Raw genomic sequence first — 352,605 nt, forward strand, 5'->3', positions numbered from 1 at the left:
GATCAGTCCGGATGAAGAATGCCGGCCACGTAGCCGGTAAGACGGTGTTGACACTGGCTATTGCAAGTTTGTGTTTCTGGGCTGTTGGCTTCGGTCTTGGCTTCGGTAACGGAAATAGCTTCTTTGGAACTACGGGCTTTTGGTACGGTGGGGATGCACAAGCTGCTTCATTCGATAATGCCCTCGGTTTCTCGGATGTAACCCTCAACGTTAAATTCCTGTTCCAAATGGCTTTTGCCGCAGTTTCCTTGGCCATCGTATCCGGTGGTATGGCTGAACGTGCTAAGCTGAGTGTATATATCATCTTCGGTATTCTCTTCTCGATCGTGATCTATCCTGTTGTAGCACACTGGGTATGGGGCGGAGGCTGGCTGGCTGAACTGAAAATGCAGGATTATGCAGGTTCGACAGTTGTCCATCTTACAGGTGCGACAGCAGCGGTTGTTGCAACTATCTTGCTTAAACCACGTCTTGGCAAGTTTAATAAAGAAGGTAAACCGGTTATTATTCCTGGTCATAACCAAGTATTCACTGTACTCGGTGTAATCATCCTCTGGTTCGGATGGTTCGGATTTAACCCGGGTAGCGCACTGTCTCCGATGGGCGGGTTCTTCGGACACGTAGCTCTGACAACTAACATTGCGGCTGCCGCCGGCGGTCTGGCTGCCTTGATCGCTTCCTGGCTGTACTTTGGTAAGTCTGATATTCCGGCAATGCTGAACGGGGTCCTGGCTGCGCTCGTTGCAATCACTGGTGCTTGCGCATATGTAGAGCCTTGGGCTGCTATTATCATCGGTTTGGTTGCAGGGGCATTCACGTTCATGACCTCGCAATGGCTGGAAAGAGCGGGTCTGGACGATCCGATCTATGCATTCTCCGTACACGGTATTGCAGGGATGTGGGGAGCGTTGTCCACGGGTCTGTTCGCAGCGCCTGATCTGATCACTAAGGGTGCCCTCGTCGGAGAAGCAGGTTTGTTCTACGGCGGCGGATTCCACCAGCTTGGTGTTCAAGCGCTTGGTGTAGCGGGAACCTTCGTATTCGTAGCGGTAGTTTCCTTCATCATCCTGTATGTAATGAAGCTGGTCATGGGTCTGCGTGTAACAGAAGAGGAAGAATTGATGGGTCTGGATATCAGTGAACATGGTACTTACGGATATCCTGAGCAAATGAAGCTGATCGCAGATTCGGAATCCAAAGCCCATAAACTATAAATTTCTCGTTGGGAGGCAGACCGAGTGGCTCAGGTGGAATCGGCAGACTGGAACGAAGATAAAAGATATTTGTCCATCACAACAGCCGGTTCGCCGCAGGAGCTGAAGGCAAGGCGCAGTGCCTGCCAAGATGTACTGCTGGAGCAGTTAAACGTTATCCCGATCGAGGAATGGCTGTCCCGGGTCAATGCCATGCATGACCGGATTGCCGGGACAGCAGTCGACATATGTGAGGCGCAGATGAAGAAGGCGGGCTACGGCCCGCCTCCCTGCGCCTATTCCTTTATTGTCTTCGGCAGTGCAGGAAGGCAGGAAGCTACGCTGTGGAGTGATCAGGATAATGGCCTAATTGTTGAAGGTGAACCGGATGGGCACAAAACAAGATATTTTGAGGCCTTCGGGGCAATGTTGTCCGATGTGCTTGAAGAAGTTGGCTATGAGAAATGTGAAGGTAAAGTGATGTGCTCAGAGCCGTTGTGGCGCAAAACAATGCCAGAATGGAAGCGGCAGCTGGAAGGCTGGATGAGCCAACTGGAGTGGGAGCCGATCCGATATCTCATTATTGCTTCCGATATGCGTCATGTAGCCGGAAGTGCGGCGTTGTCCACGGAGTGGCGTGAAGCTTTTCATGCCGGATTCGTAAATAATGCGAAGCTGTCTACGGCAGTGCTCCGCAATACGGTCCGTCATAAAGCAACGCTGAATCTGCTCGGGCAGGTGCTTACGGAACGTTTTGGCGATTATGCGGGCGGATTTGATGTTAAATATGGTGTCTATATCCCTCTGGTTAATATTGTAAGGCATTTATCGTTACTGCACGGTGTCTGGGACAGTTCGACACTGAAGAGGCTTGAATTGCTGGCTGGGCTGAATGAGTATCAGCATCTTGAGGATATCCGCCGCGCCTTTTTAACTGCTCTGCGCATGCGTGTAAATACACCCTATACCGTTCAGGACGGCTTGTTATCCAGCAGTGACTACATTGCTGAAAGTGATCTGAAGAATAAGCAGCTCTTGTCTGAGCTGCGGGAAAGTCTGCTGCTTGTCAGGCGTCTGCACAAGGCCCTGCAGCGTCAGCTCCGTTCAGCGGAAAGGAGGCAGTCATGAAGGAGCCGAACAAAGGCGGAGGATTCTGGAACAACCTGAGACAGGGCGGAATGCCATCGGCCATCGCTTCCATGAGGGGCGGGGAATCGGCGCAGCAAACCGCACAGCAAATGGCGTTTATTCGCTCCCTTATGCGGGAGAAGCGGCGTCCTGAAGTACTGCATACCCCGCTATCTGAACTTGAGACCGTTATTTTCGATCTGGAAACTACAGGTTTTTCCCATCAGCATGGGGATGAGATTATATCTTTTGGCGCCATTAAAGTGGTGGGAGAGCAGATCAAGGAAGAGGAATGCTTCTACACTCTGGTGAACTGCCAGACAGCAATTCCAGAGGATATTACGAAGCTTACGGGAATTTCGGAAGAAATGACAGCAACAGCGCCGTCCTTGATGGACGCACTGCATAATTTCATGTCATTTGTCGGCCAGCAGGTGCTGGTGGCACATGGCAGCAATCATGATAAGTCTTTCTTAAATGCGGCTCTGTGGAAAACCTCCAAGGTTCAGCTTACCCACAGAGTGCTGGATACAATCATGCTGGCCCGCTGGCTGGAGCCGCACCGCAGCAACTACACGCTGGATGAGCTGCTTGCCGTCCACGACATTCCTATTCATGGCCGGCACAACGCGCTTGAGGATGCCAAAATGACGGCTAAATTATGGGTATCCTACATGCGTGAGATTTCGCAGAAACGACAGATAGAGACCCTGGGGGACCTGTACGCTTATTTAAGCAGACCATAGATTGGCGCGTGCAGCAGTCTATGGTTGAGTTTTCCGTCAACACCTGGCTGCCGGTCGATATAGAACCCATTCAAGCGCAGAGGCTCCTTGCCATTTGATCCGGGAGAACCGATCAGATACACCTTGAATTCGGAGCCTAGGGAAGGTAGGCCCTGAATATCGGCGGTGGAGGGCCAGGGGGCTGAGTGCGGATGGGAATGAAACAAACCGATGGGAGCAGGATTGAGGTAGAGCGCTTTAACCCATTCCTGCGGATCGGGGACAAAGGCATGCAGCGGGTCAGGCGCTACGTTGCGCATAGGCACATAGTCGTCGATGCGCATGCCGCCCGCTGCGGCAGCACCCAGCAGTACTCCGCAGGCCTCCTGCGGATAACAGGATAGCAAGTGCTTCCCCAGCACAAGCTGTACGGAGGAACTCAGCACTATGGGCTGGATTTTTCCCTGGAATGCTGTCATTTGTTCACCCCTCTCTCTTCATAGGGTTTCGTCTTTGGCGAAATCCTCTTTTTTATTCTTTTTTTGCAGATAATGGATGGTTTGAAACAGGGGCCAATGAGGGTACAATAGGAGAAACCCATCCCATTTGCAAAGGATAAACCTCTATGAAAGCTGTGAATAAACGTAATTTAACGGTCCTGGCCGTTATTGTATTTTTGGTCTTTCTGGCGGTAGAGCATAGATTGAAGCCTGAGCCGGAGGCGGTTCCCGCAATTCAGCAGCAGCCGGCCCCGGAGCTTAAGAGCGGTACCGGTGAGGGTCTGCTGGCACCGGCGTTCTCTATGCAGGATAAAGACGGCCACAGCTATAAGGTAGGCGGGACCCGGGAAAAGGCAGTCTTGCTTAACTTTTGGGCTTCCTGGTGCGACCCTTGCCAGAAGGAGGCGCCGGCTCTCAATGCGCTGGCACTGAAATACAAAAATGTGCTCGATATTTATGGAATTAACGTGACCAGTCAGGATTACAAGCCGAATGCAGAACGTTTTGTCAGAAAGTATATGCTGGCGTTTCCGATCATGTATGATCTTAAAGGCGAGGTGTTTGATAAATATAAAGGCGTTGTATTCCCCACCAATGTGCTGGTTGACAAAAATGGGGTAGTCGCCGAAGTGATTCTCGGTTTTCTGTCCCCTGATGAGCTGGAAAAGAAAATTATTGCCCTTACAGGCTCCTGATAAGCAGCAATTAAGCAATTACTGAAGCAAAGCCCCTCTGCATCACGGGAAGTTCCGGCTGCAGGGGGGCTTTGTTTAGACTGGAAAAGGCGTGAGGCAGATTAGTGATTCACAAGTCCGCGGGGTTCACTACTCGCTTCCTTGTCGTTCTCCAGCGATATTTGTCCAAGCAGGGCATAACGCATACTGTCGACCAGAGCTTCCCAGCTGGCTTCGATAACGTTGCTGGATACACCGACGGTACTCCAGGTATCCTTGTAGTCTTTGGACTCAATTAATACGCGTACCTTCGCAGCGGTCTGATCCTTCTCATCTAGTACCCGCACCTTATAGTCGGAAAGATGCATATCCTTAAGCTGCGGAAAGTAGGTGAGCAGCGCCTTGCGCAGCGCGTTGTCGAGCGCGTTGACCGGGCCGTTGCCTTCAGCGGCGGTATACAGATTCTCTCCGCCGACTCTAAGCTTAACGAACGCCTCGGAAACTACGGGGTGACCGGCTGTTTTTTCTACAAGCATCTTGAAGGATTCGAAGGTGAACAGCTCGTTCATCTCTCCGGTTGCTTCGCGAAGCAGCAGCTCCAGGGAGGCATCGGCGCCTTCGAATTGATAACCCTGATGCTCCAGAGTTTTGATTTTGTCGATCACCTTGCGGGCCTGCTCGCTGCTTGGGTCAAGGCTGAGCCCCATGTCCTGCGCCTTGGACAGAACATTGCTCTGTCCGGCCAGCTCGGATACGAGCACCCTTTGCTTGTTCCCGACCAGTTCCGGGGCAATATGCTCATAGGTGCGGGAATCGCGCAGGATTGCGGATACATGAATCCCGCCTTTGTGCGCAAAAGCGGCATTTCCAACATATGGCTGATTCACCGGCAGGTTCACATTGGCGACCTCGCTGATGAAATGGGCCGTATTCGTAAGCTGAGGTAACGAATCGCCAGGGATGCAGTGATACCCCATTTTGAGCTGCAGGGTGGGGATGATTGAGCACAGGTTGGCGTTGCCGCAGCGTTCACCATAGCCGTTGATTGTGCCTTGTACCTGACGGACTCCAGCTCCGATTGCACTAAGCGCATTGGCGACCGCGAGCTCACAGTCGTTATGTGTATGAATGCCGAGTGAAGCTCCAGGGAGCTGCAGGGCAATGCCGGAGACAATCTCCTGAATTTCAAAAGGCAGAGTTCCGCCGTTGGTATCGCACATCACCAGCCAATCGGCACCCGCGTCGCGGGCTGTCGCCAGTACGGCAGCAGCGTATTCGGCATTGTTCTTATATCCGTCGAAGAAATGCTCAGCATCAAAAATGACTTCAAGTCCCTTGCGTTTGAGGTACGAGATGGATTCGCCGATCATGGCGAGATTTTCTTCAAGTGTAGTCTGCAGCGCAGTATGCACATGGAAGTCCCATGATTTGCCGACCAGTGTGGCTGCGGGAACACCGGCGTCGATTATTCTTTGCAGGTTGTCGTCATGCTCGGTAATGGAGTTCTTGCGCCGGGTGCTGCCGAATGCGGTGATTTTGGCATTCAGATGCAGCTCCTTGACTCTTTTAAAAAACTCAATGTCTTTGTTGTTGCTTCCCGGGATGCCACCTTCAATATAGTGAACACCCAGATCATCGAGTTTCTTGGCAATTTTCAGCTTGTCATCCGCTGACAGACTGATACCTTCACCTTGGGTGCCGTCACGCAGCGTCGTATCGAAGATGGAAATGGACTTAGACATGAGAGTCCTCCTAAAAGTTTGAATTTTTATATTATAGCATTTTTACGCGGGAATGTAACAAAGAACTTTACAGCAGGCCAAGATTTGTTGACCTCCCGCCGGAGGAAGAGGTATGCTGAAATCAACATTGGGAACCCTGAATATAAGAAGGTCGATATTGTGCAGAATGTGGATCAATATTATCCAACAAGCGGCAGGGTTATTTTGCATGTGGATATGAATGCTTTTTATTGCTCTGTGCATGAGGCGGAGGACCCTGATCAATACAAAGGTAAAGCAACAGCGGTTGCCGGCAGCGTGGAGCTGAGGCGCGGGATTATCGTTACCTGTTCCTATGCAGCGCGCAGGCAGGGGATTTCAACGGGAATGCAGGTGCAGAAGGCGCTGCGCCTTTGTCCTTCGCTTATTCTGATTAAGCCGAACTTTCATCTATACCGCAAGTATTCGAATGCGTTCATGCAAATTGCCTACAGCTATACGCCGCAGCTCGAAGCCGTCTCGATCGACGAATGTTATCTCGATATTACCGGCTCACGCCAATTCGGGACACCGCTGGAAATCGCCGAAGCCATTCAGCGCCGGATTATGGAGGAACTCGGACTGCCCTGCTCCATCGGTATTGCACCCAATAAGCTGCTGGCCAAGATCGCGTCTGATCTGAAGAAGCCGAACGGTATTACCGTACTGCGGCTGCGCGATGTGCCGGATGTCCTGTGGAACAAGCCCTGCAATGAAATGTTCGGTATTGGCGGCAAAACGGCGGAGAAGCTTCGAAGGCTGGGCATCTACAGTATCGGGCAGTTGGCCGCTGCGGAGGAGAGCATGCTGGTCGAGCATTTTGGCGTGATGGGCTCATGGCTGAAGCGGGCGGGCAACGGGATTGATCATGGTGAGGTGAACCCTGAACGGGAGCAGAGCAAGTCTATCGGGCATACAACGACACTGCCGCGCGATGTTATCGGCTTAGCCGAAGCCCGGCCGATTCTGCTGAATCTCAGTGACCAGGTAGCGCGGCGGCTGAGAAAGCAAGGATTGGTCGCAGCGGGAGTACAGCTCACGATACGCACACCTGAAATGAAGACCATCACCCGCTCACGCCAGCTTGACGCTCCAACGGAAAATGCGGATGACATCTACAAGGCGGTCTGCGACCAATTTGCGCGGCACTGGAAGGGTGACAAGCCCATTCGCCTGTTGGGTGTAACTCTGCAGGGGCTGACCCCCAAAGAGGATTCCGCGATTCAACTGGATCTGTTCGATTACGAACGCCAGCCTAAGAAGGAGTCGCTCACCAAAGCGATGGACCTGCTGCGCAATAAATTCGGCGAGAATGCGGTGCTGACAGCGGGGATGCTCAGTGACAGCCATTCGGCGCGTCTGCGCAACCATAAGGAGCGCGGGACCTCCCTGCAGAAGGACAACCTTCACGAAGTGGACCCTGCTGATGACTGAGTGGGACGTTTTAGAATACGGCAGCAGTGAAGCTGCATATTGCGTCAATATTGGAAACGAACTCAAAACTCATTGAAATTGTATTCTATTTATATTAATATGAGAAAAATAACAGGCTGCTATTGCAGTGCTGTATTGTTCAACGGGAGGCAGAGGAAAAATGGCTAAATACACTTGGGTCGAAAAAGATACCTGCATCGCATGCGGTGCTTGTGGAGCGACGGCCCCTGATATTTATGATTATGATGATGAAGGCTTGGCAGAAGTGATCTATGAGAATGACGGCAACCGTGGTGTAACCGCGATTCCTGATGACTTGTTCGATGATCTGCAGGATGCTGCCGATGGATGCCCAACTGACTCCATCAAAATTGCGGATGCTCCTTTTAACAAAGAGGGTTAAAACCCTAAGGTATTCGTATCTGCGCAAAATATAGGATTGAATGAAGGGTGGAATTTCCCTTTAGGTCCTTATATTTCCATAAAGACATCTCTTTGCTGCGATAAATGCGGCTAGGGATGTCTTTTTTTGATGATTCAGCCGATATAAACTAATAAAGATTAAAGTAATTCATAACCCGGAGGCCCCGATGAAAAACTCGCAGCATCTTAAAGCATATGTGCAGATGCACCCTGATAATAAGATGGCATGGTACTTGCTTGGTAAGGAATATTATAAGAACGGCCAGCATGGGAAGGCTAACTACTGCTTCAACCAGGCGGGCGGAGTATATGAAGCTTTCGAGCACAGCAAGGTTCCTGCGGAAATGCTGCGTGAGTATGAAGAAGGACTGCTCAATACAGCACGGCAGCGGCATGAGTCCAAGCTTAGAAGGCATAGGGTTATGCTCGCGCTTGTGCTGCTGTTGCTGCTGTTCATCCCCTCGGCGGTAGCCCCGGAAGGAAGTCCGGGTGAACCCGGCGAGGCGGCATCGGCGAATGCGGCCCTAGGGCTGGAAGACCCGGAGGCCCCGGTATCGGCACCGGAGTCGGCCCCGGCATCGGAAGAAGAGAAGTCTTCAAAGCCCGCGGCAATGGGATTCACGGCGACAGGTGAAGACGCGGCTTCGGTGGGCCAGGCCTTGGCCAAGACGGTGCAGAGCGGGCAGGATACCTCCAGAACGGCTATACTGACCATGAAGCGGTCGGGACAGTGGCTGCTCTGGAAGAAGAACCTGCCGCTTACAGCTACGATTGAGAAGGGCAAGGAAGGGAAGGTTGTATATCAGTCCTATGATCCGGTTGCCTGTGCCTGCGAGCCGCCGGAAGCAGGCGGACTGAAGAAGCAGGCCGGATCATGGCAGAGCAGCCAGGAGGAGCTGGCTGTGCTCTGGAGCGCTATCCGCTCTTACAAGAACAGGAAAGGCGCGTTGCCGGAGTCACTGCAGGAGCTGACCAAATCTTTTCCGGAGAATATTCTGGGCGGAACGACCCCGCTGATGAAAAAGAAGTTCGCTGCATTGCGCGCGGCGGCAGCTCCCCAGTCTCCAGAAGCTTCGGCAAAGCCTACTGGGCCTGCGGCATCGGATGTCCCGGCGGCGGGCCAGGGAAACGGCAGTGGGGCAGGTGCGTCCGGCGGCGGGAAATCAGCAGAGCAGCCCTTTTTTACAAGTCCGCTTAGGATTATTGTAGATAAACAAAAACACCGCCTGGCAGTGATCAGCGGCAACATCATTCTGCGGAACTATGAGGTTGGACTTGGAGCTGACAGGACACCGGAAGGGAAGTTCGAAATCTCTGATAAGGTGGTCAATCCGAACGGGCGCGATAACGGGGAATTTGGCAGCCGCGGCATGCAGCTATCGGATACCAACTATGCTATTCATGGTACGAATGAGCCGGACAGCATCGGCAAGGATGAATCCAAGGGCTGTATCCGGATGAAACGCGAGGATGTGGAGGAGCTGTTCGCGATGGCGCCGATGGGAACGAAGGTCGAAATTACAAAAGGGGTTCTGCCTGATGAGCCGCTGCTTCCAGAGGAACGATTCCCGTCCAGTGCACCGCAAAATCAGACCAACCCCCACAAAGTCTACCATTGGCTGGATTAATTTCCTGCTACTATAAATAAAACAAGAATCAGAAGAACCAGGAGCACCAGACTGACACTGATCCATAGGATTGCTTTGCGGTTGACTTCTTCTTTCTTTTGCTGCAATGTGGGTGGCTTGCGTTTTGTGGACATATCGTTCATCCCTCTTTCTCTCTTAATCAATGATTACCCTTACATTGTAATGCGTTTACAAGAAAAATACTATACTCGGCGTTTCGCTCCAGAGCACTGCAGGGTAAAAAACTTTTCTTTTCCCCCGGAAACGGCTAAAATTAAGAAGAAACCTACAGAATCGGGGAGTTACCTGCATCACTTAAGGGTTCCCTTAGAAGGAGCGAGAACGGTGCTGTATCGACATTTAGGCAAACCTATTTTCTTTAAAATGGACCCGGAGAAAGCGCACCATCTCGTTATCGGCGGACTGAACAAATCAAGTCTCGTGCCCGGCGGAAACGCGGCAATGCGACTGATGTACGGCGTTCCCGAAACGGCCGATTTGGCGGTGGACCTGTTCGGACTGCATTTCCCGACTCCGGTGGGACTGGCTGCTGGCCTGGATAAAAATGCTGAAGCGGTAGGAGGCTTCTCCTCTATCGGATTTGGATTTATGGAAGTGGGCACAGTGACGCCGAAGGGCCAGCCGGGCAACGACAGCCCGCGGTTATTCCGCCTTCTGCCTGACGAAGCGCTGATCAACCGGATGGGCTTCAATAATGAGGGCGCCGAGGCGATGGCGCAGCGGCTGAAGGCGCTGGGGAAACGCAGGATTCCGGTGGCGGTGAACATTGGCCGCAACAAAACGACGCCAAATGAATCGGCGCATGAGGATTACCGCCAGTGTATCCGTACGCTATATCCGTACGGTGATTTTTTTGTGGTCAATATCAGCTCGCCGAATACGCCGGATCTGCGCAGTCTGCAGCACGGCAGCGAGCTGTCGAATTTGCTTGCACAGGTTAAGGAAGAATTGGAGCTTCAGCGTGTGCAGAGCGGTACCGCCAAAAGCCTGCTGGTCAAAATTGCTCCCGATGTCAGCGACGCCGAGCTGGAGTATATGGTACATACGCTCTCTGAAGCCGGAATGGACGGCGTGATTGCCACGAACACTACGCTTAACCGTGAAGGGCTGAAGAGCGATAAGGCAGGCGAGACAGGGGGCCTCAGCGGCAAGCCGCTGCGTGACCGTTCGACTGAAATTATTCGCAGAATCTACCGCCAGACTGGCGGCAAGCTGCCGATCATTGGTTCAGGCGGTATTTTTACCGCTCAGGACGCATATGACAAGATCCGGGCAGGCGCAAGCCTGGTCGAAATTTATACAGCTCTCATCTATGAAGGACCGGAGGTTAACCGCAGAGTGCACGCCGGACTACGGCAACTGCTGCGGCGCGACGGATTCTCTCATATCCTGGAAGCGGTGGGTGCTGATCATCACTGAAGGATGAATGGACAGGAGGACTAAGGCGATGGACGTCAGGGACTGGGGAACATTTTTGCTTCCATATGAACAGACAGTGGAAGAATTGAAGGTTAAATTCAAAACAATGCGCGCGGAGCTTAAGAAAAGAGAAGAGTACACACCAATCGAGTTCGTGACAGGACGCGTAAAGCGGCTCTCAAGCATTCTTGAGAAGGCTAAGCGCTTGAATGTGAAGATGGAGGATCTGGAAACGGGCATTGAGGATATCGCCGGCATTCGCATTATGTGCCAGTTCGTCGAGGATATCCGCAGAGTCGCGGAATATATCCGTGCCCGCAAGGACCTTGAAGTCCTCTACGAGAAGGACTACATTACCAATTATAAGGAAAGCGGCTACCGCAGCTTCCATATGATTATTAAATACCCGGTACAGACAGCCCTGGGACAAAAGATCGTGCTCGCCGAAATTCAGATCCGCACCTTGGCAATGAACTTCTGGGCAACGATTGAGCATTCCCTGAACTATAAATACCGTGAGAGTCTCCCGGATGAAATGCGCCTGCGGCTGAAAACAGCAGCAGAAGCCGCTTCGATTCTGGACAGCGAGATGTCCAGCATCCGTGATGAAATTCTGGATGCGCAAAAAACATTCGAGGATAATTCGAACACTACAACGCAGGTGCTGAAGGCGATTCATCAATTGTATTTCTATCATCTGGTCAATGAAGCCATCGAAAGCCAGGAGCGCTTTAATCAAATCTGGCAGGCGCAGGATATGGAAGCAATGAAAGCACTGCTGGAGCATGTGCGGGAGCTGCTCTCGAACGCCAAGAAGGACAGTCTGCCGGATGGCTTATGAACCGCTGTACCTGGCTTACCTGGTCTACTTCAACCGGGACAGGGATTATTTTGAATGCCATGAGGTGCTTGAAGAGCTATGGCTGGCAAAGAACCGCGATCCGCTCTACAAAGCTCTGCTGCAAGTGGCGGTAGGGCTGTATCATTTCCGCAATAACAATGTGCGCGGCGGCAGAATCATGCTGAACCAGGCGCATGAAGTGCTGCAGCGCTATCCCGCAGACGCTCTCGGCATTGATCTTGCCAGGCTGGCAAGAGAGGCTCAGGACTATGCCCGGAGGCTGGAGACTTATGCGGAGCAGCCGTTCGATTATTATGATCTGACGATTGTGCTAGTGGACCAGGGTCTGACGGAGGCGGTTGCTGCTGCAGCGCTGAAGATCATACCCAGTAGTCCGCAGCGACGCGGTCCCCAGAGGCCGGCAGCATCCCACCGCAAGCAAGGCATTGAATAGCAAGGCTACCACAGGAGCACCCTCAGGGGTGTTCCTTGATTATTGGAGGAAAGCATCATGGCGGCACAACTGCCCGGCTCTTTCATGCAGCGTATGAAAGAAATGCTGGGAACGGAATATGAGCAATTTGCGGATTCGTATAAGGAAACTCCCTATGGCGGAATTCGCGCCAACTTACTAAAAATTTCGGTGGAGGAGCTGCTGGCTCTCTCCCCTTTTACACTTGCGCCTATTCCCTGGTGCCCGTCAGGGTTCTATACGGAGGAAGGAGCAAGACCGGGCAAACATCCTTACTACCATGCCGGCCTGTATTATATTCAGGAGCCAAGCGCAATGGCCCCGGTGGAGCTGCTGGACGTGCAGCCAGGCGACCGCGTGCTGGATTTATGTGCGGCTCCAGGCGGCAAATCGACGCAGATTGCGGCCAAGCTGCAGGGGAAGGGCCTTCTGGTCAGCAACGATCTTCACCCGGAACGCACCAAAGCTCTGGCCAAAAATCTGGAGCTGTACGGCGTACGCAACGGAATAGTGCTTAATGAGAACCCCGGGCGGATCGCGGCAGCTTTTCCCGGATTTTTTGACCGTATCCTGATCGACGCGCCTTGCTCAGGTGAAGGAATGTTCCGCAAGGATGAGGACATGGTGAAGCAGTGGGAGCCGGAAACGCCGCAGAAATATGCCGCCATGCAGCGTGAAATTCTGGAATCGGCTGTAGCAGCGCTCAAACCGGGCGGCACTGTGGTGTATTCGACCTGCACCTTTGCTACTGAGGAGAATGAAGGCATTATCGGCGGGTTCCTGGACAAGCATCCTGAGTTTTCGCTTGTTCCTGTGGGCGGCACCGGTTCTTTTGCGCCTGGACTTGGCGGGCTTCCAGGTGCGGCCCGGCTGTGGCCGCATAAGGTCAAAGGCGAAGGGCATTTTATGGCTGTACTCCGCCATGACGGCAGCTCTGACGAGGAGCATGCAGAGAGTCTGGAGCAGGCTGGTCAGGAACAAGCGCTGGCCATTTCCTCACGGAGCAAATCAGCCAAGGCTGCTTCAAAGTCAAATCCTGTGCGGGCAGAAGGCGGGCTCGGCGGCGGCAAAGGCAGCCGATCTTCCGGAAAATCCGGCGGGGGAGTCCACGGCCGCCAGTATCCGGGAGCAGGAGGAGAAGAAGCTGCAATGGCGGCGTATGCGGAATTCGCCAAGGGCCAGCTCGGCTGGCAGCCCTCGGGATATCCGGTGCTGTTCGGGGATCATTTGTATATTTCCCAGCTGCCCAAGGCGGCGCTGGACGGACTGAAGACCATCCGCCCAGGCTGGTATGTGGGACATGTCCGCAGCGGCAGATTTATTCCCGGACATCCGCTTGCTACCGCGCTGCATCCGGCAGAAAGCATCCGCAGCCTCTCGTTATCTAGCGCTGGCGGTGAAGCAGTCTCCTATCTCAAAGGGGAAACACTGTCCGTCCCTGAGGAGCGTCTGTCCATACAGCCGGGGCATCCCGCTAAGGGCTATGTACTGGTCTGTATTGACGGCTATAGTGCAGGCTGGGGCAAATGGCAGAACGGCATGCTGAAGAATGAATATCCCGCAGGCTGGAGGTGGACATAACATATGAGCGCATCAGGCAATTCTGCAAAAAAACAACGGATTGACAAGGTTTTGTCCCACATGGGCATAGGCTCCCGCAGCGATATCCGCAAACAGGCCAAGCAGGGGCTGATTACGGTGAACGGCGTTGTGGTCAAAGACAGCGGCTTTCATGTTGACCCCTATCTTGACAGGGTAGAGGTCAACGGCGAGCCTGTGCTATACCGTGAATATATCTACCTCATGATGAACAAGCCTCCTGGTGTATTGTCTGCTACGGAAGACAAGCGGGACCGTACGGTGCTTGACTTGCTTAAACGGGAATACGCACAGTTCGAGCCATTTCCGGTCGGAAGACTGGACAAGGATACAGTGGGCTTATTGCTGCTGACCAATGACGGGCAGCTTGCCCATGAGCTGCTCTCGCCGCGCAAGCATGTACCGAAGACCTACGAGGCTACTGTTGAAGGCGAAGTCGATGCCGCCGATGTGGCTGCTTTTGCTGCCGGTGTGGAGCTTGACGACGGATATGTGACTCTGCCCGCACAGCTAACCATCCTTGGCAGAGAACGGGGTACTGTGACCCTGTCGCAGATTTCGCTCACGATCACCGAAGGTAAATTCCATCAGGTGAAGCGGATGTTCCTGGCGGTGGGCAAGAAGGTGGTCTTTTTGAAGCGGGTAGCCATGGGTGGTCTAAAGCTGGATGAGAGCCTCGCACTGGGCGCTTGCCGGGAGCTGACTGCCGAGGAGCTGAAGCTGCTGGGCGGCGGGGGAACGGAAATTTAATACTGTAGGTTTGGGGAATAATTTCATACCGCTTTGATTAATGTAACAGCCTCAGTTTACGTTTTCTGTATAAAATGATCAAAGCTCATACAGATATAAGACAGACAAGGATGGTGGAGTATGAAATACAAGCTGATTGCACTGGATGTGGATGGGACGCTGCTGAACGACGATCACCAGCTAAGCTCTGAGAACAAGGAGGCTATTGCGGAGGTTACGCGGCAGGGCGGGCTAATCGTACTCTGCACAGGCCGCAGTCCGCAGAATTCGATTCCTTTTATGGAGGAGATGGGGCTGTCAGGGTATGTGCTGGGCCATAATGGAGCAGCTACGGTACGGGTGGAGGACCGCGAGGTGCTGCATATTTACGGACTGGATGCGCGCGGTTTGGACCCTTATATCGAGTACTGCCGTGAGCGGGATATTCATTATGATATCAATACGGCTTTTGACATGTATGTAGATAATGTGGAGAACCTGACTGAAGAAGCCCTCTTTATGTATGAGCATTTCCGGGTTATGCCGGCGTCGCTTCCTGCATGGGAGGATTTTCGCGAACCGGTTGTTAAGTTTACGGTATTTACTAAGTCGGATATTCTGGATGAAGCACAGCGCGAGTGGGCGACCTGGACGCAGCAGTATAATATTTTGCGCAGCGGCGAATTTTTCGTAGATTTCATGCATCCGGACGCCTCCAAGGGCAACGCGCTGATGAACCTGGCAACGCAGCTCGGAATCCCTCAGGAGGAGGTCCTGGCGATCGGGAATTATTATAACGATATTTCGATGCTCACCTATGCCGGTCTTGGCATTGCTATGGACAACTCCCCGCTTGAGGTCAAGGCGGCAGCGAACGTAATTACCGGCACTAATAACGACAATGGGGTGCGTGACGCGCTGGTTAAGTATTGCTTATCGTGATACGGACAAATGGATAATGCATTGGCTGCAAAAGCATAAAATAGAGTCCTTAACGGCTCTGTTTTATGCTTTTTTTGTGCTGAACGTCCAATGGACGGATTCGAGCTGCTGCTGATTGGGTGAACACTTGGGCGCAGGTGCCGCAGAAGGCGGAGCAGCAGAGCAGGCCCAGGAAGCGGGAGAGCCGCAACCGGAAGAGAAGCTTACCGCAGACGACATCGAAATGGAATCGGTTGAAGAGGGCGAAATGGACCCTGAGTTGGTCCGTGACATCAATCTAAAGGACGGCGAGACCAAGCAGCTTCCGGGCAGCATCGACCCGCATACGATGGATAGCATCATGGCCGATTTTGACACAGGAAAAGCAGACCAAAGCCTCGGAGGTAAAATTGCAGACGGCGTATCGCTACGCGCAAACAATGCCAAAATGGTGTTTGACCAGATAAAAACATATGTAATAAAATGGATGAAAGCCTATGGATTACAGCTCTTGGCCGCCATTGTAGGGATACTGGTCGGCGTTGTAGCCGCCATGGAAGCGCAGGCGATTGTATCCGTCGCACAGACCCTGGCGGAGACCTCCGTCCACATTGGTACCTACCTCAGCCAAGGCTGGCAGAAGCTGATCGAACCGGCGGCTAAGAGTTTTTGGAAGATATCAAAAAAATAATAGATGATGGAACTGTTAAGTACGAAGGCTTAGGAACATTAAATAAAACGATGACTGAGCCATCTCATATCTATAGAGGAAACGGAATGAGAAAGTATTACTTCGAATTGTTATAAATTATTAGAAGAGATTGATAATGAATTACAAGCGGCATTGGATTGGGCGATCATTCAAGATTAACTTTTAGTGCAGGACGAACACCGTAACAAGCTAAGTTGACACGTGCGTAGCTGCGGATACTGCTGCGTGGACCAATAAAAAACGAACGCGAAGAACCACCAAGAAGTTGAGTTCGCAGCCACCACCATGAGCAGGCCAATTCTTCACCATTCTCGGTGATATAGTCAGCTTTTACTTTTTTATCATATTGCTGCCGCACATACAGGTGACATCCATCGTTCTTTTTTATTTTGGAAAATTCCGTTCCTATTGCCCGGCGTTTCGCACTTAAAGAGACTTCATCCAGTTTAGAGGTCAGTTCGTTCACCTCCGAAACACTGAGCAAAAAAACCTTGTCCTCCGTGTCTGTGCTGCTTTCTCCGTTGTCTGTGCACATTGTAGGTTTGATGAACTTCTTCTCGGATTCAGTGAACGCTGTATTATAAAACTCATTGTTAAGCCACATGCGCAAATCCGAGTCATGCCATGTAATATCAGTAAAATCACGGTGGTATCGCTTGCAGTCCAAAATGTACTCACTCAAAATAAACAGTTCTTGATCTGAACTTTGCAGCACCCTCCACTTTATAGGCGTTTTGTCCGTACCGTCCGCCGTCTGAGGATAAGTGCCGAAAGTAATGACCTCTCCGGGCCTTACGCTCCAGTGGGGTGTGAAAGCAAGATTACCCGTCTCCAATAAGTTCTCCTCCTTATTTTTTCTTTCCATTTTTGATCATACAACATTCATGCAAGATTTCGTTTTATATACCAGGAGTCCTTGTGTGGACTGCCAGTGTTTCTTGTGATATTGTTGTCGGAGTTTAAGGTTTGACTTTAAGGAAGGGTGCCCGCCAATGGACAAAAACTATACGCCGAAGCAAATTGCCGAGAGACTTCATATTAGTACTACTACGCTGCGAAGATATGAGGATCTCGATTTGGTGCCCGATGTACCTCGGACAGCCAGTAATAGAAGATGCTATACACCGGTTCATGTTCAAGCATTCATTGCTTTACGTGCCTTAATGAAAGGGTTCGATATTCCTGTCGCCTACGATGTCATGAGCTTGTTAAAAAAAAGCCGCGTCGAACAGGCACTCTGGATCATCAATTTACATCAGTACAACATTCAAGTAGAGAAGCAACGAGTCGAAGAAATCATGAGCCTCATTCATCAAACGGATTTCTCCAAGTACAGGAATATACAGGTGACGGAAAAGATGAAAATCGGGGAGGTTGCGGCTATCGCTGGTGTTAACCCATCCGCTATTCGACATTGGGAAAAGGAGAGGCTTATTCGTTCTGAGCGGAATCCGGAAAACGGATATAGGACCTTTACGTCGCGGGAATTAAAAAAGATTATTGTACTAAGCAGTTTAAGGAAAACCGTCTACTTTATTGAAAACATGAAACAGTTGCTTGAAGCTTTGGAGACACATGATCTGACTGCAATTGAACGCTCCTTCAAGATAGCTCTGCAGAAGCTGAACGAGAAATTGGCAAATCAAATGAATGGCATATCAGAAATGATGAGATATATCGGCATCTGAACAAAAGAGAAGGTCCATTCTGGTTTCCTGGAAGGACCTTCAATTTATCCGTCCTTTTAAGGACGCACAGCCGTTTCCACTTGAATCCGCAGGCCTTTGGGCAGGTGATTCTTGAGCTGTCCCGCGCTGGCCTTGCCCCAACTGACCGGCAAGCCGTGGACGGTTACCAGCGTCCAGCCGTGCAGATGAGGGGGAACAGCCAGGCTTTCGCCACGCAGCCAGGCCTGGATGTCCAGACTGTCCGCCGCCAGATCATAGCTGCGTGCTGCCTGTTCGGGCTTAAGGGCCATGGCGAGGGCATGGGCCGGTTCGATCCGGTTTTTCTTCAGGTGAGCCACGTGCAGGCCCGCGCGCGGCACCTTCAGTCCTTCCAGCAGGCCGGTATGCAGACTGGTTCTAAATGTCTCCGGCAGCAGATACAGAGATTCACCGAAGAGCAGAGGCACGCCCTGGCCGGTAAATCCGGGCAGCTCTGCAGCTGCCCAGCTCATAAATTGCTGATAGGCATCTCGGACGGCGGAAAGCGGCTTGGAAGCATTTTTGCCACGTCCGCCCCCGCGTTTGCTGCGGCTCTGCACGGCTTCCTCTGAGTCTGCTTTGCGCAGCAGGGCAACAAAATGGCCTTCACCTTTTTCCAAATGAGGCCAAAGGCGTTTCTCCGCAACCAGCTCCATATCGGGATAGCTGTCCAAGAAACGTAGGATCGTTTCTTCATTTTCTGTACGGTTGAAGGTGCAGGTTGAGTAGGCGAGGCTGCCGCCCGGCTTCAGCATGAGGTAGGCATCCTGCAGAATGTCCCATTGTCTTGCCGCACACATCTTCACATGCTCAGGAGACCACTCGCCTATAGCTGCGGGGTCCTTGCGGAACATCCCTTCGCCAGAGCAAGGAGCATCCAGCATGATCCGGTCGAAGACCGCCGGGAACCGGCGTGATAAATCTCCTGGCGCCGCACTTGTAACAATCGCGTTAGAGATGCCGAGACGTTCCACGTTTTCCGCCAGTATTTTGGCACGCTCCGGGTGAATCTCATTGGAGACCAGCAAGCCTTGTCCCTTCATCAGGGCAGCGATGTGCGTCGTTTTGCCGCCTGGAGCGGCTGCAAGGTCTAGCACGGTTTCGCCGGGAAGCGGTGCCAGCAGCTCGGCTGCGGACATTGCCGACGGTTCCTGAATATAATATAGTCCGGCAGCATGAAAGGCGTGACGTCCGGGCCGGGCGGGTTCTTCATAGTAATATCCTGAGGGACACCAGGGCACAGGCGTAAGGCCGAACAGTGAGATTGCATGATCCGCCGCATCCTGTCCTGAAGCTGAGGCGCTTTTTAAAGTGTTGAACCGCAGACCCTGGGTCCGCCGTGCATTATAGCTCTCCAGAAAAGCGTCCGCCTCTTGCCCCAGCATCTCTCTAATTCGGGCAGTGTATGCGGCGGGCAGCCGTTCTTCATTCATATGTCATTCTCCTCTTGTCAAAATCTAAGATAGGTGTTAAGGCTCTTCTTAGTTGCTGTTTCAGGTGGATACCGATAAAATCAAGGTATGGGACCTAAACGTACCTGTTAATTTATATGTACATATATAACTATATCATAATTGCCGGGTCGTACCGTATACAGGGCAATTGTAAAGGGGATGTCCTTATGAACTTGCTGCAAGCGCTATTTTTCCCGCCGGAGCAGCCCGGTGGTGTATCTTCCATGATTCCGCATCTGCAGGAACGCTTTCGTTCGAGCCGCTGGGATATGGATTTGTTCTGGCTGCCCAAGCGGATTCGGGGCAAGGGACGTGAAGAGATCGTATTTGAAACCTTTGACTGGACCCTATATGGCGAAAGTCCCGTTGTGCAGAAATATATTCAAACCTACAGGGATTATATATGGTGGACAAAACTTCGGATGAGCAAAAATTATGACCTGATCCACGCCCACCATCCGATTGCGGGTCTTGCGATGAAAAAAATTTATCCCGAGGTTCCGCTTATTCAGACCCTGCATTCCAGCTATGAACGCGAGCTGATTCTCAATGGAGCGATTGTGGAGGGTGGTCCGGAGCATCAGTTCCTCGTGTCGATCTATCGTGAGCTGGAGCATGTCAGCGACCGTCTGATGACGGTATCGCGCTCTTTTGCCGAATATTTGGCTCCTTATATTGATCAGCCTTCGAGGATCGGAGTGATTCCGAACGGTTTTGATGAAAAAAGATTCAAGCCTGTGCCGCACGACAACGACATTCCGCAACTGGTTACAGTAACCCGTCTGGTTCCGGCTAAAGGTATCGACACGTTGTTCAAGGCATGTGCGGAGCTGAAAAAACGCAATCATGAATATGTGCTGCATATTATCGGAGATGGTCCTTCACGTGCGGAGCTGGAGCGGCTGGCACAGAATCTTGGCATATATAATGAAACGATTTTTTATGGCTATACCCTGCACCCGGAAGAGTTTATGCCGTTCTTTGATATTTTTGTGCTTCCGTCCCGGGCGGAAGCCTTCGGATCGGTGTTCGCGGAAGCGGCACTTAGCTGTCTGGCGCTGGTTGGCACCAATGTAGGCGGGATTCCCGAGCAGATTGAAGACGGTGTAAACGGTCTGCTGGTTGAACCCGATGATGAGCTGGCCCTGGCGGAAGCACTGGAGAAAGTGATCAGCGATCCCGGTTACCGCTACGAGCTGTCCCGTTCGGCCTGGGATAAAGCGAAAAGCCAGTATTCTCTGACGCGTGTAGCCAATGAGCTGAAAAAAACATATCTGCAATACCAGCAGGGAATGAAAGGGTGAGGTTATGATTCCTTTTCGTTTCCTGCATGCTGCGGATCTGCATCTGGACAGCCGTTTTGCCGGACTGGTGCAGCTTCCGCAGGCCATACGCTCCTATTTGCGGGAGTCTACCTTCGCCGCCCTCGGGCGGCTTGTTGGCGTAGCTGTCCAGGAAGAGGTGGATTTTGTCGTCATCAGCGGCGATGTGTATGATGTCTCCGATGCTTCCCTGCAAGGGCAGCTTCGTTTTCAGGAGGCGCTTCATGAGCTGGGAAGACACGGCATTGCGGTATATCTGATTCACGGCAATCATGATCCGCTGGATGGGCCGCGTCTGAATACCGAGCCTCCGGGGCATGTGACAGTATTCGGCAGCGGAGAGCCGGGACAGGCTGTCGCCTGCCGCCGCAATGGCGGCCAGGAGGTGGCTGTGGTCAGCGGCATCTCCTATCCAACGGCCAAAGTTACGGAGAATACAGCGCTGCTCTTCAACCGCAGACCGGGCAGCAGTCTGTTCCATATCGCCTTGCTCCACGGCAATGTGGACGGAGACCTCCAGCATGAGACCTATTCACCCTGCACCCGCAGAGACTTGATCGGGCGGGGCTATGACTACTGGGCGCTGGGACATATACATAAACGAAGTATTCTGCATGAGCGTCCGGCGATTGTATACCCGGGCAATATCCAGGGGCGCAGCGTCAAGGAAACAGGGCCGAAGGGCTGTTATATCGTGGATGTGGATGCCGAAGGCCGGACGGAGCTCCGGTTCCATGAGCTGGATTCTATCCGCTGGCAGGTTCGTGAGCTATCCATTGAAGGCTTGGAGGATGAAGCGCAGTGGACGCAGTCTGTAGAGCAGGCGATAGAAGAGATCAGGGATGAGCTTCCGCAGCTGATGTCCGTGGTGCGTTTCCGGCTTACCGGGCGCGGCGCACTGCACAAGGTGCTGGCAGAAAAAGGGGCGGCGGATGATCTGCTCGCCGAGCTGCAGCGGAGAGAGACGATTCGTGCAGAGCACTCAGACTATGCAGGTCTGGTCTGGACGGAAGGGTTCACGGTGGAAACAGGTCTCGCCATTGACCGGGAGCGGCTGCTGCAGGAGGACAGCTTCCTTGGAGAAATGCTCCGGCTGGCCGGGCGAAGCGGACAATCGGCAGAGGAGCTGGAGGAGCTGATCGGCAGTGCGCTGAAGCCGCTGATGGAGAACCGGGAGCTGCGCCGTTTGCTCTCTGCGGCGGGAGAAGAGGAGAAGCTGGGCTGGCTAAGAAGTGCCGCCGAGCTTGGCATTACACTGCTTGGCGGAATGGATGAAAATGATGGGCTTGCAGTTGGCATGCTGCCGTCCGAAGCCGGAGGCCAGGATGCAAACGCTGAGGCGGTAACACCGGAGCGGGGGAGATCTGAATGAGAATAGAGGAGCTGCAGATTGGCGGGTTTGGCCGTCTGCATAATCGGGAGCTGAAGCTGGGCGAAGGGGTCACCGTCCTCTACGGCCGGAATGAGGCCGGTAAAAGCACAACTCTGCAGTTCATCCGCGCCATGCTGTTCGGAATCTCCAGCAGAGCTAATCCTGCGGAACGTTATGAGCCGTCACAGGGCGGGCAGCATGGGGGCATGCTGGTTGCACGCGACCGGGAAGATGTGCTCTGGAGAATCCGCCGGTATGCGGCAGGCGGGGATACGCAGAGCAGAGGCGAACGGCTGCAGATCACCGTCAGCTATCCGGATGGAAGAACGGGGGAAGCGGATCAGGGCGAGATGGAGCGCCGTCTGCTGGGCGGTATTTCCCGCAGCATGTTCCGGCAGTTGTTTGCCGTATCGCTGGATGAGCTGCAGGAGCTTGGAACACTGCAGTCCGAGGAAATGAGCAGCTATCTGTTCCATGCGGGCATGGGCGGAGGCGGTGAAATTTTGCGGGCGGAGCGCCGCCTGCTTCAGGATGCCGAGAAGCTGTATAAGCCCCGTGGGAAGGTGCAGGAGGCGGCAAAAATTCTCCAGACGATTGAAAAGCTGGAGAGGGAGGTCGCTGAGAGCCGGTCCTATTTACCAAGATATAATCTGAACACGGCGGCTCTTGAAGCTGCGGAGCGTGAGCTTGCAGGGCTGGAGGAGCGGCGCCGGAGCGAAGGAGAGCGGCTGGTCAAGCTGCGCAAGGCACAGGATATTCGCGGGCTGTGGCTGAAATGGACGGAAGCCCGGCTGGAGCTGGAAGGGCTCCCTGTTATTGATTCTTTTCCAGAGGATGGCGCTGCCCGCTGGCAGTTGCTCGAAGGAGAAGTCCGCAGTGCCGAAGGCGCGGTACATCGTCTGAAGCGGCAATACAGCGAGCTTGCCGAAGGTCTGGCGCATAATCCGCCGAATAGGCTGCTGGAAGCGCAGGGGCCGCGGCTTGAAGCGCTGGACCGCCGCCGCAGCAGCTATGAGGATAAGCAGGCGGAACGTCAGCGGCTTATAGGAGAGCTGGCTGCACTGGATGGGCATCTTGAGCACGTGCTGCGGGGAATCGGCGCTGGCTGGGGAGCTGCCGAGCTTGCGGGCTTTTCCGGTACGGCGGCAGACCGTGAAGCCGCACGGCGTTTCGCTGCGGCCTTCGCCGGCTATGACCGCCGCATGGAGGCCCGTGAAGCGGAGCGGCAGAGCCTCCGCTCCCGCCTGGCCGCCACCGCCGCTGCGCTGCAGGCGGCGGAGCGGGCACTGGCGCGCGAGCACGCCGCCAGCGCCGAAGACTTCGCGGGCCTGGCTGCGCGCAGCCCGCGTGAACTGCTGCAGCTCTGGGACGAGCTGCAGCAGGCTGCCGAGCGCTGGCGCGAAGCGCAGCTCGGCACAGGGCCGCTGCGCGGCCGCGCAGCCGGCGGGGCCGGCAGCGACGGGCGCCGGGCGCAGCGCTACCGGCGCCTGCTGCTGGCAGGCGCAGCGCTTACGCTGCTGCTGCCGCCAGCGCTGTGGCTGACCGGCGCGCCGCCGGTCAGCGCCTGGGTCGCGCTCGGCCTGCTGGCCGCAGCCGACCTGGCCCTGTGGGCCGCCCTGGGCGTGGAGCACAGGGCGGACACTTCCCCGCCGGGGCACGGCGGGGAGGGCAGCGCGGCCGCAGCGGAGATGCTGCGGCTGCGCGGGCTGCTGCTCTCCGGCGCGGAGCCGGAGAGCGGGCTAAGCCGGCCGGGACGGAGGCCGGCGGGAGGCCCCGGCCCTGACGCAAGCGGGCTGGAGGCCGGGATGAAGGAGCTTCGCAGGCTCATGGAAGCCTGGAGCGCCTGGCGGCAGCGCGTGGAACGGCTGGAGGCCCAGCGGGATGCCTGCCGGATGGAGCTGGATGCGCTGACGGGACAGGAGCGGGCGCTGGCCGGGGAATTGGAACGCGCCGAGAGCGAGTTCACAGAGCTGAACGGGCGCTACGAGGAGTGGCTGCAGCAGCACAAGCTGCCGGAAGGCTTGTCGCCGGAAGGATTGCCGGATATTTTCGTCCGGGTCGAGCAGGGGAACGAGCTGCTGCGCCGCAAGCATAAGCTTGCTTCGCGGCTTGAAGAACTGGAAGCAGAGTGCTCCGCCTATGAACACGAAGTACTGGCATTGATGAATGAAGCCAGGGCGGAGCTGGAGGAAGCATCTGTTCTCCCGGCTTCAAGTGAATCCGCTGCAGCGAATCAGCCGCAATCGGGGGCGCAGATGAGCATTCGGGACGAGGTGTCCCTGCTTAGCTGGCTGGAGCAGAGCAAGCGGGAGTGGGATCTGCTGCAGATTGAACTGCTGCGCCGGGAAGGGACCTCAGCACGGCTGCTGGAAGTGGAGGCAGAGCTTGCTGAAAGCAGCCGGGTACTGGAGGAGCTGACTCAGCGCTGCCGCGAGCTGCTTGAGGAAGGTGGAGCAGAAGGCGGGGAGGAATTTCTGCGGCGATCCGCGGCTGTACAATTGCGGACGGAACTGACGAGAGCGATCCGCCAGTGGGAGCTGGCCATGTTCGGAGGCTGGGAACATACAGGCGTCTCCGAGCTGCTGGCATTGCTGGAGCATCATGATGCTTATGCGCTGGAACAGGAGCGGAACGCTGCGGAGAATGCTGCAGCAGGCATTGAGGAGGAGCGGAATGCCCTGCTGGAGCACCGGGGCAAGCTGCTTAAGGAACGGGAGCATCTGACGGAACGCTGCAAGGAGGATTCGGTGCTCCAGCAATTGGAGGAGCAGCGGGCAGCGCTGCGGATGATCGCGGGTCAGTATGCGGTAACCGCGCTGGCGGCGGAGCTTATGGGCAGAACGCGGCGCATTTACGAACAGGAGAAGCAGCCGCAGGTGCTGCTGCTGGCATCCAATTATTTTGCCAAGCTTACAGAAGGGGAATACCGGCGGGTAGTCATGACGCTTGGCCACAAAGAGCTTAAGGCGGAGCACAAGGATACAGGGCTGCTGGACAGCGGTCTGCTCAGCCGCGGGACGGCGGAGCAGCTCTACCTGGCGATCCGGCTGGCGCTCGCGGAGACAATGGCGCGGCAGGCCAAGCTGCCGCTGCTCTTTGACGATCTGTTCGTCAATTTCGATGAGCACCGTCTACATGCGGCGTTGTCCCTGCTTGGTGAACTGTCAGCCTCCCGGCAGATTGTGATGATGACCTGCCACAGACATGTAGCTGAAGCGGCGGCTCGAATTATTCCTGCAGCATCGGTCGTTTCCGTTTAAATTAGTCATCGCTGCCGCAGCAATCATCTCCGCGTAATCCGAATTACAGGCTTCACAGCAGCGATAGTGATGCCTTTGCCTCCGGAACCGGGAGGGTCGCCCTTGCGCGGAGGCGGCGACATTGGGGCACGAAGCAGCATTACTGCCCATACCAGCGACAGAGCGCCGAAGATTGGATAGAACACGCCCAGCAGCGAGCTGAAGCCGAACTGGCTGAAGAGATAGCAGATGAGCATCAGCAGCGGGGTTACGAGGACCGGAGCGATGGGCAGACGCTGCTGTAGCTGCACGCCGACACCATAAATATTCGCCACAAAGGTGCTGAAAATCTCCATAAATATCAGCATCAAATAGATGAGCTGCACAATGGGGCCCAGGCGAAACGCGATGCTGCCCATAGGGATTTCGAACTGCAAAATTCCCGGCATTTGTGAGCTCATGGCAAAATGCGCGGCCAGCAGCATGAACCCAATCCCCACTCCGCCCAGAATGCCGCCCAACCAAAGCGGCTGTTCATCATCCGTATGCCGGGCCAGCGGCACCAATACGGCTTGGGCCATCCCCAGGTTGAAGGCGGTATAGAGCAAAGGGGACATCCAGGCATCAAAGATGTTGTGATCTGTTCTTAAGAACAGAAAACGTTCCGCGCCCGGGACCCCGAGCGTATTAAAAGTAATAATTAGCGACAGAGTAAGCATTAAAGGGACGACAAGGCTGTTGATCTGCAGAATGCCGGAAATGCCGCGCTTCAGCAATAAGTAGGAGCCGAATATGGTCAGCAGCAATCCCGCCTGAAAGGGCAGCCTGAGACGCTCCTCAAAAATAGCACCGGCCCCTGCCAGCATAATGCTGGTGACGCCGATCAGGATAATCATCGTAAAGAGGCTGATGATGCTACCCGCACGTTCTCCAAAAAGATACCGGTTGAAATCCTCATAAGAATCCGCTTCAATGCGGCGGGCGATGACCATCATTTTCGTTCCCAGCCATATAAAAAGTACGCTTGAGAGCAGAATGGTCAGCACTGCCCAGTGCCCGTACCTGGTGAAGAAACGGAGGATTTCCTGGCCGGTGGCGAAACCGGCGCCTACTATGGTGCCAATATAGGTGAAGGCGATTTGCATAGTGCGGACATGGGATTTCATGACTCCCCTCCTAAAAGTGCTGCATTGATAAAAATGGCGATGCTCAAAGGATAGCCTTGTGCAGTCCATATAGTACAGGTTATGATGATGAGCAGAGGGACATGACTTCTGCCTAATGCTTAAGTGGGGTTATTATAGTAGAACGTCTGAAATATAAAGGGTAATGGAGGTTCATAGCCATGGAATTATTGAAACAACGGATTTTGCAGGAAGGGGTCGTCGTTTCCGATCAGGTGCTGAAGCTGGATGCACTGCTCAACCACCAGGTAGACCCTGAGCTGACGATGGAAATGGGACGGGAGTTTGCCGGGAGATTTGCTGATGCTGGAGTGACACGGGTAGTTACCGTGGAATCCTCGGGTATTGCCGTGGCATTTGCCACCGCTTACGAGATGAAAGTGCCGCTTGTTTTTGCCCGCCGCAAAAAAACGCTGCTTGCCGATCCCGACGCCTTGTGCGAGAGAGTGCCTTCATTTACGAAGGGTATCGTTACAGATATCATGCTGTCCCGCCAGTACATTTCTCCGGACGATAAAGTCCTCTTTATCGACGACATTATCGCCAATGGGGATGCTGCGCGCGGCTTGATCAAAATCATCCAGCGCTCGGGCGCTGAACTGGTCGGACTGGGTGTGGTTGTGGAGAAAAGTTTCCAGGCCGGGGCAAGAACGATCAGGGAGCAGGGCATCCGGCTGGAGTCGCTTGTCAGAATTACGTCTCTTAGCGAAGGAACAATTGTCTTTGACAATTAAACAGTGACAAATACAGGAACGCAGCCTAATTTTGCAACAACTGCTTTTCACCCTATAACTTTTCCTTTATAATGGGTATCAGACATGAGAGAGGAGGCGTCACAATGGGGAAAGAACCGGTGACAGAGCAATTTTTTATTGATAAATTAACCGAGGCCAAGGATCATTTCGAGCGTGCGCTGGATTGCAAACATACGGAGTTCGACGATCTGTACCCCTATATGATTGAACATCCTCAGTTTTTCTGGTATAAACGTTATGTTGCTTGGTCGGAGCTTCTGACCATCACAAGTTTGTGTGAAGAGCTGTCCTTCAACTGGAGACAGAATTTCACGGACCATCAGGTGGAATACTTGGAAGAACGTGTGATGTCCGCTAAAGTTCTTGACTTCTGGTTTGAGAAGAATGAAGCGCTGATATAGGAACTTCATAAGATATACATTGATGTGATTGGCAAGCAATTAGACCCGAATGGTTTATCATTTGGGTCTTTTTCATGAGTGGAAAGGGTAGATTAAGTGTAGAAAGGAGACTTTGGACCGCATGATCAGTGATGAACAACTGGATGCTTACCGGATATCCGGAGAGCGTATACGTGTTGTGCGTGACGGCTTGGAGAGCAATGATGTAAAAGGTATTGTCCTGGCCTGGGACGAGTCTCAGGTGATGATCCGCCGCCCCAATAAGCGGGTAGTGAAGCTGGACCGCAACTATATATACCAGCCTTATACCGAGCCCAGACAAAATCCTGAGAATTTATAAAAAGCACAAGCAGCCCCGTCCGGTTATGGACGGGGCTGCTGATCTATAGACGGCAACAGTTCTTAAATTGACAAAGCCATCTGTTCTGCTGTTTCTTCCCGGGGAATACCATGAATCTCCGGTGACAAGCCGAGATAGGCGCGCATGCGCTGCATCATTTCATTGCGGAAGCCGGGCCACGGGATATTTATCTCACCGGCATATCCCCGGCAGGAATACTGGGCTTCTACGCCGCGTTGATCCTGGCGGATAGTGGTGATCTTCAGATTATGCGCGTTAAGCTCACGGGTGATCTCCTGCAGCATCAGCGAAGTTTTCTTCGTTGCACCGGATACCAGCTCCATGTATAGCTGTGGAGTCTTGAACAACCCGCTTTTGCCGATCACCCGGCAATCGCGTTCAAATACTTTATGAATAAACGTTAGCAGCAGATAGCTTCTGACAAGGGACATTTCGCTATGGGTTATTTCTTCAGGGAGTGCTGCAGAGTGTAGTGGATTTCTCTTGGTAGTCGCCATATAAATCACCTCATTTATAGTATGCGAACCTTTGTTCTTATTATACCCTGTTTCCACAAATAAAAGCAATTATTATACAAAAAATTCATTTACATAAAATCATTATAAAAAGATTGACTTCACAATTTCATCGTGGTATGATCTATCTTGTGGCCGCGAAAATGGTCATTGAAATATGCGGTCGTGGCGGAATTGGCAGACGCGCACGGTTCAGGTCCGTGTGGTAGCAATACCGTGGAGGTTCGAGTCCTCTCGACCGCATCAGCTTTTCAATGAATAAGCTTCTGAATTTCCTTTGTTGGAGATTCAGAAGCTTTTTCGTTCTTATGGGATTATTCCCAGCAGGCGATTAGTTGATTGACAAAATCATCAAAGTGCTCCAGGGATGACAGCAGATTCACATTTTTGTCGTCCGTTAATATGGTGGCGTGTGCATCGAATACGTCGCGGAATATTTTTCGATCCTCTCCGCTGACGGTGATTAACAAAACAATTTTCACGGTAGAATGATCCCACTTGATGCCATTTGGATTCAAATAAATGAACATACCCGTTTTGCGGGATTCCATTTTGATCGCATGAGGAATAGCCACTTGTCCGAACGCGGTAGAGGACATCGCTTCCCGTTCCATAATTTTGGTGAAAAAATCTTCATCCGTATAACCGTCCCGGTTCATAATTTGACAGATAAACCGTAAAACCTCTTCTTTCCCGGACCTTGCCGTAGAGCTGCAGAAATGCCTTTCGTCCAAAAAAGATTTTAGATGGAGCTTAAATTGATTTTTCTTTTTTTGCTCTTTTAGCTCAAATATTTTGTTCGACACTTTCTCCCGGTCGCTTTCGACAAAAAACGGAGTAATCACGACATATGGGACTTCCGGAATTTTGTGCAATTGGGCGGAAGAAATAATAAAATCGCTGGATGCATGATTCAAATCGCTTTCGTCTGTGACAATCGAATGAATTGAAATATCGTCGCCAAAATACTGCTGCAATTTATTGATCATTTGCACATTCATGTTGTAGTAGAGCGGAAACAGCACTGTGCACGAAATTTTTATGTTCGATTGCCGCTGCAATTCTATGGCATACCCCAGGTGAAAAGCCAAATAAGCAATTTCATCGTCGCTGATCCTAAACCCGGTTTTTTCTGTAATTACATGGGAAGCGTGCACGGCACAATCGTAAATGAGCGGGCATTCCCTTTTGATCGTGTTCGTTAACGGATTTTTCGTTGAATGGTTGTTTTTTAAGCGCATCAACAGGTTTTTTACATGCAGCGTAAAACGGGTAATAAAATCGGCATCGGCAATACTGATATAGTAATACTTATCCAAGTTGGAGGCGATTTCGCTGACCAAATCAATACAGTCTTTCCCGGCAATCTCTTTTAGGTCGCTGACTTCAATTTGCGTAAAGTTGACGTTTGTCCCATTGCACGTTATCAGGAGCGCCAAATCGGCGATTTCCTCTTCCGAGTATGACACATGAAAATAGGCTTCCAGTTTAAAGGCGATTTCCTTGGCGATTACATACGCGGTGTTGTCGGCATTATAATTTAAGGTCTTATTTAAAAACTGAAAATCATGCTTCATTCTGTCTAGCGCAATGGTGATATGGATGATCACATTGGTTAAATAAAAATCATTGGTGAAAAAGTGATGGGAAGAAAAGGCTTCAATAACGACTTTCCGAATGTAATCTACATTCAATTCATCATAAAACCTTTTAATTTTATCTATGTCGATAAAGCTTCCGTCGGCCTCCTCGTACAAAATGCTGCTCATTAGTTTACGCTTGTCCTTTTCATTGCCGCTCAAACTTAAATGATCCTTAACTAAACTCAATTCCAGGTTATTTTTGGCAAGCTTTTCCTTAATCAGCTTTAAATCCAGCCTCAGCGTGGACTCGCTGATAAACAGGGCATCGCTTAAATCATAAATATATATAGGCTGATTGGTGTGCACCAGTTTTTTCAGAATATAAGCGATTCTTTCAGATTGCGTTTGCGGGATCGCTCTTTGTTCGTTGGTCAGAAAAGTGTTTACCTGATCCGTATCGACTTTATAGCCTGTATTCGACGACAGGATTAACCCGCGGTGAAGCTGATTAATTTCGCTGATATAAGATTTGATGGTACGTTTGGACACGCCATACTTATCCGCCAAACTTTGCGACGAAATCCAATGGTTGCAGGAGCTTAAATATTGAATTAAATCAATATACTGTGTTTTCATAGGCGTTTCCCCACTTTAAAATGTTGCACCTAAGGGGTGCAGTTTTTTATTTGAGACCGGTTTTGGATTTGTAATATAGTTTGGTTGTAGCAATGACAGCGCTGTCACACCACGATTATAAAGAAAAGCGAGGAGGATTACCATGGCAAATGCAGGCGAAGTGCTTAACGTGTTGCTAATCTGCGGGTCGGGAGCAAGCTCCGGCTTTATGGCTGCCAATATTCGCAAGGCCGCAAAAAAAAGAAACTTGAATATGGACATCAAAGCCAGAGGGGAAGCGGAAATCGAAAATTACATCCATGATATTGATGCTTTATTAGTCGGTCCCCACTTGGCATATATCATGGATGACATTAACGAGGTTACCAAGGATACCAATGTTAGAGTGCTCTTAATGAAGCCTTCTTATTATTCCACTTTGGATGGGGAAGCGGCCTTGGATGATTTGCTGAGTGAGTTGAAGAGCTAAAAAGGGGATGAAAAAATGAATAAATTAATGGAATGGCTCAAAAACGATTTCGCTCCGAAGATGAATAAAGTCAATAACAATGTATGGATCATCACGCTCAAGGATTCCGTTATGCAACTGTTGCCTTTCATTCTTCTGGGATCGGTATTTTGCCTGCTCACCATCCCCGGCGATGTCTATCATATCAAAAACTACCCTAATTTCTGGGTTCCGTTCGGATGGACGATGGGCATGCTTTCGCTGCTGATTTCTTTCCTGATTCCATTCAATTTGATGGAGAAAAAGAAGCTGAGAAAGCAGCGCTTTATCGCCGGCTGCACCAGTTTGATTGTTTTCCTGATTATCATTACTCCTCAGGTCGTCAAAGACGGTACGGTTGGCTTTTCCCATAGTTCTTTGGGAAGCGGAGGCATGTTCGTTGCTATCATCGCCGCTATTTTCACCGGATATATCATGAGTCTATTCGGAAAATTCTCTTTTTTCAAAGAAGATTCCGTCATTCCGGATTTTGTCAGAGCCTGGTTTGATTCCATGCTGCCCATCGGGATCACTTTGGTTGCGGCTTGGGTGTTGGTTGATATCGTTCATGTTGATATATACAACATCATTTTAAATATTTTTATGCCTTTGGCGGGCGTGGTAGAGACGCCTTGGGGATTCATCCTGATTATATTTTTATACTGTTTCTTATATTCCATGGGGATCTCCAGCTGGGTGTTAACCCCTGTCACCAAACCGATTTTTCTGGCGGCCATTACCGCAAACGCAACCATGGGGGCGCATAATCTCGTAACGTCTGAAACGATTTTTTCGGCATACCTGTTTGCAGGCGGTGTGGGCTGTACGTTGCCCCTGGTTATTATGCATATGTTCTCTAAAAGCACCAAGCTAAAAGCGCTGGGCCGGGCAAGCTTTATACCCGCCATCTTTAATATCAACGAGCCTTTGGTGTTCGGTTCTATCGTATGGAACCCCCTATTGATGCTGCCGATGTGGATCATCGGGATCATCTTGCCGGCGCTCGCTTGGATAGGGACGAAAGTCATTCCTTTCGGCTCCATCCCGAAAGTGCTCTTCGATCTGTGGTACGTTCCTTTTCCGATCTCCACGTGGATTACGACAGGGACGGTCACAGGCATTATTCTGATGCTGATCTGCGTCGCGGTAGCTACGCTGATTTGGTACCCATTTTTCAAAACCTACGAAAAACAAGAGCTTGAAAAAGAATCGCCGCAAACCAATTAATCTGTTAAGGGGACTTTATTATGACATCGGAACAAGTGGCTCAAGAGGCGATGCAAATCATTTTGCACGCCGGGGAAGCAAGAAAGCATTGCACGGATGCGCTAAAGGACATTGAGAATAGCGACTTTGCCGGAGCAAAGGAGAAGATGAAATTAGCCAACGACGAAATTGTAATCGCCCATCGTGTGCAAACGAACTGCATCCAAAAGGAAACGGAAGGCGAACAAGGAGAGTACTCGGTCTTATTCGCCCATGCGCAAGACACGCTTATGACGATTTATAGTGAAATTAATATTGCCAAGCGGTTAATCGACATTTTCGAGAGCTTTAATCAGAGGCTGACCCAATTAGAAATGAACAGTAAATAAAGGGAGGAAGTAATAATAATGAAAAATATTCCACCAGGATTTCCAGCCGATTTTTTATGGGGAGGAGCTATTGCTGCCAACCAAGCAGAAGGCGCTTACAATGTGGACGGAAAAGGGTTAAGCGTAGCAGATATTAATGAATATACGGCTGAAATTCCTTTAGATAAAAAGTACAATACAGAGCTGACTATGGACTATATTAAGGAAGCTATGCAGAATGAAGAGCGGATTTTTCCAAAACGTTGGGGAATCGATTTCTATCACACTTATAAAGAAGACTTGAAATTGCTCAGCGAGCTTGGACTAAAAACCTTTCGCACCTCGATCAATTGGACAAGAATTTTTCCGAACGGCGACGAAGAGCAGCCTAATGAAGAAGGCTTGAAATTTTATGATAACCTGATCGACGAAATCATAGCAAACGGGATGGAGCCGATGATCACCCTGTCCCATTACGAGATGCCGCTTCATTTAACACTGGCTTATAAAGGCTGGTACTCCAGAGAAATGATCGAATTTTTTGTCCGCTTTAGCCAAGTGATTCTTGACCGGTACCATAACAAGGTGAAATATTGGATTATTATTAATCAAATCAATTTAATTGTTCATGAATCCTTTAACCATCTGGGCATTGCGGAGGATGTAGTGGATGATTTAGCCTCCGCCAAATATCAGGGTGTGCATAATGAAATGGTAGCTTGCGGTTTAGTTACGAAGTATGCCAAAAGCCTGGGTTCCGACTTGCAAATCGGGATGATGCTCTGCGGTGGACCAGCCTATCCGGCTACCAGCAAACCGGAAGATGTATTCGCCACTGTTCGCAATAATCAAATGGAGTACTTTTTCTCCGATGTTTTAATGCGAGGATATTATCCTGGCTATGCTTTCCGTTATTTCCACGACAACAATATTACCGTTGAATTTGCGGAAGGCGACGAAGAAGCCTTGAGAAATACGGCTGACTTTATGTCATTTTCCTACTACTATACCCGCATTTTTGATGCAGAAAGCTTGAAAAACAAAACAGGACCTTACCGCAATTTTGAACTTCCGGCCAATTCGTGGGGATGGACGATTGATCCTACCGGTCTCCGCACCATGCTTAACCTGTTCTATGACCGGTATCAGTGCCCTATTTATATCACGGAAAACGGGGTTGGCTACCATGACAAATTAGAAGAGAATGATTCGGTCCATGATCCTTATCGGGTTGACTATTACCGGGCTCATATCGAGCAAATGAAAGAAGCCATTAAGGATGGGGTGGATCTAAGAGGCTATTATGCTTGGGGGCCTATTGATATCATTAGCTGTTCTTCTTCGGAAATGAGCAAACGCTACGGATTTATTTACGTAGATCAGGATGATTACGGCAAGGGCAGCAAGAAGCGCTTGCGTAAGGACAGCTTTTATTGGATGCAGAAAGTAATCGCTTCCAATGGAGAAAACTTGGACTAAAGGATGCGTAAATACCCGATACCTATGACATTTGGCGGACGATTGGTGATTGTTGCCGTTGCTATAGGGTTAACCGCGCTGGCAGTCAATTTGTTTATCGAATGCAATATAGGGTCCGATACATTAACGGTTTTATTGGATGGATTGCATAGAAGCACCGGAATGAGTGTAGGCTTGGCCAGCTTTTTAGTAAGTATTGTTTTTCTGGCAGCGGGTCTTTGGCTAGATCGCCGCTCAATCGGTTTTTCTTCCATCATGTATTCCTTTTTGGTAGGGCCCTTCATAAATTGGATTCATCCGTTCATTGCCAATATGGAGCTGGCGGATTTACCGCTATTCAACAAAATCGTCATCGTCATCCTGGCTAACCTTTGTTTCTCCATCAGTTATGTGTTGTTGATGAATTTCGGCGATGGTATGTATGCGATAGATGCGGTTTTGCGATATCTGGAGTCAAAATTCGGATTAAAGTATGCTTTTGCCAGAATCGGCGCAGATGCCGTCTTTTTAAGCAGCGGATTCCTGTTCGGCGGGATCGTGGGGATCGGAACAGTGATCGCTTTTGCATTAACGGGGCCGGGAACTGTAATGCTCCAAAAGATACTAATAAAGAGAAATTTTGCATAGAAGGGGAGATAGAAACTATGGTGAAAAAAACATTTACAGTCATTGACGAGGTAGGCATTCACACGCGTCCGGCTTCTATCCTGGTTCAAGCCGCAGGCAGGTACAATGCGGAGGTGAACATCGAATATAACGGCCGGACCGTTAACCTGAAATCAATTGTGGGCGTGCTGTCTTTGGGGGTTCCGCAAGGAGCTCAAATTCAAATTGATGCGGCTGGTTCCGATGAGGATAAGGCGATCCAAGGGATTGAAGAAGCATTGAAAAAGGAAGGGCTCGGCGAACCATGCGAAATCATCTGAAAGGAATCGGCGCTTCAGCCGGTATAGCGATCGCCAAAGCCTACCGCCTGGAGGAGCCGGAACTGCAAATCGTAAAAAAGAGCACCCGGGACAAGGATGCCGAAAAACGGCGACTGGAGCAGGCTATCAGCCGCTCCAAAGCGGAGCTTGAAAAAATTACGGATTACGTAAACCGCGAGCTTGGCGCGGATAAAGCGGAAATTCTCGCTGCCCAGTTATTAGTGTTAAATGACCCGGAGCTGTTAAATCCGGTGTTCGAGCGGATAGGCACGGAAGGCGTAAATGCTGAATTTGCCTTAAAAGAATCAGCCGACAGATTTGTTTCCATGCTGGAAGCGATGGAAAACGAATATATGCGGGAACGCGCCAAAGACATCCGCGATGTAACAAATCGGGTGACCGCTCATTTATTAGGCGTGCAAATTTCCGATCCCAGCTTGATTTCCGAAGAAGTTGTCATCATCGCCGGGGATTTAACACCTTCAGATACCGCGCAGTTAAATCGCCGATATGTGAAAGGGTTTACGACGGATATCGGCGGCCGCACCTCCCATTCGGCGATCATGGCCCGCACGATGGAAATCCCGGCCGTTGTCGGCACAAAAGAAGCTACGTCCAGGATTGAACACGGCGCTGTGGTAATTGTTGACGGATTAGAGGGCGAAGTCATCATCGACCCGTCACCAGAAACGATTGCCCGATATGAAGCGAAAAAAATAAAATACGAAACGCAAAAAGCGCAGTGGGCAAACCTGGTTCATGAGCCGACAGTAACGAAAGACGGCGTGCATGTCGAACTGGCCGCGAACATTGGTACACCGGCTGACCTTACAAGTGTGCTGGAAAACGGAGGGGAAGCGGTTGGGCTTTACCGTACGGAGTTCCTTTATATGGGGAAAGACCGGCTACCGACAGAGGAAGAGCAATTTAACGCCTATAGAATCGTGCTTGAAAAAATGCAAGGAAAGCCGGTGGTGGTCCGTACTTTGGACATCGGCGGCGATAAGGAGCTGGCTTGCCTGAAGCTGCCCAAAGAAATGAATCCGTTTTTAGGCTTCAGAGCGATTCGTTTATGTCTGAATGATCAGGCTATTTTCCGTACACAATTACGCGCCCTCTTGCGTGCCAGCGTCTATGGCAACTTGAAAATCATGTTTCCTATGATTGCGACACTTTCTGAGTTTAGAGAAGCTAAGGCAATTACATTAGAAGAAAAAGCAAAGCTTGCAATAGAAAATGTAAAAGTAGCGGAGCAAATTGAAATCGGTATGATGGTGGAAATACCGTCTACCGCTGTCATGGCCGATCAATTTGCCCAAGAAGTCGATTTCTTCAGCATCGGCACCAATGATTTGATCCAATATACCATGGCTGCCGATCGTATGAATGAACGCGTATCCTACTTATATCAACCCTTTAACCCGGCGGTTTTGCGGCTGATTTCAATGGTCGTTGACGCAGCGCATAAAGAAGGAAAATGGGTTGGCATGTGCGGGGAAATGGCCGGCGATCCTATGGCTATTCCTATATTGCTCGGCCTGGGGCTCGACGAGTTCTCCATGAGCGCAGCCTCGATCCTTCCGGCACGCGCGCAAATCAAAGAGTTAGCCAGTGAGCAGGCAAAAAGCGTTAAAGATGCCGTCCTGTCCTTGAAAACGTCTGAAGAGGTCGTTGAGCTTGTAAAAAAGACATTTTATATTCCATAACTCTTATATGAAGACAGCTCCTCGAAGCTATAAGCTCCGGGGAGCTTTTTTGGTAACATCGATTGTACTAAGCTTAGAAAAATAGTCAATAGCAAACTGACGAAACAATCGCGCTGCCTGTGGCAGATAGCGTTCTGCAGTATATGAGAGTGATAGGGTTCTTTCACAAACAGGTTCTTCAATATGTACAAGCTTCATAGAAGATCCCGTAGATCCTCCCCACGTGATTGCAGGTATAAATGCGATACCTTGTCCTGCTCTAATAAGACCACGAACAGTTGATGGATCGTCGCTTTCAAAAATAATATGAGGGAGAAATCCGGCATGCTGGCAAAATCTATCGGTGACTTCCCGAAGCCCCTGACCTGCTTTTAGGCTGATGAAATCCTCGCCTGCGGCCTCGCTTAGATGGATACTCGTACGTGTAGCTAGAGGATGCTCAACGGGAACTGCGAGAAAGATTTCTTCTTTTACAATAGGAATACTATTAGTACCTTCAAGCTTAATGGGGGATGAGGAGATACATAAGTCAAAATCCGGTTTGGTTATTGAACTGGGGAAATGCTGTATAAGGTTGAAGCTTATATGCGGGTACTGCTTACGAAAAGAACTTAAAAGTTCTGGCAATAGATTAGAAGCAGCCAGTACTGCCAGCTTCACGCCCCCAAATGTCTTTCCGGCTAAATCATTTAGTTCATTTTTGCCATCTTCTATGGCAGTCAATGCTTGTTCTACTTTTTTTAAGAACGCTTTACCATATTGATTTAGCTGTATATGCTTTCCGCGGCGGTCAAACAATAAAACTCCGAGTTCCTTTTCTAAAAGTGAAATAGTTTTACTAAGTGCCGGTTGAGGGATATGTAGTTCTTCGGCAGCCCGCGTTACGTGTTCATAACGGGCAACGGTTTGAAAATATTTAAGCTGTAATAGTTCCATAATTAATCCTTCCATACATTGAAATGTATATATATTATATACAATTATATATTAGACGCTATATATTTCGGGTTTATAATAAAAAATAAAGCAGTGAATATCAGGCTATTGAAACGGAGTGATGATTATTATGACAACAAATAGAATGGTGGAACTTTTACAAGATCCGGAAATTAAAGAAGCAATAGAACAAATGGAGTACAATAATTTCCTTGAATATAAGAAAGGTTTAATAAAGAAATATAAGATGCGTAATCAGTATATTAAAAAGGGGCAGATTTTATTTGTAGGCTCCTCCTTAATGGAGCATTTTCCTATTGATGAAATGCAGTCTGTTGTAGGCTTAGACCGTGTAATCTATAATCGTGGAATTGGCGGCATTACTACAAATGAACTGCTAACCATAATGGATGAGTGTATTTTTGATTTAGAACCATCGAAGATTTTTATAAATATTGGATCAAATGATATTGGTGGCGGTTTAGATGACGGTAAAAAAGAAATATTACTAGAAAACTATAATGAAATTTTGAATCAAATTAAAAAACGCTTGCCTAAATGTGAAGTATATGTGATGGCTTATTATCCGGTAAATTCAAAGGGGGATTTTGGGTTAGAGCCGGAAAGCCAGAAAAGCATGTTTGCTTCACGCAATAATGCCAATATTATGATGGTAAATGAAGAAGTAAAAGCATTAGCTATGAAACTAGGGCTCAACTTTATTAACGTTAACGAAGGTTTGACAGATGATGAGGGGAATTTGAAAGCAGAGTTTACTGTGGAAGGCGTTCATATGTGGCCAAACGCATATTATGTCATTCTTGAGAATATGAAAAGATATTTATAAGTAAAGGCGGTACAGGGGTTGCTTCTCCTGTCCGCCATTTCAAGGATTACCGGTTCCTGTATTTCTCTACCTATGCTATAGCCGGATTTCCCGTCCATGCTCGGCCGATTCGTAAATGGCCGTCGAACCGGATAAATCCAGCCGCGAGATCCTCCACATCGAAGATGCCTTGCGGCGGCTCGCCTTCCGGGTCGGCACGGTCCGCGAATTTGCGGTACGTGGCTCCCGAGACGGCGACCGGCCGCGGATTGCCGGCCAGCCATACCGCCAGATCGATCATGTGCACGCCAAGATCGATCAGCGGCCCGCCGCCCGACAGCGCCTTTGTCGTAAACCATCCGCCGCGCCCCGGAATGCCGCGGCGGCGCATCCAGCCGCAACGGCCCATATAGAGGTCGCCGAGGTTTCCGGCCTCAACGCAGCTCTTGGCGAACCGGGTCTGTTCGGTAAAACGGTTGTTCCGCATTGTCATGAGCTGTTTGCCGGAAGTCCGCGCGGCATCCGCCATCTTTCGGGCTTCCTCCACGCTAACGGCATCCGGTTTCTCGCAGAAAACATGCTTGCCTTGCTCCAGCGCCGCAATCGCCAACTGTGAATGGTACAGGTTCGGAGTACTGATATCGATGATATCAATCGACGGATCGGCAAGCAGTTCCCGGTAATCGCCGTAAATCCTCGCGCCCGGTATCTCTTTTGCCGCAGCTTCCGCTGAGGTGGGGGAGATGTCGCATAGTGCGACGATCTCGACCTCCGCATGCGACATCCACCCCGGCAGATGAGCCCCCCTGAAAATATTCCCGGTGCCGATGGCCCCCACTTTCAACGTCATTGGTGTTTCTCCGAAAGGGGCTCAAGCGGCGCGGTATGTTCGTAGCGCGGTTCGTCCCGTTTTACCGGAGCGGCCCAGGCTACGGCATTCGAAATCACTCTGCGCACCTCCGGATGATAATAAGTCGGATAGGTTTCATGTCCCGGGCGGAAATAGAAGATTTTGCCCGCGCCGCGGTAGTAGCAGCAGCCGCTGCGGAACACCTCGCCGCCTTCGAACCAACTGGCCAGGACAAGCTCGTCCGGTTGCGGGATATCGAAGTGCTCGCCGTACATTTCCTCCTGCGGCAGCTCGAAAAATTCGCCGATGCCCTCCACGATGGAATGGCCCGGGTTCACGACCCACAGCCGTTCCTTCTCGCCGGCATTCCGCCATTTCAGGTTGCAGGCGGTTCCCATCAGCCTTCTGAAAATCTTGGAATGATGACCGGAATGCAGGACGATCAGTCCCATGCCTTTGAGCACCCGCTGGTGCACTCTCTCGACGATAATATCTTGAACCTCGCCGTGAGCCGCATGGCCCCACCAGATAAGGACGTCCGTTGTGTCCAGTACTTCTGCGGACAAACCGTGCTCTGGTTCATCCAAAGCGGCGAAGCGAATCTCACCGCTGGTGTTGTCCAGCCCGGCGGATATGGCCTCATGCATGCCTTGCGGATAGATTGCCGCTACAGCTGGATTTTCCTTCTCATGACGATATTCGTTCCAGATGGTTATATTGATTGGACGGTTCATGTTTTTCCTCCCCATGTTCGAAAGAGCCGCGTGGTCTGTCTTAGGTCTGCCGTTTATCGCGCTTGAAATTCCCAAATTTGCAGTATGCCGACGCTTTCGCCGCTGTGCGCGCCGGACACTGCAAATTGCCGGGATTTTGCGGCAGTGCGGGATACGGCTGAAATTATTGTCCCGTCTTCTTGCGGCAGCAGGACGGGGGTGCTTAGGCCGCGGCCTCCGGCAAAGACCTTGCCTTGTACCGTAAGAGCAAAGGCGCCTTGCCCAAGGCAAACGAGCCGGGCCGTATCCGTCTGGCAAGGAGTCACCGGAATCGGGTAGCTCTGTGATTCAACCCCGTCGATTTCCACGGCATAATGATCTTTTTCCGCGATTAATACTGCGGTTTCTCCCTCCCAGGCATCCCAGGCGGAGACACGTTCCTTGATCACGGCAAATCCGGCTTCAGGATTCGTGAGCACGTAGAGTTTACCGGAACCTCCAACGGCCCAGATCTGATCGCCATCGGCAATCAGTTGCTTGCAAGGCTCATCGGGCAAGCGGGTTATGGCATTAACCCGAATCCGGGAACTACTCGCCGCTGCCTCCCATAGCCATCCGTTTGCTGCGGCTAATACCCTGCCGCCGGCAGTGGAGGCAAGAGCTTCGACTGCATGGTCAAAGGTATGAACGGCCTGCGGCCAAGCGCCGTCCTCCAGCCGTACGAAGCGCCATGGGTCTGAGAGGGAGGAGCAGCCAAGATGCTTGTCCCAGGAAATCCAAGCCCGATCTTCGCCTGTAGCGATCCCGGAGAGTGGCGGCCCGATATGCAATGTTCCCAATACGGCGCAGGTTTTGGGCTCCGCTTCCCAGGAGAACCCGTCCTCTGTGGCCACAAGATAGCGGTCCCGCTGCAGCGGGACCAGACCATAAGGCAAAGCGGCGGTTTCACCGACGAAGCTTTCCCCGACCAGAATAAGTTCATCCATTGTTGAAGGTCTAGTGAAGTGCTTTTGGGTTCCGGGAAGCAGGGGGGCTGTTTCCGCATTATGGCCTATGAGCTCGCCCGGACTTCTTTTCCACGCGAACGCGCCTTCCCTGGTAATCCGGCGTTCGATGTGGTCCAGCGTCCGGACGCTGATGCCCGCCGGATCGATATCAATAATCCGGGATTGCCGCTTGCCGTCTCGCGTGCAGGAGCTGTGAACCCCAGTCAGAAAGAAGTGGGTTCCGTGTACGAGCGTATGGGAGTTAACATACCCCTGACTAAGATGGTAGTGAGCGGAGAACCACATAACGATCTCCGGAAAGCCTCGGACAAGTTCCAGCCAGCGGTAAGGATCATGGTTCTGATCCAGGTATGCATTGGTGGACCGGACGTGAACACGGGGAACTGTCCGCAGTCCGCTTCCAATCGGCGGCGCATGGGTGAAGAAGATCACCGGCACTCCCGGCCGTTCCTTCAATTTGGCGACGAGCGCACCAAACTGGCGATCCGTCGTATAACATTCCTGCACATCGTAACAGGAATCGGCGGGTTGGGGTTCGGTCGAGGCGAAAAAGAGCCTCCATTCGGGAAATTCCAGGACGCCATAAGGCTCCGGCATGCCAAAAATATCCATGAACGCTTTTTCCATCGTTCCGCTTAGCTGCACGCCGCCGGATTCCCGCTCCAGATCATGATTGCCCATGATCGGGCGAAGAGGCGTCCCAATCCGGTCAAGATATTCCTTGGCTTCCCGCAAGCCTTCCGGACGGCCAATCCATCCGTTTCTTCCAAAGTCCCCCAGCGGAATGATCAAATCGGGGGCGATCATCGCCACATCCTCCATGGCTTTTATGGTTAATTCAAGGTGTTGTCCATCGATATGGAAATCACCAAGCACAACGATTCTCAACGAAAAGCCCTCCTAAACAAGTAAGCAACAAGTCAACCCTTGGTGCCGGTCAAGGCAATGCCTTGCACAAAGTATTTTTGTCCGATAAAGAAGAGAATGACGGTAGGCAGCATCGCCACGCAGGCGACCGCCATCAAATAGTTCCACTGCACGTCATATTGCCCATTAAAAAAGTTCATTCCCAGCGAAATCGTAAACAGTTCTTGTTTGTTCAAATAGATCAGAGGTTGAAGAAAGTCATTCCACGCCGCATCGAACTGGAAAATCGCCACGGTGATGAGCACCGGAACTGTAACGGGCAGCATCACATGCAATAAAATGCCGAATACACCGGCCCCGTCGATCTTGGCCGCCTCCTCCGTATCGGGAGGAATGGTGAGGAAAAATTGCCGCAGCAAAAAAACGTAAAAAGCACTTCCTAAAAAGGAGGGCACGGTCAGCGGCAAAAACGTGTTCACCCAGCCGATCTGCGTAAACAGGTAAAACTTCGGAATCATGACCACGGTCCAAGGAATCATCATCGTTGCGATCATGATCATAAACAGCACCGAACGCCCCGGCGCGCGGTAACGGGCAAAGCCATAAGCGGCAATCGTGCACGACAGAAGCGTTCCGCACACACTGAGCACCGTGATGATTGTCGTATTGCCAAACCAGAGGCCAAAGGGAAGCTTGGTGAACGCTTCGGCATAGTTCTCAAACTGCAGCGGCAGCGGCAGCCATATGGGCGGCCAAGCATATAATTGCACATCGCTCTTAAACGAGGTGGACAGCATCCACGCGAACGGGAACAGTATTGCAATGGAGCCGATACTGAGCAATAGATAGAGCAGTGAGCCAAGCAACGGATGTTTTTTCAATGTCATTTTTTCTCTCCTCCGTAATAAACCCAACGCCCGGAAGTGGAAAATACAAGCAAAGTCAAAGCCAGGATGATCACAAATAGCAGCCAGGCCAGGGCCGAGGCGTACCCCATCTCAAATTTGCTGAAGGCGTAATCATATAAATGATAGTTGAAGAAGCGGGTGGAGTTCAGCGGTCCGCCTTTTGTCATGACATAGGCCTCGCCGAATTTTTGCAAAGCGCCGATGATGCCGGTGATCAGATTGAAAAAAATCGTCGGCGTCAGCATTGGCAGCGTAATATATCGGAATCTTTTCCAGGCCCCGGCGCCGTCCAGCGTTGCCGATTCGTAAAGCGATTCGGGAATCCCTTTCAATCCCGCCAGCCAGATGATCGTCCCGCCGCCTACCGACCACAGGCTCATAAAGACGAGGGAAGGCAGCGCCCAGTTCGGATCAAAAATCCAGCCCGGTCCTTTAATGCCGAACACGCCAAGCACTGTATTCAACAGGCCCAGATCCGGGTTGAAAACGAAGACCCACATGACCATCACTGCAACACCGTTGATTTGCGAAGGCAAATAAAAGATGGTGCGAAACAGCCTGGTACCCGGCAAGGAGGTGTTAAGGAGCAGCGCCAACGCCAGGCCAGCGACCAAATTCAGCGGTATCGAGACAAGCGCGAAGCCGAACGTGATGGATAGCGATTTCCAAAACAAGGGGTCCTTCGTCAATGCAGCAGCGTAATTGCTGAAGCCGACCCATTCCGGAGCGGTCAGCATATTCCATTCCGTAAAGCTGAAATACAGTGAGGCGAGCATCGGACCCGCATCCAAGGCGATCAAATGAATCAGCCAAGGGGAAATGAGCAGGTAGAAGATCCAGGCTTCCTTTCGTCTTAAAGGATGTTTCCGTTTTTGTACTGCGGTTTTGGCCTCCTTAAGGAGAGGGAAAGATTCCATCGGGCAGCGTCCTCCATGAAAAGGGAAGCAGGCGGACCGGTTGGCCAGCCTGCGCCATTTTTACTTATTTTTTTGCGTTATCCGCTGCAGCCGCAGCCTCGTCCAGCACTTGCTTCACATCGCCTTCGGACAGCAATATCTTCTCCAAGGCTTCCGTGAAAGCGGGTTTTCCGCTCTTAGGATAGTCGACGTCCAGAGTATCCGGCATAATTTTCGTATTGGGGATATCGTCCGTAAACGCTTTGTAATTCGGATCTGTTGCATGCCCCTTTTCTTCAGCGACCGGTTTGTAGGCTACAAAGCCGAAGTCGCCGAACACTTCTGCGCCCGCCCGGGTGGTCATATATTTGATGACATCCCAAGCCGCTTCCTTGTTAGGCGATTTCGCGTAGATCGACCAACCGCCGTAGAACACGAAATTGTTGGCTCCGTTGGGGCCTACGGGAAGCGAAACCGTCCCGAACTTAAGATTCGGATCCTTAAGATAGTCTTCGATCGGCCACCGGCCGTTCAGCTCCATGGCTACCTTACCGGTTGCGAACATGTCGATGCCTTTAAAAGCATCGGTATCCGTTGAGCTTGGGGTAATTTGATCCTTATGGTAGGCGTCGCTGTACCACTGCATGGCCTTGACCATTCCCGGGCTGTTCATGTAACCTTCATAAGTGCTTCCGTCCGGGCTAACGACACCGTCGCTGTAGGAAAGCACCAGAGGTTGTACGCGGCGCTGATTCGCCCCCGGCAGCTTGAGGCCCCACTGAACGACCTTGTCCCCTTCGAATTTGGTCAATTGCTTTGCTGTTTTGTACATTTCCTCCCAAGTCCATCCTTCTTGCGGGTAAGGCAGCTTGGCTTCGTCAAACAGCTTTTTGTTGTAGATGATTGCCATATTTGTCCAATCCTTCGGCATTGCGTACAGCTTGTCTTGATACCTGCCGTACTTCACGATATCCTCATAAAATTCTCCAAGATCAACGCCGTTTGATCCTTCGACAAAGGGGGTTAAGTCGGCGAGCCCGCCATTCTGGCCGAAAATAGGAACCTGGGTGTCGCCAACCGTGATGATGTCGGGCGCATCGCCGATCGCAAATTGGGCGATGAGCTTGTCATCGTAGTTTTCCGGCACGGATTCAAAGGATATTTCTACATTGGGATGCTCTTTCATGTAGCTGTCGAGTACGGATTTCTGCATCTCGTAGCTGTCGGCGGTTGACCAGGTCGTCATGCGCAGCTTGATTTTTTCCGTTCCAGCCGTCGCTGATGGTGCATTTCCAGTTGCTGCGGGCTCGTTATTCGCCGCAGATCCGTTGTTTTGCTGGGCGCAGCCGGTCAAAGCAATCACACCTACAAGCAGGACGGGCAAGCTTTTTCGTAAAAATTTCGTTTTCATTGTTGTTCACCACTTTCTTTCAAATGAATGGTCTTTTAGAGCAGTACCGTTTGATCTTTCGCCGGCCACATCACCGGACCGGAATAGATCGCTTCCGCTGCTTTCACGCTGGCTTCATTGTTTTCAACTAAACCATGGATCAGGGCCAACTGCTCCACGTTCGCCGCTTTGGCAATCTCCGCCGCATCCATCGCGCTGGAGTGCAAACCGCCGTTCTTCTGCGGATTTGCCGGAGTAGCTCCATACGTTGCTTCATGGATGAGCAGTGAACTATCCCGGGCCAGTTCGATGATCGGTTCGTGGTAGGCGGTGTCGCCGGTAAAGGTAACGGTTTTACCGGTTAGCTTGTCCGTGTATTTGTAGCAAAGAGCTTGTACCGGGTGCAGGGAAGAGGTCGTTTCCAGCAAGAAGCGGTCTTCTTCGTACGTTTCTCCCGGCGAAAGCGGGATGATCGTCGGAGCTTTGCGGTCCGGATAAAACTTGCGGTTCAAAAACAGAAATTCCAGCGTATGATGCATGATCGGCTGCAAGTCTTCCTCGGGACCGAGGATTTTCAGACCGGACAAATCTTTGTTGGTGATCAGGAAGTAATAAAGCAAAGAGGGGAGCGAGATGTAGTGGTCATGATGCATGTGGGTGAACAACAGATAACGGATACTGCCGGGATCGATCCCTTGCCGGCGGAGATTGTCCACGATATTCCAACCCGTATCGACCATCACCTCGTCGTTGATCAGGAAGCTGGCCGTTTCACCTCCTAATTCCGGAATGGCCGCTTCCGTTCCGAAGAACGTAACCTTTGTCTTTTCTTGCATGTTAACTTTCCTCCTACTCATGATTTATTTCGATCAATTCATATTCATTTTAGGTGTGAAATATAAAAAAAATATTAAAATTAACGGTTTTGTGTGTAAATTTCGATCATTTTTTTGACGTATTATGATTGATATCAATCAAAATTTCCTGAATTTCTCTTTTTTCTCTTGCCTTTTTGATCATCTATCAGTAAAGTAGAAACAGTGAGAGAAATGAAGGAGAGAGTAGCCGGAGGAGGAAGAAGGTCAATGAAAGCCAGACACCGCGTCATCCTAGCTTATTTGAAAGAACATACTTTTTTGCACGTCAACACATTGGCCGAACTGCTGGAGGTATCACTTCCGACGATCCGCAGAGATCTGCTTGAAATAGAGCTTGAAGGTTATATTCAGCGGGTAAACGGAGGGGCGTTTCTCAAATCGGCAGGAGGAGAACCGGGGGAGGCTGCGGCGAAGATCGACGATCTGCTGGCGGCACATAAAAAGGCCATCGCGGCCGAGGCCGTCAAATGGATCGAGCCGGGGGACACCTTGTTCATCGATTCCGGCTCGACGACCGGCGATATAGCCGATTTGCTGGCAGAACTGAAGAACATTACGATTGTGACGAACAGCATCGATATTGCTTATAAATGCATGCGCAAGCCGGACCTCTCCGTGTTTGTTTGCGGCGGAACCGCGGAGGACGTCCAGTCAGAGTCCGGCATTGTCGGCCCGCTGGCCGAGCAAATGATCTCCCAATTTCGGGCCAATCTATGCATTATGGGTACCGCCGGGCTCGATCCGAAGCAGGGTATAACGGACCCTTATTTGTCTGTCGCCCGAATCAAAGAGAAGATGCTCAGCAATTCGACACGGCGGATTCTGGTTACCGATCACAGCAAGTTTGGCAAGATCCATAAAGCTTTTGTCGCCCCGATCGAATCGTTTGATTGTTTGATTACAGATTGGGAGGCGTCCGCAGAATATTTGGAAGACATTCGTCTCCGGGGAATTCAAGTCAATGTTGCTGCAAAACCGATTGACTAATCAAATGGGTATATAGTCACGATTCAAAGGCTCATGCAACAATTCTCCCGCGCCAGTTGTATATAAAGTGCAGAACCGATTGAACGGTTCAAGATGAAGGGAGAACTTGACTATGAAAAAACTATCTACTACCATTGTGGCTTGTGCGTTTACGGTTGCAATGCCCATGTCCGCCCTGGCGGCTGGAGCAGCGGAGAACATGCTGATTGCCTCCCATCATGTATCCCAAGCTGCTGTACAACAAAAAGAAATCAAGATGCAGGCTAAGGTTATAAATAAAGTAGTTATGGTACCTGCACGGGCTGTTTTTGAGGCTCTTGGCTTTACGGTTACCTGGAATGCAAAAGAGAAGAAATTACATGCGGAAAATGGAGAAAGAGAGACTGACGTAGTGCTTGGGGACGACAATTACTTCGCCTACAGCACCAAATCCATTGGCATGACGGCTCCCGGTCCCCTCGGCGCCGCTCCCGTTAAAATCGGAGGTTCCATCTACGTGCCTGTGAAGCTGTTCAGCATTGTGCTTGGTAATCAAGCAAATCCGGTAGTTGTAAAGGGAGGAAAGATCATCGTTAACAGCGGCAGCAAGATGGAGAATACACAGATTCCGAACCCTTTTGTGAGCTATGATAGCGTAGATGCTGCAAGAAAGGCTGCAGGTGCAAATTTTGCAGTTCCTACCGAACTCCCCGAAAACTACAAGCAGGACGAAATCTCTGTGCTGAGCAGTACCCGAATGGCACAGATCGTCTATACGAACGGAGAAAATACTCTGTTCTACCGTGTATCGCAGGAAACCGGGGATATTAGCGGTGATTATAATGTCTACGATAGTACAAAGACAGTTGCCATCGGGAAGCTTCAGGTTACCCTGAAAGGGAACAAAGGGCTTGTCTCCGTCGCTTCATGGGAAGCGGATGGCTTTAATTACTGTTTGATGGCTGACAGCGCCCTTACCGCTGAACAAATGCAGAAGACTATTCTCAGCATTAAATAATACTATGACGAATAGCTTTGTACGGCTGCGACCGCCCTTAAAATGCATTAACGTGCTAGAATTTGTTGTCCGCTTCATTTTATCTTTAAGGCGTCTTTTGCTTGTTCCTCTATTCACGCTTCGCTATGAGTCAAGGCTTGATTCGGATAGGATACCGTTACAAGACCAAGAGATGAATCAGCAGTGGGCGGAGGCTGTACTGAAAGAACACGGGAATGCCATCCTGCGGCTGGCCCATTCCTATCTTCATAATATGGCGGACGCTGAGGACATGCTGCAGGAAGTACTTTTGCAAATGCTCAGGAAAGCGCCGGCTTTTGATAGCTCAGACCACGAAAAGGCATGGCTGTTTCGGGTGACCATCAATCTTTGCAAAAACAAAATAAAATATAACCAGCGCCGCCGCTGGGAGGATCTGTCTGAATCCCTTGCTTGTGAGGTCCGTGAGGACCTCACATTTGTGTGGGAAGCTGTCAGCTCGCTGCCGGTTAAGTACCGTGAGGTAATACACCTGTTTTATCAAGAGGATCTGAGTACTGCCCAGATAGCCAGCCTGCTGAACAAGCAGGATTCTACCATCCGTTCCTTGTTGCACCGGGCCAGATTAATTTTGAAGGAGCAATTGATGGAGGTGTACGACTTTGAAGAATAAGTATCAGCAGGTGCAAAGCTTGATTTCTGTAACCCCTGAGATGGAACAACGGATTTTAGTCCGTCTGGCACAAGCGGATTACAATATGCCCCGGCAAAGGAAGCCTGCTTTCTTTCGCTTTTCACGTAAGACCGTGATTTCTATTGCTGCTTGCTTTGCTCTCGTGATTTGTATTGTAGTAGCAGTACCATCTCTAAAGACTCCAGAAATTTCGGCACCTCCTGTAGAGAATAGCTCTCCTTTTGTAGACTATAAGAACCTGGCTGACCTGTCCAACAGCCTGTCGTTCCCACTCTATGTGCCTGCTGATTTGCCCGAAGGCTATAAGCTGGAGGCCATCTCTGCTTTATTCGGAGACACCGCCCAACTGAGCTACACGGACGGAACCAGCAAGATTACGTTTCGGATGAGAGTGGGCAAGGAGGATGTGAGCGGAGATTATAACAAATATGCTCAAGTCGAGACTGTTCCTATGGACCGTGGAGAATTAACCCTGAAAGGCAGCAACGGACTCTTTTCAATCGTAACATGGGTAAAGGATGGCTATTCCTTCTCCATTTCAACCACCAAGCCCCTCTCAAGGGAGGCTATGCTTAAGCTGGCGGAAGGCGTCGCTCCATACTCTTCCAAGTAAAAACCTGATTTGGTGGGCTGATCGTTCCAAAAAGGCAATTTGATATACCAGATCATCCGCTCTGCACTGTGATATAATAAAAGCTTATGAGAACTAACAGGAAGGATGGAGAGCAGATGAGGATTGAAACGTTAAGCAGTGAGCGGAAGGGCGAGTTTTTGGATTTTTGCCGGAAGCACCGTGCGGGCCTTGATGATTCCTTTCTAAATGAAGAGGATCTTGCCGGTTTTGACCTGTCGGAGGAGAACCCCACTTATGTTGCAAGAGATGCCTCAGGCGCACTGATTGGAGCAGCTTCGCTGATTCTGAATGACTATAGCCGCCGAGGGCGGCAGGCAAGGTTCAGGATTTTTTATGCGGATACCGACGATCGTGCCATTTACCGGGAGCTCCTGCAGGCCATATTGCGGCATACGGAAGGCCTGGACAAGCTGAACATATTTGTTCCAACCGTAAATACAGCGGTAATGGGAATCAAGCCTGATCTCGGTTTTGAGGTGGAGCGCTATTCTTATTTGCTTGTAAGAGATGTACAGACATTGCCTGATTTCAGCCTGCCTGCCGGGTACGAGATAAGGCCCTTTCAGCCGGGAGCAGATGAGGGGGCCTGGTGCGAGATTAGGAATACCGGTTTTGCCAAGCTCATGGGGAGCGAAACACCGGTCACACCGGATATGGTTACTGGGATGATCTCAGGCCAGAGCTACATAGAAGGCGGGTTATTGATGCTGTACAACGGCGGTAAAGCCGTAGGCATCGTGAGGGGATCTGCGGATGAGTATGAAGGCTCCCCGATTATGAACATTGGGCCGCTGGCTCTTTTGCCGGAATATCAGGGAAAGGGTCTGGGAAGGATTCTGTTGAGGGCGGCACTGCGGTTCGCGAGCGACCATGCCTACAACCGGGTAATTCTATGTGTGAATGGGGAAAATGAGCGGGCCAAAGCGCTGTATATCGGAGAGGGCTTCAAGGAGTCCGAGGGGGCGGCCTGCTTCGCATACGATCTGACAGCTAAAGAGCGGTAATCATGAAGCGTCCGGGAAACCGGGCGCTTTTTCATGATCAATCCAACAGAAATTGCTATAGGAAGGAGAACATCTTTGTTTGTAGAAATTTTTGTAAGGAGGATATTTGGAAAGGAGCCACCTTATGAGAACACTGGTCATTGTGGACGATGAGCCGTCCGTACTTAACGGGCTGCGCAGCTATGTGGACTGGGCGGGGCAGGGGATTAAGCTGATTGGAACGGCGGATGACGGGGATACGGGACTTGAGCTGATCAAGGAACTGAAGCCGGATATTGTGCTTACGGATGTGCAGATGCCATCGTTGGACGGCATTCGGATGGCTGCGGAAGTGCGCGCGGTTCTGCCTTTCGTCAAAATCGTATTTATCAGCGGGCACAATGATGCCGATTATTTGCGGTCGGCGCTGCAGATCCATGCGGTGGATTACCTTCTGAAGCCCATCCGCCGCAAAGAGCTGACCGCTGTGATGGGCAAGGTAACCGAAGCTCTGGATGCCGAAGCGCGGGAACGCAGCCGGGTTAAGGAGATGCAGGTCAAGCTGGCGCAGAGCCTGCCGCTGCTGCGGGAAAGGTTCCTGCTGTCAATAGTCAGTGACAGTATCAATCCGGCGCACATTCGGGAGAAGCTGGAGTTTTTGGGTCTGCCGCTTTTATCTGTAAACGGTTACATCGTTATTGTAATTATGATTGACGATGTACCGCAGGTGCTGGATACCCGCAGCGAACAGGATAAGCAGCTGCTATCCTATACGGTGCTGAATATTATACAGGAATTAATCGACAAGCAGATGCGGGGAATTACTTTTGAGAAGCAGCCCGGAGAATATGTGGGCATTCTGCTGACCCGGCAACTGGAGGATGGAGACCCTGGTGAGGCTGAGGAGGCCCAGTCCCCGGAACAGGAGCTGCTTACGCTGGCGGAATCCATTCGGGATAATCTAAGGAAATGGTTGAAGCTCAGTGTAACCATTGGAGTGGGAGAAGGAGCGAGCAGCTTGCCGGAATTGCCGGCATCCTACAAGCAGGCGAGAGGGGCAGCAGACCAGAAATGGTATCTGGGCAAAAACCGCATTCTCACTATGGACAAACTGGAGACTGGAGAGCTTCTGCGGTACCGGTATGAAGCGGAGTGGGGGGAACGCGTGCTCTCTGCACTAAGGTCCGGGGACGGGGAGCGTGTGAGGCTTGAGCTGGGGCTGATTTTTGCACAACTGGAGCAGAACCGGGGACAAGGCTCCCGTTATGCCCAGAACGTCAGTCTCCATCTGATTCTGCAATCCGGGCAGGTCATGCTTGAGCTGAACGGGATGACAGAAGAGTGGGAGCGCAAAGAGCTGGAGGCCTGGAGGCAGGTGATGCGGCAGGAAACGATGCTTGATTTGCTGCAGTATACAGAGTCGTATCTGCTGCAGGTTTGCAGGTTTGCCCAAGTGAAGCGCAGTGGAAAGGCCAGTGAAGTCATTGAACGGGTGCGGTCACTCATTGAGCAGCGTTATTCCGAGAATTTGACCGCTTCAGACATCGCTGAAGGCGTATATCTCAGCCCCACCTACGTCAGATTGCTGTACAAGCAAGAAACCGGGGAAACCTTATTTGAGTATCTGACCAAAGTGAGAATCGAAAAGGCTAAAGACATGCTTAAAGATCCGCAGAATAAATTGTATGAGGTCTGTTATGCGGTAGGCTATACCGACCCCAGCCATTTCAGCAAGCTGTTCAAAAAAATAACCGGAAGTACACCAAGCGCCTACAGGGAGCAGCATAAATGAGCACTGTGCAAATGAGAAGGCTGCGGAATAAAGGTGAGGGAAACGAGGTGTCCGCACAATGAAAAATGCCTGGATTTATCTTACCGGATTGGGACAGGGCATCCTGGCCGCAAGAAACTGGCTGCTTGCCTATACACTGCTTATTTTGCTACCGGTGTCGATTATGCTGGCCTCCTTTTATGAGCGCACAAGTGACACTCTGGAGAAGGAAGTTACCCGCACGATGCAGCTTACGCTTAAGCAGGCGGGAATGAATCTGACCTATAAGCTTAACCATATCCGTGACAGCAGCAACTCTGTCTTCATGAACCAAATCCTATACGACAATCTGCTGCAAAAGAAAAAAATAACGGATCAGCTCAATCAAATTAAGGAGCTGCGCAATTTGGCCGAAACCGCCCAGGAGAATGAGGATATTTTCCGGCTGCGGTTTTTTGTCGATTCTTCCCGGATGTACGGCGGCGACCGGGTCAATCTATATCCGCTGGCAGATATGGAGAAATACCCTTGGTACGAGGCTGTGACGGAGGCTGGTGGAGGTATGGTCTGGACCGGAGTCTATCCGGAAATCTATAACGATATCGGGGAAAAAGAGATTTTTTCTGTAGCACGGCTGCTTCGCAACCCCCGGGAATATGAGGAAATCGTCGGTATTATGGTTATGGATGTGTCTGAATCATTAGTTGGAGAGGTTCTGTCAAAGCTGCAGTTCTCGGACAGATATGAACCTTATCTGCTGGATAGAAACGGTGTGCTTATTTACAGCGCAGAGCCGATGGACCAGAAGCAGGCGAAGAACGCCGGGGGAAGCCCTGAGCAAGAATTGACTGCCCTCCCGGAAGATCTGCTGGGTACGATCAGGCGATCTGAAGAAGGGATTCTGAAAAGAACTATAGGCCATGACGAGGTGAATGTGGTCTATACAACCGTCGGAACCACGGGCTGGAAGCTGGTGGCGCAGGTATCCGAAGCGGAGATCTCCCACCGGGCCACGGCGCTCGGCCAGTTCACCAGCATTGCTACTCTGGCGGGAATTACAGTCATGTTCCTTGTGCTCGTGTTTGTGCTGCTGATGTTCATGATCCAGGGTATGCAGCGCAGAGTACAGATGATTCTACGGATGATCCGCAAGGAGGGCATCGGGTGGCTGGAGGACCGCCGCTCCATGCCGGACGGGGACTTCCGGCTGCTGGAACGCAGCGTTGACCATCTGATCCATAAGGTCAATAATCTGATGGAAGAATCGTATAAGGCAAAGATGCAGGAGCGGGAGGCCCAGCTAAGGACCCTGCAGGCCCAGATCAATCCTCACTTCCTGTACAATGCCCTGGATATGATCAATTGGTCCGCCATTTCCCATGACGCGGAGGACACCAGCGAGATGATTGAGTCGCTTGCCCAGTATTTCCGTCTCAGCCTAAATAAAGGCCGTGACAATGTCAGCATTGCCGATGAATTGGAGTTGGCCCGGGTGTTCCTGGAGATTCAGCAGAACCGTTTCCCGTCCACCTTTACTTTTACCATCCGCGCAGAGCCTGGGCTTGAGCTATATATCATCCCCAAGCTGACGCTGCAGCCCCTGGTGGAGAATGCGCTGCTGCACGGCATCCGTAAGACCAAACGCAAGCAGGGAACCATCGAGATCTCAGCGTGCCTGGAAAAAGGGGATATCGTGCTTAGCGTTGCGGATGACGGTATCGGCATGGACCGGGAGCAAGCCCATCGTCTGCTGCTGGAGCCCTCCGCAGTGCTGAATACGGACGGTATGGACGGCTCGTTTGGAATCTATAACGTCAACGAAAGAATCCGCTATTTCGCAGGGAACCGCTATGGCCTGTCCATTGAGACGGAGCTGGGCAAAGGCACCACTGTAAGAGTCAGAATAAAAGCAGTTTTGGCGGATTGACCCGCTGCTTTCGTTTACAGTCGCCAGAGACCAGAAATAATCAGATTACCCTCTACAAGCCACTCCCGGTTCATCAGTATAATCAACTCACAAACTGTTGGGGGTGAGTGAACTTGGGCGCAGGTGCCACGGATTTGAAGCGGAAGAGCAAGATAGCTGCAACCAGAATCAGGTCCGCAAGCAAGTGGAGGCTGGCATGGAGGAACAGGGATTATTATCTTTTGCTGATCCCTGGACTATTGTTTCTGCTGCTCTTCAAATATACGCCTATGTACGGCGTGCTGATTGCATTTCAGGATTTCAATATTTTTGACGGCATCAGAGGCAGCGAGTGGGTGGGGCTGGAGCAGTTTCATAAGCTTATACAGTCCGAGGAGTTCGGGCAGGTATTTATCAATACGCTGCTGATCAGCGTGTATAAGATCGTATTGCTTTTTCCCGTACCTATCTTCATTGCACTGTTGCTGAACGAGGTCCGTCTCATGTTGTTCAAACGAACGATCCAGACAATTATCTATCTTCCGCACTTCCTGTCCTGGGTCATTATTTCCGGACTGTTCGTGACGATTCTCTCCACCTCAGGGGGGCTCGTCAATAACATTATCCAGTGGTTCGGCGGAGAGCCGGTCAGCTTTTTTGTCAGCAATGAGTATTTCCGCAGTCTGGTGGTCTTCACTGCCGGCTGGAAGGAGGTAGGCTGGAATGCCATTGTCTTCATCGCAGCCATAGCCGGAATTGACCAGGAGCAATATGAAGCCGCTGCCATTGATGGGGCGGGAAGAATCCGCAGAATGCTGCATATTTCGCTCCCGGGTATTCTGCCTACTGTGGTACTGATGTTCATTCTCCGCCTGGGCTCGGTGCTGGATGCCGGGACTGAGCAGATTCTCACAATGTACAATCCCGTGGTCTACCAGACGGCTGATGTCATCGGGACCTTTGTGTACCGGATCGGTCTTGGCAAAATGGACTACAGCTTCAGTACAGCGGTCGGACTGTTCAACTCAGTCGTAGGCTTTATTCTCATTATCTCCGGCAACTATATCAGCCGTAAGCTGCTGAAGCGCGGAATCTGGTGAGGAAGAAAGGAGCAGGACAACAATGACAAAACGGACCAAAGGCGATCTGCTGCTGGATACCGGTGTGTATCTTTTCCTGATTGCCTTGGGACTGATTATGCTGCTGCCGCTGGCCAGTGTCTTCTCTAAATCCGTGAGCGAGGAGTGGGCGATTACTTCCGGCAAAGTGGGCATCCTGCCCGTAGGTTTCCAGCTCGATACCCTGACGCAGGTGATTTCCTCCTCTATGTTCATCCGGGCTTTCTGCATTTCCGTTGGTGTTACTGTCATCGGAACTATTATTTCCATTCTAATGACAGCGCTTACGGCATATCCGTTATCCAAACGGAATCTGCCCGGCATTTCGTTCTTTATGGTGCTGTTTATTTTTACAATGCTGTTTAATGGCGGCTTGATTCCCAATTATCTGCTGATGCGCCAGCTGCATCTGATCAACAATCTCTGGGTGCTGATTCTGCCGGGGATGATCAGTGTTTTTAACATGCTGGTTATCAAAAGCTATTACGAGAGTCTGCCCGAAGCGCTGGAGGAATCGGCACGGATTGACGGAGCGAGGACCTACACTATTTTGTTCCGGATTATCCTGCCCCTCAGTATGCCGGTGATCGCAACTATTGCGCTGTTCTATGCCGTGGGTTATTGGAATGATTATTTTGGCCCGATGATTTACATTAACGACACCGCGCTCAAGACGCTCCAGCTCTATCTGCAGGATGTGGTAATGGACGCAAATGCTGCGAATCTCACGAACAAAAGCGTAGATGATCTGATGAACATGCCGCCTGAAGGCATCCGCGCAGCTACGGTCGTCGCGTCCACGGTACCGATTCTGCTCGTATATCCGTTTATGCAGAAGTATTTCATCAAAGGGGTGCTCATTGGCTCGGTGAAGGGCTGACCTGCAGATTTCAGAACTTATAGGGAGGTTTATTTCATATGATAAATAGAAAATGGCTGACGCTTTTTCTGTGTGCAGGGCTTGTGACATCGATAGCTGGCTGCAGTTCATCCGGCAATACGAACAAGGAGGGGGCAGCAGAAAATTCAGCAGAGCAAACGGCTGGTGCACAAACAGAGAGCGGTTCCAAGCCGGAGCTGAAAACGCTTAATTTATGGTCGAAGGATGACTACAATACGTACACACTGGCAAAGGTGGTGGAGGAGCAAACCGGCTACAAGGTTAAATACGAGATGCTGCCTGCCGACAAGGCCATGGATAAGCTGAATTTGCTGATCTCCTCCGCCGAGCCTTACGATGTCATTACCATCACGGGGGAGAAGGCAGTCTATACCGACTATGCCAAAATGGGTGCACTCGTCGATCTGACACCGCTAATTGACAAGTATGGCGAGAATATCAAAGCCTCCATCTCCCCCGAATCCTTCGAGGCCATGAAGGTGGATGGCAAAATTTACGCCATTCCGAACCGGGCGGGGGAGTTTGCCGGCAGCAGTCTGATGATCCGCACGGATTGGCTGGATAAGCTTGGCCTTAAGATGCCCGCAACACTGGATGAATTGACGGCAGTCCTGAAGGCCTTTAAGGAAAAAGACCCGGGCGGCAACGGCGATAAAGGCGCCCCCCTGTCGATTGACGGCGCACTCGCCACGATGGTGAATGTAACCGGCGCTTTCGGCATCGGTACGGGCTGGAATGTGATGGATGGCAAGCTGGTGGCGACGCCGCTGCATCCGGGGTTCAAGGAATACCTCAGCTATATGGCTGGCCTGTATAAGCAAGGACTGCTGGATAAGGAATTTGCTGTGAACAAGGACGCCACACTGAAGGAGAAGTTCACCAGCGGACGGGTCGGCGTGATCCCGCTGGCATGGTATGACATCCCGGGCATTGCCGATGCCCTGACCAAAAACTTCCCTGATGCCAAATATGCCTATGTTCCGGCCCTGAAGGGCAAAGACGGGCAGGCGGGCATCGGGATGAGCGGCGGATTCGACCGGCTGACCTTTATTCCCAAATCCTCGAAGCACCCGGAGGATGCAATCAAGTGGATCAATGCCAAGCTGGATAAAGATACCTTCAAGCTGATCGCTATTGGAGAGGAAGGCAAACACTTCACATACAAAGACGGCGTGTACAGCCCGATTCTGCCGCTCTTTACGGATGAACGCGGGCTGGCCAGCAACTATTTGACCGGGATCGACGAGAAAATGTATCCGGTCTACTGGCAGGCTCGTGTCCAGAAGGACCCGCGTTTGTTCGCAGGCTTCACCTTCCTGAACAAAGAAATTCCTGCGGAAGACCGAATTTCCGATCCGCTGGCCATGGCCCCGTCCTTGCCGGAGTACGCCAAGAACAACGCTTCGCTGAATCAGATGATCAATGATTTTGCCGTGAAGGTTATTGTGGGCGAGGAATCTACGGATGCTGTGGCAGCGTTCACCGAGAAATTTAATGCCGCCGGAGGAGAAGCCAGTGCCAAGGAGATCAACGAGTGGTATGCTTCGGTGAAGAAATAGTCTAGGGGAGGGAAGCGCATGGGCAGCTACAGGATGAGCAGGGAAATTCCGCTTCAGGCTTCGTGGGATGTCATTGTTGTCGGGGGAGGACCGGCCGGATGTACCGCCGCCGCTGCAGCGGCGCGGGAAGGCGCAAGAACACTGCTCATTGAAGCAACGGGCAGTCTGGGCGGAATGGGGACGTCGGGGCTTGTTCCGGCGTGGTGTCCTTTTTCCGATATGCAGACCATCATCTACAGAGGGCTGGCGGTGAAGGTATTTGAGGCCTTGAAGGCGCAGATGCCGCATGTCAGCAAGGAAGCGATGGACTGGGTGCCCATTGAACCGGAAAAGCTGAAGGTCGTCTACGATGAGCTGGTTCAGGAGGCAGGGGTTACGGTTCTGTTCATGACGCAGCTTGGAGCTGTAGATACGGATGAATCGGGTAATGTAACGGCACTCATCACAGCCAGTAAAAGCGGTCTCCAGGCTCTGCAGGCCAAGGTATATATTGATTGTACGGGGGATGCTGATGTTGCCGCATGGGCGGGCGCGGAATACCTCAAAGGGGACGCTGCCACCGGCGAGCTGATGCCTGCCACCCACTGCTTCACCTTGGGGAATGTGGATGAGTATGCGTATCATCATGGACCGATGCTGCATAACAACAATAAAACCAGTCCGATCTATGATATCCTCGCCTCTGGCCGCTATCCTCTGATCCCGGACTCGCATATTTGCAACAATATCGTTGCCCCCAGAACAGTAGGGTTCAATGCCGGACATTTATGGGACGTGGACAATACAGAGGTGTTATCCATATCTGAGGCTCTGATGCAGGGCCGCAAGCTGGCCGCAGCCTATAGGGATGCGCTTGCGGAATTTCTGCCCGCCGCCTACGGCAACTCATATGTTGCCAATACCGGGTCATTGATGGGGGTCAGGGAGACGAGGAGAATTATAGGGGATTATGTGCTTAGCGTTGATGATTATGTCAGCCGCCGCAGCTTCGAAGATGAAATCTGCCGCAACAGCTATTTTATTGATATCCACGGGACGGAGAAGGAAGAGAAGCAGGCTGGCGGGAAGCCTGAGGTGATTAAGCGTTACGGTCCGGGCGAATCGCATGGCATTCCTTACCGCTGTCTGACTCCCCGTACGCTGAAAAATGTGCTGGTTGCCGGGCGCTCCATTTCCTGCGTGCGCGAGGTGCAGGGCAGCGTCAGAGTCATGCCGGTCTGTCTGGCGATGGGCGAGGCTGCCGGAATAGCCGGAGCCATGGCCGCCGTGCTCCCGGATCATGATGTGCATGCCGTGGATATCCCCGCGCTGCGCAGACGCTTGAGGGAGGAAGGTGCATATTTGCCGGACACGGAGGCTAAGTGAGAATTACGGCCGCTTCCCTGAGCGCTTCATCAGGATGGCATTGATCTCGCCGCCTGCCAGGATGATGATGGAGCTGATGTACAGCCAGATCAGCAGAACCATGACGCCGCCGAGGCTGCCGTAGGTTTTGGTGAAATCGCTGAACTGATTAACGTACAGGGAGAAGAGAACGGAGGTTGTGATCCAGCCGATGGTTGCAAACATCGCGCCGGGCATGACCTCTTTTAGCGTCAGTCTGCGGCTCGGAGCAATCCAGTACAGCAGGGTAAAGACAACAAACAGGACAAGCAGAGGGACGGCATACTGCAGCAGGTTCCATATTTTCTGGAGCCCGTAGGGAAGATCGGCCAGCAGAAACACTTTCGTCTTCAGCCAGGTGCCAAGGACGAGCAGCAGAATGCTGAGCAGCACGACAAAACCGATGATCAGCGTAGCCAGGAAAGCTATGCCCCGCACCTTCCAGAACGCCCTGCTCTCCTCAATATCATAGGCACGGTTAAGGCCTTTGATAATCGCATTGATTCCTTTGGAAGCGGCCCAAAGTGTAGCCAGCATCCCGAAGGACAGCAAGGCCTGACTCCGGCCCTCGGAAACGTCTTTTAGAATTTCTTCAATAATGGAAATGGCTTCCGCCGGCATGATTTGCTCCAGATCACGAATCTTATCCTCCAGCGAAATATTGGCATACCCGATCAGCGTCATAATAAAGATCAGAAAAGGGAACAGGGAAAGGATTAAATAGTAGGTTAGCTGCGCACCGATTCCTTGTACATCATCGAGCTTGATTTTCAGGAACAATTGCTTCGAGAAGTCATACGTTTTCCTGAAGGCCGAATTCCTCATAAGTCCCTCCTCTGCTATTCTATAACCCCGTTACTCAATAGCTTATGTTAAGCAGCAGGTTAAATCAATCACAGCAATCCAGGGGAGAGTCCTTTTTAATAAAAGTTATAAAGAATATTAACCATTCCATACACGAGGAGAATGTTAATGAATGTATCGGAGCAGGATTTCAAAGCTATAAGAAACTGGGTTTATCGCAATGCCCGCCCGGTTGATCTGGCCAGATGGAAATTTCATTTCGAAGCAGGGCCGGTCTCTGCTGTGCTGGAAGCGTTAGCGGTGTATCAGAATGAGGATGGGGGATTCGCACATGCGCTGGAGGCCGATTCGTGGAACCCTTATTCTTCGCCGGTTCAGACAGCCAATGCCGTTGAGAAGCTGCTGGAGGTTCACTTTGAGGATGGAGCTCACCCAGTGGTTCAGGGGATTCTGAAATACTTGGATAGTGGAGCGGATATGGAAGGCGGCTCGTGGAAAAATGTTGTGGAATCAAGCAACGGATATCCCCATGCTCCCTGGTGGCATACAAGCTCGAACAGCTCTGCCCGCAGCATCTTCAATCCAACGGCGATTCTGGCCGGATTCATTCTGAAATTTGCTGACAGCAGCAGTAGACTCTATGAGCGCGGAATGAGTATAGCCAGGGAATTAAGTGAGCTATTTCTGGCAAATTCAAATATTGAAATGCATCCGCTAAAGTGTTTCATTACACTCTTGGATTGTATTGCGGAGACAGGCCTGCGGGAGACAATTCCTTATGTGGAGCTGCGAGAAGCTGCTACAAGCCAGATTACAGTGCTGATACACCGGGAAGCCGGGAATTGGAGCGGATATAGCTGCAGACCTTCGTTTTTTATCAAATCACCGGAAAGCCCGGGTTATGAGGATAACGCTGATTTACTCCACCAAGAGCTGGATTATCTTCTGGCGGGAAGGAACCCGGAGGGAATCTGGAATTTGACCTGGAGCTGGGAAGCCTATGAGCGGGAGTTCGCCATAAGCGAGAACTGGTGGAAGACCGAAATTATCATTGAGAAGCTGCTGCTGCTGCGCGCTTTTGGACGTGTGGAAGTGTGGAAGCGTGAACCGCAGCAAAGGTAAAAAAGGAGGAATTACCTATGACGCAAATCATCAGCTCACCGTCAAAATATATCCAGGGCGGCGGCGAGATTAAGAGGCTTGGATTATATTGTTCACAAATGGGGGCGCAGGGGGCTTATGCCCTTATAGATCCGTTTATTTTATCCCTCTACGGAGAGGAGATTACGCAGAGCTGTGAGCGATATTCCGCCCGGCTTGTGCAGCATGAATTCAGAGGAGAATGCTCCCTTGAGCAGGTGCGCAAAATTGTGGCTGATGTCGAAGCGGGCAGCATAGGCGTAATTGTGGGGATCGGCGGCGGCAAAACACTGGATACGGCCAAAGCCGTCAGCCACTTCGCGGACCTGCCGGTCGTTCTCGTTCCTACCGTTGCTTCCACGGATGCGCCATGCAGCGCCTTATCTGTGCTGTATACGGAGGACGGCAGATTAGACCGGTACCTTCCCTTGCGGCGCAGCCCGGATGTCGTGATTGCGGACGTCGATATTATTGCCAAGGCTCCGCCAAGACTGCTGGCTGCCGGGATGGGCGACGCCTTGTCCACGTATTATGAAGCCAGAGCCTGCCGCCGCTCCGGCGCGCTTACCCAGGCCGGGGGCAGCGGCTCCATCGCCGCCTTCGCCCTTGCCAAGGCTTGTCATGACACGCTGCTTGAGTACGGCGCAGAGGCGCTGCGGGATTGCCGGGAAGGCCGGGGTTCGGATGCTGTCGGGCGGATTGTCGAAGCCAATATTTATCTCAGCGGCATCGGTTTTGAGAGCGGAGGGCTGGCAGCGGCTCATGCGATTCATAACGGACTGACGCTGCTGGAGGAATGCCGCCATGTGCTGCACGGCGAGAAGGTCGCTTTCGCCACGCTGGCGCAGCTCATGCTGGAGCAAGCCCCGGCGGCGGAGATTGATACGGTTGTTGACTTTTGCCGGATGGCAGGACTGCCGGTAACCTTAAGTGAAATGGGCCTGTCCGGCATTCCGCAGGAGAAACTCGCGGAGGTTGCTTCGGCAAGCTGTGCGGAGGAGGGGCCGATGTCGTGCATGCCATTTACTGTCTCGCCGCAGCAGGTACTGGAAGCGATACTTGCCGCAGATAAGCGGGGGCGGCAGGGGGCCTGACGATTGTTAATTATTGCGTAGTCGCTGCCGTACATATTTATCCTTCGTGTTCCAAACAATGAGAACAATGGCTTACCAACACGAAGGAGGCGTTCCCTTTGAAGATTATTAAGAGAAATATACTTGTTGCAGCCGTGGTCGCCATCATGACCACGCTCGGCTTATCAACGCCGCCCGCACTTGGCGCAGATATTGCTGCGCAAGGCTCCTATGGCAGCGGGACGACGCTGCAAGCAGAGCCGGCTCCGGGCAGTGGCACGCGCGAGCAGCCGGAGGATAGCGTTGCCTCCCGCAGCCGGGTAGCACTCATTGTCGATGACTTCGGCAACGGCATGCGGGGCACGGAGGAGATGTTCGCACTGCCGGTCAAATTTACCGTTGCGGTGATGCCATTCCTGCCTACGTCGGAGAAGGATGCGCGGCGTGCCCACGAGCGGGGGCTAGATGTGCTGGTGCATCTGCCGATGGAGCCGCGCCAGGGTAAGCCGGAATGGCTGGGACCCGGAGCAATCCTGACCCGAATGAGCGATGCGGAGGTCCGCCAGCGGGTGGAGGCGGCGCTGGACAATGTTCCATTTGCCATCGGAATCAACAATCATATGGGCTCCAAGGTGACCGGAGACGAGCGGGTGATGGGCATTATTCTGGCCGTTTGCAAGGAGCGGGGGCTGTTCTTTGTGGACAGTCATACCAATTACCGCTCGATTGCCGGAAGAGTGGCCCGGGAGATGGGATTGCCTCCGGTCGAGAATCACATTTTCCTGGATGATGTTCATACGGCAAGCCATGTTGTGAAGCAAATGCGGCTGGTGAAGGAAAGAGCACTGAATCAAAAATACTGTGTAACGATTGGCCATGTCGGCATTCACGGCAAAGAGACCGCTGCAGGCATCCGCAGCGGCATTGCCGAACTAAAGAACAGCGTCGAATTTGTCGGAATCTCCGATTTGGTTAAAAACCAGTGGAAATGGAGCTCCCATGTCACACTTCCATAAGATACGCAGCAATGCCGCCCGCAATGGCTTCTGCGATCTCCTCCTGGCCCTTCGGACTGCACAGCTTTTCCCGGTCAGCCGGACTGCTGATGAATCCCGCCTCAACGATAACTGTTGTGGCGGTTATTTTGTTGAGCAGATAAAAGGGCTTGCCCGGCATGGAATCAGTCTTTACACCGTAAAGCTGATTGAGCTGGTCCTGAATCGAATGGGCAAGCAGGTAGCTGCGCCCTTCCTGGCGGTATAGGACTAGCGGTCCGTGTTTTGCCGGTGAACGGGCCCAATTCACATGAATGCTGACCACTACATTCGCAGGCAGCGTTTCCGCCAGCTCTTTGCGTTGGGCCAAGTCGCGCATATGACGTGAGGAGCTCCGCAGCCAGCGGTTATCGTCGCTTGGCGCATAGTCGCCGGTCCGGTTGAGGATGGCGTCAAAGCCGTCGCTGCGCAGCAGCAGGAACAAGCGGCGGGAGATGGCAAGCGTAATGTCCTTCTCCAGAATGGAGCCATGCGAGGTTCCGCCGTCAATTCCCCCATGTCCGGCATCTATAAGAATGATCCGCTGGTCATGGCCAAGCATTCGCTGGCGATCCGGCTTTGTGCTATGATGTGACGGCTCTGCAGAGGTCTGTGCACCCGCAGTGGTGCCGGTCAGCAGAGACAGCAGCAGCCCGGAGGCAGACAGGAGCAGCCATAAACGGCGAAGCGGCCTGTCAGCTCCTGCGGCCGTCTTTTTAGGGACGGCACAGATGTTTCTGCTTGAATGGATTAAGGTTCTCAAGTGAACGGCCTCCTTGTCCATGAATGGTCTTGCAGCTTGTCTTCATTGAATTCTTTGTTAGAATGTGCCGGAGCAGGCAATACTATGCGAATTGCAAATCCATAGTTTAGATCAAAGCGCAATGGAGCACACTAGAATCGTGGAGACTTAGAGGATAGCTGCGGGGATTTCTATTTGAGGGAACAGGAGGGACAAGGGATGGCTTCCGGTGGGGATGAACTGGTAAAATATATTACGGAGAAGGTAGTTGTCTATATGGAGGACCCGCGGGCCAGCCGGGAACGCAGGAAGGCCCGGAAGCAGCCGTGGGCAGAGAAATGGTTCGGCATGCTCCCGCTTAGCTGGTCCATCTGGCGCAGTCAGCGGACGCACAGCAACAAGAAATAGCTTCACGAAACAGCAAACAGCCTTCCCGGAGCCGTTAACACGGCAGTCCAGGAAGGCTGTTTGCATGTATGCATATATGTGGTGAGCTATTGCCGATTGGAACGGTCTGTCTTTGCTACATTTGTGCTGGGGGCTGAACTGCCGGAAGACGGCAGCTTGTGGAAAGTCCCATTCTCCAGCAGAGCCGCAAGAGGGAGATAACGCCTGCCCTCCGGCCCGGAAAGGGCGTACACGATAGCTGGGCGGCGGCTTTCGTCCTTGCTGCCGGATGAGGTTAACTGCCAGCTCTGATAGCCCGTTACCATAAAAGGCGCACCTAGGGTGTCATTGCGGCCGGCAGCTTGAAAGGCAAGACTGCCGCTTGCAGCCAGCAAAGCTGCAATGCTGTCTCCGCTCAAGGATTTCAGTGACGGTGCTGTGAGCCACAACAGGTCTGCATACGGATCATCCTGGCCTCCGCTCCGGTAAGCCGGAAGAGGTGAACGGCCTGTATCCAGGCTGGATAAGGATGAGGCTCCATCAAGCGTTTGCTTAAGGACCGCTTCCGCCTGGCTAGGGCTCCACGGCATAACCTGCAATACTGAAGCGTTGATATATAGTGTTGTCTGGTCCATTGTTAACTTCCATAGCGGCAGCAGCGGTGCGTAGAGCGCTGTCAATTCAAGCTTTCCAGAATAAGCTGATGGGATAAGTTCCTGCTGCACCAGAAACTGGCGCAGATCTTGCAGACTGTAAGGGAGACCGTAGCTTCCGGCCCCGTATTCGCTGAGCATATAACCGCCCTGTTCCGTAGCGGAGATGACGAGATACCCAATCCGCTGTTCCCCGTTTACCACATTAACCAGCCAGCCATGTGTTCCCGGACCCAAGGGGAAATATTCGGTTCCGGCATCCGCCCAGGCTGTAAAAGGAGCATCGGCCGAGAGCTTGCGGATGGTGCGGCGGGTAAAGTCCTGCAGGGATTCAGGTGAAGGAACGGACTTCAGTGTGAGAAGGGGCAAATGATCCTTGGATACCGCCTGGGTGACCGTAACCTTGCTTCCGGTAGCGGCCAGCGCCGGAGGGAAAGCTGAGACAGCCGAGAATCCGACCAGTCCAAGACACAGACAGAGGACGAGCCGCACACGCCGTCCGAAAACGTCCTTCTGCCTTGCTTTTATCTTCATGTGATCGCTCACCTTTCTTAATAATAGTACTGATGCTTATTGTAGAGGACAAGCCCTGAAAAGGCTGTTGCTTGCTGTCCGCCGCGGTGCGGGAAATTCACTGTTTTTTTGCCTGCTTTTAGCGAGCAGGGTCGCATCTTATGTGCTCCGCAGATGGAACAGGCCGTAGGTTACGGCAGAAACTGCAATCTGCGGCTCATACTGCCAGGTTGTCTCTTTGCGGCGGCGGTTGTACTGCTCCTCTATAGCCAGCCGTTTCTCCTCATCCTGCTCCTTGAGCAGCTCCGCGTAGTAAATGTCCACAATCCCCAGCTCCAGCTCCAGCCGTTCGCGGGCTTCCTCGGCCCAGGTGTAGTCCATTAGCGCCAGCTTCGAGGTCAGATAGCCCTCCAGCCTCTCTGCTCCGGCAGCAACAGTCAGCTCCGATGGCTGAATGTGAACATTCTCGGGCAGGCGGGGCGTCAACTCCCGTGAGGCCAGCCTGGCTTCAAAGTCAGGGACAATCAGCCCGGTGGTGAGTGAGACACCGATATAATGCAGCTCCTCACGCTTCAGATCGCAGGTCATCTCCACCTTGTAGCAGACGCCGAGCCACGGCTCGTAGGCTGCCGAGAACAAGGTCAGCCGCTGCCTGCGTCCCGGGTCCTCGAAGAGCTGCAGGCATTTGCCCTCCTCCCGGGCCGCAGCCCAGATTTGCCGCAGCCGCTTGCTGCCGTAAATGACATCCTCGCGCCTGATCATGCCCGGACCGATCCGCGGCAGCGCCGGAACGTTCCCGAAGTAACGGGCGAGGATGCTGTCCTGCGGATCAGCCGCGCCCCCTGGCGAAGCCGCGCCTGCTGGCGGCGCGCCGCCAGTCACACTGCCGCCAGGCACACCGCCGGCGGCCAGGCTGTCGTACTTCTCCGGCTCGAAGACGAACGTGAACGACAGCGTCTCAGGCTCTACGCCTGTACGCTCCACGAACCCCCAATAATAGGGCCGTTCGGTGAGCATCCGGTCAGCGCCCGGCGAGAGCTTCACCGTCACATGCAGCGGCGACGCCTCGATGATTGAGCATTCCGTCGCCTCCAGATAATCCATGACCTGCTTGCGTATCTCCTGCACAGATAGGCTCATTGCACAGCCCCGCCTTCCTGCTGAATGCTGTGGGTCAGCTCGCTGAGCGATTCGCCGATGTGGTCCAGCCCGCTGCGCAGCTCCTCGTCACTTCGGGCTTCGAGCATGATTTTGTACAGGCTTTTCTCCAGGGATTCCTTCTTCTCAAAACGCTCCAGAATCACATCCAGCCCGCCGATGACCATCTCGAACATGTTGATCTTCTCATGCAGCAGGTGGAGGATATGCTCTTCAATCGTGCCTTCCGTCGAGAGGTTGTAGATCACCACATCGTTCTCCTGGCCCAGACGGTGCACCCGGCCAATCCGCTGCTCGACCCGCATCGGGTTCCAGGGCAGATCGAAATTGATCATATGGTGGCAGAACTGCAGATTAATGCCCTCGCCGCCCGCTTCGGTGGCAATCATCACCTGGGCGCGTCCCCGGAAAAGGTCCATCATCCAGTCCTTTTTCCCCCGGTTCATCCCGCCGGAATAGGTGACGGACTGCAATCCGTGCTCACGGAAATACTGCAGCAGGTATTCCTGAGTGGCCCGGTATTCGGTAAAAACGATCACCTTTTCGTTCATTTCACGGATCAGCTCCATCGTTTTCGCCGCTTTGGTATTTGTCTTGACCGTGCGGATGCTCTGCAGCAGTCCCATCATCTTGTCACGCTTCGGAGAGTCATCGGGAAGCTTCTTAATGAGATTGACCAGGGTCACAAATACGGCATCCCGGCTGCTGCAGACCTCGCGCTGAAGCGTAACCAGGGAGAGCATGCTGCTGAGATTGCCGCCCGCTTCCTCATATTGGTCTTTGACAAAGGCGGTAACGCCGTCATATAATACTTTCTCCTCGGGTGAGAGCGTGAGCGGAATATTGCGCACTTTGCGCTTCGTGAAGCTGACCGGACCTTCGCCGCGCCGGTTGCGGATCATAACCTTGGATAGCTCATCCCGGAGCTGGACCTCGTTCTTCGGCTGGCGTTTGTCAACCACGAAATTGGCGGCAAAATCCCCCTGATTCCCGAGCTGGCCCGGCTTCAGCAGCGTGATCAGATTGAACAGCTCGCCAAGGTCGTTCTGCACGGGAGTAGCGGTGAGCAGCAGGCAGTATTTTTTGCGGAGCTGCTGAACGAATTGGTAGTTGGTCGATTTCTTGTTCTTAAGCTTATGGGCCTCGTCGATAATCAGCATGTCATACTCTTGGCTTAGCAGAGTTTCCTTGTGCGGATCACGTTTGGCGGTATCCATGGAGGCGACCACAATGTCGTTGTCCCAGGAATACGCTTTTTTTTGTGCAACGGCGGAAATGCCGAATTTGGTATTCAGCTCCCGCACCCATTGCAGCACAAGGGAGGCGGGAACGAGAATCAGCACCTTGGTCACAAGCCCGCGCACCAGATATTCCTTGAGCACCAGCCCGGCTTCGATGGTTTTGCCAAGTCCGACCTCGTCGGCAAGAATGGCGCGGCCTGACATTTGAAACAGTACCTTACGGGCGGTATCAAGCTGGTGGGGGAGCGGGGATAACCCGGACAGATGCTTCATGCACTGCAGCTCATCAAAGCTGGTGACCAGAGCCGAGGTTTCGCCTTGAACGGCCAGCCGGGATAAACGCCAGTCTCCCCAAGGTCCGCCCTTGTCCAGCCTTGACTCTAAATCATGCAGCCAGTTTCGTTCAAAAGACAGAGGAACAGGCAGCAGCGGGGCAGTAGGGATGCCTTCCTGCGGCAAGGAATTGCGGAATAATTGCGTCATGTAGCAGTCTCCTCCGGCGCTTGTTTCATATCGAAATACGTAGGAGTAGTATGCTCGTAAAAGAGAGAATTCATAACCTGCTATTTTCGGCCTCATGCTGTAAAATAACGAGCAAGAGGGAGTAAATGTGCCATCTTTTGCCGATATTTCGCCGAGATGCAGCATTTTTCGAAAAAGACCTTCCACACAATATGTGGTATAGTTGAAAAGCTGACTGACACAATATATTGTTACAAATGCTTGAAAACTTTGATTATACCGGGCATTTTCCGGTTGTTTTTTATTGACATTGAATACTTCAAGCGTACAAGGCAGCCAGCCTGTATTTCTTGAAAAGGAATTACATATCACAATACCGGGAGGTTTTTCTATTGAGTACAGAGGAACGCAAACAGCGTCTTGAAGGATTGAGCGAGAAAATATTCTTGGACCGCTACGCCTGGAAGGATGCCGACAGCAACAATGCGAAGGTTGGCGATGTGGTGCTTGTGCTGACGAAGGACGATCCTAAGTTTCCTACCAAGGAAGTAGGGGAGATCGTTGCGCGCAGCGGACGTACGGTTACGGTGAAGACACGCAGCGGGGAGCTTGTAGAATCGGATGTAGAAAAGCTTACGCTTAACATAGAGAAGACGCCGGAGGAAATGTGGGACCGTCTCGCTTCCGCTATGGCTTCGGTAGAGAAAACACCTGAGCTTCAGGAAGAATGGACAAGCAAATTCCGTTCGATTCTCGATGACTGGAAGCTCGTTCCGGGCGGACGGATCGCCGCAGGCGCCGGGGCGAGTGAAGAGCTGACCCTGTTCAACTGCTATGTTGTGCCTTCGCCAAAAGACAGCCGGGGCGGCATCATGCAGACCCTCTCGGAAATGACCGAGATCATGGCCCGCGGCGGCGGTGTCGGGATCAACCTGTCCTCGCTGCGTCCGCGCCGTGCCATCGTCAGAGGCGTCAACGGCTCGTCCAGCGGTTCTGTATCCTGGGGCGGACTGTTCAGCTACACAACCGGACTGATTGAGCAGGGTGGAAGCCGCCGTGGCGCGCTGATGCTGATGATTAACGACTGGCATCCTGATGTCGTCGATTTCATCACCGTGAAGCAGACGATGGGTCAGGTAACGAATGCCAACCTGTCGGTTTGCGTAAGCAATTCTTTTATGAAGGCTGTTAAGGAGGATCTGGACTGGGAGCTGGTATTCCCGGATACTACGGACCCTGATTACGATACAGTATGGGACGGAGACCTGGATAAATGGAAGGCGGCTGGCCGCGCAGTTATTCCGTACCGCACAGTCAAAGCCCGCGATGTCTGGCACACGATCATTGAATCGGCCTGGAAATCGGCTGAACCGGGCGTAGTGTTCATGGAATACTACAATCAAATGTCCAATAGCTGGTACTTCAATCCAATCATCTGCACGAATCCATGCGGTGAGCAGGGTCTGCCGGGCTGGGGCGTATGCAATCTGTCCGCCATCAACCTCTCCAAATTCTACGATGCGAAGAATCATGATGTGGATTGGGCCGATCTTGCCACAACCACCCGTTATTCTGTGCGGTTCCTGGACAATGTTATCGACAAGACGCCTTACCACTTCCCGGAAAATGAAGCCAATCAGCGCAAGGAGCGCCGCGTAGGTCTGGGTACAATGGGCCTGGCTGAGCTGATGATCAAGCTGAACATCCGTTATGGCAGCCCGGAATCACTGGAGTTCCTGGACAAGCTATACGGCTTCATGGCCCGCGAAGCGTATCTGGCCTCCTCTGAAATTGCCGGGGAGAAAGGCTCCTTCCAGGCGTTTGACACCGAGAAATACCTGCTGAGCGGATTCATGAAAAATATCGCCGATACCTACCCTGAGGTGGGCGAATCCATCCGCAAGCACGGCATGCGCAATGTTACCGTTATTACCCAGGCGCCTACAGGCAGCACGGGTACAATGGTCGGCACATCGACCGGCATCGAGCCTTATTTTGCCTTCAAATACTTCCGTCAGAGCCGTCTCGGCTACGATGAGCAGTTCGTGCCGATTGCCCAGGAATGGCTGGAGGCCCATCCGGGTCAAGAACTTCCCGAATATTTCGTCACCTCGATGGACCTGTCCGCCAAGGATCATATCCGTGTGCAGGCTGCGATCCAGCGCTGGGTGGACAGCTCAATTTCCAAGACCGCGAACTGCCCGTCCGACTTCACCGTCGAAGAGACGGCAGAGCTGTACGAAATGGCCTTCGATCTGGGCTGCAAAGGCGTAACGATCTACCGTGACGGCAGCCGCGATGTACAGGTGCTCGAAACGTCGAAGAAGGAAGACAAGAAAGACGCTGCAGCAGCGGAAGCCGCAGCTCCGGTTGCTGAGCCTGCTGCTCCTGCTGTAACAGCAAGCGCGGCAGCGCCTGCACCGCAAGCCATTGCCGCAGGCAGTGCAGACAAACAATACAAAAAACGCCCGCAGGTGTTGCGCGGCGCTACCTATAAGATCAATACACCATTCGGCATGGCGTATATCACCATCAATGATCTTGACGGCATTCCGGCCGAGATCTTCCTGAATGTCGGCAAGGCCGGCTCCGACGTCTTCGCTATGGCGGAAGCGCTGGGCCGCGTCTGCTCGCTGTTCCTCCGCTACGGCGATCACGGCGAGAAGGTTGAGCTGCTGATCAAGCATCTCAAGGGCATCGGCGGCTCCGGCGCCATCGGCTTCGGCGCGAACCGCGTCGAGTCCATCGCCGACGCAGTGGCGAAGGCCCTCGAAACCCATGTGCAGAACAATGCACATGACGACCATGTGGCCGCTCCAATCGCGGCCACCCTGGAGCTGGATTTGGGTGAGGCGCTGAGCGCCGAGCTGAAATCCAGCATCCCTGGCGCAGCGTCCACCGGCGACAGCCACGGCGGCCATGACGCACACAGCCACGCCACCGCCTCCCGCGACCTCTGCCCATCCTGCGGCAGCGCTTCGCTGGTCAACATCGAAGGCTGCAAGACCTGCAGTAACTGCGGGTATAGCCGGTGCGGGTAAGTAACGGCGGCGAAGCACTATAAATGATGAATGTGGTGGATTACCAAAGCTGCTAAAACGCCCATGAAAGCTGCGAAAAGTGGCTGATGAAAAGAGAAAAAATCATCTTATATTCGTAATCAAAACCACCCGTAGAACGGGTGGTTTTGATTTTCTCGGAGCTACTGGATGTTTCCTGGTGCGGCGACTGTGCAGCAGGGTCGGCGGAGCGGATCATACAGCGACAGGATAGTACTCCTAGGGGTTCCGGACATTGCAGGCACGCATTGTTACATTATAAAGAGCGTTCAATCATTTTCGTGACTTGTTTTAGTTGTTTTTTTTCAGAATGAGCTGCCATTTCTGTTTCGATTTGTTCCAAAGTGCGGCCTTTCGTTTCTACAACTATAAACCGTATAAAGAGTAATCCCAGAATGCAAATGACACCAAACGCTGAAAAAATAATCCCAAAACTGAACTTATCAGCAAGAAGAGGGAATACAAGTCCAATTACTAGTGAACCAGTCCAATTGAAGGCTGATGAGATTCCCCCTCCGATTCCGCGCACTGAGAGCGGGAAAATTTCTCCGACAATAATCCAGGTAAGCGGTGCCCAAGAAAATGCATAGCACAGAATGTAGCAGCAGAGGGCGATTAATGTAATCCAGTTGAGCATACCGTCATTGACTCCGAACTTGCCAAGAATAGCCGGTGTAAAGAAGGAAAGCGCCATACCTGCGCTGCCGATCGTAAGGATTGTGCGGCGGTTGAATTTATCGACAAATTGCAAAAAGATAAGAGTTGTTACCACAAAGATTACACCTACAACCACCGTAAATCCGGCAGCTAACTGCGATGACAAACCGACGTTACGCGCAATACTTGTGGCATAATATACGATTGAGTTAGCGCCTTGGATTTGCTGAAAAGTCGCCATGCCAACCCCTATGATTAACGCCATTCGAAACTTCTTATGGAATAATTGAGATATCCCCGTTTTTTCATGATCGGCAACGTTTTCAATTTCAGATATCTCTGCATTTATTTCGTCATCTGAACTGCGGAGAGAAGCTAGTACCTCGCGTGCTTGTTGGCTCATTCCGTTTTTAATTAAGTACCTTGGTGATTCCGGGAGTTTGAGCATACCCAAATATAAAATGATAGCAAAGAGTGCGGCACTACCGAGCATTAACCGCCAGCTGTTTGGTATTGGTTCGAAAATGAATGCCACAATATAACTTAACAACATTCCAATTACAATCATTAATTGGTTTAAACCGGACAACTTACCACGCATATTCGCCGGTGCGATTTCGGACATGTACGCAGGAACCAAAGAAGAAGCTGTACCGACTGCAACTCCTAAGAAGATACGCGCAATTGTCAAGGTGATTTCGTCCGGGGCAACTGCTGAACCGACGGCTCCGATAAAGAAAATCGTCGAGGAAATTAAAATCAGTTTCCTGCGTCCGAACTTATCCCCTAATAATCCGCTTAAAATAGAGCCGATAATCGCTCCACCCATTAAAGAAGAAACAACGATCCCTATCCATAGGGAACTTAAATTAAAGTCGCTTTTGATGTGTCCTTCTGCACCGGCAATAATACCGATATCGTAACCAAATAAAATGCCGGCAAACGAACCGAAGAAAAAGATAAACTTGCTTGATACTCTAGTCATTTACTCCCAACCCCTTCTTAATAACAGATCACATAAGATCTTCAAAAAGAAGTATAGCATGCGTCAGCTTAAGGGTGATTAGGAACCGTCTTCACTAATTTGTGCTATTTCCGCACTATTTCAACCTTCGCTATGATTAGAAGAAAGTTAAAGCCTGGAGTAGCATTTTCTTGTTTACTGATATCAAAAAAATCCATCCGTGCTATTTTTGATCCTTGTACGAAGTAGGTGCCAAGCCAGTGATTTTTTTAAAGACACGACTGAAATAGTTGGGATCTTTGTAACCAACTTCAAAGCTTATTTCCTTCAAGGATAATTGTCCAGCCTTAATCAAAGAGATGGCTTTTTCAATACGAAGGCGGGTAACATAGTCGATAAAGCTTTCACCGCATTGCTGTTTAAAAATCTTACTGAAATAATGGGGGTTCAAGTGAACGAAATCAGCCACAACTTCCAGAGACAATTCGTCCGATAACTTTTCCAAAATATATTGTCTGGCCCTATCTAGTACAGTTAGGGTTTGCTCCACGCGTTGCTCGCGCATCCGCTGCAAAGCGAATGTGACATAGGATTGTTGGGTTTGATTGTTTACTATATCGTCTGTACCGAAAGAATAAGGTTGGGAGTCACGTTGTTTTAAGTCGTCGAAATGACATGCCTTATCCAATTTATTCAACATAGTGGAGGCGAATACTGCTTCAAAATAGGATTTGCGGAACCCTTCGGTTCTGCTGTGTGTTGATCCAATCCCGATGGATACTTTCAGACCTAAGTGCTGCTCTATAATTCCGTACAGTTGCTCGGCCAGTTGCTTCGTCTTCTGGTACCAGTTAGTTTCACTGACGGAAGTAGGTTTGTGTAAAAAAATGACCATATGCTGGTTGATCAGTGAACTGACAATAGAGTCAGGACTGTGGGATTTGACAAAGCTCCGGAGATAATCATAGATCTTGTTTTTTTTCTGCATATAGGCTTCACCATGAAAAGCGGCGACTATTGCACAACCGCGGGTAAGGGGGATGTCGAGCCATTCCGACAGCTGATCAGCGTTTGTATCCACTGTTTGGTCAAGCATGAGCATTAATGCCAATTCATTTTCAGCAAGCGGAAGAAGCTGAGAAACTTTATGTCGCATTTCCAGTTCCTGCATTCTTAAGTGGTTTTCCTGCTCAATTTCATTCAGTAGCCGTTGAAAAACTTCGATGAGCTGTTCCCGTTTCGCGGGCTTTAAAAAGTACTCTTTTGCACCTAGAGAAAGAGCTTCTTGTGCATAAGTGAAATAGTCGTATGCGGTTAATACAATGAATTTTGTATTGGGGAGCCGGCGTTTCATCTCCCTTAAAGCCTCTAGCCCACCGATGCCGGGCATGTTGATATCCATTATGGCAATATGGGGACGATGCTCTTCAGCAAATTCGATTGCCATCCTGCCGTTAGAAGCATGTATAATGTGGAATATTCCAGGCATCGACCGTTCAACAATACATTCTAGGCCTTCCCGTTCAAGTGGTTCGTCATCAGCGATCAACAATCGGTACATTTGAGTACTCTCCTTCTGTTTTGGTTGGAATCCGTATGAGGATTGAAGTACCTCTACCGGGTCTGCTTTCAATTTCGATAAGATCATCTCTTTCATAGAAAAGCTGTAGTCTTCTGAATACATTGCTTGTACCAATACCAGTGGAGTTTTTATGGTCGGTTTCTGCTTCGAAATGTAGAAGCGAGAGCCGTGTCTCCTCCGGCATACCGGCTCCATTATCTGTCAAGACAATACACACTCCTTCGGAGGTGCTTTGGATTAAAAGACGGATAACAGCTCCATGTTCCATACTTGCAACACCATGAAGAAAAGCATTTTCGACCAGCGGCTGGAGCGTGAGAGCTGGAATTGCCACATGTAACGCAGAAGCATCAGTGTCAATTTCAAACGAGATGCGATCACGAAAACGGGTCATCTGAATTGTGATATATTCCTTAATATGAGCAATCTCTTCCTGCAAGGTAACTGGTTTATCTAGCTTTTGCAAGCTGTATCGCAGTAGATTGGAAAGGGAGATGATCAGATCACTTGTTTTCTCTGCTCCTTCCAGAAAAGCCAGCTTGGACAGCACATTTAAAGTATTGAACAAAAAGTGAGGGTTGATTTGGCTCTGAAGTGCCTGAAGTTCCAGTTCCTTCACAATGCGTTGCATTTCCAGGCTCTTTTTGTCTTTTTCGATCAAATCGTTTAGATCAGCAGACATTTGTTGGATGGCATAAGACAGCAGTCCTAACTCATCTTCTTTATGCGGTTCAGGCTCTATCCTGAGATCTCCTTTAGCTATTTTTTTTGCCATGCTGACCAGTCTGCTTACCGGACCAGTGATGCCCCGTGAAACCCAAACAGCAAGCAAAACGCCCATGAGTGTGCTCATTCCGAACAGTGCGATACCGCGCCGATTCATGCGCTCATTTTCAGCTCTGATATTTTCGATGATAGGACCATAAAAAGTAAGCTCCGAATGAACCAATTGTTGGCCGGTTTCACGAATATAACTAACTGTTTTTTCGGTCTCCATATAATAATCGAATGCAGATTGAAGCTCTCCGGACTGTGCTGCCGCAATCGCTGAATGTTTTTGTTCCAGCAATGTTGCCAGTAAATTAATGTAGCTCTCCGGGTCAAATGAATGAGTGGGGGAGGCAAGTTTGGGCATTTTTTCGATTTGATTGTGCAATGTTATTAATTGATTCCCGGCCGTATCAATCCCTTCAGTATCCGCAGAATTGACCAGATAAGCATAAAGCAGCCGGAGGTTGCTATCAGCCGACTCGGTGGTTCTTTCAATCAGCAGGACGCGTTCCATCATTTCATCATAACTTGCCTGTACTATTTTCCCGCTTTGAAACACAAAGTAAGCAACGGAATTAGCAAGGACAACGAGGAGAGGGATGAAGATTAACAGCTTCATGCGTATCGTCATTTTCCGATCACCCCAGTTTCACTACTAGATGAAGGGACACTAAGCACGGATGTTTCAGTAAAAGTTAGACTTGGGGGCTTGATCCCCTGCAAGTATTTATGAAGTAGTTCAACTGCTTTAAAGCCCATTTCCACAGGTTGCTGGACTATTGTTAATTTAATTTCCCCCGCTTGGACTGCTTCAACCGTTTCAGTTTTATCATCAAAAGCGAAAATCTCCAGCCCTGTTGGCCGGATCCTTTGTACCGCTTCCAGTATGCCAAGACCGTCAGAAGAACTGAACCCGACCATATACCCAATTTGCGGATAACGGGAAAGCATGTTTTGCGCCACTCGTGCAGCTTGGAGCATCGAAATGTTGGAGGATGCTACTTCAATGATCTGAAGTCCTGGGTACTGACTTATGACCGAGCGAAAGCCTTGAAGTCTTAACCTCTGATTCTCAACTTGTTCGTTACTAATCAGGACTCCGATGCGCCCCTGTTGCCCGGATGCTTTTACCACCAATTCGCCCATTTGTTTACCGGCGCCCAGATTGTCTGTTCCTACATAAGCCAACCTTTTCGAACCAGGCTCATCTGTATCCACGGTAACCACTGGTATACCCAAGTCTGTCGCTTTGCTGATTAATTGGCGGTATTTCGGATCATTAATTCCTTGAATCAGGATAGCATCGGCCTTGGCTGAGATAGCTTTATCTAGTAATCTGATTTGCTCGGCGGGATTTATGCGGTCTGGTCCGATATACTCCAGCTCCATTCCGTAAGCGATTGCAGCCTTGCGTGCCCCTTGCTCGATTGCTCGCCATGAATAATTCTCAAGTTCTTGAGAAATTAGCACGATGTGAATCGGGGCGGTTCCGGTCGATGAATGAGTCTGCAACGGTTTAACAAGATTATGAATCTTTAGCAACGAGCTGCTAAATTGCAGCAACAGCAACGTGAACATAACAATGATCAGGACAATAGCGAATGTCCATTTACGGGTTTTCATACAGTGCTCCTTCAATTAACAATAATAATATTGCTCATTATACATTAATAGACTGAAGCAGGAAATCGCGATGCTTTTAATTTATGTAAGCAATTGAGTGCTGATGCGGGAGAGCGAACATGACTTAAAACAACTGCGTACAGCATTTATTTATAGGATTGGGTCTATTAATGATATAGCTACGTATCTTTGACTATGGGCGATCCCGAGCTATATAGAACACGGGGGAGAAGCTATTATCGGGACGCTGCTTTCAATGGTGCATGGAATAAAAATATTAGGATCTTTGTTCAGTGAGATTTGCAGTTAATTGTCTCAAAATGAGGTGAGGAAAGGGAGGCGGCATAGTGAATGCGTTTATATTAGTCATCCCGGTCTTTCTCATAAGGTTTGGTCTATTGGGAAGGATGAACAGCTCCGCTTTTTTTGAAGGTACAAACAAAGCCGCCAAAGTTCTCGATGGGCTTGTTTATCTACGTCTTAGGCATTATTGTTCTTATAATTTCTACGATTGCCTTTGCAAAGCCTAACCGGAGCGGGTTAAATGCAAACGGCATATATAAGGTTTCTCGTAACCCAATGTATATAGGGTATTTCATATATTTTTTGGGCTGTGCCGTCTTAACGAATTCAATGCTGCTATTTATCACTCTACTTATTTTTCAAATTTCAGCACACTGGATTATACTTTCGGAAGAAAGATGGTGTATCAAAAATTTCGGGAGCGAGTATGTAAGCTACATGAATAGAGTAAGACGCTATTTTTAATTCGGCTTCTCTATATAATATAAAACCGCCGCGCGGTGGTAACGAGAGACAAGGCCACTGCGTAGTTGGTTTCAACTTACTTTTGTTTAAATGCTCCCTTCGTTTTCCATGATTTTGATGTAACAGGCGATGTCGTTCAATACTGTCTCCCGTTTAGTTCCACTTGATCGGCTGAAATATTATCGCATAATCTTGTCCAGGTGCAAAAACTCTGAACTGCTAAATCTGTATCCATCCCTTCTCAGTCATATTCAACGTGTGGAGGCTATATTTTTGTCTTATGATAAGACAAAAATAATCAGTTGGAATGATTGGTGCTACATCTTGATGAAAAATATGTATATTATACATTTTTCTGTTTGGAGAATTTCTCACTTTCTGTGAGCCATTATGGGTGTTGTTATACATTTTGGAACTTCTTTTTCAACTTTGGTGAGTCATGATCCTAATTAAATAAGGATTTTCAGCCTTGTTTTTTGCAGCTTTAATGTTTCATCACATGAGAAAATTGAATTTACAATATGTAAAAAGCCTGCAGCATACCGCTACAGGCTTTTTATTTTGTACGCCCAGCATTAGGTCGTGGAGCCCGGTTCGGGAAATCCGCACGACGGGTTCTGTGGAGGTTGGGTCACCAGTTGGGTGGCCCTTCTACCCGGAGACGGGAGGCCACTACCTTCTCCTACTCGATTTGCGTATCTGCTTCGGCGTACTTTTTTTTTCGAAAGGTTGTTGGCGTGATGCCATATGTCCGTTTAAATATGCGATTGAAATAGCTTGAGCTTTCAAAACCAACGGAGGCCGATATTTCTGATATTGTGCAGTCAGTGGTTAAGAGCTGTTTAGTAGCTCTATCCAAACGAAACTTCATTAGATAGTCCATTGGAGAAACTGCAATTTCTTCTCTAAAACAACGCAATGCTTCGTTCTTGCTTACATTTGCCGCGGATGCGATGTCGGCGAGGCTTAATTTCCGGGAATAGTTGCTGCCAATGAATATCAGCATAGACCTTAACCTGACCTGTGTGGAGATGCTTGTAGTTCGAGACGATTGAATGCAGTTAGAACGGTTCATAAAAAGAATCCGCCAAATAGAAGTTATGGTTTGCTGTACATCCAATTCTCTGGTTTCATTGTCAGATTGCATAAAACCAAAAACGTCATGAAGCTTTTTCAGCATTTCATTTTGCCAATCTACGTTTTCTGACAAGATCAGATAGGTGATTTTTGAACTTATAATCGGCTCCACGAATTTTTGGTAAACGACTTGATTCCTTCCTGAAACAATCTCCGGAGAGAAAACAATGTTGGGAATAATTGTCCTTCCAGTTGCTTCATATCCATGAATTGATTTTGAATTAATGAAAATTCCATTTCCTTGGCTAATTGGTATTAAATTGTTGTCTATTTGGAATATCGCTGTGCCTCTCTGAACGATTGCAAATTCAACTTCGCTATGCCAATGCTGATTTACTTTATTACTGCCGAATGTTTCTGTATCGTCCAAGTAATATTCTATAGAAAATTCATTTGATCCATGCGGTGTCATTTCACGGAGCTGATTATCTGTCTTAACGATATTTATCATTCTAGATGATCTCCGATTCGGGTGATATTGTGCAATAATTTCAGGCTATATTACAAGAAATATTAAGAGAAAACGTGATATTATGCAATAGCTCAATACTAAATAGAAATATGGTAATACTGGAGGACAACGTGTATGGCAACAATGTTATTAATTATTGTGTATATTGCATTCATCAGTCTGGGGCTGCCTGATTCGCTGTTTGGAACAGCGTGGCCAGCTATTTATGCAGAGTTTGGATTACAAGTATCTTCAGCAGGGTTTGTCACTTTTGCAATCTCCGGGTGTACAATCATCTCAAGTTTGTTTTCTGCAAAGATCATTAATAAGTTTGGAACTGGAATGGTTACAGCAGTTAGTGTTTCTATGACCGCTATAGCATTGTTTGGCTTTTCTGTTGCTCCAAATTTATTATGGCTTTGTATGTTTGCTCTCCCTCTAGGCTTTGGAGCAGGCAGCGTAGATTCAGCCCTTAATAATTATGTAGCTCTTAACTATAAAGCCGTTCACATGAACCTTCTACATTGCTTTTATGGTTTGGGTGTCTCTTTAAGTCCATATCTGATGTCAATAGCACTTTCTGGAGATAACGATTGGAGAGGCGGTTATCGTACAGTTTCCTTTATACAGGGCTTTATTGCATTAATCACTATAATTTCATTACCTATGTGGAAAAAGGTCAGACTTTATAACAATGAAACTGATAGTGAGAACTTCAAAACAGTAAGTATTGCTTTACTATTCAAGTTACCTGCAGCAAGGGCTGTCTGGTTATTTCTTATAAGCTCATGTGCAATTGAATATACGGCCGGAGTGTGGGGCAGCACTTTCCTTGTGAACGGAAAAGGCTTGGCGGCAGAAGATGCTGCAAAAATCATCACTATTTACTACAGCGGTATGGCGCTTGGAAGATTGATGTCGGGTATCTTTGCTAACAAATTATCAAGTTGGAGTTTAATCTGCACAGGACTAAGTATCGTTTTTGTAGCTATAATTTTACTTATGCTTCCATTCGCTTCATATGTTCCGGCATTTGCCTTGTTCTTTATAGGATTTGGTAATGGACCAATATTTCCAAACCTTCTCCATCTGACACCAATTAATTTCGGTAAAGATCTTTCTCACTCTATGATGGGCACGCAAATGGCTGCTTCATATATAGGCATAACTTTTATCCCGCCACTATTCGGCATTATGGCCCAACAAATAGGGGTATACGTTTTTCCCTATTTTATCTTGCTTTTATTTCTGATCATGATATTCTCCGCGTTTCGATTAAATGGCATACAGCGCACCTCTTAATTAATGGTCTTCCCAAACTTCGCTCCAAAGCTCTCCATCATCTCCAGGATGGGCAGAAATTCCCGTCCTTTTGGTGTCAGTGAATACTCCACTCTGGGAGGTACTTCTGCAAAAACATTCCTGTGTACCAGGCCATCCTGTTCTAACTCACGTAATTGCTTGGTCAGTGACCCTTGTGAAATATCATTGAGCAATGCTTTGATCTCACCAAAACGCAGTTCTTTTGTTTTTAAAAACCACAGAATAAGAAATTTCCAGCGTCCAGAGAGCACATGTTGAGTATACGACATACCAAATATTATAGGGTATTCTTCTATAAATTCTTTATGAAAGCCATCTTTGCATATTCTAGTCATATCAATAAGTCCTCTCTTGTCCATAGTACATAAAATGATACTTACTCCTCTTTTATTGCCTACTTTTAAATATGGGGGGTTAATTCTATTATATGAGATGTCAACAACTTGCTCAATTCATCCAAAAGAAACGAGGTTCTAATATGAATAATCGAATCACAAAGTTATTAAGTATTGACTATCCTGTAATTTCAGCAGCTATGAACTGGGTTACTTCCGCTGAATTTGTTGCTGCTGTTTCTAATGCCGGGGGGATGGGAGTACTAGGGCCAAACGCCGGACAAAACAAACCCTCTACCAGTCTTGAAGAATTCACTCAAAATCTTAAGACGGAAATCCAAAAAGTTAGAGAGTTAACAAATAATCCGTTCGCGGTGAATTACATCTTTCCTCGTAACGAGAATGAAAACTCACCTTTTACAGAAGCGTTATTCAATGTGCTTGTAGAAGAAAACGTAAAAACAGTTGTTGCAATCGGCTTTAAAATGATCGGAAGTGAAGTTAAGAAATTGAAAGAACATGGTTTTACAATTATTTATAGACCAATTAATCCAACTGTTCAGAGTTTGATTGAAGCAGACAAATTAGGAGTAGATGCCTTGATTGTAACGGGAAGAGAAGCAGGAGGGCATATTAGCAGCCACGATATTAGTACATTTTCTCTAGTATCCCAAGTTACGTCCGTTGTTAAAATCCCTGTTATTGCAGCAGGTGGGATTGTTGACGGAAAAGGTGCCAAAGCTGTATTTGCGATGGGAGCAGAAGGTGTTTACATGGGGACAAGATTTATAACTGCGCATGAGAATCCTGCCAGTATGGTTGCCAAGCAGGCTATTTTAAACGTAAATAGTGAAGATCTTCTGGAATTAGAGGGTGCAAATGAAAGAACGATTCCAACTGAAGCAGGAAAAAAAGCTTACGAGCTTCTAAAGAACGGTAAGAAAGATGAAGCCTTAAAATATTATAAAGATGGAATTAAATTAGGCATTTTAGAAGGTGATTTAGTTAATGGAACATTGAGCATCTCTCCCGCTGCGGGAGGAATCAAACAAATTAATACCTGCAAGGAAATTATTGATGAGATTGTTCAGTCTCTGCAATAATATACTATAGGCCCTCCAAACTAAGATGTAATATATGAGAATACCCGGAAAGAGAGGTTCTCATGGATATTGCATCTTTTTTGATTTATTGTGTGATTGCTACATTTACACCTGGGCCTACGAATATCGTCATATTGTCTACTGTGCATAATCTCGGAGCGAAAAAAGCGATGGAATATACGTATGGGGCAACGATTGGCTTTGGCTTGTTGCTGGTTATTTCCGCTATGTTGAATACGATCCTCATCTCGCTCATGCCGAAAATAATTATTGTGATGCAGATCATCGGAAGCTGTTATATGCTCTATCTTGCTTACCTGATTTACAAAATGGATGTATCAAACCCGGGTGATAAGCAAACAGCTACCTTTTTGTCTGGCTTCCTTATGCAGTTTCTTAATCCAAAGGTTGTTCTGTTTACATTAACTGTAATTCCGGCTTTTATTATGCCCGGCTATAACTCAAGCACTGCGATGACAGTAAGTATTATAGCTATTACATTAATTGGCTTTCTAGCATTTATTACATGGGTGCTATTCGGTACGATCTTCAAGGCGTTTTTACAGAAGCATAACAAGACGGTTAATGTATTAATGGCGCTATCTCTTGTTTACGCTGCTATCATGATTTGGATGTAGGGAAGCTTATGAAGAGGTGAATGGAATGAACAAATTTATATATAAAAAATCGGCCGGCATTACCGCATTGTCAGCAACTATGACTGATTTTACGTATAAAAAGCATTCTCATCAGGAGTATGCCATAGGAGTTACGTTACGCGGGATTCAAAAGTATAACCTGGCAGGCAGTTTACAATTATCCTATCAGAACGGTGTTATGCTCTTTAATCCGGAACAGGCCCATGATGGAATGGCATATGATATGACGGGGCTGGATTATGTCATGCTGTATATCGAGCCCCAATTGCTTACGGAAGTCATAGAAAAAAAGGATATCCCGCGGTTTTCAGCCCCAATTGTGTATGATGTCCGGCTTGAACAACGAATATTAAGCCTTTCCGAGGCAATTTTAAGCGGAAAAGACGAAGCATTGTGCAGTGAATTATTCCTGTCCCTTACAGAAAGCCTCGTTCAGACTAAGCTCTCGACTGATAATAAGAAGGAAGACGTGCTGATTCGCAGAGCAAAGGAAATGCTTCATGCCAACCTGGAGCATGTTCTTAAACTTGAAGAGATCAGCAGTGAGCTGCAGTTATCAAAATTTCAGTTTATCCGGTTATTTAAGGCACATACCGGTATTTCACCCTACCAATACTTTCTTAACTGCAAGGTTGAACGCGCCAAGAGCTTAATTGTAAAGAATAAAGATATTTATTCAGCAGTCGCTGCATGCGGTTTTGTTGACTTAACCCATTTGAACAAGCACTTTAAGGGTGTATATGGAACAACAGCATTTGAATATATGTCACATTTAAATTGAGAAGTTGAAGCAATTCATGCTTATACTGCTAGTGTGAGGAATTATCTGCATTTCATAGAATATATGAATTTAACCTATGAGGTAGACGCGTTTAGCGGTTGTCTGGCTCATAGGTTATTTTGTATACTAAGCCTTAGTTTCTTCATAACAGGAAATAGAGCTGTTTGAGCCGGAGGGTGGATATGACTAACAACAGGCGGGGGACGTTTAGAAGAACATTCAAGTTCAGCACGAAGCTGATTATTGCCTTATCGGCTGCCAGTATTCTTATTTCCTGCATAACTGGCATCATAACGTACCGCATCCATTTGTCGTTGTTCAATGAAGAGATCAGCCGCCAATATTATATGACCACAGAACAAATTCTTGCCCAACTGGATTCAAGAGTCAATGATATGTACCGGATAACAGATTATATCACCTTGAATCCGTCGGTCAGTCAGGCGGTCATGGAACAGGCTGAACAGTCCAGCTCCTATGAACGGATGAAGCTCGAGCAGATGCTGGATAAGGAGATTTATCAAGTCCGTCTGGATGCGCCGGAAATTATGGGCATCCGTATTTATGATTTAAAGGGGAATATACTTAACCTGGGTTCGTTTTCAGGCCGGTTCAATAGTTTTAGAAGTTCATTTCTGGACGATATGTTGTCGAGACTTGCACCAACCGGCGGGGAGTATGTATGGAGCCGGGCTGTTGAAAGCGATTTCCTGCAGGGTAGTACCGCCAATGTTGTATTGGCCGGCCGGCTTATGCGTACGCTTGATCTGGACACCTACGGGATCATGCTTATTTTATTCAACAATTCGCTGTTTGAATCCCATATGAAGGATTTGCGCATTCATGAGGATACAGAAGCTTATCTATTTGATGGAGAAGGCAGGCTTGTATATTCTTTAAACGGTTCAGACAATCCCGGGGTACCTAATCTGGCAGATATGCCGGCGGCGGGAAATATGGTGCGCAAAGAGCATGGCGTTTCCTACATGTATACAAGGCAGGAGTCTGAGAAAGTTGGCTTTACGCTGGTGAGCAAAGTGTCCCTGGCGCAAATTCAAAGCGGCAGCAGAGTGATTTTGCAGGTAGCTGTTGCTTCGGCACTGGCGAGCCTTGTCAGCCTCAGTATTATTATTACGGTGATAAGCCGCATGCTGCTGCGTCCGCTGGGCAATCTCGTGCGGGGAATGAGGCATGTGCGGGAAGGAAAGTTCGATACCCGGATTCAAATCCGGAGCAAGGATGAACTGGGTTATTTGGGAGAGAGCTTCAACAACATGACCGCCCATATCGAGAATTTGATCTATGAAATGTATGAGCGCAAGATTAATGAGAAAGAAGCCGAATTAAAGGCGATCCAGGCTCAGCTTAACCCGCATTTTCTTTATAACACTCTGGGTATGTTCTTCTGGAAATTCTATATGCTTGGAGATGAGAGGTCCGCCCGCCTTATTAACAGCCTTTCGGAAATGCTGCAATATACACTGGAGCCTGTTCAGCAGATGACTACACTGCGGGATGAGATCCGGCAGATTAACAATTATTTGGAGATTCAGAAGGAGCGTTACCCTGGTTCGCTTACCGCCGACATTCATATTCCCGAGGAGATCATGGGATGCCGCGTATTCAGGCTGCTTATTCAGCCCATTGTGGAAAATGCTTTCATTCATGCCTTCCGTAATAAAAAAACAGATCGCCGGCTGCGGATTACCGGCTGTGTTCAGTACATGGGGGAAGCTGCCGATCCGGTGCTTGTTCTGGAGATCAGCGATAATGGCAGCGGGATGACACCGGAAATGATCGAACGGATTCTGCATCCGTCGTCATCAGAGCCTGCAATTGATAAACGCAATCGTATTGGAACGGGGAGCGTCATCCGGCGTATTGAGTTGGCTTACGGCGCTCCGTATGGAGTCGAATTTGAGTCGGTGCCCGGCGAAGGAACGCTGGTACGTATGAAATTGCCATACCGGCTGCTGGAGAGTGAAGAGGCTTGATTGGTAAATTGCTTGTCGTGGATGATGAAATTTGGTTTCGTGAAGGTCTGGTACAATTGATCACCAGCAACCAGCTGGGCTGGGAAGTGGTCGGTGAAGCGTCTGATGGAGAAGAAGCCATGCGGGCGGCAGAGTTATACAAGCCGGACTTAATCATAACCGATATCAATATGCCGGTGATGGACGGGCTTCAATTTATGGAATGGCTATCCCGGTTCCATCCGGACATCAAAGTTATAATTTTGACGGGTTACCGCGATTTCGAATATGCCCAGCGTGCGCTGCGGTATGGGGCTGTGGAGTTTCTGCTTAAGCCCTTTTCGCTGGATGAAGCTTACCGTGTCTTCCAAAAAGCATATGAGGAGCTTCGGCTGAAGCAGCTGAGAATGAGGGTCGCAAAACGGGAGAAACAGACAGAGCTGTTCCGCGCAGCGTTATTCGGTCTGCCTTGTGAACGTGCGCTGAGAGAGAGTTGGGAGCAGCAATGGCGGGAAGCGGATTTTTGCATCCTGCAGATTCACGGCTATGATTTGCCGGGCAAAAATTATACTTCAAGCGATATCGACCTTCTCCATTATGCAGTAACGAATATTTTGCAGGAGCTGCTGCAGAGTCATCCTGTAGAGGGTCTTTATTTTCCTTTGCGCAAGGAAGCATTTGCTTTCATGTTGAAGCCCGGCACCGCGGGGGGGATATACCGCAAATCCGTGCAGGAATCTTTGCATCGGTTCATCGGACTTAAGACGAGTTGGCTTGAACTAGGTGTGGTACGGCGGTTCGAAGAACTGGCGAAGCAATACGAGGTTCATTCAGGACACGGGGATGGCAGAGCGGGAGATTTGGCAACCGTGGACGGCTTTGCCCTGCTCAAGGAGGAGCTGCTGTCTCTGCTGGTCACCAGTAATTTGCCTGCGGTAGAGATGAGGCTGACGGAATATGTGAATCAGGCGGCGTCATTAGAACTGCAGGCATGCAAAACGAGAATTTACACACTGATCACTGTTATTTCAAGTATTTTGCTGACAGACTTCAAACATGTAAACGCGGTCGCTTCCGGTGAGGAGCTTAACCCTTCCCGGATCCTCGAATTTCAGTCGGTGCAGGAGCTGTTGTCCTGGGCAAAAGATAAATGCTCGGAGTTTATAGACATTTTTAGGCATTGGCTGAATAAGCAGCAGGATAATGTAGTGCTTCAAGCTAAGCAATATATTCAAAGCCATTATCAAAGTGACTGTTCGCTGCAGACTGTTGCTGCGCATGTACATGTAACGCCTAATTATCTCAGTAATTTGTTCAAGAAAGAGACCGGAATCGGTCTTACGAATTACGTCGGGCAGCTGCGGATTGAGGAAGCGAAAATATTGCTGCAGCGCAGCCGCCTGAGAATGACGGAAATTGCCGAGCAGGTCGGATTCGATAATTCCAGCTATTTTACAGTTGTCTTTAAGCAAATGACGGGGGAATCACCGCGGGATTTTCGAAGAAAAACATCTTTAAAACCACCTAGCTCTTAAAGCCAGGTGGTTATTTTGTGTGTAGAATTTCAAAAAAACACTGTAGGATTTTAAATGTTCTGATTGTAAGCTGACGGTAAAATCAATGTATATCCAATATACAAAAGAGCAACACGATGAGAGAGGTGTAGGATGAAGATATTGAATGCGGCTGCAGCCGCGAACTCTAACAGGTTAGAAGCGAAGGGGAAACTGAGCGGGCCTAAATGGAAACGCTTCAAAATGAACATGCCCTTGTTGATTATGTTCACTCCGGTCATTTTGTTCTACCTTATATTCCGGTACGCACCCATTGGCGGGCTGGTGATTGCGTTCAAGGATTATAACTTTTATGACGGGATTATAAACAGTCCCTGGGTTGGTTTTCATTACTTTGAAATGTTGTTTCAGGATCCCCGAACCCTGGAGATTATTCGCAACACATTGATGCTCAGCCTGCTGAGTCTGGCGGTGGGTTTTCCAATTCCCATTATTTTAGCCATCATGCTCAATGAAGTGCGCAGCATGGCCTTTAAACGAACGGTCCAGACCATTGTCTATATGCCGCACTTCTTATCGTGGGTAATTATTGCCATGCTGGTTACTACGGCGTTTGCCATGGAGAATGGAATGGTCAATCGGATTGTCGAACAAATCGCCGGCGAAGCTTATCCATTTATGTATGAGAAGTTTTCCTGGATCGTCATTTTTGTCGGATCGGGCATTTGGAAGGATATGGGCTTTAACGCCATCATTTTTTTAGCTGCCCTATCTTCCATTGATCCCAGCTTGTATGAAGCGGCCGGAATGGATGGGGCCAGCAAGCTGCGGCAGATCTGGCACATTACACTCCCCGGCATCCGTCCAACCATTATTCTGTTGCTGATTTTGTCAATGGGCCGGGTAATGGAAGTCGGCTTTGATCAGGTGTTTATGCTTCAGAATTCAAATGTGAACCAGATTGCCGATGTGATCAGTACCTACATTTACCGGATCGGTCTGCAGGGTGCGCAGTTCAGTTTGACGACGGCAATGGGCTTATTCGAATCATTAGTGGCGTTTATCCTGGTATTCACAGCCAACTTTATCGCCCGCAAATTTGATCAAGGTCTATGGTAAGGAGGAAGCCCGATGCGGGACAGCAGAAGCGAAAAGCTATTTTACTTTATGAACTACGTTTTGTTGATCATTATTGCACTAAGCTGCATAACTCCGCTTCTTAACGTTGTTGCCGTATCTCTCAGTGGAGCAGATGCGGTTGCAAGCGGCCGGGTGACGTTATGGCCGGTAGAGTTCAGCTTTGTATCCTTTAAATCTTTGTTTACAGGGACTCCGATTATGCGTTCCTTCTGGAACAGTGTGCAAATTACTGTAATCGGGACAGCATTAAGCATGCTGGTTACGATCCTGGCTGCTTATCCCTTATCCAGAAAACAATTTTACAGCCGCCGCTTTTTTACCTTAGCCATGGTGTTTACGATGATTTTTAACGGCGGGCTTATTCCTACCTATCTGGTTGTACAGAATCTCGGCCTTGTGAACAACTACTGGGCACTGTGGCTGCCCGGTCTCGTCAGCACCTACAATATGCTGCTGATGCGTTCTGCTTTTGAGCAGCTGCCGGGCGAGGTGGACGAAGCGGCTAAAATTGACGGCTGCGGTGAAATGGGTATCCTGCTGCGGATTGTTCTGCCGCTGTCCAAGCCGATGCTGGCCACTTTAGCGCTGTTTTACGGGGTCGCTTATTGGAACTCCTTTATGAGCGTCATGATCTATATCAATGATACCGCCAAGTACAATATGACAGTGCTGGTGCAAAATATGATCAAATCTACAACAATGATTCAGGACTTCGCCGATCCTACGATGCTGGCCACTATGACACCGGAAGGGATACGTTCTGCCGCCGTAATTGTCATGATTGTCCCGATCCTGGCTGTGTATCCGCTGCTGCAAAAGTATTTCGTAAAGGGCGTTATGCTTGGCTCTATTAAAGGTTAACGGGCCGAACATTTCCATAATCACATTAATCACATTACAAGAAAGAGGGATTCATGATGAGCTGGTTCAATAAACTGCCTAAATTCATATTAATTGCAGGGTTGGGGGGAAGCATGCTGGCCGGATGCTCAAGCGATAAAGAGACGGCGGCAGGAAAAACAGATAACTCCGGATCTAAGGAACGGGCAAGCATTTCTTCCACCATCTATGACCGGGGATCGGTTCCGAATGGGATGGGAACCATCGAAGACAATATGTGGACCAAATGGATCAATGAACATGGCCCGGCCAATGTGAAATTTGTAGCGGTTCCGCGCTGGGAGTCACAGTCCAAGTTGAATGTGCTCCTGGCTTCGGGCAGCGCGCCCGATCTTATTTTCGAATTCGGCACCAGTATTCGCAATCAGTTGTTTGACCAAAAACAGCTGATGCCGCTTGATGATCTCATTGAGCAGCACAGTGTGGAGTACAAGGCACTGCTCAAGAAATATCCGCAGCTCAGGCAAGCGGGCATCAAATCGGACGGCAAGCTGTATGAATTCGGCCGCATGAATGAGGTTTACCCGCTCGTAAGCGTGTTCATCCGGCAGGATTGGCTGGAGAAGCTGGGACTGAAGGTTCCAACAACGGAGGAGGAATTCCTGGCTGTCGCCAAAGCCTTTACCGAGCAGGACCCGGATGGCAATGGTGTAGACGATACTTACGGGGTGGGCGGTTTTGAATTCGGCGACAATGCCGGGTTGTTCCGGTATATCTTCAATGCCAACTGGGTCAATCAGGATGAGAATGGCGAAATTCAGGTAGGTCCCGAACGTCTGAAGAAGGAAGCGGAGTTTAAACGGGCATTGTACGAAGCCGGCGTCGTAGACAAAGACTTTTTGAGTGATAAAGACGGGTCCAAATCGAAACAGGATTTCCTGAACGGTAAAATCGGGATTTATGCCTTTATGACGAACGATTATATGGGCTTCGCTTCCCGCGAACTGGATACTCTTATGAAAAATGTGCCGGAATCCAAGCTGAAGGTCATTCCTCTTCCCAAAACTTCCGCAGGGCAATTCACTACGGTCTGGAACAATCCGGTGCAAATGACTGCCGTTGTGAATGCCCGGGCCAAAAACCCTGAAGCCATTATGAAATACATTGATTTTCTGGTCAAACCGGAAACCGGACGCACGTTCCGGTACGGCATCGAAGGCGAGCATTATAAAGTGGAGGCGGACGGCAAGCCGGTTATTCTTGATCAGGAGAAATACAAAAATGAAGTGAGCTGGGCAAGCGATTTCTCCATGGTTTACAGCCGTCTGGAAGAAGGCAAATATGGATACGCCGAAACCCAGTTCGATGAAGCGATTCCTGCCCAGAAAGAAGCTCTGCGTCTGTTCCGGGAAGCGGTTGATACGTATATGACTGATCTGCCGGTAGGCGAAGGCTTGACCCACTCCGAGCATATGCCGCAGCTGCCGAAGGAACTTCAGGTGAAATTCAGCAATGTGACAACTGCTGTACATGATATTTATACAAGAGCAATTATCGGTGGAAGTAAGTATACTATAGAACAAGCTGCTCTTGACGCGGAAAAGCAATGGGAAACTGGCGGTGGTGCGGAAATTGTGAGCTGGTACAAGGAATGGTGGGGCAAGGAGAAGGACAATGTATTGACCTGGAGCGACTTCTACGATATTTATGAACAACAGCAGGCGGCGTTTAAAGCCGAATAATCAGAACAAAGGATAGCCGCCATGGGAGCAGCCTTGGCGGCTGTTCCATTAGCCTCACATAAGGGAAGGATGGAGACGTTGCATGGATGAACGGTTATGGGTAGAGGAAGCATGGAGAAAATCGGTGGAAAAGACTATGAGGAATCTGCGCCGAATCGGATCGGGGTTCCCCCATGCGAGTAAAGGAGGCGTGTATGAACTGGCGGGACCGGAGTGGTGGACCGCCGGGTTCTGGCCAGGCATCCTTTGGCTGCTGTACGGAGAGAGCGGCAGACTTGAGATGAAAGCGGCAGCTGAGGAATGCGAAGCAAGGCTGGATAAGGTTCTGGACGCCTACGTAAGGCTGGATCACGATCTGGGTTTCATGTGGACGCTGACGAGTGTAGCGAACTATAAGCTGACCGGCAGCGAGATTTCACGTATCCGGGCGATGAAGGCAGCCAATTACCTTGCTGCCCGCTTTAATATAAATGGCCGCTATATCCGGGCCTGGAATCCCTGGCAGGAAGGTGAGCGCAACGAAGGCATTGCCATTATCGACTGCTGTATGAATATACCGCTGCTGTTCTGGGCCGCACGAATAAGCGGCGATCCAAGGTTTGCGCATATCGCGAACGCACATATGGACACTGTGCTCCGGCACTTTATCCGGGAGGACGGCTCAGTCTGCCACATCATCCATTTTGATGCTGAAACAGGTGAGCGAATAGAAGCGCTGGGAGGCCAGGGATACGCTCCGGAGTCGGCATGGTCGCGCGGTTCGGCGTGGGCGATATACGGATTGGCGCTTGCCTATCATCATACTGGCCGGCAGGCGTATTTAACCGCTGCCCACCGGACAGCCAATTTCTTCTTAAGCCGCTTGCCGGACGATCAGGTGCCTCCCTGGGATTTCCGCGCACCGGAACCGCTGCAGAAGTTCAAAGACAGCTCCGCCAGCGCTTGCGCTGCCAGCGGCCTTATGCTGCTTGGGGATAAAACGGGCGGCCCGGAAGGAGCCTTCTACCGCACGCGCGGTGAACGGATAGTGAAGTCACTTTACGAAACGTATGGAGCTTGGAGCAATGACAAAGAAGAGGGGTTATTGTTGCATGGGACAAGCAATTATCCCCAGGGGGCCAATATTGATGTCCCGCTGATTTACGGAGACTATTTCTTTATCGAAGGTCTTGCCCGGCTTAAAGATTGCGGCCCGTTCTATTGGGAATAAAAAAGGGGGAAAGAGTGTCATGGTTATGAAGCAGCCGGTTAGTGAAAATGCGTTAAGGACAAAAGAGGATTTGCAGACAGCGTTCAAGCAGCTGACGGCTCCGCTGAAAGAATTGTACAGCAAAGGCGGAGCCCGTTTGGAAATCAGGGGCGCCGGTGCCGGACATGCGCAAAGCATTGCCGATATGGAGGGTTTTTCCCGTATATTGTGGGGGCTGGTTCCGCATCTGGCGGGCGGCGGAGAAGATGAGGAGCTATGGGAGATTTATCAACGGGGAATGATCAACGGGACGAACCCTGTCCATGAAGAGTACTGGGGAGAAGCCGGCGACTACGACCAGCGCCTTGTCGAAATGGCAGCGATGGGCTTGGCTTTGTGCCTTATACCGGAGAAAATCTGGAACCCGCTTGATGTTCAGCAGCGCCGCAATCTATACAACTGGCTCAATCAGATTAACGTACACCCCTGCCACGATTGCAACTGGCTTTTCTTTCAGGTCATGGTCAACCTTGGTTTTCGCCGGATCGGCGAGCCATACGATGCGGAGCAGGTGGAACGGAATTTACAGCGCATCGACGATTTCTACCTCGGAAACGGTTGGTACAGCGACGGCCTTGGCGGTCACAGTGACTATTATGTTCCGTTTGCGATTCATTTCTATTCTCTAATCTATCTGCAGCTGATGGAAGCGGAGGACCCTCAACGCTGCTCCAACTATAAGGAGCGGGCTTTGCTTTTTGCCGGGGATTTTGTGAACTGGTTTGATTCGGACGGCTCAGCATTGCCCTATGGGCGAAGCTTGTCTTACCGTTTTGCACAGTCCGCATTTTGGAGCGCCTTTGCCTATGCCGGTTTGAGTTCAGATACGCTGACGCCGGGTGTGGTGAAAGGACTTATCCTGCGTAATCTTCGCTGGTGGTTTAAACAGCCCATTTTTGACAGGACCGGCGTACTCACCGTAGGCTATGCCTATCCCAATCTGGTGATGGCGGAAAATTATAATGCACCAGGCTCGCCGTATTGGGCGCTTAAAACCTTTCTGGTGCTGGCGCTTGCGGAAGATTCCGTCTTCTGGAAGGCAGTAGAGGAAGATATGCCGCAGCGGCCCGTCCTCTCCGTACAGTCCGAGCCGCATCTTGTGGTCTGCCGGGATAAGGAGTCGGGTCATGTGGCGGCATTCAACAGCGGGCATTTATCGAGTAACGCACATACACATACTCCGGCCAAATATGAAAAGTTCGTCTACTCAACCCGATTCGGCTTCAGTGTGCCTAGGGCGGAATGGGGACTTGAGCAGGCTGCGGCCGATTCCATGCTGGCACTTAGCGAACAAGATCAGTTGTTCCGTGTACGGCGGCAAAATGAAGAAACCCGGATTTCCGGCAATGTGCTTTACGCCAAATGGCGTCCATGGCCTGATGTAGAGGTCCAAACATGGATTGTTGCCGGACTGCCGTGGCATGTCCGCATTCACCGGATTGAGACCAGACGGCCTCTTACCGCTGCCGAAGGTGGTTATTCCATTGAAGCCAGACAAGATCAGCACATTGAGAGATCTGGCGAACTGGGAATGTCGGTCAAGAATGCTCTTGGCCGAAGCAGTATCTATGGCTTGAAAGGGTATGCTAAGGCAGAGCTGGTATATCTGAATGTTAATACCAATGTTCTATATCCCCGAACGGTCCTGCCGACGCTGCTGGCTGATCTGGAGCCGGGAAGCCATCTGCTTTTATCCGCGATATGCGGGGAGACGGCAGATACCAGTGCTGTTCCTGCGCCGGAAGAAGCATTGAGCGGACTAGGTGTTTCGCTGACAAAAGAAGGGGTGTCTATCTCCCGCGAGGGAGGGGCTATCCCGCTTGGGATAACCCATATAGGATCATTGTAGCGTGGAGCCCCAGACGTAGGGATCGTTCTGGCCGTTGTAAATACCTTTGACGACGCGATAGGCAAGCTTTGGTTTGCGATATTCGTTGACCAGCCCCTTGTTGTTAAAGGAACGTGCGCGGTCCCTAAAGTGGGGGCGTTCACTCTGCAGGTCGGCTCTGGTATCTGCAAACTGCCAAACGTAAGTACCGCTAATCTTTGGGTCGGCCCGGAAGAGCTTCAGGGACTTGCTGAGCAAATCGGCTTGGTAGTCCTCGCTGAATAGACGGGGTTCCCAGCCGGAGTCTCCGCTTACGCCTGCTCCGCCAAATTCGGTCATAAGCACCGGGGTGTTCTCAGCTCCATATTCCTTGCAGCGCTCATGAAAGGTCTCAAGCATCTCCCCGAACTCGGCATGTCCGAAATACCATCCGCCATAATAGTTAATTCCGATGACGTCGAATAGTCCGAGGCAGATGTCTGTCATGGGGTGCATAGTGGCATAAGACACAAGCCTTGACTGGTCCTTGCTCCGAACGAGCTCTGTCATCTTGATGGACAATTCATAGGCCTGCTTGGAGCGTGTATCAATTTCATTATGAACAGACCAGAACAGGATCGAGGGATGGTGAAGATCCCGTTCAATCATCTCATCCATCATCGTTAACGCCCGTTGTACGAAGAGAGGATCATCTGTGGCCTCCGCCGGGAATGCGGCGCCCCAAATCGGAATCTCACTCCAGAAGAGCACGCCCCGCTCATCCAGCAGATCGAGCCAGTATTCGCTCTGGGGGTAATGCGACCCGCGTACGGTATTGCACCCCATCTGCAGGATAATATCAAGATCCTTGGTCATCAATTTGTTGGGAAAAGCGAAACCCCATTCCGGATGTTCCTCGTGGCGGTTAACTCCCTGAAGATACAGCTCCTTGCCATTCAGCAGAATTTTCTTGTTCCGGGTCTCCACGGTACGGAACCCAATGCGGTCTGCCCGGTCGTCTTGGCCGGCTACGGCTCTGATCAAGTAAAGAGCGGGATCCTCCGGTTCCCATCGCTGGAGTCCCGACCAGGGTTGCTCCACGCTCAGTTCCACGCTTTCCTTGGCAGGAAGGCAAACGGTTTGCATGTGGAATACTTCCCCGTTCCGATAGAGGGCTACGGGCACTTCGACAGGTGCATCCGACATGGAGCGGAGTTTCAGCTTGACCCGGATGTCAGCACTGGAATCTCCTGTCATGTCATAGGTGATACGCATACTCTCGATTGAGACATCAGGCAGGAGTTGAACCTCCACGGGCCGGATGATGCCACCGTAATGAAACCAGTCCACAATGTGGTATGGAATCGTATTGCTCTCCAGTGTACTGTCCGTGCGGACGATGAGTTCGTGAACCCCGTCAGTAACGTTAGGGATCGTAAAGTCAAAAGGGGTATATCCACCGTAATGGTATCCCAGATGGTTTCCGTCCCAGTACACATCGGCATGTCCCAGCACGGCGTGGAACAGGAGACGGAGATGGCTGCTCTCCTCGAGCGTTACCCAAGTGCGGTACCAAGCCACCCCTTCGTAGTTGAACTTGCCAAGCTCATTATTCCAGCAGGCCGGTACAGGCATACGATCGTGGCTGGAAGGGAACCTGGTGTGCCACCCTTCAGACAACCCGATATCATCCTTGTCAAAAACGAAATCCCATAATCCGTCAAGTAATTGGCATTCCCGAAGTCGATGCTGCTGAAACGTCCGGATCACAATCATCATCTCCAATGTTTTTTCTCATAGATCATCTATAATTCATGACCTTATGTTCGGAGTGTAGCATTGGTCGCAATATAGGGACAATAGCAAAAACAATCCTAATCATTTATCATAAATGATACAAAGGATTTATTGGAGGAAGACATATGGAATATACTTTGGGAAATATGGTGGTGCATATACATTGGGTACTCGCCAAGCCGGCACTGCCGGGCTGGGAGGATATACGGCAAATAGTATCCGGACATACCTTTTATTACATCTATAGCGGAAAGGGGATTTTCCGTTCCGAGGAGGGGGACCAGGAAGTCGAGGGAGGCACATTGGTGTACCTTTGGCCTGGATTGCATCTCTACATGAAGTCCTCCGAGTCGCAGCCCCTTCGAATGACGATGGTGCTCTTCGATTGTGCTTCGCTTAGGAAGAGTGAGCATGGATGGGATGCTCCGGAGCCCATTGAACGGCTGCGGTTACCATTTCTTTTGCCTTTACAGAGTGGGCGTATGGGAAAGATCGGGGGACTTTTCAGGGAAGCGGAGAGAGAATGGGTACCTGGGGATCTCATGCGCGAGGCACGCTTGAAATCTATTTGGTATCGCTTGGTGCAGGAGGTACACGAAGCAGCAGAAGCAGGGGGGCGGCACAGCGGCGAGGAAGGAATAATAGCAGCGCTTCGCAGGATCAAAGAGAAACTGGACACGGGATTTGCCGCTGAGCTTCGCATTTCCGAATTGGCGGAACAGACCGGGTTCTCTCTCGTCTATTTGCGCAGAACTTTCGCTGCCCAATACGGCTGCAGCCCCAAAGAGTACCTGGATCAGCTTCGCAATGAGCATGCCGTCCGCCGCCTGCGGTTCACGGGCGATTCCGTCACGGATATAGCGAAAGCCTGTGGTTACTCTGATGTTTACCAGTTCAGCAAGGCGTTCAAGAAGCGCAATGGTTTATCTCCGACCGAATACCGCAGAATGCAGGGAGGCTGATGTTGTTTCAATTGAGGATGAATTGCTTGTCGCTAATGAGATTCTTCAGAATCTGGAAGTGACCATTTGCTTCTTATTAAATCGCTTCTAGCAAAACAAAAGAGCAGCCAGCCCAGAATAACTTCTGAGCCGGCTGCTCTTTATTATGTTTGCTGAAGAAAGCCTCTTTTGGTGATGTCCAGTTAACTACGATCAGCGCTATTAAGAAGCCTGCTCGAATTGGCTGTTATATAGCTCGGCGTAGAAGCCGTTCTTGGCCAGCAGCTCGCTGTGGCTGCCGCTCTCCAGAATGTCGCCGTCCTTCAGCACGAGAATGACATCGGCATTCTTGATGGTCGAGAGCCGGTGGGCGATGACGAAGGAGGTTCGGCCTTCCATGAGCCGGTCCATCGCCTGCTGGATCAGCAGCTCTGTCCGGGTATCGACCGAGCTGGTCGCCTCGTCGAGAATGAGCATCGGCGCATTTTTGAGCATGGCGCGGGCAATGGTGAGCTGCTGCTTTTGTCCGGCTGACAAATTGACTTTGTCGTTCAATACTGTATCGTAGCCGGCGCTCAAGGTCTGGATGAAATGGTGCAGGCCCACCGACTTGCAGGCATCCTGAATCTCCTGTTCGGTAATACCGGTCTGATTATACACCAGATTCTCGCGGATTGTACCTTCAAACAGCCAGGTGTCCTGCAGCACCATACAGAACTGGTCATGGATGTTCTCCCGGGTCAGGCTGCTGATTGGAGTATCGTCGATGTAAATCTCGCCGCCGGTCAGTTCATTGAAACGGATGAGCAGATTGACGAGCGTAGTTTTGCCGGCGCCGGTAGGTCCGACAATGGCGATTTTTTGACCGGGCTGAACCTCGGTGGAGAAGTCCTTGATGACCGGTTTGTCCGTACCCTCATAGGTAAATTTCACGTGTTCGAATTTCACTCTGCCGGTTGCGGCTTCCAGCCGTACCGTCTTCTGGCTCTCATCGTCCATTTCCTCGGCTTCCAGGAATTCAAAGACGCGTTTGCCGGCCGCCGAAGCGGATTGCAGGCTCTGCGCAGCCTGGGCAATCTGCGAGAGCGGCTGCGTAAAGAACCGGACGTACATCATGAAAGCGACGATGACCCCGAAGGAAATGTCTCCGTTCGACGCCAGTATAGCACCAACCACACAGACGGCCACGAAGCCCAGATTCCCGATAAACATCATGATCGGCATCATCAGACCGGAGAGGAACTGGGCCTTGAATGCACTGTTTTTCAGGTTTCCGTTCAAATCTTCAAATGCGCCGCGCATCTGCGCTTCGGCATTGTAGGCTTTTACAACGGTGTGTCCAGTGTAGACTTCTTCTACATGACCGTTGATTTTACCCAAGTATTCTTGCTGGCTCTGAAAATACTTCTGGGATTGCTTCATAATAACCATCATCAGACCAAAGCCGATGACTGTTGCGACGATTGCTGTAACAGTCATGATCCAATTCGTCTTGAGCATCATGACGATCGACCCGATGAACAGCGAGATCGCGGTGACCAGCATACCTACGCTCTGATTCATCGCTTGCCCGATGGTATCCACATCATTGGTTACCCGGGAGAGAATATCGCCGGTCGTTGATTTATTGTAGTAGGAGATCGGGAGCCTGTTCATTTTGTGGGCCAGATCGGCTCTTAACCGTTTGGAGACTTTCTGTGTCACATTCGCCATAATGAGCCCCTGTGTTAGAGACAGTACAGCGCTGATCCCATAGATAATGATTAGGTAAAATCCGATAGAAGCCACTGCATCCAAGTCGATTCCGGTGGCGATGCCCTTGGTAATCAGGTCGGTCATCTCCGAGAGCTGATCCGGACCGAGCAGGGTAAGCACTGTCCCGATAGCTGCACTGATTACGGCAATGAGTACTACTGGAATATATTTGCGGCAATAGCGGAGAAGCTTGCTCCAGGTGCCGGGTTGTTTGTTGTTTGCAGACATTATGCCAACTCCTCCTTAGACAGCTGCGAATAAGCAATTTCTTGATAGACGCTGCAGTTGTCCATTAATTCCTCATGTGTGCCTATGCCGGCAATGCGGCCGTCTTCCAGCACGATGATCTTATCCGCATCCTTAATGGTACCGATCCGCTGGGCGACAATCAGCATCGTGGTTCCGTGGGATCCTTTTTTCAGCTCGCTGCGCAGTTTGCGGTCCGTCTTATAATCCAGCGCGGAGAAGGAATCGTCGAAGATCAGAATTTCCGGACGGCGGGCGACGGCCCGGGCAATGGACAGCCGCTGCTTCTGGCCGCCGGACAGATTGGAACCGCCCTGGGCAATGTGCGCATCATAGCTTCCATCCATTTTCTCTACGAAATCTGAAGCCTGGGAAGTATATACGGCGTCCACCACTTCAGCAGAAATGTCACTGCCGTTGTCGCCGAAGGCGATATTGGACGATACTGTGCCGCCGAACAGCACCGCTTTTTGTGAGACATAGCCCATCTTGTTGCGGAGTGCGCTCTGTTCGTACTGATTAACGTTCATCCCGTCGACGAGCACCTCACCTTCGGTTGCATCATAGAAGCGGGGGATCAAGTTGACAACGGTGCTTTTGCCGCAGCCGGTCGAGCCAATGAAAGCGACGGTTTCACCTTTTTTGGCGGTAAAGCTGATATCTTTAATGACATAATCATCCGCATCGGGATATTTAAAGCTGACATTTCTGAATTCCACCTCACCGGCAAGCTTGGAAGGCGAAGCAGTCAGCGATCCGTTCGTCAGTCTTGGCTTGGTATCCAGCACTTCGTTGATCCGTTTGGCCGCGACATGGGCGCGGGGCATCAGAATGAAGATCATAATCAGCATCATAAAGGCCATAACCACCTGAATCGCATAGGAGGAGAAAACGATCATATCGGAGAACGTGCCCATTTTGTCAGGCATATTGGCAGATTGGATCAGTCCCGCACCTACCCAATAAATAGCAAGGCTCAGACCGCTCATAATCATGGTAATACTCGGCATAAGTACCGCCAGTACACTGTTCGCGAACAGGTTCGTCCGGGTAAGCTCATCATTGGCTCCGCTGAACTTATCCTCCTGATAGCCTTCCGCATTATAAGCACGGATAACGCGCAGTCCGGTCAGATTCTCTCTGGATACCCGGTTCAGGTTATCGGTCAGCTGCTGCAGCTTCTGGAACTTCGGCAGCACGAGCACGACACAGATCCCGACGATCAGGATAAGCACTCCGACGGCAATACCGGTCGTCAGCGACCATTGCCAGCTCTTGCCGGTAATCTTAAGCATTGCCCACACTGCAAGGATCGGGGCTTTCACCAGCAACTGCAGACCGATAACAATCAGCATCTGCACCTGGGTAATATCGTTGGTCGAACGGGTAATCAGGCTGGCTGTTGAGAAGCTGTTGATCTCCTCCATGGAGAAGGACTGCACCTTATCGAACAGCTTGGAGCGCAGCCGGGCCGAGAAATTGGCCGCGATCCGGGCCGCGATGCCGGCAACAACAATCGAGGTCGCCAGACTGCCGAGCGCACACAGCAGCATCCAGCCGCCGGTAGCCATAATCTCGCTCATTTCGCTTCCCGGTGTCTGAACCAGCCGGGTAATTTCACTCATATAATCGGGTAATTCGAGATCGAGCCATACCTGGGCAACGATAAAAAGGATGCTGACGCCGAAGAGAGCCCATTCCTTCGGGTTTAAGTACTTGAGTATTTTGACCATAAGTCTGACTCCTTTGTGTGATGATATATGTATGGTACCGGAACAACATAAACTGAAAGTTAACTTTTCTGAAAAATAGAAAAAGCTTTGAAAAAACCTCGCGGTTCTTTCAAAGCTTTATGTTTCTGAGGTCCCCGCAAAGTACCTGACAAGGCTTCGAAGCTAAAGCCTCACTTTGTGGGGTTATTTTATACTCCAGACGGCAGTATGACGATAAATGCTGTTCCTTCGGAAGGTGTACTCTCGCAAGCAACCTTGCCGCCGTGCAGGCTAATGATTCGCTGTACGATGGTCAGGCCGAGTCCATTGCCGGCTGCCGAGTGGGACGTATCCGCCTGGTAGAATTTATCGAAGATTCTGGGGACGGCCTCCGGATCAATCCCGCTGCCGGTGTCACGGAACACCACCTCCAGCGATTCTGCCGTCCGCTTCATCCCGATTGTGATTGTTCCATGCTCCGGTGTGAACTTGACCGCATTATCCAGCAGATTAAGCCAGACCTGATTGAGCAGCTCTTTATTGCCGGATAGGGAATAATCATGCAGGGTGAGATCGAGCGATACATGTTTTTTTTCGATTTTGGCGGCCAGCAGCAGCACACACTGGCGGATCTGTTCTCCGATATTCACTTTTTGCTTATCTGTCAGAATAGTCTGTGTCTCAATCTTCGACAGCTCCAGCACATTTGAGGCCAAGGAGGCCAGTCTGGCGGATTCCTCAATGACGATATCCAGATATTCATTCCGTTCTTCTCTGGAGAGGTCGTCATGCTTCAGGATTTCGGCAAAGCCTTTGATTGAGACAATCGGTGTCTTGAATTCATGGGAGAAATTGTTCACGAAATCGGTACGCAATATCTCAATACCGCCGAGCTCCTCTGCCATCCGGTTAAAATTCTCAGACAGAATCCGGTACTCAGGAGGACTCTTCAAATACAGGCGCGTGGAGAAATCGCCGGCGGCCAGCCGCTTGGTTGCATCAATAAACTCCCGGATCGACTGAACCATTTTGCGGCTGGCTAAGCCGGAGATCGCGGTTCCGATAATGATGCAGGATAACAAAATCATGATGGGCAGCACAATTCCGCCCTGGGCGATTTCATTATTGAGCAGCCCGAAGAAATGGGCCAGAAAGAACAATATACCGGTGATCACAACGGTGATTAGGAAAATAACGCATACCATCAGTGAAAACAGGAACGGCAGGGTGATTTTCTCTTTGATTCTTGCACCCAGTCTGCTCATGGATTCCGCACCGCCTTATAGCCGAGGCCGCGGACAGACACCAATTCGAATTCGGGATACCCTTCGAACCGCTTCCGCAGACGGTTGATATGCACATTGACTGTGGTGTCCGTGCTCTCACTTTGCATCCCCCAGATTTCATCCATCAGCTGGATACGGGTGAAGATGCGGTCCGGATAGGACAGCAGCTTGTACAGCAGGTAGAACTCTTTTTGCGGAAGGGTCTGTTTCTCCTCGTCCCGTGTAACCGTCAAGGCATCATAATCCAGAATCACCTTGCCTACAACCAGCTTACGGGCATTTGCGATCTGGGAACGGCGGAGCAAGGCCTGAATCCGCAGCAGCATTTCCTCGGTATCAATCGGCTTCGTCATATAATCGTCGGTCCCGAGGCGGAAGCCCTTCTTTTTGTCCTCAGGAAGATGCTTGGCCGTAGCCATCAGAATGGGAATCTGGCTGCCGGCATCCCGGAGCTCCTTGGCGAACTCATACCCGTCCATATTCGGCATCATAATATCAAGAATGATCAGGTCGATATGCTGCTGTTCGAGCACTTCCATTGCCCGTGCCCCGTCTTCGGCGGTGGAAACCAGGTACCCTTCACGTTTCAGCACGGCCTCAAGCAGTCTTCTGGCATGCCGGTCATCTTCTGCAACCAGTATATGGATCATCGCTTTCACTCCAATGGTGTGGTCATTTGATGGTATAACTTCTAACCCTATCATAACCATCCTGAAAAGGAATGCAAGAAATGTACTGAGTTGTGCCAGCCAGTAAGAGTTAAAGGATAACTTAGTTAACCTTATAGAGAAAATTGTTTTGTGGAATTATACATAATATTTCTATAAAAAATAGTTATCAAACTAATTATTAGCGATAATATTCCTACCAATATTACATATTTTGTACCCAGCTCTGAAATAAATAACCCGCCTACAGATGCACCCAATGTTGTTCCGACGTTACAGGCTGATATGAATAATCCATTAGCAAAATCAGGTGCTTCTGGAGCAGAAGATGCAATCAAATATTGATTAATATTAGCCATTATCCCTCCAGCTAACACTCCCCAAATTAAAGTTGTAAATAACATTGGAACAGTAGATTGTCCTGTGAAGAATAAAATAACGTAAACAACAACCAAAAACAAAGGGAATAATATTATAGATTTAGCAGGACTATGGGTAAGTGCCTTTCCAGTGACGATGTTTCCAACAATATTAGCTCCACCGAAAATAAATAAAGTTAAACTTATGTTATTAGGAGGCATTTTCGTTACATCAATTAAATATTCAGTGATATAACTATAAACCCCAAATATGGACGCATTTAATAAAATGACAGTAACGATGGAGACCCAGATAATGGGCTTTTTTAGTACAGGAAATTGTGCATTAACTGGAACTCTTTCTTCAACAGGCATGGAGGGAATGAATACTATAGTAGCAATGAATACAATGGCGTTTACAATTGCAAAGAATGCCATCGCCATTTCATACGAAACAGCGCTATTAATAAAGCTTGCAATTGGCACACCAGCTACCATACCAGCAGATACTCCTATAAATACTTTAGACACAGCTCTAGGAGCTTCTTCTTTACTTACTGAGGTAGAGGCAACTGTAAATGCCAAAGAACAGTATACGGGATGAAAAAAGGCTGGAATAATACGAGCAATTAATAGAAAGGTAAAGTTAGGTGTAAATAAGGATACTATATTTGCAATAACAAAAACCCCTAGTACAAGCAGCATGACCTTTTTGCGATTTATCCCCGAAAATAATAACGGTAAGATTGGACCGGATATGGCAATACCAAGGGCGAAAAGGCTTACCAACAACCCTGCTTGAGTTATACTCACATTAAATTGCTCAGCAATTGAAGGTAATATACCGATTACACCCATTTCAGTATTTAGAATTCCAAATACTCCTATGGTTAATATGAAGATCAATAGATTATTACGTTTAGTCAAAAAAGCAACCCCCATTTTCCGAAAAAATCCAAATGGTTATTTAACATCAAAGCTCAAGTAAAATATATCCCGTCTCTTATAGAAAGAAACGGGATTATTGTGTTAGTTGGTTACTTCATATTCTCGCTAAAGAATGCTCCTATTTTTTCGAATGGAATTAAATCCGTATTGTCATACAAATCAACATGTCCAGCATTTGGAACAATGTAAAGCTCTTTTGGATCTGCTGCCAATTCGTAAGCATCTTCGCTAAAGTAACGTGAGTGAGCTTGCTCGCCAATGATGAACAAAATCGGCCGTGGTGAAATTGATTTAATGTATGTCAGCAAAGGGAAATTCATAAATGCCATGCCACTTGTCACGGTAAATTGAGTAATTGAATTCGGATGATATCCACGAGGTGCAGAATAGAATTCGCCAAACTCACGGCCAATAGGGTCTGTATTTTCGTCGAATCCAATAGGCGCTCCCCGATCGGTCAGTGCTGGCGGGTTGCCTTCAAAGTCCAGGTACCGTTGCTCGGCAATAGCATCGAGCATTTTATTCCGGTCTTCTTCAGTTAATGAGTCTTTAAACCCGTTGCGTGTAACACGGGACATATCGTACATACTTACGGTGGCAACTGCTTTAATGCGTCTATCTACTTGAGCTGCACTAATTGCAAAACCACCACTACCACACATCCCGACGGCACCAATTCGGTTTCTATCAACAAATGGACGTGTACCTACATAGTCTACGGCTGCACTGAAATCTTCTACGAACAGATCGGGCGAGGAGAGATGCCGTGGCTCACCGCCGCTGTATCCGTTGAAAGACGGGTCAAATGCAAGAGCAACAAAACCACGTACTGCTAGGTTTTGAGCATAGATACCCGAACCCTGCTCTTTAACCCCGCCATAGGGTGCGCCTACAATAATGGCGGCATGTTTTTTTGACTCATCGAAGTTTTTAGGCAAATAAAGATCGGCTGCTATTTGGATTCCAAATCTGTTTTTGTAGGAAACCGACTTTCTTGTTACCTTATCGCTTAGCTCAAAAATATAGTTAGGCATTTTAAATACCATCCTTTCAAAAATAATTAAAATACGACTGGTGCTTCTATAATTTATTGAAAAAATATCAGTAATACAATCGTTAATTTATTCGATTTTATTGATTAATCAACAAATCACGGGAATTTGTTAACTAAAACATAAATATAACGAGTTCATGCCATCTATGCTGATCTCAGTTTGAAGATATCCTGATGACAATATATTTCACATCTATTTCTGTACATAATGTTTGATTTTATCTATTAATCAACAAAATGCTGAAATATGACGATTGAATTCTTAGGGATTTTAAATATAATCATTTTAGATGTCATTATATATGACGTGAATTGGCGAAAAGGAGGATAGTCTCTTAAACAGATGTAAGATTTTTCAACATTAGAAAAGAGGGATTATATTGAAACGGAAAATTTTAAGTTTTATAACGATCATTGCAATTTTTACCGCGAGTTTTTCTTTGACATTTTCTAGTGTATATGCAGAGGATGCAGTGGTTGCCAAAAAGCTTCCTAATGTTGTTATTTTGGCTACTGGAGGAACGATTGCATCAACTGCTTCGTCTAACACAGATACTTCGAACTATCAAGTCACAAATGGTGTTACCGAGCTCATAAATGCAGTTCCTGAGGTTAAGCAAATTGCTAATGTAACCGGGGAACAGATTATTAACGTCAGCAGTACAGAAATCAATGACGACAATAGACTTGCTCTTGGCAAACGGATTAATCAAGTTCTTGCCCAAGATAATGTTGATGGAATCGTCGTAACACATGGAACAGAAACTTTAGAACAAACTGCCTATTTTCTTAACCTGGTTGTGAAAAGCGATAAGCCTGTAGTTGTGGTTGGATCCATGAGACCCGCTTCATCACTTAGTGCCGATGGTCCGATGAACCTTTACAATGCGATTAAAGTAGCTGGTGATCCAAATGCAAAGGGCAAAGGTGTTCTTATTGTAATGAATGACCGGATCGGCGCTGCAAGATTTATTAACAAGATCAGTTCTTGGGCAACTGAAACATTCAAATCTCTTGAACAAGGTTATTTGGGAGATATTGTGGCTGGCAAAGTTAGATTTTATCAGCAGCCAGTGATAAAGCATACGTATCAGACGGAGTTTGATATTTCGGAGCTTACTGCTTTGCCGAAAGTCGATGTATTGTATGAATCTTATGGCAGCAACGAGCTTGCCTTGGCGAAAGCTGCAATTGAATCCGGTGCACAAGGGATTGTCTTAGCAGGTTTCCCTGCCGGTTCCGCAAGTAATGAAATGCAAAAGATCGCAGCAAAGGGTCTTTCCGAAAACGAACAAAACGAAATTGAATATTTGACAAAATTAATAAATGCAAATGAACCAGGCGCCTCATGGGCGCAGGACCGGTTAAAGCAAATGGGGGCTGTCAGAGGAGCAGTGTTCGTCTCATCGTTTTTCCAACCGACGGGACAGGATCTTTATGATAGTGGTTCCTTTGTAGGGAGCAATTCACTCACCCCTTTAAAAGCCAGAATTCTTCTGCAGCTGGCGTTAACGAAAACAACAGATCCTAAAAAAATACAGGAATATTTCGATGAATATTAAATAATAGGTAATTTTCATTATTGAAGTACATCCGTAGCGCTTTTCTGTTTAAAGGGGCCAAGTACTTGTCATTTTCTCTGAACAAGTACTTGGCCCCTTTAGTCGGGTTGAGGAGACCGCTGAACAAACGCTTTTAACAGTAACCAGGGCTTACACATGGTGGAATTACTATAGGTTTCTCTCCAATAAGGCTCCGATCTGCTTTGCCATGATTTGCGGTGGATATGGCATGTCATTTTTAATCCACCATTCTGTGATATCCACATAAGCATTTGCTACAAACTCAACAACTACATCTTCAATTTGCCCCGAGTTTTTTCCTTGAATTAAATCGAGATCTTTTTTGAACTCGTCGATATTATGTTGAATAAATCTGCTGCGGAAAAACCGTGCCCCTTCACTTGTTAACACCGTAGAAAAAAATGCATAATTACTTTCTAAATATTCCATACAGTGAAAGATTCAATCCAATCCATTTCCCGCTCTGACTCACAAAAACTACTCATATTGTTAATATGCTCCTCCATGACTATATCCAATAAATCGTATTTATCAAAGTAAATACTCTTCGATCAACTTTGTTCATAATAACGTCAACAAGCTTTCTTGGGAATAAACACAATTTAGACTACATTGTCGTTAAATGAATTTCCTGTGAATTAAGTATTGTATACATTCAGTTTGTTTTATGATAATAAATACATGTTGCATTTGCAACTAATGATGATAAAAATGTTCACTGGTTTTCCTCTAATTAAATTAGTTTAGTAAGTTTAGTTTGGAAGTAGTATCTTTCTGTTCCTAGGGTTTTTGTCGTTAATATTACAACCGTATTGACGATATATTTAAGTTGATGTAGGATTTTATTGAGTAAAAAAGTGGTGAATAATTCATTAAAATTTAGTTTATGTTTAGCTTAATTATTGGTCTTTCATAATTCTAAAGAAAACTAGGAAGGAGCTTATATTGTGGCTTATACAACACAAGAAAATATCTCCGCTGTGATCCCAGAGAAGGTGTCTAAATGGGGAGTATATGAAATTGTACTGCAGGGAGGGCCTGCACAGGGCAATCCATTTGTGGACGTTTCATTGAACGCAGAATTTACTTTTGGAGAACGTTCCATTCAAACCTCCGGGTTCTATGATGGAGAAGGTGTGTATTGCATCAGATTCATGCCGGACAGCGAAGGAAAGTGGTTGTTCAAAACAAGCAGCACAGAACATTCTCTTCATGGAATCGAAGGCGTATTCGAATGTGTAGCTGCAAAGACAGGAAACCACGGACCGGTCCGGGTAAAAAATACTTTTCATTTTGCTTATGAGGACGGAACACGTTATCTGCCATTCGGCACAACTTGCTATGCATGGACCCATCAGGGAGAAGTCATGGAGCAGCAAACATTGGCAACCTTGAAAGCGAATCCATTTAACAAATTGAGAATGTGTGTATTCCCTAAGTCATATTCATATAACACCAATGAGCCGGTATACTTTCCGTTTGAAGGTTTGCTTGAGCAGGGCTGGGACTATAGCAGGTTTAATCCGGCGTTTTTTAGGCATTTGGAGGAAAGGATTGCCGATCTCGGCGGGCTTGGTATTGAAGCAGACCTGATTCTGTTCCATCCCTACGACCGCTGGGGATTCGCTGAAATGGGCAAGGATGCAGACGATCAATACCTTCGTTACATTGTGGCAAGACTCTCTGCGTATCGTCATATTTGGTGGTCTCTTGCTAATGAATACGATTTTATTAGGACCAAAAACCTTGATGACTGGGAGCGGTTCGCTCAAATTGTAACGGACAACGATCCTTATGGCCATCTGATATCTAACCACAATGGTTCAATATTTTACGATTTTCACAAACCATGGGTTACCCACTGCAGTATTCAACGTGTTGACGTATACAAGACGGCCGAGAATACAGACGAATGGAGAAAACAATGGAATAAGCCGGTAGTTATCGACGAATGTGCATATGAAGGGAATGTGGAGCACGGTTGGGGAAACATTACCGGGCAAGAAATGGTCCGGCGCTTCTGGGAAGGCTTCGTTCGCGGAGGATATGTCGGACATGGTGAAACTTATCTGCATCCAGAGGATAAAATATGGTGGGCCAAAGGCGGTCAGCTCTACGGAACCAGTCCTGCGCGTATTGCGTTTTTACGCCGTGTAATGGAAGAGGGACCGGCAGAGGGCTTGAACCCGTTGCCTTCCGATTGGGATTTGCCCTGTGCAGGAATTGAAGATGAATACTATCTGTTCTATTTCGGGTTCAATCAGCCAAAGTTCCGTGATTTCAAGATGAAACCAAACATCCGCTTTAAAGTTGAACTGCTCGATACCTGGAACATGACTGTGGAGAGGCTGGAGGATAGCTATGAAGGCACTTTCCAGATCGCTCTACCCGGGCGGACTTACATGGCGGTGCGAATGATAGCAATTCCTATATAAAGTCATCATGAACGAAAATAAGCTCTCCGTTTGCCGTAGGTTATCTTGGCGATACTGTCCAGTAAAGAAACCAAATCTAAGCTGGACTGCCTACAACAGAGCCACATTGCAAAGGAAAGCTATACAATGAAGTCTGTCACAAAATATGTGGGTTTAGACGTATCCAAAGAAAAAATTGCTGTTGCTGTCGCGAATGAGGGAGCGAGCCTGCCGCTCGATTAAGCCTGTGGTTTTCGGTTGGAAAAGCTTGCTCCCTGGTCAGCTTCATTACCGCTTGTATGCCGCGTCTATTCCAAATAAGCATCGTTCAGCCCCGTTCCATCCAAGACGAGGTTATTCGGTGTTCCTTCAATGCTTGAGATTGACCTCGGCGGACATTGAACATGCTTTGCGAAGAAATGCTTTTATCAGCGGATGAGTAATATTTTTCAGCGCCGAACGTTCAGGTTGAAATAAAGTCCCGATAAAAAAAGGATGCCGATCCAGTTCCATAATTCGAACTTCGCCATCAAGGTCTACTCCAGCAATGCTTAAACCTGCATTTTCTAACCTAGGGCGATACTCCGAATTCAAACCGTAATTACAAATTCCATATTGTTCAACAATTTCAGGAGAGCCATAAAAATCCATCGTTTTTGAGCCGGGGGTCAGCTTAAACGTATTCGTTTTTTCGCTAACCGAACAAGAGAGCGGAGCAACTAAAATCAACGAGGCGTCAGGATTTTCCTCGGCATGCTCTGCTTCAGCAAGTCCTGCTACATTCCTTGCAAACTCAATGATCATATGTTGAAATCCACCGCACGTACCTAAAAAGGGAATCTGTTGCTCACGGGCAAACCGGATACCGTTGAGAGCGCCTTGCATACTTCGGTAAGGACTGGCAGGGACGACCCAAATCGCATGATATTTAGATAACTTTTGTTCGAAATCCTGATCCAACGAAGGCGTTGGAACCCATTCGAAATTGACTTGAATACCCAGTTCATCTGCTGCCAATTGAATTGCTAGCGGTATAGCCACATGTGCTGCAACATCCGCATCGTAATCCCCGATTAAACCGATACAATACATATATAAACACCCTTTCCTTATTAATTAAAGTGAGCAATCCTTTGAAAATACTTGCAAAACCTCTGTCTTGGAGACAGGTGAAAATGCTTTAATTCTTCCTTCCAGCTTACGTAAGTCAGCTTCTATATAATCTGCTTCTATTCCCGGCGGCGCATAAATTGTAAATAATACATCGGTAGTGGATGCGGTGATACGGCTGTTAAAGTCCGGCCCCCGCATAATACTGGATATAACGCCTTTACCATCGCATACCATAAGGTCGTTTTCAACGGCAGTTACGTCTTTGCCCGATATGGATTGATATATCTCATTTCCAGAGGCCACTTTCAAATGTAAGGGTGAGTGTATTTTGGATAGGTCATGTCCAGCGGTCAATAACATACTTTCAAGCTCGGATAGGAACATTGCTTGCAGTAAACCAGATTCTGTGTGCAATGTCTTTTTGCCTTTTAGAACAGATTCCAGTTGTGCTAGAACATGATAACTGTGTCCAAATTTTTTATAATAGGTTATATAGGCCTTAATCGGGTATAGTTCCTTTATTTCCTTTCTGTCCAAGTGGCCGTATCTGCGCTGTATTTCATCAAAGCTATCAGAAATCTCCGATTCGTCAAGTGAGCAGGAAACGGAGAGGTTTTTCATTATCAGAATCCCCATTTTTGTCCCGGCAAGAGCTTCTCCAATTCCTTTATCAATCGCAAACATAGTATCCTCCCCGTAATTTTATTGATTGTATTTCAATAGTTAATCTATTAGATCAAATGAACTGCTTTAACTTTTCTTTTTGCTTTTCTTTTTCCTATCAGCGTCATGCTGAAAACAATGAGAAAACCCCCAATCCACTGTGCGTAACTTATTTTTTCTTTTAAGAGCAACAGGGATAAAAGCATCGAAGTCAGGGGTATCATTCCTGAAAAAGCGGCGGTTGTGTAGGCATCGCAACGCTTTACTCCTTCATAAAAGAACACAAATGCCAACGCGGTCACAACTAAGCCATACCAAAACAAAGCAAACCATTCTTTTCCTCCGAGTGCCGGTATTGAGGCTAAAGGGTGTTCACAAAGCGCTGGGACGATAGATAAAACAAGGGCGATAGCTGATACGAGCAGGGTTTGCACCATTGGATGAAGCTGTACCGCCGATTCATCATGTGTTGTTACCTTATGTTTTCTTGAAATAATATTGAAGGTAGACTCGCTTGCTGCGGCGCAGATAATAAGAACATTCCCTAAAATATGCGCAGCAGAGAACTGTGCTGAAAAAAGATTGATTCCCTGCAACAAAATAATGCCCGCGACAGTACAGCCGATTCCCAACGCCGTTGTACCTGAAAACCGCTCTTTCAAAAAGAAGAAAGCCAAGAGTGATGTGATAGCAGGTGTCGTACCTGTCAATATTCCGCCTTCCGCGGTACTGGTTAAATTTACACCGAAAAGCAAAAAAGTGCGAAACAAAAAAATCCCGAAAACGGCTTGGAACAAAATCATAATCCAGTCGTTTTTTGTCAACATGCGTATCGTCTGAACGGCTTTTGTTGCGTAAAACGGTAATAAACAAACAAGAACGATTCCCAGACTGATTGCCGTTATTGTAAAGCTGCTTAATTTCATCGCAAGAATGCGACCTGTAATTACGGATGTCCCTGCCAATGAAAAAGCGCCCAGCAAGTATAGTTTTCCTTTAATATTCCTCATTCCCGACCTTCTTTCAGCATTGCATTCATTCCAACTCCTGTTAAAATTGTATCGTGACAACTGGACTTCCGTAAGATCCAGTATTGTATCATTTATAGGGTGCCAGTTGGAAGGAGGGAGTTCGATGTGGGGAATCGTATTGCATGACAACAGCGAGGTTGGTTTGGCGCGGCAGATTTTTCTTTCGCTGAAGGAGCGTATTCTGACGGGCCGAATCCATCAGGGAGAAGCTTTACCATCTACAAGAGAGCTTGCGAAGGGCTTGGGAGTTTCCCGCAATACAGTTTGTGACGCATACGATATGCTTTGGACGGAAGGCTTTATCGTCAGGCGTCAAGGCGCGCCGTCCCGCGTGGCTGACGGACTTTATATACAATCCGTGCAGAGAAGCGAAAAGATACAGGAAACGGAAAAAGAACGGCCTGTTATCCTTTGGGATTTCAAAACCGGCCAACCAGATTTATCGGTTTTTCCGTGGCAGGCATGGAATAAATTTATAAGTGATGCGGCAGAGAGCCTACCGACCCGGCAACTGGAATATAGCGGGCCAAAAGGTTATGAACCACTTTGCGAGGAAATTGCCCTTTGGCTCCTGCGAAGCAGAAGTATGGAAGTCGATCCGAAGGATGTATTTATTACATCGGGAGCGACACAAGCGCTTCATCTGCTTGTAGTTATTCTTCATAAGGAGGGCCATGCCTTTGCACTGGAAAATCCATCCCATCCAGGAATCCGTACCGTTATTTCCGATAAAGGCTACCCCTTACACTGGCTACCCGTTGACAACCAGGGTGCGGATATAACCTCCCTTCATGACAAGAGTATTTCAGCGGTTTATGTTACACCCTCCCACCAGTTCCCGCTCGGAGGTATTCTTCCGGCGAACCGTCGTGCTGCGTTGATACGCTTGGCGATGGAGAAGGATTTCTATGTTATTGAGGATGATTACGACAGCGAATTCCGTTATAGCGGTTCTCCCGTCAGTCCCATTTATTCGATGGATTCCTCTCATGTCGTTTATGTAGGAACATTCAGCAAAGCGGTGTTTCCGGCCCTGCGATTGGGTTTCGCGGTGTTGCCAAAACCGTTGCAGGCCAAATGGAGACACTACCGTAACTACATGGATGTTCAAAATCCGATTCTGGAACAGGCGGCACTGGCCGAATTCCTGCGAAAGCGGAAAATGGACAAGCACGTCCAGCATATGCGCCGGTTATATGGCGAAAAGCGGAGTATCTTGTTAAAGTCTTTGGAAACGGCGTTTGGTAGTTCCGTATACCCTTGGGGGGATGCCTCCGGCTTGCATGTGGCACTTCAATTTCCGGGTTTTGAATTCGGAGAACAGTTCACTCATAGATGCAAAAATGCCGGCGTACGGGTATCTCCGCTGACTAAATATTGCCTTTTACCAACCGAACATCGGGACATGCTCCTTGTCGGCTATGGTCACCTTAGTTCTGAGCAAATTCAAGAGGGCATTAAGGCGCTGCACCGATTGATTTTAGATGAATCCTGAGGCCACAGTTGCAATGACCTGAATCTATTGGATATGTTCTTCAGATAAAGGCATCGACTTGTTAAAAATTCCCCTATATAATGACTGTGAATTTGCTTAGACATGCAGTTTTATTCTGAGTTTTTATGGGAGGAGCAAAGCAGAAGATGACATTATCTTTGGCAGGTACATTCCGTAGCGTTCCCGAAGGAATCAGAATTACAACATTTGCGGAGGATCATTTTCAGATGGAAACAACTCCAGAGGGGGGCTGCGCAGCTCTGGAGTTATCGCAGTATGCACCGGGTATTTGGAAGGACTACGAATATTTGACCGCAGATATTTACCATGAATGCCACGATGTACTGGTTATCATTTTCAATTTTCAGGATACTGCCGGGCGCTCTGTTTCGGTTCATTACGGGGTTCTTCCCCGTGTAACAACGCGATTGTGCTTGCCGCTGACGGCTTTAAACGGTGAAAAGCTATTTTTGGAGCGTTATCCCGGCGTGCTGCAATCACTACTCAGGGGAGATTCCTTTGTGGACCGCAGCCGGATTGAAGGACTCTCGATCTGTACGATTCCTTCGGTTGCCGATAGGCGGTTCGAAGTATCGGGGCTGCGGCTGACACGGGAAGAGCCGGAATTCAAGTATACTCCCAGCCAATATATTGATGAGCTGGGGCAGCTCTCCTGGAAGGAGTGGCAGGGTAAAACTAAGTCTGCCGGGGATATGATAGCTGCATTAAATGAGGAGCTTGCCAGAGCGCGGCAGGGGGGCGGGAATTCCGATGGGCCAACCGGAACCGGCAGCTATGGCAGCTGGAAAAACCTGCAATTTGCGGCTACCGGGTATTTTCGGACCGAGTTCGATGGAGCGAACTGGTGGTTTGTTGACCCCGATGGATACGCTTTATTCAGCGCCGGGATGGACTGCGTCGGGCCTTCTTCCGAGCTGCAGGTAACGGGAATGGAGCATTTGCTGCCCGTGCTTCCTGAGCGGGAAGGGCCGTTTAAGGATGCGTGGAGCAAGAGCGGATACTCGCCCTTTATCGCCAACATGATCCGCGCGTTCGGGGAGCGGTGGCGGGAATGCTGGAGGGAATTGACGGAGCAGCGATTGAAGGAGTGGGGAATCAACACGATTGGAAACTGGTCCGATCCGGATTTTATCTCCAGCTCCAAGCTGCCCTATGTTTATCCGATGCACAGCTTTCCTTCGACGGAAGAGGCAATCTATCGCGATTTCCCGGACGTCTTCAGCCCCGGATACGAGGAGAGTGCGGCGGAGTTCGCTAAGCAATTGGTTGCGCTTAAGGAAGACAAGAGACTGGTGGGCTATTTCATGCGGAACGAACCGCAGTGGGCTTTCGTTGACGGACTGAATTTGACGGAGGAGATGCTGCGAAGCGCTGTTCCATTTGTGTCCAAATACCGTCTGATTGCCTGGCTCGAAGACAAGTATGGATCAGTCGAGCGCTGGAACGCAGCTTGGGAATCCTCGTTTGATGATTTCCAGGACCTCTTGGACAGCCAAAAAGCATCGGCAGAAGGTAATGAGGAGCGGAGGAATGACTTTACGTTATTTAACCGGATGATGATCAGGCGTTATGTAGAAATTCCTGCAAGGGCTTGCAAAGCTGTTGATCCCCGGCATTTGAATCTGGGTATGCGCTACGCCTGGATTTCCAATGAAGATCTACTGGAAGGCTGCGAAGCCTTCGATGTATTCAGCATCAATTGCTATCAGTTTCAACCGGACCGGGAGCTTATCGAGCGTATCAGCAGCAGGCTTAATCGCCCGGTGATGATTGGGGAATTTCACTTCGGAGCCGCGGATTCCGGCTTGCCGGCTTATGGCATCCGGGCAGTGACTACCCAGCAGGACCGGGGGCTCGCTTACCGCTATTACGTAGAACAAGCTGCTGCAATACCAAGTCTGATCGGTGTTCATTATTTTCAGCTTAACGATCAGACGGTACTGGGGCGGTTTGACGGGGAGAATTATCAGATCGGGATAGTCGATGTCTGCCAGCGGCCATATCAGGCTTTGGTGGAACAGATGATCATCGCTCATCGGAACATGTATGAAGTCCGGTCCGGCCGGATGGAACCGATCGCTCAAGCGCCTGAGGAAATACCACGAACCGGTTTTTAGACCGGCTAAAAGAATAAACAGAAAAGCCGTCACTAGCGGACCAATGGCACGCTGGCGACGGCTTTCTCTTTTTCTTAGAGTGCACTCTATATTTCACCTTCCATGTAATTTCTTATAATCACTTGGAGTCTTACCGGTAAGTTTCTTGAATACCTCATTGAAATGTTTAATGTCTTTATAACCTACCTGCCCAGCGACGACAATAATTTTGTTGTCCGTATGTGTAAGCAAATTGCACGCCTCTTCAATTCTCAGCTTCTGAACATACTCTGAAACTGTCATGCCCGTATGATCCTTGAACAGCTTGCAGAAATAAGTAGGACTCAGGAACGAATGGGAGGCAAGCTCGTTAAGCTTTGTGCTTATTGTGTAATTTGCTTTCAGGTATTGGATGGATTTTTCTATAAGCTTGGCATGATGTGACATTCTGCTGTTATCGGTCTTGTACGATTTTTTTAAAGAACGGAAGATTGTAATAAGCAATTCCATAAGGTATGCTCTGAGAATTTCAATATATCCGTCCTCCTGGTTCGTGAATTCTACTAGCATTTTCTTATAAATTGCCTCTATAGCTGGATTTTCCCCGCCTAATATTTTTAGATCATCCATAGTATCAGACTCTAAAGAGAAAACAGAACGAAAGGACAGATAGTGGATCACGTCGCTGAAATCCTTATAATCATTAAGATTCACATCAATAAAATCCGGCTTGAATACGCAGTTATAGACTTGCAGAGGAGGGGCAGCAGGAGAGGCAAATGATCTGAATTCATGCGGGATATGGTAGTTGATCAGAAACAAATCACCCTTGCAAACCTCATACTTGTTATCCCCAAGAATATGTATACCTGATCCGGCGGCCACATATGAAATTTCGATAAAGTCATGGACATGTAAGTGCGGCTCCGGGCTCTCACTACATAAATTTAGAAATATAGAATTGCCGTTATTAAAAAATTGCTCGCCGGAATCATGGTAAATTGCTGCGTTATTCATAAAATTCACCCCATACAATTATAATATGCCCCCAAGAAATTGAAAATATGAAGCAGGTATACTCTGGATATGCGGTAAATTCTTTTTCAAAGAGGAGAGTTTAAATGAAAATAGCTTCTATGAAATGCAACCGTATCGTAAATCCAATAGGGTATGACCTGAACAAACCCCGTCTAAGCTGGGTGACAGAGGCTGAAGGGGCAACAATCCAAAAGGCTTGCCAAGTAGAAGTGGCATATGACGAGGCGTTCTTAAACATTCTGCATGACAGCGGCGTTCGGGAGGATATTGACAGTATCGGTTATACGCTGGAAATGAAATTAGAGGCTTGTACCAGATATTACTGGAGGGTGCGTGTATGGACGGACATCGGCGATATTATTAGTTCTGCTGCATGGTTTGAGACTTCTAAGCTGGATCAGCCCTGGTCAGGCCAATGGATCACCCCGGACTGGGAGGACAAAGCTGTCCATCCCCTTTTGAGAAAACGCTTCACTCTTAGCAGAGAGATAGCCCGGGCAAATCTTTATGTCTGCGGGTTAGGGGTATATGAGGTTGAAATTAATGGTGAGCGGGTCGGGGACGAATACTTAACGCCTTATTGCAACAGCTATAATCACTGGATTCAATACCAGACCTTTGATGTGACACCTCTGGTAGCCAAGGGGAACAATGCCGTAGGAGCTATGCTTGGTAATGGCTGGTACAAGGGACGTTTTGGCTTCCAAGGCGAAGAGGGGGGTCATTACGGGGACAGCTTTGCTTTTCTCTGTGAGCTTGTTGTCCGGTACACGGACGGGAGCATGGATATCATATCTACGGATGGAAGCTGGAAAGCTGCGCCATCCCATATTCTTGACAGTAATATTTATGATGGCGAGATTCAGGATGCTAATAAATATGATGAAGCTTGGTCAAGCGCTTTACTCAATGACTCCAACTGGACAGGAGTGCGTCCTGTTGATATTGATTTCAATCTTCTCGAAGCCCGCAGAAGTATTCCGGTACGGATCAAGGAAAAGCTGAAACCTGTTAACGTTATTCATACACCCAAAGGCGAGATTGTGCTTGATATGGGTCAGAATATGGTGGGCTGGGTTAGCTTTGACAATAACGCTCCTAAGGGCCACACCATAACTCTCCAGTACGGTGAAGAGATGCAGGAGGGCAGCTTTTACAGGGAGAATCTCCGTACAGCCAAAGCGGAATTCAAATATATTTCTAGTGGTCAGCCTTGTGAAGTGCAGCCTCATTTTACATTCTACGGTTTCAGGTACGTAAAGGTTGAGGGATGGCCTGGGAATGTAAGAGCGGAGGATTTCACCGGAAACGTTGTTTACTCCGACTTGGAACGGGCGGGGCATATAGAAACGTCTAATCCGATGGTGAACCGGCTGATTTTGAATGCGTTATGGGGACAAAAAGGGAATTTTCTTGACGTTCCAACTGATTGTCCGCAGCGCGATGAACGGATGGGGTGGACAGGGGATGCTCAGATGTTCTCGGGAACCGCGTGCTTTAACATGGATTCGGATGCTTTTTTTCACAAATATCTATATGATCTGGCCAAAGAACAGTCCGGCATGGGCGGGGTTGTACCACATGTGATCCCAAGCTTCGGAATGAGCAGCAAAGGGGAAAATAACTTTTTGTCCGGCGGCTCCAGCGCATGGTCTGAAGCAGCGACCGTTATTCCTTGGAATTTGTATCTTCATTATGGGGACAAAGCGATTTTGGAGCAGCAGCTAGACAGTATGAAGGATTATGTTGACTACATTAGGTCACAGGATGATGGCGGCAGGCTGTGGAATACGGGCTTCCACTTTGGGGATTGGCTGGCCTTGGATGGTAAAGGGGAATTTGATGTATTTGGCGGAACACCAACCGACATTATAGCAACTGCATATTACGCCTATTCATCGGAACTGGTAGCAAAAGCCGCCAAAGTTCTGGGCAAAGAAGCTATAGCCAATGAATATCAGCAGCTTTCAAATGAGGTGAAGGAAGCTTTTTGCGAGGAGTTTCTGACCACAAGAGGGCGTCTGGTGGCAGAGACCCAAACAGCCTGTATCCTTGCTCTGTTTATGGACCTCGTTCCTGAGAAGCACCGTGAAAGAATTGTAGAATCACTCAGGAAAAATCTGGAGAACAACAAGAATTATTTAAGCACGGGGTTTGTCGGAACGCCATACATTTGCCGGGTGCTGTCCGAGCATGGGCATAATGATCTGGCCTATCAACTGCTGCTTAATGAAGAATTTCCAAGCTGGTTATATGAGGTCAAATTAGGGGCTACAACGATATGGGAAAGATGGAACTCTCTGCTTCCGGACGGAAGGTTTGGCGAGCTTGGCATGAATTCGCTGAACCACTATACGTATGGCTCCATTGTTGAATGGATGTACCGGAATATGTGCGGACTAAATCCTTTAGAGGAATTTCCGGGCTTCAGAAAAATACGGCTGGCGCCGCAGCCCAACCGTCTTCTGAGTTACGCTAAGGCATCTCTCAATACGGCTGTTGGGCTGTATGAGAGCGGCTGGAGCTATGAAAAATATGGCCTGCGTTATCAGTTCCGCATACCATTCAACGCTCAGGCCGATCTGGTGATTCGGGATACGGACGTTAAGCGCGTTACGGTAAATGGCACAGCTCTTGAGTATTCGAGCCTGAATTATACGGAAGCGGATGCTCATGTTATGATCGTACTTAAGACTGGCTTCTACGAGATCATCTGTCAGGGAGATACGAAGGAGGACAGACAATGAAGGAAATAACGGCATCCAGAAAAATGCGGGAAGATGAATTTATGGAGTACCAGGAGACAATAGCCGTCCAATATGAGAAGGAGCTGGTACAGTCTGGAATAACTAATGCTGAGGAAGCAAGAAATCTGGCTCTGTTTGAAATAGCTAAATTATTGCCGGATGGAGTACACACCAAAGGTCATCATCTAGATATTATGGTCAATGCTGCGGATGAAGAGGTTGGATTCCTATGGTACGGAAAGAGAAGGATACTGGAGATGGATGTGTCATTCATTTATGACATCATAGTTTATGATTCCTTTCGCAGAGCAGGCTATGGTACAAAAATGATTAATTTCATGGGAGATCTGATGAAGAAAGAAGGAGTAAATAAAATTGTTTTGAATGTATTTTCGAATAATAAAGCAGCAAACGCTCTATATGAAAGCATGAACTTTGAGATTCTTGCCGAGGAAAGCGGCCAAAAAGTGATGATTAAAAATTTGTAGAGTACGACGTAAATAGCCGGCAAAGCAGCGAGTCCGTGGTCATTGGGAGCCTCGCTGCTTGCTGCTGTTGTTACTGCGGCTGATTACACAACACCCTTCTTTGCCTTCATGCACTTAAGATTGTAAGTCTGGCCGTAGACTTTGCCATATCTGACAATTCGGTCTAGCATACTGCGGTCCTTCAGCTTCGTAAACGGACAAGGGTCGGGGGCTGTATTCACTTCCAGAATCCAGGGCTTCAGGCGCTGGTCCAAGGCGATGTCTACACCGATTTCCTGAAGGCCCGGATAGGTGGCGCTTAACTGCTGGGCTGACTTTACACCGATTTCTTTTATTGCCGTGATCAAATCTTCGCGCTCCTCTGCGCTTGTGTAGGTGCTAAGCAATTCCTCAACCGGATAAATCGTCCCCCCTTGGCTTCCGTTGGTAACCACCTTCTGAGGATGCGCCACGCGTCCTGCAACTCCCGTAGCTTCCCATTGCTTCTTAGGATTGCGCTGCACCATCACCCGGATATCGGAGGGACGTCCATCGTAACCCAGAAGCCGGATACCCTTTTGGACTAAATACGATTTCCCCAGAGTTTCTCTCAAGATTGCACGATAAGCCGTGTCGTAATCGGAAAATTTGTGCACCTGCGTACCCGCCTGATAGCGGTATTGCATCCGCTTCTTTCGCGCCTTTTTTTCAACCCGAATCACGCCCTGTCCTAAAGATCCGCAGCATGGCTTAATGTACACTATTTTATATTTTTGCAGCATCTCATGCAGTACGCTCTTATTCATTCTTTTCGTTGCGGGGATATGCCTCTTCAGCTCCTGGCTTCCACCCAGCACCCTTGTTTTCGTCAGCTTATTGGATATGCGCCTGATCTGCTTCTTCACTTTATCCCTCCGTGCCAAAGGATCTATAGGCTATATTACGGGAATGGCCCAGTTTTTGATTGGGCAGCCGCCCAGTAATCGAACACACCGAAAGAATGTTACATATGCTTATTATGGGTGTTTATCTATAAAAGCCGCGTTAAGCGGCAGAGCAGGAGGCGGCAATGATGCTGCTGGACGAATTGCAGGATAAGGTGCTGGAAGTTATCGGGGGTTATCCTTGGTACAAGGGGCTGATCGGCGGTGAGAAAACGAGTTACAGCCTACAGGACCTGCCGCTTATGACGTCAAAAATACTGGAAACCTATTATTACACGAAGCCAGCCGACCCTTCATTGGCCGTATACAGGACGTCGGGTACAAGCTCGGGCCGCCGAAAATCCATATTCTACTCCGAGGAAGATGACAGGCATTACATTGATATCAAAACAAAGCTGTTCGGTGAGCTTCTGGCGGGAAGTGGCTGCACAAGAGCATTGGCGGACATGGGGACCGGACATGCAGCGAACACTGCGTTATCCATATTTGAACGGCTTGGCCTGGAAAATAGTTCAATCCCCTTTGAGCTGCCCATCGAACAGCACATTGAACGGTTGCAAGCCTTTCAGCCGGATCTGCTGTACACGATGCCTTCCATCCTTGACCATATCGTATACACTGCGGGTAACCCGCGTGCCTTCGGCATCCGCAAAATTATTCTGGTTGGGGAAATCGCCACGCCAGAGTGGCAGCGCAATATAGCCCGCCTGTTCGGTCTGGAGCTGCGCGATATCATCGACACGTACGGCTCCATTGAAATCGGCACGATTGCTTATTACTCGCATGAGCTTGGCAGGTATATTTTTGCCGATGGAATCTATGCGGAAGGGATCGGGACACAGGAGCTAGATGAGGATTTGCGGCCGCTGGGTACGGACGAAAGCATCCTGGTGCTTACCTCGAACGTCCGCAAGATGCTGCCTGCCATCCGTTTCGTAACCTATGACGTCGTGAGGGATTTCAGGCCCGTGATGATCGGCGGAGTAGAGAAGCAAAGCTTTGAGTCCATCGTCAAACGGGTAGGCCGGGAGCTGAAGCACGGGGAAAAGATCAGCCTGTACGATATCGAACAGGTTGTATACCGCCATCTTGAGGATGCGATCATCCGGGTTAAAGTAAGGAACAATACGCTGACTGTCTATATCAAAAGCAAATCTGTTGTAGACGCCACTGTTCAGGCAATCAGGCAGGAAATTAGGGAATGCATTCCGGAAATCGGGATGATGATCCAGAATCGTCTGCTGAATGATATTGAGGTCATTATCGCCGCCGAAGATGAGCCGCTGGACAGCGGGCAGGTGAAGAACAAAAAGCTATATTACCAGAAAGCTAAAGACAGGGTAGAGCTGAACCTGAATGAAGGCATTGTATCAACCATCGGAAATACGCCCTTAATCAAGCTGAGCAACCTGTTCCAGACGAGCGGGCTTGAGGTCTACGCCAAAATGGAGCTGCTGAACCCCGGGGGAAGCGCGAAGGACCGTCCTGCCCTGCGGATGATTGAGGAGGCTTGGAAGGAAGGAGCCATAGGGCCGGGTACGACTATCATTGAATCGAGTTCGGGAAATATGGCGATCAGCCTGGCTATGATTTGCAAATATGCGGGACTGCGTTTTATCAGCGTGGTTGACCCCAGAACAACGGAAACGAATCTGCAAATCCTGAAGGCTTTGGACGCAACAATCGACTATGTTGCAGATCCCGACCCGGACACCGGCGAGTTTTTGCCTGCCAGACTGAACCGCGTGCAGCAGCTCCTCACGGAAATACCGGGCAGCTTCTGGCCGAACCAATATGCGAACCCTAACAATTATCTGTCCCATTACCATACAACCATGAAGGAAATCGTGACTGAGCTTGGCCGGGTAGATTATTTGTTTTGCAGCGTCAGTACGTGCGGTACGATTCGAGGTCTGGCGGAATACGCAAGGGATCGCGGGCTGGGGACCAAGATCGTAGCCGTCGATGCGGAGGGAAGCGCCATTTTTGGTGGAAATAAGGGACAGCGGCGGTTCCCGGGACTGGGTGCCGGTATCGTGCCGCCCTTCTGCAGAAGAGATCTGATCGACCGTATCATACATGTCTCGGATTTAGATATCGTAAAAGGCTGCCAGGCGCTCTCGCGGAGCGAATCAATCCTGGCCGGCGCATCCTCCGGCGGGATTATTGCCGCAGTTAAGCATATGGAGCAGGAAATACCTCCGGGCTCTGTCTGCGCAGTCATTCTGCATGACAAGGGGGAGCGTTACCTCGATACGGTATATTCGGATTCATGGGTTCAGAGCCAGTTCGGCGGGGAGCTTGCGGCTGAAGGGCTTGCCTGACGACAAAAGGAGAGAGCGGCATGCTGTACTTAAACGACCGGGACATTCGGGCAGTGGGCTTTGATTGGCCTGCCCTTGTGGATTCGGTAGAATCTGCGGTGCGAATTCTTGATTCAGGTGATTACGCACAGCCGATAAAACCTTACTTAAGATATAAAAATCTTCAAAACCGCATTATTGCAATGCCTGCATATATCGGGGGAGACGTGAGCGCAGCCGGAATCAAGTGGATTTCCAGCTTCCCGGGCAATCTAAAGTCCGGACTTCCCCGCGCGCATAGCATCATCGTATTGAATGATCCCGTTACGGGCGAGCCTTCGGCCGTCCTGAATTCGCCCGTTCCCAGCATCGTCAGGACCGCTTCCATCAGCGGGCTGATGATCCGCCACTTTATGGAGGCCCGCCCGCTGGAGCGGATTCAGCTCGGCATTATCGGCTGGGGCCCGATTGGGCAGTATCATCTGCAAATGGCTGCGGCTCTGTATGGAGAGCGAATCGAACGTATTCGTATATTCGATATAAGGGGAGTTGATTTGTCAGAAGCCCCTCCTCTTTACCGGGACAGGATGGAAGCAGCAGAGACGTGGGCGGATGTATATCAGCATTCCAATATCTTTATTACGTGTACCGTATCGGATTACCGCTATATTGATCTCCCCCCTGCAAAAGGCAGTCTGCTGCTGAATGTTTCATTGCGTGATTTTAAGCCGGAGGCGCTGACTTCAGTGAAGGCCATCATCGTCGATGATTGGGATGAAGTGTGCCGCGAGAATACGGACATCGAGCGGCTCCATCTGGAACAGGGGCTTACCCGTGCCGGCACCCGAATGCTTACCGATGTCGTCTCCCGCCGCAGCCTGACTGAATTCACTGCGGATGAGCCGGTCTTTTTCTGCCCGATGGGGATGGCTGTCTTCGATATCGCTATTGCGGTATACTACGTGAAGATTGCAAGGGACAAAGGGATAGGAGCCGAGCTTACGTAACATTGAAAACCCGCCCAGGTGAGCGGGTTTTTCTTTGTGAAGGCTATTTCCCGTGGTGGCCGGGTTAGTCCGTGTGTGCGACGGCGCGGATTTCAATCAGTTGATGCGGGAACGCCAGACCCGACACGCCGATGAGGGTAGCAGCCGGCCGATGGTCCCCCGTATATTCCTTGTACAGAGCGATGCATTGCTCGAAATGCTCTTGCGGGTTTGTCAGAAAGACCTCCATCTCAGCGATGTTCGACCTAGTGACACCAAATCCCGCCAATACGCGATCGAGATTTTCCAGCGTCTGCCGGGTCTGTGCTTCGAAATCACCCTCGCCAATGAACGCGCCCTGCATATCGTGGGCAAATTGTCCCGAAATGTAGATGTTGCCGTTGACGCTGTAGCCTTGGGTGACGCCGAAGGCTTCTTCCCATGGAACACCATGATTGTAGATTTTAGTAGTAGTCATTTTTTTCTCTCCTTTTCTTCAAAGTAAGGCTAGTATAAAATGAACGTAAATAAATGAGTAGTACGCACTTTTTTGATAGGTACTACCCGAAAGGATAGTGTATCATGAGTATAGCTGACTATAAGAAAGCTAAAAGTATTCAAGAAACACCCTTTGGTTACACGTTGTCAGTGATTGGAGGTAAATGGAAAATGGTTATTCTGTACCTCCTGGCAGAAAACCAGCCGGTTCGCTTTAATGATCTGAAAAGACAAATAGGAGCGATTACTTTTAAAACACTCAGTTCACAACTAAAAGAATTGGAAGCGGATGGTCTGGTAAAGCGGAAAGAGTACCCTCAAGTTCCCCCTAAAGTCGAGTACAGTCTCACGGATAAAGCGGAAACACTATTGCCGGTTCTCGAGAAATTATGCGAGTGGGGCGAAAAAAACCAAAATAATTAAATCCAGTATGTTTAAACATAGAAAGGATCTGGGTAAGGATGATTGGAATTTTAGCAGGTATGGGACCTAAATCTACAGGGCCTTTTGTCGATATGGTGGTGGAGCAATGCCAGAAGATATATGGCGCCAAGCATGACATGGATTTTCCCCACATGATGATCTATTCATGTCCTACACCTTTTTACATGGACAGGCCAGTCGATCATGCGGCTATGGAAAAGGCTATTATTGACGGTGCCCAGAAGCTGGAGAGCACGGGTGTAGATTTTATCGCAATTCCTTGCAATACAGCACATTTGTATTATGACAATATAAAAAATTCCGTTTCTGTGCCTGTGTTAAATATAGTGGATGAGACCATTCTGAGGCTGCCGAAGACTGCTGAAAAGGTTGCGCTGTTAGCTACACCCGCCACGGTTCAATCCGGCATTTATCAAAGAAGCCTGGAAAACCTTGGTCTTAATTGTCTCAACCAGGATCACTGGCAACAATGGGTGAATGCCATTATTACCAACATAAAAACAGGTGAAATACCAGAAGCAATTGTGTTATGGCAACGTTTGTATTCGGAGCTGGTGAATAAGGCAGACGCAGCTATACTTGCATGTACTGACTTAAATGTAGTTGCAAAAGGTACTGCAGAAGAACTTGTCCTGATTGACTCGTCAGAGTGTCTGGCACAAGCTGTGGTGAAAAGGTATGTACATGCAAAAGAAGAGGGCGAATAACGTCCTCTTCTTTACTTTGGGTATTAAAAGAACTCATGAACTGTAAATCCGTTCCTCATCCTCATCTTCGAGCGTCCGCACCTCGATCAATTTCATAGCTGTAAAAGCCTTAATTCCATGCCGGTCTCCCCTGGCTATTGTAAATATTCCGCCTGTCTGTGCTGCGGCGGGCAGTCCGTTCAGAACGGCTTCTCCTTGACCGGACAAGATGATCCAGCTCTTGCCGGAATGCTCACAGAGCATCTCGGGCAAGTCATGGTTCGGCAGCAGGGACAATGAAATTGTAAGCACAAGCTTCGAACCGTCCAAGGTCCGGTCCAGGACGGTAAAACTTCCCCACTCGGGTTCCCCGTATCTCGGTTCCCCTGCAGCATTCTGCAGGATTTCTTTTATCGCGTTCGCTTCGCCTTTACCGGCAATCAGAATCCCCTCGGGACTCCCTACGGCAACTATGCCGGATACACCGATTACATGCAGCGGAATGTTCAATTCATTGACAATATGGGTATGCTGGCATGCTCCCCAAATTCCCCCGGCTCCAATCACCGGCTCTGGGAGCTGGGCGGTCAGGGTTTCCCAGCTACCCAGATCCAGCCACTCGCCTTCATGCCGCAGCACGACGGCTTTGCTGCTGCGCTCAGCCACTTCCTTGTCAAAGCTGCGGACCGGGAATTCGGGATACAGCTCTGTAAAGGCGGCGAGTTCAGCGGGCAGCCCCATTTGCTGCACATGCGACAGCATAAAGCTCAGCGGAAAAGCAAAAACTCCGCAGTTCCACAGCGCACGCTCACGGATCAATTCCTCAGCTCTGGAGATGTCTGGCTTCTCTTCAAAAGAAATGACCGGGGAATAGGCTTTGTCTGCACCCTTTCCCGGAACAATATAGCCGAACTGGTCCGATGGATGGGTGGGCCTTGTCCCAAGCAACACAAGCTCGGCCTGGGAGGCGGCCAAAATATCAGTGAATTGATGAAATAACCGGAAGAAGCCGTCATCTGCAAACATATCAGCCGGGGCTACACATATCGTGTCTTCCGGCTTCGCTTTCCCTGTGGAGTATAAATAGAGGGCACCCAGCGCTGCTGCGGTGAATGTGCCGCGCTTATGTGGCTCCCCAATCACTGGATATCCATTCCGGGTATGCCGCCGCGTCAGGCCTATTTGCTCCTGGTGTGTGACGAACAACGCGGATTCACCGAGACCGGCGTGATCGAGCTGGCGGCATACCCGTCCGATCATCGACTCCGTGCCTCCGCCCGGTGCAGGCAGCAGATTTAGAAACATCTTGGAACGGATACGTCCTGACAGCGGCCACAGCCGCTGGCCGGAACCGCCGCATAGAAGAATGGTATGCAAGGCTGTTGCCTCCTTATCGCTTGGCCGGAATGGAGTATCCCTTTCGCTGATGGAACGAAAGCGAGCGGTAGGTACGGGCCAGCTTTTGAATATGCTCTTTACCCAGGGCGGCCGCCGAGGTTTTCAGTGATTTATTATTGGCGTTTCTGAGCAGCACCGAGGCTCTGTTCCCGCTGTACACATAATTGGCATACGTCTCAAATTCGGAGAAGCCGAACTGCTTCCGCTTGTCGATGCTGCGGAGAATGGCGGAATGCCACGATACCCCGTGCCGGGCTTCGATTTTTCTTTTAAGTCCGGCCAGCTTTGCTTTTTCAAACAGCATGTAATGGGTGACAAAGGATTTGGGAGAAGGGGCGGCAGTACCCAGCAGCTTCCGGTAGGTGCGGAAATATTCCGGCTGGCTCCAGTTGCGGCAGTAAAAGATGCTTTTCCCCCCGGAACGGAACCGGTGAGGCTGAATCAGCACTGTGTCGGCATCAATGACGAGAAAAAAGCTCTCCCGGCAGATATGATCACCATTCATCTTAAGCAGCTGCTGATACAGCCAGCCGGAGCGGTTCCAGCGGGAGGAGGAATAGTGGATGTCTTTTTTGGTAAACGGCAGCACGTTGGTTTCATTGACAAAAACACAGCCTTTGCGTGAGCACAGATTTCTGATCCGGCTGCTGTTCGGCGAGACAATATAGATGTTGCTGATGGGATGGCGGACATGGCGGCGAAGACTGTCTATCACATGGGGGAGGGTGGCCAGATCTTTTTCAATAGCCGGGATAAGGATGTCTATGGGAGGTCCGCTGTTCGTTAAGCCTGCTGAAGTAGCTGACATAAGATCATCTCCGTGCACAAATTGACATATAGGGCGTCTGCATTAATGTATGTCGGGTAATCGCTTTATGACCGGGCAGAGGCCGCGGTAAAGCCAATCTTCCTGCTCTGACAGATGAACGTAAAAAAACTCCAATCCAATTGACATGGACGGAGTTAGCGACTAAAATATGTATGCTAAAACTAATTTAATAATTATAACATAAAATAAAGAAAAAGTCAAGGATTATTTTCTGCGTAAGTTGGACTAAAGAAATTATAAAAGGGTGGAAGTGAAGGAGGGGAAGTTTGGAACTGGAGGAGCGGTAGCGTCCGCCTTTATGTTTGGATTTCTACTGCGGCCGGCAGTTTAAATCAGGAAATCCAAACATAACAGCGGCCGGAAGTCCAAACATTCCCCGCAGTTACGACCAGACCCTATTATGAAAAAAATGAATGGGAGTGAATGCCTCATGTATTTGCCACGTTTGTTCAGCTCTTTGAACGTATCCATGAAGGAGCACTACATGACCGAATTGCTGGAATTGAACGAGAGGACCAGGGCATACGGACTGACTCTGACCCCGCAGGATATTGAGGTGATGATCGCGGCGAGGAACCAGGTCCTGTTAAGCTACGGTCGCGTGGAGCTTGGCATTGAAGTGACCAAGGGACTTATCGAGAGCTTCTCGGAGTCCGCGTTCATCCAGCAGGAGAATTATGCGGATACCCTGAATGAGCTGCATGAGATTTTTTATGTTCTGAAGAGTGAAACGGAAGACAGAATCAGCGATACGAAGCTTCTCTACAGGATGAAGGAATTGTTCGAGGAGGATTGCGAAGGCTCGCTCGACTTGCTCAAAGGCAACCTTGAAGAGGAGGCCGAAGGGTTCAGGAGAGAATTGCTGAAGAACGAGTCGGATTTTGAAGGAGAGGATGACAATTGAGATTGCAGCGGAATCAATATACAGTCTCTTTGATGAACGAAGGCTTGCGGATTGAACTGCTGACGACCCGGGAAGTGCTGCGCATTCAGAGCGGGTTTATGCAGATTTTGCAGGAGCTGATCCGGAAATACACCCGGGGCGAGAGCACTTCAGTTACCACGGAAACAGCGGAAAGCCTGCTGCATTCCATTATATATGCGGCAGATGCCTATCTGTTCAGCTTGGGGGAGGCAAAGCAGGCGATCACGTCTCTCCAGACGATGGATGTCCGTCAAATCTATGAACGGGGCGTAGACAAGGTAAGCCAATGTTTTGAAGAAACAAAGCAGCTCTATAAAGAAATCATGGCCCATAAGCCGGAGGTTCCAATTGATGCATATAACATGACTCTGGATGAGTCTCTGCCTGTCTTTTTCAGAAAATACGGTATCCTCTTCGATGCCCACAATTCAATGGCGAGTATTGATTACCCGCTGGCTGTCGATGATATGCGGTTGCAGGGAGTTTTCTATCTCAGGCAGTATCTGGAGCGGCTGAAGCTGGAGAACGGGTTTTGCGCGATGTTTGATCAAGGGGAGCTGCTTGAATTGCTGGCCTGCTTCGGAAAAGAATGCCGGTTCAACTACCGGATCGAGCTGTTCAATATGTTTGAGCTGGTGCTGAATAATGCGGTATTCTCGGTTTTATCAGGGGGAAAGTCAGACAGCGTCAGAATTTCCGGGAATCAGTTCAAGCGGCTGGAAGAGCAATTCATGAACCTTACTGCGCCGCAAATCAGCGCCGTCATTTCCGGGGCAATGGAAAGGCTTCAGCAAGAACTTCCGATTCAGCAGCAACTTAAGGAGTATATGGACCGATGCCGGGAAAACCTCGTTCAGCGTATAGCAAATGCCGCACAGCATGACAGCTTGCAGGCCGTCATTATTACGGAAAGGGAGATAGAGGCGAAGCCCGGTGTGATCTTCTTCAGCGAAGAAGACAGAATGAGCGATGTAGAGTTAAGAAGACTGCTTCACGAGATTCTGGCCTGCGAAGTGAAGGAGGACAAGATCAGGCTGATTCTGTCGAGCTTCTCTTCCTTTCATGACTTTCTCGATATGCTTGAAGTAGACTGCTTGTACGGGGAAGAATATGATGCCCTCTTCGATGCGTTTGGCGATCTGGAGCTGGCGATTCTGGCGAAAATCGTATTCTATGAAGAGCTGCGCAGCGAGTCTCTGGATTTGGCAGCCATACTGTTATTGGGAAATGAGTACCCCATGGAGTGGCAGATAGAGTTTGTCCGCTGTCTTCAGGGCATGAGCCGGGAGCGGCTGCAGACGGTCTGGAAGGTTATGGGGGAACAGGATTATGAGCAACTGACATTTTATTGATTGGAAAGGAGACCGGGTATGCAGGAAGCTCTAGCATCGGAATTATTGGCTGCTGCATTTGGGCGTTACGGATTGCTTGTTGTTAATGAACATCCTGATCTGCCAAGTGTGATTGGAGCAGGAGGAGACTGGCAAGCTTTAATGGGGCTGCTGGAAGCCCGTCAGGTGTTCTATAGTAAAATCTGCAAAAACAGAGTGACCTATCTGACCAAGGAGCTTTATTTTCATCTGAAGCCTTTTCGCCAGAAGAAGATTTTTACGGAGACCGAGAGAAGAATCTATGATTTTCTGGATGAGTCTGGCGAAGCTGAAAAAGATGAAATTCTCTCTGTTCTTATGCTGAACAAAGCCTCGTACAATGCCGCTATGGACGCATTAACAAAAAGTCTGGATGTTACTGCAACCCGGCCGGGAAGAACGCTGAATCCAACGTGGAGCACTTTAGTCTGGGGGACAAGCCGCCGCTGGGAAGAAGGACTTCGGGAAACCCCCAACTCTTATTCAAAAGAAGAGAGTGTTCATTATATACATGAACGGTTAAGGGGCATTTTGTCCGAAAAACAAATTGCACAAATACTGAAGTCATAGCTCTTGCAGAAGTGTAAAGTAGACTCCTTGAACGGCCGGGCTGTTCAGTCAGAAGCTGTATTTTAGCTGCTTAGCGCAAAATATAGCCGCCATCCGGGAACAGTGTGCTTCCGGTGGTGTAGCTGTTGGTCATCAAATAAATCGCTGTATGCGCAGCTTCATCTGCCTGCCCCACCCTGCGAAGAAGATTCATGTCAGTGTATTCGTCATATGATTTATCTCTGACTGCCTGGGCTGCCCCCTCCCAATTAAAGGAGGTGAGGATCGTGCCAGGTGAGATTACATTTACCCGAACGGGAGCCAATTCTACAGCTAATGCTTTACCCAGACTTTCAATAGCTCCATTGCAGGCAGCATAGGAAGCTCCATCAGCCAGAGGCCGTTGACCAAACGCGCCGGACATCAACACAATCGAGCCACTACGGTTAATAAAGGGAACGGCGTATTTTACAGCGTTATATTGAGGCCAGAACTTGGCATTAAAGCAGCTATGCGCAACTTCAGTACTGGATGTAATTGGACCTCTGACATAAGAGGCACCTGGTGTAAATAAATGATCGAATGCTCCTACACTCTCGAAAAAGGTCTTCAGTTCAAGTTCATTTTGATTATTGAGCGGATAAATTTGGACAGATTCGAAACCAAGGGAGCGCTGAGCCTTATCCAATTTATCCTTTGAACGACCGGCAAGAATGACCTGGGCCCCTTGTTGAACAGCCTGCTTGGCAGTAGCCAGCCCGATTCCTGAGCTTCCTCCAATAATGACGATACGCTGATTGTTTAAGGAAAGAGTAGCCATGATTCGATATCTCCTTTCGTGTTGAGGTTGGTCATCCTATTATCAGGGGAGTCTTGATGATTTGACCAGTACGCAGTTTGTTCGTACTAAGTCCGAAATTTCGTACCATCAAACGGGATAAGGCGTGAACTGCACCAACGTGCAAAGGATAAGATTAATAGGTAAAATGAGGTCAGGGGGGATACAGGTGATGCTTATGGATTTTAGAGAGCCAAGGCTTACAGGGGTTCTTGTAACGCTGCAAATGATCGGCGGGAAGTGGAAGCCGCTAATATTATTTATATTGCTGATTGACGGAACGAAAAGATTTGGTGAACTAAAGCGTCTTATACCGGATGTTTCACAGGGGACGCTGGCGAAGCAGTTACGCGAATTGGAGGAGGACCAGCTCATTAACCGTGTTGTCTTTCAGGAAATACCTCCCAAAGTGGAGTACAGCATTTCAGAGCATGGTAAAACACTGACTGCCGTTTTGGATAGCATGTGTGGCTGGGGCAGGCAGCATCTGGATTATCAAAAAGAACGGGAAAACTCCATTTAACCCGGAAAGAGCGGATTTCCAGTTGACCTGGACCCGCTCTTTCTTTGTCTGCTACCAAACGACCAGAAATAATAAATTACATACTGCAAGGGTGAAAACTGCATAATCACTGAAGCGAAAACGGTAAAGGCGGATCGGAGTTCTTCCTTCATCCCCTTGGTAGCAGCGGGATTCCATCGCTACGGCCAATTCCTTGGCTCTAAGAATGGACATCACAAATAGCGGCATTAACATGGGCAGTACTCCGCCGATTCTGGAGGCTATGCCTTTGCGGTGAAAACCGCCTCCCCGGGCAAGCTGAGCTTTGCGGATTTTATCAAATTCTTCAATGAGAATAGGGAGGAACCGTAGTGCGATAGAGAACATCAGCACCGCTTCGTGTACGGGCAAACGCCATTTTTTTAGTGGATTCAACAGAATTTCCATGCCCTCGGCTAAAATAACCGGTGAGGTTGTCCGCACCAGCAGCGACAGCAGCAGGACAATGCCTGCAATCTGTTCACACATCATCACTCCGTTAATCAGACCTTGGAGAGAGAAACGAAGCCAGCCCCAGGTAATTAATTCTTCGCCAGGAACAGATAAAAGAATGGCCTGATAGATCATTGTTGAGGCGAAAAAAAGCGTCAATGATAATAGAGTGAATGCAAGTACACGCCAGGACAGCTTGGCTACACCCCACAGAATCACCAAAACTAGCAGTTGTGCTGTTTTTATCTCCGGGCTATGGGTTAGAAGCATAGCTGCACCGAAGAATAGCACAACCAGAATTTTCATGCGCGGGTCCCAGCGTTCCAGCCACGAGTTCCGTTTTTGATACAGTAAAAAACTATTGCCGGACATATATTTTCCCTCATTTGTAGTTAACTAGTGTATGTTGTTCCTGCCAGCGGGCAATGATCGCATTAGCTGCTTCCTTGTAAGAAAGCGGCTTGGCCCCTTGAACGGCACCAAGCTCCCGCAGCAGCCGGTTTACGACAAGAGCCGGAGGCTCCTCCCATCCAAAAGACTCAAGGAGCTGAGACCGCGACAGCAATTCAGATGGCGCTCCGTCTGCCAGAAACCGCCCATCCTTAAGCGTAATCAACCGTGAAGCATGCTCCAGAATTTCATCAAGCTGATGGCTCACCCACATGATTGTTATCCCGCGTTCCCGGTTCAGCTTGTGCAGCAGTTCGAAGAGGGCGGTGCGGGACTGCAAATCTAACCCGGCAGTCGGTTCATCAAGGATTAGAACATCCGGTTCCAGTACAACGACTCCTGCAATGGCAACCCGCCGTTTTTCTCCGCCGCTCAGCTCAAAGGGACTGCGATCCTTGAACGCTTCGTAATTCAACTGGACGGATTCCATCGCCGCGCGTATTCTAGTCTCTTGAACTTCTGCTGGAAGCTTCGCGCTCTTAAGACCGAAGGCAATATCGTCGAAGACTGTAGTCGAGAAGAGCTGATGTTCCGGATACTGAAAAATAAACCCGATCCTGTCAAACAGCTCCGGCTGCTTCGAAGCATAGGGGTCAATGCCATCCAAAAGAACCGTGCCCTCCGAAGGGGAGAGGAAGCCCTTTAGCAGTTGGAGAAAGGTCGATTTGCCGGAGCCGGATTTACCGGCGATTGCCAGAAGCTCACCGCTCTCAATGCTAAGCTGAAGCTTCTCAAGCACCAGCGGGCCGGCTAATGGCTTGTTCTTGCGGCGTTTGCTGTAGGAAAAAGAAACATCATTTAGTTGGATCTGCATAATAGCCCTCGCAATTCCTGTTCATTGGTTACAGAGGATACAGGGATACCCTCCTTCCGTAAGATTCCGGCAAGCGCATGGTAGTAAGGCAGCTCCAGCCCGCATTCATGCAAAAGCTGGGTTTCCTTCTCCAATTCTGCAGGTGCTCCAGTTGTAACGATTTCGCCCTCCCGGAACAGCACCCAGCGGTTGGCTTCGATTACTTCCTCCAAATGATGCGTAATATAGATCAGCGTAAAGGGGAATTTCTCTCTTACCTGATGCAGAGTCTCTACGAACTGGCGTCTGGCAACCGGGTCCAGCATAGAGGTGGCTTCATCAAGGATGAGATAGCGGGGGGCGAGCGCTAATACGGAGGCTAGTGCAAGCTTTTGTTTTTCCCCGCCTGACAGCTGGGTGACTGGCCGTTCTTCGTCAGCTTCTAAACCAACGAGGCGGATAGCCCAGGTAATCCGGTTCTGTATATCGTTTTGCGGCCAGCCAATGTTGGACAGTCCAAAAGCGATATCCTCACCTACAGTGATCCCGACCTGCTGATTCTCCGGATTCTGAAACACGATTTGTACAGCTCGCCGGATAGCAGGAATAGAGCTGATCTCACTTGTGGGATGCCCTTCAACAGACACCTTTCCTTCGGTCGGAAGCTCTATTCCATTGAGCAAACGCGATAGTGAAGATTTGCCCGAGCCATTGCGTCCCAGAAAAGCTATAAATTCACCGGGAAGGAGCTCAAGGGTAATATTGGACAATGCCGGCTGTTGGCCGGCATTGTCTGTTTTTTCATCAGGTTCATTATAGTGAAAGGTCACGTCAGAAATATTAATCATGAAGTTATCTCTCCCTTGGGAAGATTCGCGGGACCAATCGGGCCGTACACACTTTTAGAGTCAGCAGGATCAAAGTTTCCGTCTGCGGTATTGGGAATTTGCCAGAAAAAATCAATGGTTACGCCTTCCTCAGCAGCGAGCTTCAAGAAATCACGGATGAACACCCCTTTGCCCGGATCGCAGGAGGGACTGCCTGAGATTCCGAGACCGCCTACGATAGAATAGCCGTGATCCTGATAGGTCTTCAATTGTTCTATGACGGGAAGCAGTATTTTACGGTTATGAGTGGTAAACTCCGGTGTATCATATTCCTCTACAGTCATCGGAGGACGTTCGGGCCCAAGAAAGGTGAATTCAGGGCAAGGCAGTTGAAACAGCCCATATCCCTGCTCGTAGCTCCAATCGACGGCCGCTTTCATTACGCCTGGACTACGAGCCTCACCTTCCACTACAGCATTCTGATTAATGACGCAGTGGGAGGCCACGATAATTTTTTTGCTACGCTGCATGAGATTCCTTCTTATTGATTGATGGACGTTTGATCAGGGATTGCGGCAGGTTTTTGACGATATAGTATACAAGCAGAGTGGATAAAGTTTTATCAATTAGATTCTCCCCAAGGCGCGGCAGGAAGGCGGCTGCGAACAGGCTGGTTCCTGCTTGCTTGAGCCATAATACGGCAACGTCCTGGACACCGCCGGTTAAGCCGCCGAACAGCCCTATGGCGATGACCGATCCAACTGCAGGGCAGAGAATACCAAGGATAATTCCGGAGAGAAGGGCGGTGGAGAAGCGGAGGCCGTTCTTACGGGCAGCATAACCGACGACCAAACCAACAATGATATTCACAAGAGCAAAAGGAATTGCGGTGTAACCCGAGGTAACGCCAAGCACCAGGTTGGTCAGAAGGCCGACTAGAGCTCCCCAAAGCGGGCCAAAAATAGCAGCGATGAATATGGTGCCTACTGTATCAAGAAAAAGGAAAGGGATTTTTAAATTACTGACAACTGTACCTGCAATAACATTAATGGCAATGGCGAGTGCTCCCAGTGTAATGATGAGCGTTTTTCGATTCACGATGGTGTTCCTCCTAAGGATTCATAATTTGTGATAGTCTGCTGAATGAAGCGTTCAACTGAAAAATATGAATCCGACTCCCCCTTTGTACATAACGAGCGATCACAAATAGAGCCTTTTATAGTTCCATGTGAATGCTACAGACGAATAAATAATAACCATAGTAATTACATTGGAATTATTGTTTATTATTGTAGCTGCATTTTGTTAGAAGTCAATAGCTTAAATATTCTTTTTTCATTTTCAAATTGTTGGTAGATAATCAATTCAGACTAAATTGGTGAGAATACTTGATTTTGGAGAGGTCGGCTATTATAATTCAGTTAATCATCAATGAGTAACAACGAAATCAAGGCATTTTTGTTGGAGGGATGAAGGAGATGGCGCTAGAGCATCCATTACAGCTGGATCTCGAATTATTACAGGAACTCCTGCAAGCAGATTCACCTGTTGGGGCTAGCACGCTGGTGTACACGCTGGGTAAGAAATACAATCTGAGCCAGGCGACAATAGGACGAAAGCTTATGGAATTTGATGTGGAGGGTCTTACGGTGCTGGAAGGCCGTAAAGGCCGAATCCTGACGGCAAAAGGAAAGGAGCATGTTGCTTATCTGGAAAAGGAGCTGCTGCAGAAGAATGTAAATTCACGGCTGCTGCAGGTGCTTAATCATGCCGGAGAGTCAGCGCTTCTTGATGTGCTGATTGCCCGGCGGGCGCTCGAAAGGGAAATTGCCTCACTGGCTGCTGAACGGGCATCGAAGGAGGATATAAAGCTGATGGAGGAATCCATCAAGCTCCAGCTCGAGATATTGTCCCGTGGTGAGATTCCTTATGAGGAGGACCGGAATTTTCACAAGCTGCTGGCGCTGGCAGCACGTAATCAGGTGCTGCTTCATGCGGTGGAGCTGGTATGGCAGACCAGCCGTGATTTTATCGAAACAGCCTTTATCCGGCGAACGGTTGGGAGTGTGCTTGTCGTGGATCATCAGCGTATTCTGGAGGCGGTGTCCAGCGGTTCTGCGGAGAAGGCGGAGGCCGAAATGGTTAACCACATCAATCAAATGATTGAAGATGTGAAGCGTTATTTTGCCATGCAGAAGGAATAGAAGCAAATATAAAATACGTCTGAAGAAGGGGGAGGAGCAGGGTGGACGCCATCTATCGGTTAGGAATTGACATCGGAGGAACCTTTACGGATGCCATCGTTACGGATCAACAGGGACACCTGGTAGCCACGCTAAAAACCCCCTCCGTTGCTGAAGCGCCCGAACAAGCGATCTTTCAAGCCTTGGAGCAGTTAAAGTCCGATTCCGTGGATACCAGCCGAATTCAAATGTTTGTCCATGGGACAACCCTGGGGGTGAACACACTGATTGAGCGGAACGGAGCAGTAACCGGGCTGATCGTTACCGAAGGTTTTCGGGATATTCTGGAAATCCGCCGCTTGCGGCTGGAGAATACCACCAATCTTTATGGAGACAAGGTGCTGCCGCTTGTCCCGCGCTATCTCGTTAAAGAAATTGATGAGCGTCTTCTGGCAAACGGGAGCATCTATAAACCGCTCAATGAAGAACAGCTGCTGCAGGCTGTGGAGGAGCTGGTGCTGGTAGGGGTAACGGCGCTGGCGGTCAGCTTCCTGCACGCATATGCCAATCCGGAGCATGAGCAGCTGGCGGAGCGGCTAATCCGCAGGCATTATCCCGATTTATTCGTCTGCACAAGCAGCGGAATCTGGCCGCAGCAGCGTGAGTATGAGCGTACACTGGCGACTGTGATGAATGCCTATGTAGGAGAACGAATGGGCTCGTATTTCGAACGGCTGGAAGCGGGGATCGGAGAGTATGGCGTGACGGCGAATATCCTTTCCACCATGTCAAACGGCGGGGTAATGACTGCAGCGAGAGCTGCGGTGGAGCCGGTCAAGACACTTCTGTCAGGACCAGCATCCGGTGTGATCGGTGCCACCTATATCGCGGAGCAGGCTGGAATCAGCCAGGTGGTCACCTTTGATATGGGCGGGACCAGTGTGGATGTTGCTTTAATTGACAAGGCCCCTGTGTATTCGACTGAAAACCAGGTGGGTGATTTTCCTATTATCATTCCCGCAGTTGATGTTACCGCTATAGGCGCAGGCGGCGGATCAATCGCCTGGGTCGATTCGGTCGGAGTGCTCAAGGTGGGTCCGCGCAGCGCGGGGGCCCAGCCGGGTCCGGCGTGCTACAACCGGGGAGGGAAGCAGGCAACGGTCACGGATGCCTATCTGCATCTTGGTATCCTGCAGGCTGACCGGTTCCTCGGAGGAAACATGCGGCTCTATCCTGAACTGGCGGAACAGGCGCTTAAGGAGCTGGGGGCGGAGCTCGGACTCAGCTCAAGGCAGACGGCCCAGGCGATTCTTGATGTTGCTACGGCTAACATGTATGCACAGTTTTCTCCGCTAATGGCACGCAAGGGTGTGGACCCGCGTGATTTCACCTTGCTTGCGTACGGCGGCGCTGGACCCATGCATGCTTTTCTGATGGCCAGGGAGGTAGGAATTCGAAAAGTGCTGATTCCCGCTTCTCCGGGAACTCTGTGTGCAATGGGCTGTATTGTTGCCGATTTACGTAATGATTTTGTCCATACGCTGAATAAAAGCGCTGATGAGCTGAACAGGGATGAACTACACACTGTGTTCGCTGCACTGGAGAATCAAGGCAAACGCTGGATAGAAAAAGAAGCCCGGGGAACGGTGAGGCTGGAGCGGGTTCAATTGCTCTTTAGTGCCGATATGCGATATGAAGGACAGGCTTTTGACCTGGAGGTCTCCTTAACCGGTCTGGAATTCAGCGATGCTGAAGCTGCCAAGCTTAAGTTCCACCATCAGTATGAGGCGGTCTTCGGTATCAGCCAGCCCGAGGCGGAAGTGATGTTCGTTAATTTGAGGGCTACAGTCATCGGGATTACCCCGAAAATAAATGCGGTGAGCAGAACTTTACCCAACAAACCCTGGGACGGCTTGGCCGAAACCCGCTGGATTGTGTTTGACGGCACTCAGCAATCCGCCAGGGTAATGGGGCGGGGCCAGCTGAGCATGGGAACCTTTATATCTGGACCCGTAATTATTGAGGAATACGATACAACGGTGTTCGTTCCTTCAGGTTATTCCGTCACACGGGACAAGAGCGGCAATATCGTTGGGGAGGCTGAGTCATGAGCATGGATAAAGTCTTCCTGGAAATTTTCAATAACCGCGTACAAGCGATTGTGGAAGAAATGGCCAATGTAGTGCTGAGAACGGGCTTTACAGCTTTTGTCAAAGAGACCGGTGATTTCGGAACCTATCTGCTCTCGCCTGCCGGCGAAACCTTTGGTTCGCCTCTGGATACCGGATATAATCTCTCACTGGGAATCCCGGCTTCGGCCACACTTGAGGCTATCGGGGATTGGCAGGAGGGGGATATTGCAATCTGCAATGACCCGTATACTACGGGAGGCATGGTTACCCATCTGCCGGACATTCACTTGATTAAGCCCTATTTCCATGATGGACGGATCATAGCCTTTGGGATGTGTTTTGTCCACTCTTCGGATGTTGGCGGGAAGGTTCCTGGAAGTGTATCTCCCACAGCGTACGACATCCATATGGAAGGCATTCGCATCGCTCCGGTCAAGCTCTACAATGCAGGCAGGCTGAACGGCCAGATATTGCGGCTGCTGCTGGATAACAGCCGTATTCCGGAGCAGAATCAGGGCGACCTTAATGCACTCATCGCTGCGTTGAACCGCGGCGAGAGCAGGCTGCAGGAGCTGATTGCCAGATACGGTGCGGCTCAGGTGGAGCAGGGCATCGTCAATCTGCTTGAATATGCCGAACTGAAGGGCAGAGCGATTGTCAGTGACATTCCCGACGGCGCTTATGATTTCTGGGACTATCTGGAGGAAGGTCCGGGGGGTTACCCAATCCGCTTGCGCTGCCGGATGACGGTTGCGGGTGACAACATCCATCTCGACTTCGAGGGGACGGACCCGCAGGTCAGAGCTTCATTTAATATTCCGACCCACAATCAGCAGGGGCATTATATGCTGGTGCCGGCGCTGATCCGCTATTTCCGGACGATTGATCCCACGATTCCATGGAACTCGGGAATGATCCGTATGGTCAGCAATCATGCGCCTGCCGCCACGATCCTTAATCCTGAGCCGCTGGCTGCTGTTGGTGCGCGGGCGGCAACCTTTATCCGGGTGATGGATGTGATAACCGGGGCGCTTAGCAAGGCGCAGAGCGATAAGCTGCCCGCAGCCGGAGCTGGCCAGGCCTGCATTGTGATGCTATCCATGACGGACCCGCTAAGCGGGAAGAAGAAGGTAGGGGTCATTCAGCCCATCTGCGGCGGATCGGGAGCAAGGCCCATGAAGGACGGAATTGATGGCATGGATTTCGCTGTCGGCCATCTGCGGAATATTCCCGCCGAAACAGTTGAGGCCGAGATGCCAATTCTGATTGACCGTTATTCGCTGAGAACGGATTCGGCGGGGCCGGGCAAATATCGGGGCGGGAGCGGAATTGATCTCCGGGTGAAAATTCTCAGCCCCGATACAGTGATGACAGCGCGGAACATGGAAAGAATGCAGTTACAGCCTTGGGGGCGTCTCGGAGGTGGGGTGGGCCAGCATGGCAGGGCCATTCTGAATGCCGGGCAGGCCGGAGAGAAGGAGCTGGGCCGCATCGACGAATTACTGCTGCAGCCCGGAGATACTGTAACATTCCTCTCACAAGGTGGCGGAGGCTATGGAGATCCGTATGCCCGGGAAATCGGAGAGGTGCGTATGGATGTCCGCAGCGGCCTGCTTTCGGAGCAGAAAGCCTCCGAAGCCTATGGCGTAGCTTTCAAGGATTCTGCTGTAGATGAAGAGTCAACCCTGCGTTTGCGAGCTGCACTTGCCAGGAAGCAGGAAGCTTTCAGCTTCGGCGAAGCCAGAGAGCGGTTTGAGCGCGTATGGACGGATGAGCTACTGAGTGCCGTGGGGCAGGCGCTGCGGAAATATCCGCTTGCCCTGCGTGATTATCTGAAGCGGCAGACGATGTCTGCCGCCGAACAGGCTCTTCAGTCCGGAAAAGCTGTTCAACCTGCGGGAATCCCCGCTCTGATGGAAGACGTGCGTGGTCGGATTGGATTAAACTAACTCTATTTTATATAAGGGAGTGTCAACAATGACTTTTACTAATCACAAACGTTCTTTTAATCTGCTTGCTCTTACAGCGGCTTCAATGGTTCTTCTGTCTGCCTGCGGTGGAGGAAATACTGTCAATAATTCAACTGCGTCTCCAACTAATAATACAAATGCGGCTGCAAGCCAACCGGGTGATGCGGGTGAGAATGAGAAGGTCAAGCTGACCATGTTCATCTGGGCGGGCTCCAATCAGGATGTTGTGCCGAAAGAGGTCGTGGCGAAATATGTTAAAGCCCACCCGAACGTCGAAGTTACGTTTGAAGAATCCTCCAATTCGGTCATGTATCCGAAGATGGTTGCAGGCAAACAGGCGGACCCCAACAATCCGGTGGTCAACTTCGGTTATTTCAATGCGGATGCCAGTGCCAAAGGAATCAACGATGATATGTGGGAGCCGCTCGATCCGTCTATTGTAACTAATCTCAAGGACATCCCCGAGTCGTACCATACTGCGGACAACAAAGGTATTGTCTGGGGAGTATCCAGCTTTGCACTGGTCTATAACAAGGATCTGGTCAAAACGCCGCCGACCAGCTGGAACGATCTCTGGAGCAGTGAGGAGTTCAAAGGCAAGACAGCGCTGTGGGACTACATGTTCTATTCGTACATCTCTCCACTGATTGCAGTCAAGGGCAAAGAGCTGGGGGCAACCTATGAAAATCCGGAACCTGCCTTCAAGTTCTGGGCGGAGCACAGTGATCAGATTGGCACGCTGGTTACCTCTAATGATCAATTGAAGGGACTGCTTGAATCCGGTGATGCGCTTATTGCCCCATTCTCCGCACAGGTGGCGCAGACATGGATTGACGGCGGTTCACCGCTTGCCGTGGCTTATCCATCTGAAGGTGCGATCTCGTTCCCGTATTCCCTGCAGATTGTTAAGGGCTCAACTCCGGCACAGCAAAAGGTAGCTAACGAAATCATTAATGAGCTGCTCAGCGCGGATGCACTCTCCCGTTATGCTGAGGCTACGGGCACACCGGTCACCAGTACGGCGGCTGCTATTCCTGACAAATACAAAGACGATCCATCCTTCTCGGTTGAGGTGCAGAGCAAAGGCATCAATCCAAATTGGGGCGCATTGGCCAAAGGAAGCTCCGACTGGAAGGAGCTTTGGGACCGCATCGTGAAGACCAAGCTGTAAATCATTCAATGAAGCAATCAGGAAGGAGGGCAGCACCATGAGCGACATTCAGGAGTCAACAGCAATTGAAACGCGGGCTGCTGTAAAACGCTATGCAGGCCAGACTGCGGTTGACAAGGTCTCCCTGCAGGTGAAACGCGGTGAATTTGTCTCCCTGCTGGGGCCAAGCGGCTGTGGCAAAACCACCCTGCTCCGGCTTCTGGGCGGACTGGAGCACCCGGATGAGGGCGCCGTGCTGTTGTCCGGCAAGGATGTTACCGGTATTCCGGCCTATGGACGGAATACCAACATGATCTTTCAGCAGCTCGCACTGTTTCCCCACATGGATGTCTATAACAACATTGCATACGGGCTGAAGGTGCAAAGAATGGGCAAGGCGGAGATCAAGCGCCGTGTGAATGAGATTCTGGAGCTTGTGCAGCTCGGCGATTACAGCCGCCGCGCTATTTCACAGCTCTCCGGCGGGCAGGCGCAGCGCGTGGCAATCGCACGCGCACTGGTGAACCGGCCGGAGGTGCTGCTGCTGGATGAACCGCTGTCCGCGCTGGACATGCAGCTGCGGCTGGATATGCAGCGGGAGCTGAAACGGATTCAGCGGGAATTCGGTGGAACCTTTATCTTTGTGACTCATGATCAAAGTGAAGCGATGAATATGTCTGACCGGATCGGAGTGATGCGGGCGGGACGGCTGCTTCAATACGGAACGCCCGCCGAAATCTACGAGCGTCCGGCAGACAGCTTTGTGGCTAAATTCATCGGCGACACCAATCTTCTCCCGGCAAGCGTAGAGGGCCATGATGGCAGCGGTCTTGTGGTGGACAGCTCCGGCTTGAAGCTCACCGCAAGCAGCCCCGGGGACAACCGAGATATACAGCAGGGTGCTAAGGGCCTGCTGTCCATACGGTACGAATATATTAGAGTAGGCCAAGCCGCCGAAGCCTGCAAGAACAGGCTGGCAGGCAAGGTGTTGGACAGCATCTACGGAGGCGCGAGCACCCGCTATACACTTGATATTGAAGGGCGCTTGAAACTGCAGGTTACTGTGCTGCATCAGCCGGGGGACCTCCGTTATACACCGGGAGAAGTGCTGCAGCTAGGCTTTAATCCAGAAGACGTGCTGTTCTTTGAGGATGCTGTACCCGGCAGCGGTGGAGAGGACATATGAACCGGAAGCCGAGCCGTTTCGTAGAATTGCTGTCCTCCAGGCAGCTTTCCTGGGCAGCCCAGTTGCTGCTGCTCTTGCCAGCCCTGCTGCTTATGGGAATTATCTATCTTGGTGGATTGTTGATTTTTGGCCGGTACAGCTTTGATCTGTACGAGCACGGCAGTCTTATGAGGGCTTGGAGCTGGGAGGCGTTCCGGACGTTTCTGACCGATCCCTACTACTGGACTCTGATCGGCACAACCTTCCGAATTTCGGTCAAGGTTACTTGCTGGAGCCTTCTTCTGGCTTATCCGCTGGCGTATTGCATTGCCGGATTGCGTAGTAGGGGCCTGAGGCAGGCCATGCTGCTGCTGACCTTTCTCCCGCTGCTGGTCAGCGCTGTTGTCCGCTCGTATGGCTGGCTGCTGCTGCTCTCCCGCCAGGGCTTGATGAACTGGCTGTTCATCAAGCTGGGAATCACAGACAGCGGCTTCGAAATGATGCATAACGAGACCGGAGTAGTTGTGGCTCTGGTACATATCTTCCTGCCGTTCATGGTCTTCCCGCTGCTGAATGTGCTGTCGCAAAGCGATGGTTCGCTGAAGGCTGCCGCCCATGATCTGGGAGCGGGCAAATGGCGTACCTTCTTCACGATTACGCTGCCTTTGTCCGCGCGGGGAATTGCCAGCGGCGTGCAGATTGTATTCACGCTCTGTCTTACAGCCTTCACCACTCCTCAGCTCATCGGGGGCGGGCGGGTGATGACCCTGCCCGTATTCATTTACCAGCGCACGCTGGATACGAACTGGCCGATGGCAGCGGTGGCGAGCATCTTTCTGTTCGCTTCTTCAATTGCGGTCTCGCTGCTGGTCAACAAGTCTGCGGAATGGCTGATGTTCCGGCGGACTTCGACGGGAGGGCGCTGACAAGATGAAAACAAGCCGTAATTTCAAATGGCTGCTGTATGCCGCCGCCGCCATTGTCTGCCTTTATCTGCTCTCCCCGCTGCTGCTGATTGGACTCACCTCCATCAGCGAGGGAAGCACCAGCAAGTTCCCGCCGGAGGGGCTTACACTGAAGTGGTATCAGAATCTTGGGGGGCAGTCCCAGTTTCTGGAGGCCTTCCGCAATAGCATGATCGCTTCATTCGGCGCTACTCTGCTGGCTTTGATTGCCGGAACGTTATCCGCGCTGGCAATTGTACAGTATTCCTTCCCAGGCAGGGGTCTGTTGCGCGCGTTCTTCATGTCTCCCATGGTCATTCCCAAAATTACGCTGGGGGTAGCCTATCTGATCCTTTTCTCAAAAATGCATATTGCGGGCGGGCTGTTCGCGCTTATTCTGGGTGAAGCGGTCATTATCTTTCCGTTCGTTTTATCCATTGTCGGTGGTGCGCTGGCCAGCCTAAGTCCGGTTCACCGGGAGGCTGCGGCGGATCTGGGAGCCAGTCCGCTGCGGATTTTTTTCACAGTGACCCTGCCGCAGCTGCGGCTCTCTCTGCTGCTTGCGGGCTCGATTTCATTCGTATTCACCTTCGACCAGGTGGAGACAGCGCTGCTTATCCTGCGGCAGGGAAGCTATACATTGCCGATACAGTTGTTCCTGTATATGGAGAAATGGCAGGACCCGACTATTGCCGTTGTCTCCGTAGTGCTGATTGCTTTTGCGCTGACCCTGTTCTTTGTAATGAAGCTGATTCTGCGCTCGGTTCCTGGCGTAGAGGCGCTTCTTGGCCATAAACCGAAAAAAGGGAGGAATTGAACATGAATTCGCCTATCCCAAGTCCGGCTCCGGCAGCCAACCGTGAGCGGGCTGCTGAGATCATGGCGGCGTCTGGACTGGCCGCATTGATTGCCACTACACCGGAGAATGTGACGTATACCCTGGGCTCCCCGCTGCGGGCCAGCAACTGGACCATGCAGATTTATGCTGTGCTGCCGAAGGACCCTTCGGCCCGCCCCTGCGTAATTATTCCGACCAACCGGCTTGGCGTTGTAGCCCAAATGGGGATTACTGGTGTGGATTTATATGTGTACAGCGACTTTTTTGTTGAGGGCTCGATTGAAGGTAAGGTATCCACGCCGGATATCGACCTGTTTTATTCCCTAATGCAAAGCACGAAAAGCTATGCCGGCCCCATTGAAGCGCTTGAAGCGGCACTCAGTGATCTATGCATCAAGGGCCAGCCCCTTGGAGTGGACGAGATGCGTATCGCTCCTGAGCTGCACCGGAAGCTGGAAGCGGGTCTTCCAAGCGGAAAATCGGTTCCGGCCTACAAGCTGTTCCGCGAGATCCGACAGATCAAGACGCCGCTGGAGATAGAGCGTCTGCGACGCGCGGCGGTACTGAATGAGCAGGCTGAACGCGAATTGATCGGGCTGATTGCGGCCGGTGTCCATGAAGCAGAACTAGCCGAACATTACCGGCTGACGGTGATGAAGGGCGGAGCAGCTCCGGCAATGACGGCGGTTGGCGCAGGTCCGCGAAGTGCCTTGCCGCTCATCGAGAACTATTTCCGTGTGATCGAATACGGGGATCAGGTCCGCTTCGACCTGTGCCTCCATCTAGACGGATACTGGGGAGACACAGGAAGAACTGCCGTGCTGGGCGAAGCCACACCGTGGCAGCAGCGGCATTTTCAGGCGGTTAAGCATGGCTGGGAAGAGGCGCTGGATCATGTGCGTCCGGGAATCAAGGCATCAGAGATCTTCCAGGCAGCAGTAACCCGGGTGCAGAAGGAAGGCATTCCGCATTACAGACGACAGCATGTGGGCCATGCGATCGGGCTTGAGCTGTATGACGATATCACCTTGTCTCCAGGGGACCACAGGGAGCTGAAAGCCGGTATGGTATTTTGTGTAGAGGTGCCTTATTATGAGCTCGGGGCGGGCGGCTTTCAGATCGAGGATACGGTTGTTGTGACAGAGAACGGCTTCGAATTCTTAACACACATGGAACGCAAGCTGTTCCTGCAATAAAATCAGGAGGGTTCCGGTCAACCGGTCCTATCCTGTCGTCCGGAGCGCTCTACGAAGAGAGTTGAATGAAATGAGGATTCAGCAAGGCACAAAGGCTTTCCGTAACACCAGTCTGGCACTATTTGCAGGCGGATTCAGCACATTTGCACTTCTTTACAGCCTGCAGCCTTTGATGCCTGAATTAACAGAAGCATTTGGAGTTACCCCGACAGAAGCAAGCCTTTCCCTGTCCGTAACGACCGTTTCCATGGCGCTGACGATGTTATTCGTCGGCACATTGTCCGATGCCTGGGGCCGCAAGTCGATCATGACGGCTTCGCTGGTTACCGCATCGGTGATCGCGATATTGTCAGCAGGCATTCCTTCCTTTAAAATGCTCCTGCTGCTGCGTATACTTCAAGGCATTGCCCTGGCTGGCCTGCCGGCGATTGCCATGACCTATCTGGTTGAGGAGATCGACACCGCAAGTCTTGGTTATGCTATGGGACTGTACATCAGCGGCAATTCCATAGGAGGGATGGCGGGGAGAATGATCAGCGGTCTGCTGACGGACTTGTGGGGCTGGCGCTATGCCGTGGGGGCGATCGGGCTTATGGGGGTTGCTGCGGCCCTAGTGTTCTGGCTGGTGATTCCATCCTCGCAGCATTTTGTCCGGCAAAAGGCACGGTTAAGCGGCGTTCTTCCGCTGCTATGGTCCCAGTGCCGAAATCCGCAGCTGCTGTGCCTGTATGCCCTGGGCTTTTTACTGATGGGGAGCTTTGTTACGGTGTTCAACTATATCGGCTTTGAGCTTACCGGTGAACCGTACAACTTGAGCCAGTCACTGGTAGGCAGTATTTTTATTGTTTATCTGATGGGGACCTTCAGCTCAACCTGGATGGGCAGAATGGCAGACCGTTACGGGCGCAGCAGGGTTATGGTTCTGGGCCTCGCCTTGATTCTGCTGGGTGCGTTGTTCACTCTGAATGGAAACCTGTGGCTGAAAATTATGGGTCTCGCGGTGTTTGCCTTCGGCTTCTTCGGAAGCCATTCAATTGCCAGCAGTTGGGTGGGACCCGTGGCCGACGAGCATAAATCACAGGCTAACGCACTGTATCTGTTCTTCTATTATGTGGGCTCCAGTGTCAGCGGCACCAGTGGCGGAATGCTGTTCAGCACGCTGGGCTGGCATGGTGTTGTGGGAATGGTCAGCTTCTATGTTGCGGTCAGTCTGCTCCTTTGCTACAGTCTGGCACGCCAAAGCCGCAGGCCCATTTGAGCATATGCATACCAAACCGCAAGCCTCGGATTCTACGGGGGTTGCGGTTTTTGTGCAAAAATAATCTGGGAAACGGATGCCGCCTCATCCAGAGGACGCGAAGCTGTTACGTACTGATAAATATAACTACCAAACGGGCCATATACTCTTCCATCTTCTGCTTGAGATCATAGCTGCCGTCATGCAGGCACCAGTTATAAATCACCCCGCGCGCTGCAATAAATAGATACTCCGTCATATCCTCCGCAGACATATCCCGAACTAATTGCCCGCTGGCCTGACCTTTTTCAAGCAAAGCCTGTAGGACATTCTGCATGTAACGCCCCTTGGCGATGAACAGCTTATTGTTGCAGGTATAGAGCTGCTTCATCGTTTCAATGCCAATGTTCAGATTGTACTCCGCATAAATTTTGAAGTAATCAATAATATCGCTACAAATCGAAGCCGAAGGCTCCAGATCCCTAAATTTCTGATCAAAATAACCGTCAGCCTGCTCGTACATTTCAACGAGGATGTCGCTTTTGGTGGAGAAATAGTTATAAAAAGAACCGACGGAAACTCCGGCTTCACTGCAAATCTCAGCAATTGTGATTTTTTCGAGGGATTGCTGCTTCATCAGCTTGACGGCACTCTCGAACAGGTTGCTTTTGGTCTGGATGCTCTGCAATTGACGTGAGGTTAACGCTTTTTTCTTGGGCATTTCAGTTACGCTCCATATGTACAATATCCTCTTAATTTAGGCGTTCGGATTCCTTTTGTCAATTGAAGAGAGCGTGCATTTCAGGGCAATCGCTTATGAAATGAACCACGAAATTGGATGAAGTGGAAAAAGGAAACCTAATCTGCGAATTTCACCGATTTTTTGGTGATTAGATGGAAAAAGTAGACTTAATTCTCTCCATTTCCATCCATTCAGTGATTATAGAAGGAAATAAGTGGAGTTTTTCCCACTAACCATCCGGGGGGAGGTCACCCAGCGGAATGAAGTGGAGAAATTCCACCTCAGTTATTTATTTCCAATTCCAAACTTCCCCTCCGCACTCCTACCCTTTTATGGGTTTCACAAGTTCAGCTTATATAAGAAGAGGGATGGAGTAATAGCAGGCTGCCTTTATGCAAAAAGGCAGCCTGCTGCTTTTAATTTATGCTTGCAATTGAATAGATGTCTATGTATAATGAGCTCATGCTTAATTATAACGCTTTATCATTGATCAGCAAGATTCGCACCGAGGCGCATAAGATGATCGTTTCCGAGCTTGAGAAACATGGAGTCGAAGGCATTGTTCCTTCACATGGCGATGTGCTGATCTTTCTTTATGAGCAGGATGGCCTGTCTGTCAAGGAGCTTGCGAGCAAGGTTCACCTTACACAGCCTACAGTGACTGTTCTGATCAACAAGCTGGAGAAGCTGGGGTATGTGTACAGAATAAAGAGCGGGGAGGATAGCAGAATTACTCTTGTAAAGCTTACGGATAAAGGTATTGCGCTGCAGCCGGCCTTTCGGGAAATATCGGATAAGCTGAATGATGCCATTTACGGCGGTCTGAATCCCGCACAGCGGGAGGATCTTGAATTTTTGTTGGAGCATATTTATAGAAGATTTTAAAAGAGCTTTTTAATTTTTTTTGTATAATTATATAGATATCTATTAATTATAAACAAGATGAGATTCAAACAAATTCGATATCGGAGGTAATAACAATGAAACATTTAATCGTGTATGCCCATCCTAGCGCTGAGAGCTTTAACCATGCCATTCTGGAGACAACGGTTCAAGCACTGAAGAAAAAAGGGCATGAAGTTGTAGTACGTGATTTGTACGCTCTTGATTTCCAGCCGGTGCTGAAGCCGGAGGATACGGCAGCAATGCGCAGCGGACAGACTCCCGCAGATATCCTTACGGAACAAAAGTTTATTTCTGATGCAGATGTCGTGACCTTTATTTACCCGATCTGGTGGACAGGGCTTCCTGCGATTCTCAAAGGTTATGTTGACCGGGTATTTGCTTACGGATTCGCATATGCCTATGGGGAAGCCGGGATTGACAAGCTGCTGAAGGGAAAAAAAGGATTTATCATCAATACACACGGAACTCCAAAAGAAATCTACGATCAGATCGGCATGAGCGCCGCGCTCAAAATGACATCCGATACCGGCATTTTTGACTTTACAGGAATTGAACCAGTGGATCATTTGCTGTTCGGCAATATTCCTTCAGTTGGACAGGCTGCTCTTGATGAAATTCTGGTCCAGGTTGAAGAAAAAGTGACAGCTTTATTCTAACCCAAAGCTTATTTTTTATCGGCCCTGCCGTTGTCTGAGAGACAGCGGCAGGGTTTTTAAATATAACTTAATTGATTTCCTGTTTTTCTCAATTAAATGGAATAAATAACCGATATAAAGGATAGCATCATTGTTTCTAAACTATACTTGGAGGAATCTACATGCCCTACACTATGGAAGTAAACGTTCCAAAGAATCAAGTAGTTGTCAAAGCCTTCGGCCTTACCGCAGAAGATGTTCCATCCTACATAGCTGATTTTGAAAATGCGATGAAAAAGCTGAAACCAGGGTTCACCGGAGTAACCGATGTTACCGGGTCCAAATCCATTCTTACGCCTGAGGTTGCCGCTATGCTTGCACCTACAGGAGAGGTAGCAGTTGCTCATGGAGTCGCCGGATGGGTTTATGTAGCAGATTCACCGGTATGGAAAATGCAGATGAAGAGACTGTTCGGCAATTTTGCAGTGCATTATCCAACTTATGAAGAAGCGGATGCCTATCTGCAAAGCCTGACTAAATAATTCATAATTCCTAAGTGAAGGTCCTGCGGGGCTTTCACTTTTTTTTTGCTGCGCACATATAAAATGGAATGTGTTGAATATGTTTTAAAATAGGTTGATAACCTATGTACTTTGTGCTTTAATGCAGTAGTAGCACGGATGCGGGCGGCTTTACTTTTTTTGAAAGGAAATGAATTGTTTCATGAAGAGATCATTGAAAGGCATTTTAAATAGGCCGATTTTATTGTTTAGTTTTGTGCTGCTGCTGAAAAGCGCTGTGGCCTGGTTTGTTGTTTTTAACGACGGCCCCAATTGGAGCATGCTGTACACGGAAATACCTTTTTTCATCATTGTGTTCAGCCTGATTGAATGGCTCTCCTCCAAGCGGAAGATTCTGTATTATATGATCGCCAACTTGTTTATTACGATTATTTATTTTTCCGTTCTGATGTATTACAAATACTATGGCGTTATTGCTACTTATCATGCTTTGCAGCAGGCGGATAAAGTTACGAAGGTAGGAGAGAGCACGTATTCCCTGATCACGCCGTATTATCTGTTTATTTTTGTGGATATTGTCTTCTTCCTGTTTCTTATGTTCCGTCCTAAATACATTGCCAAATGGAAGGAAAGGGGCTTGTACCGTATGAGCCGGCCGGTCCTGATTACCGTTGCCGTTGCTTCCTTCGCGCTGTGTATCTTCAACATCTGGCCCAATCGTGCGAGCATGAACGAAATCAAGAAGGCGGAGAGCATGGGGATCTTGAATTATGAGGTCTACACGCTGTTTGCGGACAGCACAGAGAAGGAAGAAATCATTGACAGCAAAGAGATTACGCAGCAGGCCGTGGATAAGCTCAAAGGCGTCCAAACCCGACAGTCACCGCAATACTTCGGAGTTGACCAAGGGAAAAATCTGATCGTAGTGCAGATGGAATCGTTCCAGAATTTCTTGATTGGACTGACGATAGACGGACAGGAGATTACCCCGAATATTAACAAGCTGGCCAAAAGCAATACGTATTTCAACAATTTCTATACCAATGCGGGCCAGGGCACTACCTCAGATGCTGAGTTTGTGGTGAATTCTTCTTTTTATGTGCCCAAAAACGAGCCGGCTACCTCTTCATCCTATATGAAAAAAGCTGTGCCCAGCCTGCCGAGACTGCTGAGTGAGAAGGGATATTTTACTGCTACTTTTCATACCAACAGTGTGGAATTCTGGAACCGCAGGGCGCTGTACAAGGCACTAGGCTTTGACAAATTTTATGACCAGTCATTCTATGGCGACGACGATCATATTGCGTTTGGCTCCTCGGATGAAGTGCTGTTCAAGAAGACGGTACCGGAGCTGTCCGCACTTGATGCCAAGGATAAGCCTTTCTATGCAATGGTGATTTCCATGAGTGCCCATCATCCGTTCCGGTTGCCGGAGGAGAAATTCAAGATGAAGCTGCCGGAGCGTTACGAAGGAACACTGCTTGGCGACTACATCCAGTCCCAGAATTATGCGGACTATGCAATGGGGCAATTTCTGGATGAGCTGAAAGAGAGCGGGCTATGGGATGACAGCCTGATTGTGTTCTACGGGGATCACCAGGGCGTGCCGATGTATACCCTTGGTAACGATGAGAAGGAATTGCTGAAAGAGCTGGTCGGGCATGAGTATGGCTACACCGACATGTTCAACATTCCGTTTATTGTCCATTCGCCAAGCGGGGCGCTGCCTGCCGTGATGGAGCGGACGGGCGGACAGATTGATATTCTGCCGACGGTAGCCAATTTGCTGGGAGTCCCGCTGCAGAATCAACTGCATTTCGGTGAGGATCTTATGAATACGCAGACGAATCTGATTCCCTTCAGACATTTTCTGCCGACAGGGTCCTTCGTGAACAACACAAGTATTTATTTGCCGGGGAATGATTACGAGGATGGCAGCAACTACAGACTGAGTGATAATGCGGAAGTCAAAGAAGGTTCCACTAAAACGCAGTTTGAAGCCGCCGAGCGGCTGCTGGGTATGTCGAACAGTTATCTGCTGCAGCTGCCGGAAGGGCAGTAATCTGAAACAGTAAGTATGGGGGAGACCCTATGCCTACTGTTTTTTTGTTAAAATTCATCCACCTGTCCGTTTAGCTCTTCGAAATAATGATAGACCCCGTTCAGAATTTCCACTAAAGCATCGCTCTGCTCCTTGCCGAGATAATCAATCATGCCCTTGAACGTATCGCGGATTCTGGCAACGGCTGTATCGGCAAAACGTTCTCCCTTGTCCGTTAATGTAATACCGCTGACTCTCTTATCCTGTGGATCGCTGGAGCGGATGACATAACCTTGCGCCAGCAGGCTGTTCACCATTTGGGTGATGGTGGGGGAAGTGACTTTGTGCATCTTGCTGATGTCCGAGACCGTGAGCACCTGCTTGCCTGACTTCTCCGTACCCATTCTGATCGTCACCAGCACGCGTATTTCACTGGGTTTTAGCGGGAAGGTATTTGGCTTTTGCCAGTTTATCTTGGAGAATTGCTGAAATACCTCCATTAAGTCGTCTACTTTCTCATATCTGTCTTCGTTCATGTGTACACCCCATAGGCTTATTTAGCCTAATTATAGTCCAGACCGTGAAATAAAAGAAAGGAAGGGACAGGAAGTGCCTGATAACTAAACCAAAAACAGTTGAGTAAGCGTATACAAAAAACTATTTACTAATCAAGCTTCTTGAATACAGCCCATACAAGCAGAATCAGGCATACGCCTAGCGCAATGAGAACGAACGGAAACCACACCGGTGCGGAAGCTGCGGTCAGATTGATCGAGCCCATCCTGGGATTCACCTCCTTTCTTGTACGGCATATGGCTTATTCTGCGGGATTGTAGAGAAGTGACGTCTGGTATTTATTCAAAAAAGTGATCCATTCCTCCGAAGGCTTCTCGTCCGTGACAATGTAATCAATCTCGTGAAAGCCGAACAGCCTGATAAAGGCGATCCGGTCAAACTTGGAATGGTCAGCCAGAAGGATGGCTTTGCTCGCCTGCTGGCGCATCAGAATCTTGAGCTCGCTTTCGGCTTCGTTGGAGTCGCTCAGCCCGCCCGTCATTGAGAGCGCCTTGCAGCTGAACAGCGCGACGTCTACATTGTATCTCTGAATGGTATGGGAAGCGCTCGGTCCGACAAAGGAGTTGGTCTCTGCTCCCAGCACTCCGCCGGTGGAAATCAGCTTATGCCCGGAATGCTGGAACTCGGACAGGACGACAAGGGAGTTCGTGATGATCGTCAGATTTTTTTTGGCTTCGGTGATTTTCTTCAGGGCTTCAAAGGCTGTAGAGCTGGTATCTGTCATCAGACTGTCCCCGTCATTGATCAGCTCCAGGACGTTCGCGGCAATCGCCCGTTTTCCTTCAATATGGATTGCATGTCTATGGGAGTAGGAGGGGTCTTCATTGGTGTGGACGTTCAAGACAGCGCCGCCGTAGCTTTTTTTGGCAATGCCTTCTTTGTCGAGCTTCTCCAGGTCTCTGCGGATGGTCTCCTCGGAAACGGCGAAATCCTGGGCCAAATTGGCGACATGGACTTTCTTGTTGCGGTACAGCTTGTTGATAATGAGCTCACGGCGTTCAAATGCTCTCACTGAGGCGGCCTCCTTGCTATAACATATCTGTGTTCTTATTCTACTATAACTTCAGAGATAAATAAAAGTACAATCCACAAATAAACCACATTATTTTTCGAAAACCACACTTTTTCACCATAATAGTGTGGATTTGTGTTGACACTGGATTCTTTTGATTTTATGATGAAATGTATGGAAACGCTTTTATTGTTCTTATCATACGGAGGAGGTTGTATGGCATGACAACTTATTATCCCAAAATCGGAATTCGCCCTACGATTGACGGGAGACGCCGCGGCGTGCGTGAATCGCTTGAAGTTCAAACGATGGGTATGGCTGAACGGGTCGCGGTCTTTCTGCAGTCAAATCTGCGTTACCCGGATGGTTCGCCCGTAGAATGTGTGATTGCAGATTCCACCATCGGCGGTGTGAAGGAAGCTTCGGCTGCGCAGGCCAAGTTCTCCGGCGCAGGTGTAGGCGTGTCGATCACTGTGACGCCTTGCTGGTGTTATGGCTCAGAGACGATGGATATGGATGCAACGATTCCCCATGCGGTGTGGGGATTTAATGGCACGGAAAGACCTGGCGCCGTGTATCTTGCCGCTGTGCTGTCGGCGTATGCCCAGAAGGGGATTCCGGCCTTTGGGATCTATGGGGAGGATGTGCAGGATTCGGGAAGTGAAGACATCCCAGCCGATGTTCAGACGAAGCTGCTGCGGTTCGCCAGATCGGCGCTGGCGGTTGCTCTGATGAAGGGAACCTCCTATCTGTCGATGGGTTCGGTATCCATGGGGATCGCCGGTTCGATTGTGAACGACCAGTTCTTTCAGGAGTACCTGGGCATGCGGAATGAGTATATTGATATGTCTGAGTTCGTCCGCCGCTTCGAAGAGGGGATCTACGATCAAGAAGAATTTAAGCGCGCGCTGAAATGGACGAAGGAGAACTGCCGGCTGGGACCCGACAATAATCCGGCGCATCTGCAGGTCAGTGATGAAGTGAAGGAATCCCAGTGGGAGACCTGTGTCAAGATGGCGCTTATCGGCCGTGACCTGATGGCTGGCAATCCGGTGCTGGCGGAGCTTGGATTTGAAGAAGAAGCCCAGGGCCACAACGCGCTTGCCGCAGGCTTCCAGGGGCAGCGCCAATGGACGGACCACTTCCCGAACGGTGATTTCATGGAGACGATCCTGAATTCCTCCTTCGATTGGAACGGAAAACGGGCTCCTTTTATTCTGGCTACAGAGAATGACAGCCTGAACGGCGTGACGATGCTGTTCAATTATCTGCTGACGAATACGGCGCAGATCTTTGCCGATGTCCGAACATACTGGAGTCCGGCTGCGGTGAAGCGTGTCACCGGCTACGAGCTTGAAGGCCAGGCGGCGGGCGGCCTGCTCCATCTGATCAACTCCGGCTCCGCCGCGCTGGATGGCGCCGGTGAACAGACGGTGGATGGCAAGCCTGCCATCAAGCCGTTCTGGGAGATTACGGACGATGAGGTGGAGGCCACCCTGAAGGCTGCCCAGTTCCGGCCGGCTTCACAGGAATATTTCCGTGGCGGCGGCTTCTCCACCGATTATCTGACCAAAGGCGGCATGCCTGTAACAATGGCCCGCCTCAATCTGGTCAAAGGACTGGGACCGGTCCTGCAGCTGGTAGAAGGCTACACGGTAGAACTGCCCGAAGCGGTGCACCGCACCTTGGACGAACGCACCGACCCTACCTGGCCGACAACCTGGTTCGCACCAAATCTTACCGGAGCCGGCTCGTTCAACTCAGTATATGACGTAATGAACAATTGGGGAGCCAATCACGGCGCTATCAGCTATGGGCATATCGGGGCCGATCTGATTACGCTGGCTTCGATGCTGCGCATCCCTGTAAGCATGCACAACATAGAGGAAGCGCAGATCTTTAGACCGCGCGTCTGGTCGCTGTTCGGCACGGAGAGTCTCGAAGCTGCCGATTACCGGGCCTGCCGCAATTTCGGACCGCTGTATTAATACTATTCTATGAAGCGGGCAGGTGCATGCAATGAGTAAGCTGATAAGGCTGCTCGCCGTCGATCTGGGGGCAAGCTCGGGAAGAGTGATGCTGGGAACCTATGACGGCAGCTCGATTGTGGCAGAAGAGCTTCACCGATTTGCCAATACTCCGGTCCAGGAGGGCGGACATTTGTACTGGAACGTCCCGGCGCTGCTGCAGGAGATCAAGCATGGCATGAGGCTGGCGCTCCAGGCTTACGGCGAAATTGCCAGCATTAGTGTGGACACCTGGGGTGTAGATTATGGCTATATTGATCATGCCGGACAACTGCTGAATGCTCCTCATCACTACAGGGATCAGAGAATGAGCACCCACCGGGCGGGGCTGGAAGAGCTGCTGCCGCCGGAAGAGCAATTCCGTCTGACGGGCAATCAGCCGGATATGATCAACACGGTATATCAGCTATTTGCGGATTTCCAGGAGAATAGCCGGCTTCAGCTACACGTAAATAAAATGCTGATGATGCCGGATTTGTTCCTCTACTTGTTATCGGGAACGGCTGCCGGCGAGCGAACCATTCTAAGCACGAGCGGTCTGCTTGACGCCGGTTCGGGTGAACCCTCCACCGAGGTATTCCGCAGGCTCGGAATTCCTCTCGGCTTGATCCCGGATCAGGTGCCGGCGGGAACTGTTATCGGCTCTTTGCTGCCGGAGCTTTGCGATGAGCTTGGCTGCGGACCGGTCCATGTGATCGCTGGAGCATCCCATGATACGGCTTCAGCCGTTGCCTCTATCCCATATACAGATAAGGGCAGTGCGGCATTTATCAGCTCCGGCACCTGGTCTTTGGTTGGGATGGAGACGAAGGCGCCGGTCCTGGACCGGCAATGCCTTGACTACGGCTTCACCAATGAGAGCTGCTATGGCGGCAGCAACCGGCTGCTGAAGAATATTACGGGTCTTTGGCTACTGCAGGAGACCCGCAGAGTGTGGGCTGAAGCCGGGGAGGCGTTCAGCTATGGAGAGCTGACTGCGCTGGCCGAGAATGAGGGACCGGCAAAGTCTTGCATTGATCCTGACGACCCGCTGTTCCGCACACCCGGAGATATGCCGGGACGCATTGCTGAATACTGCCGGAAGACAGGGCAGTGGGTGCCGGAATCCAAAGGGGAGATTGTCCGGGTTATTCTGGACAGTCTTGCGAAGTCCTATGCTGCGGCGCTTAAGGGGCTTGAAGACATTTCGGGCAAGAGGGTCCGCGTCGTCCATATGGTCGGAGGGGGCATTCAGAACAGGCTGCTCTGCCAACTGACGGCGGATGCTACAGGGAAGAAGGTTATTGCCGGTCCTGTCGAAGCGAGTGCGCTTGGCAATCTGCTGGTGCAGCTGGCAGCCTTGGGCGAGCTGGATCTCAGCCAGGCTGCAGCGGTAGTCGCCGCATCCGAAGCCTTAAGCCTGTATCGGCCGAATAAATGAAAACAGAGGAGAGTAAATCAATCATGGATGAGCTGGAAAAGAAGCTGCGTCTGCAAATTTGTGATATCGGCAGAAATCTGTTCAACAAGGATTATATCGCCGCGAACGACGGCAACATATCCGCCCGGTTGAGCGCAAATGAGGTGCTGGCCACCCCGACTGGAGTCAGCAAAGGTTATTTGGAGCCGCACATGCTGGTCAAAGTCAATCTTGAGGGAGAGATTCTGGAAGCCCATGAAGGCTACAGACCTTCAACAGAAGTGAAGATGCATCTGCGGATATACCGCGAGCTGCCGGAGATGAACGGGGTTGTCCATGCCCACCCGCCGTTTGGCACCGCCTTTGCTATTAAAGGGGAAGCGCTCGATAAAATGATGATGCCGGAATCCGTCATCGCGATGGGCGATATTCCGCTCGCGAAATACGGCACACCGTCAACGGAGGAGGTTCCCGATTCCATTATGCCGTTCCTGGGTAAGAAGACAGCCGTACTGCTGGAAAGTCATGGCGCGTTGTCCTGGGGCAAGGACGTCATGGGAGCTTATATGAATATGGAGCGGCTGGAGTACACGGCGAAGCTTACCTTCCTGACCCGCATGATTGACGGAGAGCGGGAGCTGCCGCCGAACCGGATCGAAGAGCTGGTTGCGCTGAGATCCTTCTACGGAATGTAAGGGAGGAAACCTGTCATGCTGAACAAAATCCCCAAGCTGCTCTCTCCCGAGCTGGTGAAGACGATGATGGAGATGGGCCACGGCGATGAGCTTGTGCTCGCTGATGCCAACTACCCGGGACATGCGCTGCACTCCAGAGTGCTCCGCTGTGACGGTATTGGGATTCCGGAGCTGCTGGATGCAATCCTGGAGCTGTTCCCGCTGGATCATTATGCGGAGCATCAGGCCGCTCTGATGAGCGTCGTTCCCGGAGATCCGGTAGTCCCCGTAATATGGGATACCTACACGGAAATCATCGCCGGACATGATCCGCAAGCGGTGGTAGCCCATGAAGCCCGCTTCGACTTCTATACCCGCTCCAAAAGCGCCTATGCAATCGTAGTCACTGGCGAAGAAGCGCTGTACGGCAATATTATTCTCAAAAAAGGTGTGATCACAAGCGGTTAACCGCTTTGAGCTTGAGGCTGAATTTAATCCTGCCGGTCATAGATTCTCGAAGTGAGGATAGATGACTGGCGGGATTTTTTTGCATGCCCCGAACGTAATACCCGCTGCCTGTTCACGAAAAATACAATTTTTGGCTTCGGGAACAGGGGGATTAATCCGCACCTTACTGTAAATATGTCTGCTGTATCGTCACATTTTCGTTCATCAATCAATAAGAAAACCTAAACAAAAACCAGTTGTAAGCGCTTAATGTTAGTTGTAGGTTACGAATGATTACATATTCAATGACAATATGCAGGAGTATGGGTTTCGAGATTGAACTATGTTTAGAATAAAAGTAATATAAATAGATATAATTGGCAGGATCGCAGAAGGAGGGATATGCAATGCCCAAAGGGATTCCGAACCTGTTCATTGAGCCTGATTGTGAGCACAACCGCGAGTTGAAAAAAGGCTGCGCCAAACCGGGTCCGGGCGACCTCGCAAAGGACTGTGTCTTCCAAGGCACTCAGGCTGTTCTGCTTCCTATCTCGGATGCCGCGCATTTGGTGCACGGAACCTCTGGCTGTCTGCAGAATAGCTGGGGCATGCTGGAGGCCGGAATGCCAGGCGGTCCGCTGTCGAAACTCAGCTTTTCCATGGGGCTGACGGAAACGGATATTGTTCTTGGCGGCCAGAAGAAGCTGCTTGAAGCGATCAACTACATCATAGAGCATTATCACCCTCCCTGTATATTTGTATATGCCACCTGTATCACCATCCTGACCGCGGAGGATTTGAACACGGTCTGCGGCAAGGCTGAGAGCCTGTGGAAAATTCCCGTCATTCCGCTGCATAATTCGGGCCTCATGGGCAGCGGAAATATGGGCAACCGGCAGGCGGGCGAAGCATTATTCGAGAAAGTCATCGGTACCAGTGATTCAGACCCCAGAAAACTCACCCCTTTTGATATCAACCTCATTGGCGATCATCATTTTTCCGCAGAAGGACAAGAAATTGAAGCCATGCTCTCCAAAATCGGGATACGCGTGATCTCGCGGATTGCCGGTGAATGCACCTTCCAGGAGCTGCGCTCCGCCCATCAGGCCAAGCTGAATATGCTGGTATGCAGCCGTTCGATGGTTACTTTGGCCCGGAGGCTGCGCGATTCGTTCGGCATTCCCTATTGTGAAGGCTCCTTTTGCGGCTCCCGGGAGATTCGTTTTTCTCTGCGGCAGATGTCCTTTCACTTTCAGAATGAGGCACTGGACAAAGGGCTGCACCGCTACATGCGCCGGGAGGAAGAACGCCTCCATAAAGACATTCAACGCTCCTATAAATCGCTCAAAGGCAAGAAGGTTGTGCTGTTCACCGACGGTATTGAGAGCTGGATTTATATTTCGCTGCTCTATGAGCTGGGAATTAAAATCGCCGCCATCGGCACAAACCATAACGCTAGGGAGGACCTGTCCCGGATCAAGGAGCGGATTCATGAGGATACCCTGCTGATTGTTAAGTGTGATGAAGCGCGAATTCTGGAGCTGTGCCGTCTGCGGAAGGCTGATCTGTTGATCGTAAGCGGACGCAGTGCGTTTGTCCCGCTGAAAGAGGGAATCCCTTTTATGAACATTGATGAAGAGCGGCGCGGGGGTTATGCCGGCTATGATGGAGTCAGAAGATTTGCCCAGGATGTGATGGATACGCTGGCGCAGCCCGTCTGGCAAATGATCCGCCGGCGTTCACCCTGGGAGGTGGACAGCTATGAACAAGGCTGACAGCACGCCCGGCAAACCGCTGTCTGTCAATCCGTTTCATTCCAGCCAGGTTGTTGGCGGCGTGCTTGCCCTGCAGGGAATTTATCGTGCGGTCCCGATTCTGCACGGGGCGCAGGGCTGTGCGGAATCGGTGAAAACAGTGCTGTCCCGCCATTTTCGTGAGCCGATTTCGATACAGAACATTGCCATCCATGAGCAGAATTTGATTTTTGGCGGGGAGGAAGCCATTCGCGAGATGATCCGGCTGGTCATGGACAAATATCACCCGGATGTTCTGGCGCTGATCGGCACATCGCTGACAGAGGTTGTGGGCGAGGATTTGCTGGGAACCGCCGAGGCCTATTACCGGCAGCATAAGCTGCTGTTCAGAGATAAGCTGATGTGCGGGCTGCACCTTCCTGACTATGAGGGCTCCCTGGAATCGGGTTATGCCAAAACCGTGTATGCGGTGATCCAAAAGGTTATTCAAAGCGGGGGCCGGACGGTGCGGAAGAAGAAGCGGAGCCGGCTCAATCTGCTGCCGGGAGCCCACCTGACGCCGGGGGATGTGATGGAACTAAAGGAAATAATCGCTTCCTTTGACATCGAGGTGATCGTCCTCCCGGACCTGTCCTCCTCGCTCACCGGGCATCTGATGATGGGCCACACGCCGCTCTCGCGGGGAGGGGTTCCGCTGGACTACTTGCGTGAGATGCTAACTTCCTCCTACACCGTTGCACTGGGCAGCTCGATGGAGCCATGTGCGAGACTGCTGCAGGAGGAGCTGCAGATTCCCTATCAGGTATTTAATGGTGTAACGGGATTGGCAGAAACCGATGAGTTCTTCCTGTTCCTCCGCCAGTTCAGCCAGAGCGACGGACAGAATAAATACCGCTGGCAGCGGCAGTTCCTGCTGGATTGTATGCTTGATACGCGTTCGGTGTTTAGGGGGAAAAGGATTCTTGCCGCTCTTGAGCCTGATCACCTGGTTTCGCTGTACCAATGCCTCTCGGAGCTTGGCATCAAGTCCTTCGGCTCGGTGAGCTCCACCTCTTCGCCAGCGGTTGCCGCCATTCCAGGTGCTATGCAAGCCGGTGATCTGGAGGATCTGGAGCGGATGGCTGCGGGCGGAGCCGACCTGTGGGTGAGCAATGCTTACGGAGAGCGGAATGCGCTTCAGTGCAATATTCCTTATTTTCCTTTGGGATTTCCGGTATTTAACCGCTTCGGTTCGCCGGCCAGCGTTAGCGTGGGTTACCGGGGGACGGCCGATCTGCTGAATAATATCGCGAGCATTATGCATAGCAAGGAGGGGAACCGCCGATGAAAATTGCCTTTGCGTCCAATGAGGGCAGAACGCTGGATTGCCATTTCGGGCAGTGCAATTCGTTTGTGATTTTTGAGTTCGGGGAAAAGGGGTACTGCTTGCTGGAATCAAGGGCCTTGCCCGCCTCCGGGGAGGAGACGGAGGAATGCGATAAATTCCAGCAGCGGGTCGAGCTGATCAAGGACTGCACGGTTTTGTTTGTAGTGAAGATCGGCGGCGATGCCACCAAAAAAGTATTGGCGGCAGGAATTATCCTCCTTCAGTCCGAGCAGGGAAGTGAGATTATACCGCAACTGGATCAGTTGCGGCAGATGCTGAAGGAGCGTCCGCCGCTGTGGCTGGTCAAAGCGCTGAACAGAGGCAATGATATAAGCTGAGCTTTAGGCGGCAGTATCAGATGCATCGGCTGCGCGTTTGCGCGGTGTCTTCAACTTCGGGAAGAACCCGGCGATGAATAAGGCGACATGCCAGGCGAAAACCCAGAGCATGGTGTTCTTCAGGCCGGCCGATAGTCCCAGAATGGTCCAGGAGTAAGAGGCCAGGAACAGCAGAGTACCGGTTGCCGTAAGCAGGACGACACGTATCCCGAGCCAGAGGAACGGCTGCCGGTTATGCTTGGTTATGAACACCCGTCTTCCTTTTAGTAGCCAGAGAACCCAGACAAGCACATATATACCAAGCAGTGCTGCAACAGCGTTTGCGATGTAGGCGTTAGTCTTGCGTGCAGCATTAAGCGCATCATACCCATCCGGTACGGAGCCGGTCAGCGACTGAACCCAAGCATGGTAAATGTCCTGCCGCAGGTCGATGCCATTTTCGCTGTTCGTCAGGATCACAAGGCCATCCCCGGTCTTCGGGACGAACCCGTAAAAGCTGTGAAACCCCCGGTTATCCCCCGGATGATACAGCATGATCTGGCCGCTGGACAGGGTTCTTGTGAAAATACCCAAACCGTTATCAGCTAGAACCGGTGTCTGCATCTCTTGAATAAGCGGTTCCGTGATCACACTGCTGCCAGGCATCGGTTCGTTTCTCTCATCCATGCTGGCTATAATCAATTTCATCAGATCAGCGGAAGTGGTAGAGAGGCCGGCGGCGGCTTTTTCAGTAAACTGATAATCCGGCAGCGCCTGCCCGAAGTAACCGTATCCTTTTGCCATCAGGGGGTTGGCGGTGGTGTCTCCAAAGGTACTGGCATTCATTCCTAACGGCTTTAGCACCTGCTGATCCATATACTCTTCAAAAGGCAGGCCGGTGACCTCCTCAATCACTAGCTGCAATAGCATATACCCCGCACCGGAATAGATTGCCTCCGTTCCGGGAGCAGCGGCCAGCTTTACGGGATCATTGGACCATCCGGCCCCTGATAAGGATTCTTCCAGCGTTGGCAGCGGCTCTCCCGGAGCGGAGCCAAGATAGCCTTTGTGTGCAGGCAGGCCGGCGGTATGGCTGAGCAATCTCCTGAGAGTGACTCCACTTTCATCAAATTCAGAGCTTGGCAGCTTCCAGCGCGTCAAATATTTTGCGGCGGGATCATCGAGCGATACCTGTCCTTCTTCAGCAAGATGAAGAATACCCCATGCGGTCAGGCTCTTGGAGATTGAGCCTGCCTGGAACAGCGTATCCTTGCTCACGGGCTCACCGCTCTTAGTGTCAGCTACCCCATAATTAAGCGAGTAAGCCACTTGCCCGTTATGTACCAAACCCACTGCCACTCCGGGAACATCATAGGTCTTCTGCCACTCGGGCACTTTGCGGTCCAGCAGCAGCTTGAATTCCCCGATATTTCCGACAGATGAAATTTCAGCAGACGCTGGATTCCCTGTCTCCGCACTCACACTACTGGATAGGCCTGAAACCGCCAAACCTGCAGCAATCGTACATAAGGCTATAATGCGGTAAAATACTGTTTTTTTACTGGGTTTCATGTGTTTAGACTCCTTTGGTATTCATTCGTATAAGCAACAAATACAGCGTAGTCCATATCAAGTTAATCTCCCATAGATTTAGCTTACGATAAGCTTTAAAGTTCCTTAAACGAATCTTACAGCGCTGTAAGGTAGCCAGGTCAGGAAAAAAGAAGAGGAGAATCCGTAGCCGCAAGGCCGGGAATCTCCTCTTTTTTTGTGAATTATGGAATATTGATCGTCAGGCAAAAGGTGCGGCGGCAAGCTGGATGCAGTGGGTTGGACAACTGTCGAAGGCCTCCTGCAATTCTTCCAGCATGTCCTCACCGATAGCTGTAACCCCCCGGTTATTGTCACCCTCATAGATCACGCCGGCGATTCCGTTGTTATCCAGATCGAAAATGTCCGGGGCTGCAGAGTTGCAAGCACCGCAAGCGATACAGGAATCCTGGTCGACACTGGCAAATTGACTCATGATTCTCTCTCCTTTCTGAATTTGATAAGTTACGAAAAATGATGATTTCATGATAGTTTATGCCTCTTACGGTGGGGAAATGCTTCTTCATGTATGTTTCTTCACATGTTATTTTACATCTCTCAAATGGACACTTACAACGGAAAAACGGCTGATTTAACAGTAGATTCATCTTTTGTGTAAGGAAAGATGACACATCATGCATGAAAACGTTCTTTTGATGCAGATGATTGCGCTTTTACAGCTGAGCTGTAGAGGTCCGTTCGGAATAAATCTGATATCTGCTGTGTCATGGCAATTAGATAGCGTTTTCAAATCGGTATTTACGAATGTTAAAAAGGTAAACATCGATTAAGGTTCGCTTATGTCGTTGACAGTTTTTTCAATTTTGTTATGATCTAGTCAAATCCAGAGCACCAACAGATTCAGAAAAATATTAAGCGGGAGTGTGGAAAAATGACTAGGAAAATTGCGATCTACGGCAAGGGCGGAATCGGAAAGTCTACTACACAACAGAACACAGCTGCGGCAATGGCTTATTACCATGACAAAAAGGTGTTTATCCACGGCTGTGACCCGAAGGCCGATTCTACACGGATGATTCTCGGCGGGATGAATCAGAAGACGCTGATGGATATGCTCCGTGATGACGGCGCCGAGAATATCACCACTGAAAAGGTTGTGAAGTCGGGTTATCTCGGCATCCAGTGTGTGGAATCGGGCGGACCTGAACCGGGGGTTGGCTGCGCCGGGCGTGGTGTCATTACAGCGATTGATCTGATGGAGAGCAACGGTGCCTATACCGACGATTTGGATTTTGTGTTCTTTGATGTGCTGGGTGACGTGGTGTGCGGGGGCTTCGCAATGCCGATCCGCGACGGCAAAGCCCAGGAGGTGTACATCGTGGCCTCGGGCGAGATGATGGCCATATACGCGGCGAACAATATCTGTAAAGGCCTTGTCAAATATGCCAAACAAAGCGGTGTCCGTCTTGGCGGAATCATCTGCAACAGCCGGAACGTGGACCGGGAAAGAGAGTTCCTGGAGGAATTCACCGCCTCAATTGGCACACAGATGATTCATTTCATGCCTCGTGACAATATCGTTCAGAAAGCGGAATTTAACAAAAAGACGGTCGTTGAATTCGACTCCGAGAGCAAGCAGGCAGGGGAATACGGCGAGCTGGGCCGCAAGATCATTGAGAATGAGAGCTTTGTAATTCCGAAGCCGCTGAGTATGGATGAGCTGGAAGCGATGGTCGTCAAATATGGGATTTCCGATTAATTAGGAAAAGGAGGAATAACCATGCCATATCATACATTTAAGTGCAGCGAGTGCATTCCAGAGCGGGCGAAGCATGCAGTGGTCAAAGGCCCCGGCGAGGATTTGACTTCGGCCCTTCCCGAAGGCTACCTCAACACTATTCCGGGAACCATCTCTGAACGGGGCTGCGCCTACTGCGGAGCCAAGCATGTTATCGGCACACCGATGAAGGATGTTATCCATCTGAGTCATGGTCCGGTCGGCTGCACCTACGATACCTGGCAGACCAAACGATATATCAGCGACAATGACAATTTCCAGATCAAGAACACCTTTGCCTCGGATGTAAAGGAGAAGCATATCGTCTTTGGAGCCGAAGGGCTGCTCAAGAAAAACATTATCGAAGCGTTCAAGGCTTTTCCCGAAATCAAACGGATGACGATCTACTCGACCTGTGCCACAGCGCTGATCGGCGATGATATTGACGCAGTTGCCCAAGAGGTTATGGATGAAATGCCGGATGTCGATATCTTCGTCTGCAACTCTCCCGGCTTCGCGGGACCAAGCCAATCCGGCGGCCACCACAAAATCAATATCGCCTGGATCAATTCCAAGGTGGGAACGGTCGAGCCGGAGATTACCAGCGATTATGTCATTAACTATGTCGGTGAATATAACATTCAGGGTGATCAGGAGGTTATGGTCGATTATTTTAAAAGCATGGGCATTCAGGTGTTATCCACCTTTACCGGCAACGGCTCATATGATGATCTCCGGGCGATGCACCGGGCGCATCTGAACGTTCTGGAGTGTGCGCGTTCCGCCGAGTACATCTGCAATGAGCTGCGGGTGAAATACGGGATTCCGCGCCTGGATATCGACGGTTTTGGCTTCGAGCCGCTGTCGGCCTCGCTCCGCAAGGTTGGCTTGTTCTTCGGCATTGAAGACCGGGCGCAGGCAATTATTGATGAGCAGACGGCTAGATGGAAGCCGGAGCTGGACTGGTACAAGGAACGCCTCCAAGGTAAAAAGGTATGTCTCTGGCCCGGCGGCTCCAAGCTCTGGCACTGGGCCAATGTCATCCATGAGGAAATGGGGGTTGAGGTTGTCTCCCTGTATACAAAGTTCGGCCACCAAGGCGACATGGAAAAGGGCATTGCCCGCTGCGAGCAGGGCGCTCTTGCCATCGACGATCCGAACGAACTGGAGGGGCTTGAAGCTATGGAGAAGCTGAAGCCGGACATTATTTTCACGGGTAAACGCCCTGGTGAGGTTGCGAAGAAGATCCGGGTTCCTTATCTCAATGCGCATGCCTATCACAATGGGCCTTATAAGGGCTATGAGGGTTGGGTCAGATTTGCCCGCGATATCTATAATGCCATTTATTCGCCGATTCATCAGTTGTCTGCACTGGATATCAGCAAGGATGAGATTCCAACGGATAAAGGCTTTGCGACCCAGCGGATGGTATCTGACGCGAAATTGAGCGAAGAGGTCAGAAATTCAACCACTCTGCGGCAATATACCGGCGGATATGACTCCGTCTCCAAATTGCGGACCAAAACATATCCGTATTTGCAAAATCAGCTCGCAGGCGTGTAGCGGAAGGAGGGGAAGCCTATGGAAGATGTGATGAAAGAGAGAGTTGCGGAGCTGGAAAACTATATTATGAAAAAATGCCTGTGGCAGTTCCACTCCCGTTCCTGGGACAGGGAAAAGCAAAACGAGGGCGTTCTCACGAAAACGATGCAGATTCTCTGCGGTGAACCGGTGGACAAAGGGACCCCAGCGGACCGCTGCTATTGGGTGGATGCCGTAGTCCTGGCGGAAGAGTACACCAAACGGTTCGAGTGGCTGGCCGAAATGGGCATCGCGGAGATTAAACAACTGATGCAGGCGCTGAAAGAGCGGATTGATTATGTAACCATTACCGGATCGCTGAACAAGGAGCTTACCGTCAAGCAATATTAATTCGCGCAAGTGAATAATCGGAGGGGGCCAGACTATGACTTGTGAAATCGTACAAAAGGAACGCAGCGGCGTTATTAATCCGATATTCACCTGCCAGCCTGCAGGGGCGCAGTATGCCAGTATCGGAATCAAGGATTGTATCGGAATTGTCCATGGCGGGCAGGGCTGCGTAATGTTCGTCCGTCTGCTGTTCTCCCAGCACTTCAAGGATAACTTCCTGCTCGCTTCCTCCTCTGTTCATGAGGATGGGGCGGTATTCGGCGCATTGAACCGTGTTGAAGAAGCAGTGGATGTGCTGCTCATGCGCTACCCGGATGTAAAGGTTGTGCCGATCATCACCACCTGCTCGACGGAAGTCATCGGCGACGATGTGGACGGTGTCATTCTGAAGCTGAACAACGGGCTGCTCAAGGAAAAATATGCCGACCGAGAGGTTCATCTGATCGCGGTGCATACGCCCAGCTTTGTGGGCAGCCAGGTGAGCGGTTATGATGTGGCCGTCGATGCTTTTGTGAGGCATTTTGCCCGCAAGGATCAGCCAAACGGCAAGCTGAATCTGATCACAGGCTGGGTTAATCCCGGAGATGTGACGGCGCTCAAGCACCTGCTGGCCGAAATGCAGGTGGATGCTACGGTGTTGTTTGAGATTGAAAGCTTCGATTCGCCCATTATGCCGGATAAAAGCGGGGAATCGCACGGCAGCACCACGATAGCAGATTTAACCGGAACAGCGAATGCGCTGGCCACCATCGCACTTAACAAGTACGAGGGAGGCAAGGCTGCGAAGTATCTGGAGGATGAATTCGGCATTCCTGCGGTTGTTGGTCCTACTCCGATTGGCATCCGCAACACCGATACCTTCCTTCAGAACGTTAAAAAGCTGACCGGGAAGCCCATCCCGGAATCCCTGGTTCGCGAGCGGGGGATTGCCATCGACGCTTTGGCGGATCTGGTGCACATGTTCCTTGCTGACAAGAAGGTGGCGATCTATGGACATCCGGATCTGGTTATCGGACTGGCCGAATTCTGCATTGATCTGGAGATGCAGCCGGTGCTTCTGCTGCTTGGTGACGATAATACCACCTACAAGAGCGATCCGCGTATCCAGGCGCTGCAGAACAATGTGGAATTCGGTATGGAAATTGTACTGAATGCGGATTTGATGGAGCTGGAACGCCGGATCAAAAACAAGGAAGTGGAGCTGGATCTGATTCTTGGCCACTCTAAAGGGCGTTTTACCGCCATCGACAACAATATCCCTATGGTCCGGGTAGGCTTCCCTACTTATGACCGTGCAGGATTATACCGCCATCCAACCGTTGGGTATGCCGGTGCGATCCGCCTGGCTGAAGAGATTGCCAACACCCTGTTCACCGATATGGAGTACAAGCGGAATAAGGAATGGATTCTGAGCGTGTGGTAGCATTTGGGCAGGCTGATGGAGTGACTATTTTATTTTATTCTTATAACAAGGTATAAACATCATGTTTGCAGGAGGTGTACAGCGCTATGCTGGCAACGGAAACGGATCTGGAGGCTTTTGAGGAAAACTATCGGGATGCTCTGGCGTATCATCGGAGAGCGGAGCAATTTTTGCGGCAAAAGCAGCGGCTCAGCCTGGTGTTCAATGTGGGTTCAGTAGCGCTGGAACGGTATCTTGTCGCCTTATGCCATCTTTATAGGGTAATCCCGCTGAATCATAATTATATCTGCCTCATGAATGCTGTAGAGACTATTGTGGATGTCCCCAAGGAGCTGAACAAAGAAATCAGATCGCTGGATTTCATCTTTGGCATCTGCTCGCTCGATGATTATTTTCATGGAACGCCGGAGCCTGAGGATTCAACCCGTGTGCTGAGCATGTGCGAGAAGGTGCGCGGGTTGTTCGATCCGGCCAGGATTTCCTTGGCGAGAGCGGCGGCTGGCACAAGTATGACTGGATGATGGAGTTTTTGAGCTGGCTCAGCGAACAGGAAAGGAGGAAACCGCAAGGATGGAGCATGTGAGCTATAAGCAAAGGGATTGCCGTGACCAGGAGCGGATCGGGGAATTTCTTAACACGGCGAGAATTGGTGTTATCGGCATCGGTGGGGATGCCTATCCCTATGCAGTTCCGGTCAATTATGTGTGGTATGAGGGCACTGTGTATTTCCATGGCATGGGCTCCGGCAAAAAGGTGCGTCTGCTCGCAGAACATCCTGCCGTCAGCTTCACGGTTTACCGGGAGGACAGTACGGTAACAGATCCGGTTCCCTGTAAGGCAGATACCGCATATTTCAGCGTAATGCTGTTCGGTGAAGCAACCAGAGTCACCGATATGGGGGAGGCAGCCGGAGTGCTGCAAAAAATTCTGGACAAATACACACCGGGCTTCTACAAGCAGGAAATGACTGCCCGGATGGTGGAGAAATACAGGTCTTCTATGGACGGGAACGGAGTAGCCGTCTACCGCCTGACGCCGGTTCACCTGACGGCCAAGGAGAATGCTGCCGTTTGAATAGGCGGCCCGTTAAGCAGCGAAAACAGCCTTCTGAATCACCGGAAGGCTGTTTTTGCTATAACAAATGTTATGATGCATAACATTAAAGTGTTATTTTTAGTCGGATGAACAAAAACAAACGATTCGCGATTGATTTTTATAGTAAAATGATATTAAAATACACGCAACAAGTTATATAATCTAACATATAATTCACTACCTATATGGAGTTTAGAGTGAGTGGAGAGGTGGAACGAACATGATAGAGGAAAAGAAGATACCAGCACAAGAGCTCGAGCTTCCCCGTGACTGCACGTTCTCCCCTGAGGACTGGCGCGTGCTGGCTCAATATTGGTACCCTGTAGCGATTGCAGACGAGGTACAGGACAAACCGCTTGCGGTGAAGCTGCTGGATATGAAGCTAGTGTGCTACCGCAGTGAAGGCAAAGTGGTTGTTGCACGTGATCTGTGTTTCCACCGGGGAGCGCCGCTGAGCAAAGGCTGGGTGGAGAATGGTGAAATCGTCTGCCCGTACCACGGCTTCCGCTATAACTGCGAAGGCAAGTGTACGGCTGTTCCAGCACATCCCAGCTCTAAAATTTCCCCCAAGTTGAAGCTGATTGTCTATCCTGCTGTTGAGCGTTATGGCCTGATCTGGACCTGCCTGGGGTCGGCACCGGAGCAAATTCCGGCCTTTCCAGGCTGGGATGATCCGGACTACATTAATATTTTGCCGCCGAGCTTCGATATTGCCGGTTCGTCCGGCCGCCAAATGGAAGGCTTCCTGGATGTCTCACATTTCGCTTATGTGCATACGGCGACCTTCGGCGACCGCAACAATACGGAGGTTCCGCAATACAAGGTAAGACGCGAGGGCGACGAGCTGGTGGCCGAATACTGGAGCACAGTCAGCAATTACGGCAAAGGCCAGGAGAATCCGGCGCCGGAAGGCTTCATGTGGCTGCGCGAGTTCCGCGTGTTCCCTCCGTTTGCGGCTTCGCTTACGGTATATTTTCCGCATGAGGGAAGGCTCAAAATTCTCAACTGCGCTTCTCCGGTCTCCGCCCGCTACACGCGGCTGTTCTGCCCGATCTCCAGAAACTTCGACAAAAGTGCGCCGGTGGAGGATACGATCAAGTTCAATCTGCAGGTCTTTGGGGAAGACGCTGAAATGGTGGAATCGCAGACTCCTGAGGATTTGCCGCTCGATCTGCAGGCCGAAGCCCATATTCCGGCAGACCGCACCTCCATTGCTTACCGCCAGCTTCTTACCGAACTGGGGCTGGGACGGTCTTACACTTCATAGAAGCTGGACTCATTTATAAGAGCTGCAGATATCATATTCCTTCTTGTGTTTGTTCCTACAGGAGCAGACGCAAGGAGGTTTTTTGCTTTTACCAATGGAGTAGAAGGCATGCTGTGGCGGAAAGTTGCATTTCACTGCTTTTTCTTCTACTTTTAATAGAAAGGGGATACAAGGAAGGAGTTTTACAGCTTGGGTAATGGAAAACTAACTATCTCTGTCATGAAGGAGCAGGAAGCACGGGAAATCGTGAAGTGGGAATATGATCCGCCTTATTCTATCTATAATATGACGGACGATTCAGAGAGCATTCAGGAATTAATGGATGGTTCATATTTTTCAGCAACAGCTCAGGAGGGGGAACTGATTGGATTTTTCTGTTACGGGAGGAATGCTCAGGTTCCGGGAGGAATCAGGCAAGGATTATACATAGGGGATGGTGTGCTTGATATCGGCGTGGGTCTCAGACCGGAGCTTACGGGAAAGGGGAGGGGCCTCGATTTTTTGCAGGCGGGATTGAAATTCGGTCAACAGAAGTATGCCCCGGCCACATTTAGATTGAGTGTTGCATCTTTTAATCACAGAGCCATTTCATTGTATCAAAAAGCAGGGTTCCGGCAAACGGCTGCCTTCATCAATAAGTATGGAGAAACTGAGCAGGAATTCTTCTTAATGGAGAAAAGCTGACTTATCTGCCCGACTGGAGAATATGGGTGCAACTCTGATAAAATAGGAATAAGAGAAGCACCAACAAAATCCAAGATTGATCCGGCAAAGGCGCTAAGCAGGGCGGGCATCATACCAAAGGAGACTTTATTGTGAATGAGAAACTGAAGCAAGCCTATGAAAGGTTAGGGCTTTCTGAAACCGTAACCCGAGAGGAACTCGACAAGCGTTTTGATCTGCTGCTGAAACGGCGCCGTTCGCTGAAGAGTGAAACGGAAGTAGCAGCCTATGAAGAAGAGTTCCAGGCAATCAAACTTATTCTGGATTCAAGAGATCAGCAGGAAATTCAGGAGGCAGAGGACCAGCGGCTGGCCAAATACGGTAGTCTTGCCGGTGGAGCACGGAAATGGGAGCGCTTTATGCGGCTCTACAAGACACATGTCATTATCGGCATCATCGCCGTCATTGTGCTCATTGCCGGCGGCAATGCGCTGTATAACAATTGGCAGCATAGAAAATACTTGGCTTCGTTGCCCCCGATAGACGCGAAGATCATGTTCATCGGCAATTTCGGGGTGAAGGACCCGAACGGCAAGACGGATGATCTGAACAAGGCGATTCTTGCAGAATACCCGCAGTGGAAACGGGTGGACAGCAGCATTGTCTACCTTCCCAAGACAGGGGCGGGCGCAGATACGCTCGATATGAACTATATGCAAAAGGCAGTCGTCGAGCTGGCAGCGAATTCGCCGGATATTATCATTTTGGATGAAGCGACCCTTGAATGGATCGGCGGACAGGACGGGTTTCAGAATCTCGAGCCGATTTTGAAGGATGGCAAGATTTCAAGCAGCGATGCCCGTTTGAAGTGGGGAACAGACGGTGAGAGCGGCCAGAAAGAGCTGTACGCCGTGGACATTACGGACTCGAAGTTTGTGTCTGGTTTGCCTATCAACCGTAATACTCAGTCTGTCGAGATCGGAGTTCTGGGCGGGGAAGAGCAGAAGGTTAAGATGTTTGATTTCGTAAAACATGTTGCCGAGGAGGCAGCAGGAAAGTAAAAAATGGCGGAACGGAGGGCAATGCCTCTTCGTCCCGCCATTTTTTGATAGTGCTTACTGCTCCAAGCGGTAGCCGCCGTGGAACACAGGGCCGACATATTGGTTGAAGGCATAGCCGCTGCGAATCGCTGCGGAGACAAAATCCTTCGCCTTGGCTACGGCTTCATGTACAGAAAGGCCATTAGCCAATCCGCCTGTGATGGCAGCGGCAAAGGTGCAGCCTGCTCCGTGGTTGTAGGCCGGTTCGATTTTGGCTGTTTCCAGAACGGTGTATTCGGAGCCGTCGAAGAACACGTCAATGGCCTTATCACCGCCGAGCGCTTTGCCGCCCTTTACGACAACATTTTGCGTGCCGAGCAGATGGATCAGTCGCGCGGCTTCCTTCATTTCTTCAATTGAGGAGAGCTTGCCCAGCCCGGAAAGCACGCCTGCTTCGAACAAGTTAGGGGTGACCACAGTGGCCAGCGGCAGCAGCAGATCGCGGATTGCATTGGCACTCTCGGGATTCAGTACTTCGTCTTCCCCTTTGCAGACCATGACCGGATCAATGACAACATTGGTCTGCTTATTGTCTTTAATCGCTTTTTCCGCGACATGGACGATATCTACGCTGCCCAGCATGCCGGTCTTCATAGCATCGACAGGTCCACCGGCGAACACGGTTTTCAGCTGCTCCGCTACAATCGCCGCATCAATCGGATAGACGTTATGATGCCAGCCGTTATCCGGGTCCATCGTTACGATAGTAGTTAAAGCGCTGAACCCATAGGTGCCATACTCTTCAAAAGTTTTCAGATCAGCCTGGATGCCGGCGCCTCCGCTGGAGTCACTTCCGGCAATCGTTAAGGTTTTGATGATTTTTGACAAAGTGAACGTCCCCTTCTTTGTATATAAATAGATATTGCCTGATTCGAAAGGAATCATTTTAAACACTACGATATTATAACAAAAATCACTGCCGCCGTCCGCAAAATAACCCCATAAAGTGAAGACATCGCTTAGACGGCTATTTGATTCCGCTGCATTTATCATGTGAATAGGCCTGCGCGCATCATTGGATATGCCGCAGGCCTTCAATATGTTCCTTCTGATTATCCCCGTTATTTCTGATTTCAGTGGCTATGTAGAGCCTGTCCTGGGCTGTCTAGCAGCAGATGGGGTTCGGTGCTGCGGAGGAAATCCAGCACTTTGTCAAAGATTATGCGGTGACCTTCCTTATTCGGGTGGATACCGTCACGGCAAATAAACTGCGTGTAGTCCGGATGCTGGAGAAATGCGCCCCGGACATCAATGATCTTGGTTCTGGTGGTCTCAGCGACCTTGATAATGGTGGAGTTATATCTTTCCTGCCACCAGTAAATTTTGGTCACACTGCCGAGAAACTTCATAATGTTGACTTCCGAGGCCGGATTATTTCCGCTGACCCACTTGAAATAGTTGTCCGCATTCAGCGGAGGAAGACTCATCAGAATAGGGGTTATCCCCTGGTTCTTCAGGAAATCAATCATATCGAGCAGCATGCGTTCGAATGCCGGAAACGCGGTCTTCGGATTATGCTCTGCCTCCGGGTCATTCGCAATCTCTTTCCAGTGGAAATCACAGTCATTTCCCCCGTATTCAATCAGCACCACATCCGGCTTCTCTTTCAGCACATCGCGCTTAAGATTGCCGAAGCCCTTGAGCAGTGTGTTGCCGAATCTTGCTGTGTTGCGCAGCGCCCCTTTCAGCTTCCCTTGCAGCAAAGAGACATAGTTATCCTCCAGAATGACATATTTGCTTCTGGCTTCGTCATAGACCACGCCTTTGGAAATGGAGTCGCCACTGACCATATATTTAAGCCCAAGCTCCGCATTTACCGAATGTTCTTCGTTCATATGCATTGCTTCACCTCCAATATCTGTATTGTACTTTATTTTAGTGTAAACCTTCACGATGGCATTGCCTATGTATAAATGTCACGGTTATATCTACTGTTTGTTCAGTAGATGGTTATATAAGTTAAACTATAGATTTTCATATGGGGGGGGTCGTAACTGCGGGGAATGTTTGGACTTCCGGCCGCTGTTATGTTTGGATTTCCTGATTTAAACTGCTGGTCGCAGTAGAAATCCAAACATAAAGGCGGACGCTATCGCTCCTCCAATTCCAAACTTCCCCTCCGCTACTTCTGCCCTTTTCATGTTTTTTTAAGTTCAAGTTATATTAAGTTGAACAAGAATGTGAGATATAACTAACAGCTTCGCAGTGATATTATGTAGGAATAGACACTCAAATATACAGGCAGAGGAGGAAATAGAATGAGTGAGATTATCACGGAATGTATGAGAAGACTGGATCAATCGCTGGGTTATTTGGAGCTGGCTGTCGGGAGGCTGCCGGAAGAGAAGGTGTGGTTTCGTCCCAGGGAGAAGATGAATGCAATCGGCAATCTGTGCCTGCATCTGGCCGGCAATGAATACCAGCATTTGGCCAGCGCCATTGGCAATCGGTCAGCAGAGAGGGATAGACCTGCGGAGTTCCTGACCAGGGGAGGGTATACGGCAGAGGAGCTGCTGGAACAGCTAAGACAGGTGAGAGCAGAGAGCTGGTCCGTAGTCCGTAACCTGACTGCAGGAGATTTGGAGCGGGTGGTTACTGTGCATTATCCGGAGAGTTCGGGCGTTGAAAGCTACAATTGGAGCATCCAAAAGATTCTGATCGGTACGGCAGAGCACTACTCTTACCATACCGGTCAGATTGTATATGCCGCTAAATGGCTGCAGGAAGAAGATGTTCATTTACTGAACTGGAAGCACTACAACTAATTGCTGCACAGGCTTTTCATCAGGGCAACTGTCTCTTTGACATCAGGACCGGTAATATCCTCAAGCGATACGTCGATCATCGGCTTGTGGGCTTGAAGCTTCTTCAGGAAGTCGGCGGTGTGGAACAGTCCCTGGCCGGCTTTACCGTGACGGAACCCGTTTCCTTCAGCATAGATGCCCTTAAGGTGTGCCAGAATGATCCGTTCACCGAACAGGCTGAAGGCATCGTCAACAATTTCGTCCTGTAAGTGAACCTGATCTCCGATCAAGTTGCATGGATCGAATACCACACCGATGGAGCTGGAAGGTACTTCATCCAGAATGCGGCGCATTTTTGCCGGGGTGGACAGAGTATGGGTGCTGACGCCCTCAAGACCCAGAAGAACGCCCCATTTCTCGGCTTCTTCAGCTAATTCCTCAACTGTGGCCCTGAGCGTGTCCCAACCGAGTTCTTCATACCGGGAAGGCTCAAGCTCTTTATAGGTAGTCAAATTCCCGGTCTCTGTTGCCACCATCGGCGCACCGAATTGCCGGGCATAACGCAAATGCTCCTTGAATCGCTTAATCTCCTGCCGGCGGACCGCCGGGTCGGGATGAATAGGATTGATGTAGCAGCCGAGCACACCGATGCGGATGCCTGCTTTGTCAAACTGCTCACCGATATAGTTAGCCAAGCCGGGACTGAGCTTGCCGGTTGAGGTGTCAATATCCTGTATAGCTTTGGACAAGGCGAGTTGTACGAAGTCAATTCCGTAGTCCTGAAGAGCGGCAGTCAGCTCTTTAAGCGGTAAACAGCCTGCGGTGTGTGCTAAGGTTCCGTAACGAATAATGAACATCTCCTTTTGAAATCTATGGATTTGTATTAATATTAATAGCGCTTACAATGATATGCAATGATAAAGAGCTTAAGACATAGGAGTGTGTGAGATGAATACGATTGAGCTGCGCAAGCAGGAGCTTCAGAACTGCCGTCCGGAACCCACATTGGATATGGAGACGGTCAACAATTACTGGGATAGCATTCTTGAGGAATATGGGAACAGACCCCTGGAATGGGTTTCTGTTCCCGAAGTTACGCCGTATCCGGGAATGCAGGTGAGCAAAATCAGCTTCAAGGGCTTTGATGAAACCACAGTCCATGCCTGGTATATCCAGCCCTCACTCCCTGCGTCCGGCGGAGAGCTGCGGCCTTGTATTGTGACCTTCCCTGGTTACACCGGAGACAGGGGATACCCTGAAAGATACGCCTCCTGGGTGCTGCTCGGGTATGCTGTTCTGGCTGTAGATGTGCGGGGACAGCTTGGCGAGACCGGCAACCGGCTGCCTCACGAAAGCGGTGTAACCCGGGGCTGGATTACCCAGGGGCTTCTGGACAAGGAACGTTCCTATTACATGGCTGTAGCGATAGATACTGTTCGGGCTATAGATACCGCTGCGGAGCTTCCGGGAGTGGACCCATCGCGTATCGCCGTCACCGGCGCCAGCCAGGGCGGGGGGCTTGCGCTGCTGGCCGGCGCACTGAATCCGCGTGTCGCAGTGGTTGCCGCCGATATCCCCAATCTCTGCCGGCTGGACTTTGGCGTGCTGAATTCAAACAGCTCGCTAACGGAGATCGCCGACTACGTGAAACGCTATCCGGAGCATCTGGAGCAGGTGCTGCATAATCTTGCCTATTTTGATATCGTGAATCTGGCCCCTCGTATTACAGTTCCTGTATTGATGTCTGTCGGCTGGAAGGATACGGTGTGTATGCCTGAAACGGTCTATGCCGCATATAACCGCATTGAGTCGCCCAAGCTGATGCTGGATTACCCTTTTTCCGGGCATGAGGTCAGTGAGTACCATCAGCGGCAGAAGGTGCTGTTCCTGCAGAGACATTTGGAATCAGCCGGGCACTAGCTTAGTGGCGGTCAAGTTGTGATTTTGGCATAAGCGGCAAAGAACAGCGCCAGCTCTCCAATGATGAGCACATTCGATACATGGACCACCATATTCAGAATGTAAAAGAAGGCCAGCACCGCTGTCAGCAGCGCTAAATGGAGGACTCCAAGTCTTTGCTGCTTGTGCCTGTAAATATGGAACACCCAGGTTGTGGAAGCAAAATAGAGTAGAACGGCACCGAAGATAAGATTGACCATCAGTTCATAGTGAAGCTGATTTAGAAACAACAGTTGGATCGCAGCGGCAAGCATGCAGAGTGACAAAAAGATGAACAGATGGCCGTAGATAATCGTCTGCCCGGCGGTTTGGATGTTTTTGTCCACCTTTTTCTCCAGGTTGTCATAATACTGCCACCACATCGCGATGATCAGGACGAAGGTTAGGGCTGCGAATCCCACAGACTGCCAGGTCCACGAGCTGGACTGCAGCACGGCAAGGATGCTGACAACGGATTCCCCAAGCAGAATCAGCGCGAACAAAGAGAAACGTTCCAGCAGATGGTGTGTATTAGTTGGAGATTTCACCAGGATTTTTCTGCCGGTCAGCGGAATCGTAATGTCCAAGGCAATCCCGGCGTACAGCACCGCATATCGGACCCAGGAATCAAAGAACAGGGAGCAAGCGGAGATCGCGAGGCCGATCCAGAAGCGTGTGCCTAGATAATGGGCGGTGGCCCGCATGTGTCCGGTTTCTTTGGCGTGCACGTAATGATATTGAACTGCAGTCATAGCCCGAAGCCCGAGATACCCGATCAGAAATGAATAATAATTGGCATCAAAATCCACAGACAGACTGGCGGTCATGATCAGCACAAAAAACAATTGGACGATCAGAAATATCCGGTGCGAAACAATATCCTGTCCAAAGCGGTTGACAAAAAGCGTCTGACCGACCCAGGCCCACCAAATGGGGATGAAAATCAGCACAAATTTGCCCAGTGTCTGGAGGGAAATGGCCCAGTCTTCCACGTGCAGCAGCACATGGCTTGCTTTGGAAACTGCGGCTACAAAGAGCAAATCATAAAAGAGCTCCAGCCAGGTTACTTTTTTTACAATCATATGCCATACCCCTTTGCCATTAGATGATTTCAAGCCTATAGTTTGTTTACCCAGAGCAGCCGGGGTTATATGATATAATAAAGGTTATTTTCTGTTTACCGCAAGACATTTATAAGTTTTTGGGGAGGGATTGCAGGGTGGAGAAGGGCGGAGAGAGTCTTCCGGCAGAAACCGTTGTAGAGAATTTTAAATACAGTAAACAGAATGAAGAGCTGGTGAAAAAGAGCTTCTGGAGCAAAACCAAGAAATTTGCCGGGAAAATACCTTTTACCAAAGATGCCGTGGCAATGTATTACTGTGCGGTTGACGCCAAAACCCCGCTCTGGGCGAAAGGCATTGCCTTCGGAGCGCTGGCCTATTTCATTTCTCCAATCGACGCCATTCCAGATGCGCTGATCGGCCTGGGGTTCACGGATGACGCGGCTATTATTGCCGCAGGCGTAAGAGCGATAGCCGGTCAGGTGACCGATGAGCACCGGCAGAAGTCGGAGGCATTTTTCGGGCAGGAGCAATAAGGATATCTATAAAAAAGGTGCAGCATGTGCTACACCATACATTTTCCGCTATAGGGCAGCTTTCCTTGGAAGGCTGTTTTTTTGTATATCTTATATTTGTGGGGACAAGGAGGCCGGCTCCTCCTGGGGCTGGCGAAGCTGGTTCTGCTTATATTCCTCCCCCCAGTCCCTCATCAGCTTAATGATGGGAATTAGCGTCTTGCCGAACTCGGTTAGTGAATATTCAACCTTTGGAGGGACCTGCTGGTAGACCTCGCGGTGGATCACCCCATCCTCTTCCAGCTCGCGGAGCTGCAAAGTCAGCATGCGCTGGGTAATTCCCGGACAGATCCGGCGGAATTCATTGAACCGTTTTTTGTCCTCCATCAAGTGGTATAAAAGCACACCCTTCCATTTGCCGCCGATCACGTCGAGCGTGAACTCTACGGGACATGCCGTTCCCATGCCCTCCGGGCATTCGCCAAATCCGCCTTTTCTATTACGCATAACAGCCAAACTCCTTCAGTATCAATTTGTATACTACATTACATTAATGTGCGTACTTCAAAATCCTGCATATATACTCTAATATTAAGCACGTAAGCACGGCACAGTCAAACCAAATGATGAGTGTGAATGAAAGGGAGTATGGATATGGAAACCACAGCAGCAAAAAATGAAATTTTGGCGGCTTATCAGTTCAGACATGCCACTAAAGAATTCGACGCCAGCCGCAAGATCAGCAGCGAGGACTTTCAGTTTATTCTGGAAACCGGACGGCTGTCACCAAGCTCCTTCGGGTTTGAGCCTTGGCGGTTTGTGGTGGTGCAGAATCCGCAGATCCGCGAGAAGCTGCGTCCGTTTGCCTGGGGAGCGCAAAAGCAACTGCCGACAGCAAGCCACTTCGTGCTGATTCTCTCCAGATTGCCTAAGGATATGGCCGCCGAATCGGAATACATTCAGGGGATGATGAAGGATGTGCAGGACCTGCCGACCGAGGTTGCCGAGGGTAGACGAAACATGTACGCTGCCTTCCTGAAATCGGATTTCGGACTGGATGGCAATGAGCGGGCGATGTTCGAGTGGGGCGCACGCCAGACTTATCTGGCTCTTGGCAATATGATGACTGCCGCCGCCCAGATTGGGATTGATTCCTGCCCGATTGAAGGCTTCAATAAACAGCAAATCGAAGAGATACTGGCTGCGGAAGGCATTATGGACCCTGAGCATTTCGGAATTGCCTGCATGGTGGCCTTCGGTTACCGTATCAATGAGCCGCGCGGCAAAACACGGCGCAGTGCTGATCAGGTTGTACAGTGGGTTTAAGGCAGCCAGAGATAACTGTATGATGAAGGAAGATTATTGAAAAAACGGCTCTGCTGGCAGCGGCGTTGTGGAAACACACCGAGCTTGCCGGCAGAGCCGTTTTTGTGTGAATGCAGAAAATACATAAAAGCTTCGAAAAAGAATTGAAAACTTGCTGAAAATTCTGCTAGTCTATATAAGATGAACTTAAAAAAATCATAAAAAGGTAGAAGTACGGAGGGGAAGTTTGGAACTGGAGGAGCGAACGCGTCCGCCTTTGTCTCCGGATTTCATCCGCTAAGAGCGGTATAAATCAAGAAATTTGGAGACAACAGCGGCCGGAAGTCCAAACATTCCCCGTAGTAACGACCAAACCCCAATATGAAAATCTAAAGTTCAACTTATCAATAGAAGAGTCAGTATTTTTACTAGAATTGTTATTTCAAGATTGAAGGGATTCCTGCAGCATGAAAATCATTCGTATCATTGCCGAAGTTGGCGTACTGTACGCATTCTATCTTGCCGGAGAATATCTGCAAAAGCTGCTGCATCTTCCGATTCCGGGCAGCATTGTCGGGCTTCTGCTGCTCTTTATTTTATTGCTGCTGAAGATTGTACCGGTGAAGCTGATTGAGAACGGCTCTAACTTCATTCTCGCTTATCTTCCAATGTTCTTCATTCCGGCGACCGCCGGAATTATGAATCACCTGGATATATTCAGCGGCAGAGGGCTGCTGCTGATTGGTATATTGGTGGTAAGCAGTGTGCTGACTATGGTTGTGACGGCCCATTCGAGTGAATGGATCGCCAGCCGCAGTGCAGGGCGCAATGCAGAACGCAGTGACCACGCCAAAGCAAACGTCCTGCCCGGGAAGGGGACCGAAGCATGAGAATCCTGCTTGCTGTAGGTTTCGTTCTGATGAATGTTGCCATCTATCTGTTCATGTCCATGCTGTACAGACGGTTTCGTCTGCCTGTGCTTTTGCCGGCGCTGACCGCGACCTTTACCGTAGTGGTTCTGCTGCTCGGCTTCGATATTTCTTATGACACCTACATGATCGGCGGCGAATGGATCAACCGTCTGCTGGGGCCGGCAGTGGTGTCGCTTGCGTATCCGCTGTACAAACAGCGCCATGTGCTGTGGCAGAACCTGCCCGCTATCCTCGGAGGCACGGTCACCGGGCTGCTCGTCGGGATGTTCAGCGGGCTGCTGCTGGCGGCCGGACTTGGTTTTTCTAAAATGTACGTGCTCTCGATATTGCCCAAATCCATTACCACTGCTGTGGCGATCCAGATTTCCAGCAACCTTGGGGGCAACTCGTCTCTGACTTCTGTATTCGTAATGGTTGCCGGATTCACTGGAGCGATTGGCGGGCCTTATATTATCAAGCTGTTCAGAATCCGCAGTGAATCCGGCATTGGCATTGGTCTGGGAACTGCCTCTCACGCCCTTGGCACAGCCAAAGCGCTGGAATACGGCGAACGGTCCGTCTCTATGAGCTCCGTGGCAATGACAGTCTGCGCCATCGTGGGTTCCATTGTCGGTCCAATCGTCGCCTGGATCATGTACCACTAAATCAGCTTAGTTCTCCACCCGCAGCCGGATAACATTCCAGGACGCTTTGGACAACAGAGCGGTGATGAGGCCACCCTCTGCTGAAGCTGTTCCGCGGTTGTGCGGGAGGACTGCCCCCGGGTTGGACTTAGTGTTTGCTGCCTGAAGATCTTCATGATCCATGACGGTATGCTGAATGACGGTAGTTTTCCCGAAGCTGCGCAGATCCAGGGAAAGCTCCATCCCTTCGCTTAAATGACGGTTTACCGCAAAGACGGTGATCTCGCTAAGCTCCTCGTTATATACGCTCACTGCTTCCAGGTAAGGAACATCGGTGAAATCCTTGGAATCATATTTCGGGCTGGAAATGAGTGGATGCAGCACTGTTCCCCGGCCATAAAGCGAAGCATGCATGTAAGGGTAGTAAGTGGTCTGGAGCCACAATGGACCGCCATTCTCAGTCATAATCGGCGCAATGGTGTTGATCAGCTGGGCAAGACAAGCCATCTTCACCCGGTCCGCGTGCTTCAGCAGGCTGATCAGGCAGCAGCCCACAACCAGCGCATCCTCCATATTGTAGACATCCTCGAATTCCGGCGGCGCAATCTGCCAATGTGTGTCCATACGGCTTGACCCCTGCGACTTCCACACATTCCACTCATCCAGAGACAGATAGATTTTCTTTTTGCTCTTCTTTTTGGCTTTGATATAATCGCAAATCGCTGCCACACTGTCGATGAACTGGTCCAAATCCAGTGATTTGGCTAGAAAGTTAGGAGTGTCTCCCACGTTGTTGTTGTAGTAGGTATGCAGAGACAGGAAATCTACATTGTCATAAGTCAAATCCAGTACGGTAGCTTCCCATTCGGCAAAAGTGCTCATGTCGCTGCCCGAGCTTCCGCATGCGACCAGCTCCAGTGACGGGTCAACCCAGCGCATCGCTTTGGCGGTTTCATTGGCAAGCCGTCCGTATTCTACAGCGGTTTTGGCTCCGATCTGCCACGGGCCGTCCATCTCATTGCCCAGGCACCAGGTCTTGAATTTATGCGGAGCCTCTACGCCGTGGGATCTCCGCAGGTCACTCCAGTAAGAGCCGGAGGGGTGGTTGCAATATTCGACCAGATTTCTGGCGGCATCAATGCCGCGTGTTCCAAGATTGACTGCCATCATAACCTCTGAACCGGCCAGCTTGGCCCATTCAGCGAACTCGTTCGTGCCTACCTGATTCGTTTCTGTCGTCCACCAGGCTAATTCCAGAGTGCGCTTGCGTTCCGACTGAGGGCCGACGCCGTCTTCCCAGTTATAGCCGGAGACAAAATTGCCGCCGGGATAGCGGATGATTGGAACATTCAGTGCCCGCACTGCTTCAAGAACGTCTTTGCGGAATCCGTTCTCATCAGCCGTAGGATGCCCGGGTTCATATATTCCACCATACACAGCCCGGCCCAAATGCTCAATGAATGAACCGTATAGTCGAGGGTCCACCTCGGCCAGCTTGAAGTCCTTGTCAACAATCATGGATGCTTTAATAGTCATAGAAGAGTCGCTCCTTTGATGAATTAATATATATCCTAATTGAACACTTCGTTTTCTGATTACATCATACGAATCATCTGCTATACTTAGCAATATAAAAATTGAGAATTAATATAATTACTAATTCTTATGAATCTGGAGGATGCAGATGTACTTAACAACGGATGCGGAGTCGCTTAAGGTGTATGAAGCTTTGGCCAGTGAGGTCAGGCTGAGGATAATTGATCTGCTTAGCGAGCGGGAGATGCATATTAAGGAGCTTGCCTCCAGCCTCTATCTGAGCAGCGCCATCGTCAGCTCTCATGTCGCCAAGCTGCAGAGGGCCGGTATCGTCAGCTCGCAAATGAGAAGAATTGATGGCGGAACCTATAAATACTGTTCGTTATCCGCCAATTTTTTGCAGATCAAGCTCTCAGGTTCACATGGCATTTCCAGAAAAGTAGTCGAGGTATCCGTGCCGGTCGGACAATATACGGACCTGCAGGCCTCACCTACCTGCGGGATAGCCACAACAGAGAAGCTGATCGGCTACTATGATGATCCGCGCTATTTTCTGGACCCGGAGCGGGTGGATGCCGGGATTCTCTGGTTTGCCAAAGGTTATGTTGAATACAAGGTGCCCAATTATCTTTTCAAGGATCAGACGGTTCAGGAGATCGAGGTCTCCATGGAGATTGGGTCGGAAGCCCCGAGTGTGAATGAGAAATGGCCTTCAGATATCGCGTTTACCTTGAACGGGGTCGAGTTGGGGAAGTGGACAAGCCCTGGTGACTTTGGCGTAATGAGAGGGCGCTTGACCCCGGCCTGGCTGGATTCAGATGTGAATCAGTACGGCCTGCTCAAGGTACTGCGGATTAACAGCGGCGGAACGTATATTGACGGACAGCAGATTTCAGCGGTAACTCTGGACGATGTGGGCTGGCAGCAGGACCAGTGGAGCTTCCGTTTCACAGCAGAGGACACCACCCGCAGACGGGGCGGATTGACCTTGTTCGGCCGCGGTTTTGGCAATTATGAGCAGGACATTGTTTTTAGGGTATATTATTGTTAAAAAATGATGTGATTATAAGCCGAAATCCATAACCTCTGCGAAGGATGTTTGCAAAGCAGGCTGGCGGGCAACTCTAACTATGTAACCTATAACCTGCATAGCGCGCAAAAAGGAGGATTTCACATGGCAGATCATATCGGGAACGAAGCGGACATCCGCAACAAGCCAAATAAAGCCGGAGATTCGCTCGCAGAACGCAAAAAGATGGAGAATGGCGTAGACGTTGAGCCGGAGGCTGACGACTGGGTATCCAAACCGGCGGAATCCGCCCATCCAGACCCGCTTCCCAAGAATTAGAGCTGTATTTGCAGGCTGGCAGACTATCCTTTGGGTAGTCTGTTTTTGCGTCTGGCAGCGTATCAGGAGCCTATTCAAAATTCCAATTAAACGTAAGAAATCTCTATTAGACAGCGTTTGGAATCGGGGATTAAAGTTAATAAAACCTGTTGCCCAAAGGCTTGAAAGGAGAATGCCGAATGAAATTTGCATTATTTAGTCTTATAGCGAATACTCCTAACGCAGTGACAGGAGAAGTGCTTACCACGCAGCAGAAGTTTCAAAATGTGCTGAATCAGGCTGTGCTGGCCGAGAAGCTTGCCTTTGACGCTTATGGCGTAGGCGAGAGGCATGGGGCTCCCTTCCTGTCCTCGTCGCCTCCGCTGGTGCTGACCGCCATCGCCGCCAGAACCTCCCGCATCCGCTTGATCACTACGGTAACCGTATTGAGTGTCCTTGATCCGGTACGGGTAGCCGAAGATTATGCGACACTTGACCATATTTCCGGGGGGCGGCTGGAGATGATCATCGGCAAAGGCAATGATCCCCGGCATTATCCGCTCTTTGGCATAACCGAGGAGGAACAATGGGAATCGCTGGCCGAGCGCTACCGGCTGCTTAAGCGGCTCTGGACAGAGGAAAATGTAACCTGGGAGGGACGCTACCGCCCGGCTCTGCACAACGTCACTACGCAGCCAAGACCTTTTCAGAGCTTCATTCCGGTATGGCACGGCAGCGCATCGAGTCTGCTGTCTACAGAGCTGGCTGCCAGATACGGCGAACCCCTTTTCTCCTCCAATAGCTTCCATCCACAGGCCAAATATAAGGCGCTAATTGATCATTATCGCGAGCGCTTAGCGTTCTACGGCCATGATCCGAAGAGTGCGGTTGTTGGCTCCGGAGCCGGCAGCTTGTATTTGGCGGATACCACCGAGGAGGCTGTGAGGCGTTATCGTCCCTACTACAATGCGTTTCAAGCAACGGATTCAGCCAAGCATAATCAATCGCCCTTCAGGGATCTGGAGGATAATATTGCAAATGGTCCTGCACTTGTCGGTAGCGCGGAGTCCGTGATTGAGAAAATATTGGATTACCACAAGGCCTTTGGCCATGAAGTGTTGAGCATCAGCGTGGACGGTCTGACAGAGGCGGAGCAGCGTGAGCAGTTGGAGCGTTTTGCGGCAGAGGTTATTCCGGTGCTTAAACGGGAAATTCCGAGCAGGGTCTGGGAGAGCAAGCCGCTGACCGTTCCTCAAATTGTGCATTAACTGATTCATTTCCATGGCTTTCCATGTTGAGAACGGTTTAGCAATTATTGTATACTTGAGCCACGTACAACCTGATCATGCCGTCATTTTCCAGTTCATTGCAGATTTCACAGGTCTCAAGCAATCCATATTGCGGGGAGGAATCCTAGATGCGAAGTCGGAATGAGAACGGCCGGTACCGGCACAAACGAGGTGACGCTCTGGTGGGCAACCTTGAGAAAAAGTACGGCTCGGACTTTGGCGTACGCAGCGACATGAAGCTGGAAACGCTGAGGAAGCAGCATGACGGCCAGTCGTTGACGCAACTGCTCAAGGAACAGCAGAATAAAAGCTAATATACGGGAAGCGCTGCTACAGGCTCCCAGGATTATGGCATAACCTGCGGGTTATGTTTTTTTTGCTGGTCAATAGAATTCATGTCCTGCACAAAGGGCAACCAATAATTTCCTTCATAGTTTCCGCCCAAACTAGACATACTAGCTCCCAATAATACCTGTTGTAAAAGATTAGCAGGAGGGGGCGGAACAAAATTTCAATCACAGGGTTGCTTTCGCTGGGACATCACACTGCTGTGGGTGTGGCGGGAGAATATTTCTTTTACTTTATGCTGTACTCTTTTCTTGGATGGGTGCTGGAGGGCAGCTACAACCTGTACAGCGTGGGAACCTTCCGGAAGGAAGGGTTTCTGAAAGGACCGTTCAAGCCGATGTACGGCTTCGCCCCGCTGCTGCTGCTGGGTGCCAAGGATCTGGGGCTTCCATTTCCGCTTATCGTGGCGCTTGCCTTAATCATTCCTTCCGCCGTTGAGTATGCCAGCGGATGGCTGCTGAAGGCGGCATTTCACAAGCAATGGTGGAATTATTCAGAGCTGCCTTATCAGATGCAGGGTCATATCTGCCTTAAGTTCTCTTTGTACTGGTGGGGACTGGCGCTTGTCTGCATTTATGGCCTGCATCCGTTCATAGAAATGCTGTATCAGCAGGTAGAGCCGTTGTGGCTGCTAATGCTGCCGCTGGTGGCGCTGATATTCACGGCCGACCTGCTCTGGACTTGCCGGACCCGGCGGCGGGGCCTGAAGGGGCTGGAGCTGCGGGAAGGTTAGGGCTAGAACGAGTACTTTAGAAGGCTAGAGCGAGTATTTTAGATGAAAGAGCATACGGTAGATCAAGGGACATCTTCAGGCCAATGAGCCGGGGATGTCTCTTTGTTATTTTTGGCGGACAAGGGATAGATGCTGATAATGTCAAATATAGTGAGAGGAGTTGACGCAAAGCAGGCATCCCGGGAGGAATTATGAGAGGGTTTTGGAAGAAAAGCACTGTTGTCATTATTCTGGAAGCATTCATTATTGGCCTATTGGCGGGTCTGCTGGTGCTGGCAGCCAATAAGGATGAAGCCAGGGATCAGCCGGATTTGATCACGCATTTCGATCAGACCGATTTGGAGAGAATCAAAGAAATGATTGCGAGATTTGGCGGCGGCAGAGGCGATAATCTAACCATACTTCAGTGGGGAGTTGACAGCGGGCCGTTCATTCATGACTTATACAGTGACGGCAGAGTGATCCGCTGGACGGTGGACAATACCAGAGACGGCATGTCCTCCAACACGGGAAAGACCGAATATGTCTGTAGGGCAATGATGCTTGATGAGACAGTAGAATTTTACAGTGTTGAGTTGTCCAATTGCGAAGGTTACGCGAAGGATGAGACAATCAGCTTGATTTCGTTCCGTAAGGACGCGCTATAAGATCGTTGAAAAGTGCTGCATTACTACAAAAAAACAGGAGGGTGTCATGCCAATATCCGAATATTACCGCGGGCTGCGGGAGAAGGTTGGTAGTGAGGTGCTGATGGTGCCGTCTGTGGCGGCGGTGATCAGGAATGAGGAGGGCGGGATTCTCCTGCTTCGCAATGCTGGGGAACAGCTATGGGGACTTCCCGCTGGCGCAATTGAACCGGGGGAGAAGCCGTCACGGGCGCTGCGCCGGGAGGTTTTTGAAGAGACAGGCCTGATGGTGAATCCGAAGCGGATTATCGGGGTGTTCGGCGGAGAGAAGTATGCTTACGAGTACAGCAATGGCGACCGGGTGCAATATACAGTTATTGTGTTTGCATGCACTATTGTCAAAGGAACCCCACGGAGCATGGACGGTGAGGCGGAGGAATTCAGGTTTTTTGACAAAGAGGAGCTGCCGGAGCTTACAATCCCGTATCCCCGGGAGATTTTTATGCAGGATTCCGATACGGACCCGGCGATCTTCGAGTAAACTTAACACCACGATATGGGAGCGACCAACATGAGAGCCAAAATGATATATTGCTGCGCTGTGCTCATAGCCATCGTCCTGGGTCTCAGCTCTAGAGCTTTCGGAGACCGGCTGCCGCCATTTGTCGCAAGCCATTTAGGGGACGCGCTATGGGCGGCGATGGTTTATTTTGCCTTCAGGGTGCTGCTCACCCGCCGGGCTTTGGGGCTGTCGCTTGTGCTGAGTCTGAGCTTCAGCTATGGCATTGAGTTCAGCCAACTCTATCAAGGGGACTGGATCAACGGGCTGCGCTCTACTGTAGCGGGAGGGCTGATCCTGGGAAAAGGTTTTTTGTGGATCGACCTGCTCCGCTATACAGTGGGGATAGAGCTTGCTTATGGTCTGGACCGCGGTTGCCTATCCAAAATAAGGAACTAATGGAGCTGGAATTGCTTAAAGGCATTAGGAATACACAATTCTATAAATCTTACAAAATTGCTTCTGGATTATACAGGTCAAAGAATATATATTAAGTGAGGTGATCTGCAGTTTGTAAGAAAATGGATGATTGAAGCTGCATATCTCAAATGCTGCCTGACTTGGAGATGAATGCGCTAATGACAATGACAAACAGTTTAATCGTAGTGTGCCTGCTGACGATGATTATTCATACGGCCGAGACGTTATCATATTCAGTACGTTTTGCCGGAGTGAGGCTGAACAAGATCGCTATTGCTTTATCGCTGACCGGAATTATCGTGCTGGTGTCGAGAACGGCAAATATGGTGCAGGCACCGCTGACGGCGAAATTTGTGGACTTTGCCAAAACAGACGCCAGCTTCCCGCTGCTCAACTATTTGCGGATCATTATGCTGTCCTCGTCCTTGGGGACTTTAATTGCCATTGCTGTGTTTCCCACCTTTGTAGGCCTGTTCGGAAGAATCATCTCCAAGCTGGAGATTGAAGGCTCCATACCCAAGCTGCTGACCAGCGTAACTATCGGCCAGCTTAAGAATACCCGCAAGTATATCCGTAAACCCAGATTGAAGCTGCACAGCTTCCGGTACCTGGGTATTCCGAAACGGTTCATTGTAATGAACATCTTCGTTACCGGGTTCTACACGGTAGGTGTATTGTCCTCGCTCTATGCGGCGCACTTAATGCCTCAGTTCAGCACGACCGCCTCACAGGCGTCAGGGATGATTAACGGGGTAGCTACGATACTGCTAACCGTCTTCATTGACCCGCAGCTTGGAGTGATTACTCACAAAGCCACTGAAAATGCGGAATACCGTGACCAGCTCGGCAAAATATATGTCCTGTTAATGGGTTCCCGTTTTTTGGGGACATTGCTGGGCCAGCTCGTGCTTGTCCCTGCAGCATATGCAATCTGCTGGCTGGTGCAGTTGATCTGAAGATTACATACATACAGAAGTTACCTGGATTGAAACGGGGTATCAAGCCATGGCAGCAGAAGCTTTATTTCGGTAGTTTGGATTCTGCCGCCCGGAGAGCCAGCGTGATCTTCTGCTCCCAGCTATAGCTCATCTGCCCCAGGGTGCGGATCTCGCCCATCTTGGCATATGACAATTTCATCGCGGCAGCCGCAGCAATGGCATCACCGGCTTGAACCGCAGCTTTATAGCGTTTGTCGGCCTTCGCACGTTCGGTCTGTGCAGCGCTGACCAGTTTGTTCTGGGCGGTTATCTGCTTCTTAAGACTCGTTATGGGAGCCAGCGCATCCTTGGCAGGTTTTGTCTTGGCTGCGGCTGCGGCGCGTGCTGCAGCCAGCAGGGTGTTCTTCGTCTTCACCTCGGCCCGGGCTGCGGCTGCAGCCGCCTTCAGTCTATTGCGCTTGATCTCCAGCAGGGTTGCGGATTTCAGATTACCCGCTTTGCGGGCAGCAGCAATCTGCTTGCCAAGCGACCCATATTCCTCAAGAAGCGGAGCATGCTTGTTCTTCATGGCTGCGGCCTCCGCCTTCAACCGGGTCAGCAGGGAAGCATCCGTTGCCTGCAGCTTCAGGTTGATTGCGGCAAGATCCGCATTGTTCTGCTTGCGGAGCGCCCCCGTCCGCAGGTTCTCGGACTTCAGGGTATTCTGCAGAACGGTATAATCGTTGTAAAGGGCATGGATATCATCCAGTGCGGAATCCCAGTCTGCTGCGGCTGCTGCTTGAGGTGCATGTCCTGCCCATAATGCCAGCAGAAGCAGCCACATTAGCCATCTGCTGTAAAAGCTTGTGCAACACAGCCTTGCTGAAATTTTTCTTACCCCTGTACGTTTATTCATTTCCTTCAGCTCCTGTCATAAAATTCGCCAACAGGCACAAAAAAAGCACCTCGAAGGAAGGCGTAAATGCCTGTCCTGCGAGGTGCTTCTCCCGCTTGGCGTGTGTAATTGTAAATCCAATATAGCTTGAAATTAATGGATAGTCAAGAAAAAAAGAACATTAGTTCTGTTTATGTGACAGTTTTTTCTTGTTTTAATGTAACTCTACTAAAAAATCTAGTAGAATAGTTCTATAGTTTACAATACAGGGAGATGACAGAAGTGCAGCTTAGACATGTGAAAATCATGGGTACAGGAAAATATTTGCCAAGCAGAAAGGTGACCGATGAGGAACTGGATGCTGTACTCGGCACATTTCCAGGATGGGTAAACAAAGTGACCGGTGTGGGTGTGCGTCATTATGCCGGAGAGCATGAGACCGCATCCTTCATGGGAGCGAGAGCGGCCGAAGCGGCGCTTGCCGCCGCAGGCCTGAGCTTTGCCGACATAGATTGTCTGGTCTGTACCAGCGGAACCAAGGAGCAGCCCTTGCCAAGCACAGCCGTATTTATTCAACAGGCTATGGGACAGGAGGATTCCGGGGTGCCTGCCTTCGATATCGACTCAACCTGCCTCAGCTTTCTGGTAGGCCTTGATGTTATGTCATATATGATAGAAGCCGGGAGATACCGCAATGTGCTGCTTGTAGCAACGGAAATTGCCTCGGTCGGACTGAACCTGCAGGATAAGGAAAGTACGGCACTGTTCGGCGACGGAGCCGCAGCGGTTATCATTGGCCCGTCAGCAGCCGGAGAAGCCTCCCGGATTGTGCATGCTTCCTTGAAAACATACAGCAGCGGCGCGCGGTACTCGGAAATTGCCGGCGGCGGCACAAGGCTTCATGCGAAGAATTTCAGCAAGGACAATGCTGTGCCTTATTTATTTCATATGGATGGACAAGCAATCTTCAGAAAGGCTTCGAAGCTACTTCCGGACTTCATTCATGAAATGCTGGAGCAGACAGGCACGGCAATGGAGGATTTCCAGCTTGTTGTGCCTCATCAGGGGAGCGCAATGGCGATGCGGCTGCTCCGCAACAAGCTGGGCATTGCCGAAGACAGGTTTCTTGATAATACGCCGGGCCACGGCAACACCATTGCTGCGTCGATCCCGATGGGACTTCATGAAGCCATTCTGCAGGGCAGGGTCCGCCGTGGGGACCGCGTACTGCTCATTGGCACGGCAGCAGGGCTCTCCCTGGGAGGCATGATTATTGACTATTGATCCAATAGCAATAGGCGTTCTGCAGGTCCAGAACATACTGATTACAGGCGGGAGGGCGCCTGTAGCCCTTGAGCTGTCGCGCATGCTTAAGGCAGAGGGCTGCCAAGTATTTGTGGCGGAAAGCGCGGAATATCATCTATGCCGTGTCTCCGCTGCGGTTGAGCGCAGCTTCCGGGTCCCGTCTCCGCGGCATAGCCCCGTAGCCTATATTGAGCAGTTAGCCAAGCTGGTTGAGGAACTGCGCATTGATATATTAATCCCTTTGTGCGAGGAGATTTTCTATATCGCAGCAGGAATTGACAGGCTTGGCGGCTGCCGGGTGCTGGCAGCAGGAGCGGAGCTGCTGGCCCGTTTGCATCACAAGGGGGAATTTATCGCCTGGGCCAGCGGGCTTGGATTTGCTGTCCCTGAGACAAAGCTGATCCGCAGTGCAGAGGAATGGAGGCTCATTGCGGAGGAAGCTGTCCGAAACGATGAGGCCCTGGTATTTAAACCGGCCTATTCCCGTTTTGCGTCCAGAGTGATCCTGCCCCGTAAGGCTTCAGGGGGAAAACCCGCAAGAACCTTCCCAATAAGCGAGGCGCCTGCCGGGCTCTCATTAGCCGCACCTTGGGTGGCGCAGCAATACATCCAAGGTGAAGCGGTATGCACCTATAGCATAGTGCATCAAGGCACAGTTGTCGCGCATGCGGCCTACGGCAGCCGGTACCGGACAGGCAAGGCGGGCGCCAGTGTATATTTCGAGCAATTGGAGCACCCGGATGCCTTCGCATGGGTAAGACATTTCACTGGCGCTATCGGCTTTAACGGCCAGATCGGATTCGACTTCATAGAAGCCGGGGATGGAACCTTGTACCCGATTGAATGCAATCCGCGCGCCACCAGCGGTATCCACTTGTTTGCCCCTGAGGATGGGCTTGTCCAGGCGCTGCTTCATCCCGAAGCTCTGGTGCGCTCCGGCACAGTGTGCATCCCCCGATCAGGACGAAAAGCGATGCTCATGCTCCCGATGCTCGCCTGCGGCCTGCAGCCTGGTCCGGGAGGGCTGCGCAAGTGGATACAGGCGCTGCGCGAGGCGGAGGATGTGATAACCCGTAAGGATGAGCCGTATCTTTTCCGCGAGCAGCTTCGTGTAGTATATAACGCCCACAGGCTTGCCCGGCGCAAACATATTTCAATTACTGAAGCTCTGACTGAAGATATAGAATGGAATGGTGAGCCATGACCAAGGCATTGGTAACGGGAGCGACCGGCTTTCTGGGCCGGCATACGGCGCGAAGGCTAGTGAAGCTGGGCTGGGAAGTATATGGGCTTGGGCGCAGTCTGGAGGCTGGAGTACAGCTCGAAAGGGAAGGCACGGTTTTTGTAGGGGCGGACTTGCGCAATGCTGAAGCGGTATCCCGTGCTTGCAAAGGAATGGATGTTGTATTCCACTGTGCGGCGCTCTCGTCTCCCTGGGGGAAATACAGTGAGTTCTACGGGTGCAATGTCGAAGGTACACGCCATATTGTGGAGGGCTGCTTGCAGCATGGCGTTGAACGGCTGATTCATATCTCCACCCCGAGCATCTATTCCGGCCGGTCTAGCCGAATAGACATTCGGGAAGCGGACCCGCTTCCTCTGAAGCCGGCTAATAGCTATGCTGCAACAAAGCTTCTGGCGGAGCGGGTGGTAGAGCAGGCGGCAAAGGCGGGCCTGACGGCATTTATGCTCCGTCCAAGAGCCATATTCGGCCCGATGGACAATGCGCTGTTTCCGCGGCTCCTTGAGGCCAATAAGGCCAAAGGTGTGCCGCTTCTGGATGGCGGAGGAGCGCTGATTGATCTCACCTGCGTGGATAATGTTGTCGATGCCATGCTGCTCTGCTGCACCGCTCCGCCCCAAGCGGCCGGGCGGGCCTATAATATCTCTAATGGCGAGCCGGTTATGTTCAAGGAGCTGCTTGCCCGGCTGTTTGCCAAGCTTAATATTCCACTGCGCACCAGGAGAATTCCTTACCGGACCGCCTATGCCGCAGCAGGACTATTGGAAGGGATACATAAGCTGTTTCCCTTCCTTGGGGAGCCGATGCTTACCCGCTATTCCGCGTCAGCGCTGGGTATTTCCCAGACGCTGGACATTTCGCTGGCGCGGGAAATGCTTGGCTATCGGCCCCGTGTAACTATAGACGAAGGTATTGAATCTTTTGCGGAGTGGTGGAGGGAACAGAGATGATTACTTCAATACCGGTATCAGTATCCATATTATCGGCAGGGTACTGCGTACACCCCGAGCTGCTGACGCTGCGCGGCGGCGCATATAGGCCTGTGGCTTTCCCGGCGGGATATGCCCTGCTGAGACATCCGCAGCATGGCCCGATTCTGTTCGATACAGGCTACAGTGTCCGCTTCTTCCAGGAGACAGCGCGGCTTCCGGCCTCACTCTACCGCCATATCACACCTGTGGTATTCAAGGATGAAGAAAGCGCCGTCAACTGTCTGCGTGAAGCCGGAATTGCGCCGGAGGAGGTCCGGTATATCATCCTGTCGCACTTTCATGCTGATCATATCGGCGGTGTACGGGATTTCCCGCAGGCGAAGTTCATCTATCTGCGGAAGTCTTATGATGCTGTGCGCGGGCTTGGGCCGATCAAAGCGGTGCGGGCAGGATTTCTGCCCGGGCTGCTGCCGGAGGACTTCACCTCCCGCTCTTTGCCTGTGGACGAACACTCGGCCATGAGGCCGCTGGCATCCGGCCTTCCGTTCGAGACGGCCTATGATCTGCTCGGAGACGGCAGTCTGCTCGCCGTGGAAATGTCCGGCCATGCTGCCGGGATGATCGGCCTGTTCGTATCCACCGGCGGGCATGACTATCTGCTGTGCGCGGATACGGTATGGTCCAGCCGGGCCTTCCGCGAGAACCGCAGGCCGCATCCCGCAGCAGGACTCATTATGTCTGATAGGAAGGAATACAGACTTAATTTTGAACGCCTGCGCCAGATTCATGAGAAGCTTCCAGAGCTGAGAATCGTACCAAGCCACTGCCGCGAGGCGCTTGCCGCTTGGGGAACCGGCGGTGTGAAATGAGCCGGATTATGCGAATCGTCTATTATTATTTCCTGACGAAATGGGGACACCGCTGGAAGAACCGGGCTGAGCTGGAGGAATGGCAGGAGCAGCGCATCCGCCGTCATGTGGAGCATATCCGCCAGAGGTCGCCGTTTTACCGGGAGCTGTGGACGGGAATTCCTGACGAGCAGTGGCGGCGTTTTCCGGTTATTGAGAAAGCGCTGATGATGGAGCATTTTGATACGCTGAACATCGCCGGAATTACCAAGGAGAAGGCATTTGCCGAAGCCTATGAGGCCGAGAACAGCCGGGATTTCAAGCCTACGCTTGAGGGCATTACTGTGGGCTTGTCCTCGGGAACATCGGGCAGCCGCGGCATATTTCTCGTAGATGAAGAGGAGCAGGCAGCCTGGACCGGAACGGTGCTGGCGAAGCTGCTGCCGGGAGGGCTGTGGAAGCGTGCGCGGATCGCTTTTTTTCTGCGGGCAAACAGCAACCTCTATGAGTCTGTCCGACAAGGACGGCTGCAATTTCAGTATTTCGACCTGCTGGAGCCGCTGGACCGGCTTGTGGCCCGAATGGAGCAGTATTGTCCGGATATCTGGATTGCTCCGCCCTCCATGCTCCGTCTGCTCGCTGAGGCCCGGCAATCGGGCAGCCTGACGGTGCAGCCGCGCCGGATTATTGCAGTCGCAGAGGTTTTGGACCCGCTGGACCGGCAGCAGATTGAGGACACTTTCTTACAGACCGTACACCAGGCTTATCAGTGCACAGAGGGTTTTCTCGGCTCCACCTGCAAACACGGCACACTGCATCTTAATGAGGATATCGTTCATATTGAAAAAGAAGTTCTCGACCAGTCATCGCGGCGTTTCGTGCCGATTGTGACTGATTTCTCCAGGTCAGTCCAGCCTATTGTCCGCTACCGGCTGAACGATATTTTGACCGAGGCGGCTGAGCCCTGTCCCTGCGGGTCCCTGTTTACGGCAATTGAACGGATCGAAGGCCGCTGCGATGATATCCTGTATGTGCCGCATGCCGGAGATGGCCGGCTGGTAACGCTGTTCCCTGATTTTATCACCCGTGCTGTGCTGGCGGCTTCACCTGATATGGAGCACTATCGCGTGATACAGCGCAGCCCGCTCGACATGGAGATTTCGTACCGCACACGGCAGGGCAGCACAGAGGATACAGAGTCCTTGATTGCGGCGGAGCTGTCGCGGCTGTTCAACCGGCTGGGCTGCATTCCGCCGAAGCTTACGTTCACCGCATACAGCTTCATACCCGGCACCACGAAGCTGCGCCGGGTGGAGAGGGGCTGGAAGCTGTGAAGATCAGGATCGTTCAATATGACCGGGAGCATATCGGAGAGCTGGAATGGCCTGATACGGAATACGGCCGCTATGCGCGGCAATATATTTTACCGCTGATGGAGCATCCGCCAGAACATTTCATTGCCAACGTGCGTACAACAGTCAAGGTGGTTGTGGTCGAGGGGATTCCTGTCCCCATTACAGTTAATGCTGCGGATTATGCCAATTCTTATGTATGCTCGCCGTATACGCACTATGTCAGCTATGCGCGACAGGAGCTGATCCTGCTGAACAACCGGCCGCTTCAGGCGGCGCTTTCCTGCTTGCTGTATGGAGTGGGCGCTCTGTTCAGAAGAGCACGGTTCAACCGGGTGGTACAGGTCAATAATTGGCTGTTATCTACGAATCTGCATCCTGCTGTAAGCCCTGGCCAGATGATGGAGGTACTGAATTTCCTTCAGCGCGAGTATCCAGGTTATACTATTCTATATCGGTCACTTAGTAGGGAGACATCCGGCCCTATGATAGAGGCGTTAAGAGAGTATGGCTGCAAGCTGGTGCCCAGCCGCCAGATTTATTTGCTGCAGCACCCCACCGGCTCCAAGGCCAGGTGGCTGGTAAAGCGTGACCGGGCTTTACTGGATAAGCATGGCTACACTGTTCAGGCCCCGGACGAAATCACAGCGGAGGATATTCCCCGGATTGTGGAGCTGTACGAGCTGCTGTATATACATAAATATTCGCTTCATAACCCGCAGTTTACAGAGGCTTTTATCCGGCTGGCGCTGGAGCAGCGGACACTGCACATATACGGGCTGCGCAAAAATGGCAGGCTCGACGCGGTGCTTGGCTTCTACAGCCGGGAAGGTGTGATGACAGCGCCGCTCTTTGGTTATGACACGGCGCTCCCGCAGTCGCTTGGCCTTTACCGGATGCTGTCCGCCGTACTGATTGATATCGCGGAAAGGGATGGGCTATTGCTGCACGAGAGCTCCGGTGTTGGACAATTCAAACGCAACCGTGGAGCCGTGACGGCTACCGAGCTGTCGGCTGTGTATGACAAAGGCACTTCCTGGCTGAACCGCAGCGGCTGGTCATTTCTGGAGCTGCTGCTGCGCCGGATCGGCATGCCTTTGATCCAAAAGCTGAAGCTGTAATTCAAAGGCAGCATGTATATAACCACAAAGCTAAAGTGTGCTCCATCCAATCTAATAGGAGGTGCAGCGTGAACACTGAACACGGGCAGAATGCTGATCGAATCGCCCTCATTACCGGAACCTCCAGCGGCTTCGGGCTGCTGACCGCGCTTGCTCTGGCAGGCAAAGGCTACAAGGTCGTAGCTACCATGCGGGATTTAAGCCGCCAAGGGGAGCTGATCCGCCAGGCCGAACAGGCTGGTGTCAGCGGACAGATTCAATTAATGACCCTGGATGTGACGGAGGCAGCTTCAATAGATTCTGCTGTGGCTTCAATCCTCGAGAGCTTTGGCAGAATTGATGTGCTGGTGAACAACGCCGGATTTGCCGTAGGCGGTTATGTGGAGGAAGTAAGCATGGACGAATGGCGGCGGCAGATGGAGACGAACTTTTTCGGACTGGTTGCGGTGACCAAGGCGGTGCTTCCTGTCATGCGCAGCCAGCGCGAGGGCTTGATCATCAACGTCAGCAGCGTCAGCGGGTTGAACGGGTTCCCCGGCTACGGTCCGTATGCGGCTTCCAAATTTGCGGTGGAGGGCTTCAGTGAAAGCCTGCGCCATGAGCTGCTGTCTTTTGGCATCCGTGTTGTGCTGGTGGAGCCGGCTTCCTTCCGCACGCCGATTTGGGGCAAAGGGCTGGAAGGGATGCATACGAGCGCAGATTCCCCGTATCGGGAAAAGCTGGAGGAAGTGCTTACGTATTCCCGGCGAAGCGCCGAGACCGCACCAGATCCTATCCGGGTTGCCGGGCTGATTGCACGGATTACGGAGATGAAGGCGCCCAAGCTGCGTTATCCCGTAGGCAAAGGCTCGCGTCTCTTAATGATCGGCAAAGCCCTGCTGCCCTGGAAGACGCTGGAGGGAATTATCGCCAGGTCGCTGAAAGGGATGAAATAGAATAAGGTGATTATTTTGAAATATAAGGATTTATATGTTTTACGCCATAAATCATCATTCTATTTCTCGCTGAAACGGCACCGTCCTTTTAAGGACGGCGTAACCGTTTCTACTTACCGAAAAGATGGGAGGTGTCCCTATGCCGGGTACGGTAGGACTGCATATTTGTTTTGATGAGCAAGGCCGCGAAATAGAGATTCTGGATGTGACTCCGGTTGCACAGGATAAATACCGCATTGAAGAAACGCCGATTTTTAACCCGGGCATTGCCCTTGGGGACATTATCAGGGTCAAAGAAAAGCAAGGGATTGCTTATTACGTGGAAACGGTGCAGAAATCGGGATATTTGAGATATGCCTGGCTCCTGAGCAAGGAAGCGGCAGGCTCGCAGGAGATTCAGGAGTTTAAGCAGCGCGTCAGTGAGCATGAAGGGAAATGTGAGCAGATTTTTGGCGGACTACTCGTCATCCATCTTCCCAAGCACTCCGCAGTGGATGCGGAAGCCGAAATGGCCCAGATTATTAAACGATTTGATATCTAATACTTGAATGACCGAGAGGTGGCAGAAGGATGAAAAAATTTCTGAAGCAATGGGTGCCAAGCATAGCAATCGGTATTATTTTGTCTTTGTTTATCCGCACATATGTGGCTGAAGCGATGAGAGTTCCAACCGGATCAATGATTCCGACCATACAGATCAACGACCGCCTGGTGGTGGAGAAGATGCTCTGGCTGACTACGCTGAAGCATGGCGACATCGTAGTGTTCAATCCCCCTGTAGCTGGAGAAGAGGAGAAAAGATATGTCAAACGCCTGATCGGGCTGCCGGGCGACACCGTTGAAATCAAAGACGGGGCCTTGTACAGAAACAATGAGAAGATTGATGAGCCTTACCTTCAGGAACCGATGAATTATACCTTCGGGCCGGTCACCGTTCCGGCAGACCATTATTTTTTTCTCGGCGATAACCGGAATACAAGCTATGACGCCCATTTGTGGAGCACTCCGTTTGTAGCCAAGGATAAGCTGATCGGCAAAGTTCTGCTCGACGTCAACGATCTTTTCTAAAAAATAGGATAGTCTATCGCTCTATCATTCCGATTTGTGAAAGGAATCTGCCATGCAGGACAATTTACCTGTATCCAGAATCAAGACGCCGCTCGCTGGCCGTACGATGCTAACAATCGTTTTTGTCATCATCATTCAAATTCTAACGTTAATGAATAGTTTCAAAAATCAGGCCCATCCACATACTCTGCTCAGATTATTTATGATATTTTGGATTGTTGTCTGCACTGCTATCCTGGCGTTCCTTCTCTCCAATGCTCTGCGGAAGGCAGCTGAAATCAAGTGGGGAGAAGGTTTACTGCTGATCCGCAATGAAAACATCCCGGCGAGTAAGATCAAATCCATCCACATAGACGGTTCGCTCGTGGGAGTTAGGCTCATAGGCAAACGAATTGTACCGCTCCGTCTCTGTTTCCGGTTCATAGATGATAGAGAGCAGTCAATGAAGCAGTTAGGCCGCTGGGCAGACGAGAATGGAATCAAGCTCGATTACGGATTGTTTATGAAATGGATGTAGAGAAACCGCATTGTAATACTCCAAAATACCTTTATCTGAAGCGCGGCCAATACTGTAAATTGCCTGTATGCAGTGAGGCGAGAGTCTAAAGTTGGAGATTCAATATACCTAGGTGCAGGCAGTGAATGTGACTTTAACCATATTGTGACTTTGCAGGCTTTTGGCTATGATCAAATAAAGCTAGAGGAAACATTATTTCTGTACATAAAAGGGGTGCTGATACTTGAAAGTACATGTCACTGATCTCAAACACGGCGACTGTCTTCTGACAGACACTTTCAATAGTGTAGGACTGCATGTTCTTCCTAAGAGAACAGTTGTGCAGCGCGAGGAAATCACCATCCTGATGCGGCACAAGATTGAATATGTGGATATCGAACCGCGTAAAGTGCTGCATGAAGATAACGGCAGTGGTCTGAGCCACAGTCTGAATGACAATTTTGACAATGCTATTCAGAACTACGAATCCATATTCCTGGAAGCCTTGGCCCAAGGCAGCTTTACCCAATCCATGGTGGATGACACGCTGGAGCCGCTGCTGGAATCGCTGGATGAGCAAAAGGATGTTGTGTCTTTGCTGCTCCTGCTGGAACGTGATGACATTGATACATACCACCACTCATTGCAAGTGGGTTTGCTGTCGTATTACATAGCTGCATGGCTCGGCCATTCCAAGGAAGACCGGTATCAGATCAGCCGTGCCGGCTACCTGCATGATATCGGCAAAAGCCAGGTTCCTGCGTCCATTTTGAACAAGAATGGAATCTTGACGGCTGACGAAGAGGAAGAAATGAAACGCCATACTTCTTACGGCTATGATATTATCCGTGGCTCGAAGATGGATGAGAATACGGCACTAGTAGCGCTCCAGCATCATGAATTTGAGGATGGAACCGGCTATCCGAACAAGATCGGCAAAAGTGACATTCATCCGTTCACCGAAATTGTGGCTGTAGCGAACATCTACATGGGACTGACAACCTCCAGACCGAATCAGCCGAAGCAAGGGTTGGTTTCCGTTCTGCGCAAGGTGCATGAAATGGGCTTTGGCAAGCTGAACGGGACAGTTGTCCAAGCGCTTACCGGACATCTGCTTCCTGGTTTTGTCGGTAAAAGCGTACAGCTCAGCAACGGGGAGATTGGCACTATTGTAATGAACAACCCGCTGGACATTTTCAAGCCGCTTGTTAAGGTAGACAATGTGTTCAGAGATTTATCCCGCGAGCGCGGCTTGTCCGTAGAAGAAGTGTTCATGTAAGCAAGGAACATTAATTTATTGATTTTATGATCAGGTTATCTCAGTTGTCCGGAAACGGACGGTGAGGTAACCTTTTTATTTATATGGGGAAATTTGAATTCCGATAGTAGATTGGCTATGATTAATGAGAGATTAGGATAGGAGAAATGAATATGAGCAGCGAAACCCAGATCGAGAAAATCAAGCAGATCAAATATGAACTCACCCGTTTTATGATGATTTATAAGTTCGCCCTTGAGGAAATGGAGACCAAGATCGAAATTCTGAAACAGGAATTTCAAATGCTCCATGATTATAGCCCTATAGAACATACGAAATCACGGATAAAGTCGCCTGAGAGCATTATGAATAAAATGCTGCGCAAGAACAGCGAGATTTCCCTGCCCGCCATCAGAGCGAGCATTAAGGATATCGCGGGGCTGCGGATTACCTGCTCTTTTATCTCGGATATCTACTATGTCAGTGCAATGCTGCAAAAGCAGGATGATCTGAAGATTCTCAGCGTGAAGGACTATATCAAGAATCCCAAGCCCAATGGCTATCAGAGCCTGCATTTGCTAGTGGAGGTTCCGGTATTTCTGTCCGACTGTCAGGAGCATGTATGCGTAGAAGTGCAAATCCGTACAATTGCTATGGATTTCTGGGCCAGCCTGGAGCATAAAATTTTCTATAAATACAGCCAGGCGGTTCCCGAGCATCTGACCCGGGAATTGAAAAATGCCGCCGACAGAGCCTATGAGCTGGACCTGCAGATGGAGCGCCTGCACCGTGAAATTAAGGAGATCAAGGATGCCCAGGAGGATGATTCCGATGAAGAGCTGCGCAGGATCATCATTAACAACCAGCAGTTTCACCTGCCGGCCAATTTCATTAAATTGCTTGGAGAGTAGAAAATAGGGAGAGATGGTGGATGAGCGTACATAATGCCCGGCAGATTGCTGTGAATCAGGTCGGCTACCCCACAGAAGGCACAAAGATCGCTTTGTTCAGCGGTGAAGGGCATGATTTTCGTGTTATTAACGAAAAGACCGGGGCTGTGGTCTATACTGGACAATCCGGAGCCGCTACTTTGGACAAGCCCAGCGGTGCCAGTGTACATGCCGCTGATTTCTCTGAGCTGAAGACAGCTGGAGGCTACCGCATTGAAGGAAACAATGGCGCAACGTCCGCTTCCTTTGTCATTGCCGACAAACCTTACGGGGAGCTGCAAAAGGGACTTTTGAAAGCCTTTTATTATTTCCGCTGCGGTGTTGAACTGACCGCGGAATTTGCCGGTCCCTGGGCGCACGGGGCGTGCCATACCGCAGAAGGAACCGTGTACGGACACCCGGAGCTGAAGCTGGATAGCTGCGGAGGCTGGCATGATGCAGGAGATTATGGTAAGTACTCCGGTCCCGGAGCGAAGGCTGTTGCGGATTTGCTGCTCGCCTATGAGCTGTATCCGGCGGCGTTTGCCGCCCCGGTTCCTCTGCCGGAAAGTGACGGGACAATCCCGGATGTTCTTCTGGAATGCAAGGTTGAGCTGGACTGGCTGTTCAAAATGCAGGAAGCGGGGACCGGCGGTGTATATCATAAGCTGACCACGCTGAATTTCCCGGGCCTTGATGTCATGCCGGAGGACGATACGGCTGAGCTGTATTTCTCGCCGGTATCTGCAGCCGCTACAGGGGATTTTGCCGGAGTTATGGCGATGGCGGCAAGAGTCTATGCGCCGTTTGACCCGGCGTATGCACAGAAATGTCTTGCTGCGGCGTCTGTTGCCTGGGGCTGGCTGGAGCGGCATCCTGGGGAGGCCGGATTCACCAATCCGCCGGGGATTACCACCGGTGAATACGGAGATGAGTGTGATCATGACGAACGCTTCTGGGCTGCTGCAGAGCTGTACCGGACCACGGGCGAAGAGATTTACCATCAGGCAGTTCAGTCGCTGGTTCAGCGGCCATTTCCGAAATACAGCTTTGGCTGGGCGGATATGGGGGGCTACGGAACACTGGCTTATCTGCTGACCGGGGAAGAACGGACAGAGCCAGCTTTGTATGCTTCACTGAAGCAGGGACTGCTGGCAGAAGCTGACCGTCTGGTCCGGCAGAGCCGGGAGGATAGGTACCGCATTTCTTTACTGGAAGAGGATTATATCTGGGGCAGCAATATGCTGGTACTTAACAATGCTATGCTGCTGCTGGCAGCGGAGCATTTCAGCGGGGAAGCAGCTTATGCCGCATGCGCCCTGGATCATTTGCATTACCTGATGGGCCGAAATGTGCTGGACATCAGTTATGTGACGGGGTTTGGCGACCGTTCGGTCATGCACCCGCATCACCGCCCATCCGTGGGCGACGGTGTGGCCGATCCGGTGCCGGGACTGGTATCCGGGGGACCTGACCGTGGGCTGCACGACGAATACGTCGTGGAGCATTTGCAGGGCAAGCCTGCCGCACAGTGCTTTGCCGACCATGATCTCAGCTATTCCACGAATGAGGTTACGATCTACTGGAATTCACCGGCTGTGTTCGTGGCAGCGAGGTTTAATGCGTAAATGAAGAACTATAAAGTGATCAGTCTGGATATGTTTCAGACACTGGTGAATGTTCAGGATCGGACAGGCCATGTATGGAGGCAGATTTTGCTGGAGGATTACAGCGATGAGCGGGCTTTGGAGCTTGGCGGACTGCTGCTGAGCCATTACCATACCCAGGCAGAAGCGATTCGCGATGCCGGTGGCTTTTGCACCAGTAATGAAATATTCCGCCGCGGGTTCGAGCAGGTTTTCAAGCAGCACGCGGTGAATTTCGACGACCTAACGGCTGTGGATATTTTATTCGCCGAGCACCGGCAGTCCGCTTTGTATGAAGAGACTGAGCGGTTCCTGCAGCGGATTACCGGGGGAGAATACGAGGTCTGCATTGTCAGCGATACGGATATGCTGATGCTGCCGGATTTTTACAAGGAATATCCTATTAGGCTGTTCTCCTCTGAAGAATACCAATCCTACAAAAATGACGGCCTGAACAGAATGTTCAGTGAGGTTATTGCTTTTTACGGCGTGAAGCCTGGAGAGATTATCCATATTGGCGACTCCGCCTCAGATGTGCTGGGAGCGGCCAGAGCGGGCATGAAGACCTGCTGGCTGAACCGCAGCGGAGCCGGATGGAAACATGAAGTTAAGCCGGATTATACGGTCAGCGACCTAGACGAATTCTACGCCATCCTGTAGAGACTGGAGCAGAACATGGAGCGGAAAATAGACAGCAGTACGGCTGAGAATAGTATCAAACAAGCAGCGGCAGAGGCGGAAATGTATCAATTACGCTATCCGATAGGTCCCTTCAAAAGCGCAGGAGCTCAGACGGCCGAGGAGCGGAAGATGAGCATTGAAGAATTGCGTGCGATGGCTGCACAGTTAAGAGGGATCGTTGAGCCGCTCACCGAGGAGCAGTTGAATACTCCCTACCGTCCAGGCGGCTGGAGCGTCAAGCAGGTGGTGCATCATCTCGCTGACAACAACATGAATGCCTATCTGCGTTTCAAACGCGGATTGACCGAAGAGGCGCCGGAAATCCCTTCCTACAGGGAGGATTTATGGGCTGAGCTGAGCGATTACAGCATTGAGCCGGTTGAAACCTCGCTTTTATTATTAGAGAACCTTAACCGGAGGTTCGCTGCTCTGCTCAGTTCAATGGAAGAAGTGCAATATACTAGAACCTTTGTGAGCCTGATGCTGGGAACGATGACTCTGGATACGGCGCTGCAAAGATACAACTGGCATAACCGGCATCATCTTGCCCAGATTACTTCACTGATTAAGCGCAGCGGCTGGTAAGTGTTACGGGCAATAAGAAGAGCAAGCGGATTCGGGACAGGTCCCGCCGTTTGCTCTTATTCATGTCCTGCTGTGCAAAGACCTTAGTCGCGGCCGGCCTGGACGATTTTATCGGCAACCTCTTGAGGGCGTGTATGAGGGGTTGTCATGTGATCGCCTGTGCCTTCAATGAACCGGTAAACACCTAAATGGCTTGATTGTCCGGGATGCCAGCCGTAAGGCGGGATTTGCGGCATTGCAATATCCTCTGTCAGATAAAGATAGCTCTTCGGCGTCGGCAGACTGTAAAATTTCTTCAGATCGAGCTTCTCGAACAGCGGTCCTCCCGGTTCAGGAATTACCTTCTTGTACAGCGCCTGCGCCTGCTCAAGTGTGGCTGTATTTACAAAGGTATCCCGGAAAAGATTAAAGGGGAGCATGATGGTATTGTTCCCGGAAGCCTTGAGCAACTGGGCGAACACCTCTTTTGCCGGAGCGGGGAACTGGTCTGCCGCACTTTGCCCGTCCGGCACGACGAAGGCGTCAAAAAACACCAGACGTTTCAGCCGGTCCGGTACCTGCTCAGCCGCTTTTTGAATCACCGTACCTCCAAAGCTGTGCCCAACCAGGATAATATCGTGCAGATCCTTCTGCTTGATGAAATCAACGACTGATTTTGTCTCCTGCGCGTGGGTGACCTTTTTGTTCTGATCCGCGCCGTGTCCGGCGTATTCAGGTGTGTACACGGTATGCCCCATTTTGCGGAGCTCGGCGGCAATTTCATCCCAGAAGCTGGCATCAACCCAGGCTCCATGCACCAGTACAAAGGTGAGCGCCCCGGGATTTGCCGGCTTGCCTTTTACAGCAGCTTCAACTCCTGACGCATGGACAGGCTGCCCCGCCCACAGAATCAACAGCGCCATGAGCATGGCGAGGGCCGGTATTGCTTTGTTTTTTATCCACATCATGTTCCAAATAAGCCTCCTGAGAATTGGGTTGGTTATGCCAATAGTTGAATTCTGCCCCAAAGAAGGATGAATGATGTGTGGATTCTGCATCTCAATCGTTTATAATTATAAATTAGATACACCTGTTGGCAGTTGCTGCCCAGTAACACGAGGAGGTTAAGTAATGCCTAGACCGGGAGGAGCAGGACTCTTATCCGAAAAGAAGAAGCTCAGTCTTACCGCGCTGCTGATCGGTCTGGTAACACTGGTGGTTCTCCTGACATCTACGATCCTGCTTACCGCTTCATATCAATCGAAAAAAAGATCATTGATCAAAACAACGCTGAATCTGAACCTTGTCAATGCCGAAAGAATGAGCCAAACGATGGATTCTCTCTTCCGCTCCATGCGCGGCTCCCTTGAATTCAGCGCGTATAGACTGTCGCATGGAGCGAAACCTGAAGAGATTAATAATTATCTTGAGTTAATGCGCAACAGCAGCAACTATTTTAATTCGATTCTCCTGGTAGGTGAAAATGGCGTTATCCGCAACACCTCACCAACTACGCTTGGACTAGCCGGCAGAAAAGTTGATTCTCCGTGGGCGCTCGAAGCGTTGCGCCTGAAGAGCCCCTATCTTTCCGAACCCTATACAGCCCCTTCTACTGGCAGAATGATTGTGTTCATGAGTGAACCGCTGTACGACAAAGACCAGCATTATCTGGGGCAGCTTGGCGGAACAATCTATCTGCAGAATCATAATATCCTGAATATGATTTTTGGCGGCAATAACGATGTTGATGCTGAAGGCTCCTATTATTACATTGTGAGCGCTGACGGGCATTTGCTGTTTCACCCTGATAAAGACCGCATTAATGAGGATGTCAGCGCAAACAAAGTTGTGCAAGAATTGATTAACGGAAAAAGCGGGCAAATGCAGGCGGTGAATGTGAGAGGCATCCCGATGCTGGCCGGTTATTCCAAAGTTACGTCTAATGGCTGGGGAGTTGTGGTGGTTTCGCCTGTGAGCGTCATCCAGGATGAATTACAGAGCCACCTCCGCATAACAATCGCCTATACCATAATTCCTTTTGTGATCCTGCTGCTGCTTGTGATTCTGCTGGCTCATCAATTGGCCAAGCCGTTCGTGATGCTTGCGGACCTGATGAGCAGGGTAGGGAAAGAAAAAATGGAGCTTCCTGAGCTGAAGCCGCATTGGAACCGGGAAGCAGACCTGCTGACCCAAGCGGTTGCCATTGCCTGGAGTGATGTTCAGAAGCAGACGAGCCAACTGACCCAGGAAGCGCTGACGGATCTACTGACCGGACTTGCGAACCGGAGATCGGTTGAAGCCACGATGAATCAATGGATCGCCGCACAGTTCCCCTTCTCTGTCATTGCGCTGGATGTGGACAAGTTCAAATTCGTGAATGACACTTACGGCCATCTGGCAGGGGATGAGGTATTGAAGCAGGTTGCCGGAATTCTGACGTCTAGCGTTCGCCCGGGCGATGTCTGCAGCCGTTATGGCGGGGAGGAGTTTGTTGTGCTGCTTCCGCGCACCAAAGCTGCGGATGCGTACTTGGTCGCGGAGCGAATCCGTAAAACGCTCGAAGCAAGCGCCACTCCCCTGGCAATGAAGGTTACTTCGTCGCAGGGAATTGCGCATTTTCCAACCCACGGGAAATCCCGCGAGGAGCTGCTGGAGCAGGCGGACCAGGCCATGTATATGGCCAAGGGCATGGGCAGGAACCGGACGGTCATTGCTGGTGAATAGGACTTAGGTGCATCTTCCCTTGTGGAAGATGCTTTTTTTTGGGACAAGGCCGGAAGAAAAAAATCATTCACCTGGGCATGAGCGGATACATATCCTATCGCAGAAGGAGAATACGGTTTATACAGAAGGGATGGATTGTCCGGTGACTTTATATATGGATTACAAATCACCCAATACACAGTTTGCTTTTGATGTGAACAGCAATACAACGTTTAGGAAGGATGCCTGCAATTATATCAATACGTTGTCGGTTAATGAGCTCAACACGCTGGAGAACACATCCCTGCTTGATATTTTTCTCAGCAAATCCAATGTGGTTGAACCGCATTATCATCAAAATGCTGCCGAACTGGTCTATTGCATCTCCGGTGAGGCTGTAGTTTCATTGATCAACCCTTTTACGAATGAGCTGCTGCATTTTCCCATTTGCCCCGGGCAAGTGGCGAATGTGCCGCAGGGCTGGTGGCATTACGAGGTTGCCACTGTAGACTGTACCCACTTGCTGGCGATCTTCGACGCCCCTGTTCCTGAGGTCATTCTGGGCTCAGATTTGCTGGCCCTTACGCCAACGAATGTTCTTGCGCATACCTATTGTCTGAATGAAGCCAAATTGAAGGATACGCTGGCTCCAGTGCAGGCCGGCACGTTTATTGGACCGCCTGCGGACTGCTGTGCACCCGGCATGGCTGCAGGGGCAAACGCCAAACATCCTAATTCCATACCTCCATATATGTATCCGCAGACGCCGCAAATGCTTCAGCCCTACGGTTACCAGCCTGCTGACCCCTCGCCGGGTTTTTATGGTCAACCGTATGTCCAGCAGTACCGGCAACAGCCTTATGTTCAGCCCTATCCCGGCACGCAGTCTTCAGTCGATCCCTCCGGTAATATATAGGAGTAAACCGTAACTACTATTACTTACAATTGCTTTGATCTAATGGTACAGGTTGCTTTCCATCAATGTCTGTGTAGCCATAATCAATGGCAATTTGTGCGGCAGTCATTTTGGAACCACTTTTGATCAAAATATTCTTATCAGAAGCCAATGCTACAATTGCCATACCTATGAATTCAGGAGATTCAGAATTGCTTAAATTAAAATATTCTGATGCTTTTAAAACAGACTCCGTTCTAACAAGTCCAGGGTAGATTGTTACTACACTGATATTATTTTCTTTCAATTCATATGCCATAGTTTCTGTTAATTTATTGGTTGCTGATTTCGCCATTCCATAAGAAACTCCCATATCATTTCTTTCTGCCGCCCAAAAAGAAATATTTACAATTAATCCAGTTTTATTTTTTATCATATGCGGAATAGAATAACAGCTTGTAACAAAATGTGCCCTAACACCAGATGTAAACATTTTATCAAAGCGACTTAATGGAGCAGTCCAAAACCCATTCTCTGTCCAAAATGGTGTTCCATCATTATAGTATTCATACCCACCCCATACATTATTTACAAGGATATCAATTTTCCCTTGTTCTGCAATTATCCTCTCTATCACAGCTTTGGTTTGTTCATCATTAGTGTGGTCGCATTTAATCCCATATCCAATACCATTATTATCTGGTATCTCTTTTTCAGTTGATGAAATACATCCACCGAGAGTGACTGCACCTTGGTATTCAAATTCTGTTCTTCCAGTAAAATAAACGATTGCACCAGCCTTCGCAAGAGCTATCACAATTCCTTTGCCTATACCTCTGGTTGCTCCTGTTACCAATACTACTTTTCCGTTAATCTTTTGCATAAGATTAAATCCCTCCTATTGAAATTCGAGTTTTCATTATGCGAAGGAACATATGTTCTATAGTAGTATAACATATCTTGTAAATAAACATCCTATTTACGAAAACCACTTTGATAAAAAATAGCCACCCAGGGATGCTCCTGGGTGGCTAAGTACTGATTAATAATTGTCGGGTGGAGTACTTAATCTTGTTTTAAGACAGACGGACAAGCACCCGTCCTCTTGTGCCCGACTTAAGAATATCCTCTAGCGCAGTTGGTAGTTCGGACAAGGGAATCTCGCGGTCTACAAGGGCTTCGAGTGAATCCGGCTTCAGATCCGTAGCCATCCGCTCCCAAATTTTCATCCGCAGCTCCATCGGACAGGAGACGGAATCAATGCCAAGCAGGCTTACGCCACGCAGAATAAAAGGAAGCACAGTCGTCGGAACCGCTGTTCCGGCGGTTAGACCGCTGGCTGCAACCGAACCGCCATAGGCGATTTTGCTCAGCACCGCCGCAAGCGGAGCTCCGCCCACAGAATCAACAGCCGCCTGCCAAAGCTGCTTGTCGAGCGGCTTGCCTGCACCTCCGCTAACGTCCTCGCGGGAGAGGACCTCGGCTGCGCCCAAAGCCTGCAAATAACCGGCTTCCTCTGTTCTGCCGGTGCTGGCCGCCACGTGGTAGCCTTTCTTGGCGAGCATTGCGACTGCCGAGCCGCCGACGCCGCCGGTCGCACCGGTAACGAGCACCTTGCCTTTATCCGGTGCGGCCCCGTGATCCTCCAGCGCCTGAATGGATAAGGCGGCGGTGAAGCCGGCTGTGCCGTAGATCATCGCCTCCCGCAGCGTAAGCCCTTCCGGCAGAGGGACGACCCATTCCGCAGGTATCCGTGCGTATTCGCTGAAGCCGCCGTAATGGGACACGCCGATGCCGTAGCTGGTGGCGATTACTGACTGTCCTTCGTGGAAGCGCGGATCGGCAGAGGATACAACGGTTCCCGACAAATCAATTCCCGGAATAAAGGGATAATTGCGCAGGATGTTTCCGTTCGGGATGCTCGCTAATCCGTCCTTATAGTTCACACTGGAATAGGCAACCTGGATTAATACTTCTCCGGCAGGCAATTCCGCTAACGTTACAGGCTTAACTGCAACGGAAAAGGTCTCGGATTTGTCCACGACCAAAGCTTGAAAATGTTCTGGCATAACAGATTCTCCTTTTAACGGCTATAATATTTGTAGCTAAGTTATATAATATTTATTCTGACCGGTCAACTTTTTATTGTCCGTGATATAATATACATTATTTCTTTAAAAAGTGGAGGCCTTATGGTTCGTTACAAGAAATCCGAGGAGAAACGCAAACAGATTCTATTCGCTGCTTTTCAGGCATTATCCGAGCTTGGATATGATTCCGTGACCCTGCAGACGATTGCTGATCATGCAGGAGTCAGCAAGGGGGTTGTGCATTATTATTTTGACAATAAAGAAGCGGTGCTTGTGGAGCTGCTGGAATGGCTGACCGGCAAAATATCTGCCAAAGAGCAGGCGGCGGTACAGGAGCAGCAGACAGCAGCCGGGAAGCTGACTGCGTACATCGACTCCGTTTTTGCCGGACCGGCGAAGAACCGTTCTTTTTACCGGGTGTACCTGGATTTCCTGTCCAGAGCGAGCCGGATTCCGGTGTACCGGGAGATTAACCAGCGTTTCTACGACAACTGCGCACGGATAAGCACGGAGGTGCTGATAGCGGGCCAGCAGGAGGGCATCTTCCCCAAAGAGCTGTCCCCGGACACCACTGCGCCCGTGATCCGCGCGATTATCGACGGCTGCCTGATACAGTGGCTGATGACCGACAATGACGATTTGCATGCTGTATTTAAGGAATCTTGTTTTGCCGCGGTTATGAAAGTGCTGAGTGTGCAGGTTGGCTGCTAGAGATACGATTATGTATAAATTGTGAACTGTAGTATATTGAACATAGAACGGTCTGATGAAAGGGGCTTGCTCTATGTCAATTGCGACAACGATGATTATCCGTCTGGAAATCCGCAAGTCGGTTGCGGCCTTTGGCGATGTGGTGTCGAAGCTGGCAGCCGTCGGAGGTGATATTGTGGCCATAGACGTGATCCGTGCAGGTAAGGATGTGACGACACGGGATATTACGGTTAATGTCCAGGATGCCGCAAACGAAAAGATTGTCACGGTACTCGCGGCTATGACGGGGATTAAGGTAATCAATGTATCGGACCGGACCTTTCTGGCGCACATCGGCGGGAAAATTGAAGTTACACCCAAGATGCCGATCAAAAACCGTGAGGACCTGTCACTGGTATACACGCCCGGTGTGGCCCGCGTATGTATGGCGATTGCCGAGGACCCGGGGAAAGCCTACTCGCTTACGATGAAAAGAAATACAGTGGCTGTTGTTACCGATGGAACCGCTGTGCTGGGTCTGGGTGATATCGGACCGGAGGCGGCAATGCCGGTGATGGAGGGCAAGGCAATGCTGTTCAAGCAATTGGCCGATATCGATGCTTTTCCCCTGTGTCTGAATACCAAAGATCCGGAGGAAATCATCCGTATTGTGAAAGCGGTTTCTGCTGGTTTTGGCGGGATTAATCTTGAAGATATCAGCTCACCACGCTGCTTTGAAATTGAGCGGCGGCTGTCTGCCGAGCTGGATATTCCAGTATTTCATGACGATCAGCACGGGACTGCGGTTGTCGCTTTGGCCGGTCTATTAAATGCCCTCAAAGTGGTGAACAAAGCTATAGAGACATGCCGAATCGTCGTTGTCGGCGTTGGAGCTGCGGGGGTTTCCATCTGCCGTTTGCTGCTGGCGGCGGGGGCGCGGAAGATTTATGCCGTTGACCGGGAGGGTATTCTCAGCAGTAGGCAAGCTTACGATAATGCCGAGTGGAGCTGGCTAGCCGGGGCAACCAACCCCGAAGGGCTGACAGGAGGGTTGACCGAAGCTATTCGGGAGGCAGATGTGTTCATTGGAGTTTCCAGCGGTGGCATATTGAGTATCAGTCAGCTCCAGAGCATGGCGAAGGGCAACATTGTGTTTGCCATGGCCAACCCCATCCCCGAGATTGAACCGGAGCTGGCTGAACCTTATGTCCGTGTGCTGGCAACCGGAAGAAGCGATTATATGAACCAGATCAATAATGTGCTGTGTTTTCCGGGTATTTTTCGCGGTGCACTGGATTGCCGGGCGAAGGAGGTAAATCTGGAAATGAAGCTGGCAGCAGCGCAAGCGATCGCCTCGGTTGTCCACCCGGACGAACTGAATGAGCAGTATATCATCCCGAGTATTTTTAACGAAAAGGTGGTTGAACAGGTGCGCAAGGCTGTCATTCATGCTGCAATTGCAACGGATGTGGCCCGGCGGATTCCACCGGATATATCCGAATGAACCTATAAACAGATAAGACAAATGAACCTGCGGCCACCCGGCTTGCGGGTCTTTGCTTTTCAATGCTTCCCGCTGACGGAACAGCAAAGTGAAAAGTGTCGCTGTACCTTTGGAACTTGAAAATATACAATGGGCTGTAACTATTGCATTCTAGGGGGTGGAGCCATGTACAGCAGAATTCATATACTGGGAGCTTCGGGAGCTGGAACAAGTACACTGGGTCGGGCTTTAGCGGACAGGCTGCCATATGCGCATTTGGATAGTGACGATTATTTTTGGAAGCATAAATATACGGAGCAAACGGAAATCTCAGAGAGGCTAAGCAGAATCAAGCATGATTTGGACACTCGGGAGCCGTGGATTTTGTCCGGTGCAGTTTGCGGATGGGGAGATGAGCTGCGTTCCAGATTTGACCTGGTGGTGTTTCTAGGGATTCCGCAGGAGATCCGCCTGGAGCGCTTGAGAGCAAGGGAGTACGGGCGGTATGGGAAGGAGATTCTGCCGGGTGGAAGCCAGTTTGAGGCTACGCAGGTTTTTATGGAATGGGCGGCTTTATATGAGACGGCAGGGCCAGAGGTGAGAAGCCGGGTGCTGCATGAGGAATGGATGTCCGGCCTTGAGTGTCCTGTGCTGAGGCTGGAAGAGGATTTGACCGTTGAGGAGCGCGTTCAGGCGGTGCTGAAGGAAATGACTGTCCCTTTGTAAACACAGTGCAATTTGAAGACACACAGTCGATAGGAGCTTAGTTATGAACACGAGTAGAATGATGGTTTCGGAAGGCATTGCCGAAGGAAAAGCACTGGCCGACATTGAAGACGTGCAAATCACTGCTGTGAATACAGGCGGGGCTTAAGCGGATGATTATCGGGCTGGTCAGACACTTCAGAGTAGCAGCCCCTCCGAAGCAGGCTTGGATGTCAGGTGCGCAGTTTAATGAGTGGGTTTCACAGTATGAAGCCGCGGAAATCCGGCAGGCAGTAGAGTATATGAGCAGCGAGCATGTATGGGCGCGTTGCCTATGCAGTGATCAGTCCAGGGCCATAAGCACCGCCCGTTTGATCTATGCAGGGGAGATTCTTTTCACATCGAAACTGAGAGAAGTCAGAATTGCCGCCGTACCATTGGGAGGGTGTAGGCTTCCCACAGCCTGCTGGTTGGTGCTAGGCCGCATAGTGTGGATCTTTGGACATCACTCACAGCCGGAGAACAGGCATTCTGTAATTGGCCGAGTCAAAGAGGTTGTCGACGCCCTCGAATCCGAGCAGGAACTGGGGAATGTGCTGGCCGTCAGCCATGGCGCTTTTATGAAACTGCTGGATCGGGAACTGCGCCGTAGAGGCTACAAGGGGAAGCGGATGATTAATCCGCGAAATGGACAGCTATATGTCTATGAGAAGAATGAGCCGAACCAGACCAACCAGAAAGCGAGACGAACATAAATGGTAAACATTAGAGAAATCGAAGCGGATTCACTAGCCGCATTGAACATGCTGTACGAAGAGCTTACGGGCAGACTTACAGATCCCCAGAAGCTGGAGACGGCGTTTCAGATGATCAAGGCGGACAGCCGTTACATATTGTTGGGCGCTTTTGTAGAGGGGGAACTGCTGGGTTCAATGATGGGCATTGTCTGTCAGGATCTCGTCGGCGATTGCCGGCCGTTTATGGTGATAGAAAATGTGGTCGTCTCCTCCCGGGCGCGCCGTCAGGGGCTAGGCAAAAAGCTGATGACCGCCCTTGAAGAGATCGCTCACGAAAGAGATTGCTATTATATCATCTTTGTTTCCGGTGAGAAACGGAAGGAAGCGCATGTCTTTTATGAGGCAATGGGCTACCGTGAGGAGAAAGTGGAGGGCTACCGCAAGCATTTAAGCTCACATTAACACGCCTGCAACTCGTATACTACGGACGGTGGTGTTTTACTTCTGGTATTATGGTGTCCGCACAAAATGTGTGTGTAATCACGGCTACCGGTTCCTTGTACAGGTTAGAATAATGGGGCATTCCCGGAGGGTTTTCAGGTGAAAATTGGAAGATATACATTTAGGCTGCGAACAACAATTACGTTGATGATCTGTGCAGTGCTTGTTTTAATGCTGCTGGTGGTCTATGTGCTATTTGGGATGAAGGTATCCTCGCAGACTCAAGCCGCGCTGGAGCAAAAGGCAGTCACCTTGTCCCGTACGCTGTCCCGCACACCGCTGATTATTGAAGCATTAACCAAATCGCATACCTCACCCGAATTGCAAAGCTACACTGAGGACATTCGGACTTTAAACCATGTGGAATTTGTGGTCGTCATGAATATGAAGGCAATCCGTTTGTCCCATCCGGACAAGGAGAAAATCGGGAAGCATTTCAGCGGCGGCGATGAAGCGGCAGTTCTGCAGGGACAGGAGAGCATATCTGAAGCCGAGGGATCTATGGGTGCGTCCGTGAGAGCGTTCTCGCCTGTATTCGCCGCAAGCGGGGAGCAGGTTGGGGCGGTGGCGGTAGGAATCTCACTGGGGAATGTTAAGCTTGCTGTAAAAGAGAATGAGAGTATCCTGTATTGGGGCATTCTTGTCGGCAGTGTGATCGGCGCTGCGGGAGCATTCCTGCTGGCCCGTACCATCAAAAAGATGATGTTCGGCATGGAGCCTGCGGCCATTGCCAAGCTTCTTGAGGAGCGCAGCTCCATGCTTCAATCCGTGCGGGAGGGAATCATTGCCGTTGATCAGAACTCACGCATCACCTTGATCAATACGGAAGCCAAGCGGTTGCTTGCTGCAATGGGCCTGCAGGAGGAACCGCTTAATCAGCCAGTGGAGAAATATTGGCCCCTGCTGCGGATGAATCATGTGCTTGAGACCGGTGAAGCCAGCCAGGATCTGGAGGTGGAGCATAACGGGGTCACTTTACTTGCAAACGTTGTGCCTATCCGCGTTAACGGGGCAGTAGAGGGTGCAATAGCCACGTTCCGCGACAAGACGGAAATCGGTCTGCTGATGGAACGGCTCACAGGCATCTCCCAGTATGCCGAAGCCTTGCGTGCACAGGCGCATGAGTTCATGAATAAGCTGCATGTCATCCTGGGATTAACACATATGCGCCGGTATGATCGTCTGGAGGAGTACATTACCAGTACGGTTACAACCACACAGACGGAGATGGGTGCCGTTGTCAGACAAATAAAAGACCCTGTAATGGCCGGATTCCTGCTGGGCAAGCTGAGCCGGGCCAGAGAAGCAGGCATTCGGCTGGTGCTGCTTGAGGATGGAGTACTGCCGGAGCCAAGCGACCCGGAAAGAACCCGCCAGCTTATCACGATTGTGGGCAATCTGCTGGATAACGCGATGGAAGCGCCCGAAGGGACAGGAAGCAAATGTATTCACGTCGGTTTTCAGTTTCAGGATAATACGCTTATTGTAACAGTCAGTGATAACGGTAGCGGCGTATCTCCTGAGAGTGAGCCATTTATATTTCATCAGGGCTATTCGACAAAAGGAAATGACCGGGGCATCGGCTTGTACCTGGTTGAGAGGAGTCTTAAAATATTGGGCGGAACGATTGTTTGCGAGACAGGCAAAGGAGAAGGAACCCGGTTCACAGTTAGTTTACCCTATCAAGCAAAGAGTGATGGACAATGATAAACGTACTGATCGTGGAAGACGATCCGATGGTAGCCGAGATGAACAAATTTTACGTAGAGCAAGTGGAGGGCTTCCGCTGTGCGGGCTGGGCCAAATCTGCGGATGAGGCCATGATTCAATTGGCGGAGCGGCCCTTTGAGCTGATCCTGCTGGATATTTACATGAAGGAGAGCAACGGGCTTGAGCTGCTGTCATCTATCCGCCGGAGCAGTATCCGAATAGATGTAATTGTCATTTCAGCCGCCAGCGATAAAAACAGCATCAGAGATGCGCTCCAGAACGGTGCTGTAGATTACCTGATCAAGCCGTTTGAGTTCGAACGCTTGCGTGCAGCGCTGTCGGCTTACAAGGAGCAGTATTTTCTGTTTCGCAGCCAGGATTCCCTGGACCAGTCTGAGCTGGATAAGCTGACCGGCTACAGGAAAGGGGATTTTGCGGCCCAGGAATTATCCAAGGGCTTTACCCGCAATACGCTTCGGGCCGTCTGGAAAGCAGTGGAGACCTGCAATACAGCAAGCTTCTCCACCGAAGAAATTGCGGCGCTATCCGGAATTTCGCGTGTTTCGGTCGGCAAATACCTTGCCGGACTGGTGGACATGGGGGCCCTTGATTGTGATGTGACCTATGGCACCGTAGGCAGACCCGTGCAGCGCTACCGGATATCTCCCCGGGGCAGCTCCGTCATTTCTAAATTCATATAGTCTTAGCGCCGCAGACCGTCAATTCCTGACTTTAGGGGATTGGCGGTTTTTCGTATTCATTTTTGGTAGCGCTTACTTTAATAATTTACATAATTCAATCAATATTTACTTAAAAACAAAAGCGCTTACATTTACGCTACTATAGGGCTGTAGACGAAATTAGGAGGTAATGCATAATGCAAAAAGTGGTTCAACCCCCTGCCGCGGAAAGGGACACAAGCACGTCCTTTGCGGCAAACGAAGGATTTCTGCAGAAGCTGAAACAACTAAAGGTAGGTGTCATTCCCCTTCCGCTTTACGTAATTATAGCTCTTATTATTTATGCATCAGCAGTAACAGGGAACCTTCCCAATGACATGATCGGCGGATTTGCAGTAATTATGGTTCTGGGAATCCTGCTGAGTGACCTGGGCTTCAAGCTTCCGATTCTCAAAAGCATCGGCGGCCCCGCTATCCTGGCTCTGATGGTTCCATCGTTTATGGTGTTCTGGAATGTAATCAGCCCGGACGCAATCGCCTCAGTCAAAACATTGATGAAAACCTCAAACTTCCTGTACCTGTACATCTCCTGTCTGGTAGCCGGCAGTATACTGGGCATGAATCGGAAGACCCTGATCAACGGTGTTGTGAGAATTTTCATTCCGATGGTGGTCGGGACCGTAGCTGCCATAGGAGCGGGTATCGCCGTTGGACTGATGTTCGGCTACAGTCTGCATCACACGATCTTTTACATTATTGTTCCAATCATCTGCGGGGGGATCGGCGAAGGCATTCTTCCGCTGTCCATTGCTTACTCCCAGATTATTGGAGGGGAATCGGGAGCTGTCGTTGCCCAAATGATTCCGGCTGCCATTATCGGGAATATTGTAGCGATCATTGGTGCCGGACTGCTTAAGAAGCTGGGTGAAAAGAAACCATCCTACTCAGGCAACGGCATGCTGGTGAAGGAGAAGGATGGAGAGAAGCTTGGCGGAGGAAGCTATGAGGATAAGCCGGTGGTATTCCCGCTCATGGGAGCCGGATTATTGGTGGCCTGCGGATTATTCATCTTTGGCAGCCTTGCTTCGAAGGTTGTAGGCATTCCCGGTCCTATCCTGATGATCTTCACTGCGGCGTTGATTAAATGCTTCAAGGCAATGCCGGAAAAAATTGAGCAAGGCGCGTTCCAAATGTACAAATTCGTCTCCACGAGTCTGACCTGGCCGCTGATGGTGGGGCTTGGCATGCTGTACGTACCGCTTAATGACGTGGCTGCCATCATTTCCATTCCATATATTCTGACCTGTGCGGCGGTTATTGTAGCGATGATTATCTCCGGTTTCTATGTCGGCAAGCTCATTCGCATGTATCCGGTTGAAGCTGCCATTGTGACAGGCTGCCGGGGTGGACTGGGCGGAACCGGTGACGTGGCAATCCTGTCTGCTGCCGGACGTATGGAGCTGATGCCTTTCGCCCAGATCTCCACACGCATTGGAGGAGCAGTTACGGTTATACTTGCGACGCTGCTGCTATCGGTGTGGCATTAACAATTATTAGCAGGAAAAAGTGCTTTTTACGGAGGATAAGAGGAGATGTTGTGTCCATTAATGATCTGAAGCACATCAGTATCCCGATTAGGATTTTATATCCTTGCTAGAGTACTTTTTTCAGTGATATGATTCAAATTATTGAAACGGAATGAAAGAAACGCATTTCAGTTAGCAGGAGGAAAAATGATGACAATTATGGATGAAGTTATGGATGAAGTTATGGGGCTGCATCTCGGAGGCAAACTTTCAACCGGGCTGAAAAACCCGATTCAGTCGATGGAGGATCTCTCCAAAGTGTATACGCCTGGTGTCGCCAGAGTATGCCAAGCCATCGCTGGAAATGAAGATTTGGCCTATGAATATACAATCAAGAAGAATATGGTTGCTGTTGTCAGCGATGGCACCGCCGTGCTTGGTCTCGGCGACATTGGTCCAAAGGCGGCCATGCCGGTTATGGAGGGCAAAGCTGCGCTGTTCAAACAATTCGCCGGCGTGGATGCTTTTCCAATCTGCCTGGACTCGAAGGACACGGAAGAGATTATTACCATTATCAAAGCGCTCGCGCCTACATTCGGCGGCATTAATCTGGAGGATATCTCCTCCCCGCGCTGCTTCGAGATCGAAGCAAGGTTGAAGAAGGAGCTGGATATTCCGGTCTTTCACGATGATCAGCACGGGACGGCAATCGTAGTGCTGGCGGGAATTCTGAATGCGCTCAAGGTCTGCAAGAAAGACATCAAAACCGCGAAGATCGTAGTGAACGGTATTGGAGCAGCCGGTATAGCCGTATCCAAGATGCTGCTGCATGCCGGAGCCGTGAATCTGATCGGTGTGGACCGTCAGGGGGCGATCAGCCGGACTGCCCGATACGACAAGACGCATTGGAGTGAATTTGCACAGATTACGAATCCGAATCTGGAAACGGGCCCGCTGTCTGAAGTTATAAAAGGCGCGGATGTCTTTATCGGAGTTTCTGCACCGGGAATCCTGAAGCTCAGCGATGTGCAAAGTATGGCCGCTGACCCGATTGTATTTGCGATGGCGAATCCTACACCTGAGATTGACCCTGAAATTGCTGCGCCTTACGTCAAGGTGATGGCAACCGGACGCTCCGATTATCCGAACCAGATTAATAACGTCCTTTGCTTTCCGGGAATATTCCGCGGAGCGCTTGACTGCGGGGCTACGGAGATCAATGAGGATATGAAGCTGGCGGCAGCCGAAGCAATCTCTTCAGTAATTCCTGCAAGCGAGCTGCGAACAGACTATATTATGCCCGATGCGTTCGACACACGTGTAGTAGAGCGTATCCGTGAAGCTGTGATCCGGGCTGCGGTCAATAGCGGTGTGGCGAGAATAATTAAATAGAGACTCCAGTCAGCTTAGATAAATAGAGAGAATACAAAAAATATAAAATGATGTCGGTGATTAAATAGGGGGCAAAGTATGAAGTCAGCGAAGAGTGTATACCGTTTTGATGAAGGTTCTTTATCGATGAAGGCTTTGCTTGGGGGAAAAGGGGCCAATTTGGCGGAGATGACCAGACTTGGCCTTCCCATCCCTGCCGGATTTACGGTTACTACGGAAGTCTGTGCAAGGTATCAGGCCAGCGGCAACCTGTCCGAAGAGACATTTGAGGAGATTTGCGCCGTACTCAGCGATTTGGAGAATAAGCAGTCGGCATGGTTTGGACACTCCGACAGTCCATTGCTGGTGTCTGTCCGTTCAGGCTCGGTAACGTCGATGCCGGGAATGATGGACACGATTCTGAACTTGGGTCTGAACGATTTCACGGTTCAAGGACTTGCCAAGCAAACAGGCAACGAAAGATTTGCATACGATTGCTACCGCAGGTTCATCCAAATGTTCGGAGAAGTGGTACTGGGCATCCCGGCCCTTCATTTTGAGCATGCCCTTGAGCAAATGAAGAAAGATGAGAACTGCACCAGTGATCAGGAGGTAAATGCGGAGCAATGGAAAAAGCTTGTTCTGCGTTACCACTGGCTGGTTGAAGCACAGACAGGCAAGGCGTTTCCGCAGGATGTATATGTGCAGCTCAGAATGGCGGTTGGCGCAGTATTCAAAAGCTGGAACAATGTCCGCGCCAAAGTGTACCGGAAATTATACAATATTCCTAATGAGCAGGGAACGGCTGTCACTGTACAGGCTATGGTGTTCGGCAACCGGGGCGATGACTCTGGGACAGGCGTGCTTTTCACAAGAAACCCTTCCACTGGCGACAAAGAAATATACGGTGAATATTTAATGAATGCCCAGGGAGAGGATGTAGTGGCCGGAGTCCGCACACCGCGCAGTATTATTGAGCTGAAGGAGGATTTGCCGGAGATCTATGCCCAGCTGGCTGCTGTTGCAGAACAATTGGAAGCGCATTATCTGGATATGCAGGATATTGAATTTACCGTCGAGAACCGACAATTGTATGTGCTGCAGACCCGCAGCGGCAAACGTACCGCACAAGCTGCGGTTAAAATCGCTGTCGCTTTGGTTGAAGAGGGACTTCTGACGAAGGAAGAGGCGGTTAGCCGGATTGAAGCGGGACATCTGGATCAGCTGCTGCACCGCTCAATTGACCGGCAGGCGCAGCTTCAGGTTATTGCCACAGGTCTGCCGGCTTCGCCTGGAGCGGCATCCGGTGTCATCGCGCTGGATGCGCAAACTGCGGAAAGCTTAGCGCGTGATGGGAAGAAAGCCCTTCTGGTCAGTCTGGAAACCTCCCCTGAGGACATTCAAGGCATTCTTGCTGCCCAGGGGATATTGACCGGAAGAGGAGGAATGACCAGCCACGCAGCGGTTGTAGCCAGAGGTATGGGCAAGCCTTGCGTCTGTGGCTGCGACGGCTTGTCCATAGATCTGGAGCATCGCTCAGTGACTGTAGGCGGTGTAACCTTCAATGAAGGAGACAGCCTTTCCATTGATGGAGCAACAGGCCAGGTTTTCTCAGGGATTGTATCCCTTACGGAGCCGGAGATTACACCGGAGCTGCTGACGCTGCTGGAATACGCCGACGAGATCCGTGAGCTGAAAATATACAGCAATGCCGATACACCCGCAGACGCCGCTAAAGCGCGTGAATGGGGTGCAGAAGGGATCGGTCTATGCCGGACGGAGCATATGTTTTTCTCGGATATCCGGCTGCCGGTTGTGCAAGCTATGATTCTTGCGGGCAGCAAGGAGGAGAGAATTCAAGAGCTGAGCAAAATCATGCCTATGCAGCAAGCGGACTTCGAGGCGATCTTCGAAGCGATGGCTGGATTGCCGGTGACAATCCGATTGCTGGACCCTCCACTGCATGAGTTTTTGCCTAATCAGGAGCATCTGGTGAAGCAGATCCGTGAATTGGAGACCGCAGGGGCAGGGGCTGATGATGAGCGCGAGCGGCTTAAGGCTACTCTGGCCAAAGTCCGTACTCTCCAGGAGCGCAATCCAATGCTGGGGCTTCGAGGCTGCCGTCTTGGCATTCTTTTTCCGGAAATATACGATATGCAGATTGAAGCGATCTTCAAAGCGGCCAAGGCGGTTCTTGGGAGAAGAATCGAGGTACGCCCGGACATTATGATTCCTTTGGTGGGGAATGCTAATGAGCTTCAGACCCTTAGAAAACTGGTGGATGATGTGGCAAGGCAAGTGCTTTTTGGAGAGCATAAGGACCTTCAGTATAAGGTTGGAACCATGATTGAAGTGCCAAGAGCGGCAATCGTTGCCGATAAAATTGCTGAACATGCGGATTTCTTCTCCTTCGGCACCAACGATCTGACCCAGATGACCTTCGGCTACAGCCGGGACGATGCGGAAGAGAAATTCTTGAACAGCTATCTGGAACAGCAGATTTTGCCGTCCAATCCGTTTCAAAGTCTGGATGAAGAAGGCGTAGGCGAGCTTATTAAATGGGCTGTAGCCAAGGGCAAGTCGAAGAAATCCTTCCTCAAGACCGGAATTTGCGGTGAGCATGGCGGAGATATGCAGTCCATCGTCTTTTGCCAGCAGGCCGGGCTTGATTATATCAGCTGCTCCCCGTATAGAGTTCCTTATGCCCGGATTGCGGCTGCGCAGGCAGTGCTTGCTTCCCGGAAAGCGGAAGTGCAATGATGACGCCGCAGGAGATTTATGTCTGCTCTGATTCTGTCGGGGAAACCGGGGATACGGTTGTAAAAGCGGCTTTGCGGCAGTTTGACATTCGGGCAGTGGGGATCAAGCATTTCCGGCGTATCTCAAGCGAGGAGGAAATCCGGGAAATTGTGGAGCTTGCCGCACTGTCGCAATCCATCATTGTGTACACCCTTGTGGAGACGTCACTGCGGGAGGCCATTCAGCTTCAGAGCGCGTATCATCATGTTCAAGCCGTAGACATTATGGGACCTGTCATTGAAGCCATCAGTGGCGCTTTTCATAATCCTCCGCTGCTTAGACCTGGCCGCCGCCATGAGCTGGATGCAGCGTATTACAGCAGAATTGAAGCGATAGAGTTCGCTGTAAAATATGATGACGGGCGTGACGCGCGCGGAATAGGGCTGGCAGATATTGTGCTCATTGGCGTGTCGAGAACCTCCAAAACACCGCTTAGCATGTATCTGGCATATAAAGGCTACAAGGTGGCCAACTGGCCGTTAACCCTGCATGCCCCGACGCCTCCAGAGATGATGAAGATCCCGCGGAATCGTATATTCGGGCTGACGATGGATATGGAAGCACTGATTAGAATCCGTACAGAGCGGCTGCGGGCGCTTGGCCTGGGTACGCATGCAGGCTATGCCTCCGAGCTGCAGGTACTTGAGGAATCTATCCATGCAGATAGCCTTATGAAGCAGCTCGGCTGCGCAGTAATTGATGTGACAAACAAATCCATTGAGGAATCGGCCGGACTGATCCTCGAATCCATTCAGTAATACACGCACTCTATATGCCAAAAGACAGCATTCGCCCGTGTGGAGCAGATGCTGTCTTTTGCTTTTCGTATGTTGTGTTCGATAGCTATTTCCGTTGAACTATAGATTTTCATATGGGGGGCTGGTTGTCACTGCGGGGAATGTTTGGACTTCCGGCCGCTGCCCGTCTTCAAATTTCTTGATTTATATCGCTCTTAGCGGATGAAATTTGAAGACAAAGGCGGACGCTAGCGCTCCGTAAGTATCCAAACTTCCCCTCCGTCACTTCGGCCCTTTTATATTTTCTTTAGTTCAACTGATATGACCATCTCGGCAGTAGAAGTCAGCTTCCCGTGCTTTTATAATGTCTGACGCCAATGCGCCAGATCAGCAGGGAAAAGCCCAAAAAAGCAGCTCCTGCAGGGAGCGCCATAAGCCCCAGCCATTTCGGATATCCCCAGCCGCAAATGGTGGCTGCGGGATAGAAGCTGATGAACAGGATAGGCAGCACGAAGCTGAACATGGACTTCAGCGCCTTCGGCATGTACGGCTCCGGGCAGCGGGTAATTTGATAGCTGGCATTGGTCAGGATATAGATCCAGTCCAGGCCTTTGATGGTAAAGAAGGCGAGCCCCGAGGTAAGCACGAACACTCCGCAGTACAAGAGGCAGCCTCCTGCCAGCGCCATAAGCAGAATTCCAATTTTCGCGGGAGTAAGGGAAACGCCAAGCTCCGCGAGCGCCCAGAAGACTGCGCAGATTCCTGTAATGGGGCGGACCGCACGGTGAAGATGAAACCGTGAGGCTGCAACCTGGACGAACAAAGAACGGGGGCGGAGCAGCAGCCTGTCGAAGTCACCCGAACGCAGCATCTGCCACGGGAAATAATCAAAGCCGCGGCAGAAGCTCTCCGCGAGTCCGAAGGAGGCTATCGCCAGGGCATAGACCAGAATAATATGCGCGACGGTCCACTCCCCGATGTTGCCAAAGCGGGAGAAGAGAAGCACTGTAGAGATTGGGTCCGAGATGACAACAACAAGCACCTGGATCAGCATCAGCCACCAGCCCTTGTATTCCATGCCAGACAGCAGATGCATCCGCAAATATTTGAAATAGATTTTGCCTTCGGCGATCATTTTTCCGCTCAACCTCCCTGCACGATGATGCTTTTTAATTTATGGTTCATGATGAACCGTCCAGCCACAATGAAGATGGCACTCCACAGCATTTGCATGCCAATTCCGGGCAGGGCCTCTGAGGGGGGAAGACTGCCCACGTATAACTGCAACGGGATATCGGCGAATCCGCCAAAAGGCTGGAGATAAAGAAAGGTCTGCATAAAATCGGGCCAAAGCCTGAGCGGAAGATATGTGCCGGATAAAATACCGCTGACCAGCAGCAGAATATACGTTGGTCCGTCGCCCCATGTTACATTTAGACGTATGGCGGTCACGAACATGGCAAAAGCGGAGCACAGAACAAAAGCCATCACAACCGATAAAAGGAAATATAAAAAGCCAAGGACAGAAGCAGGTCTGCCCAGTGCGTATCCGGCAGGCATCAATAGTCCGACAGCAATGGTTGCCAGGCTGCGGACCCAGGAGGTTCCAAGCTTGCCTGCCGAGCTTTTGACGAACCAGTGCGTATACAGATTCATCGGGCGGCACAGCTCCACGCCAACATCTCCGTTGTTGATTTTGCCCATAATCTCGCTGTCAATGCTCATCGTCTGCAGCACAAACAGCGCTTGGGCCAGCCACACATAGGATATTGTTTGCGTGAGGCTTAAGCCGTTGTTATTCCACGCCCCGTTGTCGCTGTATGTATAAAACACGGTAAACAGCACGCATTCCAGCAATCCCCAGAACACGCTGACGAACACACCTGATATCGCGGAGACACGGTACTGCAGCCCTTCGGCCATACGAATGCGGAAAAGCGAGCCGCAGGCCCTGCAGGTATTTCTGAAGTTCATTTCGTACCCACCTTCTAAAAGTATTGTGAGCCTCTGCTTATACCAGCGATAAGTCGTTGTACATAGCGGCAATCATGGCGTCGGTATTCACCTTCATGACTACTTCGGGGGCATATTTATCCTGCAGCCCGGCGAGTTGTCCGTCATACAGGAGCTTCCCGTGCCCAATGACCATCACCCGCTCGCAAAGCGCTTCAATGTCGTCCATATCATGGGTGGTCAGCACCATCGTGACACCGTATTTGCGGTTTTCCTCCTTAAGAAAATTGCGTAGCGCAAGCTTGGATACCGCATCGAGGCCGATGGTCGGTTCATCCAGGAATAGGATTTTCGGCCGGTGCAGCAGGGCGGCTACAAGCTCGCAGCGCATCCGCTGTCCCAGCGAAAGCTGCCGTACGGGTGTTTTTAAAAGCGCTTCCACCCCAAGGGTCGCCGTCAGTTCAGATAGCCTTGCTCTGTAATCTCCAGGGGGTATGGCATAAATATCTTTTAGCACATCAAAAGAATCCGACACCGGCACATCCCACCAAAGCTGTGAACGCTGTCCAAAGACAACGCCGATTTTTGACACATGCTCCACCCGGTTCTTCCACGGAACCTTGCCCATAATTGTGCATTCGCCGCTGTCCGGTGTGAGGATGCCGCTCATCACTTTGACCGTGGTGGATTTGCCGGCGCCGTTCGGGCCGATATAGCCCACAAGCTCGCCTTCGGCAATTTCAAAACCTATCCCGCCGAGCGCCTCCACCTGAGTCACGTTGCGCATAAAAGCGCCCTTCAGCAGACCCCATTTTCCTTCGGGCCGTTTGTACACCTTAAAGCTTTTTCGGATATCATGTAGTCTAATTTGCATCAACAGCACCTCCTTCGTGCAGAAGATCATAACACTAATCTGCAGAGTAGATAAAATGGCATTAAGCTTGCCCCTCATCCTTAAACGCTGCTTGAGAGGGACCGAACATTTATTTTCTTCATTTTCCATAAAAATGCTTGCTATCTTGACATTTCCGTGCTATATTAATTTTATAGTTAGCGCAAGTAAATAGGGATGTTATTTACATATGTTTCTCATAATTGACTTTAGGTACCGGTGAATATTTCATCGGTATTTTTGCGTTTATGATGTAACTACAAGAAATCAAGCTGGAGGTTAATACGTCTGTGAAAAAGACTGAAGAATTATATCAACTTATAGGAAATAAGCTCGTAGGAATAATTCCTGATGAGTGGGACAAGATTTATCTCTATGCAGAAGTATTGCCAGGTTCGAGTATTATCTATTTTTACTTCGAATCTGCTACAAAAAAAGAACTAATATATAGTCATGAGATCCCTGAAATTTATGGAGTAGATGAACGCGTATATGACCGGTTACGCGGGGAGTTGCAAGAATATTTTGTTGAACTGAACAAGGTTTCCAGAAATACTCTTGATCAACCTTGGACAAATCTGACGATGTATCTTGAGCAATCGGGTAAATTTAATATTGATTATAGTTATGATGAAGTTATTAACAATCCTTCTAAACAACTTACGATCTGGAGTTATGAAGTTCTTGGATTACTTCCTACAGATGGATTTCATCAAAAATATTTAGATGAATATTTAAAACAAAAGACTGATTAATCTCTCAGTGGTGTCCCGAAAAGCCATCTAATGGCAGTTCAGGGCACCTCTTGTTGTTTGTATAAGATTTATTTATGTAAGCATCTAGTGAAGGCAGCGCCCCGGGTTGACATGGGAGGGAATGACCCCTAATTTGTTTGAGAGGTGAATGTACGGGCTTATGAATGTAGTGGAATTTGTTGGCTGCATCAAAGCAAGTTTCCGTATGTGCCTTCGTGCCTGCTTCCCGCAAACCAAACTATAATCATCTTTTCCATCAACAGCGCCGCCTTGGTGTGATAAACTGGAAAAAAGTATGGTCAGTTTAGCATTTACCGTATGCTTTTTGACTCATAAACGTTAAGGAGGATTTCATGCAGACCTTATTTCGTTATAACTGGATGGTGCGTGAGGAATGGTACAAATGGTGTGAGGAACTGCCGGAGGAAGAGCTGCTGAAGCCGCGTGTGGGCGGGGTTAACGGAATTCTGAAGACACTTTTCCACATCGCCGATGTGGAGTGGAGCTGGATCATGGTGATGGAGGGCAAGCCTGATTTTCAGGAGGATTTCGCTGAGTTCAGCAGCCTGCAGAAGGTGAGAGAGCTGGATGCCCGCTTTCGGCCGGAGGTAGAGCAGTTCGTGCTGGCTTGGAATGGGGAGATGGAGCGGAATATATTGATGAACGAACGGAGAGATGGAACAGTGGTGGCCGATACCTGGGGCGAGATTATGCGCCATGTGATCGCCCACGAGATTCACCACGCGGGTCAGCTATCCGTCTGGGCCAGAGAAGCCGGCAAGCAGCCGCCTTCCGCCAATCTGATTGGCCGGGGGCTTGCGGATACTCAGCTATAAGTCTCTGCAGCCGGCCAGGCGCTAGTGCCGACCCCTCGCAGCGGGTTCTGACGAGTTCAGCCTGAGCCGCTACATACCGCGCGGAAACCACAGATGACGCAGGTCAACCCAGCCCTGGCTGTTGAAGGTGACGCCGCGCACGGAAGGCAGGTAAGCGGTCTCGGCCGGCTTCTCGTACAAAATATGCAACTGATGCTCCCGCGTCAGCCTGTCCTCAATACGCTTGAAGCCCTCAGCTCTTGCCAGGGGATCAGGCTCACGCGTGATAAGGTTCAGCATGCCCTCAATATCGGCCCGGGTGCGCGGCTCGATGTGCTGGGACAACGTCAGATACAGATCGAACAGCCGCAGCTGCTCATCCTGATCCCGGAGCAGGGAGAAGACGATAAGATCGGACTCCAGGCGAACGGGGCCTTTGAATTCCTCCGGTGAGACGGACCGGACATTGCAGGCATAACCATGCTGTACCAGCCGTTTCGCAATATAATCAGCATCGGCGGCATATTGCGGAATTGTGGCAAGTTGCAAGGTAACAGAGGAGCCGGCGGCAGCCCTTGGGTGAGGGCATATCGTTTCTTCCAGACATGACAGAATATCCGCCCGGAGCAGAGGATCGTTCAGCGGTCCTTTTTTCTTTGTATTGCAGGTGACAAATTTGCGGACAGAGGATTCGGAATGGATTCGGCTCCAGAGCGTTCCGTCTTCAAGCGAAGGATTCGGGATGACATGGAAGGCCGGGCCGGTATCCGGTAACGTGGAGTCCACTCCAAGCGGCACATGGAGGATTTCCACCCGGTCCAGGTGGGCCCGTCCCTGAAAATAATAAGGGAACACCTCCAGCACACAGAGCTCCTCATTCATCTCCACCACCTTGAAGGGACCGGTGCCTACCGGCCTGCGTCCAAAGGCAGCTTCGCCGATGGACTCCAGATCTCTCGGGACAATGGCCGCCCGGCTGGTGCACAGAAACGGGAGAAACAGCTCGTTCGGCTTCCGCAGCAGAATGCGGACAGTGGTAGGATTCAGTGCCTCTACCTCCGCGATTTCCTTAAAAATAGAGCTGTACAGCGTCCGCTGCGAGGTCAACATCAGCCGTTCGAACGAATAGACCACATCCTCCCCGGACAGCACCTTTCCATGATGGAACAAAACCTCCTTGCGCAGATGAAAGGTCCAGGCCGTGCGGCTGCTGTCTGTTTCCCAGGCGTGGGCGAGGCCGGGAACGATCCGGCCCCGTTCGCCGCTGCGTCCTACCAGTCCATCAAATACATGGCTTGATACAAACGATTCGGCCAGCAGATTCATATACAAAGGATCAAAGGTATGGAGCTGCTGAGTAACCGGAAGCCGGAGCGTATCAATCTGCTTGTCGCTGCGGATTTCGGAATGATGCCCGAAATAGGCTAGCAGCCAGCCCTGCAGCGTATCCTGGAGCGAGGAGGAGCGGGCGTGCCCGCGGATACCCTCTATGGCGCTGCTGATCTCCTTGCTGCTGATGGCCTGCATCATCGATTCGAGGGCGATGTCCTCCGCACTCGCCAGAAAGACCAGAGTCGAGCGCTTTCCCCGCCCCCGGTTGGGCGTCCAGGCGATCCAGCCCTGTGCGGCCATTTTATTGATAATATGCAGTGCATTGCGGTGGGTGCATTCCAGTGTCAGCGCCAGTTCATCCAGGGTAACCGAGATTTCGGCCGCCCCGCCATAATGTGAATGGAGCTTGAGAAATTGACTGTGCAGCTTCATTAGCTAAGGCCTCCTCATGCAAAATAGGAAATAATCCGCGTTTTCTTTCTCTTTTTTTTCTTATTTTATCAGCTAAAATCAGGATAAGATAGTAAGAAGATGGGGGTATTTACCATGAGTGATCAAGCGGTACCGAAACCGGAACGGGCTATCCAGGCTTTAGTGGCTGCCTTTCTGCTGGCAATCGTCCACCAGTACCTGTTCTATGGCAAGATGGCGGGAATTTCATTGCCAATCTTCGTGTGTCTGTTCTATGCTTATATGCTCTATTTTGCCAAAGACAAGCTGCGCAAGCCTACAGTATTCAGCTATGTCTGGCTGGGGGCGGTGTTTATGCTCTCCCTGACGTATGTACTGTTTGCCAACTGGATTTTCTTCGGGCTGAATTCGCTGGTTCTTCCGGCGCTAATCTTATTACATATGACCTACATGCTTAGCTACAAGCAGCCGTCCTGGAGCGGATTCGGGCTGATCGGCGCGGCGCTGGAGCATTTTTTTACCCAAGGCTTGCGGCACTGGGCTACCGTCTTCAAGATTACCCGCAGACCCGGCAGTAAGATGGAGGACGAACGCAAGCGGGTGCTTTTTAAAGTACTGATCGGGCTGGGGATCTCTTTTCCGCTGCTGGTTGTAGTAATGTCGCTGCTCTCCTCGGCGGATGGTGTATTCCATCAGATGCTGGCGGAGTTTCCGCAATATTTGGAACGGATTTCTTTTGGCGAAGGGTTTGCACGGGTGCTGTGGATTGTTCTCCTGGGCATGGGAATGTTCGGCTTTGTCTGGGGTTTCGTGGATTACAAGCTGTATGAGTGGAACCCGAAGCCGATGCTGAATATGGAAGGCGGGCTTGCGCCAGAGCCGGTTTCCGATCTGTTCCCTGACCCCTTGTCGCTGCGGGTAGATCCGGTAATCATCACTACGATCCTGACGGTAATCAATACGGTGTATGTGCTGTTCGTTAGCGTGCAATTCTCCTACCTGTTCGGTGCCTGGGAGGGGATTCTGCCGAAGGGGAGCACTTATGCCGATTATGCGCGGAGCGGTTTTGTGGAGCTGATTGTGGTGACCTCGATCAATTTCGCCATTCTGCTGCTATCGCTGCACTTGGTAGGGGAGAAGAAAGGCCTGCTGCCCAAAACAGTAAATTTCCTGCTCTATATCCTCGTGCTCTGTTCTATGGTCATGCTGTACTCCGCCTATTCCCGGCTGACGCTGTACGAAGAAGCCTATGGATACACGTATATTCGTTTCCTGGTGCATGCCTTTATGGTTTTCCTTGGGCTGTTACTCGTGATTGCCGCGGTGCGGATCAGTAAGGTAAGGTTCCCGCTCGCCAAATGTTACATTCTGCTTGGGCTGCTGTCCTATGTGCTGATCAACTTTATCGGGATGGATGCCATTATCGCGGAACAAAATATCCAGCGGTACGAGGCAAGCGGCAAACTGGATACGAGCTATTTGGAGAGGCTGTCACCGGACGTTATACCGAAGCTGATTGCCTTCAGCAAGCAGGAAAACGGCAAGCTGGACGCCATTCTGCACGATAAGCGCGAGAATTATGCGCAGGTCACTCGAAAGTGGCCTTCCTTCAATCTGGCAAAGTTTCGCGCTGAGCGGGCCCTGGATCAATATTTTGCAAAATAGCTGCTGTCATTAAATAAAACGAAGACCGTCAATTCCTGCTTTGGCCGGAAGGACGGTCTTTTTGGCGTGGTGTGGCCGGTTGCAGCAGGCTGCTCCTCCAGTTCAAATGCACACTTGTACTTTCAGCGAATGCTCAGTTTAACTTCAGATGGATTTAAGCCTTCTGCAGTAGGATGAAAGCACTAGAAGCACAGGAGTCACAGAATACATACAGATCTGGAGGAATACATATGTTTACAAAAATTCGCGCCAAAATTCTATTCGGCTTCGCCGCAGTTATTGTTGTGTTTATCGCTGCCATTGCCGGAAACACTCTCTTCCAGGGCAAGGCCACTATGCTGAGTGATCAGATTAACCGCAACTACAGCAAGCTGTCGCTGGTGCAGGGGCTGACAGACAAGATCCGCACGGCGGACGGGCTGGCTGCAAGATATGTGATGAGCAATACGGATGAGGAAAGAAAGACGTATCTCACCGGCTATGAGGCCAAGGTTCCCGGGATTACCGAGGCGATTGCGGAGCTTAAGAAGACCGGGCTTAATGACGCGGAGCTGTCCGGGCTTACCACGCTGGAGAGTGAATGGAGCAATTATCTGACGGTGCTGGAGAGTGCCTTCGCCAAGGCCAAAGCTGGAGAGTTCCCGAATGCGCAAAAAGAGTTCACCAATCTGTCTCTGGATAAAATAATAGAGTCCCAGCTCGTTTTTGAGAATGTGCTCAGTGCAGAAATTCAGAAGGAGCAGACTCAGGCGGCCGGTCACCGCAGCTCGGCAATGGCTATCAGCTTTGGCGTGACAGGACTGTCGGTGCTGCTGGCTATAGTTATAGCGCTGCTCTTGTCGGCGCGTATTGTGAAGCCGCTCCGCAGTGTGAATACGCAGCTGCAGGAAATTGCCGAAGGGGACGCGGATCTGACCCGCAAGCTTAATGTACGGACTAAGGATGAGATTGGCGAGCTAGCCCGTAACTTCAACAAGATGACCGATAACCTTGCCGCTCTGATCGGACAGGTGAACCAGTCGGCAAGCGGTCTCGCGGCTTCCTCCATCAAGCTTACCTCCGAGAGCGGCGTCACCGCCGAGGCTACGGAAAAGATTGCCGGCATTATGGGCGAGGTTGCTTCCGGCAATGACCGGCAGATGAATGATTTGCAGACGAATATGACAACGATTGTGGAGATGTCCATCGGCATCCAGCAGATTGCCTCCAGCGTGCAGGATATTTCGGAAGCTTCACTGCGTTCAAGTGAGTTCGCTGTTGCCGGTGATGTGTCCCTTCAGGCTGCAGTCAGCCAGATGGACTCGATCAACCGCTCGATTCAGTCTTTGTCCGGGCAGGTACTTGGCTTCGTGGACCGTTCACGTGAAATCGGAAGTATTGTTGATGTTATAAAAGGCATTGCTTCGCAGACCAACATGCTGGCGCTCAACGCAACAATCGAAGCGGCGCGGGCCGGAGAGCAGGGCCGGGGGTTTGCCGTGGTGGCCGATCAGGTCCGCAAGCTGGCGGAGCAATCCGGTGAATCGGCTAGTCTCATCGCCGTGATGGCAGCGGGCATTCAATCCGATGCTGATGATGCGGTGAAGATCATGAAGAACAGCATGAGCGAGGTGCAGGGCGGCACAAGGATCATTGAAGAAGCCGGACGTTCCTTCGGTGAGATTCGCATCTCCATAGATGCCCTGGCCGGTCAGGTGCAGGAGGTTTCAGGAGCGGTAGAAGAAATTACAGCGGCAACCGAAGAAATTGTGGAATCCATCCGCACCGTTACACAAATTTCTGAAACAACGGCATCGAGCACACAGCAGGTCGCCGCCGCTTCACAGGAGCAGATGGCCTCGGTGGAACAAATCGCTTCTTCGGCCGGCGCGCTGAGCTCACTAGCTCAAGGGCTGCAGGGGCTGGTAGCCAGATTTAACGTGTAGCCTAATAGGAAAATTTGCCCTGCCGGAGACGGCGGGGCTTTCTTTTGTAGATTGAAAGGACAAAGCTGCTGTGCTACAATGTGAATGAATTATAATGTATTCATTCACAAAGACGGGGTTGATAGCTGTGGAAGATAAAAAAACGGAGCTTTTCAAATGCGGGAAAGAGCTGTTCAGCTCCAAAGGCTTTAAGGAGACCAATGTCTCCGACATTACCAGGATGGCAGGGATGGCGGTAGGCACATTTTATAATTATTACGCCTCGAAAGAGAAGCTCTTTATGGAGATTTATTTGCAAGAAAATGAAAAGCTGAAGCAGCACATTATGGAGACGGTTAACCCTGACGAGGAGCCCCTGAAATTGCTCAAAGAAGTATTGGCGCTGAATTATAACGGCATGATTTCGAATCCCATATTGAAGGAATGGTATAACAGGGAGCTTTTCAGCAAGCTGGAGAAGGAATTTTATGAAAAAGGCGGTATCGAGAGCGTTGATGAATTTACGAATAGCTCTGCAGCCGAGCTGATCAAAAAATGGAAATCTGAAGGGAAAATCAGAAGGGATCTGGACGATGATCTTATCCTTGCCCTCTTAAATTCCATACCCTATATAGATATACATAAGGAGCAGATTGGCATTCAGCATTTCCCGCAGATCATGGATTATCTAGTGGAATTTGTGATGAAGGGCCTGACGGATATTCCGCAATAAAATGAATGCATGTTAAATACACTGAAAAAATGCGGGTGAGTACAATTTTGCTTCACGCGCATTATTTTTTTATCAAAATGAATGAATTTACTTATGTTCATTCATATGATGATTATATATTGAAGAGAGAGGTGCAATTATGAAAACATTGATTATTTACAAATCCGTCCACAAAATGAACACCGCAAAAATCGCAGAGGTTATGGCGTTGGCCATGAATGCTGACATCGCCAAGGTGGAGGACGTCCGGCCGGAGGTGCTTGCCAAATACGATTTGATCGGTTTTGGTTCAGGCATTTATGCCTCCAAGCTCCATAAGAAGATTTTCAAATTCATCCGGAAAATGCCTCCGACGGACAAGAAGGTATTCATTTTTTGCACATCAGGCTCAGGTGAATTTAAAAAGAAAGAGCTGATTACAGAGAAGCTTACGATGAAAGGCTGTACCATCATCGGTGAATTCTACTGTCCCGGTGAATTCAGCCCCTTCGGATTCAACATGGATAAAAAGGGACATCCCGATGAAAATGATCTGGAACGTGCGCGTGTGTTCGCGGAGAGTCTGCTGGAGAATCGACAAGAGCCGGTCCGCAGCGCTACAATGGATGTTAAGCTGCATAAGAAATGAGGAGGCTCTTTCCATGTCATCGCTAGTAGTCAACAACATTACGGAACTGATCGGCGATACGCCAGTGGTTCGTTTGAACCGTCTGACCGGCCCGCAGGATGCCGAGCTGTATGTGAAGCTGGAGATGTTCAACCCCAGCGGCAGCGTAAAAGACCGTGCGGCCTACAATCTGATCCGCCAAGCGGAGCTTGCAGGACTGCTCAAGCCCGGCGGGACCATTATTGAGCCTACGAGCGGAAATACCGGCATCGGGCTGGCCATGAATGCCGCAGCCAAGGGCTACAAGGCCATACTTGTTATGCCGGATAATATGACGAAGGAACGGATCAATATTTTGAAGGCGTACGGCGCTGAAGTGGTGCTTACTCCGGCGGCGGAGCGGATGCCTGGGGCGATTGCCAAGGCTCTGGAGCTTGGAAAGGAAATCGCGGGCAGCTTTATTCCCCAGCAGTTCGAGAATCCGGCCAACCCGGACATTCACCGGACAACAACGGCGCTGGAGATTCTGGCCCAGATGGATGGACGGCTGGATGTGTTCGTTGCGACTTCGGGAACCGGGGGAACCATTACGGGAACCGGAGAGGTGCTGCGCCAGGAACTGCCGGGCATCCGTATTGTGGTCGTGGAGCCGCAAGGCTCACCGGTGCTCTCCGGCGGCCAGCCCGGACCGCATAAGCTGGTTGGAACCAGCCCGGGATTTGTGCCCGCGATTCTGAACACGCAGGTCTATGATGAAATTGTTCAAGTTGCAGATGAAGACGCTCTCGAAATGGTCAGAGTACTAGCCAGCACCGAAGGGCTGTTGATCGGACCTTCCGGCGGTGCGGCGGTATGGACCGCGCTGCAGGAAGCGCGGAGGCTGGGCAGCGGCAAGCGGGTCCTTTGCATTGCCCCCGATACGGGTGAACGTTATCTTAGTATGGGGATTTTCTAACTTGGGAGTGGAGGGAATTGAATGCTGAGGCGACTAGGGACTTTAATGGCGGTGCTCCTGCTGCTGTCAGGATGCTCTTCACAGCGTGGAGATTCTGAGAACGGGAGCAAATCTACCGCTTCGCCGTCTGCCGAAGTACAGGCCACGCCGTCTCCGGCGGCAACGGCTGAACCTGGCGGCAGCAGTGAGCCGGCAGCCTCGGAAGCACCGGCAGCACCGGTGGCTTATCTGGATACCGCCAAGCTGACATCCAGCTTTGGATTTGCCGACAGCACCGGCAAGCACATTCTTGCCACAGCAGCGAATAACGGAGAGCTGGAACGGATGAAATCGCTGAATACGGCTGTCGGCAATAACGGCCAGACTCTTGCGGTAAAGTTCGAGAAATGGCAGCCCGGCAATGCTAACAGCAACGGCAGAGATATGGCGAATAATTTCGCCAATCTGTCCGGATATGTTTTTACGGTTCAGGAAGGCAGCGCCTTGACGGATCAGACCTATTACCTGGCTGACTCCGCTGAATTTAATCTCCAGTCATTGCTGGCCGTTAAGCCGGCAGGCGGAGAGCGGCAGCCGCTTGGGGCGGATGACCCTATGCGGAAAGACATTGCTGCGCTTAAGCAGCGGGATATTCAGTCGATCTGGAAGCTTGCGGATCTGCCGGAAGAGCGGCAGCTCTATCTGGTTCAGTTCGTGAGACTGGGTAAGGATATGCTGTTCAGTCTCGTTTTGCAGGAAGGTACGGAGCTTAGCTTTATGGATTATCCCGCTGAAATCAAGGATGATGCATATTCAGTATGGCGCGTGGATGATGGCGGCGAGGTGACCCCGGACATGTTCTCTCTGTTGTTTGCGGCGAAGACGGCGAGCGGGCTCGCACTTGGTCTGGAATGGTGGGGAGCGGAGGGTGTGAATTCCTTCTTCCTGCTCCAGCAAGGAGCGAGTATGAAGGAAATGGATATTCAATATAGCCGGTATACCTCGCCGATGTAGGGGATAGAACAGAAGATCAAATACGTATAAATGCAGAGATGTGGCGCGAGCCGCATCTGTTTTTTTGTAGGCTCCAGTCGGTTGAGTATACAAAGCGTGGGAAACAAAAAAACACCAGCTATGCGGGTGGTAATGGCAGCTTCGTCGAGCAGGCTAGCTTTGTCCGTGGGGATCGCGTTCAGGTGAAGAAGGATATTGTATATAATGAATGGTGGAATATTACTTCTCAAAAAAGAGGAGATTTCAAACACCTTCAAGCATGCGGGAGAGAGTTAAGTAACGGTGGATAAATTACTAAAGCGGACTATAACAGGATGATAAAAAATAATAAGTGAGGTGACTAGGTTGAGGGTCTTTGGTGACAGTGATATTTTCTCAGTGAAGTATGAATTTACAACGAATCCTTTTAATGAAAAGGGATTGCTTACTGAATCTTGGGGAGTGTTTGAACTTTGGGTAAATGGGAAAGAACTTTGTAAGTTTTCTAGAAATAATCATGAACATACTTATGAATGGAACTTAATTTATTTAGTAGAATGGATAAGTGAGAACCTGCCTATCATTTTACTTGATGAAAAGTTTCCTTTACCTGTCCAAGGTAAAACTGCGTTAGAACTATTGACTAATAGCTTGGATTTTGATTCAGAAAACGATGATGAATTTGATGAGTGGTTTAGCACAAAACAAGACTGGGAGTTCAAGCATTCTTGGTTTTCTAGTAGGGGTGGGTCTTACCTACCTCAGATTTACTTTAGAAGGAGCGGTAATCAAATAGAGGTATCTTGGAATAACGAAGATTTATATTCAGAGGAGATTTCGTTTACTTTAATGGCTGGCGTAGAGTATGTTCCAGTTCAAATCTTTGAATCTGTTCTTAAGGATTATATTCATGACTTTTTGAGAAGGCTAAAATTAAAAACTAAATGTATTGATGAATATGAGGAATTTTCAGAGAAAGTATTGAAAAGATAAAAATTAATGATGTTCAATCTTAACCTTGATTGGCTTTTTGCCTTTCAGGATTTTTCGTTGATGGGTGCTACTCAGAAGTTGAAGATCGAATTTTGATATAAGAGTTAGATCTGGTCAGGAAGGTCTCATTGATGTAAATTACGTAATTATCCATGTAGAGGAGTTTTAAAGTGGACCAACAATTATCATTTGAAGTTAAGTTGAAAAGCAAACTTGATTCTGAATCTATATTATTATGCTTGAAAAAACTTTTGGTGTTCATGCCTACAACAGTTAACTTTACTGATAAATATTCAAATGAAAGTATGTCTGAATATGTTAGTATGATTGTCAACACAGAAGAGTCAGCATCGGTTACATTTTCTGATCATCAACTGGAAAAGGGAAACACACTTTCAGTACACAAACAAAATTTATTGAATAATCAGTACACTTCATTTACTGGTAGGCTCTTCAGTTCTGTTGTTTTAAACGCAACTTTCTTGGATGGCATTTCATCAATTATCGAAAAGAATAGTGGGGTTTATGCTTATATCGTTTCTACAGAGGACAACCGATGGCAAAATAACGATTCAATATCTTTATATAAATCAAACAACAAATCACTAGAGGATGTTAAGTTAATTCCTCATCCAAAACTTAAAAACAAATGGCAAATAGATATCGAGCGATTCCCTGGACATAACCATATCTATAAAGGTATATGGTTTGGATCGTGTTGGATGATGTGGTATGGTATTACATACTTCCAGTATGTTGACAAAGAAAAACTCATGAATTTTAAGGATTGTTTGGAGAATAAAATCTTGAATGGGGGAGCTATTCGGATCAATCTCTATGAGGATCCTTTTGATTATGGTACGAATGTGAACAGAGATAGGCAATGGGCTTTTAGAAAACAAGTTGGTATAGATGATGCGGCGGAGAGATTGAGGAAAGTGAAACAATATGTGGAGTAAAAGATTGAATAGGAATTAATTGTTCGAAAAGGCTGAAAAGGTTGCTTTCTCGATATTTAGTATTTTGTTAACCTCTTGGAACCACCGTAGGCAGGCTCTCATTTACGTTGAGAAGACAGGGGGTTAACTCTCCTCCAACTCAATTTAAGTTAAAAAAACCTTACTCCATAAAATATCCGATAATTCTAATTGGAATACTAAATTTTATCGTAAATTTATGATATTTATCACAGTTTGCGAATAGGATTTCTTATAGAATCATTTCAATACTTAACATGATGTCAGCAGAAAGGAGAAGCACTTTTATTAATCCGACTTAACTTCTAAGTTTTATCAGAATAAAAGGGGCAGATATATGACAACCATCTACAGAGTGGATTCTGTTTGGCAGCTGGCAGGTGTCTACGAGGTACGGACAAAGACTTTTGTGCAAGGACAAGGCATTCCCAAAGAACTAGAGTTTGATGAAGTCTACGGTGAGCAGTATTACTATCTTTTGCTGGAAGAGAACGGTGTTGCTGTGGCGACTGCACGCATCAATCTGAAGCACAAGGAATACGCCAAGATCGAGCGGGTGGGGGTTATTCCGGATTTCCAGCACCGGGGATATGGCCGAATTCTGATTGAAGCAGCCGAGAGCTGGATCAGAGAACTGGAGTTCCGCAGGATCGTGATTACGAGCCAGCGGCAGGCGGTAGGCTTCTATGAAAGCCTGGGATACACCGCAAAACCCGAAATCGTTATAGCATCCTCAATTCCAATTGTGCATACCGAGAAAGAATTCCATTGAAAAGGGGAGACAGGTTATGGCAAAAGACAATACAGTCCTTGATACAAACATTGTGAACCATGAGGACGCACGTGAAATTACAAAAGACGGAGCATTTAACCGCCAGAAGAACCGCTTTACAACTCCTTTTGGCGACGGTCCCGGTGAACTGCCGGTAGAATCGGGCCGCTACCGTCTGCTGTGGGCAAGAATCTGCCCCTGGGCGCATCGTGCTGTAATCGTACGTGAACTGCTGGGCTTGCAGGATATCATCAGTCTGGGCACGGCGAGTCCTGTCCGCACAGCAAACGGTTGGGAATTCTCCTTGGATGAAGGCGGTGTTGATCCTGTGCTGGGGATTCGTTATCTGCCCGAAATTTATGCCGCAACAGATCCGGAGTACAGCGGAAGAGCAACAGTGCCTACAGTAGTGGATGTAACTACAAGGAAGGTCGTTAATAATGATTACTTCAGACTAACCAATTATCTCGAAACTGTGTTCAAGCCTTTTCATAAAGCGGGAGCACCTGATCTATATCCAGAGGAGTTAAGAGCTGAAATAGATGAATTCAATGACACTCTGTTTCACGAAGTCAACAACGGAGTCTACAAGGCGGGATTTGCCCAGTCTCAGGCAGCCTATGAGCAGGCGTATGACGTACTATTTTCCAGATTGGATCAGTTGGAGGAGAGACTGTCCACCCGAAGGTATTTATTCGGCGATACCATTACCGATTCGGATGTCCGTTTCTATGTGACACTGGCGCGTTTCGATGCCGCTTATTATTCCGTGTTCAGAACCAACCGCAACCGCATTATTGATTTTCCAAATATCTGGAACTATGCGAAGGATCTCTATCAGACCCCTGGCTTCGGGGACACCACAGACTTTGACTCGATAAAAAGAGGGTATCAGCTTGGCAATCATGCGGAGAATCCTTATCAGATTCTAGCCAAAGGTCCTGATGTATCCATCTGGAATGAACCTCACGACAGAAACAAATTCAGCAAATAAATGAACAGCCTGGGAGGCGATATCAATGACATCCAACGCAAACGTACGTGTAAGACCCAAAGAAACCGAGCATGAGATCGACGAGAGAGGTTTCTTTGTCCGGCAAAAAAATCATTTCACGGCTCCCTTTGGCGAGGGAGAAGGCAAGCTTCCGGTTGAAGCGGGACGTTACCGTCTAGTCTGGGCGAAAGGCTGCCATTGGTCGAACCGCGCCTCCATCGTAAGAGAATTGCTCGGGCTGGAAGAAGCGATCAGCATTAATCTGGTGGGACACGGCAAGCATGAGCAGAATCTGGGCTGGGAATTTGTCTATGATGAGAACCAGAGCGACCCGGTGCTGGGCGTGCAGTTTCTTAGTGAGTTATATGCGAATGCCGATCCCGAATATAAAGGAAGACCGACGGTGCCTGCAGTAGTCGATATCACCACCGGGAAGGTTGTGAATAACGATTATGTCTGGCTGACCAATTACTTAGAAAATGAATTTGCCCCCTTTCATAAGGCAGACGCCCCCGACCTATATCCGGCAGAGCTAAGAGCAGAAATAGATAAATATAATGACTTCTTATTCGAGAACGTCAATAACGGCGTGTACAAGGCCATGTTCGCCCAGTCAATAGAAGCTTACAACGATGCTTTCGAGCATCTGTATGCGGCGCTGGATTCGATAGAGGACAGGCTGGAGACGAACCGGTTTTTATTCGGGGATTATGTCACTGATTCGGATGTCCGGTTGTTTGTTACGCTGGCGCGTTTTGATACTTATTATTTCCGGAATCTGGGGCCGATCCGTAACCGCATTGTTGATTTCAAGAACATTTGGGGGTATGCGCGCGACTTATATGCCATTCCGGCTTTTAATAACAATACGTATCTGCGAGATCTGGCTAAGTCAAACGGCGACAAATCGCATATCTTTATTGATTACAATACCCGTTTTTGGGATCAGATTGATTACGAAGGACTCTGGTCGGCGCCACAACACAGAGAGGACAAGAGCGCTGATCCGAAGCAGAAATTTAAGACTAGATCATAGGGGGACATGATGATGAAGACATGGAAAAAGCTTGGGCTCGGTTTGACGGCGGCGGTGCTGCTGGTGGGAATAGTAGCTTGCGGGAATAATAGTGCTTCTGACAAAGAAGGCAGTAATAGTTCTGCAAACAACGCAAAAACAACAATTAATATTGCTACTGGCGGCGCACCGAAACCCTTCTCTTATGTAAATGACAGCAATGAAATCGACGGCTATGACATTCAGATTGTCAAAAAGATTTTTGAAGGCTTGCCGCAATACAAAATTAATATTGAAAAAACTGAGTTTCCTTCGATTTTTGCCGGACTGGACTCCGACCGTTATCAAATCGGGGCCAACAACTTTGCCAGCAATGCGGAAAGAAGAGAGAAGTACATCTTCTCGGACCCTATTTTTAAAAATCAGTTTGTCATTGCCGTGAAGGAAGACCGCGACGACATCAAATCCTTTGCCGATCTGGAAGGTAAAACGACCGAGGTCAGCCCCAGCGTAAACTACACGGTAGCTCTGGAGAAGTACAACAAGGAAAACGCCAAAACTCCGGTCGTGCTGAAATATAGCGATGCTGAACTGGCGACTATTCTGCAAAATGTAGAGAGCGGTGCAGACGATTTCAATCTGATTGATGCCGCCATGCTGCAGCTCTATATTAAGGAGTACGGCCTGAAGCTGAAAGCTATTCCGTTGTCGCAGGAAGATACTGACCGGATTGGCGTTCCCTACAGCTATCTGATTCTTAGCAAGGGAAAGAACAGTGAGCAGCTTGAGAAGGATGTAAATCAGCGGATACAGGAATTAATCAAGGACGGCACGATTTCCAAGATCAGCGAACAATATTTGAATGGTGATTTTGCACCGGAAGCGAAATAAGGATACGCCATATGCCTAATATATTTGATATTGAATTAGTATTTACACTCATTCCCAAACTGCTCAGGTACTTGCCGGTTACCCTTGAACTCACTGCAATAGCTATGCTGGCCGGACTTCTGCTGGGACTTTTGCTGGCGATCATTAAGATGAAAAGAATACCTGTGCTGTATCAGATAAGCGTCGTATTCATTTCATTTATCAGGGGAACACCCATCCTGGTTCAACTGTATTTGTCTTATGCCGGCATCCCGCTGATTTTGAAATACTATAATTACTATCATGAAACAAGCTATAATGTGAATTCCATTCCGGCGATATTCTATGTGCTGCTGGCGCTGTCGCTAAATGAAGCGGCGTATAACTCCGAAGTTATCCGGGCAGCCTTGCTCTCTGTTGACAAAGGCCAGACTGAAGCAGCACATTCGCTGGGCATGACCGGGGGGCAGGTGTTAAGACGGATCATTCTCCCGGAAGCCTTTGTTGTGGCCCTTCCCACGTTAGGGAATGCGCTGATTGGACTGATGAAAGGAACATCGCTGGCGTTTGTGTGTTCCGTAGTGGAGATTACCGCGCAGTCGAGAATTTTGGCCGGGAATAATCTGCGTTTTTTTGAATCCTATTGCTCCCTGGCTTTGATTTATTGGGCACTGACCATCATTATTGAACAGGTAATTGCCTTTCTGGAGAAGCGGCTGGATATTGACTTCAGGAGTATGCGCAAAAGAAAAGGAGAGGTTATCCTTGATTGAAATTCGGGGATTAACAAAATCATTCCATAAACAGAAGGTGCTGGACCACATTGACCTGACGATTCAAAAAGGCGATGTGGTTGCGGTAATCGGTTCGTCGGGCGCCGGGAAATCCACGCTGCTAAGATCCATCAACCTGCTTGAAGTGCCGGATGAGGGAACGATCAAGATTGACGGGCTGACGGTGAACATCACCAAGAAAACCAAAGCGGATGTGCTGGAGCTAAGGAAAAGTACAGCGATGGTATTTCAGCAGTTCAATCTGTTTCGGCAGAAAACGGCGCTTGAGAACGTGATGGAAGGGCTAATTGTGGTCAAAAAAATACCGAAAGAGCAGGCGCGTCAAATCGCCGCCGGGCAGCTCGCAAGGGTCGGTCTGTCAGACAAGGTACATCATTATCCGAAGCAACTGTCCGGCGGGCAGCAGCAGCGGGTTGCAATTGCCAGGGCGCTGGCTATGCAGCCGAAAATTCTTTTGTTCGATGAGCCTACTTCTGCACTGGACCCGGAGCTTGTAGGCGAGGTGCTCGACACGATCAAGAAGGCGGCGGAAGAAGGCAACACGATGCTGCTGGTCTCCCACGAAATGAATTTCGTCCGTAAAGTGGCTACCCGGGTTCTGTTTCTGGATCAAGGTGTTATTGTGGAGGACGGGACACCGAATGAAGTCTTTTCCAGACCGAAATCCGAACGGACGAAGCAGTTTCTGGCTAATTATTACCGGGACCAGGAGCCGGAATTTGCAATTTAGAAGAAAAGAGAGGATTATTCCTAGATAGGGAATAGTCCTTTTTTTCGAAATAGAAGAATTTATATGTTTCACGCTATAAATTATCCTTCTATTTCTCGCTGAAACGGATACCGTCCTTTTAAGGACGGCGTAGCCGTTTCTACTTGCTGTGTAAATTTTAAATACTTAATTTTGTAACATTTATCGGTTGCCTATAGCCCGAAAGAGTCATGTGGGTATTGCTTAGGCAATGCTATTGTAAATATTAGGATTTTGGGAGGGGACAGCAACGTATACGAGAATCAAAGTGCTTATCCTGCTGCTGCCTACAGTGATGGTCGGGATTTGGGAGGTTGTGCGCCATCAATTCCTGATGCCTTATATCTCTATGGATATGGGCAATTACTTAACGCCTGTACTTGTGTTCCTGGTCAGTATTGTGCTGCTGCTGCCGCTGTTCACGATCATGGAACGGAACGGGCGGGAGCTGGAGCAGGAGCGGGCGCAGAAGACGGCAATGGAAGCGAGAGACACACTGGCAAAAGAGCTGCATGATGGAATGGCGCAATCTTTATTCCTGCTCTCTGTGCGGATTGAGCGTCTGGAGCAGAGTCGCAAGAGCGGTGAGGTCAGCGCTGACAGCATCGACCAGATCAAAAAAACCGTGCATGAGGTCAACCGTTATGTCCGTGAGGCTATATCCAATCTCAAGGTTCCCGTTTCCGGACCGCAGCCGTTTTCGCTTGCACAGTCGGTTCAGGAGCAGCTCACGCATATCGCCAGCGAGGTCTCGGTTGATGTTCTGCTCGACTGGAAGCTGCCGGAAGAAGCCTTAACTCCCGCAGAACAGGCAGAGCTGCTGGCCTGCATCCGCGAGGCGATGATTAATGTACGCAAGCACACCCGGGCGGGCAAGGTAGCTATTTCCGGTCTGGGCAGCGCAGAGCAGTGGGGAGTTGCTATTACGGACGACGGTGCAGGAATTAAGCACGAGGACCCTTTTGCGGTGAGCGGCAGCTATGGGCTGCGGATTATGAAGGAACGTGCTGAAGGCATGGGCTGGAACCTGTCGCTGAAGTCGGGCGAGTACGGGACTCTTGTAGAGATTACAAAAGGGGGAAGCTCCATATGAACCGCTGCCGGGTGCTTGTAGTCGATGATCATGTCCATGCCCGTGAGGCGATGTGCGAAATTCTGGCGATGGATGAGCGCTTTGAGGTAATTGGTGCGGTGGAGAGCGGTGCCGAGGCGATTATCTGGACCGGGCAGTGGATGCCTGATCTGATTCTAATCGACATCGGAATGCCGGGAATGGACGGTCTGGAGACGACCAAGCGGATCAAACAGGAATATCCCTATGTCAAAATCGTCATCGTAACGGTGTCGGATGAAATTTCCAATTTGTTCGAAGCGCTGAAGCAAGGGGCGCAGGGCTATCTGCTGAAAAATCTGGCTCCCTCAACCTGGATCGAATATTTGCAGGCGATTGTCAGTGAGGAGGTTCCGCTGAGCCGGGAGCTGGCTTTTCAGATTCTGAAGGAATTTGCCGTCACCTCTGTCAAGGAGGAACGGGAAGCATTGACGGTGCGGGAGAAGGAGATACTGGGCTGTGTATCCTCCGGCTCCACCAACAAGGAGATCGCAGCTGCCCTGAGCATCTCCGAGCATACGGTCAAGAACCATCTCAAGAATATTCTGCAAAAGCTCCAGCTCCAGAACCGCACACAGCTTACAAGATACGCCCTGGAGCAGGGACTCGCTTCGCGGGGACGGGATTTTCCGGGGAAAAGATAAGGACAAAAATATACGTGAATGAGGGGTAACATGAATCAACTGCTTCGTAAATTAATGACACTCGCTGCTCCGGCAGCGGCACTTCTGCTGGTGCTCGCCACTATGGCCAGCGCGCATGTAACGGTCAGTCCGGCTGAGTCGGCCACCGGTGCATGGGAGACCTATACACTCAAAGTCCCTTCGGAGAAGGACGCGGCCACTATACAGGTTGACCTGCGCATCCCGGAAGGAGCGGAATTTAAGCAATACGAGGCGACGCCAGGCTGGGATGTTACTGTAGAGGGCAACAAAGTAAGCTGGATCGCTAGCGGTAAGGGCATCCAGGCCGGGCAGTTCCAGCGCTTCTACTTCACTGCCAAAAACCCGGCTGCTGCCGGTGAGCTTGCCTGGAACGCCTATCAGCATTATGACGATGGCAGCTTAGTTCAATGGTCCGGCGAAGAGGGCTCGGAGACACCGCATTCCATCACGGAGATCGTGCAGGCGGCTGGGGGAGACAGTCATTCCGGTATGGCGGATCATAGTTCGATGAACATGGGGGCGGAAACAGATAAAGCGCAGGAGAAGCCTGCAACCCCGGCGGCTGTCTATGTGGCACTGGGAGTATCCATCCTGTCGCTGCTGCTGGCGATTGCCGGTTTGTTCCGCAGTCCGCATGCCTGATACGGGAAAAAGGTGAATCGTTTACATTATAGAAGGGTGTTCCGAAGCCATTAATGGCTATTGGGACACTCTTTCTTGTTTTTAGGAGTTAATTATGGAGGATTATGTAAAAGAAAAGCGAATATAACTCTATTAAGCCAGGCACTTTTTACAAGCATTTTACATGCTTTTTACAAGCGTATAAGGAGGACGAAGATCATGGCGCTCCAAGCGGAAACTCTGGTAGAAGAATGGCTGAACAAGAAGGGGTATTTTACCATCCGGGGCATTAGAGAGAAGCTGAACGAAATTGACTTTCTTGCCGTCCGCAACAATGGCGATGAGGGCTGGGAGTACATTCATTGCGAGGTGCAGGTTAGCGTGCGGCCAGTGGCTTACATCAGCAAGCTGACGAAATCGCAGATGGAGAAGCTGGGAGCGAAGTCGAAGACAAGTGCCAAAGTAAGAAATACTGAGAGCATCAAGGACAGTGTGAAGGCCTGGGTCGAAATCAAATACACCTCGGATAAAAAGAAGAAGTTACGGGACGCACTGGCTGGCGGTGCAGATTGGCAATATTGGTTCGTGCATGGCAAAGTGAAGGATACACGTGAGCTGGACTGCATCCGGGAAGAGGGCGTGAAGCTGATCGCGATTAAGGATGTCCTTCAGGAGCTCACGCAAAACAACACAGAGCACGGCTTCTCCGCAGCTTCGGCCGGGGACCTGGTCGAGCTGATAAATCTTCTGAATACGGAGGAGCCGTTGGCGGAGGAGGCTTGATGAACCACGGAACTCTGCGGAGATATGTGCAATGATAATACTTGTAAAAAAGCCTCGGACGGTCAGGTGAGCGCCCGAGGCTATTAGTGCTGCATTTAGGCCGCTGTGCTAGAGGCGTTTGCGTTTGTAGAAGGTAACTACAGAATCAGTTCTAAATCCGTCTCATAGGACGGAGCCTTTGTGGCCCGGGGAGAGAAGGATTCGTCGTATCCATCCTCCTGTTCCTTAACGGACCGTAAAGCCGTTATTTTCCCGAAAAGGATACATTTAGCCTAGCTAACGGACCGTAACGCGCTTATCGCCTCTTCAGCAGGTATATTTAGTTTGAAAGTCCGCCCATAAAGGCACTGGAGTCCGTTAACTTGCGGAAAAATGACTTCCAGTAGAAATAAGAGCTGCTCAGTCCATTACAAACGGGCGGACTCTTCCGATCAGAAGATGATTCTGACGATCTACTAGAGCGATGTGTCATCCGGCGAGTTTTTCTTGGCAGCCTCATTGTTCATCGGAGCCGGGTTAAAAGAGACGACAGGTTCTCCCTTTTCATTCCGGGAAACACTGTAGATTCCTGCAGACGGCTGCCGGGGCTGGCCATTACTGCTCACATATTCATCAACTTGACGGGAGGCTGAGGACGCTTGTTGATTTTCCGCCTGATCCTTCGGGGCCTCCTCAGAGGTTGAAGCCTTTGCTCTCAACTGTTGGATTTTCGTATCCAAATCCTTGATCTGTTTATCTATGGAATCATAATTTTGGCTTTGTTTTAATGCAAACGGGTTCTTTTCTTTCTGCTTCTCCTGCTCAAGCTTGGCTCTCTCCTGCTCCAATGCTTTAATATCCTGCTCAACGTTTTTTGAACCGCCCCCAATTGGTTTTTGCGGAGCATGGGTCCCTATACTGCTGACATTCATATGTAAAACCTCCTTTTATCTTTGAAGACACACTTAGCATAATCAGCAGCTTATGCCGTTTCAATAGATTTGGAATCAGATGCTGTCTGAGTGTAGTGGAATGATAAAAGGACATTCAATTTATACATTTGCGGGGTGTTTTCTACGCTGACCGCTCCATTATACTTTTCAGCGACAGCTTGAATGTTTTGCAGCCCAATGCCGGAGCCTCTGGCGTGTGTATTTTCCCCGTTGCAGCTATTTTCAATTTCTATCATAAAAAAATTCCCTCTTTGAACCGCATAAATAATTATGTATTGGTCCGATCCTTCAATGGGGTTGCAGGCTTTTATGGCATTGTCAACGGCGTTTGAAAAAATGATGCATAAATCCATCTCATCTATTGCGTCTCCTGCTGGAATCTTCATGGTGCAGTCTACCCGGATGCCTTTTTGCTGCGCCAGCCCTAATTTGTTAGATAACAGCATATCAATGACCATGTTTCCAGTTTGGCAGGGAAAGGAAAACGTATCTGAAGCTATTTCCAGCTTATTTAAGTACTCCGACGCCTTTTCATTTTCTTCATTTTTTAAAAGCCCGCGCAGCACTGTCCAGTGACTCTTTATGTCATGCCGAAAAGCCCGGGTCTGCTCATACCGGGTTTGTACCTCCTGCATATAATCCTTTTGCATATCGATTTGTTGCTCCAGCAATGTGTTCCGCATTTGCAATTCAAAGGCCTCAGATAGTTTCTGATAGGCAAAAAGTACGGCAAACAGACAAACAAAAGCCGCAATTTGGATGAGTAACATTTCCCAATCACTTATGCTCGAGAAAAGGCGTGCTCCGTTCCGGTTGAAAACGGCGGTAGTCATAAAAACATACTGCACAACAAGTAAAACAAACAGGATTGGCATTAGCAGAATCAGTACATACAGATTCACGGGCGTTTTTCTTCTGCCAAATGACTTTATAACATACCTGTAACTAAAAAAGGCGGTTGTTATTGCAAGCAAGTTGCATATAAGTACACTAGCATTCATATACGGGAAAAATGGATAAATGATGCTGGATAAGGATTGGAAAATACCGTTTACCACCTGCATCAGACTTATGGTCAGTATGGCTGTAATTGCTGATAAAGCCGGAGTGCATTGCAAAATAAGACATCCGAATCCGAATAGCGCGGCCAGCTCTAACATAGTCGAAGTTGGAAACGATACGCGCAGTTGTATTTCTGTGGCATACAAAAAATACATCATTAATACATACGTAAAATAGTGATTCCATTTCAAACTCTGATTGATAAATTTTCCGAAAAAATTAATTTCAAGCCACGCTAAGCTGCCGTTCAAAATACAAAAATAGAAGAAGAAATCAAACCATTTATTTGACAGGCTGAACATTTCCATAATATCTTCGTTCTTCTTTCATATAGTTTAAAACTGCCTTTGCAAAATCCTGCTGCCGAAGCCTTGAAATCGGAAGATTGTCTCCGTTCTCTAATTTTGCCGTTCCATGCTCATAGCTGCAAACGTACTGAAGGTTAACCAAATAACTGCGATGACATCTGAAGAAAAAGGGTTTTAGCTGTTTTTCCAATTCTTCTATTTTGAAATAGTATTCAATTACCGTTTGCTTGGTATGAACAACAATTTTTCTGTTAATGGCCTCGCAATATAAAATATCTGAAAATCGGATAGATTTGCACCAGGCTCCTGTTTGAATGGTCAAGCTGTGTTTTTTTCGATCCTCAATGTAATGAAAAATACGGTCCATTGTCCGTATGAAACGGTCATCGTCTATAGGTTTTAATAAGTAGTCCGATGCTTCCACCGTGAAAGCGTCAAACACATATTCCTTCAATACTGTGACAAAAACAAGCATGCTCTCTGAACCTGCCTGCCGTAATTGTTGCGCCGCTTCCATACCGGTAATGCCGCCCATTTGTATGTCAAGGAAAATAATATCGAAGGATTCATTGCTCTCAAGCAGCGCTTCAGCATGTGAAAAAGGAAAGACCTGACTGGAGTAATTTGTGTTTTTCATATATGCAGTGATTTTATTAGTTAATTCGGACAGCATGATTTGCTCATCATCACAGACAACAATTCTAATCAAAGATTTCATCTCCACAGTACATCGGATTTCAATTCAAGCATACAGATATCAAGCATACAGATATCAACGTGCCGATGCAATCGGAATGATGTGAAATGCAGTTTTATGGTCATCAAATGCAAGAGCGCGCGCGAAGAGCATTTATTTAAAATGAAAGAAGCCTCAGATGTTCTCTGAGGCTTCTTTGCAGGATTACAGCCGTTTTCGCTTATAGAAAGTAACGAACGCTGCAGTGAGCAGGAGGACAACAAGAGCTACGCCAGTAGTAATGGCTTCGCTTGCGCTACCTTGCTGCTGCGCAATGCCAGCGCCGCCAAAGTCGCCGCCCGGCATGCCGCCGCCGAAGCCACCGCCCATACCGCCGCCCGGGCCGTTGCCGCCCTCGGGAATGGCCGGCCCGCCCATGGCGCCCGGCTCTCCGGCGGGAGGGCCGCCTTGCTGCGCACCCGCCGCCGCACCTTGCGCGCCGCCTTGCTGCGCCTGCGCACCCGTCGCTGCACCTTGCGCACCGCCTTGCTGCGCGCCCGCCGCCGCACCTTGCGCTCCGCCTTGCTGCTGCACCGCTGCTGCGCCTTGCCCTTGCGCGCCTTGCGCTGCGCCGTTACCGCCCTGGCCGCCGTCACCGCCTGGGCCACCAAAACCGCCTCCGCCCATACCGCTTCCCGAGCCGTCGCCGGAGGAAGGGATAGTGCCGGCAAGCTGCTGGGAGACACTTGCCGCCATCGTCGACATAAATGTCTTCACCGCTGTAATCCCGCTCTTGTACTCCTCAAACGTATAGAAAGCGGAGGGATCGGCCTTCACATAGCTGGAGATCATCGTATTAAGCTGATCACTCCGGGCCTGGAACGTTTCGTCCTTGAGATAACCGTCCAGCATCTTGCGGATGATCTCGTGATATTTCGCTTTGTATTTCTCATTCGCCAGCAGCTTTGCGATCAGCGGCCGCTCGGCGAGTGCGCCCTGAGTCGGCTCATCAATCAGTACATCCGAGCCGCCCATGCCGCCAAAGGCCATATTATAATCCCACGGCAGAATCGAGAACACCCCATCGTCCTCATATAGATAATAGTTCTGCTTGTTACCGCCGAGATAGCTGTCCATATTGCCGGTTACGGCATTCAGCGCGATATAGCCGAGGGCCTCATCGACGTTGATGTATTTCTCGTAATCGGTGCCGTTGTTCAGCTCATTCAGCATGTCAAGGACGATATCATCGTTTGATTTCTCCGACTTCATCTCAAGGCCGGTATAGAGCGAAGCGTCATCGCCGAGCCAGGTCAAATCGCTGCCCTGGCCCGTCATTACCCCTTTGTACAGCGCACCGTAAGTATTGCCGAAGTGGCGTTCCAGATAGGCATCACCGATCTGCTCGACTGCGAGGTAGAAGCCCTTCAGTTCATCGTTGACGTAGATGTTGACGAAGGAATATTTTGGCGTGGGAAGCCCCATGTTCTCCGCAAGCTCATAGGTCAGGAATTCCCGCATATACGAGGCGTCGCTGTAATTGTTGTTGAGATTGATTTTGCTGATGCCGAATAAAGTCTGGTTTACATACTCGTCAAAAGAAATCTTGAAGCTGTAGCGGTCGGAATCGCTCATCTGCACGACACTGCGCAGGCTCAGATTGCCTTTGGTCCGCACCGCCACATTATCCATCTTGATCCCGTTATATTCTACAGAAGCCATCTTGTATTCCTCGGCGCTGGCATTATCCAGCATGTCCTGAAAATCATCCGGGTCGATGGTAATTTTGACATCCACAATCTTGTCCTTAGGAAAAACCTTCGTATCCAGATTCTGCTCGTCGCTTGACACCGCTGTATCCTTGACATCCTTAGTTGTACTGTTGTTGCTCGCAGACGTATTTGCATTCTGACAGCCGGCCATAGCGATAACGAGCAGCAGACAGCAAAACATCAGCAGGACAGGGTTACCTCGTGCTTTCATCCCGGCACCGCCCTTCATCATGATACATAATCGCCGCTATAGCTGATCAGAAGGGCGTTTTTCACGCCGGTAATATCGGATACAGTATTGACGAACCCGCCTTCCTTGTCATTGAGACGCAGCTCCAGTGTAAGCTCGATGTTGCCTGCGGTTACAGTTTTTTGCTTCACATTGTAGCGTTTGACGGATTTGTTCAGATGGCTGTGCACCTCGCGCTCGCTGTTATCGCTCTCACAGTTGATAACCAGCAGATAAGGCGTTTCGACTGAAGAATTTTTAATGAACAGGAACAGAATCAGCCCGATAATTACGGAGCCGATGATCGCAAGCGTGAAGAAGCCAGCACCGGTAACAATGCCTGCTACCGCAGCCCAGAAGAGGAAGATCAGATCGGTTGGATCCTTGATCGGAGTTCTGAAGCGGACGATAGAGAGCGCGCCGACCATCCCCAGCGACAGGACGAGGTTCGAGTTGATGGCGATAATGACTGTAGCGGTAATCATGGTCATGCCCATCAGGGAGACGTTGAAGCTTTTGGAATAGAGCACGCCGCTGAAGACCCGTTTGTAGAGCAGATAGATGAAGAAGCCGATCAGAAAAGCAACCCCGAGCGTGATCAGCATTTTGGAAATACTGATGTCGGAGACGAAATTGTCGATCACTGAATTTTTGATAATATCGGAAAAAGTATTTGTTGTCGCGTCCTTACTCATTTCAATAATCCTCCCAAGTGTTGGTTTTTAGAAATTTCCGGCAAATCACGTATTTTGAAGCAGACTGTCTGTTCAACCCATTAAGCTGAAGCGCAATCTTGATATACTCCGGTATGTATTCGTCGAATTTGACCTCGAAAATAATAAAGTTCTCATCCAGAGCCCGTACCGGCTGCAGCTCCTTGCTGAAAATATCCGTGGAATGCAGCCCTGTGCGCAGCTCCTTGTCAAAAGTAATCCGCACATTGCCGTTATGGCAGACATAAGGCTCGCGGACATAATCGACGATCACCTTCGGGCGCAGCAGATTGTAGTGCATCTGGCTGTATAGCTCCATGAACAGCGGACTGTCCGGCACCTTCAGCACCTCATAATTGCCGGCCATAATCTGGTCGTACATCTCCCTCGTCAGCGGTTCTTTAATTTTGGCGATGTAGTCGTCCATTTTAATTTTTTTCTCAAAATGAATCACATTGTCCTGGACGTTGTAGATCCGTATCCGGTATTTGGCACGCTCCCGCAGGCCGCCGAGCTTATCGGACAGCGCCGAATTGTTGATATCGTCAAAATACAGGCTGCGGATATGATATTCCCCGCTGTCGTCCGCGTTCTGGTCGGCATCAATCAGTGTTTTCAGCCGCTGGCGCAGAATCAGGTATTGATGATAGTTAATAAAAAATTTCAGCTCATGGCGGAATTGCAGCTTCTTATTCATTTCACACCTCATTTCTCTCTGGTTTCTGGTTTAAATTTCTATCTCTGTAACTTGCCAGCTCCCATGTTAATGGACGTACCTTATTCTTTTCTTAAAATTGCCTGAATGTTAACTGAAAGTTTTTACATTGCGTTAACAAATGACGCGATATGTGAGCTTTTTGGCGGAGTCTATTTGACTTCTGTCTTGGTAAGAGAGTATCTTATAACGAAAACAGATTATGGAAGGAGCAGTATGAAGGATTTGAAGATCCTCTTCATCATAGGAATTATTGTCATCGTACTTATTGTGCTGGCGCTGGGCGTGGAGCGGCTCAGACCGAAACAGGCGGAAGTCGCTGCCTCTTCGGGCATGCCGTACGATTTGGTTACTACCTTCAAGGGTGACACCGGAACGAGCCGTGCCTTCACCTGGTTTACCGCAGATCCCGGCGTTGCCGGATGGCTTGAGGTTGTAAAGGGCGGGGCGGCAGCTTTTACAGGAGGAATTCCGCTAAAGGCCGAGGCTGCAAATAAGGTCATTCGGACGGATGCTGGCACAAGAGGTGTACATAAAGCGGAGATTGCCGGGCTTGAGCCGGGAACCCTGTATGCCTACAGAGTAGGCAGCGGAGCGGAAGGGGAATGGAGTGAGGTTGCCGAGTTCAGAACGGCGGAGGCGGGTGGCGGCAACGTGACCTTTATTAACGTCACCGATTCGCAGGGAGTTACGTCAGCCGACTTCAAGCTATGGGGCAAGACGCTGGACAAGGCGTTTCAGACCTTCCCGGCTGCGCAGTTTATCGTGCATAACGGAGACCTGACGGAGGAGCCGGAGAAGTCGGCGGGCTGGGACCAGTTCTTTGGGAATGCGCAGAGATGGACCAAAGGTGTGCCGCTCATGCCGGTTACGGGCAATCATGATGAGGTGGACGGAGATGCGGCGAGCTTCACCTCGCATTTCAATCTGCCGGACAACGGGGCGAAAGGTTCCATAGCAGGAACCACGTATTCTTTTGACTATGGCGCTGTCCATGTGGCTGTGCTGAATACGGAGAGCAATCTGAAGCAGCAGGCCGAGTGGCTGAAGAAGGACCTTGCGGGCACGGATAAGAAGTGGAAAATCGTAGCGATGCACCGTCCTGTCTACGGCGGGAACACCTACAAGAAGTTGGAGGATTGGACGGAGATTTTTGACAAATATCAGGTGGATTTGGTGCTGCAGGGACATAACCATGAATATTCCAGATCCTATCCGCTGTATGGCGGGAAAATCGTTCCCGAACAAAAGAATTCGGGCAGCGTCCGAAGAGGTACGGTGTATGTAGTCACCAACGCTTCCGGCGCAAAGTTTAACGAGAAGAAAAACGATCAGTTCTACCATAAGGTTCACTTCCAGAACAACAAGCAAATGTTCGCCGGAATAACGGTGAGCGGCAGTACGCTAACCTATCAGGCCTATGCTGTAGACGGCAGTAAGCTGGATGAGTTTGTGCTACAGCATTAGCTATGACAAGACTCTTCTGAAAGGCTGCAGAAGGGTCTTTTTTGTGCGACAATATACTAATTTTGACATAAATAGTGTGAAAATGGTACGGAAACAGGTGACGATTTTCTCAAAAAAACAACTATTTTCCCTCACAAATTATAATATTTTCCAATTATAATGTAAGCGTTATCAAATATATTCATAGGAGGCGTAAAACGTGAATCGTAAACGTATCCGCAAAATGGGACTAGCTGTCCTGCTGGCCGCTATGACAAGCTCTTTATTCACCGCTTTTCCAGCGACAACCCGCGCAGCCGCAAGCGAAGCCTACAACTGGAAAAGTGTCGTCACCGGTGCGGGCGGAGGGTTTGTACCCGGTATTATTTTTAATCAGACCGAACCCAATCTCATCTATGCGCGGACAGACATCGGCGGAGCATACCGCTGGAATCAAGCTACCAGCAGTTGGATATCCATCAGTGATGCGGTAGGCTGGGTGGACTGGAATAAGAACGGTGTCGATGCGCTGGCTACCGATCCCGTTGATCCGGACAAGGTATACATGGCTACAGGAACATATACCAACAGTTGGGATACCAACGGGCAGATCATGCGCTCCAGTGACCGGGGAAACACCTGGCAATCTACCCCGCTGCCGTTCAAGGTAGGGGGCAACATGCCCGGCCGGTCAGCCGGTGAACGCCTCGTCATTGACCCGAACAAGAATAATATCCTCTTTTTCGGAGCACGCAGCGGCAATGGATTATGGAAGAGCACAGACTCTGGAGTGACCTGGTCGAAGGTAAGCTCCTTCACGAATGTGGGTACCTATGTTCAGAACCCGAACATTGAGTATGGCAGTGACATAGTGGGATTATCCTGGATTACTTTTGATAAGAAAACAGGAACTCCCGGCCATGCGACCCAAACGATCTACGTCGGCGTTGCAGATACGGCAAACAGCGTCTATCGAAGCACCGACGGCGGAGCGACATGGTCAGCAGTTCCCGGACAGCCTACCGGATATCTTCCTCATCATGGCGAGCTCTCCTCCACAGGAGATCTATATATTACCTACAGTAATGGAGTAGGGCCGTATGACGGCAGCAAAGGCCAGGTATGGAAATTGAACACAGTCAGCGGTGCCTGGACGAACATCAGCCCAACCAGCGGTACGGATAACTGGTACGGCTTCGGCGGGCTGGCGCTGGATGCCCAGCATCCGAACACGCTTATGGTAGCCAGCTTCAATGCCTGGTGGCCGGACGAAGTGATCTTCCGCAGCACGGACGGCGGTGCGACCTGGAGCCGGATCTGGGATTGGGGTTTCTACCCTGAACGTACCTATAAATTCAATTTGGACATCAGCGCAGCGCCTTGGCTCGATCATGGAGTGACAAACCCTACTTCCATTGATCCGTCGCCTAAGCTCGGCTGGATGATGGGTGATCTGGAGATTGACCCGTTCAACTCGAATCGTATGCTGTACGGAACTGGAGCTACAATCTACGGATCTAATAATTTGACCTCCTGGGATACAGGCGGCAAGGTTAATATCTCTGTTATGGCCAAAGGCGTAGAGGAAACAGCCGTGCTTGGCCTGATCAGTCCTCCGTCGGGAACGGCCCACCTGATCACGGCGCTTGGCGACGTCTCCGGCTTCCGGTATGAGGATCTGACACAGGCACCGGTCAAGTTCCAGACCAGTCCGTCATGGGCGACTACGACAGGCATTGACTATGCGGAGCTGAGTCCTTCTTACGTAGTGCGGGTAGGCGGAGCCGATAAGGAGAAAACACCGAGCATGAAATCTATCGGGATCTCCAATGACGGCGGCGTGAACTGGTACATGCCTAATGGCGAGCCTTCGAACGGCGCAAAGACCACCGCAGGGCAAGGACAGGTTGCAGTCTCTGCGAGCGGCAACTCCATTCTGTGGAGCACCTCGGATATCGGTGTCTATTATTCCAAGACCACCGGCAACTCCTGGACAGCGAGCACCGGAGTTCCTGCAGGTGCCAAAATAGCCTCTGACCGGGTGAACCCGAATAAATTCTATGCGTTCTATGCCGGAATCTTCTATGTCAGTGTGGATGGCGGGGCTACTTTCAGTGCTACAGCGGCAACTGGACTGCCAACCGACAGTGTAGACGGATTGCAGCCGAGTAACGCTCAGGTCAGCATGAAAGCCGTTCCCGGAATTGAAGGGGATGTTTGGTTTGCTGGTGGTAATACAATTGAAAATAAATATGGCATATGGCACTCTGCCAATTCAGGGGCAAGCTTCACCAAGCTGACGAATGTCCAAGAAGCCGATCTGATTGGCTTTGGTATGGCCGCCCCAGGCAAGACCTATATGGCGCTGTATACGGTTGCCAAAATCGACGGAGTCAGAGGGGTCTTCCGTTCAGATGATGCAGGCGCATCGTGGGTGCGCATTAATGATGATGCCCATCAATATGCCAAGATCAATATGGCGATTACCGGAGATCCAAGAATTTACGGCCGGGTCTATCTTGGAACGAACGGCCGCGGGACGCTGTACGCTGACCCGGTAAATGCGCCTACCACTGGCGCTTCGATCACACCAACCACCGCCAGCTTTGACAAGAAGACCGCGAATCAGGCAGATATCGTCGTTACCATGACTTTGAACGGCAATACGCTCAGCTCGATCAAGAATGGAGCGGTGACTCTGACAGCGGGAACGGATTATACCGTCAGCGGGACAACCGTTACCATTAAGAAAGCCTATCTGGCAGCACAAGCCGTGGGTAGCACCACGCTGAGCTTCAATTTCAGTGCAGGGGCGGCACAATCGCTGGCTGTTACTGTCACGGATACAACGGGAGTGGCAAACTCGGCGATCACGCCGGTTAACGCCAGCTTTGACAAGAAAACGGCCAATCAAGCGGATATTCCAGTCACGTTGACCTTGAATGGTAATACCTTAAGCTCGATCAAGAACGGAGCGGCAACTCTGACGGCTGGAACGGATTATACCGTCAGCGGCACGACCGTAACACTCAAGAAGGAATATCTGGCTGCCCAGGCGGTAGGTACAACTACCTTGAGCTTCAACTTTAGTGCCGGAGCCGCAGCTTCCCTGGCTGTTACTGTTGTCGATACCACCGCAGCAGCAAATTCGGCAATCACGCCGGTCACGGCCAGCTTCGATAAGAAAACCGCGAATCAGGCGGACATTCCAGTCACGCTGACCTTGAATGGTAATACTTTAAGCTCGATCAAGAATGGAGCGGCAGCCCTGACGGCCGGAACGGATTATACCGTCAGTGGCATGACTGTAACGCTCAAGAAGGAATATCTGGCCGCGCAAGCGGTAGGTACGACTACCTTGAGCTTCAACTTCAGCGCCGGAGCTGCGGCTTCACTTGCCGTCACTATTGCAGATACAACTGCCGCACCGGCAGGTGCGATTAAGGTGCAGATGTTCAACGTTAACCAAGCCGCATCTGTACAAGCCATCAATCCAAAACTCAAGCTGGTCAACACAGGAACAAGCAGCATCTCGTTGTCAGACGTGAAAATAAGATACTATTACACGATTGATGGCGAGCAGACACAGAACTTCTTCTGTGACTGGTCCCAGGTTGGCAGCGAGAATGTGACCGGCACTTTTGTCAAAATGCCGGCTGCAAAGACAGGGGCGGATTATTATGTGGAAATTGGCTTTACAAGTGCCGCTGGCTCCCTGGCCGCCGGTGCAAGCATTGATATCCAGATGCGGGCAGTGAAATCGAACTGGACCAGCTACACGCAGACAGACGACTATTCCTTCGATCCAACGGGTACTAGCTATGCCGATTGGAGCAAGGCTCCGGCTTATATTGCCGGCAGCCTTGTATGGGGGAATGAACCTTCATAATGTAAAGGGGGAGGCAATTTGAACGAGGGGTGTCCCAAAAAGCCATCAAGTGGCTTGGGACACCCCTCGTTTTTTTGCGCAAGATATACGTAAGCGCTTGGTGAGGACGCTCCGCGAACGCATCGTTGTTTCAATCGCGACAGTCTTTTACATCCAGGTAGAAGGAGGTACAGTATTACAGCGTTTGCCCGCTGTCTACCGTAATGATCTGTCCGGTAATAGCCTCCTGCTCTAGAGCGTAGCAAATGGACCGGGCAATATCCTCCGGGGTGGCGATGCGCTGCAGCAGCAGATTCGGGGCGAGCTGGCGCATTTGCTCTTCGCGGCCCGCCCACCATCTGGTGGCGACAGCACCCGGTGCTATGCAGTTGACGCGGGTGTCCGGGGCCAGCGCGCGGGCTAGGGATTTGGTCAGCCCATGCACAGCGGCTTTGGATACCGCGTAGGGAAGAGAGGAGCCTGCTCCGGTAGTTCCGGCAATGCTGCCGAGATTGACGATGGCTCCTTGCTTATTCTTTTTCATATACGGCGCTGCGGCCCGGGCGCAAAAGAACATGCCTTTTACATTCACATCAAACAAATCATCCCATACCTCCTCCGTGGCCGCTTCCAGATCACTCATGGGAAGATGCTCCGTAATACTGGCATTATTTACGAGCAGATCAATGGTCCCGAAGGTTCCGGCGATCTGTTCTGCCATATTTCGCACTTCAGCATCCTTAGATACGTCGGCTCGTACTGCAATAGCTTGACCTCCCTGGTCAATGATCTTCTGGACCGTTTCCAGTGCTTCCGTCTCCGAACGGGAATAGTTAACAGCGACGATAGCTCCGCGATTAGCCAGCTCGAGACTGGTTGCCCGACCAATGCCCGTCCCTCCACCAGTTACTAGTGCCACTTTTCCTGACAGTTCCATGTCCATCCACTCCTTGACAGAATTAATATGCTTATTTCGAGTTCAGCCGGAAGCCTTCTGTTGCACTTTCTGCAGCAGATCCTCTCTGAATCGGCCGGAAAACAGAATCTATTGCACTCTGTGCAGTCAAATTGAGCCGAAAACCTGCTTTTACCCCATATTACAGAAATCTATTGTATGAAATACAGCAGATGGTCATTCATCACAGAATAATTGATATTCTATTGCAGAAAGTGCAATCACTCCCCAATTCCCCTGTACTCCAGCTACATAGAGTATTTTATAAAGCATTTTCGATTTTGTATAATTGAATAAAATGAAGGATATGTTCAATTTTTTTGAATTGAAGCAGAGAGAAGGGAACTATTCTGGACCTGAAAACATTAAAAACCTTTCACGCCATCGTCCGTACCGGAAGCTTCAACCGTGCGGCGGAAGAGCTGAATTATGCCCAGTCGACGGTCACGATGCAAATTCAGAAGCTGGAAGCGAGCCTTGGGGTTGAACTGCTTGAACGCGGAAAAGGCATCAGCTTGACTGAAGCCGGACGTTTGTTCTACGAACAGAGTCTGCGTATTGTGAAGGATATGGAACGGCTGCAGAGCAGCCTGGCCGATTTGAAATCAGGTGAAGCGGGGAGTGTGCGTATAGGTGCAACCGACCCTACAGCCAGCTACCGGCTGCCTGTAATTTTGCGCAAATTCATGTCTCAGTTTCCCAAAATGGAGATGTCTGTAGATATAGCCGGTTCGGGCGCGCTGTGTGAACGTCTGCTTCACGGAGAGCTGGATCTTGTGCTGTGCTCAGCCCCGGAGCTGGGAAGGGAGCTCTATTTTGAGCCGCTGTTCATGGAGCCGTTCGTGCTGTTAATGCCTGAGGAACATCCTCTTGCCTCAGAGGTGAGGATTACTGCAGACCATCTGCGCGGACACCGCCTGCTGATTACCGCACCCCATTGCCCTTACCGCAAAAAACTCGAAAGCGTGCTGCAGGAATCTGCCGGCCCGCCGCTGGACACGATGGAAATCGGCAGTATGTCCGCCTTGAAATTCTACGTGGAGAGCGGGCTCGGAATCGCGCTTGTACCGGAGGTTACACTTCATCCCGTACCAGCCGGAACTGTATTACGGAAGCTGGAGGGACAAGCTGTGGATATGACCTGCGGCATAGCCTGCCGAATGGCTGATTACCCCCTGAATCCGGCCAGCCGGAGCCTGTATCAATTTCTGAAGCAGGAGCTGGCGGAGCTGCCTCTCCTCTAAATAGCTGGTGAATGTTGACAAAAGGAGAAGACGAGATTATATTGATATTAACAACTAGATAATAACATTTTAATGATAAGATAAGTTAGATCTGTATAACCCCCTAATATTGTGGAAAGAAGGAGCTGCGATGGCCAAGCTGTTTATTGTGGGAAATGGATTTGATTTGGCGCACAGAATGAAGACATCCTATGAGCATTTCCATCAATACCTGAGAGAGGAGTATCCTGAGTCAGATGGCGATGATTTTACAGTACCCGAAAGTACAATCAAGCCCCGTGGAGATGAGGTATATGACGATGTTGACACAGTATCCTACTTGCTTCGTCTAATTTCCGATGTAGAGCCTGATGCGGATAAATGGAGTGATCTTGAGACTTCATTGGGCGTTTTGGACCTTAGCGAATGGATTGATAGTATTGAAGAGCAGCTGGATGAAGACGGAGATCCGGATTATAGCAAGAATGCATTCAACATTGAAGATTTGGTAAATAGTCTGATTGAACCCACCCGGCGCATTACTGATTATTTTACCGATTGGGTAGATACGATTGAGGATATTGAGGCAATCCCATGCAAAGATGATTTTGCCGCACTTATTAATACAGAAGACGATCATTTTCTGACGTTCAACTACACGAAAACCTTGGAAATCCTGTATCGGGCGAAAAATGTCTGTCATATCCACGGCGAGCAAGGAGGTGACCTGCTGTTTGGACATGGCAATGATGAAGATTATTACGAGACCAATATGGAGATGTATACGGGTTCAGAAGAAGGACTGCAGGAAATTCAGAAGCTGCTCCGGAAAAATACCGCTGGCGCCATGCTGAAGCACAAGCATTTTTTTGAGGGGCTTACATCCTCCGTTGACAGTATCTATTCATTCGGATTTTCCTTCGCGGAGGTTGATAAAATCTATATTGAAGAGATCTGCAAAAGGGTGGACACAGCGAAGATCACCTGGTATCTAAATGATTTCGAATGCCCTGACAAGCGGGCAGAATACCAGGAGATGATTAGAAGGTGTAAGTTCCGCGGGGAGTTCAGCACTTATCATATCTCATAAAAAGAGTCCCAAACACACATAAACCTCTATTATTGATTATTCATCAATAGTAGAGGTTTATGCTGTAACCACTATACCCATGTTCTTCTCAGACTCCTTATCCTATCCTTTGTACTCAGCCGGGTAGAAATCGGTCCGAGGCGGCAGTAGATTTGCCTATCCTGCCCGTTAAATCTTCTCTAATTCATCCCCTGGTAACGATTGGATTGATGTTTCAATATTTGAGCTTTAGGAAGCCCGCACCATTTCGTTCCGGGATGGATTGAAAGCTTTACCGACAGGATCAAAGATATAGTCTCAAGCTCAGGGAGTACATCTGCCAAAGTGACCCAGCGAAGCGATTGTAGCTGCCCGCCGTTGTTCCTTTCTGCAGTGTATGGTTCCTTGAGTTGATACCTGAATTATACCCCCGGACAGCGGATTAGTAAAAAGGCGAATACTTTAAATTTGGGTCTATTTTTGATTACATTCTAATGTAAGCGCTATTATGCGCCTGTTTACTTGGTTTTTTGTTGTATAATTTCCGTATAGTCTAGGGATAAAGGATAGCAGAAGGAGGAAGAGCTATGAAGCTGTTTCAGCTAAAGACACAGCCGCTCTGCATTGAGCGGATACAAGAGTTCCTTCAGGATAACTATGTCTGCATCGGATATACAGGCATCGGTGATCTGGATAATGTGGACAGGGAGGAAATCCGCAGAAGGCTGGTTCAGAGCGGTGCGGTTCAGGGGCGGGAGCTGGAAGCAAGCCTGGAGAGTCTGGAGCTTTTTGTACATAGCATGCAGGATGGGGATTACGTGCTGGTCGCGGATGAACAGTGGGCGTATTTGGGCGACCTGGGTGATTATTTCTATGATGAGGCTTCTGACAATGCCGGGGATGGACGCTGCCATCGGCGGGGTGTGACCTGGCTGAAGAGTGTACCCATTGCTGAGCTTAATCATTCTGTGCGGGAGTGGATGGCGGGGGAGGTGCTTGTCTCACAGTACACAGGTCCGCTGCCAAGGGCAAATTTTGATTTGTGGATTGCAGGCTTAACGGCGGAGGGCAATATGAATGGGGACAAGGCAGGAAAAGTGGATGAGGAGACGTTAGCCGAAGCACTCGCTGTTCTTAAGTCCGCTCTGTACAGCGAGGATGCTGAACGCCGGGAGCGGGCAGCGATTGCGATCCTGCAATATGCCAAATGATTTCTCCGCATAGATGAAATAAAAGCGATTTCACTATATACTTAGCATATGCTAACAAAACTGAGTTTTGTAGAGAAAATTCATGTGGCTTATGCTAACAAAATCTTAGGAGGAACAAATGGGCATTCAATATTTTTCTGAGGAACGTATCTTTCATATTCAGAGCAGCGCAACCAGCTATGTTATTCAACTGCTGCCGACCGGCATTCCGGCACATGTATATTGGGGCAGGAAAATCCGTGCAACCGGATTGTCCGCCATTCTGCAGCGCACGGAACGGTGCTCCTTCTCACCCAGCCCTTTTCCGGAGGATATGTCGATCTCGTATGACACAATTGCCCAGGAATATCCATCATACGGTGTGGGGGATTTCCGTCATCCGGCCTATCAAATCCAGGCTGCGGATGGAACGACGGCTTCTGAGGCAGTGTACGACAAGCACCGTATCTTTAAAGGCAAATCCGCTCTTGAAGGACTTCCGGCTACGTATACAGAGCATGAAGACGAGGCCGAAACGCTGGAACTGGAGCTGCTTGATGCTGTTGCCGGATTGCGGATTATTCTGAGCTACACTGTATTTGGCGAGCTGAATGCGATTACGCGTTCTGTGCGTTTTGTGAACGAAGGTGCAGGTTCGCTGAAGCTGCTGCGCGGACTTAGCATGAGCGTGGACCTGCGCGATTCCAGCTATGACCTGCTGCACCTTTCAGGCTCGTGGGCGCGGGAGCGCTATGTGGAGCGCAGAGCGCTTGCCCCCGGTATGCAGGGCATCGAAAGCCGCCGGGGCGCGAGCAGCCATGCCCACAATCCGTTTCTTGCCCTACTCTCCAAGGGGGCTGATGAAGATCACGGAGAGGTATACGGGGTTAGTCTTGTCTACAGCGGCAGCTTCACCGCCCAAGCCGAGGTGGAGCCGTATAAGACCACCCGCTTGTCCATCGGGATGAATCCTTTTGACTTCAGCTGGCTGCTGGAGCCGGGCCAGTCGTTCCAGACCCCGGAAGCGGTGCTGGTCTTCTCGGCGGAGGGTCTAGGTGCGATGTCCAGAACCTATCACAAGCTGTATCGCACGCGTCTGGCCCGTGGCACCTTCCGTGACCGCACACGTCCAGTGCTGGTGAATAACTGGGAAGCTACGTATTTCGATTTTACTGCCGACAAGATTGAAGACATTGCCCGGGCAGGCAGTGAGCTTGGCATGGAGCTGTTCGTACTGGATGACGGCTGGTTCGGACACCGCGATGATGACCGCAGCTCGCTTGGCGACTGGTTTGTCGATCCAAAGAAGCTGCCCGGGGGTCTGGCGGATTTGGCTGCGCGGGTGAATAAGCTGGATATTCAGTTTGGCCTGTGGTTTGAGCCGGAGATGATCTCCCCGGACAGTGAGCTGTACCGCCAGCATCCCGATTGGTGCCTGCATGTGGCGCAGCGCCGCAGAACGCTGGCCCGGATGCAGCTTGTGCTGGATTTCTCACGCGAGGATGTCTGCCGGGCGATTGGCGACCGGATTGCGGATGTGCTGCGCAGTGCGCCAATTACCTATGTGAAATGGGACATGAACCGCAATATGACCGAAATCGGGTCTGCACTGCTGCCGCCGGAGAGACAGCGGGAAACGGCCCACCGTTACATGCTGGGCCTCTACAGCGTGCTTGAGCGAATTACCTCGGAATTCCCGGAGGTATTGTTCGAGAGCTGCTCCGGCGGCGGCGGACGGTTCGATCCGGGCATGCTCTATTACATGCCGCAGACCTGGACAAGCGACAACACCGATGCCGTCAGCAGGCTCAAAATCCAGTACGGAACAAGCATTGTCTATCCGCTGAGCGCTATGGGCAGCCATGTCTCAGCAGTGCCGAACCACCAGGTTCACCGCAATACTTCGCTTGAGCTGCGCGGTCATGTGGCCATGTCGGGCAATTTCGGCTATGAGCTGGACCTGACGAAATTTTCGAAAGAAGAGAAGGCGACGGTGAAGGAGCAGGTGGCGCTGTATAAAGAGCTGCGTCCGCTTGTGCAGTTCGGAGAGCAGTACAGATTGCTGAGTCCTTTTGAGGGCAACGAGACGGCGTGGCTGATCGCCGCCGAGGATAAATCCGAGGCTGTGGTCGTATATGCCCGCACGCTGGCCGAGCCTAATGATGCTCTACATTATCTGCGCCTCAAGGGTCTTGATCCAGAGGCCGATTACCAGTGGCTTGAAGGCGGCGGCGTATATGGCGGGGACCATCTCATGTATGCGGGGCTGCCGCTGCCTGCGCTGCACGGAGATTTCCAAAGTGTTCTGTGGCGCTTCCGCAAAATATAGATCGTTATCAACTGAAAAAGGGTCTTCCGGCGTTAATGCCGGAAGACCCTTTTTCCGCATAATCAAATATTAAAAGAACTCCACAAATTCATTTACCGGCTTGCGGTAGCCGCGCGGTCTGATTTTGTGCTGGTTGTCTTTGCCGATCGTAATCATCATGACTGGAATAAGATTGTCCGGCAGGCCCAGTACTTCCTTGACTGCTTCAGGAACGCTCATCGGGCAGGTATCCCAGCCCTTGTCCTTAGCAATCAGCATGAACTGCATGGCTGACAAGGAAGCATTGCGGATCGCTTCTTCACGTTGGAAGGCGTCATTGCCGACGTGCATGTTATTAATATCTTCGATTGTGCGGTTGAATTCATCTTCGCTCATTGCCCCGAGCATTTTGAGGCCGCTATAGATTTCCGGTGCTTGCAGATAAGCGTTCTTGTCACCAAGCACGATAATGACGGCTGAAGCGGTATGGATTTTGTATTGGCCATAGGCGGCTTCGCGGACTTTTTCCTTCAAGTCCTTATCGGCAACAACCTTGTAATGGACGTGCTGCAAATTAAATGTCGATGGGGCAAGACGGGCCAGCGAGAACATTTCCTCCAGCTCATTCTGAGGAATCTTGATGCCCTCAATGAAATTATTGGCCGATCTCCGTGCTTGAACCAGTTCTGAAAAAGTGCTCATGTGTATTCCTCCATTGGATATGTAGTGGTTAATTATTAACTGCTGATATTAATTAATAAACTTACTAAATGTTACTTACTCAAGATAGCACAGCTATTGTGCTTCGTCAATGATAAAAATACTACAAGTGTGAATTTTCACATAAAATCAAGGAAATAATCAAAAAATACAGAAAAGAAGTGATTTTAATCACAAAACAAGGTAAAACAGGCAAAAAGATTGTGACGTTTATTACATGAAGAGTGTTATAATAGTCACATTGATTTAGCGGTCTGTTATTTATATATGAGACAAAGCTAATACAAAGGAGCGCTCGATATGTCAGAAACAATTACGAAAACACAAGCTTTAACCAAAGATGAGCTTCTGGATCAACTCTTGAAGCCCGAGGTTCAGGAATCATTAACGACGCTGGTGGAGCAATTGCCCCAGATTACACAGCTTGTCAGTGTCTTGAGCAAATCGGTTGATTTTGTGCAGGCTGTTGCAACGGATGAGGTTTTGAAGAGTGACACTGTAGGCGCCATCAAGGAACTGGCTGAGCCTGTGGTAGATTCCGTCAAAACAATGGCAGCTAATGTGATCGAAGCAAAGGACCGTGCAAATGAGAGCAGCGAGACAATCAGCCTGTTCGGGATGATGCGCATGATCAAGGACCCGCAGGTGCAGAAAATGCTCCGCTTTATGAACGCATACCTGCAAATCAGCGGCGAACGCAATCCACAAAAATAAGGACGGAGGAAATAATATGTCAAAACATATCGTTATTCTGGGCGCAGGGTACGGCGGTCTCCTGAGCGCCATTAACGTGCGCAAATATATGAGCAAATTTGAAGCCAAAATCACAGTTGTCAATCAGTATCCAACCCACCAGATCATCACCGAGCTTCATCGTCTTGCGGCAGGCAGTATTGCGGAGCAAGCTGTTGCAATGCCGCTGTCCAAGCTTTTTGCCGGGAAGGATATTGACCTGAAAATTGCCAAGGTGAAATCCTTTTCAGTAGACAGCAAGCAGGTGCAGCTGTCCGATGGCACGTCGCTGTCGTATGATGCGCTTGTTGTGGCGCTTGGCAGTACTACAGCTTATTTCGGCATACCAGGGCTGGAAGAGTATAGCATGGTGCTTAAATCCGCTGCCGACGCGAACAAAATCCATGGGCATATCGAAGACCGTATCCGTGAATACGCCAAAACAAAAAATCCTGCCGATGCAACGATACTTATTGGTGGAGGCGGCTTGACCGGTGTGGAACTGGTGGGCGAGATTGCCGATGTCCTGCCGAAGCTGACCAAACGTTATGGCGTTGATGCCAAGGAAATTAAGCTTCTGCTTGTTGAAGCAGGTCCGAAGATTCTGCCGGTGCTGCCGGATCATCTGATTGAGCGTGCGACAGCAAGCCTGACCGCCCGTGGCGTTCAGTTCTTAACGGGTCTTCCTGTTACCAATGTTGCCGGAAATGTAATCGATCTGAAGGATGGCCAGCAAATCGTTGCGAACACCTTCGTGTGGACCGGTGGTGTGCAGGGGAATCCGCTGGTCGGCGAATCCGGGCTTGAAGTGAACCGTGGACGTGCTACAGTCAATGAATTCCTGCAATCCACATCTCACCCGGATGTATTCGTAGCAGGCGACAGCGCCGTTGTGTTCGCACCGGACGGCCGTCCTTATCCGCCAACAGCACAAATCGCCTGGCAGATGGGCGAGCTGATCGGCTATAATCTGTATGCTTATCTGAATAACAGCGCCTCGGAAGCTTTTAGTCCGGTCAATTCGGGCACGCTTGCCAGTCTGGGCCGTAAAGACGGTGTAGCTATCATCGGCGCCAGCTCAACACCGCTGAAAGGACTGCCTGCAACGCTCATGAAGGAAGCGAGCAACATCCGTTATTTGTCCCACATTAAAGGCCTGTTCAGCCTGGCGTACTAAACGATAAATTCCCCTCCAAGCAGACACCCGACAACACCTGATGTTGTATAAGGTGCGGGTGAGCTTGGAGGGTTTTTTGTGATATTCTGAGAACCTCATGTGTAAATATTCATAGTAAATGTCTGGAAGTCCATCTAAACTGAATTGAGCTGCAAAGCAACTGCTGACCTGGCTAGCTGCGGACATTGATTCCGTTCAATAGATGCTCTGCGGGAATCTATTTGCTATAATGAATTTGTTTATACTATGCCAGATATTTCATAGGAGGATTTTCAGCATGGAATTTCAAGAAAACGATATCATTCTGTTCCAGGGCGACAGCATCACAGATTGGGGACGTAACTACGAGGACCCGTCTTCGCTTGGCGTAGGTTATGCACTGATGATTGCCTCGCGGCTTGGGTTGCAGTTCCCTGAGAAGAAGCTGACCTTTATTAACCGCGGAATCAGCGGCAACCGGGTGGTTGATCTGCAGCGCCGTTGGGACAAGGATTGTCTGGAGCTGAAGCCAACTGTAGTTTCGATTTATATCGGCATTAATGATACATGGCGCCGTTTTGATTCCGGTGAAGAAACTACAGCCGCCCAGTTTGAAGCTTCTTACCGCGACCTGATTGAGCGCACCAAGAAAGCCACAAATGCCAAGCTGGTCCTGATTGAGCCGTTTGTGCTGCCTGTCCCTGAAGACCGCAAGGGCTGGCGCCAGGATCTGGACCCCAAAATCCATGTGGTGCGCGAGCTGGCACGCGAGTATGGTGCTCTGCTGGTTCCGCTCGACGGCCTGTTCGCTGCGGCATCCGTTAAGGCGGAATCTGCATACTGGGCGCCAGATGGCGTGCATCCATCCCCTGCTGGTCATGCGCTCATTACCGATGCGTGGCTGAGAGCGGTAGGAGCTATTAGCTAAAATAGCATATCGGGCTGATCTCATTACATAGTCTGCCTGCTCCTAAAGGCCAATCTGTTGCTCTATAGCAGGTTGGCCTTTTTGGAGCTTCCAGGGAAGCGGTGCTCATGTTATTTTCTTCACAAGATTGTTATAATTGGAGTGCGAAATTGATTTGAACCGAGAGGAATGAGAGCTTATGACGAGCAATACTGCACAGGATTTGCAGGGGCTGAGAGCAGCCGGTAGAGTTGTAGGGCATACCATTGCCGAGATGAGGAGACAGGTGAAGCCCGGCATGACTACGGCTGAGCTTGACGGGATCGGGGCAGCGATTCTGGAGCAGTTCGGCGCGAGATCAGCTCCTAAGCTTACTTACAAATTTCCCGGGTACACCTGCATCAGTATTAATGAAGAGGTGGCGCACGGTATTCCGGGCTCCCGGGTGATTCAGGCCGGAGATTTGATTAATATTGACGTTTCAGCCGAGCTGAACGGATATTACGGGGATTCCGGGGTTTCTTTTCAACTGCCTCCTTATAATGAGAAAATCGTCCACCTGTGCCGCAGCACCGAAGAGACTATGATGAGTGTCATCAATCATCTCAGAGCAGGCATGAAGGTTAACGAGATCGGCAGAGTGATGGAGCTGGAGGCGCGCAAACGCGGCTATAGGGTGGTGCGCAATCTGTGCAGCCATGGTATCGGCAAATCTCTGCACGAGAAGCCTGAAGAAATCCTTCCGTTCTATAACCCGCGTGATACCGCTGTTCTAAAAGAAGGCCAGGTCATTACCGTCGAACCTTTTTTGTCCACCGGGGCGGATTTTGTGGAGCAGCAGTCCGACGGATGGACGCTCAGTGTGATGGACAACAGCCGCGTAGCCCAGTATGAGCATACGATTGTGGTTACCAAGGGTAAACCGATTATTCTGACAAGCGCATAAGTGGAGTGATAATAGAACTGGAGGGATAAAATATGGGGGATTTACCGCAAGTCAGCAATTCATTTATGACCTTTATGAAGGAAGCACCGGAACACCAGAAGGCTTGGATGGAGACGGTTCACAAGCTGGAGGCCGCCAGCAAGCTTGACCCGAAGACAGAAGAAATTGCTTATATCTCTGTATTGGCAGCGGTGCGGCTGGAGAGCGGCCTGCCTTTTCATGTGAAGCATGCCAAGGCGCTCGGAGCCACAAGAGAAGAGATCATTAGTGCTGTTTTGCTTGCTCTTCCGGCTGTAGGCAACGTGGTTATCCAGGCTTTGCCTGTGGCCTTGCAGGCATACGACAGCGAGTAGCTGAACATAAGCTGTAAAGGAGGCGGATGCAATGCGAATGGCCTTTATACTTTTTGACGGAATTACTTTTCTGGATTTTGCCGGCTTCTATGATGTTATCTACCGGCTGGGGCAATTCGAATCAGGCCACGGGCTGGAATGGGATATTTGCGGAATTAGGGAAGAAGTGACTGATGAGCTCGGGCTGACCGTCAAAATAGGCAAAGTGCTGCCGGACTTGTCGCAATATGACCTGATCTTTGTGCCTGGTGGAATGGGAACAAGGAAGCTCCGCTACGACGAGCCCTTCATATCATGGCTTCAGGGGGCAAGGGATGTTCCTTACAAAGTATCGGTGTGCACAGGTTCACTGCTGCTCGGTGCGGCCGGTTTTTTGCAGGGACATGCTGCCACGACACATCCCTCCGCTTATGATCTTCTGGAGCCTTATTGCGCTCAAGTGGTGGAGTCGAGGGTTGTGCAGGACGGCCAAATTATTACAGGCGGAGGGGTTTCGACCTCCATTGATCTTGGGCTTTATGTTTTGTCACTTCTGGCCGGAGAAGCCGCGATGCTTAATGTGAAGAAGCAAATTGACTACCCTTATGAGATGCAGGGAGTTGTCCGCACACAGTGAAATTGCGATGAATCGGAGGAATCGGGATGAGTGGGAATAAATATGCTTCAGTGCCGCTTCAGCAGTGGATAGACGACCGGGAACAGTGGCCGCTGCTTACGGATTATATGCTGCAAGAGAGCAATCTGCCGGGGCCAAGGGGCAATCTGGAGCTGGCGGGCTGCTTTGCGAAGCTTTTTGGCAAACCTGAAGTGACGGACACCGGTTGGGCGCTGCTCTCTGCTTGGGCACAGATCCCTGAGGCTGACGCCAAGACCAACGATCCCCATGAATTTCTGCCATTCTCTGCCGTATGTGCTTGCGGTGCCCATTATCCATATGCAGATGCCGGGCGGCGGAGTCAGTCCGAAGAGTTCATGAAATCGGCGATGAATGATTCCAGATGGCGGATGCGCGAGGCGGCGGCGATGGGACTGCAGTACATAGGTGAATTTAGCTTTGCACTTCTGAAGCAGTTGCTTGAGGGCTGGCGTCCAGCTTCGGCATTGCTTGAACAGCGTGCGTTTGTTGCGGCGCTCGCTCATCCTCCCCTCCTTAAAGATGAGGCCAATGTTCTTTATTGCCTGGAGATAGCTGACGAAATTATGCAAGGCATTCTCTCCGGGCCTGTGAAGCCAGCCGATCCGGAGCATTATCGTGTGTTATCCAAGGGCCTGGAGTATAGCCTGAGTCTGTTTGTTGCGGGTCAACCGGAGCCCGGTTTTGCTATGCTGCGCAGATATGCCGGGACTGGTGACGCCCGGATGATCAAGATTGTGAAGAGCAATCTCGGCAAAACACGGCTAAGCAAGAAATACCCTGAGCAGGTCATGGAAATTCTCATGGGATTGACAACCGGCTGAAATGTAACTATTATTGTTGCATCTATAGTGTCCTTTTTGCTAAGGCACCAAAGGAGAGATTTCCATGAACATTAGCACCCGGTTTGCGGTGGCTATTCATATCTTAACGCTGATTGACAGCAACAAGGAAGGCAAAAGCACCTCAGAATGGATTGCCGCCAGTGTTAATACCAACCCGGTAGTGATCCGGCGGATTACAGGCATGCTGCATAAGGCTGGGCTGGTGGATGTCCGTCCCGGTGTAGCCGGGGCCAAGCTTACACGCAGTGCGTCTGAAATTACGCTGCTGCAGATTTATAAGGCGGTGAATGCGGTGGAGGAGGGCTCCCTGTTCTCCGTTCATGAGCATCCGAACCCTGCATGTTCGGTCGGCAAAAATATTGCCGGAGCGATTGTTCCGGTCTTTTCCAGGGCCCAGACGGCGATGGAGAATGTACTGCAGGAGGTTACACTTGATCAGATCGTGAATCAGATTCCCGTGTACTGACCCTGCGTATAGAAATTTAAGATAAATTTCAGGAAGAATTTATGTGGTTTTAAGGTTGGAGGAGTATATTAAAGATCTCCACCCCCCAGTGGATAGATTTTTTCCTGGATCCTGTCGTGCCTCGGCGGGATCTTTTCTATTGTTAGAGGGTGGATGCGACAATTTCAGCAAACCTTTATGTGCTTTTCATATGCCTTTAAGCTTCAGGGCTTATAGTAATCCCATGACCCCCCTTATATATAGACCTTGGCCCTGCCGGACGTTGGCGGGGTCACTTTTTTTGTACAGAAGACGCCTTTACACAATATTCCAAATGCAGTAGACTGACACCATGTAAGTTCGAAAGGAGGATTATATAAGTTGAACTAAAGAATACATAAATAGGGTAGAAGTGCGGAGAGGAAGTTTGGAACTGGAGGAGCGAATGCGTCCGCCTTTATGTTTGGATTTCTACCGCGATCAGCGGTTCTAGTCAGAGAAATCCAAACATAACAGCGGCCGGAAGTCCAAACATTCCACTCAGTTACGACCAGACCCCATTATGAAAATCTAAAGTTCAACTTGTATATAGTTATATAGATGAGCATCCCTGCAATGATTTTATATCATAATGAAGAACTCTGTGTTAGAAGGCTGGAGCCTGAGGATGCGGGGCTGCTGGTGAAATGGCTGTCTGATCCGGCGGTGCTGGAGTATTATGAAGGCCGCGACCGTCCGCATAATCTGGAAATGGTGCTGGAGCATTTTTATGAAGACGCCTCGGAGGGGATGACCCGCGGGATTGTTCAATACAAGTCTCAGGATGTGGGATATATCCAGTTCTATCCGATTGAAGCTGAAGAGCGGCAGGAGTATGGCTATGCGGATTTTGCGGGGGAGATCTACGGTATGGACCAGTTTATCGGTGAACCCGGGCTGTGGAATCAAGGAATTGGCTCGCAGCTCATAAAAGAGACGGTCAACTTCCTGTTTCAAGTGAAGCAGGCGGATAAGATTGTGATGGACCCGCAGAGCTGGAATCACCGCGCGCTGAGAGTCTATGAGAAGAACGGGTTTGTGCGCAAAAAGCTGCTCCCTGAACATGAATGGCATGAAGGCCAATACAGAGACTGCTGGCTTATCGAATATGATGGTGCTTGAAAACAAGGAGATGGATATGAAAAATCAAATTTCAATTTTGGCGGCAAGCCTGATCCTGGGATTATCTTTTATTGCTGGTTGTCTGATTATTAACAGCGGGAAGGCAGAGGAAGCCCGGATTGACCAGGTGAAGACAGAAGCTCAGACAGGGCTGCAGATAACCGACAAGCCATTGCTGACTCTTCAGGAGACTGCCGAATTACTGGGACTGAAGGAGGAGCAGGTGCTGAATATCATAAAAGCTGAACATTCCATTTTGAATAATAACGGTTCCTTTACCGGCATGATGCTTCCGTATATTAAAGTGGATGAGAAGTTCCTGATCAATCGCGTAGGGCTTGTGGAGTGGATTCAGTCGGCGACATCGGAGCAAAGATTCTATAATGGTGTTAAAGTGTATAAATGATGCAAAAAACAATGCATACTAGACAGCAACGGAGGTACATAGGTGGACACGATTGCAATTATTTCTGACATTCATGGCAATGTGACGGCTCTGCAGGCGGTGCTCGCGGATATTCAGGAGCGTAGGGTGAGCCGGATTTTTTGTCTCGGAGATATCGTCGGCAAAGGGCCGAATTCAGATTTGACAGTTGATCTTATCCGGGAGCATTGCGAAGAAGTTGTTACCGGGAACTGGGATGAGTTCGTCGCTGGAACAAGCGGGCTTGAGGTTGTGAAATGGCACCGTGCCGTACTGGGACAGAATCGTCTCGATTATTTAAAATCACTCCCGTTCTCCATTGAGTTCTGGATGAGCGGAAAGTTCGTCCGGTTGTTTCATGCTTCGCCGCGCAGTGTGAATGAACGGGTGCAACCGTGGGATGCGTATGAGCAGCGTCTGTCGCTGTTTCAGTCCTCTGAGCTGTGCCAGGCTGATCTGCCGGCAGATGTAGCCGGATATGGGGATATTCATAACGCATACCTGCAGCATCTGGAAGGGAAAACGCTATTTAACGTGGGAAGTGTCGGCAATCCGCTGGATCTGACGCAGGCCTCATATGTTTTGCTGGAGGGTGATTACGGTAACCTTTCCTTTGGGCGGCTGAACATACAGTTCGTTAGAGTTCCCTATGATATTGAACTGGCTGTGCAGCAGGCTGTAGAATCGGAAATGCCGGATTTGGAGCTGTATATTAGAGAGCTAAGAACCGCTAAATATAGAGGAATAAAAGACTAAGACGCATGTTATGAGGAGCGTTTGTATTGTACAGCCCGACCAATCCTGGTTGGGTTTTGTGTTTTTTGTAAAAGTAATTGACATACTTATGGAGTGGTACTATACTAAAGTTAGTTAAGATGTAACGGTAACAGTTACAATTGTGGATGACAAGCTCGAGTGAGGTTAAGACTAGACAATAACAAACGGATTGTAAATTTCAGATCCGCTTACATTCAGGAGGGATTGATATGACAGCAACAGCAACTCTGCCACAAGAGCTGGAAATTGGTCTTGTGCAGATCAGAGTGAGCAATTTGGAGCGTTCGCTTGCTTTTTACCAGAATGTTATAGGACTCAAAATATTGCGTCAAACCGGACGCGAAGTGGAAATGACCGCTGACGGCCAGCATGTACTGCTGATATTGCGGGAGATTGAGAATGCCCGGGTGCTGCGCCGCAATTCGGTTGCGGGACTGTACCATTTTGCCATCCTTGTGCCGGACCGTCCTAGCCTTGGGCTGGTGCTGCGCAACCTGATCGCTTCAGATATTGAGGTTGGTCAAGGTGATCATCTTGTCAGTGAGGCGCTGTATATTCAGGACCCGGATAATAACGGGATTGAGCTGTACCGTGACCGTCCGCGTAATACGTGGAAGTATGATGCTGAAGGGAATGTAGTAATGAGCACCGATCCGGTGGATGTGGAAGGACTGCTGGCTGCCTCTGAAGGTCTGCCTTGGACCGGACTGCCTGCGGGCACGGTAATCGGGCATGTTCACTTTCATGTAGGCGATCTTGGCGAGGCCAAGAAGTTCTATGTGGATACGCTGGGTTTTGAGGTGACAACGCGGTACGGCAATTCGGCCTTGTTCATCTCGGCAGGGGGTTATCATCACCATATGGGGCTGAATGTTTGGGCGGGTCAAGGCGCTCCAGCAGCTCCGGCCGATGCGGCGGGTATTGATTACTTCACTTTGCTTCTGCCTAGTGTTCAGGAACGTGATGCCGTGGCTGAACGTGTGCGTGGGGCCGGGTACAAAGTCAATGAAACAGATGGAGTTGTGGCGGTTACAGATCCGTGGAACATTAGTATTAAACTGCTTGTAAAGCCTTAAGGTGAAAGATTTGCTTGTCCATCCCCGCTCATTCTCCTATAATGTTGGAAATATATGAGCGAAAGGATGAATGTTTTGAAAAACTTCAAAATGGCCTATGTAATCCTTTGTCATAAAAACCCAGAGCAGATCAATTTGCTGCTGAATGCATTAACGGATGAGCATGCTGAATTTTTCCTGCATGTGGATCAAAAAAGCGGCATAGAAGAGCAAATTATCCATCGTGAAGATATTCATTTCGTGAAGCACCCCCTGAAAATGCTTTTGGGGCCGGAAGTTTGATTTGGATGTTGACCGGAAGATCATACAGGATATCCTGCAACTGGCCTGATTACACTAAACAAAACTTTAGGAGGAACTAATTATGAAAATTGCAGTCATCGGAGCAAGCGGCAAGGCGGGAAGCGAGATCACTAAGGAAGCGCTGGGCAGAGGTCATGAGGTTACTGTAATCGTACGGGATGCCGCAAAAGTGGCAGGCAGCAAGGCTGCTGTAGTAGAGAAGGATATCTTCGCTTTGACTGCGGAGGATCTGAAGGGCTTTGACGTTGTGGTTAATGCCTTTGGTGCCCCGTTCGGGCAGGAGCATCTGCATGTGGATGCCGGGAATGTGCTGATTGAAGCCCTGAAGGACGCACCTGGTACGCGTTTGATCGTAGTGGGCGGAGCAGGAAGCTTGTATGTGGATGAAGCCAAAACTGTAAGAGTAGTGGATACGCCGGGATTTCCTGACTTTGTGAAGCCAACGGCTTTGAATCAGGGCAAAAATCTGGAGATTCTGAAAGGCACGAAGGATCTGAAATGGACCTTTGTCAGCCCGTCCGCCAACTTCGCCGTAGGTGCAAGAACAGGCGCCTATGAGAAAGGTAAGGATCATCTGCTGTCCAACTCCAAAGGCGAAAGCTACGTCAGCTATGCTGATTATGCGATTGCAATCGTGGATGAGATCGAGCGGCCGCAGCATATCCGCGAGCGGTTCACGGTGGTTTCGGAGTCCTGATTGGCCTGACGGCTGTTATAAAAAGAAGCGAACCGGCTGGACCGGCTTCGCTTCTTTTTTTGTGCTGTAAAGTATCCAAGCGGGCCGTGAAGCCAAAACTTCACTTATGGGTGCTACACTAGGCTAGTTACACAATCCCTTGTGCAAGCTCGGCGATTCTGCGGTTGGCATCCCCGGTGAACAATCCCCCGTGATAGCAGATCACCTGGCGAATCTCAAAATCGGCGAATTTCTTCAGAGAACTGAGGGCGGTAGCCATATCAGGCGTAGCAGTTGCGTCGGGTCCGCACAACTCACCGCCTTGGACGGTCAAGGCATCGGCGGCAATCAGCGTGCGGCTCGCCTGATGATACAAGCTTAAATGGCCCGGGCTGTGGCCGGGCGTATGAATGACTGTAATTCCGCCGGCAAAGGGGAGCTGCTCTCCGCCGGTAAGTGTCTGATCTACTCTTCCTTTGGGCGGATGGGCCAGCACATTCAGGAAGGCGCGCCGCCACTCCTCCGGCACGGTTAGCGGAAGATTGGCTTCGGCTGCTGCCAGTGCTTCCGGGGTATGCTTAAGCAGCATCTTGTCCCCTTCGATATAGGGTCGCTCGATTTCATGGGCCAGCACGTTCAGCCCAGGCCCGGCCAGATCCAGCAGGGACGGCAGGCTTCCGATGTGATCGAGATCCTGATGCGTGATGAGGATGGTCTTAAGCTGCTCCCAAGGCACGGAAGCTTCAGTGAGAGCCTCCTTGAAGCGCTGCGCCAGTCCCGGAACTCCGGTATCGACCAGTATAGCAGACTCCTCGTCCCAGAGCAGGGTAGGGTAAAAGGTGTCTGTACCGCCCATGACCTGAACGGAAATCTCCAGCATTTCAATTCCTTTGGCAATATGCATTGTATCCCTCCGTTATAAATGATAAGAGTGATGCCGTGAGGCTAATGCATATCATACTGAACCTACGTTACATTTTCAATACATAAATAATTTATTATAACACAAAAAAATATTTTTGTCAATGTATAAAACAGTGAACATTTTGATGTTCTATGGAAAGTCCGCTTTACATTTTGCGCTGCAGGTGGTATTCTCGACGTAAAGCTCGCTTTACATGTTCAGGAGGCACGGTAATGAAGAATAGGCTTGAAGCAATCCGAAAGCAGCGCGGCATTAAGCAGGAGGAGCTTGCCGCAGCATTGGAGGTGTCGAGGCAGACGATCTGTTCGCTGGAAAAAGGGAGGTACAATCCTTCGATTATTCTGGCCTTTAAGCTTGCGAAGTACTTCAAGATAAGTATTGAAGAGATTTTTGTATATGAGGAAGACGGTGAAGGGGAGAAATCCAGGTAACAGCATTTTCTTGCTGCCTGGGAGATTTAGGCTATAATAATAAAAAAATATACCGGGGGAGTTGAGAGCTTGGAGACTTTTCTTGCTGTGCTGTTACTGCTGGGACTCATCGCGGTATCCAATATTGTGAACCGGTTTATCCCGTTTGTGCCGATTCCGCTGATCCAGATTGGACTGGGTGTCATTGCCGCTATGGTTCCTACAGGAATACATATGTCCTTTGAGCCGGAGCTGTTTTTCGTGCTGTTTATCGCTCCGCTGCTGTTCAATGACGGCAGGCGGACGCCGCGCGACGAGCTGTGGAATCTGAGGGCTCCTATCCTGCTGCTGGCGTTAGGGCTGGTCTTCGCTACGGTATTTGTGGCAGGGTATGCCATTCACTGGATGATTCCCTCGATACCGCTGGCGGCCTCCTTTGCGCTTGCTGCGATCCTGTCCCCTACGGATGCGGTTGCGGTAAGTGCACTGGCCGGGAAGGTGCATCTGCCAAAGAGCATTCACCGGATTCTTGAGGGCGAGTCCCTGATGAATGACGCCTCCGGTCTGGTCGCTTTCAAGTTTGCCATCGCGGCGGCGGTTACCGGAGTATTCTCTTTGCCTAAGGCAACGATCAGCTTTGTGCTGATTGCGGCAGGCGGACTGCTCGTCGGAGCACTGCTCTCCTTTATGCTGATCCGGCTTAGTGTGTTTATCCGCAGATTCGGGATGGAGGATGTCACGATTCATGTGCTGCTGCAGATCCTCACGCCTTTTATCATTTATCTGATCTGTGAGGAAATCGGCGTATCCGGCATTCTGGGGGTCGTAGCCGGCGGCGTGATGTATGCCATTGAGAAGGACCGTGCCGTGTCTCCGCAATACAAGCTGCAGCTTGTATCTGCAAGCACATGGTCCGTGCTTCTGCTTGTCCTAAATGGCCTGGTCTTCCTGATTCTTGGCGTGTCGGTCCCTGATGTCGTTGCGGTGATATACCGCGACAGCAGCCTGAACAACTTTATGGTGGCCGGTTATGTGCTGGCGATTACGGCGCTGCTTATTGTGCTGCGGTTTCTCTGGGTATACGCATACTCTTTATGGGAGAGCCGCAGGCGGAAGGTGGAGAAGGCGCCGCTTAAGTCGCAACTGATCACTTCGATTTCGGGCGTCCGCGGAGCCGTAACTCTGGCTGGGGCATTCTCGATCCCGCTCGTCCTGGGAGATGGTTCACCGTTTCCGCAGCGTGACCTGATTATCGCCCTTGCGGCCGGCGTCATCCTGATGTCACTGGTCATTGCCAGCATCTTTCTCCCGCTGCTCGCGGACAAGGAGGAGACGGTGGTGGTGGAGACCCGTACTCTCAATTCAGAGCTGACGGCAAGATCGGTTGTGATTGATGCGGGGATGAGCATGCTGCGCAGCCTGATCTCAGAAAATCCCCAGCCTATGAATCAGCCTGCCCTGCTGGAGTTCACGGACAAAATTGACAGGCTTTGCGCACGGAAAACTGCAGATGATCCGGAAGCGGAGCATTTCCGCCAGCTCGGAGTCCAGGCCAAGCGAAACGCTCTTGCGGCTGAGCGTTCGGAGCTTCGGCGGATGCTGGAGAATGGAACCATTGCGGCTCCGGTAGCCTCGAAGATGGAGGAGCTTATTGACCATAAGGAAGCCTTGATGTGTAAGCGGCTCGACACTCAGTTCAAATTTTCGATGACTGAAATTCAGCGCTTGTTCTCAGGATTATTTTCCGGCAAGCTGAACGGTGATGAAGGGCGGCAGGCGGCGATGAATGCCGAGAGCGCCCGCATTGCGAAGATTTCAATGTGTCAGGCAGCGGTGGCGGCCGTCAGCGCGGGGATGAATGAAGAGAACCGGCTGGCTTCGCAGAAGGTTATCGACAAGTACGAGCAGATGGAGAACCGGCTTACCGAGGGGGATGGCTGGATTAAGGATGGGGTTGTCGATGACCAGAAGCTTGAGCTGAAGCTGCAGGCCATTCAGGAGCAGCGCAATACCGTGCAACAGATGTATCAGAACGGGGCGATTAATCTGAAAATCGCCGGAAAGCTGCGTAAATTTGTCGATCAATTGGAGACGGCGATCTGGGAGGATTAAGGATGGGAGAAATAGCGGCAAGCGGTTTGTCTTATGTGGAAATTGGGGAAGAGCATCTGGCAGAGGTCGTAGATATCTATAACTATTATGTGCTGAATACGACGGTTTCTTTTCATACGGAGCCGATTGAATTATCGGCCATGCGCGAGTCGGTGCTAAGCGGCGATCCGCGCTTCAGGTCCTATGCCATTCTGCAGGACGGGGAGCTGCAGGGTTATGTCCTGATTGCCAGACACAAGAATAAGCAGGCCTATGATACCTCCGGCGAAATCAGCATCTATCTGAAGCCTGGCAGAGGGGGGCAGGGGCTTGGCGGCAAGGCACTGAGCTTCATTGAGGAGCGTGCGGCGGTGCTTGGTTTCCACGTGCTCGTGGCTACGGTGTGCGCGGACAATGAACCGAGCCGGAGGCTCTTCGCCAAGCACGGGTATGAGCAAAGCGCCCTGTTCAAAGAAATCGGCAGCAAATTCGGCAGATGGCTGGATATTGCCAGCTACTCCAAAATTATCGGCCGGAGTGAACTGCAGACTGACAGCTAAACCTGTGTCTGATCAATAGCTACTGGCGAATATCGTTCTGTACAAGTACAAAGGCTGCTCACCGGTCATTTTATGACCTGGTGAGCAGCCTTTATTGTGTCGGGAAGCAGCCTGAGCCAGCAGTGCTCTTGCTGTGCGCGGCTGCTTATGAGCTCCGGCTGTTCTTCCGGCGGAACATCTGCCCGAGCACTTCACTGAGGACAAGGCCGGTAGCGATTGCCCCGGAGAGCATCAGCGCCTGTACGGCAAACTGGATGGCCTGATTGTTGTCATTCTCCACGAACTTGCGCATGGCATCGTAAGCAAGTCCCCCCGGAACCAGCGGGATAATGCCCCCTACGCTGAAGATAATGACCGGCATCTTGAAGGAGCGGGCGAAGAACTGGCTGATCACTCCGACCACTACGGTAGCTAGAAAGGTAGCAACCACTGTGTCCCATTGTTCATCCAGCTGAAGATAGAGCATCCAGCCTACCATTCCGGCAAAGCCGCATTGCACCAAGGCCCGGGCTGGTGCATTGAACAGAATGCAGAAGGTGGCAGCGGCGATAAAACTGGTTATCAATTGCAAAATCATGAACAGTTAACCTCTTTCACGTGGGGGATCATAAAATTGACAGCACAAGTCCGATGCCTGTTCCAATCGCGAACGCCGTCAGAAAAGCATCGGCTCCCTTGGAAAGGCCGGAGACGAGATGGCCGGCCATCAAATCGCGGACTGCATTCGTAATGAGCAGTCCCGGAACCAGCGGCATCACGGAGCCGATAATGATCTTATCCATTTCCTGTCCCACGCCGAGCTTGACAGCGAAGAAGGCGAGCAGGCCGATCAGGAACGAAGCGGTGAACTCCGCGAAGAATCTGATTTGTACGAGCCGGTGCAAATAGGTTGCTGCAGCAAAGCCGATGCCGGATGCAAGGATGGCCGGAAGAGCATCCCACAGGCTGCCTTTGAACATAACGGTGAAGCACGCGCCGGTCAGGGCGGCTGCGGCAATCTGTATCCAAGCCGGATAAGCATGGGCTGCATCATCCACCACGCTTAGCCGCTCACGCGCTTCATTTGCCGTGAGCTGACGCTCGCTTAGCCGCCGCGAGATGTCGTTGACCTCCGATACCTTCTGCAGATCGGTGGTCCGCTCGGCAATGCGGAACAGCTTCACCGGCTCGGTCCGGCTGGTGGTGAACATAATGACCGTTGGCGTTACGTAGCTGTGCGCTCCGGGAAAACCGAGCGAAGCGGCCATACGGCTCATTGTATCCTCTACGCGGTACGTTTCCGCGCCGCTTTGCAGCATGATTTTACCAGCCAGCAGGCACAGGTCGATGATGTCATGCGCGGAAGTATTGCTGTTGTTGCTTGTGCTATCCAACTTCGTTCGATCCTCCCCTGGAATGTTATATATTTGATTGTCGCCGCAATGGCTGAAAAGATCAACCTCTAATCTACAGACTGGATGATTTTCCGGTGATTAATACATAATAAGGGGGAAAATCACAAGGAGGAACCTCTATGAAGATGTCTGGAAAGCAGCTCTGGATTGCGGCATTAGGCGGAGTAAACGAGATTGGAAAAAACATGTATATTGTACAGTACGCCGATGACATTATTGCTATTGACAGCGGCTCTAAATTTCCTGACGAGAGCATGCTGGGCATTGACCTGATTATTCCTGATGTTTCCTATTTATTGAGCCATGTAGATAAGGTACGGGCGCTTATCGTCACTCACGGGCATGAGGATCACATCGGGGGAATTCCTTATTTGCTGAAGCAGCTGAATATCCCGATCTATGCTTCCCGCCTGACTCTTGGCCTGATTGAGACCAAGCTGAAGGAACACGGCCTGCTGCGCCAGACGAGCCTGCATTGTATTGATAGAGATTCCAGGCTGGAGTTCGGCTCGATCACCACCACCTTTTTTAATACCAACCACAGCATTCCGGATTGCCTGGGTGTCGTATTCGATACTCCTGAGGGAACTATTGTACATACAGGCGATTTCAAATTTGACATGACTCCAGTCAATAAGCAATATCCGGATATTCATAAAATGGCTGAAATCGGCAAGAGGGGCGTAAAGTTTCTTCTCTCCGAGAGCACCAATGCTGAAAGACCCGGCTTCACCCCTTCTGAGAGGCTTGTGGGAGCTCATATGGAAGAAGCTTTTCAGAAGGCTGAGCAGAGAGTATTTGTCTCTACCTTTGCTTCGAATGTGCACCGTTTGCAGCAGATTGTTGATGCAGCTGAGCATACCGGCCGTCACCTCACCTTGCTTGGCAGAAGTATGGTCAATGTAGTTGGAGTTGCACAAGAATTGGGTTTTTTAAAAGTGCCTGAAGGTATGCTGGTGGAGCCGGCAGAAGCGGCAAAGCTGCCTCCCGAAAAGATAGCTGTACTGTGCACCGGCAGCCAAGGCGAACCGATGGCTGCGTTATCCCGCTTAGCGAATGCAAGCCATAGGCAGCTTGAGATTGCAGCAGGGGACACTGTTCTGATTGCGGCTAACCCGATTCCTGGCAATGAACGCAACGTGTCCCGGATTGTAGACAACCTGTACATTCTGGGTGCAAGGGTCATCTACGGCTCCCGCAGCGAACTGCATGTGTCAGGACATGGCAGCCAAGAGGAATTGAAGCTGATGCTGACCCTGATGAAACCGGAATATTTCATCCCGATCCACGGGGAATACCGCATGCTTCATCATCACAGTATGCTGGCGGAGGCTGTCGGCGTGAACCCGGACAATATTTTTATCCTTAAAAATGGGGAGGTTGTCGAGTCAGAGGCAGGCGTCGTCCGCCAGCAAGGACGTTTGCCGGCTGGACAGCTGCTAGTGGACGGCCTTGGAATTGGCGACATTGGCAATGTTGTGCTGCGGGACCGCAGACAGCTGTCTGCGGACGGCATTCTTATTACGGTGATCACACTTAGCCAAAGCGATGGCAGAATTCTGAATGATCCCGACACGATCTCAAGAGGATTCGTCTACGTACGGAACTCTGATACGCTGATGGAAGAGATCAATCAGCTCGTGTCTGCGACCCTGCAGAAGATGGGCCCTGCTGATCTTGGCCAATGGAATATTATGAAATCAACCATCAAGGACACCTTAGGCAAATTTCTGTATGAGCGAACGAAGCGCCGCCCGATGATTCTTCCGATCATTATTGAGGTGTAATCATGGGAACTTATTAGGTGAACTTTGACTATATTAGTTCAACTAAAGAAAAAAACATAAAAAGGGCAGAAGTGACGGAGGGGAAGTTTGGATACTTACGGAGCGGTAGCGACCGCCTTTGTCTGCGGATTTCAACCGTGAACAACGGTATAAATTGAAGAAATCTGCAGAAGGGCAGCGGCCGGAAGTCCAAACATTCCCCGCAGTTACGACCAGACCCCAATATGAAAATCTATAGTTTAACTTATATAGTTACCCGCATTTTCCGGTTAAACCTTAGAATCAAATAAACGGCGCGGATAACCAGATCAATTGCAATGGATATCCACACCCCGGCAATTCCCATCCCAAAATGAAGACATAACACATACACGCCGACAACGCGGATGAGCCACATCCCAATAGCGGTGCTGTACATCGGACTCTTCGTATCTCCAGCTCCTTGAAGTGCCCCGGCAAGAACTAATCCAATGGCTAAAAACGGCTGGGCGAACGCATCAATGCGAAGCGCTGTAGTTACCATTCCAATAACAGCGGCATCATTGGTAAACCAACTGGTTGCGATGGGAGAAAATACAAACAATATCACCCCAACAAAAGCCATAAACACAACGGCAACCCACATGGTCAGCAGACCGTATTGGTAGGCATCCTTTTTTTGATTCGCTCCTAAGCTCTGACCAACAAGAGTGGTCGCTGCAACGGCCAGGCCATACCCCGGCATATAAGAAAAGATTTCTATATTCCCGGCAAGAATGTGGGCTGCATACACATCGGTGCCAATTCGCACAATAAGGCCAAAATAAAGCACCTGCCCAAACCGCATAATCAGCCTTTCGGCAGCTGCAGGGGCGGAAAGCTTCAGCAAAGGCATTGTGTACCCGATTGCGGCTCCTTTGCGGATAGAGAAGATGAGCTTGGATTTCCGGATATACATAAATAGCGCAATGGAGCCGATCACCCGGACTATTGTGGTAGCCCAAGCAGCTCCGGCGATGCCCCAGCCCGTCCAACTGAATAAACCGAAGATCAGAATGTAATCTAATACAATATGGATCATATTGATCCAGATGCCGACCTTCATGGGGGTTTTGGTATCACCAGCAGCGCGCAAGATACTGCCGAAGACGGTCATCAGTGATATGAAAATAGAGGGGACGGCTACAATCCGGAAGTATACTACGCTATCCGCTAATACATGCGGTTCTGCTCCCATAAGCCGCAGCAAGGGCTCAGCAAAAAAGAAGGTTATGATCCCGAAAATAAGACCTAATATGGCTGATATGTACGTTGATTGCCGCGCAATAGCCTTGGCTTTATCTATTTCCCCAGCGCCCACACTGCGTGCAATCAATGAGGAAGTCCCTACCCCCATAGCCATAAAAATAGCAATATAAACAGCCATAATGGCACTCGTCACCCCGACCGCAGCGACTTGATTGAGACCAATTTTGGATACAAAGAGAGTGTCTACAAAACCTACAATAGTTTGCAAAAAATTCTCAATCATAGACGGTACGGCCAGGGTCAATATAACTTTGATTTTCTGGCTCTGGTCACTGCTAATAGTCTTGGGCATGGCGGACCTCCACTTTATATTATCACGGTGATTATATCCCCCTAGGGGGGATATGTCAAAGTGATGTTTTCTGGATAGTCCTCTCTGTTAGTCTTGGGGAATGGTCAAAACGAATTTTCCGAAGTATTATTAAATACAACCTTCGTGTTACACGAAGCCAATGATTTTATGGACTTATTATAGTAGGGAGGATTTACATGTACACTGTGAAAGAGGTTGCTAAACTGCTTGATTTAACTGAACACACTATTCGCTTCTATACGGATAAGGGATTAGTTCCCAATTTACAGCGGGATAAAAATAATAACCGTATTTTTAATGATGAGTCCATAAACTGGCTTAGAGGTGCAAAAAACTTAAAAAAATGTGGTATGTCAGTGGAAGACATCAAAAAATATGTAGAGTTAAGCTTGGAAGGTGATTCTACTATTCCGGAGCGTTATGAAATTGTACGGAAGCAAAAGGAAATGGTTTTAGCCCAATTGGAAGAAGCAAAAGTAATGGCAGAATATATTATAAGTAAAGAAAAACATTACTGCGACATTGTCAACCACTTAATCCCAGATAATACGAACCCGGCCAAATGGGGGGAACGATAAAATCCCAGCGGCTCAAAACCAATCCTATCCATTGGTAAAAGAACACCTAGCTAAATAGACTGCTCACTTTTTAATTGCGAAAGAATACGCGCCGCGTATTTTGTAAATTGGATGCTGATCTCAGACCGTAGTACTTCTCTGACAATGCCAAACCGGTCTTCATAGCCGCGGCAAACATAACGATGATAAATGATCCCGTCATTCATTTCATCGCTGAAAATTTTGATATTCCGTTGCCGTAGTTCCCGATTGACCTTGGATAAATCTTTAGTGATGCAATTCATTATGAATTGAATGATTTGTTCAAAAAGTTGCTTAAACAAATGTGTTGAGTTCCGAAGGTCCTGTAAGCTTTTATCGCACATGGTCAGCATATAGGGGAACATAATGGCATCCCGAATCATGGTCAGTTCTTCCGTCGTTACTCTCCCTGTCTGCAGACTTTTATTTCTGTTCTCATATTGCTCCTGATGATCCGTTAAAAGCATCTTTGATTTCCATCTCTCATTTCCGTCGAGTTTGCTCATTTAAAATGCCCCCCAATCTGGCCTGCCCGTTCCCGCGCTACGCCGGCCTCCAGCAAAGAAGAAGCCCGCATAATGGCATCGCTGCCGTATCGTTCCGAAATATAGTCAGTAGCCCGCTCAAGCGCATAGGCAGCATTTCTGTCTTCGAACAAGGTCAGCTGATAAATACTGTCGTCCGAGAGCTGCGTTAACGAAATATGCAAATGACTTATCGGCAACCCCTTCCAGTGATCAATAAAAAGCTTTCGGGCTGCCTGGGCAACTTCATGTGTTAAGGATGTAGGCTGCTGCAGCGTCATCTGACGGCCAAACGACGAGGATTTTTCTCCATCCGTTTCCACAGCTCCTACAGACACGACCCTGCCTTGATAACCGTGCCTGCGCGCCCGCCGGCAGACCTCCACCACTAATTCAAGCAAGACAACCTCAATGTCCTCCAAACGTCCATATAAGCTGCTTCTTAAGGCTTTCCCATGGCTTATTGACTTAAGTGCACCCCGAATGGAGGAGACTACGGGACTGGAGTCCTTTCCGTTCGCGATCTGCCAGTAGTATTCCGACTGAATATCTGATTGCTTTCGAAACTCTCTGCGCATTCGTTGCTTAAACTCGCCTAACTCCAAGCGGGCCACGTCACCTATGGTCGTCAGACCCATCCGGAGAAAATGCATAGTCATGCGAGAGCCAACCATAAACATTTGGTGAACGGGTAACGGCCATAGATCCCTTTCCATATTCTCAAAACCCAGCTTAAATACGCCGTCATTTCTTTTTTTCGCAAAATTATCGGTCGCCATTTTGGCTAAAATTTTTGTAGGGCCAATCCCGACTCTGGACCATACACCAGTAGATAATTTCACGTGTGACTGAATCAAATGGGCAATTTCATCAACGGACCCAAATAAAGCGGCAGAACCTGTTACATCCAGGAATTGTTCATCAATGCTGTAGGGCTCAACTTGATCAGTTATTGATTCAAATATCTGCGTAATTAATATAGAAATCGTGATATACCGCTGCATTCTAGGGCGTATGACCACTAGATCAGGGCAGAGAGCCAAGGCTTCTCCTACCCGCGAGGCGGTTGTAACACCTTTGGCTTTGGCTAGAGGACAGGCAGCCAAAATAATCCCTGATTTACGTGCCGGATCGCCAACGGCTACCGGTTTGTTTTGATACTCTGGATGAGCTGCTTTTTCAATGGAGGCGTAAAAAGATTGTCCGTCCACGAGAAAGATGACTTTTGACATATCCGAATCACCAGCTTGTAGTATTGGATTCCCTGGCACGGAAGCCCCCTCTGTTGAAAATTCTTGATGGGTAAAGGGATGTATTTAATAATATATACAGAACAAGTGTTCTGTATACAGGAATGTTTTGTAATTTGATTGATTGTTTTATTTTTCAAGGGTGCATAGACCGGTTGCCACACCGCCGGAGAGAATGGTCAGAATGGAATGGAAGAAGGTTTCCTTGGAGATCAGCAGCCCGCCTGCGCCGATAATGATGGCATCCGTCAGAAAGATAATGACCCCGACATTCAGCGGAATGTAACGCCCAATGAACTTAGCCAGCAGATCCGTCCCGCCGGTGCTGGCTTTGAAGCGCAGCATGAGCCCAAGACCGCTTCCCATCAGAAATCCCCCAATAATCGCGCTGGAGATAGAGCCAAGCTCAACATAGTAGAGAAAGTGGTATTGAAACGGTCCCAGGAACTCAATCAGGAATGAGGAGACAATCAGGCCCAGCACACTGTTGTAAAAGACATCCCGCTCTTTAAGCCAGGCAAGCAGAAAGATCGGAAGGCTGCAGAGGACAATGGCCAGTCCGATTTTTGCCCCGGATATATAATTAATTATGAGGGCGATGCCGATAATTCCCCCATCAAGTATTTTGTAAGGCACCAGGAAGAAGTTCGTTCCTGCAGCAATCAGCAAGCTTGCCAGTAGAATAATGGCGTACCTTGGATATGAGCGCATATTCAACATCTCCAAAAGTGAGGCATGTCTTAATGAATATGCAACCGGATGGAAAAAAATAGCTGAAAAGCAAAAAATCCTGCTTGCGCAGAATGAACTAATCAGAGTTGGTATGCTTACGGGCAGGAGTGATAGAAATGAGCTTTACCTATAAAGTGCTGGAGAGCGACATGGAGCTGCTGGCGGCTGCGCTGTCGGAAGTCAATGTAACAGTGGCTGTAAAAAGCGGAGCGGGGATTGTGGAGCCCGGAGGACCGATCAGAGCCTATACGCCGAATTCCGTCCGTATCCGGGGGTTATCCTACAATAGGGAGCTGCACGAATTCCGGGTTGGCGGGATACAAGGCTAGTGCAGTACAACCCCCGCAGAGCTTCAGTGGCATCTTCACCTGGAGTAGCGCTTGCGGAAACGCAGCGGGGAGATGCCAACCTTGAGGGCAAAACGCCGAGAGAAATAGGCGGTACTCTCAAAGCCGGTCCGCTCGGCAACTTTTGCGATAGAAATCTCTGTCTTGAGCAGCAGCAGCTTGGCTTGCTCCAGACGGTAATCGGTCAAATATTCCATTGGGGTCAGCCCATAGACACGTTTCATGCAGCGGGCCAGATAGTTGTAGTGAAAATGCAGCTCATCGGCCAGCATGCTGTTGGTCAGCGCCTCTGCGTAGTGATTGCGGAGATAGGCCTCCGTCTGCTCGGCAATCTCCACGGCATGGCTCCCCGCAGCATCCTGCTGTGCGAGATCCATCATCCGCAGCATTTCCTCGAAGATCCGCTGCTGCTGCCATACCGCACTGGACCGCCGGCCCCGGCCGAGCTGCAGCAGCAGCTCCGCTTGGCCGCTCCGCTCGAAAGGGTCCGGAAGCGGCCCAAATTGCGGAATGCGGATGGTATAAGGATGTGTGAGAAATTGCTTGAAATGCTCTTCCCGGTCCGCATACACCGGATCTCCCTCCGCCTCAATCCATTCCCCAACCGTGTGAAAATGAATCCAAATGAAGGAGGTTGTCTCTTCACAGGGCTTGACTGAGTAGTGGTAGCGGTCAGGGAGCAGCAGCAGCGTATGCCCGGCCGGCACCGCCCACTGCTTGTGTTCCTCACCGATAAAGAGACAGCCTTGTTCAACAATAAGCAGATCGAATCTGCCCATACGGTTGCGGTTGGGATGCTGATCTCCAGGCTGATAGACGGTGCGGTCGCCTTCCAGGAAATACGGGAACGGCGGCGCCGCCAGATGAATATAGGACGGGATGAATGACATAGGCTGCTCCTTTCCGACCAGTGTGAAATAATACAAAAACAGGGTTGCTTATGATTCTGTTTTTTATTTATTTTACCGTCTATAATTGCAAATAGCGAGGGTGAAATGAACATGAAGGGAGAAGTAAAACATGAATAAAATAAGCGAACTTAAGCAAGCGGCAGACGGGCATCCGTCCGTAGCCATTCAAGATGAATTCTGGGGGCGCTATATCCGGCTGGTGCAGGATGTGGTTATTCCTTACCAATATGAGGCGCTGCATGACCGGGTGCCTGAAGCGGAGCCAAGCCGCGCAATCGCCAATTTCGAGATCGCCGCAGGCCGGAGAGAAGGGGAGTTTCACGGTTGGGTGTTCCAGGACAGCGATGTGGCTAAGTGGCTGGAGGCGGTGGGTTACTCGCTGAGCATCAAACGCGATCCTGATCTGGAAGCCAAGGCCGACGCGGTAATTGATCTGGTCGGCGAAGCGCAGCAGCCGGACGGGTATCTGAACACTTATTTTACAATCAAGGAGCCGGGCAAACGCTGGACCAATCTGCAGGACTGTCATGAGATGTACTGCGCGGGTCATTTCATTGAAGCCGCAGTCGCCTATTATGAAGCTACCGGCAAGGATAAGCTGCTGCAGATCATGCAGCGGATGGTGGATCATATTGATTCCGTATTTGGACCGGAAGAAGGCAAGCTGAAGGGCTATGACGGACATCAGGAAATTGAGCTTGCGCTAATTAAGCTGTACCGGCTGACAGGGGAAGAGAAGTATTTGAAGCTCAGCAGCTTGTTCATCAACCAGAGAGGCCAGGAGCCTAATTATCTGCTGCAGGAATGGGAGTCGCGTGGCCGGATCACGCATTGGAGCGGAGTTCCGACAAGCAAAGTGGAACTGAAATATCTTCAAGCACATCTTCCGGTACGGGAACAGAATGAGGCGGAGGGACATTCCGTCCGTGCGGTCTATATGTACACAGCGATGGCGGATCTTGCGGCGCTTACCGGGGATGAAAGCTTGCGCGAGGCCTGTGTAAGATTATGGAACAATATGACAGGCAAGCAGATGTACATTACCGGAGGCATTGGTTCCACTCACCAGGGCGAAGCCTTCACCTTCGATTACGATCTGCCTAACGATACGGTATATGCGGAGACCTGTGCTTCGATTGGGCTGATCTTTTTTGCCCGGCGGATGCTGGAGCTGGCCCCGGATGCCCGCTATGCGGATGTGATGGAGCGGGCGCTCTATAACAATGTGCTGGGCTCTATGGCACAGGACGGCAAACACTATTTCTATGTGAATCCGCTGGAGGTATGGCCGCAGGCCTGCACCTGCAATCCGGATAAGCATCACGTGAAGCCCGAGCGCCAGGGCTGGTTCGGCTGCGCCTGCTGCCCGCCGAATGTGGCGCGGCTGCTCACCTCGCTGAATCAGTATATCTATACGGTTCACGGTGATACGCTTTACACTAACCTGTATATCGGCAGTGAATTGAAGACAACGCTGGGAGGGACGGAGGTTTCCGTCAGCCAGCAGAGCAGCTATCCATGGGAAGGTACGGTCACGTTTAAGGTCAATCCGGCTCAGGCTGGGGAGTTCGGCATTGCTTTGCGCATTCCTTCCTGGAGCCAGGGTATGGAGATCAGAGTCAATGGTGAAGTGCTGAAGCTGTCTGAAGGGGTGGAGCAGGGCTATCGTGTGATCCGCAGAGTCTGGAATGCCGGAGATATTATCGAGGTGTCCGTGCCGATGGAAGCGCACCGCGTGTATGCCCATCCGAATCTGCGGGCGGATGCCCAGAAGACGGCTATCCAGCGCGGACCGCTGGTCTACTGCCTGGAGGGTGTGGACAACGGCACGCCGCTGAGCTCGATTACGCTGAGTGAGGCCGGGGCGTTCACAGAGATTTTTGACAAGTCCATGCTTGGAGGAGCCGTTGTGGTTGAAGGATCGGGCTTCCGTGTGAATCAGGAGGGCTGGAACGGAGAGCAGCTCTACAGCAGGGAGAAGGCGCCGCTGGAAGCTGTCAAGGTGACTGCCGTGCCTTATTATCTGTGGGGCAACCGGGGCAGCGGTGAGATGAAGGTGTGGATACCGGAGAGCAGAGGATAAGCTGTAGCGACTTTTCTAGGACCCCGTGAGATTGTTCAGTCATAATATTAAAAAGAGCCACCCGGCACCGCTGCAGCAGCGGACGACCGGGTGGTTTTTTTGCGAGAATGCCAAATGCTATGTACAAAAACGGGCCCCGTCCTTTTACAAAGACGAGACCCGCTGCTTTACTGCTTAATCAGCCGTTCTATACACTGATCTTGCGAAGCGGCTGTTTAGCCCAGTTCCACAACGACATGATGCACAGCGCCGTCGCCGACAGGAGCGATGACATTGCCTTCTACAGCAGCGCCGTCGAGCGTCAGGCTGGCCACGCCCTTGGAGACATGGTTCGGGTTCTTGATCTGGATGACATAAGTGTCGCCGCGGAAGACGCGGGTGATCTCGAAGCCGTCCCATGCAGCAGGGATACAAGGGTCAACCTTCAGGCCGCCGAAGTCAGCCTGGATGCCCAGAATGGACTGGGTGATGGCCACGTAGTTCCAAGCGGCTGTACCGGTGAGCCAGGAGTTTTTCGCTTCCCCGTGGCGTACGGCATCCTTACCGGCGATCATCTGCGAGTAGACGTAAGGTTCCATGCGGTGCACTTCGCTGATATCCTCCAGGTAAGCAGGAGCGATCTTGGAGTACACTTCGAAGGCTCTGTCGCCATGACCCAGCACGGTTTCGGCGATCATAATCCAAGGGTTGTTGTGGCAGAAAATACCGGCGTTTTCCTTGTAGCCCGGAGGGTACGTGGAGATTTCACCGAGGTTCAGATAGTACTTGGAATATGGAGGCTGCTGCAATACGATACCGTATTTGGTATCCAGACGATCCTGAACGGAAGTCAGCGCTTTGGCCGCCTGTCCGCCTTCTACGCCGATACCGGCCATAACGCACATACCCTGCGGCTCGATGAAGATCTGGCCTTCTTCGTTCTCTTTGCTGCCGATCTTGTCGCCGTAGTGGTCGTAAGCGCGCAGGAACCAGTCGCCGTCGAAGCCGTGGGTCAGCGTAATTTCACGCATATTGTCGATCTTGGCAACGGCATCTGCAGCTACATCATTAAGTCCGCGCATGCGGCAGATTTCCGCATAGTCCGGTCCAACGAAGACGAACAGACCCGCGATGAACACGGATTCTGCTACGCCGCCAGCGATATTCTCAGTCGTCTGGAACGATTCGCCCGGCTCGGTGGAGAAGCAGTTGAGGTTGAGGCAGTCGTTCCAGTCGGCGCGTCCGATCAGCGGCAGGCCATGTGGTCCGAGGTTATTGGTAACATGCTCGAAGGAGCGTTTCAAGTGCTCGAACAGGGTGGCAGTGTTGTCCGGGTTGCTGTCGAACGGAACCTGCTCATCCAGGATCGAATAATCGCCAGTTTCCTTAATATAGGCAGCCGTTCCCGAGATCAGCCAGAGCGGATCATCGTTGAAGCCGGAGCCGACTTCGTTGTTGCCCTTTTTGGTGAGCGGCTGGTACTGGTGATACGCGCTGCCATCTTCGAACTGGGTAGCGGCGATATCCAGAATACGTTCTCTGGCGCGCTCTGGGATTTGGTGCACGAAGCCGAGCAAGTCCTGGTTGGAGTCGCGGAAGCCCATACCGCGGCCAATACCGGATTCGAAGTAAGAAGCAGAACGGGACATGTTGAAGGTAACCATACATTGGTAAGGATTCCAGATGTTAACCATGCGGTTAAGCTTCTCGTCGCCGCTTTGAATCTGATATTTGGACAACAGGTTATCCCAGTGTGCAGCCAGAACAGCCAGGGCAGCATCCACTTGAGCGTCTGTAGCGAATTGTTCGATGACAGCAAGCGCAGGTTTTTTGTTGATAACATTCAGCGCTTCCCATTTCTCGTCTTCCGGGTTTTCGATATAGCCGAGTACGAAGATGAAGCTTTGCTCTTCACCCGGTTCCAGCGTGATGTTCAGAGCATGGGAGCCAATCGGCGACCAGCCGCTCGCTACGGAATTGGTGGCTTCTCCTGCAGCAACTGCCTGCGGGTGGTCCAGACCATTGTACATGCCGAGGAACGATTCGCGGTCGGTGTCGAAGCCGTCGATGGCTTTGTTTACAGAATAGAAGGCGTAGTGGTTTCTGCGCTCGCGGTATTCGGTTTTGTGATAAATAACGGAATCCTTCACTTCAACTTCGCCGGTGCTGAGGTTGCGCTGGAAGTTAGTCATATCATCCTGGGCATTCCACAGACAGAATTCGGCAAAAGAGAACAGCTTCACGGATTTCTTCGCGGAGCCGGTGTTCTTAACCACCAGACGATGAACTTCGGCATTGTGGCCCATCGGTACAAAAGCAAGCTGGTTCACGGAAATGCCGTTACGCTCACCGGTAATGGAGGTATAGCCGAGGCCGTGGCGGCACTCGTAGAAATCAAGGTCACGCTTAACCGGCATCCAGCCCGGGGTCCAGAAATCGCCGCCATCATACAGATAGTAGTAGCGTCCGCCAGTATCCAGCGGAATATTGTTATACCGGTAACGGGTAAGTCTTCTCATGCGGGCGTCCCGGTAGAAGGTGTAGCCGCCGGCAGTATTGGAGATCAGGCCGAAAAACTGCTCGTTGCCGAGGTAGTTGATCCATGGGTAAGGGGTTTTAGGAGTGTTGATTACATACTCTTTGCGAGTATCGTCAAAAGTTCCGAATTTCATAAGAGAATAGTCTCCTTTCAATTGTGAACGCGCGTTTACAGAACAGAGAAAAAATCCCCCGGGGAAAAGGGAGCCTCTCGGGTATGATAAATAATTGCCGCTCCCCCAAGAGATGCACACATGCTCCTTCAAGCGCGAGCGCTGAGGCGAGCATGCGGCATCTTTTGCAGGAAGCCTTTACTTCTTCGGCGGCTGGCAGGAATCTCTTTCTACCAGCTTAGCCGGGAAGCTGATGGTACTGAAGGTCGGCTGCGGGGAATCGCACAGCTCGATCACTTTCTCGACCGCGGCCTTGGACATTTCGTAAATTGGCAGACGTACGGAGGTCAGCTTGGGATGAATGCGTGAAGCAAGCTGCACATCATCGAATCCGGCAATGGATATATCCTCAGGCACGGAAATACCGTGTTCAGAGAACGCTTCCATTGCAGAGATAGCCATGTCATCGTTGGAAGAGAAGAAGGCGGTCGGCAAAGGTCCGCCGGAAGCAATCAGCTTCTGAACCTCTTCATAGGCGGCATCCTTCAGGAATTCTCCCTTCAGGATGAAGCTCTCATTCAGCGCCAGTCCATGCTTCTTCAGCGTATCCACGTATGCCATGTAGCGTTCCCGTCCGGAGTACGTATTCATTCTTCCGCAAATCATGCCAATCTCCTGATGGCCCAGGCCAATCAGGTACTCAATGGCCTCAGTTGTGCCTTCATAGTCCTTGGAATTCACAATAGCGAGATGATTGCGGTCCAGATGCTCAGACATAATCTCCGAAATGTCGTAATCAATCAGCACAAGCGGAAAATCGAGACTAACCATTTCCCGTACGATATCAATATCCTTCTGGGTGCCGACGATGATGCCGCCGTCAATCCGTTTCTGCAGAAAAGCCTGCTTCACCTTCAGGAAATCGTCGGGAGAGTAGACGGTATGGATCAGCACATAACAGCCGCGGGCATTCGACGTGTCGACAACGGCATCGACGAAAGGCGCGAAGTAATTGTTCTGATAGATCCGGGTCGTGTTCTCCTTCTCGTTCATGCTGATAGCGAAAAGCCCGATCGTATCGGTCTTCTTGCCGGCCAGAGCCCGGGCGAAGCTGTTCGGCTCGTATTGATGCTGCTCAATTACCTTCAGCACCTTGGCCCGGGTCTCCTCAGGGACGTTGGAATAATTGTTGATCACGCGGGATACCGTGCTTCGGGACACCCCGGCGAGCTTTGCTATATCTTCGCTGCGCATAATGCCCCCTTTTTTCAAAATATAAGGCTTCATAGGCTTGCATCCTTATATTTCTCCCTGAAACGGCTGCATTCCTTTTAAGGACAGCGCCATTTCTATTTGTAAACGCGCGTTTATGAGCCTATTGTAAATTAAAGTTCACCAGAAATCAATCACCCTGGGCAAAGAAATTTGCTTGCTGAAGCTAGGGTTTGCGTTACAAAAGAACTCATCAGGAAAATGGAAGGGTGACTATTGATTTACAAATTGTTCCATTGAGGTTATATTGAGATTACATTGCAGGGAACATATAGGAGGAGTAATTATGCCAAACGTTATTTCATGGGTCTTCACAGCATTTCTTGTGCTTTGGACAGCGGCAGCAGCCTATGCTGCAATCCGGCCATACTCCTTTTGGCAGATTACCCAAGGCTGGAAAGCGGTAAAAGAGCCGCCCAGAGCCTACTTTGTAGCTTCTGCAATTGGCGCAGCCATTTTAGCCGCAATCGGACTCACACTCTTAATCTTGCCTTCTGTGATGTCTATGCTTGATAAATAGCTTTGTTTAGCGGATTCGGCGCATTATCATTGCCTCCGTTTACGAATATTTTTACTATACATCAAAAATGATGAAGATGTTCATACACTCCCTTAATAATTGTCAGTTATAGTAGAGACAACACCTGTTGTATGCACTTGGCCTTGCCGGATAACGGCAGGGTCCTTTTTTTATTTCAGCATTTGGTTCCTTACAGGAGCATCAGGGGTATGCGCCATGCTGTCTGCCCAAGCAGATCCATTGCCGCTGCAGTGAATGTAAATAAGAAGAGCTGACCCGCCGCAGTCAGCTCTTCTTATGTTTTTAGACTTTTTCGGTAGAGTATGTCTTGACAGAGGGTGGAGAATAGCTGAGGAATTGCTGCAAAATTCCCTGAGGAGCTGTGTCTGTGATGACCATAGAACGATATTTCTCCTGCATGAATTTCTCCTGAACCATGTGATCAAACATAGAGATGAGAGGATCAAAGTAATGATGGACATTTAGAAGGCCACATGGCTTTGTATGCAGGCCCAGTTGAGCCCATGTGAAGATTTCAAAATACTCTTCCAGCGTCCCGGGGCCGCCAGGCAAAGCTATGAAGCCATCCGCCAGCTCTGCCATCTTTGCTTTTCGTTCGTGCATCGAGTCCACAATAATTAATTCGGATAGACCTTGATGGGCGATCTCCCGGCCCTGCAGAAAATGCGGGAGGATACCAACGGCATTTCCCCCTGCTTCCAGTACGGCGTCTGCGACCGCCCCCATTAAGCCGACTTTTGCCCCTCCATAGATGAGGGTAAGGTTGCGTTCGGCGAGTTCTTTTCCTAATGCATAGGCACTTTCCTTATATATGGAGGATGCTCCATCACTAGAGCCGCAAAATACTGCTATATTCTTCATAAATTCGAATGCTCCTTTGACGATAAATACCTGCCAGCCAGCTTCTTCTGGTGCGTACGGAATATTTCTTCTAAGGCGATATCGTATTTGTTAGCAATAACAATGAGATTGCCAAGCACATCTCCAAGCTCTTCTGTTAAGTTATTTTTGTTATCCGCAAAAGAACCTTCAACTTCATCAGGCCGATCCCGGCCGATTTCCAAGGCACGAATGGCCCGTGCCACTTCCCCCGTTTCTTCTGCCAAGAAGCCAATCCGGACAAAAATATCTAAATCAGACCAGCCCCGTTCCTGATAATATTGCTTGACCCACAACTGAAATTCATTAATATCCATGAAGCCCCTCCAATAGTACTGAGTAAAAAGAGAACGAATGTTTGCTTTGTAAGCTTATCATACAACTATTTGGATGTGAAGGCGGACAGTTGATTTTGTGTTTTAACTGTTTTGGCCGAGTTTTATTTTCTGGATGTAAAAAAACTGTTAAGCCTATTCAAAAAAATATTGCCTTCACCTTACATCCTATGGTATTATGAATTTCGTTGCAGGACGGTAGCTCAGCGGGAGAGCACTATCTTGACAGGGTAGGGGTCATGGGTTCGAACCCCATCCGTCCTATAGAGAAAAACCCTTGATATTCAAGGGTTTTTTGTTTGTTTATGGATACTTTTTATTTCAATTTCCGTATGAGGCGCAAACTATCGTAATCACAAACAAGAACATATTCTCTGCTCTCACATAGTTCATCAACAGCTCTTCTAATATCAGCATATACAGTGTAGTCGTGAAACGCTATAAATCCTCCGCGGACGACTCTTGGGGCATATAACTCCATATCTCTTTTTATGCCTGAATAACTATGGTCTCCATCTATAAAAAGGGCAGCTATACTCTCAGGACAATCTTGTATTGCTTCATGGCTGAATTTTTTTATGGGTGATACATAGTTTGCAAGCTGGAAATTCAGAATATTAGTCATGAATTCATCAAAGTAATCGATATAATATCCATTAGAAATAAAAGGATCAATAGAAATAATTGTTCGTTTCCTTTCACTTATCCATTTGCTCCCGAAACCGAGTGCAAGAGTACTTTTCCCTTTAAAGGAACCAATCTCAACAATTTCCCCATCCAGATGATCAACGAGAGCCGGCAGATGAAGAAGTGCAGTTTGCTCTGTAGTTGTCAACCACCCGCTGACCGAATCAATAAACTGATACAATTGGCTAATTGGAAGCAGATGTTCAGTAATTTTAGGTCACCTCTCACAACCCGTTATTTTCTAATGCTTTTTTTGCGGCCTCCAAATATTGGAATCCGTATTTTTTATCTGGTTCTAAATATGTTCCTTCGCCCCATTCATTCCAGGCATTAATAAACAAAAGGTCACTGTTTATTTCTAGAGATCTTTTTATTTGCTGTGTCAGATACAAGGAAAATCTTTCTGGAGACGCGCCGGTGAAGATGAGGGGCATATTTCCTCCAACCCGGGCGGAGTTATCCCAATCGACGAAGGCTCCTAGATAAGTTTTAACACTATTCTTATCGGCCTTCCTTTCCAGGATACTGGACCAGTACTTATCGTAATCCATTAGAGTGAATTTTTGGTTATATCCATCGACGCCTCTTATAGAACGGATCCCATTTGTTAAATACATTGTGTATCCAGGCTCAAACTGGGCACGAGCATCGAAACCTTTAAGCTCAGGGTTGCTGAATCTATTTAAAGTCTGGACAAAATGGATCCCATCAAGCCCATTCTTCACAGCTAATTTTTGCCAGTATTCCAGCATTCCTTCGCATTCGGGAATATCGTTAGGACGATAAATAAGAAATAAAGGTTTGTTTTCTACCCGGATATACCTTTTATCTTTAAATGCTGTTAGGAGAAATTCGAAATGCTCTTTCCAATCGGCTTCTTCTCCGTAATCCTGACCCACCAACACCTCATGATTAGCACCGGTCCATGTTCTCGTCCACGGGTCGTTTGCCCAGGAAAGGCAGAAAGGGAAATCGGGCGTCCCTTTTTGAAGAACTGCATCAAAGGGTTCATGAAGAAACCTTTTCCCCTTAAACCAGTAATGATAATAACAAAATCCGTAGATGCCATATTCCTTAGCAATTTTCGCTTGCCACTCCCTTGCAGATTCGTCTTTCAAATTGTAGTAATAGTCCTGGTAGGGCTCTTTCGGCTGATAATGCCCAGGAAATAGAGGCTTTGCTTTTCTGGTATTGGTCCATTCGGTAAATCCTTGTCCCCAAAAGCGATTATTTTCATCGGTCTCATGAAATTGAGGCAAATAGAAAGCTATAAGTTTCAAAAATATCTCTCCTTTAAAGAAGGGCTTACCTCGGATTGCACGGGGTCTTCGCTAAGTAGTTATTTGTATATATTATGTGGGTGTTCAAAAATTGGAACCGGGGTATAAGGCATTTGAAGATGACGACATAACGACGCAAAATGAGCTTTGTTATATAATGGGAAATGTTATATGTTAAACGCTACAAGATAACTCTAGTAGAGGGGAATTTTTAGATGAAAGTAATGATGCATGAGACAGGAGTAACTGAAGAGGTCCTCAAATATGTCGTCATAGTGATGAAGCAGGGGGAGCAGTGGGTTATGGCAAGGCATAAGGAACGTTCCACATGGGAGTTCGCCGGCGGCCATATTGAACAAGGTGAAAGTGCAGACGAAGCAGCCGCCCGGGAGCTGTATGAAGAGACAGGTGCGCTGGAGTACGAATTATATCCTATTTGCATCTATTCGGTCGTCCGGGAGGACATGCCGGAAAGCTTCGGGAAGCTCTATTTGGCTACCATTAACAGGTTCGGTCCCATGCCCCAGTATGAAATGGAGGAAATCAGAGCCTTTACTGAGCTGCCGGAGGCTGTAACCTATCCGTTGTTTTATCCGGCATTTCTTGAGAGAGTAAATGCTTTTATCAATGCTTAAAATGCGAGACCAGACCCGAATTTGCAGTGACACTGAATAGGAAGATATAGTAGTTATATAAATAAGCAAAAATAAAGGAGTTAAGACTTTGGAGCAACAAAATGATCAGAAGAAAAAGACTTCAACCGGGCTGACATGGCTGGGCGGCGGGGTGGTTATGCTGCTCCTGAAGGGGAAGGCGCTTCTGTCTCTCTTAAAGCTGGGAAAAATAGCGGGTCCGCTGATATCCATGATGGTTTCCGTATGGGCTTATGCGCTGATCTATCCTTGGCAGTTCGCAATCGGATTTGTACTGCTGCTGTTTATTCATGAGCTGGGACATGTGCTTGCCGCCAAAAGGATCGGTCTTCCGGTGAGCGCTCCGTTGTTTATCCCTTTTTTGGGAGCTTTAATCACGATGAAAAAACAGCCGCTCGACGCCAAGATGGAAGCTTATGTAGCTTTTGGCGGCCCGCTTTTGGGGAGCGCAGGCTCGGCGGTTGTATTTGCGTTTGCCTATTATTATCATAGTCCGCTGCTATATTCGCTGGCCTACGTCGGATTTCTGCTCAATCTGCTGAACTTGCTGCCGATTCATCCGCTGGATGGGGGCCGTATTGCGACGGCGGTTACACGCTGGCTGTGGCTGGCGGGATTAATTGGCGGTTTGGCAGTGATCATCTACCTGAAATCGGTCCTGTTCCTGATTATCTGGCTGCTGTTTGCCTATGATCTGTACAAGAAATACATCAGCCGGCGCAAGAGCAGCCAGATCAGAACGGTGCTGCTTAAGTTCCTGATCCCTGTAGAGCATCTGAAAGAACAAGGGTATCTGATTCCGGGACCTGAGCACAAGAGAGAGCTGCCTTTTACGACCTACAGCGATTTGGACCGGCAGCAGTATATCGGCATTCATTATGAAAGCCTGGATTATCACGGTACAGCCAGACTTCCTATGCAGAGTATCATCGGGAAAGTAAAGCTGACTCAGCTTGAACACCTCATGACGGAAACAGGGCTGCATTTGAATGCGCAATGTGAAGTCCAATTTACCGCATTTGAGAATGACAAATATTATGATGTACCGGCAAGCTCCCGCTGGAAATACGGTATAGCCTATTTTGCATTAGCGGGATGTATTGGAATCCTGATGTATCTAGTACATGTAGTGGGGAACGTAAATCTGTAATCCTTCGTTTAGCAACGCTCCAAACCGTCAAAGCTGTGAAAAGCTGGATAAATAGGAGGAGTGTGCGTATGCGCAGGATATCACCATGGGAAGCGGGAGTTTGTCTGCTGCTGCTTCTGGGCATAGCCGGGTGCGCGGCGGAGGATCAAGCTCCGGGGTATATGGAAACCCATCGGATGACGGGGCTGGATGCCCCAATGGATCGGAGCAGCAGCCTGCTGTCACCGGTAATGCAGGATGTATACGACAGGTCTATTCCTGAAGAGGTCTACTCTGCTGAATAGACTATTCCGAGATCGGTGCTATATAAGTTGAAATTAGATTTTCATACTGGGGTCTGGTCGTAACTGCGGGGAATGTTTGGACTTCCGGCCGCTGTTGTCTCCAAATTTCCTGATTTTTACCGCTCTTAGCGGATGAAATTCGGAGACAAAGGCGGACGCGTTCGCTCCTCCAGTTCCAAACTTCCCCTCCGTCACTTCTCCCTTTTTATGATTTTTCAAGTTCAACCTATATGTTGTCCCGCAGTCTATGTACAAAAAAATGAAAGTTCTGTATAATGGGTCAACTATCGCTTTTTTTGTATAGCAGAGAGAGGGGACGAAGGGGATGGCGGCTGAAATTGTACGTGTAACTACAGAGGAACAGCTCCAGTGGGGACTGGATATCCGTACGAAAGTCTTTGTTGAAGAGCAGAAGGTGCCGGCGGAAGAGGAAATTGACGAATATGATGTTCTCGGCGACAACGTGCATCATGTTCTGCTTCTGGATGAAGGTGTTCCGGTTGCTGCCGGACGGCTGATTTATTATAAAGCCGGGACGGCCAAAATGCAGCGGATTGCCGTGCACAAAGAATACCGCAGCAAGGGGTACGGACGAATCCTGCTGCTGGCGCTGGAGGAGCTTGCCCGTGAGCTTGGCCTTGAAGCGTCTATTCTTGACGCGCAATGCCAGGCTGAGAATTTTTACAGCAAGCTGGGTTATAAAGTGATTTCAACAGAGCCGTTCTATGACGCGGGCATTTTACATGTGCGGATGGAGAAGGCGCTGTAGTGCATTGATACATACTCTATCGTCTCTGAGGACAAGCTAGAAATGAGCCAATCATGGCCAATCCAAGGCGCGAAGGAGTAGATCCTAAGTGATGAACAGTGCACGTGAACGGTTTATAGCAGTCCAAAAGAACGGTGACGGCGACTTGACCCGCTTCCAGACCTCATCGGGCCGGGTGCTCGATTACCAGCAGGCGCTGAAGGAGGTCCAGGCCGGCGCAATTGCCGGTGTTAATGTATTCAAAGGCAAGGACGGCGAAATGCACATTCGCGGTGATGCTGATGGTGATCCAACCAACAATCTGGATCAGCTTCCGCTATTCTGATATTGGCATAGGGTAAGGCCGGACAGGCGTCAGATTGACGCTGTTGTCCGGTCTTTTTTGTGTAAGGAATGAAATAATTGCCTGCACCTGCGCAACTTGTCACAGAGTTGGTAGTATATATTAACAGCATGAATTATTTGGAGGGTCTCTAGCTATGAGATGGAAAAAGATTGCTCTCTGCGTGGCTGTGTTTTCCTTAATGGGAGGCTCATTGTTGTTCGCCGACGCTGTAAATCAGAAAATTAGAGTATGGAGCAACGGAAAGGAAATAGCGGATGGCGGCTATTTGATTGACGGCAAAGCCTATATCCCGGCGAGAGAGGCGGGGGGAGTTGTCAGCTGGGACGGTTCAGGCAAAGTGAACATCCTTAAGCCAAATGTGCATATCGTTCTGTTCAAGGGCGATAACGTCTTTGGAAATGTGAACGTAGGCAAGCTCAAAATTAAGGTCTTGACCCAGGTGGACAGCTTAACGGAGGAGGTTGCGGCGGTGAAGGTCGCGATTACGGACCCTTCGGGCAATGTGAAGGATATCCAGTCCCAGGAGCTCGGTAACTCCAAGAAAGAGGATTTCTGGTTCCCTACTTCTGAATTCACCTACGATTTCAAAGAATCGGGTAAATACCGGGTGGGTTTCTATATCAAAGCAACTAAGGGCTCCGATTACGTACTTGTGTCAGAGAAAGTAATCACTGCGCTGGAATAGCCGATTCAGCCTGCCCTCAAATTGACCTGACTTATCTTACGTGTTACGATACCAAATGTAGGATAATTCAATCTAAAGTGAGGTATTACAATGAGCGATCACAAACATGAGCATGGCCATGAACATGGGGAAGCATGCGGTTGCGGACATGATCACGACCATGAGCACGAGGAGTTTGTGCTGACCTTGACGAACGAGCAGGGCGAAGATGTGGAAATGGTACTGGTGGAAACGTTCGACGTAGGTGAGAAACTGTACGCCTTGCTGCTGGAACGCGAAAACCCTGAAGCGGACGGCATCATTCTTCGTATGGAAGAAGAAGACGAAGAAATGGTACTGTACAACATTGAAGATGAAGCTGAATGGAAGGCTGTTGAAGAAGCTTATAATGAGCTGCTGGCCCAGCAAGAATAGATTTCAGTGAAGCAAGTGATGCCGGCGCTGTTTTGGACAAGGCAGTGAGGCTCATATACAAAAACCCGATACTATAGCAGTATCGGGTTTTTGTATGATTGCCTGTGTAAGGGAAGGATTGCCGATCAAGAGATCGGCTCGGCTTCCACAATGACCTTGATGTTCGTAACGCTGCGGTCCTCGGGGCCTTTGACCGGCAGGCCGATTTCCACATGATCAATGATATAGTCGATGTTATCCTGGGTAATAACCTCGCCAGGCAGCAGAATCGGAATGCCTGGAGGATAGACATAAATAAATTCTGCGATAATATAGCCTGCAGACTCACGGAAGGGAACGAGCTGAGTATCGGCATAGAACGCATCGCGCGGAATCAGTGCGAGTTGCGGAATTTCCGGCACCTGCACCTTGAGCTCATAGATCTCACCCTTGCTGTAATGAATGGCGGAGAGGACTCTAAGCGCAGCGATCAGCTTATCTACAGATTCCTGTGTATCTCCAGGCGTAATCAGGCAAAGAATGTTATACATGTCACTAAGCTCAACTTCGATGTTGTATTTCTGGCGCAGCCAGTTCTCCGTTTCGTAGCCGGTGATACCGAGGTGGCGCACATGAATGCTAAGCTTGGTCGGGTCAAAATTAAAGGTGGCTTCAGTGCCGAGAATGTCTTTGCCGAAGCTGTACAGGCCATCAATGCCGTTGATTGCATCGCGGGCATAATTAGACAGGGCAATCGTTCTTGCCGCCATCTCGTGGCCGTTCAGGGCCAGATTGCGTCTGGAGGTATCCAGAGAGGCCAGCAGAATGTATGATGTAGAAGTTGTAGTCAGCATACTGAGAATCGTCTGAACCCGCTGCGGATTGACGAGGCCGGTCTTGGCGTTCAGATTGAGCACCGAGCTCTGCGTCATGGAGCCGCCCAGCTTGTGTACGCTGGTTGCCGCCATATCTGCACCGGCCTGCATGGCCGATACCGGGAGATCCTCATGAAAATGAATCAATACTCCATGTGCCTCGTCCACCAGTACGGGAACTCCGTAGCTGTGGGCCAGGTCGACAATCGAACGCAGATCGGCGCAAACACCGAAATACGTAGGATTGATAACAAGTACACCCTTGGCATCGGGATGGCGCCTTAAGGCCTTCTCGAGTGCGCTGGTGGTTATACCGTGGTCTATCCCAAGATTCTCATCCTGAACAGGTGAGACGAAAATAGGCTTGGCTCCGGAGAAAATAATGGCCGACATCACGGATTTGTGAATGTTGCGCGGCACAATGATTTTATCTCCTTCCGAGCAGACAGAGAGGATCATGGTCATGATGGCATTGCTCGTGCCCTGTACGCTAAAATACGTATAGTCGGCGCCGAAAGCCTCCGCAGCCAGCTTCTGAGCCTCCAGTATCACGCCCGTAGGCTGATGAAGGTCATCAAGCGGTGCGATGTTGATCAAATCTATGGATAGAGCGTTATTGCCGATAAACTCACGGAATTCGGCATCGGTTCCTAGCCCCTTCTTATGCCCGGGAATATGAAATTGAACTGGATTTCCGGCGGCATGCTTTTTGAGAGCGGTGAAGAGGGGAGTTACGTGTTGATCCATTTAATGCTGTCACAACCTTTCGTGAAGAGTAATTTTTTCAAGCAAGCATCAGTATAACAAATCAATCACCATAATACTAGGATGTGATGGAATGTCTGGCAAAGTAGCGCAGCGTATGCATATCAATTTGACTTCACCGTTCATATTGGAAATGTGGGTCATCATCTTTCTGGTGGAGTTCGTCAAAGGATCGCTGCTGGTAGCACTGCTGCCGGTATACATGGAGAGTAACCTCGGCCTGTCTGTGACGGTGGTCGGCTTCTCTTTTGCGATGCAGTATTTGGGGGACAACCTCTTCCGCAGTCCATCGGGCTGGGTGATGGAACGTATCGGGTACCGCTGGACGATGACAGGGTCCCTGCTGCTCATTCTGGTTGCTGTCGGCATAATAATCTATGCACAGGATGCAGTTTGGTTATCAATAGCCTGCCTTATTCTTGGCATTGGGACGTCGCCGCTGTGGCCCTGCACAATGACCGGGATTACCGAGCTTGCCGGCTCTACCAAGAGCGGGAGCAGCGGGGCAGCGATGGGGGCGGTGGAGATGGCCTCGCTCGCGGGAACCGGCGTAGGCCCGATTACCGTCAACTTCCTGATGGATCACGGCGGACAGAGCTACCGCGCCGTGTTCCTGGTGCTTATGGGCTGTGCCGCAGCCGTAGTGGCTGTTGCACTGCTGCTGCCTTCAAGGATTGGCAATCATGCGCCGCATGCGATTGTGCGGGGCGAGGAGGCCGGGGAAGCGGGCCAAGTGGGCGTGCGGAGACGGATGAAGCCGCTTGAGAGCCTCAAGCGGACGCTGCATCAGGTCAGAACCTCGCTGAAGGTCAGCCGCTGGCTGTTTCCGGCATTGTTCCTGCAGGCCTTTGCCATCGGCCTCATGACTCCGGTAGTGACCTTGTTTGCCCGCACAGAGCTGCACGTGACGCCCAATCAATTCAGCCTGCTGCTGATTGCCGGGGGAGGCATTACCGTGCTGGCGCTGATTCCGGCCGGCCGGTTAGTGGACCGTATCGGCACAACAGTCTTCCTGAATATCGGCTTTCTGCTCGCCGCCGTCTCACTGACCTTGTTCTCGCAGATACGCTCGCTGCCTTTGGCCTTCTGTGCAGTAGCACTGGTGGGCATCAGCTATGCGCTCATTCTGCCGGCGTGGAACGCTTTTCTGGCCAAGCAGGTGCCGAAGGGAGAACGGGGCACGGTGTGGGGACTGTTCCTGACCCTGCAGGGCTCGGGTATGGTAGCCGGACCGGTACTTTCCGGGAAGCTGTGGGATTCGGTAGGGCATAGCACGCCTTTTCTGCTCAGCGCATTTGTAATGGTGCTGCTCTTCGGGCTGCATTTGCTGATTGTCCACAGAACCAAGCTGAAGACGGGGACAAGCTGATTCTAAGGATAGGAATGATTCGAGGATAAAAGAAGCCGCCGGCAACCGGGATTGCACCGGAAGCCAGCGGCTTTTATTGTTAGGGGTTAGAAGGACATGCGGTAGAGCGGAAGCAGGGTGCCAAAGGTCTGCCGGATGACCTCAAGGAGCCTGCCGCCATCAGACACCAGCGGATCATCCTTATCAATACGCAGACCGCAGGTAACCTCGGCCTTCTTAACCTCCTTGAGCCTGCGCGACAGCTCGGCGAACGCCTGCTCATCCATGTCCGCATGCGGCGTTCCCCGTGGGTCCAAATGGTCTGTGGACCAGAAGAAATCACCCGGCAGCCCCGCCTGAATGTCGGCCGTATTTCTGTCCAGCGCCTCGGCGAAAATCACTTTATTCGCGCTCTCATAAATGATGGCGAAGACAATAAACAGATGGCTGTGGAACATGCCGACCTGAAAGTGCGGCAGCGCCTTATACCCTCTTTTGTTCGGTCCCCAGGCGACCCATGTATCGTTAGGTGCGTGAACAGTGCGCCGGGCGTGCTTGGCTACATGGGCAAACATCTCTTCTCCTGTGAGCGCGGAAAGAATGGGAGCAACCTCGCTGCCAAGCTCATGCAGCTTCGGGCGAACTTTTGCGATCAAGGCCTCCATCCGCGGCTCCAGGCCTTCAATTTGAAATACATCAAAATCTTCTGCGGCAAATCCTTGAATTGGCATTACAGTATCTCCTCATGTAAATAATAATAATGGAAATCATAAAATTGAAGTAAAAGCTGCTTAGAGCGTTTGGGAGTGGCGTGAAACGGGTAAAAATAGTCAATAAACCAAGTTACCGCTACATAAAATGAAGTATAAAATAAGTGTAAGACGAACGCAAAATTAAATATGGCAGGTGGAGGTCCGGCAGTCGGTTCTGCTTCTTGAGTTAAGCTAATGAAGCTTGCTTGCGTAAGCAAAGCAGTTAGGGGGGAGTGCCGTGAACAAAAACGACGAAGTCGAGTATTGCAATCTGGAGCTGCGCTTTGACAGACAACATATTCAGGATCTGATAAAGGACTTGATTAAGGAAGGTTATTCCCTTTATTGGAGCGAGAACGAGACGGTTTTTCTTATTTCGGTGCGCACCGGCCGCAAGCTTGTGAAGCTGCGCTTTCAGCGGATTAAAGAGGGCTACAAGCTGGTGGGAGATTATATGATCCGTGATGCCCGCCTGTCCGAATGGATGGAGAAGCTGATCGGTGATTTGCGGGGGCACGCCGTCGTGAAGCGGTTCCGTGACCGCCAGATTATTATTGAGAATATTTTATTCGGCGAAGTGATCCGTCTGGTGGAGATATCCGGTTATCAGCAGCGTGTACTGTATCAGAAGGGCCCCCTGCTGACCGATCAAGAGCTGACAAAGCTGTTCTACTCCATTGAAGGGGAAGAGCGGATTCGTGACCGCAAAATAGAGGTGGATGAGCAGCTTGACCGGTTGAATGAAGCCATAAAGGCTAAAGACACGGAGCTGATCGAGCAGTGTAAAGCCAATCTCCTTGCACTCACCAAGGAACTGAATATGCTTGAATGGTGAAGGCAGAGGTTTATGAATTCCAGGGCATCCCGCAGAGCGGGGTGTCCTTAACTTTGCGCCTCAACTTGCGCACGGGGGTTCACTTCTGGCGGCAAAAACGTTAAAATAATCGTTGTGAGCAATTCCATGCTTTCCGCAGGGATTTGTCAATGAATTTGATCTCTTTTTCCCAGGCGGAACTTTGCTGTCTCTGACAAAGGATGGTATTCTAATACTGCGAGAAATGGATTTCACAAAAATATAAGATGCAAAAGGTGGAGGACCAGATGGCAAAACAACAAATCGGCGTTATTGGCTTGGCAGTAATGGGTAAAAATTTGGCTCTTAACATCGAGAGCAGAGGCTTCACAGTATCGGTGTACAACCGTTCTCCAGAGAAGACAAATGATCTCATCAGCGAAGTGGCAGGCAAGAACCTGGTGGGCACTTTTTCCATTGAGGAATTTGTAGCATCACTGGAAGTGCCGCGCAGAATTCTGATCATGGTTCAGGCAGGCTCAGCAACCGACGCTACAATCGAGCAGCTGCTGCCGCATCTGGATCAGGGCGACATCATTATCGACGGGGGCAACGCGTATTTCCCTGACACGGTCCGCCGCAGCAAGGATCTGGAGGCAAAAGGCTTCCGTTTCATCGGAACCGGTGTATCCGGCGGCGAAGAGGGCGCACTGAAAGGGCCTTCCATCATGCCTGGCGGTCAAGAAAGCGCGTATAAGCTTGTAGAACCAATTCTTACGGCAATTTCGGCCAAAGTGGACGGAGAGCCTTGCTGTACATATATCGGACCGGACGGTGCGGGGCATTATGTGAAAATGGTGCATAACGGCATTGAATACGGCGACATGCAGCTGATCGGCGAAGCTTACCATTTGCTTAAGGATGTGCTTGGCCTGGACGCCAAAGAGCTGCACAGCATCTTTAAGGAGTGGAACAGCGGAGAGCTCGACAGCTATCTGATCGAGATCACTACAGATATTTTCGCCCAGTACGATGAAGAAACTGGAAAACCAATGGTAGACGTCATCCTCGATGCCGCCGGCCAAAAGGGTACTGGCAAATGGACAAGCCAAAGCTCGCTTGATCTTGGTGTGCCGCTGTCGATGATTACCGAATCCGTCTTCTCCCGCTTCCTGTCCGCCATGAAGGAAGAACGTGTGGCAGCCAGCAAAGTGCTGAGCGGTCCGGCAACCGAGCCATTCCAGGGAGACAAAGCTGAGTTCATCGAAAATGTGCGCAAAGCCTTGTTCGCCAGCAAAATTGTATCGTATGCCCAAGGCTTCGCACAGCTTCGCGTAGCTTCCGACGAATACAATTGGGATCTGAAATACGGCAATCTGGCCAAGATCTGGCGCGGCGGCTGCATTATCCGTTCCCGTTTCCTGCAAAACATCACCGATGCTTACGAGAACAATCCCGAGCTGAAGAATCTGCTGCTCGATCCGTTCTTCAAGAACATCATGGATACTTATCAATCCGCATGGCGTAAAGTCATTTCCGCAGCGGTGGCGCAAGGGATTCCGGTTCCGGGCTTCTCCAGCGCATTGGCTTACTATGACAGCTACCGTACGGAACGCCTGCCTGCGAATCTGCTTCAGGCACAGCGCGACTACTTCGGTGCCCATACCTTCAAACGTGTGGACAAGGAAGGCATCTTCCACCACAACTGGTTGTCTGAATAAGCTCAGGCGGCAAGCTGCACACCATAGCCCGAAAGACTCTTCCGCTTCTGGAGGGGCTTTCGGGCTTTTTTCCTGTCCTATGCAGGACGGCGTAGCCGATTCTACTTGTCTGTGTTATGATATGACAAATGTCGCGGTTGGAGGGTCGTTATGAATTACGCCAATAACAACATCATTCTGGTCGGGATGATGGCTACAGGGAAGTCTACGGTCGGCGCTTTGCTGGCGGAAGAACTGGGCTATGAGCTGATTGACCTGGATCATGTGATTATACAGAAGGAAGGCCGGAGCATTGCGGAGATATTCGCCGAAGGCGGAGAAGAACACTTCCGGAAGATCGAATCGGCAGTGCTGAAGGAAATGCTGGAAGGCGAGGGGCGGATTATTTCCACAGGCGGCGGAGCGGTGCTGGCACCGGGGAATGCCGAGGTTATGCTGGAAAAAGGGCTTGTAGTGGCGCTCACCGCCACTGAGGAAGCCATTGTCGCCCGTGTCAGCGGAGATCAGAACCGGCCGCTGCTCGCCGGCAATGCACAGGAACGGGTTCGCGCCATTTTGGAGCAGCGCCGGAATGCTTACCGTTTCGCGCATTGCACGGTCGATACAACAGAGCTGAGTGTGGCAGAAGTGTCAGAGCGGATTTTAATGCACTACCGCGTTTGAGCTTTTAAGCATATGTGTGGTAGACTTAAACGTCTGCCGTTTCATTCCAGTCAATCATCCCGCCGCTGAGGTTGGATGCCTTGTAGCCGAACTGCTGCAAATATTCACAGACACGCTGGCTGCGGGCGCCTGAACGGCAAATGAAGATGATCTCCGTATCCTTCGGAAGCTGCTCGTCCTCGGCATGCTGCGGAATCTCACCCATTGGAATATGCTGCGCACCGGGAATCATTCCGAATGCGACTTCCTCGTCTTCACGGACGTCAATCAGTACAAGGTCTTCACCTGACTCCAGACGCTGCCGCAATTGCTGTGCTGTGATTTGGGGAATCTCATTCATGGTTGTGACCTCTTTTCATGTAGAAGAATGCTTCCATGATAACATAATTGCGGATTAGCCTGTCAAACTGAGCAATGCACTAATATATATCCCATATCATAAGGAGAGCTTATATCATGGACGTTATTGTTAGGCCTACACCAACACTGCAAGGGGAATTCGGAGCCCTGTCCTCCAAAAATTACACAACACGCTACCTGCTGGTCGCCGCCTTGTCCGAAGGCGTAAGCACGATCTACCATCCTGCGCATAGCGAAGACAGTGATGCGATCCGCAGATGTATCGCCGATCTTGGAGCGGAGCTTACGGAGGATGAGGAGAAGATTGTGATCAAGGGCTTTGGCCGCCATCCCCGGGATGTGAAGGAGCTGAATGTGGGCAATGCCGGAGCGGTCTTGCGTTTCCTGATGGCGGTGGCTGCACTCAGCCCTGAGGTAACCTTTGTGAATACGTACCCGGACTCGCTCGGCAAGCGGCCTCATGACGATCTGATTACGGCGCTTGGCCAGCTTGGGGTAGAGGTCGAGCACAACAACGGCCGGTTGCCGATCACAATTCGCGGCGGCAAACCGGTAGGCGGACGGATCACCGTGTCGGGTGCGGTTAGCTCGCAATATCTCAGCGCCTTGCTGTTCCTGACCCCGCTGCTTGCGGAGGACAGTGAAATCATCGTGCTGGATGACCTGAAATCGAAGGTCGTTGTCGGCCAGACGCTGGAGGTGCTGGAGCAGGCGGGCATCGTTGTCCACGCGGCGGACGATTATATGTCGTTCAAGGTGCCGGGCGGACAGTCGTATGCGGCCAAGTCCTACACCGTGCAGGGCGACTACCCGGGCTCGGCTGCGGTGCTTGCGGCTGCGGCTGTTACGAAGTCGGATGTGAAGATCCACCGGCTTGCAGAGCAGAGCAAGCAAGGGGAAAGAGCGATTGTTGATGTGCTGCGGATGATGGAAGTGCCGCTTACGCATGAAGAGGGCACGGTGCATATACAGGGCAATGGCATCCTGAAGGCAGTGGAGTTTGACGGCGACGCGGCAACCGATGCCGTGCTGGCAATGGTGGCTGCCGCAGTATTTGCCGAAGGAACCTCGCGTTTCTACAATGTCGAGAACCTGAGATACAAGGAATGCGACCGCATTACCGATTATTTGGCTGAGCTGACGCGTGCCGGAGCGAAGGTAGAGGAGCGGCGCGATGAGATCATCGTCCACGGGATGCCTGAAGGGGTCGAAGGCGGCGTGACCATCAACGCACACTACGATCACCGGGTGATTATGGCGCTGACGGTAGTAGGCCTTCGCGCCCGCCAGCCGCTGCGGATCAAGGATGCTCACCATGTCGCCAAGTCGTACCCGCAGTACTTCGACCACCTGCGCGTGCTTGGCGCGAATGTAGAGTGGGTAGAATAGAGTTAGGCATTTTGCAGAGCTAATATTGGAAGCAATGAAAGGGCATGTAACTTGTGCCCTTTTTTCTTTTGGGTATTTTTTGTAACATAGAAGTGTTAATTTATTTAAGGGAGGTTAGAACAATGACAAAAATTAATCAGTTAACCATACATACGCTCACTCAAGACGACAGACAAGCTGTAAATCAGCTTTTTAAAGCTTCCATCGCAGATGCCTTCGAAAAGGAAGGGCTGGGGCATTTGCAGGAGGACACTCAGCATGAGGTTGAGCATAAAAAACAAATGGTTGATGCCTTTCTGCACCCGGAGAATTCGGACACACATTTCCTGGTTGCCAAAATAGATGGGGCAGTTGTCGGCACGATTTCATTTGCGCCCTGTGGCAAGGAAATTCGCGAATGCACCGCAAATCAGCTTGATGATGTGGGTGAGCTTGGGAGCTTATACGTTTTGCCAAGCTATCAGGGGAACGGTGTAGGCTCGGCCTTGATCAAGGCATTGATGGCTTACTTAAGGGAGCAGGGCATTGACCAGTTTTGCCTGGACAGCGGCTACCGGCGTGCGCAGACAAGATGGCTGCGGAAATTTGGCGAGCCTTATGCGGTGGTTAAGGATTATTGGGGACCGGATTCCGTCCACATGGTTTGGCTGTGCAAGGTGAGTGATTAATTCTTTCCACGTGAAGACCGGTGGTGCAACAATTGATTAATTTAATTATGATCATTCAAATATTAAGCTTCTTTTTTATATTTCAATCCATTTCACGTTATCACTTTACAATTAAAGAAATAACAGCTTGGCTCGCGGTATTTTTAATGATTGGATTTGTCTCTACATATTTTATTGGAGTATGGGGCGCGATTACGCTATTTTTCTGTTTCGTGGGCATTTCCTACTTTAAAAATCAGAGAACGTTTACCGCTTTAGGTGTTTTTTACGGAGCTTATGCCTTGGTTATGAACTCATTTATCGGTTATCTCGCAGCAGATCCGATTACACGTTTGGTTGAATTTATCTTTAAACAATCATCAGCAAATATTGATTATCTTCCGTATCTTTTTACTGCTATGGCGCCGCCCATTATCAATGAAATCGGCCTAAGACTGGTGCGCCACTACGTTCCGCAGCTCAACAAAGAAATCCTGCAGGAATCCAGCAAAGTCATTCTTTTTCCGGTGATCGTTCTTTTAATTATCATCATTATCTCGGTGTATCCGATTCTGACCATTGGCAATAAAACTGGTGATTTCAGTTCCTTCCATAGAACCTTGCTTGTAGGAATGTGGCTGCTATTTGTGATTGCTTTGCTGTATATGCAGTTTCAGTACAATCATATTCAAAAAAGAGAAATTGAAAAATCTAAAAATGAGCAATTGGTACAGCTTCAGGATTATGCAGCTCAGCTCGAAAAAATATACGATGAATTCAGAGGTTTTCGCCATGACTATGCCAATATCCTGTTGACCCTGGAGGATGGGATTTACCGGGAGGATTGGGAGCAAGTCAAGCAGGTGTATGAACAGACCGTTAAGCCCACCGGGCAATTAATGCGCAAGAATGAGTACAGCTTCGTCAAGCTGCGAAACCTGCATGTATCTGAGGTCAAAAGCATCCTGGCTGCCAAAATTATAATGGCCCAGCAAATGAAAATTGATGTTGCCTTAGAAATAGAAGAGCCCATTCATATGATTCAGATGGAATTGATTTCTTTTACCCGGATTCTCTCCATTTTATTGGATAATGCGATTGAAGCAGCAGCTAAGACGAAGGAAGCAAGGATTTGGATTGTGTTATTGGAGGACCCTGCCGTTCAACGAATCAAAATTAAAAATAGCAGCGGAGAGGAAGTCAGCTTACGGCGGCTGGGGGAACGCGGATATTCGTCCAAAGGCAAGGGGCGCGGCTTGGGTCTATATAACGTGCAGCAGATGATAAAAGAAGATAACTTCGCCTCCCTGGAGACAGAGGTCAAATCTGGCTTATTCTCACAAACGCTCATTTTAAGAAAGACTGGAGAACGGAAATGAATATTTTTATATTAGAGGATAACCTGATCCAGCAGCAGCGGTTGGAACGAATCATCAAAACATTGGCGCTAAAGCATCAGATTCGTTACCGGAATCTATTTTCAACCGCAAAACCGGATCATTTATTAGCGCAAATTGAAAATGTGGCCGACCATCAATTGTATTTTCTCGATTTGGAGATCAAACATGAGGAGCATAAAGGGCTGGCTGTCGCTAAGGAAATTAGAACAAAAGATCCCTACGGCACCATTGTTTTTGTGACCACCCATTCTGAGCTTGCGCCAATAACATTTGAATATCGTGTGGCTGCACTCGATTTTATTGAAAAAGAGTTACCGGAAGAAGAATTTATTCAAAAGGTTGAAGAGTGTCTATTGATTGCCGATTCACGCCGGAGTATTCCGGTAAGTCCTGATAACTTTTCTTTTGAGAATAAATACACCAGCTTTCAGATTCCTTTTTCAGATATTCTTTATTTCGAAACGATGGAAATTGCCCATAAAATAAGATTAATCACGAAGTCCAAGGTTCTTGATTTTTATGCTGAATTAAATGAAATTGCAGATTATGATGAACGACTGTTCCGTTGCCACCGGGCGTTTGTAGTGAACTTGGCCAATATCAGATCCGTCGATAAGAAGAACAAATTAGTCTTGTTTGATCATAATGAAAGCTGCCCGGTCTCAAGGAGACTGCAAAAGGAAACGATTGAAAAGATGGAGGCTTTAAGACAACAATGATATTTTGCTTAAATCTGAATTCTTAAATATTTAAGTTGAACTTAAAAAAATCATAAAAAAGGTAGGAGTGCGGAGGGGAAGTTTGGAACTGGAGGAGCGAACGCGTCCGCCTTTGTCTGCGGATTTCCACCGCGAGAGCGGTATATAATCAAGAAATCTGCAGACAACAGCGGCCGGAAGTCCAAACATTCCCCGCAGTTACGACCAGACCTAATATGAAAATCTAAAGTTCAACTTATATAGAAGTGCTGGAAGCTATTTCTTAAATGGCTGCTGGCACTTTTTTTGTTGGTAAAAAGAGTACCGTTTATGAAGGTTAAAGGACAGTTGGTGATATTGCTATCTTGATTTGAGGACAAAAGCCTTATGCTGGAACCGTAGCAGACAGATAGACCACACCTCATAAGGAGCGAGAGTCATGGAAACAATGATCCAAATCAATCACTTGTCAAAAGCGTATAAGGGAAACGAAATCGTTTCAGATGTAACCATGCATATTGAAAAAGGTGAAATCTACGGGTTCCTGGGACCCAATGGTGCGGGGAAAACAACAATTATGAAAATGATTCTAAATTTGGTGAAGCCGACATCAGGCGAGATTGTTGTGCTGAATCAGCCTGTAACACAGACGTCTTTCCAATACCTGCAGCATATCGGCAGTATCATCGAATATCCCGTGTTTTATGACCGGATAACGGCTGCTGAAAACTTGAAATATCATTGCGAGTACACCCAGTATCATGGTGAGGATCGCATTCATGAAGTGCTGGAAACGGTTGGCTTAAAAGGAGCAGGAGACAAAAAAGTGCATGAGTTTTCTCTTGGGATGAAACAGCGGCTGGGAATTGCCAGAGCCATTCTTACCAAGCCGGAAATTTTGATTTTGGATGAGCCGATTAACGGTTTGGACCCTGTGGGGATCAAGGATATCCGTATGCTTTTGCTGGAGCTGAAGAATGACTACGGGATGACCATTCTGGTCTCCAGTCATATTGTGTCAGAGATTGAATCCATTGCGGATACGATCGGAATCATTAATCACGGACAATTAATAAAGGAAGTCAAGATGAGTGAAATCAGACGAGAAAATGTTGAATACCTGGAAATAAAAGTGGCTGACAGTAAGATGGCTTCACTTGTGCTGGAGAGAAAATTGAACATTCATGACTATAGGGCGGTTGATCCGGAGACCATTCGGGTCTATCAGCAGGATGTGTCTCAAGCGGTCATTAATAAAGAGCTGGTGCTGAATGATATCGTTGTAAACCGTATCGAAACTCAGCAAAGCAATCTGGAAGAATATTTCCTGAATCTTATTAATGGAGGCAAATAACATGTTCAGATTAATGAAGATCGAATGGAAGAGAAATAATCTGGCGGGATATGGCATAAGGGCTGTAATTTGTATGGTGGTTATATTTGGATTGGTTGCCGGGATGGCTTTAATGTCAAATGCGCAGGATGAGCCGATGTTTACAGATTTTACAGCCTTCATGTCGCTGGCTAACATTTTTGTCCGCATTACGTTTGTTGTTTTTTCAGCTATCATTATTTCCAGGCTGGTGATTGATGAATATAAGAATAAAACCATTCAATTGTTATTTACGTACCCCCTGCAGCGCAAAAAAGTAATGCAAGCAAAGCTAATGATTGTGCTTGCTTTCTGTTTCTTCAGTGTAGTGATTTCCACCTTCTTCATTGAAGTGTTTACCGTCTTATTAAATCCGGCAGCGCATTTTTTCGAGACGGCAGCATCTAAGGAAGATGTGCTGGCTACCATTCCATCAATCCTTATTGCTTCAGTAATGACAGCAGGCTTAAGCCTTATTCCTTTGTCTTTCGGTATGCGTAAAAAATCTACTGCCACAACAATTACCAGCTCAGTAATCTTAGGGATTCTGCTGAATTCTATGGTTTCGGATGGAAGCAGTTCGGTATCCATGTTTCAATTTATCGGCGTTCCTATCGTTTTCTGCTTGCTCGGTTTGGCTGTAGCTTATCTATCGTATCGAAAAATTGACACAAAGGACGTTGCATAAGCCATGAGAACAAATAAGTGGATCTGGATATCAATGGCGGTTATTCTGGTGGGAATCCTTGTTTTTGTCCTGCAGGAAGGATCGCAGGATTTTGAGCTGACGGAAGATATCCCGGCGCAAGAAATTAAGAGCATTGAAATCAATAATGATTCATGGGATCTTGTAGTGAAGGAATCAACAGACAATCAGGTCCATGTAAATATTGAGGGGAATCAGACGGATAAGAAGAAAGCCCCTGTTGCAGTGACACGCCAATCCAGTAACTTAGTTATTCAGCAGGATAAGCAAATTGGCGGGGCCTTCTCAGCTTTTTCTTTTCATAGAGAGGGAACCATTACGGTCTTCATTCCCAAAGATACAGTAGAACAAGTCAGAATGGTCAACAATGAAGGCGATATCAATATTCGGGAGCTGGCAACCCATAACTTAATCGTGGAAAATAAAGCAGGCAGTATAAAATTAAATCAGGTTGAAGCGGATTCGGGGGACTTAAATCTGATAGAAGGGGACCTGAATGTAAAGGATAGCTCATTCGATCGGATAGACGTAGCTGCCAGGGGCAATGATCTTTATTTTAAAAATGTAACCAGTCCAGTCATGAATCTCTATTCGAAAAGCGGCGAAATCGTGCTTAATGGGGTAGAAGAAAAAGGTGAAATGAGGATTGAAACCAAATCCGGGGATATTCAGGTTAATTACCAGACAGACCCTTCCAGCTTGAAGGTCGCAGTGGAAAATACCAAAGGTGATACTACAGTTCACTTGGCGAATCTCAGGGCCACGGAGAATACGGACGAGAATGTAAATGGAACCATTGGTGCCGGTGAGAATTCTTTATATGTCAAAAGTCAATCAGGAAGCATCGGCGTTAAGTAGAGAATCGTGAATCGTGACCCGTTGGGGGAGAGATAAGCTCATGGATTTGGAACTTCTTGCGCTCCGCTGTATGATGTAGTAGTAAATGATTTTATGGCATTACACGGAAAGGGGAAATACACATGAGCTTTGAAAACCCGAGCCGGGAGCAGATAGGTGACATCCTAGCTGCTGCAGGCAATATAGCAGTGGTCGGACTTTCCGACAAAACAGACCGCACCTCTTATATGGTAGCAGGTGCCATGCAGAGCCGGGGCTACCGCATTATTCCGGTCAATCCTTCGGTGGACGGTGAGATTCTGGGTGAAAAATGCTACCACACGCTCGCGGAAATTCCTGAGCCGGTGGACATTGTTAATGTGTTCCGCCGCAGTGAATACTGCGCAGCGGTTGCCCAGGAAGCCGCCGATATCGGCGCACGCGTCCTTTGGCTCCAGCAGGGCATCGTCAGCCAGGAGGCTGCCGATATCGCCGCCGAGCACGGCATGATCGCTATCATGGACCGCTGCATCAAGGTCGAGGAAGCGATCACGATGAAGGGCCGCAGCCGGGGGTAAGGGGTTAGACAAATATGGATTTTGCCCCGAGCCCTTGTTATACTTAACACAGACGAAGAACGTCCTATACCCGAATTGTACTCGGGCAGGGCGTTCTTTTTTATTTTGCCGGGGAGGGAATGAATATGGAGTTTGAGGAAGCGCACAGCATTTTCATGGATCAGCATATGAATGAAAGGACTGGTGAGCGAAGAGGAAGGCTGCTGAGGGGGCATAATTATGCCGAAAAGCTATTTTTGCAAAATGTGTGGTGGCCGCTGTTTGAGTCGCTGGAGCATGTGCACCCGGAATACGAAGTGTTGGATTGGAACCGGAAGTCGCAATTCTTGGATTTTGCGTTCCTGCCTGCAAGCGGCGGCCGTTTCGGGATCGAATGCGATGGCTTCCAGAGCCATATTAAGGACATGGACCGGGAGAAATTCAGCTATGCCCTGAACCGCGATACCTTTCTTACTGGAATGGGGTGGAGGATGCTCCACTTTTCCTTTGATGATATTCAACAGCGCCCTGAGGTATGCCGGATGCTGCTGCAGCTTGCACTCGCGCCATATTTAGCCAGAAAGACAGTCGTAAAGGACATATTATCAGAGGAAAAGGAAGTGCTCCGTCTTGCCTGGCGTCAAGGTAAGCCACTCCGTCCCAAGGATGTGTGCGACCATTTCGAAATCAACTTTCGGACCGCACGGAGGCTGCTGCAATCTCTTAGTGATAAGGGGTTTCTGGAGCCAGTTACATCAGCGCAGCGGATACGATTCTATAAAGTGAAAGCAATGCAGCCCGATCAAATCTGGTGAGTATGTTGTAACTGTATTTCGTGCAATTAAAATATCCATAAATAGAAATATTTATGTTATAACTGTATTTGGTGCAGTTAAAAATTGCCACATTCCACAATATCGCTTAATCCGGTATTTATAGATGTATGAAGTGCAGTTAAACTAATATTATTGTTTTTAAGGCCTGTTTTAGTTGTACGAAGTACACTTAGGCGCAGTTTAGCAAGATAAACAGGGACTTGGGGGTAAGTGACGTACATAGAGCTGCATCATACGAAAGAGCAGTGCCCCCGAGTTCTAATCAACCTGAGCCGTAATGCCCAAATAATTACCGTAATCCTTTTGACAAAAAGCACTGTAGCGCTTACCATTCAATATAGAATGAAAGGAGAGGGTCACCTTGAATTGGCTCGGATCTTTGCAGCAGTTGGGCAGAGCCATTATGCTTCCTACCATGGTGCTTCCGGCGGCGGCTATTTTGCTGAGTCTCGGCAGCTTACCGTGGTCTGCATGGGGACTTTCTTCGGTATCCGAAGTGGCTACTTACGCGGGGCAGGGAATTTTTTATTTCATGCCTTATTTATTTGCTGTCGGTGTGGCGTGGGGGCTGTCCAATCAGGCCGGACCGGCGGGGATGGCAGCGCTCGCAGGGATGTTCACTTATGACCGGATTGTTTCCAATATGGGGGACGGGGCGGTACAGCCTGCAACACTAATCGGAATTATACTGGGGATCGTCGCCGGTGTGGCGCATAACCGGTTCAAAAATATCAAGCTTCCGGAGGCGATCCAGTTTTTTGGAGGGTCGCGTTTTGTTTTGCTGTTTATGGGGCTGTTCTCCGCCCTGTTCGCCTGGGTAATGCTCGGGCTGTCGCCCGTGCTTCAGCATGGCCTCGACATCCTGTTCCGCGATATACAGGCGACCGGAGGCTACGGGGTTTTTATATACGGGGTCCTGTACAGGGTGCTTACGGCGTTCGGCCTGCATCATATTCTTAATAATGTGTTCTGGTTCCAATTGGGAACCTTTACGACACCTGACGGCAGCGCGGTTGTGCAGGGGGATTTGCCGCGTTTTTTTGCCGGAGATCCTACAGCGGGCATCTTTATGGCCGGACTTTTCCCGATCATGATGTTCGCTCTGCCAGCAATTGCGTTTGCTATTATTCAGGAAGCGCGCGAGGATTTGAAGCCTAAGATCAAGAAGACGTTTTTGCGCGCCGCATTGGTCTGTTTCCTGACTGGTGTCTCAGAGCAGATTGAGTTCGCTTTTCTGTTCGCTTCGCCTTATTTGTTCGCGCTGCATGTGGTCATGTCCGGTCTGGCGATGGTGCTGACCTATGCGCTGGGCATCCATCACGGCTTCTCCTATTCGGCGGGGGCGATTGACTTTTTCCTCAATATGCACCTGTCCCAGCGGGCCTGGCTGCTGATTCCGATTGGCATCGGCTATGGCATTGTCTACTACAATATATTCCGCTGGGCGATCCGCCGCTTCCAGATTCCGACCCCCGGACGCGAGGAGGGCTCGGAGCTGGGCGATTGGGCGGGCAACATTCCTTATCAAGCTCCGCTGATCCTTGAAGCGCTGGGCGGCAAGGAAAATATCGTGCAGGTGCAAGCTTGCATTACCCGGTTGAGATTAACGGTTCATAATGACCGAGACATAGATACAGGGGCGCTCAAGGGGCTCGGTTCGGCAGGCATTATTAAGCTCGGCGGCGGGAATGTGCAGGTGGTATTCGGCACGTATTCGGAGCTGATCCGGGAGGAGATCAACAAGCTGCTGCTCCGCGATCTGCCTCAGGTGCTGTTCAGCTCACCGATGCAGGGCCGGATGCTGCCGATTGAAGAGGTGCCGGACCATATTTTTGCGGCGAAGCTGGTGGGCGACGGGGTGGCTTTTTTCCCGGAAAAGGGAGAGCTTGTCTCGCCGGTATTCGGTAAGGTCATGCACGTGTACCCTACAATGCACGCAGTGGGCATTTCCACACCCGAGGGGCTGGAGGTGCTTATGCATATAGGGATCGACACTTCGCAGCTTAAAGGGCCGTTTGAGGCGCTTGTGAAGGAAGGGGACAGTGTGGAGCCGGGGCAGCTTTTGGTACGGTTCGACTTGAACTTTTTGCGTGATCATGCAGCCTCACTTGCAACGCCAATGGTGATTACGAACCCGGACCGCGTTAAATCATGGAGCTATGGTCCATTTAAAAATGTGAAAAAAGGACAGTCTTCCGTGATGTCCGTGGTGTTACATGAAAGCAATGTTGGAGGGATTGAAGCATGATACAAGGCATAGGCGCCGCAACAGGTGTAGCCATCGGGAAGGCCTTTGTCTTGCCGAACTGGGAATGGAGCCTCCCGGATACGCAGGTGAATCCGGTAGATCTGGCCAAGGAGTTTGAACGTTTGTACGAAGGCATCCGCACCTCTAAAGATGAGATCGAGTTCATCAAAAAAGAATTCAGGGAGGTCGTCGGTCCGGAGGAATCCAGTATTTTCGACGCCCACCTGGCGATTCTGGATGATCCGGTATTCATGAGCGAAATCCGCGGCATTATCGAGCGTCAGTACAAAGCGGCTGAGGTGGCGGTCAAAGAGGCCATTGATCATTTTGTCGCGATGTTTGATCTGCTGGACGATGAATATATGAAGGAGCGGGCGGTAGATATTAAGGATGTCGGCAACCGTCTGCTGAAGCATCTGCTGGGTGCGCCGGAGGTTACTTTGCCGTCCGATACGCAGCCATATATTCTTGTAGCCAAGGAGCTGTCTCCATCCCAGTTAGCCCATTTGAATCCAACCTACGTGCTTGGCATTGTTACCATGATGGGCGGCAAAACCTCGCATTCATCAATTATGGCCCGTGCGCTGGGCATTCCGCTGGTAGCAGGTCTGGAGAACAAGATCCTGACCCCGATTCAGACAGGAGACCTGCTGGTCATAGATGGCGATGCCGGATTGGTGCTGATGACCCCGGATGAGCTGACGCTGAAGGATTATACCTCCAGACGTGCAAAGCAGCAGCGCAAAAAAGAACAGCTGGAGCTGCTGGCCACAGTGGAAGCCGTCACGAAGGATGGCGTGCCGCTGCGGCTGGCCGGCAATATCAGCTCTGTGAAGGAGCTGGACATGGCGCTGAAGTACGGGGCGCAAGGTGTCGGGCTGTTCCGTACGGAATTTTTATATATGGACCGCAGCTCCTTCCCGACAGAAGAAGAGCAGTTCGAAGTCTACAAGCTTGTGGCGGAAAAAGTAGGGAATGAGACGGTTGTAATCCGCACGCTCGATATCGGGGGGGATAAGCATCTGGATTATTTCCAGCTGCCTGAAGAGCAGAATCCGTTCCTCGGCTACCGGGCGATCCGCATCAGCCTGGACCGCAAGGATATGTTCAAAACCCAGATTACCGCTATTTTACGGGCCAGCCATTACGGAAATATGAAATTGATGTTCCCCATGATTTCCTCCGTTGAGGAAGTGCAGGCAGCCAAGGCCGTGCTGAACGAGGTCAAGGAAGAACTGGATCAGCGGGGAATTCCATATAACCGCAATATACCTGTCGGCATTATGATTGAGGTTCCGGCTGCTGTTATGATCGCCGATCTGCTGGCAGAGGAAGTGGACTTTTTCAGCATTGGCACTAACGACCTGGTGCAGTATGTGCTGGCGGTTGACCGGATGAACGAACAGATCGCCCATATGTACCATCCGTACCATCCGGCGGTGCTGCGGATGATCCGCATGACGGTGGAGGCGGCACGGAGGGTAGGCATTGATATCAGCGTATGCGGGGAAATGGCCGGGGATGAGCGTTCCCTGCCGCTGTGGCTGGAGCTGGGCATCAGCGATCTCAGCATGTCGCCGCAGGCGCTGCTGAAGGTGAAGCACCGTGCGCTGAACACACTGGCTTCCACAGCCAGAGAGACGGCCAAGGTATGCTTCCGTAACCGGACAAGCTTAGAGACGGAGGAGCAGCTCAGTGCTTTTGTTAAGCGCAGCGGAATTTCGCTAGGAACCGGAGAGTCCAAGGAAAAAACCTCTTGAAGCTGCGGGAGAGCATATATCAGTTGATCCGCAGAGAGCCCGGCAATTTCGCCGGGCTTTTTTATATACTTTTTACAGTCACGAACTATCGAAATGCAATATAAATTTATTGTAAAACGATAAATGATATGCTAAAATCATGTTGTCGTTAAAAAAGTGAGGTGTTTTAAATGAATGTTAAACGAGGTTCAACTACTTTCTTAAAGGTAATTATTTTTCTGGCTGGAATTGCAGTGCTTGCTTTGTGTATATTTTTAGTGCCTCATATGGCGAATTTCGCAGTAAAATTGTATCCAAATATTGCTGCAATGAAATATCTTGTTTTCATCGTGATGTATGGAGCGGCTGTGCCTTTTTACTTTGCTCTCTATCAGGCTTTCAAGCTTTTACGGTACATTGACGAGAACACAGCGTTCTCAGAATTATCTGTAAAGGCGTTAAAGAACATAAAGTGCTGTGCGATTGCAATCAGTGGTTTGTATGTATTAGGTTTGCCACTCTTTCATTTTATATCGAAGAAAGTTGATCCTCCTATTGGGTTAATGGGACTCCTCATCATTTTTGCTTCGTTGGTTATCGCCGTTTTTGCTGCTATCCTCCAACGGCTTCTACAAGAAGCGATTAACATAAAATCAGAAAACGATTTGACGGTCTGAGGTGGAATATATGACAATTATTGTTAACATTGATGTGATGTTGGCAAAACGAAAAATGAGCGTAACGGAGCTTTCGGAGAGGGTTGGAATTACTATGGCGAATCTTTCTATTCTGAAAAATGGAAAAGCAAAAGCGGTTCGTTTTTCAACATTAGAAGCGATATGTAAGACTTTGGATTGTCAGCCAGGTGATATTTTGGAGTACAAAAGAGATGAAGACACACAATAAAAATAGACAAATGAACCGCCTTTTCATTAAGGCGGTTTTCTTATGGTCAAATATCAACATTAGAATTTAACATAGCCAAATAGAAAAAAAGTAAAACCGTTTAGCCGTAAATCCAGTCAGTACATATAGAAGTTCAAAAAAAAGCAGGAAGGGGGCAAAAACGAAGCATGGAGAATCTTTGGGAAGGTGAGCGGGTGCAGGCTGCGGGTGAAGAAGAGCAGATTTTTATCGCGCTTGTATCGCAGCAGAAAAAAGTACTCTACGGGATAGCATACAGCTACCTGCGGAGGGAAGCGGATGCGCTCGAAGTATTGCAGGAAGCTACATACCGGGCCTGGATCAAGCGCAAAAGTCTTAAGGACCCGGAGCGGTTCGCACCCTGGCTGACGCGAATTCTGATCAATTGCTGCAAGGATGAACTGAAACGCAGAAAAAGGATCGTTGCAGCAGAAGCTGATGGTGCAGGCAGCGGAATCATGGAGATGACCAGCGACCGAAAGCTGGATATGGAGCAGGCGCTGGATGGGGTGAAGCTGAAATACCGGCAGGTGCTTGTACTGAAGTATTACCGGGATATGACTGTAGCTGAAATCGCAGAGGTGCTGGGCCGGCCGGAGGGGACGATCAAAACCTGGCTGAATAAAGGGCTGAAGCAGCTTAGGGACAAAATGAAATTGAAGGGAGGACTGCAGGATGGACCAAAATGAAGAAAGGCTGCTGAAGGATTATTTTCACGGGCTGTCCCTGGAGGCGGAGGAGGTGTCGGAGGTGAAGCTGAATGCGGCCATCCGCGGTGGTGTGTTCAATTTACGGCACGCCAGGATGCCGGCAGGCAGACGGTACTCACTAGGCGTATTGGCTTTGCTGGGCATCGTCCTGCTGTTTGCGTTTCCATGGATTGGTGAGCGGGTTAAGCCGCAAAACACACAGAGTTCGCTAGTTCAAAGCCATAATTGGGGTGAATTCGAGGTGTTCCGCACTGTTGTGGGCAGCAATCTTACGGTATCCTCGGCTCTTGATGCGGGTCTGGTGCAGCGGTTTAATGGCACTTCGGCAGAGATAAACGGATATACATTGACTGTAGACGGCATTGCTGCCGATCAGAAGGGGATCATTGTTTTATATTCATTGCAGAACAACAACCGGCAAGCGCAATCGTATATGATATCACTGACTGGCAACAACACTGAATATGCGGCAAGGAACAATGGTTATTGGAATGATCAGAAAGCCAGGTCCGGTGTCACACGTGGTTATGTGATTTGGGCATGGGGCCGGAACTATTCGGAGCTCCCCAAGGAGCTGGCTGTAAAAGCCGCGATTCAAGATAAGGTATGGCAAGAAAGCCCTAACGTTCAAAGAGTGAGCTATGCGGCTGAAATATCCGTACCGCTGATACTGAATCCGCAGGACTTGGCCAATACAGGAGAAACCCTCCAAATTAATAAAACTCTCTCCGTAGCAGGCCAGAGCGTGGAATTTAAGAATGTGTATATTTCAACGACAGGCATTTATCTGGAGACCGGCTATAGCCCGAGCAATTCGAAGCAAATCTTTGGGCTGATTAAGCCCTATATTTTACTTGGCAGCGGTAATGATCTGTCGGGTCTATATTCAAAGCTGACCTTGACTCAGGACGGTGGAGAAACCTTGGTGTTTCCCAACGACAATACTGTGAGTGATTCGCTAAAGCTCCAGATTAACGGGATTATTGCAATAGATAAAAGTGCACAGGAGCTAATTGTTGACACTGACAAAAAGCAAATTATCAAGGGGCCGGATGCACGGCTGGGAATTTCCGCAGCTGCAAAAGCTCACAGTATGGTTCTGGAATATTACAGATCCGCTGAAAAGGGCAGTGAAGACTCGGTAAATGTCATCCTTGATGATACGTTCAAGGATGGAACGGGCAAGATTCATACAATGGGTGTGCCGGACCTGTCGTTCCCATTAATTAATCCGGATTATGCGGATCAGAAAATTCCGCCGTACCAGCATTACTATAATTTGGGCACAGAAGATTTGCCGCAGCCCCTAACCTTTAGAATAATCAGCTACCCTAATTCGATAAAAGAAAAGGCTTCTCTCACTATCCGGGAGTAGCCGCATGCGTACAATCAAAAGCCCTGCCCTTCAGCATTGCTGAAGGAGCAGGGCTTCGTTATACTGCGGCCGTTTATTCGCCTGCGAGCGCGTCGCAGAATGCCTTGCCGTAAGGCGGCAGGTCCGGCGGGCGGCGGGCGGAGATAATGTGGCCGTCGGTTACGACGGCTTCATCTTTCCAGATGGCTCCCGCATTTTCCATATCATCGCGGATACCCGGAGTGGACGTAACCGTCACACCATTCAAAATTTTCGCTGAAATGAGCACCCAGCCGGCATGGCAGATTTGCCCGATCGGCTTCTTGGCTGCATTGAAATCCTGTATCAGCTTAAGTACAGCGCTGTAGCGGCGGATTTTGTCGGGAGCCCAGCCTCCGGGAACAAGGATGCCGTCATAATCGGCGGCGCTAAGCTCATCCCAGGAATATTCGGCTTTGGCGGGTACGCCGTATTTGCCGACATAGGTTTTGTCTTTTTCCAATCCGGCCAAATGGACTTCGGCCCCTTCTTCCCTCACGCGGTACACAGGGTACCATAGCTCCAAATCTTCAAATTCGTCGTCTACAAGTGCAATGACCTTTTTACCGGATAATCTCATCATCTAGCAGCTCCTTCCTGAATGATCGACTCCGTATATTCTATCAAATTTGAAATATGAAGTCATCTCACTGGGATGCAAACCTTAGATAAATTGCCAAATAAATCATTATATGCAAATAGGCAGGGATTCAGAGGAGGCAAGTCGAATATAGCAATTGAAACGGCGGATTCTGGTGTTTTTTTAAATATGAAGCCTGAGGTGTGGAAGATGTATAAAAATAATTTAATGAAGAAGGCATGCAGCTGCGGCGGCATCATGACCATACATATGCATACGCTGATCTACAGCGCCAAGATCAAAATCACCCATGTTCCTGTCTACACCTGCGCGCAGTGCGCCCGCTATGAACCGCTGCCTTTCATCAAACGCGATCTGGGCAGTCTGATCAGTGAGCTCGGAGAAATTCGGCCCAAGCAGCATCTTTCCTTTGCGGAGAGAAATGAGTGGGCGAGTGTGCTCAAGGATATTTTTGCCTCCGGCTTTTTTACCGGGAGTTTGTCTGAAATGGAGGAGGCCATCCGTAGTGCGGTACAGGCGCGGATTGATTTATTGCTGGATGTTTATCGTTTTTCGGCGGATATTGCCGACCGCAGCTGGATGGAGGATACAGGTCTCAGGCTTGCACAATTGACGTTTCAGTCCTCTGAATGTGCCAAATAAACCGAAAATGAAAGTTTTTTCTGCAAAATCAATGAAAATCTTTCAAGAATGTTGGATTTTTCACGCGCTTTTTGATACGATAGAGACAAAGATAGCTTTCTACTCCTTTGAAAGAAATTTTGAAAGGAAAATGAAGCGTTATCATTGCACAATTGTACAAAGTGTCGTATCATAATTTTAATTAGTCGAACGATAAAATTTATCGCAATGGAGAGAGTAATTTGACGGTAACCATTTACGATGTAGCTCGAGAAGCAGGCGTATCTATGGCTACGGTATCACGGGTTGTGAATAATAACCCAAACGTGAAGCCGCAGACCCGGAAGAAGGTTTTTGAAGCGATTGAGCGTTTGGGCTATCGTCCAAATGCCGTGGCGAGAGGTCTCGCCAGCAAGAAGACGACAACCGTCGGGGTTGTCATTCCTGATATTTCGAACTCGATTTTTGCAGAAATTGCGCGCGGGATCGAAGATATCGCCAATATGTATCATTACAACATTATTTTGTGTAACGCGGATAAGCGCAAAGAGAAGGAAATTCGTGTAATTAACACGCTGCTCGAGAAACAAGTGGACGGGCTGCTCTTCATGGGCGGAACGGTAACGGATGAACATATCCAGGCCTTCCAGACGTCTGCAGTTCCAATTGTGCTGTGCGCCACACGTGACGAGAACGGTACGTACCCGTCGGTTGATATTGACCACGAGACGGCTGCATTTGATGCAGTGAATACGCTTATCCGTCACGGACACCGCGAGATTGCAATGATCAGCGGCACGCTGCAAGACCCAGCCAACGGCTATGCCCGTTTCCAGGGCTATAAGAAAGCGCTGGAAGCGGCAGGCATCGAGTATCAGGAGGATCTGGTACGCATCGGGAACTATCGTTACGAATCCGGTGTCGAAGCTATGAAATACTTCCTGGGCCTCAAGAAGAAACCAACGGCTGTATTTGCCGCAACGGATGAAATGGCGATTGGCGCCATTCACAGCATTCAGGACGAAGGTCTTAAGGTGCCGGATGACTTCTCGATTATCAGTGTCGATAACATCCGCATGGCTTCAATGGTTCGTCCTACACTGACAACCGTAGCGCAGCCTATGTATGATCTCGGCGCGGTAGCGATGAGACTTTTGACCAAGCTGATGAAGAAGGAAACGGTTGAGAATCCGCGCGTTATTTTGCCGCATGAGACGATTCTGCGCCTGTCCGTAAACCATGTGAACAAGTAAGCTTTGGCTTCAGCATTGAACATAAGTTACGTAGAAAGCTCCTGCTTGGAGCTTTTTATGTTTTATACAGCCTATTTTAGCGGGAGGGTACATATGAGTGAAGTGATCGGATTGATTGGAGCGATGGATGAGGAGATCAAGCTGCTGCTGGAAAGTATGGAAGATAAGGTGACCACGGTCAAGGCAGGCATTCATTACTATTCGGGGACTATATTCGGCAAAAAGGCTGTACTCTGCAAATCAGGGGTTGGCAAAGTGAATGCGGCGGTGACGACACAGATTCTGGTTGATGCCTTCGGGGTGTCGCGTGTATTGTTCACAGGTGTTGCCGGAGCGGTACATCCTGATCTTGGCATAGGAGATATTGTAGTCTCATCGAAGTGTATCCAGCATGACATGGATGCTTCAGCTCTTGGGTATCCGCGGGGTGTCATTCCGTATCAGGAAACTTCCACATTTCTGGCAGATCCGGCATTGGTAGTTCTTGCGGAGCAGGCCTGCCGTGAGCTGAAGCAGAAGGCGGTAACCGGGATTGTACTGTCCGGTGACCAGTTCATTGCCAGCGCGCCGCTTGTGGCTGAGCTGCGGGAACAACTGGATGGGGCATGTGCTGAAATGGAAGGGGCTGCTGTCGCCCAGGTATGTTTCATGAATGCTGTGCCTTTCGTGATTATCCGCTCGATGTCAGATAAGGCTGACGGGTCTGCGCATGTGAATTACCGTGATTTCACTATAGCGGCTTCCGAACGCTCTCATGCCATACTTGAATATATGTTAAAGGCGATATAGCTAATACATAAAACGCTGTCTGAAACGCACGCGATCAAAGGTTTCCTGCGAGGACATCGGCACTTCGCGGCCGATACGGACCATAAGGCAGTTGGCAGGGTGAGAGCAAATCTCCGGATCATCTGTGGCATACCACACCATATTTACGGTTTGCATCAGCTTCTCCATCATCTGGCGGTACGCCCACACATCAAGCCCGCTGCCCTTCAGGTCCCAATGCCAGTAATATTCGGTTGTGAACACGATGCAATTCTCGAGCTGCTCCCGCTCAAAAGCGCTGGCAATCAGCAGCTTCGCAAGCCCGCTCCCCCTGTAATTATCCGCGATTTCTATAGCACCCAGCTCTATAAGATCGGCCATCCCGCCTTGCGACCAAAGCTCCAGCTCATCCGGATAATGGAATGTAACATAGCCAATGATGACGCTGCCAGCAACAGCGGCAATAACACGTCCCTCTGGCAGCCCAGCGATCTCTATGAGCGCTTCCAACTGCTCGTGCGGCTTACGGAACGCATCCAGTCCGGGATGCATTGCCAGCCCTTCCAGCGCCTCTGATGGCATGGGACCGGCAACGGTTATGACTTCGCCATTATGAACTATGGTGTGAGAGACGGGGATTTTGCGGTGCTCCATGATCGGGCTCCTTTCGGTTCACTATAATATGGATTGTAACCGCTTCCTATGATATACTGATTCCGACATAAAATATTCACATTTATTCCATTGACAGCATTGCTTAAGAGAAGAATCTCACCCTTAAAGCTTAAATCAAACAAGTGAGGGAGGCAAGAGTAATGGGGCAAGTCCACAGCGAAATTTTGCCGGGCCGCGTGAAGCACGCGAATATGGCGGATTATTCCCGGGCAGTCAGCGAATTCCGGTGGGAGGATATTGAGAAGAGCTTCTCCTGGCACGGAAGCGGTAAAGTGAATATGGCCCATGAAGCCATAGACCGGCATGTGCTGGAAGGCCGTGGATCTGCCACAGCCTTAATCTACAGTGATTCCTTGCGGGAAGAGATGTACACGTTCTCTGATTTGCGGGACCGGTCGAACCGGTTCGGAAATGTGCTGCGTGAGTATGGGATTGGCAAAGGGGACCGTGTGTTTATTTTTATGCCGCGTAGGCCGGAGCTGTACTTTAGTCTGCTGGGCATTCTCAAAGTGGGAGCAGTGGCAGGACCGCTGTTCGAGGCTTTTATGGAAACGGCAGTGAAGGACCGGCTGGAGGATAGCGGGGCGGTAGCGCTGATAACTACTCCGGAGCTGCTTCCCCGGGTGAACCGCGCTGAATTGCCTGCTCTGCGGCATATTTTTCTCATAGGCGGCAGCACGGACGGAGAGCAGGGGCTTGTGAGCTATGAAGAGGAGACCGCAGCGGCATCGGCAGAGCTGGAGCCGGAGTGGCTGAGTCTGGACGATGGGCTGATCATGCATTACACCTCAGGCTCAACGGGCAAGCCCAAAGGCGTCTACCATGTGCAAAGAGCAATGATCCAGCATTATTATACAGGCAGAATTGTGCTCGATTTGCGTCCTGATGATGTCTATTGGTGTACGGCAGACCCCGGCTGGGTAACGGGAACCTCCTATGGAATTTTTGCGCCTTGGCTGAATGGAGTAACCAATGTGGTGCGTGGCGGCCGCTTCAGTCCGCAGGACTGGTATAAGACCATTGAGCGGTTTGCGGTTACGGTATGGTACAGCGCGCCTACTGCATTCCGTATGCTGATGGGAGCCGGGGAGGCCAGTCTGCAGGGAATCAATCTTAGCAGCCTGCGCCATGTGTTGTCTGTTGGCGAGCCGCTCAATCCTGAGGTCGTACGCTGGGGCGATAAAATATACCAGCAGCGCATTCACGATACCTGGTGGATGACAGAGACCGGTGCGCAGCTGATTTGCAATTATCCGGGAATGGACATTAAGCCCGGCTCTATGGGGCGTCCGATTCCGGGCATCGAAGCTGCGATTCTGGACGATAGAGGCAATTTGCTGCCGCCCTATTCTATGGGCAATCTGGCTATAAGAACACCCTGGCCCTCCATGATGGGCAAGATCTGGAACAATCCGGCGAAATATGAAGAGTATTTCCGTATTCCCGGCTGGTACATTTCCGGAGATTCTGCATACATGGACGAGGACGGATATTTCTGGTTCCAGGGCCGTATTGATGATGTGATCAATTCCTCCGGTGAGCGGATTGGTCCGTTCGAGGTGGAGAGCAAGCTGGTTGAGCATCCGGCTGTAGCTGAGGCGGGGGTCATAGGCAAACCGGATGTGCTGCGCGGCGAGATTATCAAGGCGTTTATCTCTTTGCGGGACGGCTATCTTCCGACAGCTCAGTTGAAGGAAGAAATCGCCGCATTTGTCAAAGCCGGATTATCCGCCCATGCCGCGCCGCGGGAAATTGAATTCAAGGATAAATTGCCCAAGACCCGTTCAGGAAAAATCATGCGCCGCGTGCTGAAAGCATGGGAGCTGCATCTTCCCGCTGGTGATCTGTCCACCATTGAGGAATAGTTCATCTGCAGAGTCCATGCAAAAAACCGTTCCCGGGTAATTCTCGGGAACGGTTTTTTATTGTGAATATTAGGATCTATGGACCGGAAGCTGAAAGGTATCTGCCTTACTGAGTGTTTCCTGCGGTATTTCCTGCCTTGGTTCCTCCAGCGGTGTTACCGTTAGAGGCATTTCCGCCAGCAGTATTACCGTTAGCAGCGTTATTGCCGCCGGCGTTGCCGGAAGCAGGGGTGTTGCCAGCAGCAGCATTGCCGCTACCCGTTGGCACTTCAGTTTCTGACGGAGTCTGATCTATAATCGCTCCGGGGCCTTCCGTGCCCCCAGGCTGAACTGCCGGGTCCGGCGTAGCCTCTGCGCCAGGTGATGCTTCCGGCTGTGCCGTTGGCTCCGGTGTTGGCGTTGCTCCGCTTGTTACGCTGCCTGAGGCTGACTCATGTCCGGCAACGTCCACAGCAGCCACATAGAAGGAGGCATTTGCTCCGGCTGGAGTACCTGGGCTGAAGGTGGTGCCCTCACCGACGGAGAGGACGGCCAGCTTCTGGAACGAGCCTCCGTTCAGCGAACGGTATAAACGGTAACCCACAACATCGGGCGAGCCGCTAGGAGTAAAGGTAATAACCGCTTTTCCCGTGCTGTAGGACACATTCACCCCGCCTGGCGGTGTTGGTGCAGTACCATCATCCACCCGGGGATCAACCTCGGTCGGGAAATCGGACTTGGCATCCTCAGGCATGTAATATCCCAGAGGTTCATGCTGTTTCATCTTTGGAAAGGCAGCGAGCAATTCCTTGACCAGATCCTGGATCGGTTTATCGCGCTTAACAACGATTTTCTCCTTCAGGAAATCCTCCGGTGTGCCTTCAAGCGGCAGATAATTCACACCATTGTACGTAATATATTTGGCTTTGGAAATCCCGTCATCGCTTTTGGTTGGAACAAATTTGACGTTGAACAGGTCTGTGGTATATCTGTCGGTCAAGCTGGTTGGCAGCTTGCCGCTGTAAGCTGAAACGGTCTTCTTGACGATGCCGTCAGGCTTGGCAAATTCCTTCGTCACAAACAGCTCGGGCCGCTTTTCAATAACGGTATTCATGACCTTGGTCCATAGTGTCTGGGCCTGCCGCTTCTGGGTATCGCCTTGAAGCGTGTTGATCTGTTCCTTATATCCGACCCACATGCCCAGAGTCACATCCGGGGTGTAGCCCATGAACCATACATCTCCATAGTTTTGCGTAGAACCGGTTTTGCCGACAATTGGCACGTCCTTAAAATGTTTATAATTCTTTCTGACCGTGCTTGCCGTTCCGTCGGTAATAACCGTGCGCAGCATATCCGTCATGAGATAGGCAGTCTGCTTAGAGAAAACCTGCTCTGGATTAACTTTATGCTGATAGATGATTTTGCCCTGTGAATCGACGATCTTCTCGATCATGTAAGCATCTGTAAAAGCTCCATGATTTCCGATTGCAGAATAGGCATTGGTCAAATCCTCAACGGTTACTCCATAGCGCAGCCCCCCGATTACTCCGGTCTGTGCACTATAATCATTATCTTGAATCGTGGTAATGCCCAGCTTCTTGGTGAAAGCCCAGGCTTTCTCTATGCCAACCGAATAATTAAACAGCTTAAGGGCAGGCAGGTTCAAAGATTTGTTAAGCGCATAACGGGCAGTAACCAGCCCCTGATAACGGTTATTGGCATTCTTGGGAATGTGAAAGCCCTTGCCGCCGTCCTTCAGAATGATTGGCGCATCGTCGAGGATGCCTGCAGGCTGAATAAGTCCTGCATCCAGAGCAGGCAGATAGGCGGCTATCGGCTTCATGGTCGAACCAGGCTGACGGACCATTTGGGTAGCGTAGTTCATCTGCTCAATATTGAAGTCGCGCCCTTCGATCATCCCGAGGATGGCTCCGGTTTTGTTGTCGATCATCATTCCTGCGGTTTGTTCCTTGCCTTTTGTCTTACTGTCCCTCGTAAAATTGGCGCTGTTCTCCGAGATGCTGTGCATCGCACTGTATACCTTTTTGTCGATTGTGGTGTATACCCGGTAACCGCCGGTCATAAGCTGCTGGCGCGCTTCCTCAAGGAGCACAGTGTTATCACTGCCTGCGGGGGCAGTGGGATCGACAGCACCATGGTTGCCTTGATTGATCGACAATAGAATCTCGGCTGCCTTACGTTCGGTCTCAAGCATGAGATACGGGTATGTGGCATAAGCCTTTTTCGTATGCGGGGCGAGAGAGCCTTTAATATCGAAGCGAAGTGCTTCATCATACTGGGAGGAAGTGATCTTGTTCTCCTCCAGCATCCGGCGCAGTACCAGCCGCTGGCGCTCCAGGGCTCTGCTAAAAGCCTTTTCATTAAATTCGCCAACCCCGTTGAACGCGGAATACTTGGATGGAAGCTGAGGTAATCCGGCCAGATAGGCGGCTTGGGCTACGTTCAGTTTATCCAGATCGTCTAGTCCAAAGATGCCTTTGGCGGCGGCTTTGATTCCGAACAGATTGTAACCGTTCGACCCGTTGCCAAACGGAACCTTGTTCAGATAGGCTGTTAAAATTTCCTGCTTGGACAAAAAGCGCTCCAGCCGCAGCGACAGCAGAATTTCCTTGATTTTGCGGTCCTCTGTGCGGTCCAGGTTAAGGAACACGCGTCTTGCCAGCTGCTGGGTCAGCGTACTGCCCCCGGTCTGAACAGATTCGTTCAGCAGCTTCTGCTTAACGGCGCGGAGGGTGCCGCTGTAATCCACTCCGTGATGATTGTAGAAGTTATTGTCCTCTATAGCGAGGACGGCATCAATCACAAGCTGCGGGATATCGTTAAATTGAATAAGTCTGCGGTCCTCTTCAGTTCGAAGCTGGCCGATCGGCTGACCGTCGCGGAAATAGGCAAAGCCGGTGACGGCGTTCTGGCTGACTTGCTGTTGAATCATTTCCTCGGAACGGACAGGGTCGTCTTTCACTATGGAAGTCACGTAGCCTGCTACAGCACCGCCGGCAAACAGAATGCCCATAATGCCGAGTATAAACATCCACTTTACGACGGAACCGAACCTGCGGAGCCAGGATCTACGGGGTGGACGCCGTTTTACGGCTTTCTTTTTGTTCTCCTCAACCATCAACGTTAATCCTCCTTTTAACGGAACTATTATAGCACAATTTGGCGATTTTGAATGCGCTTCTGGCTGAACGGCTTTTGAGCGGCCGGGTTGACTTTTGAAAAGCGGTCATGTTATAAATACATAAAATTGGATATCGGAAAAAGCTGGGAAAGACATCAGTAGAAGGCAAGCCATGTGTTCCAGAGAGCCGGTGGGTGGTGCGAACCGGCGGCAGGCCCCTTTGAATTACAGTCTGGAGCTGTCCGGAGGAACGGCAGGCTGAGTTCTAGGCCTGTTCAGTAGTCCGGGACCGGGTGCAAGCCCGTTATGGCAATGAAGTGGAAGATTCATCCGGTGAGCCGTCACGGATAATCTTTAATTAGGGTGGTACCGCGAGTCTCTTGCTCGTCCCTTTGGGAGGAGAGAAGAGGCTTTTTTTGCGTTTATATCTTAAGGGAGGAATAACAATGAAATGGGAAGAACTCACCATTGCCCAGCAGCAGGAGGTAGAGCGTCAGCTCGAAATCATCTGGCGCGGAGCAGCAGAGATTGTGCCGGAAGAGGAAATGAAGCGGAAGGTTATTGCTTCTGTAGTTACCGGCGTTCCGCTTAACATCAAGTTCGGCCTTGATCCATCTGCACCGGACATTCATATCGGCCATACCGTGGCCATCCATAAGCTGCGGCAGTTCCAGGAGCTTGGACATCAGGTGCAGATCATTATCGGGGATTTTACCGGACGCATTGGTGACCCTACGGGCAAATCCGAGACACGCAAGCAGCTTAGTGAGGACGATGTGAAGCGCAATGCCGAAACCTACAAGAAGCAGATTTTCAAAATTCTTGACCCTGAGAAAACAAAGATATTTTACAATTCGGAGTGGCTCAGCCCGATGTCCTTCGCGGATGTTGTGAATCTTGCATCCAAGGTAACAGTGGCGCGGATGATGGAGCGCGATGATTTTAAGAACCGATTCCAGAGCGGCCAGGCGATCAGTGTTCATGAATTTTTCTATCCCTTGATGCAGGCGATGGATTCGGTTGCGCTCAGAAGCGATGTGGAGCTTGGCGGCACGGATCAGAAGTTCAATGTGCTGATGGGCCGCGCGCTGCAGAAGGAATATGGCGAAGATACGCAGGCTGTTCTTTTAATGCCGTTGCTCGAAGGGCTGGACGGAGTAATGAAAATGAGCAAAAGTCTGGGGAATTACATCGGCATTGATGAAGAACCGAATGAAATCTACGGCAAAGCGATGTCGATACCGGATGAGAAGATGCTGAAATATTACGAAATGGCTACAGATGCCAGCAATGAAGAAATTGCGGTACTGAAGGAAAAGCTTGAAGAGGGAACGATTCACCCCAGAGATGTCAAAATGGGGCTGGCTCACACTTTCGTGAGAATGTACCATGGCCCCGGGGCAGCGGATGCTGCGCAGCAGCATTTCATCACTGTCTTCCAGAAGCGTACTTTGCCAAGTGGCATTGCAACGTTTGCCGTACCGGAAGCCGAACTGGAGAATGGTGCGATCAAGCTGGTCAGGCTGCTGACGCTCCTTGGCTTTGCAGATTCGAACAGTGAAGCGAGGCGCAGTATAGTGCAAGGCTCCGTGAAGCTTAATGAAGTGAAACTGGAGGACCCGAACGGGAAGTACATCCCGCAGGACGGAGACATTATCCAGATGGGCAAGCGGAAGTTCGCCAAGCTGTCTGTGTCCTTAATGGAATAGGCAGATACACCGGGATATGTGTACAAAAAAAGCCTCCGGATTGCTCCGGGGGCTTTGATCGCTTTCGCAGTAAGCGAAAATCTTAACGGTTGTAGAACTCGACGATTTGCTTTTCATCGATATCTTGGGACAGCTCGGCACGTTCTGGCAAACGGATGTATTTGCCTTCGAAAGAGCCGTCAGCATACTCCAGATAAGCTGGAAGGTGGGTACGGTTTTCAAGAGCTTCCTTGATAGAAGTCATAGCGCGGCTTCTTTCGCGAAGTCCGATAACGTCGCCCACGCTTACGCGGTAAGAAGCGATGTCGACTTTTTTACCGTTAACGGTAACGTGTCCATGGGATACCAACTGACGCGCACCAGCGCGGGAGTTAGCGAAGCCAAGACGGTAAACCAGGTTGTCCAGACGGCTTTCAAGCAAGAACATGAAGTTTTCGCCCGCGATACCTTGGAGCTTTTGCGCTTTAGTGAAGAGAGTTTTGAACTGTTTTTCACCCAAGCCGTACATGTGGCGCAGTTTTTGTTTTTCCAAAAGCTGCATTCCGTAGTTACTTACTTTTCTGCGTTGGTTAGCGCCGTGCTGTCCTGGAGGGAAAGGGCGTTTCAGGTCTTTGCCTGTACCGCTAAGGGAAATGCCCAGACGGCGGCTGAGTTTGAATTTAGGTCCGGTGTAACGTGCCATGTTATAGTAGACTCCTTTATAATTGAAATTTCATGGTAGGGCCTATTTGCGCCGCAAAACGTATACGTGAAAGCATTCAGTGGTTTCACACTGCCGGGGAAGTTCAGCCGCTGCCCTTGCAGTAACGAGATGCGTGAGGGTGACACAACGTTACGCCCAATTAAGACTTGTTACAGTCTTGTTCAACAATAAATATTATATGAATATGGATGGTAAAGTCAAGGGCATCTTTTAAAGAGATTTTGTCTATCTTTGTCGTTAGTTCTTTGGTCCTAAAAAAAATCCCGGTTTTGAGGAAAATATAATGCAATGCACAAAGAAAGGGAGTAAAATATAACTAATAAGATGCTGTCCGAAAAATAATTAATTTGAGATGCAAAGGGGTTCCTCTCTATGTCAGATCAGGAAGCATACGGACGCAAGGACAGCCGTGTGCTGTTGCAGGATACCATACAATCAAGCGGAGATAGCCAGGATCCCGCCGCATGGCTTAAGGAAACGGATATTGTCTCCTATGATTTTCCCTATGCTGCCCATTTGATCGCGGATAGCTTCAGGGAATGGCGTGCTCTGAGTGTTTCTGCCTTTGCGGAATCCTGGGACTGGTGTGTGCTTAATTACGAAGGTAAATGGATTAACACTATAGATGAAAATGAAAAAAGCCGGGAACGCTGGAAGAGCCATTGGGAACTGGCTGCGGCCTGCAGCCTGCAAACAAGGGAGCTATATGCAGCTTTCGAGCAGAATGACGGACAGGCTATGTCCATTATTACTATACCAGTATTTACGCGCGGGCACGGGGAGATTTTTGCCGTGCTTGGCTGTGCTATGCCGCAAGATCAGTACGAGCAGGGCGGCCGGCATACGGCAGAAGCTATGTCCATGCATTTTCAGACCTGCTTTTACCGCAGATTTGAGCATGTGTTTGTGTCTGACTTGGCGGGAGTGCATTTGCATGCGGAACGTGAGAGCAGCCGCCGTTCGCTGCTCTTTCAGATCGTCCAGCGGATGCACGACAATATAGATGTGGATGCCGTCTTAACTGAGGTTATCGACAGCATCTCCGCAATGTATCCGGGAGCGCGGCTGGAGCTGTTTATGTCGCAGGATCACCGCAGCACCCATCCGCAGGTTAAGGCGCTTCCGCTGCACTGGGGGAATGATGATGTTTGCGCCAAAGCCTTTAAGGATGGGCAGGTTGCGCTCCATGCCGGACGCGAAGACTTCCCTTTTGTGGAAATAGGACTTCCGCTTGGCGGCAAGCAGGGGATATACGGTGTGTTTCATATGATCATCGACAAGCTCATCTTCCATGAGGTGGATTTGCGTTTTCTCTCTATGGTGGCTGATACCGCCGGAACGGCTTTTGAGAATGCGAAGCTCTACGACCGGTCCAATCAACTGATCCGTGAGCTGCGGATGAGCAATGAGCTTACACAGCGGCTGAATCAAAGCTTGCGCCTTGGCGATATTTTTCAATTTGCCTTTGAAGAGCTGCTGGAGATGTTCGATGCCGATTATTGCTGCATCCTGCATTTGAATGAAGAAAAAGGCGGGCTGGAGGCGATTGCCTGCAACCATACTCCGCTGCTGGGTGAAATTATGGATGCAAGTCAAGGGATTGGCGGCAAGATCTATAGCTCGGGAGAGCCGGTTATTCTGTCGGATTACCGGAATGCTGCCGGAGAGAAGTCGCGGCTGATGGAAGCTACGCATTCGCTCTCACTGATCGCTACTCCGCTTAGTGTGGGCGGGGAGGTTCGCGGAGCGATTATGCTCGCCCACCGGATCCCTCATTTCTTCTCTTACGACAGCTACAGGCTGCTGCAGGCGATGGCGGGCCATATCGGATTGGCCGTTGGCAATGCCAGGCTGCATGCGGAAGTGCGGCGGCTCGCGAACCGGGACAGTCTGACAGGCCTGTATGCGCGCCACTATCTGGATGAAGAGATTAAAGAGAGGCAGTCCACGGATTTCTGCGGATCGTTAATCGTTGTGGATATTGATCAGTTCAAAATGGTCAATGATACATACGGCCACCAGCAAGGGGATATAATTCTGAAGCAGGTGAGCGAGATTGTGAAGGCGTCTATCCGGCAGGGTGACATTGCAGCCAGATGGGGCGGGGAGGAGCTGGCGGTATACTTGCCGCAGCTTGGAGTGCAGCAGGCTATTTATGTAGCTGAACGTATCCGCAAGCGGGTAATGGGGGAGACAAAGCCTTGTGTTACCGTCTCTTGCGGCATCGCGGAGTGGAGCTGGACAGATGAGCGGGTCAGCGTAGAATCGCTGTTCTACCGGGCAGACATGGCCCTCTATGAAGCGAAGAACAACGGCCGCAACCAGGTCGTGATTGATCATAAAAAAGACGAAGCCAGCGTGAAGAATCCTTGGGCCTAAGCCGTGAGGGTTCTTTTTGCTTACATATATGCGTATAAGCCCGGGGCGATGGGTTACCCTAAAATAAATATTCAATCTATCGACTGGGAAGGATTTGAAGGCCATGAGGATAGTTAAACTGCGTGAAATGATGATAACAGCGGGCCTGCTGCTATATTCTGTGCTTGGCAGCGGATGTGCCGCCATCACTGACAGACCGGCTGCCAAAGACCTGAATCTGGCCCTGGCCGGAATGGACGGAAGCGATGCGGTATCCTTTGAAGGGGCGTCGTCCCTGCAGCTTGGAGGAAAGGCGGCTAAGGAATCCGCACTTTACTTCGGCGGGAATGTGGCAGACCATAACAAGGTGAGTCTCTACAGCGTTTTACCGGATGGAAGCCAGCCAAAAGCGGCGGCGGAGACCGCAGCGGAACGTGCAGCCGCTCCAGCGTACCATGCAAGTCTGGAGAAAAAAGACGGTGAGTGGATGCTGCTGCCGCAGTCTGTGCCCACCCGTGAGAATAACCCGCTGCCCGCCTTAAACCCCATCCGCCAACTGGAAGAGCTAGAGCGCCTGGAGAAAACGGTGACTGAGGAAGCAGGGGCCGCGAAAGGGACCAGGGCACTGCGTATTGAGCTTACAAACGATGAAGCCCGCAGCCAGCTGTCCAGAGAGCTTGCGCAGGAGATGCAGGCGATTCGTCCTGCCGTGTCCAGTTCAGCCCAGAAGACCGCTGACAAGACTGGTAAGGTCTCGGCAGCCATGCTGTCATTATGGGAGCAGAAGGACCGTGAGCTGCAGCAGAAGCTGAAACAGGTGTCCGTCAAGGCGGTATATTATCTGAAGGTAGATACGAAAAGCAATTTGCCGAAACAATTAACATGGGCCCGGACGATCAGCTATGCCGGAACAAAGGGAGCACTCCGCACACCCGCGGATGAAACTTATCTAACACAGGTCAATTTTTATGGGTACCGCTGACTTTTAGTATGCCGAATGCCTTGCGCTCTATAGCGGGCGTGCTACAATATAACGGTATGTTCATTTTCAGTATGAGGAAGGAAGAGAGAGAAATGAAGGACCCAAGGATTCAAAAGCTTGCGGAAAACCTTGTCGGCTATTCCGTAAACGTGCAGCCTGGCGAGAATGTGCTTGTTGAAATGATCGGCAGCGAAAGAGATTTGATCAAAGCTGTGGTGGAGGAAGTGGGCAAAGCCGGAGGCCGTGCATTTGTGCAGCTTACCGACCGGACTGTTCTGCGCAGCATGCTTAAATATGCAACCCGCGAGGGTCTTGAAGCCTGGGCGGAGATTGACCTGAACCGGATGAAGCAAATGGATTGCTACATCGGCATCCGCGCCGGAGAGAATGTCAACGATCTGGCTGACGTTCCCGAAGAGAACATGAAGCTGTACAATTCCCTGTATTCCCACCCGGTACATAGTGAACAGCGCGTCAAGCACACCAAATGGGTTGTGCTGCGTTATCCGAACAACAGCATGGCCCAGCTTGCCAACACGACAACAGAAGCGTTTGAGGACTTTTACTTCGAGGTCTGCAATCTGGATTATGCCAAAATGGATAGAGCACAGGATGCGCTTGCTGATCTGATGCGGAGAACGGATAAGGTACGCATTGCAGGACCGGGAACGGAACTGACCTTCTCAATTAAGGGAATCGGTGCGGAGAAATGCTCCGGGCAAAAAAACATTCCGGACGGCGAGGTCTACAGCGCTCCTGTCCGCGACTCCGTAAATGGAACGATCAGCTACAATGCGGCTACGCTCTATAATGGCGTGACTTTTGAAAATGTGAAGTTCAAATTCGAGAACGGCAAAATTGTTGAGGCCACCAGCAATGACACGGTGCGGCTGAACGAAATTCTCGATTCCGATGACGGCGCGCGCCATATTGGGGAATTTGCCATCGGCTTCAACCCTTATATTTTGCATCCGATGAAGGACATTTTGTTCGATGAGAAAATCGCCGGCAGTCTGCACTTTACTCCGGGGCAAGCTTACGATGTGACTGACAATGGCAACCGTTCCTCGATTCACTGGGATCTTGTGCTGATTCAGCGTCCTGAGTACGGCGGCGGGGAAATCTATTTTGACGATGTGCTGATCCGCAAGGATGGAATATTTGTTCTTCCGGAGCTGCAAGGTCTGAACCCCGAAAACCTGAAATAAAATGTAAAGACAAGAAAACACCTTGTCGAGTAAGCGGATTCAATGTATCATGGAATTGATTACAAAAGACTTAAGTTTCATAATCAAGTTGCGGAGGGATTCCTATGTCCAGTAACAATGCGGCAATTGTGGATATTGCCCAAACGGCAAGCCGGTTCAACTCATCTATCGTTCTGCAAGCAGAGAACAAGTACATTGATGTTAAGAGTATTCTGGGTCTGTTCACAACTCTTGTATCTAGCCAAAGCTACGAGCTTCATGTTCATGGTGCTGATGCTGAAGAAGCCAAGAAGGCAATGAGCGAGGTTTTCGCTAAGCATGGTCTGAAATTTACGGTTGTAGCAGAGTAATCCAATTATTCTCAAAGACGTCCTGCCCTATGCGGCGGGGCGTTTTTTCTGTAAAATGAACTGGATTCTTGTATTGGGTTCCGATTTCGTCTAATATTAAACTAAATAGCAATTGCAGCTGTAACTTTTGGACATGGGGGGGAAAATGCATGACTTCATCGGATTTGCAGGAACAGCTTAATCTTAAAGCGATCACTCTTCTCCAAGAAGATGCCGATAAAATTCAGAAGCTCATCGAAGTGCAGATGGAGAATCTGGCAACCCGTTACTGCCCTCTCTATGAGGAAGTGCTGGATACCCAGATGTATGGTTTCTCCAGAGAGGTCGATTTTGCGGTCAGAGCGGGACTGGTGCCTGAGGTTACAGGCAAGCTGGTACTGAGTGAGCTGGAGCGCAACCTGGCTGTGCTGTACGAAGCGCTGAACAAGAAGGCCGAAGAGCGTGAGCTGTAAATTCTAACTTTCCTGCAAGTAAAGAATGGTACAGCTCCAGAGACAACATATACATTCTTTACTTATAAAAAAGCACATGAGGACTGGTGGTCCGCTCATGTGCTTTTTTTGCGTTATTAAGGGTTACTCGGCTGATCTTACACCAGATAGAAGGAGACGCCGAGGATCATGTACACTGCGAGCAGCAGCAGCCCCTCATACCAGTTGGTTGCACCATCCTGAATAATCGACTTCGCGATGAATACGGAAACGGCAATCGCAACGATCTCTATCGTTGTGAATACAATGTCCATGGTATTGCCCATAAAATAGCTGGCGAAAATCAGCACAGGGGCTACGAACAGCGCGATCTGCAGACTGCTGCCGACGGCAATCTCCACCGCAGCACCGATTTTGTTCTTCATAGCGAGCATGATTGCTGCACTATGCTCGGCTGCGTTACCGATAATGGCGACAAGGAATGCGCCGACAAAAAGCTCGCTGAAACCGAAGCGCTCGGTTAATGTCTCCAGGGTGCCGACCAGCCATTCGCTGACGAAGGCGACCATAACCGTTGCGAGCACCAGGTAAATCACCGATTGGCTCATGGACCAGGCAGGCTTGTGCTCGTTCGGCAGCTCTTCTTCGCTGTCCACCGTGACGTCCGCCAAATATTTCTTGTGCGTAATCATGGAGAAGATGAGCCAGGCCATATAGGCGGCGATCAGCAGGCCTGCGACAACAAGGCTGAGCACATCCGTATCTTTCTCCGTGATGGAATGCGTGTTGAAGAACATGGCAGGAACAAAGAGGGCGATTACGGCTACAATCATCAGGGAGCCGTTCAGTCCGGCCAGCGTGACATTGAAATTCTGAACCTTGAATTTCATGCCGCCGGCGAAGATGCTGAGTCCCAGCACCAGCAGCAGGTTGCCGATGATCGAACCGGTGAGGCTCGCCTTCACCATGTCGAACAAACCTTCCTTGACCAGAAAGAAGGCAATAATCAGCTCGGCCGCGTTGCCGAAGGTGGCATTAAGAAAGCCCCCCAGCCTCTGTCCGGCATAGTGGGCTACGCTCTCTGTGGCCCGGCCCAGAAAACCGGCTACGAACACGACCGCAATGGCGGATAGGATGAATTGCAGCGTGTGGTCCCAGTCCGCATAATGTCCGATGGCACTGAGGATGAAGGTGATCGCCAGCAGCGCCGGAGAGATCCATTTTTTCAAAGTAAGGTACACCCCAGTCTCTATTATGTAGGTTGAATTCATACTCAATATACCCAAATTGCTCCAGTCTGTAAACGGGCATGCGAGAAAGTCATTTGCTTTTTAGCCTGTTTTCGAATTACAATAATTGATAATGAGTGTAGGGGGGATATGGCATGGCGGAACAACTTCAACTTGAAATGGGAAATATACGGATATCAAATGACGTCGTCTCGAAGATTGCCGGGTTGGCTGCCTTGGAGACTCCTGGAATCGCGGCCATGTCTGGCGGCTTGTCCGAAGGCTGGGCCAAGCGCCTGAGCGGCAAGAATGTGCAGAAGGGCGTAACTGTTGAAGTGGGACAGCTTGAAGCTGCCGTGGATTTGCGTATTATCGTTCTCTACGAAACACCGATTCACGAAGTGTGCCGGATGCTTCAGCAGAACGTGCGTGAGGCTGTGGAGAGCATGACAGGACTTCATATTGTTGAAGTTAATGTCAAAGTTGAAGGCGTGGCATTCAAGAACGATGAAATTTCGTAAGCGTTGTATTGCTGCGGTATGCGGTATGGGCATCGTTTTACGAGATTAGGGTAAGTAAAAGGCAGTCCGGGTGGTAATCTCCGGACTGCCTTTTTGCTGCTCATTGAGCACGATTCTTATGTAGCTTTAGCGGGCACGAACTTGTCTGACGGTGGTAACCGACTTGGTGACTTCCTCCTTGGCCGGCCGGTTGGTCTCCCGGGAAATGCTAAGCATGATGCCCATAGACAGCATCGTTACGAGCAGTGAGGAACCGCCATAGCTAATGAACGGCAGCGTGACCCCTGTCAGGGGGATTGTATTGGTGACACCGCCGATGTTGACAAAGGCCTGGATGGAAATCATGCCCATGACACCGATGCCGACGAGGGTGCCGAAGGGATCTGTACACCTGAGCGCAATCAGTATGCCCCTCCAGATAAAATACAGGTACACCAGCAGGAACAGGAAGGTTCCCGCAAATCCCAATTCTTCTCCGATGACTGAAAAAATGAAGTCGGTGTAAGGATAAGGCAGGTAGTGCAGCTTCTGTATGCTTTTTCCGAAGCCGGAGCCATTCGTCCCGCCTTCACCTATGGCGATCAGCGATTGAATGATATTAAAGCCGCTGTCCTGGGCATCCGCATAGGGATTAATAAAAGCGGTGATCCGGTCCTTTTGGTAGTCCTTGTTGACAGTGGCTGTCTCTGAAGGCGGCGACAACGATTCAATGGCTGTCTTGGCTCCCATGACAAGGCCCACTCCCAGCACCAAGAGTGCAATGGAAGCCATGATATGCTTCATGCTGGCTCCGCCGGCGTAAATTACAAGCCCGCTGGTCGCCACAAGAATAAGGCATGAGCCTAAATCCGGCTGTAACATAATGAGCCCGGCGACAATTCCGACAATAACCATGACCGGAATATAGCCTGTGCGCAGATCCCTCAGCCGCTCCCCTTTCTTGGAAATAAGGGCGGCGAGATAGAGAATAATGGAGATTTTGGCCAGCTCTGTTGGCTGGATGCCGAGCGTTCCGATGCCGAGCCAGCTTTTGGCGCCGTTAATTCTCGCCGCGAACACCACGAATAACAGCAGAGCCAGAGTGATCATGAAGATCGGGGCATACCACTTTTTGAATTTGCTGTAGTGGATATTCATGGTCACAAACATAACGATGCTTCCCAGCACGACCCAGATAATCTGGCGTTTGACAAAAAATAAGGGATCATTTCCGAATTTCTCACTGGCCAGGGTCAGGCTGGAGCTGGAGCTGAAAACCATCACCAGTCCAAAGCCGACAAGCAGGAGAGTCAGAATAAGCAACTGAAAATCGGGCGTTCCTCTTTTGGGCAGGCTGACATTTTTTTTCGTCGTTCCCTTTACAGTACTCAAGTCTCCAGCAGCGCTTTCAGTTCAAGTATATGCTTTGAGGCAGCGTCCAGAACAGGCTGTGGGACCGGAGATTCATACTCCAGGCCGTGCGGGAAGGTGGCTTTACCCAGGTAAACGGCTTCAACAGCAAGCACGGCATCCGGCTTCTCCAGCTTGCCTTCGACGGCGCGCGTATTGACACGCAAAAAGTATTCTCCCCCGTTCTGACGGTCTTCTATTTTGCAATCGTAGGTGGCCCGGGAGTATTCCCACTGCCAGCGGATGAATCCGGCCTTGGCAGCACTTTCGTCCAGATAGAGAAGGTCGCTCTTCAATCCTACGAGGCCCGAGTTCTCAAATATCATAGCGCACATATCCCCCTTATGAAGTATAATGATAAATTCATGCTCAAAAATTTGGATGTTCCTCCTCATGATAGTATGTTTCCCCAGGTTGCGCAAGGGATGGGCGGGCTTATTGGTACCCTCTTTTTTGCGTTTCTGCTACAATAATAGAAATATAGCCCTTGGGGCTGAGAGGAAGAAGCACGAAGGGCCTGCAGGCCTTATAGAAGCGGGATCTCGGAGAAGGGAATGGAAAATATGGAGAGGTTAACGGTTGAACAGCTGCTGCCGGATATGGTGGAATGGCGCCGTCATTTGCACCGTCATCCGGAGCTGTCTTATCAGGAGAAAGAGACGTCGGCATTTGTCGCGGCAAAGCTTGCCGAGTTTGGAATCGAAGTTGTAAAAAGTAAGGCCGGTTATGGACTGACCGGGATTCTGAAAGGAAAACAGCCGGGAAAGACGGTAGTTCTGCGTGCGGATATGGATGCTCTTGCGATCACGGAAGAAAATGGGCGGGAATATGCCTCCCGGAATAACGGCGTTATGCATGCCTGCGGCCATGACGGGCATACAGCGATGCTGCTCGCTGCGGCGGCCTACTATAGCGGACAGCGGGACACGCTGCAGGGCGAGCTGCGTTTCCTGTTCCAGCCGGCGGAGGAGATTTGCCCCGGCGGAGCGCTCGGCATGATTGCCGAAGGCGTGCTGGAGGGGGCGGATGCGGTATACGGACTGCATCTGTGGACGCCGTTTCCATTCGGGACGGTAGCGAGCGCACCTGGACCGCTGATGGCCTCTGCCGATGAATTTTTTATTGATATCATCGGCAAAGGCGGACATGCCGGCACGCCGCACCGTACGGTAGACAGTATTGTGGCTGCGGCTGCGCTTGTGACCGGGCTGCAGAGCATTGTCAGCCGCTCTGTGGACCCGCTGCAGCCTGCAGTGGTCAGCGTCGGGACGATACAGGGCGGGTCCGCACAAAATATTGTGGCCGAACGCTGCCGGATTACCGGGACAGTGCGCGCATTCGACGAGGACACTCGTTATCTTCTCCGGCGGAGAATTGAAGAGATGACTGCTAGTATAGCCGCTGCTCACGGAGCAGAAGCGAATGTAGACTATCTGATGGGCTACCCGCCGCTTGTAAATGATGAAGCTGAATTCAAGCGCTTCTTCCGCGTAGCCCCGGAAGTGCTTGGGGATACCGTGACGCTTGTGCAGATGGAGAAGATCATGCCGGCTGAGGATTTTGCCTATTATGTCAAGGAGATTCCCGGCTGCTTCATGTTTGTCGGTGCGGGCAATCCGGATAAGGATGCGGTATACCCGCATCATCATAGCAAATTTGATTTCGATGAGGACGCGATGCTGTACGGGGCGAAGCTCCTGGTAGCGATGGCGGATTCCTGCCTGAATGAATAATTAATGGATTTCGTATAATTTTCCCGGCTCGGGGGAACCTACTTCTGAATAACATGGAAACATGACAGGAGGGTTCATTCTTGAAAACAGTCAAAGAAGTTATGACGACACATCCCGTGTGTGTCACCTTGAAGGACAATCTCTATGAGGTTGCCGTGAAAATGAGAGATGCCGATACCGGATTTATTCCCGTGGTTGATTCCGCTGATGGCGAAACCTTGATCGGAGTCATTACAGACCGCGATTTGGTGATCCGGGGCTATGCAGACAAGCATTCCGGCTCTACCTCCGTGGAGACAGTGATGAGCAAGGATATTACTGCAATTTCGGAATCCTCCTCCGTGGACGAAGCGGCCGAGCTTATGTCGTCCAAGCAGATCCGCCGTCTGCCTGTAACAAGGGATAAGAAGCTGATCGGTATTGTGTCGCTCGGCGATATGGCAGTGCAGAACATTTTTGCAGATGAAGCGGGAGAAGCGCTGACCGGGATTTCGCAGCAGCATCTGCATTAAATAGACATACAGGGGAAGCTCATGTCCGTTAATCGCGGAGGTGGGCTTCTTCCTGCTATCAGGCCTTATTGCGGGATACATAGTTGCGGGCCTGCTATATCAGTTGAACTAAAGAAAAAATAAACAGGGCAGAAGTGACGGAGGGGAAGTTTGGAACTGGAGGAGCGAACGCGTCCGCCTTTATATTTGGATTTCTACCGCGATCAGCGGTTCCAGTCAGAGAAATCCAAATATAACAGCGGCCGGAAGTCCAAACATTCCCCGCAGTTACGACCAGACCCCAATATGAGGAATTGGAGGGGAGCGCATGTACGACAACGGAAATGGAGCATGTATCGTCCGCAAGGACAGGACTGTGCTGCTGGAATGCGGACATCCCGGATTTGAGGCGGCAAGAGCGGCTCTGGCGGATTTTGCCGAGCTCGTAAAAAGTCCCCCGGCTTACCACACCTACCGGATCACTCCGCTGTCACTCTGGAATGCCGCCGCTGCCGGTAGCACTGCCGCTGGGATCATAGACAGTCTGAAGCAGCTCTCACGTGTAGGGATTACTGCCGGACTGGAGGAGGAGATCAAGCTGCTGGTCTCCCGTTACGGGAGATTGCAGCTGCATGCACATACAGCGGACAGTCTGCTGATTACCCTGCGAGCCGACGGACCTGAGCTGATGGAAGCATTGGCAGGGGAAGATTCCTTGAAGGCGCTGGGCCTGCAGAGAGCTGATCTTCTAGAGAGCCATTGCCCGGCGGTGAATCGCGGACTGCTGAAGCAGGAGCTCATGAGATTAGGTTATCCCGTTCTTGATTATGCGGGCTACCGTGACGGGCAGGGGTTGAGCCTGGCCTGGAGAGAGGGTGGCGGAAGCAGTACGGGATCTACAGGTGATTCCTTCGGTCTCAGAAGCTATCAGCAAGAGGCGGTCCGCATGTTCCAAGGCATCGGAGGCAGCGGCGGAAGCGGCGTTGTTGTCCTGCCTTGCGGGGCTGGTAAGACGCTGGTGGGCCTCGCTGTGCTGGAAAGCCTGCAATGTGAAACGCTAATTCTGACCTCAAACACTACATCCGTTGAACAATGGCGCAAGGAATTGCTGCGGCGGACCAATCTGGACGGAGAATCAGTCGGGGAGTACAGCGGGGAGAAAAGAGAAGTTCGGCCAGTGACCGTGGCCACTTATCAGATTCTAACGCACCGCCGCTCCAAGGGCGGCCCGTTTGTTCATATGAATCTGTTCAATGAGCGGAACTGGGGACTGATCATATATGACGAGGTACATCTGCTGCCGGCTCCTGTATTTCGGGCGACGGCAGATATCCAGGCGACAAGGCGATTGGGACTCACCGCCACACTGGTAAGGGAGGATGGGCAGGAAGGGGATGTTTTCTCCTTAATTGGCCCTAAATGCTACGACCTGCCCTGGAAGGTGCTGGAGAAGCAGGGCTGGATCGCCGCCGTGGAGTGTGTTGAGGTAGTTGTGCCGATGACACCGGAGGTCAGACACCAATACATTTATTCTGGGGCAAAAGAGCAGTTTCGGCTCGCCGCCGGCAATCCGGCCAAGGCTGCTGTTGCGGCAAGGATTGCCGACGCTCATCCCGGGGCAGCGGTTCTGGTGATCGGGCAGTATCTGGAGCAGCTTGAACAACTGGCGGCAAGCCTGAAGGCGCCGCTTATTACAGGCAGAACGACCCAGCGGGAGCGCAGCGAGCTGTATGCCGCATTTAATGAAGGAAAGCTGCGGCTGCTGATCGTATCCAAGGTAGCGAATTTTGCCGTGAATCTCCCGGATGCGGCGGTAGCGATAGAGGTGTCGGGTGCTTACGGCTCGCGGCAGGAGGAGGCCCAGCGGCTGGGCCGGATTCTGCGGCCAAAGAAAGGCGGGAACAAGGCGTATTTCTATACGCTGGTGTCGGGCGACAGCCGGGAGCAGGAGTTTGCCCTGCGCCGCAGGCTGTTTTTGACAGAACAGGGCTATGAATATGAGGTGAGAATAGCGGAACAACAAGGGGAGGTTATTCTGTGAACGGATTATCGCCGGAAGCCCGCGAAGTGCTGAAGCGGATATTCGAAGCCTATGCCGCCAGGCCTGTGGCGGAGGAACAGATAGAGCGGCTATGTCCGGCGGCGCTCTGCCGGGCTGAGCAGCAATTGGCGCTGAGGGAGCTGCGCGAGGCGGGAATAGTAACGCTGCGCCGCAAAATTTGGGGGGAGAAGTTTTATCAGATTGCTGAGCAGAACCTGCCTGCGATCCGGCGTGCCTTGTACCCCGGTATTCCAGTTAAGGCGACAGGAGGTACAGTGAATATTGAACTGGAAGCCGGACCGGGACTGCCGGGTGAACTGTTCCGGGCACTCTCATTTATTGCCCGCGAAGGGCTGCCCCTTACCGCCAAAGGGGCTGTTCACAAAAAAAATATCAGCCGCCTGGCCGCTCAGCTATCACTGCAGGAGGAACAGGTGCGCGCTTTGCTGCCGCATTCAGACTCAGCGGAGCTGCCGCTTCCGGCCATGCTGATGCTGGATCTGCTGCTCTGTCTGGGGCTTATCAACCGCGGGGCTTCCGCTTATACTGTGGACGCGGAAATGCTGGCAGGCTGGCTGCGGCTCTCTGAGCAGGAAATGTCAAATATACTGTACGGTGTGGTATTGGGGCGGTATGGCAACCCGGGGCCTGCAGAACAGCACTTCCGTTATTTAATTTCCGCGCCTGAATTTTCTCCGGGCGTATGGTTTGCCATACCCGAAATTCTGGACTGGATGCTAGAGATGAGGTTAACTGCGGAAACATCCGGCAGCAGCCTGGAAATATCCGCAAGAGCATGGATCAGTTGTCTGGCGGGGTTCGGCTGGTGTGAGCTGGGGAAGACAGGGGAAGGGGCGCTAATCTTCCGCTGGACAGCGGGCAAGCCGCAGCTTGCAGAAGCTCCGTCTGCAGCAGATGACCTTCGGCGCCTGATTGTCTCCGCTGAACCGCCTGCGGACAAGGCTGCGGAAGAGGGCGGGGCATCTTCTGCGCGCTCTATGTTTATTGTCCAGCAGGATTTTGAGGTGCTGGTTCCCCCGGAATGCTCCTATGAGGTCCGGTGGGTTCTCGCGGGTTGTGCGGAGCTGCTGTACATCGAAGACCTGTGGAGCTTCCGGCTGACCCGGGATAGGTTTCAGTCTGCAGCGGAGCAGGGGTTGTCTCCTGATGCCATGATTGACTGGCTTGGCGGCCATGCGCTGGGCGGACTTCCGGCGCAGGTGGAGCAGTCGCTCGTGGAGTGGAGTAGAGGAATTGGCCGGACGGTATTGTCCCAGGTCATCCTGCTGGACTGCCGTTCTGAGGCCGATGCCGATGATATTGCTGCCCATCCCCGGCTGACTCACTGCCTTACCCGGATCGGGCGGGCGCATTTTATTGTGCAGCCGGAGAGCATCGAAATGGTGCGGAAGGAGCTGGGGACGGCCGGAATGGCTCCGCCCCGGCTGATCGCCGGACTGGACGAGAAGGCTCCGCGGCCATGGCCTCTTTTCCCTGGAGAATCTATGCACGATTTCGCGGCGTATGTATTACCCGGGTCCGTGAAGGAACGCGGGCTGTTTGTCGGCGGAACTGCTCCCGAGCTGCTGCCGCTGGTTCCGCTTCAAGCCGATGAGAATCTGCTGTCCGGCGTTGAAACAGTGCCGCAGATGTGGATTAAGGAGTGGCGGCAATATCACAGCACTACCGCGCAGAAGGTGATGGAGCAGGCCATGGCCTGGGGCATCAAGGTCCGGCTGTCATTGGAGACGCAAATCGCCGATTTCATCCCTGTACGGATCAGCCGGACGCCGTGGGAAGTGCAGGGATATGTGCTTCGTCCCGGTTCGGAAGTTACCGAGGAGGTCCGGCTGCGTGCCGGAGATTGGCAGGAAATGCAGCTCGTGCTCCCAATAGTGCGGAGAAATTCCTCTTCTGCTTAGGCAACCGGGTATGTTATGATAAGGTAGTCTACGGTATGTGGTAGAACATTAACGCAGAAACGAGTTGAAGTTCATGAGCGTAGCGGAGTTGAATACGGTCGATATGGCCGAAGTGCTGACATACGCCTATGAATTAGGCGATATGATTAATCAATCCGTCGAGGTGTCGGATTACTTATACTGGAAAGGCCGGGTTGATGCCAATCCGGAAATCCAGGCCATGATCAAACGGCTGCAGAGCAAAAAAGAGCTGTTTGAAGAGACACACCGGTTCGGACATTTTCACCCTAACTATCATTCGGCCAAGGATGAGGTTGCGGCGGTAGAGCAAGAGCTTGAGCGTTTTGAAGAGGTTGTCCGCTTCAAGCTGGCGGAGACAACACTGGATGATATGCTGCACTCCATGTCGGAAGCGATTGCTTTTTCGGTATCGGACAGCATCAAGGTTCCAAGCAATGATCCGAACCCCAAAGGCGGATGCGGCAGCGGCGGCAAATGCTCATGCGGATAAGCTGAGGGGTAACGGCGAAAGAAAGAGAGGCGAATGAGCTGATGTTTGCGGAACGAACAGGATATATTGTCTGGGTTAGCGATGTTAAAGCGGCACGCAACCTGGAGAAATACGGGACGCTGCATTATGTTTCCCGAAAAATGCATTACGCTGTAATGTATGTGAATGCGGACCGCGCTGAGGAAGTTATGCGGAATGTCCGCAGACTGTCCTATGTGCGCAAGATCGAAAGATCCTACCGCAATGAGCTGAAGACGGAATACACCAGCAACGGACCGGACAAGACCCGTTATTACGGTTTGTAGTTTTCCGATACTTAATGATGAAGCAGGCGCCTTTGGCGCTTCAGGCTGTCGAGAAAGTCTCGACGGCCTTCTTTATGTGATCTTGATTTCACACGACACCGCGTTAATGTTATATAATATAGGTAACTATTTATAGAACGGATGGTGTGTCAGCATGCTGCGTTCCAATCGAGAAAAACAAC

Annotated in this window: 334 protein-coding genes, 2 tRNA genes, 1 pseudogene and 1 other annotated feature (1 of these 338 running past the window's edge); of the genes and pseudogenes, 237 read left to right on the forward strand and 100 right to left on the reverse strand. The window is 50.2% G+C overall.

Translation table 11 applies throughout. The annotated features are described in order from the left end of the window. The 3 genes in view from AC0LWN_RS06565 to AC0LWN_RS06575 are tightly spaced (at most 24 nt apart) and all read left to right on the forward strand, a layout consistent with a single transcriptional unit that may run on beyond the window. Window positions 1-1,214: the 3' portion of an ammonium transporter gene (locus AC0LWN_RS06565; protein WP_474663770.1), read on the forward strand. The gene continues 184 nt to the left of window position 1, outside the view; only the last 1,214 of its 1,398 coding nucleotides appear in the window; the start codon falls outside the window, past its left edge; its stop codon occupies window positions 1,212-1,214. A gap of 24 nt (window positions 1,215-1,238) precedes the next feature. Continuing rightward, complete coding sequence (locus tag AC0LWN_RS06570; protein ID WP_474663771.1) at window positions 1,239-2,321, forward strand: DUF294 nucleotidyltransferase-like domain-containing protein; 1,083 nt, start codon at window positions 1,239-1,241, stop codon at window positions 2,319-2,321. Continuing rightward, window positions 2,318-3,067, forward strand: a complete 750-nt coding sequence (locus AC0LWN_RS06575) for an exonuclease domain-containing protein (RefSeq protein WP_474663772.1) — start codon at window positions 2,318-2,320, stop codon at window positions 3,065-3,067. Before AC0LWN_RS06570 ends, AC0LWN_RS06575 begins: the two co-directional genes overlap by 4 nt. On the opposite strand, the gene AC0LWN_RS06580 is transcribed toward AC0LWN_RS06575, so the two are convergent. Then, a complete protein-coding gene (locus tag AC0LWN_RS06580; RefSeq protein ID WP_474663773.1) occupies window positions 3,049-3,525 on the reverse strand; it encodes a M67 family metallopeptidase in 477 nt (158 codons plus the stop codon). The two genes, AC0LWN_RS06575 and AC0LWN_RS06580, sit on opposite strands and share 19 nt — an antisense overlap. 146 nt (window positions 3,526-3,671) lie before the next feature. On the opposite strand from AC0LWN_RS06580, the gene AC0LWN_RS06585 reads away from it, so the two are divergent. After that, a complete protein-coding gene (locus AC0LWN_RS06585) occupies window positions 3,672-4,241 on the forward strand; it encodes a TlpA family protein disulfide reductase (protein WP_474663774.1) in 570 nt (189 codons plus the stop codon). Window positions 4,242-4,342: 101 nt separating this feature from the next. Here the strand turns inward: AC0LWN_RS06585 and cimA are convergent, their stop codons facing one another. Then, window positions 4,343-5,962, reverse strand: coding sequence for a citramalate synthase (gene cimA, locus AC0LWN_RS06590; protein ID WP_474663775.1), 1,620 nt, complete (start codon window positions 5,960-5,962; stop codon window positions 4,343-4,345). A gap of 216 nt (window positions 5,963-6,178) precedes the next feature. Here cimA and AC0LWN_RS06595 point away from each other — a divergent pair, with 216 nt between their 5' ends. From AC0LWN_RS06595 to AC0LWN_RS06605, 3 genes are all read left to right on the forward strand, one after another. Then, the gene (locus AC0LWN_RS06595) at window positions 6,179-7,414 is read left to right on the forward strand and encodes a DNA polymerase IV (RefSeq protein ID WP_474664152.1); all 1,236 of its coding nucleotides are present in this window, start codon (window positions 6,179-6,181) and stop codon (window positions 7,412-7,414) included. Between the two features lie 160 nt (window positions 7,415-7,574). Next, window positions 7,575-7,817, forward strand: coding sequence for a ferredoxin (locus AC0LWN_RS06600; RefSeq protein WP_474663776.1), 243 nt, complete (start codon window positions 7,575-7,577; stop codon window positions 7,815-7,817). 187 nt (window positions 7,818-8,004) lie between these two features. Further along, entirely contained in the window at window positions 8,005-9,465 is a 1,461-nt protein-coding gene (locus AC0LWN_RS06605; protein ID WP_474663777.1) for a L,D-transpeptidase, read from the forward strand. Here AC0LWN_RS06605 and AC0LWN_RS06610 read toward each other — a convergent pair. Beyond that, complete coding sequence (locus AC0LWN_RS06610) at window positions 9,462-9,599, reverse strand: hypothetical protein (protein ID WP_458963191.1); 138 nt, start codon at window positions 9,597-9,599, stop codon at window positions 9,462-9,464. The two genes, AC0LWN_RS06605 and AC0LWN_RS06610, sit on opposite strands and share 4 nt — an antisense overlap. A gap of 211 nt (window positions 9,600-9,810) precedes the next feature. On the opposite strand from AC0LWN_RS06610, the gene AC0LWN_RS06615 reads away from it, so the two are divergent. The 7 genes from AC0LWN_RS06615 to AC0LWN_RS06645 all read left to right on the forward strand — a co-directional run bounded on the left by AC0LWN_RS06615 (window position 9,811) and on the right by AC0LWN_RS06645 (window position 16,158). Further along, the gene (locus AC0LWN_RS06615) at window positions 9,811-10,905 is read left to right on the forward strand and encodes a quinone-dependent dihydroorotate dehydrogenase (RefSeq protein ID WP_474663778.1); all 1,095 of its coding nucleotides are present in this window, start codon (window positions 9,811-9,813) and stop codon (window positions 10,903-10,905) included. 28 nt (window positions 10,906-10,933) lie between these two features. After that, window positions 10,934-11,746 carry a GTP diphosphokinase gene (yjbM, locus tag AC0LWN_RS06620; protein ID WP_474663779.1) on the forward strand — a complete coding sequence of 271 codons (813 nt, stop codon included), beginning with the start codon at window positions 10,934-10,936 and terminating at the stop codon, window positions 11,744-11,746. Continuing rightward, the gene (locus AC0LWN_RS06625; protein ID WP_474663780.1) at window positions 11,736-12,200 is read left to right on the forward strand and encodes a DUF309 domain-containing protein; all 465 of its coding nucleotides are present in this window, start codon (window positions 11,736-11,738) and stop codon (window positions 12,198-12,200) included. The genes yjbM and AC0LWN_RS06625 overlap by 11 nt, the downstream gene beginning before the upstream one ends. A 57-nt stretch (window positions 12,201-12,257) precedes the next feature. Continuing rightward, the gene (locus AC0LWN_RS06630; protein ID WP_474663781.1) at window positions 12,258-13,799 is read left to right on the forward strand and encodes an RsmB/NOP family class I SAM-dependent RNA methyltransferase; all 1,542 of its coding nucleotides are present in this window, start codon (window positions 12,258-12,260) and stop codon (window positions 13,797-13,799) included. A 3-nt stretch (window positions 13,800-13,802) separates the two neighbouring features. After that, on the forward strand, window positions 13,803-14,567 hold the full coding sequence (locus tag AC0LWN_RS06635) for a pseudouridine synthase (RefSeq protein WP_474663782.1): 765 nt from the start codon (window positions 13,803-13,805) through the stop codon (window positions 14,565-14,567). Between the two features lie 120 nt (window positions 14,568-14,687). Beyond that, on the forward strand, window positions 14,688-15,488 hold the full coding sequence (locus tag AC0LWN_RS06640; RefSeq protein WP_474663783.1) for a Cof-type HAD-IIB family hydrolase: 801 nt from the start codon (window positions 14,688-14,690) through the stop codon (window positions 15,486-15,488). Window positions 15,489-15,603: 115 nt separating this feature from the next. Beyond that, window positions 15,604-16,158, forward strand: a complete 555-nt coding sequence (locus tag AC0LWN_RS06645; protein ID WP_474663784.1) for a hypothetical protein — start codon at window positions 15,604-15,606, stop codon at window positions 16,156-16,158. A 166-nt stretch (window positions 16,159-16,324) separates the two neighbouring features. On the opposite strand, the gene AC0LWN_RS06650 is transcribed toward AC0LWN_RS06645, so the two are convergent. After that, complete coding sequence (locus tag AC0LWN_RS06650; protein ID WP_474663785.1) at window positions 16,325-17,014, reverse strand: DUF6273 domain-containing protein; 690 nt, start codon at window positions 17,012-17,014, stop codon at window positions 16,325-16,327. 157 nt (window positions 17,015-17,171) lie between these two features. Here AC0LWN_RS06650 and AC0LWN_RS06655 point away from each other — a divergent pair, with 157 nt between their 5' ends. Further along, window positions 17,172-17,867 carry a MerR family DNA-binding transcriptional regulator gene (locus tag AC0LWN_RS06655; protein WP_474663786.1) on the forward strand — a complete coding sequence of 232 codons (696 nt, stop codon included), beginning with the start codon at window positions 17,172-17,174 and terminating at the stop codon, window positions 17,865-17,867. A 56-nt stretch (window positions 17,868-17,923) separates the two neighbouring features. On the opposite strand, the gene AC0LWN_RS06660 is transcribed toward AC0LWN_RS06655, so the two are convergent. Beyond that, window positions 17,924-19,318: an RsmB/NOP family class I SAM-dependent RNA methyltransferase gene (locus tag AC0LWN_RS06660; protein ID WP_474663787.1), complete on the reverse strand. Its 1,395-nt coding sequence runs from the start codon at window positions 19,316-19,318 to the stop codon at window positions 17,924-17,926. 188 nt (window positions 19,319-19,506) lie between these two features. On the opposite strand from AC0LWN_RS06660, the gene AC0LWN_RS06665 reads away from it, so the two are divergent. Genes AC0LWN_RS06665 through AC0LWN_RS06675 form a run of 3 tightly spaced genes read left to right on the forward strand, consistent with a single transcriptional unit; the run spans window position 19,507 to window position 25,293 of the window. Next, the gene (locus tag AC0LWN_RS06665) at window positions 19,507-20,643 is read left to right on the forward strand and encodes a glycosyltransferase family 4 protein (protein WP_474663788.1); all 1,137 of its coding nucleotides are present in this window, start codon (window positions 19,507-19,509) and stop codon (window positions 20,641-20,643) included. Window positions 20,644-20,647: 4 nt separating this feature from the next. Then, window positions 20,648-22,033, forward strand: a complete 1,386-nt coding sequence (locus AC0LWN_RS06670) for a metallophosphoesterase family protein (RefSeq protein WP_474663789.1) — start codon at window positions 20,648-20,650, stop codon at window positions 22,031-22,033. Continuing rightward, entirely contained in the window at window positions 22,030-25,293 is a 3,264-nt protein-coding gene (locus AC0LWN_RS06675; RefSeq protein ID WP_474663790.1) for an AAA family ATPase, read from the forward strand. The genes AC0LWN_RS06670 and AC0LWN_RS06675 overlap by 4 nt, the downstream gene beginning before the upstream one ends. Window positions 25,294-25,316: 23 nt before the next feature. Here the strand turns inward: AC0LWN_RS06675 and AC0LWN_RS06680 are convergent, their stop codons facing one another. After that, window positions 25,317-26,438: a YkvI family membrane protein gene (locus tag AC0LWN_RS06680; protein ID WP_474663791.1), complete on the reverse strand. Its 1,122-nt coding sequence runs from the start codon at window positions 26,436-26,438 to the stop codon at window positions 25,317-25,319. Between the two features lie 179 nt (window positions 26,439-26,617). On the opposite strand from AC0LWN_RS06680, the gene AC0LWN_RS06685 reads away from it, so the two are divergent. From AC0LWN_RS06685 to AC0LWN_RS06695, 3 genes are all read left to right on the forward strand, one after another. Then, complete coding sequence (locus AC0LWN_RS06685) at window positions 26,618-27,190, forward strand: xanthine phosphoribosyltransferase (protein WP_458963205.1); 573 nt, start codon at window positions 26,618-26,620, stop codon at window positions 27,188-27,190. A 104-nt stretch (window positions 27,191-27,294) separates the two neighbouring features. Then, window positions 27,295-27,612: a hypothetical protein gene (locus tag AC0LWN_RS06690; protein ID WP_458963206.1), complete on the forward strand. Its 318-nt coding sequence runs from the start codon at window positions 27,295-27,297 to the stop codon at window positions 27,610-27,612. Window positions 27,613-27,733: 121 nt separating this feature from the next. Next, the gene (locus AC0LWN_RS06695) at window positions 27,734-27,952 is read left to right on the forward strand and encodes a hypothetical protein (protein ID WP_474663792.1); all 219 of its coding nucleotides are present in this window, start codon (window positions 27,734-27,736) and stop codon (window positions 27,950-27,952) included. 62 nt (window positions 27,953-28,014) lie between these two features. Here AC0LWN_RS06695 and AC0LWN_RS06700 read toward each other — a convergent pair whose 3' ends face one another. Beyond that, window positions 28,015-28,470 carry a YhjD family protein gene (locus AC0LWN_RS06700; protein WP_474663793.1) on the reverse strand — a complete coding sequence of 152 codons (456 nt, stop codon included), beginning with the start codon at window positions 28,468-28,470 and terminating at the stop codon, window positions 28,015-28,017. A 177-nt stretch (window positions 28,471-28,647) separates the two neighbouring features. On the opposite strand from AC0LWN_RS06700, the gene AC0LWN_RS06705 reads away from it, so the two are divergent. Then, a tRNA-Leu gene (locus tag AC0LWN_RS06705) sits at window positions 28,648-28,731 on the forward strand. A 71-nt stretch (window positions 28,732-28,802) separates the two neighbouring features. Here the strand turns inward: AC0LWN_RS06705 and AC0LWN_RS06710 are convergent. Further along, complete coding sequence (locus AC0LWN_RS06710; protein ID WP_474663794.1) at window positions 28,803-30,707, reverse strand: BglG family transcription antiterminator; 1,905 nt, start codon at window positions 30,705-30,707, stop codon at window positions 28,803-28,805. 160 nt (window positions 30,708-30,867) lie between these two features. Here AC0LWN_RS06710 and AC0LWN_RS06715 point away from each other — a divergent pair, with 160 nt between their 5' ends. From AC0LWN_RS06715 to ptsP (AC0LWN_RS06745), 7 genes are read left to right on the forward strand one after another with little or no spacing between them, the layout of a single operon-like run. Then, a complete protein-coding gene (locus AC0LWN_RS06715; protein ID WP_458963431.1) occupies window positions 30,868-31,176 on the forward strand; it encodes a PTS sugar transporter subunit IIB in 309 nt (102 codons plus the stop codon). Window positions 31,177-31,191: 15 nt separating this feature from the next. Next, window positions 31,192-32,421, forward strand: coding sequence for a PTS sugar transporter subunit IIC (locus AC0LWN_RS06720; protein ID WP_474663795.1), 1,230 nt, complete (start codon window positions 31,192-31,194; stop codon window positions 32,419-32,421). Window positions 32,422-32,441: 20 nt separating this feature from the next. Beyond that, window positions 32,442-32,789 (forward strand): PTS lactose/cellobiose transporter subunit IIA, encoded by a 348-nt coding sequence (locus tag AC0LWN_RS06725; RefSeq protein ID WP_474663796.1) that lies wholly within the window; start codon window positions 32,442-32,444, stop codon window positions 32,787-32,789. 18 nt (window positions 32,790-32,807) lie between these two features. Further along, entirely contained in the window at window positions 32,808-34,247 is a 1,440-nt protein-coding gene (locus AC0LWN_RS06730) for a glycoside hydrolase family 1 protein (RefSeq protein ID WP_474663797.1), read from the forward strand. Between the two features lie 45 nt (window positions 34,248-34,292). Beyond that, entirely contained in the window at window positions 34,293-34,874 is a 582-nt protein-coding gene (locus AC0LWN_RS06735) for a YczE/YyaS/YitT family protein (protein WP_474663798.1), read from the forward strand. Window positions 34,875-34,891: 17 nt separating this feature from the next. Continuing rightward, window positions 34,892-35,173 carry a phosphocarrier protein HPr gene (locus tag AC0LWN_RS06740; RefSeq protein ID WP_458963214.1) on the forward strand — a complete coding sequence of 94 codons (282 nt, stop codon included), beginning with the start codon at window positions 34,892-34,894 and terminating at the stop codon, window positions 35,171-35,173. Continuing rightward, entirely contained in the window at window positions 35,158-36,879 is a 1,722-nt protein-coding gene (gene ptsP / locus AC0LWN_RS06745; protein WP_474663799.1) for a phosphoenolpyruvate--protein phosphotransferase, read from the forward strand. Before AC0LWN_RS06740 ends, ptsP (AC0LWN_RS06745) begins: the two co-directional genes overlap by 16 nt. Before the next feature lie 27 nt (window positions 36,880-36,906). On the opposite strand, the gene AC0LWN_RS06750 is transcribed toward ptsP (AC0LWN_RS06745), so the two are convergent. Next, complete coding sequence (locus AC0LWN_RS06750; protein WP_474663800.1) at window positions 36,907-37,815, reverse strand: LysR family transcriptional regulator; 909 nt, start codon at window positions 37,813-37,815, stop codon at window positions 36,907-36,909. Window positions 37,816-37,945: 130 nt separating this feature from the next. On the opposite strand from AC0LWN_RS06750, the gene AC0LWN_RS06755 reads away from it, so the two are divergent. Beyond that, window positions 37,946-38,662 carry a GDSL-type esterase/lipase family protein gene (locus tag AC0LWN_RS06755; protein WP_474663801.1) on the forward strand — a complete coding sequence of 239 codons (717 nt, stop codon included), beginning with the start codon at window positions 37,946-37,948 and terminating at the stop codon, window positions 38,660-38,662. 70 nt (window positions 38,663-38,732) lie between these two features. Here AC0LWN_RS06755 and AC0LWN_RS06760 read toward each other — a convergent pair whose 3' ends face one another. From AC0LWN_RS06760 to AC0LWN_RS06790, 7 genes are all read right to left on the reverse strand, one after another. Beyond that, entirely contained in the window at window positions 38,733-39,491 is a 759-nt protein-coding gene (locus AC0LWN_RS06760) for a Gfo/Idh/MocA family protein (protein ID WP_474663802.1), read from the reverse strand. Continuing rightward, window positions 39,488-40,225 (reverse strand): ThuA domain-containing protein, encoded by a 738-nt coding sequence (locus AC0LWN_RS06765; protein ID WP_474663803.1) that lies wholly within the window; start codon window positions 40,223-40,225, stop codon window positions 39,488-39,490. The genes AC0LWN_RS06760 and AC0LWN_RS06765 overlap by 4 nt, the downstream gene beginning before the upstream one ends. A gap of 53 nt (window positions 40,226-40,278) precedes the next feature. Then, window positions 40,279-42,099, reverse strand: coding sequence for a metallophosphoesterase family protein (locus tag AC0LWN_RS06770; protein WP_474663804.1), 1,821 nt, complete (start codon window positions 42,097-42,099; stop codon window positions 40,279-40,281). Between the two features lie 32 nt (window positions 42,100-42,131). Continuing rightward, complete coding sequence (locus tag AC0LWN_RS06775) at window positions 42,132-42,965, reverse strand: carbohydrate ABC transporter permease (protein WP_474663805.1); 834 nt, start codon at window positions 42,963-42,965, stop codon at window positions 42,132-42,134. Then, a complete protein-coding gene (locus AC0LWN_RS06780; protein WP_474663806.1) occupies window positions 42,962-43,903 on the reverse strand; it encodes a carbohydrate ABC transporter permease in 942 nt (313 codons plus the stop codon). Before AC0LWN_RS06780 ends, AC0LWN_RS06775 begins: the two co-directional genes overlap by 4 nt. 64 nt (window positions 43,904-43,967) lie before the next feature. Continuing rightward, entirely contained in the window at window positions 43,968-45,293 is a 1,326-nt protein-coding gene (locus AC0LWN_RS06785) for an ABC transporter substrate-binding protein (protein ID WP_474663807.1), read from the reverse strand. 35 nt (window positions 45,294-45,328) lie between these two features. Beyond that, the gene (locus tag AC0LWN_RS06790; protein WP_474663808.1) at window positions 45,329-46,108 is read right to left on the reverse strand and encodes an MBL fold metallo-hydrolase; all 780 of its coding nucleotides are present in this window, start codon (window positions 46,106-46,108) and stop codon (window positions 45,329-45,331) included. Between the two features lie 249 nt (window positions 46,109-46,357). Between AC0LWN_RS06790 and AC0LWN_RS06795 the strand changes: the two genes are divergently transcribed. The 11 genes from AC0LWN_RS06795 to AC0LWN_RS06845 all read left to right on the forward strand — a co-directional run bounded on the left by AC0LWN_RS06795 (window position 46,358) and on the right by AC0LWN_RS06845 (window position 59,044). Next, entirely contained in the window at window positions 46,358-47,137 is a 780-nt protein-coding gene (locus tag AC0LWN_RS06795; protein WP_474663809.1) for a DeoR/GlpR family DNA-binding transcription regulator, read from the forward strand. 112 nt (window positions 47,138-47,249) lie between these two features. Then, window positions 47,250-48,134: a stalk domain-containing protein gene (locus tag AC0LWN_RS06800; protein WP_474663810.1), complete on the forward strand. Its 885-nt coding sequence runs from the start codon at window positions 47,250-47,252 to the stop codon at window positions 48,132-48,134. Between the two features lie 172 nt (window positions 48,135-48,306). Then, window positions 48,307-48,786 (forward strand): RNA polymerase sigma factor, encoded by a 480-nt coding sequence (locus tag AC0LWN_RS06805; protein WP_474663811.1) that lies wholly within the window; start codon window positions 48,307-48,309, stop codon window positions 48,784-48,786. Next, window positions 48,776-49,420 carry a DUF4367 domain-containing protein gene (locus tag AC0LWN_RS06810; protein ID WP_474663812.1) on the forward strand — a complete coding sequence of 215 codons (645 nt, stop codon included), beginning with the start codon at window positions 48,776-48,778 and terminating at the stop codon, window positions 49,418-49,420. The genes AC0LWN_RS06805 and AC0LWN_RS06810 overlap by 11 nt, the downstream gene beginning before the upstream one ends. A gap of 116 nt (window positions 49,421-49,536) precedes the next feature. Beyond that, window positions 49,537-50,445 carry a GNAT family N-acetyltransferase gene (locus AC0LWN_RS06815; RefSeq protein ID WP_474663813.1) on the forward strand — a complete coding sequence of 303 codons (909 nt, stop codon included), beginning with the start codon at window positions 49,537-49,539 and terminating at the stop codon, window positions 50,443-50,445. A gap of 124 nt (window positions 50,446-50,569) precedes the next feature. Beyond that, window positions 50,570-52,216 (forward strand): response regulator, encoded by a 1,647-nt coding sequence (locus tag AC0LWN_RS06820; protein ID WP_474663814.1) that lies wholly within the window; start codon window positions 50,570-50,572, stop codon window positions 52,214-52,216. Between the two features lie 58 nt (window positions 52,217-52,274). After that, window positions 52,275-54,122 carry a cache domain-containing sensor histidine kinase gene (locus AC0LWN_RS06825; RefSeq protein ID WP_474663815.1) on the forward strand — a complete coding sequence of 616 codons (1,848 nt, stop codon included), beginning with the start codon at window positions 52,275-52,277 and terminating at the stop codon, window positions 54,120-54,122. A gap of 167 nt (window positions 54,123-54,289) precedes the next feature. Beyond that, window positions 54,290-55,201 (forward strand): ABC transporter permease, encoded by a 912-nt coding sequence (locus tag AC0LWN_RS06830; RefSeq protein ID WP_474664155.1) that lies wholly within the window; start codon window positions 54,290-54,292, stop codon window positions 55,199-55,201. A gap of 22 nt (window positions 55,202-55,223) precedes the next feature. Beyond that, window positions 55,224-56,099, forward strand: coding sequence for a carbohydrate ABC transporter permease (locus AC0LWN_RS06835; protein WP_474663816.1), 876 nt, complete (start codon window positions 55,224-55,226; stop codon window positions 56,097-56,099). Between the two features lie 38 nt (window positions 56,100-56,137). Further along, window positions 56,138-57,679, forward strand: a complete 1,542-nt coding sequence (locus tag AC0LWN_RS06840; protein ID WP_474663817.1) for an extracellular solute-binding protein — start codon at window positions 56,138-56,140, stop codon at window positions 57,677-57,679. Window positions 57,680-57,697: 18 nt separating this feature from the next. Continuing rightward, a complete protein-coding gene (locus tag AC0LWN_RS06845; RefSeq protein WP_474663818.1) occupies window positions 57,698-59,044 on the forward strand; it encodes an FAD-dependent oxidoreductase in 1,347 nt (448 codons plus the stop codon). A 3-nt stretch (window positions 59,045-59,047) separates the two neighbouring features. Here the strand turns inward: AC0LWN_RS06845 and AC0LWN_RS06850 are convergent, their stop codons facing one another. Further along, a complete protein-coding gene (locus tag AC0LWN_RS06850; RefSeq protein ID WP_474663819.1) occupies window positions 59,048-59,887 on the reverse strand; it encodes a YihY/virulence factor BrkB family protein in 840 nt (279 codons plus the stop codon). Window positions 59,888-60,034: 147 nt separating this feature from the next. Here AC0LWN_RS06850 and AC0LWN_RS06855 point away from each other — a divergent pair, with 147 nt between their 5' ends. The 3 genes from AC0LWN_RS06855 (at window position 60,035) to AC0LWN_RS06865 (ending at window position 63,095) form a co-directional block, all read left to right on the forward strand. Next, window positions 60,035-60,988: a hypothetical protein gene (locus AC0LWN_RS06855; RefSeq protein ID WP_474663820.1), complete on the forward strand. Its 954-nt coding sequence runs from the start codon at window positions 60,035-60,037 to the stop codon at window positions 60,986-60,988. Window positions 60,989-61,005: 17 nt separating this feature from the next. Then, on the forward strand, window positions 61,006-62,100 hold the full coding sequence (locus AC0LWN_RS06860) for a glycerol dehydrogenase (RefSeq protein WP_474663821.1): 1,095 nt from the start codon (window positions 61,006-61,008) through the stop codon (window positions 62,098-62,100). 98 nt (window positions 62,101-62,198) lie between these two features. Then, a complete protein-coding gene (locus tag AC0LWN_RS06865) occupies window positions 62,199-63,095 on the forward strand; it encodes a divergent polysaccharide deacetylase family protein (protein ID WP_474663822.1) in 897 nt (298 codons plus the stop codon). Here the strand turns inward: AC0LWN_RS06865 and AC0LWN_RS06870 are convergent. Further along, window positions 63,082-63,786, reverse strand: coding sequence for an N-acetylmuramoyl-L-alanine amidase (locus AC0LWN_RS06870; protein WP_458963432.1), 705 nt, complete (start codon window positions 63,784-63,786; stop codon window positions 63,082-63,084). The two genes, AC0LWN_RS06865 and AC0LWN_RS06870, sit on opposite strands and share 14 nt — an antisense overlap. Before the next feature lie 288 nt (window positions 63,787-64,074). Here AC0LWN_RS06870 and AC0LWN_RS06875 point away from each other — a divergent pair, with 288 nt between their 5' ends. Next, window positions 64,075-64,263, forward strand: coding sequence for a YqzE family protein (locus tag AC0LWN_RS06875; RefSeq protein ID WP_458963226.1), 189 nt, complete (start codon window positions 64,075-64,077; stop codon window positions 64,261-64,263). 86 nt (window positions 64,264-64,349) lie between these two features. Here AC0LWN_RS06875 and AC0LWN_RS06880 read toward each other — a convergent pair whose 3' ends face one another. The 3 genes from AC0LWN_RS06880 to AC0LWN_RS06890 form a co-directional block, all read right to left on the reverse strand. Further along, entirely contained in the window at window positions 64,350-65,429 is a 1,080-nt protein-coding gene (locus AC0LWN_RS06880) for a hypothetical protein (protein WP_474663823.1), read from the reverse strand. Window positions 65,430-65,567: 138 nt separating this feature from the next. Then, entirely contained in the window at window positions 65,568-66,548 is a 981-nt protein-coding gene (locus tag AC0LWN_RS06885; RefSeq protein ID WP_474663824.1) for a YqhG family protein, read from the reverse strand. Further along, window positions 66,545-68,290, reverse strand: coding sequence for a DEAD/DEAH box helicase (locus tag AC0LWN_RS06890; RefSeq protein ID WP_474663825.1), 1,746 nt, complete (start codon window positions 68,288-68,290; stop codon window positions 66,545-66,547). The genes AC0LWN_RS06885 and AC0LWN_RS06890 overlap by 4 nt, the downstream gene beginning before the upstream one ends. 371 nt (window positions 68,291-68,661) lie before the next feature. Between AC0LWN_RS06890 and AC0LWN_RS06895 the strand changes: the two genes are divergently transcribed. Further along, on the forward strand, window positions 68,662-71,310 hold the full coding sequence (locus tag AC0LWN_RS06895; protein WP_474663826.1) for an adenosylcobalamin-dependent ribonucleoside-diphosphate reductase: 2,649 nt from the start codon (window positions 68,662-68,664) through the stop codon (window positions 71,308-71,310). Between the two features lie 274 nt (window positions 71,311-71,584). On the opposite strand, the gene AC0LWN_RS06900 is transcribed toward AC0LWN_RS06895, so the two are convergent. The 4 genes from AC0LWN_RS06900 to AC0LWN_RS06915 form a co-directional block, all read right to left on the reverse strand. Continuing rightward, window positions 71,585-72,970 (reverse strand): sugar porter family MFS transporter, encoded by a 1,386-nt coding sequence (locus AC0LWN_RS06900; RefSeq protein ID WP_474663827.1) that lies wholly within the window; start codon window positions 72,968-72,970, stop codon window positions 71,585-71,587. A 202-nt stretch (window positions 72,971-73,172) separates the two neighbouring features. Then, on the reverse strand, window positions 73,173-74,510 hold the full coding sequence (locus tag AC0LWN_RS06905) for a response regulator (protein ID WP_474663828.1): 1,338 nt from the start codon (window positions 74,508-74,510) through the stop codon (window positions 73,173-73,175). Further along, window positions 74,488-75,933 carry a sensor histidine kinase gene (locus tag AC0LWN_RS06910; protein ID WP_474663829.1) on the reverse strand — a complete coding sequence of 482 codons (1,446 nt, stop codon included), beginning with the start codon at window positions 75,931-75,933 and terminating at the stop codon, window positions 74,488-74,490. The genes AC0LWN_RS06905 and AC0LWN_RS06910 overlap by 23 nt, the downstream gene beginning before the upstream one ends. Further along, entirely contained in the window at window positions 75,930-76,925 is a 996-nt protein-coding gene (locus AC0LWN_RS06915) for a sugar-binding protein (protein ID WP_474663830.1), read from the reverse strand. The genes AC0LWN_RS06910 and AC0LWN_RS06915 overlap by 4 nt, the downstream gene beginning before the upstream one ends. A gap of 579 nt (window positions 76,926-77,504) precedes the next feature. Here AC0LWN_RS06915 and AC0LWN_RS06920 point away from each other — a divergent pair. Continuing rightward, on the forward strand, window positions 77,505-77,693 hold the full coding sequence (locus tag AC0LWN_RS06920) for a methyltransferase family protein (protein WP_474664156.1): 189 nt from the start codon (window positions 77,505-77,507) through the stop codon (window positions 77,691-77,693). A 682-nt stretch (window positions 77,694-78,375) separates the two neighbouring features. On the opposite strand, the gene AC0LWN_RS06925 is transcribed toward AC0LWN_RS06920, so the two are convergent. Then, window positions 78,376-79,281: an AraC family transcriptional regulator gene (locus AC0LWN_RS06925; protein ID WP_474663831.1), complete on the reverse strand. Its 906-nt coding sequence runs from the start codon at window positions 79,279-79,281 to the stop codon at window positions 78,376-78,378. 135 nt (window positions 79,282-79,416) lie between these two features. Here AC0LWN_RS06925 and AC0LWN_RS06930 point away from each other — a divergent pair, with 135 nt between their 5' ends. Continuing rightward, window positions 79,417-80,583 carry an MFS transporter gene (locus tag AC0LWN_RS06930; protein ID WP_474663832.1) on the forward strand — a complete coding sequence of 389 codons (1,167 nt, stop codon included), beginning with the start codon at window positions 79,417-79,419 and terminating at the stop codon, window positions 80,581-80,583. Here the strand turns inward: AC0LWN_RS06930 and AC0LWN_RS06935 are convergent. Then, window positions 80,580-80,939: a winged helix-turn-helix transcriptional regulator gene (locus AC0LWN_RS06935; protein ID WP_474663833.1), complete on the reverse strand. Its 360-nt coding sequence runs from the start codon at window positions 80,937-80,939 to the stop codon at window positions 80,580-80,582. The two genes, AC0LWN_RS06930 and AC0LWN_RS06935, sit on opposite strands and share 4 nt — an antisense overlap. Window positions 80,940-81,082: 143 nt before the next feature. On the opposite strand from AC0LWN_RS06935, the gene AC0LWN_RS06940 reads away from it, so the two are divergent. The 10 genes from AC0LWN_RS06940 (at window position 81,083) to AC0LWN_RS06985 (ending at window position 93,789) form a co-directional block, all read left to right on the forward strand. Continuing rightward, a complete protein-coding gene (locus AC0LWN_RS06940; protein ID WP_474663834.1) occupies window positions 81,083-82,042 on the forward strand; it encodes an NAD(P)H-dependent flavin oxidoreductase in 960 nt (319 codons plus the stop codon). Between the two features lie 62 nt (window positions 82,043-82,104). After that, complete coding sequence (locus AC0LWN_RS06945; protein ID WP_474663835.1) at window positions 82,105-82,680, forward strand: LysE family translocator; 576 nt, start codon at window positions 82,105-82,107, stop codon at window positions 82,678-82,680. Window positions 82,681-82,705: 25 nt separating this feature from the next. Next, on the forward strand, window positions 82,706-83,482 hold the full coding sequence (locus tag AC0LWN_RS06950) for an AraC family ligand binding domain-containing protein (protein WP_474663836.1): 777 nt from the start codon (window positions 82,706-82,708) through the stop codon (window positions 83,480-83,482). A gap of 182 nt (window positions 83,483-83,664) precedes the next feature. Next, a complete protein-coding gene (locus tag AC0LWN_RS06955) occupies window positions 83,665-85,476 on the forward strand; it encodes a sensor histidine kinase (RefSeq protein ID WP_474663837.1) in 1,812 nt (603 codons plus the stop codon). Beyond that, the gene (locus AC0LWN_RS06960) at window positions 85,473-86,990 is read left to right on the forward strand and encodes a response regulator transcription factor (RefSeq protein WP_474663838.1); all 1,518 of its coding nucleotides are present in this window, start codon (window positions 85,473-85,475) and stop codon (window positions 86,988-86,990) included. Before AC0LWN_RS06955 ends, AC0LWN_RS06960 begins: the two co-directional genes overlap by 4 nt. Window positions 86,991-87,122: 132 nt before the next feature. Further along, window positions 87,123-88,088, forward strand: a complete 966-nt coding sequence (locus AC0LWN_RS06965) for an ABC transporter permease (protein WP_474663839.1) — start codon at window positions 87,123-87,125, stop codon at window positions 88,086-88,088. A 12-nt stretch (window positions 88,089-88,100) separates the two neighbouring features. Then, on the forward strand, window positions 88,101-88,970 hold the full coding sequence (locus tag AC0LWN_RS06970) for a carbohydrate ABC transporter permease (RefSeq protein ID WP_474663840.1): 870 nt from the start codon (window positions 88,101-88,103) through the stop codon (window positions 88,968-88,970). 53 nt (window positions 88,971-89,023) lie between these two features. Beyond that, window positions 89,024-90,691, forward strand: coding sequence for an extracellular solute-binding protein (locus tag AC0LWN_RS06975; protein WP_474663841.1), 1,668 nt, complete (start codon window positions 89,024-89,026; stop codon window positions 90,689-90,691). An 82-nt stretch (window positions 90,692-90,773) separates the two neighbouring features. Next, a complete protein-coding gene (locus AC0LWN_RS06980) occupies window positions 90,774-91,901 on the forward strand; it encodes a glycoside hydrolase family protein (RefSeq protein ID WP_474663842.1) in 1,128 nt (375 codons plus the stop codon). Window positions 91,902-91,920: 19 nt separating this feature from the next. Continuing rightward, window positions 91,921-93,789 carry a DUF2264 domain-containing protein gene (locus AC0LWN_RS06985; RefSeq protein WP_474663843.1) on the forward strand — a complete coding sequence of 623 codons (1,869 nt, stop codon included), beginning with the start codon at window positions 91,921-91,923 and terminating at the stop codon, window positions 93,787-93,789. Here AC0LWN_RS06985 and AC0LWN_RS06990 read toward each other — a convergent pair. Continuing rightward, window positions 93,781-95,517, reverse strand: coding sequence for a glycoside hydrolase family 2 protein (locus AC0LWN_RS06990; RefSeq protein WP_474663844.1), 1,737 nt, complete (start codon window positions 95,515-95,517; stop codon window positions 93,781-93,783). The genes AC0LWN_RS06985 and AC0LWN_RS06990 overlap by 9 nt on opposite strands. Window positions 95,518-95,669: 152 nt before the next feature. Between AC0LWN_RS06990 and AC0LWN_RS06995 the strand changes: the two genes are divergently transcribed. Continuing rightward, window positions 95,670-96,506 carry an AraC family transcriptional regulator gene (locus tag AC0LWN_RS06995; protein WP_474663845.1) on the forward strand — a complete coding sequence of 279 codons (837 nt, stop codon included), beginning with the start codon at window positions 95,670-95,672 and terminating at the stop codon, window positions 96,504-96,506. A gap of 201 nt (window positions 96,507-96,707) precedes the next feature. Here AC0LWN_RS06995 and AC0LWN_RS07000 read toward each other — a convergent pair whose 3' ends face one another. The 6 genes from AC0LWN_RS07000 to AC0LWN_RS07025 all read right to left on the reverse strand — a co-directional run bounded on the left by AC0LWN_RS07000 (window position 96,708) and on the right by AC0LWN_RS07025 (window position 104,493). Then, window positions 96,708-98,468 (reverse strand): ABC transporter ATP-binding protein, encoded by a 1,761-nt coding sequence (locus tag AC0LWN_RS07000; protein WP_474663846.1) that lies wholly within the window; start codon window positions 98,466-98,468, stop codon window positions 96,708-96,710. After that, window positions 98,468-100,219, reverse strand: coding sequence for an ABC transporter ATP-binding protein (locus AC0LWN_RS07005; RefSeq protein ID WP_474663847.1), 1,752 nt, complete (start codon window positions 100,217-100,219; stop codon window positions 98,468-98,470). Before AC0LWN_RS07005 ends, AC0LWN_RS07000 begins: the two co-directional genes overlap by 1 nt. Before the next feature lie 188 nt (window positions 100,220-100,407). Continuing rightward, a complete protein-coding gene (locus AC0LWN_RS07010) occupies window positions 100,408-101,463 on the reverse strand; it encodes a sensor histidine kinase (protein WP_474663848.1) in 1,056 nt (351 codons plus the stop codon). Then, a complete protein-coding gene (locus AC0LWN_RS07015; protein ID WP_474663849.1) occupies window positions 101,460-102,134 on the reverse strand; it encodes a response regulator transcription factor in 675 nt (224 codons plus the stop codon). The genes AC0LWN_RS07010 and AC0LWN_RS07015 overlap by 4 nt, the downstream gene beginning before the upstream one ends. 131 nt (window positions 102,135-102,265) lie before the next feature. Further along, window positions 102,266-103,438 (reverse strand): MFS transporter, encoded by a 1,173-nt coding sequence (locus AC0LWN_RS07020; protein ID WP_474663850.1) that lies wholly within the window; start codon window positions 103,436-103,438, stop codon window positions 102,266-102,268. Between the two features lie 110 nt (window positions 103,439-103,548). Then, the gene (locus tag AC0LWN_RS07025) at window positions 103,549-104,493 is read right to left on the reverse strand and encodes an alpha/beta hydrolase (RefSeq protein ID WP_474663851.1); all 945 of its coding nucleotides are present in this window, start codon (window positions 104,491-104,493) and stop codon (window positions 103,549-103,551) included. Window positions 104,494-104,893: 400 nt separating this feature from the next. Here AC0LWN_RS07025 and AC0LWN_RS07030 point away from each other — a divergent pair, with 400 nt between their 5' ends. Next, window positions 104,894-106,075 carry a type II asparaginase gene (locus AC0LWN_RS07030; protein ID WP_474663852.1) on the forward strand — a complete coding sequence of 394 codons (1,182 nt, stop codon included), beginning with the start codon at window positions 104,894-104,896 and terminating at the stop codon, window positions 106,073-106,075. Between the two features lie 168 nt (window positions 106,076-106,243). Here the strand turns inward: AC0LWN_RS07030 and AC0LWN_RS07035 are convergent. After that, window positions 106,244-106,635 (reverse strand): annotated as a pseudogene (locus AC0LWN_RS07035) (TetR-like C-terminal domain-containing protein); the annotation flags it as partial. A 408-nt stretch (window positions 106,636-107,043) separates the two neighbouring features. On the opposite strand from AC0LWN_RS07035, the gene AC0LWN_RS07040 reads away from it, so the two are divergent. Continuing rightward, entirely contained in the window at window positions 107,044-108,531 is a 1,488-nt protein-coding gene (locus tag AC0LWN_RS07040) for a DUF5605 domain-containing protein (RefSeq protein ID WP_474663853.1), read from the forward strand. A 348-nt stretch (window positions 108,532-108,879) separates the two neighbouring features. Here the strand turns inward: AC0LWN_RS07040 and AC0LWN_RS07045 are convergent, their stop codons facing one another. From AC0LWN_RS07045 to AC0LWN_RS07055, 3 genes are read right to left on the reverse strand one after another with little or no spacing between them, the layout of a single operon-like run. Further along, window positions 108,880-109,602: a CTP synthase C-terminal region-related (seleno)protein gene (locus tag AC0LWN_RS07045; protein WP_474663854.1), complete on the reverse strand. Its 723-nt coding sequence runs from the start codon at window positions 109,600-109,602 to the stop codon at window positions 108,880-108,882. Window positions 109,603-109,626: 24 nt separating this feature from the next. Next, entirely contained in the window at window positions 109,627-110,307 is a 681-nt protein-coding gene (locus AC0LWN_RS07050; protein ID WP_474663855.1) for a phenylalanine--tRNA ligase beta subunit-related protein, read from the reverse strand. A 47-nt stretch (window positions 110,308-110,354) separates the two neighbouring features. Then, window positions 110,355-111,296: a DMT family transporter gene (locus tag AC0LWN_RS07055; protein WP_474663856.1), complete on the reverse strand. Its 942-nt coding sequence runs from the start codon at window positions 111,294-111,296 to the stop codon at window positions 110,355-110,357. A gap of 124 nt (window positions 111,297-111,420) precedes the next feature. Here AC0LWN_RS07055 and pdxR point away from each other — a divergent pair, with 124 nt between their 5' ends. Both pdxR and AC0LWN_RS07065 read left to right on the forward strand, forming a co-directional pair. After that, window positions 111,421-112,812, forward strand: a complete 1,392-nt coding sequence (pdxR, locus tag AC0LWN_RS07060; protein WP_474663857.1) for a MocR-like pyridoxine biosynthesis transcription factor PdxR — start codon at window positions 111,421-111,423, stop codon at window positions 112,810-112,812. Window positions 112,813-112,958: 146 nt separating this feature from the next. Beyond that, on the forward strand, window positions 112,959-114,950 hold the full coding sequence (locus tag AC0LWN_RS07065) for a beta-galactosidase (protein ID WP_474663858.1): 1,992 nt from the start codon (window positions 112,959-112,961) through the stop codon (window positions 114,948-114,950). A gap of 93 nt (window positions 114,951-115,043) precedes the next feature. Here the strand turns inward: AC0LWN_RS07065 and AC0LWN_RS07070 are convergent, their stop codons facing one another. Next, on the reverse strand, window positions 115,044-115,946 hold the full coding sequence (locus AC0LWN_RS07070) for a helix-turn-helix domain-containing protein (protein WP_474663859.1): 903 nt from the start codon (window positions 115,944-115,946) through the stop codon (window positions 115,044-115,046). A gap of 104 nt (window positions 115,947-116,050) precedes the next feature. Between AC0LWN_RS07070 and AC0LWN_RS07075 the strand changes: the two genes are divergently transcribed. Next, window positions 116,051-118,714, forward strand: a complete 2,664-nt coding sequence (locus AC0LWN_RS07075; RefSeq protein ID WP_474663860.1) for an alpha-L-rhamnosidase — start codon at window positions 116,051-116,053, stop codon at window positions 118,712-118,714. Continuing rightward, complete coding sequence (locus tag AC0LWN_RS07080; protein ID WP_474663861.1) at window positions 118,711-119,202, forward strand: GNAT family N-acetyltransferase; 492 nt, start codon at window positions 118,711-118,713, stop codon at window positions 119,200-119,202. Before AC0LWN_RS07075 ends, AC0LWN_RS07080 begins: the two co-directional genes overlap by 4 nt. Before the next feature lie 83 nt (window positions 119,203-119,285). On the opposite strand, the gene AC0LWN_RS07085 is transcribed toward AC0LWN_RS07080, so the two are convergent. Then, window positions 119,286-120,086 carry a YheC/YheD family protein gene (locus AC0LWN_RS07085; protein WP_474663862.1) on the reverse strand — a complete coding sequence of 267 codons (801 nt, stop codon included), beginning with the start codon at window positions 120,084-120,086 and terminating at the stop codon, window positions 119,286-119,288. A gap of 164 nt (window positions 120,087-120,250) precedes the next feature. On the opposite strand from AC0LWN_RS07085, the gene sbnA reads away from it, so the two are divergent. Together sbnA and AC0LWN_RS07095 are read left to right on the forward strand one after the other, a co-directional pair. Continuing rightward, the gene (gene sbnA / locus AC0LWN_RS07090; protein WP_474663863.1) at window positions 120,251-122,449 is read left to right on the forward strand and encodes a 2,3-diaminopropionate biosynthesis protein SbnA; all 2,199 of its coding nucleotides are present in this window, start codon (window positions 120,251-120,253) and stop codon (window positions 122,447-122,449) included. Window positions 122,450-122,469: 20 nt separating this feature from the next. Further along, window positions 122,470-123,435, forward strand: coding sequence for a 2,3-diaminopropionate biosynthesis protein SbnB (locus tag AC0LWN_RS07095; RefSeq protein ID WP_474663864.1), 966 nt, complete (start codon window positions 122,470-122,472; stop codon window positions 123,433-123,435). A 64-nt stretch (window positions 123,436-123,499) separates the two neighbouring features. Here AC0LWN_RS07095 and AC0LWN_RS07100 read toward each other — a convergent pair whose 3' ends face one another. After that, the gene (locus AC0LWN_RS07100) at window positions 123,500-123,892 is read right to left on the reverse strand and encodes a RidA family protein (protein ID WP_474663865.1); all 393 of its coding nucleotides are present in this window, start codon (window positions 123,890-123,892) and stop codon (window positions 123,500-123,502) included. Window positions 123,893-123,996: 104 nt separating this feature from the next. On the opposite strand from AC0LWN_RS07100, the gene AC0LWN_RS07105 reads away from it, so the two are divergent. Next, on the forward strand, window positions 123,997-124,335 hold the full coding sequence (locus AC0LWN_RS07105; protein WP_474663866.1) for a winged helix-turn-helix transcriptional regulator: 339 nt from the start codon (window positions 123,997-123,999) through the stop codon (window positions 124,333-124,335). 38 nt (window positions 124,336-124,373) lie between these two features. Beyond that, window positions 124,374-125,063: an aspartate/glutamate racemase family protein gene (locus tag AC0LWN_RS07110; protein ID WP_474663867.1), complete on the forward strand. Its 690-nt coding sequence runs from the start codon at window positions 124,374-124,376 to the stop codon at window positions 125,061-125,063. Window positions 125,064-125,096: 33 nt separating this feature from the next. Here the strand turns inward: AC0LWN_RS07110 and AC0LWN_RS07115 are convergent, their stop codons facing one another. After that, a complete protein-coding gene (locus tag AC0LWN_RS07115; RefSeq protein WP_474663868.1) occupies window positions 125,097-126,419 on the reverse strand; it encodes a sugar phosphate nucleotidyltransferase in 1,323 nt (440 codons plus the stop codon). A 13-nt stretch (window positions 126,420-126,432) separates the two neighbouring features. After that, window positions 126,433-127,248, reverse strand: coding sequence for a DUF6492 family protein (locus AC0LWN_RS07120; RefSeq protein ID WP_474663869.1), 816 nt, complete (start codon window positions 127,246-127,248; stop codon window positions 126,433-126,435). A gap of 451 nt (window positions 127,249-127,699) precedes the next feature. Here AC0LWN_RS07120 and AC0LWN_RS07125 point away from each other — a divergent pair, with 451 nt between their 5' ends. The 3 genes from AC0LWN_RS07125 to AC0LWN_RS07135 are packed head-to-tail and all read left to right on the forward strand — an operon-like array spanning window position 127,700 to window position 130,134. Next, entirely contained in the window at window positions 127,700-128,173 is a 474-nt protein-coding gene (locus tag AC0LWN_RS07125) for a DUF6323 family protein (protein WP_474663870.1), read from the forward strand. After that, window positions 128,170-129,546 carry a DUF6179 domain-containing protein gene (locus AC0LWN_RS07130; RefSeq protein ID WP_474663871.1) on the forward strand — a complete coding sequence of 459 codons (1,377 nt, stop codon included), beginning with the start codon at window positions 128,170-128,172 and terminating at the stop codon, window positions 129,544-129,546. The genes AC0LWN_RS07125 and AC0LWN_RS07130 overlap by 4 nt, the downstream gene beginning before the upstream one ends. 18 nt (window positions 129,547-129,564) lie before the next feature. Next, window positions 129,565-130,134 (forward strand): AlkZ-related protein, encoded by a 570-nt coding sequence (locus tag AC0LWN_RS07135; protein WP_474663872.1) that lies wholly within the window; start codon window positions 129,565-129,567, stop codon window positions 130,132-130,134. Between the two features lie 70 nt (window positions 130,135-130,204). On the opposite strand, the gene AC0LWN_RS07140 is transcribed toward AC0LWN_RS07135, so the two are convergent. Beyond that, a complete protein-coding gene (locus AC0LWN_RS07140; protein WP_474663873.1) occupies window positions 130,205-130,933 on the reverse strand; it encodes an SDR family oxidoreductase in 729 nt (242 codons plus the stop codon). A gap of 196 nt (window positions 130,934-131,129) precedes the next feature. Between AC0LWN_RS07140 and AC0LWN_RS07145 the strand changes: the two genes are divergently transcribed. Beyond that, window positions 131,130-131,474 (forward strand): winged helix-turn-helix transcriptional regulator, encoded by a 345-nt coding sequence (locus tag AC0LWN_RS07145; RefSeq protein WP_474664157.1) that lies wholly within the window; start codon window positions 131,130-131,132, stop codon window positions 131,472-131,474. A gap of 51 nt (window positions 131,475-131,525) precedes the next feature. Here AC0LWN_RS07145 and AC0LWN_RS07150 read toward each other — a convergent pair whose 3' ends face one another. From AC0LWN_RS07150 to AC0LWN_RS07170, 5 genes are read right to left on the reverse strand one after another with little or no spacing between them, the layout of a single operon-like run. Further along, window positions 131,526-132,317 (reverse strand): energy-coupling factor transporter transmembrane component T family protein, encoded by a 792-nt coding sequence (locus AC0LWN_RS07150; RefSeq protein WP_474663874.1) that lies wholly within the window; start codon window positions 132,315-132,317, stop codon window positions 131,526-131,528. A 10-nt stretch (window positions 132,318-132,327) separates the two neighbouring features. Continuing rightward, window positions 132,328-133,209, reverse strand: coding sequence for an ATP-binding cassette domain-containing protein (locus AC0LWN_RS07155; protein WP_474663875.1), 882 nt, complete (start codon window positions 133,207-133,209; stop codon window positions 132,328-132,330). Beyond that, window positions 133,194-134,036: an ATP-binding cassette domain-containing protein gene (locus AC0LWN_RS07160; RefSeq protein ID WP_474663876.1), complete on the reverse strand. Its 843-nt coding sequence runs from the start codon at window positions 134,034-134,036 to the stop codon at window positions 133,194-133,196. Before AC0LWN_RS07160 ends, AC0LWN_RS07155 begins: the two co-directional genes overlap by 16 nt. Next, on the reverse strand, window positions 134,033-134,545 hold the full coding sequence (locus tag AC0LWN_RS07165; protein ID WP_474663877.1) for a CD3072 family TudS-related putative desulfidase: 513 nt from the start codon (window positions 134,543-134,545) through the stop codon (window positions 134,033-134,035). Before AC0LWN_RS07165 ends, AC0LWN_RS07160 begins: the two co-directional genes overlap by 4 nt. Next, window positions 134,535-135,113, reverse strand: coding sequence for a CD3073 family putative ECF transporter S component (locus AC0LWN_RS07170; protein WP_474663878.1), 579 nt, complete (start codon window positions 135,111-135,113; stop codon window positions 134,535-134,537). The genes AC0LWN_RS07165 and AC0LWN_RS07170 overlap by 11 nt, the downstream gene beginning before the upstream one ends. Window positions 135,114-135,493: 380 nt before the next feature. Between AC0LWN_RS07170 and AC0LWN_RS07175 the strand changes: the two genes are divergently transcribed. The 9 genes from AC0LWN_RS07175 to AC0LWN_RS07215 all read left to right on the forward strand — a co-directional run bounded on the left by AC0LWN_RS07175 (window position 135,494) and on the right by AC0LWN_RS07215 (window position 146,851). Continuing rightward, the gene (locus tag AC0LWN_RS07175; RefSeq protein WP_474663879.1) at window positions 135,494-136,219 is read left to right on the forward strand and encodes a FadR/GntR family transcriptional regulator; all 726 of its coding nucleotides are present in this window, start codon (window positions 135,494-135,496) and stop codon (window positions 136,217-136,219) included. Between the two features lie 41 nt (window positions 136,220-136,260). Beyond that, entirely contained in the window at window positions 136,261-138,309 is a 2,049-nt protein-coding gene (locus tag AC0LWN_RS07180; protein ID WP_474663880.1) for a hydantoinase/oxoprolinase family protein, read from the forward strand. Beyond that, window positions 138,306-140,279, forward strand: coding sequence for a hydantoinase B/oxoprolinase family protein (locus AC0LWN_RS07185; RefSeq protein WP_474663881.1), 1,974 nt, complete (start codon window positions 138,306-138,308; stop codon window positions 140,277-140,279). Before AC0LWN_RS07180 ends, AC0LWN_RS07185 begins: the two co-directional genes overlap by 4 nt. A gap of 28 nt (window positions 140,280-140,307) precedes the next feature. Continuing rightward, window positions 140,308-141,471 carry an ABC transporter substrate-binding protein gene (locus tag AC0LWN_RS07190; RefSeq protein ID WP_474663882.1) on the forward strand — a complete coding sequence of 388 codons (1,164 nt, stop codon included), beginning with the start codon at window positions 140,308-140,310 and terminating at the stop codon, window positions 141,469-141,471. 37 nt (window positions 141,472-141,508) lie between these two features. Next, on the forward strand, window positions 141,509-142,636 hold the full coding sequence (locus tag AC0LWN_RS07195) for an ABC transporter ATP-binding protein (RefSeq protein ID WP_474663883.1): 1,128 nt from the start codon (window positions 141,509-141,511) through the stop codon (window positions 142,634-142,636). Beyond that, window positions 142,633-143,541 carry an ABC transporter permease gene (locus AC0LWN_RS07200; protein ID WP_474663884.1) on the forward strand — a complete coding sequence of 303 codons (909 nt, stop codon included), beginning with the start codon at window positions 142,633-142,635 and terminating at the stop codon, window positions 143,539-143,541. Before AC0LWN_RS07195 ends, AC0LWN_RS07200 begins: the two co-directional genes overlap by 4 nt. A gap of 4 nt (window positions 143,542-143,545) precedes the next feature. After that, window positions 143,546-144,376, forward strand: coding sequence for an ABC transporter permease (locus AC0LWN_RS07205; protein WP_474663885.1), 831 nt, complete (start codon window positions 143,546-143,548; stop codon window positions 144,374-144,376). 2 nt (window positions 144,377-144,378) lie between these two features. Then, entirely contained in the window at window positions 144,379-145,593 is a 1,215-nt protein-coding gene (locus tag AC0LWN_RS07210) for a M24 family metallopeptidase (protein ID WP_474663886.1), read from the forward strand. 70 nt (window positions 145,594-145,663) lie between these two features. Further along, a complete protein-coding gene (locus tag AC0LWN_RS07215) occupies window positions 145,664-146,851 on the forward strand; it encodes an MFS transporter (protein WP_474663887.1) in 1,188 nt (395 codons plus the stop codon). A gap of 106 nt (window positions 146,852-146,957) precedes the next feature. Here AC0LWN_RS07215 and AC0LWN_RS07220 read toward each other — a convergent pair whose 3' ends face one another. Beyond that, window positions 146,958-147,551 carry a TetR/AcrR family transcriptional regulator gene (locus AC0LWN_RS07220; protein WP_474663888.1) on the reverse strand — a complete coding sequence of 198 codons (594 nt, stop codon included), beginning with the start codon at window positions 147,549-147,551 and terminating at the stop codon, window positions 146,958-146,960. Window positions 147,552-148,034: 483 nt separating this feature from the next. On the opposite strand from AC0LWN_RS07220, the gene AC0LWN_RS07225 reads away from it, so the two are divergent. From AC0LWN_RS07225 to AC0LWN_RS07240, 4 genes are all read left to right on the forward strand, one after another. Further along, window positions 148,035-148,457 (forward strand): MarR family winged helix-turn-helix transcriptional regulator, encoded by a 423-nt coding sequence (locus tag AC0LWN_RS07225; RefSeq protein WP_474663889.1) that lies wholly within the window; start codon window positions 148,035-148,037, stop codon window positions 148,455-148,457. Between the two features lie 95 nt (window positions 148,458-148,552). Further along, window positions 148,553-149,134: an NAD(P)H-dependent oxidoreductase gene (locus AC0LWN_RS07230; RefSeq protein ID WP_458963320.1), complete on the forward strand. Its 582-nt coding sequence runs from the start codon at window positions 148,553-148,555 to the stop codon at window positions 149,132-149,134. 161 nt (window positions 149,135-149,295) lie between these two features. Continuing rightward, complete coding sequence (locus tag AC0LWN_RS07235; RefSeq protein WP_474663890.1) at window positions 149,296-149,655, forward strand: hypothetical protein; 360 nt, start codon at window positions 149,296-149,298, stop codon at window positions 149,653-149,655. 181 nt (window positions 149,656-149,836) lie between these two features. After that, window positions 149,837-151,696, forward strand: a complete 1,860-nt coding sequence (locus AC0LWN_RS07240) for an LTA synthase family protein (RefSeq protein ID WP_474663891.1) — start codon at window positions 149,837-149,839, stop codon at window positions 151,694-151,696. Window positions 151,697-151,743: 47 nt separating this feature from the next. Here the strand turns inward: AC0LWN_RS07240 and AC0LWN_RS07245 are convergent, their stop codons facing one another. After that, window positions 151,744-152,211 (reverse strand): MarR family winged helix-turn-helix transcriptional regulator, encoded by a 468-nt coding sequence (locus AC0LWN_RS07245; protein WP_474663892.1) that lies wholly within the window; start codon window positions 152,209-152,211, stop codon window positions 151,744-151,746. Between the two features lie 281 nt (window positions 152,212-152,492). Then, the gene (locus tag AC0LWN_RS07250) at window positions 152,493-153,263 is read right to left on the reverse strand and encodes a DeoR/GlpR family DNA-binding transcription regulator (RefSeq protein WP_474663893.1); all 771 of its coding nucleotides are present in this window, start codon (window positions 153,261-153,263) and stop codon (window positions 152,493-152,495) included. Window positions 153,264-153,484: 221 nt separating this feature from the next. Here AC0LWN_RS07250 and AC0LWN_RS07255 point away from each other — a divergent pair, with 221 nt between their 5' ends. The 7 genes from AC0LWN_RS07255 (at window position 153,485) to AC0LWN_RS07285 (ending at window position 161,268) form a co-directional block, all read left to right on the forward strand. Further along, the gene (locus AC0LWN_RS07255) at window positions 153,485-155,251 is read left to right on the forward strand and encodes an L-fucose isomerase (protein WP_474663895.1); all 1,767 of its coding nucleotides are present in this window, start codon (window positions 153,485-153,487) and stop codon (window positions 155,249-155,251) included. A gap of 31 nt (window positions 155,252-155,282) precedes the next feature. Beyond that, the gene (locus AC0LWN_RS07260; protein ID WP_474663896.1) at window positions 155,283-156,710 is read left to right on the forward strand and encodes a rhamnulokinase; all 1,428 of its coding nucleotides are present in this window, start codon (window positions 155,283-155,285) and stop codon (window positions 156,708-156,710) included. Window positions 156,711-156,733: 23 nt separating this feature from the next. Beyond that, complete coding sequence (locus tag AC0LWN_RS07265; RefSeq protein WP_474663897.1) at window positions 156,734-157,384, forward strand: class II aldolase/adducin family protein; 651 nt, start codon at window positions 156,734-156,736, stop codon at window positions 157,382-157,384. A gap of 15 nt (window positions 157,385-157,399) precedes the next feature. Beyond that, complete coding sequence (locus AC0LWN_RS07270; protein ID WP_474663898.1) at window positions 157,400-157,831, forward strand: RbsD/FucU family protein; 432 nt, start codon at window positions 157,400-157,402, stop codon at window positions 157,829-157,831. Between the two features lie 386 nt (window positions 157,832-158,217). Beyond that, window positions 158,218-159,585, forward strand: a complete 1,368-nt coding sequence (locus AC0LWN_RS07275; protein WP_474663899.1) for a nitrogenase component 1 — start codon at window positions 158,218-158,220, stop codon at window positions 159,583-159,585. Beyond that, window positions 159,572-160,891, forward strand: a complete 1,320-nt coding sequence (gene nifN, locus AC0LWN_RS07280; protein ID WP_474663901.1) for a nitrogenase iron-molybdenum cofactor biosynthesis protein NifN — start codon at window positions 159,572-159,574, stop codon at window positions 160,889-160,891. The genes AC0LWN_RS07275 and nifN overlap by 14 nt, the downstream gene beginning before the upstream one ends. Continuing rightward, complete coding sequence (locus AC0LWN_RS07285; protein ID WP_474663902.1) at window positions 160,888-161,268, forward strand: NifB/NifX family molybdenum-iron cluster-binding protein; 381 nt, start codon at window positions 160,888-160,890, stop codon at window positions 161,266-161,268. The genes nifN and AC0LWN_RS07285 overlap by 4 nt, the downstream gene beginning before the upstream one ends. A gap of 3 nt (window positions 161,269-161,271) precedes the next feature. On the opposite strand, the gene AC0LWN_RS07290 is transcribed toward AC0LWN_RS07285, so the two are convergent. Together AC0LWN_RS07290 and AC0LWN_RS07295 are read right to left on the reverse strand one after the other, a co-directional pair. Further along, entirely contained in the window at window positions 161,272-162,819 is a 1,548-nt protein-coding gene (locus AC0LWN_RS07290) for a serine hydrolase domain-containing protein (RefSeq protein WP_474663903.1), read from the reverse strand. A gap of 220 nt (window positions 162,820-163,039) precedes the next feature. Continuing rightward, entirely contained in the window at window positions 163,040-163,273 is a 234-nt protein-coding gene (locus tag AC0LWN_RS07295) for a ferredoxin (RefSeq protein ID WP_474663904.1), read from the reverse strand. A gap of 456 nt (window positions 163,274-163,729) precedes the next feature. Here AC0LWN_RS07295 and nifH point away from each other — a divergent pair, with 456 nt between their 5' ends. The 9 genes from nifH (at window position 163,730) to AC0LWN_RS07340 (ending at window position 172,016) form a co-directional block, all read left to right on the forward strand. Beyond that, window positions 163,730-164,557, forward strand: a complete 828-nt coding sequence (nifH, locus tag AC0LWN_RS07300) for a nitrogenase iron protein (protein ID WP_474663905.1) — start codon at window positions 163,730-163,732, stop codon at window positions 164,555-164,557. Window positions 164,558-164,578: 21 nt separating this feature from the next. Further along, window positions 164,579-166,138: a nitrogenase iron-iron protein, alpha chain gene (gene anfD / locus AC0LWN_RS07305; RefSeq protein ID WP_474663906.1), complete on the forward strand. Its 1,560-nt coding sequence runs from the start codon at window positions 164,579-164,581 to the stop codon at window positions 166,136-166,138. Between the two features lie 18 nt (window positions 166,139-166,156). Then, the gene (gene anfG, locus AC0LWN_RS07310) at window positions 166,157-166,507 is read left to right on the forward strand and encodes a Fe-only nitrogenase subunit delta (protein WP_019911711.1); all 351 of its coding nucleotides are present in this window, start codon (window positions 166,157-166,159) and stop codon (window positions 166,505-166,507) included. Between the two features lie 34 nt (window positions 166,508-166,541). Beyond that, window positions 166,542-167,930: a Fe-only nitrogenase subunit beta gene (gene anfK / locus AC0LWN_RS07315; RefSeq protein WP_474663907.1), complete on the forward strand. Its 1,389-nt coding sequence runs from the start codon at window positions 166,542-166,544 to the stop codon at window positions 167,928-167,930. An 86-nt stretch (window positions 167,931-168,016) separates the two neighbouring features. Beyond that, window positions 168,017-168,451, forward strand: coding sequence for a hypothetical protein (locus tag AC0LWN_RS07320; protein ID WP_474663908.1), 435 nt, complete (start codon window positions 168,017-168,019; stop codon window positions 168,449-168,451). 49 nt (window positions 168,452-168,500) lie between these two features. Then, window positions 168,501-169,004 carry a pyridoxamine 5'-phosphate oxidase family protein gene (locus AC0LWN_RS07325; RefSeq protein WP_474663909.1) on the forward strand — a complete coding sequence of 168 codons (504 nt, stop codon included), beginning with the start codon at window positions 168,501-168,503 and terminating at the stop codon, window positions 169,002-169,004. Window positions 169,005-169,245: 241 nt separating this feature from the next. Then, window positions 169,246-170,292 carry a Rieske 2Fe-2S domain-containing protein gene (locus AC0LWN_RS07330; RefSeq protein ID WP_474663910.1) on the forward strand — a complete coding sequence of 349 codons (1,047 nt, stop codon included), beginning with the start codon at window positions 169,246-169,248 and terminating at the stop codon, window positions 170,290-170,292. 189 nt (window positions 170,293-170,481) lie between these two features. Further along, entirely contained in the window at window positions 170,482-170,976 is a 495-nt protein-coding gene (locus AC0LWN_RS07335) for a GNAT family N-acetyltransferase (protein WP_474663911.1), read from the forward strand. A gap of 131 nt (window positions 170,977-171,107) precedes the next feature. Further along, window positions 171,108-172,016 carry a hypothetical protein gene (locus AC0LWN_RS07340; protein ID WP_474663912.1) on the forward strand — a complete coding sequence of 303 codons (909 nt, stop codon included), beginning with the start codon at window positions 171,108-171,110 and terminating at the stop codon, window positions 172,014-172,016. A 54-nt stretch (window positions 172,017-172,070) separates the two neighbouring features. Here AC0LWN_RS07340 and thiD read toward each other — a convergent pair whose 3' ends face one another. Then, window positions 172,071-172,883 (reverse strand): bifunctional hydroxymethylpyrimidine kinase/phosphomethylpyrimidine kinase, encoded by an 813-nt coding sequence (gene thiD / locus AC0LWN_RS07345; protein WP_474664158.1) that lies wholly within the window; start codon window positions 172,881-172,883, stop codon window positions 172,071-172,073. A gap of 245 nt (window positions 172,884-173,128) precedes the next feature. After that, window positions 173,129-173,896: an SGNH/GDSL hydrolase family protein gene (locus tag AC0LWN_RS07350; protein WP_474663913.1), complete on the reverse strand. Its 768-nt coding sequence runs from the start codon at window positions 173,894-173,896 to the stop codon at window positions 173,129-173,131. A gap of 417 nt (window positions 173,897-174,313) precedes the next feature. Between AC0LWN_RS07350 and AC0LWN_RS07355 the strand changes: the two genes are divergently transcribed. After that, on the forward strand, window positions 174,314-174,820 hold the full coding sequence (locus AC0LWN_RS07355; protein WP_474663914.1) for a DinB family protein: 507 nt from the start codon (window positions 174,314-174,316) through the stop codon (window positions 174,818-174,820). Here AC0LWN_RS07355 and AC0LWN_RS07360 read toward each other — a convergent pair. Further along, window positions 174,817-175,656 carry a sugar phosphate isomerase/epimerase family protein gene (locus AC0LWN_RS07360; protein ID WP_474663915.1) on the reverse strand — a complete coding sequence of 280 codons (840 nt, stop codon included), beginning with the start codon at window positions 175,654-175,656 and terminating at the stop codon, window positions 174,817-174,819. The two genes, AC0LWN_RS07355 and AC0LWN_RS07360, sit on opposite strands and share 4 nt — an antisense overlap. Window positions 175,657-175,747: 91 nt before the next feature. On the opposite strand from AC0LWN_RS07360, the gene AC0LWN_RS07365 reads away from it, so the two are divergent. Further along, window positions 175,748-176,719, forward strand: coding sequence for an acetylxylan esterase (locus tag AC0LWN_RS07365; protein WP_474663916.1), 972 nt, complete (start codon window positions 175,748-175,750; stop codon window positions 176,717-176,719). An 11-nt stretch (window positions 176,720-176,730) separates the two neighbouring features. Here AC0LWN_RS07365 and AC0LWN_RS07370 read toward each other — a convergent pair whose 3' ends face one another. Continuing rightward, window positions 176,731-177,819, reverse strand: a complete 1,089-nt coding sequence (locus AC0LWN_RS07370) for a low temperature requirement protein A (RefSeq protein ID WP_474663917.1) — start codon at window positions 177,817-177,819, stop codon at window positions 176,731-176,733. Between the two features lie 137 nt (window positions 177,820-177,956). Between AC0LWN_RS07370 and AC0LWN_RS07375 the strand changes: the two genes are divergently transcribed. Next, window positions 177,957-178,334, forward strand: coding sequence for a YkvA family protein (locus tag AC0LWN_RS07375; RefSeq protein WP_474663918.1), 378 nt, complete (start codon window positions 177,957-177,959; stop codon window positions 178,332-178,334). A gap of 90 nt (window positions 178,335-178,424) precedes the next feature. Here the strand turns inward: AC0LWN_RS07375 and AC0LWN_RS07380 are convergent, their stop codons facing one another. After that, on the reverse strand, window positions 178,425-178,820 hold the full coding sequence (locus tag AC0LWN_RS07380; RefSeq protein WP_474663919.1) for a winged helix-turn-helix transcriptional regulator: 396 nt from the start codon (window positions 178,818-178,820) through the stop codon (window positions 178,425-178,427). Window positions 178,821-178,967: 147 nt separating this feature from the next. Between AC0LWN_RS07380 and AC0LWN_RS07385 the strand changes: the two genes are divergently transcribed. The 3 genes from AC0LWN_RS07385 to AC0LWN_RS07395 all read left to right on the forward strand — a co-directional run bounded on the left by AC0LWN_RS07385 (window position 178,968) and on the right by AC0LWN_RS07395 (window position 181,194). After that, window positions 178,968-179,639, forward strand: a complete 672-nt coding sequence (locus AC0LWN_RS07385) for an NAD(P)H-dependent oxidoreductase (RefSeq protein ID WP_474663920.1) — start codon at window positions 178,968-178,970, stop codon at window positions 179,637-179,639. Window positions 179,640-180,085: 446 nt separating this feature from the next. Beyond that, window positions 180,086-180,508, forward strand: coding sequence for a CidA/LrgA family protein (locus AC0LWN_RS07390; RefSeq protein WP_474663921.1), 423 nt, complete (start codon window positions 180,086-180,088; stop codon window positions 180,506-180,508). After that, window positions 180,505-181,194, forward strand: coding sequence for an LrgB family protein (locus tag AC0LWN_RS07395; protein WP_458963343.1), 690 nt, complete (start codon window positions 180,505-180,507; stop codon window positions 181,192-181,194). The genes AC0LWN_RS07390 and AC0LWN_RS07395 overlap by 4 nt, the downstream gene beginning before the upstream one ends. Window positions 181,195-181,200: 6 nt before the next feature. Here AC0LWN_RS07395 and arfA read toward each other — a convergent pair whose 3' ends face one another. Then, a complete protein-coding gene (gene arfA / locus AC0LWN_RS07400) occupies window positions 181,201-182,709 on the reverse strand; it encodes an arabinosylfuranosidase ArfA (RefSeq protein WP_474663922.1) in 1,509 nt (502 codons plus the stop codon). 148 nt (window positions 182,710-182,857) lie between these two features. Between arfA and AC0LWN_RS07405 the strand changes: the two genes are divergently transcribed. The 9 genes from AC0LWN_RS07405 (at window position 182,858) to AC0LWN_RS07445 (ending at window position 188,967) form a co-directional block, all read left to right on the forward strand. Next, window positions 182,858-183,760, forward strand: coding sequence for an ArsR/SmtB family transcription factor (locus tag AC0LWN_RS07405; protein WP_474663923.1), 903 nt, complete (start codon window positions 182,858-182,860; stop codon window positions 183,758-183,760). A 123-nt stretch (window positions 183,761-183,883) separates the two neighbouring features. Beyond that, window positions 183,884-184,057 carry a hypothetical protein gene (locus tag AC0LWN_RS07410; protein WP_458963346.1) on the forward strand — a complete coding sequence of 58 codons (174 nt, stop codon included), beginning with the start codon at window positions 183,884-183,886 and terminating at the stop codon, window positions 184,055-184,057. A gap of 179 nt (window positions 184,058-184,236) precedes the next feature. Next, the gene (locus AC0LWN_RS07415; RefSeq protein WP_474663924.1) at window positions 184,237-185,304 is read left to right on the forward strand and encodes an LLM class flavin-dependent oxidoreductase; all 1,068 of its coding nucleotides are present in this window, start codon (window positions 184,237-184,239) and stop codon (window positions 185,302-185,304) included. A gap of 149 nt (window positions 185,305-185,453) precedes the next feature. Then, window positions 185,454-185,639 carry a hypothetical protein gene (locus AC0LWN_RS07420; RefSeq protein ID WP_458963348.1) on the forward strand — a complete coding sequence of 62 codons (186 nt, stop codon included), beginning with the start codon at window positions 185,454-185,456 and terminating at the stop codon, window positions 185,637-185,639. Between the two features lie 236 nt (window positions 185,640-185,875). Next, window positions 185,876-186,406: a putative ABC transporter permease gene (locus AC0LWN_RS07425; RefSeq protein ID WP_474663925.1), complete on the forward strand. Its 531-nt coding sequence runs from the start codon at window positions 185,876-185,878 to the stop codon at window positions 186,404-186,406. Window positions 186,407-186,597: 191 nt separating this feature from the next. Continuing rightward, on the forward strand, window positions 186,598-187,053 hold the full coding sequence (locus tag AC0LWN_RS07430) for a hypothetical protein (RefSeq protein WP_474663926.1): 456 nt from the start codon (window positions 186,598-186,600) through the stop codon (window positions 187,051-187,053). A gap of 46 nt (window positions 187,054-187,099) precedes the next feature. Then, a complete protein-coding gene (locus AC0LWN_RS07435) occupies window positions 187,100-187,573 on the forward strand; it encodes an NUDIX domain-containing protein (RefSeq protein ID WP_474663927.1) in 474 nt (157 codons plus the stop codon). A gap of 30 nt (window positions 187,574-187,603) precedes the next feature. Next, complete coding sequence (locus AC0LWN_RS07440) at window positions 187,604-187,990, forward strand: ribosomal maturation YjgA family protein (RefSeq protein ID WP_474663928.1); 387 nt, start codon at window positions 187,604-187,606, stop codon at window positions 187,988-187,990. A gap of 185 nt (window positions 187,991-188,175) precedes the next feature. After that, on the forward strand, window positions 188,176-188,967 hold the full coding sequence (locus tag AC0LWN_RS07445) for a lipid II flippase Amj family protein (protein WP_458963435.1): 792 nt from the start codon (window positions 188,176-188,178) through the stop codon (window positions 188,965-188,967). A gap of 64 nt (window positions 188,968-189,031) precedes the next feature. Here AC0LWN_RS07445 and AC0LWN_RS07450 read toward each other — a convergent pair whose 3' ends face one another. Then, window positions 189,032-189,844, reverse strand: a complete 813-nt coding sequence (locus tag AC0LWN_RS07450; protein ID WP_474663929.1) for a hypothetical protein — start codon at window positions 189,842-189,844, stop codon at window positions 189,032-189,034. 261 nt (window positions 189,845-190,105) lie between these two features. Here AC0LWN_RS07450 and AC0LWN_RS07455 point away from each other — a divergent pair, with 261 nt between their 5' ends. The 15 genes from AC0LWN_RS07455 (at window position 190,106) to AC0LWN_RS07525 (ending at window position 204,222) form a co-directional block, all read left to right on the forward strand. Continuing rightward, the gene (locus tag AC0LWN_RS07455) at window positions 190,106-191,107 is read left to right on the forward strand and encodes a beta-ketoacyl-ACP synthase III (RefSeq protein WP_474663930.1); all 1,002 of its coding nucleotides are present in this window, start codon (window positions 190,106-190,108) and stop codon (window positions 191,105-191,107) included. After that, entirely contained in the window at window positions 191,097-192,332 is a 1,236-nt protein-coding gene (locus tag AC0LWN_RS07460; RefSeq protein WP_474663931.1) for an ATP-grasp domain-containing protein, read from the forward strand. The genes AC0LWN_RS07455 and AC0LWN_RS07460 overlap by 11 nt, the downstream gene beginning before the upstream one ends. Then, complete coding sequence (locus AC0LWN_RS07465; protein WP_474663932.1) at window positions 192,329-193,321, forward strand: NAD-dependent epimerase/dehydratase family protein; 993 nt, start codon at window positions 192,329-192,331, stop codon at window positions 193,319-193,321. Before AC0LWN_RS07460 ends, AC0LWN_RS07465 begins: the two co-directional genes overlap by 4 nt. Beyond that, complete coding sequence (locus AC0LWN_RS07470; RefSeq protein WP_474663933.1) at window positions 193,318-194,172, forward strand: MBL fold metallo-hydrolase; 855 nt, start codon at window positions 193,318-193,320, stop codon at window positions 194,170-194,172. The genes AC0LWN_RS07465 and AC0LWN_RS07470 overlap by 4 nt, the downstream gene beginning before the upstream one ends. Beyond that, a complete protein-coding gene (locus AC0LWN_RS07475) occupies window positions 194,169-195,485 on the forward strand; it encodes a F390 synthetase-related protein (protein ID WP_474663934.1) in 1,317 nt (438 codons plus the stop codon). Before AC0LWN_RS07470 ends, AC0LWN_RS07475 begins: the two co-directional genes overlap by 4 nt. Further along, on the forward strand, window positions 195,482-196,624 hold the full coding sequence (locus AC0LWN_RS07480) for a GNAT family N-acetyltransferase (protein WP_474663935.1): 1,143 nt from the start codon (window positions 195,482-195,484) through the stop codon (window positions 196,622-196,624). The genes AC0LWN_RS07475 and AC0LWN_RS07480 overlap by 4 nt, the downstream gene beginning before the upstream one ends. A 68-nt stretch (window positions 196,625-196,692) precedes the next feature. Beyond that, a complete protein-coding gene (locus AC0LWN_RS07485; protein ID WP_474663936.1) occupies window positions 196,693-197,559 on the forward strand; it encodes an SDR family oxidoreductase in 867 nt (288 codons plus the stop codon). A 139-nt stretch (window positions 197,560-197,698) separates the two neighbouring features. After that, window positions 197,699-198,100, forward strand: coding sequence for a DUF4265 domain-containing protein (locus tag AC0LWN_RS07490; protein WP_474663937.1), 402 nt, complete (start codon window positions 197,699-197,701; stop codon window positions 198,098-198,100). A 29-nt stretch (window positions 198,101-198,129) separates the two neighbouring features. Continuing rightward, a complete protein-coding gene (lepB, locus tag AC0LWN_RS07495; protein WP_474663938.1) occupies window positions 198,130-198,627 on the forward strand; it encodes a signal peptidase I in 498 nt (165 codons plus the stop codon). A 52-nt stretch (window positions 198,628-198,679) separates the two neighbouring features. Beyond that, complete coding sequence (locus tag AC0LWN_RS07500) at window positions 198,680-199,144, forward strand: hypothetical protein (protein ID WP_474663939.1); 465 nt, start codon at window positions 198,680-198,682, stop codon at window positions 199,142-199,144. 223 nt (window positions 199,145-199,367) lie between these two features. Continuing rightward, on the forward strand, window positions 199,368-200,402 hold the full coding sequence (locus AC0LWN_RS07505; RefSeq protein WP_474663940.1) for an HD-GYP domain-containing protein: 1,035 nt from the start codon (window positions 199,368-199,370) through the stop codon (window positions 200,400-200,402). A gap of 152 nt (window positions 200,403-200,554) precedes the next feature. Continuing rightward, window positions 200,555-201,292, forward strand: coding sequence for a GTP pyrophosphokinase (locus AC0LWN_RS07510; protein WP_458963365.1), 738 nt, complete (start codon window positions 200,555-200,557; stop codon window positions 201,290-201,292). A 20-nt stretch (window positions 201,293-201,312) separates the two neighbouring features. After that, entirely contained in the window at window positions 201,313-202,938 is a 1,626-nt protein-coding gene (locus AC0LWN_RS07515; RefSeq protein ID WP_474663941.1) for a glycoside hydrolase family 9 protein, read from the forward strand. After that, window positions 202,939-203,616, forward strand: a complete 678-nt coding sequence (locus tag AC0LWN_RS07520) for an HAD family hydrolase (RefSeq protein ID WP_474663942.1) — start codon at window positions 202,939-202,941, stop codon at window positions 203,614-203,616. Window positions 203,617-203,631: 15 nt separating this feature from the next. Next, window positions 203,632-204,222 carry a YfiT family bacillithiol transferase gene (locus AC0LWN_RS07525; RefSeq protein WP_474663943.1) on the forward strand — a complete coding sequence of 197 codons (591 nt, stop codon included), beginning with the start codon at window positions 203,632-203,634 and terminating at the stop codon, window positions 204,220-204,222. 83 nt (window positions 204,223-204,305) lie between these two features. Here the strand turns inward: AC0LWN_RS07525 and AC0LWN_RS07530 are convergent, their stop codons facing one another. Continuing rightward, window positions 204,306-205,169: an alpha/beta fold hydrolase gene (locus AC0LWN_RS07530; RefSeq protein ID WP_474663944.1), complete on the reverse strand. Its 864-nt coding sequence runs from the start codon at window positions 205,167-205,169 to the stop codon at window positions 204,306-204,308. Window positions 205,170-205,332: 163 nt separating this feature from the next. Here AC0LWN_RS07530 and AC0LWN_RS07535 point away from each other — a divergent pair, with 163 nt between their 5' ends. Next, window positions 205,333-206,925 (forward strand): sensor domain-containing diguanylate cyclase, encoded by a 1,593-nt coding sequence (locus tag AC0LWN_RS07535; protein ID WP_474663945.1) that lies wholly within the window; start codon window positions 205,333-205,335, stop codon window positions 206,923-206,925. A 154-nt stretch (window positions 206,926-207,079) separates the two neighbouring features. Then, entirely contained in the window at window positions 207,080-207,820 is a 741-nt protein-coding gene (locus tag AC0LWN_RS07540) for a cupin domain-containing protein (RefSeq protein ID WP_474663946.1), read from the forward strand. A gap of 19 nt (window positions 207,821-207,839) precedes the next feature. Here AC0LWN_RS07540 and AC0LWN_RS07545 read toward each other — a convergent pair whose 3' ends face one another. Next, window positions 207,840-208,682 (reverse strand): SDR family NAD(P)-dependent oxidoreductase, encoded by an 843-nt coding sequence (locus AC0LWN_RS07545; RefSeq protein WP_474663947.1) that lies wholly within the window; start codon window positions 208,680-208,682, stop codon window positions 207,840-207,842. 193 nt (window positions 208,683-208,875) lie between these two features. Further along, on the reverse strand, window positions 208,876-209,868 hold the full coding sequence (locus AC0LWN_RS07550) for an acrylyl-CoA reductase family protein (RefSeq protein ID WP_474663948.1): 993 nt from the start codon (window positions 209,866-209,868) through the stop codon (window positions 208,876-208,878). Window positions 209,869-209,991: 123 nt separating this feature from the next. Here AC0LWN_RS07550 and AC0LWN_RS07555 point away from each other — a divergent pair, with 123 nt between their 5' ends. The 11 genes from AC0LWN_RS07555 (at window position 209,992) to AC0LWN_RS07605 (ending at window position 222,849) form a co-directional block, all read left to right on the forward strand. After that, entirely contained in the window at window positions 209,992-210,600 is a 609-nt protein-coding gene (locus AC0LWN_RS07555) for a TetR/AcrR family transcriptional regulator (protein WP_474663949.1), read from the forward strand. A gap of 73 nt (window positions 210,601-210,673) precedes the next feature. After that, window positions 210,674-212,083, forward strand: a complete 1,410-nt coding sequence (locus tag AC0LWN_RS07560; protein ID WP_474663950.1) for an NAD-dependent malic enzyme — start codon at window positions 210,674-210,676, stop codon at window positions 212,081-212,083. 165 nt (window positions 212,084-212,248) lie between these two features. Beyond that, on the forward strand, window positions 212,249-212,788 hold the full coding sequence (locus tag AC0LWN_RS07565) for an AAA family ATPase (protein ID WP_474663951.1): 540 nt from the start codon (window positions 212,249-212,251) through the stop codon (window positions 212,786-212,788). 152 nt (window positions 212,789-212,940) lie between these two features. Continuing rightward, on the forward strand, window positions 212,941-213,522 hold the full coding sequence (locus tag AC0LWN_RS07570; protein ID WP_474663952.1) for a histidine phosphatase family protein: 582 nt from the start codon (window positions 212,941-212,943) through the stop codon (window positions 213,520-213,522). Beyond that, a complete protein-coding gene (locus AC0LWN_RS07575) occupies window positions 213,523-213,966 on the forward strand; it encodes a GNAT family N-acetyltransferase (RefSeq protein ID WP_474663953.1) in 444 nt (147 codons plus the stop codon). 138 nt (window positions 213,967-214,104) lie between these two features. Next, window positions 214,105-215,712, forward strand: coding sequence for a DcuS/MalK family sensor histidine kinase (gene dcuS, locus AC0LWN_RS07580; protein WP_474663954.1), 1,608 nt, complete (start codon window positions 214,105-214,107; stop codon window positions 215,710-215,712). Beyond that, a complete protein-coding gene (locus tag AC0LWN_RS07585; protein WP_474663955.1) occupies window positions 215,709-216,416 on the forward strand; it encodes a response regulator in 708 nt (235 codons plus the stop codon). The genes dcuS and AC0LWN_RS07585 overlap by 4 nt, the downstream gene beginning before the upstream one ends. A 176-nt stretch (window positions 216,417-216,592) precedes the next feature. Then, the gene (locus AC0LWN_RS07590; protein ID WP_474663956.1) at window positions 216,593-217,942 is read left to right on the forward strand and encodes a 2-hydroxycarboxylate transporter family protein; all 1,350 of its coding nucleotides are present in this window, start codon (window positions 216,593-216,595) and stop codon (window positions 217,940-217,942) included. Window positions 217,943-218,128: 186 nt separating this feature from the next. Further along, window positions 218,129-219,313: an NAD(P)-dependent malic enzyme gene (locus tag AC0LWN_RS07595; protein ID WP_474663957.1), complete on the forward strand. Its 1,185-nt coding sequence runs from the start codon at window positions 218,129-218,131 to the stop codon at window positions 219,311-219,313. A 78-nt stretch (window positions 219,314-219,391) separates the two neighbouring features. Beyond that, the gene (ppdK, locus tag AC0LWN_RS07600; RefSeq protein ID WP_474663958.1) at window positions 219,392-222,052 is read left to right on the forward strand and encodes a pyruvate, phosphate dikinase; all 2,661 of its coding nucleotides are present in this window, start codon (window positions 219,392-219,394) and stop codon (window positions 222,050-222,052) included. Then, entirely contained in the window at window positions 222,049-222,849 is an 801-nt protein-coding gene (locus tag AC0LWN_RS07605) for a pyruvate, water dikinase regulatory protein (RefSeq protein WP_474663959.1), read from the forward strand. The genes ppdK and AC0LWN_RS07605 overlap by 4 nt, the downstream gene beginning before the upstream one ends. A 322-nt stretch (window positions 222,850-223,171) precedes the next feature. On the opposite strand, the gene AC0LWN_RS07610 is transcribed toward AC0LWN_RS07605, so the two are convergent. From AC0LWN_RS07610 to AC0LWN_RS07620, 3 genes are read right to left on the reverse strand one after another with little or no spacing between them, the layout of a single operon-like run. Continuing rightward, a complete protein-coding gene (locus AC0LWN_RS07610) occupies window positions 223,172-223,975 on the reverse strand; it encodes an ABC transporter permease (RefSeq protein WP_474663960.1) in 804 nt (267 codons plus the stop codon). Beyond that, window positions 223,972-224,802, reverse strand: a complete 831-nt coding sequence (locus AC0LWN_RS07615) for an ABC transporter permease (protein WP_474663961.1) — start codon at window positions 224,800-224,802, stop codon at window positions 223,972-223,974. Before AC0LWN_RS07615 ends, AC0LWN_RS07610 begins: the two co-directional genes overlap by 4 nt. A gap of 37 nt (window positions 224,803-224,839) precedes the next feature. Next, window positions 224,840-225,655 (reverse strand): ABC transporter ATP-binding protein, encoded by an 816-nt coding sequence (locus AC0LWN_RS07620; protein WP_474663962.1) that lies wholly within the window; start codon window positions 225,653-225,655, stop codon window positions 224,840-224,842. Between the two features lie 308 nt (window positions 225,656-225,963). Between AC0LWN_RS07620 and AC0LWN_RS07625 the strand changes: the two genes are divergently transcribed. Continuing rightward, on the forward strand, window positions 225,964-226,428 hold the full coding sequence (locus tag AC0LWN_RS07625; protein ID WP_474663963.1) for an immunity protein YezG family protein: 465 nt from the start codon (window positions 225,964-225,966) through the stop codon (window positions 226,426-226,428). A 353-nt stretch (window positions 226,429-226,781) separates the two neighbouring features. After that, window positions 226,782-227,264 carry a DinB family protein gene (locus tag AC0LWN_RS07630; protein WP_474663964.1) on the forward strand — a complete coding sequence of 161 codons (483 nt, stop codon included), beginning with the start codon at window positions 226,782-226,784 and terminating at the stop codon, window positions 227,262-227,264. A gap of 69 nt (window positions 227,265-227,333) precedes the next feature. On the opposite strand, the gene AC0LWN_RS07635 is transcribed toward AC0LWN_RS07630, so the two are convergent. After that, window positions 227,334-229,007, reverse strand: a complete 1,674-nt coding sequence (locus tag AC0LWN_RS07635) for an ABC transporter substrate-binding protein (RefSeq protein ID WP_474663965.1) — start codon at window positions 229,005-229,007, stop codon at window positions 227,334-227,336. A gap of 114 nt (window positions 229,008-229,121) precedes the next feature. Here AC0LWN_RS07635 and AC0LWN_RS07640 point away from each other — a divergent pair, with 114 nt between their 5' ends. From AC0LWN_RS07640 to AC0LWN_RS07725, 18 genes are all read left to right on the forward strand, one after another. Then, entirely contained in the window at window positions 229,122-230,651 is a 1,530-nt protein-coding gene (locus tag AC0LWN_RS07640; protein ID WP_474663966.1) for a DUF4153 domain-containing protein, read from the forward strand. Between the two features lie 230 nt (window positions 230,652-230,881). Next, window positions 230,882-232,576 carry a methyl-accepting chemotaxis protein gene (locus AC0LWN_RS07645; protein ID WP_474663967.1) on the forward strand — a complete coding sequence of 565 codons (1,695 nt, stop codon included), beginning with the start codon at window positions 230,882-230,884 and terminating at the stop codon, window positions 232,574-232,576. A gap of 127 nt (window positions 232,577-232,703) precedes the next feature. Further along, window positions 232,704-233,288 (forward strand): TetR/AcrR family transcriptional regulator, encoded by a 585-nt coding sequence (locus AC0LWN_RS07650; RefSeq protein WP_474663968.1) that lies wholly within the window; start codon window positions 232,704-232,706, stop codon window positions 233,286-233,288. A gap of 139 nt (window positions 233,289-233,427) precedes the next feature. After that, window positions 233,428-233,916: a flavodoxin domain-containing protein gene (locus AC0LWN_RS07655; RefSeq protein ID WP_474663969.1), complete on the forward strand. Its 489-nt coding sequence runs from the start codon at window positions 233,428-233,430 to the stop codon at window positions 233,914-233,916. A gap of 13 nt (window positions 233,917-233,929) precedes the next feature. Beyond that, window positions 233,930-234,850 carry a cysteine synthase A gene (gene cysK, locus AC0LWN_RS07660; RefSeq protein ID WP_474663970.1) on the forward strand — a complete coding sequence of 307 codons (921 nt, stop codon included), beginning with the start codon at window positions 233,930-233,932 and terminating at the stop codon, window positions 234,848-234,850. Between the two features lie 21 nt (window positions 234,851-234,871). Continuing rightward, complete coding sequence (locus AC0LWN_RS07665) at window positions 234,872-235,843, forward strand: hypothetical protein (RefSeq protein ID WP_474663971.1); 972 nt, start codon at window positions 234,872-234,874, stop codon at window positions 235,841-235,843. 345 nt (window positions 235,844-236,188) lie between these two features. Then, a complete protein-coding gene (locus tag AC0LWN_RS07670) occupies window positions 236,189-236,815 on the forward strand; it encodes a hypothetical protein (RefSeq protein WP_474663972.1) in 627 nt (208 codons plus the stop codon). 170 nt (window positions 236,816-236,985) lie between these two features. Beyond that, complete coding sequence (locus AC0LWN_RS07675) at window positions 236,986-237,774, forward strand: hypothetical protein (RefSeq protein WP_474663973.1); 789 nt, start codon at window positions 236,986-236,988, stop codon at window positions 237,772-237,774. 355 nt (window positions 237,775-238,129) lie between these two features. Further along, the gene (locus AC0LWN_RS07680) at window positions 238,130-238,564 is read left to right on the forward strand and encodes a GNAT family N-acetyltransferase (RefSeq protein WP_474663974.1); all 435 of its coding nucleotides are present in this window, start codon (window positions 238,130-238,132) and stop codon (window positions 238,562-238,564) included. Between the two features lie 16 nt (window positions 238,565-238,580). Further along, window positions 238,581-239,558 (forward strand): glutathione S-transferase family protein, encoded by a 978-nt coding sequence (locus AC0LWN_RS07685; RefSeq protein WP_474663975.1) that lies wholly within the window; start codon window positions 238,581-238,583, stop codon window positions 239,556-239,558. A gap of 25 nt (window positions 239,559-239,583) precedes the next feature. Further along, the gene (locus AC0LWN_RS07690; RefSeq protein ID WP_474663976.1) at window positions 239,584-240,594 is read left to right on the forward strand and encodes a glutathione S-transferase C-terminal domain-containing protein; all 1,011 of its coding nucleotides are present in this window, start codon (window positions 239,584-239,586) and stop codon (window positions 240,592-240,594) included. Window positions 240,595-240,606: 12 nt separating this feature from the next. Further along, complete coding sequence (locus AC0LWN_RS07695) at window positions 240,607-241,464, forward strand: transporter substrate-binding domain-containing protein (RefSeq protein WP_474663977.1); 858 nt, start codon at window positions 240,607-240,609, stop codon at window positions 241,462-241,464. Between the two features lie 11 nt (window positions 241,465-241,475). Beyond that, window positions 241,476-242,216 carry an amino acid ABC transporter permease gene (locus AC0LWN_RS07700; RefSeq protein ID WP_474663978.1) on the forward strand — a complete coding sequence of 247 codons (741 nt, stop codon included), beginning with the start codon at window positions 241,476-241,478 and terminating at the stop codon, window positions 242,214-242,216. Beyond that, window positions 242,209-242,967 (forward strand): amino acid ABC transporter ATP-binding protein, encoded by a 759-nt coding sequence (locus AC0LWN_RS07705; protein ID WP_474663979.1) that lies wholly within the window; start codon window positions 242,209-242,211, stop codon window positions 242,965-242,967. The genes AC0LWN_RS07700 and AC0LWN_RS07705 overlap by 8 nt, the downstream gene beginning before the upstream one ends. Before the next feature lie 286 nt (window positions 242,968-243,253). Further along, complete coding sequence (locus AC0LWN_RS07710) at window positions 243,254-244,078, forward strand: sensor histidine kinase (protein WP_474663980.1); 825 nt, start codon at window positions 243,254-243,256, stop codon at window positions 244,076-244,078. Next, a complete protein-coding gene (locus tag AC0LWN_RS07715; protein WP_474663981.1) occupies window positions 244,075-244,740 on the forward strand; it encodes a response regulator in 666 nt (221 codons plus the stop codon). Before AC0LWN_RS07710 ends, AC0LWN_RS07715 begins: the two co-directional genes overlap by 4 nt. A gap of 30 nt (window positions 244,741-244,770) precedes the next feature. After that, window positions 244,771-245,403 carry a DUF1775 domain-containing protein gene (locus AC0LWN_RS07720; protein ID WP_474663982.1) on the forward strand — a complete coding sequence of 211 codons (633 nt, stop codon included), beginning with the start codon at window positions 244,771-244,773 and terminating at the stop codon, window positions 245,401-245,403. Window positions 245,404-245,601: 198 nt separating this feature from the next. Continuing rightward, window positions 245,602-246,165 carry a hypothetical protein gene (locus AC0LWN_RS07725; protein WP_474663983.1) on the forward strand — a complete coding sequence of 188 codons (564 nt, stop codon included), beginning with the start codon at window positions 245,602-245,604 and terminating at the stop codon, window positions 246,163-246,165. A 455-nt stretch (window positions 246,166-246,620) separates the two neighbouring features. Here AC0LWN_RS07725 and AC0LWN_RS07730 read toward each other — a convergent pair whose 3' ends face one another. The 6 genes from AC0LWN_RS07730 to AC0LWN_RS07755 form a co-directional block, all read right to left on the reverse strand. Further along, window positions 246,621-247,076: a hypothetical protein gene (locus tag AC0LWN_RS07730; RefSeq protein WP_474663984.1), complete on the reverse strand. Its 456-nt coding sequence runs from the start codon at window positions 247,074-247,076 to the stop codon at window positions 246,621-246,623. 50 nt (window positions 247,077-247,126) lie between these two features. Further along, window positions 247,127-248,467, reverse strand: a complete 1,341-nt coding sequence (locus AC0LWN_RS07735) for a sensor histidine kinase (protein WP_474663985.1) — start codon at window positions 248,465-248,467, stop codon at window positions 247,127-247,129. Then, entirely contained in the window at window positions 248,442-249,176 is a 735-nt protein-coding gene (locus AC0LWN_RS07740; protein ID WP_474663986.1) for a LytR/AlgR family response regulator transcription factor, read from the reverse strand. The genes AC0LWN_RS07735 and AC0LWN_RS07740 overlap by 26 nt, the downstream gene beginning before the upstream one ends. Window positions 249,177-249,368: 192 nt before the next feature. After that, the gene (locus AC0LWN_RS07745) at window positions 249,369-251,126 is read right to left on the reverse strand and encodes a CotH kinase family protein (RefSeq protein ID WP_474663987.1); all 1,758 of its coding nucleotides are present in this window, start codon (window positions 251,124-251,126) and stop codon (window positions 249,369-249,371) included. A 17-nt stretch (window positions 251,127-251,143) separates the two neighbouring features. Beyond that, window positions 251,144-251,839: a DUF4956 domain-containing protein gene (locus AC0LWN_RS07750; RefSeq protein ID WP_474663988.1), complete on the reverse strand. Its 696-nt coding sequence runs from the start codon at window positions 251,837-251,839 to the stop codon at window positions 251,144-251,146. Window position 251,840: 1 nt separating this feature from the next. After that, on the reverse strand, window positions 251,841-252,554 hold the full coding sequence (locus AC0LWN_RS07755) for a polyphosphate polymerase domain-containing protein (RefSeq protein WP_474663989.1): 714 nt from the start codon (window positions 252,552-252,554) through the stop codon (window positions 251,841-251,843). Between the two features lie 234 nt (window positions 252,555-252,788). Here AC0LWN_RS07755 and AC0LWN_RS07760 point away from each other — a divergent pair, with 234 nt between their 5' ends. Together AC0LWN_RS07760 and AC0LWN_RS07765 are read left to right on the forward strand one after the other, a co-directional pair. After that, the gene (locus AC0LWN_RS07760; protein ID WP_474663990.1) at window positions 252,789-254,039 is read left to right on the forward strand and encodes a purple acid phosphatase family protein; all 1,251 of its coding nucleotides are present in this window, start codon (window positions 252,789-252,791) and stop codon (window positions 254,037-254,039) included. A gap of 223 nt (window positions 254,040-254,262) precedes the next feature. Then, on the forward strand, window positions 254,263-257,907 hold the full coding sequence (locus tag AC0LWN_RS07765) for a X2-like carbohydrate binding domain-containing protein (RefSeq protein WP_474664159.1): 3,645 nt from the start codon (window positions 254,263-254,265) through the stop codon (window positions 257,905-257,907). A gap of 175 nt (window positions 257,908-258,082) precedes the next feature. Here AC0LWN_RS07765 and AC0LWN_RS07770 read toward each other — a convergent pair whose 3' ends face one another. Next, complete coding sequence (locus AC0LWN_RS07770) at window positions 258,083-258,823, reverse strand: SDR family NAD(P)-dependent oxidoreductase (protein ID WP_474663991.1); 741 nt, start codon at window positions 258,821-258,823, stop codon at window positions 258,083-258,085. A 368-nt stretch (window positions 258,824-259,191) separates the two neighbouring features. Here AC0LWN_RS07770 and AC0LWN_RS07775 point away from each other — a divergent pair, with 368 nt between their 5' ends. The 4 genes from AC0LWN_RS07775 (at window position 259,192) to AC0LWN_RS07790 (ending at window position 264,652) form a co-directional block, all read left to right on the forward strand. Then, the gene (locus tag AC0LWN_RS07775; RefSeq protein WP_474664161.1) at window positions 259,192-260,085 is read left to right on the forward strand and encodes a LysR family transcriptional regulator; all 894 of its coding nucleotides are present in this window, start codon (window positions 259,192-259,194) and stop codon (window positions 260,083-260,085) included. A gap of 130 nt (window positions 260,086-260,215) precedes the next feature. Beyond that, window positions 260,216-261,154 carry a bacteriophage abortive infection AbiH family protein gene (locus AC0LWN_RS07780; protein ID WP_474663992.1) on the forward strand — a complete coding sequence of 313 codons (939 nt, stop codon included), beginning with the start codon at window positions 260,216-260,218 and terminating at the stop codon, window positions 261,152-261,154. Between the two features lie 566 nt (window positions 261,155-261,720). After that, window positions 261,721-262,344 (forward strand): hypothetical protein, encoded by a 624-nt coding sequence (locus tag AC0LWN_RS07785; protein WP_474663993.1) that lies wholly within the window; start codon window positions 261,721-261,723, stop codon window positions 262,342-262,344. A 118-nt stretch (window positions 262,345-262,462) separates the two neighbouring features. Further along, the gene (locus AC0LWN_RS07790; RefSeq protein WP_474663994.1) at window positions 262,463-264,652 is read left to right on the forward strand and encodes an alpha-galactosidase; all 2,190 of its coding nucleotides are present in this window, start codon (window positions 262,463-262,465) and stop codon (window positions 264,650-264,652) included. A 69-nt stretch (window positions 264,653-264,721) separates the two neighbouring features. Here AC0LWN_RS07790 and AC0LWN_RS07795 read toward each other — a convergent pair whose 3' ends face one another. Continuing rightward, window positions 264,722-265,333 carry a nitroreductase family protein gene (locus AC0LWN_RS07795; RefSeq protein ID WP_474663995.1) on the reverse strand — a complete coding sequence of 204 codons (612 nt, stop codon included), beginning with the start codon at window positions 265,331-265,333 and terminating at the stop codon, window positions 264,722-264,724. Between the two features lie 318 nt (window positions 265,334-265,651). Here AC0LWN_RS07795 and AC0LWN_RS07800 point away from each other — a divergent pair, with 318 nt between their 5' ends. The 14 genes from AC0LWN_RS07800 to AC0LWN_RS07865 all read left to right on the forward strand — a co-directional run bounded on the left by AC0LWN_RS07800 (window position 265,652) and on the right by AC0LWN_RS07865 (window position 275,807). Further along, entirely contained in the window at window positions 265,652-266,065 is a 414-nt protein-coding gene (locus AC0LWN_RS07800; RefSeq protein ID WP_474663996.1) for a helical membrane plugin domain-containing protein, read from the forward strand. A gap of 16 nt (window positions 266,066-266,081) precedes the next feature. After that, window positions 266,082-267,260, forward strand: a complete 1,179-nt coding sequence (locus tag AC0LWN_RS07805; RefSeq protein WP_474663997.1) for an NAD(P)/FAD-dependent oxidoreductase — start codon at window positions 266,082-266,084, stop codon at window positions 267,258-267,260. Window positions 267,261-267,537: 277 nt separating this feature from the next. After that, on the forward strand, window positions 267,538-268,167 hold the full coding sequence (locus AC0LWN_RS07810; RefSeq protein ID WP_474663998.1) for an SGNH/GDSL hydrolase family protein: 630 nt from the start codon (window positions 267,538-267,540) through the stop codon (window positions 268,165-268,167). Window positions 268,168-268,345: 178 nt separating this feature from the next. Then, the gene (gene map, locus AC0LWN_RS07815) at window positions 268,346-269,092 is read left to right on the forward strand and encodes a type I methionyl aminopeptidase (protein ID WP_474663999.1); all 747 of its coding nucleotides are present in this window, start codon (window positions 268,346-268,348) and stop codon (window positions 269,090-269,092) included. Between the two features lie 32 nt (window positions 269,093-269,124). Continuing rightward, complete coding sequence (locus tag AC0LWN_RS07820) at window positions 269,125-269,445, forward strand: carboxymuconolactone decarboxylase family protein (protein ID WP_458965917.1); 321 nt, start codon at window positions 269,125-269,127, stop codon at window positions 269,443-269,445. Between the two features lie 31 nt (window positions 269,446-269,476). Continuing rightward, complete coding sequence (locus AC0LWN_RS07825) at window positions 269,477-270,061, forward strand: DJ-1/PfpI family protein (protein WP_474664000.1); 585 nt, start codon at window positions 269,477-269,479, stop codon at window positions 270,059-270,061. 26 nt (window positions 270,062-270,087) lie between these two features. Continuing rightward, entirely contained in the window at window positions 270,088-270,903 is an 816-nt protein-coding gene (locus AC0LWN_RS07830; protein ID WP_474664001.1) for a hypothetical protein, read from the forward strand. Window positions 270,904-270,967: 64 nt separating this feature from the next. After that, entirely contained in the window at window positions 270,968-271,390 is a 423-nt protein-coding gene (locus AC0LWN_RS07835) for an Rrf2 family transcriptional regulator (RefSeq protein ID WP_474664002.1), read from the forward strand. 594 nt (window positions 271,391-271,984) lie between these two features. Next, on the forward strand, window positions 271,985-272,530 hold the full coding sequence (locus tag AC0LWN_RS07840) for a GNAT family N-acetyltransferase (protein ID WP_474664004.1): 546 nt from the start codon (window positions 271,985-271,987) through the stop codon (window positions 272,528-272,530). A gap of 16 nt (window positions 272,531-272,546) precedes the next feature. Then, on the forward strand, window positions 272,547-272,936 hold the full coding sequence (locus tag AC0LWN_RS07845; RefSeq protein ID WP_474664006.1) for a hypothetical protein: 390 nt from the start codon (window positions 272,547-272,549) through the stop codon (window positions 272,934-272,936). A gap of 42 nt (window positions 272,937-272,978) precedes the next feature. Then, on the forward strand, window positions 272,979-273,710 hold the full coding sequence (locus tag AC0LWN_RS07850; protein ID WP_474664008.1) for a metallophosphoesterase family protein: 732 nt from the start codon (window positions 272,979-272,981) through the stop codon (window positions 273,708-273,710). 230 nt (window positions 273,711-273,940) lie between these two features. Continuing rightward, window positions 273,941-274,807 carry a VOC family protein gene (locus tag AC0LWN_RS07855; RefSeq protein ID WP_474664010.1) on the forward strand — a complete coding sequence of 289 codons (867 nt, stop codon included), beginning with the start codon at window positions 273,941-273,943 and terminating at the stop codon, window positions 274,805-274,807. Window positions 274,808-274,882: 75 nt separating this feature from the next. Continuing rightward, window positions 274,883-275,089: a hypothetical protein gene (locus AC0LWN_RS07860; protein ID WP_474664012.1), complete on the forward strand. Its 207-nt coding sequence runs from the start codon at window positions 274,883-274,885 to the stop codon at window positions 275,087-275,089. A gap of 82 nt (window positions 275,090-275,171) precedes the next feature. Beyond that, window positions 275,172-275,807, forward strand: coding sequence for an NAD(P)-dependent oxidoreductase (locus AC0LWN_RS07865; RefSeq protein WP_474664014.1), 636 nt, complete (start codon window positions 275,172-275,174; stop codon window positions 275,805-275,807). A 127-nt stretch (window positions 275,808-275,934) separates the two neighbouring features. Here the strand turns inward: AC0LWN_RS07865 and AC0LWN_RS07870 are convergent, their stop codons facing one another. Next, entirely contained in the window at window positions 275,935-276,690 is a 756-nt protein-coding gene (locus tag AC0LWN_RS07870; protein WP_474664016.1) for an MBL fold metallo-hydrolase, read from the reverse strand. Window positions 276,691-276,923: 233 nt separating this feature from the next. Between AC0LWN_RS07870 and AC0LWN_RS07875 the strand changes: the two genes are divergently transcribed. The 3 genes from AC0LWN_RS07875 to AC0LWN_RS07885 all read left to right on the forward strand — a co-directional run bounded on the left by AC0LWN_RS07875 (window position 276,924) and on the right by AC0LWN_RS07885 (window position 279,772). Continuing rightward, window positions 276,924-277,142 (forward strand): helix-turn-helix transcriptional regulator, encoded by a 219-nt coding sequence (locus tag AC0LWN_RS07875; protein WP_458965906.1) that lies wholly within the window; start codon window positions 276,924-276,926, stop codon window positions 277,140-277,142. Window positions 277,143-277,211: 69 nt separating this feature from the next. Then, window positions 277,212-279,233 (forward strand): Na+/H+ antiporter, encoded by a 2,022-nt coding sequence (locus tag AC0LWN_RS07880; protein ID WP_474664018.1) that lies wholly within the window; start codon window positions 277,212-277,214, stop codon window positions 279,231-279,233. A 2-nt stretch (window positions 279,234-279,235) separates the two neighbouring features. Further along, complete coding sequence (locus AC0LWN_RS07885; protein WP_474664020.1) at window positions 279,236-279,772, forward strand: GNAT family N-acetyltransferase; 537 nt, start codon at window positions 279,236-279,238, stop codon at window positions 279,770-279,772. Between the two features lie 145 nt (window positions 279,773-279,917). Here AC0LWN_RS07885 and AC0LWN_RS07890 read toward each other — a convergent pair whose 3' ends face one another. Together AC0LWN_RS07890 and AC0LWN_RS07895 are read right to left on the reverse strand one after the other, a co-directional pair. Then, window positions 279,918-280,349 carry a threonine/serine exporter family protein gene (locus AC0LWN_RS07890; protein ID WP_458965903.1) on the reverse strand — a complete coding sequence of 144 codons (432 nt, stop codon included), beginning with the start codon at window positions 280,347-280,349 and terminating at the stop codon, window positions 279,918-279,920. Window positions 280,350-280,377: 28 nt separating this feature from the next. Further along, window positions 280,378-281,145 (reverse strand): threonine/serine exporter family protein, encoded by a 768-nt coding sequence (locus AC0LWN_RS07895; protein WP_474664022.1) that lies wholly within the window; start codon window positions 281,143-281,145, stop codon window positions 280,378-280,380. A 140-nt stretch (window positions 281,146-281,285) separates the two neighbouring features. On the opposite strand from AC0LWN_RS07895, the gene AC0LWN_RS07900 reads away from it, so the two are divergent. Then, the gene (locus AC0LWN_RS07900) at window positions 281,286-282,953 is read left to right on the forward strand and encodes a ribonuclease J (protein ID WP_474664024.1); all 1,668 of its coding nucleotides are present in this window, start codon (window positions 281,286-281,288) and stop codon (window positions 282,951-282,953) included. Between the two features lie 244 nt (window positions 282,954-283,197). Here the strand turns inward: AC0LWN_RS07900 and AC0LWN_RS07905 are convergent, their stop codons facing one another. Next, window positions 283,198-284,532, reverse strand: coding sequence for an MATE family efflux transporter (locus tag AC0LWN_RS07905; protein ID WP_474664026.1), 1,335 nt, complete (start codon window positions 284,530-284,532; stop codon window positions 283,198-283,200). 197 nt (window positions 284,533-284,729) lie between these two features. Here AC0LWN_RS07905 and AC0LWN_RS07910 point away from each other — a divergent pair, with 197 nt between their 5' ends. Beyond that, window positions 284,730-285,131, forward strand: a complete 402-nt coding sequence (locus AC0LWN_RS07910; RefSeq protein WP_474664028.1) for a MerR family transcriptional regulator — start codon at window positions 284,730-284,732, stop codon at window positions 285,129-285,131. A gap of 50 nt (window positions 285,132-285,181) precedes the next feature. Here AC0LWN_RS07910 and AC0LWN_RS07915 read toward each other — a convergent pair whose 3' ends face one another. From AC0LWN_RS07915 to AC0LWN_RS07925, 3 genes are all read right to left on the reverse strand, one after another. Beyond that, entirely contained in the window at window positions 285,182-285,658 is a 477-nt protein-coding gene (locus tag AC0LWN_RS07915; RefSeq protein WP_474664030.1) for a YhjD family protein, read from the reverse strand. Continuing rightward, window positions 285,655-286,908 (reverse strand): DNA polymerase IV, encoded by a 1,254-nt coding sequence (locus AC0LWN_RS07920; RefSeq protein WP_474664032.1) that lies wholly within the window; start codon window positions 286,906-286,908, stop codon window positions 285,655-285,657. The genes AC0LWN_RS07915 and AC0LWN_RS07920 overlap by 4 nt, the downstream gene beginning before the upstream one ends. A gap of 147 nt (window positions 286,909-287,055) precedes the next feature. Further along, window positions 287,056-287,637: a YitT family protein gene (locus tag AC0LWN_RS07925; protein WP_458965891.1), complete on the reverse strand. Its 582-nt coding sequence runs from the start codon at window positions 287,635-287,637 to the stop codon at window positions 287,056-287,058. A gap of 137 nt (window positions 287,638-287,774) precedes the next feature. Between AC0LWN_RS07925 and AC0LWN_RS07930 the strand changes: the two genes are divergently transcribed. Further along, a complete protein-coding gene (locus AC0LWN_RS07930; RefSeq protein ID WP_458965890.1) occupies window positions 287,775-287,987 on the forward strand; it encodes a hypothetical protein in 213 nt (70 codons plus the stop codon). A gap of 35 nt (window positions 287,988-288,022) precedes the next feature. Here the strand turns inward: AC0LWN_RS07930 and AC0LWN_RS07935 are convergent, their stop codons facing one another. Further along, window positions 288,023-288,895, reverse strand: a complete 873-nt coding sequence (locus AC0LWN_RS07935; protein WP_474664034.1) for a helix-turn-helix transcriptional regulator — start codon at window positions 288,893-288,895, stop codon at window positions 288,023-288,025. 130 nt (window positions 288,896-289,025) lie between these two features. On the opposite strand from AC0LWN_RS07935, the gene AC0LWN_RS07940 reads away from it, so the two are divergent. Continuing rightward, a complete protein-coding gene (locus AC0LWN_RS07940) occupies window positions 289,026-290,999 on the forward strand; it encodes a glycoside hydrolase family 127 protein (RefSeq protein ID WP_474664036.1) in 1,974 nt (657 codons plus the stop codon). Window positions 291,000-291,214: 215 nt separating this feature from the next. Here AC0LWN_RS07940 and AC0LWN_RS07945 read toward each other — a convergent pair whose 3' ends face one another. Continuing rightward, window positions 291,215-293,650: a glycoside hydrolase family 94 protein gene (locus tag AC0LWN_RS07945; protein WP_474664038.1), complete on the reverse strand. Its 2,436-nt coding sequence runs from the start codon at window positions 293,648-293,650 to the stop codon at window positions 291,215-291,217. Window positions 293,651-293,827: 177 nt separating this feature from the next. After that, the gene (locus AC0LWN_RS07950) at window positions 293,828-294,916 is read right to left on the reverse strand and encodes a LacI family DNA-binding transcriptional regulator (RefSeq protein ID WP_474664040.1); all 1,089 of its coding nucleotides are present in this window, start codon (window positions 294,914-294,916) and stop codon (window positions 293,828-293,830) included. A gap of 271 nt (window positions 294,917-295,187) precedes the next feature. Between AC0LWN_RS07950 and AC0LWN_RS07955 the strand changes: the two genes are divergently transcribed. Then, a complete protein-coding gene (locus AC0LWN_RS07955; RefSeq protein WP_458965885.1) occupies window positions 295,188-295,421 on the forward strand; it encodes a DUF6199 family natural product biosynthesis protein in 234 nt (77 codons plus the stop codon). A gap of 303 nt (window positions 295,422-295,724) precedes the next feature. Here the strand turns inward: AC0LWN_RS07955 and AC0LWN_RS07960 are convergent, their stop codons facing one another. Then, window positions 295,725-296,303 (reverse strand): LOG family protein, encoded by a 579-nt coding sequence (locus AC0LWN_RS07960; RefSeq protein ID WP_474664042.1) that lies wholly within the window; start codon window positions 296,301-296,303, stop codon window positions 295,725-295,727. Then, on the reverse strand, window positions 296,300-296,638 hold the full coding sequence (locus tag AC0LWN_RS07965) for a MazG nucleotide pyrophosphohydrolase domain-containing protein (RefSeq protein ID WP_474664044.1): 339 nt from the start codon (window positions 296,636-296,638) through the stop codon (window positions 296,300-296,302). The genes AC0LWN_RS07960 and AC0LWN_RS07965 overlap by 4 nt, the downstream gene beginning before the upstream one ends. 210 nt (window positions 296,639-296,848) lie before the next feature. Here AC0LWN_RS07965 and AC0LWN_RS07970 point away from each other — a divergent pair. Then, a tRNA-Val gene (locus AC0LWN_RS07970) sits at window positions 296,849-296,920 on the forward strand. A gap of 52 nt (window positions 296,921-296,972) precedes the next feature. Here the strand turns inward: AC0LWN_RS07970 and AC0LWN_RS07975 are convergent. Next, window positions 296,973-297,491 (reverse strand): class I SAM-dependent methyltransferase, encoded by a 519-nt coding sequence (locus AC0LWN_RS07975; RefSeq protein WP_474664046.1) that lies wholly within the window; start codon window positions 297,489-297,491, stop codon window positions 296,973-296,975. Window positions 297,492-297,567: 76 nt separating this feature from the next. Next, on the reverse strand, window positions 297,568-298,623 hold the full coding sequence (locus tag AC0LWN_RS07980; RefSeq protein ID WP_474664048.1) for a glycosyltransferase WbsX family protein: 1,056 nt from the start codon (window positions 298,621-298,623) through the stop codon (window positions 297,568-297,570). Between the two features lie 215 nt (window positions 298,624-298,838). Here AC0LWN_RS07980 and AC0LWN_RS07985 point away from each other — a divergent pair, with 215 nt between their 5' ends. From AC0LWN_RS07985 to AC0LWN_RS08015, 7 genes are all read left to right on the forward strand, one after another. Further along, window positions 298,839-299,258 (forward strand): NUDIX hydrolase, encoded by a 420-nt coding sequence (locus AC0LWN_RS07985; protein ID WP_474664050.1) that lies wholly within the window; start codon window positions 298,839-298,841, stop codon window positions 299,256-299,258. A gap of 88 nt (window positions 299,259-299,346) precedes the next feature. Further along, a complete protein-coding gene (locus AC0LWN_RS07990) occupies window positions 299,347-300,426 on the forward strand; it encodes a site-2 protease family protein (protein WP_474664052.1) in 1,080 nt (359 codons plus the stop codon). A gap of 68 nt (window positions 300,427-300,494) precedes the next feature. Next, on the forward strand, window positions 300,495-300,710 hold the full coding sequence (locus AC0LWN_RS07995) for a hypothetical protein (protein ID WP_474664054.1): 216 nt from the start codon (window positions 300,495-300,497) through the stop codon (window positions 300,708-300,710). A 325-nt stretch (window positions 300,711-301,035) separates the two neighbouring features. Then, window positions 301,036-301,479, forward strand: coding sequence for a GNAT family N-acetyltransferase (locus tag AC0LWN_RS08000; RefSeq protein ID WP_474664056.1), 444 nt, complete (start codon window positions 301,036-301,038; stop codon window positions 301,477-301,479). Window positions 301,480-301,570: 91 nt separating this feature from the next. Beyond that, window positions 301,571-301,804 carry a DUF3892 domain-containing protein gene (locus AC0LWN_RS08005; protein WP_474664162.1) on the forward strand — a complete coding sequence of 78 codons (234 nt, stop codon included), beginning with the start codon at window positions 301,571-301,573 and terminating at the stop codon, window positions 301,802-301,804. A gap of 154 nt (window positions 301,805-301,958) precedes the next feature. Further along, the gene (locus AC0LWN_RS08010; RefSeq protein WP_458965878.1) at window positions 301,959-302,510 is read left to right on the forward strand and encodes a copper amine oxidase; all 552 of its coding nucleotides are present in this window, start codon (window positions 301,959-301,961) and stop codon (window positions 302,508-302,510) included. Between the two features lie 90 nt (window positions 302,511-302,600). Next, window positions 302,601-302,924: a DUF1292 domain-containing protein gene (locus AC0LWN_RS08015; RefSeq protein WP_019911532.1), complete on the forward strand. Its 324-nt coding sequence runs from the start codon at window positions 302,601-302,603 to the stop codon at window positions 302,922-302,924. Between the two features lie 125 nt (window positions 302,925-303,049). On the opposite strand, the gene AC0LWN_RS08020 is transcribed toward AC0LWN_RS08015, so the two are convergent. Then, window positions 303,050-304,525: an aminotransferase class I/II-fold pyridoxal phosphate-dependent enzyme gene (locus AC0LWN_RS08020; protein ID WP_458965877.1), complete on the reverse strand. Its 1,476-nt coding sequence runs from the start codon at window positions 304,523-304,525 to the stop codon at window positions 303,050-303,052. Window positions 304,526-304,616: 91 nt separating this feature from the next. On the opposite strand from AC0LWN_RS08020, the gene AC0LWN_RS08025 reads away from it, so the two are divergent. Further along, window positions 304,617-305,912 carry an MFS transporter gene (locus tag AC0LWN_RS08025; RefSeq protein WP_474664058.1) on the forward strand — a complete coding sequence of 432 codons (1,296 nt, stop codon included), beginning with the start codon at window positions 304,617-304,619 and terminating at the stop codon, window positions 305,910-305,912. An 86-nt stretch (window positions 305,913-305,998) separates the two neighbouring features. On the opposite strand, the gene AC0LWN_RS08030 is transcribed toward AC0LWN_RS08025, so the two are convergent. Then, window positions 305,999-306,622 carry a DUF1054 domain-containing protein gene (locus AC0LWN_RS08030; RefSeq protein WP_474664060.1) on the reverse strand — a complete coding sequence of 208 codons (624 nt, stop codon included), beginning with the start codon at window positions 306,620-306,622 and terminating at the stop codon, window positions 305,999-306,001. A 259-nt stretch (window positions 306,623-306,881) separates the two neighbouring features. Here AC0LWN_RS08030 and AC0LWN_RS08035 point away from each other — a divergent pair, with 259 nt between their 5' ends. The 3 genes from AC0LWN_RS08035 to AC0LWN_RS08045 all read left to right on the forward strand — a co-directional run bounded on the left by AC0LWN_RS08035 (window position 306,882) and on the right by AC0LWN_RS08045 (window position 309,820). Then, window positions 306,882-307,478 carry a hypothetical protein gene (locus tag AC0LWN_RS08035; protein ID WP_474664062.1) on the forward strand — a complete coding sequence of 199 codons (597 nt, stop codon included), beginning with the start codon at window positions 306,882-306,884 and terminating at the stop codon, window positions 307,476-307,478. A 266-nt stretch (window positions 307,479-307,744) separates the two neighbouring features. Next, the gene (gene gndA / locus AC0LWN_RS08040) at window positions 307,745-309,157 is read left to right on the forward strand and encodes an NADP-dependent phosphogluconate dehydrogenase (RefSeq protein WP_474664064.1); all 1,413 of its coding nucleotides are present in this window, start codon (window positions 307,745-307,747) and stop codon (window positions 309,155-309,157) included. Window positions 309,158-309,307: 150 nt separating this feature from the next. Further along, entirely contained in the window at window positions 309,308-309,820 is a 513-nt protein-coding gene (locus AC0LWN_RS08045) for a shikimate kinase (protein WP_474664066.1), read from the forward strand. A 25-nt stretch (window positions 309,821-309,845) separates the two neighbouring features. On the opposite strand, the gene AC0LWN_RS08050 is transcribed toward AC0LWN_RS08045, so the two are convergent. Beyond that, window positions 309,846-310,160 carry a rhodanese-like domain-containing protein gene (locus AC0LWN_RS08050; RefSeq protein ID WP_474664068.1) on the reverse strand — a complete coding sequence of 105 codons (315 nt, stop codon included), beginning with the start codon at window positions 310,158-310,160 and terminating at the stop codon, window positions 309,846-309,848. Between the two features lie 116 nt (window positions 310,161-310,276). Between AC0LWN_RS08050 and aroA the strand changes: the two genes are divergently transcribed. The 15 genes from aroA (at window position 310,277) to AC0LWN_RS08125 (ending at window position 325,618) form a co-directional block, all read left to right on the forward strand. Next, entirely contained in the window at window positions 310,277-311,569 is a 1,293-nt protein-coding gene (aroA, locus tag AC0LWN_RS08055; RefSeq protein ID WP_474664070.1) for a 3-phosphoshikimate 1-carboxyvinyltransferase, read from the forward strand. A 122-nt stretch (window positions 311,570-311,691) separates the two neighbouring features. After that, a complete protein-coding gene (locus AC0LWN_RS08060) occupies window positions 311,692-312,237 on the forward strand; it encodes a GNAT family N-acetyltransferase (RefSeq protein WP_474664072.1) in 546 nt (181 codons plus the stop codon). Between the two features lie 287 nt (window positions 312,238-312,524). Continuing rightward, window positions 312,525-313,595, forward strand: a complete 1,071-nt coding sequence (locus AC0LWN_RS08065) for a sensor histidine kinase (protein ID WP_474664163.1) — start codon at window positions 312,525-312,527, stop codon at window positions 313,593-313,595. Next, window positions 313,592-314,335, forward strand: coding sequence for a response regulator transcription factor (locus tag AC0LWN_RS08070; protein ID WP_474664074.1), 744 nt, complete (start codon window positions 313,592-313,594; stop codon window positions 314,333-314,335). The genes AC0LWN_RS08065 and AC0LWN_RS08070 overlap by 4 nt, the downstream gene beginning before the upstream one ends. A gap of 418 nt (window positions 314,336-314,753) precedes the next feature. Continuing rightward, a complete protein-coding gene (locus tag AC0LWN_RS08075; RefSeq protein WP_474664076.1) occupies window positions 314,754-315,668 on the forward strand; it encodes an ABC transporter ATP-binding protein in 915 nt (304 codons plus the stop codon). A gap of 1 nt (window position 315,669) precedes the next feature. Further along, complete coding sequence (locus AC0LWN_RS08080) at window positions 315,670-316,374, forward strand: ABC transporter permease (RefSeq protein WP_474664078.1); 705 nt, start codon at window positions 315,670-315,672, stop codon at window positions 316,372-316,374. A 3-nt stretch (window positions 316,375-316,377) separates the two neighbouring features. Further along, on the forward strand, window positions 316,378-317,250 hold the full coding sequence (locus tag AC0LWN_RS08085) for a DUF4097 family beta strand repeat-containing protein (protein WP_474664080.1): 873 nt from the start codon (window positions 316,378-316,380) through the stop codon (window positions 317,248-317,250). A gap of 122 nt (window positions 317,251-317,372) precedes the next feature. Further along, a complete protein-coding gene (locus tag AC0LWN_RS08090; protein WP_474664082.1) occupies window positions 317,373-317,807 on the forward strand; it encodes a CoA-binding protein in 435 nt (144 codons plus the stop codon). 125 nt (window positions 317,808-317,932) lie between these two features. Then, on the forward strand, window positions 317,933-318,601 hold the full coding sequence (locus tag AC0LWN_RS08095) for a hypothetical protein (RefSeq protein WP_474664084.1): 669 nt from the start codon (window positions 317,933-317,935) through the stop codon (window positions 318,599-318,601). A gap of 382 nt (window positions 318,602-318,983) precedes the next feature. Beyond that, window positions 318,984-320,870: a glucose PTS transporter subunit IIA gene (locus AC0LWN_RS08100; RefSeq protein ID WP_458965861.1), complete on the forward strand. Its 1,887-nt coding sequence runs from the start codon at window positions 318,984-318,986 to the stop codon at window positions 320,868-320,870. Then, entirely contained in the window at window positions 320,867-322,630 is a 1,764-nt protein-coding gene (gene ptsP / locus AC0LWN_RS08105) for a phosphoenolpyruvate--protein phosphotransferase (protein WP_474664086.1), read from the forward strand. The genes AC0LWN_RS08100 and ptsP (AC0LWN_RS08105) overlap by 4 nt, the downstream gene beginning before the upstream one ends. Window positions 322,631-322,800: 170 nt before the next feature. Next, window positions 322,801-323,286, forward strand: a complete 486-nt coding sequence (locus tag AC0LWN_RS08110; RefSeq protein ID WP_474664088.1) for a DUF2975 domain-containing protein — start codon at window positions 322,801-322,803, stop codon at window positions 323,284-323,286. A 10-nt stretch (window positions 323,287-323,296) separates the two neighbouring features. Beyond that, on the forward strand, window positions 323,297-323,515 hold the full coding sequence (locus tag AC0LWN_RS08115) for a helix-turn-helix domain-containing protein (RefSeq protein WP_458965858.1): 219 nt from the start codon (window positions 323,297-323,299) through the stop codon (window positions 323,513-323,515). A gap of 167 nt (window positions 323,516-323,682) precedes the next feature. Next, window positions 323,683-324,222: a sigma-70 family RNA polymerase sigma factor gene (locus AC0LWN_RS08120; RefSeq protein WP_474664090.1), complete on the forward strand. Its 540-nt coding sequence runs from the start codon at window positions 323,683-323,685 to the stop codon at window positions 324,220-324,222. After that, the gene (locus tag AC0LWN_RS08125; protein WP_474664092.1) at window positions 324,209-325,618 is read left to right on the forward strand and encodes a DUF4179 domain-containing protein; all 1,410 of its coding nucleotides are present in this window, start codon (window positions 324,209-324,211) and stop codon (window positions 325,616-325,618) included. Before AC0LWN_RS08120 ends, AC0LWN_RS08125 begins: the two co-directional genes overlap by 14 nt. Window positions 325,619-325,691: 73 nt before the next feature. On the opposite strand, the gene AC0LWN_RS08130 is transcribed toward AC0LWN_RS08125, so the two are convergent. Then, the gene (locus AC0LWN_RS08130) at window positions 325,692-326,219 is read right to left on the reverse strand and encodes a type 1 glutamine amidotransferase domain-containing protein (RefSeq protein ID WP_474664094.1); all 528 of its coding nucleotides are present in this window, start codon (window positions 326,217-326,219) and stop codon (window positions 325,692-325,694) included. 207 nt (window positions 326,220-326,426) lie between these two features. On the opposite strand from AC0LWN_RS08130, the gene AC0LWN_RS08135 reads away from it, so the two are divergent. The 3 genes from AC0LWN_RS08135 to AC0LWN_RS08145 all read left to right on the forward strand — a co-directional run bounded on the left by AC0LWN_RS08135 (window position 326,427) and on the right by AC0LWN_RS08145 (window position 328,900). Beyond that, window positions 326,427-326,879, forward strand: coding sequence for a hypothetical protein (locus AC0LWN_RS08135; protein WP_474664096.1), 453 nt, complete (start codon window positions 326,427-326,429; stop codon window positions 326,877-326,879). A 221-nt stretch (window positions 326,880-327,100) separates the two neighbouring features. Then, window positions 327,101-328,111, forward strand: a complete 1,011-nt coding sequence (gene ccpA, locus AC0LWN_RS08140) for a catabolite control protein A (protein ID WP_028530825.1) — start codon at window positions 327,101-327,103, stop codon at window positions 328,109-328,111. Between the two features lie 93 nt (window positions 328,112-328,204). Next, window positions 328,205-328,900: a 5'-methylthioadenosine/adenosylhomocysteine nucleosidase gene (locus tag AC0LWN_RS08145; RefSeq protein ID WP_474664099.1), complete on the forward strand. Its 696-nt coding sequence runs from the start codon at window positions 328,205-328,207 to the stop codon at window positions 328,898-328,900. Here the strand turns inward: AC0LWN_RS08145 and AC0LWN_RS08150 are convergent, their stop codons facing one another. Then, on the reverse strand, window positions 328,901-329,533 hold the full coding sequence (locus AC0LWN_RS08150; RefSeq protein WP_474664100.1) for a GNAT family N-acetyltransferase: 633 nt from the start codon (window positions 329,531-329,533) through the stop codon (window positions 328,901-328,903). A 161-nt stretch (window positions 329,534-329,694) separates the two neighbouring features. On the opposite strand from AC0LWN_RS08150, the gene acsA reads away from it, so the two are divergent. Next, window positions 329,695-331,419, forward strand: coding sequence for an acetate--CoA ligase (gene acsA / locus AC0LWN_RS08155; RefSeq protein ID WP_474664101.1), 1,725 nt, complete (start codon window positions 329,695-329,697; stop codon window positions 331,417-331,419). Window positions 331,420-331,525: 106 nt separating this feature from the next. Here the strand turns inward: acsA and AC0LWN_RS08160 are convergent, their stop codons facing one another. Further along, entirely contained in the window at window positions 331,526-334,537 is a 3,012-nt protein-coding gene (locus AC0LWN_RS08160) for a transglycosylase domain-containing protein (protein ID WP_474664102.1), read from the reverse strand. Between the two features lie 139 nt (window positions 334,538-334,676). Continuing rightward, window positions 334,677-334,935: a binding site (T-box leader), on the forward strand. A 51-nt stretch (window positions 334,936-334,986) separates the two neighbouring features. On the opposite strand from AC0LWN_RS08160, the gene tyrS reads away from it, so the two are divergent. Further along, the gene (tyrS, locus tag AC0LWN_RS08165; RefSeq protein ID WP_474664103.1) at window positions 334,987-336,249 is read left to right on the forward strand and encodes a tyrosine--tRNA ligase; all 1,263 of its coding nucleotides are present in this window, start codon (window positions 334,987-334,989) and stop codon (window positions 336,247-336,249) included. 82 nt (window positions 336,250-336,331) lie between these two features. Here the strand turns inward: tyrS and rpsD are convergent, their stop codons facing one another. Then, window positions 336,332-336,931: a 30S ribosomal protein S4 gene (gene rpsD / locus AC0LWN_RS08170; protein WP_458965848.1), complete on the reverse strand. Its 600-nt coding sequence runs from the start codon at window positions 336,929-336,931 to the stop codon at window positions 336,332-336,334. 393 nt (window positions 336,932-337,324) lie between these two features. Between rpsD and AC0LWN_RS08175 the strand changes: the two genes are divergently transcribed. The 5 genes from AC0LWN_RS08175 to AC0LWN_RS08195 all read left to right on the forward strand — a co-directional run bounded on the left by AC0LWN_RS08175 (window position 337,325) and on the right by AC0LWN_RS08195 (window position 342,302). After that, window positions 337,325-339,331, forward strand: coding sequence for a sensor domain-containing diguanylate cyclase (locus AC0LWN_RS08175; RefSeq protein ID WP_474664105.1), 2,007 nt, complete (start codon window positions 337,325-337,327; stop codon window positions 339,329-339,331). Window positions 339,332-339,434: 103 nt separating this feature from the next. Next, window positions 339,435-340,292, forward strand: a complete 858-nt coding sequence (locus AC0LWN_RS08180; RefSeq protein WP_474664107.1) for a hypothetical protein — start codon at window positions 339,435-339,437, stop codon at window positions 340,290-340,292. Between the two features lie 92 nt (window positions 340,293-340,384). Further along, window positions 340,385-341,500 carry an aminopeptidase gene (locus AC0LWN_RS08185; RefSeq protein ID WP_474664109.1) on the forward strand — a complete coding sequence of 372 codons (1,116 nt, stop codon included), beginning with the start codon at window positions 340,385-340,387 and terminating at the stop codon, window positions 341,498-341,500. A gap of 104 nt (window positions 341,501-341,604) precedes the next feature. Beyond that, a complete protein-coding gene (locus tag AC0LWN_RS08190; protein ID WP_019911485.1) occupies window positions 341,605-341,850 on the forward strand; it encodes an HPr family phosphocarrier protein in 246 nt (81 codons plus the stop codon). A gap of 149 nt (window positions 341,851-341,999) precedes the next feature. After that, complete coding sequence (locus AC0LWN_RS08195) at window positions 342,000-342,302, forward strand: Fpa/YlaN family protein (protein ID WP_474664111.1); 303 nt, start codon at window positions 342,000-342,002, stop codon at window positions 342,300-342,302. Window positions 342,303-342,439: 137 nt separating this feature from the next. Here AC0LWN_RS08195 and cax read toward each other — a convergent pair whose 3' ends face one another. Next, the gene (gene cax, locus AC0LWN_RS08200) at window positions 342,440-343,510 is read right to left on the reverse strand and encodes a calcium/proton exchanger (protein WP_474664113.1); all 1,071 of its coding nucleotides are present in this window, start codon (window positions 343,508-343,510) and stop codon (window positions 342,440-342,442) included. Between the two features lie 155 nt (window positions 343,511-343,665). Between cax and AC0LWN_RS08205 the strand changes: the two genes are divergently transcribed. After that, window positions 343,666-344,031 carry an Asp23/Gls24 family envelope stress response protein gene (locus AC0LWN_RS08205; RefSeq protein WP_019911482.1) on the forward strand — a complete coding sequence of 122 codons (366 nt, stop codon included), beginning with the start codon at window positions 343,666-343,668 and terminating at the stop codon, window positions 344,029-344,031. 126 nt (window positions 344,032-344,157) lie between these two features. On the opposite strand, the gene ftsW is transcribed toward AC0LWN_RS08205, so the two are convergent. Next, entirely contained in the window at window positions 344,158-345,402 is a 1,245-nt protein-coding gene (gene ftsW / locus AC0LWN_RS08210; RefSeq protein WP_474664115.1) for a putative lipid II flippase FtsW, read from the reverse strand. Then, a complete protein-coding gene (locus tag AC0LWN_RS08215; protein WP_474664117.1) occupies window positions 345,399-345,746 on the reverse strand; it encodes a YugN family protein in 348 nt (115 codons plus the stop codon). Before AC0LWN_RS08215 ends, ftsW begins: the two co-directional genes overlap by 4 nt. A gap of 228 nt (window positions 345,747-345,974) precedes the next feature. Between AC0LWN_RS08215 and AC0LWN_RS08220 the strand changes: the two genes are divergently transcribed. The 6 genes from AC0LWN_RS08220 to AC0LWN_RS08245 all read left to right on the forward strand — a co-directional run bounded on the left by AC0LWN_RS08220 (window position 345,975) and on the right by AC0LWN_RS08245 (window position 352,423). Further along, entirely contained in the window at window positions 345,975-347,153 is a 1,179-nt protein-coding gene (locus tag AC0LWN_RS08220) for an amidohydrolase (protein WP_474664119.1), read from the forward strand. Window positions 347,154-347,233: 80 nt separating this feature from the next. After that, on the forward strand, window positions 347,234-347,665 hold the full coding sequence (locus tag AC0LWN_RS08225; protein ID WP_474664121.1) for a CBS domain-containing protein: 432 nt from the start codon (window positions 347,234-347,236) through the stop codon (window positions 347,663-347,665). A 307-nt stretch (window positions 347,666-347,972) separates the two neighbouring features. Beyond that, window positions 347,973-349,685, forward strand: coding sequence for a DNA repair helicase XPB (locus AC0LWN_RS08230; protein ID WP_474664123.1), 1,713 nt, complete (start codon window positions 347,973-347,975; stop codon window positions 349,683-349,685). Next, complete coding sequence (locus AC0LWN_RS08235; RefSeq protein WP_474664125.1) at window positions 349,682-351,607, forward strand: helicase-associated domain-containing protein; 1,926 nt, start codon at window positions 349,682-349,684, stop codon at window positions 351,605-351,607. Before AC0LWN_RS08230 ends, AC0LWN_RS08235 begins: the two co-directional genes overlap by 4 nt. Window positions 351,608-351,680: 73 nt before the next feature. Then, window positions 351,681-352,118, forward strand: a complete 438-nt coding sequence (locus AC0LWN_RS08240) for a YlbF/YmcA family competence regulator (protein WP_458965837.1) — start codon at window positions 351,681-351,683, stop codon at window positions 352,116-352,118. Between the two features lie 41 nt (window positions 352,119-352,159). Next, window positions 352,160-352,423, forward strand: coding sequence for a YlbG family protein (locus AC0LWN_RS08245; protein WP_458965836.1), 264 nt, complete (start codon window positions 352,160-352,162; stop codon window positions 352,421-352,423). Window positions 352,424-352,605 lie beyond the last annotated feature (182 nt).

The organism is Paenibacillus sp. sgz302115, assembly GCF_056120445.1.

Bases quoted from the DNA above. Each gene is read 5' to 3' on its own strand.
- AC0LWN_RS07470 (WP_474663933.1), top strand. From the start codon at position 193,318: ATGATTACTTCAATACCGGTATCAGTATCCATATTATCGGCAGGGTAC.
- AC0LWN_RS07015 (WP_474663849.1), bottom strand. From the start codon at position 102,134: ATGATCCATATACTGGTTGCAGAAGATGACCGGCATGCCAGAAGACTG.
- AC0LWN_RS07530 (WP_474663944.1), bottom strand. From the start codon at position 205,169: ATGATGTGGATAAAAAACAAAGCAATACCGGCCCTCGCCATGCTCATG.
- AC0LWN_RS07510 (WP_458963365.1), top strand. From the start codon at position 200,555: ATGAGCAGCGAAACCCAGATCGAGAAAATCAAGCAGATCAAATATGAA.
- acsA (WP_474664101.1), top strand. From the start codon at position 329,695: ATGGGGCAAGTCCACAGCGAAATTTTGCCGGGCCGCGTGAAGCACGCG.
- AC0LWN_RS06675 (WP_474663790.1), top strand. From the start codon at position 22,030: ATGAGAATAGAGGAGCTGCAGATTGGCGGGTTTGGCCGTCTGCATAAT.
- AC0LWN_RS07535 (WP_474663945.1), top strand. From the start codon at position 205,333: ATGCCTAGACCGGGAGGAGCAGGACTCTTATCCGAAAAGAAGAAGCTC.
- AC0LWN_RS07540 (WP_474663946.1), top strand. From the start codon at position 207,080: ATGGATTACAAATCACCCAATACACAGTTTGCTTTTGATGTGAACAGC.
- AC0LWN_RS06640 (WP_474663783.1), top strand. From the start codon at position 14,688: ATGAAATACAAGCTGATTGCACTGGATGTGGATGGGACGCTGCTGAAC.
- AC0LWN_RS07995 (WP_474664054.1), top strand. From the start codon at position 300,495: ATGCGCAGGATATCACCATGGGAAGCGGGAGTTTGTCTGCTGCTGCTT.
- AC0LWN_RS07950 (WP_474664040.1), bottom strand. From the start codon at position 294,916: ATGAAGCCTTATATTTTGAAAAAAGGGGGCATTATGCGCAGCGAAGAT.
- AC0LWN_RS06750 (WP_474663800.1), bottom strand. From the start codon at position 37,815: ATGGAACTATTACAGCTTAAATATTTTCAAACCGTTGCCCGTTATGAA.
- AC0LWN_RS07110 (WP_474663867.1), top strand. From the start codon at position 124,374: ATGATTGGAATTTTAGCAGGTATGGGACCTAAATCTACAGGGCCTTTT.
- AC0LWN_RS08195 (WP_474664111.1), top strand. From the start codon at position 342,000: ATGACTTCATCGGATTTGCAGGAACAGCTTAATCTTAAAGCGATCACT.
- AC0LWN_RS07910 (WP_474664028.1), top strand. From the start codon at position 284,730: ATGTACACTGTGAAAGAGGTTGCTAAACTGCTTGATTTAACTGAACAC.
- AC0LWN_RS06670 (WP_474663789.1), top strand. From the start codon at position 20,648: ATGATTCCTTTTCGTTTCCTGCATGCTGCGGATCTGCATCTGGACAGC.
- AC0LWN_RS06700 (WP_474663793.1), bottom strand. From the start codon at position 28,470: ATGGCGACTACCAAGAGAAATCCACTACACTCTGCAGCACTCCCTGAA.
- AC0LWN_RS06660 (WP_474663787.1), bottom strand. From the start codon at position 19,318: ATGAATGAAGAACGGCTGCCCGCCGCATACACTGCCCGAATTAGAGAG.
- AC0LWN_RS07755 (WP_474663989.1), bottom strand. From the start codon at position 252,554: ATGAATAAGAAGCTGCAATTCCGCCATGAGCTGAAATTTTTTATTAAC.
- AC0LWN_RS08240 (WP_458965837.1), top strand. From the start codon at position 351,681: ATGAGCGTAGCGGAGTTGAATACGGTCGATATGGCCGAAGTGCTGACA.
- AC0LWN_RS07360 (WP_474663915.1), bottom strand. From the start codon at position 175,656: ATGTTCATTATTCGTTACGGAACCTTAGCACACACCGCAGGCTGTTTA.
- AC0LWN_RS07435 (WP_474663927.1), top strand. From the start codon at position 187,100: ATGCCAATATCCGAATATTACCGCGGGCTGCGGGAGAAGGTTGGTAGT.
- AC0LWN_RS07190 (WP_474663882.1), top strand. From the start codon at position 140,308: ATGACTTTTACTAATCACAAACGTTCTTTTAATCTGCTTGCTCTTACA.
- nifH (WP_474663905.1), top strand. From the start codon at position 163,730: ATGACTAGGAAAATTGCGATCTACGGCAAGGGCGGAATCGGAAAGTCT.
- AC0LWN_RS07275 (WP_474663899.1), top strand. From the start codon at position 158,218: ATGCCCAAAGGGATTCCGAACCTGTTCATTGAGCCTGATTGTGAGCAC.
- AC0LWN_RS06630 (WP_474663781.1), top strand. From the start codon at position 12,258: ATGGCGGCACAACTGCCCGGCTCTTTCATGCAGCGTATGAAAGAAATG.
- arfA (WP_474663922.1), bottom strand. From the start codon at position 182,709: ATGACTATTAAAGCATCCATGATTGTTGACAAGGACTTCAAGCTGGCC.
- AC0LWN_RS07685 (WP_474663975.1), top strand. From the start codon at position 238,581: ATGGCAAAAGACAATACAGTCCTTGATACAAACATTGTGAACCATGAG.
- AC0LWN_RS06875 (WP_458963226.1), top strand. From the start codon at position 64,075: ATGGCTTCCGGTGGGGATGAACTGGTAAAATATATTACGGAGAAGGTA.
- AC0LWN_RS06775 (WP_474663805.1), bottom strand. From the start codon at position 42,965: ATGACATTGAAAAAACATCCGTTGCTTGGCTCACTGCTCTATCTATTG.
- AC0LWN_RS07640 (WP_474663966.1), top strand. From the start codon at position 229,122: ATGAGTGATCAAGCGGTACCGAAACCGGAACGGGCTATCCAGGCTTTA.
- AC0LWN_RS07355 (WP_474663914.1), top strand. From the start codon at position 174,314: ATGAGTGAGATTATCACGGAATGTATGAGAAGACTGGATCAATCGCTG.
- AC0LWN_RS07715 (WP_474663981.1), top strand. From the start codon at position 244,075: ATGAACCGCTGCCGGGTGCTTGTAGTCGATGATCATGTCCATGCCCGT.
- AC0LWN_RS07430 (WP_474663926.1), top strand. From the start codon at position 186,598: ATGAGAGGGTTTTGGAAGAAAAGCACTGTTGTCATTATTCTGGAAGCA.
- AC0LWN_RS06965 (WP_474663839.1), top strand. From the start codon at position 87,123: ATGAAGATATTGAATGCGGCTGCAGCCGCGAACTCTAACAGGTTAGAA.
- AC0LWN_RS07865 (WP_474664014.1), top strand. From the start codon at position 275,172: ATGAAAATTGCAGTCATCGGAGCAAGCGGCAAGGCGGGAAGCGAGATC.
- AC0LWN_RS06585 (WP_474663774.1), top strand. From the start codon at position 3,672: ATGAAAGCTGTGAATAAACGTAATTTAACGGTCCTGGCCGTTATTGTA.
- aroA (WP_474664070.1), top strand. From the start codon at position 310,277: ATGGACGTTATTGTTAGGCCTACACCAACACTGCAAGGGGAATTCGGA.
- AC0LWN_RS08130 (WP_474664094.1), bottom strand. From the start codon at position 326,219: ATGATGAGATTATCCGGTAAAAAGGTCATTGCACTTGTAGACGACGAA.
- map (WP_474663999.1), top strand. From the start codon at position 268,346: ATGACGAGCAATACTGCACAGGATTTGCAGGGGCTGAGAGCAGCCGGT.
- AC0LWN_RS06760 (WP_474663802.1), bottom strand. From the start codon at position 39,491: ATGACGTTGAAAGTGGGGGCCATCGGCACCGGGAATATTTTCAGGGGG.
- AC0LWN_RS07270 (WP_474663898.1), top strand. From the start codon at position 157,400: ATGCTGAACAAAATCCCCAAGCTGCTCTCTCCCGAGCTGGTGAAGACG.
- AC0LWN_RS07125 (WP_474663870.1), top strand. From the start codon at position 127,700: ATGTATTTGCCACGTTTGTTCAGCTCTTTGAACGTATCCATGAAGGAG.
- AC0LWN_RS07055 (WP_474663856.1), bottom strand. From the start codon at position 111,296: ATGAGGAATATTAAAGGAAAACTATACTTGCTGGGCGCTTTTTCATTG.
- ptsP (WP_474663799.1), top strand. From the start codon at position 35,158: ATGCGAAATCATCTGAAAGGAATCGGCGCTTCAGCCGGTATAGCGATC.
- AC0LWN_RS07255 (WP_474663895.1), top strand. From the start codon at position 153,485: ATGACAACTTATTATCCCAAAATCGGAATTCGCCCTACGATTGACGGG.
- AC0LWN_RS06685 (WP_458963205.1), top strand. From the start codon at position 26,618: ATGGAATTATTGAAACAACGGATTTTGCAGGAAGGGGTCGTCGTTTCC.
- AC0LWN_RS07290 (WP_474663903.1), bottom strand. From the start codon at position 162,819: ATGAAACCCAGTAAAAAAACAGTATTTTACCGCATTATAGCCTTATGT.
- AC0LWN_RS07870 (WP_474664016.1), bottom strand. From the start codon at position 276,690: ATGCATATTGCCAAAGGAATTGAAATGCTGGAGATTTCCGTTCAGGTC.
- AC0LWN_RS07555 (WP_474663949.1), top strand. From the start codon at position 209,992: ATGGTTCGTTACAAGAAATCCGAGGAGAAACGCAAACAGATTCTATTC.
- AC0LWN_RS08085 (WP_474664080.1), top strand. From the start codon at position 316,378: ATGAGAACAAATAAGTGGATCTGGATATCAATGGCGGTTATTCTGGTG.
- AC0LWN_RS07395 (WP_458963343.1), top strand. From the start codon at position 180,505: ATGAGAATCCTGCTTGCTGTAGGTTTCGTTCTGATGAATGTTGCCATC.
- AC0LWN_RS08025 (WP_474664058.1), top strand. From the start codon at position 304,617: ATGTCTGGCAAAGTAGCGCAGCGTATGCATATCAATTTGACTTCACCG.
- AC0LWN_RS07160 (WP_474663876.1), bottom strand. From the start codon at position 134,036: ATGATTAATATTTCTGACGTGACCTTTCACTATAATGAACCTGATGAA.
- AC0LWN_RS07445 (WP_458963435.1), top strand. From the start codon at position 188,176: ATGACAAACAGTTTAATCGTAGTGTGCCTGCTGACGATGATTATTCAT.
- AC0LWN_RS08050 (WP_474664068.1), bottom strand. From the start codon at position 310,160: ATGAATGAGATTCCCCAAATCACAGCACAGCAATTGCGGCAGCGTCTG.
- AC0LWN_RS07960 (WP_474664042.1), bottom strand. From the start codon at position 296,303: ATGAAGAATATAGCAGTATTTTGCGGCTCTAGTGATGGAGCATCCTCC.
- AC0LWN_RS08090 (WP_474664082.1), top strand. From the start codon at position 317,373: ATGAGCTTTGAAAACCCGAGCCGGGAGCAGATAGGTGACATCCTAGCT.
- AC0LWN_RS07380 (WP_474663919.1), bottom strand. From the start codon at position 178,820: ATGCGTAATAGAAAAGGCGGATTTGGCGAATGCCCGGAGGGCATGGGA.
- AC0LWN_RS07070 (WP_474663859.1), bottom strand. From the start codon at position 115,946: ATGAATAACGCAGCAATTTACCATGATTCCGGCGAGCAATTTTTTAAT.
- AC0LWN_RS07900 (WP_474664024.1), top strand. From the start codon at position 281,286: ATGAAGATGTCTGGAAAGCAGCTCTGGATTGCGGCATTAGGCGGAGTA.
- AC0LWN_RS07875 (WP_458965906.1), top strand. From the start codon at position 276,924: ATGAAGAATAGGCTTGAAGCAATCCGAAAGCAGCGCGGCATTAAGCAG.
- AC0LWN_RS07260 (WP_474663896.1), top strand. From the start codon at position 155,283: ATGAGTAAGCTGATAAGGCTGCTCGCCGTCGATCTGGGGGCAAGCTCG.
- AC0LWN_RS07415 (WP_474663924.1), top strand. From the start codon at position 184,237: ATGAAATTTGCATTATTTAGTCTTATAGCGAATACTCCTAACGCAGTG.
- AC0LWN_RS07185 (WP_474663881.1), top strand. From the start codon at position 138,306: ATGAGCATGGATAAAGTCTTCCTGGAAATTTTCAATAACCGCGTACAA.
- AC0LWN_RS08230 (WP_474664123.1), top strand. From the start codon at position 347,973: ATGTACGACAACGGAAATGGAGCATGTATCGTCCGCAAGGACAGGACT.
- AC0LWN_RS06900 (WP_474663827.1), bottom strand. From the start codon at position 72,970: ATGACTAGAGTATCAAGCAAGTTTATCTTTTTCTTCGGTTCGTTTGCC.
- AC0LWN_RS07795 (WP_474663995.1), bottom strand. From the start codon at position 265,333: ATGAGCACTTTTTCAGAACTGGTTCAAGCACGGAGATCGGCCAATAAT.
- AC0LWN_RS07545 (WP_474663947.1), bottom strand. From the start codon at position 208,682: ATGCAAAAGATTAACGGAAAAGTAGTATTGGTAACAGGAGCAACCAGA.
- AC0LWN_RS06855 (WP_474663820.1), top strand. From the start codon at position 60,035: ATGAATGTATCGGAGCAGGATTTCAAAGCTATAAGAAACTGGGTTTAT.
- AC0LWN_RS07440 (WP_474663928.1), top strand. From the start codon at position 187,604: ATGAGAGCCAAAATGATATATTGCTGCGCTGTGCTCATAGCCATCGTC.
- AC0LWN_RS06710 (WP_474663794.1), bottom strand. From the start codon at position 30,707: ATGAAAACACAGTATATTGATTTAATTCAATATTTAAGCTCCTGCAAC.
- AC0LWN_RS06580 (WP_474663773.1), bottom strand. From the start codon at position 3,525: ATGACAGCATTCCAGGGAAAAATCCAGCCCATAGTGCTGAGTTCCTCC.
- AC0LWN_RS07595 (WP_474663957.1), top strand. From the start codon at position 218,129: ATGATGACAATTATGGATGAAGTTATGGATGAAGTTATGGGGCTGCAT.
- AC0LWN_RS06955 (WP_474663837.1), top strand. From the start codon at position 83,665: ATGACTAACAACAGGCGGGGGACGTTTAGAAGAACATTCAAGTTCAGC.
- AC0LWN_RS06930 (WP_474663832.1), top strand. From the start codon at position 79,417: ATGGCAACAATGTTATTAATTATTGTGTATATTGCATTCATCAGTCTG.
- AC0LWN_RS07390 (WP_474663921.1), top strand. From the start codon at position 180,086: ATGAAAATCATTCGTATCATTGCCGAAGTTGGCGTACTGTACGCATTC.
- AC0LWN_RS06785 (WP_474663807.1), bottom strand. From the start codon at position 45,293: ATGAAAACGAAATTTTTACGAAAAAGCTTGCCCGTCCTGCTTGTAGGT.
- AC0LWN_RS06655 (WP_474663786.1), top strand. From the start codon at position 17,172: ATGGACAAAAACTATACGCCGAAGCAAATTGCCGAGAGACTTCATATT.
- AC0LWN_RS07760 (WP_474663990.1), top strand. From the start codon at position 252,789: ATGAAGGATTTGAAGATCCTCTTCATCATAGGAATTATTGTCATCGTA.
- AC0LWN_RS06885 (WP_474663824.1), bottom strand. From the start codon at position 66,548: ATGAGCCTATCTGTGCAGGAGATACGCAAGCAGGTCATGGATTATCTG.
- AC0LWN_RS07665 (WP_474663971.1), top strand. From the start codon at position 234,872: ATGCTGAGGCGACTAGGGACTTTAATGGCGGTGCTCCTGCTGCTGTCA.
- AC0LWN_RS06970 (WP_474663840.1), top strand. From the start codon at position 88,101: ATGCGGGACAGCAGAAGCGAAAAGCTATTTTACTTTATGAACTACGTT.
- AC0LWN_RS07365 (WP_474663916.1), top strand. From the start codon at position 175,748: ATGAATACGATTGAGCTGCGCAAGCAGGAGCTTCAGAACTGCCGTCCG.
- AC0LWN_RS07240 (WP_474663891.1), top strand. From the start codon at position 149,837: ATGAAGAGATCATTGAAAGGCATTTTAAATAGGCCGATTTTATTGTTT.
- AC0LWN_RS07330 (WP_474663910.1), top strand. From the start codon at position 169,246: ATGATAGAGGAAAAGAAGATACCAGCACAAGAGCTCGAGCTTCCCCGT.
- AC0LWN_RS07805 (WP_474663997.1), top strand. From the start codon at position 266,082: ATGTCAAAACATATCGTTATTCTGGGCGCAGGGTACGGCGGTCTCCTG.
- AC0LWN_RS07810 (WP_474663998.1), top strand. From the start codon at position 267,538: ATGGAATTTCAAGAAAACGATATCATTCTGTTCCAGGGCGACAGCATC.
- AC0LWN_RS06915 (WP_474663830.1), bottom strand. From the start codon at position 76,925: ATGAAAACCCGTAAATGGACATTCGCTATTGTCCTGATCATTGTTATG.
- AC0LWN_RS07325 (WP_474663909.1), top strand. From the start codon at position 168,501: ATGGAGCATGTGAGCTATAAGCAAAGGGATTGCCGTGACCAGGAGCGG.
- AC0LWN_RS07175 (WP_474663879.1), top strand. From the start codon at position 135,494: ATGGCGCTAGAGCATCCATTACAGCTGGATCTCGAATTATTACAGGAA.
- AC0LWN_RS08030 (WP_474664060.1), bottom strand. From the start codon at position 306,622: ATGCCAATTCAAGGATTTGCCGCAGAAGATTTTGATGTATTTCAAATT.
- AC0LWN_RS07845 (WP_474664006.1), top strand. From the start codon at position 272,547: ATGAAAAATCAAATTTCAATTTTGGCGGCAAGCCTGATCCTGGGATTA.
- AC0LWN_RS07320 (WP_474663908.1), top strand. From the start codon at position 168,017: ATGCTGGCAACGGAAACGGATCTGGAGGCTTTTGAGGAAAACTATCGG.
- AC0LWN_RS07955 (WP_458965885.1), top strand. From the start codon at position 295,188: ATGCCAAACGTTATTTCATGGGTCTTCACAGCATTTCTTGTGCTTTGG.
- AC0LWN_RS08160 (WP_474664102.1), bottom strand. From the start codon at position 334,537: ATGGTTGAGGAGAACAAAAAGAAAGCCGTAAAACGGCGTCCACCCCGT.
- AC0LWN_RS07635 (WP_474663965.1), bottom strand. From the start codon at position 229,007: ATGAAGCTGCACAGTCAATTTCTCAAGCTCCATTCACATTATGGCGGG.
- AC0LWN_RS07680 (WP_474663974.1), top strand. From the start codon at position 238,130: ATGACAACCATCTACAGAGTGGATTCTGTTTGGCAGCTGGCAGGTGTC.
- AC0LWN_RS08080 (WP_474664078.1), top strand. From the start codon at position 315,670: ATGTTCAGATTAATGAAGATCGAATGGAAGAGAAATAATCTGGCGGGA.
- AC0LWN_RS07765 (WP_474664159.1), top strand. From the start codon at position 254,263: ATGGGACTAGCTGTCCTGCTGGCCGCTATGACAAGCTCTTTATTCACC.
- AC0LWN_RS07140 (WP_474663873.1), bottom strand. From the start codon at position 130,933: ATGGCTACTCTTTCCTTAAACAATCAGCGTATCGTCATTATTGGAGGA.
- AC0LWN_RS06765 (WP_474663803.1), bottom strand. From the start codon at position 40,225: ATGAACCGTCCAATCAATATAACCATCTGGAACGAATATCGTCATGAG.
- AC0LWN_RS08005 (WP_474664162.1), top strand. From the start codon at position 301,571: ATGAACAGTGCACGTGAACGGTTTATAGCAGTCCAAAAGAACGGTGAC.
- AC0LWN_RS07095 (WP_474663864.1), top strand. From the start codon at position 122,470: ATGCTGTACTTAAACGACCGGGACATTCGGGCAGTGGGCTTTGATTGG.
- AC0LWN_RS07630 (WP_474663964.1), top strand. From the start codon at position 226,782: ATGCAGACCTTATTTCGTTATAACTGGATGGTGCGTGAGGAATGGTAC.
- AC0LWN_RS07295 (WP_474663904.1), bottom strand. From the start codon at position 163,273: ATGAGTCAATTTGCCAGTGTCGACCAGGATTCCTGTATCGCTTGCGGT.
- AC0LWN_RS07820 (WP_458965917.1), top strand. From the start codon at position 269,125: ATGGGGGATTTACCGCAAGTCAGCAATTCATTTATGACCTTTATGAAG.
- AC0LWN_RS08145 (WP_474664099.1), top strand. From the start codon at position 328,205: ATGAGTGAAGTGATCGGATTGATTGGAGCGATGGATGAGGAGATCAAG.
- AC0LWN_RS07235 (WP_474663890.1), top strand. From the start codon at position 149,296: ATGCCCTACACTATGGAAGTAAACGTTCCAAAGAATCAAGTAGTTGTC.
- AC0LWN_RS07985 (WP_474664050.1), top strand. From the start codon at position 298,839: ATGAAAGTAATGATGCATGAGACAGGAGTAACTGAAGAGGTCCTCAAA.
- AC0LWN_RS08150 (WP_474664100.1), bottom strand. From the start codon at position 329,533: ATGGAGCACCGCAAAATCCCCGTCTCTCACACCATAGTTCATAATGGC.
- tyrS (WP_474664103.1), top strand. From the start codon at position 334,987: ATGAAATGGGAAGAACTCACCATTGCCCAGCAGCAGGAGGTAGAGCGT.
- AC0LWN_RS07205 (WP_474663885.1), top strand. From the start codon at position 143,546: ATGAAAACAAGCCGTAATTTCAAATGGCTGCTGTATGCCGCCGCCGCC.
- AC0LWN_RS06680 (WP_474663791.1), bottom strand. From the start codon at position 26,438: ATGAAATCCCATGTCCGCACTATGCAAATCGCCTTCACCTATATTGGC.
- AC0LWN_RS07045 (WP_474663854.1), bottom strand. From the start codon at position 109,602: ATGTATTGTATCGGTTTAATCGGGGATTACGATGCGGATGTTGCAGCA.
- AC0LWN_RS07215 (WP_474663887.1), top strand. From the start codon at position 145,664: ATGAGGATTCAGCAAGGCACAAAGGCTTTCCGTAACACCAGTCTGGCA.
- AC0LWN_RS07720 (WP_474663982.1), top strand. From the start codon at position 244,771: ATGAATCAACTGCTTCGTAAATTAATGACACTCGCTGCTCCGGCAGCG.
- AC0LWN_RS06815 (WP_474663813.1), top strand. From the start codon at position 49,537: ATGAGGATTGAAACGTTAAGCAGTGAGCGGAAGGGCGAGTTTTTGGAT.
- AC0LWN_RS07825 (WP_474664000.1), top strand. From the start codon at position 269,477: ATGCGAATGGCCTTTATACTTTTTGACGGAATTACTTTTCTGGATTTT.
- AC0LWN_RS07230 (WP_458963320.1), top strand. From the start codon at position 148,553: ATGAAACATTTAATCGTGTATGCCCATCCTAGCGCTGAGAGCTTTAAC.
- AC0LWN_RS07890 (WP_458965903.1), bottom strand. From the start codon at position 280,349: ATGATTTTGCAATTGATAACCAGTTTTATCGCCGCTGCCACCTTCTGC.
- rpsD (WP_458965848.1), bottom strand. From the start codon at position 336,931: ATGGCACGTTACACCGGACCTAAATTCAAACTCAGCCGCCGTCTGGGC.
- cimA (WP_474663775.1), bottom strand. From the start codon at position 5,962: ATGTCTAAGTCCATTTCCATCTTCGATACGACGCTGCGTGACGGCACC.
- AC0LWN_RS07245 (WP_474663892.1), bottom strand. From the start codon at position 152,211: ATGAACGAAGACAGATATGAGAAAGTAGACGACTTAATGGAGGTATTT.
- AC0LWN_RS08125 (WP_474664092.1), top strand. From the start codon at position 324,209: ATGGACCAAAATGAAGAAAGGCTGCTGAAGGATTATTTTCACGGGCTG.
- AC0LWN_RS06740 (WP_458963214.1), top strand. From the start codon at position 34,892: ATGGTGAAAAAAACATTTACAGTCATTGACGAGGTAGGCATTCACACG.
- AC0LWN_RS07475 (WP_474663934.1), top strand. From the start codon at position 194,169: ATGAGCCGGATTATGCGAATCGTCTATTATTATTTCCTGACGAAATGG.
- AC0LWN_RS07925 (WP_458965891.1), bottom strand. From the start codon at position 287,637: ATGCGCTCATATCCAAGGTACGCCATTATTCTACTGGCAAGCTTGCTG.
- AC0LWN_RS08185 (WP_474664109.1), top strand. From the start codon at position 340,385: ATGAAGGACCCAAGGATTCAAAAGCTTGCGGAAAACCTTGTCGGCTAT.
- AC0LWN_RS07570 (WP_474663952.1), top strand. From the start codon at position 212,941: ATGATTATCGGGCTGGTCAGACACTTCAGAGTAGCAGCCCCTCCGAAG.
- AC0LWN_RS07725 (WP_474663983.1), top strand. From the start codon at position 245,602: ATGGCGCTCCAAGCGGAAACTCTGGTAGAAGAATGGCTGAACAAGAAG.
- AC0LWN_RS07010 (WP_474663848.1), bottom strand. From the start codon at position 101,463: ATGAGCAGACTGGGTGCAAGAATCAAAGAGAAAATCACCCTGCCGTTC.
- AC0LWN_RS06780 (WP_474663806.1), bottom strand. From the start codon at position 43,903: ATGGAATCTTTCCCTCTCCTTAAGGAGGCCAAAACCGCAGTACAAAAA.
- AC0LWN_RS06925 (WP_474663831.1), bottom strand. From the start codon at position 79,281: ATGATAAATATCGTTAAGACAGATAATCAGCTCCGTGAAATGACACCG.
- AC0LWN_RS07210 (WP_474663886.1), top strand. From the start codon at position 144,379: ATGAATTCGCCTATCCCAAGTCCGGCTCCGGCAGCCAACCGTGAGCGG.
- AC0LWN_RS06985 (WP_474663843.1), top strand. From the start codon at position 91,921: ATGGTTATGAAGCAGCCGGTTAGTGAAAATGCGTTAAGGACAAAAGAG.
- AC0LWN_RS06610 (WP_458963191.1), bottom strand. From the start codon at position 9,599: ATGTCCACAAAACGCAAGCCACCCACATTGCAGCAAAAGAAAGAAGAA.
- AC0LWN_RS08015 (WP_019911532.1), top strand. From the start codon at position 302,601: ATGAGCGATCACAAACATGAGCATGGCCATGAACATGGGGAAGCATGC.
- AC0LWN_RS08115 (WP_458965858.1), top strand. From the start codon at position 323,297: ATGACAATTATTGTTAACATTGATGTGATGTTGGCAAAACGAAAAATG.
- lepB (WP_474663938.1), top strand. From the start codon at position 198,130: ATGAAAAAATTTCTGAAGCAATGGGTGCCAAGCATAGCAATCGGTATT.
- AC0LWN_RS06835 (WP_474663816.1), top strand. From the start codon at position 55,224: ATGACAAAACGGACCAAAGGCGATCTGCTGCTGGATACCGGTGTGTAT.
- AC0LWN_RS08000 (WP_474664056.1), top strand. From the start codon at position 301,036: ATGGCGGCTGAAATTGTACGTGTAACTACAGAGGAACAGCTCCAGTGG.
- AC0LWN_RS08010 (WP_458965878.1), top strand. From the start codon at position 301,959: ATGAGATGGAAAAAGATTGCTCTCTGCGTGGCTGTGTTTTCCTTAATG.
- AC0LWN_RS07420 (WP_458963348.1), top strand. From the start codon at position 185,454: ATGCGAAGTCGGAATGAGAACGGCCGGTACCGGCACAAACGAGGTGAC.
- AC0LWN_RS06995 (WP_474663845.1), top strand. From the start codon at position 95,670: ATGGAATATACTTTGGGAAATATGGTGGTGCATATACATTGGGTACTC.
- AC0LWN_RS06720 (WP_474663795.1), top strand. From the start codon at position 31,192: ATGAATAAATTAATGGAATGGCTCAAAAACGATTTCGCTCCGAAGATG.
- AC0LWN_RS06935 (WP_474663833.1), bottom strand. From the start codon at position 80,939: ATGACTAGAATATGCAAAGATGGCTTTCATAAAGAATTTATAGAAGAA.
- AC0LWN_RS06665 (WP_474663788.1), top strand. From the start codon at position 19,507: ATGAACTTGCTGCAAGCGCTATTTTTCCCGCCGGAGCAGCCCGGTGGT.
- AC0LWN_RS06840 (WP_474663817.1), top strand. From the start codon at position 56,138: ATGATAAATAGAAAATGGCTGACGCTTTTTCTGTGTGCAGGGCTTGTG.
- AC0LWN_RS06880 (WP_474663823.1), bottom strand. From the start codon at position 65,429: ATGAAGATAAAAGCAAGGCAGAAGGACGTTTTCGGACGGCGTGTGCGG.
- AC0LWN_RS06595 (WP_474664152.1), top strand. From the start codon at position 6,179: ATGAATGCTTTTTATTGCTCTGTGCATGAGGCGGAGGACCCTGATCAA.
- AC0LWN_RS07915 (WP_474664030.1), bottom strand. From the start codon at position 285,658: ATGAGCAAACTCGACGGAAATGAGAGATGGAAATCAAAGATGCTTTTA.
- AC0LWN_RS08175 (WP_474664105.1), top strand. From the start codon at position 337,325: ATGTCAGATCAGGAAGCATACGGACGCAAGGACAGCCGTGTGCTGTTG.
- AC0LWN_RS07575 (WP_474663953.1), top strand. From the start codon at position 213,523: ATGGTAAACATTAGAGAAATCGAAGCGGATTCACTAGCCGCATTGAAC.
- AC0LWN_RS08120 (WP_474664090.1), top strand. From the start codon at position 323,683: ATGGAGAATCTTTGGGAAGGTGAGCGGGTGCAGGCTGCGGGTGAAGAA.
- AC0LWN_RS06845 (WP_474663818.1), top strand. From the start codon at position 57,698: ATGGGCAGCTACAGGATGAGCAGGGAAATTCCGCTTCAGGCTTCGTGG.
- AC0LWN_RS07200 (WP_474663884.1), top strand. From the start codon at position 142,633: ATGAACCGGAAGCCGAGCCGTTTCGTAGAATTGCTGTCCTCCAGGCAG.
- AC0LWN_RS08110 (WP_474664088.1), top strand. From the start codon at position 322,801: ATGAATGTTAAACGAGGTTCAACTACTTTCTTAAAGGTAATTATTTTT.
- AC0LWN_RS07410 (WP_458963346.1), top strand. From the start codon at position 183,884: ATGGCAGATCATATCGGGAACGAAGCGGACATCCGCAACAAGCCAAAT.
- AC0LWN_RS06635 (WP_474663782.1), top strand. From the start codon at position 13,803: ATGAGCGCATCAGGCAATTCTGCAAAAAAACAACGGATTGACAAGGTT.
- AC0LWN_RS07065 (WP_474663858.1), top strand. From the start codon at position 112,959: ATGACATTATCTTTGGCAGGTACATTCCGTAGCGTTCCCGAAGGAATC.
- AC0LWN_RS07565 (WP_474663951.1), top strand. From the start codon at position 212,249: ATGTACAGCAGAATTCATATACTGGGAGCTTCGGGAGCTGGAACAAGT.
- AC0LWN_RS07195 (WP_474663883.1), top strand. From the start codon at position 141,509: ATGAGCGACATTCAGGAGTCAACAGCAATTGAAACGCGGGCTGCTGTA.
- AC0LWN_RS07590 (WP_474663956.1), top strand. From the start codon at position 216,593: ATGCAAAAAGTGGTTCAACCCCCTGCCGCGGAAAGGGACACAAGCACG.
- AC0LWN_RS07150 (WP_474663874.1), bottom strand. From the start codon at position 132,317: ATGTCCGGCAATAGTTTTTTACTGTATCAAAAACGGAACTCGTGGCTG.
- AC0LWN_RS06980 (WP_474663842.1), top strand. From the start codon at position 90,774: ATGGATGAACGGTTATGGGTAGAGGAAGCATGGAGAAAATCGGTGGAA.
- ppdK (WP_474663958.1), top strand. From the start codon at position 219,392: ATGAAGTCAGCGAAGAGTGTATACCGTTTTGATGAAGGTTCTTTATCG.
- AC0LWN_RS07645 (WP_474663967.1), top strand. From the start codon at position 230,882: ATGTTTACAAAAATTCGCGCCAAAATTCTATTCGGCTTCGCCGCAGTT.
- AC0LWN_RS07080 (WP_474663861.1), top strand. From the start codon at position 118,711: ATGAAGGAAATAACGGCATCCAGAAAAATGCGGGAAGATGAATTTATG.
- AC0LWN_RS07520 (WP_474663942.1), top strand. From the start codon at position 202,939: ATGAAGAACTATAAAGTGATCAGTCTGGATATGTTTCAGACACTGGTG.
- AC0LWN_RS07745 (WP_474663987.1), bottom strand. From the start codon at position 251,126: ATGAAAGCACGAGGTAACCCTGTCCTGCTGATGTTTTGCTGTCTGCTG.
- AC0LWN_RS06920 (WP_474664156.1), top strand. From the start codon at position 77,505: ATGTATATAGGGTATTTCATATATTTTTTGGGCTGTGCCGTCTTAACG.
- AC0LWN_RS07350 (WP_474663913.1), bottom strand. From the start codon at position 173,896: ATGCATATGAACGAAGAACATTCGGTAAATGCGGAGCTTGGGCTTAAA.
- AC0LWN_RS07005 (WP_474663847.1), bottom strand. From the start codon at position 100,219: ATGGTCAAAATACTCAAGTACTTAAACCCGAAGGAATGGGCTCTCTTC.
- AC0LWN_RS07750 (WP_474663988.1), bottom strand. From the start codon at position 251,839: ATGAGTAAGGACGCGACAACAAATACTTTTTCCGATATTATCAAAAAT.
- AC0LWN_RS07220 (WP_474663888.1), bottom strand. From the start codon at position 147,551: ATGCCCAAGAAAAAAGCGTTAACCTCACGTCAATTGCAGAGCATCCAG.
- gndA (WP_474664064.1), top strand. From the start codon at position 307,745: ATGGCAAAACAACAAATCGGCGTTATTGGCTTGGCAGTAATGGGTAAA.
- AC0LWN_RS08070 (WP_474664074.1), top strand. From the start codon at position 313,592: ATGAATATTTTTATATTAGAGGATAACCTGATCCAGCAGCAGCGGTTG.
- AC0LWN_RS06825 (WP_474663815.1), top strand. From the start codon at position 52,275: ATGAAAAATGCCTGGATTTATCTTACCGGATTGGGACAGGGCATCCTG.
- AC0LWN_RS07490 (WP_474663937.1), top strand. From the start codon at position 197,699: ATGCCGGGTACGGTAGGACTGCATATTTGTTTTGATGAGCAAGGCCGC.
- AC0LWN_RS06890 (WP_474663825.1), bottom strand. From the start codon at position 68,290: ATGACGCAATTATTCCGCAATTCCTTGCCGCAGGAAGGCATCCCTACT.
- AC0LWN_RS08215 (WP_474664117.1), bottom strand. From the start codon at position 345,746: ATGATATTTGAGAACTCGGGCCTCGTAGGATTGAAGAGCGACCTTCTC.
- AC0LWN_RS07560 (WP_474663950.1), top strand. From the start codon at position 210,674: ATGTCAATTGCGACAACGATGATTATCCGTCTGGAAATCCGCAAGTCG.
- AC0LWN_RS06905 (WP_474663828.1), bottom strand. From the start codon at position 74,510: ATGTACCGATTGTTGATCGCTGATGACGAACCACTTGAACGGGAAGGC.
- AC0LWN_RS06755 (WP_474663801.1), top strand. From the start codon at position 37,946: ATGACAACAAATAGAATGGTGGAACTTTTACAAGATCCGGAAATTAAA.
- AC0LWN_RS07780 (WP_474663992.1), top strand. From the start codon at position 260,216: ATGGCCAAGCTGTTTATTGTGGGAAATGGATTTGATTTGGCGCACAGA.
- AC0LWN_RS07885 (WP_474664020.1), top strand. From the start codon at position 279,236: ATGGGAGAAATAGCGGCAAGCGGTTTGTCTTATGTGGAAATTGGGGAA.
- AC0LWN_RS07550 (WP_474663948.1), bottom strand. From the start codon at position 209,868: ATGCCAGAACATTTTCAAGCTTTGGTCGTGGACAAATCCGAGACCTTT.
- AC0LWN_RS07075 (WP_474663860.1), top strand. From the start codon at position 116,051: ATGAAAATAGCTTCTATGAAATGCAACCGTATCGTAAATCCAATAGGG.
- AC0LWN_RS07465 (WP_474663932.1), top strand. From the start codon at position 192,329: ATGACCAAGGCATTGGTAACGGGAGCGACCGGCTTTCTGGGCCGGCAT.
- AC0LWN_RS07785 (WP_474663993.1), top strand. From the start codon at position 261,721: ATGAAGCTGTTTCAGCTAAAGACACAGCCGCTCTGCATTGAGCGGATA.
- cysK (WP_474663970.1), top strand. From the start codon at position 233,930: ATGTCATCGCTAGTAGTCAACAACATTACGGAACTGATCGGCGATACG.
- AC0LWN_RS07835 (WP_474664002.1), top strand. From the start codon at position 270,968: ATGAACATTAGCACCCGGTTTGCGGTGGCTATTCATATCTTAACGCTG.
- AC0LWN_RS07730 (WP_474663984.1), bottom strand. From the start codon at position 247,076: ATGAATGTCAGCAGTATAGGGACCCATGCTCCGCAAAAACCAATTGGG.
- AC0LWN_RS07500 (WP_474663939.1), top strand. From the start codon at position 198,680: ATGCAGGACAATTTACCTGTATCCAGAATCAAGACGCCGCTCGCTGGC.
- AC0LWN_RS07935 (WP_474664034.1), bottom strand. From the start codon at position 288,895: ATGTCATTCATCCCGTCCTATATTCATCTGGCGGCGCCGCCGTTCCCG.
- AC0LWN_RS06950 (WP_474663836.1), top strand. From the start codon at position 82,706: ATGAACAAATTTATATATAAAAAATCGGCCGGCATTACCGCATTGTCA.
- AC0LWN_RS07830 (WP_474664001.1), top strand. From the start codon at position 270,088: ATGAGTGGGAATAAATATGCTTCAGTGCCGCTTCAGCAGTGGATAGAC.
- AC0LWN_RS07405 (WP_474663923.1), top strand. From the start codon at position 182,858: ATGTACTTAACAACGGATGCGGAGTCGCTTAAGGTGTATGAAGCTTTG.
- AC0LWN_RS07690 (WP_474663976.1), top strand. From the start codon at position 239,584: ATGACATCCAACGCAAACGTACGTGTAAGACCCAAAGAAACCGAGCAT.
- pdxR (WP_474663857.1), top strand. From the start codon at position 111,421: ATGTGGGGAATCGTATTGCATGACAACAGCGAGGTTGGTTTGGCGCGG.
- AC0LWN_RS06975 (WP_474663841.1), top strand. From the start codon at position 89,024: ATGATGAGCTGGTTCAATAAACTGCCTAAATTCATATTAATTGCAGGG.
- AC0LWN_RS07905 (WP_474664026.1), bottom strand. From the start codon at position 284,532: ATGCCCAAGACTATTAGCAGTGACCAGAGCCAGAAAATCAAAGTTATA.
- AC0LWN_RS07840 (WP_474664004.1), top strand. From the start codon at position 271,985: ATGATTTTATATCATAATGAAGAACTCTGTGTTAGAAGGCTGGAGCCT.
- AC0LWN_RS07145 (WP_474664157.1), top strand. From the start codon at position 131,130: ATGGATTTTAGAGAGCCAAGGCTTACAGGGGTTCTTGTAACGCTGCAA.
- AC0LWN_RS07000 (WP_474663846.1), bottom strand. From the start codon at position 98,468: ATGTCTGCAAACAACAAACAACCCGGCACCTGGAGCAAGCTTCTCCGC.
- AC0LWN_RS06820 (WP_474663814.1), top strand. From the start codon at position 50,570: ATGAGAACACTGGTCATTGTGGACGATGAGCCGTCCGTACTTAACGGG.
- AC0LWN_RS07605 (WP_474663959.1), top strand. From the start codon at position 222,049: ATGATGACGCCGCAGGAGATTTATGTCTGCTCTGATTCTGTCGGGGAA.
- AC0LWN_RS06795 (WP_474663809.1), top strand. From the start codon at position 46,358: ATGAAAGCCAGACACCGCGTCATCCTAGCTTATTTGAAAGAACATACT.
- AC0LWN_RS06575 (WP_474663772.1), top strand. From the start codon at position 2,318: ATGAAGGAGCCGAACAAAGGCGGAGGATTCTGGAACAACCTGAGACAG.
- AC0LWN_RS08020 (WP_458965877.1), bottom strand. From the start codon at position 304,525: ATGGATCAACACGTAACTCCCCTCTTCACCGCTCTCAAAAAGCATGCC.
- AC0LWN_RS07025 (WP_474663851.1), bottom strand. From the start codon at position 104,493: ATGCCTAACTATATTTTTGAGCTAAGCGATAAGGTAACAAGAAAGTCG.
- AC0LWN_RS08135 (WP_474664096.1), top strand. From the start codon at position 326,427: ATGTATAAAAATAATTTAATGAAGAAGGCATGCAGCTGCGGCGGCATC.
- AC0LWN_RS07100 (WP_474663865.1), bottom strand. From the start codon at position 123,892: ATGACTACTACTAAAATCTACAATCATGGTGTTCCATGGGAAGAAGCC.
- AC0LWN_RS07515 (WP_474663941.1), top strand. From the start codon at position 201,313: ATGAGCGTACATAATGCCCGGCAGATTGCTGTGAATCAGGTCGGCTAC.
- AC0LWN_RS07155 (WP_474663875.1), bottom strand. From the start codon at position 133,209: ATGCAGATCCAACTAAATGATGTTTCTTTTTCCTACAGCAAACGCCGC.
- yjbM (WP_474663779.1), top strand. From the start codon at position 10,934: ATGGACGTCAGGGACTGGGGAACATTTTTGCTTCCATATGAACAGACA.
- AC0LWN_RS08190 (WP_019911485.1), top strand. From the start codon at position 341,605: ATGTCCAGTAACAATGCGGCAATTGTGGATATTGCCCAAACGGCAAGC.
- AC0LWN_RS07920 (WP_474664032.1), bottom strand. From the start codon at position 286,908: ATGTCAAAAGTCATCTTTCTCGTGGACGGACAATCTTTTTACGCCTCC.
- AC0LWN_RS07120 (WP_474663869.1), bottom strand. From the start codon at position 127,248: ATGTCAGCTACTTCAGCAGGCTTAACGAACAGCGGACCTCCCATAGAC.
- AC0LWN_RS07855 (WP_474664010.1), top strand. From the start codon at position 273,941: ATGACAGCAACAGCAACTCTGCCACAAGAGCTGGAAATTGGTCTTGTG.
- anfD (WP_474663906.1), top strand. From the start codon at position 164,579: ATGCCATATCATACATTTAAGTGCAGCGAGTGCATTCCAGAGCGGGCG.
- AC0LWN_RS07525 (WP_474663943.1), top strand. From the start codon at position 203,632: ATGGAGCGGAAAATAGACAGCAGTACGGCTGAGAATAGTATCAAACAA.
- AC0LWN_RS07585 (WP_474663955.1), top strand. From the start codon at position 215,709: ATGATAAACGTACTGATCGTGGAAGACGATCCGATGGTAGCCGAGATG.
- AC0LWN_RS07265 (WP_474663897.1), top strand. From the start codon at position 156,734: ATGGATGAGCTGGAAAAGAAGCTGCGTCTGCAAATTTGTGATATCGGC.
- AC0LWN_RS07700 (WP_474663978.1), top strand. From the start codon at position 241,476: ATGCCTAATATATTTGATATTGAATTAGTATTTACACTCATTCCCAAA.
- AC0LWN_RS06940 (WP_474663834.1), top strand. From the start codon at position 81,083: ATGAATAATCGAATCACAAAGTTATTAAGTATTGACTATCCTGTAATT.
- AC0LWN_RS07135 (WP_474663872.1), top strand. From the start codon at position 129,565: ATGCAGGAAGCTCTAGCATCGGAATTATTGGCTGCTGCATTTGGGCGT.
- AC0LWN_RS07105 (WP_474663866.1), top strand. From the start codon at position 123,997: ATGAGTATAGCTGACTATAAGAAAGCTAAAAGTATTCAAGAAACACCC.
- AC0LWN_RS06850 (WP_474663819.1), bottom strand. From the start codon at position 59,887: ATGAGGAATTCGGCCTTCAGGAAAACGTATGACTTCTCGAAGCAATTG.
- AC0LWN_RS07735 (WP_474663985.1), bottom strand. From the start codon at position 248,467: ATGGAAATGTTCAGCCTGTCAAATAAATGGTTTGATTTCTTCTTCTAT.
- AC0LWN_RS06910 (WP_474663829.1), bottom strand. From the start codon at position 75,933: ATGACGATACGCATGAAGCTGTTAATCTTCATCCCTCTCCTCGTTGTC.
- AC0LWN_RS06690 (WP_458963206.1), top strand. From the start codon at position 27,295: ATGGGGAAAGAACCGGTGACAGAGCAATTTTTTATTGATAAATTAACC.
- AC0LWN_RS06600 (WP_474663776.1), top strand. From the start codon at position 7,575: ATGGCTAAATACACTTGGGTCGAAAAAGATACCTGCATCGCATGCGGT.
- AC0LWN_RS06605 (WP_474663777.1), top strand. From the start codon at position 8,005: ATGAAAAACTCGCAGCATCTTAAAGCATATGTGCAGATGCACCCTGAT.
- AC0LWN_RS07695 (WP_474663977.1), top strand. From the start codon at position 240,607: ATGAAGACATGGAAAAAGCTTGGGCTCGGTTTGACGGCGGCGGTGCTG.
- AC0LWN_RS07050 (WP_474663855.1), bottom strand. From the start codon at position 110,307: ATGTTTGCGATTGATAAAGGAATTGGAGAAGCTCTTGCCGGGACAAAA.
- AC0LWN_RS07285 (WP_474663902.1), top strand. From the start codon at position 160,888: ATGAAAATTGCCTTTGCGTCCAATGAGGGCAGAACGCTGGATTGCCAT.
- AC0LWN_RS06730 (WP_474663797.1), top strand. From the start codon at position 32,808: ATGAAAAATATTCCACCAGGATTTCCAGCCGATTTTTTATGGGGAGGA.
- AC0LWN_RS06695 (WP_474663792.1), top strand. From the start codon at position 27,734: ATGATCAGTGATGAACAACTGGATGCTTACCGGATATCCGGAGAGCGT.
- AC0LWN_RS06805 (WP_474663811.1), top strand. From the start codon at position 48,307: ATGAATCAGCAGTGGGCGGAGGCTGTACTGAAAGAACACGGGAATGCC.
- anfK (WP_474663907.1), top strand. From the start codon at position 166,542: ATGACTTGTGAAATCGTACAAAAGGAACGCAGCGGCGTTATTAATCCG.
- AC0LWN_RS07800 (WP_474663996.1), top strand. From the start codon at position 265,652: ATGTCAGAAACAATTACGAAAACACAAGCTTTAACCAAAGATGAGCTT.
- nifN (WP_474663901.1), top strand. From the start codon at position 159,572: ATGAACAAGGCTGACAGCACGCCCGGCAAACCGCTGTCTGTCAATCCG.
- AC0LWN_RS07655 (WP_474663969.1), top strand. From the start codon at position 233,428: ATGAAAACATTGATTATTTACAAATCCGTCCACAAAATGAACACCGCA.
- AC0LWN_RS06860 (WP_474663821.1), top strand. From the start codon at position 61,006: ATGACGCAAATCATCAGCTCACCGTCAAAATATATCCAGGGCGGCGGC.
- AC0LWN_RS07940 (WP_474664036.1), top strand. From the start codon at position 289,026: ATGAATAAAATAAGCGAACTTAAGCAAGCGGCAGACGGGCATCCGTCC.
- AC0LWN_RS06790 (WP_474663808.1), bottom strand. From the start codon at position 46,108: ATGCAAGAAAAGACAAAGGTTACGTTCTTCGGAACGGAAGCGGCCATT.
- AC0LWN_RS08205 (WP_019911482.1), top strand. From the start codon at position 343,666: ATGGCGGAACAACTTCAACTTGAAATGGGAAATATACGGATATCAAAT.
- AC0LWN_RS07165 (WP_474663877.1), bottom strand. From the start codon at position 134,545: ATGCAGCGTAGCAAAAAAATTATCGTGGCCTCCCACTGCGTCATTAAT.
- AC0LWN_RS06725 (WP_474663796.1), top strand. From the start codon at position 32,442: ATGACATCGGAACAAGTGGCTCAAGAGGCGATGCAAATCATTTTGCAC.
- AC0LWN_RS07385 (WP_474663920.1), top strand. From the start codon at position 178,968: ATGGAAACCACAGCAGCAAAAAATGAAATTTTGGCGGCTTATCAGTTC.
- AC0LWN_RS06800 (WP_474663810.1), top strand. From the start codon at position 47,250: ATGAAAAAACTATCTACTACCATTGTGGCTTGTGCGTTTACGGTTGCA.
- AC0LWN_RS07620 (WP_474663962.1), bottom strand. From the start codon at position 225,655: ATGCAAATTAGACTACATGATATCCGAAAAAGCTTTAAGGTGTACAAA.
- ptsP (WP_474664086.1), top strand. From the start codon at position 320,867: ATGATACAAGGCATAGGCGCCGCAACAGGTGTAGCCATCGGGAAGGCC.
- anfG (WP_019911711.1), top strand. From the start codon at position 166,157: ATGGAAGATGTGATGAAAGAGAGAGTTGCGGAGCTGGAAAACTATATT.
- AC0LWN_RS08220 (WP_474664119.1), top strand. From the start codon at position 345,975: ATGGAAAATATGGAGAGGTTAACGGTTGAACAGCTGCTGCCGGATATG.
- AC0LWN_RS08245 (WP_458965836.1), top strand. From the start codon at position 352,160: ATGTTTGCGGAACGAACAGGATATATTGTCTGGGTTAGCGATGTTAAA.
- AC0LWN_RS08065 (WP_474664163.1), top strand. From the start codon at position 312,525: ATGAACTCATTTATCGGTTATCTCGCAGCAGATCCGATTACACGTTTG.
- AC0LWN_RS08075 (WP_474664076.1), top strand. From the start codon at position 314,754: ATGGAAACAATGATCCAAATCAATCACTTGTCAAAAGCGTATAAGGGA.
- AC0LWN_RS08180 (WP_474664107.1), top strand. From the start codon at position 339,435: ATGAGGATAGTTAAACTGCGTGAAATGATGATAACAGCGGGCCTGCTG.
- AC0LWN_RS07930 (WP_458965890.1), top strand. From the start codon at position 287,775: ATGAGCTTTACCTATAAAGTGCTGGAGAGCGACATGGAGCTGCTGGCG.
- AC0LWN_RS07790 (WP_474663994.1), top strand. From the start codon at position 262,463: ATGGGCATTCAATATTTTTCTGAGGAACGTATCTTTCATATTCAGAGC.
- AC0LWN_RS08060 (WP_474664072.1), top strand. From the start codon at position 311,692: ATGACAAAAATTAATCAGTTAACCATACATACGCTCACTCAAGACGAC.
- AC0LWN_RS06625 (WP_474663780.1), top strand. From the start codon at position 11,736: ATGGCTTATGAACCGCTGTACCTGGCTTACCTGGTCTACTTCAACCGG.
- AC0LWN_RS08095 (WP_474664084.1), top strand. From the start codon at position 317,933: ATGGAGTTTGAGGAAGCGCACAGCATTTTCATGGATCAGCATATGAAT.
- AC0LWN_RS07370 (WP_474663917.1), bottom strand. From the start codon at position 177,819: ATGATTGTAAAAAAAGTAACCTGGCTGGAGCTCTTTTATGATTTGCTC.
- sbnA (WP_474663863.1), top strand. From the start codon at position 120,251: ATGATGCTGCTGGACGAATTGCAGGATAAGGTGCTGGAAGTTATCGGG.
- AC0LWN_RS06945 (WP_474663835.1), top strand. From the start codon at position 82,105: ATGGATATTGCATCTTTTTTGATTTATTGTGTGATTGCTACATTTACA.
- AC0LWN_RS07770 (WP_474663991.1), bottom strand. From the start codon at position 258,823: ATGGAACTGTCAGGAAAAGTGGCACTAGTAACTGGTGGAGGGACGGGC.
- AC0LWN_RS07225 (WP_474663889.1), top strand. From the start codon at position 148,035: ATGCTTAATTATAACGCTTTATCATTGATCAGCAAGATTCGCACCGAG.
- AC0LWN_RS07965 (WP_474664044.1), bottom strand. From the start codon at position 296,638: ATGGATATTAATGAATTTCAGTTGTGGGTCAAGCAATATTATCAGGAA.
- AC0LWN_RS07945 (WP_474664038.1), bottom strand. From the start codon at position 293,650: ATGAAATTCGGAACTTTTGACGATACTCGCAAAGAGTATGTAATCAAC.
- AC0LWN_RS08045 (WP_474664066.1), top strand. From the start codon at position 309,308: ATGAATTACGCCAATAACAACATCATTCTGGTCGGGATGATGGCTACA.
- AC0LWN_RS07615 (WP_474663961.1), bottom strand. From the start codon at position 224,802: ATGAACTTCAGAAATACCTGCAGGGCCTGCGGCTCGCTTTTCCGCATT.
- AC0LWN_RS07450 (WP_474663929.1), bottom strand. From the start codon at position 189,844: ATGAATAAACGTACAGGGGTAAGAAAAATTTCAGCAAGGCTGTGTTGC.